The 344,783-nt window shown below is 75.3% G+C and carries 316 protein-coding genes, 8 tRNA genes, 2 rRNA genes, 1 pseudogene and 3 riboswitches; of the genes and pseudogenes, 205 read left to right on the forward strand and 122 right to left on the reverse strand.

The features are described from left to right. The 15 genes from MT994_RS12015 to MT994_RS12085 form a co-directional block, all read left to right on the forward strand. Nucleotides 1-119 (forward strand): 23S ribosomal RNA (locus tag MT994_RS12015); the annotation flags it as partial. Between the two features lie 98 nt (nucleotides 120-217). After that, nucleotides 218-334, forward strand: a 5S ribosomal RNA gene (gene rrf / locus MT994_RS12020). A 975-nt stretch (nucleotides 335-1,309) separates the two neighbouring features. Next, entirely contained in the window at nucleotides 1,310-2,128 is an 819-nt protein-coding gene (locus tag MT994_RS12025; RefSeq protein ID WP_340698655.1) for a hypothetical protein, read from the forward strand. After that, nucleotides 2,125-3,147 (forward strand): HAD-IIA family hydrolase, encoded by a 1,023-nt coding sequence (locus MT994_RS12030; RefSeq protein ID WP_354806441.1) that lies wholly within the window; start codon nucleotides 2,125-2,127, stop codon nucleotides 3,145-3,147. Before MT994_RS12025 ends, MT994_RS12030 begins: the two co-directional genes overlap by 4 nt. 150 nt (nucleotides 3,148-3,297) lie before the next feature. Next, nucleotides 3,298-3,501, forward strand: coding sequence for a hypothetical protein (locus tag MT994_RS12035; RefSeq protein WP_354806443.1), 204 nt, complete (start codon nucleotides 3,298-3,300; stop codon nucleotides 3,499-3,501). 2 nt (nucleotides 3,502-3,503) lie between these two features. Continuing rightward, nucleotides 3,504-4,568: a TlyA family RNA methyltransferase gene (locus MT994_RS12040; RefSeq protein WP_354806444.1), complete on the forward strand. Its 1,065-nt coding sequence runs from the start codon at nucleotides 3,504-3,506 to the stop codon at nucleotides 4,566-4,568. Next, nucleotides 4,565-5,566 carry an NAD kinase gene (locus tag MT994_RS12045; RefSeq protein WP_354806445.1) on the forward strand — a complete coding sequence of 334 codons (1,002 nt, stop codon included), beginning with the start codon at nucleotides 4,565-4,567 and terminating at the stop codon, nucleotides 5,564-5,566. The genes MT994_RS12040 and MT994_RS12045 overlap by 4 nt, the downstream gene beginning before the upstream one ends. Before the next feature lie 2 nt (nucleotides 5,567-5,568). Next, nucleotides 5,569-7,299: a DNA repair protein RecN gene (gene recN / locus MT994_RS12050; protein WP_354806446.1), complete on the forward strand. Its 1,731-nt coding sequence runs from the start codon at nucleotides 5,569-5,571 to the stop codon at nucleotides 7,297-7,299. Between the two features lie 6 nt (nucleotides 7,300-7,305). Continuing rightward, nucleotides 7,306-8,493: a putative cytokinetic ring protein SteA gene (gene steA / locus MT994_RS12055; RefSeq protein ID WP_021482582.1), complete on the forward strand. Its 1,188-nt coding sequence runs from the start codon at nucleotides 7,306-7,308 to the stop codon at nucleotides 8,491-8,493. 124 nt (nucleotides 8,494-8,617) lie between these two features. Continuing rightward, nucleotides 8,618-9,712, forward strand: a complete 1,095-nt coding sequence (locus tag MT994_RS12060) for a copper transporter (protein WP_354806447.1) — start codon at nucleotides 8,618-8,620, stop codon at nucleotides 9,710-9,712. Between the two features lies 1 nt (nucleotide 9,713). Continuing rightward, nucleotides 9,714-10,553 (forward strand): hypothetical protein, encoded by an 840-nt coding sequence (locus MT994_RS12065; protein ID WP_354806448.1) that lies wholly within the window; start codon nucleotides 9,714-9,716, stop codon nucleotides 10,551-10,553. Continuing rightward, nucleotides 10,550-12,274, forward strand: a complete 1,725-nt coding sequence (locus MT994_RS12070; protein ID WP_354806449.1) for a lipid II flippase MurJ — start codon at nucleotides 10,550-10,552, stop codon at nucleotides 12,272-12,274. Before MT994_RS12065 ends, MT994_RS12070 begins: the two co-directional genes overlap by 4 nt. A gap of 137 nt (nucleotides 12,275-12,411) precedes the next feature. Further along, a complete protein-coding gene (locus tag MT994_RS12075) occupies nucleotides 12,412-14,085 on the forward strand; it encodes a CTP synthase (protein ID WP_228485407.1) in 1,674 nt (557 codons plus the stop codon). Next, complete coding sequence (locus MT994_RS12080; RefSeq protein WP_354806450.1) at nucleotides 14,086-14,721, forward strand: NUDIX hydrolase; 636 nt, start codon at nucleotides 14,086-14,088, stop codon at nucleotides 14,719-14,721. A 52-nt stretch (nucleotides 14,722-14,773) separates the two neighbouring features. Then, nucleotides 14,774-18,280, forward strand: a complete 3,507-nt coding sequence (locus MT994_RS12085; protein WP_354806451.1) for a BTAD domain-containing putative transcriptional regulator — start codon at nucleotides 14,774-14,776, stop codon at nucleotides 18,278-18,280. A gap of 21 nt (nucleotides 18,281-18,301) precedes the next feature. On the opposite strand, the gene MT994_RS12090 is transcribed toward MT994_RS12085, so the two are convergent. Next, a complete protein-coding gene (locus tag MT994_RS12090) occupies nucleotides 18,302-19,156 on the reverse strand; it encodes an ABC transporter permease (protein WP_144682576.1) in 855 nt (284 codons plus the stop codon). Beyond that, nucleotides 19,153-20,190, reverse strand: a complete 1,038-nt coding sequence (locus MT994_RS12095; protein ID WP_194522543.1) for an ATP-binding cassette domain-containing protein — start codon at nucleotides 20,188-20,190, stop codon at nucleotides 19,153-19,155. The genes MT994_RS12090 and MT994_RS12095 overlap by 4 nt, the downstream gene beginning before the upstream one ends. A gap of 277 nt (nucleotides 20,191-20,467) precedes the next feature. On the opposite strand from MT994_RS12095, the gene MT994_RS12100 reads away from it, so the two are divergent. After that, nucleotides 20,468-21,457: a patatin-like phospholipase family protein gene (locus MT994_RS12100; protein ID WP_354806453.1), complete on the forward strand. Its 990-nt coding sequence runs from the start codon at nucleotides 20,468-20,470 to the stop codon at nucleotides 21,455-21,457. A gap of 49 nt (nucleotides 21,458-21,506) precedes the next feature. Here MT994_RS12100 and MT994_RS12105 read toward each other — a convergent pair whose 3' ends face one another. The 3 genes from MT994_RS12105 to MT994_RS12115 all read right to left on the reverse strand — a co-directional run bounded on the left by MT994_RS12105 (nucleotide 21,507) and on the right by MT994_RS12115 (nucleotide 24,285). Next, nucleotides 21,507-22,373: a COX15/CtaA family protein gene (locus MT994_RS12105; protein WP_233140080.1), complete on the reverse strand. Its 867-nt coding sequence runs from the start codon at nucleotides 22,371-22,373 to the stop codon at nucleotides 21,507-21,509. Between the two features lie 155 nt (nucleotides 22,374-22,528). Beyond that, a complete protein-coding gene (locus tag MT994_RS12110; RefSeq protein ID WP_240696619.1) occupies nucleotides 22,529-23,218 on the reverse strand; it encodes an ABC transporter permease in 690 nt (229 codons plus the stop codon). Between the two features lie 110 nt (nucleotides 23,219-23,328). After that, nucleotides 23,329-24,285, reverse strand: coding sequence for an ABC transporter ATP-binding protein (locus MT994_RS12115; RefSeq protein ID WP_076404970.1), 957 nt, complete (start codon nucleotides 24,283-24,285; stop codon nucleotides 23,329-23,331). A gap of 205 nt (nucleotides 24,286-24,490) precedes the next feature. Here MT994_RS12115 and MT994_RS12120 point away from each other — a divergent pair, with 205 nt between their 5' ends. The 12 genes from MT994_RS12120 (at nucleotide 24,491) to MT994_RS12175 (ending at nucleotide 37,350) form a co-directional block, all read left to right on the forward strand. Then, the gene (locus MT994_RS12120) at nucleotides 24,491-25,279 is read left to right on the forward strand and encodes a crosslink repair DNA glycosylase YcaQ family protein (protein WP_354806454.1); all 789 of its coding nucleotides are present in this window, start codon (nucleotides 24,491-24,493) and stop codon (nucleotides 25,277-25,279) included. A 95-nt stretch (nucleotides 25,280-25,374) separates the two neighbouring features. Then, the gene (gene sufB, locus MT994_RS12125; RefSeq protein WP_074805987.1) at nucleotides 25,375-26,835 is read left to right on the forward strand and encodes a Fe-S cluster assembly protein SufB; all 1,461 of its coding nucleotides are present in this window, start codon (nucleotides 25,375-25,377) and stop codon (nucleotides 26,833-26,835) included. A 1-nt stretch (nucleotide 26,836) separates the two neighbouring features. Then, the gene (gene sufD, locus MT994_RS12130; RefSeq protein WP_114552665.1) at nucleotides 26,837-28,093 is read left to right on the forward strand and encodes a Fe-S cluster assembly protein SufD; all 1,257 of its coding nucleotides are present in this window, start codon (nucleotides 26,837-26,839) and stop codon (nucleotides 28,091-28,093) included. Then, the gene (locus tag MT994_RS12135) at nucleotides 28,090-28,434 is read left to right on the forward strand and encodes a non-heme iron oxygenase ferredoxin subunit (protein WP_021480875.1); all 345 of its coding nucleotides are present in this window, start codon (nucleotides 28,090-28,092) and stop codon (nucleotides 28,432-28,434) included. Before sufD ends, MT994_RS12135 begins: the two co-directional genes overlap by 4 nt. A 66-nt stretch (nucleotides 28,435-28,500) precedes the next feature. Next, nucleotides 28,501-29,283 (forward strand): Fe-S cluster assembly ATPase SufC, encoded by a 783-nt coding sequence (sufC, locus tag MT994_RS12140; RefSeq protein ID WP_061268222.1) that lies wholly within the window; start codon nucleotides 28,501-28,503, stop codon nucleotides 29,281-29,283. A 27-nt stretch (nucleotides 29,284-29,310) separates the two neighbouring features. Then, the gene (locus tag MT994_RS12145; protein ID WP_354806456.1) at nucleotides 29,311-30,627 is read left to right on the forward strand and encodes a cysteine desulfurase; all 1,317 of its coding nucleotides are present in this window, start codon (nucleotides 29,311-29,313) and stop codon (nucleotides 30,625-30,627) included. Nucleotides 30,628-30,638: 11 nt separating this feature from the next. Next, nucleotides 30,639-31,175: a Fe-S cluster assembly sulfur transfer protein SufU gene (gene sufU / locus MT994_RS12150; protein ID WP_354806457.1), complete on the forward strand. Its 537-nt coding sequence runs from the start codon at nucleotides 30,639-30,641 to the stop codon at nucleotides 31,173-31,175. Beyond that, complete coding sequence (locus MT994_RS12155; protein ID WP_021480871.1) at nucleotides 31,172-31,525, forward strand: metal-sulfur cluster assembly factor; 354 nt, start codon at nucleotides 31,172-31,174, stop codon at nucleotides 31,523-31,525. The genes sufU and MT994_RS12155 overlap by 4 nt, the downstream gene beginning before the upstream one ends. Nucleotides 31,526-31,699: 174 nt before the next feature. Then, a complete protein-coding gene (locus MT994_RS12160) occupies nucleotides 31,700-33,166 on the forward strand; it encodes a helix-turn-helix domain-containing protein (RefSeq protein ID WP_354806459.1) in 1,467 nt (488 codons plus the stop codon). Between the two features lie 299 nt (nucleotides 33,167-33,465). Further along, a complete protein-coding gene (gene nirB / locus MT994_RS12165) occupies nucleotides 33,466-36,021 on the forward strand; it encodes a nitrite reductase large subunit NirB (RefSeq protein WP_354806694.1) in 2,556 nt (851 codons plus the stop codon). Further along, complete coding sequence (locus MT994_RS12170) at nucleotides 36,018-36,443, forward strand: nitrite reductase (NAD(P)H) small subunit (protein WP_354806460.1); 426 nt, start codon at nucleotides 36,018-36,020, stop codon at nucleotides 36,441-36,443. The genes nirB and MT994_RS12170 overlap by 4 nt, the downstream gene beginning before the upstream one ends. 202 nt (nucleotides 36,444-36,645) lie before the next feature. Next, a complete protein-coding gene (locus MT994_RS12175) occupies nucleotides 36,646-37,350 on the forward strand; it encodes a lysoplasmalogenase (protein ID WP_021481601.1) in 705 nt (234 codons plus the stop codon). Nucleotides 37,351-37,477: 127 nt separating this feature from the next. Here MT994_RS12175 and MT994_RS12180 read toward each other — a convergent pair whose 3' ends face one another. Together MT994_RS12180 and MT994_RS12185 are read right to left on the reverse strand one after the other, a co-directional pair. Beyond that, the gene (locus MT994_RS12180; RefSeq protein WP_354806462.1) at nucleotides 37,478-38,791 is read right to left on the reverse strand and encodes a SpoIIE family protein phosphatase; all 1,314 of its coding nucleotides are present in this window, start codon (nucleotides 38,789-38,791) and stop codon (nucleotides 37,478-37,480) included. Nucleotides 38,792-38,888: 97 nt separating this feature from the next. Continuing rightward, nucleotides 38,889-41,339 (reverse strand): DNA topoisomerase IV subunit A, encoded by a 2,451-nt coding sequence (locus MT994_RS12185; RefSeq protein WP_354806463.1) that lies wholly within the window; start codon nucleotides 41,337-41,339, stop codon nucleotides 38,889-38,891. 246 nt (nucleotides 41,340-41,585) lie between these two features. Here MT994_RS12185 and MT994_RS12190 point away from each other — a divergent pair, with 246 nt between their 5' ends. From MT994_RS12190 to MT994_RS12205, 4 genes are all read left to right on the forward strand, one after another. Further along, entirely contained in the window at nucleotides 41,586-44,339 is a 2,754-nt protein-coding gene (locus MT994_RS12190; protein WP_354806465.1) for a GNAT family N-acetyltransferase, read from the forward strand. Between the two features lie 74 nt (nucleotides 44,340-44,413). Continuing rightward, a complete protein-coding gene (locus MT994_RS12195) occupies nucleotides 44,414-45,007 on the forward strand; it encodes a DUF5998 family protein (protein WP_354806467.1) in 594 nt (197 codons plus the stop codon). Further along, a complete protein-coding gene (locus tag MT994_RS12200; protein ID WP_354806468.1) occupies nucleotides 45,004-46,206 on the forward strand; it encodes a nucleotide pyrophosphatase/phosphodiesterase family protein in 1,203 nt (400 codons plus the stop codon). The genes MT994_RS12195 and MT994_RS12200 overlap by 4 nt, the downstream gene beginning before the upstream one ends. 70 nt (nucleotides 46,207-46,276) lie before the next feature. After that, nucleotides 46,277-46,918, forward strand: coding sequence for a thymidine kinase (locus MT994_RS12205; protein ID WP_021482148.1), 642 nt, complete (start codon nucleotides 46,277-46,279; stop codon nucleotides 46,916-46,918). A gap of 13 nt (nucleotides 46,919-46,931) precedes the next feature. Here the strand turns inward: MT994_RS12205 and sepH are convergent, their stop codons facing one another. Next, entirely contained in the window at nucleotides 46,932-48,047 is a 1,116-nt protein-coding gene (gene sepH / locus MT994_RS12210) for a septation protein SepH (protein WP_354806470.1), read from the reverse strand. A gap of 258 nt (nucleotides 48,048-48,305) precedes the next feature. On the opposite strand from sepH, the gene MT994_RS12215 reads away from it, so the two are divergent. From MT994_RS12215 to MT994_RS12225, 3 genes are all read left to right on the forward strand, one after another. Then, a complete protein-coding gene (locus MT994_RS12215; RefSeq protein WP_194522559.1) occupies nucleotides 48,306-48,959 on the forward strand; it encodes a TRIC cation channel family protein in 654 nt (217 codons plus the stop codon). A 3-nt stretch (nucleotides 48,960-48,962) separates the two neighbouring features. Further along, on the forward strand, nucleotides 48,963-49,814 hold the full coding sequence (locus MT994_RS12220) for an inositol monophosphatase family protein (protein WP_354806471.1): 852 nt from the start codon (nucleotides 48,963-48,965) through the stop codon (nucleotides 49,812-49,814). 277 nt (nucleotides 49,815-50,091) lie between these two features. Beyond that, complete coding sequence (locus tag MT994_RS12225; protein WP_021483601.1) at nucleotides 50,092-50,391, forward strand: DUF4193 domain-containing protein; 300 nt, start codon at nucleotides 50,092-50,094, stop codon at nucleotides 50,389-50,391. 137 nt (nucleotides 50,392-50,528) lie between these two features. Here MT994_RS12225 and MT994_RS12230 read toward each other — a convergent pair whose 3' ends face one another. Next, nucleotides 50,529-51,044: a DUF3093 domain-containing protein gene (locus tag MT994_RS12230; RefSeq protein WP_034652389.1), complete on the reverse strand. Its 516-nt coding sequence runs from the start codon at nucleotides 51,042-51,044 to the stop codon at nucleotides 50,529-50,531. Between the two features lie 72 nt (nucleotides 51,045-51,116). On the opposite strand from MT994_RS12230, the gene dut reads away from it, so the two are divergent. The 4 genes from dut to MT994_RS12250 all read left to right on the forward strand — a co-directional run bounded on the left by dut (nucleotide 51,117) and on the right by MT994_RS12250 (nucleotide 53,839). Then, the gene (gene dut, locus MT994_RS12235) at nucleotides 51,117-51,593 is read left to right on the forward strand and encodes a dUTP diphosphatase (RefSeq protein WP_354806472.1); all 477 of its coding nucleotides are present in this window, start codon (nucleotides 51,117-51,119) and stop codon (nucleotides 51,591-51,593) included. Between the two features lie 106 nt (nucleotides 51,594-51,699). After that, nucleotides 51,700-52,443 carry a DUF3710 domain-containing protein gene (locus MT994_RS12240; protein WP_354806473.1) on the forward strand — a complete coding sequence of 248 codons (744 nt, stop codon included), beginning with the start codon at nucleotides 51,700-51,702 and terminating at the stop codon, nucleotides 52,441-52,443. A gap of 1 nt (nucleotide 52,444) precedes the next feature. After that, nucleotides 52,445-52,819: an OB-fold nucleic acid binding domain-containing protein gene (locus MT994_RS12245; protein ID WP_034652381.1), complete on the forward strand. Its 375-nt coding sequence runs from the start codon at nucleotides 52,445-52,447 to the stop codon at nucleotides 52,817-52,819. 108 nt (nucleotides 52,820-52,927) lie between these two features. Continuing rightward, a complete protein-coding gene (locus MT994_RS12250; RefSeq protein WP_354806474.1) occupies nucleotides 52,928-53,839 on the forward strand; it encodes a DUF3159 domain-containing protein in 912 nt (303 codons plus the stop codon). Nucleotides 53,840-53,898: 59 nt separating this feature from the next. Here MT994_RS12250 and MT994_RS12255 read toward each other — a convergent pair whose 3' ends face one another. Then, a complete protein-coding gene (locus MT994_RS12255) occupies nucleotides 53,899-54,627 on the reverse strand; it encodes a TrkA family potassium uptake protein (protein ID WP_051028145.1) in 729 nt (242 codons plus the stop codon). Continuing rightward, nucleotides 54,627-55,280, reverse strand: coding sequence for a TrkA family potassium uptake protein (locus MT994_RS12260; RefSeq protein WP_031316042.1), 654 nt, complete (start codon nucleotides 55,278-55,280; stop codon nucleotides 54,627-54,629). The genes MT994_RS12255 and MT994_RS12260 overlap by 1 nt, the downstream gene beginning before the upstream one ends. 94 nt (nucleotides 55,281-55,374) lie before the next feature. Between MT994_RS12260 and MT994_RS12265 the strand changes: the two genes are divergently transcribed. From MT994_RS12265 to MT994_RS12285, 5 genes are all read left to right on the forward strand, one after another. After that, the gene (locus MT994_RS12265) at nucleotides 55,375-57,378 is read left to right on the forward strand and encodes an APC family permease (protein WP_043654622.1); all 2,004 of its coding nucleotides are present in this window, start codon (nucleotides 55,375-55,377) and stop codon (nucleotides 57,376-57,378) included. A 137-nt stretch (nucleotides 57,379-57,515) separates the two neighbouring features. Continuing rightward, a complete protein-coding gene (locus MT994_RS12270) occupies nucleotides 57,516-58,898 on the forward strand; it encodes a TRAM domain-containing protein (RefSeq protein ID WP_354806476.1) in 1,383 nt (460 codons plus the stop codon). 78 nt (nucleotides 58,899-58,976) lie between these two features. Continuing rightward, nucleotides 58,977-59,210, forward strand: a complete 234-nt coding sequence (locus MT994_RS12275) for a hypothetical protein (RefSeq protein ID WP_354806477.1) — start codon at nucleotides 58,977-58,979, stop codon at nucleotides 59,208-59,210. A 210-nt stretch (nucleotides 59,211-59,420) separates the two neighbouring features. Beyond that, nucleotides 59,421-62,240, forward strand: coding sequence for an aconitate hydratase (locus tag MT994_RS12280; RefSeq protein WP_076404955.1), 2,820 nt, complete (start codon nucleotides 59,421-59,423; stop codon nucleotides 62,238-62,240). 110 nt (nucleotides 62,241-62,350) lie between these two features. Next, nucleotides 62,351-63,235: an arginase family protein gene (locus MT994_RS12285; RefSeq protein WP_354806479.1), complete on the forward strand. Its 885-nt coding sequence runs from the start codon at nucleotides 62,351-62,353 to the stop codon at nucleotides 63,233-63,235. Nucleotides 63,236-63,269: 34 nt separating this feature from the next. On the opposite strand, the gene MT994_RS12290 is transcribed toward MT994_RS12285, so the two are convergent. Then, nucleotides 63,270-63,977, reverse strand: coding sequence for a CoA pyrophosphatase (locus tag MT994_RS12290; RefSeq protein WP_086150300.1), 708 nt, complete (start codon nucleotides 63,975-63,977; stop codon nucleotides 63,270-63,272). Then, complete coding sequence (locus MT994_RS12295) at nucleotides 63,974-65,425, reverse strand: GuaB1 family IMP dehydrogenase-related protein (protein WP_354806480.1); 1,452 nt, start codon at nucleotides 65,423-65,425, stop codon at nucleotides 63,974-63,976. The genes MT994_RS12290 and MT994_RS12295 overlap by 4 nt, the downstream gene beginning before the upstream one ends. A 203-nt stretch (nucleotides 65,426-65,628) precedes the next feature. Between MT994_RS12295 and dxs the strand changes: the two genes are divergently transcribed. Then, nucleotides 65,629-67,551, forward strand: a complete 1,923-nt coding sequence (dxs, locus tag MT994_RS12300) for a 1-deoxy-D-xylulose-5-phosphate synthase (protein ID WP_354806482.1) — start codon at nucleotides 65,629-65,631, stop codon at nucleotides 67,549-67,551. 90 nt (nucleotides 67,552-67,641) lie between these two features. Here dxs and MT994_RS12305 read toward each other — a convergent pair whose 3' ends face one another. Further along, nucleotides 67,642-68,739, reverse strand: coding sequence for a glutamate--cysteine ligase (locus tag MT994_RS12305; protein ID WP_228485322.1), 1,098 nt, complete (start codon nucleotides 68,737-68,739; stop codon nucleotides 67,642-67,644). 378 nt (nucleotides 68,740-69,117) lie between these two features. Here MT994_RS12305 and pflB point away from each other — a divergent pair, with 378 nt between their 5' ends. The 7 genes from pflB (at nucleotide 69,118) to MT994_RS12340 (ending at nucleotide 76,875) form a co-directional block, all read left to right on the forward strand. Then, the gene (gene pflB / locus MT994_RS12310) at nucleotides 69,118-71,433 is read left to right on the forward strand and encodes a formate C-acetyltransferase (protein ID WP_194522567.1); all 2,316 of its coding nucleotides are present in this window, start codon (nucleotides 69,118-69,120) and stop codon (nucleotides 71,431-71,433) included. Nucleotides 71,434-71,453: 20 nt separating this feature from the next. Next, nucleotides 71,454-72,446 (forward strand): pyruvate formate-lyase-activating protein, encoded by a 993-nt coding sequence (gene pflA, locus MT994_RS12315; RefSeq protein ID WP_083711793.1) that lies wholly within the window; start codon nucleotides 71,454-71,456, stop codon nucleotides 72,444-72,446. 132 nt (nucleotides 72,447-72,578) lie between these two features. After that, on the forward strand, nucleotides 72,579-73,202 hold the full coding sequence (locus tag MT994_RS12320) for a GrpB family protein (protein ID WP_021482861.1): 624 nt from the start codon (nucleotides 72,579-72,581) through the stop codon (nucleotides 73,200-73,202). Between the two features lie 60 nt (nucleotides 73,203-73,262). Continuing rightward, complete coding sequence (locus MT994_RS12325; protein ID WP_108047630.1) at nucleotides 73,263-73,460, forward strand: CopG family transcriptional regulator; 198 nt, start codon at nucleotides 73,263-73,265, stop codon at nucleotides 73,458-73,460. A gap of 2 nt (nucleotides 73,461-73,462) precedes the next feature. Then, on the forward strand, nucleotides 73,463-73,849 hold the full coding sequence (locus tag MT994_RS12330; RefSeq protein ID WP_034652365.1) for a type II toxin-antitoxin system death-on-curing family toxin: 387 nt from the start codon (nucleotides 73,463-73,465) through the stop codon (nucleotides 73,847-73,849). Continuing rightward, nucleotides 73,846-76,059, forward strand: a complete 2,214-nt coding sequence (locus MT994_RS12335) for a DEAD/DEAH box helicase (protein WP_354806483.1) — start codon at nucleotides 73,846-73,848, stop codon at nucleotides 76,057-76,059. The genes MT994_RS12330 and MT994_RS12335 overlap by 4 nt, the downstream gene beginning before the upstream one ends. A gap of 60 nt (nucleotides 76,060-76,119) precedes the next feature. Then, nucleotides 76,120-76,875 carry a PIG-L deacetylase family protein gene (locus tag MT994_RS12340; RefSeq protein WP_354806484.1) on the forward strand — a complete coding sequence of 252 codons (756 nt, stop codon included), beginning with the start codon at nucleotides 76,120-76,122 and terminating at the stop codon, nucleotides 76,873-76,875. A gap of 92 nt (nucleotides 76,876-76,967) precedes the next feature. Here MT994_RS12340 and MT994_RS12345 read toward each other — a convergent pair whose 3' ends face one another. From MT994_RS12345 to MT994_RS12365, 5 genes are all read right to left on the reverse strand, one after another. Next, nucleotides 76,968-79,130 carry a 3-hydroxyacyl-CoA dehydrogenase NAD-binding domain-containing protein gene (locus MT994_RS12345; protein ID WP_354806486.1) on the reverse strand — a complete coding sequence of 721 codons (2,163 nt, stop codon included), beginning with the start codon at nucleotides 79,128-79,130 and terminating at the stop codon, nucleotides 76,968-76,970. A 2-nt stretch (nucleotides 79,131-79,132) separates the two neighbouring features. Beyond that, complete coding sequence (locus MT994_RS12350) at nucleotides 79,133-80,428, reverse strand: thiolase family protein (RefSeq protein WP_051028501.1); 1,296 nt, start codon at nucleotides 80,426-80,428, stop codon at nucleotides 79,133-79,135. A 190-nt stretch (nucleotides 80,429-80,618) separates the two neighbouring features. Then, the gene (locus MT994_RS12355; protein ID WP_228485323.1) at nucleotides 80,619-81,662 is read right to left on the reverse strand and encodes a peptidoglycan bridge formation glycyltransferase FemA/FemB family protein; all 1,044 of its coding nucleotides are present in this window, start codon (nucleotides 81,660-81,662) and stop codon (nucleotides 80,619-80,621) included. Nucleotides 81,663-81,683: 21 nt separating this feature from the next. Further along, nucleotides 81,684-82,958: a ribonuclease D gene (locus tag MT994_RS12360; RefSeq protein ID WP_354806487.1), complete on the reverse strand. Its 1,275-nt coding sequence runs from the start codon at nucleotides 82,956-82,958 to the stop codon at nucleotides 81,684-81,686. Then, nucleotides 82,955-83,575 carry a DUF3000 domain-containing protein gene (locus tag MT994_RS12365; RefSeq protein ID WP_034655857.1) on the reverse strand — a complete coding sequence of 207 codons (621 nt, stop codon included), beginning with the start codon at nucleotides 83,573-83,575 and terminating at the stop codon, nucleotides 82,955-82,957. Before MT994_RS12365 ends, MT994_RS12360 begins: the two co-directional genes overlap by 4 nt. Nucleotides 83,576-83,833: 258 nt before the next feature. Here MT994_RS12365 and gndA point away from each other — a divergent pair, with 258 nt between their 5' ends. Together gndA and MT994_RS12375 are read left to right on the forward strand one after the other, a co-directional pair. Then, the gene (gene gndA / locus MT994_RS12370) at nucleotides 83,834-85,270 is read left to right on the forward strand and encodes an NADP-dependent phosphogluconate dehydrogenase (RefSeq protein WP_354806489.1); all 1,437 of its coding nucleotides are present in this window, start codon (nucleotides 83,834-83,836) and stop codon (nucleotides 85,268-85,270) included. 223 nt (nucleotides 85,271-85,493) lie between these two features. Beyond that, the gene (locus MT994_RS12375; RefSeq protein ID WP_076404945.1) at nucleotides 85,494-86,663 is read left to right on the forward strand and encodes a DegT/DnrJ/EryC1/StrS family aminotransferase; all 1,170 of its coding nucleotides are present in this window, start codon (nucleotides 85,494-85,496) and stop codon (nucleotides 86,661-86,663) included. Between the two features lie 102 nt (nucleotides 86,664-86,765). Here the strand turns inward: MT994_RS12375 and MT994_RS12380 are convergent, their stop codons facing one another. After that, on the reverse strand, nucleotides 86,766-87,998 hold the full coding sequence (locus MT994_RS12380) for a hypothetical protein (RefSeq protein ID WP_354806492.1): 1,233 nt from the start codon (nucleotides 87,996-87,998) through the stop codon (nucleotides 86,766-86,768). A 100-nt stretch (nucleotides 87,999-88,098) separates the two neighbouring features. Here MT994_RS12380 and MT994_RS12385 point away from each other — a divergent pair, with 100 nt between their 5' ends. Next, nucleotides 88,099-88,839, forward strand: coding sequence for an amino acid racemase (locus MT994_RS12385; RefSeq protein WP_354806493.1), 741 nt, complete (start codon nucleotides 88,099-88,101; stop codon nucleotides 88,837-88,839). A 61-nt stretch (nucleotides 88,840-88,900) separates the two neighbouring features. On the opposite strand, the gene MT994_RS12390 is transcribed toward MT994_RS12385, so the two are convergent. Continuing rightward, a complete protein-coding gene (locus tag MT994_RS12390; protein WP_061268189.1) occupies nucleotides 88,901-89,386 on the reverse strand; it encodes a hypothetical protein in 486 nt (161 codons plus the stop codon). Nucleotides 89,387-89,391: 5 nt separating this feature from the next. Next, entirely contained in the window at nucleotides 89,392-90,243 is an 852-nt protein-coding gene (locus tag MT994_RS12395) for a dihydrofolate reductase family protein (RefSeq protein ID WP_354806494.1), read from the reverse strand. Nucleotides 90,244-90,403: 160 nt separating this feature from the next. On the opposite strand from MT994_RS12395, the gene zapE reads away from it, so the two are divergent. After that, nucleotides 90,404-91,402: a cell division protein ZapE gene (gene zapE / locus MT994_RS12400; protein ID WP_240696618.1), complete on the forward strand. Its 999-nt coding sequence runs from the start codon at nucleotides 90,404-90,406 to the stop codon at nucleotides 91,400-91,402. 3 nt (nucleotides 91,403-91,405) lie between these two features. Here zapE and MT994_RS12405 read toward each other — a convergent pair whose 3' ends face one another. From MT994_RS12405 to glgX, 4 genes are all read right to left on the reverse strand, one after another. Beyond that, complete coding sequence (locus MT994_RS12405) at nucleotides 91,406-92,296, reverse strand: polyphosphate kinase 2 family protein (RefSeq protein ID WP_354806495.1); 891 nt, start codon at nucleotides 92,294-92,296, stop codon at nucleotides 91,406-91,408. A gap of 14 nt (nucleotides 92,297-92,310) precedes the next feature. Beyond that, a complete protein-coding gene (gene treZ / locus MT994_RS12410) occupies nucleotides 92,311-94,140 on the reverse strand; it encodes a malto-oligosyltrehalose trehalohydrolase (RefSeq protein WP_354806697.1) in 1,830 nt (609 codons plus the stop codon). A 62-nt stretch (nucleotides 94,141-94,202) separates the two neighbouring features. Next, nucleotides 94,203-96,875, reverse strand: a complete 2,673-nt coding sequence (gene treY / locus MT994_RS12415; RefSeq protein WP_354806496.1) for a malto-oligosyltrehalose synthase — start codon at nucleotides 96,873-96,875, stop codon at nucleotides 94,203-94,205. Next, complete coding sequence (gene glgX / locus MT994_RS12420; RefSeq protein WP_354806497.1) at nucleotides 96,872-99,079, reverse strand: glycogen debranching protein GlgX; 2,208 nt, start codon at nucleotides 99,077-99,079, stop codon at nucleotides 96,872-96,874. The genes treY and glgX overlap by 4 nt, the downstream gene beginning before the upstream one ends. Before the next feature lie 214 nt (nucleotides 99,080-99,293). Between glgX and MT994_RS12425 the strand changes: the two genes are divergently transcribed. Further along, nucleotides 99,294-99,509 carry a hypothetical protein gene (locus tag MT994_RS12425; protein ID WP_021482368.1) on the forward strand — a complete coding sequence of 72 codons (216 nt, stop codon included), beginning with the start codon at nucleotides 99,294-99,296 and terminating at the stop codon, nucleotides 99,507-99,509. Nucleotides 99,510-99,528: 19 nt separating this feature from the next. Here the strand turns inward: MT994_RS12425 and MT994_RS12430 are convergent, their stop codons facing one another. The 9 genes from MT994_RS12430 to MT994_RS12470 all read right to left on the reverse strand — a co-directional run bounded on the left by MT994_RS12430 (nucleotide 99,529) and on the right by MT994_RS12470 (nucleotide 101,936). After that, nucleotides 99,529-99,843, reverse strand: a complete 315-nt coding sequence (locus MT994_RS12430; RefSeq protein ID WP_306303318.1) for a hypothetical protein — start codon at nucleotides 99,841-99,843, stop codon at nucleotides 99,529-99,531. A gap of 56 nt (nucleotides 99,844-99,899) precedes the next feature. Continuing rightward, entirely contained in the window at nucleotides 99,900-100,223 is a 324-nt protein-coding gene (locus tag MT994_RS12435) for a DUF2277 domain-containing protein (RefSeq protein WP_354806498.1), read from the reverse strand. A gap of 47 nt (nucleotides 100,224-100,270) precedes the next feature. Beyond that, nucleotides 100,271-101,155 (reverse strand): hypothetical protein, encoded by an 885-nt coding sequence (locus tag MT994_RS12440; protein ID WP_354806500.1) that lies wholly within the window; start codon nucleotides 101,153-101,155, stop codon nucleotides 100,271-100,273. Nucleotides 101,156-101,206: 51 nt separating this feature from the next. After that, a tRNA-Val gene (locus tag MT994_RS12445) sits at nucleotides 101,207-101,281 on the reverse strand. A gap of 14 nt (nucleotides 101,282-101,295) precedes the next feature. Next, nucleotides 101,296-101,366 (reverse strand) — tRNA-Cys (locus MT994_RS12450). Between the two features lie 54 nt (nucleotides 101,367-101,420). Continuing rightward, nucleotides 101,421-101,493 (reverse strand) — tRNA-Gly (locus tag MT994_RS12455). A gap of 159 nt (nucleotides 101,494-101,652) precedes the next feature. Next, nucleotides 101,653-101,724: transfer RNA gene (locus tag MT994_RS12460), tRNA-Val, on the reverse strand. Nucleotides 101,725-101,745: 21 nt separating this feature from the next. Next, nucleotides 101,746-101,816, reverse strand: a tRNA-Cys gene (locus MT994_RS12465). A gap of 47 nt (nucleotides 101,817-101,863) precedes the next feature. Next, nucleotides 101,864-101,936: transfer RNA gene (locus tag MT994_RS12470), tRNA-Gly, on the reverse strand. A gap of 173 nt (nucleotides 101,937-102,109) precedes the next feature. Here MT994_RS12470 and MT994_RS12475 point away from each other — a divergent pair. The 3 genes from MT994_RS12475 to MT994_RS12485 all read left to right on the forward strand — a co-directional run bounded on the left by MT994_RS12475 (nucleotide 102,110) and on the right by MT994_RS12485 (nucleotide 104,262). Continuing rightward, complete coding sequence (locus tag MT994_RS12475; protein ID WP_354806501.1) at nucleotides 102,110-103,219, forward strand: anthranilate synthase component I family protein; 1,110 nt, start codon at nucleotides 102,110-102,112, stop codon at nucleotides 103,217-103,219. Beyond that, nucleotides 103,216-104,136, forward strand: coding sequence for an aminotransferase class IV (locus tag MT994_RS12480; protein ID WP_194522581.1), 921 nt, complete (start codon nucleotides 103,216-103,218; stop codon nucleotides 104,134-104,136). Before MT994_RS12475 ends, MT994_RS12480 begins: the two co-directional genes overlap by 4 nt. A 54-nt stretch (nucleotides 104,137-104,190) precedes the next feature. Then, nucleotides 104,191-104,262: transfer RNA gene (locus MT994_RS12485), tRNA-Val, on the forward strand. A gap of 175 nt (nucleotides 104,263-104,437) precedes the next feature. Here MT994_RS12485 and MT994_RS12490 read toward each other — a convergent pair. Then, entirely contained in the window at nucleotides 104,438-105,346 is a 909-nt protein-coding gene (locus tag MT994_RS12490; protein ID WP_354806502.1) for a hypothetical protein, read from the reverse strand. A 138-nt stretch (nucleotides 105,347-105,484) separates the two neighbouring features. Here MT994_RS12490 and MT994_RS12495 point away from each other — a divergent pair, with 138 nt between their 5' ends. Continuing rightward, complete coding sequence (locus tag MT994_RS12495) at nucleotides 105,485-105,751, forward strand: helix-turn-helix domain-containing protein (protein WP_194522583.1); 267 nt, start codon at nucleotides 105,485-105,487, stop codon at nucleotides 105,749-105,751. Between the two features lie 355 nt (nucleotides 105,752-106,106). Here MT994_RS12495 and MT994_RS12500 read toward each other — a convergent pair whose 3' ends face one another. After that, nucleotides 106,107-106,652: a hypothetical protein gene (locus tag MT994_RS12500; RefSeq protein ID WP_086150327.1), complete on the reverse strand. Its 546-nt coding sequence runs from the start codon at nucleotides 106,650-106,652 to the stop codon at nucleotides 106,107-106,109. A 238-nt stretch (nucleotides 106,653-106,890) separates the two neighbouring features. On the opposite strand from MT994_RS12500, the gene MT994_RS12505 reads away from it, so the two are divergent. The 9 genes from MT994_RS12505 (at nucleotide 106,891) to MT994_RS12545 (ending at nucleotide 117,380) form a co-directional block, all read left to right on the forward strand. After that, nucleotides 106,891-108,639 (forward strand): DUF4012 domain-containing protein, encoded by a 1,749-nt coding sequence (locus tag MT994_RS12505; protein ID WP_354806503.1) that lies wholly within the window; start codon nucleotides 106,891-106,893, stop codon nucleotides 108,637-108,639. 110 nt (nucleotides 108,640-108,749) lie between these two features. Then, the gene (locus MT994_RS12510) at nucleotides 108,750-109,328 is read left to right on the forward strand and encodes a hypothetical protein (RefSeq protein ID WP_061267232.1); all 579 of its coding nucleotides are present in this window, start codon (nucleotides 108,750-108,752) and stop codon (nucleotides 109,326-109,328) included. 196 nt (nucleotides 109,329-109,524) lie between these two features. Continuing rightward, on the forward strand, nucleotides 109,525-111,048 hold the full coding sequence (locus tag MT994_RS12515) for a sugar transferase (protein WP_354806504.1): 1,524 nt from the start codon (nucleotides 109,525-109,527) through the stop codon (nucleotides 111,046-111,048). Further along, nucleotides 111,032-112,162, forward strand: a complete 1,131-nt coding sequence (locus tag MT994_RS12520) for a glycosyltransferase (RefSeq protein WP_354806506.1) — start codon at nucleotides 111,032-111,034, stop codon at nucleotides 112,160-112,162. The genes MT994_RS12515 and MT994_RS12520 overlap by 17 nt, the downstream gene beginning before the upstream one ends. Beyond that, nucleotides 112,159-113,262, forward strand: a complete 1,104-nt coding sequence (locus tag MT994_RS12525) for a glycosyltransferase (protein ID WP_354806507.1) — start codon at nucleotides 112,159-112,161, stop codon at nucleotides 113,260-113,262. Before MT994_RS12520 ends, MT994_RS12525 begins: the two co-directional genes overlap by 4 nt. Next, nucleotides 113,259-114,200, forward strand: coding sequence for a polysaccharide pyruvyl transferase family protein (locus tag MT994_RS12530; RefSeq protein ID WP_354806508.1), 942 nt, complete (start codon nucleotides 113,259-113,261; stop codon nucleotides 114,198-114,200). The genes MT994_RS12525 and MT994_RS12530 overlap by 4 nt, the downstream gene beginning before the upstream one ends. Continuing rightward, nucleotides 114,197-114,550, forward strand: a complete 354-nt coding sequence (locus tag MT994_RS12535) for a hypothetical protein (protein WP_354806509.1) — start codon at nucleotides 114,197-114,199, stop codon at nucleotides 114,548-114,550. Before MT994_RS12530 ends, MT994_RS12535 begins: the two co-directional genes overlap by 4 nt. Next, nucleotides 114,537-115,763, forward strand: coding sequence for a hypothetical protein (locus MT994_RS12540; RefSeq protein ID WP_194522588.1), 1,227 nt, complete (start codon nucleotides 114,537-114,539; stop codon nucleotides 115,761-115,763). The genes MT994_RS12535 and MT994_RS12540 overlap by 14 nt, the downstream gene beginning before the upstream one ends. A gap of 288 nt (nucleotides 115,764-116,051) precedes the next feature. Then, nucleotides 116,052-117,380 (forward strand): hypothetical protein, encoded by a 1,329-nt coding sequence (locus MT994_RS12545; protein ID WP_354806511.1) that lies wholly within the window; start codon nucleotides 116,052-116,054, stop codon nucleotides 117,378-117,380. Here the strand turns inward: MT994_RS12545 and MT994_RS12550 are convergent. Both MT994_RS12550 and MT994_RS12555 read right to left on the reverse strand, forming a co-directional pair. After that, on the reverse strand, nucleotides 117,368-118,498 hold the full coding sequence (locus tag MT994_RS12550) for a glycosyltransferase (RefSeq protein ID WP_228485325.1): 1,131 nt from the start codon (nucleotides 118,496-118,498) through the stop codon (nucleotides 117,368-117,370). The two genes, MT994_RS12545 and MT994_RS12550, sit on opposite strands and share 13 nt — an antisense overlap. 1 nt (nucleotide 118,499) lies before the next feature. Continuing rightward, nucleotides 118,500-118,973 (reverse strand): COG0110: Acetyltransferase (isoleucine patch superfamily), encoded by a 474-nt coding sequence (locus MT994_RS12555; protein WP_009863918.1) that lies wholly within the window; start codon nucleotides 118,971-118,973, stop codon nucleotides 118,500-118,502. 136 nt (nucleotides 118,974-119,109) lie between these two features. Here MT994_RS12555 and MT994_RS12560 point away from each other — a divergent pair, with 136 nt between their 5' ends. From MT994_RS12560 to MT994_RS12585, 6 genes are all read left to right on the forward strand, one after another. After that, nucleotides 119,110-120,534, forward strand: a complete 1,425-nt coding sequence (locus MT994_RS12560; RefSeq protein WP_354806512.1) for a glycosyltransferase — start codon at nucleotides 119,110-119,112, stop codon at nucleotides 120,532-120,534. A 41-nt stretch (nucleotides 120,535-120,575) separates the two neighbouring features. Then, nucleotides 120,576-121,604 carry a GDP-mannose 4,6-dehydratase gene (gene gmd / locus MT994_RS12565; RefSeq protein ID WP_021482272.1) on the forward strand — a complete coding sequence of 343 codons (1,029 nt, stop codon included), beginning with the start codon at nucleotides 120,576-120,578 and terminating at the stop codon, nucleotides 121,602-121,604. Continuing rightward, nucleotides 121,601-122,581: a GDP-L-fucose synthase gene (locus MT994_RS12570; protein WP_194522590.1), complete on the forward strand. Its 981-nt coding sequence runs from the start codon at nucleotides 121,601-121,603 to the stop codon at nucleotides 122,579-122,581. The genes gmd and MT994_RS12570 overlap by 4 nt, the downstream gene beginning before the upstream one ends. Before the next feature lie 94 nt (nucleotides 122,582-122,675). Then, nucleotides 122,676-124,385 (forward strand): polysaccharide biosynthesis tyrosine autokinase, encoded by a 1,710-nt coding sequence (locus MT994_RS12575; RefSeq protein ID WP_354806513.1) that lies wholly within the window; start codon nucleotides 122,676-122,678, stop codon nucleotides 124,383-124,385. Between the two features lie 86 nt (nucleotides 124,386-124,471). Then, a complete protein-coding gene (locus MT994_RS12580) occupies nucleotides 124,472-125,788 on the forward strand; it encodes a UDP-glucose/GDP-mannose dehydrogenase family protein (RefSeq protein WP_061267319.1) in 1,317 nt (438 codons plus the stop codon). A gap of 68 nt (nucleotides 125,789-125,856) precedes the next feature. Then, nucleotides 125,857-126,402, forward strand: a complete 546-nt coding sequence (locus MT994_RS12585) for a CAP domain-containing protein (RefSeq protein WP_354806514.1) — start codon at nucleotides 125,857-125,859, stop codon at nucleotides 126,400-126,402. A gap of 135 nt (nucleotides 126,403-126,537) precedes the next feature. Here MT994_RS12585 and MT994_RS12590 read toward each other — a convergent pair whose 3' ends face one another. The 3 genes from MT994_RS12590 to MT994_RS12600 are packed head-to-tail and all read right to left on the reverse strand — an operon-like array spanning nucleotide 126,538 to nucleotide 128,493. Continuing rightward, nucleotides 126,538-127,626, reverse strand: coding sequence for a hypothetical protein (locus tag MT994_RS12590; protein ID WP_354806515.1), 1,089 nt, complete (start codon nucleotides 127,624-127,626; stop codon nucleotides 126,538-126,540). Continuing rightward, nucleotides 127,623-128,033 (reverse strand): hypothetical protein, encoded by a 411-nt coding sequence (locus MT994_RS12595; protein WP_354806516.1) that lies wholly within the window; start codon nucleotides 128,031-128,033, stop codon nucleotides 127,623-127,625. The genes MT994_RS12590 and MT994_RS12595 overlap by 4 nt, the downstream gene beginning before the upstream one ends. Continuing rightward, nucleotides 128,026-128,493: a hypothetical protein gene (locus tag MT994_RS12600; RefSeq protein ID WP_354806518.1), complete on the reverse strand. Its 468-nt coding sequence runs from the start codon at nucleotides 128,491-128,493 to the stop codon at nucleotides 128,026-128,028. The genes MT994_RS12595 and MT994_RS12600 overlap by 8 nt, the downstream gene beginning before the upstream one ends. Nucleotides 128,494-128,675: 182 nt before the next feature. On the opposite strand from MT994_RS12600, the gene MT994_RS12605 reads away from it, so the two are divergent. From MT994_RS12605 to MT994_RS12645, 9 genes are all read left to right on the forward strand, one after another. Next, complete coding sequence (locus MT994_RS12605; RefSeq protein WP_031316353.1) at nucleotides 128,676-128,891, forward strand: hypothetical protein; 216 nt, start codon at nucleotides 128,676-128,678, stop codon at nucleotides 128,889-128,891. Nucleotides 128,892-129,048: 157 nt separating this feature from the next. Next, nucleotides 129,049-131,049 carry a threonine--tRNA ligase gene (gene thrS, locus MT994_RS12610; RefSeq protein ID WP_086150648.1) on the forward strand — a complete coding sequence of 667 codons (2,001 nt, stop codon included), beginning with the start codon at nucleotides 129,049-129,051 and terminating at the stop codon, nucleotides 131,047-131,049. Between the two features lie 129 nt (nucleotides 131,050-131,178). Next, entirely contained in the window at nucleotides 131,179-131,694 is a 516-nt protein-coding gene (locus MT994_RS12615; RefSeq protein WP_044144321.1) for an HIT domain-containing protein, read from the forward strand. Next, nucleotides 131,694-132,362 carry a phosphatidylinositol phosphate synthase gene (gene pgsA, locus MT994_RS12620; RefSeq protein ID WP_354806519.1) on the forward strand — a complete coding sequence of 223 codons (669 nt, stop codon included), beginning with the start codon at nucleotides 131,694-131,696 and terminating at the stop codon, nucleotides 132,360-132,362. The genes MT994_RS12615 and pgsA overlap by 1 nt, the downstream gene beginning before the upstream one ends. Beyond that, the gene (locus MT994_RS12625; protein WP_354806521.1) at nucleotides 132,362-133,342 is read left to right on the forward strand and encodes a phosphatidylinositol mannoside acyltransferase; all 981 of its coding nucleotides are present in this window, start codon (nucleotides 132,362-132,364) and stop codon (nucleotides 133,340-133,342) included. Before pgsA ends, MT994_RS12625 begins: the two co-directional genes overlap by 1 nt. Before the next feature lie 2 nt (nucleotides 133,343-133,344). Then, on the forward strand, nucleotides 133,345-134,550 hold the full coding sequence (locus tag MT994_RS12630) for a glycosyltransferase family 4 protein (protein WP_354806699.1): 1,206 nt from the start codon (nucleotides 133,345-133,347) through the stop codon (nucleotides 134,548-134,550). Next, nucleotides 134,547-135,197, forward strand: a complete 651-nt coding sequence (locus MT994_RS12635; RefSeq protein WP_086150347.1) for a hypothetical protein — start codon at nucleotides 134,547-134,549, stop codon at nucleotides 135,195-135,197. Before MT994_RS12630 ends, MT994_RS12635 begins: the two co-directional genes overlap by 4 nt. Before the next feature lie 191 nt (nucleotides 135,198-135,388). Beyond that, on the forward strand, nucleotides 135,389-136,330 hold the full coding sequence (gene pdxS, locus MT994_RS12640) for a pyridoxal 5'-phosphate synthase lyase subunit PdxS (RefSeq protein ID WP_034652135.1): 942 nt from the start codon (nucleotides 135,389-135,391) through the stop codon (nucleotides 136,328-136,330). Nucleotides 136,331-136,389: 59 nt separating this feature from the next. Beyond that, the gene (locus tag MT994_RS12645; protein WP_021482741.1) at nucleotides 136,390-136,953 is read left to right on the forward strand and encodes an NUDIX domain-containing protein; all 564 of its coding nucleotides are present in this window, start codon (nucleotides 136,390-136,392) and stop codon (nucleotides 136,951-136,953) included. Between the two features lie 6 nt (nucleotides 136,954-136,959). Here the strand turns inward: MT994_RS12645 and MT994_RS12650 are convergent, their stop codons facing one another. Then, nucleotides 136,960-137,631, reverse strand: coding sequence for a hypothetical protein (locus MT994_RS12650; RefSeq protein WP_354806523.1), 672 nt, complete (start codon nucleotides 137,629-137,631; stop codon nucleotides 136,960-136,962). An 83-nt stretch (nucleotides 137,632-137,714) separates the two neighbouring features. Here MT994_RS12650 and pdxT point away from each other — a divergent pair, with 83 nt between their 5' ends. From pdxT to MT994_RS12705, 11 genes are all read left to right on the forward strand, one after another. Continuing rightward, nucleotides 137,715-138,377: a pyridoxal 5'-phosphate synthase glutaminase subunit PdxT gene (pdxT, locus tag MT994_RS12655; RefSeq protein WP_194522600.1), complete on the forward strand. Its 663-nt coding sequence runs from the start codon at nucleotides 137,715-137,717 to the stop codon at nucleotides 138,375-138,377. 6 nt (nucleotides 138,378-138,383) lie between these two features. Then, nucleotides 138,384-139,145 (forward strand): YebC/PmpR family DNA-binding transcriptional regulator, encoded by a 762-nt coding sequence (locus MT994_RS12660; protein WP_021483558.1) that lies wholly within the window; start codon nucleotides 138,384-138,386, stop codon nucleotides 139,143-139,145. Between the two features lie 207 nt (nucleotides 139,146-139,352). Next, complete coding sequence (ruvC, locus tag MT994_RS12665) at nucleotides 139,353-139,922, forward strand: crossover junction endodeoxyribonuclease RuvC (protein WP_034654762.1); 570 nt, start codon at nucleotides 139,353-139,355, stop codon at nucleotides 139,920-139,922. Between the two features lie 199 nt (nucleotides 139,923-140,121). Next, the gene (ruvA, locus tag MT994_RS12670) at nucleotides 140,122-140,757 is read left to right on the forward strand and encodes a Holliday junction branch migration protein RuvA (protein ID WP_043651863.1); all 636 of its coding nucleotides are present in this window, start codon (nucleotides 140,122-140,124) and stop codon (nucleotides 140,755-140,757) included. Between the two features lie 2 nt (nucleotides 140,758-140,759). Continuing rightward, nucleotides 140,760-141,836, forward strand: a complete 1,077-nt coding sequence (gene ruvB / locus MT994_RS12675) for a Holliday junction branch migration DNA helicase RuvB (RefSeq protein ID WP_061267253.1) — start codon at nucleotides 140,760-140,762, stop codon at nucleotides 141,834-141,836. 190 nt (nucleotides 141,837-142,026) lie between these two features. After that, the gene (yajC, locus tag MT994_RS12680; protein ID WP_194522601.1) at nucleotides 142,027-142,485 is read left to right on the forward strand and encodes a preprotein translocase subunit YajC; all 459 of its coding nucleotides are present in this window, start codon (nucleotides 142,027-142,029) and stop codon (nucleotides 142,483-142,485) included. An 81-nt stretch (nucleotides 142,486-142,566) separates the two neighbouring features. After that, the gene (gene secD / locus MT994_RS12685) at nucleotides 142,567-144,564 is read left to right on the forward strand and encodes a protein translocase subunit SecD (RefSeq protein WP_232322573.1); all 1,998 of its coding nucleotides are present in this window, start codon (nucleotides 142,567-142,569) and stop codon (nucleotides 144,562-144,564) included. After that, nucleotides 144,564-145,682, forward strand: a complete 1,119-nt coding sequence (secF, locus tag MT994_RS12690) for a protein translocase subunit SecF (protein WP_043651870.1) — start codon at nucleotides 144,564-144,566, stop codon at nucleotides 145,680-145,682. The genes secD and secF overlap by 1 nt, the downstream gene beginning before the upstream one ends. Continuing rightward, entirely contained in the window at nucleotides 145,679-146,284 is a 606-nt protein-coding gene (locus MT994_RS12695) for an adenine phosphoribosyltransferase (RefSeq protein ID WP_081895974.1), read from the forward strand. The genes secF and MT994_RS12695 overlap by 4 nt, the downstream gene beginning before the upstream one ends. Nucleotides 146,285-146,358: 74 nt before the next feature. Next, nucleotides 146,359-148,701: a bifunctional (p)ppGpp synthetase/guanosine-3',5'-bis(diphosphate) 3'-pyrophosphohydrolase gene (locus MT994_RS12700; protein ID WP_354806526.1), complete on the forward strand. Its 2,343-nt coding sequence runs from the start codon at nucleotides 146,359-146,361 to the stop codon at nucleotides 148,699-148,701. A gap of 71 nt (nucleotides 148,702-148,772) precedes the next feature. After that, on the forward strand, nucleotides 148,773-149,879 hold the full coding sequence (locus MT994_RS12705) for an ATP-dependent DNA ligase (RefSeq protein WP_354806527.1): 1,107 nt from the start codon (nucleotides 148,773-148,775) through the stop codon (nucleotides 149,877-149,879). 30 nt (nucleotides 149,880-149,909) lie between these two features. On the opposite strand, the gene ligD is transcribed toward MT994_RS12705, so the two are convergent. The 4 genes from ligD to MT994_RS12725 all read right to left on the reverse strand — a co-directional run bounded on the left by ligD (nucleotide 149,910) and on the right by MT994_RS12725 (nucleotide 154,349). Further along, nucleotides 149,910-150,986: a non-homologous end-joining DNA ligase gene (gene ligD, locus MT994_RS12710; RefSeq protein WP_021481810.1), complete on the reverse strand. Its 1,077-nt coding sequence runs from the start codon at nucleotides 150,984-150,986 to the stop codon at nucleotides 149,910-149,912. Between the two features lie 10 nt (nucleotides 150,987-150,996). Then, nucleotides 150,997-151,650, reverse strand: a complete 654-nt coding sequence (locus tag MT994_RS12715) for a hypothetical protein (protein ID WP_354806528.1) — start codon at nucleotides 151,648-151,650, stop codon at nucleotides 150,997-150,999. A 90-nt stretch (nucleotides 151,651-151,740) separates the two neighbouring features. Then, on the reverse strand, nucleotides 151,741-153,399 hold the full coding sequence (locus MT994_RS12720) for a DUF349 domain-containing protein (protein ID WP_354806700.1): 1,659 nt from the start codon (nucleotides 153,397-153,399) through the stop codon (nucleotides 151,741-151,743). A gap of 200 nt (nucleotides 153,400-153,599) precedes the next feature. Then, on the reverse strand, nucleotides 153,600-154,349 hold the full coding sequence (locus MT994_RS12725) for a peptidylprolyl isomerase (protein WP_354806529.1): 750 nt from the start codon (nucleotides 154,347-154,349) through the stop codon (nucleotides 153,600-153,602). 212 nt (nucleotides 154,350-154,561) lie between these two features. Between MT994_RS12725 and MT994_RS12730 the strand changes: the two genes are divergently transcribed. The 3 genes from MT994_RS12730 (at nucleotide 154,562) to MT994_RS12740 (ending at nucleotide 157,500) form a co-directional block, all read left to right on the forward strand. Then, entirely contained in the window at nucleotides 154,562-155,344 is a 783-nt protein-coding gene (locus tag MT994_RS12730) for an MBL fold metallo-hydrolase (protein ID WP_354806530.1), read from the forward strand. A gap of 61 nt (nucleotides 155,345-155,405) precedes the next feature. Beyond that, the gene (gene hisS / locus MT994_RS12735) at nucleotides 155,406-156,803 is read left to right on the forward strand and encodes a histidine--tRNA ligase (protein WP_354806531.1); all 1,398 of its coding nucleotides are present in this window, start codon (nucleotides 155,406-155,408) and stop codon (nucleotides 156,801-156,803) included. Between the two features lie 28 nt (nucleotides 156,804-156,831). Further along, nucleotides 156,832-157,500, forward strand: coding sequence for a M23 family metallopeptidase (locus MT994_RS12740; RefSeq protein WP_354806533.1), 669 nt, complete (start codon nucleotides 156,832-156,834; stop codon nucleotides 157,498-157,500). 17 nt (nucleotides 157,501-157,517) lie between these two features. Here the strand turns inward: MT994_RS12740 and MT994_RS12745 are convergent, their stop codons facing one another. Genes MT994_RS12745 through MT994_RS12755 form a run of 3 tightly spaced genes read right to left on the reverse strand, consistent with a single transcriptional unit; the run spans nucleotide 157,518 to nucleotide 160,817 of the window. Continuing rightward, nucleotides 157,518-158,306, reverse strand: a complete 789-nt coding sequence (locus tag MT994_RS12745; RefSeq protein WP_354806534.1) for an energy-coupling factor transporter transmembrane component T — start codon at nucleotides 158,304-158,306, stop codon at nucleotides 157,518-157,520. Next, a complete protein-coding gene (locus tag MT994_RS12750) occupies nucleotides 158,303-160,120 on the reverse strand; it encodes an ATP-binding cassette domain-containing protein (RefSeq protein ID WP_354806536.1) in 1,818 nt (605 codons plus the stop codon). Before MT994_RS12750 ends, MT994_RS12745 begins: the two co-directional genes overlap by 4 nt. Next, nucleotides 160,113-160,817, reverse strand: coding sequence for an ECF transporter S component (locus tag MT994_RS12755; protein WP_354806538.1), 705 nt, complete (start codon nucleotides 160,815-160,817; stop codon nucleotides 160,113-160,115). Before MT994_RS12755 ends, MT994_RS12750 begins: the two co-directional genes overlap by 8 nt. Nucleotides 160,818-160,921: 104 nt before the next feature. Then, a riboswitch (TPP riboswitch) is annotated at nucleotides 160,922-161,041 on the reverse strand. 145 nt (nucleotides 161,042-161,186) lie between these two features. Between MT994_RS12755 and MT994_RS12760 the strand changes: the two genes are divergently transcribed. Further along, on the forward strand, nucleotides 161,187-161,624 hold the full coding sequence (locus MT994_RS12760; RefSeq protein ID WP_354806539.1) for a hypothetical protein: 438 nt from the start codon (nucleotides 161,187-161,189) through the stop codon (nucleotides 161,622-161,624). A gap of 43 nt (nucleotides 161,625-161,667) precedes the next feature. Beyond that, a complete protein-coding gene (locus tag MT994_RS12765; protein WP_354806540.1) occupies nucleotides 161,668-163,323 on the forward strand; it encodes an Rv2578c family radical SAM protein in 1,656 nt (551 codons plus the stop codon). Nucleotides 163,324-163,329: 6 nt separating this feature from the next. Here the strand turns inward: MT994_RS12765 and MT994_RS12770 are convergent, their stop codons facing one another. Further along, a complete protein-coding gene (locus MT994_RS12770) occupies nucleotides 163,330-163,797 on the reverse strand; it encodes a PPOX class F420-dependent oxidoreductase (RefSeq protein ID WP_043660852.1) in 468 nt (155 codons plus the stop codon). A gap of 283 nt (nucleotides 163,798-164,080) precedes the next feature. On the opposite strand from MT994_RS12770, the gene aspS reads away from it, so the two are divergent. From aspS to MT994_RS12785, 3 genes are all read left to right on the forward strand, one after another. Beyond that, the gene (gene aspS / locus MT994_RS12775) at nucleotides 164,081-165,916 is read left to right on the forward strand and encodes an aspartate--tRNA ligase (RefSeq protein ID WP_354806541.1); all 1,836 of its coding nucleotides are present in this window, start codon (nucleotides 164,081-164,083) and stop codon (nucleotides 165,914-165,916) included. 246 nt (nucleotides 165,917-166,162) lie between these two features. Next, complete coding sequence (locus MT994_RS12780) at nucleotides 166,163-167,623, forward strand: glycosyltransferase family 2 protein (RefSeq protein WP_076404905.1); 1,461 nt, start codon at nucleotides 166,163-166,165, stop codon at nucleotides 167,621-167,623. Further along, a complete protein-coding gene (locus MT994_RS12785) occupies nucleotides 167,620-168,012 on the forward strand; it encodes a hypothetical protein (protein WP_354806542.1) in 393 nt (130 codons plus the stop codon). Before MT994_RS12780 ends, MT994_RS12785 begins: the two co-directional genes overlap by 4 nt. On the opposite strand, the gene MT994_RS12790 is transcribed toward MT994_RS12785, so the two are convergent. After that, nucleotides 167,988-168,746 carry a response regulator transcription factor gene (locus tag MT994_RS12790; protein WP_021483102.1) on the reverse strand — a complete coding sequence of 253 codons (759 nt, stop codon included), beginning with the start codon at nucleotides 168,744-168,746 and terminating at the stop codon, nucleotides 167,988-167,990. The two genes, MT994_RS12785 and MT994_RS12790, sit on opposite strands and share 25 nt — an antisense overlap. 90 nt (nucleotides 168,747-168,836) lie before the next feature. Further along, nucleotides 168,837-171,083: an MMPL family transporter gene (locus MT994_RS12795; RefSeq protein ID WP_354806544.1), complete on the reverse strand. Its 2,247-nt coding sequence runs from the start codon at nucleotides 171,081-171,083 to the stop codon at nucleotides 168,837-168,839. A 121-nt stretch (nucleotides 171,084-171,204) separates the two neighbouring features. On the opposite strand from MT994_RS12795, the gene MT994_RS12800 reads away from it, so the two are divergent. From MT994_RS12800 to MT994_RS12835, 8 genes are all read left to right on the forward strand, one after another. After that, nucleotides 171,205-172,698: a replication-associated recombination protein A gene (locus MT994_RS12800; protein ID WP_354806546.1), complete on the forward strand. Its 1,494-nt coding sequence runs from the start codon at nucleotides 171,205-171,207 to the stop codon at nucleotides 172,696-172,698. A gap of 198 nt (nucleotides 172,699-172,896) precedes the next feature. Next, nucleotides 172,897-173,523, forward strand: coding sequence for a 30S ribosomal protein S4 (gene rpsD, locus MT994_RS12805; RefSeq protein WP_021483439.1), 627 nt, complete (start codon nucleotides 172,897-172,899; stop codon nucleotides 173,521-173,523). Nucleotides 173,524-173,770: 247 nt separating this feature from the next. Beyond that, a complete protein-coding gene (locus MT994_RS12810) occupies nucleotides 173,771-174,169 on the forward strand; it encodes a DUF948 domain-containing protein (protein ID WP_034650677.1) in 399 nt (132 codons plus the stop codon). Next, nucleotides 174,169-174,528, forward strand: a complete 360-nt coding sequence (locus MT994_RS12815; protein WP_061267271.1) for a hypothetical protein — start codon at nucleotides 174,169-174,171, stop codon at nucleotides 174,526-174,528. Before MT994_RS12810 ends, MT994_RS12815 begins: the two co-directional genes overlap by 1 nt. Nucleotides 174,529-174,594: 66 nt before the next feature. Next, nucleotides 174,595-177,282: an alanine--tRNA ligase gene (gene alaS / locus MT994_RS12820; RefSeq protein WP_354806547.1), complete on the forward strand. Its 2,688-nt coding sequence runs from the start codon at nucleotides 174,595-174,597 to the stop codon at nucleotides 177,280-177,282. Continuing rightward, nucleotides 177,279-177,815 (forward strand): Holliday junction resolvase RuvX, encoded by a 537-nt coding sequence (ruvX, locus tag MT994_RS12825; protein ID WP_228485331.1) that lies wholly within the window; start codon nucleotides 177,279-177,281, stop codon nucleotides 177,813-177,815. The genes alaS and ruvX overlap by 4 nt, the downstream gene beginning before the upstream one ends. Next, complete coding sequence (gene mltG, locus MT994_RS12830; protein ID WP_021483079.1) at nucleotides 177,812-178,966, forward strand: endolytic transglycosylase MltG; 1,155 nt, start codon at nucleotides 177,812-177,814, stop codon at nucleotides 178,964-178,966. The genes ruvX and mltG overlap by 4 nt, the downstream gene beginning before the upstream one ends. Then, nucleotides 178,963-179,841 (forward strand): shikimate dehydrogenase, encoded by an 879-nt coding sequence (locus MT994_RS12835; protein WP_354806548.1) that lies wholly within the window; start codon nucleotides 178,963-178,965, stop codon nucleotides 179,839-179,841. The genes mltG and MT994_RS12835 overlap by 4 nt, the downstream gene beginning before the upstream one ends. Nucleotides 179,842-179,856: 15 nt before the next feature. Here MT994_RS12835 and MT994_RS12840 read toward each other — a convergent pair whose 3' ends face one another. Continuing rightward, nucleotides 179,857-180,567, reverse strand: a complete 711-nt coding sequence (locus MT994_RS12840) for an A24 family peptidase (RefSeq protein ID WP_354806550.1) — start codon at nucleotides 180,565-180,567, stop codon at nucleotides 179,857-179,859. Between the two features lie 181 nt (nucleotides 180,568-180,748). On the opposite strand from MT994_RS12840, the gene aroC reads away from it, so the two are divergent. Genes aroC through aroB form a run of 3 tightly spaced genes read left to right on the forward strand, consistent with a single transcriptional unit; the run spans nucleotide 180,749 to nucleotide 183,764 of the window. Further along, nucleotides 180,749-181,966: a chorismate synthase gene (aroC, locus tag MT994_RS12845; RefSeq protein WP_043658430.1), complete on the forward strand. Its 1,218-nt coding sequence runs from the start codon at nucleotides 180,749-180,751 to the stop codon at nucleotides 181,964-181,966. Further along, nucleotides 181,966-182,592, forward strand: a complete 627-nt coding sequence (locus tag MT994_RS12850; RefSeq protein ID WP_083385036.1) for a shikimate kinase — start codon at nucleotides 181,966-181,968, stop codon at nucleotides 182,590-182,592. The genes aroC and MT994_RS12850 overlap by 1 nt, the downstream gene beginning before the upstream one ends. After that, nucleotides 182,589-183,764: a 3-dehydroquinate synthase gene (gene aroB / locus MT994_RS12855; protein ID WP_354806552.1), complete on the forward strand. Its 1,176-nt coding sequence runs from the start codon at nucleotides 182,589-182,591 to the stop codon at nucleotides 183,762-183,764. Before MT994_RS12850 ends, aroB begins: the two co-directional genes overlap by 4 nt. Before the next feature lie 16 nt (nucleotides 183,765-183,780). On the opposite strand, the gene MT994_RS12860 is transcribed toward aroB, so the two are convergent. After that, nucleotides 183,781-184,548 (reverse strand): glycerophosphodiester phosphodiesterase family protein, encoded by a 768-nt coding sequence (locus MT994_RS12860; RefSeq protein WP_061267279.1) that lies wholly within the window; start codon nucleotides 184,546-184,548, stop codon nucleotides 183,781-183,783. Nucleotides 184,549-184,745: 197 nt separating this feature from the next. On the opposite strand from MT994_RS12860, the gene MT994_RS12865 reads away from it, so the two are divergent. The 25 genes from MT994_RS12865 to MT994_RS12985 all read left to right on the forward strand — a co-directional run bounded on the left by MT994_RS12865 (nucleotide 184,746) and on the right by MT994_RS12985 (nucleotide 210,457). Next, nucleotides 184,746-185,201 carry a type II 3-dehydroquinate dehydratase gene (locus tag MT994_RS12865; protein WP_354806553.1) on the forward strand — a complete coding sequence of 152 codons (456 nt, stop codon included), beginning with the start codon at nucleotides 184,746-184,748 and terminating at the stop codon, nucleotides 185,199-185,201. 60 nt (nucleotides 185,202-185,261) lie between these two features. Continuing rightward, on the forward strand, nucleotides 185,262-185,900 hold the full coding sequence (locus tag MT994_RS12870; RefSeq protein ID WP_061267281.1) for a hypothetical protein: 639 nt from the start codon (nucleotides 185,262-185,264) through the stop codon (nucleotides 185,898-185,900). Then, complete coding sequence (locus tag MT994_RS12875) at nucleotides 185,897-186,379, forward strand: hypothetical protein (RefSeq protein WP_206153989.1); 483 nt, start codon at nucleotides 185,897-185,899, stop codon at nucleotides 186,377-186,379. The genes MT994_RS12870 and MT994_RS12875 overlap by 4 nt, the downstream gene beginning before the upstream one ends. 107 nt (nucleotides 186,380-186,486) lie before the next feature. Then, nucleotides 186,487-187,050: an elongation factor P gene (gene efp / locus MT994_RS12880; RefSeq protein WP_021482610.1), complete on the forward strand. Its 564-nt coding sequence runs from the start codon at nucleotides 186,487-186,489 to the stop codon at nucleotides 187,048-187,050. A gap of 33 nt (nucleotides 187,051-187,083) precedes the next feature. Continuing rightward, nucleotides 187,084-187,503 carry a transcription antitermination factor NusB gene (gene nusB / locus MT994_RS12885; RefSeq protein WP_021482611.1) on the forward strand — a complete coding sequence of 140 codons (420 nt, stop codon included), beginning with the start codon at nucleotides 187,084-187,086 and terminating at the stop codon, nucleotides 187,501-187,503. A gap of 180 nt (nucleotides 187,504-187,683) precedes the next feature. Then, entirely contained in the window at nucleotides 187,684-188,364 is a 681-nt protein-coding gene (gene pyrR / locus MT994_RS12890; protein ID WP_021482612.1) for a bifunctional pyr operon transcriptional regulator/uracil phosphoribosyltransferase PyrR, read from the forward strand. Further along, nucleotides 188,361-189,452, forward strand: coding sequence for an aspartate carbamoyltransferase catalytic subunit (locus tag MT994_RS12895; protein ID WP_086150375.1), 1,092 nt, complete (start codon nucleotides 188,361-188,363; stop codon nucleotides 189,450-189,452). Before pyrR ends, MT994_RS12895 begins: the two co-directional genes overlap by 4 nt. Beyond that, nucleotides 189,449-190,810 carry a dihydroorotase gene (locus MT994_RS12900; RefSeq protein WP_051028381.1) on the forward strand — a complete coding sequence of 454 codons (1,362 nt, stop codon included), beginning with the start codon at nucleotides 189,449-189,451 and terminating at the stop codon, nucleotides 190,808-190,810. Before MT994_RS12895 ends, MT994_RS12900 begins: the two co-directional genes overlap by 4 nt. Beyond that, a complete protein-coding gene (locus MT994_RS12905) occupies nucleotides 190,807-191,505 on the forward strand; it encodes a hypothetical protein (RefSeq protein ID WP_354806554.1) in 699 nt (232 codons plus the stop codon). The genes MT994_RS12900 and MT994_RS12905 overlap by 4 nt, the downstream gene beginning before the upstream one ends. 44 nt (nucleotides 191,506-191,549) lie before the next feature. Then, on the forward strand, nucleotides 191,550-192,788 hold the full coding sequence (gene carA, locus MT994_RS12910) for a glutamine-hydrolyzing carbamoyl-phosphate synthase small subunit (protein ID WP_354806556.1): 1,239 nt from the start codon (nucleotides 191,550-191,552) through the stop codon (nucleotides 192,786-192,788). 2 nt (nucleotides 192,789-192,790) lie between these two features. After that, nucleotides 192,791-196,162 carry a carbamoyl-phosphate synthase large subunit gene (carB, locus tag MT994_RS12915; protein ID WP_340696935.1) on the forward strand — a complete coding sequence of 1,124 codons (3,372 nt, stop codon included), beginning with the start codon at nucleotides 192,791-192,793 and terminating at the stop codon, nucleotides 196,160-196,162. Next, a complete protein-coding gene (pyrF, locus tag MT994_RS12920; RefSeq protein WP_085387981.1) occupies nucleotides 196,159-197,028 on the forward strand; it encodes an orotidine-5'-phosphate decarboxylase in 870 nt (289 codons plus the stop codon). The genes carB and pyrF overlap by 4 nt, the downstream gene beginning before the upstream one ends. Before the next feature lie 89 nt (nucleotides 197,029-197,117). Further along, on the forward strand, nucleotides 197,118-197,993 hold the full coding sequence (locus tag MT994_RS12925; protein WP_086150379.1) for a tyrosine-protein phosphatase: 876 nt from the start codon (nucleotides 197,118-197,120) through the stop codon (nucleotides 197,991-197,993). Nucleotides 197,994-198,259: 266 nt separating this feature from the next. Then, nucleotides 198,260-198,571, forward strand: a complete 312-nt coding sequence (gene mihF, locus MT994_RS12930; protein WP_021482878.1) for an integration host factor, actinobacterial type — start codon at nucleotides 198,260-198,262, stop codon at nucleotides 198,569-198,571. 94 nt (nucleotides 198,572-198,665) lie between these two features. Beyond that, complete coding sequence (gene gmk, locus MT994_RS12935) at nucleotides 198,666-199,286, forward strand: guanylate kinase (protein ID WP_354806702.1); 621 nt, start codon at nucleotides 198,666-198,668, stop codon at nucleotides 199,284-199,286. Between the two features lie 174 nt (nucleotides 199,287-199,460). Next, nucleotides 199,461-199,739 (forward strand): DNA-directed RNA polymerase subunit omega, encoded by a 279-nt coding sequence (gene rpoZ / locus MT994_RS12940; protein ID WP_031316460.1) that lies wholly within the window; start codon nucleotides 199,461-199,463, stop codon nucleotides 199,737-199,739. A 122-nt stretch (nucleotides 199,740-199,861) separates the two neighbouring features. Next, complete coding sequence (locus MT994_RS12945) at nucleotides 199,862-201,175, forward strand: bifunctional phosphopantothenoylcysteine decarboxylase/phosphopantothenate synthase (RefSeq protein WP_354806558.1); 1,314 nt, start codon at nucleotides 199,862-199,864, stop codon at nucleotides 201,173-201,175. A gap of 63 nt (nucleotides 201,176-201,238) precedes the next feature. Next, nucleotides 201,239-202,435, forward strand: coding sequence for a methionine adenosyltransferase (gene metK / locus MT994_RS12950; protein ID WP_034653075.1), 1,197 nt, complete (start codon nucleotides 201,239-201,241; stop codon nucleotides 202,433-202,435). 145 nt (nucleotides 202,436-202,580) lie between these two features. Then, a complete protein-coding gene (locus tag MT994_RS12955) occupies nucleotides 202,581-204,944 on the forward strand; it encodes a primosomal protein N' (protein ID WP_354806559.1) in 2,364 nt (787 codons plus the stop codon). Further along, nucleotides 204,941-205,675, forward strand: a complete 735-nt coding sequence (locus tag MT994_RS12960; RefSeq protein ID WP_354806561.1) for an HAD family phosphatase — start codon at nucleotides 204,941-204,943, stop codon at nucleotides 205,673-205,675. The genes MT994_RS12955 and MT994_RS12960 overlap by 4 nt, the downstream gene beginning before the upstream one ends. Nucleotides 205,676-205,705: 30 nt before the next feature. Further along, nucleotides 205,706-206,080: a hypothetical protein gene (locus tag MT994_RS12965; RefSeq protein WP_354806562.1), complete on the forward strand. Its 375-nt coding sequence runs from the start codon at nucleotides 205,706-205,708 to the stop codon at nucleotides 206,078-206,080. Between the two features lie 102 nt (nucleotides 206,081-206,182). After that, nucleotides 206,183-207,136: a methionyl-tRNA formyltransferase gene (gene fmt / locus MT994_RS12970; RefSeq protein ID WP_354806563.1), complete on the forward strand. Its 954-nt coding sequence runs from the start codon at nucleotides 206,183-206,185 to the stop codon at nucleotides 207,134-207,136. Further along, nucleotides 207,133-208,815, forward strand: a complete 1,683-nt coding sequence (locus tag MT994_RS12975; RefSeq protein WP_354806565.1) for a transcription antitermination factor NusB — start codon at nucleotides 207,133-207,135, stop codon at nucleotides 208,813-208,815. The genes fmt and MT994_RS12975 overlap by 4 nt, the downstream gene beginning before the upstream one ends. 131 nt (nucleotides 208,816-208,946) lie before the next feature. Next, nucleotides 208,947-209,174, forward strand: coding sequence for a helix-turn-helix transcriptional regulator (locus MT994_RS12980; protein ID WP_031316417.1), 228 nt, complete (start codon nucleotides 208,947-208,949; stop codon nucleotides 209,172-209,174). Next, a complete protein-coding gene (locus MT994_RS12985) occupies nucleotides 209,171-210,457 on the forward strand; it encodes a HipA domain-containing protein (RefSeq protein ID WP_354806567.1) in 1,287 nt (428 codons plus the stop codon). The genes MT994_RS12980 and MT994_RS12985 overlap by 4 nt, the downstream gene beginning before the upstream one ends. A gap of 102 nt (nucleotides 210,458-210,559) precedes the next feature. Here MT994_RS12985 and MT994_RS12990 read toward each other — a convergent pair whose 3' ends face one another. Beyond that, entirely contained in the window at nucleotides 210,560-211,180 is a 621-nt protein-coding gene (locus MT994_RS12990; protein ID WP_354806568.1) for an N-acetyltransferase family protein, read from the reverse strand. Between the two features lie 51 nt (nucleotides 211,181-211,231). On the opposite strand from MT994_RS12990, the gene rpe reads away from it, so the two are divergent. From rpe to MT994_RS13030, 8 genes are all read left to right on the forward strand, one after another. Beyond that, complete coding sequence (gene rpe / locus MT994_RS12995) at nucleotides 211,232-211,900, forward strand: ribulose-phosphate 3-epimerase (protein ID WP_009863278.1); 669 nt, start codon at nucleotides 211,232-211,234, stop codon at nucleotides 211,898-211,900. 299 nt (nucleotides 211,901-212,199) lie between these two features. Then, a riboswitch (FMN riboswitch) is annotated at nucleotides 212,200-212,325 on the forward strand. A 158-nt stretch (nucleotides 212,326-212,483) separates the two neighbouring features. Continuing rightward, a complete protein-coding gene (gene ribD / locus MT994_RS13000) occupies nucleotides 212,484-213,617 on the forward strand; it encodes a bifunctional diaminohydroxyphosphoribosylaminopyrimidine deaminase/5-amino-6-(5-phosphoribosylamino)uracil reductase RibD (RefSeq protein WP_354806570.1) in 1,134 nt (377 codons plus the stop codon). Continuing rightward, the gene (locus MT994_RS13005) at nucleotides 213,617-214,240 is read left to right on the forward strand and encodes a riboflavin synthase (protein WP_021481615.1); all 624 of its coding nucleotides are present in this window, start codon (nucleotides 213,617-213,619) and stop codon (nucleotides 214,238-214,240) included. The genes ribD and MT994_RS13005 overlap by 1 nt, the downstream gene beginning before the upstream one ends. A gap of 47 nt (nucleotides 214,241-214,287) precedes the next feature. Then, nucleotides 214,288-215,664 carry a 3,4-dihydroxy-2-butanone-4-phosphate synthase gene (ribB, locus tag MT994_RS13010; RefSeq protein ID WP_354806572.1) on the forward strand — a complete coding sequence of 459 codons (1,377 nt, stop codon included), beginning with the start codon at nucleotides 214,288-214,290 and terminating at the stop codon, nucleotides 215,662-215,664. Then, nucleotides 215,661-216,128, forward strand: a complete 468-nt coding sequence (gene ribH / locus MT994_RS13015) for a 6,7-dimethyl-8-ribityllumazine synthase (protein ID WP_047234219.1) — start codon at nucleotides 215,661-215,663, stop codon at nucleotides 216,126-216,128. The genes ribB and ribH overlap by 4 nt, the downstream gene beginning before the upstream one ends. Nucleotides 216,129-216,201: 73 nt before the next feature. Beyond that, nucleotides 216,202-216,465 carry a phosphoribosyl-ATP diphosphatase gene (locus tag MT994_RS13020; protein WP_024839663.1) on the forward strand — a complete coding sequence of 88 codons (264 nt, stop codon included), beginning with the start codon at nucleotides 216,202-216,204 and terminating at the stop codon, nucleotides 216,463-216,465. 110 nt (nucleotides 216,466-216,575) lie between these two features. Beyond that, a complete protein-coding gene (hisG, locus tag MT994_RS13025) occupies nucleotides 216,576-217,430 on the forward strand; it encodes an ATP phosphoribosyltransferase (RefSeq protein WP_009865157.1) in 855 nt (284 codons plus the stop codon). A 46-nt stretch (nucleotides 217,431-217,476) separates the two neighbouring features. Continuing rightward, nucleotides 217,477-217,959, forward strand: coding sequence for a PH domain-containing protein (locus MT994_RS13030; RefSeq protein WP_009865158.1), 483 nt, complete (start codon nucleotides 217,477-217,479; stop codon nucleotides 217,957-217,959). Between the two features lie 142 nt (nucleotides 217,960-218,101). Here MT994_RS13030 and MT994_RS13035 read toward each other — a convergent pair whose 3' ends face one another. Next, entirely contained in the window at nucleotides 218,102-220,003 is a 1,902-nt protein-coding gene (locus MT994_RS13035) for a DEAD/DEAH box helicase (RefSeq protein ID WP_354806574.1), read from the reverse strand. 409 nt (nucleotides 220,004-220,412) lie between these two features. Between MT994_RS13035 and MT994_RS13040 the strand changes: the two genes are divergently transcribed. The 10 genes from MT994_RS13040 to MT994_RS13085 all read left to right on the forward strand — a co-directional run bounded on the left by MT994_RS13040 (nucleotide 220,413) and on the right by MT994_RS13085 (nucleotide 231,052). Beyond that, a complete protein-coding gene (locus MT994_RS13040; protein WP_034656174.1) occupies nucleotides 220,413-221,033 on the forward strand; it encodes a CDP-alcohol phosphatidyltransferase family protein in 621 nt (206 codons plus the stop codon). Next, nucleotides 221,030-221,998 (forward strand): DUF881 domain-containing protein, encoded by a 969-nt coding sequence (locus MT994_RS13045; RefSeq protein ID WP_232422894.1) that lies wholly within the window; start codon nucleotides 221,030-221,032, stop codon nucleotides 221,996-221,998. The genes MT994_RS13040 and MT994_RS13045 overlap by 4 nt, the downstream gene beginning before the upstream one ends. Then, entirely contained in the window at nucleotides 221,995-222,327 is a 333-nt protein-coding gene (locus tag MT994_RS13050) for a small basic family protein (RefSeq protein WP_021483549.1), read from the forward strand. The genes MT994_RS13045 and MT994_RS13050 overlap by 4 nt, the downstream gene beginning before the upstream one ends. A gap of 2 nt (nucleotides 222,328-222,329) precedes the next feature. After that, on the forward strand, nucleotides 222,330-223,754 hold the full coding sequence (locus MT994_RS13055; RefSeq protein ID WP_354806575.1) for a DUF881 domain-containing protein: 1,425 nt from the start codon (nucleotides 222,330-222,332) through the stop codon (nucleotides 223,752-223,754). Nucleotides 223,755-223,930: 176 nt separating this feature from the next. After that, a complete protein-coding gene (locus MT994_RS13060) occupies nucleotides 223,931-224,413 on the forward strand; it encodes an FHA domain-containing protein (protein ID WP_021483194.1) in 483 nt (160 codons plus the stop codon). 2 nt (nucleotides 224,414-224,415) lie between these two features. Further along, entirely contained in the window at nucleotides 224,416-225,171 is a 756-nt protein-coding gene (locus MT994_RS13065; protein ID WP_061267299.1) for a MerR family transcriptional regulator, read from the forward strand. Nucleotides 225,172-225,295: 124 nt separating this feature from the next. Next, nucleotides 225,296-225,769, forward strand: a complete 474-nt coding sequence (locus MT994_RS13070; RefSeq protein ID WP_024839673.1) for a bifunctional nuclease family protein — start codon at nucleotides 225,296-225,298, stop codon at nucleotides 225,767-225,769. 212 nt (nucleotides 225,770-225,981) lie between these two features. Continuing rightward, on the forward strand, nucleotides 225,982-226,572 hold the full coding sequence (locus MT994_RS13075; protein ID WP_021482353.1) for a MerR family transcriptional regulator: 591 nt from the start codon (nucleotides 225,982-225,984) through the stop codon (nucleotides 226,570-226,572). Nucleotides 226,573-226,759: 187 nt separating this feature from the next. Further along, entirely contained in the window at nucleotides 226,760-230,158 is a 3,399-nt protein-coding gene (locus MT994_RS13080; RefSeq protein ID WP_354806576.1) for a pyruvate carboxylase, read from the forward strand. A gap of 51 nt (nucleotides 230,159-230,209) precedes the next feature. Next, the gene (locus MT994_RS13085; protein ID WP_076404879.1) at nucleotides 230,210-231,052 is read left to right on the forward strand and encodes an MBL fold metallo-hydrolase; all 843 of its coding nucleotides are present in this window, start codon (nucleotides 230,210-230,212) and stop codon (nucleotides 231,050-231,052) included. 57 nt (nucleotides 231,053-231,109) lie between these two features. Here MT994_RS13085 and MT994_RS13090 read toward each other — a convergent pair whose 3' ends face one another. The 6 genes from MT994_RS13090 to MT994_RS13115 all read right to left on the reverse strand — a co-directional run bounded on the left by MT994_RS13090 (nucleotide 231,110) and on the right by MT994_RS13115 (nucleotide 237,025). Further along, nucleotides 231,110-232,363: a phospholipase D-like domain-containing protein gene (locus MT994_RS13090; protein WP_021482650.1), complete on the reverse strand. Its 1,254-nt coding sequence runs from the start codon at nucleotides 232,361-232,363 to the stop codon at nucleotides 231,110-231,112. Nucleotides 232,364-232,486: 123 nt separating this feature from the next. Continuing rightward, nucleotides 232,487-232,756, reverse strand: coding sequence for a Rho termination factor N-terminal domain-containing protein (locus tag MT994_RS13095; RefSeq protein ID WP_034656177.1), 270 nt, complete (start codon nucleotides 232,754-232,756; stop codon nucleotides 232,487-232,489). Continuing rightward, nucleotides 232,743-234,368, reverse strand: a complete 1,626-nt coding sequence (locus tag MT994_RS13100) for a hypothetical protein (protein ID WP_354806577.1) — start codon at nucleotides 234,366-234,368, stop codon at nucleotides 232,743-232,745. Before MT994_RS13100 ends, MT994_RS13095 begins: the two co-directional genes overlap by 14 nt. A gap of 70 nt (nucleotides 234,369-234,438) precedes the next feature. Beyond that, nucleotides 234,439-235,500, reverse strand: a complete 1,062-nt coding sequence (locus tag MT994_RS13105) for a tyrosine-type recombinase/integrase (protein ID WP_354806578.1) — start codon at nucleotides 235,498-235,500, stop codon at nucleotides 234,439-234,441. 103 nt (nucleotides 235,501-235,603) lie between these two features. Next, complete coding sequence (locus MT994_RS13110) at nucleotides 235,604-236,311, reverse strand: histidine phosphatase family protein (protein WP_354806580.1); 708 nt, start codon at nucleotides 236,309-236,311, stop codon at nucleotides 235,604-235,606. 234 nt (nucleotides 236,312-236,545) lie between these two features. Then, nucleotides 236,546-237,025, reverse strand: a complete 480-nt coding sequence (locus MT994_RS13115) for a hypothetical protein (protein WP_354806582.1) — start codon at nucleotides 237,023-237,025, stop codon at nucleotides 236,546-236,548. A 165-nt stretch (nucleotides 237,026-237,190) separates the two neighbouring features. Here MT994_RS13115 and MT994_RS13120 point away from each other — a divergent pair, with 165 nt between their 5' ends. Further along, nucleotides 237,191-237,613: a hypothetical protein gene (locus MT994_RS13120; protein WP_021483261.1), complete on the forward strand. Its 423-nt coding sequence runs from the start codon at nucleotides 237,191-237,193 to the stop codon at nucleotides 237,611-237,613. Between the two features lie 61 nt (nucleotides 237,614-237,674). Here the strand turns inward: MT994_RS13120 and MT994_RS13125 are convergent, their stop codons facing one another. Further along, nucleotides 237,675-238,199, reverse strand: a complete 525-nt coding sequence (locus tag MT994_RS13125) for a putative immunity protein (protein ID WP_354806584.1) — start codon at nucleotides 238,197-238,199, stop codon at nucleotides 237,675-237,677. A gap of 260 nt (nucleotides 238,200-238,459) precedes the next feature. Here MT994_RS13125 and MT994_RS13130 point away from each other — a divergent pair, with 260 nt between their 5' ends. Continuing rightward, on the forward strand, nucleotides 238,460-239,218 hold the full coding sequence (locus MT994_RS13130; RefSeq protein ID WP_354806585.1) for a DinB family protein: 759 nt from the start codon (nucleotides 238,460-238,462) through the stop codon (nucleotides 239,216-239,218). 30 nt (nucleotides 239,219-239,248) lie between these two features. On the opposite strand, the gene MT994_RS13135 is transcribed toward MT994_RS13130, so the two are convergent. Both MT994_RS13135 and MT994_RS13140 read right to left on the reverse strand, forming a co-directional pair. Beyond that, nucleotides 239,249-239,722 (reverse strand): hypothetical protein, encoded by a 474-nt coding sequence (locus MT994_RS13135; RefSeq protein WP_354806587.1) that lies wholly within the window; start codon nucleotides 239,720-239,722, stop codon nucleotides 239,249-239,251. 12 nt (nucleotides 239,723-239,734) lie between these two features. Beyond that, complete coding sequence (locus MT994_RS13140) at nucleotides 239,735-240,520, reverse strand: class I SAM-dependent methyltransferase (protein WP_354806589.1); 786 nt, start codon at nucleotides 240,518-240,520, stop codon at nucleotides 239,735-239,737. Between the two features lie 110 nt (nucleotides 240,521-240,630). Here MT994_RS13140 and MT994_RS13145 point away from each other — a divergent pair, with 110 nt between their 5' ends. Beyond that, nucleotides 240,631-241,071: a pyridoxamine 5'-phosphate oxidase family protein gene (locus MT994_RS13145; RefSeq protein WP_354806590.1), complete on the forward strand. Its 441-nt coding sequence runs from the start codon at nucleotides 240,631-240,633 to the stop codon at nucleotides 241,069-241,071. A gap of 25 nt (nucleotides 241,072-241,096) precedes the next feature. On the opposite strand, the gene MT994_RS13150 is transcribed toward MT994_RS13145, so the two are convergent. From MT994_RS13150 to MT994_RS13160, 3 genes are all read right to left on the reverse strand, one after another. After that, nucleotides 241,097-241,840: a hypothetical protein gene (locus tag MT994_RS13150; protein ID WP_354806592.1), complete on the reverse strand. Its 744-nt coding sequence runs from the start codon at nucleotides 241,838-241,840 to the stop codon at nucleotides 241,097-241,099. 153 nt (nucleotides 241,841-241,993) lie between these two features. After that, a complete protein-coding gene (locus MT994_RS13155) occupies nucleotides 241,994-242,632 on the reverse strand; it encodes an FMN reductase (RefSeq protein ID WP_043651674.1) in 639 nt (212 codons plus the stop codon). 150 nt (nucleotides 242,633-242,782) lie between these two features. Continuing rightward, nucleotides 242,783-243,970 (reverse strand): LLM class flavin-dependent oxidoreductase, encoded by a 1,188-nt coding sequence (locus tag MT994_RS13160; RefSeq protein WP_034656123.1) that lies wholly within the window; start codon nucleotides 243,968-243,970, stop codon nucleotides 242,783-242,785. A gap of 365 nt (nucleotides 243,971-244,335) precedes the next feature. On the opposite strand from MT994_RS13160, the gene MT994_RS13165 reads away from it, so the two are divergent. Further along, on the forward strand, nucleotides 244,336-244,680 hold the full coding sequence (locus tag MT994_RS13165) for an RNA polymerase-binding protein RbpA (RefSeq protein ID WP_021483180.1): 345 nt from the start codon (nucleotides 244,336-244,338) through the stop codon (nucleotides 244,678-244,680). Nucleotides 244,681-244,783: 103 nt separating this feature from the next. Here the strand turns inward: MT994_RS13165 and MT994_RS13170 are convergent, their stop codons facing one another. The 10 genes from MT994_RS13170 to MT994_RS13215 form a co-directional block, all read right to left on the reverse strand. Then, a complete protein-coding gene (locus tag MT994_RS13170) occupies nucleotides 244,784-245,602 on the reverse strand; it encodes a polyprenol monophosphomannose synthase (protein ID WP_354806594.1) in 819 nt (272 codons plus the stop codon). Beyond that, nucleotides 245,599-247,371 carry an apolipoprotein N-acyltransferase gene (gene lnt, locus MT994_RS13175; RefSeq protein WP_354806596.1) on the reverse strand — a complete coding sequence of 591 codons (1,773 nt, stop codon included), beginning with the start codon at nucleotides 247,369-247,371 and terminating at the stop codon, nucleotides 245,599-245,601. Before lnt ends, MT994_RS13170 begins: the two co-directional genes overlap by 4 nt. A gap of 288 nt (nucleotides 247,372-247,659) precedes the next feature. Continuing rightward, nucleotides 247,660-249,300: an amidohydrolase family protein gene (locus tag MT994_RS13180; RefSeq protein ID WP_354806597.1), complete on the reverse strand. Its 1,641-nt coding sequence runs from the start codon at nucleotides 249,298-249,300 to the stop codon at nucleotides 247,660-247,662. A 179-nt stretch (nucleotides 249,301-249,479) separates the two neighbouring features. After that, nucleotides 249,480-252,458 (reverse strand): DEAD/DEAH box helicase, encoded by a 2,979-nt coding sequence (locus MT994_RS13185; protein WP_354806599.1) that lies wholly within the window; start codon nucleotides 252,456-252,458, stop codon nucleotides 249,480-249,482. 51 nt (nucleotides 252,459-252,509) lie between these two features. Beyond that, nucleotides 252,510-253,580 (reverse strand): diacylglycerol kinase family protein, encoded by a 1,071-nt coding sequence (locus MT994_RS13190; RefSeq protein ID WP_354806600.1) that lies wholly within the window; start codon nucleotides 253,578-253,580, stop codon nucleotides 252,510-252,512. Nucleotides 253,581-253,623: 43 nt separating this feature from the next. Next, nucleotides 253,624-254,367, reverse strand: coding sequence for a twin-arginine translocase subunit TatC (tatC, locus tag MT994_RS13195; protein ID WP_074806442.1), 744 nt, complete (start codon nucleotides 254,365-254,367; stop codon nucleotides 253,624-253,626). A 36-nt stretch (nucleotides 254,368-254,403) separates the two neighbouring features. After that, the gene (gene tatA / locus MT994_RS13200) at nucleotides 254,404-254,697 is read right to left on the reverse strand and encodes a Sec-independent protein translocase subunit TatA (protein WP_043660072.1); all 294 of its coding nucleotides are present in this window, start codon (nucleotides 254,695-254,697) and stop codon (nucleotides 254,404-254,406) included. A gap of 125 nt (nucleotides 254,698-254,822) precedes the next feature. Next, a complete protein-coding gene (locus tag MT994_RS13205) occupies nucleotides 254,823-255,149 on the reverse strand; it encodes a hypothetical protein (protein WP_354806602.1) in 327 nt (108 codons plus the stop codon). A 10-nt stretch (nucleotides 255,150-255,159) separates the two neighbouring features. Further along, nucleotides 255,160-256,182 carry a WYL domain-containing protein gene (locus MT994_RS13210; RefSeq protein ID WP_354806604.1) on the reverse strand — a complete coding sequence of 341 codons (1,023 nt, stop codon included), beginning with the start codon at nucleotides 256,180-256,182 and terminating at the stop codon, nucleotides 255,160-255,162. Beyond that, nucleotides 256,175-257,158: a WYL domain-containing protein gene (locus MT994_RS13215; RefSeq protein ID WP_354806606.1), complete on the reverse strand. Its 984-nt coding sequence runs from the start codon at nucleotides 257,156-257,158 to the stop codon at nucleotides 256,175-256,177. The genes MT994_RS13210 and MT994_RS13215 overlap by 8 nt, the downstream gene beginning before the upstream one ends. 125 nt (nucleotides 257,159-257,283) lie before the next feature. On the opposite strand from MT994_RS13215, the gene MT994_RS13220 reads away from it, so the two are divergent. The 8 genes from MT994_RS13220 to MT994_RS13255 all read left to right on the forward strand — a co-directional run bounded on the left by MT994_RS13220 (nucleotide 257,284) and on the right by MT994_RS13255 (nucleotide 263,990). Next, the gene (locus tag MT994_RS13220; protein WP_354806608.1) at nucleotides 257,284-258,453 is read left to right on the forward strand and encodes a DUF3866 family protein; all 1,170 of its coding nucleotides are present in this window, start codon (nucleotides 257,284-257,286) and stop codon (nucleotides 258,451-258,453) included. Then, nucleotides 258,450-259,217, forward strand: coding sequence for a DUF4129 domain-containing protein (locus tag MT994_RS13225; protein ID WP_354806609.1), 768 nt, complete (start codon nucleotides 258,450-258,452; stop codon nucleotides 259,215-259,217). Before MT994_RS13220 ends, MT994_RS13225 begins: the two co-directional genes overlap by 4 nt. Beyond that, on the forward strand, nucleotides 259,214-259,750 hold the full coding sequence (locus MT994_RS13230; protein WP_354806610.1) for a hypothetical protein: 537 nt from the start codon (nucleotides 259,214-259,216) through the stop codon (nucleotides 259,748-259,750). The genes MT994_RS13225 and MT994_RS13230 overlap by 4 nt, the downstream gene beginning before the upstream one ends. After that, nucleotides 259,747-260,745 (forward strand): MoxR family ATPase, encoded by a 999-nt coding sequence (locus MT994_RS13235; RefSeq protein WP_354806611.1) that lies wholly within the window; start codon nucleotides 259,747-259,749, stop codon nucleotides 260,743-260,745. The genes MT994_RS13230 and MT994_RS13235 overlap by 4 nt, the downstream gene beginning before the upstream one ends. Beyond that, nucleotides 260,742-262,091, forward strand: coding sequence for a DUF58 domain-containing protein (locus MT994_RS13240; RefSeq protein ID WP_354806613.1), 1,350 nt, complete (start codon nucleotides 260,742-260,744; stop codon nucleotides 262,089-262,091). The genes MT994_RS13235 and MT994_RS13240 overlap by 4 nt, the downstream gene beginning before the upstream one ends. Before the next feature lie 2 nt (nucleotides 262,092-262,093). Further along, a complete protein-coding gene (locus tag MT994_RS13245) occupies nucleotides 262,094-262,642 on the forward strand; it encodes a hypothetical protein (RefSeq protein WP_354806614.1) in 549 nt (182 codons plus the stop codon). Between the two features lie 111 nt (nucleotides 262,643-262,753). Next, nucleotides 262,754-263,332, forward strand: coding sequence for a DNA starvation/stationary phase protection protein (locus MT994_RS13250; RefSeq protein ID WP_021483850.1), 579 nt, complete (start codon nucleotides 262,754-262,756; stop codon nucleotides 263,330-263,332). A 169-nt stretch (nucleotides 263,333-263,501) separates the two neighbouring features. Further along, nucleotides 263,502-263,990: a VOC family protein gene (locus tag MT994_RS13255; RefSeq protein WP_354806615.1), complete on the forward strand. Its 489-nt coding sequence runs from the start codon at nucleotides 263,502-263,504 to the stop codon at nucleotides 263,988-263,990. A 27-nt stretch (nucleotides 263,991-264,017) separates the two neighbouring features. Here MT994_RS13255 and MT994_RS13260 read toward each other — a convergent pair. After that, a pseudogene (locus MT994_RS13260) lies at nucleotides 264,018-264,611 on the reverse strand (hypothetical protein); the annotation flags it as partial. A 128-nt stretch (nucleotides 264,612-264,739) separates the two neighbouring features. Here MT994_RS13260 and argG point away from each other — a divergent pair. Together argG and MT994_RS13270 are read left to right on the forward strand one after the other, a co-directional pair. Continuing rightward, a complete protein-coding gene (gene argG / locus MT994_RS13265) occupies nucleotides 264,740-266,185 on the forward strand; it encodes an argininosuccinate synthase (RefSeq protein WP_354806616.1) in 1,446 nt (481 codons plus the stop codon). Nucleotides 266,186-266,256: 71 nt separating this feature from the next. Continuing rightward, nucleotides 266,257-266,913, forward strand: a complete 657-nt coding sequence (locus MT994_RS13270; RefSeq protein ID WP_076404856.1) for a YigZ family protein — start codon at nucleotides 266,257-266,259, stop codon at nucleotides 266,911-266,913. 134 nt (nucleotides 266,914-267,047) lie between these two features. Here the strand turns inward: MT994_RS13270 and MT994_RS13275 are convergent, their stop codons facing one another. Next, complete coding sequence (locus MT994_RS13275; RefSeq protein ID WP_354806617.1) at nucleotides 267,048-268,469, reverse strand: UTP--glucose-1-phosphate uridylyltransferase; 1,422 nt, start codon at nucleotides 268,467-268,469, stop codon at nucleotides 267,048-267,050. Nucleotides 268,470-268,561: 92 nt separating this feature from the next. On the opposite strand from MT994_RS13275, the gene MT994_RS13280 reads away from it, so the two are divergent. Next, nucleotides 268,562-270,103, forward strand: coding sequence for a lipase maturation factor family protein (locus MT994_RS13280; RefSeq protein ID WP_354806619.1), 1,542 nt, complete (start codon nucleotides 268,562-268,564; stop codon nucleotides 270,101-270,103). 60 nt (nucleotides 270,104-270,163) lie between these two features. Here the strand turns inward: MT994_RS13280 and MT994_RS13285 are convergent, their stop codons facing one another. Both MT994_RS13285 and MT994_RS13290 read right to left on the reverse strand, forming a co-directional pair. Then, complete coding sequence (locus tag MT994_RS13285) at nucleotides 270,164-270,784, reverse strand: L-threonylcarbamoyladenylate synthase (RefSeq protein WP_354806620.1); 621 nt, start codon at nucleotides 270,782-270,784, stop codon at nucleotides 270,164-270,166. Nucleotides 270,785-270,858: 74 nt separating this feature from the next. Beyond that, nucleotides 270,859-271,839 (reverse strand): pyridoxal-phosphate dependent enzyme, encoded by a 981-nt coding sequence (locus MT994_RS13290; RefSeq protein WP_354806621.1) that lies wholly within the window; start codon nucleotides 271,837-271,839, stop codon nucleotides 270,859-270,861. A 94-nt stretch (nucleotides 271,840-271,933) separates the two neighbouring features. Here MT994_RS13290 and MT994_RS13295 point away from each other — a divergent pair, with 94 nt between their 5' ends. Then, complete coding sequence (locus MT994_RS13295; RefSeq protein WP_354806623.1) at nucleotides 271,934-272,857, forward strand: LysR substrate-binding domain-containing protein; 924 nt, start codon at nucleotides 271,934-271,936, stop codon at nucleotides 272,855-272,857. Nucleotides 272,858-272,863: 6 nt separating this feature from the next. On the opposite strand, the gene MT994_RS13300 is transcribed toward MT994_RS13295, so the two are convergent. Continuing rightward, entirely contained in the window at nucleotides 272,864-273,718 is an 855-nt protein-coding gene (locus MT994_RS13300) for a UbiA family prenyltransferase (RefSeq protein WP_354806624.1), read from the reverse strand. A gap of 108 nt (nucleotides 273,719-273,826) precedes the next feature. Between MT994_RS13300 and MT994_RS13305 the strand changes: the two genes are divergently transcribed. The 5 genes from MT994_RS13305 to MT994_RS13325 all read left to right on the forward strand — a co-directional run bounded on the left by MT994_RS13305 (nucleotide 273,827) and on the right by MT994_RS13325 (nucleotide 277,711). Further along, nucleotides 273,827-275,005, forward strand: a complete 1,179-nt coding sequence (locus tag MT994_RS13305) for a 3-oxoacyl-[acyl-carrier-protein] synthase III C-terminal domain-containing protein (protein ID WP_354806625.1) — start codon at nucleotides 273,827-273,829, stop codon at nucleotides 275,003-275,005. After that, nucleotides 275,002-275,553 carry an isoprenylcysteine carboxyl methyltransferase family protein gene (locus MT994_RS13310; RefSeq protein ID WP_074806491.1) on the forward strand — a complete coding sequence of 184 codons (552 nt, stop codon included), beginning with the start codon at nucleotides 275,002-275,004 and terminating at the stop codon, nucleotides 275,551-275,553. The genes MT994_RS13305 and MT994_RS13310 overlap by 4 nt, the downstream gene beginning before the upstream one ends. Continuing rightward, on the forward strand, nucleotides 275,550-276,680 hold the full coding sequence (locus MT994_RS13315; RefSeq protein WP_354806626.1) for an FAD-dependent oxidoreductase: 1,131 nt from the start codon (nucleotides 275,550-275,552) through the stop codon (nucleotides 276,678-276,680). The genes MT994_RS13310 and MT994_RS13315 overlap by 4 nt, the downstream gene beginning before the upstream one ends. 106 nt (nucleotides 276,681-276,786) lie before the next feature. Beyond that, nucleotides 276,787-277,149: an ACT domain-containing protein gene (locus tag MT994_RS13320; protein ID WP_061268460.1), complete on the forward strand. Its 363-nt coding sequence runs from the start codon at nucleotides 276,787-276,789 to the stop codon at nucleotides 277,147-277,149. Between the two features lie 55 nt (nucleotides 277,150-277,204). Next, on the forward strand, nucleotides 277,205-277,711 hold the full coding sequence (locus tag MT994_RS13325; RefSeq protein WP_354806628.1) for a hypothetical protein: 507 nt from the start codon (nucleotides 277,205-277,207) through the stop codon (nucleotides 277,709-277,711). 69 nt (nucleotides 277,712-277,780) lie between these two features. Here MT994_RS13325 and MT994_RS13330 read toward each other — a convergent pair whose 3' ends face one another. Genes MT994_RS13330 through MT994_RS13350 form a run of 5 tightly spaced genes read right to left on the reverse strand, consistent with a single transcriptional unit; the run spans nucleotide 277,781 to nucleotide 286,301 of the window. Further along, nucleotides 277,781-278,416 (reverse strand): GNAT family N-acetyltransferase, encoded by a 636-nt coding sequence (locus tag MT994_RS13330; RefSeq protein WP_354806629.1) that lies wholly within the window; start codon nucleotides 278,414-278,416, stop codon nucleotides 277,781-277,783. Further along, complete coding sequence (locus MT994_RS13335) at nucleotides 278,413-280,629, reverse strand: penicillin acylase family protein (RefSeq protein ID WP_354806630.1); 2,217 nt, start codon at nucleotides 280,627-280,629, stop codon at nucleotides 278,413-278,415. The genes MT994_RS13330 and MT994_RS13335 overlap by 4 nt, the downstream gene beginning before the upstream one ends. A 1-nt stretch (nucleotide 280,630) precedes the next feature. Continuing rightward, the gene (locus MT994_RS13340; protein WP_354806631.1) at nucleotides 280,631-283,180 is read right to left on the reverse strand and encodes a GNAT family N-acetyltransferase; all 2,550 of its coding nucleotides are present in this window, start codon (nucleotides 283,178-283,180) and stop codon (nucleotides 280,631-280,633) included. Next, nucleotides 283,177-284,739: a SidA/IucD/PvdA family monooxygenase gene (locus MT994_RS13345; RefSeq protein WP_354806633.1), complete on the reverse strand. Its 1,563-nt coding sequence runs from the start codon at nucleotides 284,737-284,739 to the stop codon at nucleotides 283,177-283,179. The genes MT994_RS13340 and MT994_RS13345 overlap by 4 nt, the downstream gene beginning before the upstream one ends. Continuing rightward, the gene (locus MT994_RS13350; protein WP_354806635.1) at nucleotides 284,736-286,301 is read right to left on the reverse strand and encodes a pyridoxal-dependent decarboxylase; all 1,566 of its coding nucleotides are present in this window, start codon (nucleotides 286,299-286,301) and stop codon (nucleotides 284,736-284,738) included. Before MT994_RS13350 ends, MT994_RS13345 begins: the two co-directional genes overlap by 4 nt. Before the next feature lie 183 nt (nucleotides 286,302-286,484). Between MT994_RS13350 and MT994_RS13355 the strand changes: the two genes are divergently transcribed. The 5 genes from MT994_RS13355 (at nucleotide 286,485) to MT994_RS13375 (ending at nucleotide 293,251) form a co-directional block, all read left to right on the forward strand. Further along, the gene (locus MT994_RS13355; protein WP_354806637.1) at nucleotides 286,485-288,161 is read left to right on the forward strand and encodes an FAD-dependent oxidoreductase; all 1,677 of its coding nucleotides are present in this window, start codon (nucleotides 286,485-286,487) and stop codon (nucleotides 288,159-288,161) included. 81 nt (nucleotides 288,162-288,242) lie between these two features. After that, on the forward strand, nucleotides 288,243-289,832 hold the full coding sequence (locus MT994_RS13360) for an ATP-binding protein (protein ID WP_354806638.1): 1,590 nt from the start codon (nucleotides 288,243-288,245) through the stop codon (nucleotides 289,830-289,832). Continuing rightward, nucleotides 289,829-291,160: a low temperature requirement protein A gene (locus MT994_RS13365; RefSeq protein ID WP_354806640.1), complete on the forward strand. Its 1,332-nt coding sequence runs from the start codon at nucleotides 289,829-289,831 to the stop codon at nucleotides 291,158-291,160. Before MT994_RS13360 ends, MT994_RS13365 begins: the two co-directional genes overlap by 4 nt. Before the next feature lie 273 nt (nucleotides 291,161-291,433). Then, nucleotides 291,434-291,907, forward strand: coding sequence for an HNH endonuclease (locus MT994_RS13370; protein ID WP_009863577.1), 474 nt, complete (start codon nucleotides 291,434-291,436; stop codon nucleotides 291,905-291,907). Nucleotides 291,908-292,114: 207 nt separating this feature from the next. After that, entirely contained in the window at nucleotides 292,115-293,251 is a 1,137-nt protein-coding gene (locus MT994_RS13375) for an endonuclease/exonuclease/phosphatase family protein (RefSeq protein ID WP_354806641.1), read from the forward strand. Nucleotides 293,252-293,296: 45 nt separating this feature from the next. On the opposite strand, the gene MT994_RS13380 is transcribed toward MT994_RS13375, so the two are convergent. Beyond that, nucleotides 293,297-294,322 (reverse strand): hypothetical protein, encoded by a 1,026-nt coding sequence (locus MT994_RS13380; RefSeq protein ID WP_354806642.1) that lies wholly within the window; start codon nucleotides 294,320-294,322, stop codon nucleotides 293,297-293,299. A gap of 209 nt (nucleotides 294,323-294,531) precedes the next feature. On the opposite strand from MT994_RS13380, the gene MT994_RS13385 reads away from it, so the two are divergent. Continuing rightward, nucleotides 294,532-295,089 (forward strand): dihydrofolate reductase family protein, encoded by a 558-nt coding sequence (locus tag MT994_RS13385; RefSeq protein ID WP_354806643.1) that lies wholly within the window; start codon nucleotides 294,532-294,534, stop codon nucleotides 295,087-295,089. 6 nt (nucleotides 295,090-295,095) lie between these two features. Here MT994_RS13385 and MT994_RS13390 read toward each other — a convergent pair whose 3' ends face one another. Further along, complete coding sequence (locus MT994_RS13390) at nucleotides 295,096-295,896, reverse strand: helix-turn-helix domain-containing protein (RefSeq protein WP_354806644.1); 801 nt, start codon at nucleotides 295,894-295,896, stop codon at nucleotides 295,096-295,098. A 234-nt stretch (nucleotides 295,897-296,130) separates the two neighbouring features. On the opposite strand from MT994_RS13390, the gene MT994_RS13395 reads away from it, so the two are divergent. Together MT994_RS13395 and MT994_RS13400 are read left to right on the forward strand one after the other, a co-directional pair. Further along, entirely contained in the window at nucleotides 296,131-297,165 is a 1,035-nt protein-coding gene (locus MT994_RS13395; RefSeq protein WP_354806646.1) for an ABC transporter substrate-binding protein, read from the forward strand. Next, nucleotides 297,165-299,006, forward strand: a complete 1,842-nt coding sequence (locus tag MT994_RS13400) for a siderophore-interacting protein (RefSeq protein ID WP_354806647.1) — start codon at nucleotides 297,165-297,167, stop codon at nucleotides 299,004-299,006. The genes MT994_RS13395 and MT994_RS13400 overlap by 1 nt, the downstream gene beginning before the upstream one ends. A gap of 41 nt (nucleotides 299,007-299,047) precedes the next feature. On the opposite strand, the gene MT994_RS13405 is transcribed toward MT994_RS13400, so the two are convergent. Next, nucleotides 299,048-300,322 (reverse strand): MFS transporter, encoded by a 1,275-nt coding sequence (locus MT994_RS13405; protein ID WP_251176335.1) that lies wholly within the window; start codon nucleotides 300,320-300,322, stop codon nucleotides 299,048-299,050. 95 nt (nucleotides 300,323-300,417) lie between these two features. On the opposite strand from MT994_RS13405, the gene MT994_RS13410 reads away from it, so the two are divergent. The 3 genes from MT994_RS13410 (at nucleotide 300,418) to MT994_RS13420 (ending at nucleotide 304,143) form a co-directional block, all read left to right on the forward strand. Further along, nucleotides 300,418-301,320 (forward strand): LysR family transcriptional regulator, encoded by a 903-nt coding sequence (locus MT994_RS13410; protein ID WP_076404835.1) that lies wholly within the window; start codon nucleotides 300,418-300,420, stop codon nucleotides 301,318-301,320. A 306-nt stretch (nucleotides 301,321-301,626) separates the two neighbouring features. Next, nucleotides 301,627-303,252 carry an ABC-F family ATP-binding cassette domain-containing protein gene (locus MT994_RS13415; RefSeq protein ID WP_354806649.1) on the forward strand — a complete coding sequence of 542 codons (1,626 nt, stop codon included), beginning with the start codon at nucleotides 301,627-301,629 and terminating at the stop codon, nucleotides 303,250-303,252. Nucleotides 303,253-303,333: 81 nt separating this feature from the next. Beyond that, the gene (locus MT994_RS13420; RefSeq protein ID WP_354806650.1) at nucleotides 303,334-304,143 is read left to right on the forward strand and encodes a hypothetical protein; all 810 of its coding nucleotides are present in this window, start codon (nucleotides 303,334-303,336) and stop codon (nucleotides 304,141-304,143) included. Between the two features lie 10 nt (nucleotides 304,144-304,153). Here the strand turns inward: MT994_RS13420 and MT994_RS13425 are convergent, their stop codons facing one another. After that, nucleotides 304,154-304,693, reverse strand: coding sequence for a hypothetical protein (locus MT994_RS13425; RefSeq protein WP_354806651.1), 540 nt, complete (start codon nucleotides 304,691-304,693; stop codon nucleotides 304,154-304,156). A 131-nt stretch (nucleotides 304,694-304,824) separates the two neighbouring features. On the opposite strand from MT994_RS13425, the gene MT994_RS13430 reads away from it, so the two are divergent. The 5 genes from MT994_RS13430 to MT994_RS13450 all read left to right on the forward strand — a co-directional run bounded on the left by MT994_RS13430 (nucleotide 304,825) and on the right by MT994_RS13450 (nucleotide 308,332). Beyond that, on the forward strand, nucleotides 304,825-305,421 hold the full coding sequence (locus MT994_RS13430) for a GNAT family protein (RefSeq protein ID WP_354806652.1): 597 nt from the start codon (nucleotides 304,825-304,827) through the stop codon (nucleotides 305,419-305,421). Nucleotides 305,422-305,454: 33 nt separating this feature from the next. Next, nucleotides 305,455-305,961 carry a hypothetical protein gene (locus tag MT994_RS13435; protein WP_061268454.1) on the forward strand — a complete coding sequence of 169 codons (507 nt, stop codon included), beginning with the start codon at nucleotides 305,455-305,457 and terminating at the stop codon, nucleotides 305,959-305,961. A gap of 32 nt (nucleotides 305,962-305,993) precedes the next feature. Beyond that, nucleotides 305,994-306,809 carry a MerR family transcriptional regulator gene (locus tag MT994_RS13440; RefSeq protein ID WP_354806653.1) on the forward strand — a complete coding sequence of 272 codons (816 nt, stop codon included), beginning with the start codon at nucleotides 305,994-305,996 and terminating at the stop codon, nucleotides 306,807-306,809. A 183-nt stretch (nucleotides 306,810-306,992) separates the two neighbouring features. Next, complete coding sequence (locus MT994_RS13445; RefSeq protein ID WP_354806654.1) at nucleotides 306,993-307,598, forward strand: hypothetical protein; 606 nt, start codon at nucleotides 306,993-306,995, stop codon at nucleotides 307,596-307,598. Further along, complete coding sequence (locus MT994_RS13450) at nucleotides 307,595-308,332, forward strand: glycosyltransferase family 2 protein (protein ID WP_354806656.1); 738 nt, start codon at nucleotides 307,595-307,597, stop codon at nucleotides 308,330-308,332. Before MT994_RS13445 ends, MT994_RS13450 begins: the two co-directional genes overlap by 4 nt. 61 nt (nucleotides 308,333-308,393) lie before the next feature. On the opposite strand, the gene MT994_RS13455 is transcribed toward MT994_RS13450, so the two are convergent. Beyond that, on the reverse strand, nucleotides 308,394-309,395 hold the full coding sequence (locus tag MT994_RS13455) for an MvdC/MvdD family ATP grasp protein (protein ID WP_354806658.1): 1,002 nt from the start codon (nucleotides 309,393-309,395) through the stop codon (nucleotides 308,394-308,396). Between the two features lie 40 nt (nucleotides 309,396-309,435). Beyond that, complete coding sequence (locus MT994_RS13460) at nucleotides 309,436-310,917, reverse strand: serine protease (RefSeq protein WP_354806659.1); 1,482 nt, start codon at nucleotides 310,915-310,917, stop codon at nucleotides 309,436-309,438. A gap of 162 nt (nucleotides 310,918-311,079) precedes the next feature. Between MT994_RS13460 and MT994_RS13465 the strand changes: the two genes are divergently transcribed. Beyond that, nucleotides 311,080-312,906, forward strand: a complete 1,827-nt coding sequence (locus tag MT994_RS13465) for a thioester domain-containing protein (protein WP_354806661.1) — start codon at nucleotides 311,080-311,082, stop codon at nucleotides 312,904-312,906. Between the two features lie 92 nt (nucleotides 312,907-312,998). On the opposite strand, the gene MT994_RS13470 is transcribed toward MT994_RS13465, so the two are convergent. After that, nucleotides 312,999-313,415, reverse strand: coding sequence for a VOC family protein (locus MT994_RS13470; RefSeq protein ID WP_354806663.1), 417 nt, complete (start codon nucleotides 313,413-313,415; stop codon nucleotides 312,999-313,001). 135 nt (nucleotides 313,416-313,550) lie between these two features. Between MT994_RS13470 and MT994_RS13475 the strand changes: the two genes are divergently transcribed. After that, on the forward strand, nucleotides 313,551-314,708 hold the full coding sequence (locus MT994_RS13475) for a WYL domain-containing protein (RefSeq protein WP_354806664.1): 1,158 nt from the start codon (nucleotides 313,551-313,553) through the stop codon (nucleotides 314,706-314,708). A gap of 3 nt (nucleotides 314,709-314,711) precedes the next feature. Here MT994_RS13475 and MT994_RS13480 read toward each other — a convergent pair whose 3' ends face one another. Continuing rightward, nucleotides 314,712-315,521 carry an SDR family oxidoreductase gene (locus tag MT994_RS13480; RefSeq protein ID WP_354806666.1) on the reverse strand — a complete coding sequence of 270 codons (810 nt, stop codon included), beginning with the start codon at nucleotides 315,519-315,521 and terminating at the stop codon, nucleotides 314,712-314,714. Nucleotides 315,522-315,716: 195 nt separating this feature from the next. Between MT994_RS13480 and MT994_RS13485 the strand changes: the two genes are divergently transcribed. Then, nucleotides 315,717-316,910: an FAD-dependent oxidoreductase gene (locus tag MT994_RS13485; RefSeq protein WP_076404825.1), complete on the forward strand. Its 1,194-nt coding sequence runs from the start codon at nucleotides 315,717-315,719 to the stop codon at nucleotides 316,908-316,910. On the opposite strand, the gene MT994_RS13490 is transcribed toward MT994_RS13485, so the two are convergent. Further along, a complete protein-coding gene (locus tag MT994_RS13490; RefSeq protein WP_354806667.1) occupies nucleotides 316,874-317,479 on the reverse strand; it encodes a DUF4334 domain-containing protein in 606 nt (201 codons plus the stop codon). The genes MT994_RS13485 and MT994_RS13490 overlap by 37 nt on opposite strands. A 103-nt stretch (nucleotides 317,480-317,582) precedes the next feature. Here MT994_RS13490 and MT994_RS13495 point away from each other — a divergent pair, with 103 nt between their 5' ends. Continuing rightward, complete coding sequence (locus tag MT994_RS13495; protein ID WP_354806669.1) at nucleotides 317,583-317,960, forward strand: hypothetical protein; 378 nt, start codon at nucleotides 317,583-317,585, stop codon at nucleotides 317,958-317,960. Nucleotides 317,961-317,979: 19 nt separating this feature from the next. Here MT994_RS13495 and MT994_RS13500 read toward each other — a convergent pair whose 3' ends face one another. Further along, nucleotides 317,980-319,239 (reverse strand): AI-2E family transporter, encoded by a 1,260-nt coding sequence (locus MT994_RS13500; RefSeq protein WP_354806670.1) that lies wholly within the window; start codon nucleotides 319,237-319,239, stop codon nucleotides 317,980-317,982. 97 nt (nucleotides 319,240-319,336) lie between these two features. Between MT994_RS13500 and MT994_RS13505 the strand changes: the two genes are divergently transcribed. Next, a complete protein-coding gene (locus tag MT994_RS13505; RefSeq protein ID WP_114553458.1) occupies nucleotides 319,337-319,717 on the forward strand; it encodes a VOC family protein in 381 nt (126 codons plus the stop codon). 4 nt (nucleotides 319,718-319,721) lie between these two features. Here the strand turns inward: MT994_RS13505 and MT994_RS13510 are convergent, their stop codons facing one another. Next, entirely contained in the window at nucleotides 319,722-320,588 is an 867-nt protein-coding gene (locus MT994_RS13510; protein ID WP_354806672.1) for a helix-turn-helix transcriptional regulator, read from the reverse strand. Between the two features lie 100 nt (nucleotides 320,589-320,688). Here MT994_RS13510 and MT994_RS13515 point away from each other — a divergent pair, with 100 nt between their 5' ends. Continuing rightward, complete coding sequence (locus tag MT994_RS13515) at nucleotides 320,689-321,453, forward strand: SDR family NAD(P)-dependent oxidoreductase (protein ID WP_354806673.1); 765 nt, start codon at nucleotides 320,689-320,691, stop codon at nucleotides 321,451-321,453. Nucleotides 321,454-321,546: 93 nt separating this feature from the next. Here MT994_RS13515 and MT994_RS13520 read toward each other — a convergent pair whose 3' ends face one another. The 12 genes from MT994_RS13520 to MT994_RS13575 all read right to left on the reverse strand — a co-directional run bounded on the left by MT994_RS13520 (nucleotide 321,547) and on the right by MT994_RS13575 (nucleotide 330,262). Next, complete coding sequence (locus MT994_RS13520; protein ID WP_354806675.1) at nucleotides 321,547-321,912, reverse strand: nuclear transport factor 2 family protein; 366 nt, start codon at nucleotides 321,910-321,912, stop codon at nucleotides 321,547-321,549. A 77-nt stretch (nucleotides 321,913-321,989) separates the two neighbouring features. Beyond that, nucleotides 321,990-322,742 (reverse strand): SCO1664 family protein, encoded by a 753-nt coding sequence (locus MT994_RS13525; protein WP_354806704.1) that lies wholly within the window; start codon nucleotides 322,740-322,742, stop codon nucleotides 321,990-321,992. Between the two features lie 122 nt (nucleotides 322,743-322,864). Then, entirely contained in the window at nucleotides 322,865-323,413 is a 549-nt protein-coding gene (locus tag MT994_RS13530; protein WP_354806676.1) for a DUF3090 domain-containing protein, read from the reverse strand. Nucleotides 323,414-323,477: 64 nt separating this feature from the next. Continuing rightward, nucleotides 323,478-324,182 (reverse strand): histidine phosphatase family protein, encoded by a 705-nt coding sequence (locus tag MT994_RS13535; RefSeq protein WP_354806677.1) that lies wholly within the window; start codon nucleotides 324,180-324,182, stop codon nucleotides 323,478-323,480. Between the two features lie 25 nt (nucleotides 324,183-324,207). Beyond that, on the reverse strand, nucleotides 324,208-324,651 hold the full coding sequence (locus tag MT994_RS13540) for a hypothetical protein (RefSeq protein ID WP_228485344.1): 444 nt from the start codon (nucleotides 324,649-324,651) through the stop codon (nucleotides 324,208-324,210). A 199-nt stretch (nucleotides 324,652-324,850) separates the two neighbouring features. Further along, nucleotides 324,851-325,645, reverse strand: coding sequence for a C40 family peptidase (locus MT994_RS13545; protein ID WP_076404815.1), 795 nt, complete (start codon nucleotides 325,643-325,645; stop codon nucleotides 324,851-324,853). Further along, nucleotides 325,645-325,833: riboswitch (cyclic di-AMP (ydaO/yuaA leader) on the reverse strand. Its footprint overlaps the gene before it by 1 nt. Nucleotides 325,834-325,880: 47 nt before the next feature. Then, nucleotides 325,881-326,822 carry a F510_1955 family glycosylhydrolase gene (locus MT994_RS13550; RefSeq protein WP_354806679.1) on the reverse strand — a complete coding sequence of 314 codons (942 nt, stop codon included), beginning with the start codon at nucleotides 326,820-326,822 and terminating at the stop codon, nucleotides 325,881-325,883. An 82-nt stretch (nucleotides 326,823-326,904) separates the two neighbouring features. Beyond that, complete coding sequence (locus tag MT994_RS13555; RefSeq protein WP_168945592.1) at nucleotides 326,905-327,534, reverse strand: DUF305 domain-containing protein; 630 nt, start codon at nucleotides 327,532-327,534, stop codon at nucleotides 326,905-326,907. 93 nt (nucleotides 327,535-327,627) lie between these two features. Continuing rightward, on the reverse strand, nucleotides 327,628-328,041 hold the full coding sequence (locus MT994_RS13560; protein WP_354806681.1) for a hypothetical protein: 414 nt from the start codon (nucleotides 328,039-328,041) through the stop codon (nucleotides 327,628-327,630). 96 nt (nucleotides 328,042-328,137) lie between these two features. Then, a tRNA-Pro gene (locus tag MT994_RS13565) sits at nucleotides 328,138-328,211 on the reverse strand. Between the two features lie 57 nt (nucleotides 328,212-328,268). After that, complete coding sequence (locus MT994_RS13570; protein ID WP_354806682.1) at nucleotides 328,269-329,621, reverse strand: MFS transporter; 1,353 nt, start codon at nucleotides 329,619-329,621, stop codon at nucleotides 328,269-328,271. Then, on the reverse strand, nucleotides 329,618-330,262 hold the full coding sequence (locus MT994_RS13575; RefSeq protein WP_043658987.1) for a GntR family transcriptional regulator: 645 nt from the start codon (nucleotides 330,260-330,262) through the stop codon (nucleotides 329,618-329,620). The genes MT994_RS13570 and MT994_RS13575 overlap by 4 nt, the downstream gene beginning before the upstream one ends. Nucleotides 330,263-330,413: 151 nt before the next feature. Here MT994_RS13575 and MT994_RS13580 point away from each other — a divergent pair, with 151 nt between their 5' ends. Then, nucleotides 330,414-331,634, forward strand: coding sequence for a Fic family protein (locus tag MT994_RS13580; RefSeq protein ID WP_354806684.1), 1,221 nt, complete (start codon nucleotides 330,414-330,416; stop codon nucleotides 331,632-331,634). A gap of 29 nt (nucleotides 331,635-331,663) precedes the next feature. Here the strand turns inward: MT994_RS13580 and MT994_RS13585 are convergent, their stop codons facing one another. Both MT994_RS13585 and MT994_RS13590 read right to left on the reverse strand, forming a co-directional pair. Beyond that, a complete protein-coding gene (locus MT994_RS13585) occupies nucleotides 331,664-332,248 on the reverse strand; it encodes a putative immunity protein (protein WP_354806686.1) in 585 nt (194 codons plus the stop codon). Between the two features lie 124 nt (nucleotides 332,249-332,372). Next, nucleotides 332,373-333,209 carry an alpha/beta fold hydrolase gene (locus MT994_RS13590; RefSeq protein ID WP_021483134.1) on the reverse strand — a complete coding sequence of 279 codons (837 nt, stop codon included), beginning with the start codon at nucleotides 333,207-333,209 and terminating at the stop codon, nucleotides 332,373-332,375. A gap of 196 nt (nucleotides 333,210-333,405) precedes the next feature. Between MT994_RS13590 and MT994_RS13595 the strand changes: the two genes are divergently transcribed. The 3 genes from MT994_RS13595 to MT994_RS13605 all read left to right on the forward strand — a co-directional run bounded on the left by MT994_RS13595 (nucleotide 333,406) and on the right by MT994_RS13605 (nucleotide 337,770). Continuing rightward, a complete protein-coding gene (locus MT994_RS13595; RefSeq protein WP_354806705.1) occupies nucleotides 333,406-334,923 on the forward strand; it encodes an MFS transporter in 1,518 nt (505 codons plus the stop codon). A 172-nt stretch (nucleotides 334,924-335,095) separates the two neighbouring features. Next, nucleotides 335,096-335,845 carry a cohesin domain-containing protein gene (locus MT994_RS13600; protein ID WP_354806688.1) on the forward strand — a complete coding sequence of 250 codons (750 nt, stop codon included), beginning with the start codon at nucleotides 335,096-335,098 and terminating at the stop codon, nucleotides 335,843-335,845. A gap of 68 nt (nucleotides 335,846-335,913) precedes the next feature. Next, nucleotides 335,914-337,770, forward strand: a complete 1,857-nt coding sequence (locus tag MT994_RS13605) for an amidase family protein (protein ID WP_241005766.1) — start codon at nucleotides 335,914-335,916, stop codon at nucleotides 337,768-337,770. Nucleotides 337,771-337,863: 93 nt separating this feature from the next. On the opposite strand, the gene MT994_RS13610 is transcribed toward MT994_RS13605, so the two are convergent. The 8 genes from MT994_RS13610 to MT994_RS13645 all read right to left on the reverse strand — a co-directional run. Then, the gene (locus MT994_RS13610) at nucleotides 337,864-338,931 is read right to left on the reverse strand and encodes a hypothetical protein (protein ID WP_354806689.1); all 1,068 of its coding nucleotides are present in this window, start codon (nucleotides 338,929-338,931) and stop codon (nucleotides 337,864-337,866) included. Beyond that, entirely contained in the window at nucleotides 338,928-340,454 is a 1,527-nt protein-coding gene (gene der / locus MT994_RS13615) for a ribosome biogenesis GTPase Der (protein WP_206154150.1), read from the reverse strand. Before der ends, MT994_RS13610 begins: the two co-directional genes overlap by 4 nt. An 84-nt stretch (nucleotides 340,455-340,538) precedes the next feature. Further along, nucleotides 340,539-340,910 (reverse strand): DUF1801 domain-containing protein, encoded by a 372-nt coding sequence (locus MT994_RS13620; protein ID WP_043656988.1) that lies wholly within the window; start codon nucleotides 340,908-340,910, stop codon nucleotides 340,539-340,541. 69 nt (nucleotides 340,911-340,979) lie between these two features. Next, nucleotides 340,980-341,900, reverse strand: coding sequence for a DMT family transporter (locus MT994_RS13625; protein WP_082774640.1), 921 nt, complete (start codon nucleotides 341,898-341,900; stop codon nucleotides 340,980-340,982). Between the two features lie 14 nt (nucleotides 341,901-341,914). Further along, nucleotides 341,915-342,613: a lysophospholipid acyltransferase family protein gene (locus MT994_RS13630; RefSeq protein ID WP_076404804.1), complete on the reverse strand. Its 699-nt coding sequence runs from the start codon at nucleotides 342,611-342,613 to the stop codon at nucleotides 341,915-341,917. Then, complete coding sequence (gene cmk, locus MT994_RS13635; RefSeq protein WP_308821294.1) at nucleotides 342,610-343,374, reverse strand: (d)CMP kinase; 765 nt, start codon at nucleotides 343,372-343,374, stop codon at nucleotides 342,610-342,612. The genes MT994_RS13630 and cmk overlap by 4 nt, the downstream gene beginning before the upstream one ends. Beyond that, complete coding sequence (gene aroH, locus MT994_RS13640; RefSeq protein ID WP_043660429.1) at nucleotides 343,371-343,733, reverse strand: chorismate mutase; 363 nt, start codon at nucleotides 343,731-343,733, stop codon at nucleotides 343,371-343,373. The genes cmk and aroH overlap by 4 nt, the downstream gene beginning before the upstream one ends. 78 nt (nucleotides 343,734-343,811) lie before the next feature. Continuing rightward, nucleotides 343,812-344,783: pseudouridine synthase (locus tag MT994_RS13645; RefSeq protein ID WP_354806691.1), on the reverse strand; the 972-nt coding region annotated here is incomplete at its 5' end.

A 344,783-nucleotide genomic window follows, 5' to 3' on the forward strand; every position in this document is an offset into this window, starting at 1 on the left:
TCCATACCCTACGGGGTGAGAGGCACCCAGCAGAACACTGGGTCGATAGGCCGGACGTGGAAGCGGGGACGAAAGACCCGTGCAGCTGACCGGTACTAATCAGCCGACAACTTCAACACCAAACACTCTTGTGCTACGCGTCCACTGTGCGGTTCCCGAACCACCAACACCACACCCCCCACGGGGTGCCCCAGGTGTTGACACGGTTCAACAGAGTTACGGCGGTCACAGCGAAGGGGAAACGCCCGGTCCCATACCGAACCCGGAAGCTAAGCCCTTCAGCGCCGATGGTACTGCCCTGGAGACGGGGTGGGAGAGTAGGACGCCGCCGGACAACCCTTCACCGAAGGCCCATCCCACACGGGGTGGGCCTTCGGCATTTCCGCGCCCAGCACGCCGACTCGCTGGTGCCGCAGCACGCCGTGCAGAGCGCGTGCGAGAGTCGCCGACCGGACAGGACGCCACCGCGCGTCCGCCGTCGGGTGCGAAGCCAGGCTGCCGCATCGTGAGCAGGTCGCCGGTGACACGGCACGAGCCTCGTCGTCCCGTCGTGGGAGGATGGCCTGCGCAAACTCCAGAACGAGAGGGAACCCCGGTGAACGACACCCCCCGTGAGCCCGAGCCGGATCGTCCGTCCTCGGGCGACGACCGCGGCGGTCGCCGCGACCGTGACGGCCGGCAGGATCCTCCCCGTGAGGGACGTGGCCGGCAGGGCGGCGCGCCGTCGGGCGACCGCCGCGGCGGGCCCGCCCGGGGTGCGGGCCGAGGCGCCGCGGACCAGCGGGGCCGCGGCGAGGGCGGATACCGTGGTCGGCGCGACGACGACCGTGGCCGCCCGGGCGGTGACCGGCCCGCACGGGACGGGGCGAGCCGCGGTACCGGCGGACGCCCTGACCGCGACCGTCGCGACGGGTCTCGCGGCACCGGTGACACCCGGAGCGGCGACCGCTCCGAGCGTCGAGGTGCCTGGGGCGAGCGTGGCGACGCGTCGCGCGGTCCCCGGCGTGGGTACGGGGCAGCCCGCGACGACCGGTCACGTTCTCGTGACGCTGACACCGGGCCGCGTCCTTGGCGTGACGGTGCGGACCGTCCGGCACGGGGTGGCGACGCGGGTCGGGGTCGCTTCGACCGCGACTCCGCGGGCGGGCGCCGGGGACCGCGCGGACCGCGCGACGATCGCCGCGGCGGTGACCGTCCCGGCGGTGAGCGCCGAGGTCACGCCCCGCGCGCCGGGGCGGGTCGCGACCGCGAGGGCTTCGACCGCCGTCCCGAGCCCCGGCACCCTGCCGGCCCGGACCTGCCCGAGGACGTGCAGATCTCCCAGCTCGACCGCGCCGCGCGTGGGAGGCTGCGGACGCTGAGCAAGGACACCGCCGAGGTCGTCGGGCGCCACCTCGTCATGGCCGGCCGTCTCATCGACACCGACCCCGAGCTCGCGTACGAGCACGCCCAGGCGGCGGTGCGTCGGGCGGGTCGCGTCGACGTGGCGCGCGAGGCCGCGGGCCTGACGGCCTACCGGACCGGACGGTACGCCGAGGCCCTGCGTGAGCTGCGCACGGTGCGCCGTCTCAACGGGTCGTCGGAGCACCTGCCGATCATGGCCGACTGCGAGCGCGGTCTGGGGCGGCCCGAGCGCGCGCTCGCCCTCGCGTCGTCGGACGAGGCCGCGACCCTGGACGACGTCGGCCGGACCGAGCTGGCGATCGTCGTGAGCGGCGCGCGCGTCGACCTCGGCGAGCTCGACGCCGCCCTCGCGGCGCTCGACAACGTGCCGCCGGTCGGCCGCGGCGGCGAGCTCGGCGCCCGGGTGCTCCAGGCACGCGCGTCCGTCCTGGAGCTCGCCGGCCGCACGGAGGAGGCCGCCGAGATCCTCGCCGGCATCGACACCCGCCTGCTGGCGGCCGCGCTCGGCGAGGAGGACGAGGACGTCGTCGTCTACGACCTGAGCGAGGAGCTCGAGGAGGCGGACGAGGGTGCGGACGGCTCGGAAGAGCCCGACGCCACGACCGACGAGCCCGGCGGCGCTCCCGACGCGGACGAGGCCGGGCCGGTGTCGTCCGGCTCGGACGAGCGCGAGACGGACGAGCGCGAGACGGACGAGGGCGAGACGGACGGGGGCGACCGGTGAGCGCGGGCCTGCTCGCGAGCGACGTCGCGCTCGCCGACCGCTACGACCTCGCGCTCGTCGACCTCGACGGGGTCGCGTACCGCGGGCACGAGCCGATCGAGCACGCGTCCGAGGGCCTCACGGCCGCGCGGGGGCGCGGGATGCGGCTCGTCTTCGTGACGAACAACGCGTCCCGCGAGCCCGAGTCGGTCGCGGAGCAGCTCACCGGTCTCGACATCCCGACCACGCCGGACGAGGTGATGACCGCGGCGCAGGCCGCAGCGGCCCTCCTGCGGACCCGGCTCGAGCGGGGTGCGCGCGTCCTCGTCGTCGGTGGCGCGGGTCTGCTGACGGCGGTGCGCGAGGCGGGCTTCGTCGTCGTGGCGAGCGCGGACGACGAGCCGGACGCCGTCGCGCAGGGGTTCGCGCCCGAGCTCGGCTGGACCCAGCTCGCCGAGGCCGCCTACGCCGTCCAGCGCGGTGCCTGGCACGTGGCGAGCAACCTCGACCTGTCCCTCCCGACGGCCCGCGGGTTCGCACCGGGCAACGGGTCGCTCGTCGGGGCGGTGCGGGCCGCCACGGGCGTGACGCCCGACAGCGCCGGCAAGCCGTCGCCCACGATGTACGGCCTCGCGATCGACCGAGCGGGCGCGCGGGCGCCGCTGGTCGTCGGCGACCGCCTGGACACCGACCTCGCCGGAGCGCGTGCCGGGGGCTACCCCGGTCTGCAGGTGCTCACGGGCGTGAGCACCGCGCGGGACGCGATCCTCGCGGAGCCCGGGCTGCGGCCGCACTACGTGGGCGCGGACCTGCGCAGCCTCCTGGAGCCGCACCCCGCGCCCGAGCGCGGCGCCGAGGGCTGGTGGACGTGCGGTGACAGCGCGGCGCGCGTCGACGACGGCGCACTCCGGCTGGACGTGCGCGGCGCGGCGACGATCGACACGGTGCGTGCCGCGGCGTCGGCCGCCTGGGCGGCGGTCGACGAGGGCCTGCCCGTCGACCCGGCGAGCGTCCCCGACCTCCCGGTGGGGACGCACTGACGGCACGCGGGGCGGACCACGGCGGCGGCGCGCGGCGCGCGGCGTGCTTCCGGCACCGCGCGCGGTCGTCCGTGGGACGCTACCGGTAGCGTGGTCCGCGGTCCCGGGGCGACGCCCCGGGGCGACGAGCGACCAGACAGGAGGCAGGACATGTCGGACGGTCCGCAGCGACCCGTGCCCGGTCCGCCTGCGGGCCGCGCGGCCGACCCGGGCGTCGGCGATGCCGAGGGGTCGCTCGAGCCCGTGCTCGCCCGTCTCGCCGAGCTGGACGGCCTCGCGACCACCGACCACGTGGGGGTGCTGGAGGCCGTGCACGACGCGCTGGTCGCCGAGCTGGCCCGCGCGGAGGACTGAGCGTGGGGGAGCGGGACGGCGCCCGGCTGGACGGCGAGCTCGTCCGGCGCGGGCTCGCACGGTCACGTCGGCACGCGGCGGAGCTCGTCGCGGCGGGCCGCGTGACGCGTGCCGGGACGGTGCTGACCAAGCCGTCGACCGGCGTCGGCCCGGAGGACGTCGTCGAGGTGGCCCCCGACCCGCACGACCCGGGCTACGCGTCCCGGGCCGCGTTCAAGCTCGCGGGCGTCCTCGACGCGCTCGACGCGGTCGCGGGTGAGAGCTCGGCGGAGTCGGGGGCGCTGCCCCGCGGCCCGGTGGTCGACGGCGCGCGGTGCCTCGACCTCGGTGCGTCGACCGGGGGTTTCACCGACGTGCTGCTGCGGCGCGGCGCGCGCGAGGTCGTCGCGGTCGACGTGGGCCACGACCAGCTCGTGCCCGCGCTGCGCGCCGACCCGCGCGTCGTCGTGCACGAAGGGCTCAACGTGCGCGACCTGTCGCCCGCGCACGTGGGGGTCGTGCCCGACGTCGTGGTCGGCGACCTCTCGTTCATCTCGCTGGCGATGGTCCTGCCCGCGGTGGCCGGCGTCGTCGGGCCCGGGACGGACCTCCTGCTGCTCGTGAAGCCCCAGTTCGAGGTCGGCCGCGAGCGGCTCGGCAGCGGCGGGGTCGTGCGCGACCCGGCGCTGCACGTCGAGGTCGTCGCCGCGGTCGCGCGGCACGCCGCGCTGGTCGGCCTGCGGCCGCTCGCCGTCGTGCCGAGCCCGCTCCCCGGTCCGAGCGGCAACCGCGAGTACTTCTGGTGGCTGCGCGCGGGCGACCCGGGCCGGCCCGACGGCGCGGCGTTCGAGGGCGCCGCGGCGCAGGCCGTCGCGTGGCAGCCGGGGCCCGGCGGCGGCCCGCCCCCGGTCGTCGCGGTCGCCCGCGCCGCGGCTGCGTCCGCCGAGCTGTCCGTCGAACCGCCCGCCGAACCGCCCGCCGAGGCGTCCGCCCGACCTCCCGCCGGGGCCGTCCCGCCACCGGCACCGCACGCCGCACCGGGTGCGACCGAGACCACCGACCGACCCCTGACCGGAGGAGCAGCGTGACGCGACGCGTCCTGATCGTCACCCACGGCGGCCGCCCCGAGGCGGTCGTCGCGCTGCACGAGGCGGTGAGCGAGCTCGAGCGCGCCGGATTCGAGGTGACTCTGCACGACGACGACCTCGCGGAGTCGTTCGGCGACCACATGGCGCGCACGCGGGCGCGCGAGGGCGTCGCGGAGTCCGAGGTCGTCATCGTGCTCGGTGGCGACGGCACGATCCTGCGGGCCGCGGAGCTCACCCACGGCACGGGCGTGCCGCTCCTGGGCGTGAACCTGGGCCACGTCGGGTTCCTCGCGGAGAGCGAGCGCGAGGACCTGCGCGCGGCGGTCGGCCGCCTCGCGGCGTTCGACTACACGGTCGAGGAGCGCACGATCGTCGAGGTCCGTGCCTACCTGCCGGGAGAGCCGGAGCCGCTCGTCGGCTGGGCCCTCAACGAGGCGACGGTGGAGAAGGCGCAGCGCGAGCGCATGATCGAGGTCGTGCTCGGCGTCGACGGCCGCCCGCTCTCGTCGTTCGGGTGCGACGGCGTCATCACGGCCACCGCGACGGGGTCGACGGCGCACGCGTTCTCGGCCGGCGGGCCCGTGATGTGGCCCGAGGTCGACGCGGTGCTCGTCGTGCCGCTCGCGGCGCACGCGCTGTTCGCGCGCCCGCTCGTCGTCGGTCCTCGCTCGACGATCACGGTCGACGTGCTGCCGGACTCGGCGTCGTCGGGCGTCCTCACGTGCGACGGCCGCCGCCGCATCGACCTGCCGAACGGCTCGCGCGTCGAGGTGCGGCGCTCGGACACGCCGCTGCGTCTCGCGCGCCTGAGCACGGCGCCGTTCACGGACCGGCTGGTGTCGAAGTTCTCGCTGCCGGTGGTCGGGTGGCGCGAGCGCGCGGCGAGCGTCGCCGCGACGGCGGGCACCGCCGCGGAGCGCGCCGCCGCCGCTCCGGGCGGCGCGGGCGAGACGGCCAGGCTCCCGGGCGACGGGGGCACCACGGACGAGGAGGAGTGAGCGTGCTCGAGGAGATCGCGATCGAGAACCTCGGGGTCATCCGGTCGGCGCGCGTCCCGGTCGGCGCCGGGCTGACGGTGATCACGGGCGAGACGGGTGCCGGCAAGACGATGGTCCTCACCGGCCTCGGCCTGCTCATGGGCGGGAAGGCGGACCCGGCGACGGTGCGCCCGGGCGCGGCGAGCGCCGTCGTGGAGGGCCGGGTGCGCGTCGCGGACCGCCCGGCGGTCGCGCAGCGCGTCGACGACGCGGGCGGACAGGTCGACGACGACGGCTCGGTCGTCATCCTGCGCACGGTCGCCGCGGAGGGCCGCTCGCGCGCGCACCTCGGCGGGCGCAGCGTCCCGCAGGGCGTCCTCGCCGAGATCGCCGACGACCTCGTCACGGTGCACGGCCAGTCGGACCAGCTCCGGCTGCGGACCGCGAGCCGACAGCGCACGGCGCTCGACGCGTTCGCCGGGCCGCAGCACGCCGAGCTCCTCGGGCAGTACCGCGAGGCGTGGGCCGAGCGGTCGGCGCTGCAGGCGCAGATCGACGACATCGAGACGCGCGCCGGCGAGCGCGCCCGCGAGGCGGAGCTGCTGCGCCTCGGGCTCGCCGAGGTCGAGCGGGTCGCGCCCCAGCCGGGCGAGGACGTCGAGCTCACCGCGCTCGTCGCGCGGCTCGGGAACGTCGAGGAGCTCCGGGTCGCCGCGCAGCTCGCGCACGACGCCGTCGCGGGCGACGAGGCCGCGGAGCCGCAGGAGAACGCCGTCGTGTCGGTCGACCGCGCGCGCCGCGCGCTCGAGTCGGTGGCCGGGACGGACCCGGCGCTCGCCCGCCTCGCCGAGCGGCTCGCCGAGGTGGGGTACGTGCTGGCCGACGTGGCCACGGAGATCTCGGGCTACGTCGAGGACCTGGCGGCGGACCCGGCGGGTCTCGAGTCCGCGCACGCGCGCCTCGCCGAGCTGGGGACGCTCACGCGCAGCTACGGGGAGACGGTCGACGACGTCCTCGCCTGGGCGAGCGACGCGGGGCTGCGGCTCCTGGACCTGGACGACGGCGGCGAGCGGCTCCAGGCCGCGACGGTGCGCCGCGACGAGCTGGACGCGGAGCTGGACCGGCTCGGCACGGCGATCACGGCCTCGCGCGAGCGGGCCGCCGCCGAGCTCGCCGCGGCCGTGACCGACGAGCTGCGCGGGCTCGCGATGGGCGGGGCGAGCCTCGTCGTGGACGTCGAGCGGGCCGAGGAGCCCGGCCCGTGGGGCGTCGACGCGGTGACGTTCTCGCTCGTCGCGCACGCGGGCGCTCCCGCCCGCCCGCTGGGCAAGGGGGCGTCGGGCGGCGAGCTGTCGCGCGTCATGCTCGCGATCGAGGTCGCGCTCGCGACGGCCGCCGTCGACGGCACCGGCCAGGTGCTGCCCACGTTCGTGTTCGACGAGGTCGACGCCGGCGTCGGGGGCAAGGCGGCCGTGGAGGTAGGGCGGCGGCTCGCGTCGCTCGCGCGGCGCACCCAGGTCGTCGTCGTCACCCACCTCGCGCAGGTCGCCGCGTTCGCGGACGTGCAGCTCGTCGTGACGAAGGCGTCGGGCGAGGGCGACCCGTCGACCGCGGTCACGGTCACCGGTGTGCGCGAGGTCACGGGGGAGGAGCGCGTCCGCGAGCTCGCGCGGATGCTCTCGGGCCAGGAGGACTCCGACGCGGCCCGCCGCCACGCGGTGGAGCTTCTGGAGTCGTCGGTCGTGGGACGATAGGGCACGATGAGACTCACTCTGCGCAAAGCCTCCCTGCCGGAGGCCGGGTCCGGCACGCTCGGCCCGGCCAAGGTCGACGCGCGCACGAAGGCGCTCACGAAGCGGCTCAACCCGGGCGACGTCGCGGTGATCGACCACGTCGACATCGACCGGGTCGCCGCCGACGCGCTCGTCGCCGCGAAGCCGTCCGCCGTGCTCAACGCGGCGAAGTCGGTGTCGGGCCGCTACCCGAACCTCGGCCCCGACGTCCTCGTCGAGGCCGGCATCGTGCTCGTCGACGACCTCGGCCCCGCGATCATGGCGATCCCCGAGGGCCGCGTGGTGCGGCTCGACGGCGGCAAGGTCTACCTGGGCGACGACCTCGTCGCCGAGGGCGTGCTGCAGAGCGAGGAGACGGTCGCGCGCAGCCTCGAGGAGGCGCGCGCCAACCTCTCGGTCGAGATCGAGTCGTTCGCCGAGAACACGATGAACTACCTGCGCCGCGAGCGGGACCTCCTGCTCGACGGCGTCGGCGTCCCGGACATCCGTACGTCCATCGAGGGGCGTCAGGTCCTCATCGTCGTGCGCGGCTACCACTACCGCGAGGACCTCGCGACGCTGCGGCCCTACATCACCGAGTACCGCCCGGTGCTCATCGGCGTGGACGGCGGCGCGGACGCGATCCTCGACGCGGGGTGGAAGCCCGACATGATCGTCGGCGACATGGACTCGGTCTCCGACCGCGCGCTGAGCAGCGGCGCGGAGATCGTCGTGCACGCCTACCGCGACGGCAAGGCGCCCGGCCTCGAGCGCGTGCAGGAGCTCGGCGTCGAGCCCGTCGTCTTCCCGGCGACCGGCACGAGCGAGGACATCGCGATGCTCCTCGCCGACGACAAGGGCGCCGAGGTGATCGTGGCCGTCGGCACGCACGCGACGCTCGTCGAGTTCCTCGACAAGGGCCGTGCGGGCATGGCGAGCACGTTCCTCACCCGGCTCCGGGTCGGCGGCAAGCTCGTCGACGCCAAGGGCGTCTCGCGCCTGTACCGGCACCGGATCTCCAACCTCCAGCTCTGGCTCCTGTCGATCGCCGGGCTCCTCGCCGTCGTCGCGGCGCTGTGGTCGACGGCGGCGGGCCAGACGTTCTTCGGGATCGTGGGCGCCCGGTTCGACGACCTCTGGTCGTGGATCGGGACGCTCTTCTCGGGCGGCGGCTGATCCCGCCGGGCCGTCGTGGTCGACGGCCCGTGCACGTGCCTGCGGCCCGTGCCCTCCGGCGGCCAGCGCCGACCCTGACCCTTGCCAGCACGCAGCAGCTCGAACCGAAGGACACCACCGCACAGTGATCGACTTCAGGTACCACATCGTCTCGTTGATCTCGGTCTTCCTGGCGCTCGCCGTGGGGATCATCCTCGGCGCGGGCCCGCTCCAGGGCGCGATCGGCGACCAGCTCACCGGGCAGGTGGAGCAGCTGCGCACCGAGCGCAACGAGCTGCGCGACCAGCTCGACCAGGCGAACGTGACGCTCGGCGACGACGCACGGTACATCGAGGCCGCAGGTCCGCAGCTCGTCGCGGGCTCCCTCGAGGACCGTCGCGTGGCCGTCGTCGACCTGGACGGGCCGGACGACGAGCGCGACGACGCGATCGCCGCGCAGCTCGAGACGGCGGGTGCGTCCGTCGTCGGGCACGTGCGCCTCACGGACTCGTGGACGAGCCAGGACGAGGAGAGCGCGCGGCAGACGGTGGCCGAGGGCCTCGGCGACAAGCTGGGCGACGTCCCGCGGGACGCGACCCCCGAGCAGCGCCTGTCGCGCGCGCTCGCGCTGTCGCTCACCGGGGCGGCACCGTCGAGCACGGAGGAGCGCAGCCCCGAGGCGGTCGAGCTCGAGGCGCTGCTCGAGCGCTTCGCGCTCGTCGACGTGGTCTCCGAGCAGACGCTGCCGGCGGACGTGGTCCTGCTGCTCGGGGGCTCCGCGCCCTCGCCGGCAACCCCCGCCGCGGAGGGCGAGGAGCCGCCCGCACCCGACACCTACGCGGTCGACATCGAGGTCCAGGTGGCCGTCGCCGCGCAGGAGGTCGCCGGAGCCGCGCTGGTCGCCGGCCCGACGGCGGTCTCGGGCGACGTCGTCTCGACGATCCGCGCGAACGAGGACCTTGCCTCGACCGTCTCGACCGTCAGCGGCATCGAGGCCGAGCCGGGCCGGATCAACGTCCCGCTCGCGCTCGCCGCGCGGCTCGCGGACCAGGTGGGGCAGTTCGGGTTCGAGGAGAGCGCGACGGCCGTCCTCCCGCCCGCGGTCGAGCTCCCGGCGGTGACGCGCACGACGGCGTCCCCCACCGGCGCGCAGGACGCCGCGGCGGACGACACCACGGGCGAACCGGCCGGTGACGGGGCCGACGTCGAGCAGGCCGGCGACGGCGCGGGGGAGGGCTGACGTGGGGCGCGCGCTGCGCACGCTCGCGGCCGCCGGCGTCGCCGCGACGGTGACGGCCGCGGCACGCCGCACGGCCGGGTCGCGTGCGCCCGGGGGCGCGGAGCGATGGACCCGGACCAACCACCGGGGCGAGCCGATCAGCCTGCTCGAGGGCCCGGCCGTGGCCGCCGGCCTCGTCGCCGGCACGCTCGCGGCGGGAGGCGACGCCCGCACGCGCGCGGCGGTCGCCCTCGCGACGGCGAGCGCGGGCACGTTCGGCCTCGTCGACGACCTCGCGGAGGACACGACGAGCCGCACCAAGGGGCTGCGCGGCCACCTCGGCGCGCTCGCGCAGGGTCGGGTCACGACGGGTGCGCTGAAGATCCTCGGGATCAGCGGCGTCTCGCTCGTCGCGGCGGCGATCGGCACGCGACGCACGGGCGGTGCCTTCGGGCACCTCGTGGACGTGGGCGTGAACGGCGCGCTCATGGCCGGCACCGCGAACCTGCTCAACCTCCTCGACCTGCGGCCGGGGCGCGCCCTCAAGGCCGCCGGCGCGGCGTCGCTCCCGTACCTCGGCACCGCCGCCGCGCCGACGACGGGCGCCGTCCTGGGTGCCGCCGTCGCCGCGGCCCCGGGGGACCTCGGCGAGCGCGACATGCTCGGCGACTGCGGCGCGAACGCGCTCGGTGCCGCGCTGGGCTCCCAGGTCGCGCTCACGGCGCCCCGCCCGGTGCGCTGGCTCGCGCTCGCGGGCGTCGTGGGGCTCACCCTCGCGAGCGAGAAGGTGAGCTTCTCGAAGGTCATCGAGGGCAACGACGCGCTGCGGCGCGTGGACGCGTGGGGCCGGCGCCCGGCGTGAGCGCGCGGGCGGGGCGGCTGCGCGCCGCCACGGGCACCCTGGCGGGCGCCGCCGCGATGATCACGCTCGTGACGATCGCGAGCCGCCTCGTCGGGTTCGCACGGTCGCTCGTGCAGTCCGCCGCCGTCGGCACCGAGGGCGTCGGGTCGGCGTTCACGGCGGCGAACCTCCTGCCGAACGTGCTGTTCGAGGTCGCCGCGGGCGGCGCGCTCGCCGGCTCGGTGGTCCCGCTCCTCGCCGGGCCCATCGCCCGGCGCGCGGGCGGCGAGGTCTCGCGCATCGCCTCGGCCCTGCTCGGGTGGACGCTCGTCGTGCTCGTCCCGCTCGGGGCGCTGCTCGCGCTCCTCGCGCAGCCGATCGCCGGTCTCCTCATGCGCGAGCACCCGGAGCTCGTCGACGTCACGGCGACCTTCGTGCGCGTGTTCGCCCTCCAGGTCCCGCTGTACGGGCTCGCGGTCGTGCTCGGCAGCATCCTCCAGGCGCACAAGCGGTTCTTCTGGCAGGCGTTCTCGCCGCTCCTGTCGAGCCTCGCGGTCATCGTCGTCTTCCTCGTGTTCGCGGGTCTGGCGGGGGGCCACCAGAAGGACGTCGCCGCGTTGTCGGGCCAGGCCATCGCGTGGCTCGGCTGGGGCACGACGGCGGGCGTCGCCGTCCTCGCGCTGCCCCTCGTGCTCCCCGTGCACCGGCTGGGTGTCCGCCTGCGCCCCACGCTGCGCTTCCCGGGCGGCGAGGCGGTCCGGGCGCGCAACCTCGCGTTCGCGGGAGTCGGGGCGCTCGTCGCGCAGCAGCTCTCGGTGCTCGCGATCATGGGCGCCGCCTACGAGTTCGGACCGGAGCAGACCTTCCCGACCTACTGGTACGCCCAGCAGGTCTACCTGCTCCCGTACGCGGTGCTGGCCTTCCCGCTCGCGACGAGCACGTTCCCGCGCCTCGCGGAGCACGTCGCGCACGCCCGGCACGACGCCTACCGGCGCCTGCTCGCGACCACGACGCGCACGCTGCTCGTCGTCGCGGGGCTCGGCGTCGCGGCGCTGATCGCCGCGTCGGCGGCGGTCGAGGCGGTCTTCGCCCGCATCGCGACGGGCTCCGTCGACGGGCTCGGGGGAGCGGTCGCCGCGATGGCGGTGGGCATCGTCGGGTTCTCGCTGATCCTGCACCTGTCGCGCGCGCTGTACACGATCGACCGCCAGCGGGTCGCGGTCGTCGTGACGGCCGCGGGCTGGCTCGTCGTCGCGGCGACCGCGTACGTGCTCCCCGCCCTCACGGGTGCCCGCGACCAGGCCGGGGTGCTCCTGCAGCTCGGCCTCGCGACCGCGGTCGGGATGTCGGTCGCGGGCGCGGGACTGCTCCTCGCGACGCGGCGCCACGCCGGCCCGGACGCGACGCGCGGCGTCCCGCGCACGCTCGTCGTCGTCGCGGTCGGCGGGGCGCTGGGCGCGCTCGCGGGCTCGGCGCTGTCGAGCGTCCTGCTGCCCGACGACGCGGGCTGGCTGCCCGCCGTCGGCGTCGGCGCCCTCGCGGCCCTGGTCGCGGGCACGGTCGTGGTCGGCGTCTCGCTCGTCGGCGACCGCGCGGCCCTCCTGGGCGTCCTGCGGCGCGGGACGCCGAGCACCGGCGACCCGGCCGCGCCCGGGGCGGGCGACGCCGTCGGGCCCACGACGGACGCGCCTGCGGGGGACGAACCCACGACGGAGGTACCCGGCGACACGTCGCCGAGGTGACGCGCCCGTGACGCGCGCCGAGTCGCGCGTCGAGGCGAGGGAGACCTCGCCGTGCCGCCCGGTGTGAGCGGGCCGACCCTCGGGCCCGCGTGCCGTCGTCGGGCACGCTGTTAGGATGGAGTTCCGTGGCAGATCACCTGAACCGGCCCTCCTCCCGCCTCAACGCCTCGGGCGCTCGTACCGAGCACCGCACCGCGCACGTCTTCGTCACCGGCGGCGTCGCCTCCTCGCTCGGCAAGGGCCTCACGGCGTCCAGCCTCGGTCGTCTGCTCCGCTCGCGCGGCCTGCGCGTCACCATGCAGAAGCTCGACCCGTACCTCAACGTCGATCCCGGGACGATGAACCCGTTCCAGCACGGCGAGGTGTTCGTCACCGAGGACGGCGCCGAGACGGACCTCGACATCGGCCACTACGAGCGCTTCCTCGACGTCGACCTCGAGGCGTCCGCGAACGTCACGACCGGTCAGGTCTACTCCCAGGTCATCGCGCGCGAGCGGCGCGGCGAGTACCTGGGCGACACGGTCCAGGTCATCCCGCACATCACCGACGAGATCAAGACGCGTATGCGCGCCCAGGCCGGTGAGGACGTCGACGTCATCATCACCGAGATCGGCGGCACCGTCGGCGACATCGAGTCGCAGCCCTTCCTCGAGGCGGCCCGCCAGGTGCGCCACGAGCTCGGCCGGGACGACGTCTTCTTCCTCCACGTGTCGCTCGTGCCGTACATCGGTCCGTCGGGCGAGCTCAAGACGAAGCCCACGCAGCACTCGGTCGCGGCGCTGCGGTCCATCGGCATCCAGCCCGACGCGATCGTGCTGCGCGCGGACCGCGTGGTGCCCGAGCCGGTGAAGCGCAAGATCGCCCTCATGTGCGACGTCGACAACGAGGCGGTCGTCAACGCGATCGACGCGCCGAGCATCTACGACATCCCGCGCGTGCTGCACGCGGAGGGCCTCGACGCCTACGTCGTGCGCCGCCTCGGCCTGCCGTTCCACGACGTCGACTGGGACGGCTGGAGCCAGCTCCTCGAGCGCGTGCACCAGCCCGCCCACCGCGTCGAGGTCGCGCTCGTCGGCAAGTACATCGACCTCCCGGACGCCTACCTCTCCGTCACGGAGGCGCTGCGCGCCGGCGGGTTCGCGAACGACGCCAAGGTCACGATCCGCTGGGTCGCGTCCGACGAGTGCCAGACGCCCGAGGGCGCGGACGACGCGCTGCACGGCGTGGACGCCGTCCTCGTGCCCGGCGGGTTCGGCGTGCGGGGCATCGAGGGCAAGCTCGGTGCGCTGCGCTGGGCGCGCGAGCACAAGGTGCCGACCCTCGGCATCTGCCTCGGCCTGCAGTCGATGGTCATCGAGTACGCGCGCAACGTGCTCGGCATCGACGACGCGTCCTCGACCGAGTTCGACCCGGGCACGTCCCACCCCGTCATCGCGACCATGGAGGAGCAGCTCGCGATCGTCGGCGGCGACGGCGACCTCGGCGGCACGATGCGCCTCGGCTCCTACGAGGCCGCACTCACCCCGGGCTCGGTCGTCGCGAAGACCTACGGCGCGGAGCGCGTCACGGAGCGCCACCGCCACCGCTACGAGGTGAACAACACCTACCGCAAGCAGCTCGAGGAGGCGGGGCTCGTCATCAGCGGGACGTCGCCCGACTCGTCGCTCGTCGAGTTCGTCGAGCTCCCCGCGGACGTCCACCCGTACTACGTGAGCACGCAGGCGCACCCGGAGTTCAAGTCGCGCCCCACGCGCTCGCACCCGCTGTTCAGCGGCCTCGTCCGCGCCGCGCTCGAGAACCAGGCGGACTGAGTGGCCGGCGAGCACCCGGTCGTGGACGCGCTCGCGCCCCGGCCGGTCGTCGAGACGGCGCTCGTGCACGAGGGTCGCGTGTTCGACCTGCGGTCCGACGTCGTCGACCTCGGCGACGGCGGCCGCGTCACGCGCGAGTACCTCGACCACCCCGGTGCGGTCGCGATCGTCGCCCTCGACGCGGACGAGCGCGTCCTGCTGCTGCGCCAGTACCGCCACCCGGTGCGGCGCGAGCTGTGGGAGGTGCCCGCGGGCCTGCTCGACGTCGTGGGCGAGGACGGGCGCGTCGCCGCGGCCCGCGAGCTCGCCGAGGAGGCGGACCTGCGGGCGGCCCGGTGGGACGTGCTCGTGGACTACTTCACGACGCCCGGCGGGTCCAACGAGGCGCTGCGGGTGTTCCTGGCGCGCGACCTGTCGCCCGTGCCGGACGACGAGCGGTTCGCGCGCGAGGCGGAGGAGCTCGACATGGAGCTGCGCTGGGTCCCGCTCGACGAGGCGGTGTCCGCCGTCCTCGGGGGTGCGCTGCACAACCCGTCGGCGGTCGTCGGGATCCTCGCGGCCGCCACGTCGCGCGCGGGCGGCTGGGCCTCCCTGCGCCCCGCCGACGCGCCGTGGCCCGAGCGCCGCGGGGGCTGACGCGCCCTCGCGGGCGGGACGGCGTCGGCACCGAGGACTAGTGTTCTGCGTCGTGCGCCACCACGAGGACCTCCCGGCACCGCCCGAGGTGCTCGTGCGCGTCCTCGGGCCGGTCCGCGTGCCCGGGCCCGACGGCCGGGCGGTCGCCCCGCGCGGGCCGCGTGCGGCGGCGCTCGTGGTCGCGCTCGCGCTCGCGGGCGGTCGGACGCTCGGCGTGGCGTCGCTCGTCGAGGACCTGTGGGGCCCGGACGCGCCCCAGGACCCGCGCGCCGCGCTGCAGAGCCTCGTCTCGCGCCTGCGGCGCGACGCGGCGCCGGGGACCGTGCTGTCGCGCTCCGGGGGCTACGCGCTCGGCGCGCCGAGCGACCTCGACCTCGCACTTGGCGCGCTCGCCCGCGCGCGCGGCGCGCTCGCCCGGGCCCGGGAGGGCGGCCGGGACACCGACGGCGCCGCCGCGGTCGTCGCCGACCTGCGCGCCGCGCTCGCCTCGTGGAGCGACGAGGAGCCCGGCACGGGCGTGCCCGGTCCCGTCGCCCAGGCGCTGCGCACCGAGGCCGCGCGGCTCCGGGCCGGACTGACGGCCGCCCTGCGGTCGGCCGCGGCGTTCGCCGGGGACCACGTGACCGTGACGGCGCTGGCGTCCGCGGCGCTCGACGAGGACGCGACCGACGAGGACGCCGCGCGCGACCTCGTGACGAGCCTCGCGGCGTCGGGCCGGGAGGGCGAGGCCCTCGCCGCCTACGCGCGCCTGCGGCACGCGCTCGTCCGGGAGCTCGGCACCGACCCGGCCCCGGACATCCAGCAGCTCGCCGCAGACCTGCTCGGCAGGTCGTCGTCCGCGCCCGACGCGGTGCCCACCCGCGTGTCTGCCCCCGTGAACGTCCCCGTGCCCGGTCCTCCGGCCGAGCGCGGCGGTCCGGGGGACGGCGGGGGACCCCGCCCCGGCGGTGAGTCGCCGGTCGAGCCGGTCGGTCGCGCCACGTCCGTGCGTGGCCTGCGGGCGGCGCCGGACGCGCTCGTCGGCCGGGACGAGGACGTCGACGCCGTCCGGGACGCGCTCGCGCGGGCCCGGCTCGTGACCGTCCTCGGCCCCGGCGGTCTCGGCAAGACGCGCCTCGTGCAGGAGGTCGCGCGGCGCACGGCGGCGACCGGCTCGGTCGACCTGGTGGTCGTCGTCGAGCTCGCGGGCGTGCGCTCGGACGACGACGTCGTCGTGGCGCTGGCCGACGGCCTGGGCATCTCGCCGCCGGCCCGCACCGGGCGGCTCGCCGACCGCCTGGCCGCGCCCGAGCTGCGCGAGCAGGTGCTCGACCGGGTACGCGGACGCGCGGCGCTGCTCGTGCTGGACAACTGCGAGCACGTCCTCGACGGCGCCGCGCACTGGGCCGCCGACCTGCTCGGCGCGGCGCCCGGGCTCGTGGTGCTCACGACGAGCAGGTCGCCGCTCCGGCTCGCCGCCGAGCTCGTCTACCCGCTCGAGCCGCTCGGTGCGGCCGCGGGCGACGGTCCCGCCGTGCGCCTCTTCGTCGAGCGCGCGCACGCGGTCCGGCCGGGCGCGAGCCTGCCGCCCGCCGTCGTCGCGCGGCTGTGCGACCGCCTCGACGGGCTGCCGCTCGCCATCGAGCTCGCCGCGGCGCGCGTGCGGACCCTGAGCGTCGAGGAGGTGGAACGTCACCTCGACGAGCGCTTCGCGCTCCTGCGCTCCGGGGACCGGACCGCCCCGGACCGGCACCGCACGCTCGAGGCGGTGATCGAGTGGAGCTGGAACCTGCTGGGCCCGGCCGAGCAGGACCTGCTGTGCCGCGTCGCCGTCTTCCCGGACGGCTTCTCCGCCGAGGCGGCGCAGGCCGTGTCCGACGCCGGGAGCCGGGCGCCGTCGCGGGCGCCGGCCTGGGAGGTCCTCGACGCGCTCGACGGGCTCGTCGCGCAGTCGCTGCTGCGCGTCACCGAGGACGACGGCGTCGTGCGCTACCGGATGCTCGAGACGGTGCGCGAGTTCGGCGCCCTCCGGCTCGAGGCGACCGGGACGACGGGCCCGGCGCGCGAGGCCGTGCAGCGCTGGGCGGCCCACCTCGCGACGCGGTGCGCCGACGCGCTCGTGGGCGGGGACCAGGCCGCCGCGGCGACGGACCTGCGCCGCGAGCAGGAGAACCTCGTCTTCGCGCTCCGCGAGGCGGTGCAAGACGAGCGCCCCGACGTCGTCGTGCGCGTGTTCACCGCGCTCACCGGATCCTGGCTCCTGCTCGGCGTCGAGGACCAGGCCACCGGCCTCGTGGAGGTGGTCCTCGACTCGGTCGTCGGGTGGGACGTGCCGCCCGGCGACGTCCAGCCCGCCGCGCTCGCGCTCGCCGCCGTCGCGGGGGCGAGCGCGTTCGCCCGGCCCGAGCTGACGGCCCGCGCCCTCGGTCGCCTGCGCCGGCTGCTGCGACGCCCCGAGGCAGGGCCGCGGACCCGTGCCCTCGCCCGCCTGCTCACCGTCCGCAGCCAGGAGGAGATGGAGGCGACGCTCGCCGGGCTCCGCGCGTCCGACGACGCGTTCGTGGCGATGCTCGCCGAGTTCACGACGGCGCAGACCGCGGAGAACGAGGGTCGGCTCGCCGAGGCCCGGCGCTCGGGCGAGCGCGCGCACGACCGCGCGGTGGCCCGCGGCGACGTCGCGGCCCGCGCCACCACGGCGATGTTCCTCGCGTCGTGCGCGAGTGAGGCGGGGGACGCCGTGGACGTCGGGCGCTGGGCGCGCGCCGCGCGCGGCCACCTGCAGGCCCTCGGCGCGACGGCGACGCTGCAGCAGCTCGACTGGGTCGAGATGTCGGCCGCGGTGACGCTCGGGGAGACGGAGCGTGCCGAGCGGAAGCTCGCGGCGCTCGCGGGCGCGGTCGAGCACGGTCCCGTGGGCCCGGACGTCCCGGCGGACGTGCGGTCCGTCGTCGCGATGGCGCGCGCGGAGGTCGCGGCGCTGCACGGCGACGACGCCGCCGCCCTCGAGCTCTACGGGCAGGCCGCGGCGTCGTTCGACGGCGACGCGCGCTGGTCGCCCTGGTACGTGCTCCTCGTGTCGTCGTGGCTGGTGCGTCTCGCCGGGACCGGCGCCGGTGCCGGACCAGGGGCGTCCGCGGCCCGGGCGCGGGCCGCGGACGTCGCCGCGGAGCTCCGCGAGGTCGTGCTCGCGATGCACCGGGCCCGGCCGCACTTCGTCGACTACCCCGTCGCCGGGACGGCGTTCCTCGCGCTCGGTGTCGCCGCGGTGCTCGACGCCGGCCGGCACCCGGGGCCGGGAACGGGGGAGGGAGCCCTCCTCGTCGCGCTCGCCGAGCGGATGGGCTCGCGCCAGGACCAGCCCGCGCTGCGGCACGAGAGCGCGTGGGCCCAGGTCGCCGGAGCGGCGGGCGCGGACGCGGCGGAGCGCGCCCGGACGAGGGCTCGCGAGCTGTCCCGCGCGGACCTCGCCCGGCAGGGCTTCGCGCTGCTCGCCGCCGCGGACGCGGTCGACGACCCGACCGCTGCGGGCGGCCCGGACGACGACGGGGCCGGCGCCCGTCGGGGCGCCGACCCCGCCTGACGACGGCTCGGCCGTACCGCGTCAGGCCTTGCGCATGTAGGCCCGCACGGTGAGCGGTGCGAAGACCGCCACGATGACGGCGGCCCCGACGAGCGAGACCACGGCGTCCGACCCCAGGCTGCCGGTGTTCGCGAGCTCGCGGACCGCGGTGACGAGGTGCGACACCGGGTTCACGGCGACGAAGCCCTGGAGCCAGCCCGGCATCGTGTCGGGCTGCACGAACGCGTTCGACAGGAACGTCAGGGGGAACAGGACGATCATCGAGATGCCCTGCACGCTCGACGCGGTCCGCGCGACGACGCCGAAGAACGCGAAGATCCAGCTCACCGCCCACGAGCAGACGATGACGAGCAGGCCCGCGAGCACGACCGCCCCGAGCCCGCCGCCGGGCCGGTAGCCCATGACGTAGCCCATCGTGAACGTGAGCGTCGTCGCGATGAGGTACCGGACGGTGTCGGCGAGCAGCGCGCCGGACAGCGGCGCGATCCGGGCGATGGGCAGCGACCGGAACCGGTCGAACACGCCCTTGTCCATGTCCTCGCGGAGCTGGGTGCCCGTGACGACCGACGTCGTGATGACGGTCTGCACGAGGATGCCGGGGATGATCGTCGGGAGGTAGCTCCCGACGTCGCCCGCGATCGCCCCGCCGAAGATGTACGTGAACATCAGCGTGAAGAGGATCGGCTGGAGCGTCACGTCGAACAGCTGCTCCGGCGTGCGCTTGATCTTCAGCAGACCGCGGTAGGCCATCGTCAGGGTGTGCTCGGCGGTCGCGCGGAGCGACGGCCGGTCCGCGAGGACGCGGTCGGCGCCCGCCTCGATCCGGCGTCGTGCCGTCGGGACGGCCGGTGCGGTGGTCGTGGTGGTGGTGCTCATCGCAGCGCCGCCTCTCGTGTCGTGGCCGCGCGGTCGCCGCGCGGGCGGGGGCCGGGGTCCGTCGGGCCGGGGTCGTCGTCGGCCGGGGTGTCCGCCGCGGTGCCGTGCCCCGTGAGCGTGAGGAAGACCTCGTCGAGGCTGGGCTTGTCCATGCTCAGCGAGCCGACCTCGATCCGGGCCTCGCGCAGGCGCACGAGGAGGTCGGTCACCGAGCCCGGTCCGGGCACGGGGACGGTGAGCCGTCGGGCCTCGGGGGAGACGGTCGCGGTGAGGCCGAGGGTGCGCTCGACGATCTCCAGCGCGGGCCCCACGTCGTCGCCGTGGGCGAGCGAGAGCTGTAGCGACTGGTCGCCGACGGCGTCCTTGAGGTCGTCCGCGGTGCCCTCCGCCACGACGCGCCCGCGGTCGATCACCGCGATGCGGTCCGCGAGCTGGTCCGCCTCGTCGAGGTACTGCGTCGTCAGCAGGACCGTCGAGCCGCTCGCGACGAGGTCGCGGATCGTGCCCCACATCTGGGCGCGCGTGCGCGGGTCGAGGCCCGTCGTCGGCTCGTCGAGGAAGATGAGGGGCGGCTGGGCGATGAGGCTCGCGGCGAGGTCCAGCCGGCGGCGCATGCCGCCCGAGAAGTTCTTCAGCGGTCGCGACGCCGCCTCGGAGAGCCCGAACGCGTCGAGCAGCTCCACGGCCTTGCGCCGCGCCTGCCCGCGCGAGAGTCCCAGCAGCCGCCCGAAGATCACGAGGTTCTCCGTCGCGCTGAGCGTCTCGTCGACGGACGCGTACTGACCTGTCACGCCGATGAGCTGGCGCACCCGGTGGGGGTGCGCGACGACGTCGTGCCCGAACACCCGGGCCTGCCCGGCGTCGGGACGCAGGAGCGTGGCGAGCATGCTGATGGTCGTCGTCTTGCCGGCGCCGTTGGGCCCGAGGACCCCGTAGACGGTGCCCGTGCGCACGGTGAGGTCCACGCCGTCGACGGCGCGGTGCGCGCCGAAGACCTTCACGAGGCCCTCGGCCTCGATCGCGGGGATGGTCATGTGTCCTCCTGGTCGGTGGGTTACGACCAGGCTGGACGGGCGGCCTCGCACCGCGCTGTCACGGGAGCGCGGCCCGCTGTCACGCCGCTGTCACGCCGACGCGCAGCCGGCGTCCTCGGGGGCGCGTGCTAGCGTCGACGGCGGTCGTGAACGAGCCGAGGAGGTGAGCCCCGTGAACCCTGTGTCCGTACCGGGCGCTCCCTCGCTGCCCACGATCGCGCGACGGCCGTAGCCGTCCCCGGGAGCGCTCGCCGCACCATCGCGAGAGGCGACTCCCATGAGCACCACCACACCTTCTTCTGCACCCGGCTCCTCAGCAGGCGCCGCGGCCCCCGGCCCGGCGGCAGTCCCGGTCCCGGTCCCGGTCCCGGTCCCGGCCCCGACGACTGGCGAACGCGCCCTCGTGCTCGGGGGCGGCGGGTCCACCGGCAACGCGTGGCTGATCGGCGTCGTCGCCGGTCTCGCCGACGCCGGGGTCGACGTCACGACTGCCGACCTCACGGTCGGGACGTCGGCCGGCGCCACCACCGCGGCGCAGCTTGCCGGCGCGACGCCCGCCGAGCTCTACGCCGCCGTCGTCGCCGGAGCCCCGCCGCGGCGCGCACCGGCTCCCGGGCGCGACGACCGCCGGGAGCGGACGCGCCAGGCGGCGGACCAGATGGCGCGTACGGCCGCGCTCATCGCCGCGTCGCGCGACGCGGCGGACATGCGGCGCCGGCTCGGCGCCGCGGCGCTCGACCTCCCGGCGGCCTCGGACGCGTCCGCGCAGGAGCACTGGCGGGCGACGGTCGCGCCGCGCCTGCCGAGCATGGCGTGGCCGCGCCGCGCGCTTCTCCTCACCGCGGTCGACGCGCGGACCGGCGCACCGGTCGTCCTCGGCGCGCACAGCGGGGTCGACCTGGTGGACGCGGTCGCGGCGAGCTGTGCGGGCGGGTTCGCGTACGGCGTCGGGCCGGACCGGTTCATCGACGGCGGGTACCGCCGCAACGAGAACGCCGACGTCGCGGCGGGGTACCGCCGCGTGCTCGTGCTGTCGCCGCTGGGCGGCAGGACGCGCACGCCGCGGGAGTGGGGCATGCAGCTCGACGCGCAGGTCGCGGAGCTGCGCGCGCAGGGCAGCGCAGTCGAGACGCTCGTCCCCGACGGGTCCGCCGAGGGGCTCGTGGGACCGCGGGCGATGGACCTGACGCTGCGCCCGTCCGCCGCCCGCGCGGGACACGCCCAGGGCGTGGAGGCCGCCGACCGCGTCGCGCGCCTCTGGCGCTGAGCGCGGGCCCGGTCCGGCGCGTCGTCCGTCGACGCGCCGGACCCCGGTGTCAGGCGCGCGTGCGGGTCGTGAGGACGACGCGCGTGGACCCGGCGACGAGCAGCGCCGAGCCGAGCATGTGCAGGCCCACGAGCAGCGCGGGCAGGCCCGTGAAGTACTGGACGTAGCCGATCGCGCCCTGGGCGAGCGTGATGGCGAGCAGGATCCACCCGGCGCGACGCACCTCCTGCGGCCCGCGGCGGACGCTCACGAGGTACGCGACGAGGACGGCGACGAAGACCCACACGGCCCACGCGTGGACCTTGCTCATGAGCGCCGGGTCGACGGCGAACCGGTACCCGACCTCCTCGTCACCGCTGTGCGGGCCCGCGCCCGTGACGATCACACCGAGGACCACGACGACCGCGGTGAGCCCGTACAGCGCCCACGCGAGCGCGCGCGAGCGCGGCGCGACCGTCGGGACGGGCGGGCCGTCGCCCTCCCCGGAGCGGTGCAGCAGCAGCAGCGAGACGGACACGAGCGCTGCCGAGACCACGAAGTGGAGCGACACCCAGCCCGGGTGCAGGTGCAGCAGCACGATGACGCCGCCGATGACCGCCTGCGCGGCGACGCCGAGGAGCGGCACGGCGCCCAGGAGCCGGTAGGACAGGACGCGCGAGCGGTCGGTCCACACGAGCACGAGGGCCGCGATCGCGATGACGCTCAGCACCCCGGTGAGCGTGCGGTTCCCGTACTCGACGAACTGGTGGTACGTCGTCTCCGGGTGGAAGCGCGCCGCGAACTGCCCGGGCTCGCACTGCGGCCACGTGGAGCACCCGAGGCCCGAGCCGGTCAGCCGGACGGCGCCGCCGGTGACGATGATGCCGATCTGCGCCACGAGGTTGGCGACGAGCACCGGCCGGGTCCAGCGGCGCAGCGGCGCGAGCCGGTCCGGACGGGCGACGCCGTCGCCGGCGGGGCGGTCGGTCGTGCCGGGGTCGAGCGCGGGGGGCGGGGTGCTCACGGTCCCACGGTATCGGGACGCGCGCGCAGCCCCGGAATCCTGCGGGTGTGAGATGTGCCCGGAGCGGGTCAGGTCCAGCGGAAGAGCTTGCCCGCGCCCCAACCGAGCGCGGCGGTCCAGCCCAGCAGCACGACGACCGAGAACGGCGGGACGGAGCCGTCGAGCAGGGCGCCGCGCATCGCCTCGCCGAGCGCGCCCGACGGGAGCAGCAGGGCGACGTGCGCGAGCGGCCCGGGCAGCTGATCGGCCGGGACGAGCACACCGCCGCCGACCGTGAGGAGCACGAGCACGAGGTTCGCGACCGCGAGCACGCCCTCGGCACGCAGCGTGCCCGCGAGCAGCATCGCGAGCGACGTGAACGCCGCGGTGCCGAGCAGGACGGCGAGGAGCGCGGCCGGGATCCCCGCGACGTCGGGCTGCCAGCCGAGCGCGAGCGCGACGGCGGTGATGACGACGACCTGCACGACCTCGACCGCGAGCACGCCCAGCACCTTGCCCGCGAGCAGGCCGCCCCGGCCGAGGGGGGTCGTCGACATGAGGCGCAGCACGCCGTTGCGGCGGTCGAACGCGGTCGCGATGGCCTGGGACGTGAACGCCGTCGACATCACGGCGAGCGCGAGCACGCCCGGCGTCACGAAGTCGACGCGCGACGCACCGCCCGTGTCGAGGTCGACGAAGGACGTGAGCACGAGGCCGAGCAGGAGCATGACGGGCAGGATGATCGTCACGAGCAGCTGCTCGCCGTTGCGCAGGATCATCCGGGTCTCGAACGCCGTCTGGGCGGCGACGCGGCGCCACGCGGGCGCGGCGAGCTCGGTTCCGGCCGACCCCCGGGCCGCGGCGGTGGCCGACGGCGTCTCGTTCGCGGTCATCGCAGGTGCCGTCCCGTGAGGTCGAGGAACACGTCCTCGAGCGTGCGGCGGCCCACCGTGACGCGCGACGCGAGGACGCCGCGCGCGGCGAGCCACGTCGTCAGCGCGACGAGCGTCGCCGGGTCGGCGGGGCCGGTGAGGGTGTACGAGCCGGGCTGCGGCTCGGCGACGGTCCACGACCCGGGGCCGGGGGCGCCGTCGGGCGCGGCGAGCGCGTCGCGCAGGCCGCCGAGGTCCAGGCCGGCCGTCGCCTCGACGCGGACCGTGCGGTCGGTCTCGCCGTCGGCGCCGGACTCGAGGAGGTCGCGCGTCGCGCCCGCCGCGATGACCTTCCCGTGGTCGACGACGTACACCTGGTCCGCGAGGTCCTCCGCCTCGTCCATGAGGTGCGTCGTGAGGACGATCCCGACCCCCTCGGCCCGCAGCTCGCGCACGAGCTCCCACACGGCGTGCCGGCTCTGCGGGTCCATGCCCGCGCTCGGCTCGTCGAGGAAGACGACCTCGGGCCGCCCGACGATCGCCGCGGCGAGCGCGAGGCGCTGCCGCTGGCCGCCGGACAGGCGCCGGACGGTCGTGCGCGCGAAGCTCTCCAGCCCGAGGCGCTCGGTGAGCTCGCCGACGTCGCGCGGCCGGGCGTACATCGACGCGACGTGCCGCAGCATCTCCAGCGCGCGCACGCCCGTCGGCAGCCCGCCGTCCTGGAGCATGACGCCCACGCGGGGACGCAGCTCGCGCGCGTCGGTCAGCGGGTGCAGCCCGAGCACCTCGACGCGCCCGGCGTCGGGGGAGCGCAGGCCCTCGCAGCACTCGACGGTCGTCGTCTTGCCTGCGCCGTTGGGGCCGAGCACCGCGGTGATCGCGCCACGCTCGGCGGTGAGGGACACGCCGTCGACGACGGCACGACCGTCGTAGCGCTTGACGAGGTCGTGCACGAGCACGGCGGGGGCGGGCACCCGGCCGATTCTAGGGGGAGCGCGCGCGCCCGCCGACCCGCGCCCGCCCTGGTCGCGCGGGGTGTCGCGTACGCCACATCCGCCGTGTCAGGGCCCCGTCTGAGGGTCGCCTTGCTTGCGCCGGAACAATTAGGGAACAACCATGTTGTCTATATCGAGGGCGCTGCGCGCGCAGGCGTGCCCCCGACCGACCACGGAGGTGAGCATGGGAGCAGGAGCCGTCCGACCGGACGCGCTGCGTACCGGCGCCCCCTCCGGCGCGCCCGCTGCCGACGTCGACCGGCGCACGCGCGAGCGCGTGCTCGAGCTCGTCGCGAGCGCGGGCCCCGTCAGCGCGGCCGACCTCGCTGCGACGCTGGGCCTCACGCCCGCCGCGGTGCGCCGCCACCTCGCCCTCCTCGAGGAGGACGACCTCGTCGCCGTGCACGACGCCGGGCACCCCACCGGGATGCGCGGCCGCCCCGCGCGGCGGTACGTGACGACGTCGGCCGGCCAGGGCGAGCTCAGCGGCACCTACGCCGACCTCGCCGCGCAGGCGCTGCGCTACCTGCGCGACGTCGCGGGACCGGGCGCCGTCGAGCGCTTCGCCCAGGACCGGCTGTCCGAGCTCGCCGACCGCTACGCGGACCGGCTCGACGCGCCGGACGTCGAGGGCCGCGCCGCCCAGCTCGCCGCCGCGCTCGCCGACGACGGCTACGCCGCGAGCGTGCGCCCCGTGCCGGGCACCTCCGCCGTCCAGCTGTGCCAGGGGCACTGCCCGGTCCAGCACGTCGCCGAGGAGTTCCCGCAGCTGTGCGAGGCGGAGGCCCAGGTCTTCGCCAAGCTCCTCGGCTCGCACGTGCAGCGCCTCGCGACCCTCGCGACGGGCGCGCACGCGTGCACCACGAACGTGCCGGTCGGGATCTCCGTCCCGGCCCCCGCACCGCGGGTGGCGCGAGCCGCCCTGGCCCACGACGTCCGGGCGCGGGGGCGCCCGTCGTCGGGCGAGACCTGACCCCGAGGGGCGCCCCGCCCCGCCCGCACGACCTCCCCCGAAGAACCTGTACCGACTGCCCCCCGCCCGCAACGACGGACAGTGGAAGGACGACCATGAGCGCTCCCACCCAGGACGCCGCCGGCACGGCCCTGCCGACCGGTGAGAAGCAGACCGACGACGAGATCATCGCCTCGATCGGCGCCTACGAGTACGGCTGGCACGACTCCGACGAGGCGGGCCAGATCGCGCAGCGCGGCCTCAACGAGGACGTCGTGCGCAACATCTCCCGGCTCAAGAACGAGCCCGAGTGGATGCTGAACCAGCGCCTCAAGGCACTGCGCCTGTTCGGCAAGAAGCCCATGCCGAGCTGGGGCTCCGACCTCACCGGCATCGACTTCGACAACATCAAGTACTTCGTGCGCTCCACGGAGAAGCAAGCCGCCACGTGGGACGACCTGCCCGAGGACATCAAGGAGACGTACGACAAGCTCGGCATCCCCGAGGCGGAGAAGCAGCGCCTCGTCGCGGGCGTCGCCGCGCAGTACGAGTCCGAGGTGGTCTACCACCAGATCAACGAAGAGCTCGAGCGCCAGGGCGTCATCTTCCTCGACACGGACACCGCGCTGCGCGAGCACCCGGAGATCTTCCAGGAGTACTTCGGCACCGTCATCCCGTCGGGCGACAACAAGTTCGCCGCGCTCAACTCGGCCGTGTGGTCGGGCGGGTCGTTCGTCTACGTGCCGCCGGGCGTGCACGTCGAGATCCCGCTGCAGGCCTACTTCCGCATCAACACGGAGAACATGGGCCAGTTCGAGCGGACGCTGATCATCGCGGACGAGGGCTCGTACGTGCACTACGTCGAGGGCTGCACCGCGCCGATCTACTCGTCGGACTCGCTGCACTCCGCGGTCGTCGAGATCGTCGTGAAGAAGAACGCCCGCGTGCGCTACACGACGATCCAGAACTGGTCGAACAACGTCTACAACCTCGTGACCAAGCGGGCGACCGCGGCCGAGGGCGCGACGATGGAGTGGGTCGACGGCAACATCGGCTCCAAGGTCACCATGAAGTACCCGGCGATCTACCTGCTCGGCGAGCACGCGCGCGGCGAGACGCTGTCGATCGCGTTCGCGGGCGAGGGCCAGCACCAGGACGCCGGGGCCAAGATGGTCCACGCGGCGCCCCACACGTCGTCGTCGATCGTCTCGAAGTCGGTCGCGCGCGGCGGTGGCCGCACGTCCTACCGCGGCCTGGTCCAGGTGCTCGAGGGCGCCTCGCACTCGGCCTCGACCGTGCTGTGCGACGCGCTGCTCGTCGACCAGATCTCCCGGTCCGACACCTACCCGTACGTCGACGTCCGCGAGGACGACGTGTCCATGGGGCACGAGGCGACGGTCTCGCGGGTGAGCGAGGACCAGCTGTTCTACCTCATGTCCCGAGGCATGGAGGAGACCGAGGCGATGGCCATGATCGTGCGCGGGTTCGTCGAGCCCATCGCGCGCGAGCTGCCCATGGAGTACGCGCTCGAGCTCAACCGCCTCATCGAGCTGCAGATGGAAGGGTCCGTCGGCTGATATGACCACCACCACCGTTCCCGAAGAGGCCGGTCTGACCACCGACCACTCGCGCGCGCAGGCCGACGGGGCGCACTCCCACGGCGTCGTCGTGCCCCAGGGCTCGCGCGCCGAGCGGCTCACGTCGTTCGACCTCGCCGACATCCCCGTGCCCTCCGGGCGCGAGGAGGAGTGGCGCTTCTCGCCCGTGGCGCGCCTCGCGCCCCTGTTCGACGACAAGATCGTCGGGCAGAGCGGCGGCGGCGACGTGCGCGTCACGGTCGTCGAGGCGCCCGAGGTCGAGGTCACGATCGTCGGCCGTGACGACGAGCGCCTCGGCACCGCCGGCAAGCCCGGCGACCGCACGGCCGTGACGGCGTGGAACGCCTTCGAGCAGGCCACGGTCGTCACGGTGCCGAAGGAGGCCGTCGCCTCCGACGTCACCTCGGTCCGCATCGAGGGCCACGGCTCCACGCCGACGGCGAGCCACGTCCTCGTGCGCGCCGAGCGGCACTCCGAGGCCGTCGTCGTGCTCGACCACGTGGGCGCCGCGACGCTCAACGAGACGGTCGAGATCGTCGTCGAGGACGGCGCGCACCTCACCGTCGTGTCCGTCCAGGACTGGGCCGACGGCGCCGTGCACGCGTCGTCGCACCGCGCGCGGATCGGGCGCGACGCGCGCCTCAAGCACGTGGTCGTCACGCTCGGCGGCGACGTCGTGCGCGTCACCCCGGACGCGGAGTTCACGGCCGAGGGCGGCGAGGTCGAGATGGTGGGCCTCTACTTCGCCGACGCGGACCAGCACCAGGAGCACCGCCTGTTCGTCGACCATGCCGTCCCGCGCTGCAAGTCCCGCGTGACGTACAAGGGCGCGCTGCAGGGCGAGGGCGCGCACGCCGTGTGGGTCGGGGACGTGCTCATCCGGGCCGAGGCCGAGGGCACCGACACCTACGAGCTCAACCGCAACCTCGTCCTCACGGACGGCGCGCGCGCGGACTCCGTGCCGAACCTCGAGATCGAGACGGGCGAGATCGAGGGCGCGGGGCACGCGTCCGCGACCGGCCGCTTCGACGACGAGCAGCTCTTCTACCTGCAGGCTCGTGGCATCCCGGAGGTCGAGGCGCGCCGCCTCGTCGTCCGCGGCTTCTTCGCCGAGCTCATCCAGGAGATCGGCGTCGCGTCGGTCGAGGAGCGCCTGCTCGAGGCGATCGAGCGCGAGCTGAGCAAGTCCATGTCGATCATCGACGGGAGCGCCGAGCCCGCCGAGGCGACGGCGTGACCGCACAGCCCGCCTGCACGACGTCCGACCTCGGCCCGGAGGAGGCGCTGCGCGTCGAGCTCCCGGCCGAGGACGGGCGCGTCGTCGAGGTCGCGGTCGTGCGCGACGGCGACGGCGGGTGGCACGCGATCTCCGACATCTGCTCGCACGGGGCCGTGTCCCTGTCCGACGGGGAGGTCGAGGGCTGCTTCGTCGAGTGCTGGCTGCACGGCTCGCAGTTCGACCTGCGGACCGGCATGCCGACGGCACTGCCTGCGATGCGGCCCGTGCCGGTCTACCCGGTGACGGTCGACGGCGAGCAGGTGCTCGTCGACGTCGACCGTGTCGTCGCTCCCACCTGAACCGCCTCTTCTGACCCGGCGCGCCGCGCGCGCCCCCCAGCTCAAGAACCTCTTGGAGAACCACTGATGTCCACTCTCGAGATCCGCGACCTGCACGTCAGCGTCGAGACCAAGGAAGGGCCGAAGCCGATCCTGCGCGGCGTCGACCTGACGATCGCCAGCGGCGAGGTCCACGCCATCATGGGCCCGAACGGCTCGGGCAAGTCCACGCTCGCCTATTCGATCGCCGGCCACCCCAAGTACCAGGTCACCGGCGGCACCGTGACGCTCGACGGCGAGGACGTCCTCGCCATGAGCGTCGACGAGCGCGCCCGCGCGGGCCTGTTCCTCGCCATGCAGTACCCGGTCGAGGTCCCCGGCGTCTCCGTGTCCAACTTCCTGCGCACCGCGAAGACCGCGATCGACGGCGAGGCCCCCGCGCTGCGCCACTGGGTCAAGGACGTCAAGGGCGCCATGGAGCGACTGCGCATGGACGACTCGTTCGCCGAGCGCTCGGTCAACGAGGGCTTCTCCGGCGGTGAGAAGAAGCGCCACGAGATCCTCCAGATGGAGCTCCTCCAGCCGAAGTTCGCCGTCCTCGACGAGACCGACTCGGGTCTCGACGTCGACGCGCTGCGCATCGTCTCCGAGGGCGTGAACCGCGTCCACGGCGAGACCGACGCGGGCATCCTCCTCATCACGCACTACACGCGCATCCTGCGCTACATCAAGCCGGACTTCGTCCACGTCTTCGTCGACGGCAAGGTCGCGGAGGAGGGCGGCCCGGAGCTCGCCGAGCGCCTGGAGGAGGAGGGCTACGACCGTTACCTCTCCGGCGCGGTCGAGTCCGCCTCGGCCGCCTCGGCCTGAGCGCTCGCACCACCTGAGGAGACGACCATGACGACCACCGCGCACCCCGCAGGGCAGCACGCCGGTCCGGCGCGCCTGACCGACGTCGAGCTCGCCGCCGTGCGGGCGGACTTCCCGCTGCTCGAGCGCACCGTGCGCGGTGGTCGTCCGCTCGTCTACCTCGACTCCGCGGCGACGTCGCAGAAGCCGCAGGTCGTCCTCGACACCGAGGTCGACTTCTACGAGGAGCGCAACGCGGCCGTGCACCGCGGCGCGCACCAGCTCGCCGAGGAGGCGACCGAGGCGTTCGAGGACGCCCGGGACGACGTCGCGGCGTTCGTCGGCGCGCGCCCGGGCGAGATCGTCTGGACGTCCGGCGCGACGGCCGCGATCAACCTCGTCGCGTACGGGATCTCGAACGCGACGCTCGGCCGCGGGGGAGAGGCGGCCCGCCGCTTCGCGCTCGCGCCGGGCGACGAGATCGTCGTCACCGAGGCGGAGCACCACGCGAACATCGTCCCGTGGCAGGAGCTCGCGGCCCGCACCGGGGCCGTCCTGCGCTGGTTCGAGGTGGACGACGACGGCCGCGTGCGTGTCGAGGACGCGGCGACCGTCATCACCGAGCGCACCCGCGTCGTGGCCTTCACGCACGTGTCGAACGTGACCGGCGCGGTGACGCCGGTCGAGCCGATCGTGGCCCGGGCGCGCGAGGTCGGGGCGCTCACGGTGCTCGACGCGTGCCAGTCCGTGCCGCACCTGCCGGTCGACCTGCCCGCGCTCGGCGTCGACTTCGCCGCGTTCTCGGCGCACAAGATGCTCGGGCCCACGGGCGTGGGCGTGCTGTACGGGCGGCGCGAGCTGCTCGAGGCGCTGCCGCCCGTGACGACCGGCGGGTCGATGATCGAGGTCGTCACGATGACCGAGTCGTCGTACATGGCGCCGCCGCAGCGGTTCGAGGCGGGCACCCAGCCCGTCGCACAGGTCGTCGGGTTCGGCGCCGCCGCGAAGTACCTGCACGAGCTCGGCATGGACGGTGTCGCCGCGCACGAGCACGAGCTCGCCGCGGAGCTGCTGCGCATCGGGGAGATCCCCGGCGTGCGCATCATCGGCCCGCGCGAGCCGGCCGACCGGCTCGCCGTCGTGTCGTTCGTCGTGGACGGCGTGCACGCGCACGACGTCGGCCAGGTGCTCGACGACGCGGGCATCGCCGTGCGCGTCGGTCACCACTGCGCCCAGCCCCTGCACCGCCGCTTCGGGATCGCCGCGACCGCGCGCGCGTCCGCGTCGGTGTACACCACACGCGAAGACGTCGACGCGTTCCGGGAAGCATTGGCCGGGGTGCGCGCGTTCTTCTCGGTGGACTGAGAGAGGACCCGATGAGCTCGATCGAGCAGATGTACCAGCAGGTCATCCTCGACCACGCCAAGACCCCGCACGGCCGGGGCCTGGTCGAGGTGGCGGACGGCGCGACGAGCGGCCAGTCGCACCAGGTGAATCCCACGTGCGGCGACGAGGTGACGCTGCGCGTCGAGCTCGCCGACGGCACCATCGACCGCGTGAGCTGGGAGGGGCAGGGCTGCAGCATCTCGCAGGCGTCCCTGTCCGTGCTCACCGACCTCGTGACGGGGCGCCCCGCCGCGGAGGCCGAGCACCTCGGCGACGTGTTCCGCGAGCTCATGGGCTCGCGGGGCAAGGGCCTCGACGAGGCCGCGGAGGACGAGCTCGGTGACGCCACGGTGTTCACGGGCGTCTCGCGCTACCCTGCACGGATCAAGTGCGCCCTGCTCGGCTGGGCCGCGCTGCGCGACTCGCTCGTCACCTCGGGCGCCCTGAGCCCGCTGGGCGACGCATCGACCGCACTGGCTTCCGACGCGGCGCTCGCCGCGCGGGGAACGACGGAGGAGAACCGATGACCACCGAGACCGGCGCGCCCGCCGAGGGCGCCACGCCGAGCCCGCCGAACGTCGCGGACGTCGAGGAGGCGATGCGCGACGTCATCGACCCCGAGCTCGGCATCAACGTCGTCGACCTCGGCCTCGTCTACGGCATCCAGATCGACCAGAACAACCACGCCGTCATCGACATGACGCTCACGTCCGCGGCGTGCCCGCTGACCGACGTCATCGAGGACCAGTCCGCGCAGGCGCTCGAAGGCCTCGTCGACGGCTTCCGCGTCAACTGGGTCTGGATGCCGCCGTGGGGCCCGGAGAAGATCACCGACGACGGCAAGGAGCAGCTCCGCGCGCTCGGCTTCAACGTCTGAGACCACCGCTGCGACCGACGCCGCGTCCCCGTCCGGGGGCGCGGCGTCGTGCTGTTCCCGGCAGGTCGTGCGGTGCCGTTCGCGCCCGGCCGCGGTTCGCCCCTTCCGGTACGTTGACGCGGATCGTCCTGAGTGTTGGGATATGTGCGCCCACACCACTTTTCGGAGGACGACGTGACACAGCAGGACCAGACCGGCGCGGGCGGTTCCCCGCGGCAGGTGCGCTATCGCGGCCGGCACCTCCCGATGGTGGCGGTGGTCATCGCGGCGACGATCGCCACCGCCCTGGCGTACAGCGGCATGGTCCTGTTCGGTCTCGAGGTGGCGCACATGTCGCCGCTCGAGGCGTACGGGCTCGCGGGCTTCCTCGAGATCAGCCTCGTCGCCGTGGCGCTCATGGCACGCAACGCCGCGCTGGAGGGGCGGCCCTACGGCGTGCTCCTCGCGCTCACGTGGGTGCTCTCGGGAACGTCGGGCCTGTTCGCCGCTCTCCACGAGATCGCCGTCCCGACGGCGAGCACCCCGTACATGGTGGTGTTCCGGTTCGTGCCGCCGCTGGTCGCCGCGCTCATGTGGCACCTCGCCCTCGTGGGGGAGCGGCACATGGTCACGGGCCACACGCTCGAGGAGCGCCGTCGTGAGCTGCGCGTCCACGGGTACGTGTCGGCCCTGGAGCAGTGGCGCGACGCGCGCGCCGACAGCGCTGGCTCGCCGGCGGACCTGCGCAAGGTCCGCGCCGCGCACGAGCGCCAGCGCGCCGCCCGTGACGCCGCGCTCAAGCTGCTGACCGTCGAGGACTTCGAGCGCCGCATGCAGGTCTGGGTCGACCGTCTGGAGGCCGCGGAGCGGCACGGCAACCGGCTCGACCTCATCGGAGCGAGCTCCGCGAAGCGCGGCACCGCGCGGGGCAGGGCCGGCGCTGCGATGCCCGAGGCGCCCGCGCCCGCCGAGGCGCCCGCGGTCGTGGCCGTCGGGGCGGCAGTGTCCGCCGCGACGAGCGGCCCGGCTCCGCTCGCCTCCCGGCCCGCGAGCGGTGACGAGTCCGATGCGGTCGAGGCTCTCCCGGCGGTCGAGCCGGTCGACGCCGTGACGCCCGACGCTGACGTGTCCGACGACGTCGCGTCGGACGCCGCGCCGTCGTCCGACCTGCCGGTGCGCGAGGTGACCCGCGAGCTCCCCGCCGCCGAGGCGGCTGCCGAGGTTCCCGACGCGGAGACCGCGCAGGAGGCGCGCGCCGCCGAGCCCGCGTTCGAGGCCCTGCCGGACCTCGAGGCGCGGGTGAAGGAGATCTTCGGGCGCACGCGGCCCCTCCCGTGGGAGCAGCCCGTCCCCGAGGAGGAGGCGCAGACGTCGTCGGCTCCGGAGCCCCCGGCCGTGACGGGCCACACGCGCCGCGTGGAGGTCTTCGACCTCCCGCGGCCGCAGGACGTGGAGGTGACGACGGCGGACGACGTCGAGGCGACGCTCGGCGAGGACCCGACCGCCGAGCGCGACCGGCGCATCGTCGAGCTCGCGCGCGAGGGCCTCAACCAGCGCGAGATCGCCCAGCGGGTCTCGGCGTCGCGGTCGACCGTGAGCCGCGTCGTGCGTCGTTACGAGGACCAGCTGGCCGACGAGGCCCGCGAGCTCGCGAACGCCTGAGCCCCCGCCGAACGATCGGCGCCACGACGCCGCGTCCCGTCCGGGGCGTGGCGTCGTGCCGTCCCCACCGCACGTATGGCCGGCGGGTGGCTTTCGCCGTGGGTACCGAGGACCTTGGTCCCGGGGGCGGCTGTGGTCGGACCGCGTCGCCTAGGGTCGGGGCAGGCACCGGTCGCACCCGGGTCGGGGCCTCGACGCAGCCCCGCCTCTCGAAAGTGCTCCCCGTGGCCTCCCTCTCTCAGCCCTCGCCCCACGACGGCCCTCTGGACGGCGATCGGATCGTCGTCGTCGGCGCCGGCATGACGGCCCACCGTCTCGTCGCGAGCCTGCGCTCGCGCGACCCCGAGGGCGCCTGGTCCGTCACCGTGATCGGTGACGAGCCGCACGAGCCGTACGACCGCGTGCACCTGTCCGAGTGGTTCGACGCCCGTGACGTGGAGGCCCTCACCCTGGACCGCGCGGTGTGGGGGGACCCGCGCGTCACGCTCGTCACCGGGGACGCGGTCGCGTCGCTCGACCGCACGGCGAGCGTCGTGACGACACGGTCGGGGCGCCAGGTCCACTACGACCGCGCCGTGCTCGCGACGGGCTCGTGGGCGTGGACGCCGCGCGCGGAGGGCACGGACCTGCCGGGCCTGTTCACCTACCGCACGCTGGACGACGTCGAGCGGCTCGCCGAGTGGGTGCGCCTGCGCGAGCGGGCGCTGGGTCGGGCGGTGCGCGGCGTCGTCGTGGGCGGTGGCGTGCTGGGCCTCGAGGCGGCGGCAGCGCTCCAGCGGCTGGGCGCGGAGGCCACGGTCGTGGAGTTCGCCGACCGGCTCATGAGCGTCCAGCTCGACCAGGGCGGCGGCGAGATGCTGCGGCTGCTCATCGAGGACCTCGGCGTCACGGTTCGCACAGGTGCCGGAGCGCACCGGTTCCTGCCTGCGGGCGACGGGTCCGTGGGCTCGGTCGAGCTCACGGACGGCTCCGAGCTGGCGACCGACGTCGTCGTCTTCTCCGTGGGCATCCGGCCGCGCGACAGGGTGGCGCGCGAGGCGGGCCTGGCGATCGGCGAACGCGGCGGCGTCGTCGTCGGCGAGGCGTGCCAGACCTCCGACCCGGGCGTGTGGGCGATCGGCGAGTGCGCGTCGGTCGACGGCGCGTGCGCGGGGCTGGTCGCGCCCGGGAACGACATGGCCGACGTCGTCGTCGACCGCTTCCTCGGCGGCGAGCGCGTGCACCGGCGCAACGACGACGGCACCAAGCTCAAGGGCGTGGGCGTCGAGGCGGCATCGTTCGGCGACGTCAACGCGGTGAGCGCGGGCGCGCTCGAGGTGTCGTTCGTCGACCCGATCCACCGCCGGTACCGCAAGCTCGTGCTCTCGGACGACGCGACGACGCTGCTGGGCGGCGTGTTCGTCGGCGACATCGAGCTCTACTCGGCGCTGCGTCCGCTCCTGGGCCGTCCGCTCGGCGCCGACCCCGCGGCTGTGATCGCGCCCGACGGCGAGGGCCTGGCCGAGACCGAGCTGCCCGACGAGGCCGTCGTGTGCTCGTGCAACAACGTCGACGCCGGGACGGTCCGGGCTGCGGTGACCGAGCACGGTTGCCGGACGATCGGGCAGGTCAAGGACTGCACGACGGCGGGCACGGTGTGCGGGTCGTGCGTCCCGGCGCTCACCAAGCTGCTGAACGGCGAGCTGTCCCGGGCGGGCGTCACCGTCTCGGAAGCGCTGTGCGAGCACTTCGCGATGTCCCGGGCGGCGTTGTACCGCATCGTGCGGGAGGAAGGGCTGCGCACGTTCTCCGAGATCGTCGCGGCGCACGGGACGGGCCGCGGCTGCGCCGTCTGCCGCCCGACGGTCGCGTCGATCCTCTCGACGCTGCGCCGCGGGCACGTCCTCGAGGGCGAGCAGGCCGCGCTCCAGGACACCAACGACCACGTCATGGCGAACCTGCAGAAGAACGGCACCTACTCGGTGATCCCGCGGATGCCCGGGGGCGAGGTGCGTGCGGACCAGCTCCTGGAGTTCGCGAAGGTCGCCGACGAGTTCGGGCTCTACGTGCGCGTGACCGGCGGCCAGCGGCTCGCGATGTTCGGCGCGCGCCTCGACCAGCTCCCGGAGATCTGGCGGCGCCTGACGGCCGTGGGGTTCGAGTCCGGGCACGCGTACGGGAAGTCGCTGCGCACCGTGAAGACGTGCGTCGGGCGTACGTGGTGCCGGTTCGGCGTGCAGGACTCGTCGGCCATGGCGGTGCGGCTCGAGCTGCGCTACCGCGGCCTGCGCTCGCCGCACAAGATCAAGTTCGGCGTCTCCGGGTGCGCGCGCGAGTGCGCCGAGGCCCGTGGCAAGGACGTCGGCATCATCGCGACCCACAAGGGGTGGAACCTCTACGTCGGCGGGAACGGCGGAGCCCAGCCGGCCCACGCCCAGCTCCTCGCCGAGGACCTCGACGACGAGACCCTGGTCCGCTACGTCGACCGGTTCCTCATGCTCTACGTCCAGGAGGCCGACCGTCTCCAGCGCACGGCGCCCTGGGTCGCGGAGCGCGCGGGCGGGCTCGAGGAGCTGCGCCGCGTCGTCGTCGAGGACTCGCTCGGGATCGCCGACGAGCTCGAGGCGGCGATGGCCGAGCACGTGCGCGACTACGAGGACGAGTGGAGCGCGACGCTCGCGGACCCGGCGAAGCTGCGCAAGTTCACTCCGTTCGTCAACGCGCCGGAGGCGGTCGACGGCGACCTCGCGTTCGTCCCCGAACGCGGGCAGGTCCGTCCCGCCGACGAGACCGACGCCGTCGCCTACCCGGACCCCCGCGCGGCGCGCGACGTCGCGCTCGTCGCCGCCCGCGCCGAGCTGGAGGACGTCCGATGAGCACGTTCGTCGACATCTGCGCGCTCGACGACCTCGAGCCCGAGCGCGGGGTCGGGGCCCTCCTGGGCAGGACCCAGATCGCCGTCTTCCGGCTCGCCGACGGCACCGTGCGCGCCGTCCAGCAGCGGGACCCGTACTCCGGCGCCAACGTGATGTCGCGCGGCCTCGTCGGCACGCACCGCGTCACGCTCGACGACGGCACGGAGCGCGACGTCGACACCGTGACCACCCCGATGCTCAAGCAGGTCTGGGACGTCGACACCGGCGAGGTGCTCGACGCCGGGGGCAAGGACCGCAGGCCGCTGGCGGTCTTCGCGGCCGAGGTGCGCGACGGGCGCGTCCTCGTCGCGGACGTCGCGACCTCGATGCGCGAGGAAGGCGGGACGCGCGACGACGTGAGCGGCAGGGCCGTCGTCGGCTGATGGCCCTGCTGGCCCGTCCTGCCGTCGATCCGCGCGCGCAGGAGGTCGGCGTGCCCGCCGTGGTCCACCGCACGGGCGAGGTCATCGCCCATGCTCACGCGCACCGGGGTGCCCCACGAGATCATTCGCCCCGGTCCCAGGCGCTAGGATCGGCCACCGCCGGCAAGGACGCCGGTGCACGACCGAAGGAGTCTCCTCGCCCATGATCGTCGCGTGGGGCGCGCTCGCCCTGCTCACCCTCGTCCATCTCGCCGCCCACCTCCTCGGTGCCGAGACCCTCGCCGACACGTCGCAGTGGTTCCTCATGCCGGTCCTGGCGGGCTGCTTGTGGTTCGCCACGCGGCGCCACGCCGCCGCCGGCCCGGGCCGGCGCTCGCGGCTCGTCCGGCTCACGCTCGTGGCGCTGGGCTTCTCGTGGCTCGGCGACACCGCGCCCGACCTCGCCGACGGCGACACCGCCTTCCTAGTCATGGTCGGGTTCTTCCTCTGCGCCCAGATCACGTACACGATCGCGTTCTGGCCCTACCGTGCGGGCTCCGTCCTGCGCCGCCCGCTCGCGCTCGTGCCGTACGGGCTCGCTCTGCTCGCGCTCGTCGTCGCGTGCGCGCCCGACGCCGGGTCGCTGCTCGTCCCCGTCGTCGTCTACGGCGTGTGCCTCGTGACGATGGCCGTGGTCGCGACGGGCATCGACCGGCTCGCCGCGGTCGGCGGTGCGGTCTTCCTCCTGTCGGACGCGCTCATCGCGCTGAACGCCTTCGCCCCGGGGTACGACCTGCCCGGGCACGGCTTCTGGGTCATGCTCACCTACGTCGTCGGCCAGGTGCTGCTCGTGTTCGGCGTGCTGCGCCGTGAGCGCGGGCTACCGGTCGTCGACGCGGAAGGTCACCGCGCGCGGGTGTCGACGTGACGCTCGCGCACGGACACCCCTCGGGCGACGTCCCCCTCGACGGGTCCACGACGGGTGGAGCGCGCAGGCCCACGAGTGGCGTGCACGGCGAGGAGTCCTGCTCCGGCCGGGCTCGGGCAGCACAGGGTTAGGTGCCACCCGCGGCCGTGCGCTCGTCGTCGACGTGCACCATGACGAGCGCGACGTCGTCCTGCGAGCCGAGCGGTACGAGCTCGGCGAGGAGGGCGTCGAGGAGCGCGTCGGGCGGCACAGCGCCGAGCGCCTCGACGCGGGCCGGCAGCTCGTCGAGCACGTCCCGCAATGACCGGTCCCGCCGCTCGACGAGCCCGTCGGTGTAGAGCAGGAGCGTGTCGCCCGGGTCGAGCGACGTCTCGTGCTCGGCGCGCGGGCCGCCGAGCCCGACGCCGAGCATCGGCGAGGGGCGTGCGGTGAGCAGGTGCGCGGTCCCGTCGGCGCGACGCACGACGGGCGGGACGTGCCCGGCGCTCGCCCAGCACACGGCGCGCCGCCCCGTCAGGCCAGGGGTGCCGATGCGCGCGACGGCGACGGTGGACAGCGCCTGGAGCCCGAGCCCTTCCGCGGTGCGCTCGGCGGCGTCGAGCGCCTCGGCTGGCCCGGCGTCCGTCGCGAACGCGACCGAGCGCAGCACGCCGCGCAGGTGGGCCATGTGGGCGGCGGCGGCGACGTCGTGCCCCGTCACGTCGCCCACGACGACGGTCGCCTCGCCGTCGGGGTGGACGAACGCGTCGTACCAGTCGCCGCCGACGTGGACCTCCGGCACCGCCGGCCGGTACCGCACGTCGATCGTCAGGCCGGGGATGCGCGGGGGAGGCGTGAGCACGGAGTCCTGGAGGGCGAGCGACGCGCTGCGCTCGCGCGTGATCACGTCCGCGTACCGGTCGACGGACGACCCGAGCAGCAGGGCCTGGTCGACGACCGAGAGCGCGGTGGGGTCCGCGGGGCCGGACGGGGGCTCGGGCGCCGTCGTCCCGCCGGCCTGCACGACGGACGTCACGTCCTCCGCGCGGTGGACGACGGCCGTGACCCGGCCCGCGGCGTCGAGCACGGGGAGGTTCGTCGTGAGCCACCAGCGCTCGGACCACCCGCCACCGGGACCGCGCAGGTCGTACCGGTGCGGGCCGATCATCTCGAGACGTCCCGTCCGCGCGACGCGCTCGAGCGACAGCACGACCCGGTCGACGGCACTCCCGTCCGGCCCCTGGACGGGGAAGACGTCGAGGTAGTGGCGCCCGACGACGGCGCTCGCGGGCGCGCCGATGGTGCGCAGGAGGGACTCGTTGGCGTCGAGGATGGTCAGGTCGGGCGCGAGCACCGCCTTGGGCGCCGTGAGGACCGAGAAGACGGCGTGGTAGTCGACGGGGCCGGCGGCCCCGTCCACGTCCGAGGGCGTGCGGACGCCGCCCCCTTCGTTCTCTGCCACACCTCGAGCCTGCCCCGATCCCGTGCACTCGCAAGGGCGGGCGCGCGTGGGGCATCCCGCCCGGCGCACGACGCGGACCGGGCGCGAGGGTCGAGCGCTACCCGACGGCCGTGACCGGGGACGCGAGCGGCGTGCCCGACCCGTCGCGGCGCTGGTCGACCGGGGGCAGGTCGACCGACTGCCCGCCCGACCCCGTCGCGCGCGCCGGACCCTGCCCGACCCACGCGAGGATGAGCGCGTCCTCGCCCTTGAGGAACCGGTGCGCGCGGACGCCGCCGGTCCCGCGGCCCTTGCCGGGGTAGAGCTCGTACGGGGTCACCTTGCCGGCGCCGGTCTGGGTCCCGGGGAGCGCGTCGGACGACCCGGCGACGGTGACGACGACGCCGAGGTCGCGCACGTCGGCCGGGACGACGCCGAAGAACGCGACCCGCTGGCCGTCGGCGAGCCGGATGCCGGCCATGCCGCCGGCCGGGCGGCCCTGGGGCCGCACGGCCGACGCGTCGAAGTGCAGCAGGGACGCGTCGCTGGAGACGAACACGAGCTCGTCGGCGTCCGTCGCGGGCGCCGCGCCCACGACGGTGTCGCCGTCCTTGAGCCCGATGACCTCCCACTCGTCGCGGTTGCCCGGGACGTCGCCCGGCGTGACACGCTTGACGACGCCCTGCGCGGTGCCGAGCGCGAGCGGGGGAGCGTCGGGGTCGAGCGACGCGATGGTCACCGCGTCCTCGCCCGGCTCGAGCGCGACGACCTCGCTGAGCGGGACGCCGCCCGACAGGCTCGGCGCGTTGTCCGTCGGCGGGAGGGCGGGCAGGTCGAGCACGGACACGCGCAGCATGCGGCCCCGGCTCGTGACGAGGCCGACCTCGCCGCGCGCGGTCGTGCGGACGGCGGCGCGCAGCACGTCGTGCGCGGCGCGCGGCCCCGAGCGCGCGGGCTCCGTCTCGTCGCTCGTGCGCGCGAGGAGCCCGGTCGCGGAGAACAGCGCCCAGCACGTGGTGTCGGCGACCTCGAGCGGGACGGCCGCGGTCGTCGTCGGCGCCGCGCCCGCGGACTCCAGCAGGACCGTGCGGCGCGGGGTGCCGTACGTCTTGGCGACGTCGGCCATCTCGCCCGACACCACGGCGCGCAGCCGTGCGTCGCTGCCGAGGATCTCCTGGAGCTCCTCGATCTCGCGGCGCAGCGTCTCCTGCTCCTTCTCGAGCTCGATGCGCGAGAACTTGGTGAGGCGGCGCAGCTGGAGCTCGAGGATGTACTCCGCCTGCGGCTCGGACAGGTCGAACACCGTCTGGAGGCGCCCGCGGGCGGTCGCGGTGTCGTCGGACGAGCGGATCACCTGGATCACCTCGTCGATGTCGACGATCGCGACGAGGAGGCCGTCCACGAGGTGCAGCCGCTCGGACCGCTTGCGCAGGCGGTAGGCCGAGCGACGGCGGACCACGTCGATCCGGTGGTTCACCCAGACCGTGAGCATCTCGCGCAGGCCGAGCGTGCGCGGCTGGCCGTCGACGAGCGCGACGTTGTTCATGCCGAACGAGTCCTCGAGCGGCGTGAACTTGTAGAGCTGCTCCAGCACCGCCTCGGGGTTGAAGCCCGTCTTCACCTCGACGACGATGCGCAGCCCGTGCTCGCGGTCCGTGAGGTCGGTCGCGGCCGTGATGCCCTGGATCTTCTTCGTCTTGACGCCCTCGGCGATCTTCTCGATCACCTTCTCCGGGCCGACGAGGTAGGGCAGCTCGGTGATGACGATGCCCTTGCGGCGCGGCGTGAGGTTCTCGACGCGTGCCGTGGCGCGCGTGCGGAACGTCCCGCGGCCCGTGCGGTAGGCGTCGCGGACGCCGTCGAGGCCGACGATCTTGCCGCCCGTCGGCAGGTCCGGGCCGGGCACGAACCGCATGAGCGCCTCGAGGTCGGCATCCGGGTGCGCGACGAGGTGGCGTGCCGCGGCGACGACCTCGACGAGGTTGTGCGGCGCCATGTTGGTCGCCATGCCGACCGCGATGCCCGACGCGCCGTTGACCAGCAGGTTGGGGATCGCGGCGGGCAGGACCTCGGGCTGCTGGAGCTTGTTGTCGTAGTTCGGCACGAAGTCGACGACGTCCTCGTCGAGCCCTGCCGTCATCGCGAGCGACGGCGGCGCGAGACGCGCCTCGGTGTACCGGGAGGCGGCGGGGCCGTCGTCGAGCGTGCCGAAGTTACCGTGCCCGTCGACCAGCGGCAGCCGGAGCGAGAAGTCCTGGGAGAGGCGCACGAGCGCGTCGTAGATCGCGGCGTCGCCGTGCGGGTGCAGCTTGCCCATGACCTCGCCGACGACGCGCGCCGACTTCACGTGGGCGCGGTCGGGGCGCAGCCCCATGTCGGCCATCATGTAGAGGATGCGGCGCTGGACGGGCTTGAGGCCGTCCCGCGCGTCGGGCAGGGCGCGCGAGTAGATGACGGAGTAGGCGTACTCGAGGAACGACGTCTCCATCTCCGCCTGGACGTCGACGTCGACGATCTTCTCGTTCACCTCGGCCGGGTCGATCGAGGGGGTCGAGGACTTGCGCGCCATGGGCCTGCGGGCTCCTGCCGTTCGGTGCGCCGCGGTGGCGCGGGGTCTGTGCCGTCGTGGCCGGTGCTGGGCCGGCCGGGGTGCTGCGGGTTCGTGCCGCACGCGAGGGTACGCCACGGGTCCGACACGCGGCGCCACGGCGCCTGCCACGGCACGTGCCGGCACCGCCTGCCGGGACCATTGTCCTCCCGGCTCGGGCCGGGGTGGCGCAGGCGCACCGCGCGCGCGACCGCATAGCCTGGGGTCGTGGACGACGGCGCGCCGGGGCGGGACCCGGACCGGTACCCGGTGGAGTGGGAGGCCGACGTCGTGCTGCGCGACGGGACCACCACGCACGTGCGCCCCATCCGCCCCGAGGACGCCGACGCGCTCCAGCGCTTCCACATCGGCCAGTCCGAGCGCTCCACCTACCTGCGGTTCTTCGCGCCCATGGAGCGGCTGTCCGAGCGCGACCTCGAGCGCTTCACGCGCGTCGACCACGTGGACCGCGTCGCGCTCGTCGCGGTGCGCCCGCGCGACGGCGCCCCCGGGGACGGCGGCGAGGACATCATCGGGGTCGCGCGGTTCGACCGCACCGGCCCCGCCGAGGCGGAGGTCGCCTTCAACATCGCGGACTCCGCGCAGGGCCGGGGCCTGGGCTCCGTGCTGCTGGAGCACGTCGCCGCGGCGGCGCGCGAGCGCGGCGTGCGCCGCTTCACGGCCGAGGTGCTGCCCCAGAACGGCAAGATGCTCGCGGTGTTCCGCGAGGCGGGGTACGACGTGCGCCAGCAGATGGACGACGGCTTCGTCCAGGTCAGCGTCGACCTCGACCCCACGGAGCGGTCCCGGGCCGTCATGGCCGACCGCGAGCACCGCGCGGAGGCCCGGAGCATGCAGGGGCTGCTGGGCGCCACGAGCGTCGTGCTCGTGGGCCCCGACGCCCCGGCCGACGCGCGCGCGGAGCACGACGGCGAGGCCCTCGACCGCCTGCTCGCGCAGCGCGCGCTCGCCGCGCTCGAGCGCAGCGACGTGACGGTCCACGTCGTGGGGGCCGCGCGCGGGCCGGAGGAGGAGCGGTGGTCCGCGACCCTCGCCGACGTGCCCGGTCCCGTCGACCTCGCCGTCGTCGCGCTGCCCCCGCCCGCGGCGATCGACGCCGTCCGCCGGCTCGCGCGCCTCGAGGTGCGCGGCGTCGTCGTGCTGTCGGCCGGCTTCGCCGAGACGGGCCCGGACGGGCTCGCGCTGCAGCGCGAGCTCCTGCGCGTCGCGCACACGGCGGGCCTGCGCGTCGTCGGGCCCGCGAGCTACGGGCTGCTGCGCACGGGCGACGCGCCCGACCGCCCGGCGCTCGCCGCGACCCTCGCCCACGACCTGCCGGCCCCCGGCGTGGTGGGCCTGTTCAGCCAGTCCGCCCCCATGGCCGTGACGCTCCTCGCGACGACGGCGCGGCGCGGCCTGGGCGTGTCGTCGTTCCTGTCCGCCGGGCACCGCGCGGACGTCTCGGGCAACGACCTCATGCAGTACTGGCAGGACGACGCCACGACGCAGGTCGTGTGCCTCTACCTCGAGTCCATCGGCAACCCGCGCAAGTTCTCGCGCATCGCGCGCCGCCTCGCGTCGGTCAAGCCCGTCGTCGTGGTCACGGCCGGGCGCTCGGGGCACGTCGTGCCGCCGGGGCACGCGGTCCGCTCGACGCGAGCGCCGCGGCGGACGCTCGAGGAGATGCTGCGGCAGTCCGGCGTCATCCGCGCCGAGAACACGCACCACATGATCGACATCGCCCAGCTCCTCGCGCACCAGCCGCTCCCGGCCGGGCGCCGCGTCGGCATCCTCGCGAGCTCCGCGTCGCTCGCCGCGCTCGTCGCCGAGGCGTCCTCCTCGGCGGGGCTCGTCGTCGCGCGCTCGGACTTCCTGCCCGAGGACGCGTCCGCCGACGAGCTCGCCGCCACGGTCGACGCGCTCTACGCGCCCGACGCGTGCGACGTCGTCGTCGTGGTGCAGGTCCCGGTCGTCGGGCCCCGGCGCGCGGACGTCTCGCGCGCCGTCGCGGACGCGGCCGCCCGCACGGGCCGCACGACCGTGGCGAGCATGCTCGGCCTGCACGGCCTCACCGACGAGCTCTCGGCCCCGGCCCCGGGGGCGCAGAGCGGGGCGGCCCCCGTGCGCGTCCCCGCCTACTCGACGCCGGAGGACGCCGTCGCCGCGCTCGGCGCGGTCGTGCGCTACGCGCGCTGGCGCGAGGCCGACCACGGCACGCCCGTGCGGCCGGCCGGCGTCGACCCGGTGCGGGCGCGCGCGCTCGTCGAGGAGGCGCTCGCCGGTCAGGACGCCGTCGACCTCGACCCGACGACGACGGCGGAGCTGCTCGCGTGCTACGGCGTGCGGGTCTGGCCCGCGCGCCGGGTGCGCACCGCCGACGAGGCGGTCGAGGCGGCGCGCGAGGTCGGCTGGCCCGTGGTGCTCAAGAGCACCGCGGCAGGCCTGCGGCACCGGGCCGACCTCGGCGGCGTGCGGCTGGACATCGCGGACGAGACCGAGCTGCGCACGGACTTCGCGCAGATGCGCGAGGCGCTCGCGGCCGTGCTGCCGGGCGCCGCGGACGAGCCGTTCGAGGTCCAGGCGATGGCCGACGCCGGGGTCGCGTGCGTGGTCCGCTCGACCGAGGACCAGCTCTTCGGGCCCGTCGTCTCGTTCGGGCTCGCGGGCGACGCCGTCGACCTCCTCGGCGACGTCGCGTACGGCGTGCCGCCCCTGACCGACGTCGACGTCGCGGCGATGGTCCGCTCGGTGCGGGCCGCGCCGCGCCTGTTCGGCTACATGGGCACGCACGTGGTGGCCACCGCCGCGCTCGAGGACGTCCTGGCGCGCGTGTCCGTGCTCGCGGACGACCTGCCCGAGGTCCGCAGCCTCGAGCTGTACCCCGTCGTCGTCTCGGAGCACGGGGCCGCGGTCCTCAGCGCGCGCGTCACGCTCGCCGACGCCCAGCGGGCCGACGCGCTCCGGCGGGCCCTGCCGGGCTGACGGGCCGACCGCGACCCGCCCGGGCCCCCGACGGCGGGTGGCCCCGGCCCGGCGCCGGATGGGACAATGCGCGGGTGCCCTCTGCTACCTCCAGCGCCTGGACCGACCTGACGACCCAGCTCCACCGCGCCGGCTACTACCCGGAGCTCGTCGCGGACGTCCTCGACCTCGCGGTCGCGGGGGAGGAGATCGTCTCGCACCTCGTGCTCCCGGAGACGACGTTCGACGCGACCGAGGTGCGCCGCCACCTCACGGTGCTCGTCCTCACGCCGACGCGGCTCGTCACGGCGCACGTCGACGACCACCCGGCGGACAGCGAGAACCCGTCGGCCTCCGCCGCCGCGACGACCGAGGCGGTGCCCCTGTCCGAGGTGCGGTCCGTCTCGCTCACGCACGTCGTGGCGGAGCCGCACGAGCACCGTGCGGGCGCCGCGCCGCTCGAGGTCACGCTCGCGCTCGGCTGGGGCGCGGTCTCGCGCGTCGACCTCGAGCCCGCCGGCTGCCCCGACCCCGCGTGCGACGCCGACCACGGGCTCACCGGTCAGATCACGCCCGACGACGTCGTCGTCCGCGTGAGCGCCGAGGCGGAGGGCCGCGACGCCGTCCGGGCCGCAGTGGACTTCGCGCGGGCCCTGTCGCGCTCGACCACTCGGCACAGCGCCCGGTGAGCGAGGCACCCGCGGGCGCGTCGGCCCCGGTCTTCGACCCGGCGCTCCCTCCGGGCCTGCTCGCGCCGGAGTACGGGACGCGCGGCCTCGCGGCCGTCCTGCCCGCCGCCGCGGGCGCGCTCGGCGTCGGGCTGACGACCGCCACGGGGCTCGCGAGCGAGACGGCGCGCGGCGCCCTCGACCTGCCGCGCGCCGAGCGCGTGTGCGTCGTGCTGGTCGACGGCCTCGGCCACCTCAATCTCGCCGAGCGCGCGGGGCACGCCCCGTTCCTGCGCTCGCTCCTGCCCGACGCGCGGCCCCTCACCTCGACGTTCCCCAGCACGACCGCCGCCGCGATCGGCGCGTTCGGCACGGGCACCGCGCCGGGCCGCACGGGCATGCTCGGGTACACGCAGCGCAACCCGGTGACGCGCGGCCTCGCCAACATGGTGTCGTGGGAGGGCGCGCCCGCGCCCGCCGAGCTCCAGCGCGAGGAGCCGGTGCTCGCGCGCCTGGCCGGGGCGGGCGTCGCGGTGACGTCCACCGGCCCCGCCCGGTTCGCCGGGTCGGGCATGACGGTCGCCGCGCTGCGGGGCGGCACGTACGCGGCCGCCGAGCCGCTGGCGGGGCGCGTCGACGCGGCCGTCCGCGCGCTGTCCCGGCCCGGTCTCGTCTACCTCTACTGGGGCGAGGTGGACAAGGCGGGCCACCACCACGGCAGCGCGTCGTGGCAGTGGGGCGACGAGCTCGAGGCGCTCGACCGCGAGCTCGCGCGCCTCGTGCGGTCGGTGCCGCGCGGCACGCTCGTGCTCGTCACCGCGGACCACGGCATGGTCGACGTCGACCCGGCGCTGCGCCGCGACGTCGCGACCGACCCCGCGCTCGCCCGCGGCGTCGAGCTCGTCGGCGGCGAGCCGCGCGCGGTCCACGTGTACACCGAGCCCGGCCAGACGGCGGCCGTCGCCGCGCGCTGGCGCGACGTCCTCGGCGACGACGCGCTCGTGCTGGAGCGGGACGAGATGCTCGCCCGGGGATTCCTCGGGCCCGACCCTCGGCCCGAGGCCGTCGCCTCCGCCGGTGACGTGATGGTCGCGCTGCGGGGGCGGGCGACCGTCGTCGACTCGCGCACCCAGACGCCCGCGTCGCTCACGCTCGTGGGCGTGCACGGCTCGCTCACCGAGCGCGAGATGCGCGTGCCGCTGCTCGTCGCGGCCACCTGACCCGACCGCGTCCCGTCGCGCCGGAGCCACCCGGCGCGGACGCACCGACCGACCTCGCGGAGGACCGCCGATGGCAGAGCTCGTCTTCTTCTCCGGGACCATGGACTGCGGCAAGTCCACCCTGGCGCTCCAGCTCGACCACAACCACGCCGCGCGCGGCCGCCGCGGGCTGATCTTCTCGCGCGACGACCGCGCCGGGTCTGACCGCCTCTCCTCGCGCCTCGGTCTCGAGGTCGTCGCGCGCGAGGTCCACGACGACACCGACTTCTGGTCGCTCGTCACCGCCGAGCCGGTGCCCGTGGACTACCTGGTGTGCGACGAGGCGCAGTTCTACTCCCCGGCGCAGGTCGAGCAGCTCGCGCGCCTCGTCGACGAGACGGAGATCGACGTCTTCGCGTTCGGCATCACGGCCGACTTCCGCACGCGCCTGTTCCCGGGCTCCGCACGCCTCATCGAGCTCGCGGACCGGGTCGAGGTCCTCCAGGTCGAGTCGCTGTGCTGGTGCGGGCGGCGCGCCACGCACAACGCGCGCACGGTGGACGGGCGCATGGTCGTCGAGGGCGACCAGGTCGTCGTCGGGGACGTCCGGGCCGGCTCGGGGGAGATCGGCTACGAGGTGCTCTGCCGGCGCCACCACATGCGGCGCATGACGACGGCGGTCGCTCGCCGGCACGCGACGGAGGACGGCCTGCCGCTCGACCTGCCGCGCTGACGCGCCGCGCGCGTCACTCGGGGCGGGCCCCGAACACGATCTCGTCCCAGCTCGGGACCTTCGCGCGCGACCGGTTCTTGCCCTTGCGGGCCTCGCGCGCGGCCGGGGGCCGCGCCGTGCTCGAGGCGCCGTCGGCGTCGGACGCCGACGGGGCGTCGTCGTCCGCGCCCGCCTCCCCGGACGGCGCGGTCTGCGGGCGCCCCGGCTCGTCGGGGCCGTCCTCGAACGCGTCGGCGGCGGCCACCAGGCCCTGCGGGGGCCGGATCGTCGGCAGGTGCACCACGGTCGCGCCCGCGGGCAGGCCGCCGGAGAACCCGCCCTCGTCCTCGTCCTGCTCACGGTGCCCCGGGGCGAGCGGACCGAAGCCCTCGAACGGCTCCTGCCCGACGGCGTCGCCCGCGGACGCCGGGTCCTTGCGCGGGCGCACGCCGCGCCGCTGGCTCAGGTCGTCGAGCAGCTCGGCCGTCCCGTCGTCGGCGGGCGGTGCGGCCCGCAGGCCGCGGGCGCCGCGCGCGGTCGCGTCCACGTCGAACACCGCCACGGCCCCCGGCGCCGGGTCGCGCGGGGCGTCCGTCCCGGAGAGCCAGCGGGCCTCGTCGTCGAGCGCCTGCAGCGCGCGCGTCGCCGGGTCGTAGGTCCAGCGGGCCGTCCGCTCGCCGGTGCCGGCCTCGAACGTCGCCGTCACGACCCACGGGGAGCCGTGCGCGCGCGCCGCGGTCCACGCGACCGCTGCGGCGTCGACGTCGCGCGCGGCGAGCCGCTGCGCGACGAGCTCGCCCACCGTCGGGGAGTCCTCGTCGTGCCCCGGGCGCAGCCCGCGCACGCGCTCGACGACGTACTCCTGCTCGGCGACGACCGGGCCGGCGAACCGGCGCACGTGCTCGACCCCGAGCCCCGCGGCCTCGGCGACCGCCTCTACGGAGTCCCCGGCGCGCAGCCGGGCCTGGATCTCGCGCGGGGCGAGGTTGCGCTCGCCCTCCGCGCGCAGGTGCTCCAGGTGCGGGCGGTCGCGCCGTACGGCCGCGCGCAGCGCCTCGGTGATGGGCAGCACGAACTGCGCGCCACCCGTCGCGCGCAGGACGAGGTGCTCCCCGTCCTCGTGCAGTCTCACCAGCTCCAGCTCGTCCATGGACCCTCCCGTGTCGCCGCGCCCGGTGGCGCTCGCGGTGCCGCTCGTGTGCCGCTCGTGTGCCGTCCCAGTCGCCCGGGGCCGGCCGCGTGCCGGACCGCCGTGCGCCGTGGACCGCGACGCCCGCGCCACCGCTCCCTCGAGGGTGCCATCGTCCCATCCCCGAGCGGCGCAGCACGCGCGGTGTGCCGCCCATTCGCACCGGCCCGGCCCGGTCCCGGCCCGGCCCCAGCGGGCCGTGGCTGGGATGATGCGGGGGTGATCCTCGACCTCGTGCCCGGCGACGCCCTCGAGCTCGGCGGCGTGTTCTTCGCGGCGCTGTCCGGCGGGCTCGCCGCGGTGCGCAAGCGGTTCGACCTCGTGGGTGTCCTCGTGCTCGCGTGGGCCGCGGGGCTGGGCGGCGGGCTCCTGCGCGACGTCCTCATCGGGGCCATCCCGCCCGTCGGCATCTCGGACTGGCGGCTCGTGGCCGTCGCCGCGCTCGCGGGCGTCGTCACGTTCTTCTGGCACCCGCGGCTCGAGCGGCTGCGGCGCAGCATCATCGTGCTCGACGCCGGCGCCCTCGCGCTCTTCGTGCTGTCCGGGACCATGAAGGCCCTGGAGTACGGCGTCGGCCCGCTCGCCGCGGTCTTCGCGGGCGTGCTCACGGGCGTGGGGGGCGGCATCCTGCGCGACCTGCTGACCAACGAGGTGCCGCTGCTGTTCCAGGACAAGCAGCTCTACGCCATCCCGGCGCTCGCGGGGGCCGCGCTCACCGCGGCGCTCGCCGAGGCGGACCTGCTCGGGCCGTTCTCGCAGGCGGCGGTCCTCGCGCTCGTGTTCGGCTTCCGCCTCGTCTCGTTGCGCCTCGGCTGGTCCGCGCCCGGCCCGTGGGAAGGTCGCCGGGCACGCCGCGGGTCGGGCAGGATGTGAGCCGTGCGCCTCTTCATCGACGACCCCCGGCAGCCCGACGACGTCACCGTGGCCGACCTGCGCGACCTGGCCGAGCGCCTCGCGCGCGAGGCCGGCGAGCTGGTCCGCTCCGGCCGCCCCGACCGCGTCGAGGTGGCCGCGACGAAGTCGACCGCGACCGACGTCGTGACGCGGATGGACGCCGACTCCGAGGCGCTGCTGCGCCGTGGCATCGCCGCCGCCCGCCCCGACGACGCGATCCTCGGCGAGGAGGAGGGCTCGTCGGCCGGGACGTCGGGCGTCACCTGGGTCATCGACCCGGTCGACGGCACGGTGAACTACCTCTACGGCGTCGCGTCGTACGCGGTGTCGGTCGCCGCGGTGGTCGGCCCGCCGGACCCGCTGGAGTGGACGGTGCTCGCCGGCGCGGTGCACTCCGTCGTCGACGACCGCACGTGGACGGCGGGGCTGGGGGCGGGGGCGACCCTCGACGGCCGGCCCGTGCACGTCAACGCCGAGACCGACCTCGGCCAGTGCCTCGTGGGCACGGGCTTCGGGTACGACGCCGACCGGCGCCGCGCGCAGGCCCGCGTGCTGCTCGACGTGCTGCCGCAGGTGCGCGACATCCGCCGCCTCGGCTCGGCCGCGATCGACCTGTGCCTCGTCGCCACGGGCGAGCTCGACCTCTACTACGAGCGCGGTCTCAACCCGTGGGACATGGCCGCGGGAGCGCTCGTCGCGCACGAGGCCGGGGCGCTCGTGACGGGCCTGCGGGGTCGCCCCGCGGACCGCGAGATGACGGTCGCGGGACCGCCCGAGGCGGTCGCCCGGCTCGTCCGGATCCTCGAGGACGCGGGAGCGGACTCCGACTCCTGACGGGGTGCCGCGCACCCGTGACCAACGACACCCGGGCGGGTGCCCGGCCACAGGGTGCATCACTCAGGGAAATGGTGCAGAATCCGGGGGCCCACCGGGAACAATTCCGGTGCGCCGCGCATTGATGAGCGTGCAGTGCCACGAACCCCCTCGGGGCACGACACGTCACGGGGTGCCCCCGCACCCCGCACCCGTGCCGCCCGGCACGACCGGCCGTCGCCGGTGGTCCGGACGCGCACAGTCGCGATCGACGATATTCCGGAGAGTGACCCCACAGATGGCAACAGACTACGACGCCCCCCGCAAGAGTGAAGAGGAGCTCAGCGAGGACTCGCTCCAGGAGCTCCAGGCTCGTCGCTCCGACAAGAGCTCGGGCGTCGTTGACGAGGACGAGACCGAGGCGGCCGAAGGCTTCGAGCTGCCCGGTGCCGACCTGTCCGGCGAGGAGCTCTCCGTCCGGGTCCTTCCCCGTCAGGCGGACGAGTTCACGTGCGCGAGCTGTTTCCTCGTGCACCACCGCAGCCAGCTCGCCTACGAGAAGAACGGCCAGCAGATCTGCTCGGAGTGCGCTGCCTGACCCGCCGCGCACCACGGCCGACGGCCGCCGCCCCCTCCCCGGGGCGGCGGCCGTCGTCGTCCGCGGGGCCCGTAGGCCGAGCGGGACGCGGGCGCGCGGTGAGCGGACGACCCGCCGCCGCGTGCGTGCGCCCGCGCTCAGGCGGCGTGCGCGGCGCGGACCGCGTCCGCCAGGCGCTGCGGGTGCCGGGTCGAGACGAGCCAGTACGGCGTCGGGTCCTGCGGGTCCTCGAGCACCACGTGGACCCCGGTGCGCGCCCACGCGCGCAGGCACACGTAGGCGCGCGCGTCGAGGCGGGGGCCGAGCTGGACGCGCATCGCGTCGGCGTCGAGCGTCGTCACCTGGCCGAGCAGCGACGCCGGGACGTGGGCCCGCCCCGCGCGCAGCTCGCCGTCGGCGACCTCGACGACCGGCGACGTCCACCACAGCGCGACGACGCCCGCGACGGCGGCCAGGCCGCCGACCCCGAGGGCGACGGCGTGGCTCGCCGGCCACAGGGCGATCCCGAGGACGAGCGCGAAGCCGAGCGCCGCGGCCCAGCCGCCGACGCCCGGGACGAGGCGCTCGCGGTAGGAGGCCGTGCCCGCGGTGCCGGGCGTCCCGGCGGCTCCGCGGGTCGAGGACGGGGTGCTGCGGTCGGCGGCGTCGGTCATGGGTCCATCATCCCAGCCCCGCGCACCGCGGCCGACGTGCTCGCAGCGCGCCGCGCGCACTAGGCTCTGCGGGTGCCGAACCACCAGCAGCCCTCGACCGGCGACGTCGACGTCCTCATCACGCTCCTCGACGACGTCCCCCTGCCCGCCTACGCCCACCCGGGCGACGCGGGAGCGGACCTCGTGACGACCGTCGACGTCGAGCTGGCGCCGGGGGAGCGCGCCGTGGTCCCGACCGGCGTGTCCATCGCGCTGCCCGACGGCTACGCGGCGTTCGTGCACCCGCGCTCGGGTCTCGCGGCCAAGCACGGTCTCACGGTCGTCAACGCGCCGGGGACCGTGGACGCCGGGTACCGCGGCGAGATCAAGGTGACGCTGCTCAACACCGACGCGCGCGAGCCCGTCGTGCTGCGGCGCGGCGACCGGGTCGCGCAGCTCGTCGTCCAGAAGGTCGAGCGGGCGCGGTTCGTGCAGGCCGAGCGCCTGCCCGGCTCGCACCGCGGCGCGGGCGGGTTCGGGTCGAGCGGCGGCTGGACGGCCGCACCCTGACCGGCGCACCCGGCCCGCCGCTGCGCGGGCTAGTGTGGAATCAGTGCGGGGCGAGCGCCCCGTGAGGAGACCCGGCCGAGTGCCGGGCAGGTGAAGGAGTTCGTCCGTGGGTCTGTTCCGTCGCTCCAGGTCGTCCGAGCCGGCCGAGTCGCCCGAGCCGTCGGGCACGACGTCCGAGCAGGTCGGCGACGGCGCGCCCGCCCCGGAGGTGGCCGCCGAGGCCCCCGCGCGCGGCCCGTACGACTCCGCCCAGGTGCCCGAGCGCGGCCCGCGCCTCGACCTCGGCGCGGTGTGGCTCCCCGGCGTGCCGGGCATGGAGCTGCGCATGGAGGTCGACAAGAAGACGCAGCGCATCACGGGCGTGGCGTGCGCGGTCGGCGGCTCCGGGCTCCAGGTGCAGGCGTTCGCCGCGCCGCGCACGGAGGGCATCTGGGACGAGATCCGCGGCGAGATCGCGGCGTCCGTCACCAAGCAGGGCGGCACGGTCGACGACCTGCCGGGCCCGTTCGGGCGCGAGCTGCTCGCGCGCATCCCCGCGCAGACGCCGGACGGCCGCCCGGGCGTGCGGCCCGCGCGCTTCGTGGGCGTCGACGGCCCCCGCTGGTTCCTGCGCGGCGTGCTCACCGGCAAGGCCGCGGTCGACCCGGCCGAGGCGCGCCTGCTCGAGACCGTGTTCGCGAACATCGTCGTCGTGCGCGACCAGAGCCCGCGCCCGCCGCGCGACCTGCTCACCCTGCACCTGCCGGGCAAGGGTCCGGAGGCCGCCCCGGCGCCGACCCCGGCCGGTGCCCCCGAGACGCCGTCGTTCGACCCGCTGACCCGTGGGCCGGAGATCACGGAGATCCGCTGACATGGTCCCCACCCTGCGTGACGCCTGGCGCACCGCGCTCGCCTCCCAGGAGGAGCTCGCGGCCGACGAGGAGCGCACCGAGGCGGCCCGGCAGAAGGGCTGCCGTGCCGTCGCCGAGCTGCCGAACCGCCGCCGCGCGAAGATCTCCGGCGTCCTGCGGTCCGTCGTGCTCCGCCCGCGCGAGGGCGTGCCGACCGTCGAGGTCGAGCTCTTCGACGGGTCCGGCGTCGTCGACCTCGTCTGGCTCGGGCGCCGCCGGATCGCCGGCATCGAGCCCGGGCGCCGCGCGCTCGTCGAGGGGCTCGTGTGCGACGTCGACGGCCGACGCACCATCTTCAACCCGCGCTACGAGCTGCTGGCCAAGCCGGGGGAGTGAGCCCGGCGGCCGTCGTGGACGGCCGTGCCGTACGATCCTGCGCACCCGACCCGGCCGCACCGGCCCTCCCGCCGGCGCCGCCCACCCGAGCCCCGAGGACGCCACGACATGACGAGCAGCAGCGACGCGACCGGCGGCCCCGTGGGCGGGCGCCCCGACCCGGGACGCGTGCCCGAGCCCGTCGCGCACGACGCCGAGGTGGTCGAGACGGTCGTCGACGACGTCGCGGCGCCCGAGGACGGCCGCGCCCGGGGCGTGCGCGCGCTGGCGAGCGAGGACTTCTCGGTGGCCGACGCGATCGGCGGCGTGCGCGGGCTCGTGGAGTCCGTCGCGCCCGGGCTCGTGTTCGTGGTCGTCTACGTCGCGACGACCAACCTGCGCTGGGCGCTCGTCACGTCCGTCGCGGCCGCCCTCGTGGCCGTCGCCGCGCGCCTCGTCCAGCGCACGCCCGTGACGCAGGCTTTCGGCGGCCTGCTGGGCGTCGGCATCGGCGTCCTGTGGGCGTGGCGCTCGGGGGAGGCGCAGGACTACTTCGCGTGGGGCCTGTGGACCAACGCCGCGTACCTCGTCGCGCTCCTCGTGTCCGTGGTGGTCCGCTGGCCGCTCGTCGGGCTCGTCGTGGAGGGCTTCCGCAGCGGCTTCGGCGTGGGGACGGCGTCCGGCGGCACGACGGCGGACGCGACCGACGGCGAGCACCGCGAGGGCGCGGACGTTCCCGCGCCGCGGCCCGCCGAGCCGGCCGGCGGGAGCGCGGGAGAGCCCGGCGCGTTCGCCCGCTGGGCGCGGGCGTGGAGGTCGGACCGCGCGCTCGTGCGCCGCTACACCGCCGCGACGTGGCTGTGGATCGGGCTCTTCGGGGCGCGCCTCGCCGTCCAGGTGCCGCTGTACCTCGACGGCGACGTCGGCTGGCTCGGCACCGCGCGCCTCGTCATGGGGATCCCGCTGTGGGCCCTCGTGCTGTGGCTCACGTGGATCCTGGTGCGCCGCCCCGCGACCGCCGGCCCGCGCCCCGCGGCGTAGCCGCCCCGTCGCCCAGGCCGCACCGTCGCGCGGGCCGCACCGTCGCGCGGGCCGCGCCGTCAGAGCAGGTCGCCGCCGAGCTCGGGAGCCTCGACGGGCGCGTCCGGCGCCGTCGGGCCGTCCTCACCCTCGCCGGCGAGCAGCCGCGCGAGCGCGCCCTCGTCCGCCTCGTTCCCCGTGACGAGCAGGAGCTCGTCCCCGACCTCGAGCGTGTCGTCCGCGCTCGGCGCGATGGGGCGCGTGCCGCGCACGATCGCCGCGAGCACGGTGTCCGCCGGCCAGCGCACCTCGCCCACGCGTCGGCCGAGGAGCGGTGACGACGGGGGCAGCGTCACCTCGAGGATGTCCGCGCCGGACTGGTGGAACGTGAAGATGCGCACGAGGTCGCCCACGGCGACGGCCTCCTCGACCATCGCCGTCATGATGCGCGGCGTGGACACGGCGACGTCGACGCCCCACGACTCGTCGAACATCCACTCGTTCTTCGGGTTGTTGACGCGCGCGACCGTGCGCGGCACGCCGAACTCGGTCTTGGCGAGGAGCGACACGACGAGGTTCACCTTGTCGTCGCCCGTCGCGGCGACGATGACGTCGCACTCGTCGACCTTCGCCTCGGCGAGCGACGACAGCTCGCACGCGTCGGCGAGGAGCCAGTCGGCGTCCGCGACCTGCGCGACGCGCATCGCCGCGGGCTGCTTGTCGACGAGCATGACCTCGTGGTCGTGGCTGAGGAGCTCGCGGGCGATCGAGCGGCCGACGGAGCCCGCCCCGGCGATGACGACGCGCATCACTCGGCCTCGACCTTCGGTGCGTGGGTGAGCTTGCGTTCGACGACGGCGGCCCGTTCGTCGTCCATGAGCACGTGCAGCACGTCGTTCTCCTGCAGGACGGTGCGGTCGGTGACGAGGACGCCGTCGCCGAAGCGGCTGACGAACGCGACGCGCGCCTCGGTCGCGTCCTCGATGGCGCGCACGGTGCGGCCGATCCAGCCGGGGTGGAAGTCGACCTGGGCGAGCCGCACGCGCCCGGACGGGTCGCGGTACTCGTCGGTCGCGCCGAACGGGAGCATGCGGCGCAGCACCTGGTCGGAGGTCCAGCGCACGGTCGCCACGGTCGGGATGCCGAGCCGCTGGTAGATCTCGGCGCGCTGCGGGTCGTAGATGCGCGCGACGACCTTCTCGACGCCGAACGTCTCGCGGACCACGCGCGCGGACAGGATGTTCGAGTTGTCGCCGTCGGAGACGGCGGCGAACGCGTACGCGTCCTCGATCCCGGCCTGCACGAGCGTGTCGCGGTCGAAGCCGACGCCGGTCACCTTCTTGCCCGTGAACTCCGCGGGCAGGCGCCGGAACGCGTCGGGGTTCTGGTCGACGACGGCGACCGAGTGGCCGCTCGACTCGAGGGACTGGGCGAGCGTCGCACCGACGCGCCCGCAGCCCATGATCACGAAGTGCACGCACCGAACGCTACCGCCCGCCGGGCCCGCGGGCGCGCACCAGCGCGACCGGGCGCCGTCGGGCATAGCATGTGGCCTCGTGTCGGAGATCGCTGATGCCGCGAAGCGGCTGCTGCTCGGACGGCCTGTCCGTTCCGAGCACCTGGGGCACACGCTGCTCCCCAAGCGCGTCGCGCTGCCCGTGTTCGCGTCCGACGCGCTCTCGTCCGTCGCGTACGCCCCGGACGAGATCCTCCTGACGCTCGCGCTCGCGGGCCTCAGCGCGACGATGATCTCGCCGTGGGTCGGCCTCGCGGTCGTGGTCGTGCTGCTCACGGTCGTCGCGTCGTACCGCCAGAACGTGCGGGCGTACCCGTCGGGCGGCGGCGACTACGAGGTCGCGACGGTCAACCTCGGCCCGACGGCGGGCGTCGGCGTCGCCTCGGCCCTCATGGTCGACTACGTGCTCACGGTCGCGGTGTCGATCTCCTCGGGCGCGCAGTACGCCGCGAGCGCGATCCCCGCGCTGCGGGACCACGAGGCGCCGTTCGCGATCGGGCTCGTCGTGCTGCTCACGCTCGTCAACCTGCGCGGGGTCAAGGAGTCGGGCACCTTCTTCGCGATCCCCGTCTACCTCTTCATGCTCGCGATCGGGACGACGGCGGTCGTCGGCTTCTTCCAGTACGTCACCGGCAACCTCGGCCCGGCGGAGAGCGCGGAGTTCGAGCTCACGGCGGAGAGCGGGTTCGACCAGGGGCTCATGGGCATCGCGGGCGCGTTCCTCGTGGCGCGCGCGTTCGCGTCCGGGTGCGCCGCCCTCACGGGCGTCGAGGCCATCAGCAACGGCGTGCCCGCGTTCCGCAAGCCCAAGTCGCGCAACGCGGCCACGACGCTCGCCCTGCTGGGCGGCATCTCGGCGGCGATGATGCTCTCCATCCTCTTCCTCGCCCGGGCGACGGGCGTGCACTACGCGGAGGACCCGCACGCGCAGCTCTCGCTCAACGGCGAGCCGCTCCCGGTCGACTACGTGCAGCACCCCGTGATCGGGCAGCTCGCGGAGACGGTGTTCAGCGGCGCCCCGATCCTGTTCTACGTCGTGTCCGCCGTGACGGGGCTCATCCTCGTGCTCGCGGCCAACACCGCGTTCAACGGGTTCCCGGTGCTCGGCTCGATCCTCGCCAAGGACGGCTACCTCCCGCGCCAGCTCCACACGCGCGGCGACCGCCTCGCGTTCTCGAACGGGATCATCACGCTCGCGGTCGCGGCGATCGTGCTCATCTGGGCCTTCGACGCCGAGGTGACGCGCCTGATCCAGCTCTACATCGTGGGCGTGTTCGTGTCCTTCACGCTGTCCCAGCTGGGCATGGTGCGGCACTGGACCCGCGCGCTGCGCACCGAGCACCAGCCGCGCGAGCGGTCCCGCATGCGCCGCTCGCGCGTCGTGAACACCGTGGGCCTCGGCATGACCGGCACGGTGCTCGTCATCGTGCTCCTCACGAAGTTCACCCACGGCGCGTGGATCGCGATCCTCGCCATGGCGATCGTCTTCGTGCTCATGAAGTCGATCCGCAAGCACTACGACACCGTGCGCGACGAGCTCGCGCTCGGCGACGACGCCGCGGCCGCCCGCGCGCTGCCGAGCCGCGTGCACGCGATCGTGCTCGTCTCGAAGATCCACCGCCCGACGATGCGGGCGCTCGCGTACGCGCGAGCGTCGCGGCCGTCGGTGCTCGAGGCCGTCACCGTCGGCGTCGACGCCGAGGACGTCGAGGACCTCATGCGGCAGTGGGAGGCTCTCGACCTCCCGGTGCCGCTGCGCGTGCTGGACTCGCCGTTCCGCGAGATCACGCGCCCCGTGCTGTCGTACGTGCGGTCGGTCCGCCGCGAGTCCCCGCGTGACCTGGTGGTCGTCTACATCCCGGAGTACGTCGTCGGGCACTGGTGGGAGCAGCTGCTGCACAACCAGAGCGCGCTGCGCCTCAAGGGCCGGCTCCTCTTCACGCCGGGCGTCGTCGTGGCGTCGGTGCCGTGGCAGCTCTCCTCGACGGAGGGGCAGACCGGGCTCGAGGGCGAGGGCTTCCGCCAGCGCTTCACCGGGTACTGATCGCGCCGGCGCGACTCCCCGCGGAGGCCCGGTCCCGACGTCGGGGCCGGGCCTCCGCGCGTCCGCGGCGGGGGGCGGCGGGAGCCCGGGGGGAGAGTGCGGGGGGAGCGCGCGGGAGAGTCCGGGATACTGGGGGCATGCCGTCCTCCTCGCGTGGTCCTGCCGTGCCCTCCGACCGACCGTCCGACCCCGGCGCGGGTCGTCCCGAGCGCGCGCCGCGCCGGTCCGGCCGACGACCCGGCCGGCAGACCCGGCAGTCGCCGCGCGCGCTCCCTCGACCTGAGGTCGAGGTCGAGCTCGAGGTCGGCCCGGTGGCGCACGGCGGCCACTGCGTGGCACGGCACGAGGGCCGGGTCGTCTTCGTGCGGCACGCCCTGCCGGGCGAGCGCGTGCGCGCCCGCGTCACCGAGGGCGGCGACGCCGCGAAGTTCTGGCGCGCCGACGCGGTCGAGGTCCTCGAGGCGTCGCCCGACCGCGTGCCGTCCGCGTGGCCCGAGGCCGGTCCGGGCGGCGTGGGCGGCGGGGAGCTCGCGCACGTCGCGCTCGGCGCGCAGCGGCGGTGGAAGCGCGACGTCCTGGCCGAGCAGCTGCGCCGTCTCGCGCACGTGGACCTCGTCGATCTTCACCCTCAAGTAGAGGTCGAGGGTCTGCCGGGGGACGACGAGCGCGGCGGCCTCGCCTACCGCACGCGCGTGGACCTCGTGGCCGACGGCGGCGGCCGCGCCGGCATGCACCGCTTCCGGTCGCACACCGTCCTCCCGCTCGACGCGATGCCGCTCGCGAGCGAGGACGTCGCCGACCTCGCGGCGCACGAGAAGGTCTTCACCCGCTCGTGGCGCCCGGGCACCCGGATCGAGCTCGTCGCGCCTGTCGGGTCCGCGCCGGTCCTGCTCGTCGACGGCGAGCCCTGGCGCGGGGGCTCTCTCGACCACCGGCCCAACGCGCGGCGCAGCGTCACCGAGCGCGTCGTGCTCGGCGACCGCGAGCACACGTACCGGGTCGCCGCGGACGGGTTCTGGCAGGTCCACCGCGAGGCGCCCGCAGCCCTGACGCGCGCGGTGCTCGACGGCGTCGGCGACGTCGACGGCGCGCGCGTGCTCGACCTCTACTCGGGGGCCGGGCTGTTCACGTCGCCGCTCGCGGCCGCCGTCGGGGACGCGGGCACCGTGCTCGCGGTCGAGGGCGACGAGCGCGCCGTGCGCGACGCCCGGCGCAACGCGCACGGGCTCGAGCGGGTCGAGCTGCGGCACGGGCCGGTCGAGCAGGTGCTCGCCCAGGACGGGAGCGGCGCGGACGTCGTCGTGCTCGACCCGCCCCGCGTCGGTGCCGGGCGCGCCGTCGTCGAGGCCGTCGCTGGTCGCGAGCCGTCGCGCGTCGTCTACGTCGCGTGCGACCCGGCCGCGCTCGCGCGCGACGTGTCGTACCTCGCGGAGCACGGCTACGGGCTCACCTCGCTGCGCGCGTTCGACCTCTTCCCCATGACCCACCACCTGGAGGCGGTGGCGGTCCTCACGCGCTGACCGCGTGGGGGCGCGTGCGCGCCGCCCCGGGCGCATGATGAGGGGGAGACCCCTGCGAGGACGGACGGTGAGGCGCGCATGACGAGCACGGCGGCGACGGGGGCCCGGACGGGCGTCCGGGCGGCGAGCCAGGACGGGCCCGGCGACGGTCCGGACGACGTCCGGGACGTCGTCGGCGTGGGCGTCCTGATGCCGAACGGGCGGCTCGCGGGCCGGAGCTTCGCGTCGCGCGCCGAGGCGGAGGCGTGGGCGCGGCCCGAGGAGGGGGAGCAGGTCGTCGAGCTCAACGTCCTGTGCGACTGCGACCTCTGAGCCGTCGCCGACTCCATATATCTTGACGTCAAGATATATGGGGTATGCTGGTCGCGGTGCAGGTCGCAGCGGGTCGTGGACGAGCCGCCGGCCACCGCCCCGCCCGTCCTCCGGGACGCGGCCGGAGCGGCGCACCGGCCCGGCGTAGTCTGGGCGAAGCCCCCTGAACCATGGCATCCGTGCCACCGTCTCGCCACGAAGGAGCTACGAGTGAGCAGCGTCGACACGTTCGGGTCGAAGGGAACGCTGGAGGTCGGTGAGAACTCGTACGAGATCTTCCGCCTCTCCGCCGTCGAGGGTGTCGAGCGCCTCCCGTACAGCCTGAAGATCCTCGCCGAGAACCTCCTGCGCACGGAGGACGGCGCCAACATCACCGCGGACCACGTGCGCGCGCTCGCGTCCTGGGACCCGGACGCGCAGCCGGACACCGAGATCCAGTTCACGCCGGCGCGCGTGATCATGCAGGACTTCACCGGTGTCCCGTGCGTCGTGGACCTCGCGACGATGCGCGAGGCCGTCGCGGAGCTCGGCGGCGACCCGTCGCGCATCAACCCGCTGGCGCCGGCCGAGATGGTCATCGACCACTCGGTCCAGATCGACGTCGCGGGCCGCTCGGACGCGTTCGAGCGCAACGTCGAGTTCGAGTACCAGCGCAACCACGAGCGCTACCAGTTCCTGCGCTGGGGCCAGACGGCCTTCGACGACTTCAAGGTCGTCCCCCCGGGCACCGGCATCGTGCACCAGGTCAACATCGAGTACCTCGCGCGCACCGTCATGACCCGTGAGGTCGGCGGCGTGCTCCGCGCCTACCCGGACACGTGCGTCGGCACCGACTCGCACACGACGATGGTCAACGGCCTCGGCGTGCTCGGCTGGGGCGTCGGCGGCATCGAGGCCGAGGCGGCCATGCTCGGTCAGCCCGTCTCGATGCTCATCCCGCGTGTCGTGGGCTTCAAGCTCAACGGCTCCATCCCGGCGGGCGTGACCGCGACGGACGTCGTGCTCACCATCACGCAGATGCTGCGCCAGCACGGCGTCGTCGGGAAGTTCGTCGAGTTCTACGGCGCGGGCGTGGCCCAGGTGCCGCTCGCGAACCGCGCGACCATCGGCAACATGAGCCCCGAGTTCGGCTCGACCGCCGCGATCTTCCCGATCGACGGCGTGACGATCGACTACCTGCGCCTCACGGGCCGCAGCGACGAGCAGCTCGCGCTCGTCGAGGCGTACGCCAAGGAGCAGGGCCTGTGGCTCGACCCCGAGGCCGACGGCTACGTCGAGCCCGTCTTCTCGGAGTACCTCGAGCTGGACCTCTCGACGGTCGTCCCGTCGATCGCCGGCCCGAAGCGCCCGCAGGACCGCATCGAGCTCGGCGAGGCGAAGGAGTCGTTCGCGTCCGCGATCCTCGACTACGTCGACGCCCAGGAGGCGGCGCCGTTCACGGGCCTCGACGAGTCCGTCGAGGAGACGTTCCCGGCGTCCGACCCCATCGCCGCCGCCGCGCACGACGACCCGTCCGACCAGCCGGTCGCGCCGGGCCACGCCGACAGCGCGAAGCGCCCGCACAAGGTCGTCCCGGTCACGCTCGAGGACGGCACGACGACCGAGCTCGACCACGGGCACGTCGTCATCGCGTCGATCACGTCGTGCACCAACACGTCGAACCCGTCGGTCATGCTCGCGGCGGCCCTGCTCGCGAAGAAGGCGGTCGACCGCGGTCTCGCGTCGAAGCCGTGGGTCAAGACGTCGATGGCGCCCGGCTCGCAGGTCGTGACGAACTACTACGAGAAGGCCGGCCTGTGGCCGTACCTCGAGAAGCTCGGCTTCCACCTGGTCGGCTACGGCTGCGCCACGTGCATCGGCAACTCGGGCCCGCTCGCCGACGAGATCTCGGCGACGGTCAACGAGCACGACCTCTCGGTCGTCTCGGTCCTCTCGGGCAACCGCAACTTCGAGGGCCGCATCAACCCCGACGTGAAGATGAACTACCTCGCGTCGCCGCCCCTCGTCATCGCCTACGCGCTGGCCGGCACGATGGACTTCGACTTCGACGGCGAGCCCCTGGGCACCGACCCGCACGGCGAGCCGGTCTTCCTCAAGGACATCTGGCCCTCCCCGGAGGAGGTCCAGGCGACGATCGACGCGTCGATCGACCGCGACATGTTCACGAAGGACTACGCGGACGTCTTCACGGGTGACGACCGCTGGCGCGCGCTGGAGACGCCCGAGGGCGACACGTTCGCGTGGGACACCGAGTCGACCTACGTGCGCAAGCCCCCGTACTTCGACGGCATGGGCATGGAGCCGTCGCCCGTCACGGACATCTCCGGCGCGCGCGTGCTCGCGAAGCTCGGCGACTCGGTGACGACCGACCACATCAGCCCCGCCGGTGCCATCAAGGTGGACTCGCCGGCCGGCAAGTACCTCGCGGAGCACGGCGTCGCGCGCCGCGACTTCAACTCCTACGGCTCGCGCCGCGGGAACCACGAGGTCATGATCCGCGGCACGTTCGCGAACATCCGCCTGCGCAACCAGCTCCTCGACAACGTCGAGGGCGGCTACACCTTCAACTTCGTGAAGGACGCGCAGGACACGATCTACGACGCCGCGCAGGACTACGCCGCGCAGGGCACCCCGCTCGTCATCCTGGGCGGCAAGGAGTACGGCTCCGGCTCGTCGCGCGACTGGGCGGCCAAGGGCACGGCGCTCCTGGGCGTCAAGGCCGTCATCACGGAGAGCTTCGAGCGCATCCACCGCTCGAACCTGATCGGCATGGGCGTCCTGCCGCTGCAGTTCCCGGCGGGGGAGAGCGCCGAGTCGCTCGGCCTCGCGGGCACGGAGACCTTCGACATCGAGGGCATCACCGCGCTCAACGACGGCACCACGCCGTCGACCGTCAAGGTCACGGCCACCAAGCCCGACGGCACGAGCGTCGAGTTCGACGCCGTCGTGCGCATCGACACCCCGGGCGAGGCGGACTACTACCGCAACGGCGGCATCCTGCAGTACGTGCTGCGCTCCCTCGTCGCCTGACACGCACGCGCGTCCCGACGGCGCGTCCACCCCGGCCGGGGCGGGCGCGCCGTCGCCGTTCTCCACCAGCCCCTGCGCGGGTGTCGGGAGTCCGGCGTAGCGTCGGTCGCATGACACAGCGGTCGTGGTCGGTCCTGAGCGTCCCGTCGAGCGCGGCCGCCCACGGCCCCGGTCTCGAGAAGGCGCCCGCGGCGCTGCGTGCGGCCGGGCTCGTGGACGCGCTCCGGGCGCGCGGGCTCGTGGTCACCGACCAGGGCGACGTCGAGCCGGCCCGCTGGCGCGCGCACCACGTGCCTGGGCGCCTGAACGATGTCGAGCGTGTCGCCGTGGGCGTCGGTCGCGTCCGCGAGGCGGTGGGGCACGAGCTCCGAGCGGGTCGTGTGCCGCTCGTGCTCGGCGGCGAGTGCACCGTGACGCTCGGGGTCGTCGCCGCGGCCGTGGACGTGCACGACGACTGCGGCCTGGTCTACGTCGACGGCGGGCAGGACCTCTTCACGGTCGCGTCGCACCCCGAGGAGCCCATCGCCGACGCGACGGGCGTCGCCCACCTCCTCGACCTCCCGGGCGCGAGCCCGGAGCTGAGCGCCGTCGGGGCGCGACGACCGCTCCTGGACGCGCGACGGCTCGCGTTCCTCGGCTTCTCCGACGCCGAGGAGGACGAGGACGGCCGCGTCGCCGCGACCCGGGTCCCCGCCGCCGAGGTCTCCGCAGGTCCCGAGGCGGCGGCCCGTCGTGCCGTGGACGGCGTGGGCGGCGGGCCGTTCGTGCTCCACGTGGACGTGGACGTCCTCGACTTCTTCGCGCTGCCCGCGGCCGACGTGCCCGTCTTCGGGCGCGGGCTCGTCCCCGCCGAGCTGGAGCGCGTCGTGCGCGAGGTCGTCTCCGACCCGGACCTCGTCGCGGTCACGCTGGTCGAGTTCAACCCGGACCACGGCGGGTCGACGACGGCCCGCGCGCTGGTCGACCTGCTCGCCCGCGCGCTCGCGTCCGGCTGACGCGGGGTACGGGCACCGAGGGGCGGGCGGGCCGTCAGAGCGGGGCGTCGAGCGTGCGCGTCCGGTCCCACGGCTCGGTCCAGCCGAGCCGGTCGAACAGCGCGTCGAGGATGCCGCCGGTGAAGCCCCAGACGAGGTGCTCGCGCCCGTCGGCCTCCACGAGGAAGCCGGGGCTCTTGTGCACCCGGCGGTCACGGCGGACCGTCACCGTGCGGCGCCGGCCGGGGTCGAGGAGGTCGGCCACGGGGACCCGGAACACGTGGGCCGACTCGGCGGCGTCGACGGCGCGGACCGGGGTGGGCCGGGCCCACCACCCGAGCACGGGCGTGACGACGTGGTTGCTCACCGGCACGGGCAGCCGACCGAGCGTGCCGAGCACCTCGACGCCGCCCGGGTCGAGGCCCGTCTCCTCCTCGGCCTCGCGCAGCGCGCCGCCCACCGGGCCGTCGTCGTCGGGCTCGAGCCGGCCGCCCGGGAACGCGACCTGGCCCGGGTGGTGGCCGAGCGTCGTCGCGCGCGCGAGCAGGAGCACGTCGAGGTCGGCGGGGACGGCCGCGGCCGGGTGCTCCGCGGGCACCCCGTCGAGGACGCCGAAGAGCAGCAGCACGGCGGCGTCGCGCGCGTCCGGGCGCAGCGTGCCGACGGCGTGGCGCCACGGCTCGGGCCAGGCACCGCCGTCCCGGGCGAGGGTCGCGAGCTGCGCGCGCGCCGACGCGCGCGCAGCCTCGGGCGGGGTCGTCACCAGCTCACCGGGAGCGGGCGGCCCTCCTCGTAGCCCGCGGCCGACTGCACGCCCACGACGGCGCGGTCCGCGAACTCGGCGAGGCTCGACGCCCCGGCGTAGGTCGCGGAGCTGCGCAGCCCGGACGTGATCTGGTCGAGCAGGTCCTCGACGCCGGGCCGCTGCGGGTCGAGGAACATGCGGCTCGAGCTGATGCCCTCCTCGTACAGCGCCTTGCGCGCGCGGTCGAACGGCGAGCCGCCCGCGGTGCGGGCGGCGACGGCGCGCGCCGACGCCATGCCGAAGCTCTCCTTGTAGAGGCGGCCCGTGCCGTCGTCGTGCAGGTCGCCCGGGGACTCGTAGGTGCCCGCGAACCACGAGCCGATCATCACCTGCGAGGCGCCCGCGGCGAGCGCGAGGGCGACGTCGCGCGGGTGGCGCACGCCGCCGTCGGCCCAGACGTGCTTGCCGAGCTCGCGCGCCGCGGCGGCGCACTCCAGCACCGCGGAGAACTGCGGGCGGCCGACGGCCGTCATCATGCGCGTGGTGCACATGGCGCCCGGCCCCACGCCCACCTTGACGATGTCCGCACCCGCGGCGACGAGGTCGCGCACGCCGTCGGCGGTGACGACGTTGCCCGCCACGACGGGGACGTCCGGGCCCACCGAGCGCACCGCCTCGAGCGCCTGGAGCATCTTGGCCTGGTGGCCGTGCGCCGTGTCCACGACGAGCACGTCCACCCCGGCCGCGAGGAGCTCCTTCGCCTTCGCCGCGACGTCGCCGTTGATCCCGACGGCGGCACCGACGCGCAGGCGCCCGGCGTCGTCCAGCGCGGGCGCGTAGACCGACGAGCGCAGCGCGCCCTTGCGCGTGAGGACGCCGACGAGCGCACCGTCGCGCGTCACGGGCGCGACCTTGAGGCGAGCGGTGTGGAGCTGCTCGTAGGCCGCCTCGAGCCCGGCACGACCGCCGTCGAGCACGGAGGCGTCGAGGACGAGGGGGTGGTCGGTCATCACCTGGTGGACCTGGGTGAAGCGGTCGACGTCGGCGCAGTCGGCCTCCGTGACCACGCCGACCGGTCGCCCGCCGTCCACGACGACCGCGGCGCCGTGCGCGCGCTTGCCGATGAGCGTGAGGGCGGTGTGGACGGTGTCGTGCGGGCCGACGACGACGGGCGTCTCGATGACGGGGTCCTTGGACTTCACGTCCGCGACGACGTCCGCCACGACGTCGGTCGGGACGTCCTGCGGGATGATCGCGATGCCGCCGCGCCGCGACACGGTCTCCGCCATGCGGCGCCCCGCGACGGCCGTCATGTTGGCGACGACGACGGGGATCGTCGTGCCCGTGCCGTCGGCGGAGGAAAGGTCGACGTCGAAGCGCGACGCGACCTCGGAGCGCGACGGGACGAGGAACACGTCGCCGTAGGTGAGGTCGGTCGCGGGGGACTGTCCGGGCAGGAAGCGCATGGCTCCATCCTACGAGGTCGCACACCGCCGTTGTCCGCAGTGCGGAAGGAGAGTTCCACGAACGCCGCGTCCGTGCGTCCGCGGCGCGAGTGTGCGTCAATGACGTGAAGGTCCCGTCGCCCGGCGCACCGCGGCGCAGGTCATCGGCCCGGACGGCCTAGAGTTGTCGGGCTGGTCGCACGGGAACGGAACGGAGCATCTGCATGAGCCTGCTTGGCACGATCACCTCGCCCGAGGACGTGCAACGGCTGACCCCGGGGCAGGCGCGCGAGCTCGCCGCGGAGATCCGGGCGTTCCTCGTCGACTCCGTCTCCCGCACGGGCGGCCACCTCGGCCCGAACCTCGGGGTCGTGGAGCTGACCATCGCGATGCACCGCGTGTTCTCCTCGCCCACGGACACCTTCGTGTTCGACACGGGCCACCAGTCCTACGTGCACAAGCTCCTCACGGGGCGCCAGGACTTCTCCGCGCTGCGCAAGCAGGGCGGGCTGTCCGGGTACCCGTCGCGCGCCGAGTCCGAGCACGACGTCGTCGAGAACTCGCACGCGTCCACCGCGCTGTCGTGGGGCGACGGCATCGCGAAGGCGAACGTCGTGCGCGGTCTCACCGACCGGCACGTCGTGGCGGTCATCGGCGACGGCGCGCTCACCGGCGGCATGGCCTGGGAGGCGCTCAACAACATCGCGGAGAGCCAGGACCGCCGGCTCGTGGTCGTCGTCAACGACAACGGGCGCTCGTACTCGCCCACGATCGGCGGCCTCGCGCACCACCTGTCGACGCTGCGCACCACGCACGGCTACGAGAGCTTCCTGCAGTGGGGCAAGCGCACCCTCAACCGGTCCGGCGCGCCCGGGCGGTTCGCCTACGAGTGGCTGCACGGCCTGAAGAAGGGCCTCAAGGACGTCGTCGCGCCCCAGGGCATGTTCGAGGACCTCGGCATCAAGTACGTCGGGCCGGTCGACGGCCACGACGTCGAGGCCATGGAGCACGCGCTGCGCCGCGCGAAGGCGTACGGCGCGCCCGTGATCGTGCACGCGCTCACCGAGAAGGGCCGCGGCTACACGCCCGCCGAGCAGGACGTCGCCGACCGCTTCCACGCCGTGGGCAAGATCCACCCGGAGACCGGGCTCCCGGTCGCGCCGTCGCGCTTCGGCTGGACGAGCGTCTTCGCCGACGAGATCGTCCAGATCGGGCGCCGGCGGTCCGACGTCGTCGCGATCACCGCGGCGATGCTCGAGCCGGTCGGTCTCAAGCCGTTCTCGCAGGCCTTCCCCGAGCGCACGTTCGACGTCGGGATCGCGGAGCAGCACGCCGCGACGTCGGCGGCCGGCATGGCGTTCGCCGGGCTGCACCCGGTGGTCGCGGTGTACGCGACGTTCCTCAACCGCGCGTTCGACCAGGTGCTCATGGACGTCGCGCTGCACAAGGCCGGCGTGACGTTCGTGCTCGACCGCGCGGGCATCACGGGCGACGACGGCGCGAGCCACAACGGCATGTGGGACATGGCGATGCTGCGCATCGTGCCGGGCCTGCGCCTGGCCGCGCCGCGCGACGAGGAGACCCTGCGGACCGCGCTGCGCGAGGCCGTGGACGTCGACGACGCCCCGACGGTCGTGCGGTACCCGAAGGGCGCGGTCTCGGACGCGCTGCCCGCCGTCGAGTCCGTCGACGGCGTGGACCTGCTCGCGGTGCCCGCGGGCGCGGGCGACGAGGCCGCCCCTGCGGCGGCGGCGCCCGGAAGTCCGCGCCGCGTCCTGCTCGTCGGCCTGGGCTCGATGGCCCGCGTCGCGCTCGACGCCGGGGAGTCGCTCACCGCGCACGGCGTCGACGTCACGGTCGCGTCGCCCACGTGGGTGCTCCCGCTGCCGAGCGCGCTCGTCAAGCTCGCCGGGGAGCACGACCTCGTGGTGACGGTGGAGGACGGCGTCGTGGACGGCGGGGTCGGTGCGCTGCTGGCCCAGCGGGCGCTGGAGTCGGGCGTGCGCACGCCCGTGCACCCGATCGGTCTCCCGGCGCAGTTCCTCGACCACGCCACGCGCGACCAGGTCGTGTCCGCGTACCGCCTCACCGGGGCGGACGTCGCGCGCGACGTGCTGGACGCGCTCGCGGCGCTCGCACGCGGCTGACGACCCCTGCCGTGCACCCGGCCCCCGGGTGCACGGCCCCAGGCATGCGGACGGCCCGCGGCGCAGGTGCGCTGCGGGCCGTCGCGTCGGTCAGGAGTGGGTGACCTCGACCGCGTGCTCGACGACGGCGCGCAGGTCGCCGCCGGACGCCGCGTGCCACGCGCGCTGCCGGGCGGCGCCGTTGCCCCCGGACCACAGGCGCCCGAGCAGCTCGGTCACCGCGTCCAGGTCTCCGGCGTCGACGAGCGCGTCGCGCACGTGCGCGACGAGCTGGCCCACGACGTCGTGCGCGGGGGCCGGGCGCCAGGTGAGGGGCGAGACGAGGTCCTCCTCGAGGCCCGAGCGGCCAGCGCGCCAGGACGCGGTGCGCAGGATCTCGGGCCGCAGCTCGGGCGCGGGCGCGCCGTCGGCGGACTCGCGGGCCGCCGTCTCGACGAGACCGCGGGCGAGCGCCGCGAGCAGCGTCGCGGTGTCCGGGTCGAGGCACACGTCCGCGACGCGGATCTCGACCGTGGGGTAGCGCGACGACAGGCGGGCGTCGAAGTAGACCATGTTCTCGTCGAGGATCGTCCCGGTCGCGACGAGGCCGTCGACCGCCGCGCGGTACGCCTCGGGCGAGCCGAACGCGCGCGTCGGGCCGGAGGTGGGCCAGCGCGACCAGACCTGCGACCGGAAGCTCGCGTACCCGCTGTCCTGGCCCTGCCAGAAGGGCGAGTTCGTGCTCAGCGCGAGGAGCGTCGCGAGCCACGGCCCGATCCGGTCGAGCACGGCGACGCCCTCGGTGTCGTCCGCGACGGCGACGTGCACGTGACAGCCGCTCGTCAGCTGCTCGCGCGCCGTGAGGCCGAACGCGGCGCGCGCCTCGAGGTAGCGCAGGCGCGACACGGTCGTGCCCTCGAACGGCAGGGGAGACGTCGAGAGCGCGGCGACGCGGGCCCCGACGCGGTCCGCGGCCTCCTGGGCGCGACGCCGGCCCTCGCGGATCTCGGTCGCGAGCTCGTCGATCTCGCGGCGCGGGTGCGTCGCCGTCTCGAGCTGCTCCTCCATGAACTCCGACTCCAGCGAGCCGGTGCCCCCGCCCTTGTCGTCCGTGCCGGAGGCCTCGAGGGCCTCGGCCGCGCGGGCGACGGGCTGCCCGTCGTCGCCGACGAGCAGGAACTCTTCCTCGACCCCTACGGTGCGTTTCACCCGGGCAGTCTCACACGGATGCGCGCGGCACGTCCGGCGAGCGTGTGACGCGCGCCCGTGTCGTGCGTCACGACGGCGGCGCGGGGTCCCCAGGGGGAGGGCCGGAGGGCTTGTGAAGGTCATCACAAGACCTCCTCGGCAGGGGTGTCGCGGGGGCGAGGAACCCCGGAATCCTGCCGTTCCTGCCGGGTCCCGCCCGCCTCGGGACCTAGGTCCCCAGGCGGTCCCGAACGCCTCCGCGGCGGGCTCCGGGAACCTAGCCTGGAGGTGGCGAAGGAGCCCGTCGGAACCTCGGCCGAGGGCCCCACCCGGGACCTCGCGAGGCCGGCGGGTCCGGCCGGCGCGCGGACCCGCGCGTCAGGCACGAGGGAGGTCCAGATGACCAGCGTTTCCGAGGCAACCGGCACGACGAGCGGCGGCCGCGCGACGGGGGCGGGCGCCGTCGACCCGCAGCGCGACACCGCGCACGTCCCTGCGTGGGAGGGCTTCACCGACGGCCCGTGGCGCGACACGGTCGACGTGCGTGACTTCATCCAGCGCAACTACCGCCCGTACACGGGCGACGCGTCGTTCCTCGCCGGCCCCACGGAGCGCACGACGGGCATCTGGAGCACGCTGTCCGCCATGTTCCCGGAGGAGCGGGAGATGGGGATCTACGACGTGGACACCCACACGCCCGCCGGCATCACGGCGCACGCGCCGGGCTACATCGACAAGGCGCACGAGGTGATCGTCGGTCTGCAGACCGACGCCCCGCTCAAGCGCGCGATCATGCCGAACGGCGGCTGGCGCATGGTCGAGGGCGCGCTGGAGACGTACGGCTACGAGGTCGACGAGACCCTGCGGAAGGTCTTCACCGAGTACCGCAAGACGCACAACCAGGGCGTGTTCGACGTCTACCCGCCGAACGTGCGCGCGGCCCGCAGCTCGCACATCATCACGGGCCTGCCCGACGCCTACGGCCGCGGCCGGATCATCGGCGACTACCGCCGCGTCGCGCTCTACGGCGTCGACGCGCTGATCGCCGCGAAGAAGCTCGACAAGCTCGGTCTCGACACGCAGCCCTTCAGCGAGAAGGTCGTGCGCGAGCGCGAGGAGCACGCGGAGCAGATCCGCGCGCTGGGCGAGCTCAAGGAGATGGCGGCCTCGTACGGCTACGACATCTCCGGCCCGGCGACGACGGCCCGCGAGGCCGTGCAGTGGCTCTACTTCGCCTACCTCGCCGCGGTGAAGGAGCAGAACGGCGCCGCGATGTCCCTCGGCCGCACGTCGACGTTCCTCGACGTGTTCATCGACCGCGACCTCGAGGCCGGCCGCATCACGGAGTCCGAGGCGCAGGAGATCATCGACGACTTCGTCATCAAGCTCCGCATCGTGCGGTTCCTGCGCACGCCCGAGTACGACGCCCTGTTCTCCGGCGACCCGACGTGGGTCACCGAGACGATCGGCGGCATGGGCGAGGACGGGCGCCCGCTCGTCACGAAGAACTCGTTCCGGTTCCTCCAGACGCTCTACAACCTCGGGCCGGCCCCCGAGCCGAACATGACGGTCTTCTGGAGCCCGGACCTGCCGCAGGGCTTCAAGGACTACTGCGCGCAGGTCTCGATCGACACCTCGGCCGTGCAGTACGAGTCGGACGAGCTCATCCGCCAGCACTGGGGCGACGACGCGGCGATCGCGTGCTGCGTGTCCCCGATGCGGGTCGGCAAGCAGATGCAGTTCTTCGGCGCTCGCGTGAACCTCGCCAAGACGCTGCTCTACGCGATCAACGGCGGCCGCGACGAGATCTCCGGCAAGCAGGTCTCGCCCGTGGCGGCGCCCGTCGAGGGCGACGTGCTCGACTTCGACGACGTCATGGCGAAGTTCGACGCGACGATGGACTGGCTGGCGGCGACGTACGTCGAGGCGCTCAACTGCATCCACTGGTCGCACGACAAGTACGCGTACGAGCGCATCGAGATGGCGCTGCACGACAAGGACGTGCTGCGGACCATGGCGTGCGGCATCGCGGGCCTGTCCGTCGCGGCGGACTCGCTGTCGGCGATCAAGCACGCGAAGGTCTCCGTCGTCCGCGACGAGCGCGGCCTCGTCGTCGACTACGTCACCGAGGGCGAGTACCCGACGTTCGGCAACGACGACGACCGGGCCGACGCGATCGCCGTCGACCTCGTCGAGCGGTTCATGGCGAAGGTCCGCACGCACCCGACGTACCGTGACGCGGTGCCCACGCAGTCGGTCCTGACGATCACGTCGAACGTCGTGTACGGGAAGGCGACGGGCAACACGCCTGACGGCCGCCGCGCCGGCGAGCCGTTCGCCCCGGGTGCGAACCCGATGAACGGGCGCGACACGCACGGCATGCTCGCCTCGGCGCTGTCGGTGGCCAAGCTGCCGTACGACGAGGCGCAGGACGGCATCTCGCTGACCAACACGGTCGTGCCGAGCGGCCTCGGGCGCACCAAGGAGGAGCAGGTCACCAACCTCGCCGGCCTCCTGGACGCCTACATCGGGTCCGAGGGGTACCACATGAACGTCAACGTGCTGAACCGCGAGACGCTCCTGGACGCCATGGACCACCCGGAGAACTACCCGCAGCTGACGATCCGCGTGTCCGGGTACGCGGTGAACTTCGTCCGCCTCACGCGCGAGCAGCAGCTGGACGTGCTCTCGCGCACCTTCCACGGCGCGCTCTGACGAGCGCTGAGGAGCCAGCCATGACCGTCACCCTTCCCGGCCCCGCCGTCCGCCCGTCGCGCGGGTGCGGCGTCGCCGGGGGCACCCTGCCCGACGACGCCACGCGCCTCGAGGTCCCGGGCGTCCCGACCTCCGCGGCCGAGCCCGCGGCGTCGGGCACGCCGGTGGGCCACGCGCGCCGGGCCGGCGCGGGCCTGGACGGGCTGACGGTCGCGGACGTGGACCGGGCCGACAAGCTCGCGGCGATGCGCGCGGGCGAGCTCGGCTCGGTCCACTCCTGGGAGCTCGTCACCGCCGTGGACGGGCCGGGGACCCGGCTCACCGTGTTCCTCAACGGGTGCCCGCTGCGGTGCCTGTACTGCCACAACCCCGACACGTTCGCGATGAAGGACGGCAGGCCCGTCACGGCGGACGAGCTCCTCGGGCGCGTCCGGCGCTATCTGCCCGTCTTCCGGGCCACCCACGGAGGGCTCACGCTCTCGGGCGGCGAGGTGCTCATGCAGCCCGCGTTCGCGGCGCGCGTCCTGCGCGGTGCGAAGGCGATGGGCGTGCACACCGCGCTCGACACGTCCGGCTTCCTCGGCGCGAACGCGACCGACGCGATGCTCGACGACACCGACCTCGTGCTGCTCGACGTGAAGTCCGGCGACCCGGAGACCTACACGAAGGTCACGAGCCGCGACCTCGAGCCGACCCTGCGGTTCGGGCGACGGATCGCCGAGCGCGGGCTCACCGGCCACGCGCCCGAGGTCTGGGTGCGCTTCGTGCTCGTCCCGGGCCTCACCGACGACCCGGACAACGTCGAGAAGGTCGCCGCGTACGCGGCGTCGCTCAACGCGATCCGGCCCGGCACGGTGACGCGCGTCGAGGTGCTGCCCTTCCACCAGATGGGCCGTGACAAGTGGGACGCGCTCGGGCGCACCTACGAGCTCGACGACACGCCCGCGCCGTCGGCCGAGCTCACCGAGCGCGTGCGCGGCCAGTTCCGCGCCCACGGCCTGACGACGTACTGACCCGACCCGCCGACGAGCGCCCGCTCGCCGAGACGTGAGAAGTGGCCCCGGACCGTCGTGCTCCCGGGGCCACTTCTCCCGTCTCGGCGGGTGCGCGCTCCCCGGGGCGGGGTCGGGTCGTAGGGTGCGCGGGTGCCTGCAGCGACCGTCGACGCCCACGACCCCCGATGGACCGACGCCGGGAGGCGGTGGACGGAACGCGTCGCCGCCGCGCTCGCCGACCTCGCGAGCCCCGACGGCACGAGCCCGGTCGTGGTCGAGCACATCGGGTCGACGGCGGTCCCCGGGCTCGCGGCGAAGCCGATCATCGACCTCCAGGTGCGCGTCGCGCCGCTGCCCTCCGAGGCGGAGCTCGACGCCGCGCTCGGGCCGCTCGGGTTCTCGATCGAGCGCGGCGCGCGCCCGGACTCGCCAGGCGTGTACCGGGACGTCCCGCGTCCGGGCGCCGACCCCGCCCCCGAGCTCTACGCCAAGCGACTGCTCACCCGCCCCGGCGACGAGGACGAGCCGCCCGTGATCCTGCACGTCCGGCGCCTCGACTCGCCGTTCGCGGCGTACGTCGTCGCGTTCCGCGACTGGCTGCGTGCCGTCCCCGCCGAGGCCGCGGCGTACGAGGCGACGAAGCGCGACCTCGCCGCGCGCCACGCGGACGCCGACGACTACGACGACTACACGCGCGACAAGACGGCGTTCCTCGACGCGGCGCAGGCCCGGATGGAGCGCTGGCTCGCCGGGCGCGCGAACGCTCCCGCCTGATCCCTGCACGGCGCCGCCCGCGCACTGATACCGTGGTGGTACCAAACGAGAGGAGCTCACGTGGCTATGACCTTGCGGCTCGACGACGACGCGCAGGCGGCGCTGGAGCGTATCGCCCGCCGCGAGGGCGTCTCCGCGAACACCGCCGTCGCGCGCGCGGTCGTGGAGTACGACGCGAAGCGGCGCGAGATGCGTGACCGGCTGCTCGCCGACATCGTGGCGGAGGACCAGGAGCTGCTCGACCGGCTCGCGCAGTAGCCGTGGTCGTCTACCTCGACGAGGACGACCTCGTCGCCGCCGCCACGGCGTTCCTCGGGCACCCGCCCGCCGTCCGCGACTACGGGCTCCTGTCGTCCGCACTGGCGCGTCCGGCCGCGTCGATGTACGGCGTCGAGGCCTACCCCGCCCTCGACGAGAAGGCAGCGGCGCTGCTTCTCTCCGTCACGAAGAACCACGCGCTGATCGACGGGAACAAGCGACTGGGCTGGGTCGCGGTGAGACTCTTCTACGCGCTCAACGGGGTGCGGCTCGCCATGCCGCAGGACACTGCGTACGCGCTCGTCGTCGGTGTCGCAGCCGGTGAGATCGACGACGTCGAGACCGTGGCGGGGAAGCTCGCGGAGCACGTCGTGCGCCGCGAGTCGTGACCGCCGCGAGCGGCGCGCTGCCCGACGTCGCCACCGCGCGGGCGGTCGTCGCAGACGCGGACGCCCTCGCCGCGCTGCTCGCGACCCTCTCCGCCGCGCCCGGGACGGCCCGCGAGCAGGTGCGCGCCGCGTTCGGCGACAGCCGCGAGGAGAAGGTCCTGGCGCGCCTCGACACCGTCGACGTCGCGTCGCTGCGCGACGTCACGCGCGAGCGCCTGCGGCTCGGGGCGCTCGCGGACGCGGGCGTGCGGACGGTCGGCGAGGTCGCGCGGCTCGGGCGCGACGGGCTGGAGAAGCTCCCCGAGATCGGCCCGCAGACGGCGACGCACCTGCTCGCCGCCGCCGAGCAGGTGGCGCGCGCCGTGCGCGAGAGCCTGCGCTTCCGGATCGACCTCACGCCGACGGACCCGGTCGCGACCGCGCTCGTCCAGGCGCTGCACACGCTCGACCAGGCCGACGCCGCCGTCGCGCGCTACGGCGACCAGGTGCGAGCCGCGCTCGCGGAGCACGAGCGCGTGAGCGCCGCCGCACTGGTCGCCGCGAGCGGGCCGCGCCGCCTGCTCGCGTGGGGCGAGCGGCGGCGTCGGGCCTCAGCCGCAATCACGGTGCTCGCCGTGGTCGCCGAGCGGGCGCGGGCCACCGGGCTCGCCGAGGAGGCGCGGCGCGTCGTCGGGCTGCTCGCCGAGCCCGAGCGCCCGTACGACGTCTGGGAGGACTTCCGGCGGCGGTCCGCGGCGTACTACGCGCTGCTCGACGGCGTCGCCCCCACGGGCCGCGACGTCGCCGCCGCGGCCGGGCACCTGCCCGCCGAGCTCGTGGACCGCGTGCAGACGCAGGCGCTCGACGAGTCGCTGCTGACCGTCTCGCTGCGCGGGTACCAGGCGTTCGGGGCCCGCTTCGCGCTCGCCCAGCGCCGCGTCGTCCTGGGCGACGAGATGGGCCTGGGCAAGACGGTGCAGGCCGTCGCCGTCGTCGCGCACCTGGTCGCCGGCGGCGCGACCCACGCGCTCGTCGTGTGCCCGGCGAGCGTGCTGGAGAACTGGGTGCGCGAGCTGCGCGCGCACGCGAGCCTCCCGGTGCACGCCGTCCACGGCGAGGACCGAGAGGAGGTGGCCACGGCGTGGCGCGCTGCGGGCGGTGTCGCGGTCGTGACCTTCGCGGGCCTGCGGCGCGCGGGGACCGAGGCGTTCGCGACGGCGGCGCCGGCGGTGCTCGTCGTGGACGAGGCGCACTACGTGAAGAACCCGCTCGCGAAGCGGTCGGTGGCCGTCGCGGCCCTCGCGCGGACGACCGAGCACGTGCTGCTGCTCACCGGCACGCCCATGGAGAACCGGGTCGAGGAGTTCCGCACCCTGCTGAGCTACCTCCAGCCCGAGCTCGCGGCACGCCTCGACGCCGCGCACGGCGCCGCCGGCCCCGACGCGTTCCGGCACGCCGTCGCGCCCGCCTACCTGCGCCGCAACGCCGAGGACGTGCTCGAGGAGCTGCCCGAGCTCGTGCAGGTCGACGAGTGGGAGCGGCTCGGCACGGTCGACGGCGCCGCGTACCGGGAGGCGGTCGCGGCGGGGTCGTTCATGGCCATGCGGCGCGCGGCGTTCGCCGTCGAGCACCCCGAGGACTCGGCGAAGCTGCGCCGGCTCGTCGAGATCGCGCGCGAGGCGGCCGAGAACGGGCGCAAGGTCGTGGTGTTCTCGTACTTCCGGGACGTCGTGGACGTGGTCGTGCGCGCGCTCGGCGACCTCGCCCTCCCGCCCCTCACCGGCTCCGTGCCTGCCCGCACGCGCCAGACGGTCGTCGACGACTTCACCGCGGCCGAGGACCCGCGCGTGCTCGTCAGCCAGATCGACGTCGGGGGAGTAGGTCTCAACCTCCAGGCGGCGTCCGTGGTGGTCCTGTGCGAGCCGCAGACCAAGCCCACGACCGAGGCGCAGGCCGTCGCGCGCGCCCACCGCATGGGGCAGGTCGAGACCGTCCAGGTGCACCGCCTGCTCACCGTCGACAGCGTCGACGAGCACCTCGTGCGGCTGCTCGGCACGAAGGCCCGGCTCTTCGACGCCTACGCACGCCGCAGCGCGCTCGCCGAGGAGGTCGCGGGCGCGGTCGACGTGTCCGAGGCGTCGCTCGCGCGCGCGGTGGTCGACGCCGAGCGCGCCCGGCTGTTCGTCGACCCGGCCGTGACGTCGGTCGAGGACGCGCCCGCCGAGCGCTGACGGGGCCCGGGTCCGCGCCGTCGTCGCGCTCGGCGCCGGGACGCGGCATAGCGTGGCGTCATGACCGAGACGGTAACTCTGCCCCCGCTCACCCCGCTGCGAGAGGACTGGTCGACGGCGCTCGCGGTCGTCGCGCACCCGGACGACATGGAGTTCGGCGCGGCCGCCGCCGTCGCGCGGTGGACCGCGCAGGGCAAGCGGGTCGTGTACTGCATGGTCACGAGCGGCGAGGCGGGGATCGACGGGATGGACCCGGACGAGGCGCGCCGCGTGCGGGAGGCGGAGGAGGTCGAGTCGGCACGGATCGTCGGCGTCGACGAGGTCGAGTTCCTCGGGCTGCCCGACGGCGTGCTCGAGTACGGCCTCCCGCTGCGGCGCGCGATCGCGGGGGCGATCCGCCGTCACCGGCCCGACGTCGCGATCACCGGGAACTACCGCGAGACGTTCCCGGGCGGGATGCTCAACCAGGCGGACCACGTCGCGACGGGGCGGGCCGTCGTGGACGCCGTGCGCGACGCGGGGAACCGGTGGGTGTTCCGCGAGCAGGTCGAGTCGGACGGGATCGAGCCGTGGGGCGGCGTGCGCCAGGTGTGGGTCGCCGCGTCGCCCGACGCCCGGCACGGCGTGGACGTCAGCGCGACCTTCGACGCGGGCGTGGCGTCCCTGCGCGCGCACGCCGCCTACCTCGACGGCCTCGGCTGGGAGGACTTCGACCCGGCGGCGTTCCTCGCGTCGATGAGCGCCCCGACGGGCGAGCGGATGGGCGTGGAGCACGCCGTAGCCTTCGAGGTCCTGCCTATGAACGGAGAGGACTGACTCACCCCCTCGGCTGGCCGCCGAGCATGCGGCTGTGGCCCGTCTAGAAGCGGGGACGGGCCACGACCCCATGCTCGGCGGAGCAGGGTTGGTCAGACGAGTGACGCCGCCGGGACGTTCGCGACGCCGTCAGGCAGGAACCGGCGGCCCAGGACCTTCTCGCTGTAGCCCGTGCGGTCGAGGTACGGCGTGATCCCGCCCAGGTGGAAGCCCCACCCCGCGCCGAGGATCATGCACAGGTCGATCTGCGACGGGCTCGCGACCACGCCCTCGTCGAGCATGAGCCCGATCTCCTGCGTGAGCGCCGTGAGCACGGAGTCGAGGACGCCGGCCTCGTCCAGCGCTCCGTCGCCGCCCGCCGTACCCGTGCCGAAGACCCGCTGGATCGCCGGGTCGACGGGCTTGGGCAGGCCCTTCGGCGCGTCGAGGACGACGGGGATCTGCTCGTCCACGATGCGCTGCAGGCCGGGCGACTCGGGGAACCGGTCGCCCAGGTCCTCGCGCAGCGACGTGAGGACGTGCAGGCCGACGGCCGGTCCGACGAGGTCGAACAGCGCGAACGGCGGCATCGGCAGGCCGAGCGGTGCGACGGCGCGGTCCGCGACCTCGACCGACGTGCCGTTCTCGACCGCCTCGACGATCTTGCCCATGAGCAGGATGAGCAGGCGGTTGACGACGAACCCGGGGCGGTCGGCGACGAGCACGGCCGTCTTGCGGAGCTTCTTCGTCATGGCGAAGGCCGTCGCGAGGGCGGCGTCGTCGGTCTTCGCCGCCTGGATGATCTCGACGAGGGGCATCTGGGCGACGGGGTTGAAGAAGTGCATCCCGACGACGCGCTCGGGGTGCTGCAGGTCGGCCGCCATCTCGGTGATCGACAGCGCGGACGTGTTGGTGAGCAGCACGGCCTCGGGCGACAGGACGCCCTCGAGCTCGGCGAAGACCTTCTTCTTGAGCCCGAGGATCTCCGTGACCGCCTCGATGACGACGTCGCAGCCCGCGAAGTCGCCGAGCTCGGTCGTGCCGTGCACGGAGCCGACGATGCGCGCGCCGGTGTCCGCGGACATGCGGCCCGAGCGCACGAGCTTCTCGACGGTGGAGCGGACGTAGCCGAGGCCCTTGCCGACGCGCTCCTGGTCGAGGTCGCGCATGACGACCGGCACCTGGAGGCGCTGGGCGAACAGCAGCGCGATCTGCGCGGCCATGAGCCCCGCGCCCACGATCCCGACGCGGGTGACGGGGCGGGCGAGCTTCGCGTCGGGCGCGCCCTGGGGCCGCTTGCCCTTCGAGACGAGCTGGAACGCGTAGACGCTCGCGCGCATCTCGTCGCTCATGATGAGGTCCGCGAGGGCCTCGTCCTCGGCGGCGAACGCCTCCTCGCGCGACGCGGTGCGGGCGGCGGCCACGAGGTCGAGCGCGCGGTACGGGGCGGGGCGCGAGCCCGCGACCACGGCGTCGAGGCGCTGACGCGTCCCGGCGACGACGGCGTCCCACACGGGCTGCGGGTCGAGCTCGCGCCGCTCGACGACGATCTCGCCGCGCAGCACGGCCTCGGCCCAGCGCAGCGAGGACTCGAGGAAGTCCGGCGCCTCGAAGAGCGCGTCGACGAGCCCGATCTCGTACGCCTCCTTCGCCTTGAACGGCTTGTTCGCGGCCGGGCGGGCGAGGATGACGTCCATCGCCTTCTCGACGCCGAGCAGGCGCGGCACGAGGTAGGCGCCGCCCCAGCCGGGGACCAGGCCCAGGCCGACCTCGGGCAGCGCGAGCGCACCGGCGTCGGACGCGACGGTGCGGTACGTGCAGTTCAGCGCGACCTCGAGGCCGCCGCCGAGCGCGACGCCGTTGACGAACGCGAACGTCGGCACGCCCATGTCCTGGAGCAGCGTGTACGCGGCGTGCCCGGCGCGCCCGAGGGCGAGCGCGTCGTCGCGCACCTGGACGGCCGCGGCCTGCGTGAGGTCCGCGCCCGCGGCGAGGAAGTACGGCTTGCCCGTGATCGCGACGGCGACGATCTCGCCGTCCGCGGCCCGGCGCCGCAGCGTCTCGAGGGCCGCGTGCAGCTCCGCGAGGCCCTCGGGGCCGAGCGTCGTCGGCTTGGTGTGGTCGAGCCCGTTGTCGAGCGTGACGAGGGCGAGCGTGCCCGTCCCGCCGGGGAGCGCGACGTCGCGCACGAGCGAGTGCGTGACGCGCTCCCCGCGCGCGGCGTCCTTCGTCGCGTCCGCGGAGGTGGTGGGCGTGGTGTCGGTCGGTGCGCTCATCGTCAGTTCTCCGCGGTCTCGAAGGTGTGGCCGGAGTAGTCGGCGTGGTGCGGGTTCTCCCAGATGACGGTCCCGCCCATGCCGAGGCCGACGCACATGGTCGTCAGGCCGTAGCGCACCTCGGGGTGCTGCTCGAACTGGCGCGCGAGCTGCGTCATGAGGCGCACGCCCGACGACGCGAGCGGGTGGCCCATGGCGATGGCGCCGCCGTACTGGTTGACGCGCTCGTCGTCGTCCGCGATGCCGAAGTGGTCGAGGAACGCGAGCACCTGGACCGCGAACGCCTCGTTGATCTCGAACAGGCCGATGTCGTCGATCGTCAGGCCCGCGGACGCGAGCGCGCGCTCGGTCGCGGGGACCGGCCCGATGCCCATGACCTCCGGGTCGACGCCCGCGTACGCGTACGCGACGAGGCGCATGCGCGCCGGGAGCCCGAGCTCGTCGGCGACGTCGCCCGCGGCGAGCAGGCACGCCGTCGCGCCGTCGGTCAGCGGCGAGGCGTTGCCCGCGGTGACCTTCCCGCCGGGGCGGAACGGGGTCTTGAGGTCGCGGATCGAGTCGACCGTGGTGCCGGGGCGGGGGAGCTCGTCGGCCGTGGCCAGGCCCCACCCGAGCTCGGTCGACCGGGTCGCGACCGGCACGAGGTCGGGGGAGATGTCGCCGTTCGCGAGGGCCTTGGCGTACTTGGCCTGGCTCGCGACGGCGTACGCGTCGGCACGCTCCTTGGTGAGGTGCGGGTACCGGTCGTGCAGGTTCTCGGCCGTCGCGCCCATGACGAGCGCGGAGGAGTCGACGAGGCGCTCGGCGACGAACCGCGGGTTCGGGTCCGACCCCTCGCCCATGGGGTGGTGGCCCATGTGCTCGACGCCGCCCGCGACGACGACGTCCTGCGCGCCCACGGCGACGTTCGCCGCGGTGGTCGTGACCGCGGTCATCGCGCCCGCGCACATGCGGTCGATCGCGAAGCCGGGCACCGACTTGGGCAGCCCGGCCAGCACGGCGACGCTGCGGCCGAGGGTGAGGCCCTGGTCGCCGGTCTGCGTCGTCGCGGCGAGCGCGAGCTCGTCGATCCGCTCCACGGGCAGCTCGGGGCGGCGGCGCAGCAGCTCGCGGACCGTCTTCACGGCGAGGTCGTCCGCGCGGGTCTCGGCGTAGATCCCGTCGGGGCGTGCCTTGCCGAACGGGCTGCGGACGCCCTCGACGAAGACGACGTCGCGCACGGGGCGTCGGCGTGAGCGCTGGGTAGCCGCCTGGGTGGGTGCCGAGGTGGGAGAGGGGGCCTCGTTGGCCACGGTCATGGCATCTCCATCCGATGCAGATGGTCGGGACGGCGGTGTCCGGAGCGGCACCGCTCGGGGGTCGTACGTGCGATACACGCTACCGCGGGTATCGGGAAAGCACGAGACCGATGCTACGACATGAAGAGACCCGGTATCGCATCGCGCGATACCGGGTCTCTTCGGGGTTCGGGGTGCTCGGGAGCCCGCGTCAGCGGCTCCCGCGGAGCTTGCGCACGACCTTCTTCGCGGTCGGCAGGCCCTTGTTCCACGCGGAGTACCACATCGAGAACGGCACGTCGACGCTGTGCACGAGCTCGTCGTCGTGCTGGGCGAAGCTGCGCTTGAACTCGCTGATCCCGTCGTTGAGCAGACCGTTCATGTCGTACCGGACCAGGCCGGCCTGCTGCGCGAGCGTGATCGCGTGCCACTTCACCGGCGCGTTCGCGCGCAGCTTGCGACCCGCGTCGTTGATGCCGCCGTAGAGCTCGAACGACGTCGTCGCCGACGACACGCACCACACGAACGACACCGGGGCGCCCTCGGAGAACGCGGCGACGAGCACCGAATGCTCGCCGAGCTCGCGGTGGATCGCGAGGTAGTACTCGTCGTCGTGCAGCGCGAAGCCCGCTCGCTCGGCGGTCTCGTGGTAGACGTCGAGCACCTGGCGCACCTCGGCCTCGTCCGTCACGCGCCGCACCTCGAGGCCGGTGCGCGCCGCCTTGCGGATGTCGTACCGCGTCGACTTGCCCATGGCCTTCGTCAGCTCGTCCTCGGACTTCGTGAGATCGAGGATCAGCGTCACCGGGTAGAGGATCGGGTTCGCCGCGGGGCGGGCGTCGGGCAGCGCGAGGTGCGTCCCGACCGGCCAGTCGGGCTCGATCGTGACCCCCACGCCGCCCACCGTCGTCTTGCACCACGCGACGACCGCACGGGTCACGGCGTCGCGCGTCGCGTCGTCGCCCACGCCCGGGCCGGCGCCCCAGCCGTCTCCCGCCGGCGCGATCACGGGCCCACGGGGCACGTGGCACAGCGCCTTGAACTGCGCCGGGAGGGACCGCACGAGAACCTGCGCCAGGCCGCGGACGCGGCCGTCGCCGTCCACCGCCTCCACGCGGTGCGGGGTCCAGGCGCCCGTGGCCTTGACCTCGCCCCAGCCCCACAGCTGCAGGGGGTGGCCGCCGAGCTCGTTCACCCGGGCGTCCCAGGAGGCTCGGTCGGTGACTGTCCGGATCGTCAGGTTCGCGTCGTGCACGCGGACGACCCTACCCTCCCGCTACCGCTCGCCGGCGCGCTCGAACGCGTTCGCGAGGGGCTCCGCGACGAGCCCCACCTGCCACTCGCGCGCCCCGCGGCCGCGCAGGAACGCGGCGATCCCTGCCGCGTCGGCGGGCTCCGGCGGCGTCCAGCACAGGCGCCGCAGGGCGTCGGGCTGGAGCACGTTCTCGACGGGCAGCGCGTACCGCTCGGCGAGCTCCTGCACGACGCCGCGCGCCGCGTCGAGCCGTGCCGCGGCGCCCGGGTCGCGGTCCGCCCACGCGCGCGGCGGGGGCGGGGCGTCCGTGCGCGGCCCGCGCGTGGTCGGCAGCGCGCTCGCGGGCAGCGCGAGCGCCGCGTCGACGGCCCGCTGCCAGTACGCCGCGCGACGGCGCGTGCCCTTGCCCGCGAACGGCGGCAGCTCCACGAGCTGGCCGGCCGTGCGCGGCAGCGCCTCCGCCGCGGCGACGATCGCGCGGTCGGGCAGGACCCGGCCCGGGGCGATGTCGCGGGCCCGGGCCGTCGCGTCGCGGGCCTCCCACAGGCTGCGGACCACGGCCAGGCGCCGCGGGTCGCGCAGCGTGTGCGTGCCGGACGTCCGACGCCACGGCTCGGGTCGCGGGGCCGGCGGCCCCGCGGTGCGGACGGCCTCGAACTCCTGTGCCGCCCAGTCCGCCTTGCCCGCCTCGTCGAGCCGCTCCCCGAGCGCGCGGCGCAGCGGGACGAGCACCTCGACGTCGAGCGCCGCGTACCGCAGCCAGTCCTCGGGCAGGGGCCGCGTCGACCAGTCCACCGCCGAGTGCTCCTTGGCGAGGCCGAGCCCGAGGACCTCGGCGACCACCGCCGCGAGGCCGACGCGCTCCATCCCCAGCAGGCGGGCGGCGAGCTCGGTGTCGAACACGCGGGCCGGGACGATCCCGTGCTCCGCGAGCCCGGGCAGGTCCTGGGACGCCGCGTGCAGGACCCATTCGGCGTCCCCGACCGCCTCGCGCAGCGGCGACAGGTCGGGCACGGCGACGGGGTCGACGAGCGCGGTGCCCGCGCCCTCGCGGCGCACCTGCACGAGGTAGGTGCGCTGGCCGTACCGGTAGCCGGAGGCGCGCTCGGCGTCGGCGGCCACGGGGCCGCTCGCGGCGGCGAACGCCTCGACGACGCGCGCGAACGCGGCGGGCGTGTCGACGACGGGGCCGACGCCGTCGGACGGCTCCGTCAGCGGGGTCACGACGGTCGGGGCGCGCTCCGCCCCGGGTGCGGGGTCGAGCGGAGGGGGAGCGGGTGCTGCGGTCGAGCTCATGAGCCCACGGTATTGCGTCGCGCGGGGGGTCGAGCACCGAGGGGGGTCACGCCCTCGGGCAGCGGCGGCAGCCCGGCGGCCGTGCACAGGAGCTGCGCCCACGCCGCGAGGTGGTCCCCGAGGTCGGCCGTGCCCGGGCCCGGCGCGACGGGCGTCCACGACGCGCGCATCTCGAGCTCGACGTCGTTGTGCTTGCCGGCCAGCGCCCCGAAGCTCTGCGACAGCACGCGCGTGACCGTGCCGCCCTCCGCGCGCACGACGGCGCCCGTGTCGTGCAGGGCGTCCTCGAGCCACGTCCACGCGACCTCGGCGAGCACGTCCTCCGCCGCCATCTCCGGCTCCAAAGTCGCGCGCACGAGCGTGACGACGCGGAACCGGCCCTCCCACGCCTCCTGGCCCGCCGGGTCGTAGAGGACGATGAAGCGCCCCGACGCGAGCTCGGGGTCGTCGGAGCGCGCCGCCTCGACCTCGCCCGTGAGCGCGACCGACCACGGCGCGATCCGGCGCGGGGCGGGGACTTCGCGCAGCGTCACCTCGGGCCGCAGCCGGCGCGCGCCCAGGGCGTCGAGGACGGCACGGAACTCCGGGGGAGCGTCGGTCCCGTGAGGGGTGGTCACCCCGGCACAGTACGAGCGCGAGGGGCGGGAGGGACGCACGCCGCGCGGGTGTCATCGAATCGTGATCCCGACTTCGTCACGATCCCTGCGGGTGACCGGATCGTGGCACCCCCGGGGCTCGACGGCGCCCGAGGACTAGGCTGGCAGCGTATCCATCCCCGGTGCACCCGGCCGCGCGCCCGCGCCCGGCCCGGTTCCGCGCCCTCCCGCGCGCAGCCGTCGTGCGCCGGGACCGACCCTCGAGGAGCAGGGAAGCAGATGTCAGCACGCGCACAGATCGGTGTGACCGGACTCGCCGTCATGGGTCGCAACCTGGCCCGCAACTTCGCCCGGCACGGCTACACGGTCGCGGTGCACAACCGCTCGTACGCCAAGACCGAGTCCCTGATCGCCGAGGCGGGCACCGAGGGCGACTTCGTGCCGTCGGAGTCGATGGTGGACTTCGTGGCCTCGCTCGAGCGCCCGCGCAAGGTCGTCATCATGGTCAAGGCGGGCGCGGCGACCGACGCCGTCATCGACGAGCTCGTGCCGCTGCTGGAGGAGGGCGACATCGTCGTCGACGCCGGCAACGCGCACTTCCCCGACACGATCCGCCGGGAGAAGGCCCTCGCGGCGTCGGGCCTGCACTTCGTCGGCACGGGCGTCTCGGGCGGCGAGGAGGGCGCGCTCAACGGCCCGTCGATCATGCCGGGCGGCACGCGCGAGTCGTACCAGAGCCTCGGCCCGATCCTCGAGGACATCTCGGCGAAGGTCGACGGCGTGCCGTGCTGCACCTACGTCGGGCCCGACGGCGCCGGCCACTTCGTCAAGATGGTGCACAACGGCATCGAGTACGCCGACATGCAGCTCATCGCCGAGGCGTACGACCTGCTCAAGCAGGGGCTCGGCGCGTCCGCGCAGGAGATCGGCGAGATCTTCGCGCAGTGGAACACGGGCGACCTCGAGTCGTTCCTCATCGAGATCACCGCGGACGTGCTCCAGCACGTCGACGCGGAGACCGGCAAGGCGTTCGTCGACGTCGTGCTCGACCAGGCGGAGCAGAAGGGCACCGGCCGCTGGACGGTGCAGAACGGCCTCGACCTCGGCGTGCCGATCACGGGCATCGCCGAGGCGACGTTCGCGCGCGCGCTGTCCGGCTCGGTCCCGCAGCGCGAGGCCGGTCGCGCCGCGCTGCCCGCCGACGCCGCGGCGTGGGACGTGCAGGACCGCGACGCGTTCGTCGAGGACGTGCGCCTCGCGCTCTACGCGTCGAAGGTCGTCGCGTACTCCCAGGGCTTCGACCAGATCGCGGCCGCGTCGGCCGAGTACGGCTGGGACATCGACCGCGGCGCGATGGCCCGCATCTGGCGCGGCGGCTGCATCATCCGCGCGCGCTTCCTCAACCGCATCACCGAGGCGTACGAGCGCGACGCGCAGCTCCCGCTGCTCCTCGCCGACGAGTACTTCACCGGCGCGGTCGGCAACGGCCTCGCGGCGTGGCGTCGCGTGGTGGCGCAGGCCGCCCTCAACGGCGTGCCGACGCCCGCGTTCTCGTCGTCGCTCGCCTACTACGACGGCGTGCGGGCCGAGCGCCTGCCCGCCGCGCTCATCCAGGCGCAGCGCGACTTCTTCGGCGCGCACACCTACCGCCGCGTCGACAAGCCGGGCGTCTTCCACACCGAGTGGTCGGGCGACCGCACCGAGTCCGACGCCTGACGTTTCTCTCCGACGTCCCGACGGCGGTCGTCGCGCTCCGGCGCGGCGGCCGCCGTCGCGCGTCCCGGGCCCGTACCTCGTGTCGCCCGCACGTCCGGTCGCGCGCGGTCGGTCCCCGCGCGTGACGAGCGGCTCGGCCCGGCCGGCCCGCCGACGTGGCAGGCTAGGCGCGCGGGCCGCTGCGTCGGCCCCGACCCCCTGACGCCGGACGACACGGAGAACGATGAGCCGCCACCCGCAGGACGCGACCGCGACGAGGATGCTCGCCGACCGGACGGGCACCGACCCGGCCGACTGGTTCCTCGTCTTCAAGGCCCGCTACGGGATGGAGGTCGTGTTCCGCGCGCTCGCCGAGGCCCGGGGCCCGGGCGACGTGGTCACGCAGGTGTTCACGTGCTCGACGGCGGTCGACCCGGTGCTCGTGGCCGGGCTGCGGCCGGTCTACGCCGAGGTGTCCCCGGCGACGGTCGCGATCGACCCCGACCGGCTCGCCGTCGGCCCGGGCACGCGGGCGGTCGTGCTCCAGAACACGTTCGGGATCGTCGACGAGCCGGCCGCGCGGCGCCTGCGCGACGCCGCGCGCTCCGTCGGGGCGCTGCTCGTCGAGGACAGCGCGCACTGCGTGGGGCGCCTCGCGCGCGACGCCGACGGCACGCCCGTCGCCGACGTCTCGTTCCACTCGTTCGGCGTCGAGAAGCTGCTGCCCACGCGGTTCGGCGGGGCGGTGTGGGTGAGCCCCGCGCTCGACCCGGCGCTGCGCGCGGCGACGGTGGCGGCGCTCGACGCGCTCCCCGCCGTCGGGCCGCGGCTCGACCTCGCCGCGCGCAGCTTCCGCACCCAGGTGCGCGTGCTCAACCGCCTCCCCGGCGCGGCGGCGGGCAAGGTGCGTGGCGCGCTCACGGCCGTCGGGGCGTACGAGCCGGCGATCGCTCCCGTGGAGAACCGGGGCGGCCTCGCGCACCCGCCGCAGCGCCCGTCCGCGTGGGTCGTGGACCGCATGGTCGACGCGCTGCGGTCCAGCGGCGACACCGAGGCGCGCCGCGCCGACACGGTCGCGGAGTACGTGCGCGGGCTGTCGGGCGTCGTCGAGGTCCCGGCCGGGATCGGGGAGCGCGCGCCGCTCGTGCGGTTCCCGTTCTTCGCGCCCGACGCCGCGACCGCCGACCGCCTGGTCGCCGAGCTCACGGCCGCCGGGTTCTATGTCGGCAAGTGGTACCGGCCGGCGCTGTTCCCCGGTCCGGACGACCCCGCGGTCTACGGGTACACCCCGGGCGACCCCGCGCTCGCGACGACGGAGGACCTCGTCGCGCGCGTCGTCAACCTGCCGACCACGGTCGGGGTCGCGACGGCGCGCCGCCTCGTCGAGGCCGTCCGGTCCGCCCTGGGCGCCTGAGCCCCACGACCAGGCGGTCCGTGCCGGCCGACCAGGTGATCCCGGCGCGTCCGCGACACCGGACGGGCCAGGACCACCTGGTCGGCCCCGCGCCTCCCGCGGCTAGGCCGACGGGCGCGAGCGCGCGAACTTCACGTAGTCGAGCGTGTGGCGCAGGTCCACGCGCCACACGTCGAGGCGGCGGCGCAGGCTGCGGTCGGGCGCGTACCGCAGGGTGTGCCACACGCCGTGCTTGCGGGCCTTCTTCACGCGGTGGCGCAGCGACACCGGGACGAGCGCCCGGACGACGGGGTAGGGCACGTTGACCCACAGGCGCGCGTCCGACGTGACCTGCTCGGGCAGCTCGCGCCCGTACACGAGGTCCTCGACGTAGCAGCGCGCGAGGTTGCCGCCGGCGGCCATCGTGTAGAAGCTCGCCGCGCCCTGGCGCAGGTTGACCTCGAGGATCTTGCTCGTGCCGGTGCGGCGGTCGTACATGACGTCCAGGTTCGCGGCGCCGACGTAGCCGAGGCTGTCGAGCAGGTGCCGGACGGACTCCGTGAGCCGGTCGTCCTTCATCGTCACGACGGCGTTGTAGTTCCCGACGAGCTTCGGGTCGTACTCGCCGAGCACGATCTGGGCCGCGGACAGGAACCGCAGGCGGCCGTGGCGGTCGGAGTACGTGTTGACCACGCGCATGACCGACTCGTCGCCCGCGAGGTACTCCTGGACGATGAGGTCGTCCGTGTAGCCGGCGGCGTAGATGCGGCGGCCGACGTCGCGCAGCTCGGCCGCGTCCTGGACGAGGTACACCTTCTTCTTGCCCTCGAACCGCAGGCGCGGGTAGGTGTCGGTGTCGGCCGGCTTGAGGATGAGCGGGTACGGGAAGGGCAGGTCCTCGCCGAAGCCGGGGGCGTCGACGTCGGCCGCCGTGGCGACCACCGTCTCCGGGTGCGGCACGCCGAGCTCCGCGCACGTGCGCGCGAAGTCCGTCTTGTTCATGAGGCGCGCGGCCAGGTCCTCGCCGACGAGCGGGATGACGTAGAGGTCCTCGAGCTCGGGCCGGTGGGCGACGACGACGTTCGTGTAGAACTCGATGTTCGCGATGAGCAGGCGCTTGCGGCCCGGGAACTCCTCGGCGAGCTCGCGCAGGACGGCGACGATGCGCTCCGGGTCGTCGAAGTCGCGGTAGGTGCGCACGTCGACGATGCGGGAGTCCGCCGTCTCGCGCAGGGGGAAGCGGCCCAGGGCCAGCGTGCGGACGCCGTACGCCTCGTGCAACGACCTCGCGATGTTGTAGGTGTTGAGGTTGGTCCCCAGGACGATGGGGAGGAACTCGGCGTTGCCGTACGTCATCGCGGAGGGTCGTCCGTTTCTCTGTCGGGTCGGCGGGCGTCCGCCATCCTACGGTCCGCGCCGCCCGCTCCCCGGGACGCGGGCGCCGTAGGATCCACGGGTGACGTCGCGACCGGACCAGGACCACGCCCAGCCCCTCGTCGGAGTGCTCGGAGGTGTCGGGCCGCTCGCCACGGCCTACTTCCTCCAGCTCCTCGTCGCGCTCACGGAGGCCGAGCGCGACCAGGACCACGTCGACGCCGTCGTGCTCAACCACGCGACGATCCCCGACCGCACGGACTTCATCCTCGGGCGGTCGGACGCGGACCCGGGCCCGGTGCTCGCGCGGGACGCGGAGCGGCTCGAGCGCTTCGGCGCGGACTTCCTCGTCATGCCGTGCAACACCGCGCACTACTTCACGCAGCAGGTGCTCGACGCGATCAGTGTCCCGTTCGTCTCCATCATCGACACGACGGTCGACGCGGCGCGGGCGCGGGTCGACGACCTGCACGCGGTGGGCCTGCTCGCGACGGCGGGGACCGCGGCGTCGGGCGTGTACCAGGACGCGTTCGCGCGCCACGGGATCGAGGCGCTCGTGCCCGACGACGCCGACCAGGCGCTCGTGTCGCAGATCATCTACGAGCAGGTGAAGGCGGGGCGGCCGGTCGACATCGAGACGTTCCGGGCCGTCGCGGGGCGGCTCGTCGAGCGCGGGGCCCAGGTCATCGTGCTGGGCTGCACGGAGCTGTCCGTGGTCGCCGTCGACCACGATCTGCTCGCCGACCCGCTCTACCTCGACTCGACCGACCAGCTCGCCCGCGCGACGATCCGCCGCGCCGGGCACCGCGTCCGCGGGGCGTGACCCCGCGGGTCCGCCGACCGCCGGACCGGCCGGCGCGCTCGTCGGCCGGACGCGCGCAGGGTCAGCCCAGCTCGCTCGTGCCCGAGTAGAGGTGCAGCACGGGGACGTGCAGCTCCTCGCGCGCGCGGGAGGCCCAGTCGGTGTGGAACGTGTCCTCGACCGCGTGCGGGTACGTCACGACGACGATCTCGCGCGCCCCGCCCGACGCGACGGCCGTGCGCAGCGCCGGCAGCGGGTCGTCGTCGACGACGACGCCGTCCGCCTCGCGGCCCGCCGCGCGGAGCTCGGCCACGCTGCGCTCGAGCTGCTCGCTCGCCTCCGCCTTCGCCGTCGTGGGCGAGGGCTCGCGGCCCAGCACCTCGTCCCACGCCTCCTTGAGCTCGCCCACGCTGAGGTGGTCGATGATCCCCGAGATGACGTTGCGCTCCGTGTCCGCCGGGACCAGGACCCGGTAGGCGAGCTGCTCGTCCTCGTGCAGCGACAGGATGTGCTGCACGTCGGCCGGGTTGAGCGTGTCTTCGGTCAGGACGAGGATCGTGTCGGTCACGCGGGTCAGCCTAGCGGGAGGAGCCAGCGCGCGGCGGTCGTACCGGCGGGCGACCCGGGCCGGTCCGCGGGGGCGTGCAGCAGGTGGGCGAGGCGTGCCCCGCGGGGGAGCGCCGTCGTCGTCCCGGGAGCCGGGGCGCCGCCGACGATCCGGCCGGGCCCGGCCCCCACGAGCGTCGGGGTGGTCGTCACGCACAGCTCGTCGACGAGGTCCGCGGCGAGGAGGTCCGCCAGCAGCGACGGGCCGCCCTCGGTGAGCACGCGCGTGAGGCCCCGCCCGGCGAGCGCGGCCAGCCCCGTGGCGAGGTCGAGCGCGTCGTCCGCCGCGTCCTGCCCGACGACGAGCACCCGGTCCGCGGGCACGTCGCCCCGGGCGGTGGCGGCCCCGGCCGGGCCGGTCAGCACGAACGGCGGGCGGTCCGTCCCGGCGAGCGCCGGGGGCACGCGGCCGCTGCGGCTGACGACGGCGAGCTCGAGCGGGGCGTCGTGCAGGTGCCGCAGCCCGCGCGGCCGGCCGAGCGGGGTGTAGCCCTCGGCGCGCGCCGTGCCCGCCCCGACGAGCACCACGTCCGCCAGCGCCCGCAGGACGCGGAACACGCGCCAGTCCGCGTCGTCGTTGATCGACCCCGAGCGCTCGTCGGGGCCCCACGCCGCCCCGTCGACGCTCGCGACCATGTTCGCGCGCACGACGCTCGCCCCGCGCACCGGGGGCCCGTAGGCGTAGAGCGCGGCGAGCCGGTCCTCGCGCGGGTCGGGCGGGAGGTGCTCCGCGGCGGGCAGGAGCACGTCGAGCGCGGGGAGGTCGGTGCGCCCGTCGGGCGCGACGGGCCCGTCGGGCGGGGTGGTGGTCGAGGTCACAGCGGCCAGGCTAGCCGCAGGCGTAGGCTGGATCCTCGTGACTGCGCCCGCCTCCGGTGGTCCCTCGGCCCCGGCAGCCCTCCCCGGCACCGCCCGCGCGTCGGCCTCCTCGCCGACCCCCGGCGGGCCCGTCCGCGCCCTCGCCGACGTCCGGCCCTCCGTGCCTCCCGCCCGGCTCCTCGCCGACCTCGTGCCGCCGCGGCACTTCGCCGACGCGCGGTTCTCGACCTACCGCGCCAACGCCGCCTACCCCAGCCAGGCGCGCACCGTCGCGCGGCTCGAGGAGGTCGCGGCCGCCGTCGTGAAGCCCGCGCGCAAGGGGCTGTTCGGCGCCCGGAAGCAGACGGCGCCCGCGGTGTATATGGACGGCGGGTTCGGGGTCGGCAAGACGCACCTGCTCACGTCCCTCGCGCACGCCGTGGGCCTCGACGTCAGCGCGTACGGCACGTTCGTCGAGTACACGAACCTCGTCGGCGCGCTCGGCTTCCGGGCGACGGTGGACGCGCTCGCCACGAAGAAGCTCGTGTGCATCGACGAGTTCGAGCTCGACGACCCGGGCGACACCGTCCTCATGTCCCGGCTCCTGCGCGAGCTCGCGGACCGCGGCGTGGCGCTGGCCGCGACGTCGAACACGCTCCCCGAGGCGCTCGGCGAGGGCCGCTTCGCCGCCGAGGACTTCCTGCGCGAGATCCAGGCGCTCGCGGCCCGGTTCGAGGTGCTGCGCGTCGACGGCGAGGACTACCGGCACCGCGCGGTCGTCACGGACTCCGCGCCGCTTCCCGAGGCCGACGTGCGGGCGGCCGTCACCGGCCGGCCCGGCGCGACCCTCGACGTGTTCGACGACCTGCTCGCGCACCTGTCGCAGGTCCACCCCAGCCGGTACCGGGCGCTGCTCGACGGCGTCGAGGTCGTCGCGCTCACGGGCGTGCACCCCGTCACCGAGCAGTCCGCGGCGCTGCGCCTCGTCGTGCTCGTCGACCGCCTCTACGACCGCGACGTGCCCGTGCTCCTCGCCGGGACCGGCGCGTACACGGGGGAGCGGAGCCTGTTCACCGAGGAGATGCTGCGCGGCGGGTATCGCAAGAAGTACTACCGCGCGCTGTCGCGCCTCGGCGCGCTCGCGGAGGACGGCCGCACGGTCGCGCGCGGCGCGGCCTGAGCGTCACGTCGCGGCGAGGCGCGCCTTCTCGACCGGGACGTCGAAGTCGGCCGGGGGCCACCCGAGGTCGAGGCCGCGCAGCGCGTCGAGCAGGAGCTCGCTCACCGCGAGGCGCGCGAACCACTTCCGGTCGGCCGGGACCACGTGCCACGGCGCGACGTCGGTGCTCGTCCGGTCGAGGACGGCCTGGTACGCCTCCTGGTACGCAGGCCACTTCTGGCGCGAGTCGACGTCGTTCGGGTTGTACTTCCAGAACTTGTCCGGGCGCTCGAGCCGCTCCATGAGCCGCGCGCGCTGCTCCTCGTAGGAGACGAGCAGGGCGACCTTGACGATCGTGGTCCCCGCCGCGGCGACCTCGGCCTCGAAGCGGTTGATCTCGTCGTAGCGCGCCTCCCACACCGCGGGCGGCACGAGCGCGTCGACGCGCGCGACGAGCACGTCCTCGTAGTGCGACCGGTCGAAGACGCCGATGTACCCCGGCTCGGGCAGCGCGCGGCGGATCCGCCACAGGTAGTCGTGCCGCCGCTCCTCGGGCGTGGGCACCCCGAACGACCGGTGCGCCACGCCCTGCGGGTCGACGAGCCCGACGACGTGCCGCACGATCCCGCCCTTGCCGGCCGTGTCCATGCCCTGCAGCACGAGGAGCACCGACCGCGACCCGCCCGAGCGGCCCTCGGCGAACAGGCGCTCCTGCAGCTCGGACAGCTCGTCCGCGTGCTGCGCGACGAGGGCCTTCCCGGCGGCCTTGTCGCCCGTGAACCCCGGGGTCGACGCGCGGTCGAACGCTGCCAGGTCGAAGCCCTCCGGCACCCGCAGCGCCTGCTCCGGCGGGACGTCCCAGGCGCCCTCCGCGCCGCCCCCGTGCGTGGCCTTCGTCTTCGTCGTCGTCGCCATGGGCGCGAGCGTAGTCACCCGCGCGCCAGGACGGCGACCGAACGCGCGGGCAGGTCGACGTGGTGCCGGCCTGCCCGGGTCGCCGGGTCCCAGGCGGCGAGCACGCGCGGCGTGCCGCCGAGCGCGAGCCGCAGGCGCCGCGGGGCGTCCCCGAGGTTCACGGCGACCGCGACGGTGCGCCGGTCCACGACGAACGCGGGCCCGCCGAGCGGGGCGGCGCCCGTCGTCTGCTCCTCGCCCGCCGCGTCGTCCTCCGGGCCGCCCGGGCCGTGGACGCGCACGAGCGAGAGGTCGCCCGAGCGCACGTCGGGCCGCGACCGCAGCGCCACCAGGTCCCGGTACCAGGCGAGCAGGCGCGCGTGCTCGCCGCGCTCCCGCTCGGACCAGTCGAGGACGCTCGCGTCCCGCGTCGAGCGGGCCTGCGGGTCGGGCACGGGGTCGCCGCCGCCCCACCCGTGGTCGGCGAACTCGGCCGCCCGGCCCGCGCGGACGGCCTCCGCGAGCTCCGGCTCGGCGTGGTCCGTGAAGAACTGCCACGGGGTGGACGCGCCCCACTCCTCGCCCATGAACAGCATCGGCGTGAACGGCGACACGAGCACGAGCGCCGCGGCCGTCGCGAGGCCGCCGCCGTCGAGCGTCGCCGACGGCCGGTCGCCGTGCGCGCGGTTGCCCACCTGGTCGTGGTTCTGCGCGCTCACGACGAACGCGTGGCCGTCGGTCCCGGCGGGGACCGGGTGACCCCACTCGCGCTCCCGGAACGTCGAGTACGTGCCGTCGTGGACGAACACGCCCGTGAGCGCCTTGCGCAGCACCGCGACCGAGCCGAAGTCGACGTAGTAGCCCTGGCGCTCCCCGGTGAGCAGCGCGTGCACGGCGTGGTGGACGTCGTCCGCCCACTGCGCGCGCATCCCGCGCCCGCCCTGCTCCACGCCCGTCACGGTCGCCGGGTCGTTCTCGTCCGACTCGGCCACGAGCGTCAAGGGCCGCCCGAGCTCCTGCTCCACACGGTCCACGCGCCGCGCGAGCTCCGCGAGGAGGTGCGTGGGGGAGTCGTCGACGAGGGCGTGCACCGCGTCGAGCCGCAGCGCGTCCACGTGGAACTCGACGAACCACCGCTCGGCGTTGTCGATCACCCACTCGCGCACCTCCCGGCTGCCCGGGCGGTCGAGGTTCACGGCCGAGCCCCACGGGGTCGTGTGCGCGTCCGTGAAGTACGGGCCGAACTCCGGCAGGTAGTTCCCCGACGGACCGAGGTGGTTGTAGACGACGTCGAGCACCACCGCGAGCCCCCGGGCGTGCGCGGCGTCCACGAACCGCTGGAGCGCGCGGGGGCCGCCGTACGGCTCGTGCACCGCGTACAGGTGCACGCCGTCGTAGCCCCAGCCCCGCTCGCCGCCGAACGCCGCGACCGGCAGGAGCTCGACCGCGCCGACGCCCAGCGCCACCAGGTGGTCGAGCCGGTCGATCGCCGCGTCGAGGGTGCCCTGCGGCGTGAACGTCCCGACGTGCAGCTCGTAGAGCACCTCGCCGCGCACGTCGCGGCCCGGCCAGGCGGCGTCCGTCCAGGCGAACGCCGGGTCGAACGTGCGGCTCGGCCCGTGCACCCCGTACGGCTGCCACGGGCTGCGCGGGTCCGGCCGGCCCGGACCGCCGTCGACGGAGTACCCGTAGTCCGTGCCCCACGGCAGCTCGTGGTCGAACCCCCACCAGCCCGGCACGTGCGCCCCCACGAGGCGCAGCGGGAGGCGCTCGGCGCCCTCGAACGTGCCCGAGCCCTGCTCCGGAAGCAGGAGCTCGACGCTGCGCGCCGTCGGCGCCCACACCACGGGCCGCGGCCCCGGCACGGCGAGCAGGGGCGTGGCCTGGGGTGCGGGGACGCGCGGGGGCGGGACCGGGGTGCCCGCCGTCACGGTGCGCCCTCGCCCGTCGTGGCGGCGCCCTCGCCCGTCGCCGCGGCGCTCGCGGCGGAGCCCGGCGCGACGAGCAGCGCGACCGGCAGGTCGGCGAGCAGGTCCGCGACGCGGACGGTCCCGGCCGGGTGCTCGCGCCCGGTGAGCACGTCGATCCACATGCCCGTGCCTGCGGGGAGCGCGACGACGTGGTCGCGCCACCCGCCGAGGCGGTCGACCGTCCCGGCGAGGCGGGTCGCCACCGTGACGACGTGCGCGACGGCCGCGTCGTCCGTGCGGTCGTCACCGGACGCGTCGGCGGTCGCGGGCGTCCCGGCGGGGGCGGCGGCCGGGGCCGTGCGCGCGAACGCGAGCGCGCACGGCGTCGACGACGCGACGGGCGCGTACCCGGCGCCGTCGCCGACGAACGCGGCGGCGAGGGCGCGGCGCACGCGCAGGGCGCGCGCCGTGACGAGCAGCTTCTCGTCCGCGAGCGTGCGCGCGGGCGCCCCGCCGTCGAGCCGGGCGAGGCGCTCGGTGAGGTCGTCGACGTCCACGGGGCGGCGGTTGTCCGGGTCGACGAGCGTGGGCGCGTACGACTCGGCGCCCTGGTAGACGTCCGCGACGCCCGGGGCCGTGAGCCGCGTGAGCGTGATCCCGAGGCTCGCGGCGCGCAGCTCCTCGCGGTGCTCGCGCGCCCACCGGGCGAACGCCCCGGTCACGGCGGGGTCGGCGAGCGCGCGGCGGGCGAGCTCGGCCACGGCCTCCTCGTACGCCTCGTCCGGGCTCGTCCACGACGTCGCGACCTTCGCCTCGCGCAGCGCCTTGCGCAGGTAGTCGACGAGCCGGTCGGGAGCGATCGCGGCCTGGGACGTGCCGTCGGGCGCGTCGTCCGGCGTGGCCGCGTCGGGGAGCCAGGTCCCGGCCACGGTCTGCCACAGCAGGTTCTCGGCAAGACCGTCGACGAGGACCCCGCGGTAGGGGGCGGTCGCCGCGCGCACCTCGTCGACGAGCCGCGACCACGCGCCCGCGTCCTCGGACAGCACGCCGAGGGCCGCGCGCGTGTCCTCGCCGCGCTTGGTGTCGTGCGTCGACCCGGCCGTGAGGGCGTGCGGGGTGAGCGCGGCGAACCGCTGCGCGAACGCGTGCCAGTCGTGCACGCCGAGGCTGAACCGGTCCGGCTCGCCCCCGACCTCGCACAGGCTCACGAGCTCGGTCCAGCGGTAGAACGCCGTGTCCTCGACGCCCTTCGCCGTCACGGCCCCGCACACCTGCTGGAAGCGCACGACGAGCTCGTCGCGGCGTGCCTCGCGCCGTCGTCCCGCGCTGCCGACCTCGCGGCCGAGCACGAGGTCCACGACGACGGCGAGCGTCTCCGCGCGCTGCGGGTCGAGGTGCGCGCGGGCGCGCTCGGCCGCCTCCTCGACCGCCCGGACCGCCTCGTGCCGCGGCGGGGTGCCCGGCACCACGTACGCGCGGTAGCGGTCGAACGCGACGAGCAGCTCGCGCAGGCACTGGTGCAGGCCGCGCCACGTGTGGTCGCGCAGGCGCGGGTCGTCGTGGCAGACGGCGGCCGCCAGGTCCGTGAGCCGGTGCACCTCCGCGTAGAGGGGCCCGGCGACGACCTCGCGCTTCGCCTCCTCCACGAGCGCACCGAGACCGCCCGGTGCCGCGCCCGTGAGGCGCGTCATCACCGCGTCGAGGCCCGACCGGCCGCCCGGGTCGACGAAGAGCTGCTGCAGACGCCACGCGACGTCGTAGCCGGTCGTGCCGACCGTCGCCCAGTCGGGCGGCACCTGCTCCTCGCCCGCGAGGATCTTCTCGACGACGACCCACGCGCCGTCGGTGCGGTCGGCGAGGCGCTGGAGGTACTGTGCCGGGTCCGCGAGGCCGTCGGGGTGGTCGATGCGCAGGCCGTCGACGACCCCGGACGTGACGAGGTCGAGCACGAGCGCGTGCGTCGCGTCGAAGACCTCCTCGTCCTCGACCCGGACCGCGACGAGCGACCCGACGTCGAAGAACCGGCGGTAGTTGAGCTCCTCGTCGCCCACGCGCCAGTAGGCCAGCCGGTAGTGCTGGCGCTCGACGAGCTCCGCGAGCGGCAGGTCCTCCGTCCCGGCGCGCACGGGGAACACGTGGTCGTAGTAGCGCAGCACGCGCCGAGGCCCGGGCGTGCCCGGGACCTCGACCTCGTCCAGCACGAGCTCGCCCGCCGCGAGCACGTCCCCGAGGCGCGCGCCGAGGACGGGCATGAGGACCGCCCCCTCGCCCGCCGACCAGTCGACGTCGAACCACCGGGCGTACGGGGAGTCGGAGCCCTCCTCCAGGACCGACCACAGCGCACGGTTGTGCCACGCGGGCGTGGGGACCGCCATGTGGTTCGGGACGACGTCGAGCACCATGCCGAGGCCCGCGCCGCGGGCCGCGGCCGCGAGCCGTCCGAGGCCCTCGCGCCCGCCGAGCTCGTCGCTGATCCGCGTGTGGTCGACGACGTCGTACCCGTGGGTCGACCCGGGCGCCGCCTGGAGCACCGGCGAGAGGTAGAGGTGCGTGACGCCGAGGGTCGCGAGGTACGGCACCTGGCGCGCGGCGTCGTCGAACGTGAGGTCGGGACCGAGCTGGAGCCGGTACGTCGAGACCGGGACGCGGGGCGGCGCGCCCGGCGTGCCGACGGGGGAGACGGCGGTCATCGCAGCGGCGGGCGGGTCAGGACGATGACGCTGCGGCCCGTCACGGACACGGTCTCCCCGGGCTGCAGCACCTCGCCGACGTCGACCGTGCCGTCGGTGTCCAGCACGACGTCCCAGCTCTCCCCGTACGCCGCCGGCGGCACGGTGAAGTCCAGGTCCTCGGAGTGCGCGTTGAGCAGCAGCAGGAACGAGTCGTCGACGATCGGCTCGCCGCGCCGGTCCTGCTCGGGGATCGCGTCGCCGTTGAGGAACACCATGACGGTGCGCGCGTAGGCGTGGTCCCAGTCCTGCTGGTCCATGCGCGAGCCGGTGATGTCGAGCCACTCGATGTCCGGGAGGTCGTCCGGACCCTCGGGCGTGCCCGGCTCCGCGCCGTCCTGCCGGCCCACGAAGAAGCGCCGCCGGTGCAGCACGGGGTGGTCGCGGCGCAGCCAGACGACCCGGCGCGCGAAGTCGAGGAGCGCGGCCCGCTCGTCGTCGAGGCCCTCCTCGCCGCCCCAGTCCATCCAGGTGATCTCGTTGTCCTGGCAGTAGCCGTTGTTGTTGCCGCGCTGGGTGCGCGCGATCTCGTCGCCGTGCGCGAGCATGGGCACGCCCTGCGACAGCAGCAGCGTGGCGAAGAAGTTCCGGCGCTGGCGCGCGCGCAGCGACCGCACGTCGGGGTCGTCCGTCGGGCCCTCGGCCCCGCAGTTCCAGGACCGGTTGTGGCTCTCGCCGTCGTTGTTGTCCTCGCCGTTCGCCTCGTTGTGCTTCTCGTTGTAGGACACGAGGTCGTTGAGCGTGAAGCCGTCGTGCGCGGTGACGAAGTTGATCGAGGCGATGGGCTTGCGCCCGCCGTGCTCGTAGAGGTCGGACGAGCCCGTGAGGCGGCTCGCGAGCTCGGGCAGCGTCGAGGGCTCGCCGCGCCAGAAGTCGCGCACCGTGTCGCGGTAGCGCCCGTTCCACTCGGTCCACAGGGGCGGGAAGCCGCCCACCTGGTAGCCGCCGTCGCCGAGGTCCCACGGCTCGGCGATGAGCTTGACCTGGGAGATGACCGGGTCCTGCTGCACGATGTCGAAGAACGCCGAGAGGCGGTCGACCTCGTGGAACTGGCGCGCGAGCGTGGCCGCGAGGTCGAAGCGGAACCCGTCCACGTGCATCTCGGTCACCCAGTACCGCAGCGAGTCCATGATGAGCTGGAGCACGTGCGGCGAGCGCATGAGCAGCGAGTTGCCCGTGCCGGTCGTGTCGAAGTAGTGCGCCTCGTCGCCGTCCACGAGCCGGTAGTAGGCCTTGTTGTCGATGCCGCGGAAGCTCAGCGTCGGGCCGAGGTGGTTGCCCTCCGCGGTGTGGTTGTAGACCACGTCGAGGATGACCTCGATGCCGGCCTCGTGCAGCGCCTTGACCATGGTCTTGAACTCCATGACCTGCTGCCCGCGCGTCCCGTGGGCCGCGTAGCCGTTGTGGGGCGCGAAGAACCCGATGGTGTTGTAGCCCCAGTAGTTCGACAGCCCCTTCTCGACGAGCGTGGGGTCGTTGACGAACTGGTGCACGGGCATGAGCTCGACCGCCGTGACGCCCAGGGTCACGAGGTGCTCGACGACGGCCGGGTGCGCCATGCCGGCGTAGGTGCCGCGCAGCTCGTCGGGGACGTCCGGGTGGAGCATCGTCATGCCCTTGACGTGCGCCTCGTAGATGACGCTGTCGTGGTAGTCCCGGTTCGGCGGGCGGTCGTGGCCCCAGTCGAAGAACGGGTTGATGACGACCGACATCATCGTGTGCCCGGCCGAGTCGTCGTCGTTGAGCGGGGGAGCGGGCGGGGGTGCGTCGTCCTCCTCGCCCTCGGCGAGCTCGTCCGCCTGCGCGACCTCGTCCGCGTCGGCGAAGCGGTAGGAGAACAGCGACTCGTCGCCGTCGATCTGCCCCTCGATCGCCTTCGCGTACGGGTCGAGCAGAAGCTTCGCCGGGTTGCAGCGGTGCCCGTTCGCGGGGTCGTAGGGACCGTGCACGCGGTAGCCGTAGCGCGTACCGGGGCCCTTGCCCGGGAGGTAGACGTGCCAGACGTGCGCGTCGATCTCCTCGACGTCGACGCGGGTCTCGTTCCCGTCGTCGTCGAAGAGGCAGAGCTCGACGCGCTCGGCGATCTCGGAGAAGAGCGCGAAGTTGGTCCCCGTGCCGTCGTACGTGGCGCCGAGGGGGTAGGGGTGGCCTGGCCAGGTCTGCATGTCCCTGAGGATGTCACGGGGTCCTGTTCGCTGTCGTCGCAGGAGACCCCTCGGTGACGCGATCGATCTCGACCGGGCTCTCCCGCCGCGATCCGAGCAGTAATAGTGTGCCAAGCGGCGATCGCGCTGATGGTCGCCCCGCCCGTGCGACGCACCGACCCGCCCGGAGGCGGACGATCGTGCATCGCGGGGTCGGACCTGGTAGACCCGTGCCATGAGCACCCACGCACACCACCGCGACGACCTCAACCAGTCCGACATCGCGTCCGCCCGGCTGTCCCCGCGCCGCGAGGACGAGGGAGAGGGGTCCGGCGACGTGCTCACCGGGGGAGACGCGACGAAGGCCCCGCAGTCGCTCTCGGAGAACGAGCGCCGGCCCATCGACGGCGCGTCGTCGGGCACGTCCTGGGACGACCCGGACGAGCTGTAGGAACTTCGCGCCCGGCCCCTCAGTCGACGCGCGGCAGGCGGTCGGCGTCGACCGCGATGAGCCGCGGCATCCCCGCGGGGGCGACGGCGCTGAGGGCGAGGTAGCGCGCCTCGGCCCGGTGCAGGCGGATGTGCTCGTCGACGGTCCAGTCGGGACCGTTGGTGAGCGGCATGCCGCACGAGCAGTCGATGGTGACGCGCCCGGCGGCGTCCTCGCGGACCTGCCCGATCGTCACGTGCTCCGACCGCGCGTCCGCCTTGGCCCGGCGCATGGTCGCGCTCACGGGCTCGGGCCGGTGTGCCTGGGGTGGGGGCGAGGCAGGTGCGTCGGTCACGGGTTCCGAGCCTAGACGCCGCCGGGACCTCGCCGCACCCGCCGTCGCGGCCCGTCTCAGTGGGTGTGCGCGATCCCGAGCTCGTGCGCCCGCTCGTGCTCGCGCTCGGCGGCCCCGCGGGCGGCGATGCGCGCCCGGACCTCCTCGCGCCGCAGGGGCGGGACCGTCGTCGGCGGGGTCCGGCGTTCGGGCAGCTCGTCGAGCAGGCGCGCGACGATCGCGGTCACCTCGTCGACCGCACGCTCGAACGGCTCCTCGGTCGCGGCGCTCGTGCGCTGGATGCCCGTGACCTTCCGGACGAACTGGCGCGCGGCCGCCTCGATCTCCTCGTCGGTCGCGGGCGGCTCGAGGCCGCGCAGGGTCGTGATGTTCCGGCACATGCCTCGACGCTACGTGCGTGTGAGGAGCGCCACAAGAGCGGCCGTTGTCAGGCGAGCCGGGCCGTCACCGCGAGGTGCTCGCCCGCCTCGACCCGCACGTCCGCCACCCGCACCCCCGGCGGCAGGTCGGCCGCGAGGTCGACGTGGCGCCCCTCGACCTTCGCCAGCTCTCCGCGGGCCACCACGAGCAACGCCGCGACGACGGGGTTGCGGCTCGAGAGCTCGAGGTCGCGGACGGTGAGCACCATGCGTGCGTCGACCTCGGCGGTGCCGGTGGCGCGCACGCTCGCCGAGAGCAGTCCCTTGCGCACGCGGGCGAACGCCTGGAGCGACACCGTGCGCGGCCCCGTCGCGACGAGGTCGACGTCGAGCGAGGCCAGCGTGAGACCGATGTTCTGCAGCTCGGTGGCGACGATCCTCCGGGCGGTGGCGAGGACCGCCTCGCGCGGGGCCGAGACGCGGACGTGCCCGCCGAGGGGTGCGGCGTCGTCGGGCTCCACGCCCTCGACGGCGAGAGACCCGTCGGCGCCCTCGACCCAGCGGAAGCGCAGCCCCTCGATCTCGGCCGTGACGTCCACGGGGACGTCGTCGACCAGGAGCGGGTGCGCGTCGACCCGGAGCTGGCGCACCACCGCGTCCTCGCGCGAAAGGACGTGCTCGACGTCGACCGTCGGGGAGGTGCTGCGCCCGGACGAGGAGGCGGGGCGGTCCGCTCCGACCCGGACCCGGACGCCCGTGAGGTCGACGTCGAGGCGAGAGACGTCCGCACCCTCGAGGTCGGCGTCGAGCCGGACGGCCGCCGCGCCCTCGACCTCGGGGCCCAGGGCGTCGAGGACGGCCGGCCGCAGGCGTGCGAGCAGCTCGGGGGCGGTCGTGGGACGCGGGGCCGCGCCGAGCGGCAGGACGTCGTGGGCGGGGCGCTGGTCGGGCATGCGCCGAGAGTAGACGACGAAGGCCGCCCCGGCGTCGGGACGGCCTTCGAGTGGTGGGCGATACTGGGATCGAACCAGTGACCTCTTCCGTGTCAGGGAAGCGCGCTACCGCTGCGCCAATCGCCCGGGTGCTGCATACGAGGTGGAGATGGGATTCGAACCCACGTATACGGCTTTGCAGGCCGCTGCCTCGCCTCTCGGCCACTCCACCTTGAGACGCGTCCTCTCATGCTCCCGGGGGAGCGGGCCAGAGAGTGGGCCTCCGAGCGGATGACGGGACTCGAACCCGCGACCCTCACCTTGGCAAGGTGATGCTCTACCAACTGAGCCACATCCGCGCGGCCGGTCCGTCGGGGGCTCTCATGAACCCCGTGGTGATCGGCGCGAAGCACATACTAGCCGACTTCCGCCCGGTCCCGTGCATCCGGTCCAGGTGATGGTCGGCGCGAGAGAGGCCGCTCCGGACGGTGCCGGGGCGGCCTCTCTCGTCGTGCTCGTGGGCGATACTGGGATCGAACCAGTGACCTCTTCCGTGTCAGGGAAGCGCGCTACCGCTGCGCCAATCGCCCCAGAGGGGTGGTGCTGTTGCGAGGTGGAGATGGGATTCGAACCCACGTATACGGCTTTGCAGGCCGCTGCCTCGCCTCTCGGCCACTCCACCGCGACCTGCCCTCCGCCACCACGAGGGCGGCGGAGGGTGGGCCTCCGAGCGGATGACGGGACTCGAACCCGCGACCCTCACCTTGGCAAGGTGATGCTCTACCAACTGAGCCACATCCGCGCGGCCGGACCCTGGAGCTTCGAGGAGTGTTTCCCCCGGCCCTCCGGCGTTCCGGCGCGTCCCAGACATTAGTCCACGTTCGCGTCCGGCGTCCAACCGGCCCCGCCGAGCCCGCGGTCGGTGCTCGGGGGCCGGGGTCCGGGCGGAGGGTGCGCCCTGGGTAGCGTGGTCCTGTGCCAGGACCTGGGAGAACACCCGCGCCGGGGTTCGCTCGCTTCGCCGGGCGCGCCGCGAGCGGCGTGCTCGAGTGCGTCGACCTCCGGCGCGAGCCGGAGCGGCTGGCCGACGACGGGCCGTGGTTCGTGGTCGCCGACTTCGACGACCCCGCCCGCGGCGGCCGGGCGCGCGCGTGGCGGTTCGCCGAGCGGCTCGCCCCGTCGGACCTGGACGCGGCGACGCCCGCGGGAGCGGAGGCCGCCCCGTGGCGCGGGCCCGACCCGTCCGCGTGGCGCAGCTCCCTGGACCGGGCCGGCTACGAGGCCGCCGTCGCGCACGTGCGCGACGAGGTCCGGGAGGGCGAGGTCTACCAGGCGAACGTCTGCCGTGTGCTGGCGGCCCCGCTCGTCGGCCCGGGTGGCGGCGAGCCCGACGCCCGGGCCCTCGCGCGTCGTCTCGCCCGGGGCAACCCCGCTCCGTACGGGGGCGTCCTCCACGTGCCGGCGGGATCCGGCGTCGACCCGGTGTGGGTCGTCAGCGCCTCGCCCGAGCTGTACCTCCGGGTCGCGGGGGGCACGGTGACGTCCGGGCCCATCAAGGGCACCGCCCCGACGCCCGCGGGGCTCACCGCCAAGGACCGGGCGGAGAACGTGATGATCACCGACCTCGTGCGCAACGACCTCCAGCGCGTGTGCGACCCGGGGACCGTCGAGGTCACCGACCTGCTCGCGGTCGAGCAGCACCCCGGTCTGGTCCACCTCGTGAGCACGGTGACGGGACGCCTGCGCGCCGAGCTCGCAGGGTCGGCCGCGCTGTGGCCCGCGCTGCTCGAGGCCACCTTCCCGCCGGCGTCGGTCTCCGGGGCGCCCAAGTCGTCCGCGCTGCGGATCATCGACGCGCTGGAGCCCGTCCCGCGCGGCCCCTACTGCGGCGCCGTCGGCTGGGTCGACGGCGACGAGGCCGTGCTCGCCGTCGGGATCCGCACCTTCTGGTGGTCCGACGGCGTCCTGCGCTTCGGCACGGGCGCCGGGATCACCTGGGGGAGCGACCCCGCGCGCGAGTGGGAGGAGACCGAGCTCAAGGCGCGCCGCCTCGTCGGCCTCGCCTCGGGCACACTGGAGCCATGAGCACCCCTGCCGCCACGACACCGACGTCCGCGAGCACGACCGAGAACCTCGTGATCTGGGCCGACGGGCGCCTCGTGGCGCCCGGCGAGGTCGCGCTCAGCGCGGTCGACCACGGCGTGACCGTCGGGGACGGCGTGTTCGAGACGTGCGCCGTGTTCGACGGCCGGGCCTTCGCACTCACGCGCCACCTGCGCCGGCTCGCGCGGTCCGCCGCCGGGCTCGGCCTCGACGCGCCGGACGAGCGCCGCGTGCTCGACGGCGTCGAGGCCGTGCTCGCCGAGGCGGACGCGCGCACGCGTGCCGGCGCCGGGCCGGTGGGCCGGCTGCGCATCACGGTGACGGCCGGCGTCGGGCCGCTCGGGTCCGGGCGCACCCCCGGCGAGCAGACCGTCGTCGTCGCGGTCGGCCCGGCGGTCATCCGTCCCGCCGGCCGTGCGGTGCGGTCGCCCTGGACCCGGAACGAGCGCTCCGCCGTCGCCGGGCTCAAGACGACGTCGTACGCGGAGAACGTCGTGGCGCTCGCCGACGCCGTGGCCAAGGGCGGCGACGAGGCGCTCCTCGCGAACACGGCCGGCGACCTGTGCGAGGGCACCGGGGCGAACGTCTTCGTCGAGCGCGGGGGCGAGCTCGTCACCCCGCCCCTGTCCTCGGGCTGCCTCGCGGGCATCACGCGCGAGCTGCTGCTCGAGTGGGCCGCGGAGGACGGCCTGCCCGCGCGCGAGGCGCGTCCCGGCGAGCTCTCGTTCGCCGTGCTCGACGAGGTGACCGCGGGGGAGTCGGCGCTGCTGCTCACGGGCTCCGTGCGCAACGTCCAGCCGGTGACCTGGCTCGACGGCGCGGACGTGGCTGCGGGGGAGCTCTCCGTGGCGGCGCGGGACCTGTTCGAGCGGCGTCGCCGCGAGCGTCTCGACCCCTGAGGGCGGCCGGTTTTTCGATCCGGTCCGTTTCAGGCTAGTATCGACCACGCACTCGGGCGATTGGCGCAGTGGTAGCGCGCTTCGTTCACACCGAAGAGGTCACTGGTTCGAACCCAGTATCGCCCACCGAGCAGAGGCCGTCCCCGCACCCGCGGAGGCGGCCTCTTTCGTGTCACGGTGCGCCGGCGGCCCGAGGATCCGCGTCGGGACCTGTTCGCCCCCGCCCTGCCGTGCAGCGCCTCGAGAGGTTTACCGGGTGCTGAGCCCTCGCGGGTCCCGGGCCGGCGTCGCTCGTCGGGAGTCAGCCGGTCGTGGCGTCCGGCTCGCTCGGCGTCCCGACCTCCAGCCCGACGCCGGCTCCCGCGGCCTGGTCGGCCAGGTGCTGCCACGCGGCGGCGTCCGGGACGGCGCCGGGCGGCGGGGTGACGGTGATCGTGCGGTCCGTGACCTCGACGTCGTCCATGCCGAGCTCGAACGCCCCGCTGATCAACGGTGCCAGGATCGCCATGTCCGCGTCGGGCGAGAGATGTGCCACCAGAGGTCTCGTCGCCGGAGTGCCCGGGTCGCGGTCCTCGTCCCACCACCCGACGTAACGGAGCGGCAGCGCCGTGCTCTCGTCGTGGAGCGCGCGGAGCGCGTCGAGCAGGCGGGCGCGCTCGGCGGACGTCGTCACGACGACGAGCGCGCGGTCGGGGTCGTCCGTCGAGGGTGTCGCGCCCGCAGTGAACCCCGGGGCGTCGAAGTCGCCGTCGTACCCCGGCAGCAGACGACCCATCGCGGCGCTCGCGGCGGCGAGCCCGGCCACCGTCTCCTCGGCGAGGCACGCGCTGCCGTACGGGGCCGCGCTCCGGAGGGTCACCGACCCGGCCTCGTCCGTGTCCGGTGCCGCGGTGGTGAGCGTGAGGCGCGTGAGAGGTGCGTCGCGTGCGCAGCTCGCCTCGGCGATCCGGCGCACCTGCTCCGCGTCGAGGTCGTCCTCGAGCCGGACGGTCATCTCGTGGTCGTCGGGTCCGACGAGCTGGTTGTCCCGGGACAGGTACTCCACCAACACGACGCCGTCGAGGTCCTCCATCGCCTCCGCCCAGACGTCCTGGCCGGAGGAGCACCCGGCGAGGAGCCACGTCGTCGCCAGGCCGAGGGCCGCGAGCGTCGGCGCGGGGCGCCGTCGCGCGGTGGGGCGTCGTCCTCGGTTCGCGGGTGAGAGGTCCACGGTGTTCGTCCTCCGGCGTGCACGTGCGGGTCCGGGCCCATCCTCGACCGGTTCGCGTTCGCGGGCCAGCACGGTAGCGCCGACGTCGAGGTCCCTCGCCCGGTGCGAGCCGGGACGATGCCTCCTAGGGTTCGAGGCATGTCGAGCAGGGGAACGTACGTCCTGGCCTCCGTGTCGCGTACGGTGCGCACCGTCGAGCTGGTCGCCGCGGCGGGCGCGCTGCGCCTCGCCGAGCTGGCCGCGTCTCTCGGGGTGAGCCGTCCGGGCGCGTTCCGCATCGCCCAGACCTTGGTCGCCCACCGGTGGCTCGTGCAGGGTGAGGACCGCCGGTACCGGATCGGGCCCGCGGCGCGGGACCTCGCGCACGCCACCGAGCCCGTGCGGGACGACACGAGGGGCGGGTGAAGCCCTGCCCGATCTCACTATGTGAGCGTTCCCATGGCGCGCGTGCACCGGATGAAAGCGGACGAAGGGTGCACGAAAAGCACGCATCCCCGCCCGAACCGCGCAAGCCGCCGGATCCTGGTCGAGCGTCCAGCCTGCACCGATCCCCGCAGCGGTGCACAGTGCTCGCGGGACCCGGTGCGGGCAGCGGCCCGCAGGCGTCCCCGCAGCAGCGACGGTGTCCTCGCCGGCAGCGCCCGGACCGCCTCGGTCGCGGTCGGCGAGGAACGGTCGTGGCGGTCGTGCTCACGGTGCCCCGGAGACCGTGAGGACGGACGGTCCTCCTCCGTGCGCAGGGGGCAAGGAGGAGGACCGGTCACCGCCGCAGCGCGGCGACGAGCCGGGCGATGTCCGCGCCGATGCGGTCCACGACCCGTCGGTGGACCTCCTCGGGGCGCCCGTACGGGTCTTCCACGTCGGGTGCCTCGCGCGTGAGGTCGACTCCTGCTCGTGCGCGCGGCGCGACGCCGAGCACCTCGGTAAGCCGCTCGGCGTCGTCCGCCCGGCCGGGCCACGGGCCCACGCGCTCCGCGAGCGCCGAGAGCTCCGTGAACAGCAGCGACCTGCGCAACGCCGACGGCGCCACCTCGAGCACGGCGGCCCGGTGACGGCGGGTCATCGCGAGCACCACGTCCGCGGACGCCACCAGTGCGGCGTCGAGGGGGCGGGCCACGAACCCCGAGGGGTCCAGGCCGCGGTCCTCCAACAGGCGCGCCACGGGAGGGGCGACCGGGGCACCGACGACCGCGGCGGTGCCGGCGCTGGCGACGTCGACGGAGCCGTCGAGCGCAGCGGTAAGCAGGAGCTGGGCCGCGGGAGACCGGCAGATGTTGCCGGTGCAGACGACGAGGACCGAGAGCACCGTTCATCCTTCCTGCGGTCGAGGGTCTGGGTAATGTAGCGCGGGCGACGGCCCCGTGACGGGGTCGTGTCATCGGGGGCGAGTCGCGGGGGGCGGCATGGTGCACGACGGGTGGGGCCCGGGATGGTCCGGGGCGGCGACGGTGGTCGTGTCCGACGAGGCCCCGGTGGCCGAGCGCGGACGACCCGCGCGGCGGGCGTCGACCGGGCGACGCCCGTCCCGGCGGACCCGACGACGGGTGGCCGCGGTCGTGGCGCTCGTGGTGGTGCTGGTCCTCGTCTGGCTCGCCTGGCTCGTCGCGGACGTGCTGCGCGCCCGTGCCGCGCTCGAGGACGTCGCGGCCCGGCTCCCGGGTCTCCAGGAGCAGGTGCGCGCCGGGGAGGACGCCGGCCGGTCCGTCGACGAGGTGCGTCGCTCCGCGGCCGTCGCGGCCGCCGCGACGCACGGCCCACCCTGGGTGGTGGCGCGCGCCCTGCCGTTCGTCGGCGACGACGCGCGGGCCCTGGGGGACGTGACGAGCGCCGTCGACCGGGTCGCGCAGGACGCGCTGCCGCGGCTCGCCGACGCCGTGGCGATCGCGTCGCCTGCGGTCGTCGCGCCGTCGGGCGGTGCCGTCGACCTCGCCCCGCTCGTCGAGGCGCGCGACGGCGTCGTGGCGGCCGACCGGGCGGTCGCGGCGTCGTTCGCGAGCGTCGCGAGCATCGACACGTCGACGCTCGTGGGCCCGCTCGCGTCGGCCGTGGACGACCTCCGCGACGAGCTCGGGGACGTCGCCTCGCAGACGGCGACCGCCGCGCGCGCGGTCGAGCTCGTCCCGCCGATGCTCGGGGCTGACGGCACCCGCGACTATCTCGTGCTCGTGCAGAACAACGCGGAACCGCGCGCGACCGGCGGGATCGCGGGCTCGGTGCTCCACCTCCGTGCGGAGTCGGGCGGCGTCGAACTCGTGGACGTCCGTGCGGGGAGCGACCTCGGTACGGACCAGAGCGTCGTCGAGCTGAGCGGCGCGGAGGCGGCCCTGTTCGGCGACGACCTCGGCCGGTACATGCTCAACGTCACCTCGACGCCCGACTACCCCCGCGCGGCGCGCGTCGCGCGCGAGGCGTGGGCCCGCCACACCGGTGAGGACGTCGACGGCGTGCTGGCCGTCGACCCCGTCGCGCTCGCCGGGGTGCTGGGCGCGGTCGGGCCCGTCGTCGTCACGACGCCGGGGGGAGAGGAGCTGCGCCTCACGGGGGACGACGCCGCGGGCTACCTCCTCAACGGCGTCTACCGGGACTATGAGGACCCGGCAGAGCAGGACCAGGTGCTGGGGCTCGTGGCGCGCCAGGTGTTCGCCGCGCTCACCGCGGGCACCGCAGACCCCGCGCGGGTCGTCGAGACGCTCGCGCAGTCGGCCAGGGAGGGTCGGCTGCTCGTCTGGTCCGCGCGCAGCCCGGAGCAGGAGCGTCTCTCGGGGACGGTGCTCTCCGGCGAGCTGCTGGGCCGGCGCCCCGCGGCCGGCGGCGAGCCGACCTCCCCGGTGGTGGGCGTCTACCTCAACGCGACGACGGCGTCGAAGACCGGGTACTACCTCGACTCGAGCGTCGCGCTCGACGACGTGACCTGCCGGCCCGACGGCTCCCAGGCGTTCACGCTCCGCGTCACGCTCACGTCGACCCTCTCCGCGGACGCGGCGGCCGAGCTCCCGGCGTACGTCCTGGGCGCGGGCGGCGACGGGACGATCCGCACCAACCTCCTCGTCTACGCGCCGGCCGGCGGAGGGATCCGCGGGTCGTCCGGCGCCGACGGCGACCCCGGGCTCTTCGCCCAGGTGCACGACGGCCTCGTGGTCGGAGGCCGGACCGTCGCGCTCGCCCCCGGGGGGTCGGCTACCTACGCGTACGAGGTCGTGAGCGGTCGGAACCAGCGCGGTGATGTTTCCGTGAGGAAAACTCCTGGTGCCAGGCATGAGACAACGGCCGTCTCCGCTACCGGGTGCCCGTGAGGTGTGTTCTTCTGGAGAGGCACACGGCGGGGGCCCGTGCGCACGGACGGCGCGGTGACGACGTCCACGTCAGGCTCCCGCACCAGTCGACAGGGCAGGGGGCCTCTGACATGAAGATCCGATACGCCGCGACCACGCTCGTCCTCGCCGCCGCGCTCGCCGCGGCTCCGGCCGTCGCCAACGCCTACGAGGCCGACGAGTACGAGGTGGGCGTCTCCACCACCACACCCGCCGTCGGGGAGTCGTTCACCGTCACGGTGGGCGGCCCGGCCGGGAACCCGACGATCACGCTGACGATCTCGTCGCCCGACGTCCCGGACGGCGCGATCACCATCGCGGGCACGAAGGCGCTCACGAAGAGCACCACCGACGGGTTCGCCTCCTTCGAGGTCACTCTGTCGCAGCCGGGCACCTACTCCCTCGTGGCGACCGACGCGGACGGCACGGTGCTCTCCAGCCAGCAGATCGTCGCCGTCCCGGCGGACGGCGCGGGCAGCGGGAGCGGCTCGGGCTCCGGCGCGGCCGGTGGCTCCGCGGGCAGCGGCTCCACCTCGGGGGGCGGCGGGCTCGCGCAGACCGGTTCCGACGACGTGCTGCTCCTCGGCGGAGCAGCGCTCCTCGTCGCCGGCGGCGCGACCGCGGTCGTCGTCGCGCGGAACCGCCGCCGGTCCACCGGCACCCAGGCCTGACGGGGGTGCCCGCTCCGGCGGGCACTCCCTCGGACCACCCCGGTCGTCCGACGACCGGCCGTCGCCGTGACGAAGACGTCCCGGTCCGCGACGGAGACACTCGCCAGGCCACCGCTTGGACGGTGGCGCGAGCGCGCCCCCGGGCAGCCGCGCCGTCGGACCTCGCGTGCGCCGCCAGGACGTCGCAGGGGGCACCATGACGTTGGAGAAGGACCACGAGATCGGCACGGTCGAGCGGGAGGGTGCGGGTACGCCCGCAGACGTGCCGGCGTTCGACACCGGGCAGCTCGTCCGGATCGCCCTGGGCGCGTACCGACGCCCGGGCTGGAAGGCGCGGCTGTCTCGCCGCGTGGCGGCGGTCGACGCGCTCGCCATCTCGGCGGCGATCGCGACCGCCTATCTCGTCCGGTTCGACGGGATCGACGGGACGGTGCTGGACCTCCAGTACCTCGCCATCTCGGTCGGCCTGCTGGTCGGCTGGTGGTGCGCGCTGCGGGCGGCGTTCTCCCGGGACAGCCGCAGCCTGGGCTCGGGGGCGCCGGAGTACGCGCGCGTCGTCAACACGACCGTCGCCGTGTTCGGAGTCGTCGCGATCGCGGCCTACCTGTTGCGCTACGACCTCGCTCGGGGCTACGTCGCGATCGCGCTCCCCGTCGGCCTGGTGCTCCTCGTGCTGGGCCGCTGGGCGGTACGGCGCCGGCTCGTGAGCCTGCGTCGGCGTGGCCGCTGCCGCTCCCGGAGCCTCGTGGTCGGTGGCCGCGACGGCGCCGCGCACCTCGTCGAGCGGCTGCGCGAGGCCGCGGACAGCGGGTACGAGGTCGTCGGCGCCTGCGTACCCGGCGGACCCGTCGAGCCGCACGAGAGGGTGGCGGGCGTGCCCGTCGTCGGAGAGGTGTCCGACACTGCCCGTCTCGTCGAGCCGCTCCGGGCCGACACGGTCATGGTCACCGGGTCCGACCTCGTCACGCCCCGGACCGTCAAGCGCCTCGCGTGGGACCTCGAGCCCTGGGGTGCCGACCTCGTGCTCGCCCCCGCGCTCACGGACGTCGCAGGCCCGCGCATCCGGACGCGCCCTGTGGCGGGGCTTCCGCTGCTCCACGTCGAGGCGCCCGGATACTCCGGTCCGCAGCACGTGCTCAAGCGTGCTTTCGACGTGGTCGGGGCGCTCTGCCTCATCGTGCTGTTCTCCGTGCCGCTGCTCCTCACGGCGCTCGCGGTCCGGCTCACGAGCCGCGGCCCGGTGCTGTTCACCCAGGAGCGGGTCGGGCTGCGCGGCGAGCCCTTCACGGTGCTCAAGTTCCGCTCGATGGTCGTCGACGCCGAGGAGCACCTCGGGGACGTCCTCGGGGCCGACACGGTCGGGGTGTTCTACAAGCCCAGGCAGGACCCGCGCGTGACCCGGGTCGGCGCGTTCATCCGCCGCTACTCGATCGACGAGCTCCCGCAGCTCTTCAACGTGCTGGGCGGGTCCATGAGCCTCGTCGGACCGCGCCCGCAGATCGCGCTCGAGGTCGACCAGTACGACGACGAGATCGGCCGTCGGCTGCTGGTCAAGCCGGGGCTCACGGGTCTGTGGCAGGTGTCGGGTCGCAACAACCTCACGCTGGAGGAGAGCGTCCGGCTCGATCTCTACTACGTGGAGAACTGGACGGTGACGGGAGACCTGCTCATCCTGCTGCGGACGCTGCGAGCGGTGGTGGGTCGTGACGGCGCCTACTAGCCGACGGGTCGTCATCACGCAGCCGTACGTCCCCGCCTACCGCGAGAGGCTGCTCGGCCTCGTGGTCGAGGGCCTCGCCGAGGTCCGGGTGGACACGCACGTCTTCTACGGCGGCGACGTCGAGCAGATGCGGCGCCGTCGGGAGCGCGGCGACCTGGTCGAGCCACCCTGGGCGACGGAGGTGCCGGTGCGCACCGTGCGGGTCGGGAGAGGCGGCCGGCATCTGCTCCGCCGTGTCGTCCCGCCGGGGTGGCGCGACGCCGTGCTCGTCACCGAGATGCAGGCGGGCAACCTGGACGCGCTCTCGGCGGCGCTCCGCGGGAGGCCGTACGTGACGTGGGGCCACGGCGCGTCCTACACGGCGGACGAGGTGGGCCTCGCGGAGCGCTGGGAGGCGTGGCTGAACCGCCGGGCGCGGCACGTGCTCACCTACACCGACGCGGGCAGGCGGCACGTCGTCGAGACGGCCCGCGTGCCGGCCGACCGGGTGACCTCGTTCGGGAACAGCACGGACACCCGGACCCTCCGCCGCGAGCGGGACGCGCTCGACGCGGGAGCGGTCGACGCGTACCGGGCGGCCGTGGGCCTGCCGGCGGACGCGCGCGCCGCGCTCCTGCTCGGTGCGCTGAACGAGCACAAGCTGCCGGAGCTGGTCGTCGAGACCGCCCGGACCGTGCTCCGGCGCGACCCGGCAGCCTGGCTGCTCGTGGCCGGCGACGGGCCCGCCCGGGGCCTGTTCGAGGGCCTGGCCGCCGAGACCGGACGCGTCGTCCTGCTGGGGCAGGTCGACGCGCGGGGGACGGCGCGCGCGGCGGCCGTGTCGCGGGTGCTGCTCAACCCGGGACGGGTCGGGCTCGTCGCGGTCGACGCCCTGGTGCTGGGCCTGCCGGTGCTCACGAGCGACGCCGGGCGGCACGCACCGGAGATCGAGTACCTCACCGAGGGCTCCGACCTCTTCACGGTCCCCGCGACGCCCACCGACCTCGCGGACGCCTGGCTGCGTCTCACGGCACAGGACCGTCGCCCGCGCACCGACGGCGAGGTGCCGTCGACGGAGGCGGCGGCCGAGCGGATCGTCCGCGCGGTGCACGCGGTCGTGATGGAGGCGGCATGAGGGTCGTGCACTACTACGCCAGGTTCCTGGCCCACCCGTCGGGCGTGACCGAGTCGATCGAGAACTGGGTACGGCAGGCCCACCGGGCGGGCCGGGAGGCCGTGGTCCTGTGTGCGAGCGTCCCCGACCCGCGCGAGCTGCCCACCGACCTGCGGGGGTGCGTCCGGACCGTCTCCCACGTGGGGCGCGGACGCACGAGCTGGGTGCCGACCGGCCTCGCCGGCGAGGTCGGCGAGGGGGACGTCCTCTACCTCCACGAGGGCTGGGTCCTGAGCAACGTCGCGGCGGCGCGCAGCGCCCGGCCGCGCGGCGCCGTCGTCGTGCTCATGCCGCACGGCGTCTACGAGCCGGGCGTCACGACGCGCCTGCGCGACCTCGCCGGCGCGCGACGGGCCGCGGAGGCCTCCGTCGTGCGTCGGGCCGACTGGCTGCACGTCTTCTACGCGTCCGAGGGCCCGCTCGCGGACGGCGTGGCGGGCGGCCGGTCCGGGGACACGCTCGTGCTGCCCAACGGCGCACCGTCCCCGGCCGAGGTGCCCCGGTGGGTGGGCGGGGGCGACTACTTCTTCTGGATGGGACGGTACGACCCCGACCACAAGGGGATCGACAACCTCCTGCGCCGCTGGGCCGAGCTGCCCGCGCCGCGCCCGCGCCTCGTGCTCGCGGGCCCCGACTTCCGGGGCGGTCGTGAGCGGACCGCTCGACTGGTCCGCGACCTCGGGCTCGGTGACTGCGTGGAGCTGCGCGGGAACGCGCGGGGCGAGGAGAAGTGGCTCCTCGTCACGGGCTGCCGTGCGTACCTGCATCCGTCGCGCTGGGAGTCGTGCAGCATCACGGTGCTCGAGATGCTCGCCGCGGGGGTGCCCGTCGTGGTCTCGTCGACGATCCACGCGGCCGAGCCCTTGCGCGCTGCGGGCGTGGCCGTCGTCGCCCACGTCGACCGTCCGGGGGGCCTGCTGGGCCCGCTCCAGGAGGTCGACGAGAACCGGGACCTCGGCCGCCGCGCCCGGGAGTGGACCGAGCGCGCGGCGACGTGGGACCGCGTCGGTGCTCGGTACGGCGACTGGCTGAGCAGGGTCGAGGCGGGAGCGGTCCGATGATCGTGGTGGTGGACCCGGGAGCGGCGTCGACGAACGTCGGCGACCAGATCATCTCGGAGGCGGTCGACGCCGAGCTCGTGACGCCGCTGCGCGAGCAGGGCCACGAGGTCGAGCTCGTGCCCATGCACGGGCGGCTGACCACGGCGCACCGGGCCGCCCTGCGGCACGCGCGCTCCGTGATCGCGTGCGGGACGAACCTCCTCTCCGACCACATGCGGTTCCGCCGCGCGTGGCACTGGCCGGCCGACGACGTCGACCTGTGCCGAGGTCGGCTGACGTTCCTCGGCGTCGGCTGGTGGCAGTACCAGCGGGCCGGGATCGACCCGGTCTCGGCCGCGTGGCTGCGCTCGCTCGCCGGCGACGTGCCGTGGGCGGTGCGCGACGAGTACTCGCTCGCCCGGCTCCGCCGCGCGCGCGTGTCGGCCGTCCACACGAGCTGTCCGACGCTCTGGAGCGTGGAGAAGCAGACGCTCCCGTCCGACGAGCGGCGGGTCGTGGTCACGTTCACCGACTACAGCCAGGACCCGCTGGCGGACGGGAGGCTGGTGCGCGCGCTCGCCGAGCGGTTCGACGAGCTCCTCTTCTGGCCGCAGGGCCCGGGCGACCGCGAGTACGTGGACGGCGTCCGTCGCGGGACGGGCACGATGCTCGGCCCCCGCCTCGAGGACTTCGACGCGGTGCTCGACGAGCCGGGGACCGCGTACGTGGGCCTGCGGCTCCATGGCGGTATCCGGGCGATGCAGCGGGGCGTGCCCACGCTCGTCCTGTCCATCGACAACCGCGCACGGGAGATCGCGCGGTCCGTCGGGCTGCGCGCGCCGTCGCGGAACGCGGCGCGGCGCTACCGGGAGGACCTGCGGTCGGGCGAGGTGGTCCGCATCGACGTGCCACGGGACGCCGTCGACTCCTGGCGTGCACGATGGGGGATCGGGTCGTGACGGGGCGTCGGCCGGAGGCGACGGCCGTGCTGTCCGCCCCCGGGCACGCCGCCGCACGCGCGGACCGTGCCGCCGACTACGTGCTCGTCACCGACGAGCAGGGGTGGCACGACGCGGTGGCCGCGGGCCTGGACCCCGTGGCCACGCACCTGCGGTTCAGCGTCACGGACCGCCGCTCCGACGCCGCGGCTCGGCTCGGGCGGCTCGTCATGCCCTGGCGGTGGCGGCGGACCGTCCTCAACACCGGGATCGGCGTCGTGTACTGGCGGCGCGGGGCCCCGCTCGCGCCGCGCCTCGGCGCGCTCCTCGCGGGGAGCAGGCTCGTGAGGCTGACGCATGACCCCTCCTGACGTGCTGCGCCGCTCGCTCGCGGCCCCGGCGACGGCCCTGACCCGCCCGCTCGTCCTCTCCCAGGCGGCGGCCAGCGCCGCGGGCGCGTTCGTCGTGCTCCTGGGCGCGTGGCACATGGAGCCCGCCGAGTTCGCGAGCTTCAGCCTCGCGCTGCTGGTGCTGAACGTCGGCACGGGCCTGGTGCGCAGCGGTCTCTTCCAGCCCGCGCTCATCGAGCGGCGCACGGACCCGCACGCCGTGGTCCCGGCCCGCTACGTCGTCGTCGCGGCGGGGGCGGTCGCGGTCCTGGTCGCCGCGGCGGACCTCGCCGTGACCGCGCTCGGTGCCGGCGGAGCGGTCGCGCTGGGGTCCCTCAGCGTCGCGCCCGTCGTGCAGGACTGGCTGCGGTTCCGGTGCATCGGTCAGGGCCGCAACGGCGCGGTCGCGCTCTCGGACGGGGTCCGCCTCCTGCTCGTGCCCGCGGTCCTCCTCGTCAGCGGCTCCTCGCAGCCGCTCGTGGCCTTCTACGCGGTGTGGTGCGCGGGCTACGCCGTCGCGGCCGTCCCGCTCGCGCTGGCCGCCCGACGCGTGGACCGGTACTCGCGGTACGCGGGGTACGGGGCCCGGGCGCGCTCCCAGGCGTACGAGTTCCTCGTCGCGCAGCTCGCGACGACGGTGCCGCTCCTGGTGCTCGGGGCGCTCTCCGTGAGCGCGAGCATCGGTGCGTTCCGGCTCAGCCAGACGCTCTACGGTCCCGTGAACGTCCTCTTCGCCGCGGTCGCGCTGAACCTGCTCTCGGACGCGGTCGGCACGGCCGACCGGCCCGACGACGCCACGCTCGTCCGGCGCGCACGACGTCTCGGCCTGCTCTCCGCGGGGGGCGCGACGGTGCTCGGAGTCGCGCTGGTCGTCGTCGCCGCAGCCGGGGCGGTGCACCCGTCGGGCATCGAGCGCGGGGAGCTGGCCGTCGCGCTCGCTGCGGTGGGTTGCTTCGCGGCCTGCGGCGGCCTCGTCGGACCGCACCTCGTGGTCATGCGGATCTTCAAGGCGCAGTCCGTCGTGACCCGGGCACGGATGGGGATGGTGGCCGTGACATGGTGCGGGTTCGTGGTCGGATACCTGGCCGGAGGGCCTTTCTCGAGCCTCGCCCTCGGATTTGTCCTCGGGGGCGCGGGATACGTCGCGTTTTTCCTTCCCGCCGCGGTCCGGACGTACCGCGGGGTGGCGGTGTGAAGCGCGTTCCAGGGGGTGGCGAGAAGTCGATGCGCAGGTATTTGCCGCCGGCCCGGCGGCGGAAATGCTCACGAAGCGCTTCGACGCATTCTCGCGCGGGTGCGGAGCGCGAGGTCACGGGACCTGTTCCCGAGAGCGGGACGGTACGCCGTCCGCACGCAGGAGAGGTCGCCCGCGGCCGCTTCGTGGGGCGCTCGGCGGGGCCGGTGCGGGACGTGACACGAGGACAGGTGATGGACTGTGCATGACCGTTCGATGGCTCGCGCTGTCCGGCCGCAAGGAGCCGCGGTGCGGCCTGGTCGCGTCGAGGGCCGCGCCGGCGGCCGGGGCTCCTCCGGGCAGACGGGCGGATCCGGGCGCCCCGGCGGCAGCGGGGCGGAGAGCCGTGGGGGCTCGCGCGACCCCGTGCTGGCGCTGGCACGGGGGCTGCTGTACTGCGGGCTCGTCCTCGTCTCCGTGCTGGTCCTGCGGGTGGGCGTCGGAGTCACGGCGGGGGACGTCGTCCTGCTCGCGAGCCTCGCGCTGTGCCTTGCGGCGGTGGGGCGGCCGCCGACGCCTCATCCGTACGGCGCGTGGGCGCTGCCCGCGTGCCTCCTGCTCGTCGTCGGGGGCTGCCTCGCGACCGCGGGCTCGCCGGCGCCCGTGGAGAGCCTCGTCAGCCTGCTGCGGGTGCTCTACGTCGCCCTGGCGCTCCCGTGGCAGCTCGCGGTCCTGCTCGACGACGAGCGCCGCCTGCGTCGCGGGCTCGTCGCGTTCGGCGTCGGAGCCGCTCTCTGCTCGCTCGGCACGCTCGTGCAGTACGCGCTCGGGCCCGGGGCGATCCCGGGCGGCGTCGTCACGACGGCCGGGCGCTACACGGGGTTCACCGGGCACGTGAGCGACACGGGTGCCGTCGCGTCGCTCGCCGTGGTGATCGGCCTGTCCGGGCTGACGCGCGGCCTGGGGCGCCTGCAACGGCTCCTGCTCGTGGGCGTGGCGCTCTCGGGGATCGTCGGGCTCGTCCTCAGCGGCAGCGTGAGCGGCATGCTGGCGGCCGTCCTCGGGAGCGCGACGCTCCTCGTCCTGCGCGGGATCCCGCTCGGACGGGTCGCCGTCGCTGCGGTCGTCGCGGGCGCGGCGCTGTGGTTGGCGGGTGGCGTCCTCGGGGAGACGCAGGGTGCGCTGCGCCCCGCCGAGCGTGTCAAGCAGGTGCTCGGGCTCTCCGGCGGGGATGCGTCGCTCAACACGTCCGCGTCGCGGTGGGACACCATCGTGCTCGGTTGGCGCGGCTTCCTGGAGGACCCGTTCACCGGAGCGGGCCTGGACGCGCGGTCCTCCCTGGTGGTCGAGACGCTCGGCGTGCACAGCCTGCCGGTCGCGGCGCTGTACCAGGGCGGCGCGGTCTTCGCCCTCGGACTGCTCGGCTGCCTCGTCGTCGCGGTCGTCAGGGCCGTGCGGGCCGTGCCTCGGACGCCGATCCAGGTCCGGGTCCTCGCGGTGGGGGTCACGGCGCTCGTCTTCAGCGCCACGGCCCCCAGCCTGTACAACCGCTACCTGTGGGTCCCGGTCGCGCTCGTCGCCGCGGCTGCCGTGCTCGCGCCGGAGGGCCGCCCGGGTCGCGAGGCTCACCGCGTGTAGGCCTGCTCCAGCTCCTCGGCCACGGTCTCCATCGAGTAGTCCTCCCGGACGAGCTCGCGGGCCCGCACGCCCGTCGCCCGGCGGTGGGCCGGGTCCTCGAGGAACGCCGCCACCGCGGCGACGAGGTCGTCGACGTCCTCGCCGACGACCGCCCCGGCGCCCGCACGCTCGACGGGCGCCGCCAGACCGCACGACCGCGTGACGACGACCGGGACCCCGCACGACATCGCCTCGAGCACGCTCATGGGGAACGGCTCGTCGACCGACGGCAGGACGTACAGCGCGGACCGGGCGAGGCGTCGCGCCGTCCGCTCGGGCGGCAGCGCGCCCTCCCACGTCACCCGGGCGCGAGCGTCGCCGGGCAGGTCGGCGATCCGCTCGCGCACCGCCGCGGCCTGGCCCTCGTCGGGCCCGACGAGGGTGAACCGCGCCGTGGGAAAGCGGGGTGCGAGGCGAGCCGCGGCCTCCACGAAGGCCAGGGGGCGCTTGCGCGCGTGCAGCCGCGCGAGGAACAGGACCTCCGGGTGGCGCGGGTCCGCGAGCGGCGCCCCCTCGGCGGGCAGAGGCACTCCGTTGACGAGGCGGCGCACGGTCGCCGCGCGGCCGAAGAGCGTGCGCAGGCCGGCTTCCTCGACGGGGGTGAGCGCGAAGCTCGTGGACGCCCGGGCGACGACGCGCCGGGTGAGGACGGCGTCGAGGGGTGCGGCGAACGGGTGCCCGGACGGCATGACCATGCCGTGCGTCTGCGTCACGAACGGCTTGCCCGAGCGGCTCCAGGCGGCGGCCGCGGGCAGGGTGACGAGGTCGCGGGCGAGATGGACGTGGGCGACGTCGGCGCGCGCACCGTGGGTGCGGATCCATCGCACCATCGCCGGAGCGGCGATCCCCGCGAAGCCGGTGCCCGGGACGGCCCGCACCGCGGGGAAGGTGACGACGGGCACGCCGTCCCACGTGGTCGGGAGGCGGTCGAAGCCGGACGCCGCGGCGACCAGGATCGCGTCGTGGCCTCGCGCGCGCAGGGAGCGGACCTGGTTCGTCGCGACGCGGACCGGGCCGCCGTAGGCGCCGTCGGGCGTCAGGAGCGTGGCGACGTGCAGGACGCGCAGGCGGGGCGGCACGTCAGAACCGTGTGCGGTCGGAGAGCGACCGCCCGTCCCAGACCCCGCCGTCGGGCACCTCGCCACGGACGACGGACCCCGGTGTGACGAGCGCGGAGCGCCCGATCCGCGTGCCTCCGAGGACGACGCACCGCGCCGTGACCCACGCGCCCGGACCGACGTGCACCGGGGCCGTCACCAGCCCCATGTCCGTCCGGTGTCGGTGGCTGCCGGTGGTGACGAGGGTGTCCTGGGACAGCACGGCGTCGTGCCCGATCCAGACGTCGTCCTGGTTGTGGATCCAGACACCTTCACCGATCCAACAATTTGCTCCGACATGAATCTTCCATGGGAATCGCACGCGCGTACGAGGGCGGAAGACGACCCCCTCGCCGATATGGGCACCGAAGGCGCGCAGCACCGCGACGCGCAGGCGCGAGCTGATCTGCCACGGGTTCGAGACGAACAGCAGCTCGGCCGCACCCCAGAGATACACGAGCGCGCCCGGGCGACCCCAGGACGTCTTTTCCCCGGGTGCCTCCGAGAGCGGTACGACCCGAATTCCGTCGCGTTCTTCCTGTGCTGTCATCTGCCCCCCAGCGAATGTGCCCGAACGTCGTTATCGTGAGTGCGTGAGCATCTCGGGAACGCGCATCCTGGTGATCGGCGCCAACTATGCCCCTGAACCTACCGGAAATGCGCCCTACACGTCGGCGCTGAGCCGTGCGCTCGTCGCGCGCGGCGCTCGGGTGCGCGTCGTGACGACCTACCCCCACTACCCGCAGTGGCGCGTGCGCGAGGGTGATCGAGGGTGGGCGCGCCGAGAGCGCATCGACGGCGTCGACGTGCTGCGCCTGCGGCACTACGTCCCGCGGTCGCCGACCTCGGCGCGCCGTCTGCTCGCCGAGCTGAGCTTCGGGGTGCGGTCTGCCGCGGTCCGCTGGCCCGACGCCGACGTCGTCCTGCTCGTCTCGCCCTCGCTGTTCGCGGCGGCCGTCGCGATGCTGCGCCTGCGGGCCGGCCGTGCCCTGGCCCCCCGCCGCGCGCGGAGGACGGCGCTCCCGGGGGTCGTCCTGTGGACCCAGGACCTCTACTCGCTCGGCGTCGCGGAGACCGGTACGGCGTCGGGTCTCGCTGCGCGGGCGGTGGGCGCCGTCGAGCGGTTCACCGCCCGCGGCGCGGACGGCGTGGTCGCCATCCACGAGAGCTTCGCGCGCCACCTCCGCGAGTCGCTCGGTGTCGACGCCGCTGCCGTGCGCGTCGTGCGCAACTGGACCCACCTCGCGGACGACGTGGAGCCTGCGGAGCGCCCGGCCGTGCGCGCGGCCCACGGGTGGGCCCAGGACGAGACCGTCGTGCTCCACGCGGGCAACCAGGGGGTGAAGCAGGGGCTCGAGAACGTGGTCGAGGCGGCGCGCCGCGCCGACGCGCAGGGGGCTGCGGTGCGTTTCGTGCTCCTGGGGGACGGGAGCCGGCGGGCCGCCCTCGAGGCCGCCGGGGCAGGTGTCCGCAGCCTGCAGTTCCTCGACCCCCTGCCCGACACGCAGTTCCGTGCCGCGCTCCGTGCTGCGGACGTGCTGCTGGTCAACGAGCTCGCCGGGCTCGCGGAGATGTCCGTACCGAGCAAGCTCACGTCCTACTTCCACGCGGCGCGACCCGTGCTCGCCGCGTCGTCCGAGCGTTCGACGACCGCGGTGGAGCTGCGCGCGTCCGGCGGGGGCGTCCGGGTCGACCCGGAGGACCCGCAGGCGCTCCTCGACGCGGCGCTCGTGCTCGCGGCCGACCCAGGACGGCGGGACCGTCTCGGGGCCGCGGGTCGTCGATACCGCGACGAGAGGCTCACGGAGGGCGCGGCGGTCGACGCGTTCGCGGCGGTCCTCGCCGCGACCGCCCGCCGCCCGGTCCCGGAGCCGCGCACGAGCGCGGTCGCGACGGACGCGACGGCCACCGCTGCCCTCGCCACCGCGACGACCACCGCGACCGCGGGCACCGGGGCTCGCGCCACCGCACGGGCGGCCGACGGCGCTCCTCGTGCCCCGGACGTCGCCCGCACGTAGCCATCGGCCGCCGCGCCGCCGCACACCACACGGGGGGAACCATGAAGAAGGCACTCATCTCGGGCATCACCGGACAGGACGGCTCCTACCTGGCGGAGCTCCTGCTCCGCAAGGGCTACGAGGTGCACGGCCTGATCCGCCGCGCCTCGACGTTCAACACGGCACGGATCGACCACCTCTACCAGGACCCGCACGAGGAGGACGCGCGCCTCTTCCTGCACTACGCGGACCTGTCCGACGGCGCCCGGCTCGTCACGCTCCTCTCGCAGATCTGTCCCGACGAGGTCTACAACCTGGCGGCGCAGTCGCACGTGCGGGTGTCGTTCGACGAGCCCGAGCACACCGCGGACACGACCGGGACGGGCGCGATCCGGCTGCTCGAGGCGGTGCGGCTCGCGGGCGTGGACACGCGCTACTACCAGGCGTCGTCGTCCGAGCTGTTCGGGTCCACCCCGCCGCCGCAGGGCGAGACGACGCCGTTCCACCCGCGGTCGCCGTACGCGGCGGCCAAGCTCTACGCCTACTGGATCACGAAGAACTACCGCGAGGCGTACGGCATGTTCGCGGTCAACGGGATCTTGTTCAACCACGAGTCCCCGCGTCGCGGCGAGACGTTCGTGACGCGCAAGATCACTCGCGCGGTCGCCGCGATCAAGGCCGGCCGGCAGCAGCACCTGTACCTGGGCAACCTGGACGCGGTCCGCGACTGGGGGTACGCGGCCGAGTACGTCGAGGGCATGTGGCGCATGCTGCAGGCCGAGACGCCGGACGACTACGTGCTCGCCACGGGGACGGGCCTCACGGTGCGCGACTTCCTCGAGGAGTCGTTCTCGCACGCGGGTCTCGACTGGGAGCAGCACGTGCGGTTCGACGAGCGCTACCTCCGTCCGGCGGAGGTCGACGCGCTCGTCGGCGACCCGAGCAAGGCTCACGCCGACCTCGGGTGGAAGGCCACGGTCGACGGCCGCGAGCTCGCCCGGATCATGGTGGACGCCGACCTGCAGGCGCTCGACCACGCAGGCTCGCCGTGGATCGACGAGGTGGCGCTCGCGACGTGGGACGCCGCGTGAGCGCGCAGGACCCGGTGGCCTTCGAGCCCGGACCGCTCGACCGCGACGCGGTCTTCTACGTCGCGGGCCACCGTGGGCTCGTCGGCTCCGCCGTCTGGCGCCGCCTCGAGGCGGCGGGGTTCGGTCGGCTCGTGGGCCGCACGTCGGCGGAGCTGGACCTCACCGACCGCGACGCCGTCTTCGCGCTCTTCCGCGCCGAGCGGCCGCGCTACGTCGTGCTCGCGGCGGCGAAGGTGGGCGGGATCCTCGCGAACGCGACGCACCCGGTGGACTTCCTCTCCGAGAACGTCCGCATCCAGGTCAACGTCCTGGACGCCGCGCGCGCGGTCGGGGTGGAGCGGCTGCTCTTCCTCGGGTCGTCGTGCATCTACCCGCGCCTCGCGCCCCAGCCGATCGTCGAGGAGTCGCTGCTCACGGGGCACCTCGAGCCGACGAACGACGCGTACGCGATCGCGAAGATCGCGGGCATCCTGCACGTGCAGGCGGTGCGCCGCCAGGACGGCCTGCCCTGGATCTCCGCGATGCCGACGAACCTCTACGGGCCGGGTGACAACTTCTCCCCGCAGGGCTCCCACGTGCTGCCCGCGCTGATCCGGCGCTACGACGAGGCGGTGCGCAGCGGCTCGCGCGTGGTGACGAACTGGGGGACGGGGACGCCCCGGCGCGAGCTCCTGCACAGTGACGACCTGGCCGACGCGTGCCTGCACCTCCTCGAGCACTACGACGGCGCCGAGCACGTCAACGTGGGTACCGGCCACGACGTGACGATCCGAGAGATCGCGGAAGCGGTCGCGGACGTCGTCGGCTACGACGGCGAGACCCGGTGGGACACGTCGAAGCCGGACGGCACGCCGCAGAAGCTGCTCGACGTGTCGCGCCTGCGCGCGACCGGCTGGGAGGCGCGCACCGGGCTGCGCGAAGGCCTCGAACGGACCGTGGCGTGGTACCGCGAGCGGGCCGGGCTGGTGCGCGGATGACCCGCGCCGGCGCGGGTGCGCCCAGGCTCGCGACGGGCGAGGGGCTGTGCGAGATTGGGGCGGTCGTGGGTCGACGCTCAGGGGGAGCGGGCCGGTGAGGGGGACGACGATGGAGCTCAAGGACTACCTGCTCCTGCTGCGCAGGCGGTGGGTCACGGTCGCCGTCGCGGCGGCGCTCGGACTGGTGCTCGCGGGTGCCTACTCGTTGCTGAGCACACCGACGTACTCCGCGCGGTCCCAGGTCTACGTGTCCGTGCAGGGCTCCGACTCGACGACGGACCTCCTCCAGGGCTCGAACTTCACGGTGCGCCAGGTGAAGTCGTACATCGAGCTCGTGACGAGCCCGCGCGTCCTGGACCCCGTCGTCGACGAGCTGGGGCTCGCGGACGACGCGGCGTCCCTCGCCCAGCGCGTGCAGGCGGACTCGCCGCTCGACACGGCGCTCGTCAACGTCACCGCGACCGACGAGTCGCCCCAGCTCGCGGCCGAGATCGCGAACGCGACCGCGCGCTCGCTCGCCTCGGTCGTCGCCGAGCTTGAGACGCCGGTCGGCGGCGGGGACTCGCCGGTGCAGATCAGCACGGTCAGGGCGGCGTCCGTGCCGACGGCGCCCGCGTCGCCGAACCTGCGGCTCAACCTCGTGCTGGGGCTCGTGATCGGCCTCGCGGTCGGGGTCGCGGTGGCCGTGGTCCGCGAGCTGCTCGACACGCGCGTCCGGTCCACCGCCGACGTCGAGGACGTGACGGACGCGCCGGTGCTCGGCGTCATCGGGTACGAGGCCGACGCTCCGGAGCACCCGCTCATCGTGCAGGAGTCGCCGCAGGCGGTACGTGCCGAGGCGTTCCGACGGCTGCGTACCAACCTGCAGTTCCTCGAGCTCGGACCGGCGGCGCGCACGTACGTCATGACGTCCGCGCTGCCCGGCGAGGGCAAGACCACCACGAGCGTCAACCTCGCGATCACCCTCGCGGACGCCGGCCAGCGCGTCGTGCTCGTCGACGCCGACCTGCGCCGTCCCGCGGTCGCCCGGTACCTGGGCATCGAGGGGTCGGTCGGGCTCACGACGATCCTCATCGGCAAGGTCGCCGTGGAGGACGCGGTCCAGCCGTGGGGCAACGGGAACCTCGACGTCATCGCGTCGGGCCAGATCCCGCCGAACCCGAGCGAGCTGCTCGGTGGCGACTCCATGGCGCAGCTCCTGGAGCGGCTCCGGACGGAGTACGACGTGATCGTCGTCGACACGCCCCCTCTTCTCCCGGTCACGGACGCGGCCATCCTCGCGAAGGGGGTCGGGGGAGCGATCGTCGTCGTCGGCGCGGGCACGGTGCACCGGAACCAGCTCGAGACGGCGCTGTCGGCACTCGGCACGGTGGGCGTGCGGCCGCTGGGCATCGTGGTGAACCGCGTGCCGGTCAAGGGGCCGGGCGCGGGCCCGTACGAGTACGGCTACTACGAGTACACGGCGGACGCCGCGGCGGAGGCCTCGCAGGGCCGCTCCGCGCGGCGGTCGGCCGTGCGCGGAAGCCGGCACGCTCGCGGCGCGGCACGGCAGGCGGCTCCCGCGACCGGCACGGGGCCGTGGGCACCCGTCGCCTCGGAGGGTCCGGCCGGCGGGGCTCCGGCCGCGGAGGCAACGCGCGGTGCGGTGCCCGCGCCCCCGCCGACGGGCGTCGCGACCGCCGTCGACGGCGCGGAGGCCGACCTCGGCCCGGGGCGCCCCGGGAGCGAGGCGGCGGTGGCGGTCGGGTCGCGCCCGGCGACGGGGACCTTCGACGAGGTGGTGCTGCCGCGCGAGCGGCGGTGAGGGTGCAGGCCGTGGGCCGTGGCCCGGTCGCCCGGCGGCGGGACGGACGCGCGCGGCCATCGGCGGGACGAGCAGGGGGGGACGGCATGAGGATCTCGGTGATCGGTTGCGGGTACCTGGGCGCGGTGCACGCCGCCTGCATGGCCCGGCTGGGGCACGACGTGGTGGGGGTGGACGTCGACGCGCGGAAGGTCGCGTCGCTGCGCGAGGGGCGGGCGCCGTTCTACGAGCCCGCGCTCGACGAGCTGCTCGCGGAGGCGCGCGCGTCAGGGCGCCTGACCTTCACGACCGACGTGGCCGAGGCCACGGACGCGGAGGTGCACTTCGTGTGCGTCGGGACACCGCAGCGGGCCGACTCCTACGCCGCCGACCTGTCGTACGTCGACACCGCGTTCCGCGCGCTGCTGCCGCACCTGGCCGCAGACGCGGTCGTGGTGGGCAAGTCCACGGTGCCCGTCGGCACCGCGACGCGCCTGGCGGCGGACCTCGCCGCGGCGGCGCCGGGCGCGACGCTCGTCTGGAACCCGGAGTTCCTGCGCGAGGGCTTCGCCGTCCAGGACACGCTGCGGCCGGACCGGCTCGTGTACGGCGTCCCCGACGACGCAGCGGGCGCCCGGGCCGCCGAGGTGCTCGACGCCGTGTACGCCGCGGCGCTCGCGGACGGCACGCCGCGTCTCGTGGTGGACCGCGCGACGGCGGAGCTCGTCAAGGTCGCGGCGAACTCGTTCCTCGCCACGAAGATCTCGTTCATCAACGCGATGGCGGAGCTCTGCGAGGTCGCCGGGGGAGACGTCACCCTCCTCGCCGACGCGATCGGGCTCGACGAGCGCATCGGCCGCCGGTTCCTCAACGCGGGCCTCGGCTTCGGCGGGGGCTGCCTGCCGAAGGACATCCGGGCGTTCATGGCGCGCGCCGAGGAGCTCCACGCCGACCCGGCGGTGAGCTTCCTGCGCGAGGTCGACTCGATCAACCTCCGGCGTCGCGAACGGATGGTCGACCTCACGGTCGGCGTCCTCGACGGCCGCCCGCTCGCGGGCGCGCGCATCGCGGTGCTGGGCGCGGCGTTCAAGCCCGACAGCGACGACGTGCGGGACTCGCCCGCGCTCGACGTGGCGGAACGGCTCCACCAGCGCAGCGCGCGCGTCGTCGTCACGGACCCCCGCGCGCTCGCGAACGCGCGGGCCAAGGCGCCCGCCCTGGGCTTCGCGGAGACCGTCGAGGAGGCGGTGGACGGCGTGGACGCCGTGCTCGTCCTCACCGAGTGGCGCGAGTACCGCGAGCTGGACCCGGGAAAGCTGTTCGGCCTCGTCGCGGCTCCGCGCGTCGTCGACGGGCGCAACGCGCTCGATGCGAGGGCGTGGCGCGCCGCCGGCTGGACGTACCGCGCGCTCGGGCGGCAGTGAGCGCCGCGCGGCGTCCCCGGCGGCGCCCGTGGCTGCGCACCACGCGGGGGGCCACCGTCCTCGTCCTGGTGGCGACGCTCGGACCTCTGGCGGCGTGCTCGCCGGACGGCGACGCCGACCACCGGGAGAGCGGTGGTCCGGCGTCCGACCACCCGGCGACGGAGGCGCCCGCCCAGGCCGCGCCCGGCGCCGTGCCTCCGTCGTCCGGTGCGTCGGGGGCGGCGGACCTCGACGAGTATGCCGCGGGCCTGCTGCGGGGGACGCAGGAGGTACGCCGGGACGAGGGGCTGCCCCCGCTCGACGAGAGCGCGTGCGCGATCTCCGCTGCTCGTTCGCGCGCCGCGGCGCTCGTCGGTGCGCCGCTGGAGCACGCGCCGCTCGACGAGGTCCTCGCCGCGTGCGACCCGCCGGCGGGGAGCGCGGCAGAGAACCTCAGCCGCACGGCCGCGGACCCCGCCGAGGTGGTGGACGCGTGGATGGCGTCGCACGGGCACCGGGCGAACCTGCTCGATCCGACGCTGACCTCGGTCGGCATCGCGTGCGCCGCCGACCCCGGCGCCGACCCCGGCGCCGGGCCGGCGGAGGTCGTGTGCGCGCAGGTGTTCCTCGGTTGACGGCGCTGAACCGTTGATATTTCAACTGTGAGGCACGTTGCGCCCCCGTGCGTCTGTCTGTAGGTTGAGCCCGCCCGCCGAGGCCCGGCGCGGGGGCAAGCGCGCAGGGGGAGCTTGGCGTCGGGCCCGGCGGGCTCAGACGCCCGCGAGGACGCGGGCCGTCCCCTCCCTGCTCGTCCGGTCGCGCAGCGCGCGGCCCAGCCGACGCAGCGCGTCGTCGTCCGCGAGCAGGTCGGACCAGTCGTCCGGGTCGACGCTCGGGGCGTCACCCCGGGCCCGCCGCGTCGCCGCGAGCTGGAGCTGGTAGGCGAGGATCACCTCGCGCGGGCTGCCGGGGACGGCGACGCGCACGTGGTCGACGTCGTCCCGACGCGAGTGCAGCGCGAGCGCGGCGAGGCCGTCGAAGATCTCGATGGTGCGGTGGTACTCGTCCACCGCCGCGCTGGACCCGGGGAGGCCCCCGCCGCCCACGGTCGCCACGACGAAGGCGTGCAGGTGCCCGAGATCGCGACGGCGCTCGCGGGCGAACGCCGCCGACGACGCGAGCTGGCCCACGATGCCGACCGTCAGCAGGACGCTCGCCGCGAGCACGAGGTACCGGGTGCGCACGCCGAGGACGAGGTACGGCTCGGCGCTGCCGGGCTCGTGCAGCAGCGCGGCCACGAAGCTGACGACGGCCCACACCATGGCGACGACCGCCCCGGCCGCCGCGACGTCCATGCCCCACCGCAGCCGCACGGGCCGCCGCGAGCGCGTGCGGACGCACGACACGGCGAACGTCGCGGTCGACGCCACGAACGCGCCGTAGTACAGCGCGCGGTACACCCACATGAGCGGTCGGCCGGAGCTCTGGGCGTCGAGGTCGAGGGTCGTCCACGGCCCGCTCGCGACCGCGAGCGCGACCATCGCCCCGCCGACGAGACCGGCCGCGAGCGCCACGTGCCGCGTCCGTGGCGCGTGCCCGGTCGTTGTGCTGTACGCCCACACGCCGACGAAGAGGCACCCGGCGACGAGCGCGACGTGCTTGGCGACCTCGTGCGTGCCGCCGGGGGCGTGCGTCTTGAGGAGCTCGGCGACGGCCGGGACCCGCAGCGCGGACGCCACCGCGACGAACGCGAGGCCGAGCGGGAGAGCCGCGTCGGTGCCCGTGCGGGCGCGCAGCGCCGTCCATGTGGCGGCGGTGACGAACAGGGCCGTGGCGAGGAGGTCGAGCACGTGGCTCATCGGTAGAGCTCGAGGGACGTGAGGCGTGCGGCCGAGCTCCCGTGCGACGCGATGGAGATCATCAGCTCGCTCGCGAGGCGCTCGACGCGCTGCTCGGCGGGGTCGTCGTGCACGTCGCGGCACCCGGTGGGGAGCGGGCCCGGCGCGGGGCCGGGGCGGATCGCGTCGAGGACGTGCACGAGCTCGTGCGCGACGACGTGGTCGCGGTGCGGTCCGGGGAGCGTCTGGCGGGCGTCGACGAGGACGAGGTCGCGCTCGGGGAACGCGAGCCAGAGGCCGGTGACGCCGGGGCCGAGGTCGCCCTCGACGACCTCGAGCGGCTTGCCGCGGGCCGCGGCGACGAGGCGGCACGCCTCCTCGATGCTGCGGGCGCGGTCGAGCCCTGCGGCGCGCAGGAGGTCATCCATGGTCGGCCTCCGGGGCAGGAGGGTGCCCGTGGGGCGTGCCCGGCGGTGCCACGGGAGGGAGGTGCTCGAGGCTCCGGACGCGGTCGACGATCTCGATGATGGCGCGGACGTTCTCGGGGGACAGCCCCTGGGCGCGCAGCGCGAACTGCTCCACGCCCTCGTCGGCGAGCGCGGCGCGCAGGCGGTCGTCGGGGCTCTCCTCGGGGTCGACGAGGCTGCCCGTGCTCACCTTGAAGAAGGCGGCGATGCCCTCGACGACGCGCAGGCTGGGCGACGAGCGGTGCCCGCCGCGCAGGGCGCTGAGGTACGCCTCGTTGATGGAGTATCCGCGCTCCGTCATCCAGTGGGCGGCCTCCCTGTTGGTCACGGGACGCCCGCCGCGGCCGCGCGCGAAGAGCTCGTTGAGCCGGTGCCGGAAGATGCGCGCGGTGCGCTCCCCGGGTGCCACGTCGTCGTCCATGGGCCGATTCTGGCAGGCCCGGACCGTGCGTGCGCCGGTCCGGGCCGGCGGGTCACGCGGGTCGTGGCCGCTGCCGGTGCCCCGTCGCGCGGCGTGGTGCCGCCGGGTAGCGTTTCGTGCGGGCGCGGGACGGCCGCCGCCCGGCGCGGGACGCGCGCACCACGACCCCCGAGGGAGCCGGTATGAGCGAGCAGACACCGAAGGACCGGGGCGGACTCGGCGACCTTCTCGGCAAGGCCAAGGAGTTCATGACCGAGGAGCGCATCGACAAGGCCAAGGAGTTCATGACCGACGAGCGCATCGACGAGGTCGCGGGAAAGATCAAGTCGGTCGCCCCGGACTCTGTCGACCGGCACGTCGACACCCTCGCCGAGAAGGCGAAGAAGGCCAACGACTGACCTGCGGGTCGGTACGATCGAGGGGCGCCGTCCACGACGGCGCCCTTCGTGCTGTCGGGGACGCCCCGGCGCCGGGGGACCTGACCGGGCGCCGCGCGCGCCTCCCGCCACAGAACGGAGCACGGACGTGTCTGACGTCGTCTCGTCACCACTCACCATCACCCTCGACGCGGAGGAGACCACGGTGACGACGGGCACGACGGGCACGGACCTGTTCGCGTCGCGTCGCGACGTCGTCGTGATCCGCGTGAACGGGGAGCTCAAGGACCTCGACACACCGGTCGCGGACGGCGACGTCGTCGAGGGCGTGACGATCGACTCGCCGGACGGCCTCGCGGTGCTGCGACACTCGGCCGCGCACGTGCTCGCGCAGGCCGTCCAGCAGGTCAACCCGGACGCGAAGCTGGGCATCGGCCCGCCGATCACGGACGGGTTCTACTACGACTTCGACGTCGAGACCCCGTTCACCCCCGAGGACCTCAAGGCGCTCGACAAGGCGATGTCGCGCATCATCCGTGAAGGCCAGACCTTCCGCCGCCGCGTGGTCACCGAGGACGAGGCGCGCGCCGAGCTCGCGCACGAGCCGTACAAGCTCGAGCTCATCGGGCTCAAGGGCTCCGGCACCGCGGACGACACCGAGGGCGCGAACGTCGAGGTCGGCGGCGGCGAGCTGACGATCTACGACAACGTGCGCGGCGCCGGGCGCGAGAGCGAGACGGTGGTCTGGAAGGACCTGTGCCGTGGCCCGCACCTGCCGAGCACGCGCCTGATCGGCAACGGCTACCAGCTCATGCGCTCGGCCGCGGCCTACTGGCGCGGCAGCGAGAAGAACCCGCAGCTCCAGCGCATCTACGGCACGGCGTGGCCGACGAAGGACGAGCTCAAGGCGTACCTCGAGCGGCTCGCGGAGGCGGAGCGGCGCGACCACCGCCGGCTCGGCAACGAGCTCGACCTGTTCTCCTTCCCGGAGGAGATCGGCTCGGGCCTGCCGGTGTTCCACCCCAACGGCGCGACGATCCGCATGGAGATGGAGGAGTACTCGCGCAAGCGGCACGTCGAGGCCGGCTACTCGTTCGTCAGCACGCCGCACATCACCAAGGCGAACCTGTTCCAGACGTCGCGCCACCTCGACTGGTACGCCGACGGCATGTACCCGCCGATGCACCTGGACGAGGAGCTCGACGACGACGGCAACGTCAAGCGCGCCGGCCAGGACTACTACCTCAAGCCGATGAACTGCCCGATGCACAACCTCGTGTACCGCTCGCGCGGGCGGTCGTACCGCGAGCTGCCGCTGCGGCTGTTCGAGTTCGGCACGGTGTACCGCTACGAGAAGTCGGGCGTCGTGCACGGGCTGACGCGGGCGCGCGGCTTCACGCAGGACGACGCGCACATCTACACCACGCGCGAGCAGATGCGCGACGAGCTGGGCTCGCTGCTCTCGTTCGTGCTGGACCTCCTGCGCGACTACGGGCTCGACGACTTCTACCTCGAGCTGTCGACGCGCGACCCGGAGAAGTCGGTGGGCGACGACGCCACGTGGGAGGAGGCGACCGAGGTCCTGCGCCAGGTCGCGACGGAGTCGGGCCTCGAGCTCGTCGCCGACCCGGGCGGCGCGGCGTTCTACGGCCCCAAGATCTCGGTCCAGGCGAAGGACGCGATCGGCCGCACGTGGCAGCTCTCGACGATCCAGCTCGACTTCTTCGAGCCGGAGCTGTTCGAGCTCGAGTACACGGCGTCCGACGGCACGCGCCAGCGTCCCGTGATGATCCACCGCGCGCTGTTCGGCTCGATCGAGCGGTTCTTCGGGATCCTCGTCGAGCACTACGCCGGTGCGTTCCCCGCGTGGCTCGCGCCCGTCCAGGTCGTGGCGGTCCCCGTCGCGGAGCCGTTCAACGACTACGTGGCCGACGTCGTCGCGCAGCTCAGGGCGCAGGGGATCCGCGCGGAGGTCGACTACTCCGACGACCGGTTCGGCAAGAAGATCCGCAACGCCAGCACGCGCAAGGTCCCGTTCGTCCTCATCGCGGGCGGCGAGGACGCCGAGGCGGGCGCCGTGTCGTTCCGCTACCGCGACGGCCGCCAGGACAACGGCGTGCCCGTCGCCGAGGCCGTCGAGCGGATCGTCTCCGCCGTGCGCGACCGCGTCCAGGTCTGACGGCGCGTGAGCGACGAGCGCACGGGGGCGCCCGGCGCGGCCGACGAGGCCGCGCCGGGCGCTGCACCCGACCCCGCGACCGGTGCGACGGTCGAGACGCCGGACGCGCACCCACGGTTCGACGACGGCCTGGACCGGCTCTGGACGCCGCACCGCATGGTGTACATCGGAGGGCAGGACAAGCCCGCGGACGACTCGCGCGGCCAGTGCCCGTTCTGCCGCGTGCCGGACCGCACGGACGAGGACGGGCTGATCGTCGCGCGCGGCCGGACCGCGTACGTCGTGCTCAACCTCTACCCGTACAACCCGGGCCACCTCATGGTCGTGCCGTACCGGCACGTGTCCGACTACACGGACCTCACGGAGGCCGAGACGGTCGAGGTCGCGCACCTCACGCAGACGGCCATGCGGGTCGTGCGTGCGGTGTCCGCGCCCGACGGCTTCAACCTCGGCATGAACCAGGGCGCGGTCGCGGGTGCGGGCATCGCCGCGCACCTGCACCAGCACGTCGTGCCGCGCTGGGCGGGGGACGCCAACTTCCTGCCGATCGTCGCGCAGACGAAGGCCGTGCCGGAGCTGCTCGCCGACACGCGGGCGCGGCTCGCGGCCGCCTGGCCGACCACCGGCGAGGGGGACGACGCCTGATGTTCGGTCGCCTGCGCGCGCTCACCACGCGCCTGTTCACGCCGCTCGCCGCGTTCCTCCTGCGCGTCGGGGTGAGCCCGGACGCGGTGACGGTCACGGGGACGCTCGGCGTCGTCGTCGGCGCGCTGTGGCTCTTCCCCACGGGCCACCTGTTCGCCGGGGTCATGGTCGTCATGGTCTGCGCCTTCGCCGACGTGCTCGACGGCGTCATGGCGCGCCGCGCCGGCCGGTCGGGTCCCTGGGGTGCGTTCCTCGACTCGACGCTCGACCGGCTCGCCGACGCCGCCGTGTTCGTCGGGCTCACGCTGTGGTTCGCCCGCGCCGACGACCCGCGCCTCACGCCCGACCTCGCCGCGTGGGGGACCGTCGTCGCTCTCGCGTGCCTCGCGCTCGGCGCCGTCGTGCCGTACGCGCGGGCTCGCGCCGAGAGCGTCGGCATGACCGCGCAGGTCGGGATCGCCGAGCGTGCCGACCGCCTCGTCGCGGCCCTCGTCGCCGCCGGGCTCGTCGGCCTCGGCCTGCCGCCCGTCGTGCTCGTCGCGGTGCTCGGCCTGCTCGCGCTCGCGAGCGCGGTGACGGTCGTGCAGCGCGTCGCGACGGTGCGCCGCCAGGCGCTCGCCCTCTCCGCGAGCGCCTCCCGGACCGACGACACGGAGGACGGTTGCTGATGGCCCTCGACGCCGGCAAGGCGTTCACGTTCGCCTGGCGCAACGCGCGCAAGGTGCCTGACCCGCTGCTGCGCGGGCTGTTCGACGCGATCGCCGACGTGACGTGGCTCGTGCACGGCGGGGGAGTGCGCCAGCTCGAGCGCAACCTCGCGCGCGTCCGGCCCGGGCTCTCGCCGCGCGCCCTGCGTCGGCTGTCGCGCGCGGGGATGCGGTCGTACATGCGGTACTACCGGGAGGCCTTCACGCTCCCCGCGTGGACGCCGGAGCAGGTCGAGGCGCGCGTGCGGCTCGTCGGGTACGAGAACCTGGCCGAGCACCTCGGCGGCGACCGGAGCCCGGTGCTCGCGCTGTCCCACCAGGGCAACTGGGACCTCGCGGGCGCGTACGCGACCCCGCACATCGCGCCCGTGCTGACGGTCGCGGAGCGGCTGAAGCCCGACGAGCTGTTCGAGGAGTTCCTCGCGTTCCGCACCGGGCTCGGGCTCGAGATCCTCGCGCTCGGCGACGGCGACGTCTTCCGCGACCTGGTGCGCGGCGCCAGCCGGCCGGGGAAGATCATCCCGCTGCTTGCCGACCGCGACCTCACCCACCGCGGCGTCGAGGTCGACCTCTTCGGCGAGCGGGCGCGGGTCGCGGCCGGGCCCGCGGCGCTCGCCGTGAGCACGGGCGCGCCGCTCGTGCCGGCCGGCATCCATTACGAGCGGCTGCGCGGGGAGCGGCGCCGGGCCGCGGGCTCGCCCTGGGGCCTGGTCATCCGCTTCTTCCCGCGCGTCGAGATCGCGACGGACGTCCCGCGCGCCCAGCGGGTGGCCGCGGCGACGCAGTCCTGGGTCGACGCGCTGAGCGTCGCGATCCGCGAGCACCCGCAGGACTGGCACATGCTCCAGAAGGTGTTCGTCGACGACCTCGACCCCGAGCGCTACGCGCGCACGCGCGCCGCGGCGGGCGAGCCGTCCCCGGACGCGGAGCGTGCCGCATGAGCCTGCGCGTGGGCATCGTGTGCCCCTACTCGTTCGACGCCCCCGGCGGCGTGCAGTTCCACGTGCGCGACCTCGCCGAGGCGCTCATGGCGCGAGGCCACGAGGTCTCCGTGCTCGCCCCGGCCGACGACGACACGCCCGTCCCGGACTACCTCACCTCCGCCGGCGGTGCGGTGCCGGTGCGCTACAACGGCTCGGTCGCGCGGCTCACGTTCGGCCCGCGCACGGCGGGCCGCGTGCGCCGGTGGCTCGACGCCGGACGGTTCGACGTGCTGCACCTGCACGAGCCCGTGACGCCCTCGCTGAGCATGCTCGCGCTCTGGATCGCACAGGGCCCGATCGTCGCGACGTTCCACACGTCGCTCGTGCGCTCGCGCGCGCTCCAGGTCGCCTACCCCCTCGTGCGGCAGAGCCTGGAGAAGATCGACGCGCGCATCGCGGTCTCGGAGGACGCGCGGCGCACGCTGGTGGACCATCTGGGCGGCGACGCCGTCGTCATCCCCAACGGCGTGTACGTCGACGCGTTCGCCGACGCCGTGCCGAGCCCGGCCTGGCAGGGCACGCCCGAGGCGCCGACGATCGCGTTCCTCGGGCGCCTCGACGAGCCGCGCAAGGGCCTGCCCGTCCTGACGGCAGCGATCCCGCGGATCCTCGAGCAGCTCCCCGGCGCGCGGTTCCTCGTCGCCGGGCGCGGCGACGACGGTCGGGACGCCGCGATCGAGGCGCTCGGCGCGCACGCGTCCTCCGTCGAGTTCCTCGGTGGTGTGAGCGACGAGGACAAGGCGAGCCTGCTCGCGTCGGTGGACCTCTACATCGCCCCGCAGACCGGGGGCGAGAGCTTCGGGATCGTCCTCGTGGAGGCGATGAGCGCCGGGGCGTGCGTCGTCGCGAGCGACCTCGGCGCGTTCCGCCGCGTGCTCGACGACGGCGCCGCGGGCGTGCTGTTCCCCGTAGGCGACCCCGAGGCGCTGGCCCGGGCGGTGGTCGACGTCCTCGCGGACCCTGACGCCCGTGCCGCGCACCGGGAGCGTGCGGCCGAGTTCGTGCGACGGTTCGACTGGTCCGCGGTGACCGACCAGGTCTCCGCGGTGTACGACATGGTGCTCGCGGCGTCCGAGGCGGTCATCCCCGTGCACGAGGACCCGCGCTCGCGCCGCGGCGGGCGGCTGCTGGGCCGCGTCCGCGAGGAGGAGGTGGGTCGCCCGTGACCTGGTCCGAGACCGCCGTTCTCGTCCTCGTCGTCGCGGCCCTGGCCGCGTGGCTGCTGTGGGTCGCCGCGTCGCGGCTCGACCGCCTCCACCGCAAGGTCATGGCGTCGCGGCTGGCGCTGGACGCCCAGCTCGTGCGCCGCGCGTCGGCCGCCGTGGACCTCGCGGCGTCCGGCGAGCTCGACCCCGCGAGCTCCGTCCTCGTCGCCGAGGCCGCGCACGCCGTCCTCGACGACGACGCCGACGCGCGTCGGCTCCGCGAGCAGGTGCCCGGCCTCGTGCCGGCGGACGGCCCGCGCCCCCGGCGCCTCCTGGGCGGCATGGCGGAGTCGCGCGCGCTCGCGGAGAGCGACCTCACCGCGACCCTGCGTTCCGCGCTGGAGGACGCGGACGACCTCGCCGAGGTGCGGTCGGTCCCCGCGGGCGACGAGCTGCTCGCCACGCTGTCCGCCGCGTGGTACCGCGCCCAGCTCGCGCGCCGCTTCCACAACGAGGCCGTCGCCCAGGCGCTGCGCGTGCGCAGCAAGTGGTGGGTGCGTCTGTTCCACCTCGCGGGCCACGCGCCGATGCCCGTGACGGTCGAGCTCGACGACGCCGCGCCCGACGCGCTCGTGCGCCCTGTCGCCAGCGCGGCCACCCCCGACTGAGGGGCGGCTCTCGCGGGTCGTACCGGGCCCGGCGGTCCTCTCCCGGCCGGCCCGGGGACCGGGGTCGTGGACGGCCCGGCGATAGGATGGGGAGCGCGTGGGAGCATGTGCCGTCGAGCCTGTTCGACGGCGTCCGCGCGCGAGCGCGCGACGTTCCCCTGACCTGAAGGTGTGAGGTACCGGTGACCAACGTGGCCGACCAGAACGTCCCTGCCGAGAGCGCCCCGGGCGCCGCGACCACGGAGGGTGCCGGCGCGGTCGGCACCGCGAAGGTCAAGCGGGGGATGGCGGAGATGCTCAAGGGCGGCGTCATCATGGACGTCGTCACGCCCGAGCAGGCGAAGATCGCCGAGGACGCCGGGGCCGTGGCGGTCATGGCGCTGGAGCGCGTGCCCGCCGACATCCGCGCCCAGGGCGGCGTCTCGCGCATGTCCGACCCGGACATGATCGACGGGATCATCGAGGCCGTCTCCATCCCCGTGATGGCCAAGGCGCGCATCGGCCACTTCGTCGAGGCGCAGGTGCTCCAGTCGCTCGGCGTGGACTACGTCGACGAGTCCGAGGTCCTCACGCCCGCGGACTACGCCAACCACATCGACAAGTGGCAGTTCACCGTCCCGTTCGTGTGCGGGGCGACCAACCTCGGCGAGGCGCTGCGCCGCATCACCGAGGGCGCCGCGATGATCCGCTCCAAGGGCGAGGCCGGCACGGGCGACGTCTCCAACGCGACCACGCACATGCGCACCATCCGCGGGGAGATCCGCCGCCTCACGTCGCTCCCCGAGGACGAGCTGTTCGTCGCCGCGAAGGAGCTCCAGGCGCCGTACGAGCTCGTCAAGGAGGTCGCCGCGACCGGCAAGCTCCCGGTCGTCATGTTCACCGCCGGCGGGATCGCGACCCCGGCCGACGCCGCGATGATGATGCAGCTCGGCGCCGAGGGCGTGTTCGTGGGATCGGGCATCTTCAAGTCCGGCAACCCCGCCCAGCGCGCGGCCGCCATCGTCAAGGCCACGACGTTCTACGACGACCCCGACGTGATCGCCAAGGTCTCCCGCGGGCTCGGCGAGGCGATGGTCGGCATCAACGTCGACGACATCCCCGTCCCGCACCGTCTGGCCGAGCGCGGCTGGTGACCGACCGCCGCGCGTCGCAGCCGTCCGTCGTCGTGCCGACGACGGACGGCTGAGCCGTCGTGGCCGAGGCCGCCGGAGCGCCGTCGTCCCTGGGCCCCGACTGGGTGCTCGGGGACGACGGCCTGTACTTCCGCCGCGGCGCGCGCGTGCTGCTCCTCGACGACGCGGACCGCATCCTCCTGGCCCGCGGGCACGACGTCGACCAGCCCGAGCGCTCGTGGTGGTTCACGATCGGCGGGGGAGTGGACCCGGGCGAGAGCGACGTCGACGCCGCGCTGCGCGAGGTCCACGAGGAGACGGGCCTGCTCCTCGACCCGGGCGCGCTCGTCGGTCCGGTGTACACGCGCAGCGCGATCTTCGACTTCTACCGGCAGCACTGCCGCCAGGACGAGGTGCTGTTCCTCGCGCGCGTCACCGGGGCGGACGGCGACGGCGGGCTGAGCCGCGACGGGTGGACCGACGTCGAGCTCGACGTCGTCGACGAGATGCGCTGGTGGACGCTCGACGACCTGCGCGGCGTCCAGATCGAGGTCTTCCCCGAGGGGCTGCCCGACCTCGTCGCACCGCTGCTGCACGGGTGGGACGGCGTGACGCGGCACCTCGGCACGGCGCGCGCGGACTGACCGGCGCTACGCCCGGCGGGCGATCACCCGCCACACGATCCCGCCGACGAGCAGCCCCGCGCCCAGCAGCCCGCCGCCGATCGCGACGAACCACAGCACGATCGTGCCGCCGAGCGTCGCGAAGAACGTGCCGAAGCGCCAGCCCTCGGTGACGACGAACGTCGTGCCCGCGGGCGCTGCGCCCTGCGCGACGGTCACCGTGCACGTCCCGGACACCGGCGGCGTCGCCTCGGCCACCGTCGTCGCCTGGGAGGAGCCCAGGCCGGAGCTCCCGGACACCGAAGGGGCGCTCACCGTGAGGTCGCCGTCGGCGCAGGTCACGGTCACGTCCTCGACGTCGAGGCCCGCGCCGTCCGAGGACCCCGCGCGGCCCACCGCCCAGATGCTGTACGGCTGGCCGCCCGTGACCTCGAGCTCCGCCTCGCCCGGCACGTCGCCCGACGCGAGCGCCGCCGACCCGGGCCGGCCCGCGCCGTCGATCACGCCGGTCGGCAGCGCCCGGACGAACGTCGTGACGCCGAGGATCCCCGCCACGAGCGCGAGCACGAGCACGACGGCGCCGACCACGATCATCGTCGTGGCGCCGCGCGTGCTGCGCGGGGGCCGCGGCGCCGCCCCGGGGTACGGCGCCGGACCGGGCGCGGGATAGGGCTGGCCGGGGGCGGGCGGGTACGTCACGACGGCGAGGCTAGCAACCGTGGGCGCGGCCGGAGGCCCGCCGCGGGACGGGCGGCGGGGCCGCCGACGTATCATTCCCCTTCGTGACGATCACGATCGGTGTCCTGGCCCTCCAGGGCGACGTGCGCGAGCACCGCGCCGCGCTCGAGGCCGCGGGCGCCCGCACGGTAGGCGTCCGCCGCCCCGAGGAGCTCGCCGCGGTCGACGGGCTCGTGCTCCCGGGCGGCGAGTCGACGACCATCGACAAGCTCCTGCGCATCTTCGAGCTCGACGAGCCGCTCCGCGCGCGCATCGCCGAGGGCCTGCCCGTCTACGGCTCGTGCGCCGGCATGATCCTGCTCGCCGACCGCATCCTGGGCGGCACCGCCGACCAGCGCACCATCGGCGGGCTCGACGTGACGGTCCGCCGCAACGCGTTCGGCCGCCAGGTCGACTCGTTCGAGACCGACCTCGCGTTCGCCGGCCTGGCGCCGGCGGACGACGGGCGCGACGACGCACCGAGACCGGGCCGGGACGGGGACGCGGTGCACGCCGTGTTCATCCGGGCGCCCTGGGTCGAGGAGGCCGGGCCCGGGGTCGAGGTGCTCGCCCGGATCCCCGAGCACGGCGCACCCGGCATCCCGGCGGCTGCCGCCGGTAGGATCGTCGCAGTCCAGCAGGGATCGCTGCTCGCCACCTCGTTCCACCCGGAGATCTCCGGGGACGCGCGCGTGCACGAGCTGTTCGTCAGAATCGCGAAGGGGTAGGAACGCATGTCAGGGCACTCCAAGTGGGCCACGACCAAGCACAAGAAGGCGGCCATCGACGCCAAGCGCGGCAAGCTCTTCGCGAAGCTCATCAAGAACATCGAGGTCGCGGCGCGCACGGGCGGCGGTGACCCCGCGGGCAACCCGACGCTGTTCGACGCCATCCAGAAGGCGAAGAAGTCGTCGGTCCCCAACGACAACATCGACCGCGCCGTCAAGCGCGGCTCGGGCACCGGCGCCGACGCCGTCGACTACCAGACGATCATGTACGAGGGCTACGGCCCCAACGGCATCGCCGTCCTGGTCGAGTGCCTCACCGACAACAAGAACCGTGCGGCCTCCGAGGTGCGCCTCGCGTTCAGCCGCAACGGCGGCAACCTCGCCGACCCGGGCTCCGTGTCCTACCTCTTCGCGCGCAAGGGCCTCGTCGTCGTGCCGAAGGCGGAGGGCGTGACCGAGGACGACGTCATGCTCGCCGCGCTCGAGGCGGGGGCCGAGGAGGTCACCGACTCCGGCGACGTCATCGAGGTGCTGTCCGAGGCGAGCGACCTCGTCGCCGTGCGCACCGCGATCCAGGAGGCGGGGATCGAGTACGACTCCGCCGACTCGATCTGGCACCCGTCGATGGAGGTCGAGGTCGACGCCGAGGGCGCGCGCAAGATCCTGCGCCTCATCGACGCGCTCGAGGACAGCGACGACGTGCAGAACGTCTACGCCAACTTCGACGCGTCGGACGAGGTCATGGCGGAGCTCGAGAACGACGACTGACCCGGTTCAGGTCGCGTCCGGATGGTCGGGTCGCGGCGTGGCCGGGAGGTCGGCGCGCGGTCTACCATCCGCGGCGCTCGTGCCTCGCGCCGCTCCCGCCAGGCCCGCCACGACCGCGCACCGACCTCCCGGCCCCACCGCTGGCTGGTCCGTCGCCGGACCGCGTGGCACGGCCGGTCCGTGCCGTTCACGTGAAAGGGTCGAGGGGTGCGCGTTCTCGGAGTGGACCCTGGGCTGACCCGGTGCGGTGTCGGGGTGGTGGACTCCGCGCGGGGGCGGCGGGCCGAGCTCGTCGCGGTCGGGGTGATCCGGACGGACCCGGAGCTGAGCGTGGACCTGCGGCTGCTGCGGATCGCGGAGCGGCTGGACGCGTGGTTCGACGAGCACGTGCCCGACGTCGTGGCGGTCGAGCGCGTGTTCGCGCAGCACAACGTCGGGACGGTCATGGGCACCGCGCAGGCCGCGGGCATCGCGATGGTCGGGGCGGCGAAGCGGGGCGTCCCCGTCGCGCTGCACACGCCGTCGGAGGTCAAGGCCGCGGTCACGGGGAGCGGACGCGCCGGCAAGGAGCAGGTGCAGCGCATGGTCGCGGGGATCCTCGGCCTCGCGGAGCCGCCGAAGCCCGCGGACGCGGCCGACGCGCTCGCGCTCGCGATCTGCCACCTCTGGCGCCCCGCGGGTGCCCTGCAGGGCGGCGAGCGGCACGAGCTCACGGCCGCGCAGCGCGCCTGGGCGGCCGCCGAGCACGCGGCGAAGGGACGGCGCGCGCCGCGCTAGCGGCGCCGGTTCCGCCGGTCGTGCCGGTGGGGGTGCCGGCGGTCCGTGTCGGTCGGTCGGCGGGTGGGCGGCCCTTGCTAGAGTGACCGCGGTCGTACGGGTGTTCGACGCGCCCCCTCGGCGCGCGGCCCGACGGCGGTCCTCGGGGCCGGCGGACCATCGGACCAGGTCGGTGCTGCCGGCCGGGAGAGGAGCCTGCGTGATCGCGTCCCTGAGCGGTGTCGTGGCGAGCGTCCAGCTCGACCGCGCCGTGCTCGAGGTCGGAGGAGTGGGCTACCTCGTCCACGCCACGCCCGCCACGCTCGCCGGCCTGCGCGTGGGGGAGACGGCGCGCCTCGCGACGAGCCTCGTCGTGCGCGAGGACTCGTTCACGCTCTACGGCTTCGCCGACGACGACGAGCGCGCCGTCTTCGAGACCGTCCAGACCGTGAGCGGCGTCGGACCGCGCCTCGCGCTCGCGATGCTCGCCGTGCACACGCCCGACGGCCTGCGTCGTGCGGTCGCGGGTGCCGACATCGCCGCGCTCGTGCGCGTCCCGGGCATCGGCAACAAGGGCGCGCAGCGGATCGCGCTCGAGCTCGGCGACAAGCTCGGCCCGCCCACGGGCGCCGACGCCCCCGAGGCGGGATCGACCGCCTCGGCGTCGGCGCCGCGTCCGGAGGACCGGCGCGACCAGGTGGTCGAGGCGCTCGTCGGGCTCGGCTGGAACCTCAAGGCCGCGGACGACGCGGTGTCCACCGTGCTCGCCGAGGCGGGCGTCGACGTCGTCGAGGCACCCGACGTGGCGGGCGCGCTGCGTGCCGCGCTGCGGGTGCTCGGCGGGCCGAGGAGCTGACGATGGCGACCTTCGACCAGGTGGGACTCGACGACCTCGGCGGGGACGGCACGTTCTCGTCCGAGCGCATCGTCGCGGCGGGCGCCGACGACCTGGAGCGTGCGGCCGAGGCAGCGCTCCGCCCGCGTCGGCTGGAGGAGTTCGTCGGCCAGGCCGTCGTGCGCGACCAGCTGTCGCTCGTGCTCCAGGCCGCGCTCGCGCGGGGGAGCGCGCCCGACCACGTGCTCCTGTCAGGTCCGCCCGGGCTCGGCAAGACGACGCTCGCCATGATCATCGCCGCGGAGCTCGGCACGTCGCTGCGCGTGACGTCGGGGCCCGCGATCCAGCACGCCGGCGACCTCGCGGCGGTGCTGTCCTCGCTGGAGGAGGGCGAGGTCCTGTTCATCGACGAGATCCACCGGCTCGCGCGACCGGCCGAGGAGCTCCTCTACATGGCGATGGAGGACTTCCGCGTCGACGTCGTCGTGGGCAAGGGGGCCGGGGCGAGCGCCATCCCGCTCTCGCTGCCGCCCTTCACGGCGGTCGGCGCGACGACGCGCGCGGGGCTCCTGCCCGCGCCGCTGCGCGACCGGTTCGGCTTCACCGGGCACCTGGACTTCTACTCGGGCGACGAGCTCGAGCGCGTGCTGACGCGCTCGGCCGGCCTGCTGGGCGTCGCGCTCGACCCCCAGGCCGCCCGCGAGATCGCGGGGCGTTCCCGCGGCACGCCCCGCATCGCGAACCGCCTCCTGCGGCGTGTGCGTGACTGGGCGCAGGTGCGCGGCGACGGGACCATGGACCTCGCGGCCGCGCGCGCGGCCCTCGAGGTCTACGAGGTGGACCCGATCGGCCTCGACCGGCTCGACCGGGCGGTGCTCACCGCGCTGTGCACGCGCTTCAACGGCGGTCCCGTGGGCCTGACGACGCTTGCGGTGACGGTGGGCGAGGAGGCGGAGACGGTCGAGACCGTCGCCGAGCCGTACCTCGTGCGCGAGGGGCTGATCGGGCGGACGCCGCGGGGCCGCGTCGCGACCCCGGCCGCCTGGGCACACCTCGGGCTCACCCCGCCGCGCGAGGGCGGGACGCTCTTCGACGCCTGATGCGACGCCGGAGGTCACGAGCCCGCGAGGACGCTCCGGTGACGGCGGTCACAGGCGCTCCGCGGGTGGTCCTAGAATGGTCGGGACCCGGGCGGGCGGAACTCCGCGGCGAGACGGCTCGTTGGTGAACCGTGCGCGCACGCCTAGACTGCGCGCAGATCCCGCACAGAACAGGACACGAGACTCCGTCATGGATATCAGCTTCATCCTCATCCTCGCCCTCGCGGCGGGTGCGATGTTCCTCATGACCAGCCGCACCCGCAAGCAGCAGCGCGAGGCCCAGAACTTCCGGGCGACCCTCGCCCCCGGGCAGGAGGTGATGACGGGCTCGGGCATGTTCGGCACGGTCGTCGACGTCGACGACGAGGCCGACGTCATCACCATCGAGTCGACGCCGGGCAACCAGTCCCGGTGGCTGCGCGCCGCGATCGCCAAGCTCGTCGAGCCCCCGGTCGAGGAGACCGAGGAGACGACGGCGGACGACGCGTCGGAGGGCGCGGCCGAGTACGGCACCGCTAATGCCGACGCCGGGAGCACCACGAAGGGCGACGTCGACGACCTCGTCGTGCCCGACGACCTCTCCGGTCTGACCGACGACCGGTCGGAGAAGGACCGCGGACGCCGGGACGACGGCACCGACATCAAGTGACCCTATGCCGGTCGCTGCCGCGACCGGCCTGACGCGGTGGGCCGCGAGGCCCACCGCACACGCACGAGAAGAGACGGACAGTTGGCCACCAGCAGCACACGAGCGAGGCCCGTACGGACCCTCGTCACCCTGGGAATCCTCATCGTCGTCCTCTTCGGGTCCCTCTTCGCGGGCACGAAGCTCGACCCGAAGACCGAGGACAACCCGGGCGGGGCGAGCCTCACCCCGGGCCTCGCGCTCGATCTCGAGGGTGGCACGCAGATCATCCTGGAGCCCGTCACCACCGACGGCTCGCAGCCGACGGCCGAGGACATCAACCAGGCGATCAACGTCATCCGCCAGCGCATCGACGCGCAGGGTGTCTCCGAGGCCGAGATCACGAGCCAGGGCCGCAACAACATCGTCGTCGGCATCCCGGGGCAGCCGTCCCAGGAGACCATCGACCTCGTCAGCACCTCGGCCCAGATGCGCTTCCGCCCCGTGCTCTCCGTGGGCATGCCGACGGCGACGCCCGCCGACGAGTCCACCGACCCGGCTGCGGGCGACGACGCCGCGGCCGAGGACGCCCCGGACGCGACGGAGTCCGCGGACGCGGCCACCGACGGCGCGACGGACCCCGCGGCCGAGGACGGCACGGACCCGGCGGCCGACGCAGCGACGGACGCCCCGGCGGACGACGCCACGACGGACCCGGCGCCGGAGACGACCCGCCCGGAGAACCCGAGCGACCTCGCGCAGATCACGCCGGAGCTGCAGGCGCAGTTCGACGCGCTCGACTGCACGCTCCCCGAGAACCTCGTGGGCGGCGACAGCGGCCCGACCGACAGCGCGTTCGTCTCGTGCGCCGACGACGGCACGGCCAAGTACATCCTCGGCCCGGTCGAGATCGAGGGCACCGACATCTCGAACGCGAGCTCCGGCCTGCGCGTCGGGCAGAACGGCGTCGTCACCAACGAGTGGGTCGTCAACATCGAGTTCGACTCCGAGGGCACCAAGGCCTTCCGTGACGTCACGACGCGTCTCACGACGCTCCCGTCGCCGCAGAACCAGTTCGCGATGGTCCTCGACGGCCTCGTCATCTCGGCACCCGTCTCGCAGGTCGCGATCCCCGACGGCAAGGCCGAGATCTCGGGCAGCTTCACGCGCGACAGCGCGGCGACGCTCGCGAACCAGCTCAACTTCGGCTCGCTGCCCCTGACGTTCGAGGTGCAGAGCCAGGAGCAGATCTCCGCGACGCTCGGCTCCGAGCAGCTCGAGAAGGGTCTGCTCGCGGGCGCGATCGGCCTGCTGCTGGTCGTCATCTACTCGCTCTTCCAGTACCGCGTGCTCGGCCTGGTCACCGTCGCGTCGCTCGGCATCGCGGCCGTCGTGACGTTCGGCGTGATCTCGGTGCTCTCGTGGACGATCGGGTACCGCCTGTCGCTCGCCGGCGTCGCGGGGCTCATCGTCGCGATCGGTATCACCGCGGACTCGTTCATCGTGTACTTCGAGCGCATCCGCGACGAGCTGCGCGACGGCCGGACGCTGAACTCCGCGGTGGAGAAGGGCTGGCAGCGCGCCCGCCGCACGATCCTCGCCTCGGACGCGGTGAACTTCGTCGCCGCGGTGGTCCTGTACTACCTGGCGGTCGGCGGCGTGCGCGGCTTCGCGTTCACGCTGGGCCTGACCACCCTGGTCGACCTGATCGTGGTGTTCCTCTTCACGCACCCGCTCATGCAGCTCCTCGCCCGGACCAAGTTCTTCGCGAACGGCCACCCGGCGTCGGGCCTCGACCCGCGGCGCCTCGGGGTGCGCGGCACGCGGTACGCAGGTCGCGGCCGCGTCGTCGGGGCGACCTCGACGGCACCCGCGGACGGCGGCGACGTCGTCGAGGACGCGCCGGTGCAGGACGCCCCGGCGCGCGAGCGCACGGCGCCCGTCCGGGAGACGGTCGGTGCCGGCGTCGGCCGGTCCGACGGCCCGCGCATGACCATCGCCGAGCGCCGTGCCGCCGAGCGGCGGGCCGCCGCCTCCGCGGACGGCGACGAGGGGTCCCCGGCCGCTGACGCGGCGGGCGACGAGAACGAGGAGAAGCACTGATGGCCAGCGGTTTCGCCCAGTGGGGCAACGACCTGTACACGGGCCGCCGGTCCTACGCCATCGTCGCCAAGCGGCGCGCCTACTTCGTGGTGGCGCTCGTCCTGGTCGTCCTGTCCCTCGGCATCATCGGGGTCCGGATCGCCGGTGACGGGCTCAACCTCGGCATCGAGTTCCGCGGCGGGTCGGAGTTCACCGTCTCGGGCGTCTCGGACACCTCGCAGCAGCCGGCGCTCGACGCCGTCGCGGCGGTCGCCCCCGAGGAGGTGCCGCGCGTCACCTCGGTGGGCTCCAGCACCGTGCGGGTGCAGACGGCGGAGCTCAGCAACGCGCAGGTCGAGCAGGTCGCCGTCGAGCTCGCGAGCGCGTACGACGTGTCCGAGGGGGAGGTGACGAGCTCGTACATCGGCCCCACCTGGGGCAAGGACGTCTCCCAGAAGGCGATCGTCGGCCTCGTCGTCTTCCTGCTCCTCGTGAGCCTGGTCATGACGATCTACTTCCGGAACTGGCGCATGGCGCTCGCCGCGGTCATCGCGCTGTTCCACGACCTCATCGTCACGGTGGGCATCTACGCGGCGATCGGCTGGGAGATCACGCCGGCGACGGTGATCGGCCTCCTGACGATCCTCGCGTACTCGATCTACGACACGGTCGTGGTCTTCGACAAGGTCCGCGAGAACACCGCGGGCGTCCTCGACCAGACGCGCAGCACGTACGCCGAGCGGGCCAACCTCGCGATCAACCAGACGCTCGTGCGCTCGATCAACACGTCCGTCGTCGCGCTGCTCCCCGTCGCGGGCATCCTCTTCATCGGGGCGTTCCTGCTGGGCGCGGGCACGCTGCGCGACATCGCGCTCGCGCTCTTCGTCGGCATGGCCGTCGGCGCGTACTCGTCGGTGTACCTCGCGACGCCGCTCGAGGTCGCGCTGCGCGAGCGCGAGAAGCCGATCCAGGAGCACACGGCCAAGGTCCTCGCGCTGCGCGCGGAGCGGGCCGAGGTCGCGGGCGACGAGGAGGACGCCGCGCTCGCGGCGGCCGGCGTCGGGGCGGGGCACCGCCAGCTCCAGCCGGGCGCGCACCAGGGCAACAAGGCGCAGCCGCGCCGCCGTCGTCCCCGATGACGGCACCCGGTCACGTGCCGGCCGGCGAGGCGGGCGGCCTGCGCGCCGTCCACCTCGCCGGGCTCGGCCCGGAGCGCGCCTCGCGCGTGCTCGAGCTCGTCCGTGCCGTGCCGGACTACCCGGGACCAGGGATCGTCTTCCGGGACATCACCGGCCTGCTGGCAGACGGCGACGCCTTCGGCCACGTGGTCGAGGCGCTCGGCGACGTCGCGCGCGCCGCGGGCGGGGTCGACCTCGTCGCGGGCATGGAGGCGCGGGGCTTCCTCATCGGGGCGCCGCTCGCGACGCACCTCGGCGTCGGGTTCGTGCCGCTGCGCAAGGCGGGCAAGCTCCCGCCGCCCACGGACACCGTCACGTACGACCTCGAGTACGGCACCGCGACCATCGAGCTCCGGTCGGGAACACTGCCCCCGGGTGCGCGTGTTCTCGTGGTGGACGACGTGCTCGCGACCGGGGGCACGGCGGCCGCGGGCGCCGAGCTCGTCGAGCGCGGGGGAGGCGTCGTGGTGGGCCTGGCGTTCCTCCTCGAGCTCGAGGGTCTGGGCGGCCGCGAGCGGCTCGCGGGCCGCGAGGTGGCCACGCTGGTCCACGTCGAGTCGTAGGATTGCCACTCCGGTCGTCTCGGCTGGTCGCCGGCATCGTGCCGGTGGCGGCCGCCCTGCGGAAGGAGGCGCGCATGAGCGAGAACACCCGGACGTCGCGCGCTCCTGAGCGCGCGGGCACCCCGACCTCCGGCACCGGCGGCTCGGGCGGGCGCGGTGTGCGCTCGCGCCTGGTCCGCTTCGGCGCGCGCCCCAACGCGGGCAGCCCGGCGCTCGAGCCGGTGCTCCAGGCCGTCCGCACCAACCACCCGCGCACGGACCTGAGCGTCATCGAGCGCGCGTACGAGACCGCCGAGCGCGCCCACCGCGGCCAGCTGCGCAAGAGCGGCGACCCGTACATCACGCACCCCGTCGCGGTCGCGACGATCCTCGCCGAGCTCGGGTTCGACGGGTCGACGCTCGCCGCCGCGCTGCTGCACGACACGGTCGAGGACACCGACTACTCGCTCGCGCAGCTCACCGAGGAGTACGGCGAGGAGATCGCCATGCTCGTCGACGGCGTGACCAAGCTCGACAAGGTCACGTACGGCGACGCGGCGCAGGCCGAGACGGTGCGCAAGATGGTCGTCGCCATGGCACGGGACATCCGCGTGCTCGTCATCAAGCTCGCCGACCGCCTGCACAACGCGCGCACCTGGAAGTACGTGTCGTCGTCGTCGGCGGGTCGCAAGGCGCGCGAGACCCTCGAGATCTACGCGCCGCTCGCCCACCGCCTCGGCATGAACACGATCAAGTGGGAGCTCGAGGACCTGTCGTTCCAGGCCCTGTACCCCAAGGTGTACGACGAGATCGTCCACCTCGTCGCCGAGCGCGCGCCGGCGCGCGAGGAGTACCTGGCCGTCGTGCGCGAGCAGGTCACGGCCGACCTGCGCAGCGCGAAGATCAAGGCCACCGTCACCGGCCGGCCGAAGCACTACTACTCGATCTACCAGAAGATGATCGTGCGCGGCCACGACTTCGCGGAGATCTACGACCTCGTCGGCGCGCGCGTCCTGGTGGACAGCGTCCGGGACTGCTACGCGGCGCTCGGTGCGCTGCACGCGCGGTGGAACCCCGTGCCGGGGCGGTTCAAGGACTACATCGCGATGCCGAAGTTCAACATGTACCAGTCGCTGCACACGACGGTCATCGGGCCGGGCGGGAAGCCGGTCGAGATCCAGATCCGCACGCACGAGATGCACCGGCGCGCGGAGTACGGCGTCGCGGCGCACTGGAAGTACAAGGAGACCGCGAAGTCGGGCGGCAAGACGGCGAAGGACGACGCCGCGGCCAACGACATGCGGTGGCTGCGCCAGCTCGTGGACTGGCAGCGCGAGACGGCCGACCCGGCCGAGTTCCTCGACTCGCTGCGCTTCGAGATCGGCGGCGCGGAGGTCTACGTCTTCACCCCCAAGGGCGACGTCATGGCGCTGCCGGCGGGCTCGACGCCGGTCGACTTCGCCTACGCGGTGCACACCGAGGTCGGGCACCGGACGATGGGCGCGCGCGTCAACGGGCGGCTCGTCCCGCTCGACTCGACGCTCGAGAACGGCGACTCGGTCGACGTCCTCACCTCGAAGTCCGAGAACGCGGGTCCGAGCCGTGACTGGCTCGCCTTCGTCAAGAGCCCGCGGGCGCGCAACAAGATCCGGCAGTGGTTCTCCAAGGAGCGCCGCGAGGAGGCCGTCGAGCACGGCAAGGACGCGATCGCCAAGGCGATGCGCAAGCAGAACCTGCCGATCCAGCGCCTGCTGTCGCACGAGTCGCTCGTCGCGCTCGCCAACGAGCTCCGCTTCGCGGACGTCACCGCGCTGTACGCGGCGATCGGCGAGGGCCAGGTGTCGGCGGCGAACGTCGTCTCCAAGCTCGTCCAGGCGATGGGGGGCGAGGAGGGCACGGTCGAGGACGTCGCCGAGACCGCGCGCCCCGGGAACACCGCGCGCCGCGTGCGCACGGGCGACCCGGGCGTCATGGTCAAGGGCGTCGACGACATCTGGGTCAAGCTCGCGAAGTGCTGCACCCCGGTCCCGGGCGACGAGATCATCGGCTTCGTCACGCGCGGGCAGGGCGTGAGCGTGCACCGCGCGGACTGCGCGAACGTCGTCGGGCTGCGCAACCAGCCCGAGCGGATCGTCGACGTCTCGTGGACCACGGGCAGCAACGCGATGTTCCTCGTGCAGATCCAGGTCGAGGCGCTCGACCGTGCGCGCCTGCTCTCCGACGTGACGCGCGTCCTGTCGGACAACCACGTGAACATCCTCTCGGCGACCGTCTCGACCTCGAACGACCGCGTGGCGATGTCGCGCTTCGTCTTCGAGATGGCGGAGCCCGCGCACCTCGCGCAGGTCCTCAGCGCGGTCCGCAAGGTCGACGGCGTGTTCGACGTCTACCGCATCACGGGGACGAAGGCCGCCGAGACGGCGCAGCTCCCCGCCTGAGCCCGCGGGCGGCACGCTGACCGAGGCCACCACGCCGCGCAGGGCGGCAGACCCGGTGGCAGCATCGGCACATGGACCTGCCCGTCATGCCCCCCGTGCTGCCCATGCTCGCGAAGTCCGTGCCCGCCGTGCCCGAGCCCGACGCCGTCGACGGCGGGTACGTGTACGAGCCGAAGTGGGACGGCTTCCGCGCGATCGTGTACCGCGACGGTGACGAGGTGCGGCTCGACAGCAGGAACGCGCGGCCCATGGACCGCTACTTCCCCGAGGTCGTCGAAGCGGTGCGGGCCGCGCTGCCGCCCCGGTGCGTGGTCGACGGCGAGATCGTCGTCGCGCGGGACGGTCGCCTCGAGTTCGAGGTGCTCCAGCAGCGCATCCACCCGGCGGCGTCGCGCGTGCGCCTCCTCGCGGAGCAGACCCCCGCGGCCCTCGTCGTCTTCGACGTGCTCGCGCTCGGGGACGAGGACCTCACGCGCGCGCCGCTCGCGCGGCGTCAGGAGGTGCTCGACTCCCTGGGCCTCGACGGCCCGGCCGTGCACGCCACGCCTCGCACGCGCGACGTCGCCGTGGCGCGGGAGTGGTTCGACACGTTCGAGGGGGCGGGCCTCGACGGCGTCGTCGCCAAGCCGCTCGACGGCACGTACCAGCCGAACAAGCGCGCGATGCTCAAGATCAAGCACGGCCGCGAGGCGGACGTCGTGCTCGCGGGGTACCGCCTGCACAAGACGTCGACCCCCGCGAAGCCGCTGCTCGGCTCGCTCCTGCTCGGCCTGTACGACGACGCGGGCCAGCTCCAGTTCGTCGGCGTCGCCGCGTCGTTCCCGACGGCGCGGCGCGCCGCGCTGGTCGAGGAGCTCGCGCCGCTCGTCGTCGAGCCGGGCACGCCGGACGCGGACGCGCACCCGTGGTCCGGGTGGGAGAACCCCGCCGGCGAGCGGATGCCGGGTGCGGTGTCGCGCTGGAGCTCGGGCAAGGACCTGTCGTTCACGCCGCTGCGCCCGGAGCGCGTGCTCGAGGTCGCCTACGACCACATGGAGGGCTCCCGGTTCCGGCACACCGCGCAGTTCCGGCGCTGGCGCGACGACCGTGACCCGGAGTCGTGCACCTACGAGCAGCTCGAGGAGCCGGTGCGCTACGACCTCACGGGCATCCTGCCCGGGGCGCCCGGCGTCGACTGACGCCGCCCGCACCCGCGTGGTCGCGGCACGTCAGTCCCGGGCGCGGTCCCGGTCCTTGCTCGGCTGGACGCGCTTGGGCTCGCCGGGCATCTTCGGGTACTCGGGCGGGTAGGGGAGGTCCCCGAGCCCGTGCTCGGCCTCGTCGCGGCGGGACAGCTCCAGGGCGGGCTCGAGCGACGCGCCCGGGTCCTCCCGGTCGGCACGCAGGGGTGCGAAGAGGTCGCCCACCGCGGCGAAGCGCGTGGGCATCGACAGCACGTCGAAGTCGTCCGGGTGGACGTCGCCGAGCTCCTCCCAGCGCAGGGGAGCGGACACCGTCGCGCGCTGGTTGGAGCGGATCGAGTAGGCCGACGCGATCGTGCGGTCGCGCGCCATCTGGTTGTAGTCGACGAAGATCTTGGCGCCGCGCTCCTCCTTCCACCACTTCGTGGTGACCTGGTCCGGCAGGCGCCGTTCGAGCTCACGACCGATCGCGATCGTCGCGCGGCGCGCGGCCACGAAGTCCCACTCGGGCGCGACCGGGACGAACACGTGGATCCCGCGACCGCCCGACGTCTTGGGGTAGCCGGGGAGACCGAGCTCGTCGAGGATCTCGCGCAGGTGCGGTGCGACGCGCACGGCGTCGTCGAAGTCGGTGCCCGGCTGCGGGTCGAGGTCGATGCGGAGCTGGTCCACCGCCTCGACGTCCCCGCCGCGCACGGGCCACGGGTGGAACGTCAGCGTGCCGAGGTTGGCGGCCCAGGCGACGACGGCGAGCTCCGTGGGGCACACCTCGTCGGCCGTGCGCCCGCTCGGGAACGCGATGCGCGCGGTCTGCACCCACTCGGGCGCGCCCTTCGGGATGCGCTTCTGGTAGAACGCGTCGCCGGTGTTGTCCGTGCGCGTGCTCATGCGGGCGCCCTCGAACACGCCCTTGGGCCAGCGCTCGAGCGTCGTCGGGCGGTCGACCAGAGCGCCGAGGATGCCGTCGCCCACGTCGAGGAAGTACTGCACGATGTCGAGCTTGGTGAGCCCGCGCGCGGGGAAGACGACGCGGTCCGGGCTCGTGACGCGCACGGTCCGTCCTCGGACGTCGAGCTCCACGGGGGGAGTCGTGGCTGCGGCCATGCCGACCAACCTAGACCGGCTCGCCGGTCCCGGCGAGCAGGAGCGCGAGGGTGCGCCGCGCCTGCGCCCGGCCGGTCCACCGGTGGCGCAGCTCGAGCGACCGCGCCGCCGCACGGGCGTCGAGCTCGCACACCGCCTCCAGCCGGCGCAAGGTGCTCAGCGCCTGCACCGGCTCGCACCGGGTGGCGACGTCGAGCGCGGTCCGCAGCACCGACGTGACGAGTACTCCCGCGACGAGGCTCGTCTCGTCGCGCAGCACGTGCGCCTGCCGCGCGGCCCGGCCCTGCCGTGGCGGCGGGCGATGACGACCGGGCGGGTGGACGACGTCGAGCACGCGGGGCGGCGCGGAGCCGCACAGCACCCACGCGGCGGCCGCGCCCGCGAGCACCGTGCCGCGCGGGACCTGGTCGCGGACGGCGAGCGCGCGCAGCGTGGGGGTGACGGGCACGCTCGCCGGAGCGGCGACGTCGCCCCACAGCCGACCCAGGGCGCCCGCGCGGACGAGCTCCTGGAAGGCCGCCGGCCCGCCGACGTCCTCCGGGACGACGAGCAGGCCGATCTCCGGTCCCGGCGGCGCGAGCAGGTGCGCGAGCGCGACGGCGGGGACGTGCCCCGTGGCGCGGGCGGGTGCGGCGTGGACGGGCGCGGTCGTGGCTGCGGGCACGCCCCTACCGTGCCGCACGGCGGTGGGGACGCGGAAGGGCCGGCACCCGTCTGTGGACGAGCGCCGGCCCTGTGACCGAGCGGGAGTGCGTCAGCCGCGCGAGTCCTCCGCCGCGCGGACGACCTGCTCGAGCCAGGAGCGCCGTGCGGCGAGGGCCGTCTCGGCCTCCTTGACCGCGCGCGCGTCCCCGCGGCTCTGCGCGGCGGCGAGGTCGGCCTCGAGCGCCTCGATCGCGGCCTCGAGCTGCGCCGCCGCACCCTCCGCGCGGGCGCGCGTCTCGGGGTTGCTCCGCGTCCACTGCGCCTGCTCGGCGTCGCGGACCGCGTTCTCGACGGCACGCAGGCGGCCCTCGACGCGCTGCAGGTCGCCACGCGGCACGCGGCCGGCCTCTTCCCAGCGCTCCTGGAGGTCGCGCAGCGCCGCCTTGGCCGCGGCGAGGTCCTTGACGGGCACGAGCGCCTCTGCCTCGGTGAGCAGCGCCTCCTTGACCTCGAGGTTCGCCGCGTACTCGGCGTCCGTCGCGGAGTTCACCGCGTCGCGCGCCTGGAAGAACGTGTCCTGGGCGGCGCGGAAGCGGGCCCACAGCGCGTCGTCGTCCTTGCGGCTCGCCCGGCCCGCGGCCTTCCAGCGCGCCATGAGGTCGCGGTACGCGCCCGCCGTCGGGCCCCAGTCGGTGCTCGACGACAGCGCCTCGGCCTCCGCGACCAGCTTCTCCTTCGCGGCCTTGGCGGAGGCGTTGCGCTGCTCGAGCTCGGCGAAGTAGTGCCGGCGCTCGCGGTCGAACGCGGTGCGCGCGTGGCTGAACCGCTTCCACAGCGCCTCCTCGCTCGCGCGGTCGATGCGCGGGCCCGAGCGCTGGGCCTCCTTCCAGCGCTCCAGCAGTCCGCGCAGCTCCTCGCCCGCGGGCCGCCACTGCATGCGGCTCGGGTCGGTCGCGGCGATCTTCTCGGCGGCCTCGATGATCTCCGTGCGGGCCTCGAGAGCCGCGGCCTTCGCCGCGGCGCGCTCCGCCTCGAGCTGCGCGCGACGCTCGCCAGCGGCGCCGCGCAGCGACTCGACCTGCGCCCGAAGCCCGTCCAGGTCGCCGACCGCGGAGGGCTCCGCGGTCTCCTCGGTGAGCCGGGCGATCGTCTGGTCGATCTCCTTGACCGACAGGTCCGTGCTCGTCAGCCGCGCCTCGAACAGCGCGACCTTCGCCTGGAGGTCGAGGTAGCGACGCACGTACAGCGTGAGCGCCTCGTCGGCGCCGACGCCCGGGAACTGCCCGACGGAGCGCTCGCCCGCGCTCTCGCGGACGTACACCGTGCCGTCCTCGTCGACCCGACCGAACGCGGCCGCGGCCTCGGCGGCGGCCGAGTCGTCGGCCAGCGCCGGGACGGCGGGCACCTCCGGCACGACGGCCGCTGCGGCGTGAGCGCCCGCGGCCGGGGCGGCCGGCTTGCGCGGCGGGTGCGGGAGCGCCGACGGCTTGGGCCGCGGCCCGGGACGCGGGGCGGCGGGCCGGGGTGCCGCCTCGGCGGATGCCGTCGTCTCGGCGGGTGCCGTCGCCTCGGCGACGGGAGCTGCGTCGGCGGGAGCGTCGGCTGCCTCGGCGGCAGGCGCCTCCGATGCCGCGCCAGCGGGCGCGTCGGTCTGGGCGTCGGCGGTGGGAGCGTCGTCGGCCTCGGGGGCCTCGGTCTGCTCGGCCTCGGGGGCGGTCTCGGCCTCCGCTGCCGGTGCGCCGGTCGCCTCGGCCTCGGCGGCAGGCATGGCCTCCACCTGCTCGGCCGGAGCGGCCTCGTCGGCCGCGACGGCGGGACCCTCGTCGGTGGCCTCGGTGGCCTCGGTGGCCTCGGTGGCCTCGGTGGCCTCGGGCGTCGGCTCCACGTCTGTCGCGTCGACCCGTCCGGTCTCGCTCGCCTCCGCGGGCTCCGGTGCCGGTGCGCTCGCCTGGTTCTGGGCGGGATCGCTCACTGGGTCTCAACTCCTTCGATGGTGACCGGGGTGGCGGGGGACCCGTCGCCGGATCCGTCCTGCGTCCCCGCGTCAGCGACTGCCTGGACGACGTCCAGGCCGGACGTGATGGTGCCGAACACCGTGTAACCACCCGCCGCGTCGGACGGGATGGTCGAGTCCTCGTAGACGAGGAAGAACTGCGATCCCATCGAGTCGGCGTCCCCGCCCTGGCGGGCCATGGCGACGGTCCCCGCGGGGTAGACGTCGTCGGTGGGGGCGTTCTCGACGGGGCCGAACTTGTAGCCCGGGTCGCCCGTGCCGGTGCCCGTCGGGTCGCCGCACTGGAGCACGTAGATGCCCGACGTCGTGAGGCGGTGGCACGACGTGCCGTCGAAGTACCCGGACTCGGCGAGGGACACGAAGCTCGCGACCGCCTGCGGGGCGGCCGCGCCGTCGAGCGTGAGCGTGAGGTCACCCGCGGTCGTGGTGAGCGTCGTGGTCCAGTCACGGCCCTCGGCGGCGGACGCGGGCGGCAGGGTGTGCTCGCCCGAGGGCGCCGCGCCCGTGTCGCCGCCCGGGTCGGTGCCGGGATCCTGGGTGGCGGCGAGCGCCCACCAGACGGCGACGCCGATCACGACGAGCGCGACGACGACGCCCACGATCGACCACGTGCGCTGGCGCTTCGCCCGGAGCTGGGCCACGTGACGGTCCCACTTCTCCTCACGACGACGCGCCTGCTCGCGCTCGCGACTCTTCGTCGACACCCCAGCTCCTTCGTCCGGCGCCGCGACGGCGCGCACGGTCGACCCCGGTGCGGCCGTGGTCGGTACGGGACAGTCTAGGCACCGAGAACCCTGGTGGCGGGTGGATTTGCCTCGCGCAGGTCACGGTCCGGTATCGACGGCGCCGCCCGAAACCCGCGCTGCGCCCGCCGGGAGCTGCCCCGCCGCCCGTGCCGCGGGCTACCCTCGCCCTCGTGGACCGACCTCGCGGCACGACGCCGACGCCCCCGGCCGAGCACGGCCCGACCCCGCCGGGACCGGCCGTGCACGTGGTGGTGGCGCCCGTCTTCGGCACGAACTGCACGGTGGTGAGCGCCCCGGGCGGCGACTGCGTCGTGGTCGACGCGGGGGCGGGGGTCGCGGACGCCGTCGTCGCGCACGTCCGCTCCGCCGGCCTCGTGCCCCGCGCCGTGCTCGCGACGCACGGGCACGTCGACCACACGTGGGACGCCGCGGCGCTCGCCGACCGCTTCGGGGTGCCCGTCGTGCTGCACGCGGCCGACGCGTACCGGCTCGCGGACCCCTTCGGGAGCCTGGAGCACGGCGGGCCCGCCGCGAGCCGGCCGGGCGCCGTCGTGTCCGGCCCGCTCGGTGCGGCGCTCGCGGCGGCCGGCGCCGGGCCGCAGGACTACCGCGAGCCGGGCCGCGTCGAGACGTTCGACGTGCCCGCGGGCGGCGAGCAGGAGCTGCGCTGGGGCGGCGTCGCGCTGCGCGCGGTGGGCGCGCCCGGGCACACCGAGGGCTCCACGCTCTACCTGGTCGGCGAGCCGGGATCGGGCCTCGTGCTCAGCGGCGACGTCCTCTTCGCGGGCTCCGTCGGCCGCACCGACCTGCCGGGCGGGGACGGCGCGACGATGGCCCGCACCCTGCGTGACGTCGTCGCGCACCTGGACCCGGCCTGGGACGTGCTCCCGGGGCACGGCCCGGCGACGACGGTCGCACGCGAGTTGGCGACGAACCCCTTTCTTGCCCGCTGAGCGAAGGACCGGGGGCCGGACGATGCGGTCGCCCGTCCCGGCGTCTGGGAAGATCTGACCCATGGCCAGGCCCACACCCCTCTCCGGTTTCCCCGAATGGCTCCCCGACGGTCGGATCGTCGAGCAGCACGTCCTCGACACCCTGCGCCGGGTGTTCGAGCTGCACGGGTTCGCCGGGATCGAGACGCGCGCGGTCGAGCCGCTCGACCAGCTCCTGCGCAAGGGGGAGACGTCGAAGGAGGTCTACGTCCTGCGCAGGCTCCAGGAGGAGCCGCAGGACGACGCCGCGGCCGGGTCGGCCGCGAAGGGCGACAAGCAGCTCGGCCTGCACTTCGACCTCACCGTCCCCTTCGCGCGCTACGTGCTCGAGAACGCCGGGCACCTCGCGTTCCCCTTCAAGCGCTACCAGATCCAGAAGGTGTGGCGCGGCGAGCGCCCCCAGGACGGGCGCTTCCGCGAGTTCACCCAGGCCGACGTCGACGTCGTCGGCGCGGGCGAGCTGCCCTACCACTACGAGGTCGAGCTGCCGCTCGTCATGGCCGAGGCCCTGGGCGCGCTGCGCGACATCGGCGTGCCCGAGGTCCGCGTCCTCGTGAACAACCGCCGGGTCGCCGAGGGGTTCTACCGCGGGCTCGGCATCGACGCGGTCGACGACGTCCTGCGCCAGATCGACAAGCTCGACAAGGTCGGCCCCGAGAAGGTCGCCGCGCTGCTCGAGTCCGAGGCCGGCACGACGCCCGAGCAGGCGCAGGCGTGCCTCGCGCTCGCGAGCATCAGCGGGAGCGACTCCGGCGTGGTCGACCGCGTGCGGGCGCTCGCGGCCGAGCACGGCGTGGAGAGCGAGCTGCTGGAGACCGGGCTCGGCGAGCTCGGCGCGCTGATCGAGGCCGCGAGCGTGCGTGCCCCGGGCGTCGTCGTCGCCGACCTCAAGATCGCGCGCGGCCTCGACTACTACACGGGATCCGTCTACGAGACCGTGCTCGTGGGCCACGAGCAGCTCGGCTCGATCTGCTCGGGGGGTCGCTACGACACCCTCGCGTCCGACGGCGCGAACACCTACCCCGGCGTCGGGCTGTCGATCGGCGTGTCCCGGCTCGTGTCGCGCCTGCTCTCCGCCGGCCTCGTGCGCGCGACGCGCGCGGTGCCGAGCGCCGTCGTCGTGGCCGTCACGAGCGAGGAGACGCGCGACGCCTCCGACGCGGTGGCGCACGCGCTGCGCGCCCGCGGGGTGCCGGTCGAGGTCGCGCCCGCCGCCGCGAAGTTCGGCAAGCAGATCCGCTACGCCGACCGGCGCGGCATCCCGTTCGTCTGGTTCCCCGGGCGCGTCGAGGACGACGGCACGCGCTCGCCCGACCAGGTGAAGGACATCCGCTCGGGGGAGCAGGTAGACGCCGACGCGGCGACGTGGGAGCCGCCCGCCGAGGACCGCTTCCCGCGCGTCGTGCCCGCGGAGGGCTGACCCGCCGCACCGGGGAGTGGAGGGCGCCGTGACGCGACCGGTCGAGCTCGCCCTGCCCTTCCAGGGGACGTGGCTCGTGCGCAACAGCCCGGCGCGCCGCGTGCCGAGCCACGGCACCGACCTCTTCGCGACGACGTACGCGATCGACTTCGTCGCCGTCCGAGGTCGGCGCACCGCCGCCGTGCGCGACTGGCGCACGGCGCTGGGTACCGAGCCGCCCGAACGATTCGTCGCGTTCGGGCGGCCCGTGCTCGCTCCGGCGGCGGGCACCGTCGTCACGGTGCACGACGGCGAGCCCGACCACGAGGCCCGCCGGTCGCCCACCGCGCTGCTCGGCTACGCGCTCACGCAGGCGGCGCGGGCGCGCGGCGGTGCCGCGGCGCTCGCGGGCAACCACGTGGTGCTCGCCCTGGACCCGGCCGGCACGTACGTCGTCCTCGCGCACCTGCGCGCCGGGTCCGTGGCCGTCGAGCCGGGCCGACGCGTCGCGGCGGGTGACGAGATGGGCCGGTGCGGGAGCTCGGGGAACTCGACGCAGCCGCACGTGCACGTGCAGGCCATGGACGCGCCGGACGCGCTCGCCGCCCGCGGGCTGCCGCTCGTCTTCCGGGGCTTCCGCGAGCGGTCCCGCGACGGCTCGTCGCGCGTCGTGGACCTCGGCGTCCCGGCGGAGGGCGCGGTCGTCGAGCCTGCGTGACCGCGGTCCGGCAAGCCTCACGCCGTGAGCGCGCCCAGCCCCGTGACCCAGCCCGCACGGACCCCGACGACGACCACCGCCGCGGCGACGGCGAGCACGGCGACCGCGGCGACGACGTCGGGCACGCCGAGCGGGACGGGCCGCGCCGTGGTGCGTGGACCGGAGCCCAGGCCGCGCGACTCGAGCGCCACGGTCAGGCGCTCGGACCGGCGCACGGCGCCGACGAGGAGGGCGAACGCGGCGGTCCCGAGCGCGCGGGGGGACCGGGGGAGCGTGCCGGGCCGCCGCCGCGGGTCGCGCACGGCCTGCGCGCAGCGGATCGTGTGCCAGGCGTCGGGCAGCTCGACGAGCAGCCGGTGGGCCGCGAGCACCGCGTACGTCCACGTCAGGGGCAGCCGCCCGTGCTGGTGGAGGCTCGTCATGAGGTGCACCGGGTCGGTCGTCACCGCGACCGTGAGCGAGAGGGCGCCGACGAGCAGCGTGCGCACGGCGAGCCCGGCGCCGATCGTCAGGCCGTCGGAGCCGACGGTGACCGGGCCCAGGTCGACCGGGTCGCCGCCGGGCCGGGTGGCGACGTTGACGACCAGCAGGCTCGTCGCGAACACGAGGAAGGGCACGTGCGCCAGGGCGAGCGTGCGCACGGGGACGCGTCCCGCGACCAGCAGCGCCGCGACCGTGAGCACCCACCCGATCGCGGGGGTGTACGGGTCGGTGACGAGCAGCGCACCCGTCGACACGACGAGGACGGTCGCGAGCTTGACCGTCGGGTTCCAGCGCCCGAGGGGCGTGCTGTGCGGAGCGGTCACGGGGCGACCTCCGCGAGGGCTGCGGGCGCGGTCTCTGCGGGGTCGGCTGCGACGGCGCCGACGGTGGCGTCGAGCGCCCGGACGAGCGCGCCCGGGTCCACCCCGTGGCGGCGGCCCGTGCGGGCCCACCACGCGAGCAGGGGAGGACGGCGCAGGCGGGCGCGCCGGCACAGCGCGTCGTCGGCCAGCACGGTGGCGGGCGGCCCCAGCGCCACGAGCCGGCCGCCGACGACGACGGCGACACGGTCGGCGAGGGCCGCGACGAGCGCGAGGTCGTGCGTGACGACGACCACCGCGCCGCCCGCGTCGGCGCGCTCGCGCAGCGCGTGGGCGACGGCGTCCGCCTGGGCGCGGTCGAGCCCCGACGTGGGCTCGTCGGCGAGGAGGACGGGCGGGTCGAGCACCGTCGCCGTCGCGAGGGAAAGGCGCCGCTGCTCGCCGCCGGAGAGCCGGTACGGGTTCGCGTCGGCGAGGTGCGCGAGGGCGAACGCGTCCAGGGTGCGCGCGACGCGTCCGTCGACGCCGTCGAGCCGCGCGAGCCGGGCCGACCAGGCGACCTCGTCGCGGACCGTGCGCGCGAGGAGCTGGTGCTCCGGGTCCTGGAACACCATCGCGACGGGCGCACCGGGCGCCGTCGTGACCTCGCCCGTGGTCCGTTCGAGTCCCGCCAGCCCGCGCAGGAGGGTCGACTTGCCGCCGCCGTTCGGCCCCACCACCGCGAGCACCTCACCCGCGTGCACGTCGAGGTCGACGTCGCGCACCACCGGCGTCTCGTCCCGCCCGCGCCGCCGGTGGCCTGCCGCGGCACGGTGCACCGCGAGGCGTCGGGCACGCAGGGCGACCGGGCCGGCGTCCGCGGCGCGGGGGTCGACGGTGCGGGGGTCGGCGGTGCGCCCGAGGTTGACGAGCCAGGCGTCGGTCGCGGGTGCGCCGAGCGGGCCCGGGGCTCCGGCGCGCTCCAGCCGGATGTCGAGCGGCAGCCAGCACCCGAGCGCGGCGAGCGTGGCGGCGTGCGCGCGCAGGACGGCGGTCGTGGGGCCGTGCGCGACGACGCGACCGGTGTCGTCGAGCACGAGCGTCGCGGCCGGGAGTGTCCCGACGTCGTCGAGGCGGTGCTCGACGAGCACGACCGACCGGCCGGGGGTGTCGGGCGCGTCCCGTCCGGGCGCCCGGACGAGCCCGCCCACGAGCGTCCCGACCTCGTGCGCCGCCGCCGGGTCGAGGAACGCCGTCGGCTCGTCGAGGACCACGAGCTCGGGGTCGGCGACGAGCGCCGCCGCGAGGGCGACGCGCTGCGCCTCGCCCCCCGACAGCGCGTGGGTCGGCCGGTCGTGCAGGTGGTCCGCACCGACGGCGGCGAGCGCGGTGGCGGCGCGGGCGTCCATCGTGCGCGGGTCCGCCGCCCGGTTCTCGAGCGCGAACCGCAGCTCGTCGTCGACGCGGGCGAGACAGAGCTGGTCGCCCGGCCGCTGCTGGACGAGGCCGACGCGCGCGGCGAGCGCCGCCGGGGTCGTGTCGCGCGGGTCGACGCCCGTCACGCGCAGGTCGCCCGTGACCGACCCCGGGAGCGTGTGAGGCACGACGCCGACGAGCGCACGCAGCAGCGTGGACTTCCCGCAGCCCGAGGGGCCGAGCACGAGCAGCCCGGTGCCCGCGGGGACGGTGAGCGTGAGGTCGTCGAGCACGCGCGTGCCGTCGTGGCCCACGGTGACGGTCAGACCGGCGGCGGCGACGGCGTCGGGCACGTCGCAGGGCACGTCGCCGGGCACGGCGTCCGGCGTGACGTCCGGTGCGGCGGTCGGTGCCTCAGCCACGGCGGTCGGCCCCGATCGCGAAGGCGTCGAGCGCGCCGGTGCGGGCGAGGGCGTCGCCGAGGAGGCGCGCCGCGATCCCGCACAGCACGACGCACGAGACGACCTGCACGCCGAGCCGGAGCATCGCGTAGTCCTGCCCGAGCCAGCCGAAGCGGACCGCGTTGAACGCGTACGTGACGAGCGCCGCGCTCACTCCCGACGCGACGAAGACCCACCAGCGGTAGCGGCGGTACCGGGTGAGGGCGAAGGGGATCTCGGCGCCCATGCCCTGGACGAGCCCCACGAGGACGAGCAGCGGGCCGGCGGGCGACGCGAGGAAGACCACCTCGACGAGCGCCGCGAGCGTCTCGGTGAGGATGCCGACGCCCGGCTTGCGCACGATGTACGTCGCGAGCGGGCCGACGACGATCCACGCGCCCGCGAGCACGTTGGCGGCGAGGTCCGCGAGCGGTCCCATGGCGAGCTGGAGCGGGGCCCAGAGCTGCACGAACGCCCAGTAGACGAACCCGAACACGACCCCCAGCACGGCGACGAGGACGGTCTCGTGGAGGGTGAGGCCGCGGCGTCGGGCACGGCTCGGGGGAGTGGCGACGGCGCGGTCCCGAGGGGCGGGCGTGGGACCCACGCCGTCGGGTCGGTCGTCGGGCGTGGCGGTGGGCGGGGTCGCCCGGGGCGGCGTGGTGCGGGGCTCGGTCATGCGCTTCCCTCCGTCGGGCCCCGGGGCGAGGGGTGCACGACGGCGCGCCACCGCCGCCCCCGCGCGGACGGCACGCGCGGGGCGCGGGCACGAGCGCGCAGGGGACGGTGACGTCGGCCCTGCTCCCTTCGCTGGTACGAACCAGATCAGGTTCCACGGGTCTGCAGGGGGGACGGGTGTCCGGCCTGCACTCTCAGCGCTCGTGCGCTCCCCGGGGGCGTTCGGCCCGACCCTAGGGCCTGGACGGCCGCCGGACAATCCCGGCGTCTCACCCACCGGGACGCCCGGCCGCCGTGAGAAGGTGACGGCGACGAGGCGCCCGCGCGGACCCGGGTACGGGCTCCGACCACGAGGAACGAGGCAGTGCGCATGACCCGAGACAACGACCCCGCCGCGGTCGCCGAGCTGGACCGCCTCGACGAGGCCGTGCGGAGCGCGCCCGCGGGCGACACGTCGGCCCAGATCGCGCTGTGGCGGCAGACGGTGCGCCTCGGCACGTGGTTCTTCATCGCGCGGGGGTCCGAGGACCAGCCGCGTCCGTACGCCGTCGCTGCGGACCAGGGGCCCATGATCTGCCTCTACAGCAGCGCCGCGCGCGCGGACGAGGCGGCCCGGGCGCTCGGTCTGGCGGACGACGAGACAGGCGCCGTGCCGTTGCTCGGGGTACCCGTGCCGGCGGCGATCGACTACGTCGCGTCCTTCGGCGCGGCCGGGGTCGTCGGTGTCGCGCTGGACCATCCGCGCATCGGCCACCACATCCCCCTCGGGAACCTGGCGCTGCTCAAGGCGTGGTCCGCCGACGAATGACCCGCCCTTGACAGCGCGTTCGAACGTTTGTTCGAATAGCGCGATGCGGTGGGACGGACAGGCGCTCGGCGCGGACGACGGCGCGCTCCCCGGGCTGGAGCGGGTCGGCCTCGTCCGCAGCGTGCGCACGCCCGAGTTCGCGGGCATCACGTTCCACGAGGTCACGGCCAAGAGCGCGCTGTCCAAGGTGCCGGCGATGTCGCGCATGCCGTTCCGGTGGACCGTCAACCCGTACCGCGGGTGCAGCCACGCGTGCTCCTACTGCCTCGCGCCCGCCACCCCGGTGCTGCTGGCCGACGGCACGCAACGGCCGATCGGCGAGCTGCGTGTCGGCGACGAGATCGTCGGCACCGCCCCGCACGGCGCGTACCGGCGCTACGTGCGCACCCGGGTGCTCGACCGCTGGACCACCCGCAAGCGCGCCTACCGCGTGACCCTCGCCGACGGCACGCGCCTCGTGGCGAGCGGCGACCACCGGTTCCTCACCGAGCGCGGGTGGCGCCACGTCGTCGGCGGTGCCGGGCACCGTGCCCGCCTGGCGCTCGGCGACGTGCTCGTCGGGCCGGGCGCCGCGGCGCTCGCGGACGGGCGGCCCGTCCTCGACGGCCAGGACGTCACCGGCGGCGAGGCGCTGCGCGTCGACTCCCTGGAAGCACTCGACGGGCCGGGGGAGACGACGGAGCTGGTCGACATCACGACCGGCACGCGCGACTTCGTCGCCGCGGGGGTCGTGAGCCACAACTGCTTCGCCCGCCCCACGCACCAGTACCTCGACCTCGACGCGGGCGAGGACTTCGACCGGGAGGTCGTGGTCAAGGTCAACGTCGACGACGTGCTGCGCGCCGAGCTCGCCCGCCCGTCCTGGGCGCGCGAGGCCGTCGCGCTCGGCACCAACACCGACCCGTACCAGCGCGCCGAGGGTCGCTACCGCCTCATGCCCGGCATCATCGACGCGCTCGCCGGGTCGGGCACGCCGCTGTCCGTGCTGACCAAGGGCACGCTCCTGCGCCGCGACCTGCCGCTGCTCGTCGACGCAGCCTCGCGCGTCGAGGTCGGGATCGGCGTGTCCCTCGCGCTCCTGGACCCCGAGCTCCAGGCGAGCGTCGAGCCCGGCACGCCCTCGCCGCGCGCGCGGCTCGACCTCGTCCGCACGGTCCGGGAGGCCGGTCTGCCGTGCGGCGTCATGGTCGCTCCCGTGCTGCCGTGGCTCACCGACTCGACCCGCGCGCTCACCGAGCTGCTCGACGCCGTCAAGGACGCGGGCGCGACCGGCGTCACGGTGCTGCCCCTGCACCTCAAGCCCGGCACGCGCGAGTGGTACATGGGCTGGCTCGCGCGCGAGCACCCGCGCCTCGTCCCCGGGTACGAGCGCGTGTACGCCCGCGGCACGTACGCCTCGACGGCGTACCGGTCCTGGCTGTGGGACCGGGTGCGGCCGATGCTCGAGGCACGCGGGTTCGGGGTCGCGGGCCACCGCGGCCCCGCGGGCGTCGAGGGCCGGTTCCGCCGCGGCGAGCCCGGCGACCGGCACCGCCGGCCAGGGCCGCCGACGGACGGCGCCTACCCGGCCGGCAGCCTCGCCGTCGACCCGGCGCCGCAGGACGCGCGCGACGGCCCCGGCGGGGCGCTCGCGGGCATGCCGGTGGACGGCGGCGGGCTCGACGTCGTCGGCGGGGGAGTGGAGCAGGTCCTGTTCTGACCTGTCTCAGGCGTCGGCGAGGCGCGCCGGGAAGCCGCCCGTCGCCACCGGTCCCCAGCGCGTGATCGTCAGCCGCACGAGCGACTTGCCCTGGGTGACCATCGCGGCGCGGTACTCGTCCCAGTCCGGGTGCTCGCCGCCGACGGCGCGGTAGTAGTCGACCAGCGGCTCGACCGACTCGGGCAGGTCGATCACCTCCGCCTCGCCGTCGACCTGCACCCACGGGTCGGAGAACCGCTCGCCCAGGGACAGCAGCGACGCGCGCGGGTCGCGGCGCACGTTGACCGCCTTGGCGCGCTCCGGGTACGTCGACACGACGACCCGACCCGCGTCGTCCACCCCGTACGTGACCGGGCTGAGCTGGGGGCGGCCGTCGGCGCGGGTGGTGACGAGGACGCCGTCGTGCCGGGAGCGCAGGAACTCCTCGAGCTCGTCGCGCTCGACGCGCCGGTTCGTCGCGATGGTGCGTGCCACGGGTCACCCTCCTTCGTGCGGGCGGCGGGCCGGACGGCCCTGCCGCGGCCGGTCGGCCCGTGCGCGCCCGCAGGCGCCGCGCCGGTCCCGGCGGTGCCGCCACGGGACGTCGCGGCGGCACCGCCACGGTATCCGGTCGCCCCCGCCGGTCGAGAGCGGACCGTCGACCGCCTCCGGTCGGAGGTATCCGTTCGAGCCGCCCGCCCGCCCGCACTAGACTTCAGCGGACGCGTCCCCGCTCCGGGAGCGCGACCCCCCACCGCCCACCTGGAAGGAACCCTCCGTGCTGCGCACCCGAACGGCCGGCTCACTGCGGGCCGAGCACACCGGTCAGACCGTCACCCTCACGGGCTGGGTCGACCGTCGGCGCGATCACGGCGGCGTCGCCTTCATCGACCTGCGCGACGCCTCCGGCATCGCCCAGGTCGTCATCCGCGACGAGGCCGTCGCGCACCCGCTGCGCAACGAGTTCGTCCTCCAGGTCACGGGCGAGGTCTCGCGCCGCCCCGACGGCAACGAGAACCCGTCCCTGCCCACGGGCGAGATCGAGGTCGTCGCGACCGACGTCGTCGTGCTCAACACCTCCGAGGCCCTGCCGTTCCAGGTCTCGACGGCGCTCGCGGACACCGAGACGATCGGCGAGGAGGCGCGCCTCAAGCACCGCTACCTCGACCTGCGCCGGCCCACCCCCGCGCACGCCCTGCGCCTGCGCGCCAAGGCGAACCAGGCCGCACGCCGCGTGCTCGACGCCGAGGAGTTCGTCGAGATCGAGACGCCGACGCTCACCCGCTCGACGCCCGAGGGCGCGCGCGACTTCCTCGTGCCCGCGCGCCTCGCGCCCGGCTCCTGGTACGCGCTGCCGCAGTCGCCCCAGCTGTTCAAGCAGCTCCTCATGGTCGCGGGCATGGAGCGCTACTACCAGATCGCGCGCTGCTACCGCGACGAGGACTTCCGTGCGGACCGCCAGCCGGAGTTCACGCAGCTCGACGTCGAGATGAGCTTCGTCGAGCAGGACGACGTCATCGCGCTCGCCGAGAAGATCCTCGTCGCGCTGTGGGAGCTCATCGGGTACACGATCCCGACGCCCATCCCGCGCATGACCTTCCACGACGCCATGCGGCTGTACGGGTCCGACAAGCCCGACCTCCGGTTCGGCAACCCCCTGGTCGAGCTCACGGACTACTTCCGGGACACCCCGTTCCGCGTGTTCCAGGCCGAGTACGTCGGCGCCGTCGTCATGGCGGGCGGGGCCTCGCAGCCGCGCCGCCAGTTCGACGCGTGGCAGGAGTGGGCCAAGCAGCGCGGCGCTCGGGGCCTCGCGTACGTGACGTTCGGCGAGGACGGCACGCTCGGCGGCCCCGTCGCGAAGAACCTGTCCGACGCCGAGCGCGAGGGCCTGCGCGAGGCGACCGGCGCGCAGCCGGGGGACGCCGTGTTCTTTGCCGCGGGCAAGACGTCGGACTCGCGCGCCCTGCTCGGCGCCGCGCGCCAGGAGATCGCGAAGCGGACGGGTCAGATCGACGACGACGCGTGGGCGTTCGTCTGGATCGTCGACGCGCCGCTGTTCAAGCCGACCGGTGAGGACGACGACGTCGACCTGGGCCACTCCGCCTGGACCGCCGTGCACCACGCGTTCACGTCGCCCACGCCGGACTGGGTCGACACGTTCGAGCAGAACCCGGGCGAGGCGCTCGCCTACGCCTACGACATCGTGTGCAACGGCAACGAGATCGGCGGCGGGTCCATCCGTATCCACCGTCGCGACGTGCAGGAGCGCGTCTTCGACGTCATGGGGATCGGGCCCGAGGAGGCGCAGGAGAAGTTCGGCTTCCTGCTCGACGCCTTCAAGTTCGGTGCGCCCCCGCACGGCGGCATCGCGTTCGGCTGGGACCGCATCGTCGCGCTGCTGACGAAGTCGGACTCCATCCGCGACGTCATCGCGTTCCCCAAGTCGGGCGGCGGGTACGACCCGCTGACGCAGGCACCCGCCCCGATCACGCCCGAGCAGCGCAAGGAGGCGGGCGTCGACGCGAAGCCCGCCGCCCCGTCGCGCGACGGCGGCACCGAGGGCGGCGCGGACGGCGACACGGCCGGCGAGAGCGGGCGCACGGACGCCTGACCCCAGCACGCTCGACGCCGAGGGCGCGCCACCCCGCCGGGTGGCGCGCCCTCCGCGCGTCCGGGCCACGGGGACCGCTGCCGCGGTGCGGCACGAGGCCCGGACCGGGCGAGGACGAAGGCCTGAGCACGTCCCGCGCCCGGATCTTGAGCAGATCCTGAGGTTTCGCTGCGCCGACTCGGCGGGTGCCTCGCGCCGGGTCGCGCAGGATCGTGCTCGTTGAACCCCACGACGAACGAGGCACTCATGACCGCCCTGCTCACCGACCGCGACCCGGTCGACGTCGACGAGCCCGCGCCCTTCGGCACGGAGCTCGACCGCTACCAGTTCACGCCCGACGAGGTCGTGGTCCAGGAACCCGCCCGTCGTGCGACGATCGGCGCGATCATCCCTGCCTACAACGAGGGCTCGACGATCAAGTCCGTGCTCAAGGGCATCTTGCGGCAGACCCGCCTGCCGGACGTCGTGCACGTCGTGGTCAACAACACCAGCGACCGCACGTTCGCCAAGGCGTCCAAGCTCGCCGGCGAGCACACGACGCGCCGCCGCGGCGTCGAGCAGACCACGCGCGTGTACGTCCACGACCTGGGCGCCCTCGCGGACAAGAAGGTCGGCGCGCTCAACTACGGGTACCGCCTCGTGCGCGGCGCCGACTACCTCCTCGGCGTGGACGGCGACACCGTGCTGGCCAAGGACGCCGTGGAGCGGCTCGAGGCCGAGATGTCGTCCGACCCGCGCATCGGCGGGATCTCCGCGATCTACACGGTCGACAACGGCTCCCCGCGCGGACCCCTCGGCGGGTTCCTCCTCACCGGCCAGCGCGCCCAGTTCGCCGCGTTCAACATGCAGAACCTCCTGCGCGGGCGGAACATGGCCGTCCTCGGCGGCCAGGCCTCGCTGTTCCGGATGTCGGCGCTCGAGGCCGTCATGCTCGCGCACCACCAGCGCGACCCGTGGGTCTCCGACTCCGAGGTCGAGGACTCTCTCCTCAGCCTGCAGATCAAGTCGCTCGGCTACTCGACCAAGATCTCCGCGACCGCGCGCGCGACGGTCGGCGGCATGACGACGCTGCGTGCGCTCGACGGCCAGCAGGTCAAGTGGAACTACGGTGCGATCGACCTCATGTGGCCGGGTCAGCGTGGTGACACGCGGGGCCAGCCGTTCCACCCCAACCTGCGGCTGCGCTGGATGGAGAACGTGAGCATGCTCGTCAACGCCGCCACGCGCATCCTGTTCGGGCTGCTCGTCGCCGGCGCGCTGAGCCTTCACGCGTTCCGCTTCTCGCCCGTCTGGCTCGTGCCGCCCGCCGTCGCGGTCGCGCTCAACCTCCGGACGGCGCTCTCCATCAAGAGCCGTACCTGGCGCGACGTGCTCTTCGCCGCGACCCTCGTCCCGGCCGAGGCCTACATGTGGATCCGCATCGGGCACTTCGTGCGCGCGTGGTCCAAGTTCCTCTCCCGCTCGCGCACCGACAACTGGGCTGCGCAGGCCAAGGCCGAGCGGGGCACCGGATGGGCCTACCTCAGCCCGCTCCTCGTCGCTCTGGTCGCTCTCGCCGCCGTGGTGTGGGCATGGACGACGATGACGCCGGGAGCCCAGTCCGCCGTCCTGTCCCTCGGGTGGCCGGTGCTCGGCGTGGTGACGATCCTCCAGACGTTCTTCATGCTGCGCCGGCTCGTGCGCCGCCACCACGGCCTCCGCGCGTGAGAGAGGACCTGCGCCGGGCGTGGACGGCGCTCGAGGACGACCTGGACGGTGACGTGCAGGCCGTCCGGCGCTTCTTCGTCGCGTACCGGGACCTCGTCGTCCCACGGGTCGACGCGGCGGCGGTCGCGCTCGCCCGGGGCGACGACGAGGAGGCGCGCAGCACGCTGCTCACCGTGCGGTCGACGTCGCTCATGGTCGGGGCCGCGGAGGTCGGGGACGCCGCCTCCGCGCTGCTCGACCGGCATTTCGCCTCGCACCGCACGACCGCGGACGAGGCGCGCGCGCTCGCGACGCTGCGGGCCGCCGCGCGCAGCGCCTGCGACGAGGTCGCGCTGCTGCTCGGCGACCCGCCGCCCGCCGTCGGTCAGCCCGTGGGGTCGAACCGGTAGCCGACGCCGCGCACGGTGCGGATCCACCGGGGCGACGACGGGCCGTCGCCGAGCTTGCGGCGCAGGTTCGCGATGTGCACCTCCACGCTGCGCCGGTCCGCGTCCGTGACGTACGTGCCGGCGTCGTACTCCTCGCCCCACAGGACGCGGACGAGCTCGTTGCGGCTGACGACGCGACCCGCCGCCTCGACGAGCGCTCCCAGGAGGTCGTACTCGCTGCGCGTGAGGTGGACGGCCTCGCCGTCGACCGTGGCGGTGCGGCGCGGGACGTCCAGCAGGAGCCCGTCTGACCCCACGAGGGTCGGCTCGTGGTCCGCCGGGGCTGGCCGTGCGGCGTCGGCGCCGTCCGACGGCAGGCCGCGTCGCGGGCGCCGCAGGAGGGCCTCGATCCGTGCGCGCAGCTCGCGCGGGCGGAACGGCTTCGTCTGGTAGTCGTCGGCACCGGCGTCCAGGCCCATGAGGGTGTCGATCTCGTCGGTGCGCGCGGTGAGCATCACGATGTAGGTGTCGGAGATCTGACGGATGCGCCGGCACACCTCGAACCCGTCGATGTCGGGCAGGCTCACGTCGAGGGTCGTCACGACCGGGTCGGTCCGCCGGACGAGCTCCACGCCCTCGACGCCGGTCGCGGCCGCCTCGGTGATGAAGCCTGCCTGACCGAGCACCGTCCGCAGGAGATCACGGATCTCCGCGTCGTCCTCGACGATGACTGCGGTGCGCGTGTTGTCCGCCATCCGTCTCCCCCCGTGCGACTGAGTCTGCCGCCTACCGTAGCCGCCCGCGGGAGTGCCCGCGCACGAACCGTCCCCGCCGGTCGGGGCGTCTCAGTGGGTGATCGCGAGCCGGCGGTGCACCCGGCGCAGCGGCCCGGGTGCCCACCAGTTGTACCGCCCGAGCAGCGTCATCGTCGCGGGGACCAGCAGGAGGCGCACGATCGTCGCGTCGATGAGGACGGCGACGGCGAGCGCGAACCCGACCTCCTTGATGACGAGCAGGTCGCCGAAGACGAAGCCTGCGAACACGACGACGATGATCGCCGCCGCCGACGTGATGATCCGCCCGGAGCGCTGCAGGCCGAGGCGGACCGCCTCGTCGTTGGAGAGCCCGGCGTCGTACAGCTCCTTGATGCGCGCGAGCAGGAACACCTCGTAGTCCATGGCGAGACCGAACGCGAACGCGACGACGAGCGCGACGACGTACGTCTCGATCCCGCCCACGGACGAGAAGTTCAGCAGCCCTTCCAGGTGACCGTCCTGGAAGACCCACACGAGGACCCCGAGCGAGGCGGCGAGCGACAGCGCGTTCGTCAGGAGCGCCTTCACCGGCACGACGACGGAGCCGGTCATGAGGAACAGCAGCACGAGCGTCGCGCCGACGACGATCCCCACGGCCCACCACACGCGCTCGCCGAGCGCCTCGAGGAAGTCGACCTGCCCCGCCGCCTGACCGGTGACCCACACGTCGAAGCCCGGGTCCGTCGCACGGACCTCCCGCACGACCGACACGGCCTCCGGCCCGCCGGCGTCGTCGGTGTCGACGTGCACGCCCACGACGGCGTACGACCCCAGCGGCGCCGCCGGGTCGACGCTCTCGACCCCGTCGAGCGCCGCCACGTCGTCGGCCCATGCCTGGGCGTCCTCGACGCTCGCGTCCACGACGGCGACGACCTGGGCGCCCGCACTGGACGGGTACTGCGCGGCGAGCTCGTCCACGAACTCGCGCTGGGGAGAGCCCTGGGGGAGCAGCTCGATCCCGGAGTTCCGCAGCTGCAGCCCGAGCACCGGCAGCGCGAGGACCACGAGGAGCGCCGCGGTGGTGAGCAGCACCCACAGCGGGTGCCGCTGGACGCGCCCCGCGAGACGGGAGAACGCGCCCTCGTCCGACTGCACGTCCGCGGTCCGGGCGAGCACGCGGCGCAGGCCCGGGACCCGGCCGAGCAGCCCCGGGCGGGCGAGGCGACGGCCCGAGTACGCGAGCAGCGCCGGGACGAGGGTGAGCGCCGTCGCGACGGCCACGAGCACGACGCCGAGCCCGGCCGCGCCGACCGCGCGCAGGATGTCCGGGCGGAACACCATGAGCCCCGCGATGGAGATCGCGACCGTCAGCGCCGAGAACGCGACCGTGCGGCCCGCGGTCTCCATGGTGCGCACGAGCGCCGCGTGCACCACGCCGTCGCCGCGCCGCCGGCGCAGCGACGGGTCGTCGCCCGCCTCGATCAGCCGGTGCAGCTCCTCCCGGAACCGCGACACCACGAGCAGCCCGTAGTCGATGGACAGGCCCAGGCCGAGCAGGGTGACGACGTTGACGATGGAGGCGTCGACGTCGAGCACGTACGTCAGGCCCAGCAGCACCCCGAGACCGGCACCGATCGACGCGACGGCCCCGGCCATCGGCATCGCCGCGGCGAGGAAGCCGCCGAAGACGAGCACCATGATGAGCAGCGCCACCGGGAGGGCGACGGCCTCACCCGTCGTGAGGTCCTCCTCCACCTGGCTCGTGATCGCCCCGACGATGAGCCCGTTCGACCCCACGAGGCCCGTCGCGTCGCCCGCCGCCTCCGGGGCGGCGTCCGCGAGCACGCCCGGCACGGCCTCGAGCTGCTCGACGACGCGGTCCGCGACCGTGTCGGTGCGCTCGGCGTCGAGGTCGGTGCGCAGCGTCACGACCGACAGGAAGCCGCGCCCGTCCTGCGCGACGAGCGACTGCGCCGCCGGGTCCTCCACGCCGCCCGGGATCACGTACGGGTCGATGACCGTGTCCACGCCCTCGACGGCGACGAGGTCGGCGTCGACCCCCGTCATCGCCTCCACGACCTGCGGGTCCGCCGGGTCGACGCCGGACACCAGGAGCGTGATCTCCGTCCCGCCCTCGTCGTTCTCCGCGAGGACCTGCGACGCCCGCTCGCTGTCCGAGCCCGGGATCGTCGGCGCGCCCGTCGTCACACGGTCGAACACGCTCTCCCCGTGGACGCCGAACAGCGCCAGCGCGAAGCCGAGCGCTGTCAGCAGGGCCCACACGACGACGGTGAGACGCGGGTGGCGGGCGACACGACGACCGAGGCTCGAGAACACGAGCGCCAGCATCCCACCCGCCCGCGCCGCGTGTCAGATCCCCCACGCCCGGGGCCCGGACGTTCACCCGACCTCCTCGACCCGGCGCCGCCGCGTGGGCGGTGGTGCGTAGGCTCGAGCCATGTCCACCGGTGATCTCTTCGGCGGCGACCTCTTCGGTGCCGCCACGTCCGGCGCGCAGGGCACGCCGCGACCCGGACCGGGGGCCCCGCTCGCCGTGCGCATGCGCCCCGCCACCCTCGACGAGGTCGCGGGCCAGTCCCACCTCCTCGTGCCCGGCTCGCCCCTGCGGCGGCTCATCCGGTCCGGCAGCGAGAGCGACGCGTCCGGCGGCCGCGCCGCGCCCGGCTCCGTCATCCTCTGGGGCCCGCCCGGCACCGGGAAGACGACGCTCGCCTACCTCATCGCGACCGCCTCCGGCCGCCGCTTCGTCGAGCTCTCCGCCGTCACCGCGGGCGTCAAGGACGTGCGCACCGTCGTCGAGGACGCCCGGCGCCGCCTCGCCACCGGCGGCGAGGAGACCGTCCTGTTCATCGACGAGGTGCACCGCTTCTCCAAGTCCCAGCAGGACGCGCTCCTGCCCAGCGTCGAGAACCGCTGGGTCACGCTCGTCGCGGCGACCACGGAGAACCCGAGCTTCTCCGTGAACTCGCCCCTGCTCTCCCGCTCGCTCCTGCTCACGCTCCAGCCCCTCGGGGACGACGACGTCCGCGCCCTCGTGCGGCGCGCCGTCGCCGACGAGCGGGGGCTCGGCGGCCTCGTCGCGCTCACCGACGAGGCCGAGGACCACCTCGTGCGCCTCGCGGGCGGCGACGCGCGCAAGGCGCTCACGGTGCTCGAGGCCGCCGCGGGCGCCGCGCTGTCCGACGCCCCGGTGCCCGTGCCCGCGACGGCCGTCCCGGCCGACGACGACGCCGCGCTCCCCGAGGGTGCGGGAAGCGGCACGCCCGACGCCGACCCGCCGCCGGTGCCCGTCGACCTCGACGCGGTCGAGCGCGCCGTCGACGTTGCCGCCGTGCGGTACGACCGCGACGGCGACCAGCACTACGACGTCGTGTCCGCGTTCATCAAGTCGATGCGCGGCTCCGACGTCGACGCCTCGCTGCACTACCTCGCCCGCATGATCGCGGCGGGGGAGGACCCACGCTTCATCGCCCGCCGCATCGTCATCGCCGCCGCGGAGGACGTCGGCATGGCCGACCCCTCGGCGCTGCAGACCGCCGTCGCCGCCGCCCAGGCCGTCCAGCTCATCGGCATGCCCGAGGGACGCATCGTCCTCGCCGAGGCCGTCGTGCACCTCGCGACCGCGCCCAAGTCGAACGCCGCCTACCTCGGGATCGACGCGGCGCTCGCGGACGTGCGGGCCGGGAGGGCGGGGTCCGTCCCGCCGCACCTGCGCGACGCGCACTACCCGGGCGCCAAGCAGGTGGGGCACGGCGCGGGCTACCGGTACGCGCACGACGCGCCGCACGGCGTCGCGGCGCAGCAGTACCTGCCGGACTCCCTCGTCGGGTCGCGGTACTACACGCCCACGGACCGCGGGTACGAGCGGCAGGTCACGGAGCGCCTCGGGCGCATCCGCGACATCCTCGACCAGGACGGCCCCGGGCGCTGACGAGGGCGGGGACCACGGCGCCCCACGTGCGGTAGACTTCTCAGGTTGCCTTCGCGGCGACCACCTGGGACCTCGGCCCCGACCCCTCGCTCCTCCTCGCGGTGGAGCGCGCGGTCCATCGGCTGGTCCCGCACCCGGACCCGGTTCTCGGGACCAGGTGTGACGTCAGAACCCGAACGACAGGAATGAGACACCGCTGTGACGTCTGTCAAGCGCTCGCGCCGCCAGGTCCGCCTGAGCCGCGCCCTGGGCATCGCCCTCACCCCGAAGGCCGTCAAGCACTTCGAGAAGCGCCCGTACCCCCCGGGTGAGCACGGCCGCGCCCGCCGCCGCACCGAGTCGGACTACGCGGTCCGTCTCCGCGAGAAGCAGCGTCTGCGCGCCCAGTACATGCTCCGCGAGAAGCAGCTCGCGCGTGCGTACGAGGACGCCCGCAAGGACAAGGGCCTGACCGGTGAGGCGCTCGTCGAGAACCTCGAGATGCGTCTCGACGCCCTCGTGCTCCGCGCCGGCTTCGCCCGCACCATCCTGCAGGCGCGCCAGGCGGTCACGCACCGCCACATCCTCGTCGACGGCAAGATCGTGGACCGCCCGTCGTTCCGCGTGAAGCCCGGCCAGACCCTCCAGGTCAAGCCGAAGAGCCAGGCGACGACGCCGTTCCAGGTCGCGGCCGCGGGCGCGCACCGCGACGTGCTGCCGGCCGTCCCGGGCTACCTGGACGTCCAGCTCGAGAAGCTCAGCGCGGTGCTCACGCGTCGCCCGAAGCGCGCCGAGGTCCCCGTGCAGTGCGAGGTCCAGCTCGTCGTCGAGTACTACGCTCGCTGAGTCCCGCTCCGGACGCCTCGCTCACCGCTTCGTCGGCGAGCGGGGCGTTCGTGCGTCCGGGCCGGTGCGCCGGCCCGTCCCCGCGAGCGCGCCGTCGCGCCGTGCCCGACGACGGTCCCCGCCCTGGTGCGGGTAGTGTTTCGCGGAGCCGTGGGTACGTCCGCGAGGAGCCCGCGGCGACGACCGTCCCGCGCGCACGGCGCGCGGGTGCCGCGCCCGCGGCACCGTGACTGGCACTGGAGGAAGAATGTCCCTGGGAGATGTGGCCGGCCTCATCGCAGCGGTCGCGTTCGTGCTGCTCGTCGGCCTGCTCGCGGTGCCGCTCCTCAAGCTCGGCCGCGTTCTCGACGAGGCGCGCGCGAGCATCAAGGAGGTCACCGACCACTCGGTGCCGATCCTCGACGAGGCCGCGACGACCGTCGCCACGACGAACAGCCAGCTCGTCAAGGTCGACACCATCACCACGTCGGCCGCCCAGGTGAGCGAGAACGTCTCCGCGCTCACGGGCCTGTACGCCGCCACGTTCGGTGCGCCGCTGGTCAAGGTCGCCGCGTTCACGTACGGCGTGCGCCAGGCTGCCGCGCGCTCGTTCGGCGGCCGGCGGTCGTCGGGCAGCTCCGCGAGCCGCGCCGAGGGGTCGCGCTGATGCGCCGGGTCTTCTGGATCGGCGTCGGGGTCGCGATCACGGTCGTGGTCGTCGTGCGCGGCAAGAAGGTCCTCGCGCGCTACGCGCCGGCGTCGCTCGTGGACCAGGCGACGGAGCAGGTGAACGGCCTCGGCGAGAAGGTCGTCGAGATCGCCCGCGACTTCCGCACGGAGTTCGCGCTCGCGCGCGACGCCCGCGAGCAGGAGCTCATGGCGGCGCTGCTCGCCGAGGGCCAGGAGGACCCGGACGCCGTCCGCGCGCGTCGCGCGGCCGGACGCCACGCGCGCCCCGCCGGCGCCGACCGGGACGCCTTCGACGACACGGACGACGTCGAGGACCTGCTCGGTTACTCCTTCTAGGACGCCGAGCCCGCGGCGCCCACCGCACCACCCCGCACGACCACCGACCTCTTTCCGAAGGACATCATGCGCACCGCCGAGATCCGCAAGCGCTGGCTCGACTACTTCGCCGACCGCGACCACACCGTCGTGCCGTCGGCGTCGCTCGTCTCCCCGGACCCGTCCACGCTGTTCACCATCGCGGGCATGGTCCCGTTCATCCCGTACATGACGGGGGAGCAGACCCCGCCGTGGGACCGCGCGACGAGCGTCCAGAAGTGCGTGCGCACCCTCGACATCGACGAAGTCGGCAAGACGACGCGTCACGGCACGTTCTTCCAGATGAACGGCAACTTCTCGTTCGGGGACTACTTCAAGGAAGGCGCGATCACCTACGCCTGGGACCTCGTCACGGGCGCGCGCGAGGAGGGGAAGTACGGCTTCGACCCCGAGAGCGTGTGGGTCACCGTCTACCACGACGACGACGAGGCGCGGCAGCTCTGGAAGCGCATCGCCGGCCTGCCGGACGAGCGCATCCAGGCTCGCGGCAAGAAGGACAACTACTGGTCCACGGGCCAGCCCGGCCCCGCGGGCCCGTGCTCGGAGATCTACATCGACCGCGGTCCCGAGTTCGGCCAGGAGGGTGGCCCCGTCGTCGACGAGGACCGCTACCTGGAGATCTGGAACCTGGTCTTCATGCAGTACGCGATCGACGACGTGAAGTCCAAGGAGGAGTTCCGGATCGTCTCGGAGCTCGCGCGCAAGAACATCGACACGGGCATGGGCCTGGAGCGCGTCGCCTACCTGCTCCAGGGCAAGGACAACCTCTACGAGATCGACGAGGTGTTCCCCGTCATCACCGCGGCCGAGGCGCTCTCGGGCAAGCGCTACGGCGCGAACCACGAGGACGACGTCCGCATGCGCGTCGTGGCCGACCACGTCCGCTCGGCCCTCATGATCATGAGCGACGGCGTGCGCCCGTCCAACGAGGGCCGCGGCTACGTGCTGCGCCGTCTGCTGCGCCGCTCGGTGCGCGCGATGCGCCTGCTCGGCGTCGAGGACCGCGCCATGCCCGCGCTGCTCCCGGTGAGCCGCGACGCGATGGCGCCGTCGTACCCGGAGGTCGCGACGGACTTCGCGCGCATCTCCGACGTCGCCTACACCGAGGAGGACGCGTTCCGTCGCACGCTCACGGCCGGCACGACGATCCTCGACACCGCCGTGTCGCGGGCGAAGGCCGCGGCCGGCTCGGGCGGGACGCCGCTGCTCGGCGGCGACCAGGCGTTCGCGCTGCATGACACCTACGGCTTCCCGATCGACCTCACGCTCGAGATGGCCGCCGAGCAGGGCGTCCAGGTCGACGAGAAGGCGTTCCGCGCGCTCATGACCGAGCAGCGCCAGCGGGCGCGCGCCGACGCGCTCGCGAAGCGCTCCGGCGGCGTCGACACGGCCGCGTACGAGTCGCTCGCGTCCGAGCTCGCGGCGCCCGTGGAGTTCCTCGGGTACACCGAGTCGTCCGCGGCGGTGCGCGTCGCCGGCCTGCTGGTCGACGGCGTCCCCGCCCCGGCCGCGACGGCCCCGGCGGACGTCGAGGTCGTGCTCGACCGCACCCCGTTCTACGCGGAGGCCGGTGGCCAGCTCGCCGACCACGGCACGATCGTGCTCGACGGCGGCGCGACCATCGAGGTCGACGACGTGCAGCGCCCGATCAAGGGCCTGTCGGTGCACCGCGGCCGCCTGGTCGAGGGCACCGCGGCGCTCGGCGACCCGGGCACCGCGACGATCGACCGCGACCGCCGCAAGGCGATCAGCCGCGCCCACTCGGCGACGCACATGATCCACAAGGCGCTCCAGGAGTCGCTCGGCAAGGACGCGACGCAGGCCGGGTCGGAGAACGCGCCCAGCCGCATCCGCTTCGACTTCCGCCGCTCGTCCGCCGTGCCCTCGGGCGCGCTCTCGGAGATCGAGGAGCGGGTCAACACCCAGCTCCAGGAGAACCTCGAGGTCACGGACCAGCTCATGCCGATCACCGAGGCGCGCGCCCTGGGGGCGATGGCGCTGTTCGGCGAGAAGTACGGCGACACCGTGCGCGTCGTCTCGATCGGCGGCGACTGGTCGCGCGAGCTCTGCGCGGGCACGCACGTGCAGCGCACGGGCCAGCTCGGCCTCGTCACGCTGCTCGGCGAGTCGTCGATCGGCTCGGGCGTGCGGCGCGTCGACGCGCTCGTCGGCGACGGCGCGTACGGCTTCCAGGCGAAGGAGCACGCGCTCGTGGGCCAGCTCACGGGCCTGCTCAACGTGCGGACCGAGGAGCTGCCCGACCGCGTGAGCACGCTCGTGTCGCGCCTGCGCGACGCAGAGAAGGAGCTCGCCCAGCTCCGGCAGGCCCAGCTCCTCGCGGCGGCCGGCACGCTCGCCGCCGGGGCGGAGCTCGTGGGTGGCACGCGCGTCGTCGTGCACGACGCCGGCGAGGCCGCGTCCGCGGACGACCTGCGCGCGCTCGCGCTCGACGTGCGCGGCCGGCTCGGCGAGGCGGAGCCTGCGGTCGTCGCCGTCGGCGGCGTCGCCAAGGGCCGCCCGCAGGTCGTCGTCGTGACGAACGCCTCCGCGCGCGCGGCCGGGCTGCGCGCCGGCGTGCTCGCCAAGGCCGCGGCCCAGACGCTCGGCGGCGGTGGCGGCGGCAAGGACGACATGGCCCAGGGCGGCGGCACGGACGTGTCCGCGCTGCCCGCCGCCCTCCGGGGCGTGCGCGACGGCGCCGCGGCCGGCGCGTGACCGGCCTGCCCGTGCAGCCCGCCGACGACGGGCGCGCCCCCCTCCCGCGGGGGGCGCGCCTCGGCGTCGACGTGGGCAGCGTCCGCGTCGGCCTGGCTGCGAGCGACCCCGACGGGCTCGTCGCGACCCCCGTCGAGACCCTCGCGCGCGACACCCGCGGCGGCGCGGCGGTCCCCGCCGACGTCGCCCGCATCGCGGCCGAGGTCGAGGAGCGCAACGCCCAGGTCGTGTACGTGGGCCTGCCGCGTCACCTCTCGGGCGGGGAGGGCGCCGCCGCCCAGGGCGCGCGGGCGTACGCTGGTGCGGTGGCTCGCGTCGTCGCACCGGTGCCGGTGCACCTCGTCGACGAGCGGATGACGACCGTCAGCGCCCACCAGGCGCTGCACGCGTCGGGACGCGCCGGTCGCAAGCACCGGAGCGTCGTCGACCAGGCCGCCGCCGTTATCATTCTGCAATCCGCTCTCGAGGCCGAGCGGGGCGCGGGGGTGCGCGCCGGAGAACCTGTAGACCCGACAGGAGACCACCGACCGTGACCGACCTGTTCGAACGGCCCGCAGTCCAGGGCGAGCAGCAGCCCGCGCGCTCCTCGCGCGCCGAGCAGCGCGCGCGCCGGGCCGCGAAGAAGCGACGCCAGCGCCGGCGCCGCCGGGCCCTCGTGGTCCTGCTCGTCTCGCTCCTCGTGGTGGGCGGAGCGGGCTATCTCCTGCTCAACAACGCCTCCGACCTGTTCGGGTTCGCGAACCCGCTCGAGGCGAAGGACTTCGACGGCCCGGGGACCGAGCCCGTCGACGTCGTGATCGAGCCGGGGTCCACGGGCCGCGACATGGGGGCCGTGCTCACCGAGGCGGGCGTCGTCGCGAGCTCAGCGGCGTTCGCGAACGCGTTCGAGGAGAACCCGAACGCCGGCAAGATCCAGCCGGGCACGCACACGCTGCTCCTCGGCATGTCGGCGAAGGACGCCGTCGCGCGTCTCGTGGCGAACGACTCGCGAGTCGAGACGAAGATCACGATCCCCGAGGGCTACACCGTCAAGCAGATCCTCGAGCGGTCGTCCTCCGTCACCGGGATCCCTGTCGCGGAGTTCGAGGCGGCCATGGCCGACACCGCCGCCACGGGCCTGCCCGCTGAGGCGAACGGCAACTACGAGGGCTGGCTCTACCCGACGACGTACGTCCTCGAGCCGGGTGACGTGAGCCCGCAGTCAGTGATCCAGCAGATGGTCTCGCAGACCGTGATGAAGCTGGACGAGCTGGGGGTTGCCCCTGAGGATCGGGAGACCGTCCTGAACAAGGCCTCTCTGATCGAGCGGGAGGCGAAGTACGCCCCCGACCGACCAAAGATGGCCCGCGCGATCGAGAACCGCCTGGCCATCAACATGGCGCTCGAGATCGACGCGGCGGTCGCCTACGGCCTCGACAAGCCGGGTACCGAGCTCACGCGCGAGGACACCCGGAACCCCGACAACCCGTTCAACACCTACGCCCACAAGGGTCTGCCCCCGACTCCGATCGCGAGCCCAGGCGCCGACTCGCTGGCGGCCGTGGTGAGTCCGGAACCAGGCGACTGGATCTTCTGGACCGCGGTCAACCTGGAGACTGGCGAGACCAAGTTCGCGGTGACGTGGGACGAGCACCAGAAGAACGTGGCCGAGCTGCGTCGGTGGCAGGCGGAGAACGGCGGGTGAGCACCAAGCGCCCGCCGCGACGTGCGGCCGTCCTCGGCCACCCCGTCGCGCACTCGCTGTCCCCGGTGCTGCACCGTGCCGCGTACGACGCGCTCGGGCTGGACGGGTGGTCGTACGAGGCGATCGACACGACCGAGGAGCAGCTCCCGGCCTTCGTCAACGGCCTCGACGCCTCGTGGGCGGGTCTGAGCCTGACCATGCCGCTCAAGCACGCCGTGATCCCGCTGCTGGACCACGTCGACCCGCTCGCGAACGTCGTCGGGGCGGTCAACACGCTCGTGGTGCAGCCCACGGGCGGGACGCGACCGACGTTCGTCGGGACGAACACCGACGTGCACGGCCTCGTGGCGGCGCTGCGCGAAGGACTGGGGGAGCGGGAGGTGCGCTCCGCCGTCGTGCTGGGCGCCGGGGCGACCGCCGCCTCGACGCTCGCCGCGCTCGCGCAGCTGGGCTGCACCGCGCCGACCGTCCTCGTGCGCTCGCTCGGGCGCACGGGCAGCCTCCAGCGCGCCGCGCACCGGATGGGCGTCGAGCCGCGGTTCGAGGTGCTGGACCCGGCGTCGCCCGCGCTCGTCGACCGCCTCGCGCGCACGGACGCCGTCGTGGCCACCCTGCCGTCGCGTGCCGCCGACCCGGTGGCGGACGCGCTGTCCGGGGCCGGGGCGACGCCCGGCGGGGTCCTCCTCGACGTCGTCTACGACCCCCGGCCCACCGCGCTGTCCGTCGTCTGGACCGCGGGCGGCGGCACCGTCGTCGGCGGCGAGCGCATGCTCCTGCACCAGGCGGCCGAGCAGGTGCGGCTCATGACGGGCAGGCCCGCGCCGCTGGCGACGATGGACCGCGCCCTCGGCTCCGCGCTCGGCGCCCCGGTCTGAGCCCGCCGGGGGCGCTCAGCCGCCGAGGACCGCGCCGGTCATCGTCTGCCCCCAGCCGGCGGCGACGCCCGCGCCGAGCACCATGAACGGGCCGAAGGCCACCGCGGTGTCGCGGCGAGCGCGCCGCGAGATCACCAGCCCGAGCGCCCACGCCCCGCCGAGCAGGAACGGCAGGAGGAGCCCGGCGACGAGCTCGGCCCACCCGAGCCACGCGAGCGGGGTCCCGAGCGTCCCGGCGAGTTTCACGTCGCCGAACCCCAGCCCGGGCGGGTGCGCGAGCCGCAGCGCGGCGTAGGCGCAGAAGCCCACGGCGCCCCCGGCGAGCGCGCGGACGAGCGGCTCCCCGTCGCCCGCCGCGAGCGACGCGACCGTGAGCAGCACGACGACCGCGACCCCCGTCGGGAGCACGATCACGTCCGGCAGGCGATGGGTGCGCGCGTCGACCACGGCGAGCAGCGCACCGGCCGCGGCGACGACCACGAGGGCGGGCGTCGCCCACGACGGGCCCGACAACCACACCGCGGCCAGCGCCGCGAGCAGCGCGAGCGCCCCACCCGCCCGGCCCGCGACCCGGAGCTCCCGGGCGAGGTCGGCGCGACGGCGTCGTCCCCACGACCTCGGCGCGTCCGCGGTCACGACGGCCGCCCGTGCCTCGTCCGGTTCGTCGTCACCCGACCCGCGGAGCGATGCCGCGGCGTGCCTCGTCCCGTCCCCCTGCTGGACCATGCGCGGCACCGTAGCGCGCCCGCGGTGGCGTGGGACGTCGTCGTCCACAGACCGCCGCGTCGGCGGGCACGGCGCGGCCCGCGGCGTCCCCTCAGGACTCCTCGACCCGTCGTCGCGCGCCGTCGGTCCGTACTGCGGGCGCCCGCCGGGACGGGCGCGCCGACGTGGGAGGATGGCGATCATGCTGCGTTGGTTGACATCGGGTGAGTCGCACGGCGAGGCGCTGGTCGGGATCCTCGACGGGCTGCCCGCGGGCGTCGAGCTCACGACGGACGACGTGCGCGCCGCGCTCGCGCGCCGCCGCCTCGGGTACGGCCGCGGTTCGCGGCAGAAGTTCGAGCAGGACGAGCTGCGCGTCCTCGGCGGCCTGCGCCACGGCGTGACCCAGGGCGGGCCGCTGGCCATCGAGATCGCGAACTCCGAGTGGCCCAAGTGGGTCGACGTCATGTCGTCGGACCCGGTGCCGCCCGAGGCCCTGCTCGTCGACGCCGGGACGGGCGACGTCCGGGAGATCGCGCGCAACCGCCCGCTCACCCGGCCCCGCCCGGGGCACGCCGACCTCGTCGGCATGCGCAAGTACGGCTTCGAGGACGCGCGCCCCGTGCTCGAGCGCGCCTCGGCACGCGAGACGGCGACGCGCGTCGCGCTCGGCACGGCCGCGGCGAAGTTCCTCGAGCAGGCGCTCGGCGTCCGGCTCGTGTCGCACGTCGTCGCCATCGGGCCGGTCGAGGTCCCCGAGGACGCGCCGGTGCCCGGCCCCGACGACGTCACGGCGCTCGACGCGGACCCGGTGCGCTGCTTCGACCCGGACGCCGCCGCGGCCATGGTCGCGGAGATCGACGAGTGCCAGAAGGCGGGCGACACCCTCGGCGGCGTCGTCGAGGTGCTCGCGTACGGGGTCCCCTCCGGCCTGGGCACCTACGCGCAGAGCGACCGTCGCCTCGACGCGCGCCTCGCCGCCGTCCTCATGGGGATCCAGGCGATCAAGGGCGTCGAGGTCGGCGACGGCTTCCGCACCGCGCGCCGCCGCGGGTCCGCCGCGCACGACGAGATCGAGCGCGGCGCCGACGGCCGCATCCACCGTCGCAGCAACCGCGCCGGCGGCGTCGAGGGCGGCATGTCGAACGGCGAGGTGGTGCGCGTGCGCGCCGCCATGAAGCCGATCTCGACGGTGCCGCGCGCGCTCGCGACGGTCGACGTCGTCACCGGCGACGTCGCCAAGGCCCAGCACCAGCGCTCCGACGTGTGCGCGGTCCCGCCCGCGGCGGTCGTCGCCGAGGCGATGGTCGCGCTCGTGCTCGCCGAGCAGGCGCTCGAGAAGTTCGGCGGCGACTCCGTCGCGGAGGTCCGCCGGAACGCCGAGGCGTACCTCGCCGCGATCCCCGAGCTGCAGCGCTGATGACGCCCGTCGCCCCGGGGACCCGCCCGGTCGTCGTGCTGGTCGGCCCGCCCGGCAGCGGGAAGTCGACCGTCGCGCGCCACCTGGCCGAGCTGCTCGGCCTCGCGCAGCGCGACACGGACGTCGACGTCGAGACCACGGCCGGGAAGCCGGTCGCGGACATCTTCGTCGACCACGGCGAGCCGCACTTCCGCGAGCTGGAGCGCGAGGCCGTGACGACCGCGCTCGCGACGCACGACGGCGTCCTCGCCCTGGGCGGCGGCGCGGTGCTCGACGAGCACACGCAGACCGCCCTCGCGGCGTACGTCGCCGCGGGTGGGACGGTCGTGTTCCTCGACGTGAGCCTCGCGCACGCCGCGCCGCGCGTCGGCCTCAACCAGGCACGCCCGCTCCTGCTCGGCAACCCGCGGGCGCGCTGGGCCGCCCTCATGGAGGCGCGTCGGCCCGTCTACGAACGGGTCTCGACGCTGCACGTCGTCACCGACGCGCGCACGCCCGCCCAGGTCGCCCGCGAGATCCGCGGGCACCTCGCGGGCGACGCCGCGCCCGGCACCCCGGGGCGCACGACGCCCGCACCCGCGCCGGCCGACCCCGCCGGCACCCCGGTCGAACAGGAGAACGCGTGACCCCCGACGCCACCACCCCCGCCCCGGACCCGGCCGCTGCCGCGCCGACGCGCGTCCGGGTCGCAGGCGAGCAGCCGTACGACGTCGTCGTGGGGCGCCACCTGCTCGGCGAGCTGCCCGCGATGCTCGGCGACTCGGTGCGCCGGGTGCTCGTCGTGCACCCCGCGGCACTCGCCGCGACGGCCGAGGTCGTCCACGAGGACCTCAAGGCGTCGGGCTACGAGGCGTACGCCGCGGAGGTGCCGGACGCCGAGGAGGCCAAGACCGCTCAGGTCGCCGCATTCCTGTGGGGCGTGCTCGGGCAGCTGGACTTCACGCGCACGGACGCGGTCGTCACGGTCGGCGGCGGCGCGACGACGGACCTCGGCGGCTTCGTCGCCGCGACGTGGCTGCGCGGCATCCGCGTGGTGCACGTGCCGACGACGCTCCTCGCGATGGTCGACGCCGCGGTCGGGGGCAAGACCGGCATCAACACCGCCGAGGGCAAGAACCTCGTCGGCGCGTTCCACCCGCCGGCGGGCGTCCTGTGCGACCTCGCGGCCCTGGAGTCGCTCGGGCGCTGGGACTTCGTCGCGGGGCTCGCGGAGGTCGTCAAGACGGGGTTCATCGCGGACGAGCGCATCCTCGAGCTCGTCGAGGAGCACGCCGACGCGCTCGCCGCGTGGGGGACCCGGCCGACGGCGGACGAGACCTGGGCCGTCGTCGCCGAGCTCGTCGAGCGCTCGGTCGCGGTCAAGGCGCGCGTCGTGGGGGAGGACCTCAAGGAGGCCGGGCTGCGCGAGATCCTCAACTACGGCCACACGCTGGGCCACGCCGTCGAGCTCACCGAGCGCTACCAGTGGCGCCACGGCGCGGCCGTCTCCGTCGGCATGGTGTTCGCCGCCGAGCTCTCGCGCCTCGCCGGGAAGCTGGACGACGCCGTCGTCGATCGCCACCGCGCGATCCTCGGCTCGCTCGGGCTGCCCCTCACCTACCGGGGCGACCGGTGGGAGCAGCTGCTGTCCGCCATGCGCCGCGACAAGAAGTCGCGCGGCGACCTCCTGCGCTTCGTCGTGCTCGACGACGTCGCCCGCCCGACGCGCCTCGAGGGCCCGGACCCGACGCTCCTCGCCGCGGCCTACGCCGAGATCGCGGCGGACGCCCCGGTGGGCCGCGGGCCGATCGCCCTCTGACGGATCCCCGGCAGGGTCAGGCCCAGAGCCCTCGTCCGCGGAGCACGTCGCGCAGCACGTCCGAGCGGTCGGTGACGATGCCGTCGACCCCGAGGTCGAGCAGCCGGTGCATGGTCGGCGCGTCGTTGACCGTCCAGGCGTGCACCGCGACGCCGGCCCGGTGCGCGGCCCGCACGAACGCCGAGTCCACGACCCGGACCCAGCCCTCGCGCACCGGGACCTGGAGGCAGTCGACCGAGCGGGCCGCGAGGCGGGCGAGCGCGTCCGCGCGCGCCCGCCCTGCGAGCAGCATGCCCACCACCGCGCCTCGCGCGCCGGACACGGTCACGGGGCGCGAGAGCCGCGCCACGGTCGCCTCCCGCCGCGACGCGGCGAACGACGCGACGCACACGCGGTCGTGCGCGCGCGTGCGCTCGATCGCGCGCGCGACGGGCTCGGCCGCCGCGGCCGACTTGACGTCGACGTTCACCCGCAGGTCCGGCCACGTCCCGAGGACGTCCTCCAGCGACGGCACCGGCTCCCGGCCGCCGATCCGGGCGGTGCGCACCGTGCGCCACGGCAGGTCGGCGACCAGGCCGCGCGCGTCGGTCGTCCGGTCCAGCGAGGCGTCGTGGAGCGCCACCGCGACGCCGTCCGACGTCGCGTGCGCGTCCGTCTCGACGTACCGGAGCCCCAGCTCGCGGGCCGCCGCGAACGCCGCCATCGAGTTCTCCAGGCCGTCGCGCGAGAAGCCGCGGTGCGCGAGCGCCGCGAACGGGGCGTCGAGGTAGCGCGTCGCGCTCATGCTGCTGTCCGCGGACGCGCGCCGGACGATGCGGGGACGGGCGCGGAGCGCAGGTGCGGGTGCCGTGCCGGAGGTCGGGGACGGGCAGCGCTGAAGGTCACCCCGCCAGCCTGCCCGAGGCCGTGGTCCGTCGCCCGCCGGGAGCGGCCCCGGACGTGTCGCCGTCGCTCGCTCCGGCACGGCTAGGCTCGGGCGCCATGGAACGCGTGCTCGTCCTCAACGGACCCAACCTCGGCCGGCTCGGCGTGCGTGAGCCGGAGATCTACGGCTCGGCCTCGATGGCGGACCTCCGCGAGTCGGCGACGACGTGGGGGAGCGCGCTCGACCTCGCCGTCGACGTGCGGCAGACCGACGACGAGTCCGAGCTCGTCGGCTGGCTGCACGAGGCCGTCGACGCGCGGGCCCACGTGGTGCTCAACCCGGCCGCGTTCACGCACTACTCCTACGCGGTGCGCGACGCCGCCGCGCAGGTCACGACGTCCGGCCTGCTGCTGGTCGAGGTCCACCTCAGCAACCCGGCGGCGCGCGAGGCGTTCCGCAGCCACTCCGTCGTGGGGGCGGTCGCGACCGGCACGGTCGCGGGCTTCGGCTTCGACTCCTACCGGCTCGCGCTCGAGGCCGTCGCCGCGCGCCTGCGCCAGAGCCAGGCTTGATCTGGCCTCATCAAGCCTCTGGGCTTGATCGTCGACGAACAAGGGTCTAGCCTTGATGTCATGTACGTGCTGACCGTCGACCAGCGGGGGAGCACCGGTCGTCCCGACCGCGTCCCCGAGGTGCTCGCGCGGCTCGACGAGATGCTGGCGGGCCGCGGCGGCGTCGTCGTCCCGTTCGCCCGAACGGTCGGCGACGAGGTCCAGGGCGTCCTCGACGACCCGGAGGCCGTCGTCGAGGTCGTGCTCGACCTCCTGCGCGACGGCGGCTGGAGCGTCGGCCTCGGCGTCGGGCCGGTCGACGAGCCGCTGCCCGCGGTCTCGCGCGAGGCGTCGGGCACGGCGTTCGTGCGCGCCCGCGAGGCGGTCGAGCAGGCGAAGTCGCGCGCGGCGACCGCGCCCGTGGCCGTCCGTGGGGAGCCCGCGGCGCGCGCCGCGGAGGTCGAGGCGCTCCTGCGCCTCCTCGCGGCGGTCGTGGACCGGCGCACAGCGCCCGGGTGGGAGGCCGTCGACGCGCTGGCGCGTGTGGGTGGTACCCAGAAGGATGTGGCTCGCGCGCTCGGCGTGTCCGAGCAGGCGGTCAGCCAGCGGCTGCGCACCGCGCTGTGGCCCGAGGAGGCGGCGGCGCGGCCCGTGGTCGCGAGGCTGCTGGGCGAGCTCCACGAGGGGCCGCCGGTGGATCGGCAGGAGGAGAAGGCGTGACGGACCCGGTGACGGTCGTGCTCGTGGTGCTCGTCTGGGTGGTCGCGCTCGCCGCGAGCGTCCTCGGCGGCGGCCCCGTGACCCAGGGGGTCCTGCGCGCGGCGGCGCGCGCGGGCGGCTCCGCCGCCCCGGGTCGCGCCGGCCGGCCGCGGCGCGGTGCCCCGGCGGACCCGGCGGCCGTCCCGGTGCCCCCGCCGCCCCCTCCGACGACGGGACCGATCGGGACGGAGGCCGTCAAGGCCCTGCGCGGCGGGACGTGGATCGGGATCCTCGAGCGGTTCGCGATCACGGGCTGCCTCCTCGCGGGCGAGCCGGGCGGCATCGCCTTCGTCGTCGCGATCAAGGGCCTCGGCCGCTACCCCGAGCTGCGCGAGCACCCCGTCGCGTCGGAGCGCTTCGTCATCGGGACGCTCGCCTCGATGTGCTGGGCGGCGACCCTGGGCGTCGTGGCGAACGCGGTCCTCGCCGCGCTCCGGTAAGATCGTCAAGGCCCATTTCCGCATCCCGCTCCCGTGGCCCCGTCGTGCCGTCCCGGCACGCGGCAGCGCGTCGACGGGACCGCTGACCCTCCGACAGGAAGACGAACGTGGCGACCACCAACGACATCAAGAACGGCACCGTGCTGCGACTCGACGGCCAGCTGTGGACCGTGATCGAGTTCCAGCACGTCAAGCCCGGCAAGGGTGGCGCGTTCGTCCGCACCAAGATCAAGAACGTCATGACGGGCAAGACGATCGACAAGACGTTCAACGCCGGGCTCAAGATCGAGACCGCCAACGTCGACCGCCGTGACTTCCAGTACCTGTACCAGGACGGCGCGGACTACGTGTTCATGGACACCTCGACGTACGACCAGATCACGGTCGGTGCCGAGATCGTCGGCGACGCCAAGGACTACATGCTCGAGAACCAGAACGTGCTCATCGCGTCGAACGACGGCCAGCCGCTCTACATCGAGCTGCCCGCCTCGGTCGTCCTCGAGATCACGTACACCGAGCCGGGCCTGCAGGGCGACCGCTCGACGGGCGGCACCAAGCCCGCGACGCTCGAGACGGGCGCGCAGATCCAGGTCCCGCTCTTCCTCGAGCAGGGCACCAAGGTCAAGGTCGACACGCGTGACGGGTCGTACCTCGGCCGCGTGAACGACTGACCGCCGGCACCGACGGACAGACGACGGACTGACATGGCCGCACGCACCAAGGCGCGCAAGCGCGCGCTCGACGTCCTCTTCGAGGCGGAGCAGCGTCACGTGGACCCGACGACCCTCCTCGCGGAGCGCGTCGCCGACCCCGGGACGGCGCAGACCGCGCTGCCGCAGTACGCGGTCGACATCGTCGAGGGCGTGCTCGCCCATCGCGAGCGCATCGACGAGCTGCTCGAGACGTACTCCCACGGGTGGACGCTCGAGCGCATGCCCGCCGTCGACCGGGCGCTGCTGCGCATCGGCGGCTGGGAGATCCTCTTCAACGACGACGTCCCGGACGTCGTCGCGATCGACGAGGCCGTCGACCTCGCGCGCTCCCTGTCGACGGACGACTCGCCGTCGTTCGTCAACGGGCTGCTCGCGCGCATCGTCGAGATGAAGCCGACGATCACGGCCTGACCGCGGCGCCCGGCCCCGGCCGGGACGACGCCTCGCGCGGCGTCGGTCACGGGTGTGACCGACGCCGCGTCCCACCGGGCGGGACGCGCACCCGGCCGCCGGACCACCGGCGGTAGGGTGGGTGACCGTCAGACATCCTTTAAGGCCCGTCCTGTGAGGCGGGGAAGGAGGTCGCCGGACATGAGCTCTGGCGCTGCTGTGCCCACACCATCCGCACCCCGGCCGGGGTCCGACCCCGAGACGGGGCCGACCGCCGGGACCGTCGTCCTCACGGCGGCGGACATCTCCCGCGCGCTGACGCGCATCGCCCACGAGATCGTGGAGCGCAACAAGGGAGCCCACGACCTCGTCCTCCTCGGCATCCCGACGCGCGGCGTCCCGCTCGCGGCCCGGCTCGCCGAGCGTCTCGCCGCGATCGAGGCAGACGGCGCGCCCGACCCGCACGCGATCGTCGGCGAGCTCGACGTGACGATGTACCGCGACGACCTGCACCGTCACCCGACGCGCACGATCGGCGCGACGCGCCTGCCCGCGTCGGGGATCGACGGCAAGGTCGTGGTCCTCGTCGACGACGTCCTGTACTCCGGCCGCACGATCCGGGCCGCGCTCGACGCGATCAGCGACCTCGGCCGCCCGCGCGCGGTGCAGCTCGCGGCGCTCGTCGACCGCGGCCACCGGGAGCTCCCGATCCGCCCCGACTTCGTGGGCAAGAACCTGCCCACGTCGACGTCCGAGCGCGTGAGCGTGCGCCTCGCCGAGATCGACGGCGCCACGGCGGGCGACGCGTCCGCCGACGCGGTCGTCATCCGGTCCGCACCCTCGCAAGCGAGCGCCTCCGAGGACGGGGAGGTCCGCGCATGAGGCACCTGCTCTCGACCCAGGACCTCGGGCGCGCCGACGCGGTCCGCATCCTCGACACGGCCGCCCAGATGGCCGCGACGCAGTCGCGCGAGATCAAGAAGCTCCCGACGCTGCGCGGGCGCACGGTCGTCAACCTCTTCTACGAGGACTCCACGCGCACGCGCATCTCCTTCGAGACCGCGGCGAAGCGCCTGTCGGCGGACGTCATCAACTTCTCGGCCAAGGGGTCGAGCGTGTCCAAGGGCGAGTCGCTCAAGGACACCGCGCTGACGCTCCAGGCGATGGGCGCGGACGCGGTCGTCGTGCGGCACCAGGCGTCGGGCGCCCCGCACCTGCTCGCGCACGCGGGCTGGCTCGACGCGGCCGTGGTCAACGCGGGCGACGGCATGCACCAGCACCCGACGCAGGCGCTCCTCGACGCGTACACGCTGCGCCGCCACCTCACCGGGACGGGACTGACGTCGCCGGGGGCGAGCGGTCCCGACGACGCCGCGGCGCGTGGCGCGGGCCTCGACGGGCGCCACGTCGCGATCGTCGGCGACGTGCTGCACTCGCGGGTCGCGCGCTCGAACGTCCACCTGCTGCACACGCTCGGGGCCCGCGTGACGCTCGTCGCGCCGCCCACGCTGCTGCCGGTCGGCGTCCAGACGTGGCCGTGCGAGGTCTCCTACGACCTGGACGCGGCCCTCGCGGGCGACACGGCGCACGGCGGCCCCGACGCCGTGATGATGCTGCGCGTGCAGCGCGAGCGCATGAGCGGCGCCGGCGCGGGGGGCGGGGCCTTCTTCCCGAACCCGCTCGAGTACAGCCGCAAGTACGGGCTCGACGCCCGGCGCCTCGGGCTCCTCGCCGAGCACGCCGTCGTCCTGCACCCCGGCCCCATGAACCGCGGCCTCGAGATCTCCGCGCAGGCGGCGGACTCGCCGCGCGCGGTGATCGTCGAGCAGGTCGCGAACGGCGTCGCCGTGCGCATGGCCGTGCTCTACCTCCTCCTCGCGGGCAGCGACGAGGCCGACGCCGCGGCGTCGGCCGCGCCCCTGCCCTCCGCCCAGCCCGTCCCCGCCGTCGAAAGGGTCTCCGCCTCGTGAGCAGCGCCGCAACCACCACGTACGTCCTGCGCGGCGCGCGCCCGCTGGGCGGCGACCCCGTCGACCTCGTCCTCGCGGACGGCGTGGTCGCCGAGCTCGCCCCGGTCGGCGCCGCGCGCGCCGCGGACGACGACGGCACGGTCGTCGTCGACGCGACGGGCCTCGTCGCCCTGCCGGGGCTGGTCGACCTGCACACCCACCTGCGCGAGCCGGGGCGCGAGGACGCCGAGACGATCGCGTCCGGCACCCGCGCCGCGGCGGCGGGCGGCTTCACGGCCGTGCACGCGATGGCGAACACGACCCCGGTCGCGGACACGGCGGGCGTCGTCGAGCAGGTGTGGCGCCTCGGGCGCGACGCGGGCTGGGTCGACGTGCACCCCGTGGGCGCCGTCTCCGTCGGGCTCGCGGGCGAGCAGCTCGCCGAGCTCGGCGCGATGGCCGACTCCGCGGCCCGCGTGCGGGTGTTCTCGGACGACGGGAAGTGCGTCGACGACCCGATCCTCATGCGCCGCGCCCTCGAGTACGTCAAGGCGTTCGACGGCGTCGTCGCCCAGCACGCGCAGGAGCCGCGCCTCACCGAGGGCGCCCAGATGAACGAGGGCGTCGTGTCGGCGGAGCTCGGCCTCGCGGGCTGGCCCGCGGTCGCCGAGGAGGCGATCATCGCGCGCGACGTGCTCCTCGCGGAGCACGTGGGCTCGCGCCTGCACGTGTGCCACCTGTCGACCGCCGGCTCGGTCGAGATCGTCCGCTGGGCCAAGGGCCGCGGGATCGACGTCACGGCCGAGGTCACGCCGCACCACCTCGTGCTCACCGACGACCTGGCGCGCGGCTACGACCCGACGTTCAAGGTCAACCCGCCGCTGCGCACGGCCGCGGACGTCGAGGCGGTGCGCGAGGGCCTCGCCGACGGCACGATCGACATCGTCGCGACCGACCACGCGCCGCACGCGCGCGAGGACAAGGACTGCGAGTGGGCCGCGGCCGCGTTCGGCATGACGGGCCTCGAGACGGCGCTGAGCGTCGTGCAGCAGACCATGGTCGACACGGGCCGCATGACGTGGGCCGACGTCGCGCGCGTGCTGTCGAGCGCGCCCGCGCGCATCGGTCGCATCGACACGGGGGAGCGCGCCCAGGGCCGCCCGCTCGAGGTCGGCGAGCCCGCGAACGTCACGCTCGTCGACCCGGCCGCGCGGCGCGTGGTCGACGGCGCCGGGCAGGCCACCGCGAGCACCAACACGCCCTTCCAGGGCCGCGAGCTGCCCGGTGCGGTCGTCGCGACGTTCCTGCGGGGCCGGGCCACCGTGCTCGACGGCGCGCCCGTCGAGGCGGTCGCGGCCGGTCGGGGGGTGGGGGCGTGAACCTGCCGCAGCCCGTCGCGGCCGGGATCTGGGTCGTCCTCGGCGTCGTCCTGCTGACGCTCGTGCTCGTCGGCCGCCGCCGGCTCGTGCGCCGCTCCGCGGGCTTCGTCCCGACGCCGCCCGCCGTGCCGGCGGAGGCCGCGCGCGGCGGCGTCCTGCTCGGGCCGCTCGACGCGCTGTACGTGTCGAGCACGCTCGCGGGCGACTGGCTCGCGCGCGTCGGCGCCCACGGCCTCGGTGACCGCGCGCAGGCCCGGGTCACCGTGCACGACGCCGGCCTGCACGTCGCGCGCCGCGGCGCCGACGACGTGTGGGTCCCCGCGGCGGCCGTCGAGGACGTCGCCCTCACCCCGGGCATGGCGGGGAAGTTCGTCGGGAAGGAAGCCATTGTCGTCGTGACGTGGTCCGTCCCGGCCGAGCCGGTCCCCGCCGACGCCCCCGAGGTCCCGGCGCACCCCGAGGTCCGGCTGGACACCGGCCTCATGCCGCGCCACGACCACGACGTCCCGCGTCTCCTGGAGGCCGTGCGCGACCTCGCCGGCCGCCCCCGGGACGCGGGCGGCGACGGCACCCGCGAACGACGAACCGGGGCGCCGAGCAGCGCCACCGACGCACCCACCGACCAGGACGGCCCGGCGCCGACGCGCGAGAGCGCGGCACCCGGCACCGACGAGAACGACGAGGAAGCACCTTGACCGCCTCAGCGAACGCAGTGAGCTCACCGACCGCAGTCACCTCGGTGACCGGCGCACCCGCCCCCGACCGGGCCCTGATCGTCCTCGAGGACGGCACGGTGCAGCCCGGCCGCGCGTACGGCGCGCGCGGCACGACCGTCGGCGAGATCGTCTTCAACACCGGCATGACCGGCTACCAGGAGACCCTCACCGACCCCTCCTACCACCGGCAGATCGTCGTCATGACGGCCCCCCACATCGGGAACACGGGCGTCAACGACGAGGACCCGGAGTCCGGCAAGATCTGGGTCGCCGGGTACGTCGTGCGCGACGCGGCCCGTCGCGCGTCGAGCTGGCGCGCGCAGCGCACCCTCGACGAGGAGCTCGCGGCCCAGGGCGTCGTCGGCATCAGCGACGTCGACACGCGCGCCCTCACGCGCCACCTGCGCGAGCTCGGCGTGATGCGCGCGGGCATCTTCTCCGGCGACGCGCTCGTGCGCGACGGCTACCCGCGCACCGTGGAGGACCTCGTGGCCGAGGTGAAGGCGGCGCCCGCGATGGCCGGCGCCGACCTCGCCCGCGAGGTGAGCACGGACACGGCGTACGTCGTCGAGCCCTTCGAGGGCACGACGCCGGACGGCGAGCCCGTCGCCACCGTCGTCGCCGTGGACCTCGGCATCAAGTCGATGACGCCCCAGCGCCTCGCCCAGCGCGGCGTGCGCGTGCACGTGGTGCCCGCGGCCTCGACGATCGCGGACATCGAGGCGTACGCGCCCGACGGCGTGTTCTTCTCGAACGGCCCGGGCGACCCGAGCGCCGCGACCCACGAGGTCGAGCTGCTGCGCGGCGTCCTGGACCGCGGCACGCCGTTCTTCGGCATCTGCTTCGGCAACCAGATCCTCGGGCGCGCGCTCGGCTACGGCACGTACAAGCTCGCGTACGGCCACCGCGGCATCAACCAGCCCGTCATGGACCGCCGCACCGGCAAGGTCGAGGTCACGGCCCACAACCACGGGTTCGCGGTCGACGCGCCGCTCGACGGCGAGTCCGTCGCCCCGCACGACCGCGGCCGCTACGGGCGTGTCGTCGTGTCCCACGTCGGGCTCAACGACCAGGTGGTCGAGGGGCTCGAGTGCCTCGACCTGCCCGCCTTCTCCGTCCAGTACCACCCCGAGGCCGCGGCCGGCCCCCACGACGCCGCGTACCTCTTCGACCGCTTCGTCGAGCTCATGACGTCGCGTCGCGCCGCCGGCGCGGCGGGCGCGGGCTCCGACGCCGTCGAGCAGACCACCAAGGAGAGCTGACCGTGCCTCGCAGAACCGACATCTCCAGCGTCCTGGTCATCGGGTCCGGCCCGATCGTCATCGGCCAGGCGTGCGAGTTCGACTACTCCGGCACCCAGGCGTGCCGCGTGCTCAAGGAGGAGGGCCTGCGGGTCGTCCTCGTGAACTCGAACCCGGCGACGATCATGACCGACCCCGAGTTCGCCGACGCGACCTACGTCGAGCCGATCACGACCGAGGTCCTCACGTCGATCATCGCCAAGGAGCGCCCCGACGCGCTGCTGCCGACGCTCGGCGGTCAGACGGCGCTCAACGCGGCGATCGCGCTCGACGAGGCGGGCGTCCTCGCCGAGTACGGCGTCGAGCTCATCGGCGCGAACATCGCGGCGATCCAGAAGGGCGAGGACCGCCAGCAGTTCAAGGACGTCGTCGAGACGTGCGGCGGCGAGTCCGCGCGCTCGGTCATCGTCCACACGGTCGACGAGGCGATCGCGGCCGCGGGCGACCTCGGCTACCCGATGGTCGTGCGCCCGTCGTTCACGATGGGCGGCCTCGGCTCGGGCTTCGCGTACGACGAGGACGAGCTGCGCCGCATCGTCGGCCAGGGCCTGCACTACTCCCCGGTGACGGAGGTGCTCCTCGAGGAGTCGATCCTCGGCTGGAAGGAGTACGAGCTCGAGCTCATGCGCGACAAGAACGACAACGTCGTGGTCGTGTGCTCGATCGAGAACGTCGACCCCGTCGGCGTGCACACGGGCGACTCGATCACGGTCGCGCCCGCGCTCACGCTCACCGACCGCGAGTACCAGAAGCTGCGCGACATCGGCATCGCCGTCATCCGCGAGGTCGGCGTCGACACGGGCGGCTGCAACATCCAGTTCGCCGTCGACCCGGACACGGGCCGCGTCATCGTCATCGAGATGAACCCGCGCGTCTCGCGGTCGTCCGCGCTCGCGTCCAAGGCGACCGGGTTCCCCATCGCGAAGATCGCGGCGAAGCTCGCCGTCGGCTACACGCTCGACGAGATCCCCAACGACATCACGCAGGTCACGCCGGCCTCGTTCGAGCCGACGCTCGACTACGTGGTCGTCAAGGTGCCGCGGTTCGCGTTCGAGAAGTTCCCGGCCGCGGACCCGACGCTCACGACGACCATGAAGTCGGTCGGCGAGGCGATGGCGCTCGGGCGCAACTTCACGGAGGCGCTGGGCAAGGCGCTGCGCTCGATCGACAAGGGCGGCTCGGTCTTCCACTGGGACGGCGAGCCCGTCTCCGGCGCGGAGCTCGACGAGCTGCTCGTGCGCATCGCGCGCCCCACGGAGAACCGGATCATCGGCGTCCAGCAGGCGCTGCGCGCCGGGGCGAGCGTGGAGCAGGTGTTCGAGGCCACGAAGATCGACCCGTGGTACCTCGACCAGATCCAGCTGGTCAACGAGGTCGCGGCGGCCGTCGCCGACGCGCCCGCGCTCACGGAGGACGTGCTGCGCGAGGCGAAGAAGCACGGTCTGTCCGACGCGCAGGTCGCGCGCCTGCGCGGCATGGGCCCGGCGGGCGAGGCGACCGTGCGCGAGGTCCGCTACGCGCTCGGCGTCCGGCCCGTCTACAAGACGGTCGACACGTGCGCGGCCGAGTTCGCCGCCCGCACGCCGTACCACTACTCGTCGTACGACCTCGAGACCGAGGTCGCCCCGCGCGAGCGCGAGGCCGTGATCATCCTCGGCTCGGGCCCGAACCGCATCGGCCAGGGCATCGAGTTCGACTACTCGTGCGTGCACGCGGCCCTCACGCTGCGCGAGCGCTACGAGACGGTCATGGTCAACTGCAACCCGGAGACGGTCTCGACCGACTACGACACGTCCGACCGCCTCTACTTCGAGCCGCTGACGTTCGAGGACGTGCTCGAGGTCTACCAGGCGGAGCTCGCCGCGGGACCGGTCAAGGGCATCATCGTCCAGCTCGGCGGCCAGACCCCGCTCGCGCTCGCGCAGCGCCTCGCCGACGCGGGCCTGCCGATCCTCGGCACGAGCCCCGAGGCGATCGACGCCGCGGAGGACCGCGGCGAGTTCGGCCGCGTGCTCGTCGAGGCGGGCCTGCCCGCCCCGGCGTTCGGCACGGCGCGCTCGCTGGACGAGGCGAAGGACGTCGCGGCCGGCATCGGGTACCCGGTGCTCGTGCGCCCGTCCTACGTGCTCGGCGGGCGCGGCATGGAGATCGTGTACTCGGCCGAGCAGCTCACGGGCTACGTCGAGCGCGCCCTCGTGGCGGCCGCGGCGGAGGACCGCACGGCCGGGACGCTGCCCGCGCCGCTGCTCATCGACCGGTTCCTGGACGACGCCATGGAGATCGACGTCGACGCGCTCTACGACGGCACCGAGCTCTTCCTCGGCGGCGTGATGGAGCACATCGAGGAGGCGGGCATCCACTCGGGCGACTCGGCGTGCGTCCTGCCGCCCGTGTCGCTCTCGGAGCAGGAGATCGAGCGCATCCGCCGCTCGACCGAGGCCATCGCGAAGGGCGTCGGCGTGCGCGGCCTGCTCAACGTGCAGTACGCGCTCGTCTCCGACGTGCTCTACGTCCTGGAGGCCAACCCCCGCGCGTCGCGCACGGTGCCGTTCGTCTCGAAGGCGACGGGCACGTCGCTCGCGAAGGCCGCGGCGCGCGTCATGGCGGGCGAGTCGATCGCGGAGCTGCGCGCCGCGGGCGTGCTGCCCGCCGAGGGCGACGGCGGCACGCTCCCGCTCGACGCGCCGATCGCGGTCAAGGAGGCGGTCCTGCCGTTCAAGCGCTTCCGCACCGCGGACGGCGTCGTGGTCGACACGGTGCTCGGCCCGGAGATGCGCTCGACGGGCGAGGTCATGGGCTTCGACCGCGACTTCCCGCACGCGTTCGCCAAGTCGCAGGCCGCCGCGTTCGGCGGGCTGCCGACGTCGGGCCGCGTGTTCGTCTCGGTCGCGGACCGCGACAAGCGCTCGATCGTCTTCCCGGTCAAGCGCCTCGCGGAGCTCGGCTTCGAGATCCTCGCGACGGACGGCACGTCGAGCGTGCTGCGCCGCAACGGCATCGCGTCGCGCGTGGTGCGCAAGTTCTCCGCGGGCCGCGGGGCGGACGGCGAGCCGACGATCGTCGACCTCATCACGGCCGGCGAGGTGGACATGGTCATCAACACGCCGTCCGGGCAGGGCGCGCGCGCCGACGGCTACGAGATCCGCGCGGCCACGACGGCGGCCGACAAGCCGATCGCGACGACGGTCGACCAGCTCGCCGCCGCGGTGCAGGGCATCGAGGCGGTCCTCGCGGGGCCGTTCGCGGTCGCGAGCCTCCAGGAGCACATGGCGGGCGAGGGCCTGACCGACGGCGTCGAGCTGCCCGCTCCCGCCGCGGAGCGGGTGGGCGCGTGAGCGCGGGCTTCGGCGCGCGCCTCGCGGCGGCGACGGCGGACCACGGGCCGCTGTGCGTGGGCATCGACCCGCACCCGGGCCTGCTCGCGGACTGGGGCCTGCCCGACGACGCCTCCGGGCTGCGCGAGTTCGGCCTGCGGGTCGTCGAGGCGGTCGGGGGCCGCGTGGCCGCGGTCAAGCCGCAGTCGGCGTTCTTCGAGCGCCACGGGTCGCGCGGCGTCGCGGCGCTCGAGGAGGTCCTCGCGGCGGCCCGTGCCGCCGGGACGCTGACGATCATGGACGCCAAGCGCGGCGACATCGGCTCGACCATGGCCGCGTACGCCGACGCGTACCTGCGCGACGGCTCCCCGCTCGCGGCGGACGCGCTGACCGTGTCGCCGTACCTGGGGTTCGGATCGCTGCAGCCCGCGGTGGACGCGGCGCTGGAGACGGGGCGCGGCCTGTTCGTGCTCTGCCTGACGTCGAACCCCGAGGGCGCCGAGGTGCAGCACGCGCGCCGGGGCGCCGGGGCGGGCGTGGAGTCCGTCGCGGCGCACGTCGCGCGCGAGGCGGCCCAGGTGAACGCCCCGGTCGTCGCCGCGGGCGACGCGCTCGGGCCGGTCGGGCTCGTGGTGGGCGCGACGATCGCGGACGCCGCGGCGCGCACCGGCACGGACCTCGCGGCCGTGCGCGGGCCGCTCCTGGCGCCCGGCGTGGGCGCGCAGGGCGCGGGCGCGGCCGAGCTCGCCGCCGTGTTCGGCGACGCGCGGCGCCAGGTGCTCGCGTCGTCGTCGCGCGGGGTGCTGCGCGCCGGGCCGGACGCGGACGCGCTGCGCGCGGCGGCCCGCGCCGCCACGGACGAGGCGGCGCAGGCCCTGCGCGGCTGAGCCCCGCACCTCCCGGGACCGGGCCGGCACCCTCGCGGGTGCCGGCCCGGTCGCCGTCGTGCCCCGCGGTCGCGTGCCAGACTGCGCCCATGACCTCCCGCGACGAGACGACCGACCCCGCCCCGACCGCTGCCGGTACGCCTCCGGAGCTGCCCCCGCCGGGAGCCGTGCCGGGTGCCCTGGACGTGCCGGGCACGTGGAACGCGCGCGACGTGGGCGGTCGGGCGGTGCCGGCCGGTCACGACGAGCCGCTGCGGACGGGCGTGCTGCTGCGCACGGCGAGCCTGTCCCGGCTCACCCCCGCGGGCCAGGCCGCGCTCGTCGACCTGGACGTGCGGACGGTCGTCGACCTGCGCGGCGGGGACGAGCTCGCGCGCGACGGCGCGGACGCCGTCCCGGGCGGCGTGCGCGTGCTGCGCCGGGGCATGGACCCGACGCCGGGCCTGGTCGACGGGGGAGCGGGCGCGGGCGCGTCGGCGGACCCGGCAGCGCTCGTGGCGGGCCTGCTCGCGGCCGACGACCCCGCCGCGGTCGCGCGGCGCCTCATGCACGGCGTGTACGCGACGTTCGTCACGGACCCGGGCATCCGGGAGACGGTCGGCCACGTCCTGGCGGACGTCGCCGCGGCCGACGGCGCGAGCGTCGTGCACTGCTCGGCGGGCAAGGACCGCACGGGCTGGGTCGTGGCCCTCGTGCAGTACGTCGCGGGGGTCCCGGAGGAGGAGCGCATGGCCGAGTACCTCGCGAGCGCGGCGGCGGCCGAGGGGCTCGCCGCGCTCGTGCCCCCGCTGCCGGGGCTGTCGCCCGAGGCGCTGGCGCCGGTCCTCACCGTCGAGCCCGCGTACCTGGAGGGCGCGTGGGAGCTCGCGGTGCGCGAGCACGGGAGCATCGACGACTACCTCGTGGCGTGCGGCGTGACGACGGCGGTGCGCGACGCGCTCGTGGCGCGCCTCGTGGCGTCCTGAGCCGCCCCCGATCCGCGTCCCGCCCTCGTTCCGCCGTCGTTCCGGGCCCGCCGCCGGGGCCGTTGCGGAGACCGTCCCGGGTACGGCCGCGGACGACGCGCCATGCCCAGTCGTTGCCCGATCGCCCGAGGCTCGCTACTTTCGAGGGGTCGGCTCCGTGCGTCGGCGCAGGTCGCCCGGGTGATCCACCCGGTCGGGGCTCCACCTGCGGGCACGCCGGGACGACTGAGTGGGCCCATCCGCCTGACGACGAGTAGGTGACTTGCGTGGCACTTCCACCCCTGACCCCAGAACAGCGCGCGGCGGCGCTCGAGAAGGCCGCGGAGGCACGACGCGTGCGCGCCGAGGTGAAGAACCGGCTCAAGTACTCCCAGGGCTCCCTGAAGGAGGTCATCGAGCGCGGCCAGACGGACGACATGATCGGCAAGCTCAAGGTCGTCTCGTTGCTGGAGTCCCTGCCCGGCGTGGGTAAGGTGAAGGCTCGGGCGATCATGGAGGAGATCGGGATCGCCGAGACACGTCGTGTCCGCGGCCTCGGCCCCCACCAGTCCGCGGCCCTCATCGAGAGGTTTGGCTGACATTTCCGCGCACCCGTCCGAGCCGACGCCGTCCGTCCCCGCCGGGGAGACCACGGGGCCGGCGTCGCCGCCCGTCGTCCCCGGCCCCGCCCGCCTGACCGTCCTGGCCGGCCCGACCGCCGTCGGGAAGGGCACGGTGTCGGCCGACATCCGGGCCCGCTACCCGGAGGTGTGGCTGTCCGTGTCGGCGACGACGCGCGACCCGCGCCCGGGCGAGGTGGACGGCGTGCACTACCTGTTCGTCGGCCCGGACGAGTTCGCGCGCATGGTCGCGGACCGTGAGCTGCTGGAGTGGGCCGTCGTGCACGGGCGCAACAGCTACGGCACGCCCCGGCGCGCGGTCGAGGAGAAGCTCGCCGCGGGCGTGCCGGCGCTCCTGGAGATCGACCTCCAGGGTGCGCGGCAGGTCCGGGCGTCGATGCCCGAGGCCCGGTTCGTGTTCCTGGCGCCGCCGAGCTGGGACGAGCTCGTGCGTCGCCTGGTCGGCCGCGGCACGGAGGACGCGGAGGAGCGGGAGCGCCGGCTGACGACGGCGCGGGTCGAGCTCGCGGCGGAGTCCGAGTTCGACCACGTCATCGTCAACGATGAGGTGCACCGCGCGACGGACGAGCTGGTGCGCGTCATGGGGCTCGAGCCCCGTCCCGTCCCGACGGAGGGCTCGTCCCCGGCGTCGTCCCCCGTGCCGTCCGGGCACGGCGAGGGGCACAGCGAGTAGACTGTCCTGCGGTGCCCGTGCGCGGGCGTTCCCCCGTGGGCCCGAGGCCCGGTCGGCGGCCCGTCCTGCGACGTGGTGCCGCGGCCGCCCGGTCCCGGACGGGGCGCCGTGCGCGCCGCCGCCATCGACCAGCTGCAGCGCCCGCTGCAGACCCTTGAACCCACGGAGCGAACTGTGTCCGGAACCGTCGCCGCCCCCGAGGGCATCACCGACCCGCCCATCGACGACCTGCTCGAGCACGTCGACTCGAAGTACGCGCTGGTCATCTACTCGGCCAAGCGTGCGCGCCAGATCAACGCGTACTACTCGCAGCTCAGCGAGGGCCTGCTGGAGAACGTCGGGCCGCTGCTCGAGACGCGCAACCAGGAGAAGCCGCTCTCGATCGCGATGCGCGAGATCAACGCGGGCCTGCTGACGATCGAGGCCGAGCCCGACGAGGCCCCCGAGGCCTGAGCCCGCACGCCGCGCACCTCCACCGGAGGGCGCGGCGTTCGTGCGTCCGCGCCCGAGTGCGCGGGCCCCCTGTCCCGCCGCGTTCGGCGACGGGTCTGAGCCGGACCTCCAGGAGGAACGACATGCGGATCGTGCTCGGCGTGAGCGGCGGGGTCGCGGCGTACAAGGCCGTGCTGCTGCTGCGGCTGCTGCGGGAGCAGGGCCATCGGGTGCGGGTGGTGCCGACGGCGTCCGCCCTGCGCTTCGTGGGCGCGCCCACGTGGGAGGCGCTGTCGGGCGAGCCGGCCACGGACCAGGTGTTCGAGGACGTCGAGCACGTGCCGCACGTCGCCCTGGGCCAGGGTGCCGACCTCGTGGTCGTGGCGCCCGCCACGGCGGACCTGCTGGCGCGCGCGGCGGTCGGGCGCGCGGACGACCTGCTGACCTCGACGCTGCTCACCGCGCGCTGCCCGGTGGTCATGGCGCCCGCGATGCACACGGAGATGTGGGAGCACCCGGCGACGGTCGCGAACGTGGCGACGTTGCGCGCGCGGGGCGTGCACGTGATCGAGCCGGCGTCCGGCCGCCTCACGGGGGCGGACACCGGGCCGGGGCGCCTGCCCGAGCCGGACGAGATCGCGCGCGTCGCGCTCGCCGTCGTGGAGGACGCGTCCCGCGCGAACGCCGCCGACGCGGGCGCGGAGCCCGGCCACGGGCCCGGCAGCGGGCCGGCGCAGGATCTCGCGGGCCGGCGCGTCGTGGTGTCGGCGGGCGGCACGCGCGAGCCGATCGACCCGGTGCGGTTCATCGGCAACCGGTCGAGCGGGCGTCAGGGCGTCGAGCTCGCGCGTGCGGCGGCGGCGCGCGGCGCGCACGTCACGCTCGTGGCGGCGAACCTGTCCCCGGACGTGGCCGCGCTCGTGCGCGCGCCCGGGGGCGTGGCCGACGCCGTGGTGGAGGTCGAGACGACGGCTCAGCTGCGCGACGCGGTGCGGTCGGCGGCGGCCGGGGCGGACGTCGTGGTCATGGCGGCGGCCGTCGCGGACTTCCGCCCGGCCCACGCGCCCGACGCGAAGATCAAGAAGGTGCCGGGCCAGGGGCCCGAGCCGATCGCGCTCGTGGAGAACCCGGACGTGCTCGCCGAGCTCGCCCGCGACCGGCTGCGCCCGGGCCAGGTGGTGGTCGGCTTCGCGGCGGAGACCGGTGACGCGCACGGGTCCGTGCTCGACCACGGCCGGGCCAAGGCGCGGCGCAAGGGCGCGGACCTGCTCGTGGTCAACGCCGTGGGCGAGGGTCGCGGGTTCGCGGTCGACGCGAACGACGTGACCGTGGTCGACGGCGCGGGGGACGTCGTCGCGACGGCGAGCGGGTCGAAGGGCGAGGTCGCGGACGCGGTGTGGGACGTCGTCGTGCCGCGCGTGGCGCCGTCGGACGAGCGGGCCGGGGCCGACGAGTGACCCGCGTCTCGTCTCGCCTGCCGGATATGCTCGCCCACCTTTCGGGACAGTAGGCTGTGCGCCATGGCTGAGCTGCGTCTCTTCACGTCCGAGTCCGTCACCGAGGGGCACCCGGACAAGGTCTGCGACCAGATCTCCGACGCGATCCTGGACGCGCTCCTCGCGCAGGACCCGACGTCCCGCGTGGCGGTGGAGACGATGGTCACCACGGGCCTGGTGCACGTCGCCGGCGAGGTGACGACCGACGCGTACGTCGAGATCCCGCAGATCGTGCGCGACGTCGTGCGCCGGATCGGGTACACGTCGTCGGTGATCGGCTTCGACGCGGACTCGTGCGGCATCTCGGTGTCGATCGGCCAGCAGTCGCCGGACATCGCGCAGGGCGTCGACAAGAGTCTCGAGGAGCGCGACGACCAGGGCGACCACGACCCCCTCGACGCGCAGGGCGCGGGCGACCAGGGCCTGATGTTCGGGTACGCGAGCGACGACACGCCGAGCCTCATGCCCTTGCCGGTGTGGCTCGCGCACCGTCTCGCCGAGCGCCTGGCGGCGGTGCGCCGGGACGGCACGGTGCCGGGCCTGCGCCCGGACGGCAAGACGCAGGTCACCGTCGGGTACGACGGCGACCGCGCGGTCAGCCTCGACACGGTGGTCCTCTCGACGCAGCACGACCCGGACGTCCGTCAGGACGAGCTGCACCGGCAGGTCGCGGCGCAGGTCGTGGCCCCCGTGCTCGACGCTGCGGGCCTCGATCTCGACGTGCGCGCGACGCGCCTGTTCGTCAACCCCACCGGCACGTTCGTCGTGGGCGGCCCGCAGGGTGACGCGGGCCTGACGGGCCGCAAGATCATCGTCGACACGTACGGCGGCATGGCCCGCCACGGCGGGGGCGCGTTCTCCGGCAAGGACCCGTCGAAGGTGGACCGCTCGGCCGCGTACGCGACGCGCTGGGTCGCGAAGAACGTCGTCGCGGCGGGTCTGGCGCGGCGCTGCGAGGTGCAGGTCGCGTACGCGATCGGCAAGGCGCACCCCGTCGGCCTGTACGTGGAGACGTTCGGCACGGAGAAGGTCCCGGTCGAGCGCATCACGGCCGCGATCCGCGAGGTGTTCGACCTGCGCCCGGCGGCGATCATCCGCGACCTGGACCTCCTGCGTCCCATCTACGCCCCGACGGCGGCCTACGGGCACTTCGGGCGCGAGCTCGAGCAGTTCACGTGGGAGCGCACGGACCGCGTCGCGGACCTGCAGTCCCAGGTGTGAGGAGCGTCGTCGCGCCGGTCGCGGGCGACGGCCGCGCACGGGGACGGCGCGGCACCGCGGGTGCCGGGCGCACTGCCCGGCGCACCGTCGTGAGCGAGGCCGTGAGCGCGCCGGTCGTGACGGCGGCGCGTGGTTCGATGGCGTCGTGAGCGAGCCGGAGGACACGTCGCGGGCGGTGCAGGACACCCTGCTCACCGTCGCGCCCGCCGCGCCCCGCCGGGGGCCCGCGCCGCCGGCGTCGCACCAGATCGCCGCGCACCTGCCGGTGGCGCGCCTCGCGCTCGACCTCGCGCCCCCGCACCTGGACCGCCCCTTCGACTACCTCGTGCCCGCCACGATGTCCGACGACGCGCGCCCGGGGGTGCGGGTCAAGGTGCGGTTCGCGGGCCGGGACGTCGACGGGTACGTCCTGGAGCGCGTCGACCGCTCGGACCACGACGGGCGCCTGCTGCCGCTGCGGCGCGTCGTGTCGGCCGAGCCCGTGCTGGCACCGGCCGTCGCCCGGCTCGCGCGTGCGGTCGCCGACCACTACGCCGGCACGCTCTCGGACGTGCTGCGCCTCGCCGTGCCCCCGCGGCACGCGCGCGCCGAGCAGTCCTTCGCGGCACGGACGGCCCCCGGCCCGGTGCCCGCGCCGGGTATGCCCCCAACTGAGGAGGTCCCAGTCGCCACGAGCGAGGACGCCGTCGCCGCCGAGGCGGCTCCTGCGGGTCCTCCCGTCGACGAACCGGGTCCCGCGCCTGCCGAGCCCGTTCCCGGGTCGGTGCCTGCTGCGGCGCGGGCGCCGCACCAGGAGTCCGTCTGGGCCCCGTACCGGGCCGGTGCCGCGTTCCTCGCGCACGTCGCGGGCGGCGGGGCGCCCCGGGCCGTGTGGACAGCGCTCCCCGGTCTCGCGCCCCCGGCACCCGAGACGGTCCCCGAGGGTCGGCGCGGCGCGGGCCGCTCCCGCAAGGAGCCCGACGCGCTGCCCGTCACGCACTGGGCGGCCGCGGTCGCCGAGGCGGTGCGCGCGGCCCGGTCGGGCGGGCGGGGCGCGCTCGTCGTCGTGCCGGACGCGCGCGACGTCGACCAGGTGTGCGCCGCGCTCGCGGCCGCCGGGCTGCCCGCGTGGGACGCGGCGACCGGGGGCGAGGTGGTGCGACTGACGGCCGACGAGGGGCCCGCCCCGCGCTACCGCGCGTTCCTCGCCGTCCTGCACGGTGACGCGCGCGTCGTCGTGGGGACCCGTGCGGCGGCGTTCGCGCCCGTGGTCGACCTCGGGCTGGTGGTCTGCTGGAACGACGGCGAGGACACCCTCGCGGAGCCGCGCGCCCCGTACCCGCACGCGCGCGAGGTGCTCGCGCTGCGCAGCGACCAGGAGGGCGCGGCGTTCCTGCTGGGGTCGCACGGGCGCACGGTCGCGGCGCACGCGCTCGTCGTACGGGGCTGGGCGCACGAGCTCGCGGCGCCGCGCGACGTCGTGCGGGCCCGGGCGCCGCGCGTGCGGGCGCTGACCTCGGTCGAGCTGGCGGCGGAGGGACCGGGCGCCGCGGCGCGCATCCCGACGGCCGCGTGGCGCGCGGCGCGCGCGGCGCTGGAGCAAGGGCCGGTGCTGGTGCAGGTGCCGCGGTCGGGGTACGTGCCGGTCGTGGCGTGCGGCCGGTGCCGCACGCCTGCGCGCTGCACGGTGTGCCACGGGCCGCTCGCGCTGTCCGGTCCGCAGGCGACGCCGCAGTGCGCGTGGTGCGGGGCGCTCGCGGGCGGGTGGTCGTGCGCGGAGTGCCACTGGACGGGGCTGCGGTCGGTGCGCGTGGGCTCCCAGCGCACCGCGGAGGAGCTGGGGCGCGCGTTCGCGGGGGTCCCGGTGCAGGTGTCCGGTGCCGCGGCGGCGGGCGGGGTGCTGGGGGCGGTGTCCGCGCGCCCCGCGCTCGTGGTCGCGACGCCGGGCGCCGAGCCGGTCGCCGAGGGCGGGTACGCGGCGGCGCTGTTGCTGGACGCGGCGGTGAGCACGGCGCACGTCGGGCTGGACGTCGCGCAGGACGCGCTCGCGCGCTGGCTCGCCGCGGCGGCGCTCGTGCGGCCCGCGACGGAGGGCGGGCAGGTGCTGCTCGTGGGCGACGCCGCGCCCGCGCCGACGAACGCCCTCGTGCGCTGGGACCCGGCGCTCCTCGCGGACCGGGAGCTGGACGAGCGGGTGGAGCTGTCGCTGCCGCCGGCGGTCCGGGTGGCGGCGGTGACGGGCGACCGTCCCGCGGTGGCGGCGGTACTGGGCCGGGTGGCGCTCGCGGGCCCGGAGACGGTGCTGGGTCCGGTGGAGGTGGCGGCGTCGCCGCGCGGGCGGGGTACGGACGGGGCGGACGGCGCGGCGCCCGGGCTGGTGGACGCCCCGCCCGTGCGGGCGGTGGTGCGGGTCGCGGTGCGCGACGGCCGCCGGCTGGCGCGCGAGCTCGGCGCGTCCGTCGCGGTCCGGTCCGCGCGGCGGGAGCCGGGTAGCGTGCGGGTGGAGCTCGACCCGAAGGAGATCCTGTGACGCACCGCCCTGTGACGCACCACCCCGTGCCCGCCGTCCCGACCGTCGCCCCCGTCACCGAGGCGTCCGCCGACGAGACCCCCGACCGGGACCCGGCACCCGCCGCCCGCGAGATCGACGCCGTGCTGTACGACTTCGGCAACGTCCTGGTGGGCTGGGACCCGTACGGTGCGTACGACGGCGTCGACCGGCGGGACGTGGACGCGTTCTTCGCCGACGTGGACTTCCGGGTGCTCAACCACGAGCGGGACGCCGGTGCGACGTGGCAGGACGCGCGCGACCGCGTGGCGGCGAGCCACCCGCACCACGTCACGCTCCTGGACCGGTACGTCGAGCGGTTCCCCGCGACGCTCACCGGCCCGGTCGAGGGCTCCGAGGAGCTCGTGCGCGAGCTGCGGGACCTGGGCCTGCGGCTGTACGGGCTGACGAACTGGTCCGCGGAGCTCTTCGGGCACGCCGCTCCGGCCGCTCCGGCCACGGCCCTCATGGAGGACGTGCTGGTCTCCGGGCGCGAGGGCCTGGCCAAGCCCGACCCGGCGATCTTCGCGCTCGCGGTCGAGCGGTTCGGTCTCGACCCGGCCCGGACGCTGTTCACCGACGACAGCCCCGCCAACGTCGACGCCGCGAGACGCCTCGGGCTGCGCACCCACCTGTTCGAGGGCACGGCGGGCCTGCGCGCGGCGCTGCGCGACCTGGGCGTGCCGGTCGGCCCCGAGGGCGCCGGGTCGTGATGGGCGCTGGGTCGTGACGGGCGCCGCGTCGTGACGGGTGCCGGGGTGCCGCGCGCGCTCACGGCCCCCGAGCGCGACGTGCTCGTCTGGATGCTCCGCCACGGGTGCCGCGGCGAGGCGGTCGCGCCCGACCGGGACGCGGCCGACCGTGGGCGCTGGCTCGCCCAGGTCGACGCGGTGCGCGTGCACGGCGGGTGCGCGTGCGGGTCCTGCCCGACGATCGACCTGGGCGACGACGACGGTCCCGTCCCCGCGCAGGGCCCGCGCGTCGTGCTGGAGGCGGGCACGGACCGCTTCCTCCTGCTGCTGTTCGTCGACGACGACCGGCTGAGCTGCCTCGAGCTCGCTCCCGTGGACGACGAGGCGTTCCCCGCCTTCCCGCCGGTCGCCACGCTGGCGACCTGACCTCCGGGCCCGTACCGGGCGCCTGCGCATACCGGGCGCCCGACTCGTGCACGGGGCCGCTCCCGGGTCTGCCGCCCTGCCCGGCCACCTAGAATCGGGCCCATGCGCCTGCTGTTCGCGGGGACCCCGGATACCGCGGTCCCGTCCCTCGACGCCCTCCTCGACTCCCGCCACGAGGTGGTCGCCGTGCTCACGCGCGCCGACGCGCCGTCGGGCCGCGGACGGCGCCTGACCCCCAGCCCCGTCCGCGTGCGTGCCGAGGAGGCCGGGATCCCCGTCCTCACCGACCGGCCCCGCGGCGAGGAGTTCCTCGCGCGCCTCGCCGCGCTCGACGTCGACGCGGCACCCGTCGTCGCGTACGGGGAGATCCTGCGCCCCGACGTGCTCGCCGTGCCCCGGCACGGGTGGGTCAACCTGCACTTCTCCGTCCTGCCCGCCTGGCGCGGCGCGGCGCCCGTGCAGCGCGCGATCATCGCGGGCGACGAGGTGACCGGGGCGACGACGTTCCTCATCGAGGAAGGGCTGGACTCGGGGCCCACGCTCGGCACCACGACGGAGACGATCCGGCCCCGGGACACCGCGGGCGACCTCCTGGGCCGCCTCGCCGTCTCCGGTGCCGACCTCCTCGTCGCCACCCTCGACGCCCTCGAGGACGGCACCCTGCGCCCGCAGCCCCAGCCCGCCGACGGCGTCTCGCACGCCGCCAAGCTCACGACCGCCGACGCGGAGGTCCGCTGGGACCACCCGGCGCTCGCGGTCGACCGCCTCGTGCGCGGCTGCACCCCGGCCCCCGGGGCGTGGACGACCCTGCCCGGCGCCGACGGCACGCCCGCGCGCCTGGGGCTCGGCCCGGTCACCCCGCGGCCCGACGTCGTCGACCTCGCCCCCGGGCGCGTGCGCGCCGGGAAGAAGGAGGTGCTCGTCGGGACCGCGACCCACGCCGTCCAGCTGGGGGAGGTGGCGCCCGTGGGCAAGAAGCACATGGCCGCCGCGGACTGGGCGCGCGGTGCCCGGCTCGACGACGCCACGGTCCTCGGTGCGGAGACCGCCCGATGAGCGCCGAGCGCCGCGACCGCGACGGTTCGAACGCACGTTCGAACAGGAACGGGCGACCGCAGCGCCGTGAGGGTGCCGCGTCGAACAGGCGTTCGAGCGATGGTGTCCCGGGTCGGGGCGACGACTCGAACGCACGTTCGAATCCTGGTGCGGCGCCGGCCGGCGGGGGAGACGAGCGCCGCGACGCCCGAGGGCGCCAGCGCGGCGCCGCCCGCTCCCGCGGAGAGGTGCACCGCGGCTCCGCAGCACCCTCCCAGCGCCGCAAGGGCACCGACCCCGCACGGGCCGTCGCGTACGACGTCCTGCGCCAGGTCGACGGCTCCGACGCCTACGCCAACCTCGTCCTGCCGCCCCTGCTGCGCGAGCGCGGCATCCGCGGACGCGACGCCGGCTTCGCGACCGAGCTCGCCTACGGCACCCTGCGCCTGCGCGGCCGCTACGACGCGATCCTCGCGCACTGCCTCGACCGCCCCCTCGACCGCCTCGACCCGCCCGTCCTCGACGTCCTGCGCCTCGGCACCCACCAGCTCCTCGCCATGCGCGTCCCGCAGCACGCCGCCGTCTCCGAGACCGTCGGCCTCGCCCGCGAGCGCACCGGCGCCGGCAGCGCCCAGCTCGTCAACGCCGTCCTGCGCCGCGTCGCCCGCACCCCCCTCGACGACTGGCTCACGACCCTCGCCGACGACGCCCCCGACCCCCTCGCGGCGCTCGCGGCCACCCAGAGCCACCCCGTCTGGATCGCCCGCGCCCTGCGCGACGCCCTCGCCGGCAACGGGCGCCCCGTCGACGAGCTCGACGCCCTCCTCGCCGCCGACAACGACGCCCCCCGCGTCACGCTCGTCGCGCGCCCCGGCCTCGCCGACCCCCACGAGCTCGCCGACGGCGACGGCCGCGTCACCCCCGCCCGCTGGGCGCCCACCGCGCTCACCCTCGACGGCGGCGACCCCGCCGCGTTCGGCGCCGTGCGCGACGGCCGCGCCGGCGTCCAGGATGAGGGCAGCCAGCTCGTCGCCCTCGCGCTCGCCGCCGCACCGCTCACCGGGCCGCAGCCCGGCTCCACCGGCGACGACGCGCGCTGGCTCGACCTGTGCGCCGGCCCCGGCGGCAAGGCCGCGCTCCTCGCGGCGCTCGCGGCCGAGCGCGGGGCGCGCCTCGTCGCCAACGAGGTCCAGCCGCACCGCGCACGCCTCGTGGAGAAGGCGCTCGCCGCCGTGCCCGCGGACGCCGTGGAGGCCGTGCGCACGGGCGACGGGCGCGCCGTCGGGCAGGACGAGCCGGGCGCGTACGACCGCGTGCTCCTCGACGCCCCCTGCACGGGCCTCGGGGCCCTGCGCCGCCGACCCGAGTCCCGGTGGCGCCGCACCCCGGCGGACCTCGCGACCCTCACCGGGCTCCAGCGCGAGCTCCTCGACTCCGCGCTCGACGCCGTCCGGCCCGGGGGAGTGGTCGGGTACGTCACGTGCTCGCCCCACCTCGCCGAGACCCAGGTCGTCGTCGCCGACGTGCTGCGCCGTCGCGACGACGTCGAGGTCCTCGACGCCCCGGCCGTCGTGCGCGACGTCGTGCGCCCCGAGGTGCGCGACATCGTCGAGCTCGGGGACCGTCAGGACGTCCAGCTCTGGCCGCACGTCCACGGCACCGACGCCATGCACCTCACGCTCTTGCGCCGCACGGTGTGAGCGCCGCGCCCCGCGTCGCGATGTCGTCATATCTCGACAACGCGAGGGTGTCAGAGTAACCTGACACCGTGTCGTGTCAGGGAATCCCGACGCGGCAGCACGTCAGGGCACCCCACGGCAGGAGAGCGAGCATGGCCGACACCTGGACCACCCCCCGCAGCCCCCGCGACCTCGGCGCCTACCTCAGCCGCGTCCGCCGAACCCGCGGACTCACCCAGGCCCAGGTCGCCGACGAGCTCGGCATCACCCGCCAGTACCTCTCCGAGCTCGAGAACGGCGTCGAGAACCTCTGGGTCCAACGACTCTTCGAGCTCCTCGACACCCTCGACGTCGACCTGCGACTCCAGGAACGCCGATGACCACCCTCACCGCCTGGCTCTACGGAACCCCCGTCGCCACCCTCGCACCCACCGGCCTGCGCACCACCGACGGCACACCCCGCGTCACCCTCACCTGGACCACCGACGCCCTCGACCGCTGGGGGCACGACGCCCGCGTCCTGTCCCACCTGCTCCCCATCACCCCACCCGACGAACCCCCGCCCCACCCCGCGCGCGTCGCCGCCTGGCTCGACGGACTCCTCCCCGAGGGCCGCACCCGCGACGCCATGGCCATCGACGCCGGCATCGACCCCGACGACGCCCTCGCCTTCCTCGTCCACTACGGCCACGACACCGCCGGCGCCGTCCTCCTCGCACCCGAAGGACAACCCCTCCCCACCCCCCGCACCCCCGAACGCCTCGACGACGCCGCCGTCGCACGACTCCTGCGCGCCGCCGTCGCACGCAGCGGGGGAGAAGGCCGCGCCGACCACCTCACCAGCTCCCTGCCCGGCATGGAACCCAAGATCACCCTCCTCCACGACGAGCACGGCTGGGCCCGACCCCACGGCACCGCACCGACCACCCACATCCTCAAGGTCGCCCGCCCCTCCGACTCACCCACCGCCGACCTCGTCAACACCGAGGCCGCCGCCCTCGACCTCGCCCGCCGCATCGGCCTCACCACCGTCGACGCCCACGTCACCGAGCTCGACGGCGAACGCGCCATCGTCGTCACCCGCTACGACCGCGTCCCCGACCCCACCGACCCCACCGGCACCGCACGCCTCCACCAGGAGGACGCCGCCCAGGCCCTCGGCATCAACACCCGCGACCCCGAACGCAAGTTCCAGCACGGCCGCCGCTTCCCCTCCCTCGCCGCCATCGCCCGCACCCTGCGCGACGACGGCACCCGCCCCGACCCCCTCCTCGCCCTCACCACCCTCAACCTCGCCCTCGGCAACACCGACGCCCACGCCAAGAACATCTCCGTCCTGCGCCACGCCGACGGCACCGTCCGCCTCGCCCCCGCCTACGACATCGCCATGCACCTCCACCACGACCACGCCTCCCGCGTCTTCGCCATGGACGTCGCCGGCGAACGCGACATGGACCGCCTCACCGCCGACCACCTCGTCACCGAGGGCACCACCTGGGGACTGCCCCGCCGACGCGCCCAGCGCGCCGTCGCCCAGACCCTCGACGGACTCCTCGCGGCGCTCGCGGACATCGACCGCGACGCCCACCCCGGCGTGAGCCGTCACGCCTGGCGCACGGTCGAGCGCCGTACCACCGACCTCCGCCGCGGCCGGGTCGTCTAACGGTCCCCTTCTCACGCCGAGCAGGTGGTCGTGGCGGGTCCGGGCGCCCTCACCCACCGGGACCGCCTGCTCGCCCCGCCGGGTCGGGGCGCCCCAGGGTGCTCAGAGGGTGCGCTGGAGCAGGATCGTGTCGACCCAGCGGCCGTGCTTGAACCCGACGGCGGTGAGGCGGCCGGCCTCGACGAAGCCGAAGCGGCGGTGCAGCGGGAGCGACCCGGCGGCCTCGGGGACGTCGGCCACGACGGAGACGACCTGGCGGACCCCCGCGGCGGCGAGCGCCTCCAGGAGCGCGGCGAGCAGCGCGGTGCCCACCCCGCGCCCGGCGTGTGCCGGGTCGAGGTAGATCGTGTCCTCGGCGGTGTGCCGGTAGGCGGGCTTGGGGCGCCAGGCCGACGCGTACGCGTAGCCCGCGACGACGGCGCCGGTCGGGGAGCCCGGCCCGCCCGGGGCGTCGACCTCGGCGACGAGGAACGGCAGGCCGCGCGCGGTGACGTCGTCGAGCTTGCGGTGCCACGCCGGGACGTCCCAGACCTCCTCCTCGAACGTCACGCACGTGTCGCGCACGAACGGGGCGGCGATCTCCGCGACCCGCGGCAGGTCGTGCACCGTGGCCGGGCGCACGGTCACGGCGGGCGCGGAGGCGTGCGGGTGCCCGGGGCGGTGCGGCGTGCCGCAAACGGAGGAAGGGGGCGAGCCGGGGGAGGGGGAGGAGAGGTCGCTCACGCGACGAGGGTACGAGCACCGGGCTCCGGCACGCGCCCCTAGGCTGGGCCCATGGCAGCCCTCATCGCACCGAGCATCCTGTCCGCCGACTTCGCGAACCTCGAGCGCGACCTGAACGCGATCGCCACGGCGGACTACGCGCACGTCGACGTCATGGACAACCACTTCGTGCCGAACCTCACGCTCGGGCTGCCGGTGTTCGAGCGCCTGGCGCAGGTGTCGCCCGTCCCGATCGACGCCCACCTCATGATCGAGGACCCTGACCGCTGGGCGCCGGCCTACGCGGAGGCGGGCGCGGCGTCGGTCACGTTCCACGCCGAGGCCGCTGCTGCCCCTGTGCGGCTCGCTCGCGAGCTCCGCCGCCTGGGAGCCCGCGCAGGCGTCGCGCTGCGCCCTGCGACGCCGGTGGAGCCCTTCCTGGACCTGCTGACCGAGGTGGACATGATCCTCGTCATGACGGTCGAGCCGGGCTTCGGCGGGCAGTCCTTCATCGAGGGGACGCTGCCGAAGATCCGGCGGGCGCGCGAAGCCGTGAGCGAGTCGGGCCTCGACGTGTGGATCCAGGTCGACGGGGGAGTGTCCCGCTCGACGATCGAGCGAGCCGCGGACGCGGGGGCGAACGTCTTCGTCGCCGGGTCGGCGGTCTACGGGGCGGAGAACGTGCCCGAGGAGATCCAGGCGCTGCGCGAGCTGGCGGAGGCGTCGGCGCACGCTCACTGACGTCAGGACGAGAAGGGGCCCTCTTCGGGCCCCTTCTTCGTTCCAGATGAAATAGTGTGCCAAGCGCACACCTTGCATCTACGAGACCGCGAAAACCTCACCACCAAGCACGGAGAAGGGGGTTGAGGCCAGCCGTCGGACGGCGAAGCTCGACGCCTCGGGGGGAGGCGGTGCTCCCGAGCGGCGACCTCGACGGGAGCGGGCGAGGTCGCGCCGGACCGCCGCTCGCACCCGTGCCGGTCGCACCCGCGCGGGGCGCACCCGGAGTAACATCGGCGGTTGCAGTACGCAGTACGCACGAACGTGCTCCGGGGTCGGTGCAATTCCGAGCCGGCGGTGACAGTCCGCGACCCGCGCCCACGCGCGGTTGACCTGGTGGAACTCCAGGACCGACGGTGAAAGTCCGGATGGGAGGAAGCACGTGCGGCGTGGCCACGCCTCGGCGCGTGGTGCTCCGGCGACCCGCCGGCGCACCCGTCCGGGACGGTGACGGCCTCGCCGTGGTGAGCGACGCCGTCGAGCCCTCGTGGCTCGACCCGCCGCCCGCCCTCACCCCGGAGCGCCCGTGCCCGGGAGGAGGACGATGGGCGAGCACCCCCGCACCCTGACGGTCGACGCCGCGATGACGCGCGCGCTCGAGCTGGCGGCCCGAGGGCCGGCACACGGGCCGAACCCGCGCGTTGGGTGCGTCCTGCTGGGCCCTCCGCCCGGCGCGACCCTGCCCGACGGCGCCGCGCCCGGCTCGCTCGACCCGCACCCGCGGCCCGTGCTCGCCGAGGGGTGGCACCGTGGCGCGGGGACGCCGCACGCCGAGGCGGCGGCCCTCGCGGACGCCCGGGCGCGCGGCGTCGACGTCGCCGGCGCGACGGCGGTCGTGACGCTCGAGCCGTGCGCCCACACCGGTCGCACCGGCCCGTGCGCCGACGCCCTCGTCGCCGCGGGCGTGGCAGAGGTCGTGCTCGCCGTCGACGACCCGAACCCCGTCGCCACGGGCGGCGCGCACCGGCTGCGGGCCGCGGGGGTCCGCGTCGTGCGCGGCCTGCGCGCCGCCGAGGGCGAGGAGCTCCTGCGGGTGTGGCTCGCGGCCGTCCGGCGCGGCACGCCGTACGTGACGCTCAAGACGGCCACGACGCTCGACGGCTACGTCGCCGCCGCGGACGGGACGAGCCGGTGGATCACCGGGCCCGCGGCGCGCGAGCACGCGCACCGCGTGCGGGCGGAGGTGGACGCGATCGCCGTCGGCACGGGCACGCTCCTGGCCGACGACCCCGAGCTCACCGCGCGGGTGCCCGCCCACGGCTCGTCCCACGAGGCCGCGAGCGCCGCGCGTCTGGCGGAGCACCAGCCGTTGCGGGTGGTCGTGGGCCTGCGGGGGATCCCGCCGACGGCGCGGGTCCACGGGGAGGGTGGCGAGCTGGTGCACGTGCTGACGCGGGACGTCGGTGAGGTGCTGGAGCGGCTCGCGGAGCGCGAGGTGCGGCACGTGCTGGTGGAGGGCGGTCCGACGCTGGCGACGGCGTTCCTGGCCGCGGGCGCGGTGGACGAGCTGCACGCGTACGTGGCCCCGGTGCTGCTGGGGGGCGGACGACGCGCGGTGGACGGGTTCGGTGTGGCGACGATCGCCGACGCGCACCGGTTTCGCACGGTGGAGGTGAGGCGTGTCGGGGACGACGCGCTGGTGGTGTCCAGGAAGAGCACGGAAGGACGGGTGGGTTGATGTTCACGGGGATCGTGGAGGAGATCGGCAGGGTCCGGGGGATCGCGTTCCCTGGCGGCGCGGGGGAGGACGCGGTGCTCACGGTCGAGGGGCCGCTCGCGGCGTCGGACGCGGCGCTCGGTGACTCGATCGCGGTGAACGGGGTGTGCCTGACGGTCACGAGCCTCGGGGGCGACGGGTCGTTCACGGCGGACGTGATGCCGGAGTCGTTGCGGCGGACTGCGCTGGGTGACCTCGTGGCGGGGTCGCCGGTGAACCTGGAGCGGGCCGTCCGGGCGGACGCGCGGCTGGGCGGTCATGTCGTGCAGGGCCACGTGGACGGCGTCGGCACGCTCGTGAGCCGCGCGCCGGGGGAGCGGTGGGACGACCTGGTGCTCTCCGCGCCTGGGGGTCTGACGCGCTACGTGGCGGAGAAGGGCTCGATCGCGGTGAGCGGGGTGTCGTTGACGGTGACGCACGTGGACGACGAGACGTTCGGCGTCTCGCTGATCCCGACGACGCTCGAGGCGACGATCCTCGGGCGACTGATGCCGGGCGACCGGGTGAACCTCGAGGTGGACGTGCTCGCGAAGTACGTCGAACGCCTGCTGGTGTCCGGCGTGGTCCCCGGGAGCGCGTCGTGACGGGCGCGGGGTCCGCGAGCGCCGCGGTGCCGGAGGGGTCGGGGGGCGTGCGGCTGGGGTCGGTCGAGGAGGCGTTGGCGGCGATCCGGGCGGGGCGTCCGGTGCTGGTGGCGGACTCGCCGGACCGGGAGAACGAGGCGGACGTGGTGTTCGCGGCGCAGGGGGTGTCGGCGGAGTGGGTGGCGTGGACGATCCGGCACTCGTCGGGGTACCTGTGCGCGCCGATGCCGGCTGCGCGGGCGGACGCGTTGGAGCTGCCGTTGATGGTGCCGCACAGCCAGGACCCGCGGCGGACGGCGTACACGGTGACGGTGGACGCGGCGACGGGGGTGTCGACGGGGATCTCGGCGGAGGACCGGGCGCGGACGTTGCGGGTGCTGGCGGACCCGGCATCGGGTGCGGGAGATCTGATCCGGCCGGGTCATGTGCTGCCGTTGCGGGCGGTGCCGGGGGGTGTGCTGCATCGTGCGGGGCACACGGAGGCTGCGGTGGACCTGGTGCGTCTGGCGGGGAGGGGCGAGGTCGGGGGTATCGCGGAGCTGGTGCACGACGACGGGACGATGATGCGGCTGGGGGACGCGGCGGCCCTGGCGGAGCGTGACGGGTTGGTGCTGATCACGATCGCGGACCTGGTGGCGTGGCGGCGGGTGCACGACCCGGCGCCTGCGGTGGCCACGGAGGTGCCGGGTCGGGAGGCGGTGGCGCGGCGGGTGCACCGCACGGCTTCGGCGGAGCTCCCGACGGCGCACGGCCGGTTCCGGGTGGTGGGGTACCGGGACCTGCGCACGGGGGCCGAGCACGTGGCCCTGGTCCCTGCGGTCGCCCCTGCTGGTGCCTCGGGCCGGGGTGAGGCTGGTGCGGAGACCGCGAGCGCCGTCGGGACGGAGGTGGTGCCGGTGGTGCGGGTGCACTCGGAGTGCTTGACGGGGGACGCGTTCGGGTCGTTGCGGTGCGACTGCGGTCCGCAGCTGGGGGCGGCGTTGGGGCGGGTCGCGGCGGAGGGGGGTGCGGTGGTGTACCTGCGGGGGCACGAGGGTCGCGGCATCGGGCTGCTGGCGAAGATCGGGGCGTACGAGCTGCAGGACGCTGGTCTGGACACGGTGCAGGCGAACCTGGAGCTGGGGTGGCCGGTGGACCGTCGGGAGTACGGGGCGGCGGCGGCGATCCTGGCGGACCTGGGGTTGTCGCGGGTGCGGTTGCTGACGAACAACCCGGCGAAGGTGACGGGTCTGGTGGCGTCGGGCATCGACGTGGTGGGGGCGGAGCGGATCGAGGTGGGTCACGGTGAGCACAACCGGGCGTACCTGGTGACGAAGAAGGTGGCGATGGGTCATCTGCTGGACACGGTGGCGGTCCCGGACGGGGCTGTCCTGGTGGAGCCGGGCGACGAGCCGGGTACGGAGACGAAGGAGGACGAGGGATGAGCGGGGCAGGTGCGCCGACGGTGAGCGTGGACGGGTCGGGGCTGCGGGTGACGGTGGTCGCGGCGAGCTGGCACACGGAGGTGATGGACGGGTTGCTGGCGGGCGCGCGGCGGGCGTTGGCGGCGGCGAACGTGTCGCACGTGAGCGTGGTGCGGGTGCCGGGGTCGTTCGAGCTGCCGGTGGCGGCGGCACGCGCGGTGGAGCACGGCGCGGACGCGGTGGTGGCGCTGGGCGTGGTGATCCGTGGGGGGACGCCGCACTTCGAGTACGTGTGCCAGGCGGCGACGTCGGGTCTGACGGACGTGAGCGTGCGCACGGGGGTGCCGGTGGGGTTCGGTGTGCTGACGTGCGACGACGAGCAGCAGGCCCTGGACCGGGCGGGCCTGGAGGGGTCGCGCGAGGACAAGGGTGCGGAGGCCGCGGAGGCGGCGGTCGCGACGGTCGTGGCGCTGCGCGACCTGTGACGGACCGGGTCGGGGCGTGCCCGCTGGGCGGACACGCCCCGGCCGGGTCCGGGCGGCGGATACCCTGGAGCCCGTGAAGACGTTCGAGTCCCTGTTCGCGGAGCTGTCCGAGAAGGCCACGACGCGACCTGCCGGTTCCGGCACGGTCGCGGAGCTGGACGCCGGCGTGCACGCGATCGGGAAGAAGGTGGTCGAGGAGGCCGCCGAGGTGTGGATGGCCGCCGAGTACGAGGGCGACGTGAAGACGGCGGAGGAGATCTCCCAGCTCCTCTACCACCTGCAGGTCCTCATGCTGGCGAAGGGTCTGAGCCTGCAGGACGTGTACGAGCATCTGTGAGCGGCCGCGCCGGTGAGCGTCCCCCGCTCCCGGCCGCGAGCGCCGCTCGCCCCTCGCTCGTCCCTGCTGTTCCCCTCTTCCTGCCCGATCCCCTGAACGAAGGTCCTGTCATGCTGCGTATCGCCGTCCCCAACAAGGGGTCCCTGTCCGAGCCCGCCGTCGAGATGCTGCGCGAGGCGGGGTACCGCCAGCGCCGTGACCCGCGCGAGCTGGTGCTGGCGGACCCGGACAACGACGCCGAGTTCTTCTTCCTGCGCCCGCGCGACATCGCGGTGTACGTGGGGTCGGGCACGGTCGACGTCGGGGTGACGGGTCGGGATCTGCTGCTGGACTCGGGCGCGGACGCGGTGGAGCACATGCAGCTCGGGTTCGGGGGGTCGACGTTCCGGTACGCGGCGCCGGCGGGGACGATCACGTCGTTGGAGCAGGTGCAGGGGCTGCGGGTCGCGACGTCGTACGAGGTCCTCGTGGAGGGGCACCTGCGGGCGCACGGGGTGGACGCGACGGTGGTGCACCTGGACGGTGCGGTCGAGTCGGCGGTGCAGCTCGGGGTGGCGGACGTCGTCGCGGACGTGGTCTCGACGGGCACGACGCTGCGGGGCGCCGGCCTGGAGGTGTTCGGCGACCCGATCCTGGTGTCGGAGGCGGTGCTGATCCGGCCGCGCAAGGTTGCGGAGGCGGACGTCCCGGCGGGGGTCGAGGTGCTGTCGCGTCGTCTGCAGGGGGTGCTGACGGCGCACGAGTACGTCCTCATGGACTACGACGTGCCGGTGTCGCTCGTGGACCGTGCGGTCGCGATCACGCCGGGCCTGGAGTCGCCCACGGTGTCCCCGCTGCACGACCGGGACTGGGCGGCGGTGCGGGCGATGGTGCGCCGCGACCGCACGAACCAGGTCATGGACGCCCTGTACGACGTGGGTGCGCGCGCGATCCTCGTGACCCGGATCCACGCCTCGCGCCTCTGACCTCGTGCCGCCGGTGGGTGGTCGGCGGGTGTGAGACGGTGGCGGCATGAGCACCGACCCGTTCCCCGATCCCGGCCTGCCGGGCGACCGCGACGACGACCCGTACCGCACGTTCCGGCCCCGGTTCGGCCTGGTGTCGGCCTGGGCGACGGGCGTGGTCGTCGTCGGCGGGTGCGTCGTGGTGGGGCTGTCCGCGACGGGGCCGCTCGGCACGTCGTGGGTGAACCGGCTGTCCATCGCGGCGTTCGCGCTGTTCGCGGCGTGGCTGCTGTGGCGCCTGGGCGGCGTGCACGCCGTCCCGACGCGCGAGGGCCTGCGGGTGCGCAACGTCATCTACACGCGCCGCCTCGCCTGGCCCCAGATCGTGTCGGTCCGCTTCGGCTCCGGAGACGCGTGGGTGCGTCTCGACCTCGCGGACGGGTCCACCCTCGCCGTCATGGGCATCCAACGGGCCGACGGCGCCCGGGGCGAGGCGGAGGCGCGTCGCCTCGCCGCCCTGGTGAAGGCGCACGGCGAGGCCCACGAGTAAGAACCGCAGGCTGGCGGCCCCCGTGCCCGCGCCCCCGTCACCCCGTACTGACGACGACGGCCCCCGGATCGAGAAGATCCGGGGGCCGTCGTCGTGCGCCGGCGGGGCTGCCGCCGGCGGAGCGGTCAGAACGCGGCGCGGGTCAGAACGCGGCGCGGTGGCGCGGCTTGCGCTCGCCCCGGTCGTCGGCACGGTCGAACCGGTCACGACGCTCGTCACGACGACCCGACGGGCCGTGCCCGGCACGCGGGCCCCGGGACGCGGGCGCGCCCTCGTCGAGACGGATGCGCAGCGCCTTGCCCGCGACCCGTGCCCGCGAGATGCGGTCCATCGTGTCCGCGTCGAGCGGGGCGGTGATGTCCACGAGCGAGAACGACGGGAAGATGTCGATCTTGCCGACGTCCGACCCGGCCAGACCCGCCTCGTTCGTCAGCGCGCCCACGATCCCGCCCGGCATCACGCCGTCCTTGTGCCCCACCGACAGGCGGTAGCGCGTCCCGACGGCGTCGCGGCGGATACCGCGCGTCCCGTCACCCTCGCGCCGGCCCGACGCACGGTCACCGCGCGACGGACGCTCGGCCGCGCGCTCCGTACGACGCGCCTTCGACTGCTCGCGCGCCGCGGCCCGCTCCGCCTCGAACCGCTCCTGCTCCTCACGGGCACGCGGACCGTCGTCACCGACCGCGAGCGCCGCCATGGCCGCGGCGAGGTCGACCGGGTCGACGTCGTGCTCGGCGAGGAAGGTGCGCACCATGTCGGCGTACATCGACAGACGGCCCGCCTCCTGGCGGGCGGGGACCTGCCCGAGCAGCGCCCGCACCTTGTGCGCGGACACGTCCGCGGGGGAGGGGATCTCGATCTCCTGCAGCGGGGTGCGGGTCGTGCGCTCGATCGCGCGCAGGCGCCCGCGCTCGTGCGGGGTGACGAAGCTCAGGGCCTCGCCGGTGCGGCCCGCGCGGCCGGTGCGGCCGATGCGGTGCACGTACGCCTCGGGCTCGCCCGGCAGGTCGAAGTTCACGACGAGACCGATGCGGTCCACGTCGAGGCCGCGCGCGGCGACGTCGGTCGCGACGAGGACGTCGAGCGCCCCGGAGCGCAGGCGCTCCACGATCCGCTCGCGCTCCTTCTGCGCGACGTCGCCCGAGATGGTCGCGGCCGAGATGCCGCGCTCGACGAGCGCGGACCCGACCTCCTCCGCGGCGCCGCGCGTGCGGGTGAACACGATCGCGGCCTCGGCGTCGGACGTGGCCAGGACGCGCACGAGGGAGCCGGTCTTGTGGCGGAACGGCACGACGGCGTACGTCTGGCGCACGCTCGTCACCGTGGAGGACTGGCGTGCGACGGCGATCTCGACCGGGTCGGTGAGGTGCTCGTTGGCGACGCGGCGGATCGGGGCGGGCATCGTCGCGGAGAACAGCGCGACCTGACGCTCGCGCGGCGCTCGGGAGAAGATCGTGTCGACGTCCTCCGCGAAGCCCATGCGCAGCATCTCGTCGGCCTCGTCGAGCACGAGGAAGCGCACGTCGTCGAGCACGAGGGTGCCGCGCTCGATGTGGTCGATGACGCGCCCCGGCGTGCCGACGACGACCTGCGCCCCGGCCGCGAGCGCCCGCTGCTGCGGCTGGTAGGGGGAGCCGCCGTACACGGCGACGACGTCGACCTTGGGCAGGTGCGCCGCGAACGACTCGACGGCGTCGGCGACCTGCATCGCGAGCTCGCGCGTCGGGGTGAGGACGACGGCCTGCACGTGCCGCAGCGTGGGGTCGATCGCGGCGAGCAGCGGGAGGCCGAACGCGGCGGTCTTGCCGGTGCCGGTCTGCGCGACGCCGGTGATGTCGCGGCCCGCGAGGAGCGCGGGGATGGCCTCGGCCTGGATCGCGGACGGGGTGACGAACCCGAGGTCGGCGACGGCGCGCTCGAGGGGCGCGGGCAGGCCGAGGTCGGAGAACACGGGGCCGGTGGGAGCGGTCTGCTCCGCGACGGCGGGGGAGGTGTCGGTGGAGTGGTCGAGGGCGTGCGAGGGCGCGACGACGTCAGCAGTCATGAAAGGGTGAGGACCGTTCGTTTCGGGGTGTGGAGTGGCGTGCGGTCACCGGGTCGGTTCTCGCAGGTCGCACTCCCGAACACACCAGGCCGGCCACCGCCACGATCGGGGAGATCAGGGGGGTCGGCCACTCTCACGGACACACGCGGGACGAGCGACGAACTCCAAAGGTGCACCCATCGTACCGGAGGGCGCGGGCGGGCCGCGGGGCCGGGCCCGGTGACGTCCCTCACCCGCACCCGCCCCGCCGGTACCCGGCCCGCCCCGGACACCGGGCGAAGCGGGTGATTTCGGGCCCTGCGGGGCGCCGCGCCGCGAAATGAGGGCCCAGGTCACCGGGGCCGGTACGTAGGATGGTCGCGCGCGGCAGGTCGCCGCGACGGCGCGACGCGAGCACGGGGCGGTGGGTGTGACGGCAGGGCAGCAGGTCAGCTCGCGCGTCCTGACCGTCCCGAACGTCATCAGCCTCCTGCGGCTGCTCCTCGTGCCCGTGTTCGCGGTCCTCATCGTGCGCGGCGACGACGTGTGGGCCCTGGTCGTCCTCGCGGTGTCCGGGGCGTCGGACTGGCTCGACGGCGTGCTCGCGCGCCGCCTGGACCAGGTGAGCCGCCTCGGGCAGATGCTCGACCCCGCCGCCGACCGCCTCTTCATCCTCGTCACCCTCCTCGGGCTCGCGTGGCGCGACGTCGTGCCCGTGTGGCTCGTCGTCGCGATCGTCGCGCGCGACGTCCTGCTCGCGGGCCTGCTGCCGCTGCTCGCCCGCCACGGCTACGGGCCGCTGCCCGTGAGCTTCGCGGGCAAGGCCGGCACGTTCGCCCTGCTCTACGCGTTCCCGCTGCTGCTCCTCGCGGAGATGCCGGGCTGGCTCGGCGACGTCGCCGCCGTCACCGGGTGGGCGTTCACCTGGTGGGGCGTGGGCCTGTACTGGCTCGCGGGCGCGCAGTACGTGCTGCAGACCCGGGCGCTCGTCCTGCGCGACCGCGCCGCCCGTACCGACCGGCCCGGGACCGCGACGAAGGAGACGCCGTGACCGACACGCGACCGGACCAGCCCGCCGCCGCGCGCCGCGCACCCGTAGATGCGTCCATGACCCTCCTCAACGAGGTCATGCACCGCCCCCTCGACCCCGGGTACGCCGCCGCGGCCGCGCGCCGCGCCGCCGGGCAGACCCCGCACCGCGGGCGCACCGGCACCGTCGCGCTCGTCGCCCTCGCCGTCGTCCTCGGCGTCGTCACCACCGCCGCCGCCGTGCAGCTGCGCGCCCCGCAGCCCGGCGTCATCGCCGCACGCGAGACCCTCGAGCAGGAGATCCTCGAACGCCAGGCCACCGCCGAGGAGCTCTCCGCGCGCGGCGCGGAGCTGTCCGGGGAGATCGAGCAGCTCCAGGGTGCGGCCCTGAGCGGCGCGAGCGCCGACGTGCTCGACAGCCTCCAGGAGGAGGGCGCGCTCACCGGGACGCAGCCCGTCGAGGGCCAGGGCGTCGTCGTCACCCTCGACGACACCGGCGGCGGCCTGTCCTCCGGGGCCACCGACGCGAGCTCGCTCGTGCACGACTCCGACCTGCAGCGCGTCGTCAACGCCCTGTGGGCCGGCGGCGCCGAGGCCGTCGCGATCAACGACCAGCGCCTGACCGGCCTGTCCGCGATCCGCAGCGCCGGCGACGCCGTGCTCGTCGACCTGCAGCCCCTCGTCGGCCCCTACCGCGTCGAGGCGATCGGCGACCCCGACGCGATGCGCACCTCGCTCCTGCGGTCCGGCACGTCCGACTTCCTCCAGCTCCTCGGCACCCAGTACGGCATCCGCTCCGGCGTGACGACGCAGAGCCGCCTCGACCTGCCCGGCCGGTCCGCGCCCACGCTGTTCTTCGCGCACGCCCCGGAGACGACCGTAGACTCCGACGCACCCGCCGAGGAGACCGGCCCCGCGCCGGGCACGACCGACGGGTCCGGGACCCCATCCGCACCGCACGAGACAGGGCAGGAGATCGTCGAATGATCGCAGTCGTCGGACTGGTGGTGGGCATCGTCGCGGGCCTCGTCCTGCAACCCACCGTGCCCGTGTCGCTGCAGCCCTACCTGCCCATCGCCGTCGTCGCCGCCCTCGACGCCCTGTTCGGCGGCCTGCGCGCCCGGCTCGACGGCCTGTTCGACGACAAGGTCTTCCTCGTGTCGTTCCTGTCGAACGTCGTCGTCGCCGCCCTCATCGTGTTCCTCGGCGACCAGCTCGGGGTCGGCAGCCAGCTCTCGACCGCCGTCGTCGTCGTCCTCGGCATCCGCATCTTCTCCAACGCCGCCGCGATCCGGCGCCACATCTTCAAGGCGTGAGCATGAGCCGCGACCCCCGCGACCAGGCTCCGGGCGACCGGCCCGAGCACCCCACCACGCCCGCGGACGGTGACGACGCCGCCGTCGGCACCCCCGCCGTCCCCGGCACCGAGCCCGGGACCGACGACGACGCGCGCGACACGGAGCACGTCCCGCCCCGCACCGACGACTCCGACGAGGACGCCACCACCCCCGTCGAGACCGGCCCGGGCCCGGGTGCGCCGTCCGGCGCGCCCCACGACGACCCGGACGACCCCGCAGCGGTCCCCGGCGACCCCACGACGCCGAGCGACGCGCCGGCCGCCGGCGACGAGACCATGGTCACCACCGGCCACCCCGAGGACGACGGCACCACCGCGGCCCGCACGACCCCGACCGGTGCCGCACCGACCGACACGCCCGCGCCGAGCGACCCGGACACCAGCGCCCCGAGCACGACCGAGCCGAGCGACCCCGTCGTCCCGGGCGACGCCGCAGCAGCGGGGGAGTGCCCCGCACCCGACGACCGCACCGACCAGCCCGGCGACGCGCGTCCCGCCCCCACTGCGCCGGACCTCCCGACGCCGGGCGCGACGACCGACGCGACGACCACCCCGGAAGCCGCGGCGCGCGAGCAGGACGCCGAGACCGCGCCCACCGCCGAGCCGGACCCGGTCACCGGGGCGACGGCCGCCGTCGGGCGCCACGGCACCCCCACCCAGCCCGAGCCGCGCGGGCTGCGCGGCCTCGGCCGGGCGATGCGCCCGCGCGCGTCGCGCTCCCAGGTCATGGTCGGCGTCCTGTGCGCGCTGCTCGGCTTCGCGCTCGTCGTCCAGGTGAGCCAGACGCAGGAGGACCAGCTGTCCTCCCTGCGCCAGAGCGACCTCGTGCGCCTGCTCGACGACGTCACCCAGCGCTCCGGCGAGCTCGAGGAGCAGGTGTCCTCGCTCGAGGCCACGCGCGACGAGCTGCAGTCCGGCTCCGGCCGCGAGCGCGCCGCGCTCGAGCTCGCCGAGCAGCAGGCCGAGACGCTCGGCATCCTCTCGGGCCGGCTCCCCGCCGAGGGCCCGGGCGTCGAGATCGAGGTCGTCGAGGGCGCCGAGCCGCTCAAGGCGTTCGGGCTGTTCAACGTGCTGGAGGAGCTGCGCAACGCGGGCGCCGAGGCCATGGAGGTCAACGGCGTCCGCCTCGTCGCGAGCAGCTACTTCGAGGACACCTCCGACGGCGTCGTCGTCGACGGGCAGGTGATCTCGTCCCCGTACCGGTGGACCGCGATCGGCGACCCGTCGACGCTCGAGACCGCGCTCGAGATCCCGGGTGGCGCCATGGCGTCGCTGCGGGCCGACGGCGCGCGCACCACCGTCACCCAGCAGGACCGGGCCGAGGTCACCGCGACCGTCGAGCCCCGCGCACCCCGGTACGCGACCCCCGTCCCCGCCGACGAGTGAACCGGCTTCCCGCAGGACCACGGGCCGGGGTAGGTTGGGACGACCGAGGGTCGCACGCACCGCGTGACCTGCAGGTGTAGTAGTTTTCGAGCACCAGTTTCCCGCACCCCGGGGGCTCGTCCCCCGGTGCGGTTTCCGAGCTCGAGCACGACGTGCGTGAGCCCCGAGGAGGCGTGATGAGTGTCCCAGGCGGTCCTGAGGTGCCGAACCGGGCGACCAGCGACACGACGGTCAGCTTCGGCCGGATCGAGGCCCCGATCGAGGAGGGCGTGCAGCCCGGGGGCCTGAGCCCCGAGGAGCACGCCGCCGTCGCCGCCCTGCCCCGCCACTCGGCCCTGCTCATCATGCAGCGCGGCCCCGGCCAGGGCTCGCGCTTCCTCCTCGACGCCGAACGCACCGTCGCCGGGCGCTCCGAGCACGCCGACATCTTCCTCGACGACGTCACCGTGTCGCGCAAGCACGCCGAGTTCGTGCGCGAGGGCGAGCACTTCGTCGTGCGCGACGTCGGGTCCCTCAACGGCACCTACGTGAACCGCAGCCGGATCGACGCGGTCGCGCTCGGCACGGGCGACGAGGTCCAGATCGGCAAGTACCGGCTCACGTTCCACGCCAGCCCGCACGCGGCGGCGTCGGCGGGCGGCGCGGCCTCCCCGTCGTGAACATGTCGACCGGCGCCGCGCACGCCACGGCCCCGGAGCCCGCGGACGGGCCCGAACCGTGGCCCCAGGGGATCTCGCGCCGCGCGACCATGCGCATCTCCGACGTGCTGCGCGCGCTGCGGGCCGAGTTCCCCCACGTCAGCCACTCCAAGCTGCGCTTCCTCGAGGAGCAGGGCCTCATCGAGCCGGTGCGGACCGCGTCGGGCTACCGCCAGTACAGCCCCGCCGACGTCGAGCGCCTGCGCTTCGTGCTCGTCGAGCAGCGTGACCGCTACCTGCCGCTGAAGGTCATCAAGGACCGCCTCGCCGCGCTCGACGCCGGGACCGACGCCGAGACGCTCGCCCCCCGCCTCGCGACCACCGACGGCGAGCCCGGGTCGGCCGCCGTCCGCCAGCGCTACACCGTCGACGCGCTCGTCTCCGCCGCCGGGGTCGAGCGCGAGCTCGTCGAGGGCCTCATCGAGGCCGGCGTGCTCCGCCAGGCACCGGGCGGGCAGCTCGACGCGCGCTCACTCGACGTCGTCGTGCTCGCCGCCGGCCTCGCGGACTACGGCATCGAGCCCCGCCACCTGCGCTCCCTGCGCACCGCCGCCGACCGCCACGTGAGCCTCGTGCAGCAGGTCGTCTCGCCGTGGCGCGGGCAGCAGAGCCCGTCCGCGCGCGCCCACGCCGGCACCGTCGCGTCCGAGGTCGGCGAGCTGTGCGCGCAGCTGCACACCGTCTTCGTGCGCCAGGGCGTCGACGACCTCACCCGCTGACGCCCGCACCCACCCCGCCGCACCTCCCGCGACGCCCTCCGCGTGTCGCGCGCACGCCCGGTGCGCACCCCCTGCCGGATGCCGGGCGGAGTCGTACGGTGGTGGAGTGAGCGACGACGTCCCGATGGTCCCGGTGGAGGTGCTGGGGGTCCGTCAGCAGCAGCGCGACCAGGAGATCGTGGTGCTGCTGCTCGACGACGCGTCCGAGCTCGTGGTGCCGATCGTCATCGGCCCGCGGGAGGCGAGCGCGATCGCCATGGCGCAGGCAGGGCTGCCCACGCCGCGGCCCATGACGCACGACCTGCTGCGGGACCTGCTCGACGCGGTGGGCGTGCGGCTCGAGCGGGCGGAGATCGTCGCCCTCGACGGCGGCATCTTCTTCGCCGAGCTCGTGCTCAGCAACGGCGTGCGGCTCGACTCGCGCGCGTCGGACGCGATCGCCGTCGCGGTGCGCACCGGGAGCCCGGTCCTGTGCTCGGCGGAGGTCGTGGCGACGGCGGGCGTCGAGGTCGTCGACGTCGCGCAGCAGGAGGAGGTCGAGAAGTTCCGCGACTTCCTCGACCACGTCCAGCCCGAGGACTTCTCGGTGGACGAGTAGAGCGGTCCCGGTGCGTGGCGGCCCGACCCTCGGGTCGTGGTCGAGGCTTCGGGACACACCGGACAAGACAGACCTTCGACCTCGGGTCGAGGGTTCAGCGGTCGGCGCGACGACGTGGCGGGCGCGACACGCCCGCACGCCCGGGGCGTCGGTCGTTGACGGCCCCGGACGGCGCCCATAGTTTGGTCGTGACATCACCCCAGGAGGCGACAGTGAACAGCAGCGGTGAGGCGAGCGTCGGTGTCGGCGCGGCAGTTCCGCAGGGCGCGCAAGGCCTCCTCTTCGGGGAGGACATCACCGAGCAGGACACCACGACCGGCTACCGCGGCCCGACGGCGTGCCGCGCGGCAGGCATCACGTACCGCCAGCTCGACTACTGGGCCCGCACCGGTCTCGTCGAGCCCACCGTCCGCCCGGCGTCCGGGTCGGGCTCGCACCGCCTGTACAGCTTCCGCGACATCCTCGTGCTCAAGGTCGTCAAGCGCCTGCTCGACACCGGGGTGTCGCTCCAGCAGATCCGCACGGCCGTCGAGCACCTGCGCGAGCGCGGCGTGGACGACCTGGCGCAGATCACCCTCATGAGCGACGGCGCGAGCGTCTACGAGTGCACCTCGCCCGACGAGGTCGTGGACCTCGTCCAGGGCGGCCAGGGCGTGTTCGGGATCGCCGTCGGGCGCGTGTGGCGCGAGGTCGAGGGCACGCTCGCCGAGCTGCCGACCGAGTCCCTCGAGGACGAGGACGGCACCGCGACGAGCCCGCAGGACGAGCTCGCCCAGCGCCGTCAGGCCCGCACCGCGGGCTGACCCCTCGCCCGGCCCGACCGTGGGCGGACCGTCCGCGAGCGCCGGGCACCCCCACGAGGCGTGTGGACCTCGTCACAGCGGGTGCGGTGACCCGTCCGGCGACGCCGTGGGAGGATCGCCCGGTACGCGGTGCGTGGCGCCCCTCCCCGGCCCGACGACGCCGCCACGCTCGACGGATGGAGTGCCGGTGTTCTCGAAGGTCCTGGTCGCCAACCGCGCGGAGATCGCCGTCAGGGCGTTCCGCGCCGCCTACGAGCTGGGGGCCCGCACCGTCGCGGTGTTCCCGCAGGAGGACCGCAACTCCGAGCACCGGCTCAAGGCCGACGAGGCGTACCTCATCGGGGAGCCCGGCCACCCGGTGCGGGCGTACCTGGACATCGAGGAGATCGTGCGCGTCGCCCGGGAGGCGGGCGCGGACGCCGTCTACCCCGGGTACGGGTTCCTCTCGGAGAACCCCGACCTGGCGCGGGCGTGCGCGGAGGCGGGGCTGACGTTCGTCGGGCCGCCGCCGGAGGTGCTCGAGCTCGCGGGCAACAAGGTGCGGGCGCTCAAGGCGGCGCGCGAGGCGGGCCTGCCGGTGCTCGCGTCGAGCGAGCCGTCGGCGGACGTCGACGAGCTCGTCGCGGCCGCGGACGAGATCGGGTTCCCGGTGTTCGTCAAGGCGGTCGCGGGCGGTGGCGGTCGCGGGATGCGGCGCGTCGACGTGCGCGAGGACCTGCCGGAGGCGCTGGCTGCGGCGATGCGCGAGGCGGACGGCGCGTTCGGGGACCCGACGGTGTTCCTGGAGCAGGCGGTGCTGCGGCCGCGGCACATCGAGGTGCAGATCCTGGCGGACGGCGCGGGGAACGTCGTGCACCTGTACGAGCGGGACTGCTCGTTGCAGCGTCGTCACCAGAAGGTCATCGAGATCGCGCCGGCGCCGAACCTCGACCCGGCGGTCCGGGACGCGCTGTGCGCGGACGCGGTGCGGTTCGCGCGGCACATCGGCTACCAGAACGCGGGCACGGTCGAGTTCCTCGTCGACACGGTGGGCGAGCGTGCGGGGCAGCACGTGTTCATCGAGATGAACCCGCGCATCCAGGTGGAGCACACGGTGACCGAGGAGGTCACGGACGTCGACCTGGTGTCCGCGCAGATGCGGATCGCGGCGGGCGAGACGCTGGAGGACCTGGGCATCCGGCAGGAGGACGTGCGCGTCAACGGCGCGGCCCTGCAGACCCGGATCACGACGGAGGACCCGGCCAACGGGTTCCGTCCCGACACGGGCCGGATCATCGCCTACCGCTCCCCGGGCGGGGCGGGCGTCCGGCTCGACGGGGCGACGGCGACGGCCGGGTCGGTCGTGTCGGGCCACTTCGACTCGATGCTGGTGAAGCTCACGTGCCGGGGGCGGGACTTCCCGACGGCGGTGCGGCGCGCGCGTCGTGCGCTGGCGGAGTTCCGCATCCGCGGGATCCGGACGAACATCCCGTTCCTGCAGGCGGTCCTCGCCGACCCGGAGTTCGTCGCGGGCAACGTGGCGACGTCGTTCATCGACGAGCGGCCCGAGCTGCTCGCCGCGCGCGAGAGCGCGGACCGGGGCACGCGCCTGCTCGCGTACGTGGGGGACACCACCGTCAACCGGCCGCACGGGGAGCCGCGGGTCACGAGCGACCCGGCGGCGAAGCTGCCGCCGTTCGACCTGACGGTCGCGCCCCCGCCCGGGTCGCGCCAGCAGCTCCTCGAGCTCGGTCCGGAGGGCTTCGCGCGGGCGCTGCGGGGCGAGCAGCGGCTGCGTGTCACGGACACGACGTTCCGCGACGCGCACCAGTCGCTGCTCGCGACGCGCGTGCGCACGCACGACCTGGCGGCCGTCGCTCCGTACGTGGCACGGGCGACGCCGCAGCTGTGGTCGGTCGAGGCGTGGGGCGGGGCGACGTACGACGTCGCGCTGCGCTTCCTCGGGGAGGACCCGTGGGAGCGGCTCGCGACCCTGCGTGCCGCGATGCCGAACCTCGCGATCCAGATGCTGCTGCGCGGGCGCAACACGGTCGGGTACACGCCGTACCCGACGCGCGTCACGGAGGCGTTCGTCGAGGAGGCCGCAGCGACGGGCATCGACGTGTTCCGCATCTTCGACGCGCTCAACGACGTCGACCAGATGCGTCCCGCGATCGAGGCCGTGCGCGCGACCGGCACGACGGTCGCGGAGGTCGCGCTGTGCTACACGGGCAACCTGCTCGACCCGGCCGAGGACCTGTACACGCTCGACTACTACCTGCGCCTCGCGGACCGCATCGTCGACGCCGGTGCGCACGTCCTCGCGATCAAGGACATGGCCGGGCTGCTGCGGCCCGCCGCCGCGAGCCGGCTCGTGACCGCGCTGCGCGAGCGGTTCGACCTGCCGGTGCACCTGCACACCCACGACACGTCCGGCGGGCAGATGGCCACGCTGCTCGCGGCCGCCGCGGCGGGCGTCGACGCGGTCGACGCCGCGAGCGCCGCGATGGCGGGGACGACGAGCCAGCCGCCGCTGTCGGCGCTGGTCGCCGCGCTGGAGCACACCGAGCGCGACACCGGGCTGTCGCTGGCGGCGGTCGCGGACCTCGAGCCGTACTGGGAGGCGGTGCGCCGCGTGTACGCGCCGTTCGAGTCGGGTCTGCCCGGGCCGACGGGACGCGTGTACGAGCACGAGATCCCGGGCGGTCAGCTGTCGAACCTGCGTCAGCAGGCGATCGCGCTGGGCCTGGGGGACCGGTTCGAGCAGATCGAGGCGATGTACGCGGCCGCGGACCGGATCCTGGGGCGGCTGGTGAAGGTGACGCCGTCGTCGAAGGTCGTGGGCGACCTCGCGCTGCACCTCGTGGCGGCGGGCGCGGACCCGGCGGAGTTCGCGGCGGACCCGCAGTCGTTCGACATCCCGGACTCCGTGGTCGGGTTCCTGGGCGGCGAGCTGGGCGACCCGCCCGGTGGCTGGCCGGAGCCGTTCCGGTCGCGCGCGCTCGCCGGCCGTGCGGCGCGCGCCGGGGTCACGCCGCTCTCGGCCGAGGACGAGGCGGAGCTCGCGCAGGAGGGCGAGGTGCGCCGTCGTCGGCTCAACCACCTGCTCTTCGCGGGGCCGACGAAGGAGTTCGAGCAGGTGCGGCAGGCGTACGGGGACGTGTCGGTGCTCGACACCCCCACGTACCTGTACGGGCTGGAGCCGGGCCAGGAGGTCGCGGTGTCGCTCGGCAAGGGCGTGCGCCTGCTCGTGGGCCTCGAGGCGATCGGCACGCCGGACGAGCGCGGGATGCGCACGGTGATGTTCACCCTCAACGGCCAGCTGCGCCCGATCCAGGTGCGCGACCGCGCGGTGGACGTGGACGCGCGCACCGCCGAGAAGGCGGACCCGACCCAGCCCGGCCAGGTCGCGGCGCCGTTCGCGGGTGCGGTGACGCCGGTCGTCGTCGTGGGCGACGTCGTCGAGGCGGGGCAGACGGTCGCGACCGTCGAGGCGATGAAGATGGAGGCGGCGATCACGACGCCCGTCGCGGGCACGGTCCAGCGGGTCGCGATCGGCGCGGTGCAGCAGCTGGAGGGCGGCGACCTCGTCCTCGTGGTGGGCTGAGGGGCCGGTCCCGCACAGGCGGGGCGGGCAAGGACGACTCGAGGAGGTTCCATGCAGGTCACGTTCCACGGTCACGCGTGCGTCACGGTGCGCCACGGCGGTCAGGTCGTCGCCATCGACCCCGGTACGTTCAGCGACGCCGCGGCCGCGCTGGCGGACGCCGGCACGGTGCTCCTCACCCACCAGCACCCCGACCACGTGGACACCGGCGCCCTCGGTGACGCCCTCGCGGCCCGGCCGGAGCTCACGGTGTGGGCGCCCGAGGAGGTGGCCGCCGCGGTGCGTCCCGCGCTGCCCGACGGCGCGGCGTCGCGCGTGCACGTCGTCGCGCCGGGGGACGGCCTGGACCTGGGCGGTCTGGAGGTCGTGGTGGGCGGCGGCCGGCACGCGGTGATCCACCCGGACGTCCCGCGGATCGCGAACGTCACGTACCTCGTGCGCGGGGACGGAGCGACGCTCCTGCACCCGGGCGACTCGTTCGACGCCCCGGACGCGGGCGTGCTGGGCGGACGGCGGCTCGACGTGCTGCTCGCGCCCGTCTCGGCGCCGTGGCTCAAGCTCGCCGAGACGATCGACTTCGTGCGCGCGCTCGACCCGCGGGTCGTGGTCCCGGTGCACGACGCGCTGCTGTCGGACGTCGGGCACGGCCTCGTGAACCGGCTCCTGGGCGAGCAGCGCACCGGCGGGACGTACGAGTACCGGCCGTTGACGACCGGGGAGTCGATCGACGTCGCCGCGGGCGCCCTGGACGGCGCGGCGGACGCCGTCGCGCGCGAGCTGCGCGACGAGCACCCCGAGTTCGGGGAGGTCGCGCTGCTCGAGACCGACGAGACCGTGCCGCCGCGACCGGAGGAGGAGGCGGCCGACGTGCTGCGCTCCGACCCGGCCCGCTGAGCCGCGGACCCGCCCGCCGTCGTCGTCGCCCGAAGGACGGCGACGACGGCGGCGCGGCTACAGCAGCGGGCGCAGGGGAGTGAGGACGACCTCGCTGAGCTTCGCCGCCACCGAGCGCGAGTCCCACTCGTCGAGCGTCAGCTCGCGCGAGTTCGACAGGTCGACCTCGAAGACCTTCTCCATCTGCTCGGCCACCCCCGGGTCCGTGATCTCGAGGTTCACCTCGTAGTTCCCCGTGAGGGACAGCCGGTCGATGTTCGCCGTGCCGATCGTGGTCCACGCGCCGTCGATGGTCGCGGTCTTCGCGTGCACCATGGCGTTGCGGTACAGGTGGATGCGGACCCCGCCCTTGAGCAGAGCCGTGTACAGGCCGCGCGACAGCCAGTCCGCGAGCACGTGGTTCGAGCGCTCGGGCACGAGGACCCGCACGTCGACGCCGCGCGCGGCGGCCGCGAGCAGCGCGGCCAGGATCTCCCGGTCGGGGATGAAGTACGCCTGCGTGATGTAGACGTGCGAGCTCGCGCGGTCGATCGCGTCGAGGTAGATCCCGCGGATCGGGAACACCAGGTGCGCCGGCGCGTTGCGGGCCGCGCGCAGCCGCGGCTCCCAGTGCACCGATCCCGGGTCGGCGAGCAGCGGCTGGTCCGAAGCGCGGTTCGCGTTCCAGAAGTCCACGAACGCGTTGCGCAGCTCCCACGCGCTCGGCCCCACGAGGCGCACGTGCGTGTCGCGCCACTGCGTCGCGTACAGGGCGCCGATGTTGTACCCGCCGACGAACGCGATCTCGTCGTCGACGACGAGGATCTTGCGGTGGTCGCGGCCGGACTTGCGCACGTTGAGCATGAGCACGCCCGGGCGGAACACCGGGTACCGGATGACGTGGATCGGCTCGGGCAGGTCGAAGAACGCCTGGGGGACGACGAGGTTCGCGAAGCCGTCGTACACGACGAACACCTCGACGCCGCGCTCGCTCGCCTCGACGAGCGCCTGCTTGAACTCCTCGCCGAGCGCGTCGGCCTTCCAGATGTACGTCTCGAGCAGGATGCGGCGCCGTGCGCCGCGGATCGCGCCGAGCATCTCCCGGTACACGTCCTCGCCGTACGTGAAGACGGTCGTCGTGGTGCCCGCGACCTCGACGTCGGCGGGGGCCGAGCGCGGGAACGAGGCCTCGGTGGCGTTGCGGCGCTTGCGGATCGCGTCCGCGGTGACGAGCACGCCCGCGACCGTCACGGGTGCCGCGACGGCGACCACGAGCGCACGGGAGAGCAGACGGCGGGCGGTGCGCAGGGCGGAGTCGGCGGACAGGTGCACGCACTCACCGTAGCGGGCGGCACCCCGGGCGCGACCGGAAGACGGTCGCGCCGCGGGTGAGATCCCGCACGGGCCCGTCCCCGGCGCGTCCTGGCCCGTCCTCGGCCCGTCCTCGGCGCGTCCTCAGTGCGAGCGCAGCGCGCGGACCAGCTCCGCCTTGCGCATGGAGGACCGGCCCTCGATGCCGATCTCGGCGGCGCGCTTGCGCAGCTTCTCGACGGTCCAGTCCTCGTAGTCGCCGGCCTTGCCGCCCTTGCGGCCCACGCTCGAGCGCGACGAGCCCGCCGCGGCGTTCGCGATGCGGGCCGCCTTCTCCTTCGAGTCGCCCTCGTCCCGCAGCTTCTCGTACAGGTCGGGGTCCTTCACGCTCGGACCCGGGTCACGCTTCGGCACGACGGCCTCCTTCACCTCGGTCCGGCGGCCCGGACGGCAGCGCCGGTCTCCCGACAGGCTCTCGCCCCCGGCACGGTCTCGCACGCGGACGAGTCCTCCCGCGCGGACGACGCTCCAGCACGACGACGCGCGACGACCCTGCGTCCACGTGCCCCACGTACCCCGCCAGGGCGGTGAACCCCGACGGGTCGCCGTCGCCGACGACGTCCCAGCGCACGTCCCCGTCCTCGAGGGAGAGGGCGACCGTCCGCGAGCGCCGTGACGAGCCGTCGGGCACGACCAGGGCGAGCGTGGCGCCGTCGGTGAACGCGGCCGCGACGCCACGGGTGAGATCGACCCGGGCGCCCGTGGTGCCCGGGCCGTCGTCCGCCGTCGTGGTGGTGCTCCCGGGCGCCGTGCCGACGCCCGGCGCGGCGGGGCGACCGGCGGGCGAGCTGCGCGGCCACGACCACACGGGCTCGCCCGAGCGCGCGTCCAGGGAGACGACGCGTTCACCGGTGACGACGACGGCGCGGTCGGCGGCGAGCGCGACGACCTGGGCGACGGGCTGCGCGAGGCGCCACCGCTCGCGCAACCCGTCGCCGGAGCCGTCCGCGGCCGCGAGGGCGCGCACGCCGTCGCCGGTGGCGATCAGCCAGGGGGCAGCGTCGTCCACGGGGCCGACGAGCGGCCGCAGGAGCCGACCGTCGACGGCGTCGAGCACCGCCGCGTCCGGGGCGACGAGCTCGGTCGTCGCCCCGCGCCCGGGCGGCAGCACGCGGGTGCGCAGGAACGTCCCGTCGGGCAGCGGGACGACGTCGGTCGTGACGGCCGGGCCGGGGGCGTCGATGCGGGTACCCGCGGCGGTGAGGACGGCGCTGACGCGACATCCCCGCACGACGAGCAGGCCGTCCTCGACGGTGGCGGCGGCCTGCCCGGCGACCTGGGGCCGGCACATCGGGGTGCGTTCCGCGTCGTCGGGCGGGACGTCGTGCCGCCAGCGCACGCGCGCCGTGCGGGCGTCCTGGAGCGCGAGGTGCACGACCCCTCCGGTGCGGGCCCACCGCAGCACGGTCCCGTCGGGCGCGGGGACCGCGCGGCCGAGCGTGTCGCCCAGCGGCACCGGGCCGGTCACTGGGCCGTCCGGGCCGACGACGTGCGCGACCGGGGCGAGCGCGGGTCCCGTCACGCACACGAGCACGTCGGTCACCGGTCCCGCCGACTCGTCGGGGGTCGGTCCGCACGTGGCGGTGGCGTCGAGAGCGAGCCAGCGCCGGGCGCCCGAGGCGGCGTCGCGCCCCTCGACCCCGGCGGCGGTGACCGTGACGACCACGTCGTCGACGACGGCGACGCGCGGGGCGGCGGCGTCCGCGGACCAGGCGGGGGTCGGGGGCACGGCGAGCGAGCGGACGGCGCCGGGGTGGGAGAGGCGGGCCTGCTCCGCCGTCGAGGCGCGCCACGAGCCGATGGCGCCGAGCGCGACGGCGAGCGCGAGCAGGGGTGCTCCGACGCGCGCGAGGGTGCGTCGTCGGGCAGGGGCCGCGCGCCCGGGTGCCCCCTCCGCGGGTGTGCCGCGCCCGCCCGGCGCGGGCTCGTCGTCGGGGACGAGCTCCACCCGGTGGAGCGGGGCCATGCCTGCGACGCTACGCCCCGCCGGGCCGGGTGTCAGCGCCCTTCAGGTCACCGCCCGCGTGGTGGGCCGGTCAGGCCTCGCTGGGTTCGAGCGCCGCAGAGAGCGGGTGGGCCCGGATCGCGGCCGCCAGCTCGCCCTCGATGCGGTCGAGGTAGACGCCGGTGGTCGCGATGGACGCGTGCCCGAGGAGCTCCGCGACGACCTTGACGTCCCAGCCCTCCGCGGCGAGCAGCGTCGCGGTCGTGTGGCGCAGCGCGTGCGGCGTCGCCTCGCGACGGTACTGCGCGGGCATGCGTTCGACGCAGCGCCGCAGCAGCCCGCGCACGGCCTGGGCGTCGATCCGGCGGCCCCGCCACGACAGCAGGAGGGCGCGCTGCGCGTCCGGGTCGTCGGGCCGGCGGGCGAGGAGCGTCGGGCGCAAGCGCGCCAGGTACTCCTCGAGCGCGTCCGCGAGCGGGGGAGAGAGCGTGACGGTGCGGACGTGGCCGCCCTTGCCCTGGATGCGCCACCGCGTCTGGTCCGGTTCGCGGGAGAAGTCGTCGAGGTTCGCGCGCTCGAGCTCGGACACCCGCGGGCCGAGGACGAGGAGGAGCGCGACGACGAGGCGGTCACGGAGCTGGAGGTCCTGGTCGCGGCGCGAGACGGCGGCCTCCCCGGGTGCGCGGGCGGCGGACACCTCGAGCAGCGACGCCGCCGAGCCCGCGGACAGCGCGGTGCGTGCGACACGCAGACCGTCGCGCAGGCGGGCCGGGGGAGCGGCCCACTGCATCGGGTCGGCCTGCACCCAGCCCTCGCGCGCGGCGTGCCCGAAGAAGCGCGTCACCGACTGCCGGAACCGGTTCACCGTCGCTGCCGAGCGGCCCGTGCTGCCGGGCTTGCGCGACGCGTCGGCGTACCGGCCGTCGGGCGTGGTCTGGTAGCGCAGCAGCACGTCGTCGACGTCCTCGCCCGTGACGTCGTCCAGGATGCGCGCAGGTCCCGCGAGGCGCGCGAACTCCGCGACGTCCCGCTCGTAGCTGCGGCGCGTCGTGGGAGACAGGATGCCGCGCAGGGTCTGCGCGGCGACGGACGCGAGATAGCGGTCGGCTGCCTCGGCGACGGTGATCCGCTCGAGGCGGGGCGGGGCGACCATGGTGCGGGCCTCCTGGGGGACGGGTCGCCGTCAGCCTAGGACGCGCCACCCACAGCGCTGCCCGCCTGCGGCGCGCTGACCTGCACCGACGCTCTCGTGGTCGTCAGTCCCGCGCCCCGGAGCCCGCGGCGAGATGCGCGACGTCGCCCAGGGCGACGACGGCACGGTTGTGGAAGTAGCCGTCCTCGCGCAGCGTCGTGATGCTGCCCGAGGGCACCGGGAAGGCGACGTGCCCCGCGGCGTCGACGGGCATCCCGATCCAGGCCGCGACGACGAACGTGGCGGCGAACCCGTGCGTCACGACGACCTGGTGGTCCACGTCCCGCCGCAGGAGGTCCGTCGTCGCCGCGTACACGCGCAGCGCGACGTCGAGGCGGGTCTCGGCGCCGGCGACACCGACGTCGTGCCGCAGGCGGTCGCCCGTGGCGGGCGGCGGGACGAACCGTGCGTCGAGCCACGCCTGGGGGCGACCGCCGGCCTCGCCGTAGGACGCCTCGCGCAGCCGCGGGTCGAGGCGCACCGCCGCGCCGAGCGCGTCGGCGACCGCGGTCGCGGTGCGGCGCGTGCGCAGGAGGTCGGACGTGACGACGTCCGTGCTCGCACCGGCCGGGACACGCGCGCGCAGCGCCGCCGCGACGAGGTGCGCCTGCCGCAGCCCGGCGGGCGTGAGGTCGGAGTCGTGCTGGCCGCCGACGAGTCCGTCGACGTGGTGCGTCGCCTCCGGGTGGGTCACGACGTGCACGGTGCGTTCGCGCACACCGACGAGGTCGGGCAGCGGGGGAGCGAGGAGCGGTCGGGGAGCGTCGGGCACCGGGACAGGGTGGCACACGGCCCGGAGGACGGTGGTGTCGAGGGGAGCGTCGCGGCGGACGGCGTGCACCGTGACGCAGGGGGAGCGGCACCTGGGGCGGAGATCGATGACTCGGGCACGCTCGGCAGCGGGAGGGCGACCCGAGAAGCGGCGGACGCCGCGCGGTCACCGCACGCACTCGCGCATCACCATGGTGTTGACCTAAACACAATGGTTTGGGGTCTATGTCCGATTCTAGGCATCGTAGCCGATGGTGCGGTCCCGAACCACCCGGCGGCTGCCCGGCGCTGCGACGGGCTGTGGCGAACTCGCGGACGATGGCCGGTCGGCACGCTGGTCGGCATCGTTCGTGGGCCGGGCCTGCACGGGGGACACCGTGCGCCAGGTCCACACGCCGGCCGCCGCGAGGCCGCCGATGGCGCCGACCAGCACGAACGTCAGGACGGTCAGCACGAGCACCGGCAGCCAGGCGAGCGTCGCGCACGTCGTCAGGACGCGTCCAGACCGACGGGCGTCCGGTGCGGCGGCCGTGAACACCGAGGTCGACGCGCCCGAAGATGCCGAGACGGATTTCGAGGGCGCCGGTGCGACGGACGCGCCGATACCGGACCGCGACGCACGCTGCAGGGATCGCACGGCGCGGCGAGCCGCTCGGCGGTCGGCGTTGTGGGCGGCCGGGGCGAGAATCTGCGGTGCGTACGTCGTCGTGCTCATGACGAAGGGGAGCCCACCGGGGCGCCTCGTGATGCGCTGGAGGACGCTTCCTTCCCGTTAAATGACATAATGTGTATTATCGGCGCAACGTTGAGCGGTGTGAGAGCTGCCCTGCAGACCTCTCCGTAGCCCGCGTGCGTGGGTCCCCGGGTGTGTACTGGCCGCATGGGATCCGCCGGCCTGGAACCGTCCACCCGCTGCGCGATCGACGCGGTCACCGCGCTGCGCCTCGTGCACGACGACGTGACCCTCGGTGCGCGACGCCCGCTCGTCGGGCCGTCCGTCCTGCGCAGCCACGCGCTGTCGATGCTGTACCAGGACGTGCGCCGCGGCGCCCTCGACGACAAGACGGCGCGCGAGCGTCTCGAAGGTGTCGCGTCGCTGCGGATCCGTCTGCTCGGTGACCGGGTCTCGCGCGCGACGGCGTTCCGCATCGCGCGCGAGCTCGACGCCGACGACACGTCGGCCACCGAGTACGTCGCGGTCGCGACGCTCCAGGCCGACGTCCTCGTGGCCGGTGACGAGCAGGTCGCCGCCGCGGCGGACGGCCGGATCCCGCTCGTCGCGTACGAGGACCTCCTGCGCTGAGCCACCACGTTCGTCCGCGCTCGTGACACCACGGTCGAACCCGTCCGAGCCGGGCTCGGGGTCAGTCGTCGAACACGTGCCAGCAGATCGCGCTGCGACGCCGCTGGTCGTCGAGCACGAGCTCGCGCAGCTCGGCCGGGATGCGCCCGCGCTGCCGGTCCCGTTCCGCGAGGCGCGCCGCCTCGGCGTCCTCCCCCCGTGCTGCGGCGTCCGCGGCAGCCGCGCGGATCGCGTACGCCGCCGCGCCCAGCCCGTGGGCGGCGACGTGCGCCACGGCGACGGCCTGGCCGGCCGCGAGCGCCGCGTACTTGACGGGTGCGGCCTGGTCGCGGCCGGCGGCGTTCGCGATGAAAGCAGTGGTGTGGGCGGTCTTCATGGGGACGTCTCCGCGGATCCAGGCGTGGGCGACGTCGAGGGCGTCTCGGGGTCGGGTGTCGTCGGGTCGTGCGCGTTCGAAGATCGGCAGGACGTGCTCGGCGCAGTCGACGGCCCATCGGGCGATCTGGTGGTGGTGCTCGTCGGTGAGGGTGCCTCCGCGTCGGATGGTGACGAGGCGGGGGTCTCGGTCGGTGGGCAGGATCGGCATGGTGCGATGCTCCCCCGGCCCGGTGTCGGGGCACCAGCCCGGGGGGCGCGTGGGCCAGGTCGTGGGGCCGACGGCCGGGGGGCTCTGGTGGGGCGAGGGTCGGGCGGCGTACGGTGCGAACGTCCCCGTTCGTCGTCCGTCCGGGAGGTCTGAGGCCTCTCCCCCGGGCCGGGACCTTCGTGCCGTGTCGTCGGCGCGAAGGGTCCTCTCCCCCGGGTCTGGCGTGTCCTGTCGGGCGGGCCGTTCTCGAGGAGGCGCTCATGGTCCGGTTCACCCGTTCTGACGATCTGCGGGGTGCGACGTTCGAGGGTGTGGATCTGCGGGGCGCGCGGTTCGTGGAGGCGGACCTGTCCGGGGTCGTGGTGCGGGGTGCGCAGGTGGAGGGTCTGGACGTCGACGCGCCGTGGTTGTCGGACGGCGATGCTCCGGTGCTGGTGAACGGGGTGGACGTGCGGGGGTTCGTGGAGGCGGAGCTGGACCGGCGCTTCCCGGGCCGGGAGCTGCGGCGGGCGGCGGACCCGGAGGGTTTGCGGGCGGCGTGGGCGGCGCTGGAGTCCACGTGGGCGACGACGCTGGAGCGGGTGGCGGCGCTGCCCGCGAGCGCCGTGGACGTGTCGGTGGACGGTGAGTGGTCGTTCGCGCAGACGGTGCGGCACCTGGTGCTGGCGACGGACGCGTGGCTGGGGCGTGCGGTGCTGGGGGTGGAGCAGCCGTTCCATCCTCTGGGGCAGCCGGGCCCGCAGGCGGCGGAGGACGGGTTGGACCTGTCGCTGTTCGTTGTGGGGACGCCGTCGTTCGGTGAGGTGCTGGAGGCGCGGGCGGGACGGGTGGCGATGGTGCGGGACTTCCTGGCGGGGGTGACGCCGGAGTCGTTGGGGGTGGTGCGTCGCAACCCGTGGTCGCCGGAGTATCCGGAGACGACGCTGTCGTGCCTGCACGTGATCCTCGAGGAGGAGTGGGAGCACCACCGGTTCGCGGTGCGGGACCTGGCGGTGGTCGAGGCGTCGCTGGCGGGGTGAGCGCGGGTGGCCTTGCTGTGGTGCGTGGAGTCAGGTGGTGCGTGTCACCTGGGCGGCGAGGTTGGGCGTGATCCGGGTGAGGTCGGGGTCGGTGGGGAGCCCGTCGGGGACGAGGGTGGCGGTGACGAGGGTCTGGGCGTCGCCGTACTCCACGTGGAGGTGGCCGTCGTCGAGGTCGGTGACGAGGCCGCAGGTGGAGGCTCCGGCGTCGTCGCCCGGGGTGTCGCCTTCGACGACGGTGACGAGGCAGACGACGTCCTGCCCGTCGCGGGTGCCCGACCCGGCGTAGAAGGTGGCGCCGTCGAGCTCGCCGAGGCGTCGTGCCGTGCCGGGGTCCATCTCGTCGGGCGTCATCGTGTCGGCGAGGGCGTCGTCAGGGGTGGCTGGGTCGGCGAGGCGGGTGACGAGGTCCTGGGGTGTCACGGGCCCGGAGCAGGCGGCGAGGGCCAGGAGCGCGGCGCCGACGAGGAGCACGGGTCGGGTCCGGCGGCGGGACAGGTCCATCGAGGATGGATATCACGTCGCGAGGGCTGGTCGGGGTGGGCGCCGGTACACGGACACGTGGGAGGGCGACTCTGCAGTGAACGGCTCCCCCGCCCATCCGGCGTGGCGGGTCTCGAGCTCGAGCCCGGCGAGGCGGGCCATGAGGTCGAGCTCGGCGGGCCAGACGTACCGGTGGGGTGTGCGGTCCACGGTGGCGTGGCCGTCGTCGTCGAACCGGACGTGGTGGGACACGACGCGCTGGTGCAGGACGTCGTAGGTGTCGACGCCGAGGTGGCCGGGCTCGGCGAGCCAGACGGTCGCGGTGCGACCCGGCGGCAGGGCGCGCAGCTCGGGGACCCAGAGCTCGACGACGAACCGACCTCCTGGGGCGAGATGACGTGCGGCGTTGCGGAAGCACTCGACCTGGGCGTCCTGGGTGAGCAGGTTGGAGATCGTGTTGTCCACGAGGTAGACGAGCGTGTGCTCCCCCGGCACCCTCGCGGTGGCCATGTCGCCGACGACGACGGGGAGGGTCGTCTCGTCGGCCTTCTCGCGCAGCCGGGCGACCATGTGCCGGGAGATCTCGATGCCGGTCACGGGCACGCCGCGCGCGGCGAGCGGGATCGCGACCCGGCCCGTGCCGACCGCGAGCTCGACCGCGCTCCCCTGGCCCGCGAGCGCCGCGAGCCGGTCCACGGCGGGGTCGAGGGTGTCGGGGGCGAACATGCCCTCGCCGGGGGTGTCGTACCGCGCGGCGGCGTCGGCGTCCCAGAGGCGTTCCTGGTCGGTGCCGGCGTGGTCGGTGCGGGAGTCCGTCATCGTGCGACGGTGTCAGGCGCTGTGCCCGGCGGTCCAGCGATTTCGGGTCGTGGGGTCTTCGGTGTCCTCGGCGTCTCTGCTCGGGCGATACCGGGCGCTACGGTGTCGGCATGGATCGTGCAGCGTTCGTCGGCTTCGTCCGTTCTCAGGGGTGGGGGGTCGTGGCGTCCCTCGGTCATGACGGTGGCCCGCAGGCGGCGTTCCTCGCGGTGGCGGCGACGGACGCGGGTGAGCTGGTGTTCGACGCGCGCGCGTCGTCCCGCAAGGTGGCGAACGTGGCCCGGGACCCGCGCGTCGCCGTGACGGTCGGGGGGACGGACGGGACGACCGTGCAGTGCGAGGGTGTCGCGGACGTCCCGGCCGGTGCGGACCGGCGGCGCTGCGCCGCGGCGTACGCGGCGGCGTTCCCGCAGTTCGCGGGGTCGTTGGGGGACGACGGCATCGTGCTGCTGCGGGTGACCCTGGCGTGGGCGCGGTACGGAGACTTCCGTGACGGCCGGTCGGTGATGACGGAGGTCGACGTGACCGGGTGGGGTCCGGCCGGGGACTGACGCGCTCCTCCGTCGGTCGGGCCGGTCAGTCGAGCAGGGCCTGCTTGGCGCGGGCGTACTCGGTGTCGGTGAGGTCTCCGGCGCGGTGGAGGACGGCGAGGCGTTCGAGCCGGGTGACGAGGTCCGCTCCCCTGCCGGTGGGTGCCGGGTCGGTGGTGGCCCGCCCGACGACGCGCCACAGGGCGCGGGTGAACACGCCGGGTCGGCGGGTGGTCCCGGCGTGGTCGGGGCGCAGGTGCGGGACGCGGGCGGAGGGCACGGTGCGGTCGTCGAGCTCGATGGCGCCGGGGCGGGTGGCGGCGAGCGAGCGGGCGAAGCGCGCGAACCGGGCGGAGGAGCCCTCGAGCAGGACGGCGCGCGTGGCGCGGGCGGTGGGGTGCTGGTCGTCGCGCCAGGTGACGGCGACGGTGGGGCCGTCGCCGGTGACGGTGACGACGGGCCGCCCGGCGGGTTGCAGGACGGTGTCGTCGCCGCGCACGAGGCGCAGGCGGGTGCCGTCCCACACGAGGCGACCCCCGGCGACGTGGAACATGGCGGGGTACCGGGGTGCGGCGGTGAAGCGGGCGGCGTCGGGGGTGGGCTGCGGTGCCCGGACGATGCCGACGGGGCGGCGCCGGGGCGGGGCCGCGACGTCCTGGTCGGGGCGGGGCGCGTGGTCGGCGAGGGCCTCGACGACGGGGACGGCGAGGGTCTGCGGGGCGGCGGGCCGCGCGGCCTGCGCCGGGTCGCCGGGTCGCGCGGCCTGGTCCTCGGTGGTGCTGCGGCTCATGGTGCTCCCCTGTCGTCGTCGGTCCCCCGATCCTGCCGCGACGGGCCTGCCGGGGGCAAGGCGGGTCGCGGTGCGGGCGGGGTGTCGTCGCAGGTCGGGCAGGGGTGCGCGCCCCGGCCGGAGCACCGGTGGCCGGGGCGCGCGGTCAGGAGGTCACAGGCCGCCGAGCAGGGCGGTGAAGTCGGGCGTGCCGGCGAACGGGTCGGCGGGGCCGGTGTTCTTGCGCAGCGCGACCTTCTCCGCGAGCTCGCGGCCCGCGCGGGCGATGCGGGCGGGCAGGCCGCCCCCGGAGTCGCCCTCGGCGGCCGCCCAGTCGTCGGTGGCGGCGAACACGGACGTCGTGGCGACGTCGGCCCGCAGGTAGGTGAACAGGGGGCGCAGCGAGTACTCGAGCGCGAGCGAGTGGCGGGCGGTGCCGCCGGTCGCGCCGAGCAGGACGGGCGTGCCGGTGAGCGAGTCCTTGTCGAGGACGTCGACGAACGACTTGAGCAGCCCGGAGTACGTGGTGGTGAACAGCGGGGTGGTCACGACGATCCCGTCGGCGGCGGTGAGGCGCTCGAGCACGCCCGCGAGGTCGCCGGTCGGGAAGCCGGTGAGCATGGCGTCGACGACGGCGTGCGCGTGGTCGCGCAGCTCGACGGTCTCGATCTCGGCGCTCACGCCGAGGCCCTGCAGCTCGCGCACCGTGGCCTCGCCGAGCCGGTCGGCGAGCAGGCGCGTGGAGGACGGCTTGGACAGCCCGGCGGACACCACGACGAGGCGGCGGTCCGGGGCGGGGGTGCTGGCGGTCATGCGGTGCTCCTGAGGTGCTGACGTGCGGTGCGGGGTGCGGCCCGTCGCGGGCCGGGTACTACCGTGCCCGACGGCGGCCGGTCGCGGGTGCGGGGCACTCCTCGACCGTACGCCGTCGGGCCCGTGGTCACGGCGCGGGTGTCGCCGGTGTCACAGGCCGAACGCGGCACCGGCGGTGGCGGTGCGGGTGTCGTCCTCGGCGGTGCGCCCGGTCCACAGGTCCTCGGTGCCGCCGACGTGCGCGGCGCCCTCGGTCCCGGCCGCGCGGGCGGCCGCGACGCGCTCGGCGTGGCTCGGCGGGTTCGCCGGCACGTGCGCGGGGCGGACGGCCTCCATCTCCTTGCGCAGCACGGGCACGACCTCGCCCGCGAGGAGGTCGATCTGCTCGAGCACGGTCTTGAGCGGCAGGCCCGCGTGGTCGACGAGGAACAGCTGACGCTGGTAGTCGCCCACGTGGTCGCGCATCGCGGCGTACCGGTCGATGACCTGCTGCGGCGAGCCGACGGTGAGCGGCGTCTCGCGCGTGAAGTCCTCCATCGAGGGCCCGTGCCCGTAGACGGGCGCGTTGTCGAAGTAGGGGCGGAACTCGTCCCACGCCTTCTGGGAGTCCTTGCGCATGAACACCTGGCCGCCGAGCCCGACGATCGCGGTGTCCGCGGGGCCGTGGCCGTGGTGCTCCCAGCGCTGACGGTAGAACTGCACCATCTGCTTCGTGTGGCTCATGGGCCAGAAGATGTTGTTGTGGAAGAACCCGTCACCGTAGTAGGCGGCCTGCTCGGCGATCTCGGGGCTGCGGATCGACCCGTGCCACACGAACGGCGGGACGCCGTCCAGCGGCCGCGGCGTCGAGGTGAAGCCCTGGAGCGGGGTGCGGAACTTGCCCTCCCAGTCCACGACGTCCTCGGTCCACAGCCGGCGCAGCAGCGCGTAGTTCTCGATCGCGAGCGGGATGCCCTGCCGGATGTCCTGCCCGAACCACGGGTACACCGGGCCGGTGTTGCCGCGGCCCATCATGAGGTCCATGCGGCCGTCGGAGATGACCTGGAGCATCGCGTACTCCTCCGCGAGGCGCACCGGGTCGTTCGTCGTGATGAGCGTGGTCGAGGTCGACAGGACGATGTTCTTCGTCACGCCCGTCAGGTAGCCGAGCATGGTCGTCGGCGAGGACGGGACGAACGGCGGGTTGTGGTGCTCCCCCGTGGCGAAGACGTCCAGCCCCGCCTCGTCCGCGTGCTTCGCGATCGTCAGCATGGACCGCACGCGCTCGGTGTCGTCGGGGGTCCGGCCCGTCGTGGGGTCCGTCGTGACGTCGCCGACGGTGAAGATGCCGAACTGCATGGTGTGCTCCCGTGAGTCCTAGGTCGATGCGTTTGCATGTACATGCCGCTCAACCGGGCTCACCCCGGGTTTGTTCCCGCACCCCGGGCCACGAGGTGTGAGCGTGCACACGTCCGGGGCCGGGCGGGGGCCGCGGAGTTGCGCGGGGCATCGAAACCCGGGAGCCTGGGACGGCGCGCCGAGGCGGGCCGGCACGACGCACCGCGGGGGCCACCAGGTCGTGAGGCCCCGCGACGTTCACCGGACCTTCACGGCGTGTCGGAACACCGACCGCACGTGAGGCGTTGCCTCTCGTAGACCGGGCCGCTGCCCGCACCCCCACCGGGCGAGCCCACCCACCCCCGAAGACCCCTCAGGAGGACACCATGGCCGACCGTTCGCTGCGCGGGATGAGCATCGGTGCGAAGAGCATGGAGTCGGACGAGGGCGTCGACTTCGCCCCCCGCTTCCAGGCGCACTACGACTGCCCCAACGGGCACACCATCATCCTGCCGTTCTCGACCGACGCCGAGGTCCCCCCGGTGTGGGAGTGCCGCTGCGGCGCCGAGGCGCTGCTGCGCGACGCGGAGCGCCCCGAGCCCAAGGCCGGCAAGCCCGCCCGCACCCACTGGGACATGCTGCTCGAGCGCCGCACCATCTCCGAGCTCGAGGAGCTCCTCGACGAGCGCCTCGGCCTGCTGCGCGCCGGCAAGCTGCGCCGCAGCGCCTGACGCCTCGCCGCACCCGTCACGAGAGGCCCGGACCCCCGCGAGGGGGTCCGGGCCTCTCTGTGTCGCGGCCATCACCGCGGGGACGTCTCACCGCGGGGACGTCTCAGCGCGTGCCGCTCCGCCCCGCGACCGACCGCGCGAGGCTCGCGAGCTGGGCCGCGCGCCGTCGGGCACCCCAGACCGTGACCTTCCACAGCGCCTCGGTGACGATCGCGCGGCTCATCTTCGACCGCCCCGCCGTGCGCTCGACGAACGTGATCGGCACCTCCGTCGCGCGGCCACCCGTCCGCACGACCCGCCACGCCATGTCGACCTGGAAGCAGTACCCGTGCGACTCCACGCTCGCGAGGTCGACGGCGCGCAGCGCGGACGCCCGGTAGGCGCGGTAGCCCGCCGTCGCGTCGCCCAGGTGCAGCCCCAGCGCGAGGCGCACGTACGCGTTGCCCGCGCGCGAGAGCACCTCGCGGTGCCGCGGCCAGTTCTCCACGCGCCCGCCCGGGACCCAGCGCGACCCGATGACGAGGTCCGCGCCGCCGTGCGCGCCGTCCGCCGTGGCCGGGCCGAGGGCGGCGAGCAGGGACGGCAGCTGCTCTGGCTGGTGGGAGCCGTCGGCGTCCATCTCCACGAGCACGTCGTACCCGGCGTCCAGCCCCCACCCGAACCCCGCGACGTACGCGGCGCCCAGGCCCTCCTTCCCGGCCCGGTGCAGCACGTGCACGCCCGGGTCGACGGCGGCCGCGGCGTCGGCGAGGTCGCCCGTCCCGTCCGGGCTCGCGTCGTCCACGACGAGCACGTCCGCGTCCGGCACCGCGGCGCGCAGGCGCGCGAGCGTGCCCGGCAGGGTCAGCGCCTCGTCGTACGTCGGCACGACGACGAGCACGCGCCCGCCCGGGACGCCGCCCTCCCCCGCGCGCGGGCTCACGGCGCCTCGTCCCCGGCCGGCGCCGGGGCGGTCCGGGTGCGGCGCTCGCGGACGACGGTGACGACGCCCGCGGCGAGGAGCCCGAGGGCGAGGAGCTCGACGACGCGGCCCGGCCAGTCTCCGGCCCGCACGGCGGGCGTGAGGCTCGTGCGCAGGGGCAGGTCGGCGACCATCTGGTCGGCGGTGAACAGGCCCGTGCTCTGCAGGAGCGTGCCGTCGGGGGCGATGACGCCGCTCACGCCGACGGTCGAGACCTGCACGGTCGCGCGGCCCGTCGACACGGCGCGCAGCCGCGACATCGCGAGCTGCTGCGTCGATTCTGCGGTGTACCCGAACGAGGCGTTGTTGGTCGGCACGACGAGCAGCTCGGCGCCCGCGTCGACCGCGTCGTCGACGAGGCCGTCGTAGGCGACCTCGAAGCAGATGACGACGCCGAGCGGCACCGTGCGCCCCAGGCGGGGCGCGTCGAGGTTGACGACGCCCGTCTCGGTGCCCGCGATCATGTCGATGCTCACGCGGTCGACCTGGTCGGAGAACACGCGCAGCAGGGAGCGCAGCGGGATGTACTCGCCGAACGGCGCCGGGTGCTGCTTGGCGTAGCGGTCGACGACGCCGGTGCCCGGCTCCCACAGGAGCGACACGTTGTACCGGCCGCCGGTCTCGGGGTACTCCTGCGCGCCGACGAGGATCGGCGCGCCGATCTCCTGCGCGACGTCGTCGACGGCGCGCGCCACCTCGGGCGTGGTCTGCGGGTCGAGGTCGGACCCGTTCTCGGGCCACAGCACGACGTCGAGGTCGCCCGGCTCGACGTCGTCGAGGAGGGCGAGCGTGCCCTGCAGGTGGTTGTTCAGCACCTCGGCCCGGTTCGCGAACGACCCGAGGCCGGGCTCGCCCACGTTGCCCTGCACGGCCCCGACGGCGAGCGTGCCCGCCTCGGCGCGCGTGTCGAGCGGCACGAGCAGCGGTGCGACCACGAGCGCGGCCGCGACGGCCACGGGGACGACGGCGCCGGTCACGACGTCGCTGGTCGCGATGTCACGACGGCGCACCACGGCGAGCACGGCGACCGCGAGCAGCGACCCGGCGAGCGCGACGAGCAGCGACACGAGGACCTCTCCCCCGAGCCACGCCGCGCGACCCAGCGGGGAGTCCGCCTGGGAGAACGCGAGCCGGCCCCAGGGGAACCCGCCGAACGGCACCTCGGTGCGTGCCTGCTCGGCCCCGACGAACAGCACCGCGAACGCGACGGCCTGCCGCCCGGGGTGCCCCGTGAGCCACGACCAGCGGCGCGCCCAGACCCACGCGGCACCGAGCAGCCCGACGAAGCACGCTTCCATGACGGACAGCGCGAGCCACGGCGCGGTCTCGGTCGCGTAGTTCGCCCACCACAGGTGCGGCAGGAAGAACGCCAGGCCCCACACCAGGCCGACGAGGAAGCCCCAGCGCGCGCCGTCGCGGCGCAGCGCCCAGAACAGGGCGGCCACGCCGACGAACGCGAGCGGCCACCACCCGCGGTCGGGGAACGCGGTGTCGGTGAGCAGGCCGCCCGCCAGGGCGAGCAGGAGCGTCAGGGGCCGCGACGGGACGTCCGTCGACGGACCCGCGGGGACCTCGCGCTCAGGTCGGCCGCCGGGCCGTGCGTCCGGCCCGGCGTCCGGTCCAGCGTCGGGCTGCCGGTCGCGGGGCGTGCCCGTCTCGGGCGCACGGGCGGCCGTGCCTGCGGGGCGGGATCGCCCGGCGGGAGCGGCCGGGGGCTCGGGGGCGTGCACGGGTGCACCCTACGCCACGGACCTGCACGAAGACCTGGCGGGCCACCGCCGTCCGCGCAGGGTCGGCGGGCGCCGGGAGGGAGGGAGGGTGTGCGGGCTCGCGCGCCCTTCGGCCCGTACGACGCCGCCACCGGCGGAGCACGTTTTCTACTGAGCGCGCGAGCCCGGCCAGGTACCCGGCGCGGCACGCCGAGGGGTCGTCGTCGGTGGCTGATCCCCCTGCGGCCACGGGGGCCGGAACACCCTGTCGAAACTACTCCGGCTCACCGCCCTGTCAAGCGGGAGCGATCAGACGAAGGTGTCGAACAGGGGCACTCCGGCCCGCACGGTCTGCAGGCACCGCGGTCGCGGCACGTCCGGCCCGAGCTCGGGCAGCAGCGGCTGCCCCGCGCGCGCGTCGGTGCTCCACGACGACGTCGTGCGGCCCAGCGCGCCCTGCACCACGAGGTGCTCCCCGCGCCACACCGCGAGGTGCGCGGGCGCCCCCACGCGCAGCTGCCCGGCGCCGGTGTGGTCGAGCCCGGCGATGCGCCACCCGCCGCGCGTGTGCGCACGGAACGCGGCCCGGGCCGAGATCTGCTGGTCCGGGTCGACGTGCGACATCGCGGCGAGCACGCCCGCCCACGGGTCGATCCGCGTCACCGGCGCGTCCGACCCGAACGCGAGCGGCACGCCGGCCCCCGCGAGGTCGGCGAAGGGGCTCAGGCCCTGCGCCCGCATCGCCCCCACGCGCGCGGCGTACATGCCGTCCGGGCCGCCCCACGCGGCGTCGAACGCGGGCTGGATGCTCAGGCTCACCCCGTACAGCAGGAGCGTGGCGAGCGCGGTCGCGTCGACGAACAGCGCGTGCTCGACCCGGTGCCGCGCCGCGCGCACCGCGCTCTGCCCGTGCGCCTCGGCCGCGAGGCCGAGCCCGCGCACGAGCTCGTCCATCGCACGGTCCCCGATGACGTGGAACCCGCCCTGCGTGCCGGCCGCCGCGACCGCGGACAGGTGGTCCGCGATCTGCTCCGCCGTGAGGTAGAGGTTCCCGCGGTCGCCGCGGTCCGGCCCGTCCTGGTAGGGCAGCCGCATCGCCGCCGTGCGGGACCCGATCGACCCGTCGACGTTGAGGTCGCCCGCGATGCCCGCGAGGCCGGGCACGTCCGCGAGGAGCGCGCGGGCGTCGTCGGCCGTGGCGCACAGCTCGCCCCGGTACCCCACGACGTGCGGCAGGCCCGACGACGCGTCCGCCGTGAGGGCGAGGATCTCCCGCAGCCCGGCGCGCGTGTCGATGTGCGGGGCGCTCATCTCGTGCACCGACACCACGCCCTGCTCGGCCGCGGCCCGCAGCGCCGTGCGGTACAGGTCCGTGCGCCGCGCCGGGGACACCGCCCGGGCGACGTCGCGCGCCACGTGGTGCGCCTCCCCCGCGACCCAGCCCGACTCGTCCCACCCGGGCCGCGTCTCGAGCGCGCAGCGGCGCGCGAGCGTCGTCGACACCACCGCGGAGTGCACGTCCACCCGCGCCGCGTACACCGCGCGGCCGCCCGCCGCGGCGTCGAGCTCCTCGCGCGTCGGGGGCCGCCCCTCGGGCCAGGACCGCTCGTCCCACCCGAAGGCGAGCACGACGTCGTCCTCGTGCGCACCGGCCGCGGCCTTCGCGACGGCGTCGAGCGCGGCCGCGAGCGACGTCACGCCGGCGCTCGCGGACAGGTCGACGCCGGCCAGGGCGAGCCCGACCTCGAACAGGTGGACGTGGGCGTCGACGAACCCGGGGGCGACGAGCGCCCCGTCGAGGTCGATGACGCGGTCGGCGCGGGCGGCGAGCCCGTCGGCCGTGTCGTCGGCGCCGATCCAGGCGATGACGCCGTCGTCGACGAGGAGCGCTTCCGCGAACGGGTCGGCCGGGGAGTGGATCACGCCGCCGCGGTACAGGGTTGAGGCCACAGTCCTTCACGATACCGCCACAACCCGCCGTGCTTCACCGCCCGGTGGCGGCGTCGGCGCAGGTCCGGGCGCGTGTCGTGCACGTCACGCCGCACGGCCGCAGCGCCGGCCCTCCGAGCCGGCCTCGTGAGCCGGCCTCGCGAGGCCGGCGGACGGGGTGCCGCCGGGGCGGGGTGCGCTCAGACGCTGGAGTAGGCGACGACGCCGCGGCGCAGGCGGTCGATCGCCTGGCGCGCGGTGCGGCGCACCTCGGGGGTGGGGGCGGCGCCCGCGACCTGGTCGAGGACGTCGATGACCTGCTTGCACCAGCGCACGAAGTCGCCGGCCGCGATCTCGGAGCCGCGCAGCACGGCGTCGAGGCTGCGCCCGACGGCCCAGCGGTGCACGGCGGTGACGAGGCCCTCGTCGAGCGGCCCGGTCGCGTCGATGTCGTGCTCGTCCTCGAGGTCGTCGACCTCGGACCACACGCGCGTGGTGGCCTCGAGCGCGCGCGCCAGCCTGCCCTGAGGGCCGCCGGGGACGTCGGGCTCGCCGTGGTCCTCGCGGCGCCCGGCGTACACGCACGTGGACACGACGGCGGCGAGGGCGGGGGCGTCGAGGTCCTCCCACACGCCGCGGCGCAGGCACTCGGCCAGGAGCAGGTCGTTCTCTGCGTAGAGGCGGCGCAGCCACTGCCCGTCGGGCGTGACCTGCAGCCCGGTGCGCGCGGCCTCGCGGGCGGCGCGACCGGTGGGCGGGGCGCCAGGAGTGTCGGTCTCCTCCTCGTCGAGAGCGTCCTCGAGCGGTGCGGCCGGGTCCTGCGCGGGCTCGGCGGGCGCGAGGTAGCCGAGCGTGACGAGGACGTCGCAGATGCGGTCGAAGACGCGCGCGATGGAGCCGGTGCGGCCCTCGACGCGCCGTACGAGCTGGTCGTGCTCCTTCTTCAGCCGCGCCCACCGCTCGGCCCAGCGGGCGTGGTCCTCCCGGTCGGGGCAGTCGTGGCACGGGTGGGCGCGCAGCTGGGCGCGCAGGCGCGCGAGCTGGGCGTCGTCGGTCGCGCCGGACCGGGTGCGGGTGGTGCGGCCGGGGCGCGTGCCCGGCTCGTCGAGCGCGCCGAGCGCGTTGCGCAGGGTGGAGGCGAGGTCGCGCCGCTGGGCGGGCACGCGCGCGTTGAACGTCTTGGGGATGCGCACGCGCGCGACGGTGCGGATCCCGCCGGGTGCGTCGGCGACGGTGAGCTTCTTGACCTGGCGGTCCTGCGTGAGGACGGTGGGGCGCGGGCCGTCGAACCCGGCGCCCTCCCCCGGGTCGAGCACGACGACGTAGCCCGCGCGCCGCCCGGACGGCACCTCGACGACGTCCCCGGGCCGCAGGCGCTCGAACGCGGCGACGACCTCGGCGCGGCGCGACCGGCTCGCGGCGCGCGACAGGTCGCCCTCGCGCGCGGTGATGCGCCGCCTCAGCGCCGCGTACTCGGCGAAGTCGCCGCGGTCGCACGTCATCGCCTGCGCGTACCCGTCGAGGGCCTCGGCGTGCGCCTGCGCCTGCTTGGCCAGGCCGACGACGCCCCGGTCGGCCTGGAACTGCGCGAACGACGTCTCCAGGACCTCGCGCGCCCGGTCGCGCCCGACCTGCGCGACGAGGTTGACCGCCATGTTGTACGTGGGCCGGAAGCTCGAGCGCAGCGGGTACAGGCGCTTGGACGCCAGGCCCGCGAGGTGCACCGGGTCCAGGCCCGCGTGGTCGACGACGACGGCGTGCCCCTCGACGTCGATGCCGCGCCGCCCGGCGCGCCCGGTGAGCTGGGTGTACTCCCCCGGGGTGACGTCGACGTGCGCGGTGCCGTCCCACTTGACGAGCTTCTCCAGCGCGACGGACCGGGCGGGCATGTTGATGCCGAGCGCGAGGGTCTCGGTGGCGAACACGACCTTGATGAGGCCGCGGCTGAACAGCTCCTCGACCGTCTCCTTGAACACGGGCAGCAGGCCCGCGTGGTGGGCCGCGATGCCGCGCGCGAGGGACTCCGTCCACGTCCAGTACCCGAGGACCTCCAGGTCCTCGGTGGGGATGGTCGCGGTGCGTTCCTCCGCGACGCGCCGGATCTCGGCCTCCTCCGCGGGTGACGTCAGGCGCAGGCCGGCGGTGAGGCACTGCTGCACGGCGCCCTCGCACCCGGCGCGGGAGAAGATGAAGTAGATCGCGGGCAGCAGCCCGTCCGCGTCGAGCGCGTCCACGACGGCGAACCGGGCGGGGGTGCGTCGCCCGACGACGGACCGGTCCGGGCCCGGGCGACGCCCGCCGCGGCCGCGGTACCCGCGGTCGCCGGACCCTCGCCGTCCGCCCGGCCCGGGGCCGCCGGTGCGGGGCGCGGTGCGGAACGCGGCCAGCAGGTCGGGGTTGATGGGCGGGTTCACGCCCGGGTCGGTGGGGTCCACCGTCCCGGCGTACAGGTCGAGCAGGTCCGCGCCGGGCGCGCGTCCGCCGCCCGCGTGCGCGACCCCGGCCGCGGGGTTCGCGGACGCGACGAGGACGTGCTGCCACAGCGGCACGGGCCGGCGCTCGCTGACGACGACCGTCGTGTCGCCGCGCACCATCTCCAGCCAGTCGCCGAACTCCTCCGCGTTGGACACGGTCGCGGACAGGGACACGAACTGCACGTCGTCGGGCAGGTGGATGATCACCTCTTCCCACACGGGCCCGCGGAACCGGTCGGCGAGGTAGTGCACCTCGTCCATGACGACGTACGCGAGCCCGTCCAGGGTGCGCGACCCCGCGTAGAGCATGTTGCGCAGCACCTCGGTCGTCATGACGACGACGGGCGCCTCCCCGTTGATCGTCGTGTCACCGGTGAGCAGGCCCACGGAGTCGGCGCCGTGGCGGCGAACGAGGTCGGCGTACTTCTGGTTGGACAGCGCCTTGATGGGGGTGGTGTAGAACGCCTTGCGCCCGCTCGCGAGGGCGAGGTGGACCGCGAACTCGCCCACGACCGTCTTCCCGGCGCCCGTGGGCGCGGCGACGAGCACGCCGCGGCCCTCCTCGAGCGCCTCGCACGCGCGCACCTGGAAGTCGTCGAGGGGGAAGTCGAGCACCTGCCGGAAGTCCGCGAGCCGCGTGCGGGACGCCGCCTGGCGGGCCCGGGACGCGGCGTAGCGGGCGGCGGGCGATTCGTCGGCCGTCATGCCGTCAGCCTACGGTCCACCGCCCACCTCGCCGGTCGAGAGCCCCCTTGCTCAGCGGGTAGGGGCGGCGGCGTCGAGCACGCGCAGCGCGCCGGGGACGACGTCGACGCGCAGCGGCAGCGGCCCGAGGTGCTCCCCGTCGGCGAACGCGTGCGGCGGCGCGGCGCCTGCTGTGGTCGGCTCGACCGTGACCGACGTCGCGCGCACGGTCCCGACCGCGCGGTGGGCGAGGTGGCGCCCCGCGTACATGCCGGGGAAGACGCGCGCGGCGCCCCACCGCCCGAGCGGGCCCGCGACGACGACGTCCAGCAGGCCGTCGTCGGGCGCGGCGTCGGGCGCGACGCGGACCCCGCCGCCGAAGCGGGGGCTGTTCGCGACGGCGACGAGCGCGCCCGGCGACTCCCACACGAACGCCCGCCCGCCCGGGCCGCCGGCCGCGTCCGGGTGCTGCGCGGCGTCGGGCGTGGGCATCAGGGGCGCCCCGGCGAGGACGTCCGGCACGTCGTCGCCCGCGGGCACGCCGCGCACCGTGACGCGGTACCCGTAGGGCCGGTAGCGGGTGATCTCGGTCAGCGCGGAGCGCGCGTACCGGGACCGTCCGCGCGGCCAGGTCGCCGCGTTGGCGTGCGCGTTCACCGCGGCGTCGATCCCGGCGGACAGCACGCCCGCGTACCAGCGCGCGACGGGCACGTGCTCGCCCGCGACCCGGGCGGCGTCGACCACGCGCACGCGCGCCCCGGCGCTCGCGGCGGGCCCGAGCGCGCCCAGGAGGGCGTCGACGCAGCGGTCGGGGCGGCCGGTGGGTAGGTCGAGGGCGTGCGCGAAGTCGTTGCCGGTCCCCACGGCGACGATGCCGAGCGGCACGCCGGTGCCCGCGGTGGCGTTGACGCCGAGGTGCACCATGCCGTCGCCGCCGACGACGACGAGCGCGTCCACCCCCGCGGCCGCGCCGGTGCCGCGGACGGCGGCGTCGGCGGACTCCTGCGCGAGGGGCAGGCTGGGGGCGCTGAGGTCGAGGACGTCGTGCCCGGCCGCGGTGAGCGCCTCGGCGGTGCGTGCGCCTGCGGTGCGGCCCCGCCCGCGCCCGGCCGTCGGGTTGACGACGAGCGCGACCGTGCTCACGCGCGGCCCCCGCGCCCGGTGGGGCGCGGCCGGGCCGTGGTGCTCACAGGGCGAGCCGTGCGGCGTCGCGCTGGTCGACGCGCCGGTCGTGCAGGACGGAGATCCCGTAGGCGAGGAAGTACAGGGCGCAGATGGGCAGCGCGACGCAGAACATGGTCAGCACGTCGGGCGTGGGCGTCATGATCGCGGCGAACAGGAACGAGATCAGCACGGCCCAGCGCCACCCCGCGAGCCACGTCGCGGCGCGCACCACGCCCATCGTGTTGAGCGCGACCATGATCACGGGCACGAGGAAAGCGATGCCGAACGCGAGCATGAGGCGCATGACGAACCCGAGGTACATCTGGGCGTTGATGAGGTTCGCGCTGCCGTCGGGCACGAACTCGTTGAGGAGCGCGACCGCGCGCGGCAGCATCACCCACGCGAGCGCGACGCCGGCGAGGAACAGCGGGACGGCGGCGCCGATGAACCCGAACGCGTACCGCTTCTCCTTGGACGTCAGGCCGGGCGTGATGAACGCGAAGAGCTGGTACAGCCACCACGGGCTCGACAGCAGGACGCCGAGGAACAGGGAGACCTTGACCTTCATGTCGATGGCCGTGGCGACGCCCTCGAAGTTCAGTCCCGTCAGGACGTCGCGGCGCTCGGCCGCGTCGACGAGCGGCTGCTGCAGGGCCTGCAGCACCGGCTCGTACACGATCCACCCGACGACGGCACCCAGGACGATGCCGATCGCGGCGAGGAAGAGGCGCTTGCGGATCTCGACGAGATGCTCGCGCAGGGGCATGCGCCCCTCGGGGTCGCGGGGAGTGCGGGACACCGACTACGCCTTGGGGGTGTCGTCCTGCGTGGACGACGCCGTGCCCCCCGTCACGCTCGTCGCACCCGTGCCCGTCGCGCCGGTGGTGGTGCCGGTGCTCGTCGTCGCGGTGGTGCCCGACGGCGTCGTGGTCGTCGTCGTGTCGTCGTCCTCGCGCAGGTCCTTGACCTCCTTCTTGAAGATCTTCAGCGACTGGCCGACGGAGCGCGCCATGTCGGGGAGCCGCTTCGACCCGAAGAGCAGCAGGACCAGGAGGATGAGGACGACGATCGTCGCGGGGTGACGAAGGATGTTCACGGCGGGAACCTACTACCTACTCGTGGGCGGCCAGGGGCGACGTTGCTCTTCGCGCCATCATAGGTCACGGTCCCTGCGCCCCGAGGCGTCGTCCGACCGCGCCGCGCACGGTTCGCCGGGGGCGGTCAGGCGTTGAACCGCCGCCAGCGGGACCACACCTGCTCGTCGCGGCGGCGGCGCTGCACGCGCCGCTCCTCGCGGTCCGCGCGCAACGCGTCCACCCGGGCGCGCAGCTCGACCGGGTCGTCGAACAGCGTCGGCGCCGTGGAGGGCTGCGCCTCCTGCTGGGCGCGCGCCAACTCGTCCGTCCGCGCACCGAGGTCCGCCGCGACCTGCGACGCGCGCGACAGCTCGCGCCCCAGGCCCTTGACGGAGCGCCACAGGCGCCGCGCGAGGAAGAACGCGCCCACCAGGGTGCCCACCACGAGCACCGTCCACACCCAGAACCACATGCCGCCCACCCTAGCCAGCGGGCCGCTCGCCCGAGCGCCCGCTCCCCTCGTGCGGTGCCTCACCCGGCGCGTCGCCGGGCAGGTGGGCGTACGCGGCCAGGGCGGCGCTCGCGGCCTCGCGCACGTCCTGCGCGACGGCGGCCGGCTCGACGGCCAGGACGTGGCGGGCACGCTCGGTGAGGAGCTGGCGCAGCCACACCGGGTTGGTGACGCGCAGCCGCACCTCGAACGCGCCGCCCGGCAGGTTGCGCACCGACTCCACGGGGACCTGCTCGGCCACGGCGCGCGCGGGGCTGGCGAACGTGATGGTCGCGAGGGGCGCGTCGCCGGTGGGCGTGAAGTCCACGTCGGGGTCGACGTCGTGCCCCTCGACGGCCTGGTCGAGCTCGGTCGCGGTGAGGATGCGGTCGACGCGGAACGTGCGCCGCCCCTGGGCGCGGTGGCACCACGCGAGCAGGTAGGCGTGCTCGTCCTGCGTGTGCAGGGACACGGGGTCGACCTCGCGCTCGGACTCCTCGTCCGCCGCGGTGACGTACCGGATGCGCAGCCGGTGGCCCGCGACGAGCGCGCTCGTGATCGCCGCGACCACGCGCGGGTCGCCCTCGGGTGCGAGCTGCACGTCGAGCGCCGCCGCGGCCTCCCCGGTCGCGTCAGTCAGCTTGCGCAGCACCGACTCCACGACGCCCGCCCGCTCCGGGTCGGCCTGCACCGCCGCCGTCTCGCGCATCGCGCGCAGCGCCGCGATGAGCGCGACCGCCTCGCGCGTGCCGAGCCGCAGCGGACGGGTCATGCCGCGGGCCTCGGTGAGGCGCACCACGCCGCGCTCGATCGAGTCCGCGTCGAAGTCGATGAGGTCGTCGGGCCAGTACCCGGGCGTGCCCGACACCCACAGGGCGTCGACGTCGTCCAGGACCTGGCGCTCGCTGACGCCGAAGTGCCTTGCGAGCTCGCCCACCGGCACCGGGCCCGCCCCGTCGAGGTACGCCACGATGCCCAGCAGGCGCACCAGCCGGTCGTCCGCGCGCTCAGCCACGCTCCACCTCCGCCTGTCCGGCGCCGTCGGCCGGGCCCGTCGCCAGTCCCGCCGCGTCACGCAGCCGCCGCACGACCGCCTCGCGCAGGTCCGGCGGGCCCAGCACCAGCACCGCGTCCCCGTACCCCACGACCTCGTCCGCCATCGCGTACCGCACGTCGTACGCCACCTCGAGCACGTCGCGGCCCGCGCCGTCGCCCGCGCGCGCGTCGGGCACCGAGCCCACGACCGTGCCGCGCGCCCGCAGCGCCCCCGCACGCTCGGGCACCACCGCGAGGCGCGCCAGCCCGCCCGCGTCGCGCGTGCCCAGCGCCGCGTCCACGTCCACGTGCGCCGGCACCTCGAACGCGTCGCGCGGCCCCGACGCCCGCACCCGACCCTCTACCCGGCTCAGCCGGTAGGACCGCGGCGCGCCCCGGTCCAGGTCCAGGCCCACCAGGTACCAGCCGCCGCGCCGCGCCGCGATGCGCCACGGCTGCACCCGGCGCGGCCGCACCTCGCCCGTGCTCGCCGCCCGGTACGTGAACGACACCACGCGCCGCGCCGAGATCGCGTCCATGAGCGTCGCGTACGCGTCCCCCACCGCCCGCACCCGCGGCGCCAGACCCGCCACGACGTCCATCGCGGTCTCCCCCGCCCCGGCCGCCCGCAGCTTCGTCAGCGCCCGGGAGATGTCCGTCCGCAGCGTCTTGTCCTGCCAGAACTGCGCCGCCAGCGCCAGCACACCCAGCTCCGCCGGCGTCAGGTCCACCGCAGGCAGCGCGTACGCGTCCTGGTCGATCCGGTACCCCACCTCGTCCGCGTGCCCGCCCGCGTCCACCGTGACGATCGGGATACCGAGGTCGCGCAACGTGTCCTTGTCCCGCTCGAACATCCGTTCGAACGCGTCGGGCGAGGGGGCGTCCCCGTACCCCGCCACGCTCGACCGGATCTGCTGCTTCGTCATCGACGCGTTCGTGTTCACCAACGCGATCACCAGGTTCAGCAGACGCGCCGCAGGGTTCGTCGACGAACCCCCCGACGACGACGCGACGGAGGGCGCGGAGGCAGCAGTGGGCTCGGACATCGGCACCACGCTAGTCGGTCGATAGGGTGTGCCGCGTGATCACGTGGCGGACCGCGACCGTGGTGTCGCACGCGAAGGCCTGGACCGGAGCCCAAGAGCTCGACGTCAAGCTCCACACACCCCTGCCCGGACGGCCCGACGACCCCCACGCCACCGTGCGCGCCCTCGCCTACACCCAGCTCGTCGGCACCCCCCACCCCGGCGACCACGTCCTCCTCAACGTCTCCGCCCTCGCCCGCGGCCTCGGCACCGGCGGCTACGCCCTCGTCGTCGGCCCCGCCCAGCCCGCCACCCCCCTCCCGCCCGACCCCGCACCCGGCCCCGGCCACCTCGTCAAGGCCCGCTACACCCCCCTGCAAGCCCTCGTCCTCGGCGTCGACGAGCAGGAGTCCCCCCACCACGACACCCTGCGCGACGCCGACGACCTCGCCGACACCCCCGTCGTCGTCGCCGACCTCCACTCCGCCCTGCCCGCCGTCGTCGCCGGCGCCCGCCACGCCGCGGCGCTCGCAGGCCGCCCCACCCCCCGCATCGCCTACGTCATGACCGACGGCGGCGCCCTGCCCGCCGCGTTCTCCCGCACCATCGCCACCCTGCGCGACACCGGCTGGATCGACACCTGCATCACCGTCGGCCAAGCCTTCGGCGGCGACCTCGAAGCCGTCACCGTCCACACCGGCCTCCTCGCCGCCCACCACGTCACCGGCGCCGACCTCGTCGTCGTCGCCCAAGGACCCGGCAACCTCGGCACCGGCACCCGCTGGGGCTTCTCCGGCGTCGCCGCCGGAGAAGCCCTCAACGCCGTCGCCACCCTCCGCGGCCGACCCGTCGCCTCCCTGCGCGTCTCCGGCGCCGACCCCCGAGACCGCCACCTCGGCATCTCCCACCACTCCCTCACCGCCTACGGCCGCGTCGCCCTCGCCCCCAGCGACCTCCCCCTGCCCGTCCCCACCCCCGACATCGAGAACCTCCCCGGCTGGGGCCCCGACCTCACCGCCCGCATCACCCACCAGGCCCACGCGCTCGCCGCCCCCACCGGCCGCCACCACCCCGTCCACGTCCCCGCCGGACCCGACCTCCTCCACGCCCTGCACGACACCCCCGTCCGCCTGTCCACCATGGGCCGCGGACTCGACACCGACCCCGCCGCCTTCCTCACCGCCGCCGTCGCCGGCGCCCACGCCGAGTCCCTCAGACCCGCATGACCACCACGCAGGGGGACCACGACCACCGCCGGCCCGGCCCGGCCCGCTTCACCGCCGTCACCGCCCTGGCGCTCGCGGCCGTCCTCGCCGCCGCGACCAGCGCCCCCTGGAGCTGGGACGCACCCACCTGGCTCAGCGACCTCGCCCGCGACCCCACCGGCCCGCCGCCCGAGAACGTGCCCCAGGAAGCACCCACCGCACCCCAAGAGCTCGAGATCCCCCTCGACGCGACCGGCATGTCCTTCGACACCTACCTCCTGTGGTTCCTCGGCGCCGTCGTCCTCGTGGTCCTCGCCGTCCTCGCACGCCGCCACCTCCCACGGCTCCTCGTCCGACGACGCCACCGCGACCTCCTCCTCGCCCCACCCGGCGACACCGCACACCTCGCGCAGGACCAGGTCGTCCCCGAGCTCCGCGACGCCGTCGACCGCGTCCGCACCCACCTGAGCACCCCCGACACCGACCCCCACGACGCCGTCGTCGCCGCCTGGGTCGCCCTCGAGCACGCCGCCGCCCGCGCCGGCACCCGACGCGACCCCGCCCAGACCCCCACCGAGTTCACCACCGCCGTCCTCACCAGCACACCCGCCGACCCCCACGCCGTCGCCACCCTGCGCCGCCTCTACCACCGCGCACGCTTCGGCGAGAACCCCCTCGGCCCCACCGACCTCGACGCCGCCCGCCACGCCCTCACCCGCATCGCGACCGACCTCGGCGCCCCACCCGACACCACCGCCCCCACCGACCACCGAGCACGACCGTGAACCCCCGCGCCCGATGGGCCCGCCTCCGCCCCACCGACCGGACCACCCTGCGCACCGCCGCCACCGTCGTCGGGCTCGGCATCCTCCTCACCACCCTCGGCGCCTCCCCCGCCCACACCCTCACCCTCACCGCCCTCGGCATCGCCGCCACCCTGCTCCGACACCGCACCGGCTACGCCGGCGACACCGTCTGGCCCCACCTCCCCACCCTCCGACGCGACGGCAACCGACGCGACGTCTCCGACCTCGGCTGGTCCGTCCTCGGACGCGACGGACGCGTCACCCCCTCCGCAGCACGCCGCATGCGCCACCTCACCGACCGGACCCTCCACCGCCACGGCACCGGACCCCTCCACGACCCCACGGCAGCACCCGACATCGCCCGCCTCCTCGGCCCCCGCGTCGCCCGCACCACCCACGACCTCACCACCACCGGACGCCTCCCCACCCCCGCCGAGCTGCGCGCCTGGCTCACCGCCCTCGACCGCCTGCCCACCACCCCGGACCGCCCCGACGAAGGGACACCCCGATGACCAGCCACCCCGGCACCACGCCGCCCGCGACCCTCGAAATCCCCACCGTCGCCGCGCACGGCCACGCCGTCCTCGACGAGGTCGCCACCGCCGTCGTCGGAGCCCGCGAACCCCTCACCCTGGCGCTCGCGGCCGTCCTCGCCGGGGGCCACGTCCTGTTCGAGGACGTGCCGGGGCTCGGCAAGACCCTCGCCGCACGCAGCCTCGCGCGCGCCCTCGGTCTCGACTTCACGCGCCTGCAGTGCACGCCCGACCTGCTGCCCTCGGACGTCACCGGCTCCTCCGTGTACGACCCCGCGACCCGGACCTTCGAGTTCCGGCCCGGGCCCGTGTTCACCGGGCTCCTGCTCGCCGACGAGATCAACCGCACCGCGCCCAAGACCCAGTCCGCGCTGCTCGAGTCCATGGCCGAGCATCAGGTCACCGTCGAGGGCACCACCTACCCGCTGCCCCGGCCCTTCCACGTCGTCGCGACGTCGAACCCCGTCGAGCACGAGGGCACCTACCCGCTCCCGGAGGCCCAGCTCGACCGCTTCATGGTCCGGCTGTCCGTCGGGTACCCGGGCCGCGACGAGGAGCGCGAGGTCCTCGCTCGCCGCATCGCACGCCGGCACGACGACCCCGTCGTGCGCCAGGTGGTCGACCGCGACACCGTCCTCGCCATGCAGGCCGCCGTCGAGCAGGTCGACGTCCACCCCGACGTCCTCGCCTACTGCGTCGACCTCGCCGCCGCGACCCGCACCCACCGCGACCTCGAGGTCGGCGCGTCGCCCCGCGGTTCCCAGAACCTCGCGCTCCTCGCGCGCGGCGTCGCCGTGCTCGACGGGCGCGACGTCGTGCTCCCCGAGGACGTCAAGCGCGTCGCCGTCCCCGTCCTCGCGCACCGCCTCACCCTCACGCCCGGCGCCTGGGCCGCCGACCTGCGCCCCGAGGCGCTCGTCGACGACCTCCTGCGCACCGTCCCCGGACCCGCCACCGTCGGCCGGGCCGCATGACCGGCCCCTGGACGCCGGACCCCGACGCGCCGCCGCCGTGGCGCACCACCGTCCACCTCGGTGCCGGCCTCCTCCTCGGCACCACGCTCCTCGCGCTCGGCGTCCTCGTGCGCCGACCCGACGTGGCGCTCCTCGGCGTCGCGCCCCTCCTCGCCGCGGTCTGGGGCTGGACCCACCGGCCGCGAGGGCCCGTCGCGCTCCGCGTCGTCCTCGACCCCGCCGCGGCTCCAGGCACCGTCACCGCGCGCACGCACGCCCACGTCCCTCCGGGCGTCGAGCTGCTGCGCCTGCGCGGCGTCGTCCCCGGCGGCCTCGTCACCGAACGCCTCGTCGACGTCACCCGCGGCTCGCGCGACCTCGCCTGGCACGCCCCGTCGGTCCGCACCGGCCCGACCGACACCCTGCGCGTCGACCTCGCCGCCTACGGGCCCGACGGCGTCGAGGAGCAGCCTCCGCACGTCGCCGCCGGACCGCGGCGCCTCGTCCTGCCCCGCGCCACGCCGCTCGGCCGCACGCCCCTGTCCTCCCGCCTGCGCGGGCTCTCCGGCCCCCGCACCTCCCGCCGGCCCGGAGACGGCACCGAGCTCCGCGACGTCGACGCGTACCGCCCCGGCGACCGCCTGCGCCGCATCGACTGGCGCGCCACGGCCCGTCGCGCACCCGACCTCGACACCCTGTACGTCCGCCGCACCTACGGCACCGCCGAGGCCACCGTCGTCCTCGTCGTCGACTCCCGGGACGACGTCGCCCCCGACCTCGCCACCTGGAACGGCGTCGGCGAGCAGCGCCCCGACGAGCCCACGTCCCTCGACCTCGCGCGGCACGCCGCCGCGTCCGTCGCCCACGCCGTCCTCGCCGACGGCGACCGCGTCGCCCTGGACGACCTCGGTCGCCTCGCCCGACCCGTCCGCCCCGGCGGCGGACGACGCCACCTGCGCCGCATCCTCCACGGGCTCGCCCTCGCCCGGCCCGTCGGCGACCCCACCGCGCGCCACCGGCCGCCCCAGGTCGCGGCCGGCGCCGCCGTCTACCTCTTCTCCACCCTCCTCGACGACGAAGCGCCCCGGCTCGCCCACCAGTGGCACGACACGGGCCACGTGGTCGTCGTCGTCGACGTCCTCCCGCCCGTGAACGCCGCCGACGTCGACGAGCACGTCGCCGTCGCCTGGCGCATCACCCGCCACGAGCGCGACGCCCGCATCCACGAGCTGCGCAGGAGGGGCGTCACCGTCGTCCGCTGGTACGACGGCACCCCTGACGCCGACGGCGCCCGCGGCGCGCTCGAGCTCGCGGCACGACGCCTCGACCGGCACCCCGCGGGCGCGACCCCCGGCGGTCGACCATGAGGATGCCCGCACGCCGCGAGACCGTCACCGCCGGGCCGCCGCCCCGGCTCGTCGTCGAGACGGGCCCCACGTTCCCCGCGTGGACGGCGCGCGCCGCCCTGCTCCTCCTCGCGACCGGGTTCGCGGCCGCCGCCCTCCAGACGACCGGGCTCGCCCCGTCCTTCGTGTGGGGCGTCGCCGTCGGCCTCGGCATCGTCACCACGTACCTCCCCGCCCCGCCCGTGCCCCACCTCCTCGTCCTCGTCGGCGGCGTCGTGCTCCTCGTGGACGGCACCGCGCCCTTCGACCCCGCCGTCCTCGCCCTCCTCCCGCTCGGGCACCTCGTGCTCCGCACCGCGTGGTGGAGCGACCACGTGCCGCCCGGAGCGCGCGCCGAGCTGCGCGCCCTCGCGCCCGACCTGCGCCGCGTCGTCGTGCTCCAGGCCGCGCTGCTCGTCGTCGCGCTCGCCGTGCGGTCGGTCGCGCTGGCCGACGTCTCGTCCGCGGTCGCGGCGGCGCTCGGCGGCCTCGCCGTGCTCGGCGTCGTCCTGCTCGTGCGGCCGCGGGACTGAGCACTCGTCCTGCGAGGACCGCGCCCCGGCACCACGATGGACGCAGACGGCACCCGCGCCGTCGTCCCGCCGCCGTCCCGGCGCGCGTCACCGACCCCGAGGAGGCAACCCATGGCTGCTCGTTCCGACCTGCCGAAGTACACGGTCCCGTCGCTCACCCCTGAGGAAGGGGCCCAGGTCGCCGGGATCCTCCAGGAGCGGCTGCACGCGCTCAACGACCTGCAGCTCACGCTCAAGCACATCCACTGGAACGTCGTCGGCCCGCACTTCATCGCGGTCCACGAGATGATCGACCCGCAGGTCGACGCCGTCCGCGCGATGGTCGACGCGACCGCCGAGCGCATCGCGACCCTCGGCGTCTCCCCGCAGGGCACGCCCGGCGCGCTCGTCGCCGCCCGCACCTGGGAGGACTACTCCCTGGGCCGCGCCTCGACGATCGCGCACCTCGGCGCCCTCGACGAGGTGTACGTCGGCGTCATCACGGCCCACCGCGAGGCGGCGGCCGCGACCGAGGAGCTCGACGACGTCACGAACGACCTGCTCATCGGGCACCTGCACGACCTCGAGCTCTTCCACTGGTTCGTCCGCGCGCACCTCGAGTCGACGGGCGGCGACCTCTCCACCGAGGGCGCGCGCACCGAGGCCGGCGCCGCGCGCAAGGCCGAGGAGGCAGCGGCCGGTCAGCCCTGACCCCGCTCCCCTCCACCGCCGTCGTCCCGACGGCGACCGGGCCCCGCCACGCGAGTCGTGGCGGGGCCCTCGCTTTTTGGGGCTGGTTGGTGAGTTGTTCGCGTGGGGTGCTGGTGGTGTCGATGCGCTTGGCATACTATTTATTTCCAGAAGAGCGTAAGGTCGCGGCATGACCGATCCGCACGCCGCACCGCCGCCCGTCCGCCAGCTCCGGCTCGTCGTCGAGGCGGAGGACTACGACGCCGCCCTCGCGTTCTACCGCGACGTCCTGGGCCTCCCCCAGCAGATCGCCTACGCGGACGGCGAGGACGACCGGGTGGCGATCCTCGACGTCGGGCGCGCGACGCTCGAGATCGCCTCCCCCGGGCACGTGCGGGCGATCGACGACCTGGAGGTCGGGAGTCGCGTCGCGGGGCACCTCCGGGTCGCGCTCGAGGTGGACGACGCCGGGGGCGCGACCGACCGGGCCGTCGCCGCCGGGGCGTCGCTCGTCGCCCCGGCGACGCGGACGCCCTGGGGCTCGCTCAACTCACGCCTCGACGCCCCCGCCGGCCTCCACCTCACGCTGTTCCAGGAGCTCGGCGGCGAGGAGGGCGTCCCGCCCGGCGTCGTCGCCGAGACCGGGCCCGGCGACGATCCCGCTCCCCGCCGGGGCTGACGCCTCGACCCAGGCCCGCCGGACCTGCTCGAAGCGTGTCGGGAGCGGCGCCCGCACGGCCCCGTAGCGCGCGTTCGTGCGGTGCACGAACCGCCGCCACGACAGCACGAGGCCCTGCTTCGTGATGGGCAGGCCGCTGGACACCGTGACGCCGTTGTCGTGCGTGTGGTGGACCGTGAGCAGCAACGCGCGCGGCACCGAACCCTCGAGGTCCGCCGCGAGCACCTCCCGCACCGCCATCCAGCGACGCAGCACGACGACGACGCTCGCGCTCAGCACGTGCTCGCGCACCGTGCGGTGCTTGCCGTGCGTGAGCACGACCCTCCCCTCCCCCGCGCGCTCCGTCGCCGGGCCGAGGTCGATCGCGTCGACCGTGCAGCGCAGCAGGTCGCCGTAGCGCGCGCCCGTCGCGCGCGTGAGGCCGGCGATCACCGCGAGGCGCACGGTCTCCGGCTTCGCGGCCTCTACCATCGCCTCCGTCGCCAGCAGGCGCCACACCCACTCGGCCTCGTCGAGCGTGACGGTCGGGCGCGGGTAGCGGGACGCGGCGCTGGCGCTGGTGCCGGCGGTCGTGATGCCCGCCGTGTCCGGGCTGGTGGGTGGCGTCGCGTCGTCGGGCATGGGGGGACCCTACCGCTTGGCACACTTTTTGTGTCGAGAGCGACTGGCGGGCGTGTCACCGCCAAGCCCGCCGCGGCTCCCTGACCACCGAATTGAATACGTATGCAGAATGCTGCATACTCGTGCCCATGTCCAAGGTTCTCACCTCCCTGCCCGTGGGAGAGCGCGTCGGGATCGCGTTCTCCGGGGGCCTCGACACGTCCGTCGCCGTCGCGTGGATGCGCGACAAGGGCGCGGTGCCGTGCACCTACACCGCCGACATCGGCCAGTACGACGAGCCGGACATCGGCTCCGTGCCCGGTCGCGCGACCGCCTACGGCGCGGAGATCGCGCGCCTCGTGGACTGCCGCGCCGCGCTCGTCGAGGAGGGTCTCGCCGCGCTCGCGTGCGGCGCGTTCCACATCCGCTCCGGCGGCCGCGCGTACTTCAACACCACTCCCCTGGGCCGCGCGGTCACGGGCACGCTCCTCGTCCGCGCGATGCAGGAGGACGACGTCCAGATCTGGGGCGACGGGTCGACCTTCAAGGGCAACGACATCGAGCGGTTCTACCGCTACGGGCTGCTCGCCAACCCGCACCTGCGCATCTACAAGCCCTGGCTCGACGCGGACTTCGTCGCGGAGCTCGGCGGGCGCAAGGAGATGTCGGAGTGGCTGCTGGCCCACGACCTGCCGTACCGGGACAGCACCGAGAAGGCGTACTCCACGGACGCGAACATCTGGGGCGCGACGCACGAGGCGAAGACGCTCGAGCACCTCGACACGGGCATCGAGACCGTCGACCCGATCATGGGCGTGCGGTTCTGGGACCCGGCGGTCGAGATCGCGACCGAGGACGTGACGATCGGCTTCGTCCAGGGCCGTCCGGTGACGATCAACGGGGAGGAGTTCGAGTCGGCCGTCGCGCTGGTCCAGGAGGCCAACGCGATCGGCGGCCGTCACGGGCTCGGCATGTCCGACCAGATCGAGAACCGCATCATCGAGGCCAAGAGCCGCGGCATCTACGAGGCCCCCGGCATGGCGCTCCTGCACACCGCGTACGAGCGCCTGGTCAACGCGATCCACAACGAGGACACCCTCGCGCAGTACCACACGGAGGGCCGCCGCCTCGGCCGCCTCATGTACGAGGGCCGGTGGCTCGACCCGCAGGCGCTCATGATCCGCGAGTCGCTGCAGCGCTGGGTGAGCACCGCCGTCACCGGCGAGGTCACGCTGCGCCTGCGCCGCGGCGAGGACTACTCGATCCTCGACACCACCGGGCCCGCGTTCAGCTACCACCCGGACAAGCTGTCGATGGAGCGCACCGAGGACTCCGCGTTCGGCCCGATGGACCGGATCGGCCAGCTCACCATGCGCAACCTCGACATCGCCGACTCGCGGGCCAAGCTCGAGCAGTACGCCGGCATCGGGATCGTCGGCACCACGCACGCCGCGCTCATCGGCGCCGTGCAGGCCTCCACCGAGCTCATCGGCGCGATGCCCGAGGGCGGCGCCGAGGTCATCGCGTCGCGCGGCATGGCCGAGGGCGACGACGCGCTCCTCGACCGCGCCGCGATGGAGTCCGGCACGGACTGACCGCCACGACGCCCGTCGACGGCGCCCGGGTCGACGACCGACCCGGGCGCCGTCGCGGCTAGGCTCGCAGGGTGAGCGCGGGCACCGGGGAGCTGTGGGGGACGATCGCCGGACCCGTCGACCACGAGCTGGTCGTCAAGAAGTCCCGCTTCCTCGCGCACCTCTCCCCCGTCCCGTCCGTCGCCGCGGCCGACGCCGTCGTCGCGCGCGTGCGCAAGGAACACTGGGACGCGCGCCACCACTGCGTCGCGCTCGTCGTCGGCCCGCACGCCGACCAGCAGCGCTCCACCGACGACGGCGAGCCCTCCGGCACCGCGGGCATCCCCATGCTCGAGGTGCTGCGGCACCGGCACGTGACCGACGTCGTCGCCGTCGTCACGCGGTACTTCGGCGGCGTCCTGCTCGGCGCGGGCGGCCTCGTGCGCGCCTACTCGAGCGCGGTGAGCGAGGCGCTCGACCTCGCGCGACCCGTGCGCCGCGCCGTGCTCACCGCGGTGCACGTCGACGTCCCGCACGCCGACGCCGGGCGGCTCCACGGCGTCCTGCGCGACTGGTGCGACCACCACGACGGCACGCTCGAGGGCGTCGACTACGGCACGACGGCCGCGTTCACCGTCCTCGTCCCCCCGGCCGAGCTCGACCGGTTCGACGCCGACCTCGCCGCCGCGTCGTCCGGCGCCCTCGTCGCGCGCCGGGGCGACAGCCGCGTCGTCGACGTCCCCGCCTGACCGCGCCCGCACAGGAACCCCGCCGACGCGAGGTACACCCCTGGCCGCGCGAGGACGAACCCTGGTCGCGCGAGGTAGAGCCGTGGTCACGCGCCCCGGGCGCTACCGCGGCCGAGCAGGGCTCTCCCTCGGCGTCAGGCGCTGACGCCGTCCGGGCCGACGACGGCACCGTCGGGGACGCGGGCGGAGCCGCCCGGGTCGGCGAGCTCGGCCTCGCCGGTGACCGTGACGCCGGAGCCGAAGGTCCAGTCCCCGCGCACCGTGAGCGAGCGGGCCGCGCGCAGGGACGGGGTGCCGTCGTCGAACCGGGCGTCGAACGCGGCGATGGTCTTGTAGTGGGCCGGGTCGAGGTCCACGAACGGCGCCTCGGTGCGCGCGACGAACCGGTAGGCGTCGTCGAGGTCGTAGACGTCGGAGCGGAGCACGAGGAGGTCGTTCGTCGTCTTCACCGGCAGGAACCGGTCGCGGCCGACCTCGATCGCGACGGCGCCGTCGAACACCTCGACCGCGGCTCCCATGGCGGACTCGATCTGCACGACCTCGGGCGACGACGGGTCGGTCGGGTCGACGGTCTTGGTGTTCTTGATGAGCGGGAGCTCGAGCACCCCGCCGGTGCGGTCGAGCTCGGCCGACAGCGCCTCGAGGTCGAACCACAGGTTGTTGGTGTTGAAGTACCGGTGCCGGCCGATGTCGGCGGCGGCGTCCTGGTCGTCGGCCGGGGTCTGCGCCGTCTCGCGCAGGACGAGGCGCCCGTCGCTGCGGCGCACGACGAGGTGGCCGCCCTTGCGGTCCGCGGGAGTGCGGCGTGCGACCTCGGCGGCGAACGGCGCCCCGCTCGCGGCGAACCACCCGGCCATCGCGGCGTCGGGCGCGGCGCCGAGGTTGTCGGAGTTCGAGACGCTCGCGTAGCGGTACCCGGCGTCGAGCAGCGCGCGCAGCGCGCCGGACGCGTAGAGGGCGGTGTACAGGTCGCCGTGGCCGGGCGGGCACCACTCCAGCTCCGGGTCGGCGGGCCAGTCGACGGGCGTGAGGTCGCTCGCGAGGAGCTTGGGCTCGCGGTTCTGCAGGAAGTCGAGCGGGAGGTCGCCGACGGCGAGATCGTCGTGCGGGGCGAGCGCGGCGAGCGTGTCGGCCTGTGTGCGGAACGAGTTCATGAGCAGCAGCGGCAGCGGCGCCCCGGTCGCGCGCCGCGCGGCGCGCACCTGCGCGACGATGACGTCGAGGAAGGTCAGCGGCCCGCCGTCGGGGTGCTGGGGGTCGGCGTCGCGCACGGTGAGGAGCGACTTGGCGCGGTCCATGCCCATCGACGTCCCGAGGCCGCCGTTGAGCTTGATGACCGCCGTGCGGCGCAGCGCCTCGCGGGCGGCGTCCTCGGGCACCTCGAGCTCGTCGCGGTGCGTGACGTCGGTGAGCGGCTCGACGTCGGCCTCGGGGATCATGCCGGTCGCGCCGGACTCGAGGAGCCGGTAGAACCGGGCGAAGACGTCGATGGCGGCGGGCGCGACGCCCGCGTCGCGCATGCGGTCGGTGGACTGGCTCAGGCCCTGGCTGCTCATGCCCCGATGGTAGGGGCGCGACGCGGTCGTGGCCCGGCGCGGGGACGGCCGGACCACGGGTGAGACAGGGCTCACAGCCCTACCGTGGGCACATGGCGGACGTCCTGCCCGACGACGTGGCGACCTGGCTCGGGTCGTGGTTCTGGGCGCCCGGCTACGACGTCGCGCGCGAGGTGCTGCAGCGCGGCACGGCGGCGGTCCTCGTCGTCGCGTTCCTCGTCGTCGTGCGGCAGTGGCGCCCGCTGCTGGGCGAGCGTGGGCTGCTGCCCGCCGCGACGTTCGTGGCGCGCACGACGTGGCGCGACGCCCCGAGCCTGCTCCGGTGGCGGTGCTCGGACCGGTTCGTCGTCGCCCTCGCGTGGGGCGGGGCGGGGCTGGCGGCGCTCCTCGTCGTCGGGGTCCCGCAGCGCGGGCCGTGGTGGCTGACGACGCTCGCCTTCCTCGTGCTGTGGGCCGTCTACCTGTCGGTGGTGAACGTCGGGCAGCGGTTCTACGGGTTCGGCTGGGAGTCGCTCCTGTGCGAGGTGACGTTCCTCGTGGGGTGGCTGGGCTCGTCCGGCGAGGGCGCCGCTCCCCCGCTGCTCGTCCTGCTCCTCGCCCGCTGGTGCCTGTTCCGGGTCGAGCTCGGCGCGGGACTCATCAAGCTCCGCGGGGACCGCGCGTGGCGGGACCTCACGGCCCTGGAGTACCACCACGAGACGCAGCCCCTCCCCGGCCCGTTCTCGTGGCACGCGCACCACCTGCCGCGGTGGTGGCACCGCGTCGAGGTGGCGGGCAACCACGTGACGCAGCTCGTCGTGCCGTTCGCGCTCTTCGCGCCGCAGCCGGTCGCGAGCGTCGCGGGCGCGGTCGTGGTGCTCACGCAGGCGTGGCTGCTCGTGACGGGGAACTTCGCGTGGCTGAACTGGCTGACGATCGTGCTCGGGCTCGGCGTCGTGAGCGACGGCGCGTGGGCCGCCGTCGGGTCGTGGCTCGTACCCGCGCTCGGTCGCGGCGAGGAGCCGATGCCCGACGGCGGGGCCGCCCTGGGCGGCCCGGTCGCCCTCGTCGTGGCGGTGGTCGCGGTGTCGGCGCTCCTGCTCGTCCTCGGCGTGCGCCCGGCGCGCAACCTCGTCGCGCGCCGGCAGCTCATGAACGCGAGCTTCGAGCCGTTCCGGCTCGTCAACGCGTACGGCGCGTTCGGCTCGGTCTCGCGGCGCCGCGACGAGGTCGTCGTGGAGGGGACGACGGCCCGCTCCCCCGGGCCCGACGACTGGGTCGAGTACGCGTTCCGCGGCAAGCCGGGCGACGTGGGCCGCCGTCCGCCGCAGGTCGCGCCCTACCACCTGCGGCTGGACTGGCAGATGTGGTTCCTCGCGCTCGGGTCGCCCGGCACGCGGTGGTTCGAGGTGCTGCTGCTCCGGCTCCTGGAGGCCGACCGCCCGACCCTGCGCCTGCTCGCGGCGGACCCGTTCGCCGACGATCCCGACGGTCCCGCCCCGCGCTGGGTGCGGGCCCGCGTCTTCCGTTACCGGTACACGACGCGCGCCGAGCGGCGACGCACCGGCGACTGGTGGGTGCGCGAGGAGCGCGGGGCGCTCGTCGACCCGGTGGACCGCGAGCGGCTGCGGCTGCTCCTGGGCCTGCGGGCGTGAGCGGCCGGCGGGCGCGGCCGATCCCGTCCGGGGTGGCCGCGACGACGACCCGGCAGTGTCCTACTCGAAGCGGGACGGGTCGCCCGCGCCGACGCGCACGACCTCGGGGGCGCCGTCGGAGAAGTCGACGACCGTCGTCGGCGCGCTGCCCCGCTCGCCGCCGTCGACGACCGCGTCGACGACGTGGTCGAGCTCCTCCTTGATGGCCCAGCCGTCGGTGAGCGCCTCGGTCGAGCCGGGGAGGATGAGCGAGCTCGACAGGATCGGCTCCCCGAGCGCGGCGACGATGGCCTGGGCGACGGAGTCCTCGGGGATGCGGACGCCCACGGTCTTCTTCTTGGGGTGCGCGAGGCGGCGCGGGACCTCCGACGTCGCGCGCAGGATGAACGTGTACGGGCCCGGGGTGGCGGCCTTGATCGACCGGAACGCCGCGTTGTCGACCATGACGAAGTGGCCGAGCTGGGCGAAGTCGGCGCACACGAGCGTGAAGTGGTGCCGGTCGTCGAGGTGGCGGATGCGGCGGATGCGGTCGGCGCCCTCGCGGTCGTCCATGCGGCAGCCGAGCGCGTAGCCGGAGTCGGTCGGGTAGGCCACGAGGCCGCCGTCCTCGAGGAGGGCGACGACCTGCGCGATCGCGCGCGGCTGCGGGTTGTCGGGGTGCACGTCGAGGTAGCGGGCCATGGGGCGAGCCTAGGCCCGGGGCCGCGGTCCGGCCGCCGGGACCGCCGTCGTCGCGCGCTCCGGCTCCGAGGCGGCTACCGGGGCAGGTGCGCGAAGACGCGGCGCAGCTCCGCCGGGCTCGCGTTCCCGCCCGAGCAGACGACGCCGACGCGGCGCCCGGCGAACCGGTCGGGGTCGGCGAGGACGGCGGCGAGGGCGGCCGCGCCCGCGCCCTCGGCGACGGTCCGCGCCGCGGTGAGGTAGAGCGCGGCGGCGCGGTCGATCGTGTCGTCGTCGACGAGGACGAAGTCGTCGAGGTGCTCGCGCAGGACGGCCTGGGTGAGCGCGAAGCCGCTGCCGGTGGCGAGGCCCTCGGCGCGCGAGGTGTTGGGCCGGGCGACGAGGTCGCGCGCGCGCCACGAGTCGTGCGCGGCGGACGACGCGGCGGACTGCACGGCGACCACCTCGAGCCCGGGGGCGAGCGCCTGGGCGACGAGGCAGGCCGCGGCCGCGCCGCTCCCCCCGCCCACGGGGACGACGAGCACGTCGAGGTCCGGCGCGTCGGCGAGGAGCTCGAGGTACGCCGTCGCGACCCCCGCTATGAGGAGCGGCTCGTTCGCCGCGCTGACGAGCCGGGACCCGTCCTCGGCCGCGAGCGCCGTGGCGTGCTCGCGGGCGTCGTCGAAGGTGGTGCCGGTGAGGACGAGGCGGGCGCCGAGGTCGCGGACGGCGTCGGCCTTGGTGGGGTTGGGGTGGGTGGGCATGACGATGGTGCAGGGGGTGGCGGTGGTGCGGGCTGCGTGGGCGACGGCCTGGGCGTGGTTGCCGGTGGAGAAGGCGGTGACGCCGTGGGTGCGCTCGTCGGGGGTGAGGCGCAGGAGGAGGTTGAGGGCGCCGCGGACCTTGAAGGCTCCGGTGGGCTGGTGGTTCTCGTGCTTGACGACGACGTGGGTGCCGGTGGCGCGGTCGAGCGCGGGGTAGCTGCGGGTGGGGGTGGGCTGGAGGTGGGTGGCGAGGAGGCGGCGGGCGTCGAGGACGTCGCGCATCGTGGGCGGGGCGAGGTCTGCGGGGGGCATGGGTCCACGGTGCCGCGAGGCGTCTCATCGGTCCAATGCCTGTTCTGTGGCGACCGATCGACGGGATCTATGCTTCGCGCAGGAGGGTGTGGACGTGGACCTGACGCGGTTGCGAGCGCTGGCGGCGGTGGCGCGCGAGGGCTCGGTGACGGGGGCGGCGCGTGCGCTGCACTATGCGCAGCCGTCGGTGAGCCATCATCTGGCGCGCCTGGAGGCGGAGGTGGGGGTGCCGCTGACGGAGCGGCACGGCCGGGGCGTGCGGCTGACGGCGGCGGGTCGGCTGCTCGCGGCGCGGGCGGAGGAGATCCTGGGGCGCGTGGGCGCGGCGCGCGAGGAGCTGGACGCCCTGGTGTCGTTGTCGGCGGGTCGGGTGCGTCTGGCGGCGTTCCCGTCGGCGTTGGCGACGCTGGTGCCCGACGTCGTGGGTCGCCTGTCGCGCGAGCACCCGGGTCTGGGCGTGGGGCTGGTGGAGGCGGAGCCGCCGGAGGCGCTGGACGCGGTGCGGCGCGGTGCGGTGGACGTGGCGCTGGTGTTCGAGCACGACCGGTCGCCGCTGGACGTGGACGGGCTGCGCGCGGTGCCGGTGCTCGCGGAGGAGCTGTTCCTCGTGCGGGCGGGTTCCGGTCCGCACCCGGGGACGGACCCCGGGACGGACTCCGCCACGGACGAGGCCGCGGCGTCGTCAGGGGAGGTGGACCTCGCGCCGCTCGCGGACGCGGCGTGGATCGCGGGCTGCGAGCGGTGCCGGGCGGACCTGGTGGGGCGGTGCGAGCGGGCGGGGTTCACGCCGCGCGTCGCGTTCGAGACGGACGACTACGTCGCGGTGCAGGCGCTCGTGGCGTCGGGCGTGGGGGTGTCGCTGCTGCCCGCGCTGGCGCTGCGGGCGCACCGGGACCCGCGGGTGACGGTGCGGGCGCTGCCGGGGGCGGCGCGGCGCGTGCTCGCGGTCACGTACGGGGAGCGTCCGTCCCCGGGTGCGGCGGCGGTGGTCGAGGGTCTGGTGCGCGCGGCGGGCTGACGCCGGTCAGCCGGGCACGACGACGGCGGGCGCCGCGAGGACGAGCAGCACGACGCACACGCCCGCGACGGCCATGGAGAGCGCGAACGGGGCGCGGCTGCGCGGGCGCACGACCCCGACGGCGCCGGCCGCGAGGGCGAGCACGAGCGCGACTGCGCCGAGGGCCCACGTCACCGGGCCGGGGGGTGTCGGGGGTGCGACCAGGACGAGCAGGGACGCCGCGGCGAGCAGCACGGGGGCGAGCACGGAGCTCGCGCGGCGCCCGAGCCGGTGCGGCAGGCCGCGCACGCCCATGGCGGCGTCGTCCTCGAGGTCGGGCAGCGTGTTCGCGACGTGCGCGCCGACGCCGAGCAGCGCGGCGGCCGCGACGGCCCACGGGGCGGGGCGGTCCGCTCCGGGGGCGGCGAGCACGACGAACACGGCGAGCAGCCCGAAGGAGACGGCGTACGGGGCCCAGGACCACCACGTGGCCTTGAGCAGCGCGTTGTACGACCATGCGACCCCGACGGCGACGACGTGCACCGCCCCGGGCAGCGGCCCGGTGGCGAGGGACAGCACGACGCACAGGCCGAACGCCACGAGCGCCGCGGCACGCAGGGTGGCCGCCGTGACGAGGCCCGTCACCACGGGCTTGTCGGCGCGGCCGACGGCGACGTCGCGGCGCGCGTCGAGCCAGTCGTTGGACCAGCCGACGGAGAGCTGGCCGGTGAGGACGGCGAGCGCGACGAGCGTCGTGGTGCGGGCGCCGGCGCCGATGCCCGCGGAGAGCGCGAGGGCGAACGCGGTGACCATCACGGTGGGCGGGAAGTGGCTCGCGACCACGAGGCCGCGCACGAGCCCTCGCGAGCGACCGGTCACCATGGCGGCAACCTAGCCCGCCGCCGGGCCGCGCGCCCGGCGCCCGGGCCGGTCGCCGCGGCGCACCCCTCCCCCCGCGCGGGCGGACCGGGCCGGTGGGACGATGCGGGCATGTCGCGCGTCGTCGCCGTCGGGACCTCGCTTCCCGCGCATGCGTACCGCCAGGACGAGATCTCCCGGGTCACGAGCGAGCTGCTCACCGACGACCCGGTGCGCCGCGCGCTCACGCGCCGGCTGCACGCCCACGCGGGCGTCGAGACCCGTCATCTCGCGCTGCCCCTGGAGGACTACGGCGGGCTGTCGTTCGGCTCGGCCAACGACGCCTTCCTCGCGCTCGGGACCGACCTCGCGGAGCAGGCGTGCCGCGCGGCGCTCGACGACGCGGGTCTGCGCCCGGACGAGGTCGACCACGTGGTCCTCACCACCGTCACGGGCGTGGGCGCGCCGACGCTCGACGTGCTCGTCGCGGCCCGGCTCGGCCTGCGACCGGACGTGCGCCGCACGCCGTCGTTCGGGTGGGGCTGCGCCGGGGGCGCGGCGGGCCTGGCGCGGGCGGACGACCTGCTGCGAGGGCGCCCGCGGGACGTCGCGCTCGTCGTCGCCGTCGAGCTGTGCTCCCTGACCCTGCAGCGCACCGACCCGTCGACGGCGAACATCGTGGCGTCGGGCCTGTTCGGCGACGGCGCGGGGGCGGCGGTCCTCGTCGGGGACGAGCACCGCCTCGCGCGGCGCCCGGGCCCGTACGGACGGGCGGGCGCGGGCGTGCGCGCCCGGGGCGTGCGCGTCGTCGACTCGCGCTCGCACCTGCACGCGGGCACGACGGGCGACCTGGGGTGGCGCGTCGGCGACACGGGGTTCGAGATCGTGCTGTCGGCGCGTCTGCCCGAGCTCATCGGGGCGCACCTGCTGGGCGATGTCAAGGCCCTGCTCGCCGAGCACGACCTGGAGCCGGGCGACGTCGGGGCGTGGGTCGTGCACGCGGGCGGCCCCCGCGTCCTGGACGCCGTGCGCGACACCCTGGGACTCGCCGAGGAGGAGCTCGCGCTCAGCCGGGCGTCCCTGCGCGACGTGGGGAACCTGTCGTCGGCGTCGGTGCTGCACGTGCTCGGCGCGACCCTGGCCCGCACGGACGTGCCGCCCGGCACGCCGGCCGTCCTCATGGCGTTCGGGCCCGGGGTGAGCACCGAGCTCGTCCTGCTGCGGCTCGACGGCCGCGGCCCCCGCCGGGCGCACGGGCCCGGTCACGCGGGCGAGCACGCGGTCGCGCGAGCCGAGGGGGTCCAGGGATGAGCCTCGCCTGGTACGTGGTGCTCGTCGGCGCCACCGCCGTCGAGCGGCTCGCCGAGCTCGTCGTCTCGGCCCGCAACGCCCGCTGGTCGTTCGCCCGGGGCGGCGTCGAGTCGGGCCGCGGCCACTTCCCCGCGATGGTCGCCCTGCACACGGGTCTGCTGCTCGCGTGCGTGGCCGAGGCGTGGCTCGCCGACCGCCCGTTCCTGCCGTGGCTCGGCTGGCCCATGCTCGTCCTCGTGCTCGCGAGCCAGGGCCTGCGCTGGTGGTGCATCGCGACCCTCGGGCCGCGGTGGAACACGCGCGTCATCGTCGTGCCGGGCCTGCCGCTCGTCGCACGCGGCCCCTACCGGTGGCTGCGCCACCCCAACTACGTCGCCGTCGTGGTCGAGGGCGTCGCGCTGCCGCTCGTGCACTCGTGCTGGATCACGGCCGTCGCGTTCACGCTGCTCAACGCCGTGCTGCTCGCCCGCTTCCGCATCCCCGCCGAGGAGCGCGCCCTCGCCCGCGCGACCGCGGCCGGCGCCGCCGCGCACCCGGCCGTGCCGTGACCCCTCCCCGGTCGACCGACCGCCGCACGACCGACCGCGACGTCGACGTGCTGGTCGTCGGCGGCGGGCCCGTCGGGCTCGCCGCCGCCGTGCACGCCCGCCGCGCCGGGCACGACGTCCTCGTGGTCGACCGCCGCCCGGGCGTCATCGACAAGGCGTGCGGCGAGGGGCTGCTCCCCGGCGCGCTCGCCGCGGTCCTCGCCCTCGGCGTCGACCCGCCGGGCCACCCGCTCGCCGGCATCAGCTACCGCGACGCCACCCGCCACGCCGACCACCCGTTCGCCGCCGGCCCGGGCCGCGGCGTGCGGCGCACCGCGCTGCACGCCGCCCTGCGCGAGCGCGCGCTCGCCGAGGGCGTCACGATCGAGCACGCCACGCTCCGGGCGCTGCGCCAGGACGCCCGCGGGGTCGACGTCGTGCTCGGCGCGGCGCGGGTACCCGCCGGGGAGGCACCCGGGCCGGACGGCGGCGCGGACGAGGTGGTGCGGGCCGCCCGCGTGCTCGGCTGCGACGGGCTGCACTCCACCGTGCGCCGCCTGACCGGCCTCGACGCCCCGCCGCACGGGCGCGCCCGGTTCGGCCTGCGCACCCACTACCGGCTCGCCCCGTGGAGCGATTTCGTCGAGGTGCACTGGGCACCGGACGCCGAGGCGTACGTGACCCCGGTCGCGCCCGACGTCGTCGGCGTCGCCGTCCTCGCCCACCGCGACGGCGCCCGCGGCGCGCCCCCGGGCGCGCACCACGGTCTCGACGCGTTCGGCGAGCTCGCGGACCGCGTGCGCGACGCCCCCGTGCTCGGGCGCGTCCGCGGCGCGGGGCCGCTGCGTCAGCGCGCCCGACGCCGCACCGCCGGGCACGTGCGCCTCGTGGGCGACGCCTCCGGGTACGTCGACGCGCTCACCGGCGAGGGCGTGCGCGTCGGGCTCGCCCAGGCCGAGGCCGCCGTGCGCCACCTCGACGACCCGGCCGCGTACGAGCGCGCCTGGTCCCGCGCCACGCGCGACTACCGCGTCCTCACCTCCGGCCTGCTCGCCTGGGCGGGCAGCCCCGCCCGCCGCGCGATCGTGCCCGCCGCGAGCGCCGCGCCGTGGCTGTACGGGGCGGTCGTGGAGCGCCTGGCCCGCTGACGGGCGGCTCCGTGCCGGTCGCGGTACCCGCCCGCCGCCCTCGTCCGGCGAGCAGCCCGTCGTCTCGCCACGCCCCGGTGTGGGCGCCCACCGCTACCGTGCGGCCATGACCTCGCTCGACCTGCACGTCGTCCCCGACCGCTTCCTGCTCGGCCACGTCCCGGGCGCCACGTTCCCCGAGGACGACGAGTGGGTCGCGCTCGTGCGCGCCCCCGAAGGGCTCACGGTCGTACGGCACGCCTCGCCGTTCGACGACGCCGAGCGGTGGGCGGGCTTCTACGGCTCGGCGCACGGGCTGGAGACGACGGGCGTGCTCGCGTCCGTCGTCGGGCCGCTGGGCGAGGCGGGTGTACCGGTGTTCGTCGCGTCCACGTTCCACGCGGACCTCGTGCTGGTCCCGGAGGTGCGGCTCGAGCAGGCCACCCGGGTGCTGCGCGACGCCGGTCACGCGGTCGCCGCTCCTCGGTGACCCCCGGGTCGCCGTCCGTCGTCGTACGCGGTCCCCGCACCGGTAGCATGCGCGGATGCGAGCGCGAGGGTGGGTGGCGGCAGCGGCCGTGGTGCTGAGCACGGCGGTCCTGGTCGGGTGCGGGTCCGGCGGTGCCGGCCCGGCGGACGGGACCGAGGAACCGGAGGCGGCGAGCAGCGCTGCGCCGTCGCCCGCCACGGATGCCCCGGCGCAGGACGGCGCCCCGGACGACGCCGCGACCTGCGTCGCCTTCAGCGATGTCATGACGATCGTGGAGAACGCCGACCTCGGCCTCGCCGACGGCCGCATGGCGGAGCAGGAGCGGGACGGCTGGTACGAGCTCGCCACCCGCGTGCTCGGCCGCCTGCCGTCCGGTGGGGACAGCGCCGTGCAGACGGCGGTCGGCGACCTCCAGGCGGCCGCGCCGGCCGTCGCGGTCGGGACGTTCGCCGAGTCGACCGGCGTGGGCTCCCCGGAGTGGTCGCAGGCCCAGGCAGACCTCGGCGACGCGTGCGAGGCGCTCGGGACTCCGCTGACGATCGCCCCCTTCACCGGCGGCTAGCCCGACGCCCGGCCGCCGCGCCACCGCGCTCGGCGGCCCGCGCGCCACCGCGCTCGGCGGGGCAGCCGGTCACCCCGGCACCGCTGCCCTCTCTGCCCGGTCGAGCAGGTCGCGCGCGCGGTCGCGCGGCAGGAACGCGAGGAGCGCGTCCTTCTCCCCCACGCGCACCCGCTCCGCCACCTCGAAGCCGAGGGCCCGCATCCGGGCGTGCGCCCGCTCGTTCGCCGCGTCCGGCTCGACGACGATCCGGTCCACCCGCGGGTCGGCGAGGCAGAACGCGACGACCAGCGGCCCGACGGCGGCCCACAGGTCCGTCCCGCGCGGACCGCGCCCGCCGAGCAGGAAGTGCAGCCCGACGTCGCCCGGCGCCACCGCGTACGCCTCGCCCACGGGGTCGTGCTCCGGCTCGTAGGTCTGCAGGAGCGCGACCGGGGCGTCGTCCCACCGCACGAGGAACGCGTGGTGCGTCGGCAACGAGCCGACGTAGGCGTACAGGTCGCGCAGCTCCGTCCGGGACAGGTCCCCGAGTCCCCAGAACCGCGCCCACGGCCGGGTCACCCAGGCGTGCAGGACGTCGAGGTCCGCGTCCGGGTCGAGGACGCGCAGGGTCAGGCGGCCTCCGCCCGGCGTATGGTGCGCGAGGAGCAGCTCCCCGGGAGCGCCGGTGCGCAGGCGGCCGGGGGCGGGCAGGTCGGTCGTGGTCATCGGGTCTCCTCGTGGCGCAGCAGGGCCCAGTCGGTCACGACGGGCACGGTCTCGGCGTCGGCCCAGGCCGCGAGCCGGTCGGCGAAGTGGGGCGAGCGCGGGTCGCCGCTCGCGCCGAACGGCACGCCCCAGCGGCTCGCGTCCCGGTCGGCGAGGTCCCACACCCAGCGCGCGACCGACCCGCGCACGCACACGTCGCTGACCCCCGGCACGCTCGCGGTGCAGCGCACGGTGTCCGTGTCGCCCCCGAGCGGCACGCCCGGCACGCGCGGGACCGGCGCGCCCGGCACGTCGAGGAGCACGTGCAGCCCGAGCACGCGGTGGGTGTCGCCCCACACCGGCGCCGGGCCCGGCTCGTCGTCCCGCGCCCGCACGACGTCGGCGAGCGCGGCCCACGCGAGCGCGGCGCCGTCGATCCCGAGCCACGCGGCCCCGAGCAGCGCGGGCAGCGCGTCGGCGACGCGCGCGGTGACCGACAGCCACGGCGCGAAGACCGGGTCGAGGCCGTGGGGCGCGTACAGCGGCGCGAGCGCGGGGTGCGCCGCGACCCGGCCGACGAGCGCGCCCCGCCAGGCCGCGAAGAGCGCCGCGTCGGCGCTGTCCGCGTCCATGCGGCGGTCCCACGCGCGCAGCCGTGCCGCCGCGCGGACCGTCGCGGGGTCGGGACGCGCGGTCGTGCTGCCGTCGGCCCCGGCCGCGCCCGGGGCGCGACCGTCGCGGTCGAGCCACCCGAGCAGGTCGTCCGCGCCGCCGAGCAGCGTGTCCGCGTGGACGCGCGACTGGTCCGCCGCGGTCGCGTCGTCGCCCGCGGCCGCGAGGAGCGCCCGGATCCGGCGAGCGCGGTGCGGCGGGGCGTACGTGCGGCCCAGGTCGAGGTCGGGCCGCGCGGGCCGCTCGTTCGCGTCGACCGCGACGTCGTCGACGACCACGGGCGGGGGCGGCACGACCCACGGGCGGGCGCGCCCGGCGTCAGCCCACCCCGGCAGGGGCAGCGCGCGCTCGGCCGGGTCACGGCGGGGCACGCGCCCCGCCGTCACCGACAGCACGGTCGCGCGGTCCGCGGCCAGCACGCGGTCCACCGGGTCGACCCACGTCGCGAACGCGTCCGTGACGTCGCGCGCCGACCCAGCCCGCAGGAGCCGTCGCCACGCGGCCACCCCGAGGTCGGCGTCCACGCGAGCGGGCAGACGCACCGCGAACGTCCGGCCCGGGTCGTCGGGGCCGCCCGTGACGACCACCCCACGCGCCGTCTCGATCGTCTCCACGCGGTGCTCGACCGGGCCGCCGGCCGCGCGCACGCGGACCGTGGCGTGGACGACGTCCGCCGGCTCCGGACCGTCCGGCCCTTCCGCGACGACACCGCCGTCCGCGGTGCGGTGCAGCCGCTCCGCGACGACGTCCACGTGGTGCGCCATCGCGTTCGTCACGCCCCACGCCGCCCCGCCTGCGTGCCCGAAGTGCGGGGCCCCCGGGACACCGGGGAAGGCGAGGCCGACGACGTCGTACGCGTCGCACGCCAGGCGCACCTGCTGGTAGACGCCCGGCAGCTCCAGGAGACGGTGCGGGTCGCCCGCGAGCAGCGGCGCCCCGCCGCGCGTGCGGGCGCCCGCGAGCGCCCACGCGTTCGACCCCGAGCCGGGGCCGCCGTCGACGGCGAGCAGGTCGAGCACCGCGGTGGGGGGAACGTCGGGCCGGGACCGCGCGACGGCGGCCCCGAGCGTGCGCGCGACGTGGTCGCACCACAGCACGTGCGGGAAGCCGGAGAACAGGACGTGGGCGACGAGGAACACGCCGAGCGGTGCCCACGCGGGCCACCGCTCGTGCGGCGGCAGGTCGCCCCCGCCGTGCCAGGCCGGGTCGGCGAGGGCGTGCATCTCGGGCACGTCGCGCCCGCGCTCGAGACCGTCGTTCACGCCCGCGGTGTACGCGTCGACCCAGGCGCGGTCGTCGTCCGCGAGCGCCGCGTAGGCGCGGCGCGCGGTGTCGGCGAGGCGGACGCGGTGGGCGAACCGGTCCCACGCGAGGCCCGGCTCGCCCAGGCGCTCGGCGAGCCGCCCCTCGGCGCGCCACCGGTCGACCTCGATCTGCCAGCCGCGGTCGAGCGCGGTGACGTAGCCCTGGCCGCGCGCGAGCGCGAGCTCGTCGGCGGCGCGCACGTGCGGGACGCCCCACGCGTCGCGGTGCACGGAGAACCCGCCGGGGCTCGCCGTCACGTCAGCCCTCCCGCGCGACGGGGTTGGCGAGGGTGCCCGCGTACAGCAGGGACGCGGACTGGTCGGCGAGGTCGACCATCTGGAGCGTGTTGCGCAGCTGGAGGCGGTTGAGGCACGAGTGCGCGAACCGCGGGGCGCGCAGGTCGACGCCGCCGCGCAGGTCGGGGTGGTCCGCGCGGTGGGCGTCGAGGCACTCCGCGACGAGGCGCCAGAACCGGTCCTCGGGCAGCACGCCGTCGCCGTGGAGGATCGCGGCGAGGTGGCGCAGGACGCCGTCGAACACGTCGGTGAAGATCGCGAGCGCCTTCTCCTCGTCGTCGACGACGGCGCGCACGCGCTCGACGCCGGGCGGGAGCGGCGCGTCACCGAGGACGGCGATCTCCTCGCCGACGTCCTTCATGACCGCACGGACCACGACGTGGTCGCGGAGCACGAGGATGAGGTTCTCGCCGTGCGGCATGAACGCGAGGTCGTGCGCGAGGAGCGCGTGGGCGAGCGGGCGCAGGTAGGCGTCGAGGTAGGCGCGTACCCAGTCGGCGGGGTCGAGCCCGGAGGCGCGCACGAGCGCGGTCGCGTGCGCGGCGCCGTCGGGGTCGCGGTGCAGGAGCGCGGCCATGGTGGCGAGGCGCTCCCCGGGCGCGGTGCGCGGCACGGGGCTCTCGCGCCACAGGGCGGCGAGCATCTTGCGGTGCGGGGACGGCGTGGCGGTGCGGTGGTAGACGTCGCCGGTGTACCCGATCGAGGCGAGCTCGCGCAGCACGGTGAACCCGCGGCCGCCGAGCTCCGGGTCGGCGGCGACGAGGTCCGCGACCCAGTCGTTGATCGCGGGGGTGTCGCGCATGTACGCGGGCGACAGCCCGCGCAGGAACCCCATGTTCTGGATCGCGAGCGCCACCTTGACGTAGTGGCGGCCGGGCCGCGTGAGGTTGAACAGGGTGCGGATCGACTGCTGCGGCTGGTACTCGTCGGCGCCCGGCCCGAGCGGGACGAGGTCGCCGCGCGCGACGTCGGCCGCGAACGTGATGGGCACGCGGTGCTCCCACTGCCACGGGTGCACGGGCAGGTAGAGGTAGTCGGCCGGGTCGAGGCCGCGCGCGGCGAGCCGCTCGGCGAACGCGGCGCGCTCGTCGGGCGTGAGCTCGGCCCCGTAGTGCGTCTCCTCGTCGAGCCCGGCGCCGAGCGCGAGGTGGGTGTGCTCGCGCCGCGCGGCGAGCCACAGCAGCCGCACGCGGCCCCCGTTCTCGGGCGCGTATGCGCGGTACTCCGCGAGGCCGAACCCGATGCGCCCGTTGTTCGCGACGAACCCCGGGTGCCCCTCCGTCATGGCCGCCTCGACCTCCTGGAACGACGCGCCGAGGAGGTCGGTGGCGCTCGGCCCGCCGGTGCGCTCGTACCGCTCGAGCTTCGCCGTCGCGCTCGCGAGCGTGGACGACACCTCCTCGAGGTAGGTGGCGAGCAGGTCGTCGGGGATGCGCAGGTCGGGCTGGAGCTCGACGACGAGGTCGAGCGCGTCGACCGGCAGCTCACGCCGCGCGTCCGTGCCGTCCGCACCCGCGGGGTCGCCCGCGTCGCCCGCCCGGCCCGCCGTGCCGTGCCCGGCCGTCGCGGTGCGCCGGATCGACGCCTCGTCGAGCACCCAGTGCTCGAGCGCGTACCGCCGCGCGACGAACCGGTACTCCACCGAGCCGTCCGCGACGGGCAGCACGTACTCGCCCGGCCCGTCCGCCTCGACCGGCCAGACCTCCGCGCGCGGCGCGAGCAGCCGCTCGTGGGTGAGCTCGGCGATCGTCTTCGCGACGAGGTGGCGGTGCGCGCGCTCGGCGAGGTCGGGGCGCAGGTGCGGGGCGTGGTCGACGCCGTCGCCCAGCGGGCTCGCGTCGAGGTCGGCGCGCGTCGCGACGGCGAGGTGCGCCGTCTTGCCGGGGAGCTCCACCTCGCGCAGCACGCGGAACCCGGCCGCGGCGTTCTTCGCCGCGATCGCGGCGTTGCGCACGTCCGGCTCGACGACGACGCGGCGGGCGCCCCGGCCCGCGGGGTCGAGGCAGAACCGCACGACGGCGCCCATCACCGCCGAGGTGAACCCGCCGCGTGCGGGCCCGGCCGGGGGCGCGACGAGCAGGTGCATCCCGACGTCGCCCGGCTCCAGGAGCGCGACGGCCGCGGGGACGTCGGCGAGCGTGACGCGCGCCGGGTCGTACGTCTCCACGAGGAACGCCGGCACGCCGTCGACCCGACCGAGCCACGCGTCCTGGTGCGGGTCGGCGCGAATCCCCGCGAGGTAGTCCCGCACGCCGTCGACGTCGAGGTGGCCCAGCTGCCAGAACGCCGAGCGGGGGTGCGCGAGCCAGCCCTGCACGAGCGCGGCGTCGCGCACCGGGTCGGCGGGCTCGAACGAGACGTCCGCGCGGCCGTCGCCGAGCCGGACCCGCACCGCGAAGGCGGCGCCCGGGCTCGCGCTCGACGCCCCGTCGTCCGACGCCGCAGCACCTGACGCCGTCGGGCCCGGCGACGGCACGGCCGACGCCGCCGTCGCCGTGGTGGTGGCGCTCATCGAGCCTCACCTCCCGTGCGCTCGCCCGCCGCGACGCGCGCCGCGGCGTCCGACGTGGCGGGGGTCGTCGCGGGAGTGGTGGCCGGGGACGGGGAACCCGAAGTAGCCTCGTCGTCGGGCAGGCCGAACGTCTGGAACGCGATGCGCTCCTCCACCGGGTACACCTCGCGGCCCGTGACGGTGCGCAGCACGACGGCGTTGCGCCACGCGGCGAACCCGAGGTCCGGCGCGGTGATGCCGTGCGTGTGCTCCTCGCCGTTGAGCACGTGGACGCGGCGCGCGTCGTCGACCGTGTAGTCGCGCGCGACGTCGAACCGCCCGAGCTCGTCGAACCGGAGCAGGTCGCGCACCGGGTCGAGGAACGCCGGGACCGAGGCGGCGTAGCCCGTCGCGACGACGAGCGCGCGCGTGCGGCGCTCGACCTCCCGCCCGAGCTGCGCGTGCCGCAGGCGCAGCACGTACTCCCCGGCCGACCCCGCCGCGTCTGGCTCCCCGGCGACGCCCGCGTCGTCGCGCCCGCGGACGGGCGGCTCGTACCGCGCGCTGACGACCTCGGTGTCGGTGAGCAGCGTCGTCGGCACCGGGCGGTCCAGGCTCAGGCGGTACAGCGCGTCGTAGATCTCGTCCACGAGGTCGCCGCTGATCCCCTTGTACAGGCCCCGCTGCTCGCGGCCGAGGAGCTGGCGCAGCTCGAGCGGCAGCGCGTGGAAGTGGTCGGTGTACTCCGGCGACGTCATCTCGAGCGTGAGCTTCGTGTACTCCATGGGGAAGAAGCGCGGCGAGCGCGTCACCCAGTCGAGCCGGTAGCCGGGGCGCCGCGCGTCGCCGTGCACGCCGTCGAGCAGGTCGCGGTAGACCTCGGCGGCCGACTGGCCGCTGCCCACGACCGTGACCGAGCCCGCGTCCGCGAGCGCGTCGCGGTGCGGCAGGTACTGCGCGCTGTGCACGAGCGGCCCGGCACCCGGGTGCTCGCCGCGCGCGACCTCGTCCGCGAGCGCCCGCAGCGCGGGCGGCAGCACCGGCGACGTGCCGACGCCGAGCACGAGGTGACGACCCCGGTGCTCCTCGGTGCCCGTCACGCTCCCGTCGGGCGCGAGCGTCTCGGCGCGCACGACGAACGCGTCGGCGGCCGGGTCGTGCTCGACGGCGACGACGCGCCGCGACCAGCGCAGCGAGCCCAGGCGGGCCGCGACCCAGCGGCAGTACGCGTCGTACTCGGCGCGCAGCGGGTAGAACGACTCCCGGATGTAGAACGGGTAGAGCCGACCCGTGGCCTTGAGGAACGCGAGGAACGAGTACGGCGACGTCGGGTCCGCCATCGTGACGAGGTCGGCGAGGAACGGGACCTGGATCGTCGCGCCCTCGATCATCATGCCGGGGTGCCAGCGGAACTCGGGGGCGGCGTCGAGGAACACGGCGTCGACGTCGTCGAGGGGCGCGGACAGCGCCGCGAGGCCGAGGTTGAACGGCCCGATCCCCACGCCGACGACGTCGCGCACGCGCGCCGGGTCGTGGGGCGCCGGGCCGGGGCCGCTCGTCGTGGGGGCAGTCGTGGTCATCGGGCCACCGCCCCGGCGGTCGCGAGGGACGCCACGAGGTCCGCGGCGTGGGCCGCGACGTCGTCGTCGTGCAGCAGCTCGTCGCGCTCGACGAGCGCCTGGGCCGTCGTGCGGACGAGGTCGAGCACGTGGCGCACGTCCGCGAGCGTCACGGTCGGGTTGAGCAGCGTGAGCTTGAGGCACGGGACGCCGTCGAGCACGGTCTTGGCGACCATCGCGCGACCGGACTCGAACAGCACGCGCCGCACGAGCGGCACGAGGCGGTCCGCGTGCGCCGCGGACAGCCCCGGCGGCTCGTAGCGGAACAGGACCGTGGACAGGTCCGTGCGGCCGAGCACGCGCAGCTCGGGGTCGTCCGCGAGGTCGGCGTGCACCTGCGCGGCGAGGTCGCACACGGCGTCGACCATCGCGCCGACCCCGCCCGGGCCGAGCGCGCGCAGCGTCGTCCAGAGCTTGAGCGCGTCGAAGCGGCGCGTCGTCTGGAGCGACACGTCGACCTGGTTCGGCTCGGCGTTCTCGCGCGGGTTGAGGTAGTCCGCGTGGTGCGCGACGCGCTCCAGGTCGGCGCGCTCGCGCACGAGCAGCGCGCTCGCCGACACGGGCTGGAAGAACGCCTTGTGGTAGTCGACGGTCACCGACCGCGAGCGCTCGATGCCGTCGAGCAGGTGCCGGCGCGTCGGGGACACGAGGAGGCCGCACCCGTAGGCGGCGTCGACGTGCAGCCACACGTCGGCCGCGTCGCACACGTCCGCGACCGCGGCGAGCGGGTCCACGCAGCCGCGGTCGGTCGTGCCGGCGGTCGCGACGACCGCCATGACGACCTCGCCCGCGGCGTGCACCGCGGCGACGGCGGCCGCGAGCGCCGCGGGCACGACGCGCCCGTCGGCGTCGGCCTCGACCCGCACGACCGCGTCGTCGGCGAGGCCGAGCAGCAGGGCCGAGCGCGCGACGCTGAAGTGGCTGGACCCCGCGGCCAGGACGCGCAGGCGCGGCAGGACGGCCGAGCGTCCGAGCCCGTCGCGGGCCGCGCGCTCGACGGCGCGCTCCCGGGCGAGGAAGAGTGCGTGGAGGTTGGACTGGGTGCCGCCCGACGTGAGGACGCCGTCGCCGGCGGCGTAGCCGACGCGGCCCGTGGTCCAGGCGACGAGGCGGCGCTCCATGAGGGTCGCGACGGTCGACTGGTCGTAGGTGTCGACGGACGTGTTGATCGCGGCGAGCAGCGCCTCGGCGCCGACGGCGGGCAGCGCGACCGGGCAGTTGAGGTGCGCGGCGTAGGCGGGGTGGTGGAACCACACGGCGTGGGTCGCGTAGAGGTCGGCGGCCTCGCGCAGCGCGGCGTCGGTCCCGACGCCGGGGCCGTCGAGGTCGGCGGCGTCGACGAGCGCGGCGAGGTGGGTGCGGCTCGCGCCGGACCAGGGCTGGTCGACGGCGGCCACGCGCGCGGCGACGTCGTCCACCACGGCGTGCAGGGTGCTCGCGTAGGCGCCCGCGGTCGCGCCGGTGAGCAGCGCCGGGGCGGTCGGGGTACCGTGCGCGGGCGCGCCGGATCGTGCTGAGAGCATGCGAGGCTCCAGGACGGGGAGAGGACCGCCACGGACCGCGGCGGAGCAACCTGAGGTTTGCCTTGCCTAACCTAGCGCAGCGCGGTCTCGCGTCAAGAGTGACCTGCGCCACGTCCGCCGTGGACGCGCGGCCACGGCGGGGAGAGGATGGCAGTCGCCCGTCCTGGTGCCCGAGGAGGCCGTGTGGAACCCACCGTCGCGACGACCCGCCCTGCCCTCGTCACCGTGGACGACGACCCCGGGGTCTCGCGCGCGGTCGCGCGCGACCTGCGCCGCCGCTACGGCGACCGGTACCGGATCGTGCGCGCCGAGTCCGGCGCCGAGACGCTCGCGGCGCTGCGCGAGCTCGCGCTGCGCGGCGAGGACGTGGCCGTCGTCCTTGCCGACCACCGCATGCCCGGCATGACGGGCGTCGAGCTGCTCGAGCAGGCGATGGACCTCTTCCCCGCGGCGCGGCGCGTCCTGCTCACCGCCTACGCCGACACCGAGGCCGCGATCGAGGCGATCAACGTCGTCGACCTCGACTACTACCTGCTCAAGCCGTGGGACCCGCCCGAGGAGAAGCTCTACCCCGTCGTGGACGCCCAGCTCGAGGCGTGGTCCGCGACCGACCGCCGCCGGCCCGCCGAGACCGTCGTCGTCGGGCACCGGTGGTCGGCGCGCTCGTCGCAGGTGCGCGAGTTCCTCGCGCGCAACCGCGTCCCCTACCGGTGGTACCCGTCCGAGTCCGCCGAGGGGGCGCGCCTGCTCACCGCCGCGCAGGCCGACGGCGAGACCCTCCCCCTCGTCGTCACGCCCGAGGGCGAGCCCCTCGTCGCGCCCGACGACGCGACGCTCGCCGAGCGCGTCGGGCTCGCCACGCGCCCCGCGGCCGACTTCTACGACCTCGTCGTCGTGGGCGGCGGGCCCGCGGGGCTCAGCGCGGCGCTGTACGGGGCGTCGGAAGGGCTGCGCACGGTGCTCGTCGAGCGCACCGCGACCGGCGGCCAGGCCGGCCAGAGCTCGCGCATCGACAACTACCTCGGCTTCCCCGACGGGATCTCGGGCGCCCAGCTCGCCGAGCGCGCGCGCCGCCAGGCCGTGCGGTTCGGCGCCGAGATCGTCACGACGCGCGACGCCGTCGAGCTCGACATCGACGGCCCGGCGCGCTCGGTGCGGTTCCCCGACGGCACGTCGATCGACGCGCACACCGTCATCCTCGCGTCCGGCGTCTCCTACCGGCTGCTCGACGGCCCGGGCCTCGCCGACCTCGTGGGCCGCGGCGTCTTCTACGGCTCGGCGCTCACCAAGGCGTCCGCGTGCCAGGACCAGGAGGTGTACGTCGTCGGGGGCGCGAACTCCGCCGGGCAGGCGGCGCTCTACCTCGCGCGCGAGGCCAAGCAGGTCACGCTCGTCGTGCGCGGCGACTCGCTCGCCCGGTCCATGTCGTCCTACCTCGTCGAGCAGGTCGAGGCCCACCCGCGCGTGCGGGTCCTCACCCGCACGGAGGTCGTCGCGGCGTCGGGCGACGACCACCTGGAGCACCTCGAGCTGCGCGACCTCGACGCCGGCACGACGTCGCGCGTCGAGTGCGGGTGGGCGTTCGTGTTCATCGGCGCCGCGCCCCGCACCGACTGGCTCGACGGCGTCGTCGCGCGCGACCCCCGCGGGTTCGTCCTCGCGGGCCCCGACCTCCTGCACGACGGCGCCCCGCCCGCCGGGTGGACGCTCGACCGCCCGCCCTACCACCTGGAGACGTCCGTGCCCGGCGTGTTCGCCGCCGGGGACGTGCGCGCGGAGTCGGCCAAGCGCGTCGCGTCCGCCGTCGGCGAGGGCGCCATGGCCGTCATGCTCGTCCACCGCTACCTCGAACAGCTCTGACCCCGACCCGCCCCGCTCCCGCCGACAACACCGACGACACAGCACCGACGACACAGCCCCGACCGACCCGGAGGCGACACCGTGACCAGCACCGAGGACCCCACCACGACCCCGCCGGCGGGCGGCGCAAGCACCGCGCCCGGCACCGCCACGCCCACCACCGGGGCCGGCACCGCCGCGGCCGCCGCCGCGCGCGGCTGGCTGCCGTGCGACGTCGACGAGCTGCGCGCCACGTTCCTGTTCGAGCACCTCACCGACGACCAGCTCGCCTGGCTGTGCGCGACCGGCCACGTCGAGCGGCACGACGCGGGCTGGCTGCTGCACGAGGGCGCGCCCGCCGAGGCGTTCTACGTCCTGCTCGACGGCGGCGTCGCGCTCTACCGCCGCGTCGGCGAGGACGAGGTCGAGGTCTCGCGCACCCGCCAGGTCGGGGTCTACCTGGGCGCCTGGAACGCCTACCTCGGCGACCGGCTGCCCCAGACCTACCTGCACTCGGCGCGCGCGCTCGAGCCCTCGCGCTTCTTCGTGCTCGCGGCCCACGACTTCGCCAAGCTCATGACCGAGTGGTTCCCCATGGCGGTGCACCTGCTCGAGGGCGTGTTCTGGGGCACGCGCGACGCGCAGCAGCTCGTCGGGCAGCGCGAGCGGCTGCTCGCGCTCGGGTCCCTGTCCGCGGGCCTCACCCACGAGCTCAACAACCCCGCCGCGGCCGCCGTGCGCGCCACCGGGACCCTGCGCGAGCGCGTCGCGGCCATGCGGCACAAGCTCGCGCTCATCGCCGACGGCCCCTACGACCGCGCCACGCTCGCCGAGCTGATCCGGCTCCAGGAGGAGGCGCTCGAGCGGTACGCGGACACGCGCACCGCGGACGCCGTGGGCGCCCTGGAGACCTCCGACCTCGAGGACCGCCTCACCGACTGGCTCGACGACCACGGCCTGCCCGAGGGGTGGCGGGTCTCCCCCGCGCTCGTCCAGGCCGGCATCGACGAGCCGTGGCTCGACCGCGTCGCCGGACGGGTCGACGCCGGCGCGCTCACCGGCGCGGTGAGCTGGCTCGCATACACCATCGAGACCGAGCAGCTCATGGCCGAGATCGAGGACGCCACAGTGCGCATCTCCTCCCTCGTCGGCGCCGCCCGCCAGTACTCCCAGCTCGACCGGGCGCCCTTCCGGCCCGTGGACCTGCGGGAGCTGCTCGACTCCACCCTGACGATGCTCGACCACACCCTCGACGGCGTCGACGTCGTGCGCCGCTACGACCCCGACCTGCCCCCCGTGCCCGTGTACGCCGCCGAGCTCAACCAGGTGTGGACCAACCTCGTCGAGAACGCCGCCCAGGCCATGGCCGGCACCGGCACCCTCACCGTCACCACCCGGCGCGTCGACGACCACGCCGAGGTCGAGGTCGCCGACACCGGCCCCGGGATCCCCGACGACGTGCGCCCGCGCATCTTCGAGCCGTTCTTCACGACCAAGCCCGTCGGCCAGGGCACCGGGCTCGGCCTCGACATCTCGTGGCGCATCGTCGTCAACAAGCACCACGGCGACCTCGCCGTGACGTCCGTGCCGGGCGACACGCGGTTCGTCGTGCGGCTCCCGCTCGAACCCGCGCCCGTCCCTACCTCGCCCATCTCGCCCACCTCGCCCGACGCGCCCGACGGCCGCCCGTGACGGCCACCCCCGCGGCGGGGACCTCGCCCGTCGGCGAGGAGCGCCACGCCTCCTGGCTCGAGCTGTTCTTCGACCTGGTCGTCGTCGCGGGCATCGGGATGCTCGCCCACCTCCTCCAGGAGGACCACGACGGCGGCGGGCTCGCGCTGTACGTCGTGGCGTACACGGCCTTCTGGCTCGTGTGGGCGTGCTTCACGACGTACGGCAACGTCGCGGGAGAGGGCGCGCGGTCCCTGCCGATCCTCGCCGGGATGGCCGCGCTCGCCGTGATGATCGCCGCCGTCCCCGGCATCCACGACGAGCACGCCCGGGCGTTCGCCGTCGCCTACGTCGTGGGCCGTCTCGTCGCCGCACGCCCGTGGCGGCGCACGACCGTCGTCGTCGACCTGCCCGTCGTGCAGGCGCTCGCCGGCGTCGTGCCGTGGGTCGTGTCGTGGTGGGCCGACGGCCAGACCCGCTACGTGCTGTGGGGCGTCGGCCTCGCGATCGACCTGGTGCTGCTCCTCACGCTCTCGGGCGAGCGGCTCGTGCGGCGCGCGCAGGAACGCCTCGACGAGGTCCGCGAGCGCCGGGGCCGGGGTCGTGCGCTCGGCGGCCGTCGTGCACGACCCGGCGCGCCGGACCGCGGGCGGCGGCGCGACCTGGAGGTCCCGACGACGGTCGACGCCGCCGCGAGCGACGTGCCCCACCTCGGCGAGCGGCTCGGCCTGTTCGTCATCATCGTGCTCGGCGAGGGCCTCATCCAGGCGATCGACGCCGCGAGCGAGGCCGAGTGGGACCGCACCCTGCTCGTGGCCGGCGCGGGGGCGTTCACCCTGCTGGTCGGGCTGTGGGCGCTCACGGTGCGCGCCGGGTACGCGGGCGTGGCGCTCCTGCGCCCGGCCGGCGTGCCGCCCCGGGTCGCGTGGTTCCTGCACCTCGTGACGACGGGGGCCCTCGCCACGCTCGCGGGCGCGCTCGGCGGCGTGCTGGACCGCCCGGCGCGCGCCCTCGAGCCGGCCGAGCTCGCGCTGCTCGTCGGGGCGTTCGCCGTCCACGGCCTGGTGTCCGCGGGCGTCCACGCCGTGCTGCGCGACGTCCGCACCGCGCTGGTCCTCGCCGTGCCCGTCGTGGCTGCGGGGGCGGTCGCCGCGCTCGCGGGCGGGTCGGTCTCGGCCGCCGGGCTCGTGTGGGTCCTGTCGGGCGCGCTGCTCGTCCAGCTCTCGGGTGCAGGGCGCGCGCACCGGCCGGCGTCGGGCGACGCGGCGCCGGGCACGGAGCTCGGCCCGGGGCCGGGCGCCGAGCCCGGTGCGACGGCGGCGGGGACGGACGCGCGGGACGACGCCTGACGCCTCCCGGGCGCAAAACCGTGGACGTCGCGCGCTCGCGGGCATAGCCTCATGGCGTCCGGTCGACACCCGCCCGGACGCTCGACCATGGACGACCGGTGAAGGGCAGGTGGACCCGCGTGACGCACGAGTGGTCCGTCGACCCGTCCCGAAGGGCGCTCCTCAGGTAGACGACGTGCGTCGTCCACCTGCAGAGCCGTCCTGGGGCACCGTCCTGGGGCGGCTCTCGTCGTCCCGGGGCACGGCACGCGACGCACGACAGGAGGAGCGACGATGAGCGAGGTGGTCATCTACAACCTCGGCGGCAGCCAGGTGCTCGGCCGCGTGTCGTTGCGCCACGCGATCCGCATGCTGCACCGGCAGGTCGCCGAGGTGCTGGAGGCCGTCGAGGGCGAGACGTTCGGGCCCTACCAGCGGCCCCGGTCGGTCGCGCTCGTGCGGTACGTGCACGCGCGCTGGGTGTACGAGCGGCAGGGCCGCGTGCCGTACTCGCGCGCCGCGCTCCTGCGCCGCGACCGCTACCGGTGCGCGTACTGCGGCGGCACCGCGACGACGATGGACCACGTCGTCCCGCGGTGCCAGGGCGGCACGACGACGTGGCTCAACGCCGTCGCCGCGTGCGAGCCGTGCAACGCGGCCAAGGGTGGGCGCACGCCCGAGCAGGCTGGTCTGTCGCTCCTGTCGAGACCGTTCGAGCCCGCGTTCCGCGACATCTACCCGTCGGCGCCCGCCCCGCGCAGACGCTGACGGGTCTCCGGCCAGGCGTTCCCGGCCGGTCACGGGCGGCCCGGCCGGTGGCGGTGACACCGGCCGGGCCGGCCGCGTGGTGCGGTCCTGCGACCGCGATCGCGCCCGCGGCGGCGTCCGGGACACCGGCCGCGCCCCTCCCTCCTGGTGGAGCCGGTCCGCGCCGCGCACCCATCTCGGGTCCCGGGCCGCGCGAGGGAGCCCACGATGGCGACGGTCCGGATCGGGACGTTCAACGTCGAGAACCTGTTCGAGCGGCCGCGCGCGATGGCGGGCCCGCTGACCGCGGGGAACGCGGTCCTGGCGGCGCACGCCCGGGTCAACGCCCTGATCGCCGAGGAGCGGTACGGCCCCGACGTCCGCGCCGAGATCCTGGAGCACCTGGAGACGCTCGGCCTGCTGCGCGCCGACGCCGCCGCGCTCGCGGTGCTGCGCCAGGTGCGGGGGCGGCTCGTGCGCCGCACCGGGTCGCAGGCCGCCGGGACGGCCCGCACCGAGGTGGTCGCGACCGGGCGGGGCGACTGGGTCGGCTGGGTCGACCTCGTCAAGGACCGGGTCGACGAGCTCGCGATGGCCCACACGGCGCGCGTCGTGGCCGACGTCGCTGCCGACGTCCTCGCCGTCGTCGAGGCGGAGAGCCGCGTCGCGCTCAAGCGGTTCACCGACGCGGGCGTCACCCGCTCCGGGCGCGCGCTCTACCCGCACGTCATGGTCATCGACGGCAACGACGACCGCGGGATCGACGTCGGGCTGCTCACGCGGCGGCCCTACGAGATCGGGACGGTGCGCTCCCACGTCGACGACCGGGACTCGCGCGGGCGCCTCGTCTTCGGTCGTGACTGCCCCGAGTACGTCGTCGTGCTGCCGGGCGGCGGCACGCTCACCGTGCTCGTCAACCACTTCAAGTCCAAGGGGTACGGGACGCAGGCCGAGTCGGACGCGACCCGGCGCCGCCAGGCGACCCGCACCGCGGCGATCTACGCGGGTCTGCGCGCCCGCGGCGAGGAGCACGTCGTGGTCGTCGGCGACCTCAACGACACACCGGGGTCGGTGCCGCTGCGCCCGCTCCTCGAGGGGACCGACCTGCGCGACGTGAGCGTGCACCCGGACTTCCGGGGCGACGGGCGTCCCGGGACGTACGGCAACGGGACCGCGAGCCAGAAGATCGACTACGTCCTGCTCTCCCCCGCGCTGTTCGAGCGCACCGTCGGCGGGTCGGTCTTCCGCCGGGGCGTGTGGGGCGGGAAGGACGGGACCCTGTTCCCGCACTACGACACGATGACCTCGCCCGTGCACGCGGCGTCCGACCACGCCGCCCTGTGGGCCGACGTCGACCTCGCGTGACGGGCCCGGCCGGGCGCCCGGGGCGGTGGGCGCCCGGCCGGGGCGTCAGTCCGCGCGGGCGAGGGCGATCGTCGTGGAGCCGCGCTGGCCGGCCTCGTAGAACATGTGCAGGCGGCCGTCGACCTCCACGAACGACGGCGCCGCGGCGCGCCCGTGGTCCGGTGCGGCGGACCCCGAGTCGTACAGGACCCCGAGGTGGTCCTCGCGGTCGAAGCCCGTCCCCACGCGCGCGACGTGGATGTTGCCCGAGCCCGCGTGGTAGACGACGTGGCCCCCGCCGTTGCGCGACCAGTAGTGCGCCCCGGAGACCTGGCCGCCCTCCCCGGCCGCAGGCGTGATGAGCGGCTCCGGCTTGACCTGCCAGCCGGACGTCAGCGAGTGCGACCAGCCGACGTAGATCTTGCGCGTCCCGCCGTGGTTGCCCATGAGCAGCATGACGTAGACCCCCGACTGCGTCGGGTGCGGGAAGACGCGCGCGTACGACGTCTCGCTCACGCCCGGGAGCATGTACGTGCCCACGACCCGGTTGTGGTAGGTGAAGCTGCGGCCGTCGGCCGAGCTCGCGACCCGGGTCGTGTGGTTCTCGCCGTGGAAGAACAGGTAGATCCGGCGGTCCGCCGGGTTCCAGAACGCGTCGGGGCTCGACACGTGGCTCACGTCGAAGCCCGCCCAGGTGCGCGGGATGATCGGGTTGGCGGGGTGCTCGCGCCACGGGCCGGTGACGGAGTCCGCGTAGGCCAGGCAGATGCCGCCCGGGGCGTCGTGCGGGGCGTAGTACATGTACCAGCGGCCGAGCGGGTTCTCGACGCGCCCGGCGACGTACCGGACCGAGGGGAAGATCAGCTCGTTCGTCGGGTTGTACCGCAACGTGCTCCGGTCGAGCGGCTGCCCGAGGTAGCGGAAGGTCGGGAAACCGGGCACCGCCGCGTGCGCGGGTGCCGGGGCGGCGATGCCGCCCACGGTGCCGGCGAGCGCGCCGGTCGCGGTCGCCGCGCCGAGCACGACGGCACCGCGCAGGAGCGCGCGACGGGTCAGGGGACGAGGGACGGGTGGGCGAGGGTCGTCCGGCATGCTGCCTCCACGGTGAGAGAGCGGGTGGGACGGCAGCCACTCTCACGACGGCCCGTGACCAGGGTCAACACGATAATGAGAACTGCCGAACGGCCCGACGGCGGGCGCCGACCGGGAGCGGGCCGACCCGGAGGCCGCCCGCCGACCGATGAGTCCGCGCGCCGCCCCGGGTCTCCCCCTCGACCGCGCAACAGGGACGAGGAGGATCCATGGCCAAGGTGATCGCCGGGGCGACGGTGTCGCTCGACGGGTTCGTGCAGGACGCCGCCGGGAGCAGCGCCGCGCTCTACGCGGACTTCGACACGCTCGTGGGCAGCGGCTACATGCGCCGGCTCCAGGACGAGACCGGCGCCGTGCTCATGGGGCGACGCACGTTCGACGGCGCCGAGGACCCCGACAGCTACGCGGAGGACTACGAGTTCCAGGCACCGATCTTCGTCGTGACGCACCACCCGCTGCCCGTCGCGCCGCGCCGCAACGAGCGGCTGTGGATCGAGTTCGTCACCGACGGCGTCGAGGAGGCGGTGCGCCGTGCCGTCGAGGCCGCCGGCGACCGCGACGTGACGTTCGTGGGCGGCGCGGACCTCTTCCGCCAGCTCCTGGCGGCGGACCTCGTCGACGAGCTCGCCGTCGACGTCATGCCGGTGCTGCTCGGCGGCGGCGTCCGGCTGTTCGACGGCGGCGTCCCCGCCACCCTGGAGAAGGTGAGCGTCGACGAGGTGGGCGTGCGCACCGCGCTGCGCTACCGGGTCGTGCGCGACCGCTGATCCGGCTCAGGCGCTCAGGCGCTCGTCGGCGCGAGCCGCCCGGGTACCAGAACCCGTGTCCCGCGGCGCGCGGGCGAGGACCGCCAGGGGGTCCCGCGCGAGGTCGGCGACCGGCTGCCCGGTCTCCCGGCTGAGGGCGCGCAGCAGGCCGGCCCGCGTGGCGTAGCCGGCGGCGCGCGCCGCCGCGTCGAGCTGCGAGCCGCCGCGCAGCCGCGCGATCGCGACGTTGAGGTGGGCGCGCGTGCGCCAGCGCCCGAACGGGAGCCCCGTCTCCTCGACGAAGAGCCGCTGGACGTGGCGCGCGCTCGCGTGCCGTCGATCGGCGAGCTCGTCGAGCGTCGCACCCCCGCGCCGGGCGTCCTCGGCCACGGCGCGCGCGACCGGGTGCGACGGGAGCGTCAGCACGAAGTGGTCGCCCGTGACCCCGCGGAGCACCTCCTCGAGGGCCGCGCGGAACGGCGCGACCTGCTCCGGGGTCGCCGGGCCCGCGCAGAGCACGGCGGTCAGGACGTCCGTGACGGCCGGCACGACGCCGAGCCGGTGCACCCGCACGGGGGGATCGACGCCCGGCGAGAGCACCGGCCCGAGGGCCATCGCCCCGCCCGGCAGGCGCACGGAGTGCGGCACGCCAGGGGCGAGCCACACGCTCTCGTGCGTGCGCAGGGTCAGGGGCGCGCCGTCGGCCACGAGCTCCGCGGTGCCCGTGACGACGTGGACCAGGTGTGGCTCGTCGTGCGCGTGGGTGCCGTGGCCGAGGAAGCGGACGGCGTTCTCCGGGACGACGGCGCCCAGCGCGGTCGGGGTCATGCGGCGCTCCTCTCCTCGGCCGGACCCTCCGGTCCGGCCGTCCTGCGGGACGACCTCGGACGTGTCCCGCGGCGCACCGTGGGGACGTGACGTGCCCGGTCGTGTCGCGTCCGGGCGCGTCCGTGTCATGTCCGGGCACGGCACGGCGCGCAGGTGTGGTTAGCCTAACCTCGCGAGGTGCGCCCCGGTCACGCCGTGCGGCCCCCGCGTCCCTGCTCCCGAGTGCGAGGTCCCATGCTGCCGTCCCGCCGTCCCACCCGCCGCCCCCTCACCGCGCTGGCCGCGCTCGTCGCCGCCGCGACGCTCGCACTCTCCGCGTGCTCGGGCGGCACCACCACGTCCGACGCCGGGGCCGAGGGCTCCGGAGAGCCCACCGGCTCGTCCGCGGCGGAGCGCGTCGTCGCCACGGACCAGGGCGACGTCACCGTCCCGACGGAGCCGCAGCGCGTCGTCGTGCTCAACCACGCGCTCGCCGGGTACCTCTACGCGCTCGACGTCCCGGTCCTCGCCACCGTGCCTGAGGTGACCGACGACCCCGAGCCGGCCTTCTCCCCCCTCTGGGCACAGGAGGCCGAGGCCGACGGCACGGAGCTCCTGGAGTGGAGCGCCGACGGCTTCAACCTCGAGGCGATCCTCGCGCTCGAGCCCGACCTCATCGTCGGTGGCGGGTGGGGCTTCCCGCTCAAGCAGGCGACGGACGTCTACGACGGCCTGAGCCAGATCGCCCCGACCGTCCTCGTGAGCGGCACGTACACGACCTGGCAGGAGCAGCTCGCGTTCCTCGCGGAGGACGTGTTCGACGACGCGGAGACCTCCGAGGAGCTCGCCGCCGGGTACGAGGACCGGCTCACGGAGGTGCGCGACGCGATCACCGTGCCCACGGGCGAGACGGCGTTCCTCGCCCGCACGGCGGAGGGCACCACGTACGCCCTCCAGGAGGGCGAGGGGCTGCCCGCGATCTTCGAGCGGCTCGGGTTCGCGGTCCAGCCGATCCAGGAGCAGACCGGGGCCGAGCCGTACACGCCGGGCGGTGACATGTTCGAGGTGTCGGCCGAGCAGGTGACGTCGGTCGTCACGGCGCCGAACGTGTTCGTCATCGGCTTCAACGGCGCGGAGGTCGACCTCGACGCGCTCGCCGGCGACCCGGTGTTCGCCGCGCTGCCGTCGTTCGCCGCCGGGACCGCGCACGAGCTGCCCACGTGGACGATCCGCAGCGACTACCACGAGGCGATGGCCCTGCTCGACGTCGTCGAGGAGCAGTTCTCCTGATGGCCCAGCACCGCCTGCGCACCCACCCCCTCGTCCTGCGGCGCGTCGAGGTCGCGCGCGTCGTCGACGTCACGCCCCGCATGCGCCGCGTGACGCTCGTCGGGCCGGAGCTCGGCGCGTTCGAGCGCGACGGCCTGCCGATGCCGGCGTTCGACGCCCCGGGGTTCGACGACCACGTGAAGCTCGTCCTCGCGTCCGACGGCGACGTCGCGTCCGCGCTGCCCGTGCAGCGCGCGCACGGCATCGACTGGCCGCCCGCGCCGAACCGGCAGGGTCGGGACTACACGCCGCGCCGCTGGGACCCGGTGGCGGGCGAGCTCGACCTCGACCTCGTGCTGCACGGCGACGGGCCCGCCGCCGCGTGGGCCGGGGCGGCGCGCCCCGGCGACGCTCTGTGGTTCGTCGGCCCCAAGGCCTCCACCGTGTGGCCCGACGACGTCGACTGGGCCCTGCTCGCGGGCGACGAGACGGCGCTGCCCGCGATCGGCCGCTTCCTCGACGAGCGTCCTGTCGACGCGCCCGTGCAGGTCGTCGTGACGGTCGGCGACGCGTCGGCGCGCCAGGACCTCGCGCTGCGCGACGGCGACACCGTCCGCTGGGTCGTCGCGCCCGAGGGCGACCGCGGCGCGCTCGGCGAGGCGGTGCGCGCGATCACGTGGTGGCCCGGGCGCGTCTACGCGTGGGCTGCGAGCGAGAGCCGGGCCCTGCTGCCGGTGCGCCGCCACCTCACGCGCGAGCGCGGCGTGCTCCGCACGCACGTCGACGTCACCGGGTACTGGCACGCGCAGCCGGCGCCCTCGGGCGCGAGGCCGGGCGACTCCGCGAGCACCGTCGGCGACACCTCGGGCGGCGTCCCGGGCAGCACCGCGAGCGACGCGCCCGGCAGCATCGCGACCGGCACCGCCCCCGCGGCGCAGCCCGCGGGCGTGCCGTCCCCCGTGCCGTGGTTCGCGACGCGCGCCGCACTCCAGCTCGGGCTGCTCGACGCGCTCGGCGACGGCCCGCGCGACGTCGCGGCGCTCGCCGAGGCGGCCCGCGTCGCGCCCGCGGCGGTCCGGGTCCTCGTGGACGTCCTCACGGCGTCGGGGGTCGTGACCTCGGACGGTGACAAGGTGGCCCTGGCCGACGCCGGCGAGGACCTCCTCGACGACGAGCACGCGCGCGAGGAGTACGAGGGCCTGGAGGCCGACGCGGTCCTCGCGCTCGCCGCGCTCGCCCCGGCGCTGCGCGAGGACGCCCCGGCGTGGGCGCGCTCGCGCGGCCGGACCCTGCGCGCAGAGGTCGAGGCCGACGCCGACCTCGCCGCGGAGGTCGTCGAGGGCGCCGACGTCCTGCCCTACGTGCTCACCGGCCTCCCGACGTGGCCCGTGTGGTCGGGCGCGCGGTCGGTGGCCGTCGGAGGGCCGGGGGCGCTCGTCGTGGCTGACCTGCTCGCGGACGTGCCCGGTGACCGCACGACGATGCTCGTCGAGGACCCCGTGCCGCTCGCTGTCCTGCGGGAGCAGGCCGGCACGGGCTCGCCCCACGCCACGTCCGGCTCCTGGCCCGGCGCCGACCTCGCCGTGTGCGCGCTCGGGACCGGGCACCGCACCGACGACGAGGTGGTCGCGCTCCTCGCCGCGATGGGGGCGGCCGCGCGTCGGGCCGTGCTCGTCGAGGACCTCACGCCCGACGGCCTGAGCCCGCACGCGCACGAGCACGCGCTGCTGTCCCTCGCGACGACGGGGTCCGGACCCCGCACGCCCGACGACGTGGCCCGGCTCGCCGCGCGCGCCGGGTGGCGCGTCGTCGGGCACGACGCCCTCGGCTGGGGCGTCGCGCGGGTCGAGCTCGCCCGCTGACCCACGGCACGGCGGGGCGGACCGCGGTCCGCCCCGCCCGCTCAGGACCGGCGTGCCAGGCCCGGCGCGGCCGCCGCGACGAGCAGCGCGGTGGCCGCCGCGAAGACGACGACCATGAGGCGCAGCGGCTCGACCGTGAGCGAGAGCCCCAGGAGCAGCACGGGGACGGCGAGCCCCAGGTACGCGACGAGGAAGACCCCCGCCAGGACCTCCCCCCGGCGGCCGGGCTCCGCCAGGGCCCCCGCCGTCGCGAGCGCGCCCCGGAAGAGGATGCCCACGCCCGCGCCCGCGACGACGGCGCTCGCCACGAACCCGGGCAGGCTCGCGGTGCCGACGGAGACGGCGAGCACGGCGAGCCCGGTGAGCGTCAGCGTGACGGCGAGCGCGACCTGGCGCCGGCGGGCGAGCCGGCCCGTGGCGAGCTGCGCGACGGCGGCCGCGGCGAAGACCGTGGCCGAGACGAGCCCGGCGACGAGGCGCGACTCCTCGTGCATCACGGTCGCGAGCACGCTCGGGGTGAGGGACGTGAAGAGGCCGAAGACGGCGAAGCCCGCGAACGCGGCGGCCGCCGCGGCGACGAAGGTGCCGCGCCCGCCGCGCGGCACGGCGACGCGCTGCGGGCGGTAGCGGTACGGGGCGGCGGCGGGCGGCACGGTCTCGGGCACGAGCGCGGCGGCGAGGACCGCCGCGGCGAGCAGGACGGCGAAGGCGACGTACGGCGTCGTGAGCGGCGCGGGCGCGGCCTGGGCGAGCAGCCCGCCGACGAGCGGTCCGAGCGCGAGGCCGCCGATGTTCGCCAGGCCCGCGACGGCGCTCGTGTCCGCCGGGCCGCCGGGCCGGGCTGCCGCGCGGAGCTCGGCGAGGTGCGCGGTCGCCGTCGCGGTGACGGCCCCGATCCCCACGCCCGAGACGAGCCGCGCGACGACGAGGCCGCCCAGACCGTCCAGCAGCAGGAACAGCACGGCCGCGACGAGCTCGGCCACGAGGCCGAGGACCAGGACGCGGCGGCGCCCGAACCGGTCGCTGAGGTGCCCGACGAGGTAGAGGCTCGCGGCGACCCCGACGGCGTACGCGGCGAAGACGACGGTCACGGCGACGGTCGGCAGGCCGTCGCGCGCCTGGTACAGCGGGTAGAGCGGCGTCGGGACCGTCGAGAACGCCATGGCCGTCGCGAACGCGAGCGCCACCACGAGGAACCCGGACCCGTGCGAGACGAGCGGCCGCGTGCGCCGCGCACGCGGCGGCCGGGAGGACCGCTGCGCGTCGTCCGGTCGCGCGGGTGCGGGGCGGGTCGGAGGTGCCGAGGTCGTCGTCATGCGTCCACCGTGCGCCTGTGCTCCTGATCGTGTCCAACGACTTGTACCGATCCTCTTGATCGATGTCAGCGATAGGACGTCGTAGGGTGAGCGGCATGGAGACGCGCCAGCTCGAGTACTTCGTCGCGGTGGCCGAGGAGCTGAGCTTCACGCGCGCCGCCGCGCGCGTCTTCGCCGTGCAGTCGAGCGTCTCGGCGGGCGTGCGCGCCCTGGAGGCCGAGCTCGGCGCCCGCCTGTTCGAGCGCACGCGGCGCTCGGTCGCGCTGACCTCGCAGGGCGAGGCGCTGCTCCCCCGGGCCCGGGCGGTGCTCGACGCCGTCGACCAGGCCCGTGCCGCCGTCGCGCCCGGGCCGCACCACGTGCGCGGCACGGTGCGGCTCGGGGTGTTCACGAACCTCGGGTACCTCGGCCTGCCGCGCACCCTCGCCGCGTTCCGGGACCGCCACCCCGGCGTGGTGCTGCGCCTCACCCCGTCGCCCGCCGGGTCGACGGGCCTCGGGGAGGACGTGCGGCGCGGTGTCGTGGACGTCGCGTTCACCGGGCTCGGGCCCGAGGACCACCCCGGTCTGCGGTACACGCGCCTCACGTCGTCGACGTTCGTCGCGGTGCTGCCCGCGGGCCACCCGCTCGCCGGGGCGCGGTCGGTGGCGCCCGGCGACCTGGCCGACGAGCACGTCGTGACGACGCCGCGCGGGTTCGGCAACCGGGTGGTCGCCGAGCGCGCGTTCGCGCACGCGGGCGTCGCGCCGCGCGCGGACACGGAGGTGGCCGACGTCGGCGACCTGCCCGCGTTCGTCGCCGCCGGGTTCGGCGTCGCGGTGGTCCCCGCGGACATGTACGAGCCCGCGCCGGGCGCGGTCGCGGTGCCGCTCGACGCGCCGGAGGCGTGGTCCCTCGGGCTCGTGACGCGGCCGCACCCGGGCGCGGCCGCCGCGGCGCTCGTCGCCTCGCTCGTCGCCTCGCTCGCCACGGGTCGGGAGCAGGCTCCGGCGGGGTGACGGGCCCCCGCGCCCGCAGACCCCGCCGGGCCGCGCTGCTAGCATCGGCACGTGCTCATCGAGGTCGACAGACTCTAGCCGCCGAGCCGTCGGCGGCCCGTCCCAGCGCACCCCTCGCCCCGCTCCGCCCCGTCGGAGCCCTCGTCGGCGACCCCTGCCCGGCTCGTGCCGCGGCCTCGGCGTGCCGGTACGACGCCCCACCGCTCCCGCCACCGGCGGCCCGTCCCGCGCGCCCGCGCGACGACGGCCCGCCCGACCTTCCCGGCACGACCACGCCCGCGGCACCGCGGGCCGAGGAGCACACCCATGTCCACCCTGCACCGGTCCGCGGTGACGCTGACCGACCTCACGTTCGAGTGGCCCGACGGCACCGTCGCGCTCTCCCACCTCTCCGGCACGTTCGGCACCGGCCGCACGGGCCTCGTCGGCGACAACGGCGCCGGCAAGTCGACGCTCCTGCGCCTCGTCGCCGGCCTGCTCACGCCCACCTCCGGGCGCGTGACGACCACCGGCGACGTCGCCTACCTCCCCCAGACGCTCACGCTCAGCCGCGACGCGAGCGTCGCGCGCCTGCTCGGCATCGACGCGACGCTCGACGCCCTGCGCGCGATCGAGTCCGGCGACGTCGACGAGCGGCACTTCGACGCCGTCGGCGACGACTGGGACGTCGAGGCGCGCGCCGCCCAGGCGCTCGCCGAGATCGGGCTCGACGGCGTCGGCCTCGACCGGCGCGTCGGCGAGCTGTCCGGCGGCGAGGCGATGCTCGTCGCGATCAGCGGCCTGCGCGTGCGGCGCAGCGCGATCACGCTGCTCGACGAGCCGACGAACAACCTCGACCGTGCCACCCGGGCCCGGCTCGCCGTGCTCGTCGACGACTGGCCCGGGGCTCTCGTCGTCGTGAGCCACGACCTGGAGCTGCTCGAGCACGTCGACGAGACCGCCGAGCTGCACGCGGGCGCGCTGACCACGTTCGGCGGCCCGTACAGCGCGTGGCGCGCGCAGCTGGAGGTCGACCAGGCCGCGGCGGCGCAGGCCGCGCGGAGCGCCGAGCAGGCCCTGCGCGCCGAGAAGCGCCAGCGCGTCGAGGCCGAGACGAAGCTCGCGCGCCGCGAGCGGACGGCGCGGACCGCCCAGGCGAACCGCACCGGGTCACGCATCTCCATGGGGCTGCGCGCGTCCGCGGCCCAGGTCTCGGCGGGCTCGATGCGCCAGGGCCTGGACGCCAAGGTCCAGGCCGCGCAGCAGGCGCTCGACGCGGCGGCGGCCCGGGTGCGCGACGACGAGCACGTGCACCTCGTGCTGCCGGACCCGGACGTCCCGCGCGGCCGTCGGCTCGCCGAGCTGCACGGGACGAACCGCACGGTCGTCGTCCAGGGGCCCGAGCGGGTCGCGCTCGTGGGGGCCAACGGCACCGGCAAGACGACGCTCCTGGAGAACCTGCTCGCCGGGCGCGCGCCCGAGCCGGGACGCGCCGGCGGGACGCTCCTCACGGACCGGGTCGGTTACCTCCCGCAGCGGCGCGACGGCCTCGACGACGCGCGCAGCGCGCTCGACACCGTCCGCGACGGCGCCCCGGGCGTGGCGCCGGGCACGGTCCGCAACCACCTCGCGCGCCTGCTCCTGCGCGGGTCGGCCGTCGACCGCCCGGTGGGCACGCTGTCGGGCGGCGAGCGGTTCCGCGTCGCGCTCGCACGGCTCCTGCTCGCCGACCCGCCCGCCCAGCTCCTCGTGCTCGACGAGCCGACGAACGACCTCGACGTGCGCAGCGTCGAGCGGCTCGTCGAGGCGCTGTCGGGCTACGCGGGCGCGCTGCTCGTGGTGAGCCACGACGACGGGTTCCTCGCCCGCCTCGGGGTCGACGTGCGGCTCGAGCTCGACCGGGACGGCGGGCTCCACGAGGTGGCGCCGGGCGCGGAGCAACCCGCCCGCTGAGCGCCGGTCCGGGGCGGCCCGCTCGACGGGTCGCCCCGGACCTCGGACGATGGACCCAGGACCACCGGCCGGGAGGGGACCGTGGGCTGGTACACCGAGCACGTCGTCGACACGGGCCGCGCCCCGGCGCTGTTCGCGCTCGTCGGGTTCGTCGTGACGTTCGTCGTCGTGCGGTCGATCACGCGCCGCATCCGTGCCCGCGCCGAGGCCGCCGCGGCGACGACCACGGGGGCGCCCGGGCACGAGCCCGCGGACGACGCCCCGCCGCCGTCGCGGCGGTCCCTCCTCGGGGACGTGTCGATCGGGGGCGTCCACGTGCACCACCAGGTGTGGGGCATCCTGCTCGTGCTGCTGACCGGCATGCTCGAGCTCCGCTACTCCCCCGGGCACCCGTGGTCGGAGGTGCTCGCGCTGCTGTTCGGCGCGGGCGCCGCGCTCGCGCTCGACGAGTTCGCGCTGTGGCTCTACGTCGACGACGTCTACTGGTCCGAGGAGGGCCAGCGCTCGATCGACGCGATCCTCGTCGGCGGGGCCCTCGGCGGAGCGCTGCTCCTGTCCGCGTCACCCATCGGTGTCACGTCGGACGACGCCTCCGGCGGCTGGCTCGCCTACACCGTGACGGTCGTCGTGCACCTCGCGCTCGCGTTCGTGTGCGTCCTCAAGGGCAAGCTCGCGACGGGCCTGGTCGGCGTGGTGGTCCCGGTCGTCGCGCTCGTGGGCGCGGTGCGGCTGGCAAAGCCGTCGTCGTTCTGGGCCCGACGTCGGTACGGGCGCCGGCCGCGCCGGCTCGCCCGCGCGCAGGAGCGCTTCGGGGCGCGCTACCGGGCGCGCAGGGAGCGCGTGCGGAACCTCGTCGGCGGCCGCGCCGACGACGACCCGCCGTCGGCGTAGGCCGGGGTCGTCAGGGCAGGTCCGGCGCGGCCCGCACGACGGCGACCATCGCGGCGGTCGCCGCGGCGTCGGCGTCGGCGTGCCGCCAGCCCGGGCTCACGGCCCGCGCGTGGTCGTTGAGGGCGGCGAGCACGTCGAGCACCGCGACGCCCAGGGCCCGCGCGTGAGGCGTGAGCCCGCCGCGGATCTTCAGCTGGCCGAGCACGATCGCGATCTGCGCGCGGGCTTCCGCCGCGAGCGCCGCCTCGTCGACGTCGCCGCCCCGGAGCCGGTCCGCGGCGCCCTGCCGCCCGGACGCCCAGACGTCCTCGGGGACGCCGAGGTCCCACGCCGCCAGGAGGCCGTCGACGAAGGCGGGCAGCGCGTCGTCGCGCCCGTCGGCGGCGTACCACTCCTCGAGGTCGCGCAGCGCGTCGTGCCCGGCGTCGTTGCCGAACGGGGCGAAGTCCGCGCCCTCGTCGTAGAACGGCTCCGGCGCGAGGGACACGAAGGCGGGGTGGCTCGTCGCGGGCGACAGACCCTCGTCGGGGTCGTCGAGGAACAGCGTCATGGGGGCGACCCTAGACCGGCGCGGGGCGTGCCGTCGCACGCGCCCGTCGTCGGGGCGGAGGCGCGCGACGGCGGTGCCGCGCCGCGGGAATCCCCTCGATGCGCAGGCCCCGGACGTGCCAGGGTGGGCGCATGACCGACGCCACCGACGAGCGCCCCGACACCCTGGAGCGGGTCGCGTGGCCCGTGCGGACCGCTCGCCTGACGCTGCGGCGCGCCCGGCCGGACGACGCGGACGCGCTGTTCGCCTACCGCGGCCTGCCCGAGGTGGACCGGTGGCTCACGCAGCGGTTCACGGCGGTCGAGGAGTGGCGCGAGCACCACGTCGAGCCGGGCCGGCTCGCGACGACGCTCGTCGTGGAGCGCGAAGGTGCCGTGGTCGGGGACCTCTACCTCGCGGTCCGCGACGGCTGGGCGCAGCGCGACGTCGTCGACCGTCCGCACGACGACGAGGCCGAGATCGGCTGGGTGCTCGACCCGGCGCACCAGGGGCAGGGCTACGCGACCGAGGCCGTGCGGGCGCTGCTGCGGGTCTGCTTCGAGGACCTCGGCCTGCGGCGCGTCGTGGCGAGCGCGTTCCTCGCGAACGAGCCGTCGTGGCGGCTCATGGAGCGCGTGGGGATGCGGCGCGAGGGCGTGGGGGTGCGCGACTCCCTGCACCGGGACCTGGGCTGGGTCGACGGCGTCGTGTACGCGCTGCTGGCCGACGAGACGCGCGCGGGCGCTTGACCCTGACGCGACGTCAGGGCGCAGGCTGCCCGCATGACCGACACGTTCCCCGCCTTCGACCTCTCCCCCGTCCCCGTCCCGGGGCCCGACGCCGTCGCCCCGGAGCCGTTCCGCGGCATCTACGGGATGCCGCAGTTCGTGACCGTCCCGACGGACGACCTCGCGGCGTCCGTCGAGCTCTGGACGCACGGGCTCGGGTTCTTCGACCTGTTCTCCGTGCCGGGCGGCATGGTGCACCTGCGCCGTTGGGCGTTCCAGGACGTGCTCCTCGTCCCGGGCACCCCCGCGCCTGACCTGCCGGCCCTGACGGTGAGCTTCTCGTGCGTGCTGTCGCAGGTCGACGCGATCGTCGCCGCGTGCGAGGCGGTGACGCCCGGCTGCACGACGGGCCCGCGCGAGATGCCGTGGGGGTCGGTGGAGGTCGAGGTGCGCACGCCGGAGAACGCGCGCGTCGTCATGACGGCGGCGCGCCCGTTCGTCGCCGGGAGCGACCCCGCCCGGTTCCTGGAGGGCATCGGGATCGAGGCGCCCGCCCCGTGAGCACCGCGGCTCCGCGGTGGACACTGGGTCACGTGACCACCGACCCGATGCCCGGCCGCGGCGCCGACCCGCTGACGGTCGGCGACGCAGCCGCGGCGGCGGGCGTCACCGTCCGGACGCTGCACCACTGGGACGCGGTCGGGCTCGTGCGCCCCTCGGCACGGACGCCGGCGGGCTACCGGCTCTACGCGGCGGCCGACGTCGCACGGCTGCGGCGGGTGGTGGCGTACCGGGAGCTGGGCGTGGCGCTCGAGGACGTCCCGGCGCTCCTCGACGCGACCGGCGCCGAGGCGCTGGACGCGCTGCGCAGGCACCGGGCGCTGCTCGGGGAGCGGATCGCCCGGATGGAGCGCACCGCACGCGCGCTGGACCGCCTCGTCGCGGCGCGCGAGCGCGGGCTCCTGCTCACGCCCACCGAGCAGGTCGCGCTGTTCGGGGAGGGCTGGGACCCGGCGTGGCCCGGGCAGGCGCGCGAGCTCTGGGGCGACACCGCGCAGTGGGCGCAGTACGCCGAGCGGTCGGCGGAGCGCACGCCCGAGGACTGGCAGCGCCTGGCCGACGACGTCGCGGCCCTGGAGGCCGACCTCGCGGCGGCGTGCCGCGCGGGCGTCGACCCCGCGTCGCCGCGGGCGGCCGCCCTCGCCGAGAGGCACCGCGCCTCGATGGGCGCGCACTTCGACTGCCCGCCCGCGCGGCACGTGTGCCTGGCACGGCGGTTCGTCGACGACGCCGGGTTCCGTGCCCACTACGACGGCCTTGCCCCGGGCCTGGCCGCGTGGCTGCGCGCCGCGGTCGAGGCGAACGCGCGCTCCCACGGCGTGGACCCGGCGACCGCGACCTGGGGCTGACCCCCTGCGCCGTGCCGCAGGGGCACGGCGGACGGACGCGCGCGACGGACACGTCGGGAGGCGCGACGACGAGCGCGGCGGGAGGCGCGACCACGAGCGCTCCCGGCGGACGGGCGTGCGAGCGCGACGCCGGGGTGTGAGGCTGTGATCCCCGCCGCCGCACCACCCTCCCAGGAGCACCGCATGCCCGCCACCCCCGCCCCCACGGCGGGCACCTCCCTCGCCGCCCCGGCACGCGGCGCGATCCTCGCGGGCGACGCGGTCCGGGCCGGTGCCGCGCTCAGCGTCGTCGTGGCCGGCGCGACGCTCGACGGCGTCGGCGTCGCGCTGTTCCTGCTCGTGCTCGGCGGGACGATGGTGCCGCGCGCCCTCGGGGTGACCGGCGTGCTCGACGTCGGCTACGGGGCCGCGCTGCTCGCCTCCGCCTGGGCCGCCCAGCTCGAGTGGTACCGCGCGGTGCCGTGGCTCGACCTGCCCGTGCACGCCGTCTGCACCGGTCTGATCGCGGCGCTCGCGACGGTGACGCTCGTCCGCGTCGGGACGCTGCCCTCCCCGCACGCCGACGACCGGCCGTGGCGCACGGGCGTCGTCGTGGTGACCACGGGTCTCGGGGCGGTCCTCGCGATCCTGTGGGAGCTGGGCGAGTGGGCCGGGCACACGTTCCTCGACGACCGGATCGGCGTCGGCTACGGCGACACCGTCACCGACCTCGCGACGGGGCTCCTCGGCTCGGTCGTCGCCGGGGTCCTCCTCGCGCGCGGCACCGCGGTCCGGGAGCACCGGCCGTGACGCCCCGCACCGCCCCGACCGTGTCGGTCGTCGTCCCGGTCCGCGACGACGCCGCCGCGCTCGACCGCTGCCTGGCGCGCATCGCACGGCAGACCGTCGCGCCGCTCGAGGTCGTGGTCGTCGACAACGCGTCGCGCGACGACTCCGCGCTCGTCGCGCGCCGCTGGGGCGCCGTCGTCGTGCGCGAGGACCACGTCGGCATCCCGGCCGCCGCCGCGACCGGGTACGACGCCGCGCGCGGCGACGTCATCGCGCGGCTCGACGCCGACTCCCTCCCCGACCCGGGGTGGGTGCAGCGCGTCGCGGACCGCATGGCCGCCGACCCGACGCTCGACGCGATGACCGGCACGGGCACGTTCGACGACCTGCCGCGCGGCGCGCGCGCCGCCGTCGCGATCGCCTACCTCGGCGCGTACTACGTGCTGTGCCACCTCGCGCTCGGCCACACCGCGCTCTGGGGCTCGTGCATGGCCCTGCGCCGCTCGGCGTGGACCGCCGTGCGCGACGCCGTCGTACGCGACGACCCCGAGGTGCACGACGACCTCGACCTGTCGTTCCGCCTCGGCCCGGGCCGGCGCACGGTGCTCGACCGGTCGTGGCGCGTCGGGGTGTCGGCGCGCTCGCTGCGCGGGCGGCGCCAGCGCCGTCGCCGCATGGACCGCGCGTGGCGCACGCTGCGCCTCAACTGGACGGTCGCGCCACCGTGGGAGCGGTGGCGCGACCGCTGGCGCTGACGCGCACGGACACCGCCCCGCCTGTGACCGGCCGGCGACGGCCCGGCGACAGGCCCAGCGCTCAGTCCGCGCTGCCGCGCCAGGTGCGCCGCCGCGTCGCGCCCGGGGCCTCCTCGCGGTCGAGGCGGGCCAGCAGCGCCGCGAGCGCCGCGGCGATCGGCTGCCCGGTCGCGTACTCGACGAACAGCCACTGCCCGGCCGGGTTGATCTCGAGGAACACGTAGTCGCCCTCGGGCGTGCGGCGCAGGTCGACCGCGCCGTACCAGAGCCCGAGCACCTCCATGAGCCGCAGGAGAGCGGTGGCGACGTGCTCGGGGAGGTCGTGCACGGACGTCGGGCAGTGGTGGGTGTCGACGCGGAAGTCGTACGCGTACGCCGACTCCTCGGTGCGCAGCTCGGCCGCGAACAGCTCCGTGCCGACGATCGTCACGCGCACGTCCGACCCCGCGACGGCCTCCTGGAAGATGACCGGCGCGTACCGCACGCTCTCGATGAGCGCGAGGTCCGAGTCCCGCACGGGGCGGGTCTCGCGCCACGTCGCGGGCGTGCCGCTGAACGGCTTGAAGATCACCCGTCCCGGTTCCCGGTGCAGGAACTCCCGGGCGCGGGCCGGGTCGTTCGTCATGCACGTGCGCGGAACGCGCAGCCCGAGCCGCGCGGCGACCTGGAGCTGCCACATCTTGCGGGAGCCGGCCTCGTCGCGGTCCGGGTCGTTGACCCAGGTGGCGGGCAGGCACGACCACAGCCCGGACACCGCCGCGGCGACCTCGCCGTGGGCGAACCCGCGATCCTGGGCGGAGCGCAGGTCGTCGTGCAGCGCGAACGGCTGCGGTCGGCGCCACCACACGGCGCGCAGCGTGGTGGTGTCCACCGCGCTCACGCCCTCGGCGCTCGTGTCGACCCAGTCGGCGCGCCACCCGGCGGCGTCCTGGGTCGAGGTCAGCGCCACGTCGCGGGGCGCGTGCCCCGTGTCGAGGAGCGCGTGGGGCGCGCCGAGCGCGTTCAGGTGGCGGACGACCTCCGTGGTGTGGAGGTCGTCCGCGTGCGACACGATGCCGATCATCGTGGTCTCCCGGTCCGGTCCGTGAGCGAGGTCGCCCGGGTCACTGCCCGGCCTGGAGCGCGGCGAGGGTCGCCTCGACGGCCTCGAGGGTCGCGCGCGCCTCGGCGACGGCCTCGACGAGGGCGCCGACGACGTCGACCGCCTCGCCCGGACCGTCCTCGTCCACGAGCGACTCCGCGCCCTGGACGAACGGCCGCGCCCCGGCGAGCGCGCCCGCCTGCACGAGCCGCCCGATCACGGGGTTGACCACGGGGTCGAAGAGGTCGCCGGGGTCGACGATCCCCTCCTGGAGCGTGTCGCCGGGCCCGGAGCCGACGTCGCCCGCGATCCCGGTGCCGACGGGGTTGTCCGCGGCGAAGCGGGTGTCGCCCTGGAAGACGGAGTCGAGGGCGCGTGGCGTGCCGCCCTGGTCCCGGAGGAACGACGTCCCGATCTGGTCGGCGACCGTGTGCGAGTCGGCCTGCCGGATCGTCAGCACGTCGACGGCGCGCGCGGTGTCGGCGCCCAGGAGCGTGCCGACCTGGTCGGCGGCCTTGACGGTCGCGATGACGTCCTGCGCGAGGGAGGTGAAGCCGTCGTCGGCGGTCGCGGTGCGCGCGCCGTGGGGCAGGGCCTGGAGCGTCGGCGACACGGCACGGATGCCCGCGATCGCCGTGCCGAAGTTCGACCCGGTCCCGGCCGCGTTGCAGCCGCCGTTCGTGTGGACGCCGACGAGCTCGCCCGCGGGTCCGAGGATCCCGGACCCGGAGTTGCCGCCGAGCGTGTCGATGTCGTCGTACCGGATCTGGTTCGTCGTGACGACCGTCGCCGGGCCCGCTTCGACGCGCTTGGGCATCCCGGCGGGGTGGCCGATGATCGCCAGCATGTCGCCCACCGTCGGGTTGGCCGTGGCCACGGCCGTGAACCCGTAGGTGTTCCCCGGGGTGCCGCCCACACGCACGACGGCCATGTCGAGGCCGCCGAGCCGGTACTCCACGAGCGCGACGATCGGGAAGCTCTGCTCGGTGCGCAGGACGCCGGACGGGTCCACCTGGAAGAGCACGTTGATGTGCATGCTCGTCGCGATCTGCTGCGGCGTGAGGACCTGCATCGACCCGTTCTGCCGGGGCAGGACCCAGCCGTCGGCGCTCTGGTCGAACAGGTGCCCGCACGTGAGGACGAGGTCGGGCGCGATCAGGGTGCCGCTCCCCCAGCGCACGCCGTCGACGTTTCCGGGGTTGGTGAAGACGCCGCCGAGCCCCGCGTTCCACTGGACCTGCACGGCCTGCTTCTGGTGGGCGTCCACGTACGCGCGCGTGACGCCGAGCGTGCCGTCGTACTGCTCGACGGGCTGGGAGTCGTCGGTCGCGCCGCAGATGGACTCGAGCATCTCCGCGTACGTGGGCTCGTCGCCCGCGATGGACTCGAGCGTCAACGGGATGCGTTCGGGCAGCGGCGGGTACAGCGCGTCGACGGTGTCGGGCGTCTGCGGCACCTCGCGCCGGCTCGGCTTCCGCGGTGCCGACTTCTTGCTTCCGGGCATGGGTTCCCCCTCGGTTCGGTCCCCCTGCACCTGGAGGGAGGAGCCCGCGTCCCGGCGCGTACAGCCGACACGCCGAACGATCGAGTGCGGGAAAGTGTGGCGCTCGTCACGTCCTGGTGGGACTCTGAGAACCGCCCGTCTCGACGTACCTCAGGGGGAACCGTGCACGCAGCGACCACGCCGACGTCCCGGAACGGCGCAGCACGACTGGCTGCCTGGCTCGCGGCCGCGTGCCTCGTCCTCGTCGTGCTCGTAGCAGGTGCACCCCCGACCCGAGCCATGCCGAACCCCGACGGCGGCACCTCCGGACCACGCGGCATCTTCACGGAGCTGTCGATCACGAGCCTCGGAGCCGGGCAGGCGGTCGCCGGATTCACCGCGCCCGCCGGCTTCGACCCGCTCGCCGGATACCCGGCGGACGTCCCCGCGGGGTCCACGGCGGACGACGCATCCTTCGCGGGGACCATCCAGGTCACCGACACGGTCTCCGGCCAGACGGCGTCCACCTACTGCATCGACCTGCTCACCGACACCGAGGTGGGGGTCAACTACGAGCTCGGCACCTGGGACGAGGCGAACGTGCCAAATCTCGGGTACATCGGCTACATCCTCGACAACTACTACCCGATCACCGGTGAGCCCGCCGGCGCACCGAACGCGAATGCCCGCGCGGCCGCCGTGCAGTCCGCCATCTGGTTCTTCTCGGACTCCTACGTCCTCGCGACGACGGATGCCGTCCGGCCGCTCGTCGCACAGATCGTGGCGGATGCCCTCGCGAACGGCCCGGCGCCGGAGCCCGTCCCGCCGACCCTCGAGGTCACCCCCGAGACGCTCGACGCCCCCTCGACCGGGGAGGTCGTCGGACCGTTCACCGTCGAGTCGGACGGTCCCGCGATCCTTCACTTCTACGGCATCGAGGTCTTCAGCGACCCGGAGGGGACGACCCCGCTCGCCGACGGGGCCACCGTCGAGCCGGGCGCGACCCTCTGGGCCCGCATCACGTCCCCGACGGGCCCGCACGCATTCGTGCTGGACAGACAGGTCTCGGTGCTCGAGAGCACGGTCTATCTCTACGACGGCACCAACGTGGGGCGGGAGGCCGCCCAGAAACTCATCCTGGCCCAGCCCAGCACGCTGACGCGACGTGCCGGCGCGCTGCTCGAGCCGTTCGACGCCGGGTCCCTCGACCTCACCAAGATCGTCGCGGGCGACGGCGCAGGGCTCCAGTCCGACGTGGTCCTCGACGTGCTGTGCACGGAGCCCGAGGGCGAGGGGACCGTCGAGCGCAGCGTCACGATCCCGGCGGGCGCCGCCGCAGGCGAGCGCACCGAGACCCTCGCCGGCCTCCCCACAGGGTGGACGTGCATCGTCACGGAGTCCGACGACGGGGACAACGGCAGCGTCGTCGTGACGGACACCGTGGTAGAGCCGGAGTCGGTGGTGATCGGCGACGCCACCACCGTCAGTGTCACCGTGACCAACACGTATGACATCGCGACCGGGGGCCTGCTCGTGCGCAAGGCCGTCGACGGTCCGGCGGCCGGCACCCAGGGACCGATCACGCTCGCCCTGACGTGCGACGACCCGGACGGCGCGTTCGACCAGGTGGTCGAGCTCCCGGGCGGGCTGACCGGCACGGACAACGTGGCCCTGGAGCTCGACGGCATCCCCGCAGGCACGACCTGCACGGTCACCGAGACCGTCGACGGCAGCACCGCGACCACGCTCCTCACCCAGACCGTCGTGACGCCCGAGAGCGTGACGGTCGCGGAGGACGGGACAGCGGAGCTCGTCGTGACGAACACCTACGACCCGGTCCCCACCCCGACGCCGACCCCGACGCCCGGACCGACCGCCGGCCCGACGCCCGCGCCCGGTTCCGCAGGGCTCGCCTCGACCGGTGCTGACGCGGCGACGGCCCTGGTGCTCGCGCTCCTGCTCGTGCTCGGTGGGCTCGCGACGGTCGCACTGGTGCGCCGTCGCGCCTGAGCCTGACACCTCCCGGTGCGCGAGCACGGGACCGGCGACCGGATCGGGAGGGATCCGGTCGCCGATCCCGTGCTCGCCGGTCGACGTCCCGGTCAGCGGGGCGCTGCGACGTCCAGCACCCAGGTCACGCCGAAGCGGTCGGTGAGCATGCCGTACGCGGGCGCCCAGTCGGACGACGCCAGCGGCGCGACGACGGTCGAGCCGTCGACGAGCGCGTCCCAGTAGCCGCGGACCTCCTCGACGTCCTCGCCGCGCACGGACACGAAGAACGGCGCCTCGCCCGGGCTCCACGGCCGGTCGGCAGGGACGTCGTAGGCCATGACGCGGAACCCGCTCGGCGCGCTGACCTGGCCCCAGACGACGAGGTCGGCGGTCGCCGGGTCGGCCGTCTGGGCGAGGTCGCCGTACGTCGTGACGACGAGCTCGCCACCGAACACGGACCGGTAGAGCACGAGCGCGGCACGGGCGTCGCCGCGGAAGTTGAGGTGCGGGGTGGTCTGGACGGACATGGGCTCTCCTCGGGAGGCTCGTGACCCGCGACGGTCGCCGGGGGCCGTGCGCCGGGCCGTCGGCCCGTGCGCACCCCACGACTCTCGCGCTCCATCAGGACGGATCATGTCCGCATTCTGCGGGAGCATGGAGCCATGACCGAGACCTCGCGCCGCACCCTCCTGCTGCTCGCGCTGCTCCAGGCACGCCCGGAGCGCACAGGCCCCGAGCTCGCCGCGCGCCTCGGCGTCGACGCCCGCACGGTGCGGCGCGACGTCGACCGGCTGCGCGAGCTCGGCTACCACGTCGTCGCGACGCGGGGACGCGTGGGCGGCTACCGCCTCGACGCGGGCGCCGAGCTCCCGCCGCTCCTGTTCGACGACGAGCAGGTCGTCGCCCTCACGGTCGCGCTGCGCACGATCACCGCGAGCGGCGTCGGCGACGACCTCGCAGAGGCCGCCGTCCGCGCGCTCACGACCGTGCGGCAGGTGCTGCCCGCCCGGCTGCGGCACCGCGTCGACGCGGTCGACGTCACGACCGTCGCTCCGACACCTGGGCGCCCGGCCGTCCGGGTCGACCTCGACGTCCTGCTCGCCGTGAGCGCGGCGGCCCGTCGCCGGGAGGTGCTGCGCTTCGACTACGCGACCGTGGCGCTCGACGCGAACCCGGACGCGAGCCCCGACGCGGCATCCAGGACGGCGCGGCCCGACGACCCGCGCACCGGCGTCCGGCCGCCGCGCCGTGCCGAGGTGCACCACGTCGTCGCGCACGACGGGCGCTGGTACGCCGTGGCGTGGGACCTCGACCGCGACGACTGGCGCACCTTTCGGCTCGACCGGATGACGCCGCGCACTCCGACAGGACCACGGTTCGCTGCGCGCGAGGTGCCCGGCGGCGACGTCGGCGCGTTCGTCGCGGCGCGCTTCACGGGCGCCGTCGCGGGCCCCGTGCCGCCCGCCGGCAGCACGACGGCAGGCAGCACGGCGACGGGAAGCACAGCGCACCGGGCCTCGGGCACGGCGGCGACGTCCAGCAGCCCGGGGGCCTGGGAGGCACCGGCCACGCGGTGGCCGTGCGAGGGCTGGGTCGAGCTCGCCGCCCCGGCGCGCGTGGTCGCACCGTTCGTCGAGGACGGCGCGGTCGAGGCCGCGGGCCCGGAGCGCTGCCGGGTCCGGCTCGGGTCGTGGTCGTGGGTGGCGCTCGCTGCGCGTGTCGCGGCCTTCGACGCCGACCTGCTCGCCGCGGGCCCGGCCGAGCTCGTCGCCGCGTGCGACGCCATCGCCCGGCGCCTCGGCGCGGTCGCCGCGTCGTGACGGTCAGTCGGGCACCGCGCCACCGGTGAGGTTGACGATCGTCCCCGTCATCGCTGCGGCGCGGTCGGACGCGAGGAAGGCGGCGGCCTCGGCCACCTCCTGGACCGTCGGGAGCCGCCCCCGCAGCGTCCCCGCGGCGAGGGGGCCGTCGTCGAGCAGCTCCTGGACGGTCCGCCCGGCCGCGGCCGCGGCGGGCACGAACAGCTCGCGCGTGTACGAGCCGTGGGCCGGCCCGTCGAGGACGGCGTGGGGCCGCAGCCCGACGACCCGCACCCCGGCCGGGGCGAGCTCCGCCGCGAGGAGCCGGGTCAGCGTCTCCTTGCCCGCGGCGCTCACGCCGTGCCCGAGGATGCCTGGCACGACGAGCCGCGCGCCCGGCTCGGACAGCGTGAGGAGCACTCCGGGCCGGTCGCGCGCGAGGTAGGGCGCCACCGCCCGGCTCGTGAGGAACAGGCCGCGCAGGAACCCCTCGACCGGGCGCCAGAACTCCTCGAACGAGAGGTCCCCGAGCAGGGTGCCCTGGTCGTGGGGGACGCTCACCGCGTCGAGCACGACGTCGATCCCGCCCGCGGCCGCGGCGACGGCCGCGGCGTGGGCCTCGACCGCGCGCTCGTCGAGCACGTCCAGTCGAGCCGTCTCGGCGCGGCCGCGCGCCGCGGCGATGTCGCGCGCGACCGCGTCGAGACGGTCGTGCGTGCGGCCCGCGAGGAAGACCCGAGCCCCCTCCCGCGCGAAGGTCCGGGCCACGGCCCCGCCGATCGCGCCTCCGCCGCCGTAGACCACGGCGACCCTGTCCTGCAGCAGTCCGGTCATGTCGCCCTCCCGGTGCGTCCCGTCGAACGGGTCTCGGTCCCGCCGGCGCTTCCCGCGGCCGGCGCTCGTGATGCAACCTCAGAGTTGCACGCTATCCAGGCCAGTGCAACCCCCCGGTTGCATCCGGTTGGCAGGGCGTGCGGGCGGCCCCCGCCGTAGCGTGGAGCGACCCGCCCCCGGCAGATCGGACCCGCCATGAACGCACCGGCACGCCACGACGTGCTCGTCCTCGGCGGCGGCAACGCCGGGCTCTCGCTCGCCGGGCGCCTGCGCCGCGACGGCTGCCCCGACGTCGCCGTCGTCGACCCGCGGACCACGCACCAGTACCGGCCGCTGCTCTCCTACGTCGCGTCGGGCATGGCGACCCTCGACGACCTCACCCGGCCGCAGGAGGACGTGGTGCCCGACGGCGTGCGCCTCTACCCCGACCGCGTCGTCGGCGTCGACCCCGAGCGCTCGCTCGTGCACCTCGCGGGCGGGCGCGCCCTCGGCTACGGGGACCTCGCGGTGTGCCCCGGGTCGGAGGTCGACTGGGACGCGGTGCCCGGCGCCGAGCAGGCGATGGGCACGCCGTTCGCCGCGACGAGCTACCTGCCCGACCTCGCGCCGAAGACGTGGGAGCTGCTGTCGTCCCTCACCTCCGGCACGGTGGTGTTCGCGATCTCGGCACGGCACGTGCCGTGCTTCCCCGTCGGCCTCAAGCCGCTGTTCGTCGCCGCCGACCACTGGCGCCGCACCGGCGTGCTCGACGCGATCCAGGTCGAGCTCGCGGTCGAGTCGCCGCGCCTCGTCGACGACCCGCGCGCGGAGCCCGCGCTGCGCGCCGCCGCCCGGCGCTACGGCGTGCGGGTGCGTACCGCGACGTCGCTCGTGTCCGTCGACGCGACCCACCGCACGGCCCGGCTCCGCGGGCCGCACGGGACCGACGAGATCTCCTACGACGCGCTCTACGTCGCACCGCCGCACCGCGCTCCGGCGTGGGTCGCCGCGAGCGGGCTCGCGTCCTCGGAGAGCGACGGCTTCGTCGCGGTCGACCCCGGGACCCTCCAGCACGTCGCGCACCCGCGCGTCTGGGGGCTCGGCGACGCCGCGGCGGTCGACGCGATGCCGTCGGGCGGCGCCCTGCGCCGGCAGGTGCCCGTCGTGGCGCGCAACATCCAGGCCCGACGGCGCGGCACCCCGATGCAGCGCTACGACGGCTACTCGGTCGCGCCCGTCACGACGTCGCGCGACCGCCTGCTCCTCGCCGAGTTCGACCGGGACCGGCGGCCCGACCCGGGGTTCGGCGTCGTCGACCTCGCGCGCCCGCGCCGCAGCCTGCTGCTGTTCGACCGCTACCTGCAGCCCACGATCTACTGGCGGCGGCTGCTCCAGGGCAAGGTGTCCTGACCTGCGGCACGCCGCAGCACGAAGAAGAACGGGCGGCCCATGCCGCGCGCCTCCATGCACCCGACGAGCGTGTCGTCGTCGACGGTGCGCAGCGCGTCCTCGACCGGGAGCGCGTCGTAGGTCATCGCCGCGGTCACCACGCCCCGGTGCACGACGGCGCGCACCCGCGCCCGGGGCGACCGCGTCCGGGTAAGCGGCAGCAACGCCCGCACGACCCGGGCGACCGGCGGTCGGCGCAGCGCCGGGGCCGCCCGCAGCACGAGCGATAGCGGCACGAACGCGGGGTTGACGTCCACCAGGCCGCCGCCCGCGCCGTCGAACAGGAGGGGGTGCGCGTCGCCGCCGCGCTCGAACCGCTTGCCCGCCCAGCCCAGCGCCTCGAGCGCGCCGTCGAGCACGTGCCCCGTCGGCAGCCCGGACCCCCACCAGAACCCCGGGAGCGACTCGCCGTCGACGGGCGCGAGCGTGTCGAAGAACGCGAGCGCCCCGGCCGTCGTCGTGCCGCGCGCAAGGTCGTCGAGCGTGCCGGACGGCGCGCGCTCCTGCTGCGGGGCGTCGGGGTCGGCCATGCGTCGCTCCTCGGTCGTCCGGGCGGGACCGTCGTCCCGATCCTCGCGCGCGGCGCGGGACGACGCCCGTCGTGCCGCCCCCCGCGGTGACACACTGGTCCCCGTGCAGCACGGCGACATCGAGACCGACCAGGACGCCGCGGCGCACGCGCTCGCCCGGAGCGTCGCGACGCTCCGCCGCGCGGCCGACCACGCGGACCGCTGGTGGTACCTCGCGAGCGGGCGCGAGCTCGACGGGCGGGCCTACGCGTGGGCGTGCGTGCCGCTCGCGGGCGAGGTGGTCGCCGTGCGACAGGTCGTGGGGCTGGAGGACGGGACCTGGCGCCGGTACGCGTACGACGAGGTCGTCGAGGACGACGCGGGGTTCCTCACGGACCAGCCGTTCGGCGACGACGACCTCGCCGGGACCGGCGACGTCCACCCCATCGACACGACGGAGTTCACCGCCCTCTGGGCGCGCGCGGGGACCGCCAGGGCGTGAGCCCGGCCGGCGCCCGCCGTCAGGACGACGACGCCGGCGCGCCGTCCACGGTCTCGTGCCGCTTCTGGCGCGCGAACCGCGCGGGGAGGTCGGGGCCGTCCCAGACCTGGATCGCGCGCCAGATCGACGCCGCGATGGGCACGGCGAGCACGGCGCCGGTGAGGCCCGCGAGCACGGTGCCCGCGGTGAGGGCGACGAGGATCACGAGCGGGTGCAGGCGCAGCGTGCGGCCCATGACGACGGGCTGGAGCAGGTCGCCCTCGAGCTGGTTCACCGCGATGACGATCGCGACGACGATGAGCGCCTCGACCGGCCCGACGGCGACGAGCGCGACGAGCGCGCACAGGACGCCCGCGAGCGTGGCCCCCACGAGCGGGATGAACGCGAGCAGGAACACGAGCACGGACAGCGGGAGGACGAGCGGCACCCCGACGATCGCGAGGCCGATGCCGATCGCGACGGCGTCGACCGCGGCGACGATCGCCGTCCCGCGCACGTAGCCGCCGAGCGTGCGGACCGTCGTCTCGCCGATGCGCTGTCCGCGCGCGTACCGGGCGCCCTCGAACGGACGCAGCAGGAACTCCCAGATCGCCGGGCCGTCCTTGAGGAAGAAGAACAGCACGACGATCATCACGAAGAACCCGGCGACGAAGTCGACCGTCTGGGAGGCGCCCGCGAGCGCCCCGGCGCCGACCGCGTCGGACTGGAGCAGACCGACGAGCGAGTCGCGCACCGACGCGATCTGCTCCTCCGTGATATCGAACGGCAGGTTCTGCACGTAGGTCTGGAGCTCGTCGAAGCCCTCGACGGCCTGGTCGCGCAGCTCCGGCCACTGCTTGACGACCGCCGCCGCGACGAGCCACACCACCACGCCGAGCACGACGACGAGCGCGAGCAGCGCGACGACCGTCGCGAGGAACGACGGCACGCCCTTGCGCCGGAGCAGCCCGACGAGCGGCGAGATCGCCGCGGCGAGCACGAGCGCGATGAGGACCGGGATGACGATGAGCGTCAGCCGCGTCACCGCGAACACCGCGACGGCGACGAGCGCGACCAGGGCGAGCACCTGCACCGAGCGCGTGCCCGCGCGACCGAGGCCGTCCGACCAGAGCGCGGACGCTCCCGCCGGGCGCGCGGGCTCGACGGCGTCGGCCCGGTCCGCAGCGGTGTCGGTCTCCCCGGCAGGGGCACGCTCCGCGACGGCGACGCGCTCCGCGGCGGGAGCCTCCTCGGTGCGCTCGTCCGCCCGCTTGCCCGACCGCCGTCTGCCCAGACCCATCCCGCTCCCTCTCTCGCCGCACGTGTGACGGCCAGGGTGCCACGACCGGGCGTCACCCGCCGGGTGCCGGGACCGGGCGCCCCGTAGGCTGCGAGGCATGGCGTCCCGCATCAGCGAGCTGGTCCTCGACTGCACCGACCCCGAGCTGCTCGCCCGGTTCTGGTGCGACGTCCTCGGCTACGTCGAGCTCGACCGCGAGGAGGACGGGTCGATCGAGATCGGCCCGCCCGACGTCGGGTTCGGCGGCCCGCAGCCGACCCTCATCCTCAGCCCGAGCACCGACCCGCGCTCCGGCAAGCTCCCGCTGCACCTCGACGTCAACCCCACCGACCGCGACCAGGACGCCGAGCTCGAGCGGCTCCTCGCCCTCGGCGCGCGGCCCGCCGACGTCGGCCAGACGGGCGACGAGCCGTGGCACGTCCTCGCCGACCCCGAGGGGAACGTGTTCTGCCTGCTGCGCCGGCGCCTCGACCCCTGAGGCGTCAGGAGGGCTGCGGGCCGGACGACGGCACCGCGAGGTCCTGCGTGCCCACGACCCCGAGCAGGCGGATCCTGTCCGCCGCCTCCGTGCCCGGCGCCGCCGTGAGCACGAGGAGCACCTGGAGCTGGTCCTCCGTGGTGAGCGCCTGGCAGTCCACCTCGATCTCCCCGACCACCGGGTGCACGAGCGTCTTGTGGTCCACGAACCGGCGCGCCACCTCCTGCCGGTCCCACAGCGCGACGAACTCCGGGCTCGTGCGCGACAGCACCCGCACCAGCTCGCCCGCGCGCGACGACGCGCCCAGCACCGCCACGGCCGAGCGCAGGCTCGCGACGAGCGCGCGGCCCTGCCGGTCCCGGTCGTCCGCCGGGTAGATCGCCCGCGCCGTCGCCGGGTGGGCGAACCACCGGTAGATCTCGCTGCGGTCCCACCCCGAGTACGCCGACGCGTCGCCGTAGAGCGCGCGCGCCAGGTCGTTCTGCGCCAGCGTCTGCGCGAGCGGGTCGAGGATCAGCGCCGGGGTGTCGTCCAGGCGGTCGAGCACGCGTTGCAGCGCGGGAGCCACGTGCCCGGGATCGGTCGCCCGGTCGGGCACCCCGTGGCCGGCGACCCGGTAGAGATAGTCGCGCTCGTCGTCGGACAGGCGCAGGGCCCGCGCGATCGACGCGAGCATCTGCGTGCTCGGCTGCGGCCCGCGCTGCTGCTCGAGACGCGTGTAGTAGTCCGTCGACATGAGCGCGAGCTGCGCCACCTCCTCGCGGCGCAGGCCCGGTGCCCGACGGCGCAGCCCGGGCGGGAGCCCCACGTCGCCCGGCTGCAGCGCCTCCCGGCGACGGCGGAGGAAGTCGGCGAGCGCGGCGCGGTCCATGCGCCCATCGTCCGGGGTGCGCGGCGCCCGTGCCAGGGATCGCCGGTCCCCCGTCCACCGAACTCTGCCGCGCCGCGCGCACGGCGCCCAGGATCGAGGCATGGACATCACGAGCAGCACCGTCTTCATCCCCGGCGCGACGAGCGGCATCGGGCTGGCGCTCGCGGTCGCGCTGCACGAGCAGGGCAGCACCGTCGTCGTCGGCGGGCGCCGCACCGAGCTCCTGGAGCGGATCGCCGTCGAGCACCCCGGCCTCGACACCGTGCGCATCGACACCACCGACCCCGAGAGCATCGCCACGGCCGCGAAGGAGGTCCTCGACCGCCACCCCGACCTCGACACGCTCGTCACCATGGCCGGCATCATGCGCACCGAGGACTGGCACCACCCCGAGGGCTTCCTCGACACCGCGGAGCAGATCGTCACGACCAACGTGCTCGGCCCGATCCGGCTCGTCGGCGCGTTCGTCGAGCACCTGCAGACCCGGCCGCGCGCGACGATCGTCACCGTGTCGTCCGGGCTGGCGTTCGCTCCGCTCGCGGCCACGCCGACGTACGACGCGTCGAAGGCCGCGATCCACATGCTCAGCGAGGCGCTGCGGCTCCAGCTCGCCGACACGAGCGTCGACGTCGTCGAGCTCGTCCCGCCGTCGGTGGCGACGGATCTCATGCCGGGTCAGCGCGAGAGCGCGATCGCCATGCCGCTCGACGAGTTCGTCGCCGAGGTCGTCGACCTGCTGCGCGCGCAGCCCGCGGCGCACGAGATCCTCGTCGAGCGCGTGAAGTTCCTCCGGTTCGGCGAGGCGCGCGGCGACTACGACGACGTCGTGCGGACCCTCAACGCGTCCGACCCGCACGGCCGCTGAGCCGGCCGGGCCGCCGGGCCGGTGCAGCCGCCGCGGTCCGAGCGGGCTCGGCGCGAGCGGCTCGGTCAGGCGGGCCCGGCCGGGCGAGCCCGGTCAGACGGGCTCCGGGGCCGGGGCGAGGGTCGCGGCCAGGACCTGCCACGCGCCGTCCGCGCGCACCCACAGGCGCGTGTAGACCAGCCGCGCGGACAGCGCGGTCCCGTCCTGGACCGCGTCCACGGCGGCGACGAGCCGGGTCGTCCCGCTCGGGCCGTCCTCCTGGACGACGAGCGACTCCTCCTCGAGCCGCGTGATCCGCAGCGCGCCCGAGCGGTGGCTCGCGAGGTCGTCCTCCTTGGAGAAGACCGACCCGTCCGGACCGGCGCCGACGCACCGCGGGTGCAGCAGCGCGTCGAGCGCGGCGGCGTCGCCCGCGCGCTGGGCTGCCTGGAGAGCGTGCTCGGCGGCAAGAAGGCTCATCGCGCGAGTCTACGCACGGGGTCGGGACCGGCGGACGTCGGGCGCGGCGCCGTCGACGGGTCAGCCGCGGCGACGCGTCAGAACAGCGGCCACGGGACGGCGGGCATGTCGCCCTCCGGTGCGGGGAACCGTGCCGTGCGCAGCAGCCGGTCGCAGCGCTCCGCGAGGGCGGCCACCTCGTCGGGCGCGAGGAGACCGCGCAGGCGGTGGGCGAGGTCGCCGTCGAGGCCCGCGCGCACGCGCTCGACGCCCGCGAGCTCGTCGTCGGCGAGGGGCTCGCCGAGCCAGCCCCAGAGCACGGTGCGGAGCTTGGGCTCGACGTGGAAGGTGACGCCGTGGTCGACGCCGAGGCGCCGCCCGTCCGCCAGCGGCAGCACGTGTCCGCCCTTGCGGTCGGCGTTGTTGACGACGGCGTCGAGCACCGCCATGCGCCGCAGCGCCGGCGAGTCCTCGTGCACGACGCTCACCGGGCGGTCGTCCTCGTCGACGCCCTCCAGCACCGTCCGCACGCCGTCACGCGGCACCTCGTCGGTGGGCACGACGTCGACCGGCGACTGCGCCGCGTCGACGTCCTGCCAGAGCTGCACCATGCCCGGGCCGAGCGGCCCGTCGCGCAGCCACGTGCGCGGCACGACTCCCCCGCCGAACACCTCCGAGACGAGGTACGCGGCGACCTCGCGACCCGCGAGCGTGCCGTCCGGGAAGTCCCACAGCGGCTTCTCGCCCGCGACCGGCTTGTACACGACCGAGACGTCGCCCAGCCGGGCGAGGAACGTCGCGTTCGACGCAACGCGGATCCGCCCGACGACGTCGAGCGGCGCCTCGGTCAGGGCGGCGTCGAGCGGGGTGTCGGCGGGGTCGAGACCGGATGGCGGGATCGCAGGGCCGAGGCCGGGCGGCGGGCCGGCGGGGTCGACGTCGGACGGCGCGGCGGCGTCGTCGCGCGGGGTCGTCACGCCTCGCCGGGCAGCGCGCACTCGTGCCCGTCGGGGTCGACCGGCCGGCCGCACAGCGGGCACGGGGGGCGGCCCGCGCTCACGACGGCGCGCGTGCGCTGCGCGAACGCGCGGGCCGTCCCCACGGGCATCTTGACGAGGAGCGACTCGGCGGGCTCCGGCTCGTCCGCCTCGGGGTCGAGGTCGTCGTCGTCCACGAGCGGGAACGCCTCGACGATGACCTGCGCCGTGCGCGGGTCCCAGGTGAGGCGCATCGCGCCCGTGCGGAACTCCTCCTCGACCGGGAGGTCCAGCGGGTCGTCGTCGACGAGCTCGGCCGGGACGTCGGCGGGGACGCTGTACCGGTTGTCGGGCTCCTCCATGAGCTCGTCCAGCAGGCGCTGGATCGTGTCCGCCAGGACGGCGGACTGCTCCTTCTCGAGCACGACGCTCGTCGTCCGCGTGCCTTCGCGCGCCTGCAGGTAGAACGTGCGGGAGCCGGGCGACCCGACGGTCCCCACGACGACGCGGTCCGGCCAGTCGTACTCGTGGACGAGAGTGGGCATGACCTCACTCTACGAGCGCACGGCCCGTCCGCACGGGACGGCCACGGGTCGGACGCCTGCCCGGCTACCGCGCGGCGTCGGCCTGGCCCGGCCCGGCGCCGCCGCCTACCGGCGCGTCGCCGGCGGGCGCCGCGCTGCGCAGCCAGGAGAGGTCGCCCGCGTCGGTGTTCACCGCCACGACCTCCGGGCGGTGCGGCCCGTACCGGACCACGGAGATCGACGCCGGGCCGACGACGATGCGCTGGAAGAGGTCCAGGTGCACCCCCAGCGCGTCGGCGAGCACGGACTTGATGACGTCGCCGTGCGAGACCGCCGCCCACACCGCGTCCGCACCGTGACGGGCGGCGACCTCCGCGTCGTGGCGCCGGACCGCCTCGACGCCCCGGGCCTGCATCGCGGCCAACGACTCGCCGCCCGGGAAGACGGCCGCCGACGGCTGCGCCTGCACGACCGACCACAGCGGCTCCTGGGCGAGGTCCTTCAGCGCACGACCCTGCCACTGCCCGTAGTCGCACTCGGTGATCCCGTGCTCGGTGACCGTCTCCAGGTCGTCCGCCTGGTGGTCGAGCACGGCTTTCGCGGTCTGCCGGCACCGCTCCAGCGGGCTGGTGACGACCCGCGCGAGCGGCACGCCCGCGACACGCTCGGCCGCTCGGGCCGCCTGGTCGCGCCCGACGGCGTCCAGCGCGACGCCGTCGGCCCGCCCGGCGAGGATGCCGCTCGCGTTCGCGGTGGTGCGGCCATGACGGACGAGCAGGACGGTCGGCATGCCCCGAGCGTAGGTGACGGGGCCCTCACCCCGCGGCAGCGACGTCCGGGGGCGGTGGTACCTCGGCCTGGGTCGAGATCACTCGCGGCGCCAGCTGGTCGGGCAGGGGCGCGAGGCCCGGCCCGCCCGCGCGGATCCAGGAGTGCAGGGCGGCGGTGAGCTCGTCGCCCGCCAGCTGCTCGAACCAGGCGGGGCCGGCGGCGCGCGCGGCGGGCACCGGCCGCACCACGACGACGTCCCCGCGCTCGCACGCGTCGAGGCAGTCCACGACCGTCAGGCGCGCGTCCCCGCTCTCGGCGATCCGGCGCAGACGCTCGAGCTGCCCGCCCGGACGGGTGTCGGTCGCGGCCAGCGTCTCCCCCGCGCACAGCCCGCACGCCGTGATGCCGGGCACCGTGCGCCCTGGGCGGGGACGACGTCCCCGCTCGTCAGTGGGGGTCGTCTCGTCGGTCGAGGTGGTCGCCGTCACGCGTCGATGCCCTGGTGCCGCACCTGGCGGCGGGCCTGGTGGCGGACCGCCGTCGGCCCGTGCTCGCCGCGATGTCCCCGGGACGCCATGCCTGTCCTTCTTCCTGTCGTGCCGACGGGACCGGCGCCCGCAAGCGATACCCCGCAAGGGTATATCGGTCGAGGGAGGGCCCCACCCTCCGGGTGGGGCCCTCCTGCGGTCAGCCCACCCGGATGAAGGTGGGGTTGGACTGCCAGATCTCCCCGTACCGGACGGTCTTGCCCGGCGACGGAGCCTCGATCTGCTGGTTGTCCCCGACGTAGATGCCGATGTGCCCCGGGCTCCAGATCAGGTCACCGGGTTGCGCCTGGTCTCGGGAGATCACCGTCCCCGCGTACCGCTGCTGGGACGAAGTCCGGGGCAGGTCGATGCCGACCTGGGCGTAGACGTAGGACGTGAAGCCGGAGCAGTCGAACCCGTCCGGGGTCGTCCCGCCCCACAGGTACGGCACGCCGAGGTAGCGCGCCGCGATGCTGACCACGGCCGAGCCCGCCGCCGACGACGGCACCGCGACGGGAGCCGAGGCCTCCTCCGTGGCACCTTGCTCCGCCGAGGTGCTCGTCCGTTCCTCGCTCCGGGACGGACGCTCCTGACGCTCCGGCTCCGGCTCGGGTTCCGGCTCCGGTTCCGGGGCGGGAGTGACGGTCACCGGTGCCTGCTCGATCGCGAACGACGCGTCGGCGGAGACGGTCACCGCCGGTGCGGCGCTGAGCGCCTGGCGGGCCTGCTCGGTCAGCGCGCTGAGGTCGACCCCGGACACGGCCTGCGGCTCCGTGCTCGGCGCGGCGCTGGCAGGCGCCGCGAACCCCGAGACCAGCAGCCCCGACCCGGCGGCCAGGAGGACGCCCTTGCGGGCGGCGTTCGCCGTCCCCTCCTGCGCCGTGCGGGCTATCGAGGTCAGCGGCGTGATCGGTCGGTGGGACGCACGGTGGCGTCCCGCGTTTCTTGCGTTCATGGTGGTCTCCTTCGTGCCTACGGGGTGAGCTGTCGGGTTCGGGTCGGAGAGTGACCCGGCCGGACCGGTGGTTGCGGCCCGGCTTCACCCCGAGAGCACCGCGGTGCTCGCCTGAGTGGTTCCCCCGCCCCTGTCGTGGTGGTCGATGGTGTGCTCCCGGAGCTGACGGGGCTCGGCACCCTCCGGGATCCCTCGCGGACCGTTCCGCGAGGAGCATGAGGCTGCGGGCGACGTCTCACCCGCGGTCGGCGCCGAGCGCCGCGTCCCAGCTCGCACCGAGGTCGCGGCTGGTGAACAGGCCGGTCTCCGTGGCGACGAGGATCCACGGCTGGTTGCCGGGGCTGTCGTCGGGCACGTAGGTCATGGCCTGCACGCCCTCGGGCGCGGTGCCGTGGCTGTCCCAGCTCTCGGTGCCGGGCGTGCCGGTCCAGACGACGCCCCGGGCGTCGATCCCGATCAGCGCTCCGCCCCGCTCGTCGTCGACGAGCACGAGGGCGGGCGCCGCCCGGTCGGGGGCGAAGCTCCGGCCGGCGTCGCGGCTGAGCTGCAGGCCGGTGGGCGTGGTCGCGACGACCGTGTCCGGGTCCGCATCCAGGAGGTGCAGGTCCCGGGCCTCCACGGTCGCGCCCCGCGACCACGTCTCGCCCGAGTCGTCGCTGACGAGCACGGTGGAGGTCCCCGAGTCCAGCCCGACGACGCGGACGGTGCCGTCGCCGGTGCTCGCGGTGCTCAGGGCGTGGAAGTCGACCTCCCCGGTGAGGGAGACGGGATCCCACGTCGCGGCGCCGTCGGTGCTGCGGATCAGCCCGAGGTTGGGCTTCTCGAGCTCCGGCTGCTCCCCGGGCGCAGGGTGGCCCGAGGCGTACACGGTGCCGTCGACGGCGAGGGTCATGCCCATCGTGTCCTGGCGGCCCGTGCCGACCCGCTCGACCGGCCCGGGGTCGTCCTGGAACGGGTCGCCTAGGGTCCAGACCCCGGTGTGGGTGGCGATGAGGAGGGAGTGGTCGTCGCGCACGACCTGGACGTCGTGCACGTGCCCGAAGTCGGGCAGGTCCTGGGACGCGAGCGTCGTCGCGTCGGGTGTCGGTGGTGGAGTCGGGGTGCAGGCGGCCAGCAGCAGCACGGATCCCGCTGCGGCCCACCCGGTCACCCGCCTCGTGAGGGCAGGGTTGAGCACGGTGTGGGGTCCTTCGGCCTGGGCCCGCGGGGCGCGCGCACGTCAGACGCGTGCGACAGCGCGCACGCCCCGCGGGGCGGGATCAGCTCGAGGCGAGCAGGTCTTCCATGGTGGAGATCTCGGCCTGCTGGGTCTCGACGATCTCCTGCGCCATCGCGACCGCGTCCGCGTTCTCGCCCTCGTCGACCTGGGTCTGCGCCATCTCGACGGCACCCTCGTGGTGGACGATCATCTGCTCGAGGAACAGCTGCCCCGCCTCCGCGCCCTGTGCGGCGTCCAGGGCCTGCATGTCCTCCTCGCTCATCATCCCGTCCATGGACCCGTGGCCCATCGCCTCGTGGTCCATGGCGCCGGACTCCTCCATCGGGGAGCCCCACTCCTCGAGCCACGTGGTCAGCTGCTCGATCTCCGGACCCTGGGCGTCCTTGATCTGGTTCGCCAGGTCCGTGACCTCAGGGTCGACGCCCTCCTTGGCCAGGATGACGTCGGACATCTCGATCGCCTGCTCGTGGTGCGGGATCATCATCTGGGCGAACATCACGTCCTGGTCGTTGAACGTGCCGCCCTCCGCCGTGCCGTCCTGCTCCTCGGCCCCGGTCGTGGCGGACGACGGCGCCGCCCCGCTCCCGGGCTCGTCGTCGGTCGAGCACGCCGCCAGGCTCGCGACGGTCACCAGCGCGATCGCCGGCACCAGCACACTCTTGAACTTCATGGGAAAGACCTCTCGTCTCGGTACTCAGGAACCACACGCGCCCCGGTGCGGGGCGTATCGGTCGACGCAGGGCGCGTCGACGGCGTGCGGCTCCTACGTCCGAGAGATGCCGAGAAGGTGCAGCGACGGCGCGAGGCCGACGAAGGGCTGAGCGCGCCCCGGTTCGACGAGGCGGGACCAGACGGGGGTGAGGCGTGCGAGGAGGCCGCGCCCGGGGCGCACGAGGGCGAGCAGCACGACCAGCACCATGAGGCACATGGCCGACGCCATCTCGTGCCCGCCGCAGTCGAGGCAGCCACCCTGCTCGTGGTGCCCGGGGCCGTCGTCGGCCGCCGGAGCGGCCGCAGGATGGATCGTCTCGGCGATGACCGCCGCAGGCCCGACGTGAGCCGTCGACGACCCGCTCATCGCGTGCATCGTCACGATGCCGAGAAGCAGCGCAGCGATCAGCAGGGCACCCGAAAGCCCTCGCCGGCGCCCGGCGAGCAGCGAACGGAGTGCGGCCATGAGGTGCATGTCGCGGCCACCCTAGCAAGCGGCCATCGGGTCCGGTCACGGCACGACGAGAAGAGGGACCGGCAGGTGCCGGTCCCTCTTCGTGTGTCGGGCTGACAGGATTTGAACCTGCGACCCCTTGACCCCCAGTCAAGTGCGCTACCAAGCTGCGCCACAGCCCGTGGCTGGATCACCGAGCCAGATCCGACCGGATCGGACCCCGTGAAGCCTCGGATACTCTACCCCATCCGTGACGCCTCCAGCGCACCGTTTGCCCCGGTCGGGGCTGTGCGGTCGGTCTCGCCGGAGGTCGCCGCGGCGTCCTGCTCCCCCGTCGGCAGGTGCGCGCGCCACGCGGTCGCGACGATCACCAGGCAGACCGCGGCGATGACCAGGCCGCCGAGGAACATCTGCGCGTACGTCCACCGCACGGACAGCGCCGCGAGCGCCACGGGCACGCAGAACCCGATGTAGGTGAGCGAGTAGTAGACGGCCGTCAGGCCGGCGAGGTCGTCGGGCGTCGCGATGCGCTGGACCTCGCTGAGCCCGGCGACGAGCGCGAGCCCGTAGCCGGCCCCGAGGACCATGGCGGCGACGAGCGCCGTCGGGAGGTCGAGCCGCGCCGAGGCGTAGGCGCCGAAGCCCATGCCGACGACGACGATGGACATCGCCACGACGGACGCCCGCGCGCTGTGCCGGGTGTCGATGAGGCGGCCGAGCACCTGGATGCCGACCCCGCAGCCGAGGCCGAGCACGGTCATGAGCCCGGAGAACGCGATGGGCGCGCTGCCCGCGCTGGCGGACACGAGGCCGGGCAGCACGGCGTAGGCGCTGCCGGCGCACCCGAACACCCAGGGCGCCACGGGCACGACGACGCGCAGGAACCGCCGGTGCGCGACCGCCGGCACGCGCAGGTCGTCGCGCAGCCGGCCCCGGGTCCCGCCGTCGGGCACGACGCGCGTCTCCGGGACGCCGAGCAGCCAGACGCCGGTCGCGACGGCGAGCGCCGCGTGCAGCAGGTAGGCGGTGTGCGTGGGCCAGGGCGCCCACTGGGCGAGCACCGCGGCGACGCCGGCGCCGACGAGGAAGCCCAGCGTGAGGGCGAGGCCCGCGCGGCGGGCGCCGGAGCCGCCGTCGGGCACGCCGGACGCGCGGGCGGCCGCATCGCTGAGCTCCTTGACCCAGGTGGTGCCGACGGCCATGACGAGGCCCAGCGCGACGCCGCACAGGACGCGGCCCGTCGCGAGCAGCGCGGCGGACGACTCCCCCGCCGCGAGCACGAGCGACCCCGCCAGCGCGATCGGCGCGGCGGGCAGGAGCAGCGGGCGGCGCCCGTACCGGTCGGAGAGCGGTCCGCCGAGCAGGAGCGCGGGGACGATCCCGAGCACATACGCGGCGAGCAGCGCGTCGACGGTCACCGCGGAGAAGTGCCCGACCTCGCGGTACATGACGAGCAGGGGCGTGAACTCGTTGCCGCCCCACGCGACGGCGAACATCACCGCCGCGACGGCGAGCCACGCCCGCGGTCCGACGGCGGCGCTCGCCCCCGGCGCGGAGGCCTCGCTCGTGGGGTCCGAGGCAGCCGCGCTCACAGGCCGGCCCTCGCGTCCTCGAGGTGGCGCTGGACGCGGCGCTTGTAGGTGCGGGTGTCGCGCACCTCGAGCGCGTCGACGAGCGCGCGGTGCCCGGCGACGAACGTCGTCGCACGGCCCGGGTCCCACCGGACGCTGTGCGCGACCATCCGCTGCTGGCGCTCGCGCAGGCTCACGAAGAACGTGGTGAGCAGCGCGTTGCCCCCGGCCGCGACGATCTCCTGGTGGAACCGCGCGTCGAGGGTCGCGTACTCGGCGACGTCCCCGTCGGCGACGGCGGCCTCCTGGGCGGTGACGAGGTCGCGCAGGAGCGCGACGAGGCTGGCGAGCTCGGTGTCGGGCAGGCGGACGACGGACTGGGCGGCGTGCGTCTCGACGAGCAGGCGCGCGTCGAGGACGTCGTCGGCCTCGCCGGGCGCGACCGGCACGACGAGCGCGCCGCGCTTCGGGTAGAGCCGGAGCAGTCCCTCGGCCTCCAGGCGCAGGAACGCCTCCCGGACCGGCGTGCGGCTCACGCCGAGCTGTTCGGCGATCTCGCCCTCGCTCGTCATGGACCCGCCGGGCAGGCTCCCGTCGAGGACGAGGGTCTTCACGTGCCGGTACGCCTGCTCCGTGGCAGAAGCGCTGGTGGTGCGTGGCATAGATACATGATGCATCTATCGTGCGCACGACATCGACCGCAACCGCTCTCCGGGGCCGTGCGGTTCGACACACCGAGCGTGGAACCCTCAAGTGATAGTTGACGCCGCCCGTTACTTACAGTTTCGCCGAAACTGTAAGTAAGGTGGCGTCATGGAAGCAGTTCAGGCGCTCGCCGTCCCAGCGGTGGCTCACGTGAGCCACTACTGGACAGCAGAGAACGACGGCCTCTCGACGCGCGCGCAGGCGGCGGCTGGCTCGGGGCCCTACGAGTCCACCATCCCGACCGCCATCGCGGACTACTCCCCCATCCTGACGCCGCAGCAGTCCGCCGATGCCGAGGAAGCAGCCGCCGCTCTCGCACGCTTCGACTCGTACGCCAGCGCGACGCTCGGGCCGGACAACCCCACCCTGGGTCCGATGTCCTCGATCCTGCTGCGCACCGAGTCCGCTTCCTCGTCGCAGATCGAGAACCTCACGGTCGGCGCCAAGCAGCTCGCGCTCGCCGAGATCGACCAGACGACGAGCACCAACGCACGCACCGTCGTCGCGAACGTCCGGGCCATGCAAGCCGCCATCGACCTCGCCGACCGGCTCGACGAGGCCTCGATCCTCACGATGCACCGCGAGCTCCTCGCCGGGCAGCCCGGATGGGAGGAGCACGCGGGGCGCTACCGAGGCACTCTGGTCTGGGTCGGCTCGTCGAGCATCAGCCCGAGAGGCGCGACCCACGTCGGGCCCCAGCCCGAGCTCGTCCCTGGAGCGATGGCGGACCTGATGGCCTTCGTCCGCCGGGAGGACCTTCCCGTCCTCGTCCAGACCGCCGTCGCGCACGCGCAGCTCGAGACGATCCACCCGTTCACGGACGGCAACGGTCGCACCGGCCGGGCCCTCGTGCACGCCATGCTGCGCTCGAAGGGCCTCACACGGAACACCATCGCCCCGGTCTCCGCGGGCCTCCTCATCGACACCGAGGCCTACTTCGACGCGCTCACCGCGTTCCGCGCCGGTGACGCCTGGCCGATCGTCGAGCAGCTCTCCCGCGCGAGCCGGTTCGCCGCGACGGCCGGAGCGCGGCTCGTCGACGACCTCGCACGACAGGTCGCCACAGCGCGGGAACAGCTTTCCGGGCTGCGGCCCCAGGCCTCCGCCTGGAGCGTCGTGCCGCACCTCGTGGCCCATCCGGTGATCAACGCGGCGTTCCTCCGCGACCACCTCGGGTTCAGTGACGTCACCGCCCAGCGAGCGCTGAGCCAGCTCGCCGATGCGGGTGTCCTCCGCGAGCGCAGCGGCCTCCGTCGCAACCGGGTCTGGCAGCACGAGGGGATCCTCGCCGTCCTCGACCTGTTCGCCCAGCGGATCCGGCGCAGCTGACGACGCCTGGAGGTCCCGGCGGGTGCCGACTACGTCAGCTCGTCCGTCCCGAGGCCCTCCGACGGCCCCGTGCCGTCCCGCAGCGCCGCGTCGAGCCGTCGGACCAGCTCGCCGACGCGACCGCCGCCGCCCGGCGCGGGCGGGTAGCGACGCAGCACGGCGACGACCTCGGGCGTCGCGAGCGCCCGCGCGGTGTCGAGCCACCTGCTCTCGACGCTCTCGTCGGACCCGTCCCCGCCCGCGGCGAGCGCGGCGGCGTGCGCCGCGTGGGCGGCGGAGCCGAGGACGTGCTTGACCTGGTGGGCGTCGGCGATCGGGTGCAGGTACGCGGCGCCGGCCGCCGCCATCGCGGCCCGGGCGGCCTCGGCGGCGGCGGGGTCGCCCGCCTCCTTCGCCGCGCGCAGGGCCGCCCAGGCGGTGTCGCGCAGCGCCTTGCCGCGCGCGCCGCCGTCGGCGAACGCGCGGGCCGCCTCGACCGCCTCGCGGGGGCGGGCGTCGTCGGGCCGGACCGCCTCGACGAGCTCCAGCGCCGGCTCCGCGCACCGGGCCGCGTACCCCGTGACCGCCCGCAGGTCCTCGATGCTCAGCTCGACCGCAGCCGCCGTCGTCGTCACCGCTCGCTCCTCGCTCTCGCGCGCTCCCGTCCGTGCCAGGACGCGGAACGCCCTGCGAGCACCGTACCGAGCCGTGCGCCGTCACGTCTCGACCCACGACCCGGCCCGCGGCGCACACGACGGCTCACACGACCGGCCCGGCGCCCCGCGCGACCTGGAGCACCCGCGCGACGCCGGGCTCGTCGGGGTCGTCGGTGATGTCGCGCCCGTCGAGCCAGCAGCCGACAACGTGCGCGAGCTCGCCGGGGTGGCTGAAGTTCATGGCGTGCGGAGCGCCTTCGATCGCCGCGACGGTCACGTGCGGGGGCGCGAGCGCCCCGACCTCCCGCACCCGCCACGGCGGCGGCATGAGCGGGTCGCGCGTACCGAGGACGGCGAGCGTCGGCACGGGGACGCGCAGCACGCGTTCGAGCGAGGGGAACCGGGCGAGCTCGGCGAAGAGCTGGAGCGCGTTGACCGGCCCGAACCGCACGTAGTCGGGCACGGCGACGCGCGCCATGCGCGGGCTCTCGCGCACGGCGTCGCGCGCGAGCTGGGTGAGGGCGCGCCCGAACGGCTGGTTGTGCACGCCCCCGGCGGGCGAGGCGAGCACGACGCCGGCGACCCGGTCGGGGGCGGCGTGCGCGACCTCGAGGCTGACGGGCCCGCCCATGGAGTTGCCCAGCAGGACGACCCGGTCGAGCCCGAGGGCGTCGAGCGTCGACAGGAGCGCCCACGCGAGGGCGGGGATGCCGAGCGGGTGGCCCCACTCCTCGCTGCGCCCGTACCCGGGCAGGTCCGGCACGACGGCGGTCGCGCGGTGGGCGAGACGCTCGGCCGTCGGGAGGAGGTACGTGCCGGAGATGGCGAAGCCGTGCACGTGCACGATCGGCACGGCGCCCGCGACCTCGGGGCCGGAGCGCACGAAGACCTCGCGGCCCTCGACGGTGACGTGGCGCGACGTCCACCCCTGAGCGGCCATACCGCGATCCTCCCAGCGCACCGCGCCGACCTCGGCGGCGTGGGCGGCGGAGCACCCGCGACGGGTGAGGCGCCGGGACGACCCGGGCGGCGAGCATGGACGCCGGACGGGGGTCGACGTGGAGCAGAGCACGGGTCGCACCGCGGGTCGGCCGACGGCGGCCGACCGGCGCCTCGCGCTGCTCCTGGCCGCCGCGATGTTCGTGCTCGTGGTCGACACGTCGTTCATGAACGTGTCGATCTCCGCCGTCGTGCGCGACCTGGGCACGACCGTGAGCGGCGTCCAGACCGCGATCGCGCTCGAGGCGCTCGTGTCGGCGTCGTTCATCCTCGTGGGCAGCAAGGTCGGCGACCTCGTGGGCCGGCGGCGCGCGTACGTCGTCGGGCTGCTCGCGTACGGGGCGGGCGCGGTGGCGATGACGCTCGCGCAGAGCCTCGTGGCGGTCGTGGTCTTCTGGTCGGTCATCGGCGGGCTCGGGGCCGCGCTGCTGCTGCCGGCGATGCAGTCGCTCGTGCACGGCAACTTCGAGGGCACCGCGCGCAAGGCGGCGTACGCGCTCGTGGGCGCGGCGGCGTCGATCGCGGCGGCGGTCGGGCCGCTGCTCGGCGGCGTCATCACGACGACGCTGTCGTGGCGCGTGGCGTTCGGGCTCGAGGCGGTGGTGATCGTCGTCGTCCTCGTGGGCGTGCGCCTCGTGCGCGACGTCCCGTACACGGGCGACCGCGCGGTGGACGACGTCGGGACGGTCCTGTCCGTCGTCGGCATGGGCGGGGTCGTGCTGGGCGTGCTCGTGTGGCAGGAGGGCGGCGAGGCGGTCGGGGCGCTCGTCCTCGTCGGTGCGCTGGGCCTGGTGGGCCTCGCGTGGTGGCTCGTGCGGCGGGCGCGGGCCGGGCGGACGACGCTCGTCGACCCCGGGCTGTTCCGCTCGCCCGCGTTCCGGATCGGGGTGTCGCAGCAGCTCCTGCAGCAGGTCGCGCTGGGCGGCGCGATGATCGCGCTGCCGATCTTCCTGCAGATGGCGCTCGGGTACGACGCGCTGCTCGCGGGCCTCTCGCTCGCCCCGCTGTCGCTGACGATGTTCGCCGCCGCGCTCGTCGCGGGCAAGCGCCCGGGCCGACGGCGGCCGGCCTCCCGCGTGCTCGCGGGCTTCCTCCTGCTCGTCGTGGGCGTGGTGGCGCTCGTCGCGGTGGTGCCGAGGGCGTCGTCGGGCTGGTGGCTCGCGCTGCCGCTCGTCGTGGCGGGCGCCGGGCTGGGGCTCCTGGTCTCCCAGCTCAACGCGTACACGCTCTCCCCTGTGCCGGAGGAGCGCGCGAGCGAGGCCGCGGGCGTGAGCTCGGCCGCGGGGTCGTTCGGCCTCTCGCTCGGCCTCGCCGTCGCGGGCGCGGTCATGCTGGCGTCGCTCGCGGCGGGGTTCACGGCGCGGGCGGAGGCGAGCGACGTGCTGCCCCCGGACGACAAGGAGCAGGTCGCCCGGGTGCTCGAGGACGACGCCGAGATCATGAGCGACGCCCAGCTCGTCGAGCTCCTCGCCGACGAGCCGCCCGCGGTGCGGGCCGAGGTCGTGGCCATCAACGACGACGTGCGGGCTCGGGCGCTGCAGGTCGCGCTCCTCGTGCCGCTCGTCGCGGGGCTTCTCGGCGTCGTCGCCGCGCTGCGCATGCGCCGCCTGCCGGACCCCGAGGTGCGCGAGGGCGAGCCGCCGGTCCTCGGCTGACCCGCGTCGTCGGGATCGTGACCGGACCGAGACCCTGTTCGTTGCTCGTGCTAACCGTCGCGAAACGCCCGGGAAACAGCGACTTGTGAGCATCGCTGACGGCAGGGGGCCCCACCACACGACCGCCGGTCGCGCCGTAGCTCCGCGCGCCCGGAGGAAGGACCGCTCGCCCATGACCCGTCCCGTCCCCCGCAGACGGCTCCGCGTCCGCGCCGCCCTCGTCGGCGGTCTCGCGTGCGCCGCGGCGGCCCTCGCCGCCCCCGCGCACGCCGCACCGTCCGTCGCCCAGGTCTCCCTCTCGGCGCCCGCGTCGGTCGAGGTCGGCGCGGAGATCACCGTCACGGTCGCCGCGTCCGGTGCCGTCGACCTCTACGCCTACGACCTCGCCGTCGCCTACGACCCCGACCTCGTCGAGCTCGTGGACGACTCCGTCGTGACCCCGGACGGCGGGTTCGCCGACGCGACCGACGACGCGGCCGGGACGGTCGTCGTCACGCACACGCGGCTCGGCACCTCGCCCGGCCTCGAGGGCGACGTCACCCTCGCGACCCTGACGTTCACCGCCGTGTCCGACGGCGCGGCGGCCTTCGCCGTCCCGACCACCACGCTCGTGGGCGCCGACGCCGGGACGGCGACGCTCACCGACGCCGCGAGCGCCACGACGACCGTCACCGCGGCCGACGTCCCGCCCACGGCGGAGCCGACGGACGGGACCACCACGCCGCCCGTCGACGACGGCGGCACCACACCCCCCGGGGACGACGGCGCGTCCGACTCGTCGTCGTCCCCGTCCGGGTCGGCCTCGGGCGGTGCGCTCGCGTCGACCGGGGCGAGCGTCGCGTGGTTCGTCGGCACCGCGCTCCTCGCGGTCGCCGTCGGCACGGGCATCCTGCTCGCGCGGCGCCGGGCGGCCACGCGATGACCGGCCCGCTGCCCCGCCCCGACCTCTCGCCCGCGCACCGCGCGCCCGTCCCCTCGAAGGAGCCGTCCGTGACCACGACCCACCGGCGCGCCGCCACCGGCGGGCTCGCCGCCCTGACGATCGGCGGCCTCGTCCTCGGCGTCACGACGGCGCCCGCCGCGACCGGTGCGCCCAGCGCCGAGCCCGCGCCGCTCCTCGCCCCCTACTGGACCGCGCTCGACCTCACGGGCGACCGCCAGGTCACGACGGACGACCTCGCGGTCGTCGCCGCGGCCCTCGGCGCGACGTCGGCCGACGCGGTGTGGGACGACGTCGCGCCCGCCGACACGGACGGGGACGGCACGATCACCGTGACCGACCTCGCCGCCGTCTCGCAGCGCATCGTGTACGACGACGGCCCGTTCGAGCTCGTCGAGGCGTCCGTGCTCGACATGCAGGCCGCGATGAACGCGGGCACCACGACGTCGGTCGCGATCACCCAGGAGTATCTCGACCGGATCGCGGCGTACGACACGACGCTCGTCGACACGGGCGCGGGCGGGCGGCCGCTGCACTCGATCATCAGCACGAGCGACGTCGCGCTGGAGGCCGCCGCGCGCGCCGACGCGGTCCGCGCGACGGACGGCATGACGAGCCTGCTGCTCGGCGTGCCCGTCGCGGTGAAGGACAACTACGACACGAAGGACATGCCCACCACGGGCGGCTGCGGCTGCTGGGACGACAACCGGACGACGACCGACGCGACGATGGTCGAGGGCCTGCGCGCCGACGGCGCGGTGATCCTCGCGAAGGCCAGCCTGGACGAGTTCGCGTTCGGGTTCGCGTCGGAGTTCTCGTCCTTCCAGGACGCCGGGACGAGCACGCTCGTCGCGAGCCCGTACGTCACGAGCCGCACCGCCGGCGGGTCCAGCGGCGGCACGGGGGCGGCCGTCGCGGCGAACCTCGCCGGGCTCGGCCTCGGCACGGACACGGGCGGGTCGATCCGCGTCCCGTCGTCGTACAACCAGCTCGTCGGCGTGCGCCCGACGGTCGGCCTCGCGAGCCGCGACGGCATCATCCCGCTCGCGCTGAGCCAGGACACGGGCGGGCCGATGGCGCGCACCGTCCTCGACGCGGCCGTCGCGCTCGACGCCGTCGCCGGGGTCGACGCCGCCGACCCGGTGACGTCGCGCCAGGAGGGCGAGGTCCCGGCGTCGTACACGCAGTACCTGGACGAGGGGGCGCTCGACGGCGCCCGCATCGGTTACGTGCCGTCGATGCTCGGCAGCAACGCGGCGACGCTCCGCCTGTGGGCGCAGACCCGCGCGACGCTCGAGTCGCTCGGCGCGACCGTCGTCGAGGTCACGCCGCCCACCACGTGGTCGCCGGTCCTGCCCAACGGCTTCGCGAGCGTCCTCTCCGAGGGGTCGGGCTCGACGAACGAGTTCAAGCACGACCTCGACGCGTACGTCGCGACCCACCTCGCGCCGCAGGTGGAGGCCCGCACGCTCCAGGGGATCGTGGACTCGGGCCGCTACGTGCCGTCCCGCCGCAGCACGTACGTCTCGCGCGACGCGGTGACCGAGGAGACGTACCAGGCGTGGGCGGGCCCCGAGGGGTCGCACACCAAGGTGCTCGCCGAGGGCAAGGTGCTCGTCACCGCGATGCTCGACGACGCCGACCTCGACGCGCTGGTCTACCCGAGCGCCAACCCGTACGGGACGATCGGCACCAACCTGCGGCTCAGCCCGAACACCGGGCTGCCCGCCGTGACGGTCCCGGTCGGCCAGGCGGTCGCGACGGACGGCACCGTCACCGGCGGCGGCGTCAACCTCGAGCTGCTCGGCCGCGACTTCGACGAGGGCCCGCTGCTCGGCCTCGCGTACGCGCTCGAGCAGGCCACGCAGGCCCGCACCTCCCCCGCGCTGTACGGCCCGCTCGGCTGAGCGGCCCACCACCAGCGCCGACGGCGGCCGTCCCCTCCCGGGGGCGGCCGCCGTCGTCGGTCAGGAGAGGTCGCCCATCGCGGCGACGACGCGTCAGCGGCGCGGTGTCCGACGGCGCTCGTCGTCGCCACCGAGCGCGGCACCGAGCGCCGCGAGCACGAGCAGGTCCACCACGAGACCCGCGACGCCGACCCACTGCAGAGCGCGGAACACGAGGAGCTGGGTGAGCAGGAGCGAGACGAGCACGCCGCGCCGGACCCACACGGCGCCGGCCCGGCGGTCCTCGGGCCGCCCGCGGCGGGACACCACCACGCCCACGACGACGCACGCGACCGTCGCGGCGACGCCCGCAGCGATGCCGGCCCCGACCCAGGTGGGCACGTCGACGTCGCCGACCAGCACGCGCAGCCCCGCGAGCAGCGAGCCCAGCGCCGTCCCGAGCACGAGCACGACCACGACGACGGCGGCCCAGCGGCGCTGGAGCGTCTGCGCGAACCAGGCCGACGAGCGCCGCACGAGGGCGCGCACCGGGTCGGGCACGTCGACGTCGTCGCGCGGCACGGCCTCGACGAGCGCCGCGACCTCGTCGGCCGTCGGCTCGTCGCGGCCCAGCGCGACGAGCGCGCGGGCCTCCTCGCGCGCGTCGTCGGTGAACCCGCCGGCGACGCCCGCGACGGCGCGGTCGGTCGCGACGGCGAGGTACTCGGCCGGGTGGTGGCGCCGCCACCCGTGCAGCGCCTCGACGACGAGGACGAGCACGACGACCGTCGCGTAGATGAGCGCCGCCGTCGGCTCGTAGAAGTAGTCGTTGTCCGCGGTGACGAACTTGCCGATCTCGTCGACGAACAGCCCGAACCCGATCCCGCCCACGAACGCGCCGAGCGAGCGCGGCGCCGGGCCCACGAACGACAGCAGCAGCACGAGGGCGAGCGCCATGCCGAGCCCGCCCCACAGCACGTGCGCGACGTGCAGGTCTCCCCCGCCGACCTGCGGGTACCCGGACGCCGCGAGGAAGAACCGCGTCACGAGCACCGTCGCGACGGCGACCACGAGGAACGTCACGACGTGCCGCACGGCCGCGGTGTCCCGGGCCGCGCCGAGGCGCAGGGCGCGGCTCCGCCGGGAGGTCCCGGCGGAGGCGCGCCCCGTGCCCGTGCTCACCGCTTGCGCTTCTCCCGCACGCGGACGCTGATCTCGATGGGCGAGCCCTCGAACCCGAACGTCTCGCGCAGACGTCGCTCGATGAACCGGCGGTAGCCCGCCTCGAGGAACCCGGTCGCGAACACCACGAACCGCGGCGGGCGCGTCGAGGCCTGCGTCGCGAAGAGGATGCGGGGCTGCTTGCCGCCGCGCAGCGGGTGCGGGTGGGCGGCGACGAGCTCGCCGAGGAACGCGTTGAGGCGGCCCGTCGGGATGCGCGTGTCCCAGGAGTCGAGCGCGCGCTCCATCGCCGGGGCGAGGCGGTCGGTGTGCCAGCCGGTGCGGGCCGACACGTTGACGCGCGGCGCCCACTGCACCTGGACGAGGTCCTTCTCGATCTCGCGCTCGAGGTACGGGCGACGGTCGTCGTCCATGAGGTCCCACTTGTTGTACGCGATGACGAGCGCGCGGCCCGCGTCCACGACCTGGGAGATGACGCGCGTGTCCTGCTCGGTGAGCGGCACGGACGCGTCCACGAGCACGACGGCGAGCTCCGCCTTCTCGATCGCGGCCTGCGTGCGCAGGGACGCGTAGAAGTCGGCGCCCTTCGTCTGGTGCACGCGGCGACGGATGCCGGCGGTGTCGACGAGGACGTAGGGCACGTCCTTGATCGTCACGAGCTCGTCGACGGGGTCGCGCGTCGTGCCCGCGATCTCGTCGACGACGACGCGGTCGGCGCCCGCGAGCTTGTTCAGCAGGGAGGACTTGCCGACGTTCGGGCGCCCGACGAGCGCGACGCGACGCGGCCCGGTCGGCCGCACCTCGCCGTGCTCGGACTCCGTGGGCAGCGCCGCCATCGCGGCGTCGAGCAGGTCGCCCGTCCCGCGGCCGTGCAGCGCGGACACGGGGTGCGGCTCGCCGAGGCCGAGGCTCCACAGGTACGCGGCGTCCGCCTCGCCCGACTGCCCGTCGACCTTGTTGGCACACAGCACGACGGGCTTGCCCGACTCGCGCAGGAGGCGCACGACGCGCTCGTCCGTCGCGGTCGCGCCGACGGTCGCGTCGACGACGAAGAGCACCGCGTCGGCGAGGGAGATCGCGACCTCGGCCTGCTCGGCGACCTTGGACTCGATGCCCGCGACGTCGACCTCCCAGCCGCCGGTGTCGACGAGCGTGAAGCGGCGCCCGGACCAGTCGGCCGGGTAGCTCACGCGGTCGCGCGTGACGCCCGGCTTGTCCTCGACGACGGCCTCGCGACGGCCGAGGATGCGGTTGACGAGCGTCGACTTGCCGACGTTCGGGCGCCCGACCACGGCGAGCACGGGCAGGGGCGCCTCGGGCGCCGCGCCGTCGAGCGCGTCCTCGTCGGCGTCGAGCAGCGCGAGGTCGGCGTCCTCGAGCTCGTAGTCGTCGAGTCCGGCGCGCAGCGCGCGCTCGCGCGCCTCGTCGTCCGCGGCGTCCGCGGGCGCCAGGGGCTCCTCGGCCTGACCGACGGCGTCGGTCCGTCCGGGCGTGCCGGGCTGGGCGGGGTCGGGTGTGGTCATGGGGTCCATTCTCCCAGGCCGCGGGCCAGGCTCCGAACCGAGCCGCGGGCGCGTCGTGCGGGTGCCCGTCCGGCGCGCCCGTCGTCAGCCCGCGGCACCGTCCCGGCGGGCGGCGAGCCGTGCGACGACGGCCCGCACGACGTCGTCGGGCACGGGCTCCGCCAGCGGGAACCGCAGCGTGCCCTTGCCGTCCTGGTAGCGCGCGATGCGGCGCGCGAGCGCGTCGTCGACCTCGGGCACGGGGTAGAGCGAGACGTGGTGGGCCCAGCCCGCGAGGTAGACGACGTACCGGCCGTCGCGCGTGAAGGTCGGGATGCCGTAGCTGATGCGCTCGCCCAGGCCGGGCACCGTGTCGTGCACCACGGCGCGCAGGTGCGCGACGACCTCGCGCGCGTCCGGGGCGAGCGTCGCGAGGTACTCGTCGACGGTCGTGGGCTTGCCGGGCGGCTCGGCCATGCGTGCTCCCTCCCCCGCGGGCGGCGCCTGCCCGGCCCTGCGACGGGGCGTCGGCGCCTGAGCGCGAACCTACCGCGCGGCGGGCGTGCCCGCGAGGCGCACGAGCACGACCCCGGCGACGACGAGCACGCCGCCCGCGGCCTGCACGAGGCTCGGCACCTCGCCGAGCAGGAGCCACGCGATGGCGACGGCGAACAGCACCTCGGACAGCCCGACGAACGACGCGAGGCGCTCGCCCATGCGCACGGTCGCGGCGACGCCGGACACGTACGCGAAGGCCGTCGCGACGAGCACGACGACCGCGAGCGGGACGTACCAGGGCGCGGGCGAGCCGAGGAGCGTGACGTCGACGAGCGGGGCGGCGAAGGGCAGCACGCCCGCGAGCGCCGCCGCGCCGAGCGCGAGCGCCCCGACGCCGAGCCCGCTCGCGGCGAGCGCGACGGGCGGCAGGCGCGTCGGGCGCGCGGACAGCACGAAGTAGGCGCCCAGCCCTACTGCAGCACCGAGCGCGAGGAGGACGCCGAGGAGGTCGGGGCGGGCGCCGCCCGGGTCGACGACGAGCACGAGCCCGAGGACCGCGACGGCGCAGCCCGCGAGCGTGAGCCGGGGCGGCACGTGGCGCGTGCGGGCCCAGGCGAGGCCGACGAGCAGCACGGGCGCGAGGTACTCGACGAGCAGCGCGATGCCGACGGGCATGCGCGCGACGGCCGCGAAGTAGCACAGCTGGGTCGCCGCGACGGCGACGAGGCCGAACCCGAGGACGAGCCGCCACTCCTCGCGCAGGAGGCGGTGGCTGCCCCGCAGGGCGACGGCCGCGACCGGGGCGAGGACGAGCGCCGAGCACAGGGCGCGCGCGAGGACGGCGGCGCCGGGCGTCCAGCCCGCCTCGAGGAGCGGCTTGACGAACGGGCCGCTCGCGCCGAACGCGAGGGCGGACGCGAGCCCGACGAGCAGACCCGTGCCCGGGCGGTCGCCCACGACGTGCGCCACCGGGCGGTCCGCCCTCACGGCGTCGGCCGGTCCCCGCGCGGGTCGTCCAGCGGCAGCGCCACGCCGGTCAGCGCGACGGTGTCGGCGACCAGCTCGGCGAGCGCGGTGCGGATGCGCTCGTTCGCGTCCTCGAGCGCCTGCTTGCCGCTCACCCCGGGCGCGCGCTCGACGGTGAGCGGCTCCCCGAAGCGGACGACGAGCCGACGGCGCAGCCCGGGGATCCGGTTGACGCCCTCGCCCGCGCGGCGCGTTCCGAGGACGGCGACCGGCACCACGCGGGCGTGGCCGTTGAGCGCGAGCCACGCGGCCCCGGCACGCGCGGAGGTGGCGTCGCCGCGCCCGCGGGCGCCCTCGGGGAAGACGCCGACCGCGCCACCGCGCCGCAGCACGCCGAGCCCGGCCGCGAGCGCGGGGCGCCCGCCGGTGCGGTCCACGGGGATCTGCCCGGCCGCGCGCAGCACCCAGCCGACCGGCCCGGTGAACATCTCCTCCTTGACGAGGACGTGCAGCGGGCGCGGCGCGACTCCGAGGACGAGCGGCCCGTCGACGACGCCGGTGTGGTTCGCGGCGAGCACGACGGGGCCGTCGGCCGGAACGTGCTCCGCGCCGACGACCTCGGTCGCCCACACGACGCGCGCGAGGAAGCGGCCCACCCAGCGCGACCACGCCGGCCCGGCGGGCGACGGGACGCCGTCTCCCGTGCCGCGGCTCACGAGCCCTGGCGCGGGCCGACCACCCGCCCGGTGACCTGCTCGACCACGGAGAGCACCGCGTCGATCGTCTGCTCCAGGTCGAGGTCCGACGAGTCGACGGTCACGACGCCGTCGGCCGCGACCTGGAACTGCGAGACCGTCGCGTCGTCGCGGTCGCGCCGCAGCACCTGGTCCTTCGTCGCCTCGACGGCGGCCGCGTCGGCCGTCCCGTGCACGTCGAGCGAGCGGCGCGCGAGGCGGGCCTCCTCGCTCGCGGTGAGGAGCACGCGCACGTCGGCGTCGGGGGCGACGACCGTCGTGATGTCCCGGCCCTCCGCCACGACGCCGCGGCCGCCGGCGAAACCCGCGGGCGTGCGCTCGGCCTCGATGACCGCGCGCTGGAGACGCCGCAGCTCCGCGCGCACCGCGAGGTTGGTCGCGACGGCGCTCACGGCCGTCGAGATCTCGGTCGAGCGGATCGCCTCGCCGACATCGGTCCCGTCCACGTGGACGGTCGGACCGGACGGGTCGAGGCCCATGACGAGCGGCATGACGCGCACGGCGTGCGCGACGGCGTCCTGGTCGGCGAGGTCCTCTCCGCGGTGGAGGCACCACCAGGTGGCGGCGCGGTACATCGCGCCCGTGTCGAGGTAGGCGAGGCCGAGGCGGCGCGCGACGCCCTTCGACACGCTCGACTTGCCCGAACCCGACGGCCCGTCGATCGCGACCGTCAGCGCGCCGTCGGCGCGACCCTCCCCCGCGCCCGACGTCCCCGCGCTCACTGGGCGAGGTCCTTGCGCAGCGCCGTCGCCCCGTGCAGGTAGACGTGCTGGACCGCCGCGCGGTCGACGTCGAGCTCCGCGTGCGCCATGAGGCGCACCACGCGCGGCAGCGCGCCGGGCACCGCGATCTCCGTCGCGCACATGAGCGGCACGTCGCCGAGGCCCATCTCGCGCGCCGCGGCGGCCGGGAAGTCGGCCACCAGGTCGGGGGTGCACGTGAAGAGGATCGAGATGAGCGCGCCGGTGTCGACGGCGTTCGCGTCGAGCACCTCCTGGACGAGCTCGCGCGTGCGCGCGAACAGGTGCTCGCGCTCGTCGGCGTCGAGCTGGGTCGCGCCCCGGATCGCCCGGACCGGCATGGATGGTGCTCCTTCGTGCGGGACGGCCCGCCTCGCGGCGGTCCGTCGGGGTGGTGGTGCGGGACGCGCGGGCCGGGCCTAGAGCCCGACGCCCGCCATGAGCGTGCCGAGCTCGGTGCGCCCGAGGACACGCGTCGTGCCGGGGCGCAGGTTGCCGAGCGCGATCGGCCCGATGCGCGTGCGCACGAGGCGCGTCACGGGGTAGCCGACCTCCTCGAACATGCGCCGCACGACCCGGTTGCGGCCCGAGTGGAGCACGACCTCGATCATCGTCTGGTCCGCGACCTGGTCGACGACGCGGTACGCGTCCGCCTGCACGACCCCGTCCTCGAGCTCGATCCCGTGCAGGAACTTGTTCGCGACGTTGCCCGCGACCTTGCCGCGCACCGTGACGAGGTAGGTCTTGGCGACCTCGTGCGAGGGGTGCGCGAGGTGGTTCGCGAGCTCGCCGTCGTTCGTGAGCAGCAGCAGGCCCTCGCTGTCCGCGTCGAGGCGGCCCACGTGGAACAGGCGCTCGGGCCGGTCGGCGACGAGCTCGGCGATGGACGGGCGACCGTCCGGGTCGTGCATCGTCGACACGACGCCGCGCGGCTTGTTGAGGGCGAGCGTCACGCGCGAGGAGTCGAGCTGCAGGCGCATCCCGTCCACGTGCACGACGGCGCGCGCCGGGTCGACCCGCACGCCCAGCTCGGTGACCCGCACGCCGTCCACCTCGACGCGGCCCTGCGCGATGAGGTCCTCGCACGCGCGGCGCGACCCGAGCCCGGCCGACGCGAGCACCTTCTGCAGGCGCACGCCGTCCTCGACGTGGACGTCGCGCTGGGGCTCGCTGGGCTTCCCGCGCACGGGACGGCGCGGCCGGGCCGCCGCCTGACCGGCGCGGGGTGCCGACGTGCCGCGACCCGCGGCAGAGCGACCCCGACCGGCGGCTGCGCCGCGGCCCGCGCCGGTCGCCCGACCGGTGCCCTGGCCACGACCGGCGCCCTGCTCCCGCCCGTCGCCCGCGCCGCGGCCCGCGGACGAGCCCTGCGCGGACGAGCCACCGCGCCG

It is taken from the genome of Cellulosimicrobium sp. MI9406 (genome assembly GCF_040595865.1).
Taxonomy (GTDB): Bacteria; Actinomycetota; Actinomycetes; order Actinomycetales; family Cellulomonadaceae; genus Cellulosimicrobium; species Cellulosimicrobium funkei.

Coding starts and splice junctions, on each gene's coding strand:
- MT994_RS12155 (WP_021480871.1), top strand. CDS start 31,172: ATGACCACCGAGACCGGCGCGCCCGCCGAGGGCGCCACGCCGAGCCCG.
- MT994_RS12695 (WP_081895974.1), top strand. CDS start 145,679: ATGACGGCACCCGGTCACGTGCCGGCCGGCGAGGCGGGCGGCCTGCGC.
- MT994_RS13060 (WP_021483194.1), top strand. CDS start 223,931: ATGAGTGTCCCAGGCGGTCCTGAGGTGCCGAACCGGGCGACCAGCGAC.
- pflB (WP_194522567.1), top strand. CDS start 69,118: ATGACCAGCGTTTCCGAGGCAACCGGCACGACGAGCGGCGGCCGCGCG.
- MT994_RS12840 (WP_354806550.1), bottom strand. CDS start 180,567: ATGGTCCAGCAGGGGGACGGGACGAGGCACGCCGCGGCATCGCTCCGC.
- MT994_RS13250 (WP_021483850.1), top strand. CDS start 262,754: ATGGCTGCTCGTTCCGACCTGCCGAAGTACACGGTCCCGTCGCTCACC.
- MT994_RS12595 (WP_354806516.1), bottom strand. CDS start 128,033: ATGGATGACCTCCTGCGCGCCGCAGGGCTCGACCGCGCCCGCAGCATC.
- tatC (WP_074806442.1), bottom strand. CDS start 254,367: ATGCCCCTGCGCGAGCATCTCGTCGAGATCCGCAAGCGCCTCTTCCTC.
- MT994_RS12245 (WP_034652381.1), top strand. CDS start 52,445: ATGGTCCCCACCCTGCGTGACGCCTGGCGCACCGCGCTCGCCTCCCAG.
- gmd (WP_021482272.1), top strand. CDS start 120,576: ATGAAGAAGGCACTCATCTCGGGCATCACCGGACAGGACGGCTCCTAC.
- MT994_RS12860 (WP_061267279.1), bottom strand. CDS start 184,548: ATGAGCGCGACGCGCTACCTCGACGCCCCGTTCGCGGCGCTCGCGCAC.
- MT994_RS13130 (WP_354806585.1), top strand. CDS start 238,460: ATGGTCCGGTTCACCCGTTCTGACGATCTGCGGGGTGCGACGTTCGAG.
- MT994_RS13530 (WP_354806676.1), bottom strand. CDS start 323,413: ATGCCCACTCTCGTCCACGAGTACGACTGGCCGGACCGCGTCGTCGTG.
- MT994_RS13535 (WP_354806677.1), bottom strand. CDS start 324,182: ATGCCGACCGTCCTGCTCGTCCGTCATGGCCGCACCACCGCGAACGCG.
- hisS (WP_354806531.1), top strand. CDS start 155,406: ATGGCCAGGCCCACACCCCTCTCCGGTTTCCCCGAATGGCTCCCCGAC.
- ribD (WP_354806570.1), top strand. CDS start 212,484: ATGGGCGAGCACCCCCGCACCCTGACGGTCGACGCCGCGATGACGCGC.
- MT994_RS13600 (WP_354806688.1), top strand. CDS start 335,096: ATGACCCGTCCCGTCCCCCGCAGACGGCTCCGCGTCCGCGCCGCCCTC.
- MT994_RS13400 (WP_354806647.1), top strand. CDS start 297,165: ATGGCCCAGCACCGCCTGCGCACCCACCCCCTCGTCCTGCGGCGCGTC.
- MT994_RS12945 (WP_354806558.1), top strand. CDS start 199,862: ATGCGGATCGTGCTCGGCGTGAGCGGCGGGGTCGCGGCGTACAAGGCC.
- yajC (WP_194522601.1), top strand. CDS start 142,027: ATGGATATCAGCTTCATCCTCATCCTCGCCCTCGCGGCGGGTGCGATG.
- MT994_RS13330 (WP_354806629.1), bottom strand. CDS start 278,416: ATGACCACGACCGACCTGCCCGCCCCCGGCCGCCTGCGCACCGGCGCT.
- MT994_RS13505 (WP_114553458.1), top strand. CDS start 319,337: ATGGCGTCCCGCATCAGCGAGCTGGTCCTCGACTGCACCGACCCCGAG.
- MT994_RS13320 (WP_061268460.1), top strand. CDS start 276,787: ATGACCTCGCTCGACCTGCACGTCGTCCCCGACCGCTTCCTGCTCGGC.
- MT994_RS13445 (WP_354806654.1), top strand. CDS start 306,993: ATGCCCGCCACCCCCGCCCCCACGGCGGGCACCTCCCTCGCCGCCCCG.
- MT994_RS13300 (WP_354806624.1), bottom strand. CDS start 273,718: ATGGTGACCGGTCGCTCGCGAGGGCTCGTGCGCGGCCTCGTGGTCGCG.
- MT994_RS12205 (WP_021482148.1), top strand. CDS start 46,277: ATGGCAGAGCTCGTCTTCTTCTCCGGGACCATGGACTGCGGCAAGTCC.
- MT994_RS12230 (WP_034652389.1), bottom strand. CDS start 51,044: ATGACCGACGCCGCCGACCGCAGCACCCCGTCCTCGACCCGCGGAGCC.
- MT994_RS12600 (WP_354806518.1), bottom strand. CDS start 128,493: ATGGACGACGACGTGGCACCCGGGGAGCGCACCGCGCGCATCTTCCGG.
- MT994_RS12895 (WP_086150375.1), top strand. CDS start 188,361: ATGAGGCACCTGCTCTCGACCCAGGACCTCGGGCGCGCCGACGCGGTC.
- der (WP_206154150.1), bottom strand. CDS start 340,454: ATGACCACACCCGACCCCGCCCAGCCCGGCACGCCCGGACGGACCGAC.
- ruvB (WP_061267253.1), top strand. CDS start 140,760: ATGGCGACCTTCGACCAGGTGGGACTCGACGACCTCGGCGGGGACGGC.
- treY (WP_354806496.1), bottom strand. CDS start 96,875: ATGACCGCCGTCTCCCCCGTCGGCACGCCGGGCGCGCCGCCCCGCGTC.
- MT994_RS13490 (WP_354806667.1), bottom strand. CDS start 317,479: ATGGCCGACCCCGACGCCCCGCAGCAGGAGCGCGCGCCGTCCGGCACG.
- MT994_RS12295 (WP_354806480.1), bottom strand. CDS start 65,425: ATGCGCTTCCTGCCCGGACAGTCCCCCGCGACCGACCTCACCTACGGC.
- MT994_RS12780 (WP_076404905.1), top strand. CDS start 166,163: ATGACCGCCCTGCTCACCGACCGCGACCCGGTCGACGTCGACGAGCCC.
- MT994_RS13280 (WP_354806619.1), top strand. CDS start 268,562: ATGGCGGACGTCCTGCCCGACGACGTGGCGACCTGGCTCGGGTCGTGG.
- MT994_RS13005 (WP_021481615.1), top strand. CDS start 213,617: ATGTTCACGGGGATCGTGGAGGAGATCGGCAGGGTCCGGGGGATCGCG.
- MT994_RS13545 (WP_076404815.1), bottom strand. CDS start 325,645: ATGAACGCAAGAAACGCGGGACGCCACCGTGCGTCCCACCGACCGATC.
- sepH (WP_354806470.1), bottom strand. CDS start 48,047: ATGGACGAGCTGGAGCTGGTGAGACTGCACGAGGACGGGGAGCACCTC.
- MT994_RS12170 (WP_354806460.1), top strand. CDS start 36,018: ATGAGCACGTTCGTCGACATCTGCGCGCTCGACGACCTCGAGCCCGAG.
- MT994_RS12790 (WP_021483102.1), bottom strand. CDS start 168,746: ATGGCGGACAACACGCGCACCGCAGTCATCGTCGAGGACGACGCGGAG.
- rpe (WP_009863278.1), top strand. CDS start 211,232: ATGGCAGCCCTCATCGCACCGAGCATCCTGTCCGCCGACTTCGCGAAC.
- MT994_RS12850 (WP_083385036.1), top strand. CDS start 181,966: ATGACGCCCGTCGCCCCGGGGACCCGCCCGGTCGTCGTGCTGGTCGGC.
- MT994_RS12380 (WP_354806492.1), bottom strand. CDS start 87,998: ATGACGTACGGCAACGCCGAGTTCCTCCCCATCGTCCTGGGGACCAAC.
- MT994_RS13370 (WP_009863577.1), top strand. CDS start 291,434: ATGAGCGAGGTGGTCATCTACAACCTCGGCGGCAGCCAGGTGCTCGGC.
- MT994_RS13620 (WP_043656988.1), bottom strand. CDS start 340,910: ATGGCCGAGCCGCCCGGCAAGCCCACGACCGTCGACGAGTACCTCGCG.
- MT994_RS12035 (WP_354806443.1), top strand. CDS start 3,298: ATGTCGGACGGTCCGCAGCGACCCGTGCCCGGTCCGCCTGCGGGCCGC.
- MT994_RS13140 (WP_354806589.1), bottom strand. CDS start 240,520: ATGACGGACTCCCGCACCGACCACGCCGGCACCGACCAGGAACGCCTC.
- MT994_RS12345 (WP_354806486.1), bottom strand. CDS start 79,130: ATGAGCGCACCGACCGACACCACGCCCACCACCTCCGCGGACGCGACG.
- MT994_RS13510 (WP_354806672.1), bottom strand. CDS start 320,588: ATGGACCGCGCCGCGCTCGCCGACTTCCTCCGCCGTCGCCGGGAGGCG.
- MT994_RS12285 (WP_354806479.1), top strand. CDS start 62,351: ATGACACAGCGGTCGTGGTCGGTCCTGAGCGTCCCGTCGAGCGCGGCC.
- MT994_RS13225 (WP_354806609.1), top strand. CDS start 258,450: ATGACCACCACGCAGGGGGACCACGACCACCGCCGGCCCGGCCCGGCC.
- MT994_RS13405 (WP_251176335.1), bottom strand. CDS start 300,322: ATGACGACGACCTCGGCACCTCCGACCCGCCCCGCACCCGCGCGACCG.
- MT994_RS12185 (WP_354806463.1), bottom strand. CDS start 41,339: ATGGCGCGCAAGTCCTCGACCCCCTCGATCGACCCGGCCGAGGTGAAC.
- MT994_RS13575 (WP_043658987.1), bottom strand. CDS start 330,262: ATGCCACGCACCACCAGCGCTTCTGCCACGGAGCAGGCGTACCGGCAC.
- MT994_RS13065 (WP_061267299.1), top strand. CDS start 224,416: ATGTCGACCGGCGCCGCGCACGCCACGGCCCCGGAGCCCGCGGACGGG.
- MT994_RS12440 (WP_354806500.1), bottom strand. CDS start 101,155: ATGCCCGACCAGCGCCCCGCCCACGACGTCCTGCCGCTCGGCGCGGCC.
- glgX (WP_354806497.1), bottom strand. CDS start 99,079: ATGCAGACCTGGCCAGGCCACCCCTACCCCCTCGGCGCCACGTACGAC.
- MT994_RS12810 (WP_034650677.1), top strand. CDS start 173,771: ATGTCCCTGGGAGATGTGGCCGGCCTCATCGCAGCGGTCGCGTTCGTG.
- MT994_RS13105 (WP_354806578.1), bottom strand. CDS start 235,500: ATGGTCGCCCCGCCCCGCCTCGAGCGGATCACCGTCGCCGAGGCAGCC.
- MT994_RS12350 (WP_051028501.1), bottom strand. CDS start 80,428: ATGACCGTGGCCAACGAGGCCCCCTCTCCCACCTCGGCACCCACCCAG.
- MT994_RS12110 (WP_240696619.1), bottom strand. CDS start 23,218: ATGATCCTGCGCAACGGCGAGCAGCTGCTCGTGACGATCATCCTGCCC.
- MT994_RS12865 (WP_354806553.1), top strand. CDS start 184,746: ATGGAACGCGTGCTCGTCCTCAACGGACCCAACCTCGGCCGGCTCGGC.
- MT994_RS13165 (WP_021483180.1), top strand. CDS start 244,336: ATGGCCGACCGTTCGCTGCGCGGGATGAGCATCGGTGCGAAGAGCATG.
- MT994_RS12700 (WP_354806526.1), top strand. CDS start 146,359: ATGAGCGAGAACACCCGGACGTCGCGCGCTCCTGAGCGCGCGGGCACC.
- MT994_RS13350 (WP_354806635.1), bottom strand. CDS start 286,301: ATGCTCTCAGCACGATCCGGCGCGCCCGCGCACGGTACCCCGACCGCC.
- MT994_RS12580 (WP_061267319.1), top strand. CDS start 124,472: ATGAGGATCTCGGTGATCGGTTGCGGGTACCTGGGCGCGGTGCACGCC.
- MT994_RS13410 (WP_076404835.1), top strand. CDS start 300,418: ATGGAGACGCGCCAGCTCGAGTACTTCGTCGCGGTGGCCGAGGAGCTG.
- ligD (WP_021481810.1), bottom strand. CDS start 150,986: ATGGCCGCAGCCACGACTCCCCCCGTGGAGCTCGACGTCCGAGGACGG.
- MT994_RS13460 (WP_354806659.1), bottom strand. CDS start 310,917: ATGCCCGGAAGCAAGAAGTCGGCACCGCGGAAGCCGAGCCGGCGCGAG.
- MT994_RS12425 (WP_021482368.1), top strand. CDS start 99,294: ATGAGCACCCACGCACACCACCGCGACGACCTCAACCAGTCCGACATC.
- MT994_RS13125 (WP_354806584.1), bottom strand. CDS start 238,199: ATGCCGATCCTGCCCACCGACCGAGACCCCCGCCTCGTCACCATCCGA.
- MT994_RS13055 (WP_354806575.1), top strand. CDS start 222,330: ATGAGCCGCGACCCCCGCGACCAGGCTCCGGGCGACCGGCCCGAGCAC.
- MT994_RS12375 (WP_076404945.1), top strand. CDS start 85,494: ATGAGCCGCCACCCGCAGGACGCGACCGCGACGAGGATGCTCGCCGAC.
- aroH (WP_043660429.1), bottom strand. CDS start 343,733: ATGCCGGTCCGGGCGATCCGGGGCGCGACCCAGCTCGACGCCGACGAG.
- MT994_RS12605 (WP_031316353.1), top strand. CDS start 128,676: ATGAGCGAGCAGACACCGAAGGACCGGGGCGGACTCGGCGACCTTCTC.
- MT994_RS12985 (WP_354806567.1), top strand. CDS start 209,171: ATGACCACCCTCACCGCCTGGCTCTACGGAACCCCCGTCGCCACCCTC.
- MT994_RS13100 (WP_354806577.1), bottom strand. CDS start 234,368: ATGGCCCCGCTCCACCGGGTGGAGCTCGTCCCCGACGACGAGCCCGCG.
- ribH (WP_047234219.1), top strand. CDS start 215,661: ATGAGCGGGGCAGGTGCGCCGACGGTGAGCGTGGACGGGTCGGGGCTG.
- MT994_RS13470 (WP_354806663.1), bottom strand. CDS start 313,415: ATGTCCGTCCAGACCACCCCGCACCTCAACTTCCGCGGCGACGCCCGT.
- MT994_RS13235 (WP_354806611.1), top strand. CDS start 259,747: ATGACCAGCCACCCCGGCACCACGCCGCCCGCGACCCTCGAAATCCCC.
- MT994_RS12360 (WP_354806487.1), bottom strand. CDS start 82,958: ATGAGCTCGACCGCAGCACCCGCTCCCCCTCCGCTCGACCCCGCACCC.
- MT994_RS12590 (WP_354806515.1), bottom strand. CDS start 127,626: ATGAGCCACGTGCTCGACCTCCTCGCCACGGCCCTGTTCGTCACCGCC.
- MT994_RS13245 (WP_354806614.1), top strand. CDS start 262,094: ATGCCCGCACGCCGCGAGACCGTCACCGCCGGGCCGCCGCCCCGGCTC.
- MT994_RS13285 (WP_354806620.1), bottom strand. CDS start 270,784: ATGGCCCGCTACCTCGACGTGCACCCCGACAACCCGCAGCCGCGCGCG.
- MT994_RS12870 (WP_061267281.1), top strand. CDS start 185,262: ATGTACGTGCTGACCGTCGACCAGCGGGGGAGCACCGGTCGTCCCGAC.
- MT994_RS12145 (WP_354806456.1), top strand. CDS start 29,311: ATGACGACCACCGCGCACCCCGCAGGGCAGCACGCCGGTCCGGCGCGC.
- aroC (WP_043658430.1), top strand. CDS start 180,749: ATGCTGCGTTGGTTGACATCGGGTGAGTCGCACGGCGAGGCGCTGGTC.
- alaS (WP_354806547.1), top strand. CDS start 174,595: ATGCGCACCGCCGAGATCCGCAAGCGCTGGCTCGACTACTTCGCCGAC.
- sufU (WP_354806457.1), top strand. CDS start 30,639: ATGAGCTCGATCGAGCAGATGTACCAGCAGGTCATCCTCGACCACGCC.
- pflA (WP_083711793.1), top strand. CDS start 71,454: ATGACCGTCACCCTTCCCGGCCCCGCCGTCCGCCCGTCGCGCGGGTGC.
- MT994_RS13185 (WP_354806599.1), bottom strand. CDS start 252,458: ATGACGGCCGACGAATCGCCCGCCGCCCGCTACGCCGCGTCCCGGGCC.
- MT994_RS12090 (WP_144682576.1), bottom strand. CDS start 19,156: ATGAGCACCACCACCACGACCACCGCACCGGCCGTCCCGACGGCACGA.
- MT994_RS13435 (WP_061268454.1), top strand. CDS start 305,455: ATGACCGACACGTTCCCCGCCTTCGACCTCTCCCCCGTCCCCGTCCCG.
- sufD (WP_114552665.1), top strand. CDS start 26,837: ATGACCACCACCACCGTTCCCGAAGAGGCCGGTCTGACCACCGACCAC.
- sufB (WP_074805987.1), top strand. CDS start 25,375: ATGAGCGCTCCCACCCAGGACGCCGCCGGCACGGCCCTGCCGACCGGT.
- MT994_RS13240 (WP_354806613.1), top strand. CDS start 260,742: ATGACCGGCCCCTGGACGCCGGACCCCGACGCGCCGCCGCCGTGGCGC.
- nirB (WP_354806694.1), top strand. CDS start 33,466: ATGACGGCCCACCGTCTCGTCGCGAGCCTGCGCTCGCGCGACCCCGAG.
- MT994_RS13050 (WP_021483549.1), top strand. CDS start 221,995: ATGATCGCAGTCGTCGGACTGGTGGTGGGCATCGTCGCGGGCCTCGTC.
- MT994_RS12720 (WP_354806700.1), bottom strand. CDS start 153,399: ATGCCTGCCGCCGAGGCCGAGGCGACCGGCGCACCGGCAGCGGAGGCC.
- MT994_RS13035 (WP_354806574.1), bottom strand. CDS start 220,003: ATGACTGCTGACGTCGTCGCGCCCTCGCACGCCCTCGACCACTCCACC.
- nusB (WP_021482611.1), top strand. CDS start 187,084: ATGGCCGCACGCACCAAGGCGCGCAAGCGCGCGCTCGACGTCCTCTTC.
- MT994_RS12095 (WP_194522543.1), bottom strand. CDS start 20,190: ATGACCATCCCCGCGATCGAGGCCGAGGGCCTCGTGAAGGTCTTCGGC.
- MT994_RS13425 (WP_354806651.1), bottom strand. CDS start 304,693: ATGACGCTGTTCCTCGACGACCCCGACGAGGGTCTGTCGCCCGCGACG.
- MT994_RS13345 (WP_354806633.1), bottom strand. CDS start 284,739: ATGACCACGACTGCCCCCACGACGAGCGGCCCCGGCCCGGCGCCCCAC.
- MT994_RS13070 (WP_024839673.1), top strand. CDS start 225,296: ATGGTCCCGGTGGAGGTGCTGGGGGTCCGTCAGCAGCAGCGCGACCAG.
- MT994_RS13430 (WP_354806652.1), top strand. CDS start 304,825: ATGACCGACGCCACCGACGAGCGCCCCGACACCCTGGAGCGGGTCGCG.
- MT994_RS13390 (WP_354806644.1), bottom strand. CDS start 295,896: ATGACCCCGACCGCGCTGGGCGCCGTCGTCCCGGAGAACGCCGTCCGC.
- MT994_RS13480 (WP_354806666.1), bottom strand. CDS start 315,521: ATGACCGGACTGCTGCAGGACAGGGTCGCCGTGGTCTACGGCGGCGGA.
- MT994_RS12435 (WP_354806498.1), bottom strand. CDS start 100,223: ATGTGCCGGAACATCACGACCCTGCGCGGCCTCGAGCCGCCCGCGACC.
- MT994_RS12525 (WP_354806507.1), top strand. CDS start 112,159: ATGAGGGTCGTGCACTACTACGCCAGGTTCCTGGCCCACCCGTCGGGC.
- MT994_RS13475 (WP_354806664.1), top strand. CDS start 313,551: ATGACCGAGACCTCGCGCCGCACCCTCCTGCTGCTCGCGCTGCTCCAG.
- metK (WP_034653075.1), top strand. CDS start 201,239: ATGGCTGAGCTGCGTCTCTTCACGTCCGAGTCCGTCACCGAGGGGCAC.
- MT994_RS12270 (WP_354806476.1), top strand. CDS start 57,516: ATGCCGTCCTCCTCGCGTGGTCCTGCCGTGCCCTCCGACCGACCGTCC.
- MT994_RS13310 (WP_074806491.1), top strand. CDS start 275,002: ATGAGCCTCGCCTGGTACGTGGTGCTCGTCGGCGCCACCGCCGTCGAG.
- MT994_RS13030 (WP_009865158.1), top strand. CDS start 217,477: ATGAGCACCGACCCGTTCCCCGATCCCGGCCTGCCGGGCGACCGCGAC.
- MT994_RS13590 (WP_021483134.1), bottom strand. CDS start 333,209: ATGGCCGCTCAGGGGTGGACGTCGCGCCACGTCACCGTCGAGGGCCGC.
- MT994_RS13325 (WP_354806628.1), top strand. CDS start 277,205: ATGCGAGCGCGAGGGTGGGTGGCGGCAGCGGCCGTGGTGCTGAGCACG.
- MT994_RS13515 (WP_354806673.1), top strand. CDS start 320,689: ATGGACATCACGAGCAGCACCGTCTTCATCCCCGGCGCGACGAGCGGC.
- MT994_RS13560 (WP_354806681.1), bottom strand. CDS start 328,041: ATGGCCGCACTCCGTTCGCTGCTCGCCGGGCGCCGGCGAGGGCTTTCG.
- MT994_RS13595 (WP_354806705.1), top strand. CDS start 333,406: ATGTTCGTGCTCGTGGTCGACACGTCGTTCATGAACGTGTCGATCTCC.
- MT994_RS12800 (WP_354806546.1), top strand. CDS start 171,205: ATGTCCACCGGTGATCTCTTCGGCGGCGACCTCTTCGGTGCCGCCACG.
- MT994_RS13150 (WP_354806592.1), bottom strand. CDS start 241,840: ATGAGCCGCAGCACCACCGAGGACCAGGCCGCGCGACCCGGCGACCCG.
- MT994_RS13485 (WP_076404825.1), top strand. CDS start 315,717: ATGAACGCACCGGCACGCCACGACGTGCTCGTCCTCGGCGGCGGCAAC.
- MT994_RS12495 (WP_194522583.1), top strand. CDS start 105,485: ATGTCGAGCAGGGGAACGTACGTCCTGGCCTCCGTGTCGCGTACGGTG.
- MT994_RS12765 (WP_354806540.1), top strand. CDS start 161,668: ATGCGGTGGGACGGACAGGCGCTCGGCGCGGACGACGGCGCGCTCCCC.
- hisG (WP_009865157.1), top strand. CDS start 216,576: ATGCTGCGTATCGCCGTCCCCAACAAGGGGTCCCTGTCCGAGCCCGCC.
- MT994_RS13580 (WP_354806684.1), top strand. CDS start 330,414: ATGGAAGCAGTTCAGGCGCTCGCCGTCCCAGCGGTGGCTCACGTGAGC.
- MT994_RS13120 (WP_021483261.1), top strand. CDS start 237,191: ATGGGATCCGCCGGCCTGGAACCGTCCACCCGCTGCGCGATCGACGCG.
- gndA (WP_354806489.1), top strand. CDS start 83,834: ATGTCAGCACGCGCACAGATCGGTGTGACCGGACTCGCCGTCATGGGT.
- MT994_RS13375 (WP_354806641.1), top strand. CDS start 292,115: ATGGCGACGGTCCGGATCGGGACGTTCAACGTCGAGAACCTGTTCGAG.
- MT994_RS12625 (WP_354806521.1), top strand. CDS start 132,362: ATGGCCCTCGACGCCGGCAAGGCGTTCACGTTCGCCTGGCGCAACGCG.
- MT994_RS12515 (WP_354806504.1), top strand. CDS start 109,525: ATGACGTTGGAGAAGGACCACGAGATCGGCACGGTCGAGCGGGAGGGT.
- MT994_RS12540 (WP_194522588.1), top strand. CDS start 114,537: ATGACCCCTCCTGACGTGCTGCGCCGCTCGCTCGCGGCCCCGGCGACG.
- MT994_RS12275 (WP_354806477.1), top strand. CDS start 58,977: ATGACGAGCACGGCGGCGACGGGGGCCCGGACGGGCGTCCGGGCGGCG.
- MT994_RS13340 (WP_354806631.1), bottom strand. CDS start 283,180: ATGAGCGCCACCACCACGGCGACGGCGGCGTCGGCCGTGCCGTCGCCG.
- steA (WP_021482582.1), top strand. CDS start 7,306: ATGAGACTCACTCTGCGCAAAGCCTCCCTGCCGGAGGCCGGGTCCGGC.
- MT994_RS13415 (WP_354806649.1), top strand. CDS start 301,627: ATGTCCACCCTGCACCGGTCCGCGGTGACGCTGACCGACCTCACGTTC.
- MT994_RS12755 (WP_354806538.1), bottom strand. CDS start 160,817: ATGACCGAGCCCCGCACCACGCCGCCCCGGGCGACCCCGCCCACCGCC.
- MT994_RS13555 (WP_168945592.1), bottom strand. CDS start 327,534: ATGAAGTTCAAGAGTGTGCTGGTGCCGGCGATCGCGCTGGTGACCGTC.
- argG (WP_354806616.1), top strand. CDS start 264,740: ATGTCCAAGGTTCTCACCTCCCTGCCCGTGGGAGAGCGCGTCGGGATC.
- sufC (WP_061268222.1), top strand. CDS start 28,501: ATGTCCACTCTCGAGATCCGCGACCTGCACGTCAGCGTCGAGACCAAG.
- MT994_RS13290 (WP_354806621.1), bottom strand. CDS start 271,839: ATGCCCCCCGCAGACCTCGCCCCGCCCACGATGCGCGACGTCCTCGAC.
- MT994_RS12260 (WP_031316042.1), bottom strand. CDS start 55,280: ATGGGCTGCGGGCGCGTCGGTGCGACGCTCGCCCAGTCCCTCGAGTCG.
- MT994_RS12980 (WP_031316417.1), top strand. CDS start 208,947: ATGGCCGACACCTGGACCACCCCCCGCAGCCCCCGCGACCTCGGCGCC.
- MT994_RS13145 (WP_354806590.1), top strand. CDS start 240,631: ATGGATCGTGCAGCGTTCGTCGGCTTCGTCCGTTCTCAGGGGTGGGGG.
- MT994_RS12975 (WP_354806565.1), top strand. CDS start 207,133: ATGAGCGCCGAGCGCCGCGACCGCGACGGTTCGAACGCACGTTCGAAC.
- pgsA (WP_354806519.1), top strand. CDS start 131,694: ATGTTCGGTCGCCTGCGCGCGCTCACCACGCGCCTGTTCACGCCGCTC.
- MT994_RS13205 (WP_354806602.1), bottom strand. CDS start 255,149: ATGTGGTTCTGGGTGTGGACGGTGCTCGTGGTGGGCACCCTGGTGGGC.
- MT994_RS12100 (WP_354806453.1), top strand. CDS start 20,468: ATGAGCACCACCACACCTTCTTCTGCACCCGGCTCCTCAGCAGGCGCC.
- MT994_RS12705 (WP_354806527.1), top strand. CDS start 148,773: ATGGACCTGCCCGTCATGCCCCCCGTGCTGCCCATGCTCGCGAAGTCC.
- MT994_RS12925 (WP_086150379.1), top strand. CDS start 197,118: ATGACCTCCCGCGACGAGACGACCGACCCCGCCCCGACCGCTGCCGGT.
- MT994_RS13275 (WP_354806617.1), bottom strand. CDS start 268,469: ATGAGCAGCCAGGGCCTGAGCCAGTCCACCGACCGCATGCGCGACGCG.
- dxs (WP_354806482.1), top strand. CDS start 65,629: ATGAGCCTGCTTGGCACGATCACCTCGCCCGAGGACGTGCAACGGCTG.
- MT994_RS12510 (WP_061267232.1), top strand. CDS start 108,750: ATGAAGATCCGATACGCCGCGACCACGCTCGTCCTCGCCGCCGCGCTC.
- MT994_RS13085 (WP_076404879.1), top strand. CDS start 230,210: ATGCAGGTCACGTTCCACGGTCACGCGTGCGTCACGGTGCGCCACGGC.
- MT994_RS13455 (WP_354806658.1), bottom strand. CDS start 309,395: ATGATCGGCATCGTGTCGCACGCGGACGACCTCCACACCACGGAGGTC.
- secF (WP_043651870.1), top strand. CDS start 144,564: ATGGCCAGCGGTTTCGCCCAGTGGGGCAACGACCTGTACACGGGCCGC.
- MT994_RS13380 (WP_354806642.1), bottom strand. CDS start 294,322: ATGCCGGACGACCCTCGCCCACCCGTCCCTCGTCCCCTGACCCGTCGC.
- MT994_RS12225 (WP_021483601.1), top strand. CDS start 50,092: ATGGCAACAGACTACGACGCCCCCCGCAAGAGTGAAGAGGAGCTCAGC.
- MT994_RS13255 (WP_354806615.1), top strand. CDS start 263,502: ATGACCGATCCGCACGCCGCACCGCCGCCCGTCCGCCAGCTCCGGCTC.
- fmt (WP_354806563.1), top strand. CDS start 206,183: ATGCGCCTGCTGTTCGCGGGGACCCCGGATACCGCGGTCCCGTCCCTC.
- MT994_RS12760 (WP_354806539.1), top strand. CDS start 161,187: ATGACCCGAGACAACGACCCCGCCGCGGTCGCCGAGCTGGACCGCCTC.
- MT994_RS12530 (WP_354806508.1), top strand. CDS start 113,259: ATGATCGTGGTGGTGGACCCGGGAGCGGCGTCGACGAACGTCGGCGAC.
- MT994_RS12255 (WP_051028145.1), bottom strand. CDS start 54,627: ATGCGCGTCGTCATCGCCGGGGCGGGCTCCGTCGGCCGCTCGATCGCC.
- MT994_RS13155 (WP_043651674.1), bottom strand. CDS start 242,632: ATGACCGCCAGCACCCCCGCCCCGGACCGCCGCCTCGTCGTGGTGTCC.
- MT994_RS13500 (WP_354806670.1), bottom strand. CDS start 319,239: ATGGGTCTGGGCAGACGGCGGTCGGGCAAGCGGGCGGACGAGCGCACC.
- MT994_RS12405 (WP_354806495.1), bottom strand. CDS start 92,296: ATGGCGACGACGACGAAGACGAAGGCCACGCACGGGGGCGGCGCGGAG.
- MT994_RS12250 (WP_354806474.1), top strand. CDS start 52,928: ATGACGAGCAGCAGCGACGCGACCGGCGGCCCCGTGGGCGGGCGCCCC.
- MT994_RS13115 (WP_354806582.1), bottom strand. CDS start 237,025: ATGAGCACGACGACGTACGCACCGCAGATTCTCGCCCCGGCCGCCCAC.
- MT994_RS12340 (WP_354806484.1), top strand. CDS start 76,120: ATGACCGAGACGGTAACTCTGCCCCCGCTCACCCCGCTGCGAGAGGAC.
- MT994_RS12815 (WP_061267271.1), top strand. CDS start 174,169: ATGCGCCGGGTCTTCTGGATCGGCGTCGGGGTCGCGATCACGGTCGTG.
- MT994_RS13160 (WP_034656123.1), bottom strand. CDS start 243,970: ATGCAGTTCGGCATCTTCACCGTCGGCGACGTCACGACGGACCCCACG.
- MT994_RS13385 (WP_354806643.1), top strand. CDS start 294,532: ATGGCCAAGGTGATCGCCGGGGCGACGGTGTCGCTCGACGGGTTCGTG.
- MT994_RS13395 (WP_354806646.1), top strand. CDS start 296,131: ATGCTGCCGTCCCGCCGTCCCACCCGCCGCCCCCTCACCGCGCTGGCC.
- MT994_RS12480 (WP_194522581.1), top strand. CDS start 103,216: ATGAGCACCCCTGCCGCCACGACACCGACGTCCGCGAGCACGACCGAG.
- MT994_RS13520 (WP_354806675.1), bottom strand. CDS start 321,912: ATGAGCCTTCTTGCCGCCGAGCACGCTCTCCAGGCAGCCCAGCGCGCG.
- MT994_RS12120 (WP_354806454.1), top strand. CDS start 24,491: ATGGGAGCAGGAGCCGTCCGACCGGACGCGCTGCGTACCGGCGCCCCC.
- pyrR (WP_021482612.1), top strand. CDS start 187,684: ATGAGCTCTGGCGCTGCTGTGCCCACACCATCCGCACCCCGGCCGGGG.
- MT994_RS13135 (WP_354806587.1), bottom strand. CDS start 239,722: ATGGACCTGTCCCGCCGCCGGACCCGACCCGTGCTCCTCGTCGGCGCC.
- MT994_RS12175 (WP_021481601.1), top strand. CDS start 36,646: ATGATCGTCGCGTGGGGCGCGCTCGCCCTGCTCACCCTCGTCCATCTC.
- MT994_RS12660 (WP_021483558.1), top strand. CDS start 138,384: ATGTCAGGGCACTCCAAGTGGGCCACGACCAAGCACAAGAAGGCGGCC.
- MT994_RS13305 (WP_354806625.1), top strand. CDS start 273,827: ATGTCGCGCGTCGTCGCCGTCGGGACCTCGCTTCCCGCGCATGCGTAC.